The sequence below is a fragment of the Micromonospora sp. IBHARD003 genome (assembly GCF_056106285.1).
Genome location: NZ_JBWBBX010000001.1, coordinates 2,642,674 through 3,104,046 on the forward strand (window position 1 = coordinate 2,642,674; position 461,373 = coordinate 3,104,046).

A 461,373-nucleotide genomic window follows, 5' to 3' on the forward strand; every position below is an offset into this window, starting at 1 on the left:
GCCGGCGCACGTCGCGGCCGGGCCACTTCAGGCGCAGCACGGCGAGTGCGCCGGCCTTCTTTCGTACGGACGTTGCTGCCGCGACCTCGTGCAGCCGAGCGAGCGCATCTGCAGCGGCGGCCGGGTCACCGGGCGTACGGATAGCAGCCTCGATACGGACGACGCGACGACCGTAATAGTCCACGCCGGGATAGGCGCCGTCGTCCACAGGGCTGTCCACATCCTGGGTGCGCAGTTCGGGTGATCCCAGGCCGGTGACGTCGGCGACCATGTAGGGGCTTTGGGGACCGAGGAGGAGACCAGCGAAGTCGATCTGCCAGTCCTGGCTGAGGGTCGCCATCAGATACGCCCTCCTCGCTGTGCATTGCGTAGCCGACGCATGATTTCCGCGCCGAACTCGCCTGCGCTGTCTTGCGTGCGGGCGTGCACGGTGACAGGCATGTGCTCGATGAGGGCTTTTGGCTGCTCGCGGACGACGACGACCTGGACGCTCCCAGCGGGGCGGGCTTCGACGAGGCGGGGCGGGCTAGCCGCTGTCGCTAGGGTGAGTCGGTAGCCGAATCGGCGGGCGACGTCGGCGAGGACGGTGGTGGCTGATCCTCGCTTGCCGACTCCGAGGGGGATAAACGCCTCGCCTCCGGTGGATGGCTCGCCGAAGCGCACGATGCCGTTGCTCGTGGCGTACAGGCCTGGGGTGAGGATTCCCCCTGACTCGTATGCCAGGCCCTTGTTGGCCTTGGTGACGTCGGACAGGAACGTGGCGCCCTTCGCACCGAGCGCCATGCGGATGCGGTCGAGAGCAAGGTTGGCGATCTCGATGACGCGGTCTTCACCGAGGCCAGTGGTTTCGGCGACCTGGTGGACGCCCGTTTTGCTGTTCTTGACTGCGGCGATGACGGCCACAAGGTCGGGCAGGTCAGCGTCCGGAACGGTACGGCCTGCGGCACGGGCCTGATCGTTTGCGACCTTCGCTGTCTTCTTGTCCCGGACCGCTTGAGCGGCCAGAGCCTCGGCGTCAGCATCTCCTTGCTCGGCGAGCATCTTGGCAAGGTCGCCGTACCCGTTGGCAGCGAGCCGGGCCAGGTTCTGCTCGAACGCGGTCTGGTCTTTCACCGCCTGCCTCAGCTGGCTGGTGTAGGACGCGAGGGTGGCCTTCGACGCCTCGGCCAGCTTGCGGAGGTCGCCGGCCATCTGCCGGACGTACCTGGAGCTGCCAGTTGCCATCTTGCGGGTCAGCGTCACGCCGTCCTCGCCCATGTCCGCGAGCGCGTCTGCCACGTCCTGGCCCGCTCGGCGGGCGACCGTGTCCAGGTCTTTGCGCCACTGCCTTGCGATCCGTGAGGACCGGTTCAGGTTCTTGGAGAAGGCCGCGAGGGAGAACTTGCCCTCCTTGTCCTTCGAGTCACTGGCGATACCGGACATTGAGAGCAGCTCGGGAGCCTCGTATTGGAAGCCGGTGAGGCCACCGTTGGCGTACCAGGCGACATCGCCTCCGAAGCGCCGAACGACTTCCTCCACGATCGCTTTGGAGCGCGGGCGCTTGGATTCGGCGAGAGGTACATACGCCTCCCCGTGGGTCTCCGGCTCTCCAAAAATTCGCCAGGAGCCGGCCGGGACTATCTGTGCGACGTGCTGCTCGCGCACGCCGCCGTTGGCGAAGAACGACAGCACGCTTCCGTTCGCCTGCCGTGACGGTGCCTGAATTGTGTCCGGAAGGCCGTTGGCGTCCTTGTCCCAGGCGCTGGGTCGGCGCTGAAGGATCAGGGGCACGACGACGGGCGGGGGCTGGTTCGCGGTGACGTTGACGCTGATGTTCTTCTGTCCGGGGATGTTCTGCACCGAGAGGCCGATGGCATCTAGTGTTGCCTTCACGGCGGCCATGTCGCCGGACAGCAGTGCGGAGGTGAGCGCCGAAGCGGCGGCGGCTCCCTTGGTTGCCGCGGCAACTTGGATCAGAGACAGCGCCCCGGACCATTCCATGTTGGCCTGACTGCCTGCCTGGCGGAACGCGGAGACGATGTTCGAAAGGTCCGGGGCCTTGATGGGCAGGTCCGCTCCGAAGGTGTATTGCAGCTGGGTTCGAACGGATTCCAGGTCGCCCTTGAGCAGGCTGCCCTTCAGTGCCTCAGCAGCGTCCTTGCCGCCACGTGCAGCAACGTCGGCAAGGAGCTTCATGCCCTGCTGCATGGTCGACCGGGCTTCATCGGGCAGCGCCTTGGCCGCCCGGCCCATGTCGGCGAGTGCCATCTGCTGCATGACCGCAGCGAGTTTGCCGGGATTGTTCGTCGCTGAAGCGTCGGCCCAAGCCTGAGCGATCTCCTTGCCGTACTTCTCGGCGATCGACGGCAGCTGCTCCAGGCCGGCGCGGAACGCGGGAGTGGCGCGGGCCGCGCCCTCCTGAATGATGCTCTCCAGCTCGTCGGCAACGTTCGTGCTGCCCTTGCTGAGCTGCTTGACCAGTTCATCGAGCATGGGGGCAGCGTCGACACCGAGCTTGGCGAAGTGGTCGACAAGGTCAAGGCGGCCAGCGGCCGCGAGCTGGCCAAGGTTCTTCTGCCAGTCTCGCTGAGCCGACAGTTGCTTACGCAGTTGCTCGAGGTAGTCCGCAAGGCTGGCCTTGGCCGCGTCAGCGGAACGGCCCGCCTTACGGTTGGCCTCGGCGACCTGGTCCTGCGCTGCCTTCCACGCCTTCGCCGGGTCCACGATGTCGGCCAGGGCCTTGCCCATGGCCTCCATCTCTTCGGTGAACTTCGGCGCACCGTTCTTGTCGGTCGGCAGTTGCGCCGTGAGGTCCCACAGACCTGCCATCTCCAGCTGGTTCTTTTTGATCTTGGAATTGACGATCTCCATGCTCGCGGCGAGCTCGGACTCCTTCTTCACCGCATCGCTCCACACCTTGCGCTGCTTCTCCAGCACCTCGCGAGCGTCGTCAAAGGAGATGTCGTAGGTGTAGGCGCTGCCAGCCACCTCCCATGAGGCGGCCTTGCGGTACTTCAGCTCGTCGAGGAGATCCTGGTATTTCCGACCCCCACTGGTCAGCGCGTCGATGGCCTGCTCGATGCTGACTCCGGCGTCCTTGAGTGTCTGCACGTCGCCGCTGTCGGTGAGCTGCTCGACAAGCTTGCGCAGACCAGCTCCCTGCTCACCCTCGTCTCGCTCGGTACGCAGCGCGGTGACGAGTTCCTCTGTTGCGGCCTTGGCCTTTTGCTTGGATGCCGAGTAGGCCGCGTAGGCGGCGACTCCTATCGCGAGGATGGCGGTCAGGCCGGCGACGGCGAGTCCGGCACCGGACAGCACCGCGGGCAGCACAGCGCCGCCGGTACGAGCGGCAGCAAGCTGGGTGCGGAATGTGGCGAGCTGTACGCCGAGCTTGGTGAACGCGGCGCGCGCAAGCAGGCCGGCAGCAGCCAGGGCGATCAGACCGCCCGCGAACGACTTCACGGGGCCGGGAAGGTCGTTGATGGCACCGGCGAGGACGTTCAGGTACTGCCCGACTGTCTGAAGCACGGGCAGCAGTGCGCGACCCATATCGATGCCGAGCGCGGTGACTTGGTTGCGGAAAAGGGACCACTGGCCAGCAGTGGTGTCCATCTGGATGGCGTACGCCTTCTGTGCCGCGCCAGCCCTCTGGACTTCGATGGCGATGCCCTTGTAGGTCGACGCGTAGTTGTCGCCGTCGGCTGCGGACAAGGCGAGCATCGCGCGGGTGGCGCGGATGTCCTTGAACATGTTGGCGATGGCGTCGGCGCTGCCCTTGGTAACGCCGCGGAGCTTGTTGACGACGACGTACAGTCCGTCCTGCCGGATGGCAGAGGCGACGGACTCGTAGCCGAGTTCCTTGATGGCGTCGCGCATCTCCCGGGTCGGCTTGACCATCCGGGTCATCATCATGTTCAGCGCAGTCGCGGCCTCTGCCGTGGGAATACCGGCGAGGGTGATGGCGGCCAGAGCAGAGCTGAGGTCGTCGAACTCGACGCCTGCGGCAGCCGCCATGGGAACGACGTCTCCGAGCTGCTGTGCCAGCTCCTCGAAGGAGATGACTCCGAGGTTGACGGTCTGGAACATCGTGTCCATGACGTCGCTGGCCGCCGACGCGGGCATGCCGTACGCCTTCAACACGCCAAGCAGCGCCCTCGCGGAAGTCTCGGTCGTCGTCAGCCCGGCCGAGGCCCCCTTGGCCGCGACCTGAAGGATGTCCATAGCCTGCGCGCCATCGAAGCCGGTGGACACGATCTGGTACAGGCCGTCGGCCAGCTGCTCTGCCGTCTGCGGGAGTTCTGTCGACAGCCGGACGATCTGATCGGTGAACTGCTCGACGTTGTCGCTGGTGATCTGCTGGGAGATCGTCATGACGTTCGCCATCGCCCGCTCCAGCTGGATGGCGTTCGCTACGCCGACGCCGAGCACGGCACCGAGGAGGAGTCCGCCCTGCGCGAGAGTCGCTGCGCGCGCGTTCGCCGCCGCGGCTACCTGTGCCTCGGCCCTGGCCACCTGCCGCGCGGAGGCTTGAGCGTTGCGGGCCGCGGCGCGCTGCGCCTCGTCCCTCGCTGCCACGGCGTTCCTGGCCTGTGCTTCCGCATCGGCCAGGCCGACGGACGTCCTCTGGGCGAGCCCGCTCGCCCTGGCCGCCGCGTGCTGCGCAGCAACGGCCCTGGTCTGCGCTCCGGCATGTGCTTGGGTGGCACGGCCAGCGGCGGCTTGGGCAGCGGCGGCCGTGCGTGCCGCGGCGTGCGCACCGCGTCCGGCCGTGATCTGGGCGCGCGCTGCCATGGTCTGTGCCAGGGCCTGAGCCCGAGCCGCCCGCTCTCCCGCCGTCACCGCCACCGTCTGCACGTCCTGGGCGCGGGTGGCCAGAGAAGTGGCGAGAGCTTGAGCCCGGTGAGCGCGGGCCACGGTCTGCTGGGCGGCGGCAGCACGCTGCGTGGCCTGCGCAACCTGCCCCTGCGAGCGGATCGTCTGTGCGGCGGCAGCTGCCTGAGCCTGTGCGAGCGCATGGGTCGCGGTCCGCAAGGTTCCCAGGCGTGCGCCCAGCCCTGCCAAGCCTTGGTCGAATCCACGCAGTTGTCCGGCGGCACCGCGAAGGCCGGCAGTGAGGCCACCGGTATTGGCCATGAGGTTGACGTAGAGGTTGTATGCGCCAGCCACGGCGTCAGTCCTTCCGGGCCCTGAGCCCTATCTTCATCCCGCGCCCCTCCGGACCCTCCGGAATCTGCTCCCGTTCCATCTCGATTAGCTCGCACCCGGGACAGCGGTGGGGCTCCGGTACGTACGCGAACCGATCGCCGCCCAGCGCCTCGTCCCACTCGGCGGCGCGCGTGCCGCACCCGTCGCAAACGGCCTTGGTGAAAACCAGATATGCCAGGGCCTTGGCTCGGTCGAGTGCTGACCACCCGCCCTCCCCTGCGCCCAAGAGCTGGCTGTGGGGAATGCTGTACTGCGAACACAGCTCCATCTCGGCGCGGAAGACGGGATCGGTGATCAGCCTTTTCCCAGGTCCGCTCGCATCGTTTGGTTCACGAGCAGGGCCGCGGTGAACAGGGCCTTGGCCTCGGAGTCCGGCCACAGGTCCAGCAGTTCCTGAGCGTCGGTGTCCGTCATGCCGGGGACTTCAGTGCCTTGCTCACCGCGTTCGATGTGGCATGCGGAGATGAGGGCGGCCGGGAAGGACTCGACGTTGTACTCCATGCCGGCGTCGGCCTGTGCCTCCGTCGGCGGGTGCTCTCGAAGCAGCTGTTCCCAGACTGGGCGGGGAAGTGCCCGGAAGGTGAGGGTGACGGTTGCTTCATCGAGAGCGCGCTGTGCGTCTTCAAGAGCACCGGCCGATGCCAGCACCTCGGGACGCACCTGGACCCACTCGTCGCGCTGGTCTTCCGGCACGGACTGCTCGATCGATGCGCTCTGCGCCTCGGTGCGGGCCCGGGCCAGGCCCAGCGCGGCCTCGGTGACGTCGGCCTTGCGCGCGGGGTCGTCACAGATGGACAGGGTGCGTTCGGGAAGCTGCCGGGCCCGGAGCTTGGCCATCTTGGCGGACCAGTGCGGGTCTCGGGCGACAGCCTCCGGGGGCGGGGTGATCGTGGACATGCGACTCCCCCTGTCAGCCTGCGGCGGCGGCCGGAACGGCGGCGTCGAGGACGGGCTTGTCGGTGATGCCGAAGCTGACCTTGAACTTCGCGGGCTCGGTGGCTGTGGTGTAGCTGGCGGAGCGGCTTCCGACCCGCACCGGGAAGACGTCCATCGACTTGCTTCCGGCGACGTCGCCCTTGCGGAGGATCACCACAAAGCCCGCGACGCCCTTGAACAGCAGAGTCTCCAGGGTGTCGTCGACGCGGTCCTCGTAGAACGTGAAACTGCTGTTATCGGCCTTGTCCTCACCAGGAATGTTGCTCGTGAACTCCGATGCCATGTCGGGGGTGTCAATCGGCGCGTTCTCTAGTGCCCAGCCCTCAATGTCGCTGATCACACCCGACAGAGCTGTCGCGTTGGCCCCAGTGAGCTCGGCGCGGCTCGGAATATTCGTTTGAGCCGTGATCGTCTTAAGGAAGAAGAACTTGGTGACGCCGCGGCGCATGAACCGCTGCTGTGTGGTGCCCATGTCTCTCGCTCTCCGGGGACAGGGCTCCGAGAGCGCGCACCGGAGGCCCGTCCCCAACTCGTCGCAGAGATACGACTGATGTCTGAGGAATCGGCCCGTGCCGACATGCTTGGTCGGGCGTCCGCGATGAGCCTCCGCGGTGAGGTGCGGCGGTTAGCCGAGGGTGGTGACCTCGATCGCGAACCGCTGAACGTAACTGTATACGCCGCTGGCGACAGCCACGCCTTCTTCTTTGTCCAGCTCACGGGACATGACCACGTAGCCTGCGGCAGTGATCGGGTAGGTGTAGCCGAGCTCGGTTCGGGCCAGCATGCCTGCACGGACCTTGTCGGCCATCCACTCCGCCTGCTCGGCGGTGGTGGCAACTGATGTGATCTGGTAGACGATTCGCGCATCCGCGCTGGCGTCTCCGAAGGGTGGGCCGTCGCTGGTCGAACCGACTGGGTAGAGCACGCTGTACGGGGTGGCCGCTCCTGTGGGGAAGCTGCTGGAAGTGGGCGCCGTCCCGTAGCCGCAGGACCGGCTCGTGGCGCTGGCGAGCATCGCTTGGACTGCGAGGCTGAGCACTCGCCCGGATACCGCCATCAGTCGCCCACCGCCGCTCCGACCGCTGCCAGGAAGGCGGGACGGACCTGGTTGACCGCTGGCCCCACGTGCGGGTAAGGGGGCTGGTTGTAGATCCGCCCTAGGCTGTCGGTCCCTACGAAGCCGTACTCCAGGCGCCTGCCCTGCGGCTTGTTGGTGCCGACGATCGCCTCAACGTTCAGGCCGCTGGTGCTGAACTCGTGAGTCCACGAGCGACGGTAGTCACCCGTCGGCGCGTTCGGCCCCGGCCGACCGCTCGCGTTGGCTTTGATGGCGGTCTCCAGGAGCATGGCGTAGTGCTGCACGACACTGGCCACCGCAGGGAGCGTAGCTGCCGCGCGGGCATTCAACAGTGCTGCGATCTGAGGCGCGTTGCTGTACGCCCCCGCTGACGGGTGCGCGTTCGGGTGTGGGTTCCGTGGGGATGCCATTAGCCCGTCTCCTGGGCTTGGTCGAACTCCCCCCGTGCCCACTGCTGGAGTTGCGCCAGCACAGCCTTAGTGAAGCCGTGCGAGCCTCCGTCGAAGTCCGGCCTTGCCAAGGCCGCCTTTTCCAGCAGTCCTGGGTCGATGGCTGAGAGAAAGTAGGCGGCTGCCGGTCCCGGCTCGTACGGGACACCAACGGCGACCCTGGCGTGGCCATCGAAGTCAGGGCTCGTCTTGCCCTGCGCAAACTGGATAACCAAGTCCGCTGCCATGCCTGCTTGTTGGTGGATGGTGTAGCCGGAGACGACGCGCGAGTAGTCGGTTCCGTCTATCCGTATCGAAGCCTTGCTGCCATCCGCCGTGACCCTGACCTGCTGGATGTCAGCAGGCGGCGTGTCCGTGATCTTCATGCAACGAGCGTAGGACGATTCGCGCATACTCCGATTCGTCTCAGGACGGCGGCGTAATCTCATCCAGCCGCGTCCCCCGCACCAGCTCCACGGTCGATGCCTCGGCCGGGCCAAGGACCTGCCTGGCTTTGTTCACGAGAACGGGGTTCTGGCACAGGTCTTGGGAGCAGTCGCGGGGTCGAGTGCCGACGTGCCTGTCGGCCGAGTAACCCGCACGGTGTCCAGAAGGAGCTGGGCTTCCAACTCCATGCGGACTTCGTCCGGATCGATGGGGTGGTCACGTCACACTCCCGCCTTCTGCGTGCTCTGGTCCACCCAGGTGGTACGGACGATGCTCAGGGTCGAGGTCTCTCCGATGTCGATCACTCGCCACGTTCTGCCGATGGCCGACGCGTCGTCAGCCTCGACGACGGCCACGGTGTCCTCGCGGGAAGCCACCGGCGCAGACAGTGGAGTCAGGAGACGGTACCTGGACGGGGTGTCGTCCGCGTACGCCTGTCCGGCCAGGTGCAGGACGACGGAAGGGCCGCCGGTGGGGAAGATCGCACCCGGGCCTTCGTAGATGGTGACGGGAGGGCCGTGCTCGTACTGTCCCGTGTCCGGGTTGAAGACCAGCTCGCCAGGCCGGTAGATGCGGATCTTGTTGGTGAGGATCTTCTTCTCGACGATTGCACTGACGGCCCCCAGAGTCAGCCCTTCAGTAGGCACGCTCATATGCTCAAGCGTAGTTGTGCTCGCTGGCAGCCCGGACTCTGCCGAGCAGTACTCACACGCTCGACGCCCTCAAAGCTGCGACGGCGGTCGAGTGGGTGATGACTGTTTCGCTCCGATCGAGAGCTTCTGAGAGATCGCCCGACAGTTCATCTGGGAGAACTCCTGCTCCCAGGCCGCAGGACCGGATCAGGTCGCTGCACGCCTGGACCTCATTCTCATTGGCGAGCATGGTGAACGGCGCGTGCGCCAGGACGTCGCGGGCGGCGTATCCGTTGAGCGATTCCCTGATCCGCCGAATCACATCTTCAACGAGTGTGCGGGCTCCGTAGTTCTGGGGTCCGACCGCGTCCAGGATCGTGAGGCCGAGTCGAGTGTCGAAGACGGTCAGCCCCGGTTCGGCTTCACGGCTGAGGTAGGTGTTCACCAGTTCGGCCGCGCTGTCGTCATCCGCGCCGCAACGAGACAGCACTGCCAGGCAAGCGGTGACAGCCTGCTCCCAAGGGTCGCCGGGAGCCGTGTCGGCGAGTAACGCCGCCGCGCGTTCCCTATCGCCTCTCGTGAGGGCCGCTATCACAGCAACTTGACGTCCGTCGAGCATCCTTCTGCCCACGCCCCGGTGCTGCTCGATGTGCGCCAACGCTTCAGGCCAGCGGCCCGTGCTCGTCAGCGTGCGGGTGCCGTCAGCGAGCACCACACGCCATAGCCAGGAGTGGACCTCACTCCGGTCCTCGGCGGTCGCGGTCAAGATGGCAGGCACGGTGATGCCGTCGAAGACGGCAGAGTTACCGGTGCCGACGGACTCGAACAGGTCCAGAAGCCTCTGGCGCCCGTCGTCGATCTGGCCGGCGCGGATCTGCAAGCGGGCGAGGTTGACCAAGGGTTCCAGCCCACGGATGGCGCTCATGGCGGACAGCGGGCAAGCGCGAAGGTACGCGTTGGCGTGCCGGTAGCACATCGACCGGGCCAGGTCGGGAAGCCCAAGGTCGGATGCGAGGAGCGCAGCCTGGTTGAACACGGCGGAAGCCAGACCTTGTTCATCCTGATCCACCGCCCTGTCGGCCAGTTCTGCCAGGGCTCGCACCCGGACGGGCACCGGCGGGCAAGCGGGCCGGAAACGGGCAACGAGAGGGAAACGCCGTGCTATCGGGCCGTGCGGGTTCATGTGTCCCCTTGGGGGCGACGGATACTGGCTGGAGCGAGGAGGAGTCGGCGGTGCCGTTGATCACGCACCGGGCACCGCCGCCTTCACTTCCCGGCTGGCGTCACCGCCAGTCGACGACGATGCGGTTCAGCGGTGTTTCGAGAGCGAAGAGACCAGGAGTCTGCTCGATCGGCGGGGCGTTCAGGTCCTGGATCTCGAACCTTGCCTCACAGTCGCGGTACTCCCGGTCCCAGGTACGGATCGTCTCAGCGACCCGCGCGGTCAGCTCGTCACTGCCGGGGCCGTGGCCGATGACGCCGAACTCCCAGAGGTTGGCGCCCTCGGGGGTCTTCTGGTCCGACAGTCGTCGTGCGAGGTAGGTGATGGTGCCCTTGTCCACGGCCGCGGTGCACGACGGGTAGGGGTCGTCCGTAAGGACGGTCCCCTTGGCGTCCTTCGGGAACAGCATCCGGATCAGGCCGCTTGGCAGCGAGCAGGAGACGAACAGCTCCATCCATTCCGGCGACTCCATGGCGCGGACCATCATCCCGGTCCACTCCTCGGTGCGCGGCTGCTCCAGCACTCCGGCCAGGGCGTCTGCGTCGATGGGCTGCCCCGCGGGAGCCTGGAGTCGTACGGAGCCGTCCGTGCTGAGGGGGATGACGCGGCGGTCGTCGTCGGCGATGCCGCGCCGTAGCGGCATGAAGGTGTTCATCTTGCTGCTGACGCTGGTCCAGCGGCCGTCGCGCTGCTCGTAGGCGATCGAGCGGGACACGCTGCCCTTGAGGCGCTGGGGTACGACGAGCCGTCCGTCGGGGGCGAGTTGCTGCATCCAGGCGTGCGGGACGCCGTGCGCGCCGACGGTGGCGATGATCCGGTCGTACGGGGCTCCCTCGGGGTGCCCTTCCGCGCCATCGCGGGTCAGCGCCTTCACGTTGGTAAATCCTGCGGTGGCCAGGTGCGCGCGGGCTCCTTCCACCAGGTCTTCGTCGACGTCGATGGTCGTGACGCGGCCACTCGCGCCGACGAGGTGGGCGAGCAGAGCGGCGTTGTAGCCGGTGCCTGCGCCGAGTTCGAGGATGCGCTCGCTTGGCTGGGCGTCCAGTTGGTCCAGCATAAGGGCGACAACTCCCGGCTGTGAGGCGCAGGAGATCGACGTGCCGTCGGTGTCGTACTTGATGTTGACCGGCACATTGGCGTAGGCGTCTTCGAGCGCGGCATTGGGCACGAACACGTGGCGCGGCACGGTGCGCAGGGCGGTCTCGATCGCGGGCGTGCGGGCGTATCCGGATTCGCGGATCTTGTCGACCAGGGCGTTGCGGAGCCGCGCGGCGTCGGCCTCGGAAGTGGTGATCGTGTCGCTGTTCACCGTCCTGACGCTAGTGGTCTCGGGCGTGCCCTCGGTGGACGACGCGGTGTTCTCACTCGATCCCATGACTGCCTCTCGTGCGATGTTGAACAGGACGCTTTGGTCGTCCGACGGAAGACCTGCGCGGTTGGCGTGGAAGATCACGTGATGGGCAATGACAGCTCGCAGGCCGCGGGCGAGCCCACCCCCGGCGGCGAGGTAAGCGAGCGTCGTACCGGCCCTCTCGAAGGCGGCCACCCACTCGGCCTGCTCCCCGAGCGGGCCGGTCGGACGGCACAAGCTGCGAGTGTCGACAGTCATCAGCTTCTGCATCGCCGAGACCAAGGCGGCCGCTCGCTCCGGAGCAAGGGCTTCGGTCACCGGTCGGAACGCGGCGGCTTTCGCCCACACGTCGCCCTGCTCGAACCAGTCCACATTGCCAGCCCGCATCATGGCGCTGATCAGAAGGACGGCGGTCTCCCGGCGGCCCAACCGCCCGGTGCCAGGCTGGTAGGTGAGCAGGTGACGACTGTCCTCGTGGAACAGGTCGTGGGCGGTGTCCATGGCCCCTCTCCCGCCGAAAGCAGTGGTCTCCGGCTCGTAGGTGCCAGGCAGCCACGACTTGACCGTGCCGTCATCTACGAGGTCGCTCAGCAGTGACTCAACTAATGGGGACGGCCCGGCCGCCCGATACCGCAGTGGCCACGGCTGCTTGTTCATGAACCACCAGCCTTCGAGCTGTCCCTGCTCTTCGGCCGCAAGCAGGGTGGGGCCAAGGCGTTCGGTGATGGCGCGCTTGCCGGTCTCGCGGTCGGTGAAGGTGATGTTGTGCTGATGCCAGCTGTCCAGGGGCATAGCGGGGTCCTTTGATCAGGCGATGAGCAGGCAGGAATCCCAGGCGGATATGGGCGAAGTGGTGTTGGCAGGAGCCAGGAGTGCCAGGGCCACACCGGAGGCACCATCCAGGAACCCGGGCCCAGCTTTCTCGTCCTGAATGATCGTTCTCGCCACCTCTTCCGCGTCGGTGCCCGGCGGACAGGCCGTGCTCAGAAGCGACGGGATCGCCGCGCGGAGCTGACCCACCGTCGAAGGATGCGCGTCGTCGGCGGTCCGGGCCGCGACATGGGCGAGGCCGGCGAACCCGTGGCACAGGCCGTTGTCCGTGGTCGCCTTGAGCTGGGCGGAGTCCGTGAGAGCGGCGACAAGCGCAGCCTCCGCCTCAACCTGCTTGTCAGCATCGCCCAGTGCGAGCGCGGCGAGTTGCCGCGCTCGGGCCATGCCGGCTGTGCCATAGCACCAGGAAGGTCGCCGCGGCGCCGAGGGAGCAGGGCGGCCGGTGCGCAACTCATCCCGTGTGACCCAGTACGGCCAGGCGAGGCCAGGGCCGGTCTTGTCCTGCCAGCGATCCAGCCAGGCCAGAATCCTGCGGAGGGCTTCCCGGTAGCCACCGACGGTGATGCCGCGTCTCGCGGCGAGGGCCAGTAGCGCGAGCACGCCGCCGATGCCATGAGCCATACCGCTGTTGGCGTGCCCACCCGGAAAGCGTCCGTCGGGTCGACCGGAGGGTCCGGTCGATGTCCACCAGCCCGGGAGAACTTCGCCCTCGTGGACGATCGGCTCTGCTAGACGTACGCAGTAATCCAGGATGGAACGCACGTCGGCACCGGCGGGGTCGTGATGAAGGAAGTAGGCGCCGTAGCCCACCAGGCCCCGGATCGCGTCGAACTCGGCGAGGTCCAGCAGGCGTCCGGAGTCGGCACGCCGGTTCGCGGTCGCGAGGCGGCGGCGAACGTCGGTGGACATCTGACGGTGCAGGGAGTCCCGGGCGCGTAGATAGGCGTCCGGCAGTTGTTCGGCAGCACAGGCCAAGACGTGAGCGAGGGCAGGTGCGCCGTAGAAGGGGTGGCTGTCGGGTCCGCTGGTCAACGGCCCGCTTGCAGCAGCGGTGAGCCAGCCCTGGGCGCGCTGCCACGGGCCCAGGCCTGCTGCGGCTCGCTCAACGTGCAGCAGCGCGATCCCCAAGGGCCCGTAGGCGAGCTGCTGGCGGTCGGTGGTTGTGGTGCGCGGACTCACCGGGGCGGTATCGGGGTCGGCCAGGAGGTCGGCGACGGTGTCTGCGACCGCGACCGCGAGCGCGAGGTGGTGGGTCAACCTGTCCTCCGGGCCAGCCAGGCCATGGCGGCAGCGCGGGTGAGGTAGAGGCAGATCTCTTCCTCGGGGAAGTCGACCGCGATGTGCCGGACGAAGTGGACGTGCAGCAGCGAGGACAGGACATCGTCGGAGCGGATGCCGTGGGTGTCCCGGCCGGGGAGGTGGAGTCGGTAGGCGGCGAGGGCTGTGTCCCTGTCGGCCCACGCCTCCACGGTGGCTTGCCCACCGGGTACGTTGCGCAGCGTCGCCCAGTCGTTGGACGGGTCGGCCAGTCGTACGGTCTCGGTGAACTGCGGGCGCGGCACCGGGGCGGGCGCGGTGGAGGGGATGTGGGTGATCAGCCAACGCATCGCGGCCTCGGTGCTGCCGAGGAATGTGGTGGCGATGGCGATGGTGTGGGCCGCGACCAGCGCACGTCGGTGCGGACGTTGGCGCTGGGCGAGTTGGGCGACGACAGCCCGTGAGTCGGCACGGAACACCTCTTCGGCGGCGTCCCAGGCAAGACCGGAGCCCCAACGCCCCATCTCGCGGTAGGAGGTGGGGAAGCGCACGTCCGACAGCAGTCCGGCGGCGCGCAGCTCATTCGCCCAGGTGCCGACGGTGCGGGCTGTCCCGGCGAAGTCGTCGGGATCGGGCAGGGCGATGCGCAGCCGTAGGTGATGGTCGGGGTCGCGGAAGCGGATGAACCACCAGGGTGGTCCGCCTAGCCGTTCCAGCAGGTCAGGGATGTGCTGGGCGAGGAGGGTGTCCTGTCGGCGCAGGTCGCCGTAGAGGGTGGCTAGGAGAAGCGAGGAGAGGCCGGGCGTCTGGATCTGTGCCGGGGAGAGGGTCCGGGCTGGGGTGGGGGGCGGCAGCGCGGGCCAGGCCGGGGGCCTGGTTGCCTTGAGCGGTACGACGACCTCGTGCGCGCGGCCGCCGCACCAACCGTGGGCGTCGGCATCCGGGGCTTCCATCAGGACCGCCAAGGAGGCTCGGTTCAGGTGCTGGCGCAGCAGGGTTCGGTGTGCAGCCTGGTCAAGGTCGAGGAGCAGGCGTCGATCGCTCTCGGCCAGGTGGACGCGCTGCGGCATCCGCCGCCGAGTCCGCCAGTCCTCAAGGGCGGTGTCCCACTGAGCTTGCGGGCTGTCGCGTCCAGGCAGCTCCGCGGCTTCCAGCCGCCAACGGGCCGGGGCGAGCACCGTACGGCCGTAACGCAGCCGGGGCAGGAACGGCATCGCGCTCGCAGCGCCCCAGTCGAACAGGGTGACCTGCGCGCACTGGGCGCGAGATAACTCGGTGAGGAACCGGACCAGCGGTGGCGTGTGCTCCTTGAGGTTGAGCGCGTGCATCCCCACAGCCTCGATCCGCTGCCCGCGTTCAGGCGCGGCCAGGTACATGCGGCGACCGTCGCAGGCCACCGCCAGGTCGGCCGGGGCGAGCACGTCGCAGTTCGTGGCGCGATGCTCCTGGACGCTGATCACGATGGGCAGGACCTGCGGAGTGCGCGTGACGTGGGCGCTGGTGGGATGTAGCGGCGGGAAAGACAGCTGAGCAGCGACGGTGCCGGCGTCGGCGACCGGGAGGTCTGCGAGCTCTGCTGCCAGCCGTTCGCGGTCCTCGGGGGCTAGCACGCTGAGGAACCGGCCTATGGTGACGCCGACGCCTCGGGACACGCCTGCCACTTCCAGCCGGAACCGACCACTATGCAGTTCCTCGGCACTGGCAGCATGCACCCGGACACTGACCTCCACGTGCGGCGGCACCCTGGGGCGCTCCGGCCCCAGGTTCATGGCTGCGATCAATGCGTCGGTGAGGACCACTTCATCGCGCCCGTCCAGGACGGCGGCTTGCGCCAGCCGGACCAGGGTGTCGTCCCGCACCGAAACACGGGAGCGTCGCCCGTCAGCGGGGGCGCCCGGATACCCGTCGGGGAAGCCGGCACCGCTGTCGGCTACGACTTCGGTAAGTGGCACCATCGTGCCGATGCCGTACCGCTCGTAGAACCGCCGCTGGTAGGCCTTCCATGCTGCGGTCCCGTACGGCATGGCGCTGACCCGGGTCAGGACGTCGGCAGCACGTTCGGCCTCGCGGGCGACCTGTTCCGGCAGCTCGACCGCGGCGTCCAAGCGCAAGTCGAGCGCGAGGGGGTGGCGGCGCAGACCCGGGACCAGTGCGCGCATCCGCGCCGCGGCACGGGCCCGGCCGCTCCGGGAGCCGCAACCGCGCAGGTCCGCCTGCACGGCGCGCAGTTCGCGGACTGTGTCGGCGATCGGAACGATCGTGTCAGCGTTGGCGGTGTCGAGCTGGCCCAGCAGATGGTCCAGAGCGTCGGTCTCGGTGCTCGGTGCATTGAGGCTGGTGAGCAACACGTGGTTCTCGATCAGCCCCCGCACGAGTCGCTGCGCCCTTTCCGGACCTACCGCGGGGAAGTCCGCAGCCAGCTTGTCGGCGAGGACGCCGACACAGATGGGTTCGCGGGCTGCGTCCAGGATCACCCGCACCGGCTCGGTCAGGGCCATGGATGCCTCGACCGCCCGCCGCCGGTCGCTGTGGGTGTCGGACTCGTACGGCACCACGAGTTGTCCGCCACGTACGTGCGCGGTGTTGTTGAGGATCACCGGAAGGCGCTCCAGCAGTTCGGGGCACGACTCCAGCCGTTCGACAACGGCCATCAGCCACTCCGCGTTCGCCCGCGCGATGACCTTGTGGTCCGAACCCCACGTCGTCCCTGCCCGTGGCCCGATGGCAGCCGAGGTGACGCCAGCGAACAGGCCGAAGGGCGTCGCCCGCTGCTCGGCGCGCAGAAGGTAGCGGGCCACCGAGGCAGCGGCACGCCGCACATCCCGGTCGGCCGGAGCACCGGAGGAGCACAGGACCCTCACCTGGGAGGCGAGGATTGGGCTGGCATGCTCCAGCGCGTCGGCGACATCCTCTTCGGACCACACCTCGCGCAGCCACGCGAGACGGGCAGCCGCGCACTGGGGGAACGGGTCATCAAGATCAGGGCAGGGGGAAACGGGAAGTATCGGTCGAGCCACCGCGCGGAGGAGGGCGATCTTCCCGGCGCGGAACGCAGTGTTCCAAGTCATCACAACCTCCGTGATCCAGGCGGGCGGCCGGTGCCTGCGCACTGGGCGAAGACACCGGCCCGGGTTCCGAGCGCCTGGGGTCAGGCCACGTTGGTGGTGCAGGCGCCGCAGGTCGCGCCGCAGCCGTCGTCCGTCAGACTGACCAGACCGGCGGGGTCGCCGACCTCGACCAGGGTGACGTCCAGGTCGAACGGGTCACCGCCGGTCACCGAGGTGGGCTGGGCCTGCTGCTGAATCGCGTGGAGTTGCATGTGTTCTCCTTCTGAAATGCGCGGCCGAAGCCGCTCCTGGTCCGCCGCGAGGGCGGCTCAGACGGGACGGAGCCCCGCCGGCATGAACGAAGTCAGGCTCCGTTGGAGGTACAGGCCCCGGTCCCGCAGGTGGCCCCGCACCCTCCGTCGGAGTTGGCCAGAGCAGTGACAGGCTCTCCGACCTCGACCAGGGTGACGTCGAGGTCGAACGGGTCTCCGGGCGCGATGGCCGAAAAGGGTTGAGCGACATACATGGCGATTCCTCCTGGTCGAGTGGAGTGTTTGATCTACTCGAGGTGTTGCTGAGCAGCCGGTTCCTCTCGCCGGACGGCAGCCATGACGGCTGCTTGGGGCGGCTGACGGCTCCGGCCACCTCTCGCGCCGACCCAGTTGGGTCCCTGCGGAGAGGAGTTGATGCGGACTCAGTGCCTGTGAGGACGTTCCAGACCAGCCCCGACTTCCAGAAGGCGCGGTGGACTGCTGGAACTCGGAAGAAGGCGATCTGGATGACCGTCCCCGCGCAACGCGGGCGGGCAGCTGCACGGGGACGGCCGTTTTAGGGACGGAAGTGATTCACGTACTGGTAGGCAAGCCACCCGACGACCCCGAGGCAGACGGCACCCATGCCGGCGAACTGACCGAGACCGAAGCCGGTGTGGTAAAGCGCCTTGCTGTGATTGCGGCGGAGAGTCTTGAGCGGGTGCCGAACCCCGAAACGCATACGCGGTAGACGCTTCCTCTTCCGATGGACGCTCAACGGTTGCGCCTCCGCTTCGGCCCGAAGACCCCGAGGAGCCCAAACGCGACGAGGCCCCCGGCACCGACGAGAGTCACAGCGCGGCCTCCTCGTAAGTGAGCACGCGCTGGAGGCGAAGCAGTGTCGTCGCGCAGTGCGGAACGTGGAAGAGGTCGGGCGGGCGGACGCTCAGCTCATGCTTCTCGTCCAGTCTCGCGCGCGCCTTCTGCGGTGTTCGGACGGGAAGCGGCGCGGGTGAAGTATCGAGCTCAACTGCAATGATCCGAGGCGGAAGGTCGCGGTGTCCCTCAAACATCATCGTCCTTCTAAGGTTGGTAGGGCTGCGAACTCCGTGGGAATGAAGCTGCCGAGCAGGAGCTCATCCAGAGCCTCGTGAAGCGTCACGCGCCGCCCGTGCAGGCTGTGTACGGCTGACCCTTGTATTTGGAGTGGCATCGAAGGCTCCTCAAAGCTGATGGGCTCCCTGCGAGGCGTTAGCCGCCGATGACAGCCCCTCGTCACGACGGGCGTGAGGAGGTGTCACATAGGTAACCGCGTAGCCACCCGGACCAGACAGGCAATTCCGATCAGGCATTGCTGTCGCGCGACCGGAAATTTTTACCTTCGTAGGTGCTGAGGACCAGCATCGGCCACTACCGTGACCTGCATGACGGGGAACCCTCACCTGGCAGCTCGGCTCGCAAAGTTAGGGATGAAGCAGGCTGAGCTGGCCGATCGGCTCAACAAGCGTCTGGAAGCTCTGACAGGCCGCCCCGGCACGCTTACTGACCGCCACGTCCGGAACTGGTTAACCGGAAAAACTCGTTGGCCTCAGGCGAGACAGAGAGTCGCTCTCGAAGAAGAATTCGGGGTCTCAGCGGAAGAGTTGGGCTTTGTACCCACCGCTGCCACAGAGCGAGCACCATCGGAGGAATCAGTGCATCGACGGACCTTCGCGAAGGCCACAGCTTCCCTGACTGCTGCGGCCCTGTTCCCCGAGGCCCCGTCCACAGGTTCAGCGCGGATCGGCATGAGCGACGCCGACAGGTTGCAACGGAACTTCGCGGAACTGGTGAGGGCCGACAACGAGGGTGGCGCAGGCATCCGCCTTGAGACGCGAGCATTGGCTCACGCACAACACGCTCTCGACATACAGGCAGTAGGTCAAGCCGGCGCCCGGGTCCGGAAGAGGCTGTACTACCTGGCAGCAGCCTTCACCGGTACGGCGCTGTGGGCAGCAGTCGAAGCCCAGGAGCCGCAGCGTGCCCACGGTCATCTGAACAAGGCCATGACGCTCGCTGGCATGGCAGACAGCAGCGAGATGCAGATGCGGCTGTGGGGACACGCCGCACTTCTCTCCTACCAGCAGCTACACATTCACGACGCTGTAGCAGCCGCCGAAGCAGGCAGGCGAGCGTACATCTGCCGCCACGACACGCTCTTCCGCTCTCTGGCCAGTGCGCGCCTGGCCGGAATCCTCGCCGGAATGGGCGAAGGCTCCGCCGCCCACCGCACCCTGATCCAGGCAGAGAACTCCTACGAACGTGCCGACGTCGCAAAGCAGCGACCTGCGTGGATGTCCTTCTACGACCGCGCCGAGCTAGACGGATTGGCAGCCCTCGTCCTGGCCCGTCTGGGCCAGCACGCCGAGGCGGAAGCGCGACTGCACCAAACGCTCTCGCTTCTGCGCCCTGAGCTCCGCCGAAACCGCACGTACTACAGCATCAACCTGGCGCTCGCGCAGCTCGCTCAAGGAGAGGCTGACCAGGCCGTCGCTACGGCCCTCCCCCTACTTCCAGACAGGGGCCAGCCAGCGTTGTCTGGGCGGCACCTAGTACTAATGAAGAAGTTCAGCCGGGGACTCACCCACGTGGCCCCAGGGTCAGCATTCACGAGCGAGTGGCAGAACCGCTTCGCCGAAGGAGACAAACTGTGAGCACGGTCGATGTGAAGCACTACGTCGCTGCTGACCTTCCCGAGATCCGGCAGCACATCCTCGACATCCACGTCGAGGTCAGGCACCGCGACTTCGGTCTCACCGGACCGTTCTACGATGTCGAGCGATTCGACGAGCGGTTGTCGGCCTACTCATCCCGCCCCGGCTGGACCGCGGTTCTCGGCTACGAAGATGACCAGCCTGTCGGCTTCTGCTTCGGAACTACCCTGGCGCCAGACACGAAGTGGTGGCACAACATGCTCACCCCGCTCTCGACGGAGATGACCACCGAGTCCGGCAAGCGCACCGTCGCCCTCAACGAGATCGTCGTGCGCAAACCCTGGAGGGGCCGCAGCATCGCATGGCAGTTGCACGAAGCATGGCTCAGCCACCGCCAGGAAGAACGGGTGACCCTCTTGGTGAACCCGATAAACGGTGACGGTGCTGTGCAAGCCGTCTACGAAGCCTGGGGCTACCGCAAGCTCGGTGACCAGAAGCCCTTCCCCGATTCCCCCGTATTCTCCGTGATGCTGCGCCCTGTCAGGCAAGGCTAGTCAGAAGACGACGCCATGCTTGCATCCGGCCGCGGCCCGAAGCTGCGGCGACAGCGCGGGTGACTGATCGGCCAGTTCGCTGCCTCCTCGACGGTACGCAGCGACCGGTTGGCCTTGTCGGGGTCCTGGTGAGACGTCCATCCGCAGTCGAACCCGTCAAAGACCTCGACCATGCCAACACCGGCCTGCCGCGCTCGGTTGAGGGTGCCGGCGTTGTAGGCGACAGCCGACTTCGCCAAAGTCGCGGCCTCGGCCCAGGCCCGTACGGGGACGCGTGCCCTGTTCCGATAGACGACGTACGTCAGCTTGTGCGCAGCGGCCAGTCGGTCGGCGAGGTTCTTCGCGGCCTGCTTCGCGGTCATGCTGCCTGCGGCCAGCAACGGTACTTCGCGCCGGACCGCTTCCCGCGCAGCGCGGTAGAACTGGCTGGCCATCCGCTCGGCTTCCTCGGAGCGGCGCAGGACGTCGGCGTAGGAGTCTGCCGCAAGCGACTGGAGGGCGTCACGGTGAAACGTGGTCCAGGTGAATCTCATGCCCAGCGTCTCGGCAGCCATTCGTCCGCCCTCCTCGTACAGGTGAGGGAGCTGCCTGTGCACAAACTGCCGGGCCTCCTGATCTACCCGCCGTCGGAAGTCCCTGATCGCCTGCTTGAACTCGTCTAGCGTCGCCAGGGTGTAGGGCGTACGCGGGTTGTCCTCGAACTTGGCGATCACCTCCAGCTGCTTGGCTTCGAGGCGGTGCCATGCGTCCTCGAGTACAGCGGCAACCCTGCGCGCGATTTCGTTGGGGTCGCCCGGCACCAGCGGCGGCCACTCGTACGGCATGGCCGCCTACCTTGTGCGTCGGGACGGCAGAAGCGGCGCGGTGACCAGGTCGGCGCTGGCCTGTCCTGCCGCCGGGTCATCCGGGGCGACGAGTTCAGCGAGGCTTGCGATCTGACGTTCCAGTCCGCCGAGGTTGTTGCTCTGGTCGATGGTGACCACGCCGTCGACTGTCATGCGCAGCGGCTCGGCGAGCAGCTTGGCACGGCGCTCGGCGAGGATTTCGGCAGCGACGGCGCGGGTGCGTCCGAGACGGGTGTATCTGGCGACAAGGTCCTGCTCGTCTGTGGCGGTGCCGAGCTGCGCGCGCAGCCAGGCCAGGTGGATCGGGTCCATGTGCGCTCCGCTGGATGCGAGTTCCCCGCCCGCGCGTCGACGAGGGCACGGGCGGGCGGGAAGCAGGGTCAGGCTTCGCTCTCGACGGTCTTCTGCCGCCGCCCAGTGCCGGGGCGCGCCGGCTCCGGGCCAGCTTCCTCGATGGTCGCGATCTCCGGCTGCTCGCCGGCGAGACTGGGATCATCGAGCGTCACCGTCTCTGGATCCTCATCCCGCAGGCTCGGGTCATCGAGCGTCGGAGTATCCACCTCCCATGCGTCGGGATGGGTGATCAGTTCGGCGACGGCCTCGTCCGGCTCGTCTCCGGGCTGGAGGATCACCGGCTCGTGCCTCGTCGGGTGGATGAGGTGCACCGCGGTGCGCAGTCGGCGGCCCATCACAGCACCTTCGCCACGAGGTGAGCCCGCGGGTCGTGCATGACGGGCATCGCGGAAGCGTTGACCTTGGTCCAGATACGGATCGGGTCAGCATCGACGTCTCGGGTGACGACAATGCCCGGGGCTTCCTCCCGCTCGATCTCCGGGTTCTTCCCCGACGACAGGACGATCGAGTCAGCATTGAGTCCCCACTGCACGTTCGCCCACTTCTGGCGCTGCGGCGGAACGTAGATGTACCGGTCGTCAGGGATCGGCTTGGTCCACACGCCATCGACGCGCACCTGCCCCTTGTAGATGCGGACCGGCGGCAGGCCGTACTCGATTCGCACCGAGTTGACCTGGTCAGGGGTAAGCGAGGCGGTCGGCGTGGTAGACGGGTTCACCGACCGGTGGAAGGCCGCGCGGTAGGCATTGTTGGCTGCCCACGTGTTCACGACGCGGCGTGAGGTGAGAGCGAACTCGGGGCTCGGCGAGCCGATGTCCTCCAGGTACTGGAGCCACCCCAACTCGTCACGGATTGCGTCCGCCGTCGGGTCAGACCACAACTTCGGCGCCGTCGGCATGTTTTCGGCTGGCACGCTGAAGTCGACTTCGGTGATGAAGTTGTTCTCGTTGACGGTGAGCTTTCCGTCGAGCAGAACATCGGCTGCGGCCAGCTCGATACGGCCCTTGGTCGCCTCGACGTGCCGCTCGGTGTCGTTGTAGAGGTTCTTCACGAGGCGCTCGGCGTCAGCGCCGCGCTGCATCTCGTCGAGGATGATCTCCTGCTCGCTCACGGTGAGCTTCTGCGAGATGACGGGCAGACCGCCCTTGCGTGTGGTCTCCCACGCCTCTCGGGTCGCCAGCGGAGCCGAGGCATCGTACGCCCGGAACTTCGCCGCGTTCACGTAGCGGCCGGAGTCCGTGATTTCCCACAAGGTGCTCTGGCGCTTCAGAGCCGGGAAGACTGGGCTGTCGCCTGTGGTGAGCGTCCACTCGTCCGGTGTCGGCACAGTCCGGGCGAACACCGTCAGGTCGCGGGTGGTGGCGTCCTTGATCAGGTCCTGAAGAGACATGGTTCAACGGCTCCTTACACGTACCGGATCTGAGCGTTGGTGGTCGTCACGTCGGCAGGGTTGAAGCCTCCAGGGACCTTCGTCACGCGGACGGTGCCGTGCCACAGCAACGCGGCGGGAACTTTCGCCGCGGTCGGCGAGAACAGCGTCTCGGCCATGACGAAGCCGGCGAGGACCTGGCGGCCGTCGGCCGCGGCCTTGTCGAACGGCCCGTACAGGCCGGAGGCGGTGATCTTCCCGACCGGTACGCCGGACTTGAAGAGGCTGTAGGGCTGGCTGGTGTCGGTGGACGGCGTGTAGTGCACGCCGGACGTGAACTTGGCGATGTCGAGGGTGATGGTGTCGGTGTCGTCGGTGCCGTGTCGGCCGCCGAGCCACTCGATGTTCGCCGTGACGCTTCGCTGCGTCGTCATCGGCTGAAGCATGGTGAAGCCCCTCCCAGGGACGCGATGGCGGTATCCGCGCGCTCACCAATCGATGGCGCCGTCCACGGAGTTGGGAGGGGCGTGGTCCCCAGGTCCGGCCTTGTCCCGCCGGTGGGAATGAAGCCTTGGTCAGGTGGTGATGTAGCCGCGCTGCCTGGCCATGTCGAGTCCGGCAGAACCTGGCTTCGACGGCTGGCTGCCCCGTGCGGGCGGGCCGCCAGCGGGCGAGCCTCCCGGCGCGGGCGGCGCAGTTTCCCGCGCCTGACCGAACATCTGGGGGCGGCGCTCCTTCAGCTGCTCAGCGGCCGCTGTCACTGCCCCCTCGTCAGCGTCGGGCTGGTCGGCCAGTGCTCGATCGAGGAGGACCGCAGCGTCGGCCAGGTCCTCGCCACTCGCGCCGAGCCCGGAGAGCGCGGCGCGGCGTACCGCGGCGCGTTCTCGCGCGACGGCTTCGGCGAGACGCTGCTCTGCCTGCTGCTCCTTCTCAGCGGCAGCCTGCTCGCGGCGCTCGGCCTCGGACAGTGCGGCCTGATCCGCCTCGCGCTTCGTGGTGATGAACTCTGACAACGCCTCAGAGTTGTCGAAGCCCAGATCACCCAGGAGCTTCTTCACGGCGGCCCGGCCGCCCTGCGTCTTTTCCCGGGCCAGCAGCCGCGACAGGTCCTCCTGGGACACACCACCACCCTGGGGTGGACCGTCGTCGTTCGCGGGGTCCTCCGGCGAGGCGCCGAGGATCGGGTAGATCGGGCGGTTGTCGGCACGGTGGCCGATTGGCGCGAGCGGCGAGGGAAGCGAGCGGCGCGTCATGCGTGAACCATCCAGTAGTCTCCAACGCCCCCGCGCCGAAGATCAGTCTAGCTAGGGATCGCAATGGGGCGTTTCCAAATGCAGTTATGCCCCAGTCGACCACTTGACCGCTCTGGCCATCGGGCTTCCTCAGGCGAGCGCCATTCCTGCCGTCCACACCCCACGGAGTGAAGAAAACTGGCGGGATACCGGACCTGTTCAACAACAGGGCGATCTTGACCACCGTTTGAAGACCAACCGCCAACACCAGCCTGGGGCAACACGGTTCGGTCCAGCCACCAGGAGAGAACTCGTTGACCACTCCGCTCTACATATGTAGAGTTAGCGTCATGAAAACTCCGTTCCGCATCACGTCGGCAACGCTAGACGTGCTGGAAGCGTTTCTAGGGGTTCGGGAGGGTCTGCATGGCTTCGCTGTTGCGCAGGCTGCCGGCAGGCCGACTGGCAGCATCTATCCGATCCTGGCTCGAATGGAAGAAGCAGGCTGGCTGGCAAGTCACTGGGAGTTGGAGCATCCCGAACCCGGCCGTCCACGCCGACGCTTCTACACGCTGACACCCGACGGTATGACTGCCGCGCGAACCGTTGTGCTTGAGCGGCGCGGAAAGCTGCCAACTCCCGCAGGTGGGCAGCAAAATCGACCTGCCTTCGGCTTCACCATCCGCTGGGAGGCGGCCCGATGATCCTCGAGACGGTTCTGGCGATCATCCTCGGCTTGATCGTCAACGAGGCGTGCGATGTCTCCTCATACCTCGCCGAAAGGCTGCTGAAATGGGGCGCGCGGCGCATCCCGGGCGAGGGCAACGCCGAGCGATTTGAGGAGGAGTGGCTGGCGCTGCTTCAGGAAAGACCCGGCAAGCTCCTCAAGCTCACCTTCGCGTCGTGGCTAGTCATCCGTTCGACCGTCAGCTTGCGGGGCATCTATCGGCAGCACGGAGCACGGGACCGAAGCGCCGTCTCCTCGTCCCCTTGGCCAGTGGAGTCTCTCAGCGGTCTGCAGTTCGAAGAGATGGCTGTGACTCTGATTCTCCGCGACGGATTCAAGAAGCTGCGACTCGTCGGTGGACCGGGGGATATGGGTATCGATGTTGTCGCCATCGCGCCGGACGGCCGGACCGTAGGCTTCCAGTGCAAGAACTTCAGCGGTCGGCGACGTGTCGCGTCGCAGGTGCTTCAGCAAGTTGCAAGTCACCAACTTAGCTCGGAGATTGACGAGCTCGTTGTTGTCACCAACGGGTCCTTCTCGCCGCCGACACGTGACTTCGCGAAGGCTCACCGGATCCACACCATCGACGGACATACGTTCCAACAGTGGTTCAACGGCAGGCGATCCCTGAGCGAGATTCTTCGCGAGCGAAGGCGCTGACGAACGGCGCGGCCTGAGCAACACTGGTGTTGCTCAGGCCGGCCTATTGGGTTGCAAATGAGCGCCCAGCCGCCGATCGCCTCGGATGGATGGCCGGCGCTCATGGTCAGAACCGCACCGGCAGCGCGAACAGCCCCCTGGCACGCATGGATGGCCGCCAACGCAGCTCATCACGCGGCGCGTCCAGTTCTAGGTCCGGGAAGCGCCGGAGCAGCGTGGTCACTGCGATTTGTGTTTCCAGCCGTGCCAGAGGGGCGCCCACGCAGTAGTGGATGCCGTGCCCCAGGGCCAGGTGGCCACCGTCCCGCCTGTCGACATCCAGACGGTCAGGGTCGGGGAAACGGTCAGGGTCGCGGTTGGCGGAGGCCAGCGACAACATCACCGTCTCCCCGGCCGGGATCGTCACCCCGCCGATCTCCACGTCTTCGATGGGGAAACGGCGGATCGCGAGGAGCGCCGGGCCGTCGTAGCGGGCGAACTCCTCCACTGCGCCTTCGACCTTGGCCGGGTCGTCGCGAAGCGCGGCCAGTTGCTCCGGGTGGTCCAGAAGCGCCAGCACAGCGGTGCCGATGAGTTGCACCGTGTTCTCGTAACCGGCGAACAACATGAGGAACGCGAGTGACGTCAGCTCGTCCTCGCTGAGCTTGTCACCCTCGTCGCGCACGTTGATCAGATCCGTCAGCAGGTCGTTGCCAGGCGTACGGCACTTTTCGGCGATGAGTTGGGTGAAGTACGCCAGCATCGCGGGCACAGCATGCTTCGACGCGCCGGGGTTCTCGGGATCCGGGGCGACCAACGCATCGGTCCAGGCCCGAAAGTCCCGACGGGAGTGATGCGGCACACCCAGCAAGTCGCAGATGACGGTGATCGGCAGCGGCGCGGCGAACTCCGCGACGAGGTCGGCGTGCCCCCGGCCTGCCACATCGTCCAGCAGCTGATCGGCCAGAGCTTGGATCCCAGAGCGCATCTGCTCCACGCGGCCGGGTGTGAAGGCCTTGGTGACCAGCCGCCTGATGCGGGTGTGGTCGGGCGGGTCCATATTCAGCAAGTTAGCGTCGAGCGCCGGGGGCAGCGAGAATCCGCGGTAGTTGCCGGGAGCCCGATGCACTTTGTCCAAGGACAGCCGCGGGTCAGCCAGCAGGCGCCTTGCGTCCGCATAGCTGGTGACCACCCATACGGGCACCCCGTCTGGCCCGGTGATCCGGTGCACTGGCCCGGCTTCCCGTAGACGAGCGTAAGTGGCATGAGGGTCAGCAACCAGCGTGCTCAGATCAGGGATCTCGGTAGCCATGATCGCTAGCCTAGGCTGATCATCCTCAACCTCATCCGGTCACCCCTCAGCCGAGCCGGATGGTCCGCCAGCCTCGTCCGCTGCGGCTGACCGCACCCACCTGTTCGAGCCGTCTCAGCTGGTACTCGACCGAGCTCGGGCTGGAAAGACCGACCTGCTGCCCGATCTCTCGGATCGTGGGACCCTCGCCGTGATCGACGATCCACTCACGAATCACGCGCAGGATCTGAGCCTGGCGGTCGGTGATCTCGTTCACGTCTTGCCCGTTCGCATGAGTCCGCGCGCCTGACGGCGGAGCTCGGGTGCAGCCGCCGTCGACCTGCCCAGTCTGAAGTGGGATTCGTCGGCGGCTAGCTGGGACGAGAGCATGATCAAGCGACGCCGGAGCGTCGTGCTGCTGGCCTGGGCGGGCAGCTGGGCGAGGGCCTCATACGTGCGGATCCAGCCGGTCTGGGCCTGGAGCAGATTTTCGGGGAAGAGGTTTCGCGCCATGGCCAAATTAGACCACGTGTTCGATTTGCTTCGCACGCCGACCATCCCCATGCGGTGCTCACTGAACAGGCTGCCCTGGTCACCGAACCGAGCCTGCGGCGGGGAGGCGACAGGGCTCTGGACGGAAGGGATCGTGGCGAAGGTGATCCTGCGCCATTCGCCGTACGGGCTACTCAGGGGCGGTACGGTGTCGCCGACCAACCCTGGAGGAGAGCAGCATGGCGACTGGCAAGGTTAATTAAGTGGTTCAACGCGGAAAAGGGCTTCGGCTTCATCACGCAGGACGCCGGCGGCCCGGATGTGTTCGTTCACTTCTCCGCCATCCAGACCACCGGCTTTAAGGAGCTACACGAAGACGACCTGGTCGAGTACGACGTGACCCAAGGGCCCAAGGGTCCCCAGGCAGAAAACGTCACGAAGCGTTAGCCGGCACACGGGGCCGGATCATTGTCCGGCGCCCGTCAAGCACCGTGCTCACTGGCGGGAATCAGCGGAGCTTCGGGCAATTCGGGGTCCGCTGGGGGAAGCCCGAGGTACGCGCGTACAGCGGCGTTGTCGCCGGTGGCATCAGCCAAGCGGGAGGCCGCGTCGAAGGCGCGGGCTTGAATCAGCGTGATCTCTTTCTGCGCGTCTTCGATGGGGTATCCGGCGTCCTGGAGCATTCGTATGCCGGTCTCTGCTGACATGACCCCGGCGCCGACCGCCTTGACTACCTCGTCGAGAACGGCAGCCCGGTCGGTCGGGGTGTGCGGTCCCCACACCAGTCGCGCCACGAGCGATTCGCCCAGAGGCCAGTCCTTCGCCTGCCCGGCCTGGTGGAGGCGCTGCACCATGCGCAGCAGGACGGCGTACTTGTGAGCTCGAGCGAGACGCATCGACGCGACCAGTGTGTCTAGCGGACTCAGTGCGAGCTGTAGCGCGTACCCGGACGGCAAGGCGGTCGGGTCAAGGGTGCCCAGGCCGGCGGCGGTGAGGCGGCTGTTGGCAGCGATGCGGTCGAGGAGATGGTCGACGCGGGCGCGCAGCTCGGCAAGCTGCGCCGAGGTGTTGAGCACGTCCATGCGACCGCTGTCACTGAGCTGCCACACAGTTCCGGCCGCGACTTTCACAGGCAGCGGCTGGCCAGTGGTGCGATCGATGGGCAGGCGCGCGCCAGCGAGGCCGATGATCGGTGAGCCGGTGGTGGCGCTGGCCGCGGAGGAATCGGTGTCGGTGGCGGACAGTTCGTCGATGGCCTGAAGGACGGTGGCGAGAGTCGGTTTTCCCCAATGATCGCCCGAGTGGGGGATGTTGTTGGTGATGTGGATCAGGGGGATGAAGTCGCACCGAAGGTCTAGCCGGTCAAGGACTTCGCCGTCCGAGCGAACACGGAAAGTCGCCTTGTGTAGAGGGAGTTCGTAGAGCAGGTCCGAGTGCTTGAGCTGGTCCAGCTCCCATTCGGCGTCGGTGAGGTAGCAGGTGTAGGCAGACGGTCTGCCCGGCGCCCACGGGTACGAGCGAGTGATTGCACCGCTGCCGGGATGGACTGAGTCGCCGGGGGTGAGCACAGCCGATCCGTCCTCCGCGTACATGGCCTCTCGGAGGGGCCGACCGTCCTTCGCCTGTCCGAGGCGTGTGGCCGGGCCGATCGGCGCCAGTTCGTAGGTGATCCGGCGCAGCCTCGCCTTTGTGCCACGTCGAGTGTCCTCGGGTATCTCCCAGGCCAGGTGAACCCGGGAAGGGAAGTCGGCTGTGTCCTGGGCGCTGTCGTCCGGCCACTCAGGGAAGTACAGGCCCGGATCCCAAGTCCGGAGGATGACGCGTCCCTTGGCTGGTTCCCATGCCAGCGTGTAGACGGCGTCCCCGAGGAGGATTGCGGTGCGCTCGGCTTGCTGGAGGCGCAGCGGCAGCAGTTCCTTCTCTGCCCATGTCCGCAGCCGTTCCTGTACGGCGGCCGCCATGGTCTGGTCCGGCGCGGGCTCGCCGTCGGCGTGTTCCGCGCCGGGCACGGTGATCGTCTGCTCCGCGCCGAGCAGATACCCAAGCGCGGTGTCGACGAGCTTGCTGGAATCGCCAAGCTCGCGCCGCTCTTCGCCGGCTGAGTCGTCACCGGTGATCGCGGCGACCTGACCTGCTTGATTGGCGTCGTACGCCGCCAGCAGCCGGTAGGCGGACAGGCGCCGCAGGTCCTCGTCTGGCATCCAGGATGAGGTCAGCTCCGCCCAAGCGTTGCGGCCCGGTCGGCGCGGGTCGGCCATGACTGGCTTGTAGTCCAGCCAGCTCCAGACGTCAGTGATCAGCTCGCGCAGGCCCACGGCGCCCCTCCAGGCAGTCGGCCCCACGCCGCAGGAACAGCCTATGCGGCCGATGCACAACCCTGGGGCTTTCACGTCACTTCCCAGCCGCCTCAGGCACGGCCTCGTCGTAGCCGGGCATACCCGGAGGGGTCTGCTGCACGATCGGGTGCCACCGCGTCACATGACTCGCTGATCCGACGGCAGGAGCAGGGCAGTTTCCTCATCGGGCTGTTTCGGTACCGACGGACCGTTCAGCGTCGGCCGTCGAAGCGGTCGTCATCGATACCGGCGGGCAGGGTGTCGAGTTGGTCTGGATCTGCGAGTTCAGTCAACCCGTGCACGGCTGCGTCCATGCGGTCCGGGCTGTCCATTCCTTCGACCCAGGTCACCATCTGGTCCTCCAGCTCGGCGTACTCGCCAACGTGGTGGACGAGCTGCTGTTCGTAGAGCTGGGCTACCGGTGCGGCACGCAGGCGCTTTCCGACCTTGGCGGTCACCTCAAGGATCATCGGCATGAGCAGGCCATTTGTGACGCCTACGCGGCGTAGCTGCTCCCACGCCTGCATGACGATCTGGCGGGCCATGTCCCCGCCGTAGTTCTTCTCGACCACGATCGCGTCGGCCTTGAGTTCGAGCGCGAGGCGGCAAGCAGCCAGGCCCCAATCGTTGGCTCCCATGGAACCGGATCGGTCGGCGAGGACGTAGAGCTGCCGGTCGAAGTCCCGGCCGACGCCGATGACACCGGTCTCGTCGCCGACGGCGGACTCCCCGCCGGCGGGGTCGACGGCCACGACGATGCGCGCCATGTCGATGCCGGAGAACTGGACGGCGTTGATGCGAGCGGTGTCGATCCACTCGCGCTTCCAGACGCCTCCCTCGGGCGGACGTGGCTTCTGCATGTAGAGGGCACCCCAGACCCGTTCGCCGACCCGCTTGCGCGTGCGAGCGTGGTGGGCGGCATCGAATCGTTCGGTCCACAGTGGTTGGCCGAGGGACCGGCCAAGCGGATCGTCGGCGCTGTCGGCGAGGGCTGGCAGGTCAATGACGCGCCACGCGTCCCGCTCGGTGGCGAGGATACGTCCGGCAAGGTCGTCTTCGTGCCAGCGCGTCTGGATCAGGCAGATGGCACCGGTCGGTTCGAGGCGGGTCTGGAGTACGGAGGTCCACCAGTCCCAGGCGCGTTTGCGCATGGTTGGGCTGTCGGCGTCGGCCATGTCCTTGACCGGGTCGTCGACGATGGCGATATGGGCGCCGCGCCCGGTCAGGCCGCCGCCGATGCCGGCTGCGAGCAGTCCGCCTTCTCCGCCGAGGATGTCGAAGCGGTTGGCGGCCTGCGAGCCGGTCTTGAGCTGGATGCCGAGTTCGTCACCCCAGGTGTAGATGGCGTCTCTGATCCAGCGGCCGTGGTCGTCGGCGAGGTCGGCGGAGTAGCTGGCGATCATCATGCGGTGGCCAGGGTTGCGGCGCAGATACCAGAGGGGTGCCCAGCGTGAGGCGCGTCGGCTCTTGCCGTGCCGCGGGGGCATGGTGAGCATGACGCGGTCGCACCGACCTTCAGCCATGTCGATGAACGCTCGATCAATGAGGTCCAGGTGCGGTGCCTGCATCTCCCGTCCGCCGGTCAGCACGGCGGCGAGGGCACCCGGCGAACGGTCCATAGCCAGTCGGCGTTCGACTCGGGCCAGTCCGGCGCGCAGTGTCGGCGATGCGGCCCGAGCAATGGCGCGGCGCTGCTCTTGGGGGAGCGTCTTGTAGTGGGCGATGACGGTCGCGCGGTCGCGCGGTGTCATGCGCTGTCCGGATCGGTGAGGGCGATGAGGGCATCGAGTTCGTCGGCGATGACGTTCTCGACCTGGACCGGTCCGCTGGCCGGGCCGGACAGCTCTGTTCTGACCGGCATGTCGAGGCCGAGTAGCCGCGCACGGCGCTCCATGATCCGCAGGGTGCGGTCGATGGCGGCGAGGTCCTGGTCTCGGACGGCCTTCTTGTAGGCGACGAAGAACAGCCGGTCGAGCCGGTCAGCTTCCAGGGCCCGCAGCTCGTCCACGTCGTCGTTCAGCGCGGCACGGCGGTCGGCGAGGGCGGTGCGGACGTCCCGACAGGCGGCGTGGATCAGGGCCTCATCGGTGGGCGGCTCCTGGTTCTTGCGATACCGCTCGATGCCGTACCCCTGGGGGTAGGCGATGCCATCGGAGTTGGCGGTCGGGTCGGCGGCGAGCTTGCGGGCGATCGTCAGCCAGTCCACGCCGGCGAGTCGTAGGTCGATGGCGTCCGAGCGGCGGCGCGCGATGGCTGCACGCGCGGCTTTGTCGGGGCGTCCCACGGCGGGGTCCTCCACAGCTCGGGTGCGCCCCCGCGCCCGGTCCATGATCCCATTTCCGGCCCGTCGACGGCCTTCGACCGCTTCACTGTGGCGGCCATCGTGCAGCTGCCCTGCAAGTCCTATGCGTTGGTGGCGGGTTGGGAATGCGTAGCGGGGCCGGATGAAGGTCGTCCGGCCCCGCTCTGGTCACATCAGAGACATCTGTTCGCCCTCACCGGGCCTCTTGGGCGGTACGTATTCTGGCGGCGCGTCCGGGGCGCTGCGCTCGGTTCGCAACCACCACGCGAATTGGTAGTTGCGGCAGGTCCGGAAGCGGATCGAGTTCCGGCGCGGCTCGCCGTCGGGGATGCTGTGCTCGCCCCATCCCATGATGGGGCGAGCGTTGGTCAGCTGTACGTGGAGGCCAGGCACAAGGGCGGACCCTTCCCAGTGCTCTCCTGGTGCGCTCTCAAAGGCCAGGTGCGCGTTGTCACTCCACTTCCACGGGTTGGGCAGTGCGCACAGATACCAGGCCAGGGGCTGGTTGTGCTCGGGAAGGTCGACGGTCTGGTGCCGGCGACTGACGTCTACTCGGGGTCGGTCCGGTTGGCCGAAGCTGCGCAGGCAGTGCTGCTCGAGGGCTACGTGCCGCACGCCCGCCAGCCACATGATGTGGTACCGAGTTCGCGATTCAATTTGGACCTGTATTCGCTGCGGCATGCGCTCCCCATTCACCCACTCAAACGGCGAGAGATTCATTTCTCTCTACTACCAATTTTATCAAATTTCCCACCAATTCCAGATGCCTGTCATGTCGGAATCCATTCGGGTAAGGCATATTGAATTCCTCTTCGAATGCCTTCTCGTATTCCTCTTTGGGGAGGGGAATGGGGCGGCGGCAGGTGGCTTTGAGGTTGGAGCCGCTGAGGTCGCTGACCTGCACGTCCTCGAAGTAGCGGCGCAGTAGGGGCTCCAGCGTTTCGGGGGTGTGGAAGCGGAGCTTCTGCCACTTCCCTTTGACGAAGTTCATCTCCACGTTGTCCTCGTCGAGGAAGCTCATCTTCGTGGTGGCTGTCTGCGAGGTGACCCGCTTGGCCTGCTCGTCCCGGAGTTCACGGGCGAGGTTCCGGGTGCCGAGGCACACGACTCCGTCAGCCGCGCATAGGGCGTTGACGGTGGCCATCACCCAGTGCTGGTAGTCGAGAGAGGTGGTGGCGTTGATGACGGAGTCCAGAACCACTACGTCGTAGAGGCCGTTGGCCTGGATGTCCTTGTCGATTTCGCGGATCATGCCGACGACGGCGCGGATATCGACGGCGTACGAGCCGTCCCGGCAGCGGTAGGGCTCGTAGTCGTGGATGTTGAAGCCCTTGGCGCGCAGGTGCTTGGCGTAGTCGCCGTACCCGGCGCCGAAGTCCACGACCCTGTGTGAGGGCTTGAGCCACGGCGTGACCAGCTGGTCCCAGGTCTCGGAGCCGTAGGCGAGCTTCCCGGCCTTGGCCTTGGAGGAGAACTTGCGGAGCCGCTTGGGCTGCACGATGTGCTGGTTCCACACTGGGGCCTTGCTCTCGATGGCCGTCCAGTCGTATACGCCGTACTCGCCGGTGAGATCGGCGTGGAGCTGGGCGGCGTCGGCGGACGTCACGGTCCAGGCGAGGAGATCGAAACGGGAGATGGAGGCGACGACGGCGTATTCGGCGTTGAGGACGATGCGGCCCTGGTCGTCGATGACGACGCTGCCCCAGGGGCCGTGGCCGGCGGTCATGTGGCCGATGGCGTTGACGAAGGAGAGGTTCTTCCGTTCGGCCACGCGGATGGACTGCCACGGTATCCACGACCACTCGCCGATCACGCCGGGCTCGGCGTAGACGACGCTGGCCTCTGTCTCGACGCGGTTGTGCAGCAGGTTGAACTGGATCTCATCCTGGAGTCGGACCTTGGTGCCGAGTATGACCGCGGGTGTGTGCGTCAATCCGATGGCCTGGAGCCCTTTGGTTCTCTGGTGGCCGGCGACGAGCGTGCCGTCCGCGTTGAGGATGACCGGCTTGACGACGCCATGGCGACGCAACGACGCCTGGAGCCGGACGAATGCTTCCTCGCTGAGGCGGCGCGGGTTGTAGTCGGCGGGGCGCAGCTGGTCGAGCGGGTACGCCTCGTGGAAGGTGGTGGTGGGTGCGCTGCTCATGCGGGCTCGCCTTCCTGATGGGCCTGCTGGAGCACGTGCCAGCCGAAGCCGAGGTCGCTGTTGGTGTCGTCCACGAACTTCGTGTAGATCGCGTTGAGGGCTTCGACCTCTTCAGAGGTGATGCGGACGCGCTTAGACTCCCACTGGAGGTAGCCCCACTGGAGGTAGTCGACGGTGGCTGCGGCTCCGGTGCCCGCGCCGTCGGAGGTCAGTTCGAGGGTTTCGGGCAGGGATGTGTCGTCCAGGAGCCGGTCCACGCTCTCGCGGTCGTACCCGGTGCCAGCGAGGTCCGGGATCTCGGAGAGGACTTCGGCCAATAGACCGGTGTCGTATCCGGCGAGGTCGTTGGTCCGGTTGTCGACGATCACGATTCGGGCTGCCGCGTCGTCGTCGACGTCGACCCATGTGACGGCGATCTGATCCCAGCCGAGTTGCTGGGCGGCTGCGTGCGTGTGGTTGCCCGCCAGGATCTCATTCGGGCGTCCGGTGAGCGTGCCCTTGTTGACGACGATGGCCCTGTACTGACCGTTGACGGTCAGCGATTCCGCAATGGAGGGGATGTCGCCGCTGCGAGGGTTGCGGTAGTACGGCGCGAGGTCCCCGGTGGGGACGGCGAGCGGCAGCAGCTGTTCGGGGATATTAGCGGGCGTCGGGGTCACGTGGCGGTTCCCTCTGTGTAGGCCGTTCCCCGCGCCCTACGGTCGTCAACACTAGACGATCAGCTGGCGCCTGCCGTCAGTTGAATGAGCTGCGGTTGGCCGGAGCGGGAATGGTCGTCGGCAACTGCGGGCCCCTCTCGCCCGGCACCCGCCCCACGAGACCGGCGGTACGCCTCAGCGCGCGCTCGCTGATGGTTGGGGTTTGTGGTCTGCTCGGCCTGCCAGCCCGAGCCGCTGTCTGTTACGAAGGTGTGGCGTCGAGAGTTTCGATGCGGGCAGCGATGTTGTGGCGATGGGCCGAGGTGAGCCATGCAGCTTTGCTCTGTGTGTCCGGCTCGGAGTCGGTGGCGGGCTGGGCCTGCTTGATGTGGTCGAATCCGGTGCGTAGGCGGGCAGCTTCGCCCGCCGTGAGGGGGGTGCGCTCGGCGCGGTCGATGAGGTTGGGGATCTGGTCGGGGGTCACCGGTAGGTCCTTCATCGGCTTCTCCTGCGGAGCTGGAGGTGGATGACCCCTGCCACGACGAAGGCCGGGAGGTGTAGGACGAGACTGGCGTAGAGGAGGGGCCAGCCGAAGCCGGCCTTGGTGAGAGCCGACACTGCAACGGCGGAGGCAGCCACGAGAAGGGCGGCCACCGCATAGGCGGCGAGGCAGATTGCGGTCCTCACCGGTTGTTGCATCCGCAGATGCCGGAGGGGAGGCACCAGGAGTCGCAGGCCCGGCACCACTCGGCGCCCGGTACGGGCGGGGTGCGGTGGCTGGTCTGCGGTTCGGGCTGTTCGGGGTTCATCCTGCGTGTCTCCTGGTGCGTGATCGGCAAAGTGCTTGCTCGAAGATGGTGATGCGTTCGCTGATCTTTTCGGGGTCCGGCTTTGGCCTCAGGCGCTCAGGCAGTGGGCCGTCGCGTTCTTGGAGGAGGCGCAGGTACAGGTCGCGGTCTTCCGGGTCCCCTTTGAAGTCCTCTGCGTTCATGGCTCTCCTGAGTGCACGGGGACCCGCCCCCGGCGTGATGCGGGGGCGGGTCCGATCGTGATCGTGGATGTGGCGGCGCTCGGGGTGGCTCCGCTCCGGCGCGGAGCCGGTGCCTGGCGGATAGGGCGCGGGGGATTGGCCACCCGCCAGGCACCGAAGGGGATGCCGCATGCCACGGCGCGTGGGCGGGCCGGTTCCTCGGCTGCGGTCGTTCCCGCCAACAAGATAGACCGTATCACTCTTGAGTGTTGGGATCTATTTATAGAGGGGGTGAGTCCTCGCATCCGTAGCCACCAAAGGGAACCGTTCCATGAGCGGTCGGAGCGTCCGTGTAGAACAGGCCCTGCCGGACGGCTTGGGGCGTGGTGGTGAAGTCCTCGCACCTGAACAGGGGGCGGTTGATGCTGGAAGGAAGCGCGGCTCAGCCCGCAAGTTCCTACGCGCGGCCGCTCCAGTCTCGAGCGACCGCGCTGCTGGAACGGAACGACTGATGAGCTAGCGACCGTCAGGTGAGGTGGAATTGGTGCTCAATCGTTCGCCATTGTGCGGAATGCCCAGGATGGTCGAGATCGAAGGTCGTTCCCGATGCCGCAGCACCCCCGTCCGCGCTGACGGGCTGGAAGTTGCCGTGATACTCGCCGCCCCGACCTGGATTGCTGCGATCCCAGTCGATGGCGAAGAAGATGGCCGTGTCAGTCACGAAGCCACTTACGGAGCCATCCATGCCTGCTGTTTGCGCGCTTCCCGTCAGCGAGGCATTGGTGGCACGGGGCTCCACGGTACTTTGTTGAATGCCTGTCATTTGCACCGTGAACCCATTGGTCTGCTTGAATTTCCAGTTACCCCTTGCATCACGTACAGCCATGGCGATCGCCTCTCTGGAGTGAACTCACCCGAGCCTCAACTTCGGTCAAGGGCTTGCCAACTTGCCTAAGTGCGACCCAACTAGGGGTGAGCGCACTCGGGTTACTGAAGCTGCCTTCTCAATGGAAACTCTGCTGAGCCTGAAGCGCAAACGGGGTGAGGTCTCACAGGCCTCAAGTGCTCGGGCTTGCGTTCGTAGCGGCGATACAGACGGCGGCATCCGGACAGCCCACTCGGTGAAGCGGCGGTGCGCGGTCGGCCCGGACGGGCCAAAGATCGGTGGCAGTGCCGCCACGTGCAGCCGGTCGTGGCCCCGAACACGATGACGGGGCCAGCACCTGCCGGTCGCCGGTCACGCCGCGATTGCTGCGGGCTCAGTCTCCGTCTCGATGGACTCCTCCGGCGCTCTCGGGTTCTCGGGCTCGGTGTCAGCGGCGGAGATGTCTTCGGTCTGCTCGGCTTCCATGGCGGGTTGGGCCTTCTGCTGGGCGCTGTCCGCCTCGGGGTCCAGCTGAGCGAGCACGGCATCTGCCTCTGCCACGAGGTCGGGTGCCGCTGCAGCAGGGTTGACCATGATCTCGCTGGCGTCGGCGTGTGCCTTCGCTTGGCGGAGCTGGAAGCGGGCCTTCTGAATGAAGGCCGCAACGCGATCCATCTGCTCCAGCCGCTTGCCCACCTGCCCCTCCAGAATGCGGGCCAGCTCCATGGGATCTGCTTTGCCGATGCCGTCCAGCAGCTCACACATACGCTCGATCTGATCGAGGTCGCTCTTGGTTTTGGCCTGCGCGCGGGTGCGCTGCGCCTTTTCCTCGGGAGTCATCTCCTCGACGTCGACCATGGAGTCCTGCTTCGCCGCCTTCTCCTGCTTGCGCATGGCGTAGGCGATGTGGACGAGCTGGTTGTCGCTCTTGTCGCCCTTCTTCCAGTCGTCGAAGACGGCCTTCTGGTTGTCCTTCGACAGGGCGGCGATCTGTACGGCGGCCTGGGTGCCGATGTGTCCGAGGTCGACGGCCGCCTGTATCTCAGGGCGCAGGTTGAGCAGGGCCAGGCGCTGGTTGACGTACTGCACGCTCTTGGAGAAGGCTTTTGCCACTCTCGCCACGGCCTCAGCGGCGGCCTCTCCCTCACCCCCATCCTCGTCGTGGACCTTCTTAAAGCCGCGCGCCTCCTCCAGCGGCAGCATGTCCTCGCGATTCAGGTTCTCGGCCATCGCCTTCTTGAAAGACTGCATGTCGCTGATCTCTTCGCCCTCAGCGAGGAGAACCTTCGTCTCGATGGTGAGGTTGCCGGCCATCGCGTTGGCGCGGAACCGACGCTCACCGGCAATCAGCTCGTACACGGGCTGCCCCTTGGAAGGGGCGAGGCTCAGCTTGCGAACAACGATCGGCTGGAGCAGTCCGTGCTCCTTGATGGACTCAGCCAGCTCGGTCAGAGCCTCCTCGTTAAAGGTCTCGCGGGGCTGCTTCGGGTTGCGGCGGATCTGGCGCATCTTCAGGGTCACGTACCTGTGGGCCACTTCGTCTCCAAGTGGTCGGTGGGGGGCACCTCCCCCTTCTGGTTCTATTCTATATGCATTCGAGAGGAGGGTCCATAATTCTCTGAGAGTTTTCACAGGTGAGACGCGTAAGCGCGGACCCCCTCCACGGAAGTCCGCGCTCACCAATCCTTACTATTCAGCCTGCCACCGCTCGACATCGAGGCCGGCTCGCGCCGGGTTGACCACCGCCAGAGCCCCCAGCGCGTCGAAGGCCGCCTCCTCATCAAGGCTGACACTTTCCGCACCGCCAGCTTCCCGCAGCCGGGCCAGCACTCGCTCCAGCTCGATCCCCACCCGTACCCTCCCGCGTTACCGCGCCCCGCCCCCGCACGCGACGGAAAAATTAGATCCCTACACAGACGAACTCGCGGCACATATCAGCTTGATTGAGTGGCGCCATACACGAACTCACAGCCCGATGGACGGAGGAGGGGTGGCGACCCGCTTGCCGAAATACGCGATCTACGACTGACGTTACCGATCTTGCTGCGCGCGACCACGCATTGTCAACCAACATAGACATTAGAGTGACCCGCGTTTCGGCCACACCACCCTGACGTTGAAGATAGTCACCACCACCGCCCACCCCTCGGCCCAGCATGCCGCAACAACAAGGAGCAGCCAGCACCATGCCGCTCGGCCCGGACACCCCCCTATCCAGCAAGCTCGCCGTGCTGCTCAGCAGGAAACGTGGAGTGGATGGGAAGACCCCGAGTACGCGCGCCATCGCGGCGGCCACGGCCGAGGCGTCTGGCGGCAAGCCGGCAATGACGCACCAGGTCGTGAACGACCTACTGAATGGCGTGAAGTCCAACCCTCAGGTGTCCCAACTCCTCGGGCTCGCACGGGCATTCGACAGTCCGGTAGCTTACCTTCTGCCCGGTTACAACGGTTTGACCTCCCTATCGGTCTACGAAGAGCACCAAGACGCCCGTGAGGCACTGCGGCTGATCCATGACCTGGGCGAAGCCGGAGCTGCCGAACTTCTGGAGGCTGCACGTGAGATCCGACTGCGACACGGGCGTAGCGATCTCTCTGTACCGGAAGTACCCGAACCGCCGCCGCCTGTGGCCGAGCCCCCTCGGCCAGGCCGGCGGAGGCGCCTCAGCTTCAGTGAGGCAGCCGAGCGGGCCGTCGCTGATCTGGAAGGAACCTGACGCAATTGGACGGCATAGTCTTCGGTTTGTGCGCACTGTTCGGCATCGCGGGCACTGCCCTCTCTGCCCGCGAAGCCTGGCGTCAGCGGGCCCGAACCGAGTACCGAATCGCACGGTTCACCCGGACCATGGCGTTCGGCGTGTGCAGCGTGGGAGTCACGCTCGCCGTACCCGCGATCGAGGGCCTCGTCGAGTCCGCGACCGGCATGAACAACGCAGCGAAGATCGGCGCGCACATCTGCGCGGTGCTGTGGTGCGGCAGTCTTCAGCTCATGCTCGTGGACTGGTCCTACAACCAGTACGTTCTGAAGGCGAGCCTGTATGCGCGTGTCGCCTTCACGGTCTGTGTCCTTGCGGCCATGTTGCCGCTTTTCATCGAGACCACCAGCGAGAACATCGAGTTCACGACCGCATTTGCGGCGACTCCCGGCGTAACCGTCTACCTGCTGGTCTACCTGGCGTATGTGGCGATCACCTGCGGCGAGATCGCGTTCCTATGCTCCGGCATGGCCATGTCCGTTCGGCGAATCGGACACACCTGGACGTCCCGTGGACTCGCCATGTCGGCCGCGGCAGCCCTCCTCGGCGTGGCGTACGCCGTGAGCAAAGGCTCATACCTGGTGAGCCACTACCTGGGTCACCCGTGGCCCCTGCGAAACGAGGAGATCATCTCGCCGGTCCTGGCCGGACTTGCTACGGTTTCGCTGATCACTGGGCTGACGATGGCGATGGTTGGCCGGCGGCTCGCGTCCGGCAAGGCCACCTCAGCCACCTGAGAGGTTCGTCAGCTTGCGCCAGTGAAGGACGACACGGCCGGGCTCGACTGTGCGAACGCCACGTGCGCTCGCAGGGAACACTTCCACGCGCTCCAAGAGCAGCGCGGCGATGGCCTTCTTCGAAGCGGTCGGCGCGGTATTCCACCACCTCACCAAGTCCTTGGCATTGCCCAGACTGAAGGCTGCCATCTGCTCCGCATAGCGCAGACGCCCACGGGTCGCCTTCAGGCTGGCCGTGATCTCGCGGTCGGCGGCGACAAACGAGTCACTGCTGATCTGGCGTCTGCCGTAGAGCGTTCCAGCCTCGGTCCGGCGGGACTCAAGATCCTTGATCTCCTTCTTCAGATCCTCGACCTGCTCGCGCACAGCGGCCTGGGCAGCGAGGATCTGGTCTCGGATGCCGCGCTTAAGGAGTTCCGCCACTACGTACTCACCAACGTGGTTCTCCAACAGCTCGGCGTCCATCCGGACTTCGCCGCATCCGCCGCGCCCATCCTTGTCTTTGGGTCGGCACCGATACCCGGGCGTTCCCGCGTTAGTGCGAGCACCCTGGAGAGCGTACGTGCAGTTACCGCAAGTGCTGGCCCCGCCGACCAGAAGGTAGTCGTACGGCGCGTCCGCATCCGCAGGCTTTCGGCTCTTCTCACGCTCCTGAAGAGCCACGAACTCATCGGGAGTGATCGCCCCCGGGTGACCAGCGTCGACAAGTTCGCCAGCCTCGTCATAGCGCAATCCGGCGATGGCGGGGTTACGAAACAGACGTCCGACGGAAGCGTCCTTCCACTCGCCGCCAAGAGTGCCCCGATAGCCCTCGCCGTTCGCCCACACGGCAACGTCCGCGTTCGACCCACCAGCCAGGGCACGACTCACCATCTGGCGAAGCGGATCCACTTCGTCATCACGTAGCCGACGACGCGACTGGTCGTCGAAACCGTAGAGCCGTGGCATGCGGTGGTCCGTTTCTCGTCTCGTGTGACCTGTAGCCGCCCGATCCTAGGCCACAGCACGATGTCCGGGCTGTGGCCCAGGGGGACCAGCGAACCAAGGTCTACAAGATCACTGTGCCGGTGGCGTCACTCCTAGCACTCGCCAGAGCGCAGCCGTGGGGACTCTCACCGTGCTGCCCAGCGTGAGCGTCCGCACGGGGAAAGACCCCTCCCTGATCAAGGCGTATGCCTTGTGCACACCGATCCCCAGCGCCCGCGCGGCCGTCGTGACATTCACAGTCGGCGGCAGCGCGAGCAGTTCCTCCAGGGTCATGGCGGTACCCCCGGAAGGCATAGCTACAGAAGCGTTCTCCGTGATCATTTCCGCTGGCCCGTTCTCCCCCGCGCCAACACTCCTTAATGATACGCCAACACTGGAGCGTTGGGGCAATATGAATGTACGTTCGACAAGGACCGACACGGATGGTCCACAAACGGAGCCGACGAAGGAGACAGAGGTACGTGTTCGACCCCAACTACTACAAGCAGTGCGGCTGCCGGGAGCCTGTGATCGGAGAAGACGGCGCTCCTGTACTCGACTCCAACGGCCACCCCAAGCGGAAACTCGTCGGCGCTCGCTGCCCCAAGCTTGAGAAGACGGGCCACGGCAGTTGGTACTACGCCTTCGATCTCGAACCCGGCGAAGGCAACACGCGGCGGCGCCCCCGGGAGGGCGGCTTCCGCACCAAGACCGAGGCGAAGGAAAAGGCGTCCAAGGTCTACCGCGAGGCGATGAAGGGCACAGACGTGCTCAGCAACGCCACCGTCGGTGAGGACCTGGAAGCCTGGCTGAAGAAGAAGAGAAGCCTGGCCCGCACCACAGTCCACGGGTACGAGGAGCACATCAAGAACTACCTCCTCCCCCACCTCGGGCACGTCAAGCGGCGTGACCTCAAACTGCGGCACGTCGAAGCGATGTACGACGGGATCGAGCGGGAGAACGCCGAGAGGCTCATCCACCACGCCCGGATAGTCGAGCTGGCGGAAGCACGCGACGCCGCCCATACGGCCTGGGTCCGCGCTGCCGGGAAGAAGCAGGAACGCCGCGATACGCGCCGCGCCTACCTGGATGCCAACGCCGCTTTGCGCGAGGGCAGTAAGGGCAAGCGAAAGATCACCAGCGCCGCCACGATGCACCGCATCAACGCCACCCTCAGCTCGTTCCTGGGTACCGGCATCAAGCGCGGCGACTACGGAACCAACTGGGCCGCCATGGTCGAACTGCCACCCGTCAAGCGGCCCAAGGCACTGGTCTGGACACCGGAACGTGTCGCAGAGTGGAAGCGGACGGGCGAAAAGCCCAGCCCCGTCATGGTTTGGACACCGGAACAGACCGGCAGTTTCCTCGACTTCATCGCCGACGACCGGTTGTGCGCCATGTGGCACGGGTTCATCTTCCGAGGCCCGCGGCGCGGCGAGATGTGCGCGCTGCCCTGGACCGAAGTCAGTTTCGCCGGCCGCTCGTTCCGCATATCCGCGCAGACCGTCGAGATCGCTTACCGCACGTACAACGAAGCCCCGAAGCAGGACAGCGTCCGCACCGTCACGCTCGATGTCCAGACACTCCAGCTATGGGCCGCGTGGCGAGAGAGGCAGAAACGGGAGCGTGAGCAGTGGTCCGGCGAGAAGGCGTGGGTCGAGAGCAACCGCATCTGGACCCACGAGAACGGCGAGGAACTCCACCCCGACTGGATCAGCCGCCGGTTCAACCGGCTGGTCGAACTGTCCGGGCTTCCTCCGATCCGCCTGCACGACACCCGCCACCTGTCGGCCACTCTGGCACTGCTCGGCAAGGCCGACATCAAGGTGGTCCAGGAGCGGCTAGGGCACAGCTCCCGCCAGATCACCTCGGACACCTACACGAGCGTGCTTCCGCAGCTCCTGACCGCTGAGGCGGAGTCCACGAGTGCGGTCGTACCCCGGTCCCCGCAGAGGAGAAATCCTCCGGACGGGAAGGCGAGCAAGCCCGAGAGCCAGGACTCGGTGGGCGCCGACGAGGATGGGCCGGCCGAGGGACTTCAGCCCGCCGCGTGAGTGCTGGCCCAACATTGGCCCAACAAGCATGATTGCATGATCGGGACGGGCCGCCAAGATCCTTCCGCAGCCGCCCCGACCAGCAAAGTCGCTGGTCGGAACGTTTCTGCGTCACCACTCTGTGGTGGGGCGGGTGGGACTCGAACCCACGGCCGACGGATTATGAGTCCGCTGCTCTAACCGGCTGAGCTACCGCCCCTAACGGCGCGTCGCGCACACTTGTGCGCGCCGTCTGCCGCAGCATAGCCGCTCATACGATCTCCTGCTTCGGATGGTCGGCATCGCTGCGACCATGAAGACAGCGCTGCCGCCTGCGCGGTTCCGGAAACCGAAGAGCACCTGGCGGCGGGTACAGAAAAAGGACCCCGAGGGGTCCTTTTCCACTCCGCTCCCCCGACTGGACTCGAACCAGTAACCCTCCGGTTAACAGCCGAATGCTCTGCCAATTGAGCTACAGGGGATCGCGCTCCCCCGACTGGACTCGAACCAGTAACCTGCCGGTTAACAGCCGGCTGCTCTGCCAATTGAGCTACAGGGGATTGCTGCGTGTGCACCGAACGTACCTACCTCGGGGCTTCCGGGCGGCGCTCGCTCGCTGCGACACATACATTAGCGCAAGCAGGGGGGTGCTCCGCCAATCGGTTCCCCCGTGACCTCGTGACCTCAGATCCCGGCGTCGGGGACGGCGCAGGCGAAGGGTGGCAGCGATGCGATACCGGCTCACTTTCATCGCCGGAGTGGCCCTCGGTTACGTGCTCGGCACCCGTGCCGGGCGCGAGCGTTACGAGCAGCTGAAGAAGTCCGCCCGGGAGTTCGCGCAGAACCCCGCGGTGCGCAACGCCGCCGACTCCGCAGCTCAGACCAGCCGTGAGGTGGCGGAGAAGGCGTACCACACCGTGAGTGACAAGGTCGGGGACCGGATGCCCGAATCGGTGGCCGCGCGGGTGCGGTCGCTGCGGGAGCGGAGCCGCAACGGCGAGGACGACTGGGGGACGAGCAACACCTGAGCAGAGGGGCGGGGGGACCGGCCGAGCGGCGGCGACGCCCGTGGCGAGCCCCCTGATCGGCTTCGCCTGCCGGATCCCCCGCTCGGCCCCGTCCACACCCGGCGGGGCTGATCGTCCGGTCCGGTCGGTGCCGGGTGCTCGTACGGCCGACCGGCACCGGCTACGGCATTCGCACAGGTCCGGCTCGCACCCGGCCCGGATCACCACCAGGACCCGCCCGTACCAGGCCCGGATCCCGGCCTCGTTCTCCACCCGGAGCGGGACCTGATCTACGCTCCGATCCGGCCCGTGCGCGGTCGGCAAGGACCGCACCAGACCCCGGAGTGCGGCAGAATCTGACGGCATGGGGATAGTCGCCGGGCTGGACAGTTCGTCCGCCTTCACTCGCATCGTCGTCTGCGACACGGACACGGGTGCCGTGCTGCGCCAGGGGTACGCACCGCACCCGATCGAGGCGAAAGCGAGCGACGTCGATCCGCAGGCGTGGCTGCTCTCGCTGGGTGAGGCCGCGGCCGGCGGGCTGCTCGAAGGTGTGCAGGCCATCGGCGTGTCCGCACAGCAGCACGGGCTGGTCCCGATCGACGCGACGGGCGCCCCGGTGCGGCCCGCGCTCGTCGGGAACGACAAGCGGGCGCAGATCGCCGCCGCGGATCTGATCGAGGCGTTCGGCAGCCGTCAGGCCTGGGCCGAGGCGGTCGGATGCGTACCGCAGTCGGGGATGCCCGTGGCGAAGCTGCGGTGGCTGGCGCGGACCGAGCCCGCGGCGGCCAAGCGCACCGCGCTCGTGATGCAGCCGCACGACTGGCTGGTGTGGCAGCTGCTGGGCCGGCCCGCGCGCCGCACGACGGACCGCGGCGCGGCGTCGTCGACCGGGTACTGGTCGGCGGCGACCGGTTCCTACCGGCCCGATCTGGTGGAGCTGGCGCTCGGCCACCGCGCCGCGCTGCCCGAGGTGCTCGGCCCGTCCGATGCCGCCGGGACGACCCCGGAAGGGCTGCTGATCTCGGCGGGCACCGGAGAGACGATGGCGGCGGCCTTCGGGCTGGGACTGAGGGCTGGCGATGCGGTGGTGTCGCTGGGCGCGTCCGGATCGGTGATGGCCGTGCACCACGAGGCGCTCGCCGACCCCAGCGGAATGATCACCTCCTTCGCGGACGCCACCGGGATGCACCTGCCGGTCGTGCACACCCTCAATGCCGTACGCGCGCTGCGCGGCACCGCCGAGCTGCTGGGCATCGAGGATCTGGCCGAGCTGTCCGCGCTCGCGATGAAGTCGACACCGGGCGCCTCCGGGCTGGTCCTGCTCCCCTATCTGGAGGGCGAGCGCACCCCGCACCTCCCGCACACCGCGGGCACGATCACCGGGCTGCGCCGCGAGTCGATGAAGCGCGAGCATCTGGCACGCGCGGCCTTCGAGGGCATGCTCTGCGGGCTCGCGGACGCGCTGGACGTGCTGCGCGGGCGAGGCGTGGACGTGCGCCGGGTGTTTCTGCTGGGACAGGCCGCCGAGCTGCCCGCGGTACAAGCGGCGGCGCCGTCGATCTTCGGTGCGCAGGTCGTCGTCCCCCAGCCCGCCGACTACGCGGCGCTCGGCGCCGCGCGTCAGGCGGCCTGGGCACTGGGGGTGGCCCAGGGGGCGCTCGCCCCGCACACCCCGCCGCCCTGGCAGGGAGCCGCGGCGCAGGTGTTCGAGCCGGGCGACGATCTGCCCGTCGGCCAGGCCGTGCGCCAGCAGTACGTCGCCACGCGGAACCAGGTGCACCCGGGGGCGTTCGGCCCGGGAAACTGATCCCCCATTTGGTCCGGGTGCCGCCCCCTGGGGCGGGAGTGCGCGCGGCCGCACACCACTTGACGACTCTTCACTGTGAGGGTGGTCACACTCGGGGGGAGAGTTCGGGACGACGGCCCGGACCCCGGGCCCGGGCACGCGTTCTTTGACCCGGGCTTGGGGAAATCTCTTCGTCTCCGGGCAGCCGGGTGACGGAGTATGGGGGGCGATTCCTGACCCCATGGCCCTGCCGCACCGCTGCCCGCTCGCCGACGGGCCGCCGACCCGAGAGGCCGCGCGTGCTCATAAGACTGCTCCGGACGTTCCTGCGTCCCTACACCAAAGCCCTCGCCCTCCTGGTGGCACTGCAGTTGCTCCAGACCAGTGCCACCCTCTACCTGCCGACGCTGAACGCGGACATCATCGACAACGGTGTCGTAAAGGGTGACACCGGCTACATCCTGACCTGCGGGGCGCTGATGATCGGCGTCAGCGTCGTCCAGGTGCTGTGCAACACCTGGGCGGTCTACTACGGCGCCCGGACCGCCTCTGCGCTCGGCCGGGACGTGCGGGCGGCCGTCTTCGACCGGGTGCTGTCGTACTCCGCCCGTGAGGTCGGCCATTTCGGCGCTCCCTCACTGATCACCCGGACGACCAACGACGTCCAGCAGGTGCAGATGCTGGTGCTGATGGCGTTCACACTGATGGTGTCCGCGCCGATCATGTGCGTCGGCGGTATCGCGCTGGCTCTCGCCCTGGACGTCCCGCTGTCGGCGGTGCTGCTGGCGGTCGTACCGCTGCTGGGCCTCTCCGTGGCGCTGATCGTGAAGAGGATGCGCCCGCTGTTCCGGACCATGCAGGAGCGTCTGGACACGGTGAACCGGGTGCTGCGGGAGCAGATCACCGGCAACCGGGTCATCCGGGCGTTCGTGAAGGACACATACGAGGAGCAGCGCTTCCGCGGCGCCAACACCGAGCTGACCGACGTGGCCCTGTCGACCGGCCGGCTGACGGCGCTGATGTTCCCGACCGTCATGACCGTCGTGAACGTCTCGAGCATCGCGGTCGTCTGGTTCGGTGCCCAGCGCATCGACACCGGCGCGATGGAGATCGGCGCGCTCACCGCGTTCCTCGCCTATCTGATGCAGATCGTGATGGCCGTCATGATGGCCACCTTCATGTTCATGATGGTCCCGCGGGCCGAGGTGTGTGCCGAGCGGATCCAGGAGGTCCTGGACACGGAGTCGAGCGTCGTGCCGCCGTCCCGGCCGGTCAGGCAGCTGGACCGGCGCGGCCACCTGGAAGTGAAGAGTGCGCACTTCCGCTATCCGGGGGCCGAGGAGTCCGTGCTGCGCGATGTGGAGCTGGTGGCCCGGCCGGGTGAGACGACCGCGATCATCGGCTCGACGGGCAGCGGCAAGTCGACCCTGCTCGGGCTTGTTCCCCGGCTGTTCGACGTGACGGGCGGCGAGGTACTCGTCGACGGCGTCGACGTAAGGGAGCTGGATCCTGCCCTGATGGCGCGGACCGTCGGGCTCGTCCCGCAGAAGCCGTACCTCTTCTCCGGCACCGTCGCGACGAATCTGCGCTACGGCAATCCCGACGCGACCGACGAGGAGCTGTGGCAGGCGCTGGAGGTGGCCCAGGCCGCCGGCTTCGTCCGCGGCCTCGACGGCGGGCTGAACGCACCGATCGCCCAGGGCGGCACCAATGTGTCGGGTGGGCAGCGCCAGCGGCTGGCGATCGCGCGGACGCTGGTGCAGCGGCCGGAGATCTTCCTCTTCGACGACTCGTTCTCGGCGCTGGACTACGCCACCGACGCGGCGCTGCGGGCCGCACTGTCCCTGGAGACGGCCGACTCGACCGTGGTGATCGTCGCCCAGCGGGTGTCGACCATCCGGGACGCCGACCGGATCGTCGTCCTCGACGAGGGCAGGGTCGTCGGGACCGGACGCCATCACGAGCTGATGGAGAGCAATGAGACCTACCGGGAGATCGTGCTCTCCCAGCTGACCGAGGCGGAGGCAGCCTGATGGCCGGTCCGGGCGGACGCATGTTGATGCCCAGCACGGGCGAACGGTCCATGAACTTCAAGGGTTCGGGCAAACGGCTGCTCGCGCAGCTCGCCCCGGAGCGGACCACCCTGTGGACGATGCTCGCGGCCGCGGTCCTGAGCGTGGGGCTCGCCGTCGTCGGCCCGAAGATCCTCGGCGTGGCGACGGACCTCGTCTTCGCCGGCGTCGTCGGACGGCAGATACCCGACGGCACCAGCAAGGAGCAGGCCCTCGAGGACCTGCGCGCCAGGGACGACGGCGGGCTCGCCGACATGCTGTCCGGGGTCGACTTCACCCCGGGCCAGGGCATCGACTTCACCGCGGTCGGGCAGGTACTGCTGGTCGCGCTCGTCGTGTACGTGGGCGCCGGGCTGATGATGCTGGTGTCGTCCAGGCTGTCGATCCGGGTGATCAACCGCACCGTGTACCGGATGCGCGAGGACGTGCAGGCCAAGCTGTCGCGGCTGCCGCTGTCGTACTTCGACGGGGCCAAGCGCGGTGAGGTGCTGAGCCGGGCGACCGCCGACCTCGACAACATCTCCCAGACCATGCAGCAGTCGATGGGCCAGCTGATCAACTCCGTGCTGACCATCGTGGGCGTGCTGGCGATGATGTTCTGGATCTCGCCGCTGCTGGCGCTCGTGGCGCTGGTGACCATGCCGCTGTCGGTGTTCGTCGCGGCGAAGGTGGGCAAGCGCTCGCAGCCGCAGTTCGTCCAGCAGTGGAAGTCCACCGGCAAGCTCAGCGCGCACATCGAGGAGATGTACACCGGACATGCGCTGGTGAAGGTCTTCGGACGCCAGGAGGAGTCGGCGAAGGACTTCGCCGAGCAGAACGAGGCGCTGTACGAGGCCGGTTTCCGGGCCCAGTTCAACAGCGGCATCATGCAGCCGCTGATGTTCTTCATCTCGAACCTCAACTATGTGCTGGTGGCCGTGGTCGGCGGGCTGCGGGTTGCCTCGGGCACGCTGTCCATCGGTGACGTACAGGCCTTCATCCAGTACTCGAGGCAGTTCTCGATGCCGCTGACGCAGATCGCGTCGATGGCCAACCTGGTGCAGTCCGGGATCGCTTCGGCAGAGCGGATCTTCGAGCTGCTGGACGCGGACGAGCAGCAGCCGGATCCGGTGCGCGGCGCCCGCCCCGAGCGGCCGCGCGGCGAGGTCTCGCTGGAGAAGGTGTCCTTCCGCTACCACCCGGACAAGCCGCTCATCGAAGATCTGTCGCTGGCGGTGGAGCCGGGCCACACGGTCGCCATCGTGGGCCCGACGGGCGCGGGGAAGACCACCCTGGTCAATCTGCTCATGCGGTTCTACGAGGTCACGGGCGGCCGGATCACCCTGGACGGCGTCGACATCACCACGATGTCCCGGGACGACCTGCGGGCCGGGATCGGCATGGTGCTGCAGGACACCTGGCTGTTCGGCGGCACGATCGCCGAGAACATCGGCTACGGAGCCTCGCGCGACGTCACCCGGGAGGAGATCGAGGAGGCTGCGCGCGCCGCGCACGCCGACCGTTTCATCCGCACCCTGCCCGACGGCTACGACACCGTCATCGACGACGAGGGCTCGGGCGTCAGTGCCGGCGAGAAGCAGCTGATCACCATCGCGCGGGCATTCCTGTCCGACCCGGTGATCCTGGTGCTGGACGAGGCGACGAGTTCGGTCGACACGCGTACCGAGGTACTGATCCAGAAGGCGATGGCGCACCTGGCCCATGGGCGCACGTCGTTCGTGATCGCACACCGGCTCTCCACGATCCGGGACGCCGACGTGATCTTGGTGATGGAGAATGGCTCCATCGTCGAGCAGGGCACGCACGAGGAACTGCTGCTGGCGGAGGGCGCTTATGCCCGGCTCTACGCGGCGCAGTTCGCTCAGGCGGTCGCCGAAGTCGACTGAGGTTGAGGGAAAGGTGGCCGACCGGGCCACACACGGGGAGGGCACGGAATATGGGCGAGGCAGGCAAGGAAGCGAACGGCGGGGGCTCGCCGCCTGCGGGCACGGCTACGGCGCTGGGGCTTTCGCTCGGCCTGGCGTGCGGGGCCGCCATCGCGATGGCGATCGGCAGCCTGCCGCTGGGGCTCGGCCTGGGCATGGCCCTCGGCGCCGCCGTCGGCGCGGTGGTCGACGTACGGCGGAAGGGGCAGGGCGCCACGCCCGAGGGCCCCGACGCTCAGTCCAGGTAGCCGCGCAGCTGGTCCGCGAAGGCGTGGTCCCGCAGCTTGTTGAGGGTCTTGGACTCGATCTGGCGGATGCGTTCGCGCGTCACACCGAAGATCCGTCCGATCTCCTCCAGGGTGCGGGGCCGCCCGTCGGCCAGCCCGTAGCGGAGCTGGACCACCTTGCGTTCGCGCTCGCCGAGCGTGGACAGGACGGCCTCCAGATGCTCACGGAGCAGCAGGAAGGCCGCGGATTCGACGGGTGACGCCGCGTCACCGTCCTCGATGAGGTCGCCGAGCGCCACATCGTCTTCCTCGCCGACGGGCGCGTGCAGCGACACCGGTTCCTGGGCGAGCCGCAGCACTTCGCCCACCCGCTCGGGCGGCAGGTCGAGCTGGTCGGCGACCTCTTCGGCCGTCGGTTCGTAGCCGCGTTCCTGGAGCAGCCTGCGCTGGACGCGGATGACCCGGTTGATCAGCTCGACGACATGGACGGGGACGCGGATGGTCCGGGCCTGGTCGGCGAGGGCCCGGGACATGGCCTGGCGGATCCACCAGGTCGCGTACGTCGAGAACTTGTAACCCCGTGCGTAGTCGAACTTCTCCACGGCCCGGATCAGCCCCAGGTTCCCCTCCTGGACGAGATCGAGCATCGTGAGCCCGCGGCCCACGTACCGCTTGGCGACGGAGACGACGAGGCGGAGATTGGCCTCGATGAGTCTGCGCTTGGCCATCCGGCCCATGACGACGAGTCTGTCGAGGTCGACCGCGAGCTGGGAGTCGAGGTCGGGTGTGCTGCCGAGCTTCTCCTCGGCGAAGAGCCCCGCCTCGACCCGGCGGGCGAGTTCCACCTCTTCGGCGGCGGTGAGCAGCGAGATCCGGCCGATCTCCCTCAGGTACTGCCGGAAGAGGTCCGACGAGGGGCTGTTGCCCTGGGGCTCGGCCCGGAGCGGGGGTTCGGGCGGCTCGGGTATGTCCTGCGACCGCGCCGCCGTCTCCCAGACGGGCGGCGGTTCGTTCTCGGGGTGGTGCGCGGCCCGGCTCTGCGCGGGCACGGCCGCCGCCGGATCGGTATCGGTCAGGGTCCGGGGCTGGGTCTGGGTCTGCACGGGGGCGACCTCCAGGGTGGGCGCTGCCGGATCGGGGGCAGGCGGCAACGGGACGGGGACGGCGGCCCGGCCGCTGCCCGTCCCGTACACGATGAGCGGATCCGCGGGGATGAGTGGCCCACCCTGTGTGGACCGGCCGCGCTCCGGGGACTCAGGCACCGCACCCAGTGTGGGGTACGACACATCCCTGCCACGAGGGGCGTGCGGTGACTTTTTGCGCTCCGTGCGTGACCGCGTGGCTACAGGGCCGATCCGGAAGAGGGCCCGGGTGCGGAACTCCGGGCCCCGGGGCTCCAGAGCCCCGGGCGCTCAGAGCGCGTCGGCGCCGCGGTTGCGCAGCGACTGCCCGTACTGCTGGAGCACCCACAGCTCGTTCTGCACGGCCGCCAGCTGATCCGGGCCGGCATGGGCCCCGAGACGAGCCAGGGCCCCCTGGACGTCGCGGATACGGCGGTCGACCGCACGCAGCCGGACCGACACGAGCTGCATGCCCGCATAGGTCTCGTCGACCGTGCGGGAGTGGACGGCCTCCACCGCGAGCTCGGTGATCATCGCGCGGACGACGTCGTCGGGCGCGGCATCGCGGACCCTGGCGAGATAGTCCGGCGGGTCGGGGATGCCCTGCTCGGCGCCGCCCGCATCGCCGATGGCCTCGCGCACGGCGGCATAGGGCGGGGCGGTGAATTCGTCGGCCCCGTAGGCGTCGAACGCCGGGGCGACCAGCTGCGGGTGCTGGAGGGCGAGCTTGAGCAGCTCGCGCTCGGTGCGATGGGCGGGGCTGCGGAGATTGAGTGCGGGGCCGCCGGGGGCCGCGGGGCGCTGTGCCTCGTACGCGGTCGGCGCCTGCCGGGCGGGCTGGGTGCGCCCAGGACCGCTCTGCCCCTGCCCCTGGCCCCCACTGCCCCGCTCCCTCGCCCAGCGTGCGAGCTGGCCGACCCGTCGGACGACGAACTGGGTGTCGAGGATGCCGAGCAGTCCCGCGAGCTGGACGGCGACTTCGTGCTGCGAGGCGCTGTTCTTGATCCGGGCGACGATCGGCGCGGCCTCGTCGAGCGCGGCGGCCCGGCCGACCGGCGTCTCCAGGTCGTAGTTCCGCACGATGTGCCGGATGGCGAACTCGAAGAGCTGGTTGCGGGGCTCGGCCAGCTCCCGCACCGCCTCGTCGCCCTTGGCCAGACGCAGTTCGCAGGGGTCCATCCCGTCCGGGGCGACGGCGATGAAGGTCTCGGCGGCGAACTTCTGGTCGTCCTCGAAGGCCCGCAGAGCGGCCTTCTGCCCGGCCGCGTCACCGTCGAAGGTGAAGATCACCTTGGCGCTGCCGTTGTCCATCAGCAGCCGCCGGAGGATCTTGATGTGTTCGCCGCCGAAGGCCGTGCCACAGGTCGCGATGGCGGTGGTCACCCCGGCGAGATGGCAGGCCATCACGTCCGTGTAGCCCTCGACGACGACGGCCCGGCTGGACTTGGCGATCTCCTTCTTCGCCAGGTCGATCCCGTACAGCACCTGGGACTTCTTGTAGATCGCCGTATCCGGCGTGTTCAGGTACTTGGGGCCGTTGTCGTCGTCGCGGAGCTTGCGCGCACCGAAGCCGACGACATCGCCGGAAATATCGCGGATGGGCCACATCAGCCGGCCGCGGAAGCGGTCTATGGGGCCGCGGCGGCCCTCCTGGGAGAGCCCGGACAGCAGGAGCTCCTTGTCGGAGAAGCCCTTCCCGCGCAGGAAGCGGGTGAGGTGGTCCCAGCCCGCCGGGCTGTAGCCGACACCGAAGTGCTGTGCGGCGGCCTGGTCGAAGCCGCGCTCGGCGAGGAACTTCCGGCCGATCTCGGCCTCCGCTCCGTCGAGCTGCTCCACGTAGAAGCGCGCCGCGACCTGGTGGGCCTCGACCAGGCGGATGCGTTCGCCGCGCTGATGGGCCGGGTTGTACCCGCCCTCCTCGTACCGCAGGGTGATGCCGGCCTTGGCGGCGAGCCGTTCCACCGCCTCGGAGAACGACAGATGGTCGACCTTCATCACGAAGGTGAGAGTGTCCCCGCCCTCCTGGCAGCCGAAGCAGTGGAAGAGACCCTTGCTGGGGCTGACCTGGAAGGACGGGGATTTCTCGTCGTGGAAGGGGCACAGGCCCTTGAGGTTGCCGCCGCCCGCGTTGCGCAGCTGGAGGTACTCGGACACGACGGAGTCGATCGGGACCGCGTCCCGCACCGCCTTCACGTCGTCATCATTGATCCTGCCTGCCACGCGTAAATCTTAAGAGGTCGCACGGACAGGCAGAGCTACCGAGGAGCGCGGCGGTGGCCGAGTCCGGCAGGAGGACCGTGTGCGGACGGACAGCCCTTAGGGTGCGGGGGTGACACCGCTGAGCGGCGTCGCCGGGTTCGCGAGCGCCTCGGTGTCCACCGGCGCACCCGAGCGGATGAGGTTCTGGATGTCCTCCGTGACATCCCACACGTTCACGTTCATCCCCGCGAGCACCTTGCCCTCCTTGAGCCAAAAGGCGATGAACTGCCGCTTGCCCACGTCCCCGCGGAGCACGACCTGGTCGTACGAGCCGGGCGGCGCCCAGCCCGAGTACTCCATCCCCAGGTCGTACTGGTCCGAGAAGAAGTACGGGATCCGGTCGTACGAGACCTCCTGGCCGAGCATCGCCCGGGCGGCGGCGGGTCCGCCGTTGAGCGCGTTCGCCCAGTGCTCGACCCGCAGCCGGATGTCCAGCAGCGGATGGTGCGCGGCGGCGACGTCACCGGCCGCGTAGATGTCGGGGTCGGAGGTGCGCAGCGAGGCGTCGACGGCGATGCCGCCCCCGTGGGCGCGGTCGACGAGGGCGAGCCCGGCGGCCTCGGCCAGGCCCGAGCGCGGCGCGGCGCCGATCGCGGCGAGCACGCTGTGTGCCGGGTGCTCCTCACCGTCGTCGGTACGGGCGGCGAGGACCATACCGTCCTGGCCGGTGATCTCGGTCAGCCGGGCGCCGAAGCGGAACCGCACGCCGTGCTCACGGTGAAGATCGGCGAAGAGCTGACCGAGCTCGGGCCCGATGACATGGTGCAGCGGAGTGGATGAGGGCTCGACGACGGTGACCTCGGCCCCGTAACCGCGGGCGGCCGCCGCCACCTCCAGACCGATCCAGCCTCCTCCGGCGATCACCAGATGGCCGTTGTCCCGGCCGAGGCCGGCGAGCACCTGCCGCAGCCGGTCGGCATGTGCGAGACGGCGCAGATGGTGGACGCCGGCCAGATCGGTGCCCGGGATGTCGAGGCGGCGGGGCTCGGCGCCCGTGGCCAGCAGCAGCTTGTCGTAGTGGACGTTCGTGCCGTCGCCGAGCCGTACGGAACGCCCGGCGCGGTCGATGGAGGTGACGGGCTGGCCCAGGTGCAGCTCGATGTCGTGCTGTGCGTACCAGGCCGGCTCGTGGACGAAGACGCTGTCCCGCTCGTCCTTCCCCGTCAGATACCCCTTGGACAGCGGCGGACGTTCGTACGGGTGGTCGCGTTCGTCACCGATCAGGATCACCCTGCCCGTGAACCCCTCGGCGCGGAGGGTCTCCGCTGCCTTGGCCCCGGCAAGTCCCCCGCCCACGATGACGAAAGTCCGATGCGCGTCGACCACTTGGCTCCTCCTTGTTCACTACCGGGGGACCGGGAGTTGGCCCCCCGGACAACACTGCACGCTACGCCGCCTACAGCGAGCGTCCCGCACGGAGCGTGATGGGGGAAGAGGGGGTGTCAGGGTGGGCGTGTCGGTTCCGGCCGGATCCCACCCCCGGATCGCCGTCGTGGGGTCATGGCAACGCCGCGTCCCCCAGGGCGCGGAAATGGCCCTGGGGGACGTACACGGAATGACGGAACGACGGGATGGACAGAATGGACGGAATGGGCGGACATGGAATGGACGGAGTGAGCCCGTACTGAGTGGACGCTGTCCGTCGCTTTCGGCAGACGCCATTCGCCAGACGGTCATTCGGCAGAGCGTCATTCGGCAGACGGTCATTCGGCAGAGCGTCATTCGGCAGACGGTCACTTGACGATGATGTCCGGCGGAGGCGGGGCGGGGACGTCCGGCGCGGGGGGAGCGGGGGCTTCCGGCGCGGGTGCGTCGGGCACGGTGGGGCTGCCCGTGTCGTCCTTGCCCGGCTCGGGGGACGTCGGCTTGTCCGGGCACGGCGGACCGTCACCGCCGTTGGTGCCGCTGCCGCTGTTGCCGCCCGAACCCCGGCCGCCGCACTTGCCGCTGCCCCGGCCTCCGGCGCCGCCGGTGCCGGTACCGCCCGGAGCCTGGCAGACCGGGGCGTTGCCGCCGGTGCCGTTGCCGCCGTTGCCGCCGGTCGCACTACCGGGTGCGCAGTAGTCGTCGAGGTCGTCGTGGTCCTTGTGCCGGCCTTCGTCCTTGCCCTTGTCCTTGTGCCGGTCCTTGTCCTTGTGGTCCTTGTCCTTGTGCTCCTTGTCCTTGTGGCTCCCACCGGTGATGACCGAGGCCGACAGATTCTGCGGCGCGGACGCCGCGAACGCGGCGCCGGCGGGGATCATGACTCCACTGACGGGGAGCAGGACGGAGGCGGCAACGAGGGCCAGACCACTTTTCCGCGTCGTGCGCTTCATGAGCGTGTTCATTCCTTTCAGGTGTCCTCTGGGTCACGAGGACGAAGAGAAACTCGAAGTCTTCTTGAGAATCCGGAGAAAGAGTCGTCCGGAAGCAGGGCCGTGAATCGGCGCCGCGGGGGGCTGCGGCTGGGTGGCGCGAGGCTCGCCTTCACCACCCAGCCGCATGGGACTCATACGGTGCCGTTCACGGCGTGAGTCCCCGGAGAGGGCTAGCCGGCCGTGGCGTTTCCACCGTTACCACCGGTGGCATTGCCATTGCCTTCGGCCGTAGCGTTACCGCCATTGCCGCCCGTGGCATCGCCATTACCCTCGGCCGTAGCGTTACCGCCATTGCCGCCCGTGGCATCGCCATTACCCTCGGCCGTAGCGTTACCGCCATTGCCGCCCGTGGCATCGCCATTACCCTCGGCCGTAGCATTGCCACCATTGCCGCCGGTCGCGTTGCCATTACCCTCGGCCGTAGCATTGCCACCATTGCCGCCCGTGGCATCGCCATTACCCTCGGCCGTGGCATTGCCACCGTTGCCGCCGGTCGCGTTGCCATTACCCTTGGTCGTGGCGTTACCGCCGTTGCCGCCCGTGGCATTGCCTGACTGCTTCTTCTCCTTCTTCTCTTCCTTCTTCTCTTCCTTCTTCTCGTGCTTGTCGTGCTTACTGTGCTTGTCATGCTTGTCATGGCTGACGAGGCCCACGACGTGTGAGGCGGGCACCGGGGACGCTGTCGCGGCGGTTGCCGGGAGAATGACGCCTCCGGCGACCACGACGGCCGACGTGACGAGCGTCGCGAGGCGAAAACCTCGGCGCTTGGGGCGGTCGGTGTCGCGGGTGTGAATAACACGGGTCATGATCTTTTCTCCTTTTGACACGGAAGATATTTCGGCTGCCCCCGAAATGGGAGGCGATCCGAATCTGCGGAACAGAACCTGTGGAGTTCCGTGCACCCAGTAAGCCCGGCCACCATCAGGGGGTCATGTTCCGAGGAGTCGGGACTTGACGGACCCGCAGGCGGGCAGGTAAAAGCCGCTGGAAATCACGGGCGGACACGCCTGGTATCCCGTCCGGACGGCCCTCAGCACAGGGGCGGGCCGGGCAAGGGATGGGACGGGCGGGAGGGTGCGCGTGTGTGAGGGGAAGGAAGCGTCGACCGGGGGAACGCGGGAGCCACCGGTCCCCCACCGGGAATTCAGCGGGGCGGCGGCTCAGCGGATACGGCGGCCACCGGCACGCGAGTCAGCCGCGGCGGTACGGCGAGCGGATTGTCAGTCGCGGCGGCCAGATGAACGGTTTCAGCCGCGGTGTGCCGTCAATCGGACGTGCAGGGCCCGGGCCGAGGCATCCGTGAGCGAGGCGATCTGGTCGACGATCACGCGCTTGCGCGTGCGGTCGCCGGCAGCGGCGTCGAACAGCGCCCGGAACTGCGGTTCCAGGCCCTCCGGGGCGCGGGCGACCAGTGCCTCCGCGAGCTCGGCCACCACGATGCGCTGCTCGGCGCGCAGCGCCTCCTGCTCCGCCCGCTGCATGACGTAGCGGTCGGCGACCGCCTTGAGGACCGCACACTCGACTTGGGCCTCTTCGGGGACGACGAGCTCCGCCGCATAGCGGGTGAGCCGTCCGGTGCCGTACGCCTGGCGCGTCGCCGTCTCGGCGGCCAGACAGAACCTCCCGATCAGCTGGCTCGTCGCGTCCTTGAGGCGTGCCTGCGCCACCGCGGAGCCGTCGTACCCGTGCGGCCACCACTCCTCGTCCACCAGCCGGTCCAGGGCCGCGGTGAGCCGCTGCGGATCCGTGTCCTCGGGGACGTACCGGCCGATGGCCACCGCCCAGATCTCCCGGCGCTCGTGCTCGGACAGCAGCGCGTTCGGATCGATGTGCCCGGCGTGCAGCCCGTCCTCGAAGTCGTGTACGGAATACGCCACATCGTCGGACCAGTCCATCACCTGCGCCTCGAAGCACTTGCGATGGCCCGGCGCACCCTCGCGCACCCAGGCGAAGACCGGAAGGTCGTCCTCGTACACCCCGAACTTCGGCGACCCGGGGTCGGTGGGGTGGCCGCCGCGGGCCCAGGGGTACTTGGTCGCGGCGTCGAGAGCGGCCCGGGTGAGATTGAGTCCGACGCTGACGGGTTCACCGGCCTGGGGGGAGTCGACGAAGCGCTTGGGCTCGATCCGGGTGAGCAGCCGCAGGGACTGGGCGTTGCCCTCGAAGCCGCCGCAGTCCTTGGCCACGTCGTTGAGTGCCTGCTCGCCGTTGTGCCCGAACGGCGGATGGCCCAGGTCGTGCGCCAGGCACGCGGCCTCCACCAGATCGGGATCACAGCCGAGGGCCTCCCCCAGCTCACGGCCGACCTGGGCGCACTCCAGGGAGTGGGTCAACCGGGTGCGCGGGCTCGGATCCCAGGCCGCACTGCGCGTACCGGGCGTCACCACCTGGGTCTTTCCCGCGAGGCGGCGGAGCGCGGCGGAGTGCAGCACCCGCGCACGGTCGCGCTGGAAGGCCGTGCGGCCGGGGCGCTTGTCGGGCTCGGCGGCCCACCGCGCGGTCGCCGCTTCGTCGTAGTCACAGGGGTCGCCGACCGTACCGAAGGTGCCTTCCATGCCCCCGACGGTAGTCGCTCACGGGCGGGGGTGCGGCACGGGATCGGGCGGGGTGCGGCTCAGGCGGTGACCAGTTGGCGCCGGTCCGGCATGTGCTGGGTGGCCTGCGCCGCGTCGTAGCGCCGCAGCACCAGGCGGGCGAGCGCGGCATGAGCCCCGAGCGGGGCAGCGGCGATCCAGGGGGCGGCGTCGGCCACGGCCGACGCGAACCGGCCGGGCGCCGTGAAGTACGAGGCGACGGCAATACGGTGCCGGCCACGGGCCGACAGTGCGCGCACCGCGTCGGGCACGCTCGGCGAGACCGCGGAGGCGTACGCGGGCACGACAGGCACCCCGCCGAGACGCTCGCTGAGCAGCTCGGCCGTACGACGGGCGTCGGCGGCCGACTCGGGGTCGCGCGACCCGGCCGCCGCCAGCACCACCCCGGCGCCGCGGCTGCCCTCGTCCGCGGTGCGCCACCCGGCCTCGACGAGCCGTGCGTACAGCGCCTCGACGAGAAGCGGATGCGGTCCCAGCGGCGCTGCGATCCTGGCGCGAAGCCCCGGCGCAGCGGCGACGGCGCCGGGGATGTCCCGCTTGACGTGGTAGCCGCGGCCGAGCAGGAGCGGCACCAGCACGGCATCGTGACGGCCCGCCGCGACGAGACCGGCGAGGGTGTCGGGCAGCAGGGGCTCGTCGAGCTCGATGTGCCCGAGCCGGACGTCCAGTCCCGGGCGGAGCTCGCGGACCCGGTCGAGCAGCCGGTGGACGGTCCGCGCGGCACGCGGATCGCGGCTGCCGTGCGCGACGGCGACGAGGACCGGGGCGGGTCCGGGGGCAGGCGCGGCGGCAGGGGCGGCAGGGGCGGCAACCACAGATGCAGCGGCTGCGCCGAGGGGAACGGCCCGTCGCGCGGGGGACGGAACGGCCGGCCCGGATGCGGACGGGCCGGCCGAGCGGTTACCGGTAGGGCTCATGGGTCTGCGCACTCCGTTGAGCTGGACATGGCTGAGTTGCTCGCCCAGCTCGGCGGTGATCCGAGTGAGCAGCTGTGCGGTGCTGTCGAGGGGCAGCGCGCTCGGGGTCGTGCTCTTGCGCGTGTGTGCCGACGCCGTCATGGACCGATCCTGGCGGGCGGAGATTGCATCGCCGTTGCGGCGTCGTGACAGGTGTTTTCCATGGCCTCACGGACTCGCCGACGACACGGTCAGCACGCCTCCGGGCTCCGGGTCCCGGCAGCCGACCCGGGCTCCCCGGGCTCAGGTCATCCGGGCGGGCGATCTGACGGCTCGGGCGAACGGAGCCCAGGTGACCAGGACGGCTCAGGTGAGACCGAAGGCGGGTCGCGTCCGCGTCACCGTGCCGTGTCACGCCACACTGAGGGCCCTCAGGGCCCTGAGGGACTATCAGCTTCCCGCAAGGCCGTCACGCCCGGACACGTCCCCGGCCCAGCAGGCCGGACGGGGTGTCAGCTCGCCAGCCAGACACGCAGCTCCGGGCCGGCCACGCAGCCCTGCCGGGTCGCCGCCGCCAGGGAGTCGCCCTGCTCGTAGCCCACGACTGGCAACCCCGGCCAGAGCCGGGCGACAGCCGCGAGGCAACCCGACCAGGCACCCTCGAGATCGCCGTCGGCGCCGAAGAGGTTGGACACGCCGATGACGGAGGCGCTGCGGCTGACCACCGCGCCGGCGACCGTACGCCGGCCGCCTTCGGTCGTACCCGCGAGGAGAGTCGTGGCACGCCCGGTGAGGAGCTCGGGACGGAACAGGCCCGCCATGCCCTCGTCGCCTCCGGACCAGGCCATGCCCCACGCCGCCAAGCTGCCGGCCGCGCGCACCGGCCGCCAGACGACGTCCTGCGGGCCGACGGGCGCAGCGAGCGTGGCCGAGCGGTGGATCCAGCGCGCCTGGAACAGCACATCGAAGCCGTACGCGGAAAGGTCGAGGCTCCCGAAGCTGTCCTTCACCGAACAGCCCGGCGCCTCCAGGTCGACCCCGTCCAGCACATCGCGGACCGATGCCTCGGGCGACAGCGTCACCGCATCCGGGTAGAGCGGCGGGGTGCGGCGCTCGCTGGTCCAGGCCCGCGCACCGAACACCCCGGGGATCCCATGCGCGCGGCACATGGCGTCGCACCACTCGGCGTTGTTCCTGGCAGACACGGCGATCATTTCCCCATCATGCCGGACGAGCCGCGCCCGTTCGCTCCACCTTCGCAGTCCCGTCGCTCCATATACGCCGTTCCGCACCGCCATCTGCGCAGTTCCCTCGCTCCATCTGCGCACTCCCACACCGCCCATATACGCAGTCCTGGACCCGCGTACGGCAAGTCATGTGGGGCCGCCATGTGAGGCCGCCGGGCGCCGGGCTCGTCCGCCACCGCAGGTGGGATGGTCGTCCCGGTCACAACTGCGGCATGCACTGAACCGTCGTGCTCCGGGAAGCGTCCGTCTGACCAGAAACGTCGTGTCCAGCCCGGACGCGACGCACGGACCAGGGGGGTCTCACCGCATGCGCAAGCTCCCGCTGCGCCTGCCCAGCAGCCGGCGCGGGCGGCGACGTGCCGTCCAGGCCCTCATGCTCGGCTGCGTACTCGCGCTGGCGCCGGCGACATGGATGCACGCCGTCGCCGACAGCCGTATCCGGACCGTCTCCGACGTCCCCGCGCACGATGTCGCGGTCGTCTTCGGCGCCGGGCTGTGGAAGGGCAGGCCGACCCCCTACCTCGCGCACCGGCTGGACACCGCCGCCGAGCTGTACCGGTCGGGCAAGGTCAAAGTGGTGCTCGTCACCGGTGACAACAGCAGGGCCGAGTACGACGAGCCGGACGCGATGCGCGTCTACCTCTCCGCGCGCGGAGTACCGGACGGCCGGATCGTCAGCGACTACGCCGGTTTCGACACCTGGGACTCGTGCGTACGCGCGAAGAAGATCTTCGGCGTCGACCGGGCGGTACTGGTGACCCAGGGATTCCACATCGAGCGGGCCGTCGCCCTGTGCCAGGCTGCGGGCGTGGAGTCGTACGGCGTCGGCGTCGCGGAACCGCTGGACGCGACCTGGTACTACGGCGGGACACGGGAGCTGTTCGCGGCGGGCAAGGCCGCTCTGGACGCGGCGTTCGAGCCGGATCCGACCTTTCTGGGGAACAAGGAGGCGGGAGTCACGGAAGCGCTGGCGGCGGCCGTCGCGCCTCGGCCCTGACCACGACCGCGACGTGCCTTGGGCCTGACCACGACCGCGACGTGCCCCGGGCCTGACCACGACCGCGACGTGCCCTGGGCCTGACATGGCCGTTGCGTGGCGCGGTCCCGAGGCCGCTGGGCCCGCGCCGGACGGCCGGAGTTCACCACTCGTCGGACTGCGGGCTGAGGGGCGCGTACCGGCGTCGTAATGGGAAGTGCTGGTGCCCGTAACACACACGTCGCACGCTGAAGGGCATGTCCCCTGATCCGGCCCGCGCGCTCGTGCCCACCCACTGCCCGTACTGCTCCCTGCAGTGCGGCATGAACCTGCGCGGATCCGGACCGGCGGTCGAGGTCGTGGAGCGCCATGACTTCCCCGTGAACCGGGGAGCCCTGTGCGGCAAGGGACGCACGGCACCCGCGGTGCTCTCCTCCCGGGTGCGGCTGACCGGGCCCCTGGTCCGGCGCCCCGCAACCGGCAGGCTCGAACCTGCCACCTGGGAGGAGGCCCTGCGTGCCACCGCCGAAGGGCTCCGGCGGACCCAGGACGGCCACGGCCCCGACGCCGTGGGGGTGTTCGGCGGCGGGGGCCTCACCAATGAGAAGGCGTACGCGCTCGGGAAGTTCGCCCGGGTCGTGCTCCGCACCTCCCAGATCGACTACAACGGCCGCTTCTGCATGTCGTCGGCCGCGGCCGCGCACCACAGGGCGTTCGGTCTCGACCGGGGCCTGCCGTTCCCGCTCGAGGACATTCCGCGCACCGGATGCGTCGTCCTCGTCGGGTCCAACCTCGCCGAGACGATGCCGCCCGCGCTGCGCTACCTCACGGAACTGAAGGAGAACGGCGGTTCGCTGATCGTCGTCGACCCGCGCCGCACGAAGACCGCCGAGCAGGCCGACCTCCATCTCGCCCCCCGGCCGGGCACCGATCTGGCCCTGGCGCTCGGGCTGCTGCATCTGGTCGTCGCCCAGGGGCGGACGGACGAAGAGTTCATCCGGGAACGCACCACGGGGTGGGAGGACGCCAGGGCGGCCGCGATGGCCCACTGGCCCGAGCTGGTCGAGCGCATCACCGGTGTCGGCGTCCCGCAACTGCGCGCCGCCGTGGACATGTTCTGCGACGCGCCGAACGCCATGGTCCTCACGGCACGCGGCCCGGAGCAGCAGTCGAAGGGAACGGACACCGTCGGCGCCTGGATCAACCTCGCCCTGGCGACCGGGAACGCGGGCCGGCCCCTGTCCGGATACGGCTGTCTCACCGGCCAGGGCAACGGTCAGGGCGGCCGCGAGCACGGCCAGAAGGCCGACCAGCTGCCCGGCTATCGCCGACTCGACGACCCCGCGGCCCGGGCACATGTCGCGGGGGTGTGGGGAGTCGACCCCGATTCACTGCCCGGGCCCGGCCGCAGCGCCTACGAACTCCTCGACGCACTCGGGCAGGACGTGAAGGCACTGCTGCTCATGGGCTCCAATCCGGTGGTGTCCGCACCGAGGGCCGGGCATGTGGAGGAACGGATCCGGGCCCTGGACTTCCTCGCCGTCGCCGATGTCGTGCTGTCCGAGACGGCGGAGCTGGCGGACGTGGTGTTCCCGGTGACCCAGTGGGCGGAGGAGACGGGGACCACGACGAACCTGGAGGGCCGTGTGCTGCTGCGGCGGCGCGCGATCACACCGCCGGAGGGTGTGCGCAGCGATCTGGAGGTCCTGCACGGGCTGGCCGCGCTGCTGGGCCACGAGAAGGGGTTCCCGACGGACCCGGAGGAGGTCTTCGGGGAGCTGCGGCGCGCGTCGGCGGGAGGGGCCGCGGACTACTCGGGCATCAGCTACCGGCGACTCGAGGAGGAGAACGGGGTCTTCTGGCCGTGCCCGGAGGTGCCGGAGGGGGCGCAGACACCGGGGGCCGCGGAGGGGGCGGGAACGTCGGGAGCCGAGGAGGGGACGGGGCCACCGGATATCGAGGAGGAGGTCCGGATGTCTCAGGGGACGGGGGGCCACCAGGAGACGGGGGGCGGCGTGGGAACGGGTAGCCGCCCGGCCGGCGTCGTACGGGACGGGCATCCCGGCACCCCCCGGCTGTTCCTGGAACGGTTCGCCACGCCGGACGGGCGGGCCCGTTTCGTGCCGGTCGTCCACCGGGAAGCCGCGGAGGACACCGATGCGGAGTACCCGGTGCTTCTGACGACCGGACGAGTCGTCGCCCAGTACCAGTCCGGGGCACAGACCCGCCGGGTCGCCGAGCTGAACGCGGCGGCACCCGGTCCCTTCGTCGAGCTGCATCCGCGGCTGGCCGCACGGGTGGGGGTTGCCGACGGGGAACCCGTCGCCGTCGTGTCACGGCGTGGCAGGGCGGTCGCACCGGCGCGGCTGACCGAGGCGATCCGGCCGGACACCGCCTTCATGCCGTTCCACTGGGCGGGCGCGGGGAGGGCCAACACGCTCACCAACCCGGCGCTCGATCCGGTGTCGCGGATGCCCGAGTTCAAGGTGTGTGCCGTGCGGCTGGAGCCGACGGCGGCCGAGGACCGCTGAGGACGGCCGATGACCGCTGACGGACGACAGACGTCGACCAGCAGCGGACAACCGGCAAGCGGCAGACGGCAGACGGCGGCCGTCCAGGGGCAGAGGGCGCAGAGCGAACGACAGACGGCGAACTACCGGCGGCGGACGACAGGCGACCGGCGACAGACAGCAGATCTCAACCGACGGATTTCAGATGACAGATTTCACACTCTGTCATCGCTCAGTCGCCGTACGTCCTGCCCGTCCCGGCAGCGCACCAGTCGCCACCCGGGATCACCGCTCCCCTCGCCCGCAGCTCCCTGGCGACCGCCTCCGCCGCCACGTACACCCAGGCCGCGACGCGACCCCGGGCAGTCTCCACGTCCCTGACCACCCGCACATACACATTGCGCGGGTCGTCCGGGCCGAAGTACTCCTCCAGCTCGTCCAGCACGGTCGTCAGCTCGCGGTACCGGTCAGGAGCCGCGGTGACCAGTTCGCCGTTCACCGCGCCGTCACCGCCTTCGACCAGGTACGGGTAGCCCGGGCCCCCGTACAGCACCGCCCCCGCGAGCCGCGCCGGTTCCTCGGCGGAGGTGCGGCCGCGCAGGAAGCGGTCGTGGTTGTGCTCGCCGGGGCGAAGAGTGCCGTAGACGAAGAAAGGCAGCGGCGCCTCCCTCGCACCGGCACCGGCTTCGGCTTCGATCCCGGCGCTCATGCCGCCGTCGCCGCCGGAGCCGTTCACGGTGCCGCCGGGGTGATCGTCTCGGTCCCGACCCACTCCAGGTAAGCGGAGCTGCCGCGTACCACCGGCATGGCCACGATCTCCGGATTGTCGTAGTCGTGATGGGCCTTCAGATGCGCCTCGAGCGCGTCGTAGCAGCCCTCGGTGGTCTTGAAGAGGATCTGCCACTCCTCGCTCGTCTCGATGGCGCCCTGCCAGCGGTAGACGGAAGTGACGGGCGCGGAGATCTGGGCGCACGCGGCCAGTCGCGCCTCCACCACGCCCCGTGCGAGCGCCTCGGCCTTCGCCGCGCTGTCGGTGGTGGTCAGGACCGCCAGGGCCCGGGTCTCCAGGGTCACGAGCACTCCTCACTTCGGGTTCCGGTCCATAACGTAGGCGACCGGTCCCGCGGCAGGCAGCCCGGGCCGGGGGATCTGGCCAAGAGCCCCGGGAGCGAGCACAGGCCGAGGGCCCGGGCCTCGACAGCTCCACGCCGAGGGGCCCGGGCCGGGGTCCGTCGTCGGCTCAGCCCGCGTAGGGCCGCACCGCCTTGGCGTCCCGCAGCACGCTCCCCCACCAGGCGAGCTGGTCGAGCATCGCCTTGACGGCCCCGTCCGGTCCCGCGGGGTCCCGGTGCCGGCCGTCCTCGTCGAAGTGGGCGTGCGGATGGGCGAAGGAGACCGTGTTGCGGATGGTGACGGCGTGCAGTTCGGCGAAGACCTGACGGAGCTGTTCCACCGCGCGCAGTCCGCCGGAGATCCCGCCGTAGGAGAGGAAGGCGACCGGCTTGGCCTGCCACTGGGTGGGGTGCCAGTCGATGAGGTTCTTCAGGGCGGCGGGGAAGGAGTGGTTGTACTCCGGGGTCATCACCACGAAGGCGTCGGCGCCGGCGAGACGGGGTGAGACCTCGGCGAGCGCCGCGCCGGCCCGTTCACCGGGGCGTGAGGACAGCGCGGTGGGCAGCTCGACCGCGGCGAGGTCGATCACGTCGGTGGCGAAGTCCTCGCGGGTGGCGATCCGGGACAGGAACCAGTCGGCGATGACGGGTCCGAAGCGGCCTTCGCGATTGCTGCTGATGATCAGGCTGAGCTTGAGCGGAGTGCTCCGCACGGGTGTGGTGACGTCCATGCCGATAAGCCTCGTACCTCAACCTTGGTTGAGGTCAAGCGCATCGATGGACACCCGGCCGGCATCGACGAACACCCTGCGGGCATCGATGGACATCCGGCCGACACGCGGGGCGGCGCCCTCACGTCACTCGTTCGGCGCGACCGCCCGCACCGTGCGCCCAATGGCCGATCCCACCTGCAGTGACCTGCGTGAACGCGGCGCGCGGACGACGATGAACGTCGCCCGCCACCGGATCTGATCAACCATCAGCAGGCGTGCACGGCGCGCTGGCTCTTACCTCGGAAGTGCAAGGCCCGCGAAGAGCGGCGAAGTGCACCGTCCTGGCGGTGCGCTGCAGTGCATTGCCTCGGAAGTGACGACGCGGAAGCCATCGCCCCGGAGGACGACATGCGCACCACGGCCCGCCTGCTGACCGGCGTGTCCGGCCCCGCGATGGCGGCAGGGGTGTGTCTGGGCGTCTGCGCCGGGGCCGCACCGGCCCACGCCGAGGACTTCGAGGTGCTGGAGGTCAAGCCGTCGGCGGTGTCCGTCGGCGCGAGCGTCACCGTGAGCACCACCGCGTGCGGGAAGAACGGCCATGGCACGGGAGACGCCCGGTCGCTCGGCGCGGGCGACTTCAAGGCGTCGCCCGCCGAGGACAAGAAGGGGGCGGTGACCGGCCGGTTCACGGTGCCCAGGAAGGCGAGACCGGGGAACTACGGCGTCGCCGTGCTGTGCGACAACGGCAAGGAGGCCACCGGAGACGTGGTGGTCCGGTCCCCGGGACAGCAAGCGAGCGGCCGCCAACCGAGCGGCCATGTGAAGACGGGAGTCGGCGGCAGCGTCGGCCCCGACACCACCCAGATCGCGGTGGGCTTGGCCGTTCTGGCCATGTCCGCCGCCGGCGGGGCGTGGCTCCTGCGGCGTCGGGCGAGCGGCGCGCAGGGCAGCTGACGGGGCTCGGCTCGCCGTCCTCGTACCGCCGTCCCCACCCCCGTCAAGCGTCCGGCTGACGGGGGCGGGGAGCCGTTTCCCGGAGGGCCCTCTTTCCCGGAAGGCTTCGTTCCCCGGGGACTTCTCTCCCGGAGGACTTCCATGCAGAGCGGGCACAGGGGCGGCGGGTGGGGCAGGGGGTGGCCGGTGGCGGTGGCCGTCTGCGTCGGTCTGTGGCTGGTACAGAACGGCTCCCGGGATGTGACACCGCCCGTGCCGTCCGCCGCCGAGGCCTTCGCGGCGGACGGGTACACGGAGGCGGCGGCCGATCCGCTGCCGCCTTCGGAGCCGGTCCGTTTCCTCATCCCGCGGATCCGGGTGGACGCTCCGGTGATGCCGCTCGGCCTGGCGGGCGACGGAAGCCTCGAGGTGCCGCCGCCCGAGGAGTACGGCGATACGGCGGGCTGGTACCGGGGCGGCACCGCTCCGGGTGCGCGGGGCACGGCCGTGGTGGCCGGGCACGTCGACGATGCGCGGGGCCCGGCGGTCTTCTACGACCTGGGCACGCTGAAGAAGGGCCATCGGATCGAGGTGGTCCGCGAGGACGGTCGCACGGCGGTGTTCACGGTGGACGCGGTGGAGGTGTACGCGAACGAGGACTTCCCGGACCGGAAGGTCTACGGGGCCTCGGGCAGGGCGGAGTTGCGGGTGATCACCTGTGGTGGCGGCTTCGACAGCAGGTCGGGCTACCTGGGGAACGTGGTCGTCTTCGCCCATCTGATCGGGGTTCGGGGCGGGCGCGCCGCGGCCTGAGGGTTCGCCGCTTCGTGGAGGGGCATCCGGCTCGGGCCGCGGCACCGGTCACGCGAAGGGGCCTTCGGTGACGAAGCGCCGGAGGTGGCCGGCGAAGGTCGCGGCTTCCTCGGGCGGCCATGTGGCGAGACTGGCTTCGATGTGGTCGTACAGGCGGCGGCGCAGGGCCTCCACCGTGCGTTCGCCTTCGGCCGTGAGGGCGAGCAGTGTCGCTCTGCGGTCCCCGGGGTCGGGTTCGCGCCGGACGAGTCCCGCTTCTTCCAGCCTGGAGGCGCGCCGGGTGACACCGGAGCGGTCGAGGCCCACGTCGCCGGCCAGGCTCGCGGCACTGCACGGTCCGCTTCTCGCCAGCCCGCTGAGGACCGGATAGGTCAGCTCGTCCACGCCCTCGCCGAGGCCGGTGGTCATCGTTCGGTACAGCTCCAGGCGGGTGCTGCGCTTGAGCAGTACTCCCAGGGCTTCGGCGATCTCATGTCCCACACCGTTGTCCATGCCTCCACCCTAGCGTGCGCTGCGCACGCTTATGCGCTACAGTTCAGGAGAAGCGTGCGCAGCGCACGCAACATCCTTGATGAGGCACCGGAAGGGACCACGCCATGAACCGCACGGGTATCGCCGCCGCACTGAAGGACCTGCTCTTCAACTCCGCGCTCGACCTCGACGAAGCCGCCGACCGGCACTTCGCCCCCGACTACCGCCAGCGCACGGACGGCGAGTGGGCCGACCGCGACGGCTTCCTCGAGCACATCGCCCACCTCCGCACCGTCGTGGCCGACGGTTCCATCGAGGTCCATGACGAGCTGTACGACGGCCACCTCTACGCCGACCGCCACACGGTCCACGTCACGAAGAAGGACGGGTCCACCGTGCTCACGGAGGTCTACGTGATCGGCGAGTTCGCACCCGACGGCCGATTCCGCCGTATCGAGGAGGTCACCCTCATGCTCGAAGGCTCCGAAACGGACCGGAACCTGGGCAGTGCCCGCTGAGGTGTAACGGGGCGGGGCCGCAATCGGTTCACGCCTGCCACGCCGCGCCTCCACGCCCCGGACACCCAGGACACCCAGGACACCCAGGACACCCAGGACACCCAGGACACCCAGGACACCCAGGACACCCAGGAGAAAAATTGCACACCCCTCCTGAATACGTTTGCCGCATCTGTGGTTTCGACTTCGAAGACGTGGCGACATGGGAAAGCGAAGTTCCGCAGTACGTGATCTGCCTGTGCTGCGGAATGGAGTCAGGCCTCGAAGATACAGACCTCGAGAAGGCAAGAAACTATCGAGCCAGCTGGGTCGCGAACGGCGCCCGATGGGCTTCCGCGCGTCATAAGCCGCAGGATTGGAACGTACTCAAGCAGATGGCCAGCATCCCACCAGCGTGGCGATGATTCCAGCTGATGGCAAGAATTCGCACTAGCCGTGGCGCGCGAAAGACCGGCTAAAGCCGAAACTGTCGAATCGACGGTACATCCGTCCTCGCCAACCCTTTGAATCGGTCCACCAAATACCCTGGTGGACCGATTCACACATCGGGGAGCGCAGCAGCTAACGAGCTCTTACCGGACTGACAGGGGCACAAAATGGCCTCGGTCACCACCTAAGAGCCCTAGACCCTGACATCGGGCCGAAGTCGATGAACAGGCTGACGCCGAAGAGCCCCATCAGCCAGGCGGCTTCGACACTGGCAGACGGCCTAGTCTAGATGACTATCTCAAGGCACAAAGCCAGCGAGAGCGCTGACAGGGAACGAAAGGCAACTTCATGCCATCTGAAAATCTCGCCCCTCCAGGACCGGACGAGGAATCCGTCTGCCGCGTGTGCGGTTTTGACGACGGCGACCTCTTTTGGGAAGGAGGCTGGCCGACGGCTCTGATCTGCGTATGCTGCGGCAACGAGTCAGATGTGTCTGACACGAGCATCATGGGGATCAGGAACTACCGTGGATACTGGACCGGAAATGGCACCCAGTGGCGCTCCCCTTCACGCAAGCCAGATAATTGGGACCTGCTGAATCAGCTGTCCCGAATCCCCGTCGATTGGCGCTGACTGCTTCAAAGGCAGGCACAGTCCCCACGAGTGGCAGAACGAAACCGGACGCGGAGAATTGGTGAAATAGCGGAATGAACTCAACGGAGAAGGTCACCGAGGAGACCGTCTGCCGCGTCTGCGGGTTGGGCGACGGTGAAATCCTCTGGGACTCATACGGCGTCCCGCAATATGTCATCTGCGAATGCTGTGGAACCGAGTCCGGGATTGGCGACGGAAATGCCATGCAGGTGCGCGAGATTCGCGGACTTTGGCTGGGCCGAGGCGCCCCATGGCATGAGGGCAAGGCAAAGCCGCAGTCGTGGGATCTGTTGGAACAGATCAAGAACATCCCAGCTGAATGGAGATGACTTCATCACCCATCATCCAAGGAATGTGCCCGAAGACCCGAACCGCCGCCTGGCACTGACCCGATGACTCACAGGTAGGTACATCACCGTCCGTCACTGCCGCCGCGTCCACACCTGCGGACGGCCCGACTTGATGCCTCGCGGCGGTAGCGGCTCGAGCCGGGCACACGGGTCGTTCGTCAGATCCCCACGCCGCACGAGACGTGATCACCAACGAACAAGATCAACCTCCGCAACAGACCTAGCCCGACCACTGGTCGAAGGCCAGCTTCGCGACCAGGGAGAACACCACCACCAGCAGGACGCCACGGACGAACTCCGCGCCCTTGCGCAGCGCCATCCGCGCCCCGGTCATCCCTCCCGCCAGGTTGAACACCGCCATCAGCGCGGCCAGTTGCCACAGCACCGCGCCCTGGTAGGCGAACATCGCGAGGGCACCGGCGTTGGTGCAGACGTTGACGATCTTGGCGGTGGCGGAGGCGGTGACCAGGTCGAGGTGGAGCACCGCGGTGAGCGCGAGGACGAGGAAGGTGCCGGTGCCGGGTCCGAAGAGCCCGTCGTAGAAGCCGATCCCGCCCCCGACGAGGACGATCGCGGTGACGATACGGGCGCGCGTGACCGGCCCTCGGTCCTCGGTGGTGCCGAACGACGGGCGCAGCATCACGAAGGCCGCGACGCACAGCAGCACCACCATGATCACGGGACGCAGCACGCTGCTGCTGATTCCTCCCGCGAAGAATGCCCCTGCCATGGATCCGGCGAGTGCGGCGAGCCCGATCCGTACCGCGGTCCTCACCTGGATCCGGGCCTTTCGGACATAGGTCACCGCCGCTCCGGTGGTCCCCACGATCGCCACGGCCTTGTTGGTGCCGAGGATCTGCACGGCGGGCACCTGTGGCATGCCGAGGAGGAGGGCAGGCAGCAGCAACAGTCCCCCGCCGCCCACGACCGCGTCGATCCAGCCCGCCGCGGCGGCGGCGACGCAGAGGACGACGAGCGTGGTCAGCGAGATGTCGGGCATGTACGCGACCCTAGAGAGCAGATAGGTGCACCGTCCATGCTTCTTGGTCGTTCTTGAGCAACCTCTGAGCTTCCCGCGTGGAAGGTCTCCCTCCGTCCCGCTCCCGCCGTCCGCGCCGCCGCGGTGGCAGCTCCCGTTCCGCCTCACAGCGCGTGCGGCTCCGCGCTGAGATCAGCGTTCCTCACGGGAAACAACGCAGATGCGGCCAGGTAACAGCGGCGCCGCATGCTGCCTGCATGGATACGAGGATCGTGGTGATCGGCGCCGGGATGGCGGGAGCGCGGCTGGCGCGCCTGCTCGCTCCGTCGTGTGACGTCACCCTGCTCGGGGAGGAGCCGCACGCCCCCTACAACCGGGTGCTGCTCGCCGAGGTCCTCGCCGGGCGGTACGCACCGGAGGTGATCGCCCTGCCGCCGGTGCCGGGCGGACCGGAGACGGTGCGGCGCGGGGTGCGGGCCGTCCGTATCGACCGCGCGGCGCGGACCGTGCACTGCGCGGACGGCTCGGCGGTGGCGTACGACCGGCTCGTACTGGCGACCGGCTCGAACCCGGTGCTGCCGCCGCTGCGCGGCACCTCGTCCGGGCTTCCCGACGGTGTCCACCCGTTCCGCACCCTTGACGACTGTCTGGCCCTGGCGGCCGTGGCCCGCGCGGGCACGCGTGCGGTGGTCATCGGGGGCGGTCTGCTCGGTGTCTCCGCGGCGCGTGCGCTCGCGGAGCGGGGAGCGGACGTGGTCCTGGCCCATCACGGGCCCACGCTGATGGACCGCTATCTCGACCCGGAGGCCGGAGCCCTGGTCCGGGCCCATCTGGCGGGCCTCGGCGTGGAGATCCACACCGAGTGCCATGTCCGCGGGCTGCGCAGCGGCACCGGGGCGGTCGTCACGGGCGTCGAGCTCGCGGACGGCTTTGTCCTCGACGCGGAGTGCGTGGTCCTCGCCTGCGGGGTCCGGCCCCGGACGGCTCTGGCCGTCGACGCGGGTCTGGAGGTCCGCCAGGGGATCGTCGTGGACGACGCGCTGGGTACGTCGGACCCGTTCATCCACGCCATCGGCGACTGCGCCGAGCACGCGGGAACGGTCTACGGTCTGGCGACGGCGGCGGTGGAGCAGGCGGACGCACTCGCGGCCCTGCTCACCGGCGCCGAGCCCGCATCCGTCTACACCGGCACCCGTGCTCTCACCCGGCTGACCCTCGGCGGCGCCGGCAGTCTCGACGTCGCCGCTTTCGGGGATCCCGCCCCGCGCCCCGGAGACGACGTCGTGCAACTGGCCGACGCCACCCGCGGGGCGTACCGGAAGGTCGTCGTCCGCGGGGACCGCCTCGTCGGGGGCGTACTGCTCGGGGATCTCGCCACGGTCGGCGCGCTCGCACGCGCCTGGGAGGGCGACGACCCGCTTCCCGACGCCCCGCTGCTCCACCTGCTCACCACCGACGGAGGTTTCTGAGATGACCGCGCCCACCGTGACCGCGTCCACGACGACCACGCCCACGATCGTGCTGGTCGGCCACGGCATGGTCGGCCAGCGTTTCCTGGAGGCCCTCGCCGAGCGGGGTGTCACGGAGCGCGCGAGGGTCGTCGTGCTGTGCGAGGAGCCCCGTCCGGCATACGACCGGGTGCAGCTGACCTCCTACTTCGCGGGCCGCACGCCCGACGATCTGTCCCTCGTCGAGGACGGGTTCATGGAGCGGTACGGCATCGAGCTCCACCTCGACGACCCGGCCGAGAGCGTCGACCGTGCCGCGCGCACGGTGACCGCGCGCTCCGGGCGGACGTTCGCGTACGACACGCTCGTGCTGGCGACCGGCTCGTATCCGTTCGTGCCGCCCGTCCCGGGGCGGGACGCCGAGGGCTGCTTCGTGTACCGCACCATCGAGGATCTGCTCGCGATCGAGGAGTACGCCAAGACGTCCCGTACGGGCGTCGTCGTCGGCGGGGGGCTGCTCGGTCTGGAGGCGGCGGGCGCGCTCAAGGGGCTCGGTCTGGACACCCACATCGTCGAGTTCGCACCGCGGCTGATGCCGGTGCAGGTCGACGCGGGCGGTGGCGCGGCGCTGATGCGGACCATCGAGGACATGGGACTGACCGTGCACACGGGCGTCGGCACCCAGGAGATCGTGACCGACGGCGGTGCGGTCACCGGGATGAACCTCTCCGACTCCTCCACGCTCACCACCGATCTCGTGGTCTTCTCGGCGGGGGTCCGGCCGCGTGATCAACTGGCCCGCGACATGGGCCTGGCCGTGGGCGAACGCGGCGGGATCACGGTCGACGACCAGTGCCGTACGTCGGATCCCGACGTCTTCGCGATCGGCGAGTGCGCCCTCGCGTCGGACGGCCGGGTGTACGGACTGGTCGCGCCCGGCTACGAGATGGCGAAGACCGTCGCCGATGTGCTGGTGGGTGACGAGGGCGCCTTCACTGGTGCCGACATGTCGACAAAGCTGAAGCTGCTCGGGGTGGACGTGGCGTCGTTCGGCGACGCGCACGGCACGGCCGAGGGCTGTCTGGACGTCGTGTACTCCGACTCGCGCGCCGGGGTCTACAAGAAGCTGGTCGTCAGCCCGGAGGGTGAGCTGCTCGGGGGCGTCCTCGTCGGTGACGCCGAGTCGTACGGCATGCTCCGGCCGCTCACGGGCAGTGTGCCGCCCGTCCCGCCCGAGCAGCTGGTGCTGCCGGCGGGCGCCGGGGCGCCCGTCGCCCTCGGCCCCTCCGCACTTCCGGACGACGCGGTCATCTGCTCCTGCCACAACGTCACCAAGGGCGAGATCTGCGCCCACACCTCGCTGCCGGAGGTGAAGAAGTGCACCAAGGCCGGTACGGGCTGCGGGAGTTGTGTCAAGGTCATCGGCCAGCTGCTGCCGCAGGCGGCGGACCAGGGCCTGTGCGGCTGCTTCTCCTACACCCGCACCGAGCTGTACGAGATCGTCCGCACCCTGCGGCTCACCTCGTACGCGCAAGTGCTCGATTCGCACGGCCGTGAGGAGGCCCGCGGCGGCGACGGCTGCGAGATCTGCAAGCCGGCCGTGGGCTCGATCCTCGCGAGCCTCGGCAACGGGTACATCCTCGACGGCGAGCAGGGGGCGCTGCAGGACACCAACGACCACTTCCTCGCCAACCTCCAGCGCAACGGCTCGTACTCGATCGTGCCGCGCATCCCCGGCGGTGAGATCACCCCGGACAAGCTGATCGTGATCGGCGAGGTGGCCCGCGACTACGGTCTCTACACGAAGATCACAGGCGGCCAGCGGATCGACCTGTTCGGCGCGCGGGTCGACCAGCTCCCGGCGATCTGGACCCGGCTCGTCGACGCCGGATTCGAGTCGGGTCACGCGTACGGGAAGGCGCTGCGTACCGTCAAGTCCTGTGTGGGGCAGACCTGGTGCCGCTACGGCGTCCAGGACAGCGTGCGGATGGCGATCGACCTGGAACTGCGCTACCGGGGCCTGCGCGCCCCGCACAAGCTGAAGTCGGCGGTGTCGGGCTGCGCCCGTGAGTGCGCCGAGGCGCAGTCGAAGGACTTCGGTGTGATCGCCACCGCCAACGGCTGGAACCTGTACGTCGGCGGCAACGGCGGCGCCACACCCCGGCACGCCGACCTGCTCGCCCAGGATCTGTCCGACGCCGAACTGGTGCGGCTCATCGACCGGTTCCTGATGTTCTACATCCGCACCGCGGACCGGCTGGAGCGCACCTCCACCTGGCTGGAGCGGCTCGAGGGCGGCCTGGACCACCTGAGGGACGTCGTCGTACACGATTCGCTGGGCCTGTGCGAGGAGTTGGAGGCCCTGATGGCGGAACACGTCTCGGGCTACCGCGACGAGTGGGCCGAGACGCTGGACGACCCGGACCGCCTGCGCCGCTTCGTGTCGTTCGTGAACGCGCCGGACGCGCCGGACCCGTCCGTGAAGTTCGTCCCGGAGCGGGACCAGATCAAGCCGGACCTGACCATTCTGACCCTGGGCCCAACAGTGGGGGCACCCCTGGACCCGACCCTGGAAGGGACTCTCACGCGATGACGCTCCAACTGCACGTGGACGACGACTGGTTCCCGGTCTGCGACCTGTCCCGCCTCACCCCTGGCCGCGGCATGGCGGCGCTGCTCCCGGACGGCCGGCAGGCCGCCCTGTTCGTGGACCGGTCGGGGCGGGCCTACGCGATCGACAACCGCGATCCGTTCACCGGCGCGCAGGTCCTCTCGCGCGGGCTGGTCGGCAGCGCGGACGGCCGGCCGTTCGTCGCGTCGCCGCTGCTGAAGCAGCGCTTCGATCTGGAGACGGGCCGCTGTCTGGACGACGACGCGGTGACGGTTCGGGCGTATCCGGTGCGTACGGGGGCGTGAAGGGCGCGAGCGTCGCATGCGGCGCGGCTGGGGGCGCGGGTAGGTTCGGGGCGCCCCGCGATCCGTTCCCGCCGCGCCGCGGCGCCGCGTCTCCCACTCGACCATACGCAATCGTATGGTCGGGCGTACTCTGACGGCACAGGTCTTTCCTGCCGACGAGTACCGGAGGAGCACCGTATGCCGACGAAGACCGGCTGGACCCCGCTCGACATCCCCGACCAGAGCGGCCGCACCGCCGTGGTCACCGGCGCCAACAGCGGAATCGGGCTGGTCACGGCCCGCGAGCTCGCTCGCCGCGGAGCCCGGGTGATCCTCGCCTGCCGCAGCGAGACCCGGGGCCGGGAGGCCGAGGCTCTGATCCGGCGGCAGGTCCCCGGCGCCGAGGCCGAGTTCCGGCCGCTGGACCTGGCCGATCTCGCCTCGGTGCGGAGGTTCGCCGAGTCCTGCGAGACGGACACGCTGGACCTGCTCATCAACAACGCCGGCGTCATGGCCTTGCCGTACGGCACGACCGCCGACGGCTTCGAGACCCAGTTCGGGGTGAACCACCTGGGGCATTTCGCCCTCACCGGGCTGCTGCTCCCCAAGCTGCTGGACGCGCGGGACGCGCGCGTGGTGAGTGTGTCCAGCGGGATGCACGCACTCTCCGATGTCGACATGACGGATCTCAACAGCGAGCGCCGGTACCGCCGCTGGGTGGCCTACGGCCGGTCCAAGACGGCGAATCTGCTGTTCGTGCACGAGCTCGCGCGGCGGCTGAGGGCGACGGGCTCGGATGTCGTCGCCGCGGCCGCCCACCCGGGGTACGCGGCGACCAATCTGCAGACCGCGGGCGCGAAGATGGAGGGCCGCCGGACGGCGGAGCGGCTCGCCGAGTTCGCCAACCGGCTCATCGCCCAGCCCGCAGAGATGGGCGCGCTGCCGACGCTGTACGCCGCGACCGCGCCCGGTGTGCGACCCGATTCGTTCACCGGTCCCCGCATCCAGGGCCTGCGGGGCGCACCCGCCCGCTCCTGGCGGGCCAAGTGGACGCTGGACGATGCGACCGGCGAGCGGCTCTGGGCGGCGTCCGAGCAGCTCACCGGAGTGACGTACGAGCAGCTCAAGGTCTGAGGGACCGGTGACGACGGGGGATCTCACAGGCCGAGGGGCGTCGGACGCCGAGGACCCTCACAGGCCGGGGATCTCACGTCCGGGGATCTCACGTCCGGGGATCTCACGTCCGGGGATCTCACGTCCGGGGATCTCAGAGGCCGAGGCGTGTGGACCGCCCCCCGTGCGGCGGCCCACACGCCTGTCCCCCACCGGTCCGATGCCGGTCCCACGCCGGTCCGATGCCGGTCCCACGCCGGTCCTACTGTCCCTCCACGGCCTTCGGGTCCATCCAGACGACCTCCCAGATGTGGTGGTCCGGGTCCTGGAAGGAACGGCCGTACATGAAGCCGAGGTCCTGGGTCTCATTGGCCCGGGAACCCCCGGAGGCGAGCGCCGCGTCCACGAGTTCGTCGACCTTCTCCCTGCTCTCGGCACTGAGGGCGAGGAGCACCTCGGTGGTGGTGGCCGCGTCGGCGATGTCCTTCGTCGTGAACTCCTTGAACCGGGGTTCGGTGAGGAGCATCGCGAAGATGGTGTCCCCGAGCACCAGGCAGGCGGTGTTCTCGTCGGAGAACTGGGGGTTGAAGGAGTAGCCGAGTGCGCTCCAGAAGGCCTTCGACTTCTCGAGGTCCTTCACCGGCAGGTTCACGAAGATCATCTGGGTCATGGTCGTTCCGTTCTCTCGTGTCGCCATCGCACGTAGCACCTTGTGTGCACGCTACGGGGGGGTAGACGCCGGGGCTCACCGGAACTCATCGCTCTCCGGAAAATCTCCCTGCCCGGCGGTTCACCATCCTGGTCGGCCGCCCCCCGGAGAGACCGACCCACCGGCCAGGACCGGTGATACGAACGAGCCGTCAACCGCCCGTACACGAGGGCGGGTCCGGCCACCCGGGAGGCGGGCGGCCGTCGCGGCGCCCCCTGCCCGCGGACCGACGTTTCCGCTTCACCGCTCGTTGAAGCCAAGGCAACTCGGTGCTCCTAAGGTCCCTGGCGCGCGACCCCGCCCGCCGCCCGGCGTGGCGGGCCGGTCACGACCACCATGGAGTGACAGTGGAACGACGCAGCTTCCTGCGCGGAGCCGTCATCGGTACGTCCGCCGCCGCCTTCGGAGGCACCCTGTGGCAGGGCGCCGCCTCCGCGGCCCCCGCGCAGCCCGGCCCCGGCCCCTACGGGGCCCTCGGCGGGGCCGACGCGAACGGCATCCAGCTGCCCGCCGGCTTCACCAGCCGGGTGATCGCCAGGTCCGGGCAGCAGGTCGGCTCCACCTCGTACAGCTGGCACAGCGCACCGGACGGCGGCGCCTGCTTCGCCGACGGCAGCGGATGGATCTATGTGTCCAACTCGGAGATCGACCCGTCGGGCGGGGCGAGCGCGGTGCGGTTCTCCTCGGCCGGCGCGATCACCGGTGCCTACCGCATCCTCTCCGGCACCCGGCAGAACTGCGCGGGCGGCAGGACCCCCTGGAACACCTGGCTGTCCTGCGAGGAGGTCAGCCTCGGCTACGTCTACGAGACCGACCCGTGGGGTGTGAACGCCGCGGTGCGCCGGGCCGCCATGGGCCGGTTCAAGCACGAGGCGGCGGCGGCCGACCCGGTCCGCAAGGTCGTGTACCTGACCGAGGACGAGACCAACGGCTGCCTCTACCGCTTCGTCCCCACCACCTGGGGCAACCTGTCCTCCGGCACCCTCCAGGTGCTGGTCGCCAGCAGCGGCACCTCCGGCTCCTTCAGCTGGGCCAACGTCCCCGACCCCGACGGCTCGCCGACGGCGACCCGCAGCCAGGTGTCCGGGGCGAAGAAGTTCAACGGCGGCGAGGGCTGCCACTACGCCAACGACACCGTCTGGTTCACCACCAAGGGCGACAACCGCCTCTGGCAGCTCAATCTGACCAGCGGCACCTACGAACTGGCCTACGACGACTCGCTGGTCGTCGGCGGCGCCGCGCCCCTCACCGGCGTCGACAACGTCACCGGATCGTCCTCCGGCGATCTGTTCGTCGCGGAGGACGGCGGCAACATGGAGATCTGCCTCATCACCCCGGACGATGTCGTCGCGCCGTTCCTGCGGATCAACGGCCAGTCCGGGTCCGAGATCACCGGACCGGCCTTCTCGCCGGACGGGACGCGGCTGTACTTCTCCAGCCAGCGAGGTACGAGCGGAAGTTCGTCGGGCGGCATCACCTACGAAGTGACCGGGCCGTTCCGGGCATAGCCGCCGCGGGAGCCACGGGATCCCGCTGGACGCCGCCCCTGAGCAGGGCGGTGCCCAGCGGGGTCATCGAATGCAGCACGGCGTTGCCGTTGCGCAAGGTGACGACCAGACCCGCCTCTCTCAGCACACAGGCGTGCTGGCTCGCGGAAGCCAGCGACACCCCTGCCCTGCGGGCGAGTTCGCTCGTGGTGCAGCCGTTGCCTATGGACCGCAGCACGGCGGAGCGGGTGTGACCGACGAGCCGGCCGAGCGAGACCCGGTCCCGCTCGGTGTCGGCCGCGGCGGCAGCCGCCGTGTGGGTGACGGGATAGACCAGCACGGGAGGCAGGCCCGCGTCGCGCCGGACGACCGGCGCGCCGCGGCAGAAGTACGACGGCTGCAGCAGCAGTCCGCGCCCTTCCAGATGGACGTCCCGGTCGACGGGGTAGTCCGCCTCCAGCACCGGTGCGCTCCAGCGCAGCATCGGCGGCAGTGAGGCGAGCAGTTCGTCCGCGCCGCCGTCGAGGAGAGCCCTGCCGCGCGCCGCACGGTCGGCCTCGACGGTGGCCTGTATCTGGGACCAGTACGGCTCGACCGCGGCGCGGTGGTAGCTGCGCAGGGCGCCGATGAGCCGGGCCATGGGCTCCGCCTCGCCTTCGGCGAGCCCGGCGAGGCGGGCCGGCACCCCCGGCTGGGGGCGGTCGGCGGCCAGCAGGGCGAGCTCGGCACGCAGTCGCCGCGCCGGAGTCGCCCGCACCGCTTCCAGGCCCTCGTCGAGCCCCTCCAGCCCTTCGGGCGGGGTGAGGAAGTCCGGGAAATAGCCGCATGGCGGCACCAGGGCGGCCAGCAGCCGTGTTTCACCGTTCAACCGGGCCCGGGTTTCCGAGCGCCATTCCCCGTACACGGCGGCGCCCCGGCGGTCCCTCAGCCGGTGAAAACTCAGAATGGTCTCCCACAAAACATCCGGCCTGGCCGCCGTCCGTACCCTCGCAAGGTCCTCGCCGGTGAAATGGATACGCAGCACGGAACCCCCACTGTTGCATCCGCAATCGTCCCAGCCACTGAGTATGCACGCAATCACAGGCCGTCACCACGGAGTTTCAGCCACAGTTGAAACGCAGTGCGGAGAACCGCCGTGAACCGAAAAGCTGTACGACGTCGGACGCGAAACCTTCGGGTACCGAGGGGCGAGGTAAAGACCGTGGGGGGCTTTCCACGCTCGGCGGCGGTCGGCGGAGGTTGCGGCTCCGTGTCCGACATTGGTAATGGGGCGCGGCCGGTGGGTGGGGATCCGCCGTCCGCGCCCCGCCTGTTCTTTGCTCAACGAATGGCGGGAATCAAACTTCTGTTAATACTCGCTACTGGCCGGTCGTTCAACAGCGGCCCGCGCGCACCCTACGCGGCCGCGCACCGGCGCGGAAAGCAGGGACGGGCGGGACGGACACCTCCGCACAAGGTGCCTGTCCCGCCCGTCTCCCGGTGTGCCGGGGCCGCCGACGGGTCGGTGAGGGTATGAGGGTGAGCCACCGACGGCCCCGGAGTCATACGCGGCGCGGCCGGGAGAACGGCCGCGCGCGCATCACCCGCTCAGCGACGCCCGGTCAACGGCTGTCGCTGCCGGAGGACTGAGCCGCCGCGCGGCCGGCCTCCAGCCGGGCCACGGGGATCCGGAACGGCGAGCAGGAGACGTAGTCCAGGCCCACCTCGTGGAAGAAGTGCACCGACTCGGGGTCACCGCCGTGCTCGCCGCAGACGCCGAGCTTGAGGTCGGGACGGGTGGCCCGGCCGGCCGCCACGGCATTGCGCACGAGCGAGCCGACGCCGTCCTTGTCGATGGTCTCGAAGGGGCTGACGCCGAAGATGCCCTTCTCCAGGTACGCGGTGAAGAAGCTGGCCTCCACGTCGTCCCGGCTGAAGCCCCACACGGTCTGGGTGAGGTCGTTCGTACCGAAGGAGAAGAACTCGGCGGCCTCGGCGATCTGACCGGCGGTCAGCGCGGCGCGCGGCAGCTCGATCATGGTGCCGAGGGCCAGCTTGAGCTCGACGCCGGTGGCGGCCTCGACCTCCGCGATGACCTGCTCGGCCTCCTCGCGGACGATCTCCAGCTCCTGGACGGTGCCGACGAGCGGGATCATGATCTCGGCGCGCGGGTCGCCCTTGGCGTTCTTGCGCTCGGCCGCGGCCTCGGCGATCGCCCGTACCTGCATGGTGAACAGACCCGGGATGACCAGGCCGAGGCGGACACCGCGCAGACCCAGCATCGGGTTCTGCTCGTGGAGCCGGTGGACGGCCTGGAGCAGGCGCAGGTCGTTCTCGTTGTGGTCCTTGCGGGCCTCGGCGAGGGCGACGCGCACCGACAGCTCGGTGATGTCCGGCAGGAACTCGTGCAGCGGCGGGTCGAGCAGCCGCACGGTCACGGGCAGGCCGTCCATCGCCTCGAACAGCTCGATGAAGTCCTTCTTCTGGAGCGGCAGCAGGGCCTTGAGCGCGTCCTCGCGCTCCGCCTCGGTGTCGGCGAGGATCAGCTTCTCGACCATCTCGCGGCGCTCGCCGAGGAACATGTGCTCGGTGCGGCACAGTCCGATGCCCTGGGCGCCGAAACGGCGGGCGCGCAGCGCGTCCTCGGCGTTGTCGGCGTTGGCCCGTACTCGCAGCCGGCGTACCCGGTCCGCGTAGGCCATGATCCGGTGCACGGCCTGGACCAGCTCGTCGGCGTCGTCGGCGCCGGCGTGCATGCGGCCCTCGAAGTACTCGACGACCGGGGAGGGCACGACCGGCACCTCGCCGAGGTACACCTTGCCGGTGGAGCCGTCGATGGAGACGACGTCGCCCTCTTCGACGACCGTGCCGTTCACGGTCATCCGGCGGCGCTTGGTGTCGACCTCGAGCTCCTCGGCGCCGCAGACACAGGTCTTGCCCATGCCGCGGGCGACGACGGCCGCGTGCGAGGTCTTGCCGCCGCGCGAGGTCAGGATGCCCTCGGCCGCGATCATGCCGTCGAGGTCGTCCGGGTTGGTCTCACGGCGGATGAGGATGACCTTCTCGCCGGAGCGCGACCACTTGACGGCCGTGTAGGAGTCGAAGACGGCCTTGCCGACGGCCGCGCCCGGGGACGCGGCGATACCGCGGCCCAGCTTCTCGACCTTGGCGTTCTCGTCGAAGCGGGGGAACATCAGCTGCGCGAGCTGGGCGCCCGTGACGCGCTGGAGCGCCTCGGCCTCGTCGATGAGGCCCTGGTCGACGAGCTGGGTGGCGATACGGAAGGCGGCGCCGGCGGTGCGCTTGCCGACACGGGTCTGCAGCATCCACAGCTGGCCGCGCTCGATGGTGAACTCGATGTCGCACAGGTCCTTGTAGTGCGTCTCGAGGGTTTCCATGATCTGCATCAGCTGGTCGTACGACTTCTTGTCGATCGACTCGAGGTCGGCGAGCGGCACGGTGTTGCGGATACCCGCGACGACGTCCTCGCCCTGGGCGTTCTGCAGGTAGTCGCCGTAGACGCCCTGGTGGCCGGAGGCGGGGTCGCGGGTGAAGGCGACACCGGTGCCGGAGTCCGGGCCGAGGTTGCCGAAGACCATGGAGCAGACGTTGACGGCGGTGCCGAGGTCGCCGGGGATGCGCTCCTGGCGGCGGTAGAGCTTGGCGCGGTCGCCGTTCCAGGAGTCGAAGACGGCCTTGATGGCGAGATCCATCTGCTCGCGCGGGTCCTGCGGGAAGTCGCGGCCGGTCCCGGCCTTGACGATCTTCTTGAACTGCTTGACCAGCTTCTTCAGGTCGGCGGCGTCGAGGTCGGTGTCGACGGTGACCTTCTTGGCGGCCTTGGCCTCGTCGAGGGCGTCCTCGAACAGCTCGCCGTCGACACCGAGGACGGTCTTGCCGAACATCTGGATGAGGCGGCGGTACGAGTCCCAGGCGAAGCGGTCGTCGCCGGCCTGCTTGGCCAGGCCCTCGACGGACTTGTCGGAGAGGCCGATGTTGAGGACGGTGTCCATCATTCCGGGCATGGAGAACTTGGCGCCGGAGCGTACGGATACCAGCAGCGGGTCGTCGGCCTGGCCGAGCTTCTTGCCCATCTTCTGCTCGAGGGCGTCAAGGTGCGCACTCACCTCGTCACGCAGTGCCGCGGGCTCCTCGCCGCTGTCGAGGTAGACCTTGCAGGCCTCGGTGGTGATGGTGAAGCCCGGGGGGACGGGCAGACCGAGGTTGGTCATCTCGGCGAGGTTCGCACCCTTGCCACCAAGGAGGTCCTTGAGGTCCTTGTTGCCCTCGGTGAAGTCGTAGACGAACTTCTGATCTTTGTTTTCCGACACGGGTCTCGACTCCTCGAGGACTCGGTGGCTGCCCTGACGGCGAGGAACATACCCAGATCGAAGGTGCTTGGGTACGTGCACTTGCCCGTCGTTCGGCCTTAACCACCCGTCCGCCACCAGATCGCAGGTTGCCGAAGTGTTAACGCCCCGGCCATGTCTTCTTCACCCCTCGAAGGTCGCTTGACCCAAAGCAGGGGATCCATGCTCGTATGAGCGCCACTCAGGGCATTTGAGTTCAACTCTTGAAGACAAGAAGGGTGGCACTGAGTGCCACCCTTCTAAAGGTGCAGCCGACTTCCGAGTGCTCATCTGAGCGCTACCCTTATCAAGGGTGGCGAGAATCACGCCGCCCACAGAGGCCTGATTCCGGCATGCGGACCCTCCAGGACATGCTCGCCCGCCCTCGACCGCGCCCGGCGCGGGCCCCCGCGGAACCGGCAGCCGGCACCCCGGCCGCGGGTGTGCCAGCAGGTCCGCGTCCGGCAGCCCGGCCGGTCCGGCCAGGTCAGCCCCCTGACGTGTCCAGCTCCGCATCCTCGCTCACACCTGCGCAGTCGTACGGGTCCTTGAGCCAGCCGTCCGGCAACACGACCCGGTTGTTGCCCGACGTACGCCCGCGGGGCCCGTCGGCGCCCGTGGGCCAGGGCTGGTCCAGCTCCAGCGCGCTCAGCTGAGCGCGCAGCTCGTCCAGGGACGACGTCACCGCGAGCTTCTTGCGCATCTCCGAACCGACCGCGAAGCCCTTGAGGTACCACGCGACGTGCTTTCGGAAGTCGATTACCCCGCGGGACTCGTCTCCGATCCACTCACCCAGCAACCGGGCATGGCGCACCATGACGTCCGCGACCTCGCGCAGCGTGGGCCGCGCGTACTGCCCCGTCCCCTCGAAGGCGGCCACCAGATCGCCGAACAGCCAGGGCCTGCCGAGGCAGCCGCGGCCCACGACCACACCGTCACAGCCGGTCTCGCGCATCATCCGCAGGGCGTCGTCCGCCGACCAGATGTCCCCGTTGCCGAGCACCGGGATCTCCGGGACGTGCTCCTTCAGCCGGGCGATGGCGTCCCAGTCCGCGGTGCCGCCGTAGTGCTGCGCCGCCGTCCTCCCGTGCAGCGCGATGGCCGTGACGCCCTCCTCGACCGCGATCCGGCCCGCGTCCAGGTAGGTGATGTGGTCGTCGTCGATGCCCTTGCGCATCTTCATGGTCACCGGCAGGTCACCGGCGTTGCCCACGGCCTCGCCCAGGATCGCCCGCAGCAGGTTCCGCTTGTAGGGGAGCGCCGAGCCGCCGCCCTTGCGGGTCACCTTGGGAACAGGGCAGCCGAAGTTCAGGTCGATGTGGTCGGCCAGGTCCTCGTCCACGATCATGCGCACGGCCTTGCCGACGGTGACCGGGTCCACCCCGTACAGCTGGATCGAGCGCGGGGTCTCGGTCTCGTCGAAGTGGATGAGCTGCATCGTCTTCTCGTTGCGCTCGACCAGCGCCCGCGTCGTGATCATCTCGCTCACGAAGAGACCCTTGCCGCCCGAGAACTCACGGCAGAGCGTGCGGAACGGGGCGTTGGTGATACCGGCCATGGGGGCGAGCACCACGGGGGGCTGCACGGCGTGGGGTCCGATCGCGAGGGCGGGATGCGCGGAAGGTGCGTCGGACGGCGCGGGCAGCGTGGCGGACTGGACGAGCGAGGTCATTCGCCCATTGTCGCGCACTGTCAAGTTCATTAGTTAGGCATACTATGCACTTATGCCCGTGTCGACCATCATGCCGAGCCCCCGGCGGCGGCTTCTGATCCTGGCGATCTGCTGTATGAGCCTGCTGATCGTCAGCCTTGACGCCACCGTCCTCAATGTCGCCCTGCCCTCGATCCGCGAGGACCTGGGGGCGAGCGTGTCGGGCCTGCAGTGGACGATCGACGCATACACCCTCGTCCTCGCCTCCCTGCTGGTGCTGGCGGGGTCCACCGCCGACCGCATCGGCCGCCGCAAGGTCTTCATGACCGGGCTCGTCCTCTTCACCCTCGGCTCGGCACTCTGCTCCCTCGCACCCGACCTGCCCTCGCTCGTGGGGTTCCGCATGATCCAGGCGGTGGGCGGCTCGATGCTCAACCCGGTCGCGATGTCGATCATCACGAACACCTTCACCGATCCGCGCGAACGCGCCCGTGCCATCGGGGCCTGGGCGGGTGTCGTCGGCATCTCGATGGCCGCGGGCCCGGTCATCGGCGGACTGCTCGTCGAAACGGTCGGCTGGCGTTCGATCTTCTGGCTCAACGTCCCGGTCGGCCTCACCGCCCTCCTCCTCACCTGGCGCTACATCCCCGAGTCCCGCGCACCCAAGCCGCGCAGGCCCGACCCGGTCGGCCAGCTCCTTGTCATCGCGCTCCTCGGCTCGGTCACGTACGCGATCATCGAGGCGCCGGGCGAGGGTGCGGCCGTGCTGCCGTTCGCCGGGATCGCCGTGGCCGCCCTGGCCGGACTGCTGCTTTACGAGCCCCGGCGCGACGAGCCCCTCATCGACCTGCGCTTCTTCCGCTCGGCACCGTTCAGCGGCGCGACGGTCATCGCCATCAGCTCTTTCGCCGCGCTGAGCGGCTTCCTGTTCCTCAACACCCTCTATCTGCAGGGTCTGCGAGGTCTCTCCCCGCTGAACGCCGGGCTGTACATGCTCCCGATGGCCGGTCTCACCTTCCTGTGCGCCCCGCTCTCGGGACGGCTCGTCGCCTCCCGCGGGCCACGGCTGCCGCTGGCCGTCGCCGGAGTCACGATGGCGGCGAGCGGACTGCTGTTCGCCGGCTTCGACGCCCAGTCGAGCACGCCTCTGCTCTTCACCGGCTATGTCCTGTTCGGCCTCGGCTTCGGCATGGTCAACGCCCCCATCACCAACACCGCGGTCTCCGGGATGCCCCGCTCCCAGGCTGGCGTCGCCGCCGCCATCGCCTCCACCAGCCGCCAGACCGGCGCCACTCTCGGAGTCGCCGTCATCGGCTCGGTCCTGGCTGCCGGTACCAGCGGCGCCGCCCAGACCACGGGCTTCCTCGACGCGAGCCGGTCCGCCTGGTGGATCATCATGGGCTGCGGCCTGTCGGTGCTCGTCGTGGGCCTGGCGACCAGCGGCCACTGGGCACGCGAGACGGCGAGGCGGACGGCGGAGCGGCTGGAGCGCACGAAGGCGCCGGTGCCGGCGCAGAGCGGGTCCTGAGCGCCCCCGGCTTCCGGAAGAGCGCCCCCGGCGCCGGCCAGCATAACTACGCTACGCATTCAGATGATCACGTGTGGCTGTTGGCCCGCGACGAGGGGAAGGCGCATCATGACTCTGATGCTTGAGCGACCGCAGACGATAGAGGTTCCCCGCGGCCCGGCGCCCTTCCAGGCGCTGTGCCGGACCTTGCTGAGCATGGAAGTGCCCGACGGCTACCGGGCAGAGATCGTCGGGGGAAACATCGTCATGTCGCCGTGGTCCAAAGGCTTCTATCTGCCCATCATGCGCTCCGTCCGCTCGCAGCTGGAACCGCATGCACGCAAGGACCACCTGGTCGACCACGCACCGTTCCTGTTCACATTCCCCGGCGAGGAGCGGGCGTACGGCCCCGATCTGTACGCCGCCGCGGCATCCGCCTTCCAGACGGATGCGCGACACATCGACGGCGAGGCCCTTTCCTTCGTCTGCGAGCTGACGTCCTCCTCCACCCGGCTCGTGGACTGGCAGGACAAGGTGCCCGTCTACGGCCGGGCAGGGGTGCCGGTGTATCTCCTGCTCGACCTGCAGGAGGCGACCGCCTCGGTGTTCTGGAACCCCTCCGCGAAGGGCTATCTGGCGCGCACCACGGTCCCGTTCGGGGGCAAGCTCGAGATTCCCGACCCCTTCGGCTGCGCGCTCGACACCTCGGATTTCACCATCCCGTCCAGGGCGAACGAGGGCTGAGATCAACCGCGGGACGGCGCCGCTGCGGGCTGCTCGGCGTCCCGTCCCGCACGGCTCGCTGCGGCCGGGGAAACGCAGGTGGGTCCGGATCACCTGAAGTGGTCCGGACCCACCTGCTTCCTGCTTTCGGTTGCCGGTTACGGCCTGGCGTCAGCCCTGCGTATCGGCGCCGCCTTCGGCGGCCGGCTGCGGTTGTCCGGTCTCGTCCGCCTGCTTGCCCTGCGCGCGCTCGCGCATCTTGCGCAGCAGTTCCTGCTTCTGGTCGGCGGCCGCCCGCTGCCCGGCGTTACGCGCCGGGCCGTTTCCGTGCTGGTCGGCGCGGGACAGCTTCTTGCGCTGTCCGCCCACGCCGAGGAGGTTGTTGCGGCTCTTGGCCACGGGATTCTCCCGTCCTGGTGAGAAGTGGTCCGGTTGTCGGCCAGGGAGTGTCTTGAGGATCAGGCCAGGTGGGGGCGGGAGCGAGCCCGCCGCACTCTCACTCGTAGATCCGGAAGAAGGAAGACATAGCGCGAAGGTACCCAGAGGGGATACGGCCGGGCATCTGGTTTTCCCGGTGTGTCGGGGGCCGGGTGCACACACGAACGAGGGATGACGGATGACAGATATTGAAATCTGTCATCCGTCATGCCACAGTCGTTGTACAGCCGACTGCCTCATCCCCTCACCTCGAAGGCATCCCTCATGACCTCTCCCACCACGCCCCACACTCCCCGCTCCATCCCCACCCGCACCCTCGGCGCCACCGGTCTCCGGGTCTCCGCGATCGGCCTCGGCGCCATGGGCATGTCCGCCCTGTACGGAGACGCCGACCGCGCCGAGTCCATCGCGACGATCCACGCCGCGCTCGACGCGGGAGTCACGCTCATCGACACAGGCGACTTCTACGGAATGGGCCACAACGAGCTGCTGATCAACGAGGCGCTGAGTTCCGCCTCCGCCACCTCCCGCGAGCAGGCGCTCATCAGCGTGAAGTTCGGGGCGCTGCGCGACCCCGACGGCGGCTGGTCCGGCTACGACGGCCGGCCCGCCGCCGTGAAGAACTTCGCGGCCTACTCCCTGCAGCGCCTCGGCACCGATCACATCGACATCTACCGGATCGCGAGGGTCGATCCCGACGTCCCCATCGAGGAGACGGTCGGTGCCATCGCCGAGCTGGTCGACGCCGGATACGTACGGCACATCGGTCTGTCCGAGGTCGGTGCACAGACCCTGCGCCGCGCGGCCTCCGTCGCTCCGATCTCCGATCTCCAGATCGAGTACTCACTGATCTCGCGCGGTATCGAGGCGGAGATCCTGCCCGCCGCCCGTGAGCTGGGTATCGGCATCACTGCCTACGGCGTGCTGTCCCGGGGTCTGATCAGCGGCCACTTCACCGGCGACCGTTCGCTCGCCCCGAACGACTTCCGTGGGATGAGTCCGCGTTTCCAGGGCGGGAATCTGACGCACAACCTCGCGCTGGTCGAGCAACTCCGCGCCGTCGCCGAGCAGAAGGGAGCCTCGGTCGCCCAGCTCGCGATCGCCTGGGTGCTGTCGCGGGGCGAGGACATCGTCCCGCTCGTGGGCGCCCGTCGCCGCGAGCGGCTCTCCGAGGCCCTTGGCTCGCTCGATGTCGGACTCAGCGCCGAGGACGTGGACACGATCGAGCGGGCCGTGCCCGCGGACGCGGCGGCGGGGGCCCGCTACCCGGAGGCGCAGATGGCGCATCTGGACAGCGAGCTCGGCGGGCGTTGAGTGCCGTGATCAGCAGGCCTGCGGGTACCGTCGGTGCCATGCCGACCACCGAGACCCTTACCGCCGAGCGCATCCTCGAGGCCACCGAGGAGGTGCTGCGCCGCTACGGCCCGGCGAAGGCGACGGTCGTCGACGTGGCACGGCTGCTCGGTGTGAGCCATGGGAGCGTGTACCGGCACTTCCGTACCAAGGCGGCGCTGCGCGAGGCGGTCACGGCGCGCTGGCTCGGCAGGACCGAGGCGCTGCTGTCGGAGATCACCGAGGCGCCGGCGCGTTCGGCCGATGAGAAGCTGCGTGCCTGGCTGGCCGGTCTCTTCGAGGCGAAGCGCCACAAGGCGGGCGACGATCCCGAACTCTTCGCCACCTACAGCGTGCTGATCACCGAGGCGAGCAATGTGGTGGACGAGCATCTGGTGGTCCTGGTCAGCCAGCTGACGCGGATCATCGAAGAAGGCGTGCGTCGTGGCGAGTTCGAGGCCGCGGATCCGATCGCGGCGGCGCAGGCGGTGTTCGACGCGACGGACCGTTTCCATGATCCGGTGCATGCGCCGGAGTGGCTGAGGCCGTCGGTCGACGACGAATTCCGCGCGGTGTGCGAGCTGTTGATGCGGGGCCTTCGGGCCTGAATAGTGGGCGCCCCTGAGTGGTGCGCCCCCGAGTGGTGGCCCCCGAGCGCGGCGGGCCCAAGTGGTGCAGCCCGAGTGGTGCAGCCCGAGTGGTGTGCGCGGGGGTCAGGCCGGCCCGCTGCCGGCCCTGGGATCGACGGTCGCCTGATGCGCCTCCGCGAGGTGTTCCTCCGCTTTCAGCCACGGCAGGAACTGGGCGCCTTTGCGCCAGCCGCAGGTGTCGCAGGTGAGTATGCGCTGGATGCCCGACTTCTTGACGTGCACGACGTGTTCGCGGCCGTGCTGATCCCATCTGCTGACCTTGCTGGTGGTCATGGACGGCATCGGTCCTCCCGGTGACGAGTGCGCGCCCAGTGTGCAGCAGGACCAACATCAACAGCACTACCCCGTGACGCTGTTGTCCCGGGCGTTGCCGTGTTGCGGCTCAACCGCCATCTTCCGGGGAGCGCGAAGGCCGGCCGGGTCCATGGACCCGGCCGGCCTTTTCGCTTCGGCGTTGTGCCGTCAGGCGCCGATGAGGCGGGTGGCGAGGTAGCCCTGGATCTGGTCCAGGGAGACGCGCTCCTGCTTCATCGAGTCGCGCTCGCGGACGGTCACGGCGTTGTCGTCGAGGGTGTCGAAGTCGACGGTGACGCAGAACGGGGTACCGATCTCGTCCTGGCGGCGGTAGCGGCGGCCGATGGCACCGGCGTCGTCGAACTCGATGTTCCAGTTCTGCCGGAGGTCGGCGGCGAGGCCCTTGGCCTTCGGGGAGAGCTGCGGGTTGCGCGACAGGGGCAGGACCGCGACCTTCACCGGGGCGAGGCGGTGGTCGAGGCGCAGCACGGTGCGCTTCTCCATGACGCCCTTGGCGTTGGGGGCCTCGTCCTCGTTGTAGCCGTCGAGGAGGAAGGCCAGCATGGTGCGGCCGACACCGGCGGCGGGCTCGATGACATACGGCGTCCAGCGCTCGCCGGCCTCCTGGTCGAAGTACGACAGGTCGGTGCCGGAGGCCTTGGAGTGGGCGTTCAGGTCGTAGTCGGTGCGGTTGGCGACGCCCTCGAGCTCGCCCCACTCGCTGCCGCCGAACTGGAAGCGGTACTCGATGTCGGCGGTGCGCTTGGAGTAGTGGGAGAGCTTCTCCTTGGGGTGCTCGTACCAGCGCATGTTCTCCTCACGGAGACCCAGGCCGGTGTACCAGTTCCAGCGCTGCTCCATCCAGTACTCGTGCCACTTCTCGTCCTCGCCGGGCTTGACGAAGAACTCCATCTCCATCTGCTCGAACTCGCGGGTGCGGAAGATGAAGTTGCCCGGCGTGATCTCGTTGCGGAAGGACTTGCCGAGCTGGGCGATGCCGAAGGGCGGCTTGCGGCGGGAGGTCTGCTGGACCTGGGCGAAGTTGGTGAAGATGCCCTGAGCGGTCTCGGGGCGCAGGTAGGCGATGGAGCCGGAGTCCTGGGTGGGGCCGAGGTGGGTGGAGAGCAGACCCGAGAACTGCTTGGGCTCGGTGAACTGGCCCTTGTTGCCGCAGTTGGGGCAGTTGATGTCGGCCAGGCCGTTCGCGGGGGCGTGGCCGTGCTTCTCCTCGTACGCCTCTTCCAGGTGGTCGGCGCGGTAGCGCTTGTGGCAGGAGGTGCACTCGGTGAGCGGGTCGGAGAAGGTGGCGACGTGGCCGGAGGCCTCCCAGACCTCGCTCGCCAGGATCACCGAGGAGTCGATGCCCACGACGTCCTCGCGCGAGGTGACCATGTAGCGCCACCAATGGCGCTTGATGTTTTCCTTGAGCTCGGTGCCCAGCGGTCCGTAGTCCCAGGCGGCGCGCTGTCCGCCGTAGATCTCGCTGCAGGGGTAGACAAAGCCACGGCGCTTGCTCAGGTTGACGATCGTGTCGATCTTGTCGGCGGCCACGGTGCTCTCTTCATTACGACGACGGGTTGGACTGGCGCTGGGGGCGGCGCGTAGCGCCGGGTGGGCGAGTGCTTCAGATTACCGGCGGCCGCACCCCCCGGATCAAATCGGTGCAGGGCGTGAGCGGCTCCCGTCCTTTGTTGACAATCGTTTCCACTCTTGTTGAAAATGACTGTCATGAACGTACGACGCCTCATATCCGCCGGCGCTGTCGCAGGAGCGACCACGCTGTCGCTCGTCGCCCTGTCCGCCTGCTCGGGAGCACCGGGCGCCGCGGCCGAGAACGCAGACGGCAGACTGGATGTGGTGGCGTCCTTCTATCCCCTGCAGTATCTCGCCGAGCAGATCGGCGGGGAACACGTCGCGGTCACCACTCTCACCAAGCCGGGCGTCGAGCCGCATGACCTGGAGCTGAAGCCCAGGCAGGCCTCCGAGCTCCGCCGGGCCGGGTACATCCTCTACCTCAAGGGCGTCCAGCCCGCCGTCGACGACGCCATCGCGCAGGCGGGCGTCAAGAACACCGTCGACGCGGGCACGCTGACCGAGCTCGAAGCGCACGGCACCACGGCCGGCGGCGATCACGACCACGGCCATGGGCACGGAGGCGAGGAGCACGGCCACGAGTCCGGGGGCGGCAAGGACCCGCACGTCTGGCTCGACCCGGTGAAGTACGCGGAAATGGCCCGGGGCGTCGGCAAGTCTCTGGAGAAGGCCGACCCGGACCACGCCGCCGCCTACAAGAAGAACACGGACACACTGGTCGCGAAGCTCAACTCCCTGAACACCCGGTTCGCGGACGCTCTGAAGCACACCCGCACCAGGACCTTCATCACCACCCACGCCGCCTTCGGCTACCTCGCCGAGCGCTACAACCTGGAGCAGCAGGGCATCGCGGGCCTCGACCCCGAGTCCGAGCCGAGCCCGGCCCGTATCAGGGAGCTCCAGGACGTGGCGAAGCAGGACAAGGTCACCACCGTCTTCTTCGAGACGCTGGCCAGCGACCGGACCGCGAAGACCCTCGCCGAGGACGCCGGGCTGAAGACGGACGTACTGGATCCGCTGGAGGGAATCACGGACCGGTCCAAGGGCGATGACTACATGGGCGTCATGGAGTCCAACCTCGCCGCGCTGCGCAAGGCGCTCGGCACGCAATGACGGAAAGCTCGGCAGCATCGGAGGCGCAGGTCATGGAGAGTCGGCCCACGAAGGCCCGGGCCACGGCACCGGTCCGGGAAGCGGGTGCCGCCGGGGTACGGCCCGCGGGGGAGCGGACGGACGCCGCGGAGCCCGTCATATCCGTCCGCGGCGCCAGGGCCGTGCTCGGCTCGCGTCCCGTGCTGCGCGGGGTCGACCTCAGCGTGCGCAGCGGGGAGGTCGTCGCGCTGCTCGGCGCCAACGGCTCGGGCAAGTCGACGGCCGTCCGGTCCCTGATCGGGCAGGTGCCGCTCACCGAGGGCTCGGTCTCGCTCTTCGGCACTGAGCTGCGCCGCTTCCGTGACTGGCGGCGGGTCGGCTACGTGCCGCAGCGCACCACCGCGACGAGCGGCGTCCCGGCGACCGTGCGCGAGGTGGTGTCCTCGGGCCGGTTGTCGCACACGAAGCTGAGGTGGCCGTCCCGGGCCGACCGGGCGGCGGTCGAGCGGGCGATCGAGCTCGTCGGGCTCGCCGACCGGGCGAAGGACGCGGTGAGCGCCCTGTCCGGGGGCCAGCACCAGCGGGTACTGATCGCCCGTGCGCTCGCGGCCGACCCCGAACTGCTGATCATGGACGAGCCGATGGCCGGAGTGGACCTGGCCAGCCAGGAGATCCTGGCCGGGACGCTGCGCGAGCAGGTCGCCGCCGGCACGACGGTGCTGCTGGTGCTCCACGAGCTGGGACCGCTGGAGCCTCTGATCGACCGAGCGGTGGTGCTGCGCGACGGCTGCGTCGTCCATGACGGTCCGCCGCCGAAGGCCGTGGGCCAGCATGCGCTGCCCGGCCACGACCACGTACATCCGCACGCGGCCGACGAGCCGCTCCGCACGGGACTGCTGACCTGATCATGGAATTCCTCCAGGACCCCTTCATGCAGCGGGCGCTGCTGGCGGCCGTGCTGGTCGGCGTCATCGCGCCGGCAGTCGGTATCCATCTGGTGCAGCGCCGCCAGGCGCTCATGGGCGACGGCATCGGCCATGTCGCGCTGACCGGTGTCGGTCTCGGCTTCCTGCTGTCGACGAATCCGGTGTGGATGGCGACGCTGGTCGCGGTCGTCGGTTCGGTCGCGATGGAGCTGATCCGGGCCTACGGGCGCACCCGCGGCGACATCGCGCTCGCGATGCTGTTCTACGGCGGTATGGCGGGCGGTGTGATGCTGATGAACCTCAGCGACACCGGTTCGAACGCCAATCTCACCTCCTACCTCTTCGGCTCGCTGTCCACGGTCTCCGACGAGGACCTCACGGCGATCTGCCTGCTGGCGGCCTTTGTGCTGCTGGTGACGGTGGGGCTGCGGCGGCAGCTGTTCGCGATCAGCCAGGACGAGGAGTTCGCCCGGGTCACGGGCCTGCCGGTGCGGGCCCTGAATCTGCTGGTGGCGGTGACGGCGGCGGTCACGGTCACCGTGGCGATGCGCGTCGTCGGCCTGCTGCTGGTGAGTGCCCTGATGGTGGTGCCGGTGGCGGCTGCGCAGCAGATCACCCGCTCCTTCAGGGTGACGTTCGCGTTGTCGGTGGCGATCGGCATCGCCGTGACGCTGGCGGGTACGGTCACCACGTACTACCAGGACGTGCCGCCGGGTGCGACGATCGTGTTGCTGGCGATCGCGGTCTTCGTCGTGCTCACCGTGCTGGCGGCGCCGTTGGCACGGCGGCGGGCGAAGGCGGTCGACGCGGCCGGGGAGCAGTGTGCAGCGGGCACCGCGGTCACGCCCCGCCCGGCCGACGACGTGAGGGTCTGATCCCGGGCCTGGCAGAATGGCCCGTCCGAGGAGCGGGCGGATCGAAGGAGGCACCTGTGGCGACGGCTGGACCCCCCGTACGCGGCCGGTCGACCCGGCAGCGGGCCGCGGTGGCGGCGGCACTCGACGAGGTGGACGAATTCCGCAGCGCGCAGGATCTGCACGACATGCTCAAGCACCGCGGCGACTCGGTCGGCCTGACCACGGTCTACCGGACGCTGCAGTCCCTCGCCGAGGCGGGCGAGGTGGATGTGCTGCGCACCAACGAGGGCGAGGCGGTCTACCGGCGCTGTGCCTCCGGGGAGCACCACCACCATCTGGTGTGCCGGGTGTGCGGCAAGGCTGTCGAGGTCGAAGGCCCTGCGGTCGAGCAGTGGGCGGAGACGATCGCGGCGCAGCACGGTTATGTGAATGTGGCGCACACGGTGGAGATCTTCGGTACGTGCGCGGAGTGCGCCAAGTCCGCTGACGGGGGCGGGGCTTAGGGGGCTTCTGACGGATCTCCGCGGCGTCGCGACGCCCGGCACGCCCCCACGGCCCTACGGCGTGGGAGGTCCCCCCCTCGCCGTACCGGCCGAAAGCCCAAGTACGTCCCGTACGAGGGGTACCTGGCGAGGCTGGTCCGGGACCTGGAGCTGTCCCCGGCGCCGCTCGTCGACCGGTTGCACGGGGACGAGGAAGCGAGCGCGCGGGCCTGCGAGGTGCTGGAACTGCTGGCGCTGGCCGGGTCGGAGGAGGCCAGGGAAGGGCTCCGCAGGTACATCGGGGCCGGGACTCACTGGGTCGGCGTTCTGGAGTCGGTCGCTGCCCGTTGGCCGGCCGAGTGGTGGGACGACCTCGGGGACGTCGCACGCGCCCGGATCGGCTCGCAAGCGGAGCTTCCGTGGTTCGGCGAGCCGTGGACCCGATTCGGGATCGAGGTGCAGGCGCGCCCGTGCGCTGCGCGGCAGCCGCTGGGCCCGCTCGGCGAAGACGAGCTCCTCGCCCTGCTGACCGACCGCTCCACCGACGACGCGACGAAGGTCGACGCATTGCGTGCGCTGAACCGCAGGGAGCCTGTGGAGGGACTGATCCCGCTGGTCCCCTCGCTCGGCACCGCGGACGGACGCCGGCCTCTGCCCGCGCTCACTTTGGCAGTTGAGCGCCTCGGCACCCTTGCGGTACCGGCGGCGCGGGTCTGGGCACAGGACGAGCGCCCGTGGCTGGCCAGGCTGGGAGCGGAGATCCTGGCCGACCACCCTGGCCCCGAGGCCATCCCGGAACTCGTGGAGGAACTGGCCCGGCAGTGGGCTTCGCGGGCCTGGTGCGGGCCCGACCGGACGGCGCGGCGTGCGGCCCGGTTCGCCGCCGACGCCGCCGGGGCGGTGCCGTATCTGCGGCGCTTTTGGCTGTACACCCCGCATTCGTACGAGCGGGCCGCATACGTGGAGGCGCTCGACGCCATCGACCCGGACGGCCTGGACTACACGTACACCGAGTCCCTGCGGGACTGCGAGGAGACGGCTCGGCTGCTGGGGATCGCCTCGGCACCCGCCGTTCCGGAGGTCCTGGAGCGGATCGCGGTGCTGCGCGACGACCCGATGGAAACGCCCGAGGTAGGAGCCGCGGCCGGGTCACGGCTGGCATCCACCACCGCGGTCTGAGCCCGCCCCGGTCGCGCCGGGGTCGCCGGGCAGGGCTCAGACGGTCGCGCCGAGGTCGTGCGCGTAGTGCTCGATGGCCCGCCGGTACCGTCAGAAGCCCCCTAATCCACCTTGGGGCCGTCGATGAAGCGGCGCTCGGAGTCGTACGGCCAGGCGTTGATCTTGCAGCCGTTGAGGCCCTTGATCTGCTGCATCATCGCGGGTGCCAGGCTTCCCGACCCGGGACATCCCCGGTGCCCGTAGCCCAGCCGGTGCCCGACCTCGTGGTTGACGATCAGTGCGTGGTACATCGCGGGCTTCCCGCGGTACGCGTCGGACAGCAGCAGCCAGCGCTTGAGGTTCACCACCACCTCCGTGCCTCCGCTGCAGTTGACCTCGCCCCCGGTGTCGAGGTTGTACTTCGCGCAGATTTCGTCGGTGCGGTCCGGTGAGGCGAGCTTCACCACGAAGTCGTACGGGGGCTGGTCGACGCGCTTGAAGGAGACCTTGCCGCCGGCCGTCCAGCCGCGCCGGTCGGCGAGTACGCCGTCGACCTCCTTGGCGAAGGCTTTCGGGTCCTGGCCGAGGCCGCCCTCGACCTCCACGCCGTAGCGAAACAGCTTGCCGGTGCCGACGTTGCCGGTGCCGACGGCGGATGTGGTGCCCTTCACCACGCTGAACTGCCCGTCGCCGCGCTTGCGTACGGTCTGCTCGTCCTTGGAGTCCTCTTCCCCGGAGTCCTGTTGGCGCCCGGACTGCCCGTCGGCCCCGGGTTTCGGGTCCGGCTCGACCGGGGCCCCCGTGGATGATGCGCCGTCGGCCTCCTGCACCCCGGACCTCGCCCCGCCTGTGATGTCCTTTTTCTCGTCCCCTCCGGACACCAGGAAGTAACCGCCGCCTGCGACGGCGACCAGCGCGGCCGCACAGAGTGAGGTGCGCGGGAGGTTCAGCCCGCGTTTGCTGCGGCGTCGTCTTTGGTGCTGCTTTCGGCGCTGCCCGCTCGGCATGGGTCGCTCCTTGCAGGTAGGACAAGATCGGTGCGAAGCGTTGTGCCAGGGCTTTTCGTTGGGATCAGGCCGCTCACTGATCCGGCCTGATCCCAACGAAAAGCCCTACTCCTGAACTACACACTCCGGAGCGTGAAATGGATGTGAGGATCTACGCTCACCTCGCACTTACACCGCTCACACCGTGGTCACATCCGGGTACGCGAGGGCAGTGTGACGCACACCACGAGCCCACCGCCCTTGCGTGGTGCTGCGGTCACATCGCCGTGGTGTGTCTGGGCCACGGCGCGCACGATCGACAGCCCGAGGCCGCTGCCCCGGGCCGAGCCCACCCGGTCGGAGAGCCTGCGAAACGGTTCGAAGAGGACGGGAATCTCGTGCGAGGAGATCTGGGCACCGGTGTTGCCGACGACGACCTGCGCCCCGCGGGCGTCGCTGCGGGTCTCCACCCTCAGCCTGCCACCGGGGGTGTTGTGGCGGACCGCGTTCTCGACGAGGTTGCGTACGAGTTGCTCGAGCAGGATCGGATCGCCCGTGGCGGGCGCGGTGCGCAGGTGTGTCTCGATGCGTATGCGCCCGCGGTCGGCCTCGCCCTGGACGACGTCGACGACGTCGGCGGCGATCTCCGCCAGGTCGACGGACACCCGCTCGGTCAGTGCCTCTTCGGCGCGTGCCAGGGTCAGCAGGGCGTCGATGAGCCGCTCGTGGCGGGCGTTGACGGCGAGGAGGTTCTCGCCGAGCTGGCGGATCTCAGGCGGGGCGTCCTTCCGGTTCATGGCCACTTCGACCAGGGTGCGGTTGATGACCAGTGGGGTCTTCAGCTCGTGCGCGGCGTTGGCGATGAAGCGTTCCTGCCCGGCGAACGCGGCGTCGAGGCGGTCGAGCATGCTGTCGAACGAGTCCGCGAGCCGCTTCACCTCCCCCGATGCGCCGACGAGGTCGATGCGCCGGTGCAGGGTCCGGCCTGCGATGCGCTCGGCCGTGGAGGCGATCTGTGCGAGGGGGCGCAGCAGCCGGCCGGCGACGAGCCAGCCGAGGGTGGTGGCGACGAGCCCCACGACGAGGACGGTGAGACCGCCCTTGGTCAGCAGGTTCGTCCGCATCGTGTCGATGATGATCTGCTTGGTGGTGCGGTCGATGTCGGGGTAGGGGCTGAGGGATTCCGGCAGGACCAGGTCGAGGCTGTAGCGCATGCTGTTCTGCACCAGGATGGTGGCGCCGATGAGCACGGCCGCGGCGGCGACGAAGAACATCAGGCCGAACACGGCGGTCAGGCGCAGCCGGAGGGTGCCGCGCGGGCCGGGCACCGTCCGGGTGTCCACCGCGAGACCTTCCGACGTGGACCCGTGATCGGACGCTCCGGGATCAGGGGTCCCGTGATCAGGGACCCCTTCATCGGGGGTACCGGCGTGGGCGCCGGCGGGCGCGTGGGCGCCGGTGGGGGTGCCGCCGCCGGGGGTGCTGCCCGCGCTCATCGGATCCGGTACCCGACACCGGTGACGGTCTCCACGATCTGCGGCTCGCCGAGTTTGCGGCGCAGGGCGCGCATGGTCACACGGACGATGGTCGTGAACGGGTCGATGTTCTCGTCCCACACCCGTTCCAGCAGCATCTCCGCCGACACCGGTGCGCCCTGGGCCTTCAGCAGCTCCTCCAGTACGGCGAACTCCTTCCGGGACAGGGCGACATGGCGCCCCTCCCGGTAGGTCTCGCGCAGATGGGGATCGAGCCGGATGCCGGAGCGCTCCAGGACCGGCGGTGTCGCCACCCTGGCCCGGCGCCCGAGCGCCCTGATACGTGCGACGAGTTCGGCGAACGCGAAGGGTTTGGCGAGGTAGTCGTCGGCGCCGAGGCTGAGTCCGGCCACCTTCTCCGCGACGGTGGTCGACACGGTGAGCATCAGGATCCGCACCTCCGCCCCGGAGGCGGCGGTACGGGCGCACACCACGTCGCCGTGCACCTTCGGCAGATCCCGGTCCAGGACCATCACGTCGTACGTGTGGACGGCGAGCCGCTCGAGAGCGGCCTCACCGTCGTGGACGACGTCGACGGCGAACGCCTCCTGACGCAGCCCTTCGGCTATCGCATCGGCGAGCATCTCCTCGTCGTCGACAACAAGAACACGCATCCACCCCACCCCACTGACCAGGCGCGATCGCTTACCGAGACCGGCACCTTGCGCAGGGGAGCCGGGCCACCGGGCCCACTCGGACGCGACCCCGGCGCCCTTCTAGAGGCTCTGGCGCTCCTCTGCGTTCCCGCTCGGCTTCTTCTCCAGGGCGAGGAGTTCCTCGTTGGGGACCGCACCACCGAAACGCCGGTCCCGGGATGCGTACTCCAGGCAGGCTCGCCACAGGTCGCGGCGGTCGAAGTCGGGCCACAGCACGTCCTGGAAGACCATCTCGGCGTAGCTGCTCTGCCAGATCAGATAGTTGGAGGTGCGCTGCTCACCGCTCGGGCGCAGGAACAGGTCGACGTCCGGCATATCCGGGTAGTACAGGTATTTCTGGACGGTCTTCTCGCTGACCTTCGTCGGGTCGAGCTTCCCCGCGGCCACGTCTTCGGCGATCTTCCGTGCGGCGTCGGCGATCTCGGCCCGGCCGCCGTAGTTGACGCAGAAGTAGAGCGTCATGGCGTCGTTGGTCTTGGTCTGCTCCTGGGCGACCTGGAGCTCCTGGACGACCGACTTCCACATCTTGGGCATCCGGCCGACCCAGCGGATGCGGATGCCGAGTTCGTCCATCTCGTCGCGGCGGCGGCGGATCACATCGCGGTTGAAGTTCATCAGGAAGCGGACCTCTTCGGGGGTGCGCTTCCAGTTCTCGGTGGAGAAGGCGTAGAGGGAGAGGTTCTTGACGCCCATCTCCAGGCAGCCCTTGAGGACGTCGAGGACGACGCCTTCGCCGACCTTGTGCCCCTCGGTGCGCGGCAGGCCGCGCTCCTTGGCCCAGCGGCCGTTGCCGTCCATGACACAGGCGATGTGGTTCGGCACCAGCTCGGCCGGGATCTTCGGCGGACGTACCCCGGAGGGGTGCGGCTCGGGGACCTTGTACTCGCGGCGGGAACGTCCCAGGATTCCGCGTCGTGCCATGGGGGTCACACTCACTTCTTCTCGACGAACTTCTCTACGTACCGCAGCGAGCGCAGCCCGCGCTCCAGGTGCCAGTGCAGATAGGCGGAGACCAGTCCGCTCGCCTCTCTGACGTGACGGGCCTCACAGGCGTCAGCCGTGTCCCAGTCACCGGTCAGCAACGCGCTGAGCAGCCCGATGGCCTCAGCAGAGGGTACGACGCTGCCGGGTACCCGGCAGTCGGCGCATATCACTCCGCCCGACGCGAGGGAGAAGAAGCGGTTGGGCCCGGGCAGGCCGCATCTCGCGCAGTCCCCGAAGCTGGGCGCGTAGCCGTTGACGGCGAGGGAGCGCAGCAGGAACGCGTCGAGGACGAGGTTCGGCGCGTGCTCGCCGCGGGAGAGGGTGCGCAGTCCTCCGACGAGCAGCAGATACTGCTGGACCGCGGGCTCGCCCTCGTGGTCGGTGAACCGTTCCGCCGTCTCCAACATTGCGGTACCGGAGGTGTAGCGGGCGTAGTCGGTGACGATGCCGCTACCGTACGGAGCGATCGTCTCGCTCTGGGTACACAGGGGCAGGCCACGGCCCACGAGATCGCTGCCGCGTGCGAAGAACTGCACGTCGACATGGGAGAACGGCTCGAGGCGCGCCCCGAACTTCGACTTGGTCCTGCGGACCCCGCGGGCGACGGCCCGGACACGGCCGTGGCCGCGGGTGAGGAGCGTGATGATGCGGTCCGCTTCGCCCAGCTTCTGGGTGCGCAGCACGATGCCGTCGTCGCGGAACAGGGTCATGGGGCCATTCTTCCGCACCGGGAAGGCGCGGGAGTCGCCGCGGGGGCGGAGATCAGGCGTTCCACCATTCGTCGGTGCCGCATCCGACCTCGTAGTGCCACCAGCCCTCCTCTCGCCCCTGCACCAGGAGTGCCTTGATCCCGGCGAAGTCTGCACCGGCCGGCACGGTGAAGGCCACCATGGGGAAGTCCTCGCCGAAGACCTCGCCTCCGAGCCCGAATGCCGAGAACCGCCGGTGCACCGCCTGAGGACTGCGCCCCAGGGGGCCGGTGGGCACGGGCATGACGCGGATCGTGCAGTTACCGGAGGAACGCACCCTGCCGACCGCCCAGCGGAGCCCGTCGGGTCCGACCCGGTAGCGGACCACGTCCCCCTCGGCCACCCCGTCCTGCAGGAAGGGGGCGTTCTCCACGACGGCCGTGCCATCACCGAGATCCACCGCCCACAGACCCTCGGTGTCCTGCGGGAACCACCCTTCGCGTGGGACGAAGCGGAACCAGATCTTGATCCTGTCGACGGCGTTCTCCATGAGGCGCATCATGCATCGGCCTGGTGAACACACACCGCACCGGCCGGGCCCCGGTCGACCGGCACTGCCACACCACGCCTGCCGGCGGATCGGGTTCAGGGCACCTCGCCCCTGCTGCGCGCGTTCACGTGCGCCGTCAGCGCGCTGATGCGCTCGGCCACCGTCGCCAGGCGCAGCGCGTCGGGATCGCAGTCCCACTCCCGGCCGCCGCCGATCGGTCTGAGCTGGACGTACGGACCTTCGTGACCCATGACTCTTCCCAGCCGGCCGGTGCTCGTGTCGATCACGTACGATCCCACGGCCGGTTCGGTCATCGGTCCGTCGCCTCCCCCGAAAGGCCGGGCAGCCCCGGCAGCGCGGCCGCGATCCGCCGTGCGGTCTCGACGGTGCACCGGCCCAGCTCGACCAGTACCCGTGCCGCGTCCCCGCCCGCGCAGGACACCGGGTCCAGTCCGAGCGACGGCAGCGTCACCCCGGCGCGGGCGAGGGCATCCCGCAATTCGGCCACGGCGGCCTCGGCGTCCTGGAGATAGTCCTTTTGTTTCACGGTTCTCCCGTCCTTGTCCTCGGGTCCTTTTCTCTCTTCCCATCTCGAGTGTGAAGACACGGACCTAGAATCGGCAGACGTACGCGCGCTACAACTGCATGGCATTGCAGAGGAGTTAATCCATGGCCAACGAAGCTACGGGGCGTGGCGCCGGGTCACGGCTGGCGGCCTGGGAGTTCTTCGGGCAGGAGCTCAAGCAGAGACGCGAGTTGGCGGGGCTGACACAAGGGGAACTGGGGAGACGCGTATTCGTGTCCGGTGGCTACATCGGCCAGTTCGAACAGGCCATTCGGAAACCACAGAGGGATGTGGCGATCCGGATCGATGAAACCCTGCAAACCGGTGGTTTTTTCGAGCGCATGTGGCGAAAGCTCATCGACCGATCGCCTTATGCCGAATATTTCCGCCCGGTGGCGGAGCTGGAGTCGCTGGCGACGAAGATCTGCGGGTTCGTGCCCACGGTCGTGCCGGGACTGCTGCAGACGGCCGACTACGCGCGGGCGGTCACACTCGCGGCCAATCCCTTCGTCACCGAGCGGTACGTGGAGGAGACCGTCGCCGGCCGGATGGAGCGCACCCACATCCTCAAGGGCGCTACAAGGCCCGAGTATTGGGTGACGCTGCACGAGAACGTGTTACGTGTCCCCGTGGGAGGCGCGGAAGCGATGGGCCACCAGCTGGAGCACATCGCTGCGCTGGCGCGCGAGCGCGTCGCCCTGGTCACCGTGCTTCCGTGTGCGGTGGGCGCGCACGCCTCCATGGCTGGTTCGCTGACGCTGATGGAGTTCGACGATGCGCCGCCAACCGCCTATACAGAGACGTCGTTTGCGGGAGAACTGCTGGACGATCCGGCGGTGGTGAAGCGTGCGCAGCGCGCCTACGATCTGCTGAGGGTCGCCGCCCTGTCGCCGGAGGCGTCCCTCGCCCTGATCGAGACGGCGGCGGAGGACTACAGACGATGCACGCATACGACCTGAGCACCGCCCAGTGGCGCAAGAGCAGTCACAGCAATGGCGAAGGGGGCGAGTGCGTCGAGGTGGCGTACGACTTCCCCGGCGCCGCTCCCTGGCGCAAGAGCTCCCACAGCAACGGCGAAGGCGGCGACTGCCTCGAAGTGCTCGACGACGTCCCCGGCGTCGTGCCCGTCCGCGACTCCAAGTACCCCGCCGGCCCCGTCCTCGTCGTCACCGCCGCCGCCTGGACTGCGTTCGTCGGCGGCGTCGTCACGGCAGGCTGAGCTTGCGGCGGACCTCGGATTCCCGTACCGGGTCGCCGAGGTCCGCGTACGCCTCCGCCGCACGGCGGTAGTGGGCGTCGGCGCCCGTCGGGTCGCCCTGGGCGAGCAGGTTGTCGCCGATGGTCTCCGCGAGGGCCGCGACGCCCACGCCGTAACCGGCGTGTTCGAACACGGCGAGCGCGGCGCGGTGGTGGTCGGCGCCCGCGTCGAACGCGCCCCGCTGTTCCTCGAGCCGGCCCAGTTCGCGCAGCGTCCAGCCTTCCCCCACCGGGCGGCCGCGCTCCCGGTACCGGGCGAGTGCGGCGCGCAGGGAGTGTTCGGCGCGGACCAGGCTGCCCGTCTGGACGTAGGCGGCGCCCAGGTTGCGCTGGGCGTCGGCGGGGTAGGCCGGGCTGCCGGGGCGGCGGACGAGGGCGGTGACCGCCGGTTCCAGGCAGGTGATGGCCTCGTCGGGGCGGCGCCGTTGGAGGTGGAGGGCACCGAGGCTGCTGAGGACCTCGGCTTCGCCCATGGCGTGGCCCAGTTCGCGGTAGCCGTTCAGGGCGGTGCGGTACTCCCCCAGTGCCTGTTCGTAGCGGCCGGCATGGCGCAGGGCGTCGCCCAGCAGGCGCCGGGTCTTGATCTGCTCGGAGCGGGTGCCGGTGCGCTGCTGGACGGCGACGGACATCCGCAGATGGTCCACGGCCCGGTCGTAGCGTCCCTCGTGCAGATACGCGGCGCCCATGCCGCGCAGGGCGCAGGCCGCCCAGTGCTGTTCGCCGGAGCGGCGGGCGGCGTCGAGGACCGTGGTCCACATGGCGATGCGCGGGAGCTGGCTCGGCTGGTCCCACAGCCAGCGGTCGGCGGCCAGCGCGAGGGCGAACCCCTCGGCGTGGAGGCCCTCGCGTACCGCGGCGCGGACGAGGAGGGAGACCGTGGCCTGTTCGGCGCCGCCCCAGGCGTGGCTGCCGTGTTCGGAGGCGTCCCGGGTGTGGGCGGTGAGGAGTCGTACGAGGGCGGCCCGGCGTTCACCGGGGGTGGTGTCGCGTTCGAGGCGTTCGGCGGCGAAGAGCCGGACGAGGTCGTGCAGCCGGTAGCCGTCGGGGCCTGTGGATTCGAGGAGTTGGGCGTCGGTGAGACGTTCCAGGCCCGCGCGGGCGGCGTACGGCTCGAAGCCCGCCGCGGCGGCGGCGATCCGGACCGTGATGCGGGAGCCCGGGTGGGCGCCGAGGCTGCGGAACAGCGCGCGGTCGGTGACCTCCAGCGTGTCGTATCCGGCCTCGAAGCCCGCGCGTACGGCGAGATCGCCGACGTGGAGTTCGTCGAGCCGGTGGCGTTCGTCGGCGAGGCGGCCGGCCAGTTCGTCCACCGGCCAGGACGGGCGCGAGCGCAGCCGGGCTGCGGCGATACGGACGGCGAGGGGCAGCAGTCCGCAGGCGCGGACGACGTCGAGGGCGGCCTCGGGTTCGGCGGCGACACGGTCGGGGCCCGCGACGGCGGCGAGGAGGTGGAGCGCGTCGGACTCGGTGAGGACGCCCAGGGCGACCGTGGTGGCCTCGGGAAGGCCGGTGAGCGCGGTACGGCTGGTGATCAGGACGAGGCAGCCCTCGCCGCCGGGGAGCAACGGCCGGACCTGTGCCGCGTCGGCGGCGTCGTCGAGCAGCAGCAGGATGCGAAGCCGGGCGGTGCGGCTACGGAAGCGCGCGGCGAGCACCGCCGGCTCACCGGTCTGTTCCTCGGCGGGGGCGCCGAGTGCGCCGAGGAAGCGGGCGAGTACGGCGGCGGGGGCGGCGGGGTCGCCTCGGCCCGCGCCCAGGTCGGCGCTCAGCTGACCGTCCGGGAAGCGCGGTCGCAGTTGGTGGGCGACGCGGACGGTGAGGGCGGTCTTGCCGCGGCCGGGTGCTCCGGTGACGGCGATCACGCGGCGGCCGCCGGTGTCGGCCATGCGTACCAGGGTGGCGATGTCGGCCTGGCGTCCTGCGAAGTCCGCGACGACGGCGGGGAGTTCGGCGGGGTCGGCCTGGAGGGCCGGGGCACCTGGGTCGGCCGGGGCGGCCGGGGAGCGGCTCGTGCGCAGGCCGCGGGCGGCGAAGGCGGCCGGGGCGACGGTCAGCAGGCCCACCAGCGGCCAGGCGAACGGGGCGAGTGGGGCGATCGCGGCGGGAAGGGTGCCGCCGGTCGCCACGTTCACGGCGACGGCGAGCAGGACGGACAGCAGGCTGGAACCCAGGGCGAGCACGACCGTGGCACGAGTCCGCCGCACAGTCCCCCCGTCCCCCAACCGCCGTACAGATGTGCCCATTGTGGCGTACCCGGACCGGCTCGTAGGTCACGATCACGAGCCGGTCCGGGCAGGGTTCGGGGTGTCAGGAGGAGGCGTGTGTCGAGGCGCTGCCCTTACCGCTCACCAGGGTCCATTCGCGGTGCAGACTGCCCAGCGGAATGCGGTGGCTGAAGATCGGCGTGCCGAAGATGGACAGCTGTAGCTGGAGGTTGCCGCTCAGGTCGAAGCCGCCGTAGAGGGCCCAGCTGCCGACCACCGATGCCTTGCCGTCCGACGATGCGGTGGCGGTGGCGTTCGCCTCACCGCGCAGGTAGGGCGCGAAGTCGGCGGTGACGCCGACCATGCCGTAGAGGCCGATGGACGCCTCGGCGCCGAGTGCGGCCTTCGCCTGGCCGCTCGCGGTGACGGTCGCGGTGAGGGGCGTGCCCTTCACGTCGGAGGTGCTGACCGGGCTCCAGCCCTTGCCGGGGGTGTAGCCACCGCCGACCCGGAAGTCGCCGCCCACCTTCTGCTGGACGTCCAGGGTGACGCGGCCGTCGGCTTCCACCTGGATGTAGCAGGTCAGATCGAGGTTGACGACGACGGGCACGGGGCCGACCTGGATCACCGGGTCGGCGTGCAGCTTGGCGAACGGGATGCGCTGCTTGACGCCGCCGGCCGCGCGGCCCTTGAGCTGCCACTGGGCGTCCCAGTCACCGGTCAGCCCCAGGAAGGCGCCGCGGGGAGCGGACTTGTCCGCCGTGCCGCTGCCGTTGCCGCTGCCGCTGCCGTCGTAGGAGAACTCCACCTGCGGGGAGAGCTGGACGAAGCCGGAGACGGAGGCCGCGGCGGACACGGGCGCGTCCTCGGCGGTGGCGATGGAGGTGCCGACGTCGACGCGCAGGCTGCCGAGGGGCAGCTTGGCGCCCTTGGGCCCGAAGGTGATGCCGCCGGGCTTGGCCCAGGAGAACTTGACGCCCTTCACCAGGGGTTCGACGTCCATCGTCGACGGGTCGACGGGGACCTCGCCCTTGGCCTTGTCGTCGGCGAGGAGGGCGCTGAGGGTGGCCGGCTTGGTGGCGACCTGGGTGCCCTTGTCGGTCTCGCCGACGACCTCGGTGACCTCGGCGAGCAGTCCGTCGGGGGCGCCGGGGGCGGGGGCGCTGGCGATGATGTCGCCGGTCCTGACGGAGGCTTCGGTGCCGGGAGTGCCGGAGGGGCGGGCGGACGGAGTGCCGGACGGCTCGGCCGTCGGGGTGCCGTCGGGGCTGGTAGTGGGCCTGGGGCCGCTGGTGGGGCGGGATCCGGGGGCGCTCTTGGCAGGCTTGGCTATGACGGCGCGTCCGGAGCGCTTGTCGAAGGCGGCGACCTTCAGCGAGCTCTTGCGGGCCCCCTTGGCCTTTCCGCCCGCGGCGGCGACGGCCGTCGGCGTGGGGGCACCGGTCGGCGCGGCGGTGACGTCAAGCTGCTGGGAGTCGTTCGCCGCGGCCTCGGCGACGGGGGTGGCGTCGGCGCCGGTCCGGTGGGACGGGGCGGAGCATGCGCTCGCGGTGAGGGCGAACGTCGTCAGAGCGACGGGGACCAGGAATCTCCTGGTGAGGGCACGCACGGGTGGTCCTCCGGCGAAGGTGATGGGGGGTGGCTTCATTACTCTTGAGTAATGTCTGCCGAAGCATGGCATGCGCACACCGCTCCGTCACCACCGGGTCCCGCCAAGACCGGGATGTTCACGGACAGTTGACGGCCCACCACAGCGTCGTTGCGTCGGGCTCTTGGTGACGGGCATTCACCCGCGGCGGGAATCCGTCGATCCCCGGCATTCGGGTCCTGTACGCGCTCCCTGAGCCCACGCCGGCGCAGGGAGCACATGAAGCGCCGAGGGAAGCCTGTGAAGTACCGCTCCGTCCGGAACGGAGCCGCTAAGGGCTGTCCCGCAATACCCGGCGGACCAGCGCGCGGCGTCAGATGCGGTGCATCGCAAGGCGGAGGGTCCCCCCAATACTGGATATATTGGGGCGATTCGACAACGCAGCGAGGTGCCGTAGCTGTCGTCGCGCGCCCGGCGGGTATTGCGGGACAGCCCTTAGGGCGAGGGGGTGCGGGCCGCCGCCAGCAGCCGTGCGGTGTCGTCCGCGTCCAGCTGCAGGGCGTTGCCCGCGGTCGTCAGCACCTCCCGCTCCGCCGGGCTGTACGGGCCGTCGGCGAGGGCGATGCGGGCGCCCTGCAGCAGGATCGACTCACGGCCGGCGGTGGCCAGATGCGGGGCGAGCGGTTCCAGTGCCTCGTGGAGTTCGATGGCGAGCGCGGCGCCGCACGGTCCCGCGTCGGTGACGAAGCGGCCGGTGTCGGCGGCGAGGGCTTCGATCATCGAGGTGAGGTGGTCCTCGGTGCAGTCGGTGATCCCGGCCGCCCTGACCGCGGTCACAGCGGTCTCCCGGACGGTGCGGGACGCGGTGCCGCCGGCCGCCAGGACCGCGAGGGCGACCGTGTGGACGGCGTCGCGGAGCATCGCGGAGAAGCGGGCGGTGGTCGGGTGGTCGAGGGCCTCGGTGCCGAAGTGGGCGTGGCAGGCGGTGCATTCGACGACGGGGCCGGTCGTGCCGCGCGGCAGGACCGGGACGCCGAGGACGGTGAAGCGGCGGCGGCCGGTGCGGCGGCGGTAATTGCGGTCCCCTCCGCAGCCGGAACAGAAGAACTCGCCGTCGCCGACGGTCGTCCACGAGGTGCGCATACCGAGGACCCGGGGCAGACCACGAAGGAGGGGAATGCCGTTGTTGAGCGGTTTCCCGCCGTGATGTCCTCGGGCTCGCAGCACGTCACACCTCCGTCACTCCCCATGGCCCTCCGGGCGGGTGGGGATCCCCCGGGCGGAGCCAGGAGCCGCCCCACGGCAACGCCGCCGCGTTGACGTGATGTTAGCCACATCGATGATGCCGAGTCAGCACCCTGGCACCAGATCACCGGGACATGGCCGAACCCCGCCCACGTCGGTGCGGGCGGGGTCCGATGTGTGTGCGACCGGATTCGGGACGGGGTGAACCCGGGGGGTCAGCGGGACGCGCGGTTGACGGCGGAGATGACCGCCTTCAGCGAGGCGCGTGTGGTGTTGGCGTCGATGCCGATACCCCACAGGACCTTTCCGTCGATGGCGCACTCGATGTACGAGGCGGCCTGCGCCGACGCGCCCTCGCTCATCGTGTGCTCCTGGTAGTCCAGGACGCGGGCGTCGACGCCGATGCTGTTCAGAGCGTCGATGAACGCGGAGATCGGGCCGTTGCCGGTGCCGGAGAGCACGGTGTCGGCGCCGTCGACGACGGCCTCCACGGTCAGCGTGTCGGTGCCGTCGGTGTCGGACGTGGTCTGGCCGCTGCGCAGCTGGATCCGGCCCCAGCGGGCCGCGTCGTCGTCCGGGTGGGGCAGGTACTCGTCCTGGAAGACGGACCAGATCTCCTTCGGCGTGACCTCTCCGCCCTCGGCGTCGGTCTTGGCCTGAATGATGCGGGAGAACTCGATCTGCATCCGGCGCGGCAGGTCCAGCTTGTGGTCGTTCTTCAGCACATAGGCGATACCGCCCTTGCCGGACTGCGAGTTGACGCGGATGACCGCCTCGTAGGAGCGGCCGACGTCCTTCGGGTCGATCGGCAGGTACGGGACGGCCCACTCGATGTCGTCGACCGTCTTGCCCTGGGCGGCCGCGTCGGCCTCCATGGCGTCGAAGCCCTTCTTGATGGCGTCCTGGTGGGAGCCGGAGAAGGCGGTGTAGACGAGGTCGCCCGCGTAGGGGTGGCGCGGGTGGATCTCCATCTGGTTGCAGTACTCGGACGTACGGCGGATCTCGTCGATCTGCGAGAAGTCGATCTGCGGGTCGACACCCTGTGAGAACAGGTTCATGCCCAGGGTGACCAGGTCGACGTTGCCGGTCCGCTCGCCCTGTCCGAACAGGCAGCCCTCGATGCGGTCGGCGCCCGCCATGATCGCCAGCTCGGCGGCGGCCACGGCGGTGCCGCGGTCGTTGTGCGGGTGCACGGACAGACAGACGTACTCGCGGCGGCTCAGACGGCGGGACATCCACTCGAAGCGGTCCGCGTGCGTGGACGGCGTCGAACGCTCGACGGTCGCCGGCAGGTTCAGGATGATCTCGCGGCCGGGGCCGGGCTGCCAGACGTCGCAGACGGCCTCGCAGACCTCCAGGGCGAAGTCCAGCTCGGTGTCGGTGAAGATCTCGGGGCTGTACTGGTAGCCGAAGGTGGTCTCGTCGCCCAGCAGCTTCTCCGCGTACTCCGTCACCAGACGGGTGCCGTCGACGGCGATCTGCTTGATGTCGTCCTTGGAGCCGCGGAAGACCACCCGGCGGAAGGTCGGGGCGGTGGCGTTGTACAGGTGCACGGTGGCGCGCTTGGCGCCGACGATCGACTCGACGGTGCGCTCGATCAGGTCCTCACGGGCCTGGGTCAGCACGGAGATGGTCACGTCGTCGGGGATCGCGCCCTCTTCGATGATCGAGCGGACGAACGCGAAGTCCGTCTCACCGGAGGAGGGGAAGCCGACCTCGATCTCCTTGTAGCCCATGCGTACCAGCAGGTCGAACATCTCGCGCTTGCGCGAGGGCGACATGGGGTCGATCAGGGCCTGGTTGCCGTCCCGCAGATCGGTCGACAGCCAGCGCGGGGCCTTGGTGATCCGCTGCTCGGGCCAGGTGCGGTCCGGGATGTCCACGGCCTCGAACGGGCGGTACTTGTGGACCGGCATACCGGTCGGCTGCTGGGTGTGCGTCGTGTTGGTGATCGGGGTGGGCTTGCCGATCCACTGCGACTGGGACATTGCGTGGGGCTCCTCGGGTCCTGCAAGGCTGGTGGGTCCCTCGCCCGGAGGCTGTCGGGACGGCCGACTGTCGAACGCAGCACCAGACTCCGCGGGGAGGGGGTCGGCCTACGACTACAGGCCCTCGCCGCGGCAGCTAAGAAGAAGCAGCCCGAAACGCATGATGCGATCGAGAGTAGCCGAGCTTCCGCGGGAGCGGCGGTCCCGTATCAGTATGCGGGACGACCGATCAGCCAACCGATCGGTAACGGGGAATTGTGACAGACCACTCCATTTCACTAATCGTCGTCGCAACTCGTGACAGTTCCATGACCCAGTGCCACATTGCCAGACATGGACTCCTCCACACGAGCCGGGCGTTCCCGGCAACCCGTCTTCTGCGGCATCGTGCCGCCGCACATCCTCGACAAGCTCGCCACCAGCGACGACCCCGCGATCTCCGCGGCTGCCCGCCGCACCCTGGTCTCCGATGCCGCGCAGCGCACCAGCCGTCGGCTGACCACCGTCATCGGGGCTTCCGCCCCGGCGGCCGCAGCGGCCGCCGACGGGCCGAGACGCACCCTGTACGACGCGGAGCACGGCACGGAGCTGCCCGGCACCAAGGTGCGCGACGAGGGTGAGGACCCGGGCCAGGACGCCACGGTGAACCGTGCGTACGCAGGGCTCGGCGCGACCTTCGAACTGCTGCTGTCCGCCTACGGGCGCAACTCGATCGACGGCGAGGGCCTGCCGCTGATCGCGACCGTGCACTACGACGAGAACTACGGCAACGCCTTCTGGAACGGCGACCAGATGGTGTTCGGCGACGGGGACGGCGAGATCTTCCTCGACTTCACCGTGCCGGTCGACGTGATCGCGCACGAACTCGCCCACGGCGTCACCCAGTACACGGCGAACCTCACCTACTTCGGGCAGCCCGGCGCGCTGAACGAGTCGGTGTCGGACGTCTTCGGTTCGCTGGTGAAGCAGTACACGCTCGACCAGACCGCGGACCAGGCCGACTGGCTGATCGGCGCCGGGCTGCTCGCGCCGCGGGTGACGGGCGTGGCGCTGCGCTCGATGAAGGAGCCCGGTTCGGCGTACGACGACGACGTCCTCGGCAAGGACCCGCAGCCCGGGACGATGGAGGACTACGTCCGTACCGGGCGGGACAACGGCGGTGTGCACATCAACTCCGGCATCCCCAACCACGCGTTCTACCTGCTGGCGACACAACTCGGCGGCAAGGCGTGGGAGCGGGCCGGACAGATCTGGTTCGACGTGCTGACCGGCGGGGCTCTCGAGGTGGACGCGTCCTTCACCGACTTCGCCCGGGCGACGGTGGCCGCCGCGGCGCAGCGCTACGGCGAGGGCGATGAGCACGAGGCGGTGGTGAAGGCCTGGGCACAGGTCGGTGTGCCTGCCAACTGAGCCGGTTCCGTAATAGACAAGGAACCATGCGTATCCAAGTACGACGCACAGGTGGTTTCGCCGGTATCGAACGGGTCGCCGAGATCGACACGGCGGGCCGGTCCGACGCCCATGAGTGGCACGCCCTGGCCGAACAGGCGGTGAGCGACGGCCGGGGCACACCTCCGGTGGGAGTGCCGGACGGTTTCCAGTACCAGCTGACGGTGGACGGGAAGACGGTCTACTGCGCGGATCCGAGGCTCACCGAGGCGCAGCGGACGCTGATCTCGCGGGTGCTGAAGGAAGGCGCGTAGGGGATGGCTTCGGGCCCGGGGTCACAGGACCACCGGGCCGCCCCGTGTCATGGGACCGCCGGGTCAGAAGCCCAGCCGGCGCAGCTGCTTCGGGTCGCGCTGCCAGTCCTTGGCGACCTTCACATGCAGGTCCAGGAAGACCGGGGTGCCCAGCAGTGCCTCGATGTGCTTGCGGGACTTGATGCCGACCTCCTTCAGCCGGCTGCCCTTCGGGCCGATGACGATGCCCTTCTGGCTGGGACGCTCGATGTAGACGTTCGCGTGGATGTCCAGCAGCGGCTTGTCCGCCGGGCGCCCCTCGCGGGGCAGCATCTCCTCGACGACCACCGCGATGGAGTGCGGCAGCTCGTCCCGTACGCCCTCCAGCGCCGCCTCGCGGATCAGCTCGGCGACCATGACCTGCTCGGGCTCGTCGGTGAGATCGCCCTCCGGGTAGAGCGGGGGGCTCTCCGGGAGCAGCGGCACCAGCAGATCGCCGAGCAGGGTCACCTGCTTGTCGCCGACGGCCGAGACGGGCACGATCTCCGCCCATTCGAAGCCGAGCTCCTGGCCGAGCCGGTCGACGGCGATGAGCTGCTCGGCCAGGGTCTTGGAGTCCACCAGATCGGTCTTGGTGACGATCGCGACCCTCGGGGTCTTCTTGATCCCGGCCAGCTCCTTGGCGATGAAGCGGTCACCGGGACCGATCTTCTGGTCCGCGGGCAGACAGAAACCGATCACGTCGACCTCGGCCCAGGTGGTGCGCACCACGTCGTTGAGCCGCTCACCGAGCAGGGTGCGCGGCTTGTGCAGACCGGGCGTGTCGACGAGCACGAGCTGGGCGTTCAGATCGGGACGGTGCACGATGCCGCGGACCGTGTGGCGGGTCGTCTGCGGCCGGTTGGAGGTGATGGCCACCTTCTGGCCCACCAGAGCGTTCGTGAGGGTGGACTTGCCCGCGTTGGGACGGCCGACGAAGCAGGCGAAGCCGGCGCGGTGCGGGGCATCGGATCCAGGGGTGTGAACGCTCATGCGGGCCATTGTCCCTGATCCCCGCACCCCTCACGTACCGCGCACCGTCCGGCGGCCACGCATCAGCGGCCGGCCGGTCGATTCCGCACCCGTCCCCCGGCGCCGCCGCAGCCACAGCCACACCGCCGAGCCCGTGCCCGCCGCCACGATGACGGCCGCGACCAGCCAGGGCAGCGCGAGGAACGACACCGCGGCCGACTCGCGTACCTCGCGGGCCCGGGCGGTCAGCGTGACCTCGCCCCAGTCGAGCTGGGGGGCGCCCGCCCAGCGTTCGGTGAGCCGGATCCGCTGGCGGGGCAGCAGTTCGGCCGGGATCCTCGTCAGCTCGCGGTCCAGCAGCGTCCGTCCGAAGAGGCCCTCGGCGCGCAGGGCGACCTTGGGGTTGAGGGTGACGTTGCCGCGGTTGTGGAGGGTGTACGAGATGAGGGCGCTGCTCTCGCCGGCGCCGGGCACCAGCGGCCGGTCCGGCTCGTAGGTCACGTCCTCGACCGTCAGCGCGGCCATCGTCGGACCGTTCACGCGCAGATAGATCCTGGCGCCGACGGCCCGCTGGATGCCGACGGCGACGGATTCCCCGGACCCGGGGGCGATCCGCTCGTCGAGGGCGACGAGCGCCCCGGGGTGGTCGCCGGGCTCGGCGTTCTCGGGGACGGTGAGGGTGTAGGGGACGGTGACCGAGGAGTGCGCGGGGACGGTCACCCGCCGGCGCTCCGGCTTCGCCCATGCGCCGACGCCGCGCTGGTGTTCCTTGAGGGTGCGTACGGCGAAGCCCCCGTCCCGTTCCGTGTTGTACGCGTCGGCGGCGTACAGCAGGAAGCTCAGGGGGCCTGACGTCTTGTTGCCGACGGTGACCCGGTCGGTGACGGTCGTTCCGGGTCCGGCGGAGAGATAGGAGTAGGGGCGTTTGCCGAGCCCGGACGCGGCAGGCTCGACCGACCACTCGCCGTTGTCGGCGGCTTCGGCGGCCGGTGCCCCGTACAGCAGCGCGGTAGTGATCGCGGTCAGGATCAGGGTCAGGACCAGGAGGAGTGCTGACGGTCTTCGCACAGTGCGGATTCCCCGGTGTCGGGGCGGGCCGACCGGGTGCGCGCCCGGCCCGCCTGGTGGTCAGGTGAGCGTGAGCGTCAGCACTCCGGCGTAGGCGCCCGGTGCCGTGAACGCCGGGACGTTCAGCGACAGCTTCGCGCCCGCGGTGAACTCACCGCCGGTGACCGCGCCGTTGGGTGTGGACGCCAGGGTGGCACCGGCGATGCCGATAGCCCCCGCGGAGCCCGCGGCGCAGGTGCTGGGGCTGCCGGCCTTGGTGGTGCAGGACGGCGTCCAGGAGAGCTTGCCCGCGTCGATCTTCCCGCCGGGTCCGCTGAAGTCGGTGACCTTGCCGGTCAGGGACCAGCCCGCGGGGCCGCCGCGGAAGTCCTTGACCGTCACCGCGTTCAGATCGCCGGCGGCTGCGCCGCCCTGGCCGAAGTCGACGGACGTCAGCTGGACGGTGTCACCGGCCTGGGTCATGGACAGGGTGCCTGCCGCGACCGAGGCGTTGAGCTTCTGGCTGTTCGGCGGTGCGGGGGTGTCGTCGATGACGGTGTACGCCGCAGGACCCGCGCCCTTGGTGGCGTCCCAGGCGGCGCCCTCGTAGGCGACGATTCCGGTGCTCGCCTTGTCGCTCACCGTGAGCTGCGCGGTGAACGAGCCGCCGGAGTCCGCCTTGACCGTCGTCTTGTCGGCGGTCTCCGCCGCTCCGGAGCGGCCGGCCACGGTGACATCGGCGCCCGGGGCGAACTTGGTCCCGGTGACCGTGACCTTGTCGCCCGGTTTGCCGGACGCCGTACCGAGCTGGATGGCACGCTCGTTGGGGACGGACTGCGGGGTGGCGACGATCGTCTGGGAGACGGGTGCGGGCGGGTTCGTCACCGTGCAGGGAGTGTCCAGCTCCATGATGTAGCTGGTGTGGATGTTGTAGTCGCCGGGCGAGAGCGTGGTCGTGCCGGCCGCGGTGACCGTGAACGTGCCGGTCATCGAGAACGACGGGAACGGCGCCTTGCCCGGCACCGGCGGGTTCTTCTTGGGACCGGTCATCGTGACGCTGCCGGTCTGGGCACCGCCGAGGGTGACCTTGCCGGTGGGCGTCATGATGTCGGCCGGGAGGGCGATGTCGACGGGGTTGCCGGCGGCGGGTTTGGTCACGGTGTACGTGACGGTGACCGTGTCACCGACCTTGGGTGCGGCGTTGTCGACGGTGATCTCGGCGGTCGTGGTGCCGTCGATGGGCGGGATGCCGGCGATCGGCGGTGGTACGCAGTGGGTCGGGAAGTCCACCGCTTGAGCCATCGCCTGGGCGTGCGCCGCGGGCGCGGTGAGAAGCCCGCCCCCGGAGACCGCCAGGGCGGTCACCCCCAGAACGGCTGCCCAGCGGCGTCTTCGGGTGGACGATCGTAGGGATGCCATGTGCTTCCCCCTTCAGTCGGTGGCCGCCATTGACGGGTTGAGGGGGAGAGAAGTCAATGGAAGCGAAATGCACCGACTGATGACCCATCAGATACTGTCAAGATCCCCGTTTCCGCAGGTCAGCACGTGGCCACAGGCCGTCACCGGAGGCGCTGGTTCCATCGCACGGAACCTCGGCCACGGACCTTCCCTGGGCGGGGGTCCAGGCGGTGACCGACGCCACCGGCATGCCGGACGTGCCCGCCCGGCATGCCGGTCAGGCCGGGGCGGAGCCGCGGCTGCGCAGTCGGGCGACGAGGGCCGCCCCGCCCGTCAGCGCCCAGAGCAGGACGAGCACGCCGATCGTCAGGTCCAGCCAGTCGACGGGGTCGCCACGGAGGAGATCCGCGGCCGCCGGAATGCCCGCGGCGAGTCCGGCCATCACGAGGATCACGGTCGCCGCCCCGTGCAGTACGTCCCGGCGGCGGCCGGTGGTCAGCTCCCCGACGGCGGCCGCCGCCAGGAAGAGCGGGAACGCGTCGGCGGGGACCAGCCTGCCGTCCACGGCCCAGTCGATCAGGTTGACGACGATGCCGACGAGCGCGACCGCCAGGGCGACGCGGGCCCAGAGGGCGCGGGGCGCCCGGGCCGCCATCAGCCCGCCGTCACGGTCAGCCGGAGCTGTCCGTCCGGTCCCGCCAGCAGCACCGGCGTCTGCGCGCCGCCCAGGTCGCGCACGGCGGCGCGGTCCGCGTCGGCGACCGCGTCCGTGTCGGCGACGACGGCCGCCGCCTCGAGGGACTTCGCACCGCTCGCCACGGCCATCGCGACCGCGGTCTGCAGGGCGCTCAGCCGCAGCGACTCGAGCGCCACGGTGCCCGCGACATACGTACGCCCGGTCTCGTCCCTCACCGCCGCGCCCTCCGGCACGCCGTTGCGGGCACGGGCGCTGCGCGCCAGCGTGATGATCTTGCGGTCCTCGGGGCCGGGTTCGGTGCTCTCAGTCATGCGCCGAGCATAAGTGCAAGCCCCCGCGCGGGGCCGTGCACGCTCACCCTGTGACCTGTGACCTGCGACCTGCGACCGTGCCGGGACATGGCGGGGTCGTGGCCCGCGCAGACACTCCCTGACGGGGTCAGGGCCGGTCGAGCCGGTGCCGCTCGGCCTTGGGGAGGGTCGCGACGACCAGGTCGTACGAGTCCTCGATGAGCTCCCGGACCATGCGGGCCGGGAGCTCGTCCACCGTGACCGTGTTCCAGTGGCGCTTGTTGAGGTGCCAGCCGGGCACGATCGCCGGGTGCTCGGCGCGCAGGCGCACCGCGTCGTCGGGATCGCACTTGAGCGACACCTTGAGCGGAGCGGATCCGAGGTCGGTGAGCGCGAACATCTTCCCGGCGACCTTGAAGACGGACACCTCGGGGGTGAAGGGGAACTCCTCCACCGCGGCGTTCTGTTCCAGGCAGAAGGCCTTGAGCTGCCTCGCGCTCATCCGGTCGCTCACTGGGGCTCCACCAGCACGGTGACGATCTTGTTCCGGCGTCCGGCGGGCGACTCGGCCGTCATCCGCAGAGCACGCCCGTCCGGGAGGTCCACCACCGCGGTCGCCCCGGCGATCGGGACCCGTCCGAGCGATTTCGCGAGGAGTCCGCCGACCGTCTCGACATCCTCGTCGTCGAACTCGTCGAGCCCGAACAGCTCGCCGAGGTCGCCGATGTCGAGGCGGGCGGTGACCCGGTAGCGCGAGTCGCCGAGCTCCTCGACCGGCGGCAGCTCGCGGTCGTATTCGTCGGTGATCTCGCCGACGATCTCCTCGAGGATGTCCTCGATGGTGACGATGCCCGCCGTGCCGCCGTACTCGTCGATCACGACGGCGACGTGGTTGCGCTCCTGCTGCATCTCCCGCAGCAGATCGCCGGCGTTCTTGGTGTCGGGCACGAACGCGGCGGGGCGCATCGCCGTGGAGACCAGCTCGGCCTCCGCGTCACGGCTGATGTGCGTCTTGCGGACGAGGTCCTTGAGGTAGACGATCCCGACGATGTCGTCCTCGTTCTCGCCGGTCACGGGGATACGGGAGAAACCGGAGCGCAGGGCGAGGGTCAGCGCCTGGCGGATGGTCTTGTAGCGCTCGATACAGATCAGGTCGGTACGCGGGACCATGACCTCCCGCACGAGGGTGTCGCCGAGTTCGAAGACGGAGTGCACCATCTTGCGTTCCTCGGCCTCGATCAGCGACTCCTGCTCGGCGAGGTCGACCATGGCACGCAGCTCCGCCTCGCTGGCGAACGGGCCCTTACGGAAGCCCTTTCCGGGGGTGAGCGCGTTTCCGATGAGGATCAGCAGCTGCGGGATCGGGCCCATGATGCGGGCGAGCGGCAGGAGTACGTACGCGGCGGCGGTCGCCGTGTTCAGCGGGTGCTGGCGGCCGATGGTGCGCGGGGAGACACCGACCGCGACATAGGAGACGAGGACCATCACACCGATGGCGACGACCAGCGCCTCCCAGGTCTGGGAGAACTCCTGCAGACAGGCGTAGGTGACCAGGGCCCCGGCGGCCATCTCGCAGGCGACGCGCACCAGCAGCGCCACGTTGAGATAGCGGGTCGGGTCGGAGGCCACCTCGACGAGCCGCTGGGCGCCGCGACGGCCCCCGCGCAGCGCCTCCTCGGCGCGGAAGGCCGAGACACGGGCGATGCCCGCCTCGGCGCAGGCGGCGAGCCAGGCGACGACGACGAGCAGGACCGCTCCGGCGATCAGCTGGGCGCTCATGGGGCGATCACATTCGTACGGAGAGCGGCGTCGCCCGTGGTGCGGACGGCGCCGGCGGCCTGGCCAGGTCTCATGAGACGGTCGGTGCCGGCGACGGGCCCGTCAGGCCCTTCCCGGCGCGCCAGCCGTCGACGATCGCCGCCTGCAGACCGAACATCTCGGCGCGCTCGTCGGGCTCCTCGTGGTCGTAGCCGAGGAGATGCAGCACCCCGTGGACGGTGAGGAGCTGGAGCTCCTCGTCCATGGAGTGCTGGGTGGGTGCCTCCTCGCCCTGTCTGCGGGCGACCTCCGGGCAGAGCACGATGTCGCCGAGGAGCCCCTGCGGGGGCTCCTCGGAGTCCTTGACCGGCGGACGCAGCTCGTCCATGGGGAAGGACATGACATCGGTCGGGCCCGGCAAATCCATCCACTGGATGTGGAGCTGCTCCATGGCGTCGGCGTCCACGACGATCACCGAGAGCTCGGAGAGCGGGTGGATCCGCATCCGCGCGAGCGCGTAGCGGGCGATGTCGAGGATCGCCTGTTCCTCGACCTCTGTGCCGGACTCGTTGTTGACGTCGATCGACATGGTGCTGACGGTTCACTTCCCGTGGGTGCCGTGGGTGCCGTTTCGGCTGTCGTACAGCTCGTACGCGTCGACGATACGGCCGACGAGCTTGTGCCGGACGACATCCTGCGACGTCAGCATGGAGAAGTGCACATCGGGGACCCCGTCCAGGATCTCCCGGACCTGGCGCAGACCGCTCTTGGTCCCGCCGGGCAGGTCGACCTGGGTGATGTCACCCGTGATGACGATCTTGGAATCGAAGCCCAGACGCGTCAGGAACATCTTCATCTGTTCCGGATTGGTGTTCTGTGCCTCGTCAAGGATGATGAACGCGTCATTGAGCGTACGGCCACGCATGTATGCCAGCGGTGCGACCTCGATCGTGCCCGCGGCCATCAGACGCGGGATCGAGTCGGGGTCGATCATGTCGTGCAGGGCGTCGTAGAGCGGCCGCAGATACGGGTCGATCTTCTCGTAGAGCGTGCCGGGCAGGAAGCCGAGCCGCTCGCCCGCCTCGACCGCGGGCCGGGTCAGGATGATCCGGTTGACCTGCTTCGACTGCAGGGCCTGGACCGCCTTGGCCATGGCCAGATACGTCTTGCCGGTACCGGCGGGGCCGATGCCGAAGACGACCGTGTGCTTGTCGATGGCGTCGACGTAACGCTTCTGGTTGAGGGTCTTGGGACGGATGGTGCGACCGCGACTGGAGAGGATGTTCTGGGTGAGGACTTCGGCCGGGGTCTCGTCCGGTCCGTTGCCGTTCTCGCTCGCCCTGAGCATGGCGATCGAGCGTTCCACTGCGTCCTCCGTCATCGGCTGTCCGGTGCGGAGCACCAGCATCATCTCGTCGAACAGGCGCTGGATGAGGGCGACTTCCCGCTCCTCGCCGACCGCGCTCACCTCATTGCCCCGGACATGGATGTCGGCCGCGGGGAAGGCCCTCTCGATCACGCGCAGCAGGGCGTCACCCGAGCCGAGAACGGTCACCATCGGATGCTTGGCGGGGACGGTGAACTGGGCTCGTGCCTGCCCCGGCGCGGGGGTCCCCCCGGCGGTCTCGGGCCGCCCGGGAGTGTTCTTGGCTGTGGGTGTCTGAGTCATGGGCCGGCTCTGTGGCCTGCACATACCTCCCGTTGCAGGGTTCTCGCTGCTCGACAACCTCTGGGATACAAGCGTACGACCCCGCGCCGACAGTGCCGAAGCGTTTTTCAAGCGGAACGGCGGAAGCCGATCGTGGGAACCGCTCTCGCCAGCGGCCAGGGGCGGCTGGCCCCCGGCAGCAGCACGTCCAGCAGCCGGCCCAGGAAGGCGTAGCGCGCCAGCGCTTCCGGGTCCTGGTCGGCGTATTCCCGTACGCGCTGCCACCAGGCCGCCACCTCCGACCAACCGGGTGCGGAGAGTGACCCGCCGAACTCCTGCACCGACAGCGCCGCCGTCAGCCCGGCGAAGGCGAGGCGGTCGGCGAGGGGCCAGCCCGCGAGCGTGCCGGTGACGAATCCCGCCATGAAGACGTCGCCCGCGCCGGTCGGGTCCAGCGCCTCCACATCGATCGCCGGGACCTCCGCGACCTCGCCCGAGGCACCGTCGACGGCGACCGCGCCGTCCGCTCCGAGTGTGACGACGGCGACCGGCACCCTCTCTGCCAGCGCACGGGCCGCCGCGCGCGGGCAGTCGGTTCGGGTGTAGCGCATCGCCTCCTCCGCGTTGGGCAGGAACGCCTCGCACAGCTCCAGGCCGGGCAGGGCGTCCAGGTCCCAGCGGCCGGTGTCGTCCCAGCCGACGTCCGCGAAGATCCGGGCGCCGCGCGCCGCGGCCTGGGCGATCCAGCCCTCCCGGCGACCGGGGACGAGGGAGGCGACGGCGGCCCGGGCCCGGGGCGGGACCGAGTGCGCCGGGGGGACCCCGTCCTCGCCGCCGCCCCCGGTGGCGTCGGGCGGCGGGGCCTCGTGGCCGTGCGAGACCATCGTCCGCTCGCCCTCGTACGCCATGGAGACGGTGACCGGGGAGTGCCAGCCCGGGATGGTGCGCGACATCGACAGGTCGATGCCCTCACCCTGTTCGAGCGCGTCCCAGCAGTAGTCGCCGTAGTGATCGTCGCCGAAGGCCGCGGCGAGCGAGGTCCGCAGGCCGAGGCGGGCGAGAGCGGTGGCCATATTGGCCACGCCGCCGGGGCTGGAGCCCATACCGCGGGCCCAGGACTCGGTGCCGCGGACGGGAGCGCTGTCGAGGCCGGTGAAGACGATGTCGAGGAAGACCGTGCCGGTGAGAAAGACGTCGCACCCGGGATCGCCGTCCGCGCGCAGCGCCCCGAGCGGGTCGGCGCGCTCGCCCAACGGGCTTGCGACGGCGGCGTGTTGCAAGTCTCCGTCGGGCGTGATCACAGCGCCTCCCGGGGTGCGGTGCACGGCGGTGCGGGGCGGTACGGGATCTGGCCAGTGTGCCGGATCCGGAGCCCTGCCGGACCTCACCGCCCCACCGGAAGTCGCGCCCTCTTACCCCCGAAGCCCGCACACAAACGGAATGTGTCCTGGTTCACACCATCTCACCTTCTCGGACCCCGGGCACGCTTGATACAAATTGCCCCGCGTTCCTGTGCAACACCGGGCGCCCCTCCCCTCTTTGCCCCCCCGCTTCGCCCTGCCCTTTTCCCGGGAACGCCCATGTCTTCGCGCCCGCGTGCCGCGTGGCCCCTGGTTGCCGTCTTCGCTGCCGGCTACCTCGCCGCGTACCTCCTGCCGACCGTCGTCGGACGTCTCTCAGCCGGACTCGGACTCACCTCCGCCGAGGCCGGCCTCGTCGGATCCACCCTGCTGCTCCACTCGGCCGTCGCCGGTTTCGTCCTGGCGTCGCGGGTCGAGCGGTACGGCCGGCGCAGGCCGGCACGGCTGGGGCTGCTGCTGGCATGCGGCGGCTACGGGGCCGCGGCGCTCACGTCGCATGTGCCGCTCGTGGTCGCGGGTGCGGCGGTCGGCGGTCTCGGCTCGGGCACGGCGACCGCGGTCGCCGCCGCAGGCATCGCGGCGCAGCGCGACCCGCACCGGGCCTCCTCGCTCGGGCTGCTGGCGGTGTCGGCGGCCGCGGGGGCGCTGTACCTCACCATCCCGCGGCTCGGGGGCGGTCATGCGGTGCCCTTCGCGGCGCTGGCCCTGGCAGCGGTGCTGGTGTGGCCGGCGACCGGGCGGCTGACGGGGGCCGGGGCCGTGGTGGCGTCGGGGGGCTCCACCACGGTCCCGTTCACTTCCCGGGCGCCGCTGCCGCGCCGCCGGTCCGGTGCGGTGCTGGCGGGCGCGATGCTCTGCTGGTCCATGGCCCAGAACGCCCTGTGGGGCGTCAGCGGCCGGATCGGCACCACCCAGGCCGGGCTGAGCGAGATCACCGTGGGGATGGTCTTCGCGGTGGGCCTGGGTGCGGGGCTCGTCGGCGTCATCGGTGCCGGGGCACTGGGCTCGCGGCTGGGCCGGGCGGCACCGATCGGGGCCGGCACGGCACTGATCGGCTGCTGCATCGTGGTCAGTTCGTCGGCGCGGGGCCTGGTGGACTTCGCCGCGGGCGAGGTCCTCTGGAACCTCTTCTACCCGGTGGTCCTGTCGTATCTGCTCGGCCTCGCCGCCTCGCTCGACCCGCGCGGCCGATGGGCGGTGTTCGTGGGCTCCGCGTCCTCGCTGGGCGTGGCCTGCGGCCCGATGACCGGCAGTCTGCTGTCGGAGAACGCCGGGTATCCGGTGATGGGCCTGGTGCTCTGCGCGATGCTGCTGATCATGGCGGTCCCCATGACCGCCGTGGCACTGCACACCTCGGGCCGCCCGCTGGTCCCGGGCGCCGTCCGCCGCCGCGGCGGGACACCGGCCGCCGTCGTCGCCGGCGCCGCACCCTCGGGCGCACGCGTCCCGCAGGTCGGCGCCCCCGAGCAGACGGTCACCGAGATCGCGCCCCCGGTTCGGGGCCGGCGCCGCATGCTCGTACGCGACCGGACGACGAAGGTCCTCGCGTCCTGACCGCACGCGCCGGCGGGAACCGTACCGGCCGCGGGCCGGTCGCCTGCCGGTGGTGAGCCCGGGGCCCGGAGGGGAGCCCCGGGCTCACGCCCGGTCGGCCACAGCACTAGGAGCCGTTGAACTCGTACGCGTCGACCGCGGCGAGATACCTGCGGCGCCGTTCCTCGTCATGGTCGAGGAACGCGGCCTCGAAGGAGTTCCTCGCCAGTTGCCGCATCTGCTCCCGGTCCAGGCCCAGCGCCTCGCGGACCGCGTGGAAGGTGTCGCCGATGTAGCCGCCGAAGTAGGCGGGGTCGTCGGAGTTGACGGTCACGAAGAGACCCGCGTCCATCATCGCGCGCAGCGGGTGGTCCTCGAGGGTGTCGACGGCGCGCAGCCGGACGTTCGACAGCGGGCACAGGGTGAGCGGGATCCGCTGCCGTACCAGCCGCTCCACCAGCCGCGGGTCCTCCATGGCGCGCAGCCCGTGGTCGATGCGCTCGACGCCCAGGACGTCGAGGGCCTCCTCGATGTACGCGGGCGGTCCCTCCTCGCCGGCGTGGGCGACCTTGCGCAGCCCGAGGGACTCGGCGGCGGCGTAGACCTCGCGGAACTCGGCGGGCGGGTGACCGGCCTCCGCCGAGTCCAGGCCGACTCCGCTGATGTGGTGGAGGTAGGGCTTCGCGGCGTCGAGGGTGGTCATCGCGGACTCGGCGGGCTGGTCGCGCAGGAAACACATGATCAGCTGGGTGGAGACGCCGTGCCGCTCCTCAGCGCGGTCGAGCGCGTGGGCCAGCCCCTCGATCACGGTGCCGACGGGGACCCCGCGGGCCGTGTGTGCCTGGGGGTCGAAGAAGATCTCGGCGTGCCGCACGCCCTGCGCGGCGGCCCGGGCGAGGTAGGCGTCGGCCAGTTCGGTGAAGTCCTCCGCGGTGCGCAGCACCGCCATGAGGCCGTAGTAGAGGTCGAGGAAGGACTGCAGATCGGTGAAGAGGTACGCCTTGCGCAGGTCTTCGGTCCCTGTGTAGGGGAGCTCGACCCCGTTGCGTTCGGCGAGGGTGAAGGCGAGTTCGGGTTCGAGGGTGCCCTCGATGTGGAGGTGGAGTTCGGCCTTGGGCAGTGGTGACATCGGTGCTCGCTCAGGGTGCGCGTTTGGGTACGGGGACACGGACGAGGTCCTGGGCCACGGAGAGTTCGCCGTCGAAACCGGCCGCTCGGGCCTGCCGCTCGAACTCCTCGGGTTCGCTGTAGCGCTGGGAGAAGTGCGTCAGCACGAGGTGCCGGACGCCCGCGTCACGTGCCACGCCGGCGGCCTGCCCCGCGGTGAGGTGGCCGTGGTCGTCGGCGAGTCGGCGGTCCTCGTCGAGGAAGGTCGACTCGATGACGAGCATGTCGCAGCCGTCGGCGAGTTCGTAGGCCCCCTCGCAGAGGCGGGTGTCCATGACGAAGGCGAAGCGCTGTCCCCTGCGTATCTCGCTGACGTCCTCGAGGGTGACGCCGCCGAGGGCCCCCTCGCGCTGGATGCGGCCCACGTCGGGGCCCTTGATGCCGTGTGCGGCGAGGCGTTCGGGGAGGATGCGGCGGCCGTCCGGTTCGGTGAGCCGGTAACCGAAGGACTCCACCGGGTGCGAGAGCTTGCGGGCTTCGAGGGTGTAGGCGGGTGTGGTCGCGAGTACGCCGTCGTCGGCGACGGGGTGTTCGGTGAGCCTGACGGACTCGCGGTAGGCGGTCGCGTACCGGAGCCGTTCGAAGAAGCGCTGCCCGCTCGCCGGATAGTGCGCGGTGACGGGGTGCGGGACCTGGTCGAGGTTGATGCGCTGGATCACGCCCGCGAGGCCGAGGGAGTGGTCGCCGTGGAAGTGCGTGACGCAGATCCGGTTGATGTCGTGTGCGGCGACACCGGCCCGCAGCATCTGCCGCTGGGTGCCCTCACCCGGGTCGAAGAGGATGCCCTCGCCGTCCCAGCGCAGCAGATAGCCGTTGTGGTTGCGGTGCCGGGTGGGGACCTGGCTGGCGGTGCCGAGCACGACCAGTTCGCGTACGGACATGGGTGACTTTCCGGGGTGAGGGACCGCCGCGGCGCCGGGGCGCGCCGGCGCCGTCCGCTGCCGGGCGGGGCGGTCGTCCGGCGGGCCGGGCGGAGGAGGCTTGTCCGGTTATCCGGGAGGCCAGTTGAGGCCGCGGCCGCCGAGGACGTGGGCGTGGGTGTGGAAGACGGTCTGTCCGGCGCCCGATCCGGTGTTGAAGACGATGCGGAAGCCGCTCTCGTCGACCTTGTCGGCGGCCGCGACCTCGGCCGCCACGCGCAGTATGTCGGCGGCGACGGCGGGCTCCGCGGCGGCCAGCGACGCGGCGTCCCGGTAGTGCACCCGCGGGATGACGAGCACATGGGTGGGCGCCTGCGGATTGATGTCCCGGAAGGCGACGGTCGTCTCGGTCTCATGGACGATGGTGGCGGGCACCTCCCCAGAGACGATCTTGCAGAACAGGCAGTCGGCTTGCGGTTCTCCCGCCATGGTCCGGCCCCTTCACGACTCCGGTGATCAGTATGTGCGCATGCTATCGCCGAGCGCGGTCACCGGGTCCGGGCGGGCGCGCCGTGCACTGCCGTCCCGCACCGGCCGCTCCGCCGCACCCCGGCGCCGCCGCGTGTGCTGCGGCGGCGCCGGGGTGCGGGGCGGGGAGGCGGCCCGGGCTGCGTTCCGGGCCGGGGCCGGCCGGGGTTCAGCGGTACGTGTAGAACTTCGTGTGGTCGAGCATGTCCTCGGGCGTGACGTCGTTCCACGGCTTCATGGTGTCGCGGAGGCCGATGACATTCCGCGGGGCGGAGACCGGCACATAGCCGGAGGACGGGTGCAGGCGCTGCCAGTCGGCCCACAGTTTGTCGATGAAGCAGTGGTGGAGCCAGAAGACGGGGTCGTTCGGCGAGGCTCCGGTGATCATCTGGCCGCCGACCCAGACATGGACCCGGTTGTGGAGGTTCGGGCCGCGCCAGCCTTCGACCTGGTTGCGGAAGCCGCTGGATCCGCTGTTCCAGGGCGAGGCGTCGTAGGTGGCGAGGGCGAGGACGCCGTCGACCTCCGCCCGGGTGGGCAGTTCACGGACGCCGGCGCCCAGGGCGCGCCGCAGGAAGGTCCTTCCGTCGACGCGTATGTTCATGGGCCAGTTGCCGCTCCCGAAGGCGAACGGGCCGGAGGTGACCCTGCCGTCCCCGCTGCGGCCGTCACCGCCGAGGAAGTCGTCGGCCCACAGGGAGCTGCGGGGCGAGCGGTCGGCCGTCCAGTCCCAATAGGGAAGCATGACCGAGGGGTTGACGCTCTGCAGTGCCTGCTCGAACTGCAGCAGGAACCGCCGGTGCCAGGGGAGGAACGACGGTGAGCGGTGCCCGGTCCGCTCGCCGTTGTCGGTGTCACTCATGATGAAGGCGTTGTGGGTGGTGATGAACTCGTCGTAGCGGCCCTGCCGCTTGAGTTCGAGGACGGCGTCGACGAAGTCGCGCTTCTCGGTGGCGGACAGGTCTGCCTGGTTCTTGCGGTCTGCCATGGCGACGATCCTTTTCCGTGGGGGGTCTCGAGGCGATGTCAGACGGTGAGGGGCACGAGTGAGGAGCCGTGCAGTTCCCGTACGGCGGCGCGGGCCGCGTCGCGGGGCGTGCGGTGCGTCTCGTAGTGGTTGACGACGCTGATCCACGTGCCGTCCGCGTTCCGCATCACGTGCAGTTCGTCGTCGTCGACGCGGACGACGTACTCGACGGGGTCCTGGGGTGCCTGGGCCTGCCGGCCGTGGTGGTGTCCGCCGTCGCCCTCTTCGGCGGGCCATCCCTCTATGTGCCGCCCGAGGTACATCTCGTCGAAGGGTTCCGGTACGTCGGCCGCGCGGGCAGCGGCCGCGTGGGCCTTCGTGCCGCCGTGGCCGCCCGGGCCCTGGGGTGTGTCGGGCCGTAGGGCGTCGGCGACGGCGGCCGGGCCGGCGAGCGCGGCTCCGGCGAATGCCAGTGCGGCTCCTCGTACGAGGTCCCGACGGGTGGGACGTTGCACGGTCTGCTCCTCTCGTCGATCCGCCGCAGGTCATGGAGGGCCCACAGCGGGAACGTTTCTCCGAGTGATGGGACGACGAACGCGCCCAGTGGCCCCACATGTTGGCAGTGGCGAACGGGCGAGAAGAGAGGCATGACCGGACATGGTCATGAACAAGACAACCGCAAAGGGAAAGTGCACCTTTCAACGGCGGATGATCTCCATTGCGCACCCCTGAAGAGGCCGTGCCGAAGGGAAACTCGGCCCGCTTCGCCGCTTGCTCCCACAAATCCTTCGACCGCCGACGCCGGAGTGCGGTCGTGCGGACCCCCACAACTCGGCGGGATCGCAGGGGCTTTGCCCGCCACACGGGGTAGGCGCCGTAGTTTTGGCAACCGCCTGTCGTGGGCGGCTTGTCCCGCACCGGCAGACGAAATCCGTCGCGCCCCTTCACCGGCGCCGCATACGGTGAACTGCATGAGCAACAGGCGAAGAGTGCGCAGGCTTGTCGTCGACGACGCCGTGTGGCTGTGGTCCCTGGGGCACGCGCACCCCGACGGCGTCTGCCGCCAAACGCTGTCGCTCATCCGCGAAGGGTCGCGGTCCCGGCTGCGGATCGTGTTCCGGGAGGGGCCGGGGCTGATCGTGTCCGGCGGCTACTGGCACACGGGGCTGGTCGGCCGCAGCCGGTGCGAGCCGCTGAATCTCCATGAGCCGGGTGTCGTACGGAAGTTGCTGGACACCGCCTCGGCCGCCGGGGCCACCGCCCCGGCGGAGCTCGACGGCTGGCCGCTGTACGACGCGGTCGTCGGGTCCGGCGACGCGGTGCCCGAGCCCGCCGGGTCAGGACCAGCGGCCGGTGCGCCCGAGTAGCAGAGCGGACGCGGCCGTACCCGCCGTGGAGGTGCGCAGGACGCTGCGGCCGAGGCGGTAGGGCTTGGCGCCCGCCTCCGCGAAGACGGCCAACTCCTCCGGGGACACGCCCCCTTCGGGCCCGACGACGAGCACGATGTCGCCGGAGGCGGGCAGCTCCGCCGTGGCGAGCGGCTCGGCGCCCTCCTCGTGGAGGACGGCCGCGAAGTCCGCTCCGGCGAGCAGCTCGGCCACCTGCCGGGTCGTCGCGGCCTCCATGACCTCCGGGAAGCGCAGACGGCGGGACTGCTTGCCGGCCTCGCGGGCGGTGGCGCGCCATTTGGCGAGGGACTTGGCGCCGCGCTCGCCCTTCCACTGGGTGATGCAGCGGGCCGCGGCCCACGGCATGACGGCGTCGACGCCGGTCTCCGTCATCGTCTCGACGGCGAGTTCGCCCCGGTCGCCCTTCGGCAGCGCCTGGACGACCGTGATGCGCGGGGCGGGTTCCGGTTCGGTCCGTACCTCCGTGACGTCCACGTCCAGCCGGTCCTTCCCCTCCACGGCGCTGACCGTGCCGTAGCCGCCGGTGCCCCGGCCGTCGGTCAGGACGATCTCCTCGCCGGCGCGCAGGCGGCGTACGGACACGGCGTGGCGGCCCTCCGGTCCGTCCAGGGTGACGGTGCCGGAGTGCACCTTGTCGACGAGGAACACGGGCGCGGTCATGAGGGGTTCCTCAGGGTGAGCGAGGCGCTCGCGGCGGCCGTCTCGGCGGCGAGTACCTGGACGAGTTGCGCGGCGGGCAGGTCGCGGGCCAGCCGGTGGCCCTGGCCCGCCCACAGGGCCATGCCCTGCGGGTCGCCGGCCTTGGCCGCGGCCTTGCGCAGTCCGGAGGTGATGTGGTGCACCTCGGGGTAGGCGGCGGGGGCGTACGGTCCGTGCTCGCTCATGAAGCGGTTGACGAGCCCGCGGGCGGGACGGCCCGAGAAGGCCCGGGTCAGCTCGGTCCTGGTGAACACCGGGCTGGTCATGGCCTGCTTGTGCAGCACGTGTGCGCCGGACTCGGGGCAGACCAGGAACGCGGTGCCGAGCTGGGCCGCGTCGGCCCCCGCTGCGAGGACCGCGGCGATCTGGCCGCCGCGCATCAGTCCCCCGGTCGCGATCAGCGGGAGCCGCACGGTCTCCCGGATCTGCGCGAGCAGCGTGAGCAGTCCGATGGCCGAGCCGTCGGCGGAGGGGTCGTCGCGGTGGGTGCCGTGGTGCCCTCCGGCCTCGGCACCCTGCACACAGAGGGCGTCGGCGCCCGCGAGCTGGGCGGCCTGGGCTTCCTCGGGTGTGGTGACCGTGACGACGGTGAGCGTGCCGGCGCGCCTGAAGGCGGCGACGGTGGCCTTGGACGGGCAGCCGAAGGTGAAGGACACCAGCGGTACGGGGTCGTCGCGCAGGATGGCGAGTTTGGCTTCGTACCCGTCGTCCCGTCCGGAATCCGGGTCGCCGAGCGGTGTCTCGTACCAGGTCTGCTCACCCGCGACCTGCTGCCGGTAGACGTCCACGGCCGCCGCGTCGGCGTACGCGGGCTGTGGCATGAACAGGTTGACCCCGAAGGGCCGCCCGGTGAGCCCCCTCAGCTGCTTGATCTCCTGGTACATCCCGTCCGCGGTCTTGTACCCGGCGGCGAGGAACCCCAGACCGCCCGCCTCGCAGACGGCAGCAGCCAGATCCGGGCAGGAGGCACCGCCCGCCATGGGGGCCTGCACGATCGGATAGCGGCAGAGATCGGTCAGCGGGGAGGGCATGCCCGCATGGTGCCACGTCCGGGCGCCGTGTCCGAATCCCGCGGCCCCGGGCGACCACCGGGACGTCCGGGAGTCCGGCCAGGTCCTGTCCGGGGCGCGGTATCCCAGGGGTGCAGGGGCTATGCCGTACCCGGCCTTGGCGGTCCGTGCGCGGATCATCCGCACCGAACCGCCAGGGCCGGGAATCGTTCTTCGCCACAGCCGTACGGGCGCCTCAGCGACCGTTGAAGGCGTCCTTCAGCCGGGAGAACAGCCCCTGCTGGCCCGGCTGGAACTGCCCCACGGGCCGTTCCTCGCCGCGCAGCTTCGCCAGCTCCCGCAGCAGCCTCTCCTGCTCCGGGTCCAGCTTCGACGGGGTCTGCACCTCGACGTGGACGATGAGGTCTCCGCGGCCGCCGCCGCGCAGATGCGTGACACCGCGGCCGTGCAGCGGGATCGACTGCCCGGACTGGGTCCCAGGGCGGATGTCGACCTCCTCCATGCCGTCCAGCGTCTCCAGCGGCACCTTGGTGCCGAGCGCGCCCGCCGTCATCGGGATGGTCACCGTGCAGTGGAGATCGTCACCGCGGCGCTGGAAGACCGGATGCGGCAGTTCGTGGATCTCGACGTACAGATCGCCGGCGGGGCCGCCGCCGGGGCCGACCTCGCCCTCGCCCGCGAGCTGGATCCGGGTGCCGTTGTCGACGCCCGCCGGGATCTTCACGGTGAGCGTGCGGCGGGAGCGCACCCGCCCGTCGCCCGCGCACTCCGGGCACGGGGTCGGGACGACGGTGCCGAAACCCTGGCACTGGGGACAGGGGCGCGAGGTCATGACCTGGCCCAGGAAGGACCGGGTGACCTGTGAGACCTCACCGCGGCCGCGGCACATGTCACACGTCTGCGCCGACGTACCGGGCGCCGCGCCCTCACCGGAGCAGGTCGTGCACACGACGGCCGTGTCGACCTGGATGTCCTTCGTCGTGCCGAAGGCCGACTCGCTGAGCTCGACCTCCAGCCGGATCATCGCGTCCTGGCCGCGCCGGGTCCGCGATCGCGGCCCGCGCTGGGACGCCGTACCGAAGAAGGCGTCCATGATGTCCGAGAAGTTCCCGAAGCCGCCCGCGCCGAAGCCACCGGCGCCGCCGCCGCCCGATGCGGACAGCGGGTCGCCGCCGAGGTCGTAGACCTGCTTCTTCTGCGGGTCCGAGAGCACCTCGTACGCGGCGTTGATCTCCTTGAAGCGCTCCTGCGTCTTCGGATCCGGGTTCACATCCGGGTGGAGCTCACGCGCCAGTCGCCGGAAGGCCTTCTTGATCTCGTCCTGCGATGCGTCGCGGCGCACGCCGAGTACGGCGTAGTAGTCCGTGGCCACTTACGACTCCGCCAGGATCTGTCCGACGTAACGTGCCACTGCGCGTACCGCTCCCATCGTTCCGGGGTAGTCCATGCGGGTCGGTCCGACCACGCCGAGTTTGGCGACAGCCTCGTCGCCCGAACCGTAGCCGACAGCGACCACGGACGTGGAGTTGAGGCCCTCGTGGGCGATCTCGTGCCCGATCCGGACCGTCATACCTGAGTCCTTCGCCTCACCGAGCAGCTTGAGCAGCACCACCTGCTCCTCCAGCGCCTCCAGGACGGGCCGGATGGTGAGGGGGAAGTCGTGCGAGAAGCGCGTCAGATTGGCGGTGCCGCCGATCATCAGCCGCTCCTCGGTCTCCTCGACAAGGGTTTCGAGCAGCGTCGACAGCACCGCGGAGACGGTGGCGCGGTCCTCCGGGACGAAGGACTCCGGAAGGTCCTGCACCAGCTGCGGCACATCGGTGAAGCGCCGGCCGACGACCCGGCTGTTCAGCCGGGCCCGCAGATCCGCCAGCGAGGTGTCGGAGAACGGCGCCGGGCAGTCCACGTGCCGCTGCTCGACCCGTCCGGTGTCCGTGATCAGGACCAGCATCAGCCGTGCCGGGGCGAGAGCCAGCAGCTCCACGTGCCGCACCGTCGAGCGGGTCAGCGACGGGTACTGGACGACGGCGACCTGCCGGGTGAGCTGCGCCAGCAGCCGCACCGTGCGGGCCACCACGTCGTCGAGGTCCACGGCGCCGTCGAGGAAGTTCTGGATGGCCCGCCGTTCGGGGGACGACAGCGGCTTGACGCCGGCGAGCCTGTCCACGAACAGGCGATAGCCCTTGTCCGTGGGGATCCGGCCGGCGCTGGTGTGGGGCTGGGCGATATAGCCCTCGTCCTCCAGTACGGCCATGTCGTTGCGCACGGTGGCCGGTGAGACGCCCAGCTGGTGACGCTCGGTGAGGGCCTTGGAACCGACGGGCTCCTCCGTGCCGACGTAGTCCTGGACGATGGCGCGCAGGACCTCGAGTCTGCGTTCGCTGAGCATCGTGCGCACCTCCAGCTCGGTTCATCGGTGGGTCGGTCGGTGTGATCTGGCACTCACCATGTCGGAGTGCCAGAGTCCCCCCGGCAAGTGTACGGCCGCGAGGTATACCCCTAGCAAGGGCGACCGGACGGCGAACCGGTCACGACAACGCACCGTGAGCACGCCGGGACGTCCCCGGGTACACCGGGATAGCGTCGCCGTATGGACGTCAGTTGGGAAGACTTCGGCTGGGAGCGCGTCGCCGAGGGGGTCGGCCGCCGGCGCCTGCCGGTATGGGACGCCACGGCCGCCGTGGTGGTCGGGGACGACGCTGTGCTCCTGTTCGACACCGGCTCGACGCTGCGTGAGGGCGCAGAACTGCGCACACAGATCCAGACCCTCCTCGGGGGACGGCGTGTGACGCATATCGCCCTCAGCCACCCCCACTTCGACCATGTGCTCGGCACGGCGGCGTTCTCGGCGGCACAGGTGTACGGCGCGGTGGGGGTCGACCGGCTGCTGCAGCGGGAACGGGACGCGCTGCGGGACGACGCCATCCGCCACGGAATGGCCCCCGCCGACGCCGTCCAGGCCACGGATCTGCTGGTGGTGCCGCGGCATGTCGTGAGCGGCGAGTGGACCCTGGACCTCGGCGGCCGCCAGGTGCTGCTGGCGAACGCCGGACCCGGTCACACCGGCCACGACCTCGTCGTGCTCGTGCCGGGCACGGCCGGCGGCCCGGAGGTCGTCCTGTGCGGCGATCTGGTCGAGGAGTCGGGGGATCCGCAGGCAGGGCGGGACGCCATTCCCTCCCGGTGGCCCGCGGCTCTGGACCGGCTGCTCGCGCTGGGCGGGGACGACGCGCGGTACGTACCGGGTCACGGGGCCGTGGTGGACGCGGCTTTCGTGCGCGCCCAACGCGATGAGCTGGCACGGCGGTTCGGGGTGTCGTAGCGTCTGCCCAATGCGCAGCTACAGCCCCGATCTGACGCCTCCCTGGAAGCGGTCCGCCCCGGTGCCCGAGGTCGCGGCCGAGCCCGACCTGGTCGTCGAGGAGGTCGCGACGGGCTTCTGCGGCGCGGTGATCCGCTGCGAGGCGGGGACGGTGACCCTGGAGGACCGCTTCGGCAAGCACCGGGTCTTCCCGCTGGAGCCGCGCGGGTTCCTGCTCGAGGGCCGGGTGGTCACACTGGTCCGGCCGGCCTCCGGCGCGCCGGTACGGCCCACCCGCACGGCCTCCGGGTCGATCGCAGTTCCCGGCTCGCGCGCCCGGGTCGCCCGTGCCGGGCGCATCTATGTGGAGGGCCGGCACGACGCGGAGCTGGTCGAGAAGGTCTGGGGCGACGATCTGCGCATCGAGGGCGTCGTCGTCGAGTACCTGGAAGGGGTCGACGACCTCCCGGCGATCGTGGGGGACTTCTCCCCCGGTCCCGGCGCCCGGCTCGGGGTGCTCGTGGACCACCTCGTGCCCGGCTCCAAGGAGTCCCGGATCGCCGCGTCGGTCACGGACCCGCATGTGCTGGTGGTGGGCCATCCGTACATCGACGTGTGGGAGGCGGTGAAGCCGTCCTCGCTGGGGATCCCGGCCTGGCCGTCCGTGCCGCGCGGTCAGGACTGGAAGACGGGAGTGTGCCGGGCGCTGGGCTGGCCGGAGAACACGGGCGCGGCCTGGCAGCACATCCTGTCGAAGGTGGGCAGCTACAAGGATCTGGAGCCGGCGCTGCTGGGGCGGGTGGAGGAGCTGATCGACTTCGTGACGGCCTCGTGACGGGGTGAGGCCGGACGGACAGCCTGGCGGGGCGCCCCGTGGTCGCCGACGGGACGCGGGGTGGCCGGGCTTGCCTCAGTCCACCAGGTCAGTCCACCACGTCAGTCCACCAGGTCGCGGACCAACGCGTCCGCGAGCAGCCGCCCGCGCAGCGTCAGCACCGCCCGTCCCCGCTCGAACGGCGCGGACTCGAGCAGCCCGTCCGCCAGGGCGCGGCGGGACGCCGCCAGACCCTGCGGCTTGAGCAGGGACAACGGCAGGCCCTCGCGCAGTCGCAGCTCCAGCAGCACCCGCTCCACCCGCCGGTCCTCGTCCGGAAGGATCTCCCGTCCCGCACCGGGCGAGCGGCCTTCGGCGAGCGCGGCGGCGTACGCCCCGGGGTGTTTCACGTTCCACCAGCGCACGCCCCCGACATGGCTGTGCGCTCCCGGACCGGCGCCCCACCAGTCGGCGCCGCGCCAGTACAGCTCGTTGTGCAGGCACCGCCCCGCGTCGGAAGCGGCCCAGTTCGAGACCTCGTACCAGGCGAAACCCGCCTCGGTGAGCTTCTCCTCGGCGATGAGGTAGCGGTCGGCGTGCACATCGTCGTCGGTCGTCGGGACCTCGCCGCGGCGGATCCGCCGGGCCAGCTGGGTGCCCTCCTCGACGATCAGCGCATAGGCGCTGATGTGGTCCGGACCCGCCCCTGTCGCCGCATCGAGCGAGGCCCGCCAGTCGTCGTCGCTCTCCCCCGGCGTGCCGTAGATCAGATCGAGGTTCACATGCTCGAAGCCCGCGGCCCTGGCCTCGGCGACACAGGCCTCGGGGCGGCCGGGGGTGTGGGTGCGGTCGAGGACCTTCAGCACGTGCTGCCGGGCGCTCTGCATGCCGAACGAGATGCGGTTGAATCCCCCCGCCCGCAGCTCCGCCAGATAGCCCGGGTCCACGGACTCCGGGTTGGCTTCCGTCGTGATCTCGGCGTCGTCGGCGAGAGTGAACTCCTCCCGTACCGCACCGAGCATCCGCACCAGGTCCGCGGCCGCCAGCAGCGTCGGTGTGCCACCGCCGACGAAGACGGTCCGCACCGGGCGGGGGTCGTCGCCGAGGACCTTGCGGGCGAGCCGGATCTCCTCGATCAGCGTGTCGGCGTAGTTGTCGCGTGAGGCCAGCACGCCTCCGCTGCCGCGCAGCTCGTTCGCCGTGTAGGTGTTGAAGTCGCAGTAGCCGCAGCGGGTGGCGCAGTACGGGACGTGCAGATAGAACCCGAGCGGCCGGTCGCCCGCGCCCGCGAGGGCGTGCGGGGGCAGCGACCCGTCCGCGGGCATGGGCTCACCATCGGGCAGTACGGAAGGCATGCAGACCATTGTCCGCCACCCGGCGCGGTCCCCGGCACGGCAGGCCCTGTCGTGCTCACCGGGCCTGCCCCACCGGCTCTGCTCACCGGGCCTGGAGCACCAGCAGCGCCAGGTCGTCGTCGGGCGGGTCGTCCGCGAAGCCGTGCACGGTGAGACGTATGCGGTCCGCAACGCCCTGCGCCGTCAGCCCCGCGCACTCCGCCAGCGCACGCGCCAGTCCGTCCGCGTCGTCGAACATCCGCGTGCCCGAGCGGCGCTCCGTGACGCCGTCGGTGACGCAGAGCAAGGTGTCGCCGGGCTCCAGGACGAAGGTCTGGCTCTCGTACGCGACGTCGCCGACGACCCCGAGGAGCAGCTGGGAGACCGCGGCGGGGCGGACGGTGCCGTCGGGGCGCAGCAGCAGTGGAAGCGGGTGGCCGGCGCAGGCCAGGGTGCAGCGGACCCCGATGTCGTCGCCTAGCGGGGTGAGCTCCCCGTACAGCAGGGACAGGAAGCGCGGTTGCGGACTCTCGGGGACGTCCCCCGGGCCCGCTGCCATCAGCGCTGCCGCCTCGGCGGCCTCTGTGGCGTCGTCCAGAAGCAGACCGTTGAGGCGGTCCAGGACCTGGCCCACCTGGTAGCCCTCACGGGCGAGCAGACGCAGCCACGGACGGGCGAGTCCGGTGACGACCGCGGCCTCCGGGCCGCTGCCCTGGACGTCGCCGAGCATGAAGCACCACCGGCCGCCGCTGCCGGCCGGGAAGATGTCGTAGAAGTCGCCGCCGGCGAGGCCCTCGTCGCTGGGTTCGTACACGAGCGAGCTGTCGACTCCCGGGATCCGGGCGACCTGGGCGGGCAGCAGTCCCCGCTGGAGGACCCGGCTGATGGTGGCCTGCCGGGCATAGGCGCGGGCGGCCCCGATGGCCAGGCCCACCCGCCGGGCGAAGTCCTCGAGCAGTGCCGTCGCCTGGTCCGGGATGCCCGGGTCCGCTCCCGCGCCACGCGGTCGTTCGCGTCCGAGCAGCAGGGTGCCGAGCGGGCGGGCTCCTGCGCCCAGCCGGAGGGCCATGGCGCTGCCTCCCGGGTGCCGCGTGTCCTGCGCCGGCCGTTCCCGGGCTTCCGCGGCTGCGGCGTCCTGCGGGACCACCGCCGCATGGCCGTCCGGTTGCCCGGCTTCCGCGGCGGCGCCGGCAGGCGCTTCTGCGGACGACGCGGCTTCCGCGAGCGGTGGCGCGCCTTGCGGCAGGGCGCCGCTCGTAGGGCCGCCCTCGGGGTCCGGCCAGGCCACGGGGACGGTCACGGCGGAGCCCGTCGCGCCGTGCGGTAACCGGGGCGGAGACGTGAGCAGGGCGGCGCGCAGGCTCTCGCTCATGGATTCGTCCGCGTGCCAGACCCTGGCCAGTCGTGGGGCGGGGCCCGTCTCGCCGTCGAGCCACACGGCGCACCAGTCGGCGAAGCGCGGCACCAGCAGTTGTCCGGCAAGCGCCGCGACCATGTCCTCGTCCAGCTGCCCGGCCAGAAGGTCGGACGCCTCGGCGAGGAACGTCAGTGCGCCGCGCCCCGTCCAGCCGCGCTCGTCGCGCTCGGCCGGGCGCGGTGCCGGGGCGCTGCCGAAGGCCGCGGGGCCGCCCTGTTGGGCCGCACCCGTCTGTTCGGCCGTGCCGGCCTGGCCGGACACCTCGGGCACTCGTACGCCGCGGTCGTCGAGCGCGAGTTTCGCCCAGACACCCTTGCACCCCGTGCGGTAGGTGACGCCCCAGGAGCCGGCCAGTGCCGCGACGAGCTGCAGCCCCCGGCCGTACTCCGGATCACCCGACGCGGTCCCGGGATCGGGTGCGCGGCCGCGTACCGCCCGGGCCGGATGGTGGTCCCACACCTCGACGACGAGCGACGCCGGATCGTCGCCGGCAGCGGCGTCCAGCCGTACCAGCACCTCCACCGTGGTCCCGGCGTGCACCACGGCGTTGGTCACCAGCTCGCTCACGACCAGCGCCGCGTCGTCGGCCAGCCGGTCGGCTCCGCGGGCGGCCACGGTCCCGAGCCGTTTCCACTCGGTGAGGGTTTCGCCCACGAACCGCCGCGCGGCCGAGGCGGCCACCGGATTCGCGGGCAGGCTGCTCCGCGCGACGGCGCGAGCACCACCGCGCTGTGAGAGCAGATGCACCGCCCGGTGGACGGCCTCCTGCTGCATCGGAACGGACCCCACGCTCGGCTCCTGTCCGGCTCTGTGTTGCCCCGCGTACGAATGACGACACCGACAGGGTGACAGACAGGACTCGCGCATAAGCACGGAGTCATCGAAGTGGCCGCCGCGAGCACACCCGGATGAAGGAATTCCGCGGTCCGGAGCGGGAGGAACGGCACGCGGGCGCGACGAGGTGATCTCTCCTCGCCGCGCCCGCGCCGATGGTGCGGTGCCCCCGGCGGACGCCGGGCCGGGGCTACGACTCCCGCGCCCCCTCGTACATCGATTCGATGAGGTCCTTGTACTCGCGCTCCACGACCGGCCGCTTCAGCTTCAGGCTGGGCGTCAGCTCGCCGTGCTCGACGTCGAGGTCACGCGGGAGCAGACGGAACTTCTTGACGGTCTGCCAGCGCTGGAGTCCCTCGTTGAGGCGCTTCACGTACCCCTCGATGAGCTGCTCGGTCTGCGGGGCGGCGACGACATCGGCGTAGGGCTTGCCCTCGAGGCCGTTCTCCTTGGCCCAGCCGAGGATGGCCGCCTCGTCCAGGGCGATGAGCGCGGTGCAGAAGTTCCGGTCGGCGCCGTGGACCAGGATGTTGGAGACGAACGGGCAGACCGCCTTGAACTGGCCCTCGACCTCGGCCGGGGCGATGTACTTTCCGCCCGAGGTCTTGATCAGGTCCTTCTTGCGGTCGGTGATGCGCAGATAGCCGTCGGCCGAGAGCTCGCCGATGTCGCCGGTGTGGAACCAGCCGTCGGCCTCCAGGACTTCGGCGGTCTTCTCCGGCAGCCCGTGGTAGCCCTCCATGATGCCGGGGCCGCGCAGCAGGATCTCGCCGTCGTCGGCGATGCGGACCTCGGTACCGGGGAGCGGCTTGCCGACCGTGCCCGTGCGGTAGGCCTCGCCCGGGTTGATGAAGGACGCCGCGCTGGACTCGGTCAGTCCGTACCCCTCGAGGATGTGGATCCCTGCGCCGGCGAAGAAGAAGCCGATCTCGGGGGAAAGCGCGGCCGAGCCGGAGACCGCGGCGCGCAGCCGGCCGCCGAAGGCCTCACGGAGCTTGGAGTAGACGAGAGCGTCGGCGATCTTGTGCTTGGCGCTGAGCCCGAAGGACGCCGACGCCGTACCGGTGCGGCGGAAGTTGTCCTGGGTCTCCTTCGCGTACGCCCGCGCCACGCCCGCGGCCCACTGGAAGATCTTGTACTTGGCCCCGCCGCCCTCGCGGGCCTTGGCGGCGACGCCGTTGTAGACCTTCTCGAAGATGCGGGGCACGGCCGCCATGTACGTCGGCTGTACGACGGGCAGATTCTCGATGATCTTGTCGACGCGGCCGTCGACGGCGGTGACGTGCCCGACCTCGATCTGGCCGGACGTCAGCACCTTGCCGAAGACGTGCGCGAGGGGCAGCCACAGGTACTGGACGTCGTCCTTGGTGACCAGGCCGGTCGCGGCGATGGCCTTGGCCATGTAGGCCCAGTTGTCGTGCGGCAGCCGGACACCCTTCGGGCGGCCCGTGGTGCCCGAGGTGTAGATGACCGTGGCGAGCTGCTCGGAGGTGATCGCCTCGACGCGCTCCTTGACCGCGCCGGGGTTCTTGGCGAGGTACTGGTTGCCGCGGGCCTCCAGATCGGCGAGGGAGACGACCCAGCCATCGGGGTCGCCGTCGGCCGGCTCGGCGGCTGCGGCGTCGATCACGACGACGTGCCTCAGGTTCGGCAGCTCGGCCCGCCGCTCGCGGGCCTTGGCCAGCTGCTGGGCGTCCTCGGCGACCAGCACGCGGCTCTCGGAGTCGGCGAGGATGTACGCGGACTCCTCCGCGTTCGTCTGCGGGTACACGGTCGTGGTGGCCGCCCCCGCGCAGAGGATGGCGAGGTCGGTGAGGATCCACTCGACCCGGGTGGTGGAGGCGAGGGCGACCCGCTCCTCGGGCTGCACGCCCAGATCGATCAGGCCCGCCGCGATCGCATACACCCGCTCGGCCGCTTCACCCCAGCTCAGCGACTTCCAGTCATCGGGCCCCCGGCCGGACGGCACCGGGTAGCGGTAGGCCTCCGCATCGGGAGTGGCCGCCACCCGCTGGACGAAGAGAGTCGCCACGGAGGGCGGGCGGTTCTCGATCAGGGTCTGTGCGTCGGTCACGACATCCTCCGGGCCTGCTGCTGCGGCGTTGCTGCACGACTGGCTGATTGCCCCTGGGGACACGATTGTTTAACTCGCGAGTAACCCCTCGGGCGTTGTCAGGGTAGAGGGCACGGCTCCGCCACGTAAGGGGCTACAGGCTGCCGCTTCATAACGAACAGGCCCCCGCGCGGGAGCGCAGGGGCCTGTGGGGCGGATCAGGCGGACCGGGGCGTTTGGTGCTTCTGAGCTACTGGACACCCACTGCGAGCCACTCTCCAAGCGTGCCCTCCGGGCCGCGTCCGGCGTCGGCCGGAGCCGTTCGGGCCGCCCGGAGCCGGGCCGGCTCTCGCCGGCCCGACTGCTTCTCCCCTACTTCTTCGCCTTGCCGCCCCCGGAGTCGTCGCTGGAGAGCACCGCGATGAAGGCCTCCTGCGGCACCTCCACGGAGCCGACCATCTTCATCCGCTTCTTGCCTTCCTTCTGCTTCTCCAGCAGCTTCCGCTTCCGGGAGATGTCACCGCCGTAGCACTTGGCGAGGACGTCCTTGCGGATGGCGCGGATGGTCTCGCGGGCGATGACCCGGGAGCCGATCGCGGCCTGGATCGGCACCTCGAACGCCTGCCGGGGGATGAGCTCCCTGAGCTTGGCCACGAGCCGCACACCGTACGCGTACGCCGCGTCCTTGTGGGTGATGGCGGAGAAGGCGTCGACCTTGTCGCCGTGGAGCAGGATGTCGACCTTGACGAGCGAGGCGGCCTGCTCCCCGGTGGGCTCGTAGTCGAGGGAGGCGTAACCGCGCGTCTTGGACTTCAGCTGGTCGAAGAAGTCGAAGACGATCTCGGCGAGCGGAAGTGTGTAGCGGATCTCGACCCGGTCCTCGGAGAGGTAGTCCATGCCGAGCAGCGCACCGCGGCGGTTCTGGCAAAGCTCCATGATCGAGCCGATGAACTCGCTCGGGGCGAGGATCGTGGCCCGAACGACCGGCTCGAAGACCTCGTCGATCTTGCCCTCGGGGAACTCGCTCGGGTTGGTGACGATGTGCTCGCTGCGGTCCTCCATGATCACCCGGTAGACCACGTTCGGCGCGGTCGCGATCAGGTCGAGGCCGAACTCGCGCTCCAGCCGCTCACGGATCACATCGAGGTGGAGCAGGCCGAGGAAACCGACGCGGAAGCCGAAGCCGAGGGCGGCGGAGGTCTCGGGCTCGTACACCAGGGCGGCGTCGTTGAGCTGCAGCTTGTCGAGGGCTTCGCGCAGCTCGGGGTAGTCCGAGCCGTCCAGCGGGTACAGGCCGGAGAACACCATCGGCTTGGGGTCCTTGTAGCCCCCCAGCGCCTCGGTGGCGCCCTTGGTCTGCTGGGTGATCGTGTCACCCACCTTGGACTGACGGACGTCCTTCACCCCGGTGATCAGGTAGCCGACCTCGCCGACGCCGAGACCGTCGGCGGCCAGCATCTCGGGCGAGTTGGTGCCGATCTCCAGCAGCTCGTGCGTGGCGCCGGTGGACATCATCCGGATGCGCTCGCGCTTGCCCAGCTGACCGTCGATCACACGGACGTAGGTCACGACACCGCGGTAGGAGTCGTAGACGGAGTCGAAGATCATCGCGCGGGCGGGGGCGTCCGCGACGCCGACCGGCGCGGGGACGTCCTGGACGACCCGGTCCAGCAGGGCGTCCACACCGACACCCGTCTTCGCCGAGACCCTCAGAACGTCCGACGGGTCGCAGCCGATGAGGTTGGCCAGCTCCTCGGAGAACTTCTCGGGCTGCGCCGCCGGCAGGTCGATCTTGTTGAGCACCGGCACGATGGTGAGGTCGTTCTCCATCGCGAGGTAGAGGTTGGCGAGGGTCTGCGCCTCGATGCCCTGGGCGGCGTCCACCAGCAGGACCGTGCCCTCGCAGGCGGCCAGCGAACGGGACACCTCGTAGGTGAAGTCCACATGGCCCGGGGTGTCGATCATGTTGAGGATGTGGGACTTGCCCTGGCCCTCGCCCGTGGTGGGCGCCCAGGGCAGGCGGACCGCCTGGGACTTGATCGTGATGCCACGCTCACGCTCGATGTCCATACGGTCGAGGTACTGAGCGCGCATCTGCCGCTGCTCGACCACGCCGGTCAGCTGGAGCATCCGGTCGGCAAGGGTGGACTTGCCGTGGTCGATGTGCGCGATGATGCAGAAGTTGCGGATCAGTGCCGGGTCGGTACGGCTCGGCTCGGGCACATGGGTAGGGGTCGCGGGCACGCAGGGTCCTGATTCTTGAGCGCCGAGCGCTCGTCTCGGGTCGTGTCGGATCGATACGCAGCCTCCATGGTCCCACGGCCGGGGCGCTGCGCTCGGTTTGGGCCGCCAGGACCGTCGCTGGTAGCCTGGGCAGCTGTGTCTCGTGTGCCCTCTCAGCTGCGAGCACAACTCTGATAGATCATCGAACCTGAGAAGGCTCTTTCGTGGCGAACATCAAGTCCCAGATCAAGCGGAACAAGACGAACGAGAAGGCGCGCCTGCGCAACAAGGCCGTCAAGTCGTCGCTCAAGACCGCGATCCGCAAGGCCCGTGAGGCTGCCGCCGGCGGCGACGTCGAGAAGGCCACCGTGGCCGCTCGCGAGGCGTCCCGCAAGCTCGACAAGGCCGTCTCGAAGGGTGTCATCCACAAGAACGCCGCTGCCAACAAGAAGTCGGCGCTGGCTGCCAAGGTTGCCACCCTGCAGGGCTGAGCCCTGCCATCCCCGGGAGGCGACTCCCGGACTCCGGCAGCACCCTCGCGGGTGACTCGCCGGACGACTTGATCGCCGGGCGGACCAAGCGGGCCCTCTCTCATCCGCTCCCACCCGGCACCCCGGACTCGCACGCGGCCTGCGTTCGCCACGCGGGTGCGAGCCCAGCACTTCCCGGCCTTCGAGCCGGACCACGAGACCCCGTCTCCCCGCTCTTCCCCAGAGCGAAGAGGCGGGGTTTCCGGTTTCCGGGCGAGCCCGGGGCCGTAGGGGGGCGGCAGGGGCGGCAGTTGGCCGTGCGGGCGCGCGCCCGATCGGGCGCGGATCGGGAACAGATCCGGAACAGATCCGGAACAGATCGGGTGCGGACGGCTGGGATGCAGTCGGCGGGGCGCGGCGTGCCGCACGGACGACGCAAGGAAGCGGACGACGCAAACAAACAGCCCCAGGGCTGTGTCAGCGGTCGCGGCGAGCCGCTGCCGCTGCCGCTGCCGCTGCCGCTGCCCGGTCCGCGCTGGCCAGCAGGAGAGCCCGTCTGCGGGGCCACCACATCAGGTCGGCCACGAGGAGCACGACCAAAAGCCACGAGGCGATCATCTCGCCGATGGAGCCCGACACGGTGTCGTACCCGGCGAGAGCCAGCGCGAGCACGGTCACGAGCAGGACAACCCAGCGCCGCAGTCGGTCCTCCTCGGCTGCCCGGTGCAGGGCGGCGGCGTACTCGGCGACCGAGGGTGCCAGCCGGGGATCGCCGATGGCGTCGCCTCGCCGGGTGGCGCGGACCACGGCCGCACGGTCGGCGGAGTTCATGCCCCTGGCCGCAGGCCAGAGCCTGTCCATCCGGCGCGCCACCCGGATCCCGTAGAACAGGCTCAGCACCACGAAGACCACCGCAGCGCCCGGCCATGACTGCGCCTCGATGAGAACGAAAGCCCCGAAGAAGGCCCCGGCGGCAAGACCGGCACCCGCAGCCCGGACCGCCGGCCCCCGCTGCCACATCCAGCCCGGAACGAGAATCACCCGTTCACGGTGGCCATCACCGGTCGGGGAAGCAACCACCGCACCGGCACGTCGACCCCGGCACATGCACACGGCTCACATGCGTGAGCCGTGTGCATGTGCCGGGGCGAACGGAGACGGCAACGGGCGGAAGGGGGTGGCGGGAGATCGGGGTCCGGACAGCCGGCGTCCGGACGGACTGAGAGAGTGGACTTGAGGTACGGAGGTCAAGCGCGGGCGCGGCGTATCGGCGCCGACGTGGTGTATCAGCGGCGCGGACGCGGCGTACCAGCGGCACGGGCGCGGCGCATCAGCGGCACGGACGCGGCGTACCAGCGGCACGGACGTGGCGTACCAGCGGCACGGGCGCGGCGCATCAGCGGCGCAGTCGCGCCGCCCTCGCCACCGTGACCACGGCCTTCTCCAGCGCGTACTCCGGGTCGTCGCCACCGCCCTTGACGCCCGCGTCCGCCTCGGCGACCGCGCGCAGGGCCATCGCCACTCCGTCCGGCGTCCAGCCGCGCATCTGCTGCCGCACCCGGTCGATCTTCCACGGTGGCATACCCAGCTCCCGCGCCAGATCCGCGGGACGGCCGCCCCGCGCCGACGACAGCTTGCCGATCGCCCTCACCCCCTGTGCCAGGGCGCTGGTGATCAGCACAGGAGCGACGCCGGTCGACAGCGACCACCGCAGGGCCTCGAGAGCCTCCGCCGCACGTCCCTCCACCGCGCGGTCTGCCACCGTGAAGCTGGAGGCCTCCGCACGTCCGGTGTAGTACCGCCCGACGACGGCCTCGTCGATCGTGCCGTCGACATCGGCCACGAGCTGCGAGACCGCGCTGGCCAGTTCCCGCAGATCACTGCCGATGGCGTCGACCAGCGCCTGACACGCCTCGGGAGTCGCCGAGCGTCCGAGCGCCCGGAACTCGGACCGCACGAAGGTCAGCCGCTCCGCCGGCTTCGTCGTCTTGGGGCAGTCGACCTCGCGCGCTCCCGCCTTGCGGGCCGCGTCGAGCAGGCCCTTCCCCTTGGCTCCGCCCGCGTGGAGCAGGACCAGGGTGATCTCCTCCGCCGGCGCGTCGAGATAGGCCTTGACATCCTTGATCGTGTCGGCGGACAGATCCTGCGCGTTGCGCACGACGACCACCTTGCGCTCGGCGAAGAGCGAAGGACTCGTCAGCTCAGCCAGCGTGCCGGGCTGGAGCTGGTCCGGAGTGAGGTCGCGTACGTCCGTGTCGGCGTCGGCGGCCCTGGCCGCCGCCACCACCTGCTGCACCGCGCGGTCCAGTAGGAGGTCCTCCTGGCCCACGGCGATCGTGACCGGGGCGAGAGGGGCGTCGTTGGGGTTCTTCCTGGTGGCCATCGCGGTCCAGCATCGCACGGGGCACCGACACTGCGGGGACGTGTCCGGCTGTCACGTGCCCGTCGGTGTCCCGCCTGCTACGACTCCTCGCGCCAGCCGTCCCAGTCCGCGACGAACGCGTCCAGCGCGGCCGCGTCCAGCCGGCCCTCCGGGTCCTCGACGACCACCAGCCACTGGGCGTCCTCGGCATCGTCCTCACCGGCCAGCGCGTCCCTCACTAGCTGGGGTTCGTCACGCACGCCGAACCGGTCCGCCACGGCTTCGACGACCTCCTCCGCTGCATCGCGGTCCGGCAGCACCAGTACATGTCTCACATCGTCCACCGCCATATTGTGCCGCTCACCGGGATTCCGGCTGACGCACCTGCGGAACCCGGTCGAGCTCCACTCCGAAGTGGTCCCGGTATGCGGCCAGTACCTCGGCGTCGTCCCCGAGCTGCCGCTCCTCCCGCTCGCCGTGCACCGTCGTGACCAGCTTCCGGCCGGCCAGGGTGATCCGGCCCTCACCGGTGAGCCGGGAGCAGACGAGGGACTGGGTGAAACCCGAAGCCGGCGAGGTGCGGTGGTACCAGGCCCCGGCCTCGAAGTCCGCCAGTGCACGCGGCCGCACGTCCACCCGGAACCGTGGCTTGCCGTCCCGGAGCACGTCGAGATCCCCTTCGGGCGCCTCGGCGATCAGGAACGTGCCCGCCGGATCGGACTGCTCGCCACGCTCCTCCAGCAACAGTGGGTGCTCGCTGTGGTCGCCGAACCCGACGTCCGCACACCAGGGCCCCGTGCCGTCCTCGGTCTCGACCCGCAGCGTGAGGTGGTCGTAAGGGATCCCCAGCCGGCCCTCTTTCCCGAACACCCGGCACTGAAGCATGGAGACGCGGAAGCCCAGACTGCGCAGCAACGCCGCGAAGGCGCCGTTGAGTTCGTAGCAGAAGCCGCCACGGCGGGCTTCCACGATCTTGTCGACGAGTGGTTCGTTCTCCAGCACCACGTCCTCGCCCAGATGGATCGAGAGGTTCTCGAAGGGCACGGAGAGCAGATGACGCAGCTGCAGTTCCCGAAGGGCCTGCGCGTCCACCCGCTGGGGGCGGGTGGCTCCGATACGGCGGAGGTAGGCGTCGACGGTCTCCGGCGGCAGTGTGGGGAGCGAGGTATCCATGTCTGCAGTCTTGTCGCGGACCCGCCGGTGCACCATCCGCTCCTGGTCCTAGGGGGTTTCTTACGGATGTCCGTGGAGGAAGGAGCGGCGTCCGGTGCGCGCTCTCGGAGTGCCGGCTGGAAGCCCTCGTACTGGCACGTACTTGGGCTTTCGGCCGGTGCGGCGAGAGTGAGGGCCGGGCGTCGCGACGCCGCGGAGATCCATCAGAAGCCCCTAGGGCGGCCGACCGAGTCGGGTATCGGTCCGCCGCCGGAGGTGCGGCGGTGCCGGGTCCACCCAAGAGTGCGGACGCCTTCTCCGCGAAGCTCGGCTGGGACCCGCGGGACCGTAAGACCTGGGGGTACACCGGATTCACTCCTGTCGTGGTGAAAGTGTGGCGCGAGGAAACTGCCCCCGCCTGCTCATGCGCGAGGGTCACTGGCTGGACCGAGCCGCGCGCCGTGGAACGGCCCGCAGTTCCCTGCCCGCGCCCGTCACGGCGATCGCTCCGTCCTCGTCTGTACGGAGCACGGCCGCCCCCTGGGCCCGCAGCGCGTCGATCGTGCGCGACGACGGATGCCCGTACAGATTGCCCTGGCCGCAGGAGATGAGGGCCAGTCTCGGGCGGGCACCCGCCAGGAGGCCGGGATGCTGGAAGGCCGAGCCATGGTGGGCGACCTTGAGGACGTCCACCGGCGGGAGACCGGGGTGGGCGCGTATCAGCCCCCGCTGAGCAGGCGGTTCCAGGTCTCCGAGCAGCAGCAGGGAAGGGCCGCCGGAAGCCCGCACGAACAGTGCGACGCTCGCGTCATTCGGCCCTTCCGGCGGCGGCCCCGGCCCACCCTGCGGCCACAGCACACGCCAGTCCAGCCGTCCCAGCCGGCGCCGCTCCCCCGGCACCGCGTGCACCACGGGAACCCCGGCGTCCGCCGCCGTGCGCCGCACGAACGCCGCCTGATCACGCGGTTCCTCGTACGGCGTCGTCTGGACCAGGCCCACCGCCCTGCCGCGCAGGACCCCGGACAGCCCTGCCACATGGTCGGCGTGAAAGTGCGTCAGCAGCAGCAGCGGGATCCGTGTGACGCCCAGTTCGCGCAGACAGCGGTCGGACAGCAAGGGGTCGGGGCCCGCGTCCACCACCACCGCCGTTCCCCGGCCGGCCGCCAGCACGGTGGTATCGCCCTGTCCCACGTCGCACATCGCGAACGTCCAGCCCGGTGGCGGCCATCCGGTGACGACCCTGGTCAGCGGTGCCGGACGCACTACCGCCAGCACCAGAACCAGCGCGCAGACAACGGCGGCACAGGGACGGCGAGCCAGCACCCGGACGGCGAAGAGGACCAGCCCGGCCGCCGCGGCAAGCAGCAGCCCACCGCTCCAGCCGCCGGGCCAGTCGGTCTCGGCGCCGGGCAGCGCCGCGCCGGTGCGGGCGACGCCCGCGATCCACCCGGCGGGCACGCCCGCGCACCAGGCGAGTACCTCGGCGGCCGGCATCGCCACCGGAGCCATGGCGAGGGCCGCGAAACCCAGAATCGTGGCGGGTGCGACCGCGAGCTCGGCGAACAGATTGCAGGGAATCGCCACCAGGCTGACGCGCGCGGCGAACACCGCCACAACCGGTGCACACAGCAACTGCGCGGCGCCGGCCGCGGCAAGTGCCTCCGCGATGCGCTCCGGCACTCCGCGCCGGCGCAGTGAGTCGCTCCAGCGCGGGGCGACGGTCAGCAGCGCCGCTGTGGCGAGCACGGAGAGGAGGAAGCCGTAGGCCCGCGCCAGCCCGGGGTCGTAGAGCACCAGCAACAGAACTGCTGCGGCCAGCGCCGGAATCAGTGACCGCCGTCGGCCGGTGCCGATGGCAAGCAGGGTGATGACCCCACAGGCTGCCGCCCGCAGCACGCTGGGCTCCGGCCGGCACACCACGACGAACGCGATGGTGAGTGCCGCGCCGGCCAGGGCCGTGGTGCGCAGCGAGAGTCCCAGTCGTGGGGCCAGCCCGCCTCGCTCGGCCAGGAGCGCTCTGCCGGGTGGGCCGATGAGCAGGAACAGCACGATGGTGAGGTTGCTGCCCGAAACCGCCAGGAGATGGGTGAGGTCGGTCGCCCGGAACGCCTCGTGGAGCTCCGGTTCGATCCGGGAGGTGTCTCCGACCACCAGGCCCGGGAGCAGGGCGCGGGCGTCCGGGTCGAGGCCCTCGGTCGCCCGGCGGAGCCCGGCGCGCAGCTCCCCCGCCGTCCGCTGGATGCCGGTCGGCGGACCGGTGACGGGTGGCGGCCCCGTGCCCCGCACTCTCAGCACTGCGGCGAAACGGCCGTCTCCGTCCAGGGGCGGTTCCGCGCGGGCCGTCAGCCTCAGGCGTGTCGACGGCAGCAGACGCAGCCACGCTTCGGCAGACCCTCCCGGTCTGGCGATCACCAGGACCGGGGCGCGGGCGGCCACCGCTGCCCCGTCCGGACCGGTGACCCTGGTGGCCTCCGCAGGGAGTGCCACCGCTCCGCCCGCCATCTGCGGGCCCGCAGTCCGGGGCCGGATCGTGCGCGGATCGCCTGCGACCGTCAACTCGGCCGTGATCCGGTCGTACTGGCGTGCCGCCTCCGGCACAGGCCCCCGGTACAGATCCGCCCCCTGCAGGCCGCCCGCACTCGCCCCCGCGGCGGCGCAGACGAGGACGGCGACGGCTGCCACCCTGTTTCCCGAGGCTGCCGGTGCCCGCCCGTGCTCAGCGGCCCGTGCCCGGCGCCGCACGGCCGCGGCGAACGCGGGCACAAGGAGCAGGGCCGCGGCGACGAGACACAGCACGGCGACGGTCGCCGGCCAGGGTGGTCGTGCAGTGAGGGCGAAGGCCGCGGCACCCCAGGCGGCCAGCGCCGGAGGAACCAGACGGAGGTCGGCCGGCTCCTGACGCACCGGCTCGCTGCCGCCGCCCCGGGAGTCCGCCACGGAGTGCGCCGCCGGGCTGCCAACTGCCGTACCGGCGGCAGGTACCCGAGATCCGCTCATGGCCGCACCAGGGGGCGGAGATCCGCGAACCTGTGGGCACCGATTCCTTTGACCTCGCGGAGCTCGTCCACCGACCGGAAGCCGGCATGTTCGGTGCGGTAGTCGACGATGTGCTGGGCGAGCACCGGGCCGACGCCGGGCAGCTCCTCTAGCTGTTCCACGGTCGCCGAGTTCAGGCTGATGGGCCCCGTGACGGGTCCGCCCTGAGCCCCTGCCACGGTCGCACCTGGCCGGCCGGCGGAGGGCCCGGGCGGCGGCACGGGGACCCCGACGATCACCTGCTCGCCGTCCATGAGGACGCGCGCCCGGTTCAGTCCGGTGAGGTCGGTGCCCGCCTTCACTCCGCCCGCCGCGCGCAGTGCGTCGGCGACGCGTGAACCGGCCGGCAGTCGCAGCACCCCTGGTCTGTGCACCTTGCCGCTCACATCGACCACGATCCGCGCCGCGCCGGCCCCCGAAGCGGGCGGAACGCCCGGTGAGGGCTCAGGCTGCGGTCCGAGTGGCGCCGAGTGCCCGGAGGATCCCGGGGTCACCGGACTGCTGTCGCGGACCAGCTGCGGTGCTCGCACCGGCTCGGGCCTTCCGGTCCAGAAGTGGTGGACGGCGAACGCCACGCCGACCACGAGGACGACCGCCAGGGCGGCCAGTGCCCTCGGCTGGAGCCCGCACCGGAGCTGGATCCACAGCGGCAGCCGCTCGCGCAGGGCATGCCGGCCCCGCTGTCCGACCGGCAGCCCGGACCCTGCACGGTCCGGTCGCGTGCGTCCGGCAGTCGGCAGACTGCGTGCAGGCCGCTCCGGGCACTCCGCCCCCGCAGTCACCGCTTGCACGGCCGCTGCCCGCACGGCCGCCGTGCCCGTGGACCCGGAGACGGCAGAGGGCACTCCCGCGAACGCGGAGACAGCGCAGGACACGGCCCCGGCCCGCCTGCCCGAGCGGGTGTCCGGCGGCCGTGCCACGAGAAGAGGCACCGTCGCCGGTCCCCGGGACGCATGCGCCGCTCCGCGGACGGGCACCTCACCGGCGTCCACCTCCTCGCCCGGAGTGCCGCGCCCCGGCAGACCGTCCGTCGCGCGCCCCGTGGCCGTGCCGGGACTCCGGTGGAACAGCGCGTCCGCTCGCTGCCGTACCGCGATCCCGGAAGCGGGACCGGCGCCGGAAGCGAGGCGCGCCTCCACGCGAGCGACGGATCGGAGCCTGGAGGCCGGAACCGAGGCCGGATCAGGTGTGTGCCCTGACGTCGGCGTCGCTGCTGTTGACGCGTCGGACGGAAGTCGCGGGCGGGCGGCCCGCCCCCTTCGCCGGCTGTCGCGGAACCGGCCGTCCGATGCCGGGGCACGGCCGGGACCACTGGTCACGGAGCGTGAGCGGTGTCTCATGCCGTCCGACGGTAGGCATATCCGCCAGTCCTCGCCGGACCGCTTCAATTCCGGTGGAAAACCAGCCCATTGTGGATAAACGCATCACCCGGACGGGCGAGTCATCGCGGAGAGACCACGGCGCCCAGCAGCCCCGGCCCCGTGTGTGCGCCGATCACCGCGCCCACTTCGCTGACGTGCAGCTCCGCGAGGTTCGGTACTCGCTCCCGGAGCCGGTCCGCGAGCACCGACGCCCGCTCCGGCGCGGCGAGATGATGCACCGCGATATCGACACGGCCCGCACCCGCGCGCCCCACCGCGATCTCCTCGAGGCGGGCGATCGCCTTCGACGCCGTACGGACCTTCTCCAGCATTTCGATCCGGCCGCCGTCGAGCTGCAGCAACGGCTTCACCGCGAGAGCGGAGCCCAGCAGCGCCTGCGCGGCACCGATGCGGCCGCCTCGGCGGAGATAGTCGAGGGTGTCGACGTAGAAGTAGGCCGCAGTGGCCGCGGCCCGCTTCTCGGCCGCGGCCACTGCGTCGTCCAGGGTGCCGCCCGCGTCCGCCGTGTCCGCCGCCGCGAGCGCACAGAACCCGAGGGCCATCGCCACCATGCCCGTGTCCACCACCCGCACCGGCACGGGCGCTTCGCGCGCCGCCAGCACCGCCGCGTCATAGGTCCCCGAGAACTCGGAGGACAGATGCAGAGAAACGATTCCGGTCGCTCCGGCCTCAGCCGTCTTCCGGTAAGCCGCGGCGAAGGACTCCGGGCTCGGCCGCGAGGTCGTCACCGGCCGCCGCTTCTGCAACGCCAGGGCGAGCGACCGGGCGGAGAGCTCTGTGCCGTCCTCGAGAGCCTGATCACCCAGCACGACGGTGAGGGGGACCGCCGTGATGCCATGCCGCTCCATCGTCTGCGGCGGCAGGTAGGCCGTTGAATCAGTGACGATCGCGACATGGCGGGACATGAGCGGGAGGTTACCCGCAGGGGGCCCCGCACGGGAGCCCGACCCCGCCCCGGCCCGCCGTTCCACTCTGCGAACGACGTGCCGCCGGCCCCGGTGGCAGCCGCCTCCGAGCGGTGCTCATGGGCCCGCGACCGCCCTCCGCCGCGCCCCCTCACCCGTTTCTGTTCGGCAATTCCTCGCACTCGTGCAGCCACTCGCGCCCCGCGTCGACCAGGCTCCGCCGCCCGGGACTCGGCAGCCGCCCGGCGGGCGGGGCGCATGCGCTCTCATCGATCTGGCGCGGCAGCCCTCCGCTCAGTTGGTCGTCTCCGGACGCGGCGTCTTCTGCCACGAGAACGCCGACGGCTGCCGGGGGTCCCGTGCTGTGATCGCCTGCGGGCGGCTCGCCCCGTCCGTCCCCGGCTGTGCCGTCCCCGCGCCGGCGTCCCGCTGTGCCCCTGAGCCGTGTTCCGCACCGGGGGCCTGGTCCCGCGTCGAACCGTGTTCCCTGCCCGGGGTCGCACCGGACGCCGCGGCCGGATCCGGCGAGCCGGCCGAGGGCCCCGTGGTCCGAGGCCCGGAACCCGGCGCGGCCCCGGACGACCAGTCGTGCTCCATCGCCGACCAGTCGGGCTCCGCCCGCGACCAGTCCCGCAGCGCACCCGCCTCCACGTCGATCTGCGCGCTCAGTGCGTCCAGGTCGTCCGTCGCGAACGCCCGTGCTCGGTCCCTGGCGGCCCACCTCAGCGACTCCGCCGAATGCACGATCTTCTCCACCCGCTCGCGCAGCTCCGGCAGCCGCTCGACGACCCGGCTCCGGTCCGGCTCCCGCTCGAGCCGGCGGAGCTCGTCGTCCAGGTCGCGGCCGTGGGCGCTCAGCCGCTGGAACAGGCCGATGGACTCCTTCAGCGAGGCGTCCTCGGCGACGCCCGCGTGCAGCGCGTCCTGAGTGGCCTTCATCGAGGTGCGCAGCCGCAGCCGCAGCTGGGCCAGCTCACCGGCGGCACCGGACTGGCCGAAACTCCTCGCGCGCAGCGCCGTATCCTCCACCGTGCGCCGGGCCTGGCTGATCGTTCGGTCCACACCGCGCTTTGCCGCGCCGACCGCCTTCACGCCTACGTACACCCCGAGCGCCACGAAGGCGGCGAAAAGCAGCGCCAGGATGAGCATGATCGATTCCACGAGGCGCCCTCCGAGTCCCTTACGGTGTCCTCCCACCGTAAACGGAGCGGGCAGGCCGAGGGTTCCATCGGAACCCCCAACCTGCCCTTACTGATCATTTCAGAATGAGGTTCGGAGTCGTCGTAAGCAGATGATGCTGCAGGCGAGTTGGAGTAGGCCGAGGTGGAGGTCGGCGCGTATCTCGTAGCGGATCCGCAGGCGTTTGAACTGGTGGAGCCAGGCGAAGGTGCGCTCGACGACCCAGCGGGTCTTGCCCAGGCCGGAGCCGTGGGCGGTGCCCTTACGGGCAATCTTCGGTGTGATGCCGCGGACTCGGAGGAGACGTCGGTACTTGTCGTAGTCGTAGCCGCGGTCGGCGAACAGTCGTTTGGGCCGGTGACGCGGACGGCCCCGGACTCCGCGAATGCGGGGTATCGCGTCCAGCAGAGGCATCAGCTGGGTGACGTCATGGCAGTTTCCGCTGGTCAGGGACACAGCCAGCGGGGTTCCGTGTCGGTCGGTGATCAGGTGGTGCTTGCTGCCCGGACGCGCGCGGTCGACCGGCGAAGGTCCGGTGTGAGCCCCCCTTTGAGAGCCCTGACGTGCGAGCCGTCCACTGCCGCGTCATCCATGTCCAGGAGGTCGGCCGCCCGTAGTTCTGCCAGAAGAACCTCGTGCAGACGAGGCCAGACGCCGGCCTCGGTCCAGTCTCGAAGGCGCCGCCAGGCGGTCACCCCGCTGCAGCCGATCCTCTCCGTGGGGACATCCGCCCAGCTCACACCCTTACACAGCACGTAAACGATCCCACGCAGGGCAGCACGGTCATCCGCGGGCAGCCGACCCGGATACCGTCGGCGCCGCGGCGGGCGGGGAGGAAGTAGCGGTGCTACCCGTTCCCACAGGTCATCAGGCACAAGATCATCCGACACCTGCAGAACTCTGCCGTCCACACGCCCAACTGCCAACCCCCAACGCGAACTCATTCTGAAATGATCAGTTAGGGGGTTTCTGACGGATCTCCGCGGCGTCGCGACGCCCGGCACTCACTCTCGCCGCACCGGCCGAAAGCCCAAGTACATCCAGTACGAGGGCTCCCAGCCGGCACCCCGAGAGCACGCACCGGACGCCGCTCCTTCCTCCACGGAGATCCATCAGAAACCCCCTAGGGGAAACACCGGGGCCGGACCTGCGCGGTGCGGCACCGGCCCCTTGCAGCCCGTGCCAGGACCTAGCCGGTGACGATGTTCACCAGCTTCGGCGCCCGGACGATCACCTTCCGGATGCCGGCACCACCCAGTGCCGCGACGACGGCCTCGTCGCCCAGAGCCAGGGCCTCCAGCTCGGCCTCCGTGATGGACGGTGAGACCTCCAGGCGGGCCTTGACCTTGCCCTTGATCTGCACCACGCAGGTGACGGCCTCGTCCACCGCGTACGCCGGGTCGGCCACCGGGAAGTCCTGGTGCACCACGGACCCGGTGTGCCCCAGCCGGCTCCACAGCTCCTCGGCGATGTGCGGGGCCAGCGGCGCGATCAGCAGCACCAGCCGCTCGGCGACCGACCGCGCCACCGGGCCGCCCGCCTTGGTCAGGTGGTTGTTCAGCTCGGTGATCTTGGCGATGGCGGTGTTGAAACGCATGGCGGCCATGTCCTGGCCGACACCGTCGATCGCCTTGTGCAGCGCGCGCAGCGTCGCCTCGTCGGGCTCGGCGTCGTCCACGACGGTGACCTCGCCGGTCGTCTCGTCGACGACATTGCGCCACAGACGCTGCAGCAGGCGGTACTGGCCGACGACCGCGCGCGTGTCCCAGGGCCGGGACACGTCCAGCGGACCCATCGCCATCTCGTACAGGCGCAGCGTGTCCGCACCGTACTCGGCGGCGATCTCGTCCGGAGTGACGGCGTTCTTCAGGGACTTGCCCATCTTGCCCAGCTCGCGCTTGACGGGCTCGCCGTCGAAGAAGAACTTCCCGTCGCGCTCCTCGATCTCGGCGGCCGGCACCGGGAAGCCACGGCTGTCCCGGTAGACGTACGCCTGGATCATGCCCTGGTTGTACAGCTTGTGGAACGGCTCCACGGACGAGACGTGCCCCAGGTCGTACAGCACCTTGGACCAGAAGCGGGCGTACAGCAGGTGCAGCACGGCGTGCTCGGCACCGCCCACGTACAGGTCGACGCCGCCGTGGGGCTGTCCCTCGCGCGGGCCCATCCAGTACTGCTCGATCGCCGGGTCGACCAGCTGCCGGGCGTTGTGCGGGTCCAGGTAGCGCAGTTCGTACCAGCAGGAACCGGCCCAGTTCGGCATGGTGTTGGTCTCGCGCCGGTAGCGCTTGACCCCGTCACCCCGGCCCAGGTCCAGTTCGACGTTCACCCATGCCTCGTTCCGCGACAGCGGGGTCTCGGGCTGGGTGTCGGCGTCGTCCGGTTCGAACGTGCGCGGCGAGTAGTCCTCGACCTCGGGCAGTTCCAGCGGCAGCATCGAGTCGGGCAGCGCGTGGGCGACGCCGTCCTCGTCGTAGACGATGGGGAACGGCTCGCCCCAGTAGCGCTGACGGCTGAACAGCCAGTCACGCAGACGGAAGTTGATGGTCCCCTCGCCGATCCCGCGATCGGTCAGCCAAGCGATGATCTTCGACTTGGCCTCGGCGACGGGCAGACCGTCCAGCGAGATCTCGTCGTTGGAGGAGTTGACGGCCGGGCCCTGACCGGTGAAGGCCTCGCCCTCCCAGTCCGCCGGCGGCTGCACCGTGCGGATGATCGGCAGACCGAAGGCTTCGGCGAACTCCCAGTCGCGCTCGTCCTGGCCGGGCACGGCCATGATGGCACCGGTGCCGTAGCCCATCAGTACGTAGTCGGCGACGAAGACCGGGATCCGGGTGCCGGTGACCGGGTTCAGGGCGTAGGCGCCGGTGAAGACACCTGTCTTGTCCTTGTGTTCGGTCTGGCGCTCGACGTCGCTCTTGTTCTGCGCCTGCTTGCGGTACGCGGCGACGGCGTCGGACGGAGTCGCCGCACCGCCGGTCCAGGCGTCCCTGACGTCCTGCGGCATGCCCTCGGGCCACTCGGCGGGCAGGATCGCGTCGACCAGGCCGTGCTCGGGCGCCAGCACCATGTAGGTCGCGCCGAACAGCGTGTCGGGGCGGGTGGTGAAGACGGTGACCGGCTCACCCTCGTGGCCGTCGACCGTGAAGTCGACGCGCGCGCCCTCACTGCGGCCGATCCAGTTGCGCTGCTGCAGCTTGATCGCCTCGGGCCAGTCCAGCGCGTCCAGGTCGTCCAGCAGACGGTCGGCGTAGGCGGTGATGCGCATGTTCCACTGGCGCAGGTTGGCCTTGAAGACCGGGAAGTTGCCGCGCTCCGAGCGGCCGTCGGCGGTGACTTCCTCGTTGGCCAGGACGGTGCCCAGCCCGGGGCACCAGTTGACGGGAGCGTCGGAGGCGTACGCCAGGCGGTACCCACTCAGCACATCGGCGCGCTCGACGGCGCTCAGCCCACTCCAGGCCGCCCCGGACGGAGTCGCACGCTCCCCGCTCTCGAACCGCGCCACCAGCTCCTCGATCGGGCGGGCCTTCTTCGCGTCCTCGTCGTACCAGGAGTTGAAGATCTGCAGGAAGATCCACTGGGTCCACTTGTAGTAGTCCGGGTCGATCGTCGCGAACGACCGGCGCTTGTCGTGGCCCAGGCCCAGCCGGCGCAGCTGGACCTTCATGTTCTCGATGTTGGCCTCGGTGGAGACCCGCGGGTGCGTGCCGGTCTGGACGGCGTACTGCTCGGCGGGCAGGCCGAAGGCGTCGAAGCCCAGGGTGTGCAGGACGTTGTGGCCGGTCATCCGCTGGTGACGGGCGTAGACATCGGTCGCGATATAGCCCAGCGGGTGTCCGACGTGCAGACCCGCACCGGAGGGGTACGGGAACATGTCCATGATGAACTTCTTGGGGCGTTCCACGGCCACCGGCTCCCCGGCCAGGTCACCGCTCGGGTTGGGTGCCTCGTACGTGCCGTCGGCGTCCCAGAAGTCCTGCCAGCGTGCCTCGATATCGGCGGCCATGGCTGCCGTATAGCGGTGCGTTGCGGCCACCTCTGCGGAGGGCGCCCCAACCGAGCCGAAGGCTGCGGGGGAGGAATTCGTCTCGCTCATGATCCCTAAAGCTCCATCGATCGTCTCTGCCGGCGTTCCCGGAACGGGCTGGGCCCACAAACAAAAGGACCCCTCGCACAGGAGGGGACGCCGCGCCGACTCCGACCGGATGAGTCACCGGTCGGGACTGGTCAGCGCGGCTCGCTAAGCAGAAGGCGTACGGCACGCATGGCGCCAGGGTACCCCAGGGCGGCTGCGGACCGCATCGAACGATCGCTCCGCGTGCACGATCGCGATCACGCCACCGGGGGACGTGATTCCGGACACCCTCCCGATGCCTTCAGGGCAGTTTCGGACCTCGAGTTACTCGGCGTATCGCCCCTATCCGGGGCAACCCCAGGGTCAGTTCCCGCTTGGACTGACCATTAAAGGAGGAAAGCTCGTACTGCTTGGTATGGCTCGACCTAGCATGCGAACCACGGGACCGCTTTCCCGCACCATCGGAGTCGCCCCTATGAACCCTCGTCGCAAGATCCGCTCATCACCCGGACAAAGCCCGGGACTCAGCCGGCAGGTGCAGGTCGGGCTGGTTGTGGCCGCTCTTGTTCTCCTCCCCCTGCTCGCCGTCGGCGGCAGTGACAGCTTCCGCGCCGCGCTCGACTTCGCCTCCGGTGTCCTCTCGCTGGTATCGCTGTCGGCCTCGGTCGCCTGGGGTCTCCTCGCCACCGACCGGCTGCTGCTGTCCACACGCCAGCGTCTGCTGGCCCAGGGGTTCCACCGTGGCACCGCGACGGCCTCGCTCGGCTTCCTTCTGCTGCACATCTCGGTCAAGGTCTCGCTCGGCCATGTCGCACTGATCGGCGCGATCATCCCGTTCGGCCTCGGCATCACGGGTACGTCCGCCCTCATCGGCTTCGGTTCGCTCGCCGGACTGCTGATGGTCGTCGCCGCGTCCACAGGAGCCGCGCGCAGCGCACTCGCCGGAAACGCCCCCCTCGCGGCGCGCTGGCGGGCCCTTCACATGCTGGCCTACCCCGCCTGGTGCTTCGCGCTCGTCCACGGTCTCTACGCGGGTCGCCCCGCGGCGACGTGGGTCACCACCATGTACTGCCTCGCGCTGGCCGGAGTCGCCGCGATCGTCGCGCTGCGGCTGATGCCGCCGCAGATCCAGCGCCGCTTCGCCGAGCGCCTGGTGAGCCTGATGGGTTCGGGCGGTCTGGCCGCCGAGGGCCCCGAGACGGCCCGGCGCAACATGTCCGTCACCCCCCTGCCCGGCTCTTCGGGGGGCACCTCGCAGCCCGAGTTCGAGCGTGAGTTCCCGCGGCAGCGCCAGGAGAGCCCGGACGATCTCCTGGGCAGCCGTGCCGACCGGCCCCTGGGATCGTCGCTCGGTGCCTCCCTGGGCCAGCCGCTCGCCCCGCCGCGCGGAGAGCCCAGGCGCATACCCGCTCCCTCTCCCGCCCTGTACGAAGCGACGCCCTCCCCGTCCGCCGACACGTCCGCAGAGTCCTTCGCCGGCGCCGCGTCGTTCGGCGGCCCGTCGGCGGGCGGGGGTCCCGGCACCGGGATCTCCGCCGCCTACCGCGCCGTTTCCCGATCAGGCGACACCTCGGGCCGTACGGGCCCGGAGGCGACCGCGTCTTCCGGCGAGATCCCCGTCGCCGAGCGCGTCCTGATGACCGAGGAACTCCCCGCGATCGACGAGTCCGGCCCGCGGCCCGACCTGTGGCCGACGCCTTCACCGCCGCCGCCGGGACAGGCCTTCCCCCCGCCGTCCCCCGCGTCGCGGTACGAGACGACCACCGCCGCTCCGTACGACACGGGATCCATACCCACGTACGACACGGGATCCATACCCGCGTACGGCACCGCCTCCATCCCGACGTACGACACGGGCTCCGCGCCTACGTACGACACGGGATCCATACCCACCTACGACACGGGATCCATGCCCGCGTACGGCACCGCCGCCGCTCAGGCTCCCGACACCGGCTCCACGCCCGTGTACGACACCGGCTCCACTCCGGTGTACGAGACGGGTGCCATCCCGCAGTACACCGATCCGTACGGAGCCGCATCCGCTTCCCCGGCGGCCTCCGCGTACGGCGCGGCGTACGGCGCGGCGGGCGCGTATGGCGCCGGCTCCGCGTACGGCGCGGCGTCCGCATACGGCGCGGCGTCCGCATACGGCGCGGCGGGCGGCGGCTACGCCGACGCGAGCGCGTACAGCCCGTCGCCGGACGACACGCAACAAGCCCCCGGCCCGCTCTTTCCGCCCCCCGCCGGGGAGCCCTGGAACACACCTGCAGGAGACCGACCGTGAACGCCCCTCTCCCCGATGTCCCCGAAGTCCGCGTCGTCGGCCTCCCCCAACTGACACAGGGCTTCGACCTGGTCGAGCGTCTCGACCTCCAAATGCATCTGAAGGTGCACGGTCCGCTGGAACCCATGACCGGGGAGCGGCTGGCTCAGCTGGCCGAGAACATATCCCTGCGCGGCCGCGGCGGCGCAGGATTCCCGTTTCACCAGAAACTGCGCGCCGTGGCCAAGGCGGCGATCCGGCGGGGTGTACGGCCCGTCGTGGTGATCAACGCCAGTGAGGACGAACCGGCCTGCCGCAAGGACACGGTGATGGTCAACCGGGCGCCCCACCTCATCCTGGACGGCGCGCTGCTCGCCGCCGAGGCACTGGGCGCACGCACCCTGGTCGTCGCGGTGACCCGGAACTCCACCGAGGTCTCGATGCGTGCCGCCCTCGCCGAGCGGGGGCTGTCCGACCGGCGCGGCCAGCAGCTGCGCGCGCGGGTGCAGCGCAACCCCGAGCGCATGGTCTCCGGCGAGGCGTCGGCGATCATCCGGGCGATCAACGGCGGCCCGGCCCTTCCTCCCGGCCGCCGCGAGCGCGCGGCCGAGTCCGGTGTGGCGGGGGCGCCGACGCTGCTCTCCAACGCGGAGACCTTCGCGCAGCTCGCGGTCGCGGCCCGGATCGGCGCCCGCCGCTACTGCAACGCGGGCCTGGAGAAGGAGCCGGGCACGGTGATGCTCACGGTCTCCGGCGCGGTCGCCCGTCCCATGGTGCTCGAGGTGCCGACGGGTGTCCCGCTGCGGTACGTGCTGCAGCTCGCGGGCGCGCCGCCGGTCCCGCAGGGCGTGCTGACCGGCGGCTACCACGGCAACTGGATCGACGCCGCCGCCACCCATGACGCCGTGATCTCACGGGAGTCGCTGGCCAACGTGGGCGGTGCGCTGGGCGCGGGCGCGATCCTGCCGATCGGCCCCGAGACCTGCCCGCTCGGAGAGGCGCAGCGCGTGGCCAACTGGCTCGCGGCCGAGACGGCGGGCCAGTGCGGTCCCTGCAAGCTGGGCCTGCCCGCCGCGGCCGGCGGACTGTCCGATGTGATCAACGGCGGCGGACCGGCTGCCCTGGAGGCGCTTCGGGAGGTCACCCAGGCGGTCAAGGGGCGTGGTGCGTGCAAGCACCCGGACGGCTCCGCGCGGTTCTTCGCGTCGACCCTGTCGGCGTTCACGGACGACCTCGCGGCGCATGTGCTGCACGGTGGCTGCGGCCGTGAGACGACGGGGGTGCTGCCGCTGCCCCTGCCTGGCTACGAGGAGGCGGAGGAGTCGATCCCGAGCGGCGAGAAGCTCGCCATCGACTGGACGCTCTGCAAGGGCCACGGCATCTGCGCCGAGATCGTGCCCGAGCTGATCCGTATGGGTCCCGACGGCTTCCCCACGGTGGCCGAGGCCGCAGTGCCGATGCATCTGCGGGGCCGCGCGCAGCGGGTCGTACGCCGGTGCCCGGCACTGGCGATCCGGCTCGAACAAGCGCCTGCACAGAAGCGCCCGAGCCGTCCGGAGCTGCCGAGCAGCAACCGCAAGGCCCTGGGCAGCGGCCAGGGTTGACGGAGACACGAAAGAGGGCCACCCGGATCGGGATGGCCCTCTTCGTCTGCTCCTAGTGAGCTGCTGTGGAGCTAAGGAGAATTGAACTCCTGACCTCTTGCATGCCATGCAAGCGCTCTACCAACTGAGCTATAGCCCCTTGCTGAGTGTCGACCTTTCGGATTCCCTCCCGGCGACACAGAGAACATTACACGGTCCCCCCGGTGGTTCACCAAATCGTTTAAGGCCGGCACCGTTCTGTCCGGAAGTACCCGGTTTCGGAGGGGGTTCCGAGGGGCTCAGGCGGTCGCGAACGAGTAGAACCTCTTGAGCGCGCAGTGCTCGTCGAGCAGCCGGCCGTAGATCGGTTCGCCCTCAAGCTCCCGGTATGTCTCGATGGGATCGCCTTTTATGATCAGCGCCCGTGCGCACTCCTCGCACCAGTACTGGTACTCCGGATTGACGGGGTCCATGTCGCGGACGATCGGCGTGCCACTGTCACACCAGTCGCACTTCCGCCTGTGTGCACCCATCACTCAGCTCCAGCTGTGGCCGCAGGCGGTGCACACGTACGAGATACCTCCGTTGTCGCCGAGCACTTGGGCGACGTGAGCCGAACCACACGAGGGGCAACTGAGACGAGTCCGGGGCTCCGCAGCGGCGAGCAGGCCATTGCCCTCCCCGATGCTGCCAGGGGGCATCGCCCCTCCTCCCGTTCGGGCCGTCGTCGCCTCCAGCCGTTCCCGATTCTGCCATGGCACCGCCACGCGGTCAGTCCGTCGACGTACGAGACTGCGCAGGACCTGTACGGGAACAGGTCGAATCCTGCGAAGGAACGAAGAAATCCCGCCCTCTGGCGAGGACGGGATCCGATGTTGATGCTTGTGGAGCTAAGGAGAATTGAACTCCTGACCTCTTGCATGCCATGCAAGCGCTCTACCAACTGAGCTATAGCCCCTTGTGTTCTTCGCGCTCCGCGCTGCGAACAAGAAGAACCTTAGCCTGTGACCAGCCGGAAAGTGAAATCCAGCCCCCGTCCGGACGTCCGGCACGGGGAGCCGGGCGGGAGGTCTGTCCGGACGCGCGAGAGGGACACGGCCCACGCGGTCATCCGGCCCGCGGCACCGCCCCGTCCGCGCACAAGCGGAGGGGCGGCGGCAGACCGCGGACGGCAGGACGACCGCGCAGGGACGGCGCAGGCAAGGACCGCGGGACACCGCCCCGGGCCCGTGGCCGCACTCAGTCGTCGTCGCCGAGGACCGGCTCGGGGAGGGTGCCCGCGTTGTGCTCCAGCAGACGCCAGCCACGCGCCCCCTCACCGAGCACGGACCAGCAGCAGTTGGACAGCCCCCCGAGGCTCTCCCAGTGGCGTGCTTCCAGGCCGAGCAGCCGTCCGATGGTGGTCCGGATCGTGCCGCCGTGGCTCACCACGACCAGGGTGCCGCCGACCGACAGCTTGTCGGCATGCTCGAGCACGACGGGGGCGGCGCGGTCGGCGACCTCGGTCTCCAGTTCACCACCGCCGCGGCGCACGGGCTCACCGCGCTTCCAGGCGGCGTACTCCTCCCCGTACCGGCCCACGATCTCGTCGTGGGTCAGCCCCTGCCAGACGCCGGCGTACGTCTCGCGCAGCGCCGCGTCGTAGGCGACGTCGTGGCCGGTGATGGCGGCGAGCTGGCGTGCCGTGGCCGCCGCCCTCTTCAGGTCCGACGCGATGATCGCGTCCGGCTTCAGCGAGGCGAGCAGACGGGCTGCCCGGCGCGCCTGCCCGATGCCGGTCTCGGTCAGCTCTATGTCCGTCGAGCCCTGAAAACGACGCTCCAGGTTCCACGCGGTCTGGCCGTGCCGCCACAGGACGACACGGCGGTCCCTGCCCTTGCCCTGGTCGGTGACGCTCAGCTCAGCTCACCGTCCGTCCCGCTGCCGTCCCCGACGAGACGGGCGTGCTCCTTCGCCTTCCCGCGGGTCTTGAGGGCGTCCTCGGGGAGCGGCAGTTCGGGACAGTCCTTCCAGAGCCGCTCCAGGGCGTAGAAGACACGCTCTTCGCTGTGCTGCACATGCACGACGATGTCGACGTAGTCGAGAAGGATCCAGCGCGCGTCGCGGTCGCCCTCACGACGCACGGGCTTGGCGCCGAGCTCCTTGAGGAGCCGCTCCTCGATCTCGTCGACGATCGATTTGACCTGGCGGTCGTTGGGGGCGGAGGCGAGCAGGAAGGCGTCGGTGATCGAGAGAACATCGCTGACGTCGTACGCGATGATGTCGTGCGCGAGCCGGTCGGCTGCCGCCTGGGCGGCGGCGTTGACGAGCTCCAGGGAGCGGTCCGTGGCGGTCACAAGCAGGCTTTCGTCGGCGGTCAAGACCCCTCCAGGGTCTCACGGACCGCCGACAGCCCACGCCGTGATTACCCGGCACCCCCCGGCGCCCGTGCCGTGGCGGGGGCGGCCGCCGCACGCCGCCCGGCCGCCGCGGCCCCCGCGGGCGCGTCCGGACGGCGCCGCCGCCTTCCTTCCCGGCCGCCTCCGGAACTACTTCGGGATCTTGTAGTCACGGCCGAGGACGACCGTCACGTCGGCGTTCGACGCCACCGCGCCCTTCTTCACCGCGCCCGCCGGCAGACCGAGCGTCTTGGCGACCTCGACGGCCTTGGGCTTGCGGGCCTCGTCTCCGTAGAGGACCTGGGAGGACGCCGCGGTGTCCGCCTTGGCGGCGCCGACGAAGGCGTAGCCGCCGTTGACCAGCACGATCCTGGCCGCCTCGGTGGCGTCGGCGTTTCCGGAGGCGTTCCTTACGCCCACGCGTACCGCCGCGCCCTTTTCGGGAGTGCTGACCTTGCCGCCCAGGACGTCCTTGACGACGCTGTCGCTCGCCTCCTGGGTGAGGGTCCCGTCCTGCTGGACGGGCAGCAGCTCGGTCTTGTAGTCGCCGCCCTTGGCGTACCCCGAGAGCGTGGCGAGCGAGGCTCCGAGGTCCTTCTCGGGCAGCGAGGGATCGAGGATCTGGGCGAGGGTCTGGATCGTCACGGTCGCCCCCTTGGGATCGCTGGAGATCTTCCGCAGCGCTCCGTACATCACCTGACCGAAGCGCTCCAGCTGCTTGGCCTCGGCCTCGCCGCTGCCTCGGTAGGTGGCGTAGCCGACGGCCATCTGTCCGTTCAGGGTCTGGTTCTCACCCTTCTTCACCAAGGGCGCCTCGCCCTTCTTGGCACCGGGCACCTCGGCATTGGTGTCGATGTCGACGCCACCGACGAGCTCGACAAGGTTCTCCAGGTAGGGGGTGTCGAGCCGCCAGGTTCCGGTGATCTTGGTGCCGAGCAGTGTGCCGATCGACTCGCGGGTGCCGGTGGAGCCGTCCGCGTCGACGGACTTGCCCAGGGTGGTGGCGGCGCCCTCGTCGTCGGCGACGGAGAGCGCGTTCGGGAGCAGGACCGTGGTCCCCTGCCTGGTGGTCGTGTTGTCGACGAGGAGGGCGGTGGACGTGCCGCCCTTCTTGGTGTTGTGCAGATGCACCACGATGACGTCGCGCTTCTGAGGCCCCGATGCCGTGTTCTGTGCGGCGCCGGAGCCGCCGATGCCGGGAAGCTTGCCTGCGTACCAGAGATAACCGACGCCGCCCACGGCCGCGAGTGCCAGGACGACGAGGAGGGCGACGAACCTCGTGCGACCCCGGCGCCTGGCCTCTTCGCGGCGCTCGGAGCGGCTCTCGGTGAACTTGAGCCAGTCGATCACATCTTCGGAGTCCTCGGTCGGCTCCTCGATGAACGAGAACTGCTCAGTCCGGTAGTCGCGCCCGGCTTCCGCTCCACCGGGCCCGGTACCACTCTCCGCGGGCTGGCGCTGCCCGGGTACGGGGGCGGTCTGGTCCGCATCCGGCCGCGGGGCGGCCTGCGGGGTCGGTGCGGCGGCCTGGACCTGCTGCTGCGGGAAGCTCCACTGCCGAGTGGTGTCGACGGCGGCCTGCCGACCGGTTTCATAGCCCTGCGCGCCGTTGTAGCCGTCTCGGCCGTCGTAGCCGTCGCGGCCCGGGGTTCCGTCGTAGCCGTAGCCCTGTGGAGCCTCGTGGGGCCGGTGAGTCTGCGCGCCCTGCCCGTAGGGGTCGTAGCCGTGCTGGTCCGGCGGCGGATGGGCGTAGGGGTCATACCCGTAGCCCTGCTGCTGGCTCTGCTGCTGGCCGTACGGGTCGTAACCCTGCGACTGCGGGGAGTGGTGGGGCTGCTGGTAGACCGGCTGCCCGTACTCGTCGTAGCCGATGATCTGAGGCTGCTGCGGGTAGTACGGGTCGTACGGGTTCTGCTGGTCGTTCACCGGTGCCCCTCTCCGTGGCTCACTCGCCGCGGTACAACTGGCGCTTGTCGATGTAGCGCACCACACCGTCCGGCACCAGATACCAGACAGGGTCGCCCTGCGCGACCCTGTCCCGGCAATCGGTGGACGAGATGGCCAGCGCCGGGACCTCGACGAGCGAGACACCGCCCTTGGGCAGTCCGTCGTCCGTCAGGTCGTGGCCGGGGCGCGTGACACCGATGAAGTGGGCGAGTGAGAAGAGTTCCTCGGCGTCGCGCCACGTGAGGATCTGGGCGAGCGCGTCGGCTCCCGTGATGAAGAAGAGGTCCGAATCGCTGTTGAGCGCGCGCAGGTCCCGCAGGGTGTCGATGGTGTACGTCGGACCGCCGCGGTCGATGTCGATGCGGCTGACCGAGAACTGGGGGTTGGACGCCGTGGCGATGACCGTCATCAGATAGCGGTCCTCGGCCGGAGAAACCGTCTTGTGGCTCTTCTGCCACGGCTGTCCGGTCGGCACGAACACCACCTCGTCGAGGTGGAAGAGGGCGGCCACCTCACTGGCGGCCACCAGGTGACCGTGGTGGATGGGGTCGAATGTCCCGCCCATGACGCCGAGTCGGCGCTTGCCGCCCCTCGTAGGCAGTTCCTGCTGTCCCTTACCCATGCGAGCAGAGCCTACTGGCACAGCTGTCCGACCCGTCCCCGTCGTCAGCGGTCGCGGTTGAACCGGGTGGTGATCCACAGCAGCAGAAGCAGGGCGCCGAAGGCGCCGAAGCCGGTGAGGTAGGGGCTGAGGCTTTCGTGGTTGCCGCCGTGCTCGGCTCCCTCGGCGAGAGTGACCAGGTTGGCGGCGGTGCTGACGAGGCTCATCTTCTGCAGGACCTATCGATCGGGGGCCGGAGCGGAGACTTCGCGCACATCGTATGCGTCGGGCCCGGGCACGCTCACGCCGACTCAGTCGTTGTCGCAATCGCCACAGCCGTTCCACGGCGGCGGCGCCGGGTCCTGTGCGGTCGCGCGCGGGCCGCGGCAGCCGCGTTATCCACAGGCCCCGTGGCGTCGCAACCACAGCGCCTACGCTGGGGTCTGTCAGGGGGACGGGTCAGAACTCGCAAGGAATCAGGGGGCAAATGATGACCGACAGCAGCTCCGGGAATGTGCCGAGCAGGCAGCGCACGCGCTTCCCCGACATCTCCTCCCGGGCGTACGAGCACCCGGCGGACCGCTCGGCGCTGGTCGCCCTGCGCAAGCTCAGCGGCTTCGACACCGTCTTCAAGGCGCTGAGCGGACTACTGCCCGAGCGAAGCCTGCGACTGCTCTTCCTCTCCGACTCGGTGCGGGTCAGCGACGCCCAGTTCGCCCATCTCCACACCATGCTGCGCGACGCGTGCTACATCCTGGACCTGGAGAAGGTCCCGCCGATGTACGTCACGCAGGACCCCAAGCCCAACGCGATGTGCATCGGGCTGGACGAGCCGATCATCGTCGTGACCACCGGACTGGTGGAGCTGCTCGACGAGGAGGAGATGCGGGCGGTCGTCGGCCACGAGGTGGGACACGCGCTCTCCGGCCATGCCGTGTACCGCACGATCCTGCTCTTCCTCACCAATCTGGCACTCAAGGTCGCCTGGATCCCCCTCGGGAACGTCGCGATCATGGCGATAGTGACCGCCCTGCGCGAGTGGTTCCGCAAGTCGGAGCTCTCGGCGGACCGGGCCGGGCTGCTGGTGGGCCAGGACCTGCAGGCGTCGATGCGGGGCCTGATGAAGATCGCGGGCGGCAACCATCTACACGAGATGAACGTGGACGCCTTCCTGGAGCAGGCCGAGGAGTACGAGGCGAGCGGAGACCTGCGGGACTCGGTGCTGAAGATCCTTAACCTGCTTCCCCGTACGCATCCGTTCACCACGGTGCGCGCCGCCGAGCTGAAGAAGTGGGCCGAGAGCCGCGACTACCAGCGGATCATGGACGGTCACTACCCGCGGCGCACCGAGGACAAGAGCACCTCGGTCACGGACTCCTTCCGCGAGTCGGCGGCGCACTACGCGGACTCCGTGCGGACGAGCAAGGATCCGCTGATGAAGCTCGTCGGGGACATAGCCGGGGGCGCGGGCGATCTGGGCGGCCGCCTGCGTGACAAGTTCACGGGCGCGGGCAGCACGGGCAGCGACCGGCCCTCGGACAACGGCACCAAGGGGACGGACGGTCAGGCGTAGGGGTCTGCAGGGGTCTCCCAGCAGTCCCCGGTGCCTGAAGCGGTCAGGGACGGCCTGGCACGGCTCGACGGGATGACGCCGTGCTGCGCGGGCGGTCAGGAAGGAGGCCGGGCTCGGCTCGGCTGGGCGCCTGCGGCGAGCGAGCCACAGATGGCGGCCGTCGTCCGGCCGGTCTCGTAGGGATCGGTGCCGGCCGGGCCGTCACCGGTCGCCTGCTGGCCGGCCAGCAGGGGCACCAGCGCGCCGGCCACATCGGCCGAGCAGGCCATCGGACCGGCCTGCAGATAGCTGAAGAGCAGCTCCGCCCGGCGTGTACGCAGATCGTCGCGGTCGAAGCGGAAGTGCAGCTCGCGGCGGGCGGTGAAGAGCGAGGCGTCGTTCACTCGCTGCTCGGCCGCGGTGTCGGCGGCGACACCTCCACGGGTGCCGGCCTCGTCGGTCGGACGGGCTCCCCCATCGGATCGGGCTGCCGGTCCGGAGCCGGCACCGGGCCCGGCGGGACGCAGCGCATAGGCGAAGGTGTGGTCCGAGACCACCTCGAGGGAGTTGGGGCCCGCGTCGGTGACCCGGAGAGTGCCACGGACCCGGATGTCCGGGTCGGCGAGGACCGCTTTCGTCTGGTCGAAGCGCACCAGCCAGCCGGTCGCCGCATGCCGTCCGTCGTTCGCGGGTGTGTTGACGGACCGGTCGAACTGCTCCAGCTGGTCCGGATCGATCAGCACCCGCACCGGCCGTACCGACGTACCGCTGAGCACGGCGGGGTCGAGCGAGGAGTTCACGAGGTAGTCCTTGGCGATGGTCAGCGCGGTCATGACCTGGCTCTCGGAGAAGTTCCTGGTGCGCTGTGCGGCCGGAAGAGTGATACCGGCGGCTCCGATGCGGAAATCGGCGGCGTGGCTGTGCGCGAACAGCTCGGCGGGCTGCCCACCGGGCACGGGGTCCCGGGGGGCGAGGGGTATCACCGTGCTCCGCAGCGGCTCCGCCGGCTGCGGAGGTGCCGGCTGGTACGGATGGCGGACGCCCATGTAGATCGCGGTACCGAAGGCCACGGCGATCAGCAGAACCAGCAGGAACGCCTGCTTGGTGCCGGTCCACACCCGCCAGCCGGGGCGGCTGCGGACCGCCCTGGCATGGTCGCCCATCCGCTCCTGGGCGGAGAACTCCTGGAGGCGGGCAGCGCGGACGAACGATTCGTCGAAGACGACGGACCCGTACTCGTCCTCACCACCGCCGGGGAGCCCCTCGGGTGTCCCCTCAGGTGGGTCTCCACGCCCTGCCATACCTTCAGGGTAGGTCGGGCGGCGCCGGCGTAAACGCGGGGCAGGTCGACAACTTCCGACAACGGCTCACGCATTCCGCCGGCGCCCGGGTGGCTTCAGGGGGTGCGGGGCGATGCGGAGACAGGAGGTGCGGAGTAGTCGGCAGAGGCCGAAGGGCTGGTCCCGCGGTCGGGTGCGGGCGCCGTCGAGGGCTGGTCGACGCCGGTCGTGGCCGGCGGCGGGACACGGTCCTGACGGTTGGCCGAGGCACCCCGGTAGACGGCGGCGAATGCGAGCGCGACCATGCCGATCCCCATGACGAGCGCGAGCACCCAGGCGACGGGGCGGTGCCAGCGGGCGGCGCCGCGATAGGGGCGCAGGGCCCCGCCGTGCGGGCCGTAGGGGTCCGGGTCGCGTGCCCCGCGGTCGTCGGGGCCGAAGACGTCGTACGGACGCTCGTGGCCGTACGCACCGCCCGGACCGTAGCCGTCGTCGTAGAGCTCGTCGTCCGCCGCGCCCGCTCCGGCGCGCGCCCGGGCGGCCTCGGCTTCGGCCCGCGCCTGTGCGGCGGCGACCAGTCGCTCGGCCGCGGACGGCTCATGGAACGCGGCGGCCCGGACGAAGTCCTCGTCGAACACCACGGAGGCGAAGTCCTCTTCCGCGCCTCCGCGGTCGTCGTCGGGCTCCCAGCCGTCCGGGAACGGCCTGCCCCCCACGTCGTCCGGCACGCATTCAGGGTAGTCCCGGGCAAGGGTTTTGGGCAGGGAGTGCGGGGAACTCCCCGCACTCCCCCGTCACCTGGTGTGACCGTCGCCGGTGACGATGTACTTCGTCGAGGTGAGCTCGGGAAGGCCCATGGGGCCCCTGGCGTGCAGCTTCTGCGTGGAGATGCCGATCTCGGCGCCGAAGCCGAACTGGCCACCGTCGGTGAAGCGTGTGGACGCGTTTACGGCGACGGTCGTGGAATCGACCAATTGGGTGAATCGGCGGGCCGCGGCCTGGGAGGTGGTGACGATCGCCTCGGTGTGGCCGGAGGTCCACAGCCGGATGTGCTCGACGGCCTTGTCGAGGGAGTCGACGACCGCGGCGGCGATGTCGTGGGAGAGGTACTCCGTCTCCCAGTCCTCCGCGGTGGCGGCGACGACGGTGGCCTTGGTGCCTTCGGCGAGCGCCAGTGTCCGGTCGTCGGCGTGGACGGTGACGCCGGCCTCGCCGAGGGCGTTCAGGGCGCGTGGCAGGAATTCGGCGGCGATGTCCTGGTGGACGAGGAGGGTCTCGGCGGCGTTGCAGACACTGACCCGCTGCGCCTTGGAATTGATCAGGATGTCGACGGCCATGTCGAGGTCGGCCTGGGCATCGACGTAGACGTGGCAGTTGCCGGTCCCGGTCTCGATGACGGGCACCGTGGACTCCTCGACGACCGTGCGGATGAGGGAGGCACCGCCGCGCGGGATGAGGACGTCGACGAGTCCGCGGGCGCGCATCAGTTCGCGGACCGAGTCGCGGTTCTCACCCGGGACGAGCTGCACCGCGTCGGCCGGCAGCCCGGCTCCCCCGACGGCGTCGCGCAGCACCGTCACCAGCGCGGTGTTGGACGCGTACGCCGAGGAGGAGCCGCGCAGCAGCACGGCGTTCCCGGACTTCAGGCACAGGGCGGCGGCGTCCACCGTGACGTTCGGACGGGCCTCGTAGATGATGCCGATGACGCCGAGGGGGACTCGGACCTGGCGCAGATCGATGCCGTTGGGGAGCGTGGAGCCGCGCACCACCTCGCCGACGGGGTCGGGCAGGGCGGCGACGTCACGGACGTCCGCGGCGATGGCCCGGACCCGCTCCGGCGTGAGGCTGAGCCGGTCGATGATCGCCTCGCTGGTGCCGGCCTCACGGGCACGGGCGATGTCCTCGGCGTTCGCCTCGACGATCTCCGCGGTGCGCACCTCGAGGGCGTCGGCCATCGCCAGCAGGGCGTCGTCCTTCACCGCGCGCGGAAGTGGCGCGATCTCGGCGGCGGCGGCACGGGCCCGGTAGGCGGCGCGGGTGACCGGGGACAGGTTGTCGTACGGGGAGAGCGAGGTCATGCTCGCAGGGTAATGCGCCGTCTGCGGGCATCCGGAAGGTATCCCGCACTACGAGACGGGCCGCGGGACCACGAGACGGGCCACGGCCGGGGATGCGGGCCCGGTGTGCGGGCCCGGAATCGTTCTGCGGGCCCGGAAACGTCCTGCCCGTGCCCGAGGAAGGGTCTCCGGGCTGCCCGTTGGAGGCCCGGAAACCCGGAAGCCCCGGAAAGTCAGAACGGGTGAACGCCGACCGGGGCGGCGGGGGGCAGACCGTAACCTTCCGCGATGCGCTGGTGGTAGGTCTCGCGGTCGATGACCTCCAGGCCGACGATCTCCCACGGCGGCAGCTTGGCGCTGGAGCGGTGCTCGCCCCACAGCCGCAGCGCGACCGCCGCGGCGTCGTGCAGATCCCGGGCCTCTTCCCAGTAGCGGATCTCGGCGTGATCGTTGGCGTACCGACTGGTCAGGAGGAAGGGATGGTCGTGGGCGAGCTGTTCCAGACCGCGCCTGACCTCCTTGAGCGGGGCTTGCGCACCCGACACGCACAGGGTGATGTGCCAGAGCCGGGACACGGTGTGGTCACCGCCGTGTGCCTGCGCGGCCTGTTCGGAGGAGCCGGCGCCGCCGTCCGCGTCTTCGCCCCGGCCTACCGCGCGCGGTCCGCGAGCCCCGCCGGGCGCCCCGGATTCCGGTCCGTCGCCGTTGCGTCCCTCGTCACGCGTGCCGTCGGCGGGGTCGACGGCGTCGGCGAAATCCGCCCCCGTGTCCACACTGGTGAGGGCGCGCTGCTCCCCCACGGCCCTGCGGGTGCGTGCGGTGCCCCCTGTCCCCCGGGGCGCCGCCCCTGGGCGCGCTCGTCTCACCGGCGGCCTCCTGTTGATGCGTTGTCGTGCTGAACCCCGTCCTGCCCCGGGTGACGGAAGTCCCCCTGACAAAGTCCCCCTGACAAAGTTGACCAGTCCCGGGGCGCACGTGGGGCCGTTTTAGTAAAGGTCCTTGCCCGAAGGCGGGAGTTTCAGCCGTTTCGGAGCGAGTTCGAACGCGATCAAGAGCGACCGAACGGATGGGCGGGACCACGGGTGGGGCTCAGGCCTGGTCCAGGACGACGAGATCGTCTCTGTGGACGACCTCGCGCTCGTAGGCGGGGCCGAGCTCCTTGGCGAGTTCACGCGTGGAGCGGCCGAGGAGCTGCGGGATCTCCCTGGCGTCGAAGTTGACGAGTCCGCGGGCCACCGGCCGGCCCCCGGCATCGCGCAGCTCCACCGGGTCTCCTGCGCTGAACTCGCCCTCGACCGCGGCGATTCCGGCGGGCAGCAGTGATTTCCTGTCCCGCACGACGGCCTGCACGGCTCCGTCGTCGAGCGTCAGCGAGCCCTGCGGGGTCGACGCGTGGGCGAGCCACAGCAGCCGGTCGGCCGAGCGGCGCCCGGTGCGGCGGAAGTAGGTGCCGGTGTCCCTCCCGGCGAGAGCGTCCGCGGCCCGGCTGGCGGAGGTGAGGACGACGGGCACGCCCGCCGCCGCGGCGATCCGGGCCGCCTCGACCTTGGTGACCATCCCGCCCGTGCCGACGCCCGCCTTGCCGGCCGCGCCGATCGAGACGCCCTCAAGATCGGCGGGGCCGGTGACCTCCTCGATCCGGGAGGTGCCGGGCTTGCTCGGGTCACCGTCGTAGAGCCCGTCCACGTCCGAGAGCAGGACGAGCAGATCGGCGCGTACGAGATGGGCGACCAGGGCCGCGAGCCGGTCGTTGTCGCCGAACCGGATCTCGTCGGTGGCGACGGTGTCGTTCTCGTTGACCACCGGGACGGCTCCCATGGCGAGCAGCTGGTCGAGGGTGCGGTACGCGTTGCGGTAGTGGGCGCGCCGGCTGGTGTCGTCGCTGGTGAGCAGCACCTGCCCGACACGTACGCCGTAGCGGGCGAAGGAGGCGGTGTAGCGGGCGACCAGCAGGCCCTGGCCGACACTGGCGGCGGCCTGCTGGCGGGCGAGGTCCTTGGGGCGCCGGGCGAGCCCGAGCGGTGCGAGTCCGGCCGCGATGGCTCCGCTGGAGACCAGCACTATCTCCTTCTCGCCGCCGCTGCGGACCTTGGCGAGCACATCGACGAGGGCGTCCACACGGTCGGCGTCGAGGCCGCCGGCGGCGGTGGTGAGCGAGGACGAGCCGACCTTGACGACGATCCTGCGGGCTTCCGCCACATACTGCCGCGCCACGGCACGCCGGGAGGCTGACTGCGGGGACCGGGCCTGCGGGGAAGCGGACCGCTCCGCGGCGGACTGCGGGGAATCGGACTGCCTTGCCACTGACTGCCTTGCACCTGTCACAGAGGCGAATCTATGCCAGGCCGCGGCCTCGGTGCGCACTCATTTCAGCCGCTGGACAAGCCGGCCGCCGGCCGCCGCGGCCCAGCGGTCCGCGACCGCCGGCCCGGCCGTCTGCTGGACCAGCCGGAGTGCCCGCCGGGCCGCCCGCCTGGCGAGGGGCACCCGCGGTTCGATCTGCCGCCCGGCGATCCGCTCCATCACGGTGATCTCGTACGCGGAGAGCGGGATCCCGCCCCCGGGGTCGTCGAAATGCGGGTACGCCAGATAGTCCCGTCCTCGGCGGTGCACCACCTCGGGCAGCAGCCCGTCCCGGCAGAAGGCCAGGACGTCCAGGAGCGGTCCCGGCCGGCTCAGGGCCGCGCTGGTGAGCCGCAACCGCTGCTCGACCCTGAGCCGGCGTGCGACGCCCGGCGTCCAGTACGCCGCCATCAGCGGAGCCGCCAGCTCCAGTTTGTGCCGCAGACACTCGTCGGGCTGGCGCAGCACGACCGGGCCGAACTGCGGCAGCAAGGTGACCAGGAAGGGCCGGACCATCAGCTGGTCGCGGCGGGTACCGGGCGGCAGATGGGCGGCGATCAGGTTCGTCAGGGCGCGCGCCGAGTCGAAGCGCGACTCGTAACCGCATGTCTTCGTCACGTGTTTGCCGTCGTCACGGCCGACCAGGTAGTAGCAGGTGCGGTCGGCGACGACGGAGACCCCGCGGGCCCGCAGATACGCCTCCATCGTGAACAGCGCGTCCTCACCGGTGCGCAGGGACTCGTCGAACCTCATGCCGTGCCGTACGAGCAGTTCGCGCCGGAAGAGTTTCTGCGCGCTCAGCGCGAACTTGACGTTGGAGGTGTAGATGTCGGCCCGCTCCACGGTGCGCTCCCACATCGACGCGGTGACCCTGCGGTTGACGCCGACGGTCTTGCCGAGGACGACGTCGGTTCCGGCGCGTTCGGCCATCGCGACCATGCACTCCAGCGCCTCCTCGCCGAGGAAGTCGTCGGCGTCCAGGAAGAAGACGTAGCGGCCGCGGGCCATGGCGAGGCCGGTGTTGCGCGGGCCGCCGGGAGCGCCGGAGTTGGGCTGGTGCACCACCCGCATCGGCACGGCCGTTTGGGCCGCGAAGTCCTCCAGATACGCCCCCGTGCCGTCGGTCGAGCCGTCGTCGACGGCGACGATCTCGATCCGCTCCGCCCCCAGCGTCTGGGCCTGGACGGAGTCGAGGCACCTCATCAGATAGGGCATCGCCTCATAGGCACCGATGATCACGCTGACGTCAGGGCAGAGGCTGGAATCGGCGCAGTTGTCGGCCATATCGGTACATCGTGCACAGCGCCTTCGCGGGGGGCGAGTCGGCACGCGGAGCGGCCCGTGAGTCCTGCCCGGTCGGGGGCGGACTCACGGGCCGTGTGCCGTGCGGCGGGGGTCAGCGGGCGAGCGAGGAGGCCTCCTGGGCCGCTTCGGCATCCCTGCCCCTGCCCCTGCCCCTGCCCCTGCCCTCGGTGCCCCGCTCCGCAGGGCCGCCGTTGTCGGCGTCGGACTCCTGGTCGAGCTCACCGATGGCCATGGCGCCGATGCGCTGCTCCACACCGGTGTTGCGCGCCTCGGCCTTGGCCGCCAGCACCTGGACGGCCGCGTCGAACTGCTCGATGGAGGTCGGCTCGTCAGGCCCGAGCAGGTACTTCTTCAGCTCGGCGCGCGCACCGGCGAGCGTGTCCGCAGCCGGGTCGGCCACGGCGGTGAGCAGTTCGCCGAGCTCCTCGGCGCTGTTGGACAGGATGACCGCGGCCCGGACGGCGGTGTTCTGCCGCTTGAACTCCTCGGCACCCAGCTCCGCCGAGTCCGTCACCGCGTAGGGCTTGCCGCTCGCGATGAAGTCCGAGACGACGCTGGAGATGTCGGAGACCATGGCGTCGGACTCGTTGAAGCAGTCGTAGAGCCTGGGCTCGGCGCCGGACACGACCCGGTGCTCCCACCAGCCGAAGGAGCGCCAGTAGGCGTCGTTCCACTGCCGGCGCAGCGTCTTGATCTCCGCCTGGCGCTGCGGGTCGGCGAGGGACACCCGCGACTCCTCGGCCTCGTCACCGCCGGCGCGGCCGGGCTTGGCGAGTTCGGCGAGGCGGGCCTCGATACGGGTGAGCTCGGCGCGCGCGGCGGTCTGACCCACTTCGGCGGCCGCTGCCTCGCTCGCCCAGCGGGGGTCGGCGGCGCGTTCGACCGCGGCATTCGTCACCATCGCCGTGATCCGCTCGTGGACGGCGAGGGCCTTCTTGTTGCGGATGCCCGTGAAGGGGTGCGGCTTGTAGATGAGCCGCACGGGCTGCTCGGACTCCAGCAGCCGGCGGACGATGTTCTCGCCCGCGAGCAGCAGCGAGGTGTTGCCCGGGTTGTTGTCCCAGCCCTCCCAGGTGGGGGCGTAGAGGATCGTGGGGATGGCGTGCCGGGTCTCCCCGCTGCCGGTGCGGATGGGGGCGAGCTGGGGGCGGCCCACCTCGACGACGTCCTCGTCACGCACCCCGACGTCGGCGAGGGCGTAGCGGTCGCGGCCGGCCCGGCCTGCCGTCCACACCTCGTCGTACACCTTGGAGAACGGGTTGACGCTGGCGAGCTTGTCGCTGTCGCCGTGCCCGATGAAGACGTGCTTCATGGTCGGCACGCGCAGCATGTGGATGTTCTTGCCGACGTTGGCCGGGTAGAGCGTGACGCGGATCGAGTCGAACTTCATCGTCATCAGGTGCTGGCCGCCCGGGATGCACAGCACGGGTACCGAGGTCTCGCCGAGCTTCGCGACGAGAGTGCGCTCACGCATGATGACGATCGGCCGCCCCTCGATCTCCTCCATCGCCTCCAGCCACATGTTGACCTGGTACGCGGAGTCGTCCGAGCCGGAGAAGTACAGGGCCACGGTGGGCTGGTACTCGTTCAGCCACGTCTGTACGGCCTTGAGCACGGCGGGTGCGGACGGCACACGGCGCCGGCGGCGCAGATAGGGCACGAGGGCGGCGGTGTAGAGCAGGCCGAGACCGATGGTGACCGCCGCGCCGATGTATCCGACGACATAGCGGTCGGTGGCGGCGGCGAAGAGCAGCCCGGCCATGGCGGGGATGTCGAGGTGCAGCATCTTCTCGCCCGAGCGGCGCAGCAGCGCGCGCGGCGGGGCGTCCGGGATGCGTACGGCGTTCAGGTCGACGTTGCGTGTGACGACCGGCATCGTCCGGCGCAGCCGGATGAGGGTGGTCAGGGCCCCGTGGGGCGCCTGGAGGCCGTAGAAGAGCAGGAAGCAGGCGACTGCGACGTAGAACAGCGGCTTCTCGGCGAGGCCCTCACGGGCGAGCAGCAGGATCAGCAGCAGCTGGCGGAGCAGGAAGCGGATCGGCAGACCGACCCGGACCTTGCTCAGCCGGTTGACCAGGTAGCTGCCGCGCTGATGCAGGAACGCGTCGGCCGCGTAGGTCACGGCGGCGGCCGCCGCGAACATCCAGAGGTTCGGAATCAGCGCGGCGATCATCACGCAGGGGTAGCCCAGCCCCATCAGGACTGCCGCGGCCAGCTCTGACCGGCTGCCCACACGTGCGAGGCGAATGGCGGTCGAAATCACGAAGAACCTGCTCCAAAGGTGCCGGTTGTTTCACTTTTGCAGAGATTTGTGAAGACGGTGCTTCACGAAGTCGGGCCTCTGTATCGCCCACGGCGAATTCAGAGGCCCGATAAGTCGATTAACAGAGGATTATTACACATCCTCCTGGCGGTCGAGAACGGACGCCAGCGCCTGCTCGAATCCGCTGGCCTCGCTGGCCTCGCGGGTCGGGTCCTGCTGGCGTACGTCGATGACATGGCCGGTCATCTCGGAGAGCAGCACGTCCAGCGAGGTCCGGGCCACGGCCTCGCTGGACAGCAGGCTGCCCGCCGGTTCCTGACCGAACGCCTTGGTACGCATGGGCGTGGCGGTGCGCTCCGGGTTGACGCAATTCACGCGGATTCCATCAGCCGCCCATTCGTCGGCAAGAGCCTGGGTGAGATTCACCATGGCCGCCTTCGTGGACGAGTAAAGGCTGTATTCGGCGCGGCCGCGGGTGTAGCTGGAAGAGGTGTAGAGAAGCAGCTGTCCCTTGGTCTCGGCCAGGTACTTGTACGACGCACGCGCAATCTGGACAGGAGCCAGATAATTGACCTTCAGCGCTTCCTGAATGGTCGCGTTGTCGGTCTCGGCGAGCTTACCGATGCGCAGCACGCCCGCGGTGTTGATGACGTAGTCGACACGACCGCTCTCGGCGTACGCCCGGGACAGCGCGTCGTCCACGTGCTCCGGGTTCTCGACATGGGTGCCGGTGGTGGAGCGGCCGAGGGCGTAGACCGTGGCGCCGTACTGCTCGGCGAGAGCGGCGATGTCCGCGCCGATGCCGTACGAGCCGCCGAAGACGACCAGCGTCTTGCCCGCCAGCAGCTCGCGGTAGGCGGCCTCGTCGGCCTGGCGCGGGGCGGCGGTCGAGGCGAGCTGGAAGAGCTTGTCCGCGATGAAGACGTCGACCGGCTGGGTGACCTTCATGTTGTACTCGTCACCCGCGACGACGTAGATCGGCACGTCGGGCAGGTACCTGAGCACGACGCTGCAGTCGTCCGTGGCCTGGAAGTTGGGGTCGCCCGCGGCGACCTCGTAGGCCCTGCGGATCGTGGAGAGCTTGAAGGCCTGCGGGGTCTGCCCACGGCGCAGCCGGGAGCGGTCCGGGATCTCGGTGATGAACTCGCCGTCCTCACCGTGGGTGCGGGTCACGATGATCGTGTCCGCGGAGGGGATCGCGACGTCCACGGCCTGATAGCGGTCCAGGGCGTCCACACAGTCCGCGATCACTCGCTGTGACAGAAGCGGACGCACCGCGTCATGGAAGAGGACGTTGGCGTCCTCACCCTCCGCGAGACCCTCGCTCAGGGCGGCGATGGCCCGCTCGGTCGTCTCGTTGCGGGTCGCGCCGCCCTCGATGACCCGGCTGACCTTGGTGAGCCCCGCCTTGGCGACGATCTTCTCGACATCGGGCACGAAACCCGGTGCCATCAGCACGATCACGTCGTCGATGGCCTCTGCCTGCTCGAAGATCGTGAGCGTGTGCTCGATGACGGCCTTCCCTGCGATCTTCAGCAGCTGCTTGGGGATCGCGAGTCCCACGCGCTGGCCGGTACCACCGGCCAGCACGACTGCTGTGGTGCGGGGCTTGGCTTCGTGCGGCACGGACACAGACGACCTCTACCTTGCGATGACTGGGGGACGGTGTGATGGTCGCACTCTGCGTGAGCGTCCCGCAAGGCGCGCATCGGATGCCCAACACCCACACGAAACCCTCTGTTCACCCGGTGGCCAGGGGCGTTCGTGGGGGTATGAGCGGCGGAGGGGGTGACTGATGCCACATGCCTCCTCTGTCTCACTGCGTTACTTCGTCGGTTTGTCGACGACATTGATCACGAGTTCGTTTCCGGCGCTGAAGAACATCTTCACCGTCACTTTCTGCTGCGGTCGGCGGCGCAGCCGGCGCAGTACCGCGAGCGCGAGCGCGAAGCGGCGGTTCTTGAGCAGATCGACGCCGGGGTAGAGGAAGACCGGCACCTTGTCCACCACGTCGTCCAGCACCCGGCCGATTCTGACGGGCTCCGCACCGGCGCCGGGGCGCAGCCAGACGTCCCAGACATCGTTCTCACCGGACTGGATCCGGGCCAGGGCGGCGGCCGGGACGGCGCAGCGGAAGCCGTCGGCCCCTTCCCGGATGCCCCGGAACTCCAGCTCGTCGGTGCTCGGGCCCTGGCGGCGCAGCAGGAGGGACGGCTCACCCGTGAGCTGCCCTTCACCGAGCAGGCGCCCGGAGACGGCGATGCGCCGGTCGGCGACCTCCACAGCGGCGCACTCGGCGTGGACCGGCCGTACCCAGGACCGCAGGGCGAGCCGGCCCTGCCGTGCATAGGGGACGAGGGATCGCACGTGTGCGCCGGGGTGGAGCCGGTCCGCGGCCCGCATCGCCTTGCGCTGGTCGATGGCGCGGGTCACCAGCGGGGTGCGCGGCCCGTCCGGCGCCGGCCGGCGGGTGTGGCAGGTCCAGATGCCCTCGGCGAAGTCCTCGTCCGCGGGGATGGTCACGCGGCCGCGTGCGTCGAAGGGGAAGACCCGGTCGGGTACGTCGGCGCCGGAGTAGACGCAGACCAGGACGTCGTCGGCGGCGCGCTCCGCGAGCAGGGTCACCGTGATCGCCCCCGACTCCTGCACGACGCAGTCCGCGTGGAGGGCGTCCCCTTCCGTGTGGTCGTTCTCTGCCGTGTGCGCGGGCCGGGTCGCGCTCCCTGCCTCGCCGGAGTCCGCCGCGGCGGACCCGGCCGGTGCCGGTGCCACGGGCACGGACGCCGTCGCACGGGCCCTGGAGCCCGCGGCGAGGTCGGCGAAGAGCTCCTCGTACTGCTTGACGACCGGTCCGGGGTCGAAGCGGCGCCCGCTGGACAGCGCGGCGGCACCCATGCGGCGGCGCAGGTCCTCGTCCTCGATGAGCCGCAGCAGTGCGGCGGCGATCGCGTCGGTGTCGCCGACGGGGACGAGGAGCCCGTCGACCCCGTCGGCGATGATCTCGCGGGGTCCGTAGTCGCAGTCGGTGCTGACCACCGGCAGACCGCAGCGCATCGCCTCGACCAGGGTCATGCCGAAGGACTCGTGGCGGGAGGTGGACACGGCGACGGCGCCCTTGACCCATTCCGGCTCGATCGGCGAGCGCGGCCCCATGAGATAGACGTGGTTGGACAGGCCGAGTTGGTCGATCCGTCTGCGCAGGCGCGTCTTCTGCTTGCCCCAGCCGCAGATACGAAGGGTCCAGTCCGGGTGCTCGGCCACGACCTTGCCGAACGCCTCGATCAGCACGTGGTACTGCTTCTCCACGGCGAGCCGGCCGGCCGCGACGACCGTGGTGCCGCTGAGGTCCGAGGGGGCGACCATGGGCTCCGGGACGCTGTTCGGGATCGCCGTCACGCGGGTGTTCGGCAGCGGCATCCGCTTCCGCCACACCGCCGCGTCGCCTTCCGACACGGTCACGAACGCGTCCAGGGCGGCGAGGTACGGCTGCAGCTGGGCACGCAGTTCGGGCTTGTGGTGGTTGTGCGTCATGTGCTCCTGGCCGATGAGCACGGCGCCCTCGGGGGCGAACTGCGTGATGTACGCGACCAGTCCGGGCCGGGTACCGATGATGACGTCGGCTTCGGATGCGCGGTAGTGGTCGCGCACCCGCTCGTCGCTGAGCCGGCTGTACTCCTTGAACCGTGCTTCATGGGTGGGGAAGCACGCGGCAGGCTGGAGTGCGAGCGGATGCTTCTGCTCGTTCGTCGGGGACTTCGGCCGGGTGTCGACGAGCGGAACGACGGTGATACGGGGGTCGATCGCGAAGAGCGGCTCGTCCCGGTGCCGGAACACGGAGACGATCTCCACCTCATGCCGTTCGGCGAGCTCCTCCGCGAGGTTGAGCGTGGTGCGGATGGTGCCGCCGATTCCATAAATGGTGTGGATGAGGAAGGAGACCTTCATCAACACTCCGTTCGCTTCCTGCCGGGGCCTTCTGCCGCCCCAAACCCCCTCTACAAGACGGTGATTCCGGGCGGCAGGTTGCGCCGGTGTACGGATCCGAACAGATCTGCTGTTTTTCTGTCGCTCCCGGCCGGTCCCGGGTCTTTCCGGCCTTCCCGGCGGCCGGCCGGGGTGCGGCCGGGCCGGCCGGGTGCCTCGAACAGGGCCTAGAACGGGTCGAAGTCGTCGAACTCGCGCTGGGCCTCGTCCCGTTCGGCCTCCCGGTCCTTACGGCGCTGGGCCGCGGGGCGCGGGGCCTCGAAACGGTGGTCCTCACCACGTCGGCCGAGCATCTCCGCGCCGGACATCAGCGTGGGCTCCCAGTCGAAGACGACCGCGTTGTCCTCGGGGCCGATGGCGACGCCGTCGCCCGCGCGGGCGCCCGCCTTCACCAGTGCCTCCTCGACACCGAGACGGTTCAGGCGGTCCGCCAGGTAACCGACGGCCTCGTCGTTGTTGAAGTCGGTCTGGCGCACCCAGCGCTCCGGCTTCTCGCCGCGCACCCGGAAGAGAGCGTCGTCCTCGCGCGTGACGGTGAAGCCCGCGTCGTCGACCGCCTTCGGACGGATGACGATCCTGGTCGCCTCTTCCTTCGGCTTCGCGGCGCGCGCGGCGGCCACGATCTCCGCGAGCGCGAAGGACAGCTCCTTCAGTCCGGTGCGGGCGACCGCCGACACCTCGTAGACGCGGTAGCCGCGCTCCTCGAGATCCTGGCGGATCATGTCCGCCAGGTCCTTGCCGTCAGGGATGTCGATCTTGTTGAGGACGACGATCCGCGGGCGGTCGCCGAGTCCGCCGTACTGCTTGAGCTCCTCCTCGATGGCATCGAGGTCGGACACCGGGTCGCGGTCGGACTCCAGGGTCGCAGTGTCCAGCACGTGCACCAGCACCGAGCAGCGCTCGACGTGCCGCAGGAACTCCAGGCCGAGGCCCCGTCCCTGGCTGGCCCCCGGGATCAGTCCCGGCACATCGGCGATCGTGTAGACGGTGGAGCCGGCGGTCACCACACCGAGGTTCGGTACGAGGGTGGTGAAGGGGTAGTCCGCGATCTTCGGCTTGGCAGCGGAGAGCACGGAGATCAGGGAGGACTTTCCGGCGCTGGGGTAGCCGACGAGGGCCACGTCCGCGACGGTCTTGAGCTCCAGGACGATGTCGCCCGCGTCCCCCGGCTCGCCGAGCAGGGCGAAGCCGGGCGCCTTGCGCCGGGCCGAGGCCAGCGCCGCGTTGCCGAGACCGCCACGGCCGCCTTCCGCGGCGACGTATGTCGTGCCGTGCCCCACCAGGTCGGCGAGCACATTGCCCTGCCCGTCGAGCACGACGGTGCCGTCCGGCACCGGAAGGGCCAGGTCCTGGCCGTCCTTGCCGGAACGGTTGCCGCCCTCGCCGGGCTTGCCGTTGGTCGCCTTGCGGTGCGGCGAGTGGTGGTAGTCGAGCAGCGTCGTCACGGACTGGTCGACGGTGAGGATCACATCGCCGCCACGGCCGCCGTTACCGCCGTCCGGTCCGCCGAGCGGCTTGAACTTCTCCCGGTGTACGGAGGCGCAGCCGTGGCCTCCGTTACCCGCGGCGACATGCAGTTCGACGCGGTCCACGAAGGTGGTCATGGTGGTGCCTCCAGTGCGGAAATACGTACGGAATGTCTACTGCGTAACACGCGAAAGGCGGACCCGCTTCCCGTAGGGGAAGAAAGGTCCGCCTTCGCGACTACGGTCGTTCTACGGGGCCTGGATCAGGCGACCGGAACGATGTTCACGACCTTGCGGCCGCGGAAGGTGCCGAACTCGACAGCACCGGCCTGCAGCGCGAACAGCGTGTCGTCGCCGCCACGGCCGACGCCGGAGCCCGGGTGGAAGTGGGTGCCACGCTGACGGACCAGGATCTCACCGGCGTTGACGACCTGACCGCCGAAGCGCTTCACGCCGAGCCGCTGAGCGTTGGAGTCGCGACCGTTCCGGGTGGACGATGCGCCCTTCTTGTGTGCCATGTCTCCTCAGTCCTTACTTCGCAGCCGCGGGGATCTCGGTCACCTTGATCGCCGTGTACTGCTGACGGTGACCCTGGCGACGGCGGTAGCCGGTCTTGTTCTTGTAGCGAAGGATGTCGATCTTCGCGCCCTTGTGGTGATCCACGACCTCGGCCTGGACCTTGATGCCGGCCAGCACCCACGGGTCGCTGGTCACAGCGTCGCCGTCGACAACGAGCAGGGTCGAGAGCTCGACCGTGTCGCCAACATTGGCGGTGGAAATCTTGTCAACCTCAACGATGTCGCCGACAGCAACCTTGTGCTGGCGACCACCGCTGCGCACGATGGCGTACACGCGGATCTCTCTCTCGCTCGATAACGGGGACCCCTGATGCCAGCCGTCCGCACGGGCCCGAAGCCCGGGACTGTCCGGAGTGGATGGACGGCCTCTCCCGACCCAGGCCGGGAGGGAGGTGCTCAGAAGCAGGCGCGCATGGAAACACACCGAGGGTCAAGGCTACGGGGCCGGGCTTGAGGGGTCAAACCGGGGTCGGGGCCGTGGCCCCCGGGCCGTTCACCGGTCCGGGCGATCTTCCCCGGCCCGCGGCTCTCCCCACCCCATGCCCGTACAGCCGTTCTCCCCTGACGGTGGCATGACGAGAGCGGAGCGCCGGTTGCGTATGCTCACCAGACAATGCCTCCACGCCCGGAAAGAGACAGCAGCGTGAACTACAGGGTTCAGCCCAGCGCCCAGGTCGACGAGACCGCTCGGATCGGCGACGGCAGCAGCGTGTGGGAGCTCGCGCAGATCCGTGAGGGCGCCCACCTCGGCGAGGGCTGCGTCATCGGCCGTGGCGCGTATGTCGGCACGGGTGTGCGCATGGGCGACAACTGCAAGCTCCAGAACTACGCCCTGGTCTACGAGCCTGCCGAGCTCGGGAACGGTGTCTTCATCGGTCCCGCGGTGGTCCTCACCAACGACCACAACCCCCGCTCCGTGGACGCCGAGGGCAAGCAGAAGCGCGGCGGCGACTGGGAGGCGGTCGGCGTGAAGATCGCCGACGGTGCCTCGATCGGTGCGCGCTCCGTGTGTGTGGCCCCGCTGGAGATCGGCCGCTGGGCCATGATCGCGGCCGGAGCCGTCGTCACCAAGGACGTTCCGGACTTCGCGCTGATGGTCGGTGTCCCGGCCCGGCAGATCGGCTGGGTGGGCCACGAGGGCGTACGACTGGTCGAGCGCGAGGGCGAGCCCGGTGTGTGGGAGTGCCCCAAGTCGGGACGGCTCTACCGCGAGACCGCCGAGGGAACGCTCAGCGACGCCGTCTGACCGCGAGCCCAGCCGAGCCACCGGGGGCCCACCCGCACCCCCGCTCTTCCGCTCTTCCGCTCCACGAGATGGCCGGGTATCACCTCGGCACCCCACACAAGCGAGGCCGACCATGCCCCCGACCGATGTCCAGCGCGCCCGTCACGAGGACACCTCGGTGACGAGCGGCGCACAGGCGCCCGTGAAGCAGGCCGCGACACGGCTCTACGCCCTCGACGCCCTGCGCGTCGTGGCGGCGCTGTCCGTGCTGCTGTTCCACTTCACGGGCGTGGACGCGGCCACCCGGGCCAACTGGGGCGTGAACCCCAAGGAGCTGTTCCCCTGGCTCTTCCCGGTCACGTCGTACGGCTCGTACGGCGTGCAGTTGTTCTTCATCATCAGCGGCTTCGTCATCTGCCTGTCCGCCTGGGGCCGTTCGCCGGGTCAGTTCGTCAGGGCCCGTTTCCTGCGTCTCTTCCCCGCGTACTGGTTCTCGGTGGTCGTCGCGTTCCTCGTCTGGCGCGCTCTGCCCGACGGCCAGCGCGCCACCCCGACCATCAGCGACTCGCTGACGAACCTGACGATGTTCCAGGTGCCGCTCTCGGCCCACCACCTGGTCGGCGCGTACTGGACACTGTGGGTGGAGCTGACCTTCTACCTGATCTTCCTCGTGGTGGTCTGGAAGGGCCTGGACTACCAGCGGGTGTCCGTCTTCTGCTGGCTGTGGCTGCTGGCGAGCGTTCTCGTACAGCAGGACCACGGCGTCCCGCTGCTCGGGATCTTCGCCCAGCCGCTGAACACCGCACTGTTCGTGTCGGGCATCGCGATGTACCTCATGTACCGCTTCGGTCCGGACCTCAAGCTGTGGGGGCTTCTCGGGGCGAGCTGGCTCGTCATGCAGAGCGACCTCATCGAGCACGCCGACAACGTGCGTGAGAAGGGCCTGGACCGGAGTCCGTATGTCGCGCTGGCCCTGGTGACCTTCTTCTATCTGCTGGTCCTCGCCGTGGCCCTGCACAAGCTCGACTGGGTCAGCTGGAAGTGGCTGGCGACCGCGGGTGCCCTCGTCTACCCCCTCTACCTCCTCCACGAGGAACTCGGCTGGGCCATGATCCGCGAGTTGTACGGGCACACGGGCGCCTGGGCCACGCTGGGCATCACCACCGTCTCGCTGCTGGTGCTTTCCTGGCTGGTGCACCGCTTCGTGGAACGGCCTTCGGTGCGGTGGCTGCGCGCCGCACTGGCGCGGGAGTCGGCCAACCCTCCGCAACTCAGGCGTGGCGACAGCACCTGACGAAGAAGGGCGGATGGCCCGCGTCCGGTTTGGCCCTCCATGCGTGATGTGACGAAAATCAGAAGAAAGATCGCTCCCGCGGTGAACCTCGCGTAATCGGCAGCCCTCATACCCCTTGAACGGAACGCAAAGGGGTCGGAGATGCCGGAACGGTCGCGCCGCACTGTGCTGGGGCTGCTGGGAGTCGGAACGGTCGGGGTGGGCGTAGCGGCCTATGCCGCCCGCGACGAACTCATACCGAGAGCGAGAGAACTCCCGCTCGCCGAAACGCGGCCCCAGCCGGTCGAACCGGCGGTCTCGGTCCCCACCGGCTCCATAGCGGAGGAGAACCGCCTGGCGGGCTCCAAGGAGTGGCTCTCCGACCCCAAGCACCCCCAGGCGTCCGACGACAGGCAGGGAGAAATCCAGGGGTACGCCTCGGCCACTTCGGTGAGCCAGGGCCAGGTGATCGACTTCCATGTCTCGGTAAGCGAAGAGCAGAGTTACCAGATCACGGTGTTCCGCCTGGGCCACTACGGCGGCAAGGGCGCCCGGCTGCTGACGACCAGTGCCGAGCTCCCGGGCAGGAGCCGAACCGTGCCCAAGGCCGATCCGAAGACCGGGGCCATAGCGTGTGACTGGCCCGTCTCCTGGAGCCTGCGCATCCCGTCCGACTGGCGGTCGGGCCTGTACCAGGCCGTGTTCACCACCGAGGACGGAGAGGTCGGCAGCACCCCGTTCGTGGTGCGGGAGCCGGCCCGCGGGTCCGACATCCTGATGGTGGTGCCCTTCACCACCTACCAGGCCTACAACATGTGGCCGAAGAACGGTCAGACCGGCAAGAACCTCTACGGGGGATACAACACGTCGGGAAAGGTCGGCGGCGCCGAGGAACGGGCCCACAAGGTCTCTTTCGACCGGCCCTATTCGCACTCCGGCATACCCAGCTGGTTCGACATGGACACCAGTTTCCTCCGCTGGGCGGAGCGGTCCGGGCTGGACGTGACGTACGCGAGCAGTCTCGATCTGCACGACGGCACGATCGACACGTCCAAGTACCGTGCGTTGTTCTTCCCCGGCCACGACGAGTACTGGTCCAAGCCGATGCTGGATTCGGCGAGGAAGGCCGTTTCGGCCAAACGCCACCTCGCGTTCCTCGGCGCCAACAACATCTACTGGCACGTCCGTATGGAGGCGTCCGCCGACGGCCGTGCGAACCGGGTCATGGCCTGCTACAAGTCGTCGACAGACGCGTCCCCCGACCGGGCCGGGGCCACCAAGCGCTGGCGGGACCTGGTGCCCGACCAGAAGCAGGCCGAGCAGGGTCTGCTCGGCATCCAGTTCAACGGGATCGTCCAGAAGCCCACGCCTCTCGTGGTCAAGGCGAGCGGCCACTGGCTCTGGGCGGGCACCGGGCTGCGTGAGGGCACCCAGCTGCCCAAGCTGGTCGGAGTGGAGGCGGACGGCTACGACCCGAAGGCCCCGAGCCCGCCCGGCTCCCGGCGCACCCTCCTGGCGGAGTCCCCGTACGTGGACAAGCGCCCTGCGATCAAAAAGCGCTTGGTCCAGCACACGGCCCTCACCGAAATGCCCAACGGGTCCATGGTGTTCGTCGCGGGCACCTTCCACTGGCCGCTGGCGCTCGACTACCCGAAGTACCGCAACAAGCACATCCAGACGGCGACCATGAACCTGGTCAACCGCATGCTGCGGCAGGAGGTCTGAGAGAAACCGAATGCGGGCTCCCGTATGCGTCCTGCGCATACGGGAGCCCGCATTCCGGGTTCTTGCGTCAGCCGCCGATCACGACGCGGCGCACACCCTGCCAGTTGGCGGGGTCAGTGGTGCGACGGCCGTCGACCAGGACGGTCACGTCCGGCAGGTCGGAGGCGGCCAGCTCGCGGTACTCGGCGTGGTCGGCCTGCAGGATCGCGGCGGTGACCTTCTCGCCCCGGTGCGGGGTGAGGCCGTGCGCGGCCAGCTCCTCGGCCGTGTACATCGGGTCCGAAACGAACGGGACGGCGCCGCGCGCCTTCAGCGCCTCGACGACCCCGAAGACTCCGGAGAAGGCGGTCTCCTTGACGCCACCGCGGTAGGCGGCGCCCAGCACGAGCACGTTGACGTCCTTCAGCTCGCCGTAGGCGGCGGCGAGCAGGTCGACGGAGTACTCCGGCATGGCGGCGTTGGCCTCACGGGCCGAGCGCACGACGGTCGCCTCGGGGTCGTTCCACAGGTACATCCGCGGGTAGATCGGGATGCAGTGGCCGCCGACGGCGATACCGGGCTGGTGGATGTGGCTGTACGGCTGCGAGTTGCAGGCCTCGATGACCTTCTTGACGTCGATGCCGTTCTTGTCCGCGAAGCGCGCGAACTGGTTCGCCAGGCCGATGTTGACATCGCGGTACGTGGTCTCGGCGAGCTTGGCCAGCTCGGAGGCCTCGGCGGTGCCCAGGTCCCACACTCCGTTGGCCCGCGGCAGGTCGTCGCGCTCGTCGAAGTCGAGGACCTGCTCGTAGAACTCCACACCGTGCTTGGCCGAGGCCTCGTCGATGCCGCCCACGAGCTTCGGGTAACGGCGCAGGTCCGCGAAGACACGGCCGGTGAGGACGCGCTCCGGCGAGAAGACGAGGTGGAAGTCCTGGCCGGGGACCAGACCCGAGCCCTCCTGGAGCATCGGCGCCCAGCGGTCGCGGGTGGTGCCGACCGGCAGCGTGGTCTCGTAGGAGACGAGCGTGCCGGGCTTGAGGCCCTTGGCGATCGCCTTCGTGGCGGCGTCCATCCAGCCGAAGTCCGGGGTGCCCTCGGCGTCCACGAACAGCGGGACGACGACCACGACCGCGTCGGACTCGGCGACGGCCGCCGTGGTGTCGGTGGTCGCGGACAGCAGCCCGGCGCCCACGGTCTCCTTGAGCAGGCGGTCGAGGTCGTGCTCGCCGGGGAAGGGCTCGGTGCCGGCGTTGACCAGCTCGACGACCTTCTCGTTGACGTCGGCGCCGATGACCTTGTGGCCCTTGGCGGCGAACTGCACGGCGAGCGGCAGGCCGATCTTGCCCAGCGCGACTACACAGATATTCATCGGGTCATTTTCCTCTTCACACGGGACAACAGTCGGCGCAGTCGCCTGGCCACACCGGGCGAGGGCTCCCAGAGCGGAGCCGTCGTGACCACCAGGCGTCCCTTGGCGTTCGCATTGGCCGAGACGCGATACGGGACATCCGCCCGCCAGCGGCGTGCCAGCGGCAGGGGGAGACCTCGGGTGGTCACCGGGATCTCATACGTCGAGCCTGCCACATCCAGGTAGGCGCGGACGCCGAGCTTGGCGCGGACGGCCTTGAGCGGGATCAGTGTGGTCACCACCGTCGCCGTCCCGTCCGGGGTGGGCGTCCTGGCCGGCTCCCCCGCCGGGGCGGGCAGTTCGGTGCCGGCAGGCAACCTCCGGCCGCCGGGCTTGTCCGCGCTCTTCGGCATGGCCTTGGGTGCCAGCCGGATCACCGCGGAGCCGGTCTCGCCGGCGATCGGAACCCGCGCCGCCAGCGCCAGGGCCATCTCACGGTCCGACTGCTCCCACGCGGCCGAGACCAGTGCCGTGCCGTCGGCGAGCATCCGGGCCATGGATTCGCCCACGACCTCGAAGACCCGGTCGGGGAGCCCCAGGTCCTTGTCGCGGAAGCCGGGATAGCGGACGAAGGCGCGGCCGTCCTCCAGCAGGAGCGGAGGGGCGCCGTGCTCGGCCTCGTCCTCGATGGCGCGCACCAGTTCGGTGACGGCGCCGCGCTGGGCGAGTGCGATCCGCACCCGGCGCTTGACGTCCATCGAGTCGCGCAGCGCCTCGGTGAAGTACTCGTCGGCGAGTGCCGCGATGCCGGCGCAGATCTCACGCTGCATCTGCGGGTCGAGCGAGGTGAAGCCCTCGTCCTGGACGAGCTTGGCCAGCTCCCATGTGAAGTGCCGCTTGAACAGGGCGTCGCGCTGTGGGCCTGCCTCGACGAGACCGGCCGCGTGCTTCATGATCGCGGCGGTGCAGCGCAGCCGCGACAGCTGGTCGGCCCGGTAGGTGATGTTGCTGGCGTCGCCGCGCTTGACCGCGTAGTAGAAGGTGTAGTCCGCGAGGACCGCGATCTTGCGGGCCCGTACGCAGGCTTCGATGGTGAACGGCTGGTCGCTGCCGACCGGCATGTCCTCGGGGAAGCGCAGGCCGTATTCCTCGACCAGCTCACGCCGGAACAGCTTGGTGTTGGCGAGCGTGAACGGCATGGCCGAGTCGTACAGGCTGACGTCCGGATCGTTGCGCTTGTAGAGCGCCTGGTGGACGTACCGCCCGTTGGTGCCGACCATCTTGCCGACGACGACGTCCGAGCCTTCCTTGTCGGCGCAGGCGACCAGACGCTCCAGCGCCTGGCTGCCGAGGTAGTCGTCCGACCCGATGAAGTACACGAACCGGCCGGTGGCCAGGTCCAGCGCACGGTTGCTGGGCGCCGCGGGGCCGCCCGAGTTCGCCTGGTGGACGACCTTCACGGTGCCGGGGTAGCGCTCGGCGAAACGGTCCAGCTCCGCTCCGCTGTCGTCGGTGGAGCCGTCGTCGACCGCGACGATCTCGAGGCGGTCGAGGCCGATGCTCTGCCCGACGAGGGAGTTCAGGCACTCCGTCAGGTACGGCATGGTGTTGTACACCGCCACCACGACGGTGACGTCGGGCACGGCGGCCCTGGCCGTGGAGGATCGCGTCATGCTCTCGCTCCGGAGGGCCGCTCGGACATCAGCCGCGTGTACAGCGCGTCGAGGACCTCGGCCTGGGCCTCCCACGTCCAGGTGTCGAGGAGTCCCGGCTTGTCGTAGGCGGTCCGGTACCGCTCGGGGTCGGCGAGGACGGCCTTGATCGCCCGTACCAGGTCGTCGATGTCCTCGGCGGTGCAGACCTCTCCCTGGCCGGTGGCCCGGGTGACCTCGGACATGGTCTTCACATCGCTCACGACCAGCGGCAGCCGGGCGTGCGAGTACTCGAAGAACTTGGTGATCAGCGCGATCTCGTGGTTCGGCCAGTGGTGGATCGGGATGCAGCCCACGTTCGCCGCGGACAGGAAGCGGACCACCTGCCAGTGCGGGACGTACGGCACCGCGTGCAGCCGGTCACCGACGCCGAGCTCCTCGGCGCGGCGCAGCAGTCCCTGGATGTAGCCGGCGGCCGGGCTCGGCACCACGAACGCCATGTGGACGCCGTCCAGCTTCGGCAGGGCCTCGACCATGTCGCCGAGGCCGCGCTGCGGACCGGGCGAGCCGCTGTAGACGACCAGGGGGACATCGGGGCCGATGCCGCAGAGGGCGCGCAGGTCCGGGGCCGGCTCGGAGTCCCCGGCCGCCTCGTCGGCCTCGACGGGCCGGTCCGGGGCGTTGAGCACCACGGTGGGCTGCTCCTTGAGGCCGTGCCGTTCGCGGAGCAGGTCGCCGAGCCCGTCGGAGACGGTGACGACGGCGTCGGCGTACGGTGCGTACTCGCTCTCGTGGGCGGTGTTGCCCGGGATCCAGTGGGCGTTGTCCTCCCAGGGGCGTACGCCGGGAAGGAACTCGTGGGCGTCCCAGACGAGTTTGACCGGACGGCCGGCGGCGCGGGCCCGTATCGCGGCGCGGGCGCCGACACCGAGCATGCGGAAGTCGTTGGCGTGGATGAGATCGGGCTTGAGCGCGTCGATCTCCTTGCCGTAGGTCAGCTCGTAGTCCCACAGGACCGGCTCGAGCCGCCGCCAGGCGCGCTTGCCCTTGGCGCCCTTCCAGAACGCGGTGAACGCGCGGTCGAGCGGGCCCTGCAGACGGCGGCCGGCCTTCTGCGCCTGGCTGGTCTGGCGGGACCGGAAGCCGACCCACTTCAGCATGAATCTCGAGGCGGGCCCGGCCGCCGTCAGCCGGACCTTCTCGGTCGTGCGGAACAGCGGTGAGCCGACGGCCTCGGGCGCGACGCGCAGCGCGGCCCGCCGGGTGGCGATGTCGACACGCCACGCCTTGACCCACTGACGGCGGTAGGCGGCGACGGGGCCGGGTGCGTAGGCGAGCGGACGGCGCAGCGGCGAGCGGTGCCGCTCGGCGTGGCGCTTGGCGAGGGGGGTCTTCAGCGGCAGCAGCCGTACCTCGGCGTCGCCGAGCTTCCAGCTCCGGCCGTTGCCGGAGCGGACGAGGCCCAGCAGCACGACGTCCCAGCCCGCCTCCGCGGCCGACTGGGCGGCCTTCTGGACCCGCGAGTCGCCTTCGACCTTGTTGTCGACCAGCATGACGACGCGTCCCTTCACGGGACGGGGCGCGTCGGCATTCTGCGTATCCATCAAAAGCCTTTCTGGACCTATCACTTGAGGAAGCCGCTCAGGACCTGCGCGGTCCAGGTGCCGTCGTGGTACGTGCGGGCGAACTTCGCCGACTCCCGCCCGATCTGAGCCGTGCCCTCCCTGTCTGCCAGAAGCGACTCGATCACTTCGCGCAGATCGGTGGGCGTGGCGCCGACGATGGGCAGCGCTCCTTGCGTGGCCCCGCGCACCTGCTCGCTGATGTAGGCGACGACGGGCTTGCCCGCGGCCATGGCCTCGACCGCGAAGGTGCCGTAGGCGCCGGTCGTGAACTGGTCGAGGACGAGATCGCAGTCCTTGACCAGCTCCTGCATCTCGGCCCACGGGATGCCCTCGGCCAGACGGAAGTCGATGACGCCCTTGTCGTGGAGCTCGGTGAGGACCGGCATGATCCGGTCGGTTCCCTTGGTCCAGCGCTTGGAGGGGGCGTGCAGCACGATGGGCCGGTCGCGCTCCATCACCGGGCGGTCGGTGGCCCAGGCGTCGACGTCGACGACCAGCGGGGTCCAGGTGGCCTTCGGGAGGTCGTCGAGCAGGTCCGGGGTCGTGACGAACAGCGGCAGTCCGCACTCGTCCGCGATCTTCCGGTTCCGCTCCGCCTTGACCTGCAGCTTCTTCGCGATGCCCGCGGGAGCGTCGCGGAACAGCGAGAACTCGTGGCGCTCGAGGTGCCGGCCGGGGTGGCGGATGTCGCTGCCGTGCGCGAGCAGGCCGACCTTGATCCCGGCCTGCTTGAGGGCGGGAAGGTCGCCCGCGACCGTCCCTCCGTTGAGGAGTCCGAAAACGGGCAGGAACGCGTCGACGAGGAGGTGCGTGTAGTTGCCGGCGATCCGCTCCACCTGCTGGATCTGCAGGTCGACCTCGCCGAGCCGGGTGGCGTCGACGTACACGTCCGCCGGGTAGTCGAAGGACTCCGGGCGCTTGTTCATGACGACCTCGACGGACACCTCCGGGTCGAGGCGCGTGATCGCCTGGGCGTACGCGGCACCCTGTCCCGCGTAGTTGGCGGGGCCGAGACCCAGCCTGACCTTGGTGTCACGGAGCTTGCGCCAGGTCGGCGCCGCCCCGCCCTCCTTCGTCTCGGCGGTGGCGGTACGCACTCCGCTCGGGGACTCCTGGACGGTCCACGCCACCTCGGGGCGCGGCCCGGGCGGGGTCTTCTTCGACAGTTCGCGGTAGAGCTGGAGCAGCCGGCCGCTCTGCTCCTCCCAGGAGAGGTCGGTGAGGACCTCCTCCGTGATGTTCGCCGCCAGCTCGTCGCGGCCCTTCATCGCCCGGGTCGCCGCGTCGACGAAGGTCTTCGGGTCGTCCCAGGTGAACACCTCGCCGAGACCGTGCTCCTCCACATAGGCCTTGATGACCTTCACATCGCTGGTGACCAGCGGAAGGCGGGCCTGGAGGTACTCGGAGACCTTGGTCGGCAGCGAGACCTCGCAGTTGGGGACCCGCCGGAAGGGGGTCAGACCCAGGTCCGCGGAGGACAGGTAGTCGGCGACCTCGTGCTGCGGGACGTAGGGCACCAGATGGATCCGGTCGCGCACCCCGAGGGACTCCGCCTTCGCGAGCAGTTCCTCCAGGAGCGTGGTGGTGCGGCCGACGACGAGGGCGAGGTGGAAGCCCGGCAGCTCGGGCAGGCCGGCGATGACCGCGTCGATACCGCGCTCGACCCCGATCCAGCCGGAGTAGACCATCAGCGGGACGTCGGGGCCGAGGCCGCAGAGCTCGCGGACCGAGGACCGCGCCGCTGCGCCGCCGATCACCTCGCGGACCGGCGAGTTGCCGACCACCAGCGGCAGCTTGCTCAGCTTGTGATCGTTCTTGAGCAGTTCGGCCAGCTGGGTGGACACCGTGACCACGGCGTCGGCGCGGCCGATGAACTCCGCCTCGGCGGCGGGCAGGGCCGAGCCCTGGCGGGGGTTCGGCCACTCGACGCCCTTGATGTACTCGTGCGCGTCGTACAGCCAGGAGCAGCGATGGCCACCCGCCCGCAGCCGCGCGGCACTGCGGGCGGCGGTCACGATCATGGTGGCGTCGTTGGCGTGGATGACGTCCGGCTGCAGCTCTTCGATCACGGGACCGAAGGCCAGGTCCAGATCCACCACCTGGGGCCAGTCACGACGCCAGTCACCGATCGGTGCCGGGTCCTTCGGACGGCGCCGCTGCTCCCACTTGTAGGCCCGCACACGGAGCCGGTGCACCGAGCGGCGGGCCCGCAGCACCGCCTTGACCGCGACCCGGCGAGGAGTGCCCGCCCAGTCGCTCTCGGCGGACTTCTGACGGACCCACGCGCGGTAGGCCGCCTGGTAGCGGCTCAGGGCGGCCTGGTCCTGGATGTGGAACTGGGTCGCGGCGGCGCGTGCGGGCTTGCGCGCGCTCACCGCCCGGCTGTACTCCCTGCCCACCGGAACCCGGATGACGTCGATCGGCCCCATCTTGGAGTACTGGACGCGCTTGGTGTCACTCCTGCCGATCAGGGTGACGTCCCACCCCTCGCGCGCGGCCGCGACAGCAGTCTTCTGTACCCGCGAGTCGCCGGTGATGCCGTTGCCGACGATCACCGCGAGCCTTGGTCGACGGGCAGGGGATTCCATGTGCGTATTTCCTCCGTGGAACACAAAGTTCGGCGCCCCGGTTCCCTCCCTCAGGGAACCGGGGACTGACGGGCTGCAGCAACCCACCGTCTGCCGACGGTCAGGCAGCGCCGCCGCTGACCTTGTCGAAGCGGACAGTGACACCGCCGAGTGCCGACTCGAGCACGCCGGCGGCAACCTCTACGGTACGCAGGCCCTGGCGCAGAGTGCAGATGTCCTGGGACTTACCGAGCATCGCGTCGCGGAACAGCTCGTGCTCGACGAGCAGCGGCTCGCGCTTCGGGATCGCGTAACGGATCATGTCGCCCTCGGCGACACCACGGAACGCGCTCAGCGCCTCCCACTCGGTGGTCACTGCCGCGTTCGAGTGGAACGTCAGGTCGGCGGTGAGCGTGTCGGCGACGAAACAGCCGCGCTCACCGGTCACGGAGGTGAAACGCTCCTTGAGCGGGCTCAGCCAGTTGACGAGGTGGCTGACCATGGTGCCGTCGCTGAGCTGGCCGACGGCGGAGACCATGTCCTCGTGCGCACGGCCCGACTTCGAGACCGTGTGGGCCGCGATCGAGGTGTACTCGTGGCCGGTGACCCAGGCGGTGAGGTCGATGTCGTGGGTGGCGAGGTCCTTGACCACACCGACGTCGGCGATGCGGTGCGGGAAGGGGCCCTGCCGACGGGTGACGACCTGGAAGACGTCGCCGAGCTCGCCGGACTCCAGTCGGGCCCGCAGGGAACGCAGTGCCGGGTTGCAACGCTCGATGTGGCCGACGCCGGCGACCAGGCCGCGCGACTCGAAGGCCTCGACGAGACGCCGGGCGCCCTCGACGGTGTCCGCGACCGGCTTCTCGACGAGCGCGCCGACTCCGGCCTCGGCCAGCGCGAGGCCGACTTCCTCGTGCAGACCGGTGGGGGTGGCCACGACGGCGTAGTCGACACCGAGGGCGATGAGCTCCTCGACGGTGGACAGCACGGGGGCGCCCTGCGCCCAGCCGTTCTTGTCCCCCATCGGGTCGACGACGGCGACGAGCTCGACGCCTTCGAGCCCGGCGAGTACGCGGGCGTGGTGGCGTCCCATGGAGCCGAGGCCGATCAGCCCGGCCCGCAGTCCAGCAGCAGTCACAGGTTCTCTCCCAGCGCGTTCACAGCGGTGACGATGCGCTCAAGGTCGTTCTCGGTGAGCGAGGGGTGCACGGGCAGCGAGACGACCTCGGCCGCCGCGCGCTCGGTCTCGGGCAGGTCCCAGTTGCGGCCTGCCTTCTGGTCCGGCTCCCAGTACGGCTTCAGCCGGTGGATCGGGGTCGGGTAGTAGACGGCGTTGCCGACGCCCGCCTCGGTGAGCTTCGCCATGACGGCGTCGCGGTCACCGCGGACCCGGATCGTGTACTGGTGGTAGATGTGGCGCGCGCCCTCGGCGACGACCGGGGTCACCACGCTGGGCGCGGTGATGTGCTCGGAGAGGTACGCGGCGTTCGCGATGCGCTGCTCGGTCCAGCCCGGGAGCTTGGCGAGCTGGACGCGGCCGACGGCGGCGGCGACGTCGGTCATCCGCATGTTGGCGCCGACGATCTCGTTGGCGTAGCGCTGCTCCATGCCCTGGTTGCGCAGCAGGCGCAGGGTGCGGGCGATCTCGGCGTCGGCCGTGGAGATCATGCCGCCCTCGAGGCTGTGCATGTTCTTGGTCGGGTAGAAGCTGAACGTGCCGCCGGCGCCGAAGGCTCCGACCGGGGTGCCGTTCAGCGCGGCCGCGTGCGCCTGGCAGGCGTCCTCGACGACGGCCAGCTTGTGCTTGCCGGCGATGGCCATGATCTGGTCCATCGCGGCCGGGTGGCCGTAGAGGTGGACCGGCATGATCGCGGCGGTGCGCGGCGTGATGGCGGCTTCGACGGCGGCCGGGTCGACGCAGTACGTGTCCGCGTCGATGTCGGCGAAGACGACGTCGGCGCCGACCAGACGGACCGCGTTGGCCGAGGCGGCGAACGAGAACGAGGGGACGATCACCTCGTCACCCGGGCCGATGTTCAAAGCCATCAGAAGGAGGTGCAGCGCGGAGGTACCGGAGTTGACGGCCACGCAGTGGCGGCCCTCCACGAGCTCCGAGAAGCCCTCCTCGAACGCGGCCACCTCAGGGCCTTGCACGACCCGGCCGCTGCGCAGCACGCGTACGGCGGCCTCGATCTCTTCCTCACCGATGACCGGGCGGGCAGCGGGGATGGGCTGCTCGTTGCTGCTCGGCATGTGGACGTCCTCCTATGAACACCGCAAGAGCTCTATGTGGCAGAGGTCTGAGGTCTGCGGGCGTCCTGTGGGCCGCGCGAACCCCTCCGGCGTGATGCCGACGCCCCACCGAGGAATGCTTGGACCGGTCAGTCCGTGTCAACCGGGCCGGTCACCGACCGTATTCTCCAGGCGAGGCCCCGACACGGCAGCAACCGCCGTCACATTATCAGGGATTTCCTAGTCAATTTCTGGACCGTTAACGGCCCCAGGCATCAATTGCGCTACAAACGCAGCGCCCCGTTCCCCGCGAACGAGGACGGGGCGCATACGTTCAGCCACCGGCCACCGGTTGTTCAGCTTTCGGTCGCCGGGGGCGCCGATGCGGTGACGGAGGGCAACGACTGCTCCGCGGCGGCGGTCTTCTTCGCGGCCGCCTTGGTGGCCTTCGTCGCGGTCGTCTTCTTCGCCGCGGTCTTCTTTGCCACCGTCTTCTTGGTGGCGGCCTTCTTCGCCGTGGCCTTCTTGGCGGTCTTGCGGGCCGCCTTCTTGGCCGGGGCCGGACCGTCCGCGGCGGCACCGTCGTCCGGCGTGCCCGCCTCGGCGGCCGCGGTCACGGCCTCCGTCGCGCTGCCGGACCCCTCGGCCGAGCCGACCACGACGACCGCGGCCTCCTCGGCACCCGACGGCGAACCGGCGGGGGCGGTGACCTTGCGCGTCACCCGGCGACGGGCGCGCGGCGGAGCGGCGACCGCAGGCTCCGGCTCGGCGGCCGGGGTACCGGCCTCCGCCTCTGCCGGGACCTCCGCGACCGCGACGGCGGGCGTCACGATCTCGGTCGGTGCCTGGGTCACCTCCGCCGCCTTCGGCGAACCGGCCGGCGCGGACACCTTGCGGGTGGCCCTGCGACGGGTGCGGCCCGCGGGCGCCGCGGTCTCCTGCTCGACGGGCTGCTGCTCGGCGGCCAGCTCCTGCCCGCCCTCCGTCTCCGCGACGGCGGCCGGAGCCTCGGCGGGCTCCTCGACCGTCTCCGCGACGACGGGGGCCTGCGCCGGTTCGGCCTGCTGCGGCGCACCCGCCGGGGCGGTCGCCTTGCGGGTCGCCCGGCGGCGGCCCCGGCCCCGCTTGGCGGCGGCCTCGGCCTCGGCAACGCTCGAGTACAGCTCCTCGTCGGGGGCGAACGTGTCCGTCACCGGCTGAGCCTCGGGCGTCACGGGCAGCTCGGCAGGCGCGGGGGCCTCCGCGGCCACCTCGGCCCCGGTCTCGCTCTCCTCGGGCGCCTCGGCACCGGCCTCGTGCTCGTGGACGTGCTCGGCACCGCCACGGCCACGCTTCTTGCGCTTGCCGCCGCCACCGCCGATGGTGGACGGCTGCTCCATGTGCACGATCACACCGCGGCCGTTGCAGTGGACACAGGTCTCCGAGAACGACTCCAGCAGCCCCTGGCCGACCCGCTTACGGGTCATCTGGACCAGGCCCAGCGAGGTGACCTCGGCCACCTGGTGCTTCGTACGGTCACGGCCCAGGCACTCCAGCAGCCGCCGCAGCACCAGGTCACGGTTCGACTCGAGCACCATGTCGATGAAGTCGATGACGACGATGCCGCCCAGGTCCCGCAGCCGCAGCTGGCGCACGATCTCCTCGGCCGCCTCCAGGTTGTTCCTGGTGACGGTCTCCTCGAGGTTGCCGCCCTGGCCGGTGAACTTGCCGGTGTTGACGTCGACCACGATCATGGCCTCGGTCTTGTCGATCACCAGCGAACCGCCGGACGGCAGCCAGACCTTGCGGTCCAGCGCCTTCATCAGCTGCTCGTCGATCCGGTACGTCGCGAAGACGTCGGTCTCCGACGTCCAGCGGTTCAGCCGGTCCGCCAGGTCGGGCGCGACGTGCGTGACATAGCCGTGGATGGTCTCCCAGGCCGCGTCACCGCTGACGATCACCTTCGAGAAGTCCTCGTTGAAGATGTCGCGCACGACACGGACGGTCATGTCCGGCTCGCCGTAGAGAAGGGTCGGGGCGTTACCGCTCTTCGCCTTCTTCTGGATCTCCTCCCACTGGGCCTGCAGACGCTCGACGTCACGGCTCAGTTCGTCCTCGCTGGCGCCCTCCGCCGCGGTGCGGACGATCACGCCCGCGTCCTCGGGGACGATCTTCTTGAGGATCGTCTTCAGCCGGGCACGCTCGGTGTCGGGGAGCTTGCGGCTGATGCCCGTCATCGAGCCCTCGGGCACGTACACGAGGTAGCGGCCGGGCAGCGAGACCTGGCTGGTCAGCCGGGCGCCCTTGTGACCGATCGGGTCCTTGGTCACCTGGACCAGCACGGACTGGCCTGACTTCAGCGCGGACTCGATCCGGCGCGGGCCGTTGGCCAGGCCGAGCGCCTCGAAGTTGACCTCGCCCGCGTACAGGACCGCGTTGCGGCCCTTGCCGATGTCGACGAAGGCGGCCTCCATCGACGGCAGGACGTTCTGCACCTTGCCCAGGTACACATTGCCGACGTAGGAGGTCGACTGCTCCTTGTTGACGTAGTGCTCGACGAGCACGTTGTCCTCGAGGACGCCGATCTGGGTACGGTCGCCGTTCTGCCGGACGACCATCACGCGCTCGACGGCCTCGCGGCGCGCCAGGAACTCCGCCTCGGTGATGATCGGCACCCGGCGGCGGCCCTGCTCGCGGCCTTCGCGGCGGCGCTGCTTCTTCGCCTCGAGACGGGTCGAGCCCTTGATGGACTGAACCTCGTCGGAGGGCTCCGTCTCCTTGCGCCGCTCCCTGGGCTCACGGATCTTGACGACCGTGCGCTCCGGCTCGTCGTCACCCGGCTCGGAGTCGCCGGGCTCTCCGGTGCGCCGGCGGCGACGGCGGCGGCGCCGGCTGCTGCTGGTGCCCGCGGCGGACGGTGTGGCGACGTCGGAGTCCTCGTCGGCCTCCTCCTCGTCGGCACCTTCCGCCTCCTCCTCGGCCCGCTCGGCCTCCTCGGCGGCCTCGGCCTCGTCCGTATCCGCGGCCTCGCCACGGCGACGGCGACGGCCACCGCGGCGACGGCGACGGCTGGGCCGGTCCTCGTACTCGTCGGAGTCCTCGGCCTCGGCCTCGGCCTCGGCGACGGCCTCCTGGCCCTCCTCGGGCTCCTCGGACTCCGCGGGCTCCTCGGCTTCCGCCACGACGGTCTCGGCGGCCTCGCCACGGCGACGGCGGCGACGGCGCGTGACCGTCTCCGCGACCGGGGCGGCCTCCTCCTGCTCCTCGTCCTCGGTCAGGTCCGCCTGGTCCGCCGCTTCGGCGGCGGCAGCGGCAGCGGCCGTCTCAGGGGTCTGGAACACGGGCTCGGTGAACACGGGTGCCTGGAACACGGCGACCGCGGGACGGGCGGCCCGGCGGCGCTTCGGCTGCTCGACCTGCTCCGGCTGCTCGGCCTGCTTCGGCTGCTCGGAGCGCGCGGGCTCGGCGGTGAACTGCGGCTCGGTCGCCCTGCGCGAGGTGCGGCCGCGTGCCGCGGCGCGCCCGGCGGCCTCGCCCCCGGCCTCGTCGGCGGCGATCTGGGTGACCGTGTCCGTGGGCAGGCCCTCGTCGGCTCCGGTCTCGACGGCCTGCGAAGCACCGGCGGGTGCCGTCGCCTTGCGGGTGGCCCGACGACGGGTGCGGCCCGACGGTGCCTCTGCGGCTTCGACGGGCGCGGCCTCGGGGGACTCGGTGGCCGTGACGGCCTCGGCAGCCCCGGTCTCGACGGCCGTCGGCGCGCCGGTGCCGCGGCGCGCGACACGCCGACGCGTGCGTCCGCGCGGCGCCTCGGCCTCGCCCGCGTCTGCCGGCTCGGCGGCGGCAACGGCTTCGGTCTGCTCGGGCGCACCCGCCGGAGCGGTGGCCCGGCGGCGCCTGCGCGGTGCGGGCGCCTCGACGGCAGTGTCCTCGGTCTCCGCGGCGGTCTCGCTCACGGCACCTTCCTCGGTGTCCTCGTCCGATCCGGCGGCCACCGGCTCTGCGGCAGCGGCCTCCACAGGTGCGGGCGAACCCACCGGAGCGGTCGCCTTACGCGTCGCACGACGACGCACACGCGGCGCAGCCGCCTCAGCGACGACCTCAGCCGCCCCAGCAGCACCGGCCTCACCCTGAACGCCGGCCGACTCCACCACCGACTCGGCGGCAGCAGCCTCCACAGGCGCAGGCGAACCCACCGGAGCGGTCGCCTTACGCGTCGCACGACGACGCACACGCGGCGCAGCCGCCTCGGCAACGACCTCAGCCGCCCCAGCAGCACCGGCCTCACCCTGAACGCCGGCCGACTCCACCACCGACTCGGCGGCAGCAGCCTCCACAGGCGCGGGCGAACCCACCGGAGCGGTCGCCTTACGCGTCGTACGACGACGCACACGCGGCGCAGCCGCCTCAGCGACGACCTCAGCCGCCCCGGCAGCACCGGGTGCCGTTTCCGTCGACGCGGACGGTATGGCCGCGGCGACCGATGCCGTCACATCGGTGACGGTCTCCACCGGTGCGGTGGACACCGGCGGGCCCGCGGGGCGCGACGCCGCACGACGACGCCGCGGAGGCAGCGTGTCGCTGGGCGTGGAATTCTCGTTGTCTTCGATGTTGTCCCCGGTCGTACCGGGGGTGTTCTGCTCGAGCATGCGGGCGGTTCTCCCGTCGCGCTCCCGGGCGCCGCGCCGTGGTCCGGTCCGGCGGCTCGTCCGCGTGTGAAACGCGGTGTCCGCCGTCCGGGGCGCGGGCGCCGCACGGGAGCTGTATGTCCGCTCGCCGGTTCCGTACGCGATGTACGCACGGCCTGGCGAAAGTCTCCTGGTCTGAGCGCTGCCCGACCCTGGTGGCTCCCGAGTACAAGGGCGGCGCTTCGACGACTGCCCTTGCGCGGGACCGGCACCTGCCGCCTCCCTCCGGCATCGCCGGGGGATCCGACGCGGCGGGTCAGGCGGCCCCTGAGCGATCGGCCGGGGCGGCCATGACTGCCTCGCGGTCGGGCGCGAGCGGGTCGGTCACCGTGCCGGACTCCTCGTCGAAGAGCCCCTGCGCCAGCCTGGTCACCTCAGCGGGGACCGGCGGCGCCAGGTCGGCCACAGCTCGGAGACCGGACAGGACGTCGTCGGGTCGTACGGCAGGTGTCACGTGCCGAACAACCAGCCGCAGTATCGCACAGGGCCGCTCTCCCGGCCTATCAGGCTGTGGATACGTCGCCTCCAGCCCGGCCACGGCGGCCCGGCAGTCGAACGTCCGCATCCCGTTCTTCGCCATGCGCTGGACCTCGACCGTCCCTGCGGAGAGGAACGCCTTCACAGCGCGCTCGGTGTCGTCGGCGGCGACCCCGTCGAGCCTGAGCTCCCAGACCGACGCGGTCAGCCGGTCCGCGAGCCCCGATGTCCGTGCCTCGACCGCGTCCGTGATGTCGAGACCGGCCGGGAGCGACTCGTCGAGCAGGACCCGGAGCCGCTCGGGGTCCCGGGCCTCGGTGAGCGCGATCTCGAGGTACTCCGCCTCCGAGCCCGTACCGGTGGGCGCGGCGTTCGCGTAGGACACCTTGGGATGCGGGGTGAAGCCCGCCGAGTACGCCATCGGCACCCCGGCACGGCGCAGCGCACGTTCGAACGCACGCTGGAAGTCGCGGTGACTGGTGAACCGGAGGCGGCCGCGCTTGGTGTAGCGCAGTCGGATGCGCTGCACCGCGGGTGCGGGCGGCGGGCCTTCGGGCTGTCGCTTGCCCAGTGGTTCTTCTCCTCGGTGCGGGGCGGACGCGGTGGCGCGCCGCCCTCTGGCCTGCGTGCGTCCCCGCTGGGCCCTCTCCCGGCTCACCCTCGCTTGTGGAGGGAGATCTCGGGTCCGGGGCCCCCGTCGGGGACGGTCCGTATGGGTTGTGTGCCTTCCAGGTTACGCGCCCGTGCCGCCGCCGGTTCCGCGACCGGCACCTCCCCGGGCCCGCCGACGAGCGCGCGCCACGCCGCCCGGCGCGCCTCCCGCACGGTCTCCCGGGCCGAGGCGAGCGCTCCTCGCACGGCCTTTCCGGCCGCGATGCCCGCACGCCTGGCGGGACCCCACACCTGATCGCGGACGAAGTGGCCGACCGGGGTGCACACCTCGCGGTAGACCCACACCGCGGGGCGCCCGAGCAGATTCCAGGCGAGCCACTTCAATGCACGGCCGACGGCGCGCGAGACGTATCCCGCGATCCGCCAGGCGACCTTGAGCGCGTCGGCGGTCTCCCGCCCGAGTACGGCGAGGAACCGCCCGACGGGGAGGAGGATCCAGCGGTGGACGAAGACGGCGGGGACGACGACCAGCACCCGGACGAGCCAGACCACGGCCGTCCACACCCCGAGCGCGGCAGGCACGACGGCCCGCGCCCACAGCCAGACCAGGCCATGCCCGAGCGGGGTGAGCACCCACCGGTACAACGCGCTCCACGGCCACACGACCACCGCCCACACCAACCAGCCCACACCCCGGCCGAACGGCACAAGCAACGCCCCGTACACCCACACCAGACCGTGCCCCAGCGGAGTCAGCACCCACCGGTACAACGCGCTCCACGGCCACACGACCACCGCCCACACCAACCAGCCCACACCCCGGCCGAACGGCACAAGCAACGCCCCGTACACCCACACCAGACCGTGCCCCAGCGGAGTCAGCACGGCCCGGTAGAGCCACGCGAGCGGCACGGCGATGCCGTACCTGGCGACCGGCACGATCACATACCGCCAGAGAGCGACCCACGGCCAGTAGAAGACCGCCCTGCACAGCCACCACGCACCGTCGGCGACCATGGCGGCCGTCCAGCCGATCGCCCGGCCGACGGGAACGAGCAGGGTCTCGTACACAAAGGCCAGCGCCCGCCCGAGCGGGCGCAGCAGCACCCGGTGCAGCGCCTTCCCGCAGACGACGAGCAGATCCCAGACCATGCGTACGGGCACGACGACCAGCAGGACCACGATCCGCACCGGGATCCTGACGGCGATGGTGAGACAGCCTTCGGCCTCCGTCGGCTGTTCACGTTTCTCAAGCTCCACGATGTGCATGGACGCGACAAGCCGACCGGAGGTTCCCGTCACCCCCGCGCCGACGGCGTCAGGTCAGCGCAGCGAATCCGCGGGCCGGCGCTCCTGCACGAGCGTCGGTGCCGCGGGCGCCCGCCGGGCGTCCCACCACGTACGCAGCCGCCGCTCCAGCGGGCGTTCCACGGCGTAGTGCAACGCCGCGGCGCCGGCGAGCGAGACAACGAGAATGACCCCGTACCACTGCAGGTTCGACCAGCTCACCATCTCCTTCCCGAACCTGTCGCGGGCGATGTAGATGAAGGTCGCGTGGACGAGGTAGAACGCGTACGACCACTCGCCGAGCAGAACCAGCGGACGCCAGCGCAGCAGCGACCGCTTGCCGGTGAGGTCGCGCCAGGCGACTGTGGCGATCATCGCGGCGCAGAAGAAGATGATCCACTCTTCCTTCGTGACCCGGACGAAGGCGGCGAAGGTGTTTCCGGCCCGCTGGTCCGCGGTGGTGACCAGCCAGCCGACGAAGCCGGCGGCGCCCAGGAAGACCCAGAGGGGGGCGACGCGCACCCGCCAGCCCGAGAGCATGGCGCGCGCGATGGCGATCCCGATGACGAACTCGCTCAGCCGCACCACGGGGAGCGGCAGTTCCGCCGCCCAGGAATGCGGCCGGAACCAGACGTAGACGCGGTAGGCGAAGGCCGCGGCGAAACCGAGGGCCATCGCCACGAGGGCGCCGCGCACCCTCAGCCGCCGGAAGAGCCGATGCAGCGGCGGGAACAGGGCGTAGAAGAAGAACTCACAGGTCAGCGTCCAGGCCGCCGGATTCCCCGAGTACAGCAGGACCGGGTCACGCCACCAGCCCTGGATCAGTGGGACGGACAGCAGAAGGATTCCGATGCTGACCGGCTTGACCCAGCTCTGTGCCGGGTCGGGGCTGTAGCTGTAGAAAACGGGGATCGCGAACAGCAGGGCGACGAAGTGCGCGGGGTAGATCCGGGCGAAACGTCGCCAGTAGAAGGTGGGCGCGGTGACGCCCGGCCGCGCCGACCAGGTCAGCACGAACCCGGACAGCACGAAGAAGAGCGTCACCCCGTACTTCCCGAAGCCGACGACCTCATGGACCGGCAGCGGCGCCAGATTGGTCATGTGGTGGGCGAAGACGCCGAAGGCGGCCCACCAACGCAGTCCGGTGAGGGAGTCGAGTCGGCCGGCCCGGGAAGGCGGGACAGCCGCCGTCGACTGGTTCATGAAGTTGGTCACTCTCGTCGAGTTCGTCGTGGTCTCGCCAGAGTGTAAGGGAGGGCACCTGTTCGACAATGGGGAACTCCCCGCTGTCGGCCGCGAGGCGTCGGGGAGCCCTCGCTCATCTCAACTTCCGCCGGACGAGCGACTATTGGCGATGGGGCCCCCGTGCTCGCGTCAGTGCGCAAGAGCGCCCGCGGCGGGCGCCGACACGGCGTTCTTGACCGTGCCGGGGCCAGAGCTCCCGAGGTCCAGCTCGAGCTCCGCATCCCACCCGATGCCAGGGAACGCCTGATCGTCAAAGCGGGACACTTTCCCGGACGTTGTCCGCTGACGCCGTCGGCCCCGTCCGGTGTGGACGGGGCCGACGGAGCGGGCAGTGCTACTTGTTGACGACCGACAGCGGCAGCAGCTTCTTGCCGGTGGGGCCGATCTGGATGTCGAGGCCCAGCTGAGGACACACACCGCAGTCGAAGCACGGCGTCCAGCGGCAGTCCTCGACCTCGGTCTCGTCGAGCGAGTCCTGCCAGTCCTCCCAGAGCCAGTCCTTGTCGAGACCGGAGTCCAGGTGGTCCCAGGGCAGGACCTCCTCGTACGTGCGCTCACGCGTGGTGTACCAGTCGACGTCGACGCCGAACTCCGGCAGGGTCTTCTCCGCGCACTGCATCCACCGCTCGTACGAGAAGTGCTCACGCCAGCCGTCGAAGCGGCCGCCGTCCTCGTAGACGGCGCGGATGACGGCACCGACGCGGCGGTCGCCCCGGGAGAGCAGGCCCTCGACGATGCCGGGCTTGCCGTCGTGGTAGCGGAAGCCGATCGAGCGGCCGTACTTCTTGTCGCCGCGGATCTTGTCGCGCAGCTTCTCGAGGCGGGCGTCGGTCCCCTCGGCGGAGAGCTGGGGGGCCCACTGGAACGGGGTGTGCGGCTTGGGTACGAAGCCGCCGATCGACACGGTGCAGCGGATGTCGTTGGAGCCGGAGACCTCGCGGCCCTTCTTGATGACGTGGGTCGCCATGTCGGCGATCTGCAGCACGTCGTCGTCGGTCTCGGTGGGCAGACCGCACATGAAGTACAGCTTCACCTGGCGCCAGCCGTTGCCGTACGCGGTGGCGACGGTCCTGATGAGGTCCTCTTCCGAGACCATCTTGTTGATGACCTTGCGCATCCGCTCGGAGCCGCCCTCGGGGGCGAACGTCAGGCCGGAACGGCGGCCGTTGCGGGTGAGCTCGTTCGCCAGGTCGACGTTGAAGGCGTCGACGCGGGTGGACGGGAGGGACAGACCGATCTTGTCCGCCTCATAGCGGTCCGCGAGGCCCTTGGCGATGTCGCCGATCTCGCTGTGGTCCGCGGAGGACAGCGAGAGGAGGCCGACCTCCTCGAAGCCGGTCGCCTTCAGACCCTTCTCGACCATCTCGCCGATGCCGGTGATGCTGCGCTCCCGCACCGGGCGGGTGATCATGCCGGCCTGGCAGAAGCGGCAGCCCCGGGTGCAGCCGCGGAAGATCTCCACGGACATCCGCTCGTGGACGGTCTCGGCGAGCGGGACGAGGGGCTGCTTGGGGTAGGGCCACTCGTCGAGGTCCATCACGGTGTGCTTGGACACGCGCCACGGCACGCCGGACCGGTTCGGCACGACACGGCCGATGCGGCCGTCCGGCAGGTACTCGACGTCGTAGAAGCCCGGGATGTACACCCCGCCGGTCTTCGCCAGCCGCAGGAGCAGCTCCTCGCGGCCGCCGGGACGCCCTTCCGCCTTCCAGGCGCGGATGATGTCGGTGATCTCCAGGACGGCCTGCTCGCCGTCTCCGATCACCGCCGCGTCGATGAAGTCCGCGATGGGCTCGGGGTTGAACGCCGCGTGGCCGCCCGCGAGCACGATCGGGTCGTCGATCGTGCGGTCCTTGGCTTCCAGGGGGATGCCGGACAGATCGAGGGCCGTCAGCATGTTCGAGTAGCCCAGCTCGGTGGAGAAGCTCAGTCCGAGGACGTCGAACGCCTTGACCGGGCGGTGGCTGTCCACGGTGAACTGCGGCACGCCGTGCTCGCGCATCAGCGCTTCGAGGTCCGGCCAGACGCTGTAGGTACGCTCGGCGAGCACGCCCTCGCGCTCGTTCAGTACCTCGTAGAGGATCATGACGCCCTGGTTGGGCAGCCCGACCTCGTACGCGTCGGGGTACATGAGCGCCCAGCGGACGTCGCACTCGTCCCACGGCTTGGCGGTGGAGTTCAGCTCACCGCCGACGTACTGGATGGGCTTCTGCACATGCGGGAGCAGAGCTTCGAGCTGTGGGAAGACCGACTCGGCAGACATCTGGAACCTTCGTGGGCTGGCAGGGGGCGACTCTCAAGCGTAACCCGACCGGATTCACCCCTTGTACGCGATCGCCGGAAGGTCACTTCGTGAGTGACGCCCGCAGCCCCGGCCTTGACGCCTTCGCCCATACTCCGGGCAGCTCGCGCTCGCGATCCGCGGCCATGGCCTCCTCCTGGCCGTAGAGCAGGCCCCAGGTGAAGGAGGACTCACCGGCCGCCTGGGCCTGGACCGCCAGATCGCGCAGGGTCCCGCGGGCGACGACGCTGTCCTGGTGGTCGCCGAGCACGGTCTGGACGGCCTTCATCCGGCGGGCGAACTTCCCGGCGGCCTTGCCCAGGGCGGGGGTGGCGGCCTCGGCGGCGTAGCGGGCGCGTTTGGCGCCCTTGCGGGCTTCGTGCATGGCGACGTCGCGCTCGTGCCCTGCGGGGAGGTCGAGTGCGCGCTCCACTCGGCCTGCCAGCCGTTCGTAGTCCCTGATCACCGCCTTGGGCAACGCGTCGGACGGGGCGTCGGCGGCGGCGTTCCGCAGCGGCGGGTCGTCGAGCAGGGCGTCGAGCGCGTCCAGCAGGGTGCGGTAGCGCCTGCTGTCGAGTACGGCGACGGAGCGCTTGCGGGCGTCCGCGCGGTGGGCGGTGCCCCAGGTGCGCAGCCGTCCGCGTACGGGTCCGAGGAGCAGTGTCCTCGGCAGTGCCTCGATCCGGGCCAGGAGCCGTTCGGAGAGCACTTCCTGGTCCCGGGCGACGCCGAGTTCCCCGGCGAGCCACTTGAGCTCGTCCCCGAGTGGGTCGGTGACGGTACGGTCGATGATCTTGCGGTAGGTCTTGAATCCGCTGCGCATGCGGCGGGTGGCCACGCGCATCTGGTGCACCGCGTCGGGCAGGTCGCGGCGTACGGCGGGGTCGAGCGCGACGATGGCGTCCCGCTGCTCCCTCAGGTAGGCGAGCACGTGCTCCCCGGCGTGCTTCTTCTTCAGGCGTGCGCCGCGGTCCCGGACGGTCCCCGCGGCCTGCGGCACCTTCGGTGCGGTGTGGTCCTTGCCGGCGGGTGATCGCGCGGTATCGGCGTCTCGGGACGATTCCAGGGCCTCTGCGGTGCCTGCGGGGGCCACGGCGACGGGTGGTGCCTTCGGTGCGGGGGCCGAGTCCGGGGAGGGCTCGGTCTCCGCCAGGGCGCGCGCGAGTTTGGACGTCGCCGAGGAGCGGCGGATGCCCGCCTTGCGCAGGCGCTTGTCGACGGAGTCGAGGATCGCGGGGTCGGCGTCGTCGGCGAGCTCTGCTTCGATCTCCGTCCAGGTGGTCGTGGTGCCGCCGTCGCCGAGGCGTTCGGCGCGTACGGAGTCGACACTGAGCTCGGCCAGGAGTTCGCCCTGGTCGTCGACCAGATGGCTGATACTGCGGGTGGAGAGCAGCCGTACGACGGGGACGAGGGGTGTGTCGCGGGTGCGGGAGCGCAGGAGTGCGGCAAGGGAGTGCGGGAGTGCCGGGGAGAGGGGGGCGCGGATCTCGTCGCGGATGCCGGTGGCGACGGGGAACTTCAGGTGCCATCCCTCGTCGTCGCCGCCGGTGCGGCGGCGCAGGGTGATCTCGTCGGCGGCGAGACGCAGGTCCGCGGTGTCGTAGTACACGGCGTCGAGCTCGGTGACGCCCTTGTCGATGACGTCGGATACCGCCGCCACTCTGGTCAGGTCCGGGACGCGGGTCTCGCCGGTGGCTTCGTACTTCCGCTCGATCTCTCGCTTCGTATCCGCCATGAACAAAATCTAGACCGCCGGACTGGCCGACGTCAGCATGCACTAGGCCGACATGGGCCGCTGCACCTTGATCGACTGGAGGAGTCCGACGGCCACCCAGACCGCGAACATCGACGAGCCGCCGTACGACACGAACGGCAGGGGCAGTCCTGCGACGGGCATGATGCCCAGGGTCATGCCGATGTTCTCGAAGGCCTGGAAGGCGAACCAGGCGATGATCCCGGCCGCGACGATCGTGCCGTACAGCTCGGTCGTCTCGCGTGCGATCCGGCAGGCCCGCCACAGCACGACGCCGAGCAGGAAGAGGATGAAGCCGGCCCCGAGGAAGCCCAGCTCCTCCCCCGCCACCGTGAACACGAAGTCGGTCTGCTGTTCGGGGACGAACTGGCCGGTGGTCTGGGAGCCCTTGAAGAGGCCGGTGCCGATCAGTCCGCCGGAGCCGATCGCGATGCGCGCCTGGTTGGTGTTGTAGCCGACGCCGGCCGGGTCGAGCTCGGGGTTGGCGAAGGCCGCGAAGCGGTTGATCTGGTACTCGTCGAGCAATCCGAGCATGGTGACGAGGAACGCGCCCGCGACTCCGGCGCCGATCAGCCCGAGGACCCAGCGGTTGGACGCCCCGGAGGCGAGCAGCACCCCGAGCACGATCACGGCCATGACCATGACCGAGCCGAGGTCCGGCATCAGCATGACGATGGCCATCGGGACCGCCGCGAGGACCAGCGACTTGGCCACGATGCCGTGGTCGGGGTGCTCCTGGTCTCCGGCGTCGACCTGGGCCGCGAGCATCATCGCCATGCCCACGATGATCGTGATCTTCACGAATTCGGAGGGCTGGAGCGAGAAGCCGCCGCCGATGACGATCCAGGCGTGGGCTCCGTTGATGGTCGCGCCGAGCGGGGTGAGGACCAGCAGGACCAGCAGCACCGAGATCCCGTACAGCACCGGCACGGCTCCGCGCAGGGTGCGGTGGCCCAGCCAGACGGTGCCGACCATCAGGGCCAGGCCGATTCCGGTGTTCAGCACATGGCGGAACAGGAAGTAGTACGGGTCGCCCTGGTTGAGCTCGGTGCGGTTGCGGGTGGCGGACCACACCAGCAGCGCTCCGATGACCGACAGCGCGATGGCGGACAGCAGCATCGGCCAGTCGAGCCGGCGCAGTATCGAGTCACGCGCGGTGAGTCTGGCCCAGGAGCCGCGTGAGGGCGCGTAGCGCGCGACCGAGAATCCGTTGCTTCCGGACACGTCAGTCCCTCCGTCCCGTGGCGGGCGGGCCGGCGAGCACCGGTTCCTCCGGCTTCGGCTCCTGCGGGACGTACGGCTTGATCCTGGGCGCGTCGATCGAGCCGTCGGGCTGGATCTTCGGCAGCGTCTTCTGCGGCTGGGGCAGCAGGGCCTTCTTCAGGTCCTGGTTGCCTTCCTGGTCGAGTCCGTAGAGCGCGTTGTAGACGTTGCGCACGGCGGGTCCCGAGGCCCCCGAGCCCGTACCACCCTGGGAGATGGTCATGACGATCGAGTAGTCGTTGGTGTACGTCGCGAACCACGAGGTCGTCTGCTTGCCGTGGACCTCGGCGGTACCGGTCTTGGCGTGCATCGGGATCTTGTCCTGCGGCCAGCCACCGAAACGCCAGGCGGCGGTACCGCGGGTCGCGACTCCCGCGAGGGCCTCGTCTATCAAGTCGCGGGTCTTGGCGTCCATCGGCAGCTTGCCGTGGGACTTGGGCTTGATCTCCCGGACGTTCTTGCCGTCGGCGCTGACGATCGCCTTGCCGACGGTCGGGTTGAAGAGCGTGCCGCCGTTGGAGATCGCCGCGTAGATGGTGGCCATCTGGATGGGGGTGACGAGCGTGTCGCCCTGGCCGATGGAGTAGTTGACGGAGTCACCGGCACGCATGAGATTGCCTTCGAGGCAGTTCTCGTAGGACAGCTGCTGGATGTAGTCGCCGCCCTTCTTCCCGATCTTGCACCAGTACTCCTTGTTCGCCTCCCAGAACTTCTGCTTCCAGCGGCGGTCCGGCACCCGGCCGGTGACCTCGTTGGGCAGGTCGATCCCGGTCTCCGCGCCGAGGCCGAACTGGTGGGCGGTCTTGTAGAACCAGTCCGCCGGACTCTTCTTCGGCTTGATGCCACCGTCCTTCCTCCACTGCTGGTGGGCAAGGGCGTAGTAGACGGTGTCGCAGGAGACCTCGAGGGCCTGGCCGAGGGTGATGCTGCCGTGGCCCTGGGACTCGAAGTTGGTGAAGACCTGGTTGCCGATCGAGTACGAACTCGGGCACGGATACTGGCCGTTGAAGTCGTATCCGGCGTTGACCGCGGCGGTGGTGGGGACCACCTTGAAGATCGAGCCGGGTGCGGCCTGCCCCTGGATGGCCCGGTTGAGCAGCGGGAAGTTGGAGTTCTTGCCGGTGAGCCTGGCGTAGTCCTTGGCGGAGATACCGCCGACCCAGGCGTTCGGATCGTAGGTGGGCAGCGAGGCCATCGCCACCACCCGTCCGGTCTTGGACTCCATGACCACGATGGCGCCCGAGTCGGCCTTGTAGTTCTCTCCGGTGTTGTCGTCGAAGACCTTGCGGGCTTCCTTCATCGCATTGTTGAGCTCCCACTCGGCGACCGCCTGCACCCGGGCGTCGATGGAGGTGACGACATTGGCACCGGGCTCGGCCTTGTCCGCCTTGGCCTCACCCATGACCCGGCCGAGGTTGTCGACCTCGTAGCGGGTGACGCCGGCCTTGCCGCGCAGCTCCTTGTCGTAGGTGCGCTCGAGTCCCGAGCGGCCGACCTGGTCGGAGCGGAGGTAGGGCGATTCGGTGTTCTTCGCCTTCTCGAGCTCCTCGTCGGTGACGGGCGAGAGGTAGCCGAGGACCTGCGAGGTGTTCGCCTTCCCGGGGGCCCCGTAGCGGCGTACGGCGGTCGGCTCGGCGGTGATGCCGGGGAAGTCCTCGGCGCGCTCGCGGATCTGCAGGGCCTGCTGGGTGGTGGCCTCGTCGGTGACCGGGATGGGCTGGTAAGGGGAACCGTTCCAGCAGGGCTGCGGCGTCTTGGAGTCACACAGCCGCACCTTGTCCATGACGTCCTTCGGCTTCATACCGAGGACCCCGGCGAGCCGGGTGAGGACGCCTTTGCCGTCGTCCTTCATCTTCAGCAGCTCGGTGCGCGACGCGGAGACCACGAGCCGGGTCTCGTTGTCGGCGAGCGGGACTCCGCGGGCGTCGAGGATGGAGCCGCGGACGGCGGGCTGGACGACCCGCTGGACGCCGTTGCCGGAAGCCTCCTTGGCGTACTCCTCACCGTTGCGGATCTGGATGTACCAGAGCCGGCCGCCGAGGGTGGCCAGGAGGGAGAAGACCAGGATCTGGATGACCACGAGCCGGATCTGCACGCGGGGTGTTCGCCCGGTCTCGGGAATGTTGCTCACGCTGCCGATACCCCCTCGGTCACAGTCGCTTGATGCCCTTGATACGGCCCGCACGGGACGCCCTCGACTTGGCCGCCTTCACCCGCAGACCGCCGCCGCGCTGGCTGCCGATGCGCAGTCCGGTGCCGAACGAGGTCCAGCCGCCGGACACGTCACCGGCACCGGTCTGACTCTCGGTGAGCGGATCGTTCTCCGCGCGTCTGGCCAGGGCCATGATCCACGGCACGGTGAACGGCGCGAGCAGCAGATCGTAGACGGCCGCGGTGAACAGCAGTGAGCCGAGGCCGACATGGCGGGCGGCGGTGTCGCCGACGAGTGCGCCCACGCCCGCGTAGAGCAGGGTGGAGCCGATGGCCGCGGCGACGACCACCACCATCGGTCCGGTGGCGGAGGTGAGCCTGCCGTTGTCCGGCCTGACCAGCCCGGCGAGATAGCCGATCAGGCACAGCACGAGGGCGTAGCGGCCGGCGGCGTGGTCCGCGGGCGGGGCGAGGTCGGCGAGCAGGCCCGCCCCGAAGCCGATGAGGGCGCCGCTGGTGTGTCCGTACACGAGCGCGAGGGCGAGCACGACGAGCAGCATCAGATCGGGTACGGCGCCGGGCAGCTGGAGCCTCGCGAGGACCGTGACCTGGACGACCAGGGCGACCACGACGAGGGTGGTGGAGAGCAGCATCCGGTTGAAGCGCATCATGTTCGGCTCTTCCTGCTACTCGTCGTCCCGGCCGGTGTCCGTACCGGCGCTTCCGGTGGCGGTGGGGCTGGCCGGGTCTCTGCGTGGTGCGGTGTCGGCCGCGGTGTCCGCTCCGTCGCCCGCTGCGCCGGCCGAGGGCGTCACCGTGACGGTGACCGTCGGGGTGGGGACCGGCTTGGGCTTCGGCGGGAGGACGGAGTCACGCGGGTCGCTACGGGGCGCCTGGACCACGACGCCGACGATGTCCAGCTTGGAGAACGCCACATACGGGCGGACGTAGACGGTCCGGGTGAGGGCGCCGCCCGAGGGGTCGACGCGGACCACCTCGCCGACCGGCACCCCGGGGACGAACGGCTTGCCGGCCTGGGAGCCGAAGGTGACCAGCCGGTCGCCCTTGTGCACCTTGGCCTTGCCGTTGAGCATCTGGACGGACAGCGGACGGTCGCCCTGGCCGGTCGCGAAGCCGAGCTCGTCGGTCCGTTCCATCCGGGTGCCGACCGTGAAGTCCGGGTCGCTGGCGAGCAGTACGGTCGAAGTCTCCGGGCCGACGGTGGTGACCCGGCCGACCAGTCCGTCGCCGTTGAGCACGGTCATGTCGCGGACGATGCCGTCCTTGGAACCGATGTCGATGGTCACGGTCCAGGAGAAACCCTGGGCGGCTCCTATGGCGATGACCTCCGCGCCCTTGATGCCGTACTGCCCGTGGGCGGCCTTCTTGAGCATGGCGTCGAGCTGGCTGACGCGGCTGCGGTTGCGGATGTCGCTGCCGAGCCTCGCCTTGAGGGCCGCGTTCTCCCGCTCGAGCACGGCGATGCGGTCATGGCGCTCCCCCGAGTCGCGGATCGCGCCGATCGCGTTGCCGATCGGGTCGACGGCTGCCGCCACACCGTTCTCGACCGGGCCGAAGACGGCGGCGGCGGCCTGCCGGGCGCCGTCCACCGGTGATTCCTGGCCGCCGCGGATGTCCACCGTGATCAGTGCGAACGCGATGGCGATCAGCAGGACCAGGAGCAGCCGGCTCTCTTTGGTGTCCCTCACGTGCGGCGGCCGTGCCCTTCCTCGTCGGACTGGGTGTGCGTGCGGTGGCTTTGTGCCGTTATATCAACGATCTGACGTGGAGTCCGGGCAGCGCCCTTACGAGGCACTCCCCGGCCTTCGGCCGGGGGCCCACCTGCTCCCGGTGGCTCGCTCCGGGGCCCTCCGCCTGGCTGCTACCGGCGCGGCTGGGCGTCCAGCACCTGCTGCAGAGCCTCGAACTCCTCGACGCATTTGCCGGATCCGAGCGCGACCGAGTCCAGGGGGTCTTCGGCGATGTGGATGGGCATGCCGGTCTCATGGCGCAGCCGCTCGTCCAGACCGCGCAGCAGGGCGCCGCCGCCGGTGAGGACGATGCCGCGGTCCATGACGTCGCCGGACAGCTCCGGCGGGCACTTGTCGAGCGTGGTCTTCACCGCGTCGACGATCGCGTTGACCGGCTCCTCGATGGCCTTGCGCACCTCGGCGGCGGAGATGACCACGGTCTTCGGCAGACCTGAGACCAGGTCACGGCCGCGGATCTCGGTGTGCTCGTCGGATGCGAGGTCGAACGCCGAACCGATGGTGAGCTTGATGCTCTCCGCGGTCCGCTCGCCAAGGAGGAGGCTGTACTCCTTCTTGACGTGCTGGATGATCGCGTTGTCCAGCTCGTCACCGGCGACCCGGATGGACTGGGCCGTGACGATGCCGCCGAGGGAGATCACGGCGACCTCGGTGGTGCCGCCGCCGATGTCCACGACCATGTTGCCCGTTGCCTCATGGACGGGCAGGCCGGCGCCGATCGCAGCCGCCATCGGCTCCTCGATGATGTGCACCTGGCGGGCACCGGCTTGGGTGGACGCCTCGATGACCGCGCGGCGCTCGACCCCCGTGATCCCGGAGGGAACACAGACCACGATGCGGGGGCGGGCCGCCCATCGGCGCTTGTGGATCTTGAGGATGAAATAGCGGAGCATTCGCTCGGTGATCTCGAAGTCGGCGATGACGCCGTCCTTCAGCGGACGCACCGCCACGATGTTGCCGGGGGTACGGCCGATCATCTTCTTGGCTTCGGAGCCAACCGCGAGGATGCCGCCGGTGTTGGTGTTGATGGCGACGACGGACGGCTCGTTGAGGACGATCCCGCGACCCCTGACGTACACCAGCGTGTTGGCGGTCCCGAGGTCGACAGCCATGTCACGGCCGATGAACGACATTGAGTTCCCCTTGTTTCCCATGAGGATGCGTCGGGCCTTCCCAAATCGAGCTTTGATGGCTTATTAGGCAGGCGAGGAGGTGCAGTGGCGTGAAGGGTTCCATCGTAGTGCCGCATGCGGGGACACTGCGCGCTGGGCCCACCTCAATAAGGGTGACGACGAGTCGCGGCGAAGCGTTCCCGCTATGACCATATGTATGCCGAAGGGCGACCGAAATTCCTTCGGTCGCCCCAGGGTATGGGCGCTGTATGGCTGACGACTGATCAGGAAAGGCCCGGGAAGAAAATCTTCAGTTCCCTGATGGCGGACTCTTCGGAGTCCGAGGCATGGATCAGGTTTTCCCGGACGATCGTGCCGTAATCCCCCCGGATGGAGCCCGGCGCGGCGGCGATCGGGTCGGTCGGTCCGGCCAGGGCGCGCACGCCCTCGATGACGCGCTCGCCCTCGACGACCATCACGACGACGGGGCCCGAGGACATGAAGGCGACCAGCGGCTCGTAGAAGGGCTTGCCCTTGTGCTCGCCGTAGTGCTGCTCCAGGGTCTCCTGGTCCAGGTCGCGCAGCTCCAGCGCGGTGATCTGCCAGCCGGCCTTGCGCTCGATACGGCCGATGATCTCGCCGATCAGACCGCGGCGTACGGCATCGGGCTTGAGCAGGACGAGCGTGCGCTGGCTCACGTGCGGGCTCCTTCGAGTGCGGGTCTCGGCACGAGCCGGCTCAGAGGCTCGGGCGAGGGGTGCTGCGGACGATCCGGTGGTGCTGCACTTCAGAGGCTACAGGGCGGTAGGGACGGCCCATCGGCCACGGTCACCACCGGGCTCCGCCCACTCGCGCGCTCGCCGGCGGGACAGCCCTGAGCATGCGCGGAGGCGGGCCGCCGGGTCCGTACCGGGCGGTCTCCGAGGACCAGCCCGGACAGCGACTCGTCAGTCGGCGTCACCGCCGGGGGCCGCACCGGCGGCCTCCTGCTGTGCCCACCGGGCCTTCGCCTCGTCGACCTTGCGGCCGTAGTGGACCGAGGCCCACCACAGCCCCGCGAAGACCGCTCCCAGGACGAACATCACCGGGACCACGAAGCCACTGGCGATCAGACCGATCTGCAGGGCCCAGCCAAGCTGCACCCCACCGGGACGGGTGATCATTCCGCACAGCAGCACCGAGAGCAGCATCGCGACGCCGCAGACCGTCCAGACCGTGGTCATGGACAGACCGGGGTCCTTCATGGCCACCAGCCCGGCGAAGCCGATCACGAAGAATTCGCCGATCAGTGTGGAGGCGCAGAGCGTACGCATCGGATTCAGCCCCTCCCCAGCAGCAGCCGGGCCTCGCCGACCGTGAACACGGAACCGGTCACCAGGACGCCCGCGCCCGAGTACTCCGCCTCTTCCTCGGCCAGCGTGATCGCCGCTTCCAGGGCGTCGTCGAGCCGCGGTTCGACGACCACCCGCTCATCGCCGAAGACCTCGACCGCGACGGCGGCGAGCGCATCGGCGTCCATGGAGCGATGGCTGGAGTTCTGGGTGACGACGATCTCCGTGAAGACGGGCTCGAAGGCTTCGAGGACCGCCTTCACGTCCTTGTCGTCGCTCGCGCCGACCACTCCGATGAGCCGCGAGAAGCCGAACGCCTCCGTGATGCCGTCGGCCGTCGCCCGCGCGCCCGCCGGATTGTGGGCGGCGTCCAGGACGACGGTCGGGCTGCGGCGCACGACCTCGAGGCGGCCCGGCGAGGTGACGGAGGCGAAGGCGGTGCGCACGGTGTCCACGTCGAGCGTGTGGGCGTGCTGCTCGCCGATGCCGAAGAACGCCTCGACCGCGGCCAGCGCCACCGAGGCGTTGTGCGCCTGGTGGGCGCCGTACAGCGGAAGGAAGATCTCTTCGTACTCCCCGCCGAGCCCGCGCAGCGTCAGCAACTGCCCGCCGACCGCGACCTCCCGGGAGACCACGCCGAACTCCATGCCTTCACGGGCGACCGTGGCATCGACCTCGACGGCCTTCTTCAGCATGACCTGCGCGGCGTCAACCGGCTGCTGTGCCAGGACGACCGTCGCACCCTGCTTGATGACACCGGCCTTCTCCACGGCGATCTCGGCAGGGGTGGTGCCGAGCCGGTCGGTGTGGTCCAGGTCGATCGGGGTGACCACGGCGACCGAGCCGTCGATGACGTTGGTCGCGTCCCAGCTGCCGCCCATGCCGACCTCGACGACGGCCACGTCCACGGGCGCGTCGGCGAACGCGGCGTACGCCATGCCCGTCAGCACCTCGAAGAAGGACAGCCTGAACTCCTGGGCGGCGTCGACCATCTCGACGTACGGCTTGATGTCGCGGTAGGTCGCGACGAAACTCTCGGCCTCGATCGGGGCGCCGTCCAGACTGATCCGCTCGGTGATCGACTGGATGTGTGGAGAGGTGTACCGCCCGGTGCGCAGGTCGAAGGCGCTGAGGAGCGCCTCGATCATGCGGGCCGTGGACGTCTTGCCGTTGGTGCCGGTGATGTGGATCGAGGGGTACGCGCGCTGCGGCTCCCCCAGCACGTCCATCAGTGCCGAGATACGGCTGACCGACGGCTCCAGCTTGGTCTCGCCCCAGCGGGACGCGAGCTCCTGCTCGACCTCGCGCAGGGCCTTGTCCACCTCGGGATCGGCGGGGCGCGCGGGCACCTGGTCGACGCGGGGCGATCCGGCCTGGGTGCGCAGGGTGCGGCTGCCGGCCTCGATCACCGCCAGGTCCGGGTCACGGTCGGTCTCGGCGTCGACGATCTCGTCGAAGTCGTCGGGCTCATCGATGGGGCGCGGCTGCTGCTCACTCACACTGCCAGTCTACGGAGGCCGTGTCGGGGAGCCGACGGCGCCGGGGCGGTAGGGGCGGCGCGCCGCCCCACCGGGCCCCGTCCGGCACAGTCCGCACGGCCCCCGACACGCAAGGGCCCCCGGAGCCGGGTGGCTCCGGGGGCCCGGGTGCGCCAGTGGGTGCCGTGCGGGCGGGACACCCCGCCGGGGCGGGCCGGTGTCTGCCGGCGTCAGCCCTGGGGCAGCTTCTCGAGCTGGGCGGCGATGCGCGCGATGTCCTCCTCGGCCTTGGCGAGCCGGCCGCGGATCTTGCCGACGACATCGTCCGGCGCCTTGGACAGGAAGGCCTCGTTGCCGAGCTTCGCCGTGGCCTGGGCCTTCTCCTTCTCGGCGGCCGCGAGGTCCTTGGCGAGCCGCTTGCGCTCCGCGGCGACGTCGATCACACCGGACAGATCCAGTGCGACCTCGGCGCCCGCGACCGGAAGCGTCGCCGTCGCGTGGAAGGAGTCGCCCTCCGGCTGCAGCCGCAGCAGCTGCCGGATCGCGCCCTCGTGCGGTGCCAGCGCCGTGCCGTCGAGCGTGAGACGGGCCGGGACCTTCTGGCCGGGCTGCAGGCCCTGGTCGGAGCGGAATCGGCGGACCTCGGTGACGACCTGCTGGACGAGCTCGATCTCCCGCTCGGCGGCGGTGTCACGGAAAGCGCTGTCCTTCGGCCAGTCGGCGATCACGACCGACTCGCCACCCGTGAGGGTGGTCCACAGCGTCTCGGTGACGAACGGGACGACCGGGTGCAGCAGGCGCAGCGTGACGTCGAGGACCTCGCCGAGGACCCGTGCGGAGACCTTCGCGGGCTCACCGCCGCCCATGAACGTGGTCTTGGACAGCTCGACGTACCAGTCGAAGACCTCGTCCCACGCGAAGTGGAACAGCGTCTCGGACAGCTTGGCGAACTGGTAGTCCTCGTAGTACGCGTCGACCTCGGCGACCACCGAGTTCAGCCGGGAGAGGATCCAGCGGTCGGTCGCCGACATCTGCTCGGGCGAGGGCAGCGGGCCCTCGACCGTGGCGCCGTTCATCAGCGCGAAGCGCGTGGCGTTCCAGATCTTGTTGGCGAAGTTGCGCGAGCCCTGGACCCAGTCCTCGCCGATCGGGACGTCGACACCCGGGTTGGCGCCGCGCGCGAGTGTGAAGCGCAGTGCGTCGGAGCCGTACTTGTCCATCCAGTCCAGCGGGTTGACCGCGTTCCCGAAGGACTTCGACATCTTCTTGCCGAACTGGTCACGGACCATGCCGTGCAGCGCGATGGTGTGGAACGGCGGGGTGCCGTCCATCGCGTACAGCCCGAACATCATCATCCGTGCGACCCAGAAGAAGAGGATGTCGTAGCCGGTGACCAGGACGGAGTTCGGATAGAACTTCGCGAGGCTCTCGGTCTGCTCGGGCCAGCCGAGCGTGGAGAACGGCCACAGGCCGGAGGAGAACCAGGTGTCCAGGACGTCGGTCTCCTGGGTCCAGCCCTCGCCGGTGGGGGGCTGCTCGTCGGGTCCGACGCAGACGACCTCGCCGTTCGGGCCGTACCAGACCGGAATGCGGTGGCCCCACCACAGCTGGCGCGAGATGCACCAGTCGTGGAGGTTGTCGACCCAGTCGAAGTAGCGCTTCTCCATCTCCTGCGGGTGGATCTTGACCTTGCCGTCGCGGACCGCGTCACCCGCGGCCTTCGCCAGCGGGCCGACCTTGACCCACCACTGCATGGACAGCCGCGGCTCGATGGTGGTCTTGCAGCGCGAGCAGTGGCCGACGGAGTGGACGTAGGGACGCTTCTCGGCGACGATCCGCCCTTCGGCGCGCAGGGCGCCGACGATGGCGGAGCGGGCCTCCAGACGGTCCAGGCCCTGGAACGGGCCGTGCGCGGTGATGACCGCGCGCTCGTCCATCACGGCGAGGGCCGGCAGGTTGTGCCGCTGGCCGATCTCGAAGTCGTTCGGGTCGTGCGCGGGCGTGACCTTGACGGCGCCCGTGCCGAACTCCGGGTCGACGTGCTCGTCTGCGACGACGGGAATCCGGCGGCCGGTCAGCGGCAGCTCGATCTCCCGGCCGATCAGGTGCCGGTAGCGCTCGTCCGCAGGGTGGACGGCGACGGCCGTGTCACCGAGCATCGTCTCGGCGCGGGTCGTCGCGACGACGATGGAGTCCTCGCCCTCGCCGTAGCGGATGGAGACGAGCTCGCCGTCGTCGTCCTGGTACTCCACCTCGATGTCCGAGATGGCGGTCAGACAGCGCGGGCACCAGTTGATGATGCGCTCGGCGCGGTAGATCAGCTCGTCGTCGTAGAGCTTCTTGAAGATGGTCTGGACGGCCTGGGACAGGCCCTCGTCCATGGTGAAGCGCTCACGCGACCAGGCGACGCCGTCACCGAGGCGCTTCATCTGCCCGGAGATCTGGCCGCCGGACTCGCCCTTCCACTGCCAGACGCGCTCGACGAAGGCCTCGCGCCCCAGGTCGTGACGGGACTTGCCCTCCTTCGCCAGCTCGCGCTCGACGACGTTCTGGGTGGCGATGCCGGCGTGGTCCATGCCGGGCTGCCACAGCGTCTCGTGGCCCTGCATCCGCTTGCGGCGGGTGAGGGCGTCGATCAGCGTGTGCTCGAAGGCATGGCCGAGGTGCAGGCTGCCCGTGACGTTCGGCGGCGGGATGACGATGGTGTACGGAGGCTTTTCGCTCTTCGCGTCGGCCTCGAAGTAACCGCGCTCTACCCAGCGCTCGTACAGCTTCCCCTCTACCTCGGCCGGCGCGTACTGGGTCGGCAGTTCGGGGTTGCTGGCTGGCTGCTGCTGAGCGTTATCGGTCACGGGCCACAGTTTAGAGGTGTCACGGTCCCGTTCTGAAACGGGAATCTTCCGTAACGGTCCGGGCCCCAGTGGCCCGCCCGGGTGCCCGTTCCGACAGGATGTTCGGAACGCATAAGCATCTGGAGGGGAACCCAGTAATGAGCTACAACCAGCCGGGCCCGTACGGCGGTCAGCCCCAGCAGCCCGGCCCGTACGGCCAACCGGGTCCCTACGGCCAGCCGGGACCTTACGGCCAGCCGCCGCAGAGCCCGGGGGGCGCCCCCCAGCCCGGATACGGCTACCCGCAGGGCGCCCCGCCGCAGCCGGGCCAGCCGCAGGGCTACGGCTACCCCGCGCCGCCCCAGCAGCCCGGCCCGTACGGCCAGCAGCCCCCGTACGGCGCGGGCCCGGGTGCGTACCCTCCCCCGCCTGCGCAGGGCGGCGGCAAGAAGACCGGCCTGATCATCGGCGCGGTGGCGGCCGTCGTGGCGATCGGTGTGGGGGCGTACTTCGTGCTCGGCGGCAGCGGAGGCGGCTCCGTCGCGAACGACGGCAAGAGGTACAAGCTCACGACCCCGGAGACGGTGGCGACCGACTACAAGAAGAAGTCGGGCAAGAGCACCGACGCCAGCGCCAGGGACGTCGAGGACGCCGCGAAGTGGGGTGTGAAGAACCCGCAGAACGTGACCGGCGAATACGAGTCCGGCACGGGGGCCGCGGCCAAGCAGCTTCAGCTCAACGGCGTGTGGGGAGAGATCGAGGACCCGGAGAAGGTCGTCGACGCGATGTTCGCGGAAATGAAGAGCAAGTCCGAGAAGGGCGGTAACGACGAGAAGGTCAAGTTGGTCGGCAGCCCGCAGAAGTTCACGCCCGAGGGTTTCGAGAACGGCGTCATGAAGTGCCAGGAGGCCGAGTACACCCTGCCCGAGGGATCCCGGGGCAACGGCGTGCCGAAGAGCTTCAAGATGCCGCTGTGTATCTGGGGCGACCACAGCACACTGGCCTATGTCATCTCGTCGGACCCCGCCGCCATCCTGGTCGGCAAGTCGACGTCCATGGAGGAGGCGGCGACGCTGACCGCGAAGGTCCGCAAGGACGCGCGGGTCGAGGTCAAGTAGCCCCGCCACAGCAGCGAAAAGGGCGCCCGGTCAACCGAGTTGACCGGGCGCCCTTTCCCGTGGACTTACGCGCTCTTCTCGTGCCGGCCGTCGTTCTTCACGATCCTCGGCACCAGCGTCGGGTTGACGTTGTTGTGCACCACGTCCGCCGTGATGACGACACGTGCCACGTCCTTGCGGGACGGCACCTCGTACATCACCGACATCAGGACCTCTTCCATGATGGCGCGCAGACCCCGTGCGCCCGTGCCGCGCAGGATCGCCTGGTCGGCGATGGCCTCGAGCGCCGGGCGGTCGAAGTCCAGCTCCACGCCGTCGAGTTCGAACAGCCGCTGGTACTGCTTGACCAGCGCGTTGCGCGGCTCGACCAGGATCTTGAGCAGGGCCTCGCGGTCCAGGTTGTGCACCGAGGTGATGACCGGGAGACGACCGATGAACTCGGGGATCATGCCGAACTTCACCAGGTCCTCGGGCATGACCTCCTGGAACTGGTCGCTCGCCTCGATCTCCCGCTTGGAGCGGATCGTGGCTCCGAAGCCGATGCCCTTGGCCCCCGCGCGCGACTCGATGATCTTCTCCAGGCCGGCGAAGGCACCGCCGACGATGAAGAGGACGTTGGTCGTGTCGATCTGGATGAACTCCTGGTGGGGGTGCTTGCGTCCGCCCTGCGGCGGGACGGAGGCGGTCGTGCCCTCCAGGATCTTCAGCAGTGCCTGCTGAACGCCTTCGCCGCTGACGTCCCGCGTGATCGACGGGTTCTCGCTCTTGCGGGCGACCTTGTCGATCTCGTCGATGTAGATGATCCCGGTCTCGGCCTTCTTGACGTCGTAGTCGGCGGCCTGGATCAGCTTCAGCAGGATGTTCTCGACGTCCTCGCCGACATAGCCCGCCTCGGTGAGCGCCGTGGCGTCGGCGATGGCGAACGGAACGTTGAGCATCCGCGCCAGTGTCTGGGCGAGCAGTGTCTTGCCCGAGCCGGTGGGGCCGAGCAGCAGGATGTTGGACTTGGCGAGTTCGATCGCGTCGTCCCGGCCCTGCGCGCCGCCGTTCTCACCGGCCTGGACGCGCTTGTAGTGGTTGTACACCGCGACCGAGAGGGCCTTCTTCGCGGGCTCCTGCCCGACGACGTACCCCTCGAGGAACTCGTAGATCTCGCGCGGCTTGGGGAGTTCCTCCCACCGCACCTCGGAGGTCTCGGCGAGCTCCTCCTCGATGATCTCGTTGCAGAGGTCGATGCACTCGTCGCAGATGTACACCCCGGGGCCTGCGATGAGCTTCTTCACCTGCTTCTGGCTCTTTCCGCAGAACGAGCACTTGAGCAGGTCGCCGCCATCACCGATGCGTGCCACGAGGTGCTTCCCCTTCGCCTGGGAGCGCCTGGTTCAGCTGCTCCTGGTGCCTCATATCCGACGGTACCTTGCCGGGGCCCTGGTTCGGGCCCCCCTTGGCGCGGTTCACATTTGACGTGTACCGCACCAAGGGACGGCAGGGCGTCAGGCGGCCGCTGCGGCCGTGCTCTTGCGGGTCGACACGATCTGGTCGACCAGGCCGTACGCGAGGGCCTCCTCGGCGGTGAGGATCTTGTCGCGCTCGATGTCGTCGCGGACCTTCTCGACCGGCGTGGAGGAGTGCTTGGCGAGCATCTCCTCGAGCTGCTCGCGCATGCGCAGGATCTCGTTCGCGGCGATCTCCAGGTCGGAGAGCTGCTCGCGGCCGGTCTGGGAGGACGGCTGGTGGATCAGCACACGCGCGTGCGGCAGGGCCATGCGCTTGCCGGGGGTGCCCGCGGCCAGTAGCACGGCGGCGGCGGAGGCCGCCTGGCCCATGCACACCGTCTGGATGTCCGGCTTCACGAACTGCATCGTGTCGTAGATCGCCGTCAGCGCGGTGAACGAGCCACCAGGGCTGTTGATGTAGATCGAGATGTCGCGGTCCGGGTCCATCGACTCCAGGCACAGCAGCTGCGCCATGACGTCGTTGGCGGATGCGTCGTCGATCTGCACGCCGAGGAAGATCACGCGCTCCTCGAAGAGCTTCGCGTACGGGTCGTACTCGCGCACACCCTGCGAGGTGCGCTCGACGAAGCGGGGGACGACGTAGCGGTTGTCCACCTGCGGGCCCGTGTAGAGGCCGCTCGCGGAGAGGTTGTTCTGCATGTCGGTGTTCACCATCCTGGTGGCGTTCTGCGGGCTGGGAGGGCTGGGTGGGCGGGCCGGGAGGGGGCTCCTGCGTCCGGGGGCCGGAGCCCCCGGTACTCAGGAGGCTCAGGCCCCGGTGCCGCCGCCGCCCGGAACGCCCGAAGCGGCGGAGATGATCTCGTCGATGAGCCCGTAGTCCTTGGCTTCCTCGGCGGTGAACCAGCGGTCGCGGTCGCCGTCGCGGATGATCGTGTCGACGGTCTGGCCGGAGTGGCGCGCGGTGATCTGCGCCATCCGCTGCTTGGTGCGGAGCAGGTACTCGGCCTGGATCTTGATGTCCGAAGCGGTACCGCCGATACCGGCGGAACCCTGGTGCATGAGGATGTCGGTGTGCGGGAGCGCGAAGCGCTTGCCCGCCGTGCCACTGGTGAGCAGGAACTGGCCCATGGACGCGGCCATGCCCATGCCGATGGTGACGACGTCGTTCGGGATGAACTGCATGGTGTCGTAGATCGCCATGCCGGCCGTCACCGAGCCACCGGGGCTGTTGATGTAGAGGTAGACGTCCTTCTCGGGATCTGCGGCCAGGAGAAGGAGCTGCGCCGTGATCTTGTTGGCGATGTCGTCGTCGACCTGCTGGCCAAGGAAGATGATGCGCTCGCCGAGCAGCCGGCTGTAGACCTGGTCGCCGAGGCCTCCACCGATAGACGGCTCACCGGCGGCGTTAGGCATCAGAATCGTCACGTAATCCACCTGCTCGTCTCTGACGGCTGCGGCCGTCTCAGCGTCTTTAGTACTACCGGGACCGGAGGATCCCCGGGGCGGGTACTCCCCTGCCCTCGTACTCATGGACCCTAACGCGCTGGTGGGCGGGCGCCATCCCGGTTCCGGAACTGTTCGCTGGGAGCGCAAGGTACGCACGCGCCCGCCGGGGCCCGGCCCTCTCCCGTGTCTTCGGCCGGGGGATCCCCACCGGGGCTTCGGCATGGCCGCACGGTGATCGTGCTCCCCTTGCCTTCGGCGGGGCCCCCGACCTTCCACGCGGGCCGCTCGCTCCCCCGGCGACCCCGGGGGTGCTCCCGGCCATCCGGGGCCCGGTGGCCCTGGCGCGGTCCGGGTGAGGCGACGGCGCCGCCGGGGTCCCCCGTACGGCGACGGGCCCGGCCGCGCGGGGCGGCCGGGCCCGTTCCGGGCACTCGGTTCTCGAGCCGGATCGGCCCGGGGCTCAGGCCTCGGTCTTCTCGCCGCTCTCGGCCGCGTCGGCGCCATCGGTGGCGGCGGCGGCCACGTCAGCGGCCTCCTCGACCTCGTCCTCGTCGTCGCTCAGGTCGACGACCTCACCCTTGGTGTCCTTGACCGTGGCGGCCTCGACGACCGTGGCGAGCGCCTTGCCGCGGGCGACCTCGCCCACGAGCATCGGGACCTGGCCGCCCTCGACGATCGCCTGGGCGAACTGGTCGGGCGACATGCCGGAGGAGGCCGCACGGCGCATGAGGTGCTCGGTGAGCTCCTCCTGGCTGACGTTCAGCTTCTCCCTGGAGACCAGCTCGTCGAGGACGAACTGGGTCTTGATGCCCTTGACCGCCTGGTCCTTGGTCTCGGCGTCGAACTCCTCGGCCGTCTTGCCCTGGATCTCCAGGTACTTGGTGAGGTCGAGACCCATCTGGCCGAGCTGGTGGTGCTCCAGGTTGTGCTTGCGGGTCTGGACCTCGTCCTCGAGCAGCTTCTCGGGGATCGGGACCTCGACCAGCTCGAGGAGCTTGTCCAGGACTCGCTCCTGGGCCTGGGTGGCCTGGTCGTACTGCTTCATGTTCTCGAGGCGCTTGCGGCTGTCGGCCTTCAGCTCCTCGAGGGTGTCGAACTCGCTCGCCATCTGGGCGAACTCGTCGTCCAGCTCGGGCAGCTCGCGGGCGGCGACCTGGGTGACCTTGACGGTGACCTCGGCCTCCTTGCCCTGCGCGGAACCGCCCTTCAGCTCCGAGGTGAAGGTGGCCTCGCCACCGGCCTCGAGGCCCGTGACGGCCTCGTCGATGCCTTCGAGGAGCTCACCGGAGCCGATCGTGTACTGCACGCCGTCGGCGACACCGTCGGCGAGGACCTCGCCGTCGACCTTGGCCTCCAGGTCGACGGTCACGACGTCGCCCTCGGCGGCGGCGCGCTCGACCGGGGAGGTGGACGCGAAGCGCGAACGAAGCTGCTCCACGGACTTCTCGATGTCCTCGTCGGTGACCTCGACGGCGTCGACCTCGACCTCGATACCGGAGTAGTCCGGGATCTCGATCGTCGGGCGGACGTCGACCTCGGCGGTGAAGTTCAGCGTCTCGCCGTCCTTCAGCTCGGTGATGTCGACCTCGGGCTGGCCCAGCGGGTTGATCTCCGCCTCGTTGACCGCCTCGGTGTAGAACTTCGGAAGGGCGTCGTTGACGGCCTCCTCCAGCACCGCACCGCGGCCGAACCGCTGGTCGATGACCCTTGCCGGGATCTTGCCCTTGCGGAAGCCCTTGACCGTGACCTGCTGGTTGATCTTCTTGTACGCCGCGTCGAGGCTGGCCTTGAGCTCCTCGAAGGGCACCTCGACAGTGAGCCGAACCCGGGTCGGGTTCAGGGTCTCCACGGCGCTCTTCACGGTTCGGTCTCCTTGGTGGCTGAATTCTGGGGTTCTGCCGAGGTCGCCGCGGTGCGTTGTCCGGCGGCGGCTCGGCGGATTCGGGCCCGGTTCTTCAGACACTCGTCAGACACACGGGCACACAGCTTGCATAGTAACCGCAAGCGGGATGAGCCCCACAACGTGACCATGAGAGGCGTACGCGAGTGGTGGTCGGGGTGGCGGGATTTGAACCCACGGCCTTCCGCTCCCAAAGCGGACGCGCTACCAAGCTGCGCCACACCCCGTCGGTGCGACACGTAGGGTACATGCCCGAAGGCGGTGGCCAGACCCCTTTGTTGCACGGGCCCGCGCCGTGGACGGAATGGATGTGCGGCCACCGGCACGGACCCGCTACGATGCTCTTCGTGCCGCGGCGTTCACGAGCTGTGGCGCGGTCCCTGCGGGCGTAGCTCAATGGTAGAGCCCTAGTCTTCCAAACTAGCTACGCGGGTTCGATTCCCGTCGCCCGCTCTCAACGGCTCAGGGCCAGGTCAGAGGAGCAATCCTCGGACCTGGCCCTGATGCGTTCCCGGTCTTCGTCCCGGCAGGTTCCCGTCGGGTCCCGCGGGCCCCGGCGGATCCACAACGTGTCCGGAACGGCAGGCGACCTGCCGTTCCGGTCGGTCAACCGGTCTCGCCCGGACAGGACCTAGGTCCTGTCCGGGCGATCTTCTCGGGCCCGCGACGACAGCTGCGGCCCCTCGCTGCGTTGTCGGAGTCGTCCGAGTACGCCCAGTACGAGGACGATCCTTCGCCTTGCGATGCACCGCATCTGACGCCGCGGGCCAATCCTCAAAGATCGCCCGGACAGAACCTAGGCGTCAGAATTTGATCGCGTTGATCGAGTCGGCTATCGAGTCGAGAAAGTTGTTGATCGAAGGCGCCATACCGGTCGAGGCCAGGAAGAAGCCGAAGAGCGCCGCGACGATCGCGGGTCCGGCCTTGATCGAGCCACTGCGGATCATCACCACGAGGATGATCGCCAACAGCAGCACCACAGACAGCGAAATGGCCACAACTGATCACACCCTCGGTCGGTCCACCCAGCTCGCTCGGGAGCATGCGGCCCGGCACACCCCCGTCACCCACCATCGTGCCACCAACCGCCGGGTGACGGCTGCCGGCTGACACGCCGTCGGTCGGCGCAAGCCCTCACAGCCGGGCCGCCCCGCCTGCTCGGTCATTCACGGCCCGCCTCTTCTGCCTACCCAGTCCCACGAAATACACACGGCCCGGTAACAGGAAATTCAAGCAATATCAGTGAGTAAATTCACCCAGTACTTCCGGGTGGCAATTTGCCCCGTTTAAGGAGTATTAACTTGGGCATATCGGGCGTTTGGCGGTAGTTTCAGAGGCGAATAACCCGGCCTTCCTGCGGGGTTTTACGTAATCCAATGCGGCGGGCTAGGGTGCCTCGAATGTTCCACGCTCCGAATGGTTTGCGGAGGGAACGGCCGCCCGGGACTTCCCGGGATCCGGAGCCGGTCCCGACGACGACAGCGGCAACAGCGACAGCCCCGGCGGAGGAGAGACCACCTGCGGGAGTGACGCCCGCGCGGGCGCTGACCACTCGGCCGGCACCCGCGGCAGCGCGCGGCGCCCGGCGCGACCCCTTCTTCGACAACGCCAAGTACCTGGCGATCGTGCTGGTGGCCGTGGCGCACGCCTGGGAGCCGGTGATGGACGGCAGCCGCGCCACCCGGGCGCTGTACATGCTCGTCTACACGTTCCACATGCCGGCGTTCATCGTCATCTCGGGTTACTTCTCTCGGAGTTTCACCGGCCGGCCCGAGCAACTGAAGCGGCTGGTCGGCGGAGTCGTGGTGCCCTACCTCGTCTTCGAGACGGCGTACACGCTCTACCAGCGGTGGGTGGCCGAGGGGCCCAAAACACCGTTCAGCCTGACGGACCCGATGTATCTCACCTGGTTCCTGATCGCCTTGTTCATCTGGCGGCTGACCACGCCCCTGTGGCTCTCCCTGCGCCATCCGCTGCCGATCGCCCTGGTGATCGCTGCGCTGGGTTCGCTGACGCCGGGTATCGGCCAGGACCTCGATCTCCAGCGGGTCCTGCAGTTCCTTCCGTTCTTCGTGGTGGGGCTGCTGCTGAAGCCGGAGCACTTCCGGATCGTGCGGCGGCGCGAGGTGCGCCTGCTGGCCCTGCCGCTGTTCGCGGCCGCCGCCGTGGTCGCCTACACCGTGGCGCCGCAGATCCGGATGGGCTGGTTCTACCACTCGGCCGGTGCCGAGGAACTGGACGCGCCCTGGTGGGCCGGCCCGCTGATGACGGGCGGCCTGTTCGTGTGCGGGCTCCTGCTGACCGCGGCCTTCCTCGCCTGGGTGCCGAGCCGGCGCACCTGGTTCACCGTGCTCGGCGCCGGCACCATCTGCGGCTATCTGCTGCACGGTTTCCTGGTGAAGACCCTGGACTGGCGGAACATGGTGCCGGAACACCCCTGGCTGGCCACGCCCACCGGGGAGATCGCGCTGACCCTGACCATGGCCGCCGCCGTGACGCTGCTCTGTACGCCGCCGGTGCGCCGGGCGCTGCGATGGGCCACCGAGCCCGATCTGTCGTGGGCCTTCCGCCGGGACGTCAGCCGCCCGTCAGACCCAGCAACCGCCGCACCGTCGCGTACTTCCCGGTGAGCCGGACCCGGGTCGCCTCGTCCAGGACGGCGAGGCGGGCCGGGTCCGCGTTGTGTGCGAGGTCCGACTCCTTGACCAGCAGGGCACCCGGCGTCGCGAGGATGCGGCGGGTGTAGTCCACGAGCTGCTCACCCTCGCGCTTGGTGAGCGCGAGGACCATGTCCTTGACGGACCCGGGCAGTTCGGCGGAGTCCAGCCAGGCGGGCGACAGCGCCTCGTCCTCGATCGCGTCGTGCAGCCAGGCCGCCGCGATCTGTTCCTCGGTGCCCCCGCGGACCCGGACACCGTCGGCCACGGCCTGCAGGTGTTCGGTGTAGGGGCGGCCGGCCTTGTCCCGCTGGGCCGCGTGGGCCTCACGGGCGATCGACTCGATCTCGGTCAGGGTGAGATACGGCATGACCCGACTGTAGGACGAGCGGTCGCGGCGGCGGAACGGGGAGCACCGCGGGCCCATGACCCGCGGCTCGCCGCTGGGCTCAGGACTCGCGGCGCAGCAGAAGCAGCGCCCGGTCGTCGTTGACGTCCTTGGCCACGGCCTCGATCAGATGCCAGGCCGCGCCCTCGAAGCCCGTGGTGACATGGCGGTCCGCCTCACCCGTCAGTCGGTCCATGCCCTCCGCGATCTCGCGGTCCGACGCCTCGACGAGGCCGTCCGTGAAGAGCATCAGCACGTCGCCGGGCTGCAGGGAACCCTTGACCGGGTCGAACTGGGCGCCGTCGTACACCCCGAGCAACGGGCCGTCGGCGGACTTCTCCTCCCAGCGGCCCGTGCCCGCGTTGAGCTGGAGGGCGGGCAGATGGCCCGCGGACAGCAGCTCGTAGTCACCGGAGTCCAGGTCGAGCACCAGGTGGATGGAAGTGGCGAAACCCTCGTCCCAGTCCTGGCGCAGCAGATAGCCGTTGGCCGCGGGCAGGAAGCCGTGCGGCGGCAGTGAGCCGAGGAGGCCGCCGAAGGCCCCGGACAGCAGCAGTGCACGGGAGCCCGCGTCCATGCCCTTGCCGGAGACGTCCGTGAGCACGACCTCGAGCGTACGGCCGCCGTTGGTACGGGCTGCGACCACGAAGTCACCGGAGAAGGACTGGCCGCCCGCGGGGCGCAGCGCCATCTCACGGTGCCAGCCCTGGGGCAGCCGGGGCAGCGCGCTCTGCACCCGGATGCGCTCACGCAGGTCGAACAGCATGGTGCCGCCGCGCCGCCAGGGCACGCCGACGCGGGCCCTGAACTGCGCGATGAGCAGACCGAAGAGCCCGCAGGCCGCCACCACCAGGACCGTTCCGGGTGTGACGCGCGCGGGGCCCTCCAGATACGGCCCGAGGGCGAGCGACTCGACGATCAGGGCGCCGGCGGCGGCCGCGTAGAGGCCGAGCAGGCTGGCGGGCCGCAGCACCAGTCCCCCGGCCACGATCGGCAGCACCATCGCGGTCGGCGAGAACCAGACCGGCATGGCGATCGTGCCGCAGGCGATCGCCGGGATGGTCAGCAGCAGACCGGCGAGGGCGATCCAGTCCGAGCCGTCGCCGCGGAAGTAGTCGACTCCGGATTTGCGCAGCGCGGTGCGGACCCGGCGGGCGGACATCCGCAGCCGGGCCGTGAACGAAACCGCTGCGCCACGTGCCATCGTCGTGGACCTTATCCACCCTTCCGGCCGTCGTGCAGGGGGGACCCCCGAGACCATGCCCTCGAAATCGGGTCGCGCCACGTTCCGGCCCGCTGGTACGGATGGCATATGACGACAGAATTGCGGGTGCTGAGGCCATCGGAGTGGGAGCAGTGGTACGAGAGCCTGGAGCTTGCGTTCGGCGGTGTCGCGGAAGCTCCGGAGGAGCGCGAGCTGTGGCGTGATCTGACCGAGTCCGACCGCTCGATCGGGGTGTGGGACGGCGACGCCTGTATCGGTATGGCCGGGGCGTTCAGCGTCCGGGTGTCGGTGCCGGGCGGCGCGTTCGTCCCGGCGGCCGCGGTGACGATGGTCGGCGTGGCGGCGACGCACCGGCGTCGGGGGATTCTCACCTCGATGATGCGGCACCAGCTGGACGATGTGCGTAGCCGGGGCGAGTCGCTCGCGGTACTGACGGCGTCGGAGCCCGCGATCTACGGGCGGTTCGGCTATGGAATCTCTACACATCAGCTGAATCTGGACATCGACACCGACAAGGCGTCGATTGCCGCGCCTCCCGGGACGGACGACGTACGTCTGCGGTTCGCGCAGGTGGCCGAGGCGGCGGAGGCCTGCGAGCGGATCTATCTGAGCACCGTCGGCTCCCGGCCCGGGATGTTCGCCCGGACACCCGGCTGGGAGCGGCTGCCGCTGCTCGATCCGCCCTCCGAGCGTGCGGGTGCGTCGCCGCTGCAGTGCGTGCTCGCGGAGCGCGACGGCGATGTGGTGGGATACGTCCGCTTCCACAACAAGCCGGAGTGGGGCGCCTCCGGGCCGGAGGGCTCGATCACCGTACGCGACATCGACGCGCTGGACCCGGCGGCCTACGCGGCGCTGTGGCGCTTCCTCTTCGACATCGATCTGACGTCGTCGGTCCGTGCGCGGAACCGGCCGGTGGACGACCCGCTGCTCCAGCTGGTCGACGACGTCCGGCGCTGCACCCCGCGTATGCGCGATTCACTGCACGTACGGCTGGTGGACGTGGGCGAGGCGCTCGCCGCGCGGACCTACCGGACGCCGGTGGACGTGGTGTTCGAGGTGGAGGACGCCTTCTGCCCCTGGAACGAGGGGCGTTGGCGGCTGACGGGTGACGCGAAGGGCGCGTCCTGCGCGCGAACCGGGGATGAGCCCGAACTCGCTCTGTCGGTACGGGAGCTGGGCGCCGCATATATGGGTGGTGTGACGCTGTCCTCGCTGGCGCGGGCGGGCCGGGTGCGCGAGCTGTGCGACGGCACACTCGCGGAGGCCTCGCTCGCCTTCGGCTCGGACCCCCTGCCTTGGCTGCCGCACGGGTTCTGAGCGAGCGGCCGCGTGGCGGTGCCGGGGTGTCCGTCCTCAAGCGCCGCTTGGGTGTGCGGCTTTCCGGGTTGGCGCCGGGGTGTCCGCCCTCAAGCGCCGGAACGGCTTCGGGCGTGCCCCTTGGCGTTGGCGCGGCCGGTGTGTCCGTCCTCAAGCCCCGGCCCTCAAGCCCGTCCGGGGGTCCCCCCGGACGGAGTCTGGGGGAGATTGAGGACGGACACCCCGGGCGCCAACCCGGTACCGGAACACCCCAAGGCCGTCCGCCGATTGAGGACGGACACACCGGGCGCCCAACCCGGTACCGGCAACACCGCTCAGCCGCGTGCGCCCCGCTGGCAGGCCGGGCACCAGAAGAGATTGCGGGCGGCGAGACCGGCGGTGCGGATCTCGCCGCCACAGATATGGCAGGGCAGCGCGGCCCGGCGGTAGACATAGACCTCTCCGCCGTGGTCGTCGACGCGCGGAGGGCGCCCCATCGCCTCCGGGGTGTGCTCCGGCCGGACGGTGTCGATGCGGTTGTTCCGTACGCCTTCGCGCATCAGCGCGACCAGGTCCGTCCAAAGGGCGTGCCACTCGCGTTCGGTGAGATCCCTGCCCGCCAGGTACGGATCGATGCCGTGCCGGAAGAGGACTTCCGCGCGGTAGACGTTTCCGACGCCCGCGACCACCTTCTGGTCCATCAGCAGCGCGGCGACCGTCGTACGGGACCGGGAGATCCTGGCCCAGGCCCGGTCGGGGCCGTCGTCCGGGCGGAGCGGATCGGGCCCGAGGCGGTCGTGTATCGCCTGCTTCTCGCCGTCCGTGATCAGGGCGCAGGTCGTGGGGCCGCGAAGGTCCACGTATGCCCCGGTGTTCGCGAGCCTCAGCCGCACGGTGTCCGTGGGCGGCGGCGCCGGCGCGTCGCCGAAGTCGACCTTGCCGAACAGACCGAGGTGGATGTGGACCCACTCGCCGCCGAAGCCGAGGAACAGGTGCTTTCCGTGCGCCTCGGTGCGCTCCAGCACCGTGCCGTCGAGCAGCGCGGCGGAGTCGGCGAACTTGCCCTGCGGGCTGGTGACCCGCACGGACCGGCCGCCGAACCGTTCCCGGTAGTCGGCGGCCAGTCGGTGGATGGTGTGCCCTTCGGGCATCAGGCGGTCGGCTCCTGGGGGTGGTGCGCGGGGATCGGGGGGAGCTCGCCCGTGGTCTCGTACACGGAGAGCATCTCGATGCGGCGGGTGTGACGCTCCTCACCCGAGTACGGGGTGCCCAGGAAGATCTCGACGAACTTCGTCGCCTCCTCCTCCGTGTGCATCCGGGCGCCCACGGAGATCACGTTGGCGTTGTTGTGCTCACGACCGAGGGCCGCGGTCTGCTCGCTCCAGGCGAGGGCCGCACGCACGCCCTTGACCTTGTTCGCGGCGATCTGCTCGCCGTTGCCGGAGCCGCCGATCACGATGCCCAGGCTGTCCGGGTCCGCGGCCGTCCGCTCGGCGGCGCGCAGACAGAAGGGCGGGTAGTCGTCCTGGGCGTCGTAGATGTGGGGACCGCAGTCCACGGGCTCGTGGCCGTGGGCCCTGAGCCACTCGACGAGGTGGTTCTTGAGTTCAAGACCGGCATGGTCGGAACCGAGGTACACGCGCATGATCCGAGTGTGGCACGCGCGATGCCGGGCAGGCGTCGGCGGGGTCCGCCACGCGGGCCCGCCGGACGACCGGACGATCTTGCGGACGGGGCGGGAGAACGTGCCCATCATCACGATCGGGAGTCAGGTCTTCCGTACGGGCGGGTCACCGGTTTGAATGCGGGGGCTCGTCACCCGAGCGACCCGCACACGTAAGGAATCGTCCATGAACCCGCAGCCGAACCTTACGAAGGCAGGCGGAACGACCGGAGAACCCGGTGTTCCGCAGCCTTCCGACGGTCTCAAGGCCGGACTGAAGAACCGCCATCTTTCCATGATCGCCATCGGTGGAGTGATCGGCGCAGGACTGTTCGTCGGCTCGTCCGGCGGTATCGCCAAGGCGGGTCCCGCCATCCTCGTGTCGTACATGCTCGTGGGCGCGATGGTCGTCTTCGTGATGCGGATGCTCGGCGAGATGGCTGCGGCGAGCCCCAACTCGGGTTCCTTCTCCGCGTACGCCGACCGCGCCCTCGGCCGCTGGGCCGGCTTCTCGATCGGCTGGCTGTACTGGTTCTTCTGGGTCGTCGTGCTCGCGGTCGAGGCCACCGCCGGTGCGGTGATCCTGGAGGGCTGGGTCCCGGCCGTGCCGCAGTGGGGCTGGTCGCTGATCGTGATGGTCGTGCTGACGGCGACGAACCTCGTCTCCGTGTCGTCCTACGGCGAGTTCGAGTTCTGGTTCGCCGGTATCAAGGTCGTCGCCATCGGCGCGTTCGTGGTCATCGGTCTGCTGGCCGTCTTCGGCATCCTGCCGGGCTCCGACAACCCCGGCGCCGGCTTCGCGCACCTGACCGACGCGGGCGGCTTCCTGCCCAACGGCGCGGGCGCGATCCTCACCGGTGTACTGATGGTCGTCTTCTCCTTCATGGGCAGCGAGATCGTCACCCTGGCCGCCGGTGAGTCGGAGGACCCGCGGCGTGCGGTCACCAAGGCGACCAACAGCGTGATCTGGCGTATCGCCGTCTTCTACCTGGGTTCGATCTTCGTCGTCCTGACCCTGCTGCCGTGGAACGACAAGGCGATCGTCGAGAAGGGCTCGTACGTCGCGGCCCTCGACTCCATCGGCATCCCGCACGCCGGCCAGATCATGAACGTGATCGTGCTGACGGCCGTGCTGTCCTGCCTGAACTCGGGCCTCTACACCGCCTCGCGCATGGCGTTCTCGCTCGGCGAGCGCGGTGACGCCCCGAGGGTGTTCGCGAAGACCAACGCCAGCGGCGTGCCGGCCATCGCCATCCTGGCCTCGGTCGTCTTCGGCTTCGTCGCCGTCATCTTCAACTACACGAACAAGGACACCGTCTTCCTGTTCCTGCTGAACTCCTCGGGTGCCGTCGCGCTCTTCGTCTGGCTGGTGATCTGCTTCACCCAGCTGCGGATGCGCGCGATCCTGGTGCGCGAGGCGCCGGAGAAGCTGACGGTGAAGATGTGGCTCTTCCCGTACCTGACCTGGGCGACCGCGGCGATGATCGCCTTCGTCATCGGCTACATGTTCTTCGACAAGGACAACCGCGAGGTCGTACTGCTGTCGGTGCTGGTGGCGGCCGTCGTGGTGGCCGTCGGCGTGGTCCGCAGCCGGCTGCACAAGACCGCCGAGGCACAGGCCGTGGCGGACGCCCCGCGCGAGTCCGTCGAGGTCTGAGACCTCTGAGCGCACACACCGAAGCCCCGTCCCGCATGCAGCGGGGCGGGGCTTCGGCCGTCGGGCGCGGGGGGCGGCCGGGAGTCAGCCGCGGCGGCCGACGAGCTTCCACGCGGCCGGCAGGACGCCCATCGCCAGCGCCGCCTTGAGCGCGTCGCCGACGAGGAACGGGGTGAGGCCCAGGGCCACGGCCTTGCCGAACGTCATCCCGGTGGCGAGGGCGAGGTACGGCACGCCGACCGCGTAGATGATCGCCGAGCCCAGCACCATCGCCCCGGCCGTACGCAGCACGGAGCGGTCGGCGCCCCGGCGGGCCAGCGCACCGACGACGGTGGCGGCCAGCAGCATGCCGAGGATGTAGCCGAACGAGGGCATCGCATAGCCGGATGACGCCTCGGCGAACCACGGCATGCCCGCCATCCCCGCCAGCGCGTACAGCGCCAGGGACAGGAAGCCCCGGCGGGCGCCGAGCGCGGTGCCGACGAGCAGCGCGGCGAACGTCTGACCGGTCACCGGCACCGGGGAGCCCGGGACCGGGACGGCGATCTGGGCCGCGATGCCGGTGAGCACGGCACCGCCCACGACGAGGGCGACGTCCTTGGTGCGCGAGGCGGGCAGCAGGTCGGCGAGGACCACGCCGGTGAGCGGCGGACGGACGGGGGCGGCGGCAGTGGTGCTCATCGGTACTCCGTGACGGTGGAGGGCAGAGGTGCGGGCGGATGACGCACGTCGATGTGGACATGGGGATGTGGACATGGCGACGCTAACCGACGAGTACACGCCCGCTCACCGTCGGTCGATGACAAAGCGCCGGTCGGCACCTTGGTGGAGTTCGCACAACACGAGGGGCTCACACCGGCGGGCGGCGTGACCCTGGTCACGGAGCTGACGGGCGGAGACATCCGTTTTGGCGATCCGCCATGACCTCGGGAAGACTGTGCACTTCCACCAAACTCCCCAAGATCCACCGAGAGCCCCACCCGCGCAGATCATGAGCATGGTGGTGCGCGAGTACGGAATTGCGCACGATGAAACCCACTCGTGCCCGAGGCTTCACATTGTGTGAGGATCTTGTCCGTATAGCGGTCGTCCGCGCTCCGTGAGCGGTACGGGGCCCAGACTGTGGGCGATCTCTTTGTCCCCAGTCCCCCCATGAACAAGGCACACCCATGTCTCGGACCTCGGCGCCCGCGCCCGTCACCGACAGCACTGTCGGATCGCCGGCGCTCGCGCACAGTCTCAAGCAGCGCCATCTGTCGATGATCGCCCTCGGCGGGGTGATCGGCGCCGGACTCTTCGTCGGCTCCGGCGCCGGAATCGCCGCCGCCGGACCGTCGATCGTCATCGCCTACACGGTGTCCGGGCTGCTCGTCATGCTCGTGATGCGCATGCTCGGCGAGATGTCGGCGGCGAACCCGGCATCCGGCTCCTTCTCCGTGCACGCCGAGCGGGCGATCGGACCCTGGGCGGGCTTCACGGCCGGCTGGTCCTTCTGGGTGCTGCTGTCCGTCGCGGTGGGCCTCGAGGGCATCGGTGCCGCGAAGATCGTCAGCGGCTGGCTGCCCGGCACTCCGGAATGGGCCTGGGTCGCGCTGTTCATGCTGGTGTTCTGCGGCACCAATCTGGCGGCCGTGAAGAACTTCGGCGAGTTCGAGTTCTGGTTCGCCGCCCTCAAGGTCGGCGCGATCACGCTCTTCCTGATCCTCGGCGGTCTCGCGATTGCCGGCATCCTGCCCGGCACCGACGCCCCCGGCACGGCCAACCTCACCGGTGACGGCGGCTTCCTGCCGAACGGATCCGAGGGCCTGGTCATCGGTCTGCTCGCATCGGTGTTCGCGTACGGCGGTCTGGAGACGGTCACCATCGCGGCCGCCGAGTCCGAGCACCCCGCCGAAGGCGTCGCCAAGTCCGTACGGACGGCGATGTGGCGGATCGCGCTCTTCTACATCGGCTCCATGGCGGTCATCGTCACGCTCGTGCCGTGGGACGACCCCGATGTCGCCAACCCCGACAAGGGCCCCTACGTCACCGCCCTGAACCACCTCGACATCCCCGGCGCGGGCACCGCGATGCAGGTCGTGGTGCTGGTCGCGCTGCTCTCCGCGATGAACGCCAACATCTACGGCGCCTCCCGCATGGCGTATTCGCTGGTCGCCCGCGGCCAGGGCCCGAAGGTGATCGGCCGGCTCTCCGGCGGTGTGCCGCGGATCGCCGTGCTGGTGTCCTCGGTCTTCGGCTTCCTGTGCGTGCTGCTCAGCTACTGGCGTCCCGACGACGTCTTCCCCTGGCTGCTCAACATGATCGGCGCGGTGATCCTGGTCGTCTGGCTGTTCATCGCCGTCTCCCAGCTGGTGCTGCGCCGCCGCACCGAGCGCGAGACCCCGGAGAAGCTCGTGGTGCGGATGTGGCTGTACCCGGTGCTCACCTGGGTCGCCATCGCCGGCATGCTCGCGATCTTCGTCCTGATGCTGCGTCAGCCCGACACCCGTGACCAGTTGCTCGCCACGGGTGCGATGACCCTGGTACTGGCCGTCAGCGGCTTCCTCCTGCAGAAGAGCCGCGGGCGGACCCAGGACGACACCGCGGGGGCACAGCCCGCGGAATAGACAGGCAGGCGTCCACGGCGCTTGCCTCGCTCACAACGCCTCCGCAGAACCCCCGGACCGCCCGGTCCGGGGGTTCTTGCCGTGCGGTGGCGGAACGAAGAGCCGGTGGCGCCGGTCCCCGGACGCAGGACTGATCACCATCCCACCTTTCTGCTGTTAGCCTGCAGTTGCGAAGGATTTGCAATAAGCAGTCGGAGGGCTCGGACATGGCCATGTACACGCTTCCTGAACTTCCGTACGACTACGCGGCACTGGAGCCGGTGATCAACCCGGAGATCATCGAGCTCCACCACGACAAGCACCATGCCGCCTACGTCAAGGGCGCCAACGACGCGCTGGAGCAGCTGGCGGAGGCAAGGGACCAGGAAGCCTGGGGCTCGATCAACGGCCTGGAGAAGAACCTCGCGTTCCATCTCTCCGGCCACATCCTGCACAGCATTTACTGGCACAACATGACGGGGCCCAAGGAGGGCGGCGGTGGCGAGCCGCTGGCCGCCGACGGTGTCGGCGAGCTGGCGGAAGGGATCACCGAGTCCTTCGGTTCCTTCGCCAAGTTCAGGACGCAGTTGTCGAAGGCCGCCGCCACCACGCAGGGCTCCGGCTGGGGTGTGCTCGCCTACGAGCCGGTCAGCGGCCGGCTGATCGTCGAGCAGGTGTACGACCACCAGGGCAACGTCGGCCAGGGCTCGGTGCCGATCCTGGTCTTCGACGCCTGGGAGCACGCCTTCTACCTGCAGTACAAGAACCAGAAGGTGGACTTCATCGACGCGATGTGGGGCGTCGTCAACTGGCAGGACGTGGCGAAGCGCTACGCCGAGGCCAGGGAGCGCACACCGCTGATCACTCCCTGACCCCGCCGGCAGCCGACCCGGGTTCGCCCGGCGGGCGGGTGATCCGAAGGGAGCGGCCGGTGCCGGAACCCCGGAGGGGAACCGGCCCTGAGGACTCCCGTAGGAGAAGCGTCCTGCTCGTGATCGTCTTCTCACCCTTCACGTGCAGGCGGATGGAGGAAAGGCCCCTCGCGAGGACAGGACTCGCGGGGGGGCCTTTCCGTGCCCGCACGCCCACCGGTCGGTGCCCGCACCCTCGCCGGGAGTCCGCACGGCTCCAGAGGTGCCGGCCGCGGAGATCCCGGCGTGGCGACGCCCGGCCGTGGTGGGCATTCCGCCGCAGCCGAGGCCGGCAGCTCGTGCGAGGATCGGGGCTGTTCGAACGAGACACGAAGGAGTGGCCGTGCCCGGAGAGAATCTGTCCCGCGACGAGGCCCGCGAGCGGGCCGAGCTGCTGACCGTCGACGGGTACGAGGTCTTCCTCGATCTGCGGTCCGCCACCGAGGAGGACGCCTCCGGGCCGCGGACGTTCCGCTCGGTGACGACGATCCGCTTCCGTGCCGCCGAACCGGGTGCCGCCACCTTCGCCGATCTGATCGCCTCTTCGGTGAACACGGTCACCCTGAACGGCGAGGAGCTGGACCCGGCCGCCGTGTTCGACGGCTCGCGGGTCGCACTGCCCGCGCTGCGCGCCGATAACGTCCTGGTCGTCGACGCCCAGTGCGCGTACAGCAGGACGGGTGAGGGACTGCACCGGTTCGTCGACCCCGAGGACGGCGAGGTCTACCTCTACACGCAGTACGAACCGGCCGACGCCCGCCGGGTCTTCACCAATTTCGAACAGCCGGACCTCAAGGCTCCCTTCCGTTTCGAGGTCACCGCACCCGAGGGCTGGACGGTCTGGAGCAACGGGGCCGAGGAGTCCCGGGAGGGCGGCGTCTGGCGCTTCGCCGAGACCCAGCCCATCTCGACGTACATCACCGCCGTCGTCGCCGGTCCGTACCACTACGAGACCGACCTCTACACCCGTACGTTCGCGCCGGGCGCGGACGGTGGGGCGGACGAGGGCCGGACGCTGGAGATCCCGCTCGGCGCGATGTGCCGCAAGTCGCTCGCCAAGCACTTCGACGCCGACGACATCTTCCTGATCACCAAGCAGGGACTGGACTTCTTCCACGACCACTTCGACTACCCGTACCCGTTCGGGAAGTACGACCAGGCCTTCGTCCCCGAGTACAACATCGGGGCGATGGAGAACCCGGGCTGTGTGACGTTCCGGGAGGAGTTCGTCTTCCGCGGCAAGGTCACCCAGGCGTCGTACGAGCGGCGGGCCAACGTCATCCTGCACGAGATGGCGCACATGTGGTTCGGCGATCTGGTCACCATGCAGTGGTGGGACGACCTGTGGCTGAAGGAGTCCTTCGCGGACTTCATGGGCTCCTTCTCGATGGTGGAGGCGACCCGGTTCCGCAGCGGCTGGGTGACCTTCGCGAACAACCGCAAGGCGTGGGCGTACCGGGCGGACCAGCTGCCGTCCACCCACCCCGTCACCGCGGACATCCGCGACCTCGAGGACGCGAAGCTCAACTTCGACGGGATCACCTACGCCAAGGGCGCGTCGGTGCTCAAGCAGCTGGTGGCGTACGCGGGCCGGGACGCGTTCCTCGAGGGTGCGCGCCGGTACTTCGCACGGCACGCCTACGGCAACACCCGGCTCGGCGATCTGCTCTCCGTCCTGGAGGAGACGTCCGGGCGGGACATGGCGGCGTGGTCGCGGTCATGGCTGGAGACGGCCGGGGTCAATGCGCTGACGCCCGCGGTCACCTGTGATGCCGGTGGCCGGATCACCGAGCTCGCGGTGCTCCAGGAGGGCGGGGAGCTGCGTCCGCACCGGGTGGCCGTGGGGCTGTACCGGCACGAGGGGCCGGATCTGGTGCGCTACGCACGGGCCGAGGTCGACGTCGTCGGGGAGCGGACGGTCGTCGGGGAGCTCGCGGGCGAGGAGCGGCCGGCCCTGGTGCTGGTCAACGACGACGACCTCACGTACTGCAAGATCCGCTTCGACGAGCGCTCGCTGGAGACGCTCCGCTCGCACCTGGGCGCGATCACGGATCCGCTGGCTCGCGCCCTGTGCTGGTCCGCGCTGTGGAACCTGACCCGGGACGCGCTGATGCCCGCGCGGGACTTCATGGCGCTGGCCGTGGACTTCGCCGGCCGGGAGTCGGACATCGGTGTGCTGCAGATGGTGCACGCCTGGGCCCGTACTGCGCTCGTCCACTACGCCGCGCCGAACTGGCGCGAGGAGGGCGGACAGCTGCTGTCGGCATGCGCGCTGCGGGAGCTGCGGCTGTCCGAGCCGGGCAGCCAGCACCAGCTGACCTGGGCGCGCTTCTTCGCCGCCTCGGCCGTGTCGGAGGCGGATCTGCAGCTGTTGCAGGGGCTGCTCGACGGTACGGCGAAGATCGACGGACTCGATGTCGACCAGGAGCTGCGCTGGGCGTTCCTCGAGCCGCTCGCCGCACACGGGGTGGCCGACGAGGCGGCGATCGGGGCGGAACTGGCTCGCGACGACACCGCTTCCGGCAAGCGCCACCAGGTCCGGTGTCTGGCGGCGCGGCCGTCCGCGGCGGTCAAGGATCAGGCGTGGGCCCAGGTGGTGGAGTCCGACCAGCTCTCCAACGCGCTGGTGACGGCGACGATTTCGGGCTTCGTCCAGTCGTCGCAGCGCGAGCTGATCGCACCGTACACGGCGAAGTACTTCGACGCGATCGAGCGTGTGTGGGCCGACCGTTCCATCCAGATCGGCATGGACGTGGTGCAGGGCCTCTTCCCCGACCTCCAGGACGACCAGAGCACGCTGGACGCGACGGACTGCTGGCTGGCCTCGCACCCCTCGGCCCCGCCGGCCCTGCGGCGGCTGGTCCTCGAGGCACGGGACGATCTGGCCCGGGCACTGCGCGCCCAGCAGAGGGACGCGGCGCGGGGCTGACACGCGCCCGGGAACTCAGGGCCGGATCGGGTCGCCCGATCCGGCCCGTGGCGCTGTGCGCGCTCGCTCTCGGGGGGGCTGCTGCCGGTCGAGTTGGCTCTACGGGGCCGCAGCTGCGCCTCCAAGTCCGCCTGTTCGCACGAGCGTTGACGACAGGCTGGTCGTACGGTGAGACCGCAGCACCTGATCGGCATTCGAACTCCCGTACTTTAGGGCGGTGTTGTCCGGAATTGTCGACGAGCGTGTAACAGCGGTTAGGAGCTGGGCGCGGCAAGGGAATTGGCGCATCATGAACCCCAACACCCCTCTTTCTCCTCGCCCCTTGAGCCAACGCTCCGACGCACGGAGCCGCGTGCTGACCGTCGCGCAGCTGCGGGAGCACGGTGTGCCCGCGGCCCGCGCCGCCGAACGGTGCAGGCCCGGGGGGCCGTGGCAGCAGCTGCTGCCCGGTGTGTACGTCCTGCACCCCGGGGAGCCCACCAGCGAGGAGCGGCTGCACGCCGTGCTGCTGTACGCCGACCGTGCCGAGGGGGCGGGGGAAGCCATGATCACCGGGCTTGCCGCGCTCGCGCTGCACCGGTTCGCCTCCGCCCCGCCGCTGCCGTCCCTCGAACGGATCGATGTGCTGGTGCCGCGCACCCGGCGGCTGCGGTCGGCGGGCTGCGCACGGCTGATCCGCACCCAGTCGGCGCCGCGGCCCGAGGACGTCTCGGGGCTGCCCGTCGCCCCGGTCGCCCGGGCACTCGCGGACGCCGTCGCCCGTATGTCCGACGCGGCCGTGGTGCGCCGGCTGCTCACCGAGGCGGTCCGTGGCGGTCACTGCGAACCGGCGGCCGTGGTCCGGGAGTTGAACCGTGCCCGGCTGCTGTCGCGGCCCCATCTGGTGGATGCCGTGGACTCGCTGCTCGCCGAAGGGCGGGCACTGGCGGAGGACCGGCTGTACGAACTGGTCCATCTCTACGGGCTGCCCGACCCGCTCTGGAACGTCGATCTGCGGCTGCCCGGCGGCCCTCACCTCGGCAGCGTCGACGCCTACTGGCCCGAACAGGCGGTCGCCCTCGAGCTCGACACCCGCGCCCCGCGCCCGTCCCGCCCCGAGGACGAGCCGACGGGCCCGGATCCGCAGTGGCCCGAGTACAGCCGCAAGCGGGAGCATCTGGAGCGACTCGGCATCACGGTGGTGCACGTCTCGCCGAAGCGGCTCCGGGACACCCCCGCACAGCAGGCGTCGGTGATCCGTACCGCGCTGATGGCCTCACCGCACCGGGAGCCGGCCGCCTATGTCGTCGCCCTCCCCCATTGAAGCCGTGTCGCGCGGCCGGGCGGACCCGGGACCGGGCGGGTGTCAGCCGCGGCCCGGACGGGGCCCGGCGGCCCGGCCCGCGGGGGGCCGGTCGCGCCACAGCCCGAGCCCGATGTCGACGAGCCCGACCCGCTCGAGGTCCGGGACCGCCTCCAGCTCGTGCCAGGCCGCGAGATCGGTGGAGCCGTTCGTCTCGGGGCGCAGTTCCCCGCCGGTGATCCGTCCTTCGTAGACGATCCGCAGGCTGTGGAAGTCGGACTCGCCGGCGAGTCCGCGCGGGCGGCGCTCACGCATCGAGTCGATGCCGAGCAGTGCGGCCGCCTCGGCCGTGTAGCCGGTTTCCTCGGCCACCTCGCGCACGACGGTGTCGGCCGGGTCCTCGCCGTGGTCCATCCCGCCTCCGGGCAGGGTCCAGCGCCTCGTGCCGTCGCGTGCCACCCAGCGGGCGAGCAGCATCCGCCCGTCCTGTACGCAGACGGCGTAGGCCGCCACCCTCATCGTCCGGCTCATGGCACGACCTTAGGCCCTGTCCGGGCGATCTCACCGGCCCCGCGTCCGGGCACGGTGACGGTGGTGCCGACACCAGGAAACACCGGAAGTGTATTGTCCTATTTTTGGCTTTTCATGTGTTTTGATATGACGTACTTTCACCCCCTTTGGGATCCGGGTGCCTGACGGCTTGTCACGCAGAGGAGAGCTACGTCGTATGTCTGAAGAGCAGGACACAGGCGCCGACGCGGGTGCGGTTGAACCGCGCCGGCCGATGACGGCGATGCTGAGCCAGCACTGGAAGCTGGCCGTTCTCGCGGCGGCGGGTTTCGCCACGGTGGCGGCCACCACCACCTTCGTCGCGGTCAGCCACCGGGAGACCGCAGCCAGGGCCCAAGCCACCGCACTCGCGGACGGCAAGAGCGGCAAGGGCGACGAGGGCGACGAGGACAGCCACGACAAGGGCGGCAAGCACGGCGACAAGGCCGGTCGGGACGGTGACAAGTACGGTGGTCACCACTCCGATGACGCGATCCATGTGGAGTGCGACCCGAACGATCTGATCGCCAACCTCGTCGACCTGAACGAGGACAGCGGCGGAGAGCTGGTCCTGGCGAAGGACTGCACCTACACCCTGACCGCCAATCAGGACGACAACGGCCTCCCGAAGATCATCCAGCCGATCACCATCCACGGCAACGGCGCCACCATCCAGCGCGCCGCCAACGGGGACACCTTCCGCATCTTCGAGGTCGGATCCGGTGGCGACCTGAAGCTCAGTCACCTCACCCTCACGCGCGGCAAGATCGGTTCGGACGGTCAGGGGGCCGGAATCAAGGTGGACGCGGCGGGCCGTCTCGACCTCGACCGTGTCACCCTCACGCGCAACACCGCAGATCTTGCCAACTCGGACGGTGGTGCCATCTACAACGCCGGCATCCTCACCATTCGCCACAGCGCCATCACCCGGAACACCGGCGAGGACGGCAGCGCCGTCTACAACATCAACGGGAAGGTCGAGATCACCGACTCCAAGATCGCCGGCAACATCGGCGACCCCAGTGACGGCTTCGGCACCCTCTACAACGACACCGGGACGACCACGGTCAAGAAGAGCCTGGTCCGCTACAACCACGTCCGCTTGGGTGGCGGCATCTTCAACAGCAGCGGCACGACCGAGGTCGAGGACAGCAAGATCGATTACAACAGAGCCGACTTCGGCGGCGGCATCTACCACTCCGAAGACTCGCTCGTCGTGCGCGACAGCAAGATCGCCTACAACATCGCGCAGTTCGACGGCGGCGGCCTCGAACTCTTCGACTCCGCGGTGATCGAGGGCAGCAAGATCTACGGCAACACCGCCGTCACGCAGGACGGCGGTGGCGTCGACATGTTCACCGACGCGAGCGCCCTCGTCTCGATCCGCGACTCGAAGATCTACGAGAACCAGGCTCCCGGCGACGATCGCGTGGGAGCCGGCATCAACATCGACGGCGGCGACCTCAACCTCACCGACACGAAGGTGACCGGGAACATCGCCGACGCACCCGCCGGTGGTGTCCACAACGGCGGCGGCACGGTCAACACCTACGGCAAGGTGAGGATCATCGACAACGTGCCGACCAACTGTGAGGGCAGCCCCGCCCCCGTCCCGAGCTGCTTCGGCTGACGGCAACCACCCGCAAGGACGGCCGTGCCCGGCGAGGGCGGTTTCGCCACCGCCGGGCACTGAGGCCGCACTCTCAGTACCAGTACGCCGGGTACGTACGCCCCGTCGCCCGGGACCCCAGCACGCCCACCGCGACGAGCAGCACACAGGCCACCGCCAGCAGGCCGAGGAACGGGAGGGCGGGCGGCGACTGCAGGGCCACGATGACGGCGGTCGCGGCGGCCGGCGAGTGCGGGGTGCGCGCGGCCAGCATCACGCCGAGCGCGAGCCCGCCCGCGACGGCCGCTCCCCACACACCCGGCCCCGCGACCGCCAGCACGAGGAAGCCGGTGAGCGCGGAGAGCAGCTGGCCGCCGATGACACTGCGCGGCTGGGCGAGCGGAAGGTCGGGGGCGCCCGCGACGAGCGCCATGCTGGCGGCGAGCGGCGGGATCAGCATGGGGCGGCCCACCAGGAGTCCGGCGGCGGCGACGGCGAGCAGGGCGAGCACGCTGACGGCCGTGGCGGCGAGGACGGTACGGGGGCGGGGACGGGGCAGGGGCAGGGCCGCACTGGGCACGGGTCGGGCTCCTTGCTGCGAGGCGAGGCGGGGTGGCGCCGTGCGGGTGCACGAAAACCGGTCGTCCGGAAGAAGTCGCAGGCCGGGAGGCCGAGGCACAACCGGAAGCAACTAACCTTCTAAGTGGAATTTAGGGGTTAATCAGAGGAAGGTCAACCGCTCACGTACCCTTGACGGGTTAGTCGAGACTGGGAGCCCTCCATGACCGCGTCCGCCGTTGCCCCCGATCCGCGTCCGCTCACCGGCGAACCCGTCTCTCTGGACCTGCTCAACACCCGGTGGATGCAGGAGGACGCCGAGCAGGACCTGCTCGTCTCGGACGGCGGTCTGCGCATCTGGCTGGCCGGCAACGGCCTCGACGGCCGCTTCCGCGCGGACCGCGCCACACTGGAGAAGACCCTCGCCGCCCGTGACGCGCTGGCCGCGGCCGTCGACTCCCCCGGGGACGCCGCCGCGGCGGCCCGGGTCGACGCCGTGCTGGACCACGGGCGGATCCGGGCGACGCTCACCGCCGAAGGGCCAGGCGAGCGGGCGGAGTTCGACGATCCGGCCTGGGGCCCGGGCTGGATCGCCGCGCGGGACTATCTGGAGCTGCTGCGCACCGCGCCCGACCGGATCCGTGCCTGCGCCCATGACGCCTGCATCCTGCACTTCTTCGACACTTCGCGGAACGGCACCCGCCGCTGGTGCTCCATGGCGCTGTGCGGCAACCGCGCGAAGGCGTCCCGGCATTACGCGCGCACCCGCGAGAGCTGATTACCGGCCGAACCGCGTATCGGAGCACATGGCGGGGCCGATTCCAGGAGCCCCGGCGGGACCGGCACCACTGATCGGGAATCCCCCGGGTCAACCCTTGCGCACCCTAGAAACCCGACTTCCCGAATGCCGGGTATCAGGACGTTCGTCCCCTCGGCGCGCGTCACGCCAGTGGCGGATGTATGCCATGGACCCTTCCCTCCTCCGCCAACTCTCCACAAACCCCTGTCTCTTGCGAAAGGCTGAGCGGTCATCCGGTACCGAAATCCGGACCCTCTCTTTCACAAACAGGGATGTAGATGACCCCCGATTCCCAGAGCTCCATATCCGGGCCGAGACGCGCGGCCCGTGTGGCAGCGGCGGCCGGCCTCGTGGCCGCGCTGGTCACCACCGGCGTCGTGCCCGCCTTCGCGGCGACGGCCGACGACCCGGTCGGCTCCGCCCCCGTGAAGTCCGCGGGCTCCGACAAACTGGGGGCGGCCGACGCCGACCTCCTCGAGAAGGCCGAGGCCAAGGGCGAGAAGACCGTCACCCTGATGGTCGCCACCGCGCCCGGCCAGACCGAGCAGGTCGCCGCCCAGCTCGACGCCGTTCAGGGCGCCTCGGTCGGCAAGGTCTACGACAAGCTCGGCTACGTCCGCGCCACCGTGCCCACCGGCAGGGCGGAGGCCGCGATCAAGGCGGCCACCAAGCTCCCCAGCGTCCACGGCATCGATCTCAAGCACGAGATCAAGCTGGACGACCCGACGCCCGCGGGCGACCGGCCGGGCGGGATCGCCACCTCGCCGAACGCCAAGGCGAGCGGCAAGGCCGGGACCGCCGGCAGCTACCCGGCCCCGGACGCCAAGACGCCCGCGAAGAACCCGTACAACCCGTCCTTCGAGACGGGCGCGGTGAAGTTCGTCCAGGACCACCCGAAGTACGACGGCCGCGGTGTGACCATCGGCATCATGGACTCGGGCGTCGACCTCGGGCACCCGGCGCTGCAGAAGACCAGCACCGGCGAGCGCAAGATCGTCGACTGGGTGACCGCCACGGACCCGATCACGGACAACGACGGGACCTGGCGCCCCCAGATCGCCCCGGTCGCCGGCCCGGTGTTCACCAGCGCCGGCAGCACGTGGAAGGCGCCGGCCGGCTCGTACCAGTTCAGCCGGTTCACCGAGTCGATCACCGCCAACGGTGACATGAAGGGCGACGTCAACCGCGACGGCGACACCACCGACCGGTTCGGGCTGCTCTACGACCCGGCCGCGGGCACCGTCCGCGTCGACACCGACCAGGACGGCGACTTCACCAACAACGCCCCGATGAAGCCGTACAAGGACGGCTACCAGATCGGGTACTTCGGCACGGACAACGCGGCGACCGACGTCGCCGAGCGGATCCCGTTCGTGATCGAGATCCGCAAGGACGTGCCCATGGACCCGCTGGGCGGCGACTGGGTCGGCAAGAAGGCCGACTTCGTCAACGTCGGCATCATCGAGTCCGAGCACGGCACCCACGTCGCGGGCATCACCTCCGCCAACGGCCTGTTCGGCGGGAAGATGAACGGCGCGGCGCCCGGCGCCAAGCTGGTCTCGTCCCGTGCCTGCTCCTGGAGCGGCGGCTGCACCAACGTGGCGCTGACCGAGGGCATGGCCGACCTGGTCATCAACCGCGGTGTGGACATCGTCAACATGTCCATCGGCGGTCTGCCGGCGCTCAACGACGGCAACAACGCCCGTGCGGAGCTCTACACCCGGCTCATCGACGAGTACGGCGTGCAGCTGGTCATCTCGGCGGGCAACGAGGGTCCCGGAATCAACACCATCGGCGACCCCGGTCTGGCCGACAAGGTGATCTCCGTCGGCGCCGCGGTCTCCAAGGAGACCTGGGCCGCGAACTACGGCTCGGTCGTGGACAAGGCGTACGCCATGTTCCCGTTCTCCTCGCGCGGTCCGCGTGAGGACGGCGGCTTCACCCCGACCATCACCGCCCCCGGCGCCTCGATCAACACCATCCAGACCTGGCTGCCGGGCGCCCCGGTCGCCGAGGCCGGATACAAGCTGCCGGCCGGTTACGGGATGCTCCAGGGCACCTCGATGTCCTCGCCGCAGGCGGCGGGCGCGAGCGCGCTGCTGCTCTCCGCGGCCAAGCAGCGCAAGATCGACCTGGCTCCGGCGGAGCTGCGCACGGCGCTGACCAGCACCGCCAAGCGGATCAGCGGTATGGCGGCGCACGAGCAGGGCTCCGGCCTGATCGACATCCCGGGTGCCTGGGAGGCCGTCAGGGCCGGTGCGACCGCCCACGAGTACGCCGTGAAGGCTCCGGTCGACACCGCGATCGACCAGTTCCTGAAGACCCCGGGCTTCGGCACCGGTCTGTACGACCGTGAGGGCGGCCTCAAGACCGGCCAGAAGAAGTCGTACTCGATCACCGTCACCCGGACCACCGGTCCGGACCGTCCGATCCGGCACGAGCTGGACTGGAAGTACAACGACGGCACCTTCGACCTGCCGGGTACCGGCTCCGTCATGCTGCCGCTGGACAAGCCGGTCACGATCAAGGTCGACGCGAAGCCCCGCACCGCCGGTGTGCACAGCGCCATCCTCGAGCTGGACGACGTCCGTACCGAGGGCGTGGACCGCCAGATCCTCAGCACGGTCGTGGTCTCCCAGCAGCTGGCCAAGCCGGGCTTCGCGTACTCCGCGTCCGGCTCCGTGCAGCGCAACAGCCACAAGTCGTACTTCGTGACCGTTCCCGAGGGTGCCAAGACCCTCGAGGTCGCGCTCGGCGGGCTGAAGGACAAGAGCCAGACCCGCTTCATCTCGATCCACCCGTACGGTGTGGGCGTCGAGGACAGCGCCACGATCAACTGCTACCCGAACTACACCAACCCGGCCAACACCTGCCGCCCCGACCTGCGGTCGTACGCCGACCCGCAGCCGGGTGTCTGGGAGATCGAGGTCGAGTCCCGCCGTACGTCCCCGCTGCTGGACAACCCGTACCGGCTGGACGTCTCGGTGCTCGGCGCGGCGTTCGACCCGGCCGTGAAGACCCTCCCCGAGGCCAAGGTCGGCACCCCGGCCAAGGTCGACTGGAAGGTGTCCAACGGCTTCGCCGCCCTCGAGGGCAAGCTGAAGGGCGGCTCGCTGGGCTCGGCGAAGGTGACCCGTCCGACGATCGCCAACCACGCGACGCAGGAGAGCACCGTCACCGTCGGTGAGGGTGTCGAGCGTCTCGACGTCGCCATCGGCGGTGTCTCCGACACCGCAGCCGACCTCGACCTGGAGGTCTGGCTGGGCGACAAGCAGGTCGGCACGTCCGCGGACGGCGACTCGGAGGAGGCGGTCAGCCTGTCCAAGCCCGCCGCCGGTACGTACACGATCAAGGTCGTCGGCTACTCCGTTCCCAGCGGCAGCACCGCGTACGACTACCGGGACGCGTACTTCGCGTCCTCCCTCGGCACGGTCAAGGTCGACGAGGCCCAGTCCGTGAAGCTCGCCAACGGTGCGTCGGCGCAGGTCGCCGCCGAGGTCGTGGTGGGCAGCGCGGCGCCCGAGGGCCGGCAGTTCTTCGGCGAGGTGCAGCTGCTGAACGCCCGCGGAACCGCCGCGGGCAGCGGCAGCGTCGTGATCGAGAAGGTCACTCCGTAACGATGTGAACCGGGTGTGACCTACAGCACTCGGAGGGCGGGCGTCCGTGGGGCGCCCGCCCTTTCGTCGTGTGAGCAGGAGCATGCGTCCCGCCCCTCGGACAATGGATTGGACAAGTCGGCCGGGGACATACGCATCATGGAAGACACCCAGGCCACAGGCCGGACCGGCCACGCAGGCCGCACAAGGTACGGAGGAGTCCCGTGAAGGTCGGAATCGTCGGAGCCACCGGGCAGGTCGGCACGGTCATGCGCAAGATCCTCGCCGAGCGGAAGTTCCCGGTCGACGAGCTCCGGCTGTTCGCCTCGGCCAGGTCTGCGGGCTCCACGATCGAGTGGCAGGGCCGGGACATCACCGTCGAGGACGCCACCACCGCGGACTACACCGGCCTGGACATCGTGCTCTTCTCGGCCGGTGGCGCCACCTCCAAGGCGCTCGCCGAGAAGGTCGCCTCCCACGGCGCCGTCGTGATCGACAACTCCTCGGCCTGGCGACGTGACCCCGAGGTGCCGCTCGTGGTCTCCGAGGTCAACCCGCACGCGATCAAGGACCGCCCCAAGGGCATCATCGCCAACCCGAACTGCACGACGATGGCCGCGATGCCCGTGCTGAAGCCGCTGCACCGGGAAGCCGGTCTGGTCGCCATGGTCGCCACGACCTACCAGGCCGTGTCGGGCTCGGGCCTCGCGGGCGTCGCCGAGCTGCGCGACCAGGCGTGCGCGGTCGCCGAGAAGGCCGACCGGCTGGCGTACGACGGCGAGGCCGTCGCGTTCCCCGAGCCGGGCGTCTACAAGCGCCCGATCGCCTACAACGTGCTGCCGCTGGCCGGCAGCATCGTGGACGACGGCTCCTTCGAGACCGACGAGGAGCAGAAGCTCCGCAACGAGTCCCGCAAGATCCTGGAGATCCCGGAGCTGAAGGTCTCCGGCACCTGTGTCCGGGTTCCCGTCTATTCCGGCCACTCCCTCCAGGTCAACGCGCGCTTCGCCCGTCCGGTCAGCGTCGAGCGCGCCTACGAGCTGCTCAAGGACGCGGAGGGCGTCGAGCTCTCCGAGATCCCCACCCCGCTGCAGGCGGCGGGCAAGGACGTCTCGTACGTGGGCCGGATCCGGGTGGACGAGACCGTGGACCACGGCCTCGCCCTCTTCCTCTCCGGCGACAATCTCCGCAAGGGCGCCGCGCTGAACGCGGTGCAGATCGCGGAGCTGGTGGCGGCCGAGCTGGGGGCCTGACCCCGTTCCCGATCCGGGGCGGTCCGTGCACGTACGCGTGCACGGGCCGCCCCGGCTGCTTGCCGTGTTCTCACGCTCGGGCACCGTGGCGTTACTCGGGTGAACGGCGCCCTGCTCCGTGGAAGGATGGCCGGAAACGTCACATACCGAGGAGATGACCGGGTGCCTGGCACAAACCTGACCCGTGAAGAGGCGCAAGAGCGAGCGCGTCTGCTCACCGTTGACTCGTACGAGATCGATCTCGATCTCACCGGGGCGCAGGAGGGCGGCACCTACCGGTCCGTGACCACCGTGCGCTTCGGCTCCGCGCGGGACGGGGCGGAGACCTTCATCGATCTTGTCGCGCCGGCCGTCCACGAGGTCGTGCTGAACGGCAAGTCTCTGGACGTCGCCGCGGTCTTCCGGGACTCCCGGATCGCGCTGGCGCATCTGCACGCGGGCCCGAACGAGCTCAGGGTCGTCGCGGACTGCGCGTACACCAACACCGGCGAGGGTCTGCACCGGTTCGTCGACCCCGTCGACAACCAGGCCTACCTCTACACCCAGTTCGAGGTGCCCGACGCCCGCCGGGTGTTCGCCTCCTTCGAGCAGCCGGACCTCAAGGCCACCTTCCAGTTCACCGTGAAGGCGCCCGACGGCTGGAGCGTGATCTCCAACTCGCCGACCCCGGAGCCGAAGGACAACGTCTGGCACTTCGAGCCGACGCCGCGGATCTCCACGTACATCACGGCGCTGATTGTCGGCCCGTACCACTCGGTGCACAGCTCGTACGAGAAGGACGGGCAGAGCGTGCCCCTCGGCATCTACTGCCGTCCCTCGCTCGCCGAGTACCTGGACGCGGACGCGATCTTCGAGGTCACCCGGCAGGGCTTCGACTGGTTCCAGGAGAAGTTCGACTACGCCTACCCATTCGCCAAGTACGACCAGCTCTTCGTCCCGGAGTTCAACGCGGGCGCGATGGAGAACGCCGGTGCGGTGACCATCCGCGACCAGTACGTGTTCCGCTCCAAGGTGACGGACGCGGCGTACGAGGTGCGGGCGGAGACGATCCTGCACGAGCTCGCGCACATGTGGTTCGGCGATCTGGTCACCATGGAGTGGTGGAACGACCTGTGGCTGAACGAGTCGTTCGCCACCTACACGTCCATCGCCTGCCAGGCCTACGCGCCGGGCTCCAGGTGGCCGCACGCCTGGACCACGTTCGCGAACTCGATGAAGACCTGGGCGTACCGGCAGGACCAGCTGCCGTCCACGCACCCGATCATGGCCGAGATCCGCGATCTCGACGATGTCCTGGTCAACTTCGACGGCATCACCTACGCCAAGGGCGCGTCGGTGCTCAAGCAGCTCGTCGCGTACGTCGGGATGGACGAGTTCTTCCGCGGCGTGCAGGCGTACTTCAAGCAGCACGCGTTCGGCAACACCCGGCTCACGGATCTGCTGGGCGCGCTGGAGGAGACCAGCGGCCGGGATCTGAAGACCTGGTCGAAGGCGTGGCTCGAGACCGCGGGGATCAACGTCCTGCGCCCGGTGATCGACACGGACGCGTCCGGTGCCATCACCTCCTTCGCCGTCAAGCAGGAGGCTCCGGCGCTGCCTGCCGGTGCCAAGGGCGATGCGGTGCTGCGCCCGCACCGGATCGCCGTCGGCTTCTACGACCTGGACGGGGCCGGGAAGCTGGTGCGCACCGAGCGCGTCGAGCTGGACGTCGACGGCGAGCTCACGGCCGTACCCGAGCTGGTGGGCAAGCGGCGACCCGCGGTCGTGCTGCTGAACGACGACGACCTGTCGTACGCCAAGGTGCGTCTGGACGACGAGTCGCTGAAGACCGTCACCGAGCACCTGGGCGACTTCGCCGAGTCGCTGCCGCGTGCGCTGTGCTGGGCGTCGGCCTGGGACATGACCCGCGACGGCGAGCTCGCCACCCGCGACTATCTGTCGCTGGTGCTGTCGGGCATCGCCAAGGAGTCGGACATCGGCGTCGTCCAGTCGCTGCACCGCCAGGTGAAGGTGGCGATCGACCTGTACGCCTCGCCCGAGTGGCGCGACGCGGGCCTGACGCAGTGGACGGACGCGACGCTGGCGCATCTGCGTGCGGCAGAGCCCGGCAGCGACCACCAGCTGGCGTGGGCCCGGGCGTTCGCGGCGACCGCGCGCACCCCGCAGCAGCTCGATCTGCTGCAGGCGCTGCTGGAGGACCGCGAGACGATCGAGGGTCTGGTCGTGGACACCGAGCTGCGCTGGGCGTTCGTGGAGCGTCTCGCGGCGACCGGGGTCTTCGACGAGGAGGAGATCGCGGGCGAGCTCGAGCGCGACAGGACGGCCGCCGGCGAGCGCCACGCGGCGACGGCGCGTGCGGCACGTCCGACGCCGGAGGCGAAGGCGGAGGCGTGGGCTTCCGTCGTCGAGTCGGGCACGCTGCCGAACGCGGTACAGGAAGCGGTCATCGGCGGCTTCGTCCAGACGGATCAGCGTGAGCTGCTCGCTCCGTACTCGGAGAAGTTCTTCACGGTGGTGAAGGACGTGTGGGAGTCCCGCTCGCACGAGCTGGCTCAGCAGGTCGCGGTTGGCCTGTATCCCTCGCTCCAGGTGTCCCGGGCGACGCTCGATGCGACCGATGAATGGCTGGATTCAGCCGGTCCGAATGCGGCGCTGCGGCGGCTTGTTTCGGAGTCCCGAGCAGGCGTCGAACGGGCTCTGAAGGCCCGGGAAGCGGATGCCGCAGCGGCCTGACCTGCTGGGCTGAGCCGCCGGGTGCCACACCGCGAAGGGCGTTCCGGACCGTTTCGGTCCGGGGCGCCCTTCGTCGTACGCGACCGGCGGTAACCCACGTGGTGTCTGAAGTGTGACCCGATGTCAACAAGCCTGCTTCTGAACGACTATGCTCCCTCACCGTTGCCATGTGATCGTTCCCGTTCGAATCGTTTTGAGGGTGCTGATGGTCCGTGAGGAATCGTCGCCCGGGAGTGGCAGTCCGCGTACTGCGGCCCCTCTCGGGTGGCTGCTGCCCGCCGCTCTGACAGCCGTCGTCACCGCCGTCGCGGTGCCGCTGGTCGTCGCTGCGGCCCGTGTCCCCGTCGCAGTCGTCGGTGCCGTCGCCACGGTCGTGGTCGCCGCACTCGGCGCGGAGATCTCCCGCCGGGGCAAGGCCATCGACGCGCTTCGCCGCACCGTCGAGGAACGCGACGGCGTCCTGGCGTACCACGCGGCCGAGACCTCGCACCTCGCGGGGGCACTGCTCCCGGACGTCGTGGAGCGGCTGCGCACGGGAGAGTTCCCGGAGGAGGTGCTGGCATCGGTCCACGCCCCGGAGGCGCACCACGGCGTCGTGAGGACCGTCGTCGACGCGGTCGTCGCGGAGGAGGAGCTGCGTGACTCCGCGCAGCGCGCCTTCGTGAACATCGCCCGGCGTGTCCAGGCCATCGTCCACCAGCAGGCCCAGGAACTGCGGGAGATGGAGGACCGGCACGGCAGCACGCCCCAGGTCTTCGGCGATCTGCTCCGGCTGGACCACGGCACCGCGCTCATCGGGCGGCTGGCCGACTCGATCGCCGTGCTCGGTGGCGCACGCCCGGGACGCCAGTGGGGCCGCGCCGTGCCGCTCTACAGCGTGATGCGCGGCGCCATGTCGCGGATCATCGACTACCAGCGGGTCGAGTTGCACTCCGTCTCCGAGGTGGCGGTCACGGGCCCCGCCGTCGAGCCGCTGATCCATGCGCTGGCCGAGCTCCTCGACAACGCGACGCGCTACTCACCGCCGCAGACCAAGGTCCATCTGACCGCCGTCGACGTCCAGTCGGGCATCGCGGTCGAGATCGAGGACGGCGGCGTCAGCATGAGCGAGGAGGCCCGTCGGCGGGCCGAGCGCATGCTGCAGCAGGCCCAGCAGGGCATCGACCTCACCGACCTCGGGGAGACGCCGCGGCTGGGCCTCGCCGTGGTCGGCCGGCTCGCCCAGGCGTACGGCTTCCAGGTCTCCCTGCGTTCCTCCGCGTACGGCGGTGTCCGCGCGGTCATCATCGTCCCGCAGGAACTGATCACCACCGCCGCGTCCGCGACCGGTATCGCGCACGGCATCGGAGCGTCGTCCAGGCCCCGCGCCACGCTCCCGACCACTCCCGCCGTTCCCGCGCAGCGTCAGGAGTCGTCTCATGACCCACGCCATGACCCACGCCATGACCCACGCCACGAACCACGTCACCAGCCACGTCACGAACCACGCCGCGACCCGCTCCACGACCCGCTCCATGAGCCACGCCACGAATCTCACCAACAGCCTCGCTACGAGCAGTCTCACCACGATCCGTATCGTGAATCGCGCCCGATGACCGGACCGGTGCCGCCGGACGACATCCCCGTGGTGACCGAGCGGTCGGCGGGCGGTCTGCCACAGCGCCGCCGCAGGCGGCTCTCGGCGCCCGCGACGGGTTCCGCATCCGCCTCACAACCGGCTCCCACACCCATCTCGGCTCCCGACCAAGAGCCCACACCTCAGGTGCAGCCCGGAATGTGGCTGGCCGCCTTCCAGAGCGGTCTCTCCGGCGAGTCCACCGACGCCAGCAAGGGGAACACGCAGCCATGATTCAGCAGCAGGCCAATATGGACTGGATGCTCAAGGACCTCGCGGAGGGAGTACCGCAGACCAGGCACGTGGTCGTACTCTCCGCCGACGGTCTGCGCATGGCCCAGTACGGCACCGACACCGACACCGCCGACCGGCTCGCCGCCGCCTGTGCGGGGCTGCAGTCCCTCGCGGGTGCGGTGGCCGCCGAACTCCCCTACAGCGAAGGGCGGATGCGGCTCGTCGTCATCGAGATGGACGGCGGCTTCTTCTATCTGATGGCCGCCGGCGCGGGCGCGTTCCTCGCGGTCCTCGCGGACGAGGGTGTGGACGCGGGGCTGATGGGACAGCGGATGCGGGACCTGGTGCTGAGGATCGGCGAGCACCTGACGAGTCCGCCGCGGCTCGCCGGCAGTTATCCGGGCGATGTCGCCGGCGGAGGGCTGGCCAGGTGAGCCACCCGGGCGGTGGCGGCTGGGAAGAGGAGAGTCCCGAACGGCTCTACGTGATCACGGGCGGCCGCAGTACCTCGTCCGCCCCCGTCTCGCTCGACCTGGTCACACTGATCGTGGCCAGGTCACAGCCCAAGCCCGGTATGCCGCCGGAGCACACGGCGATCATCGAGCTGTGCCAGGCGCCGTTGTCGGTGGCCGAGATCTCCGCCTACACGAGCCTGCCGGTCAGCGTCGTCACCATCCTGCTCGGCGATCTGCTCGCCGACAGCCGGGTGATCGCCCGTGCGCCCGTTCCCCCCGCCCGACTCCCCGACCGCGCGTTGATTGAGGCAGTGATCGATGGACTTCAGAAGCTCTGAGCAGCCTGCGCGGACCGCCGGGCCACGGAGCGAGGACGTGCTGCCGGCGACGGCCGCCGCCGCCGTCAAGGTGGTGGTCGTGGGCGGATTCGGCGTGGGCAAGACGACCCTGGTCGGATCGGTCAGCGAGATACGTCCGCTGACCACCGAGGAGACGATGACCCAGGCGGGTGTCGGCATCGACGACACCGAGGGCATCGGCAGCAAGACCTCGACGACCGTCGCGATGGACTTCGGCCGGATCAGCATCAACGACGAACTGGTGCTGTACCTCTTCGGCACCCCCGGCCAGGAGCGCTTCTGGTTCCTGTGGCGCGGCCTGTTCGAAGGTGCGCTGGGCGCGGTCGTCCTGGTGGACACCCGGCGTCTCGAGGTCAGTTTCGACGTCATCGGCCGGCTGGAGGAGCGGGGCGTACCGTTCGTCGTGGCCGTCAACTCCTTCCCGAACGCGCCCGGTTATCCGCTGGAAGAGCTTCGGGGGGCACTGGATCTGCCGGACTCGGTGCCCATCGTTGCCTGTGACGCACGGCTGCGTGAGTCCAGCCGGGACGTCCTGATGGCGCTGATGCGCTACCTCCAGTCGCTGGCCATGACCCAGGCTTCCTGACACTTCCCGGTCCGCTGCCCCGGGTTCCGGACGCGGCGGACCGGGCGCACTCGTGAGGCGCTGCGCCCTTCGGCGCCCGCCCTGCGCAGCCGGTACCGCGGGCCCGTCAGGGCCCCGTACCCGGCCGGTCCTTCTTGCCTCGATCGCCGTCCGGCCACCCCTCCCGCGGTCGCATCCGGCCTGTCCGGATCATCCGGGCTGTCCGGATCGCCACCCGGCTTTCATCAGACTTGGCGTATTTCCCAGGCAGTTGCGGACACATGGCGATCAGAGATGGCCGAAAGACGCCCTATTGGTTCCAGCCTCGCAGCTGAGTACGATGCGCAATTGTTGATCACTACTGGTGAGCAAGTGCTCCGTGTGACAACTGAGATGACGACCCCTCATGCACCGTTTTGACTGAGAGGAAGGCCGACGTGGGGCCCGAGCTGATAGTTCCCCCGATCTTCTCTCCCATCGCCCCGGCGATCCACCCGAACCACGCCGACATCGATGTGCAGACCGCCGCCTGGGCGGAGACCTTCCGCATCGGCTCCGAGGAGCTGCGGGGCAAGCTCGTCAGACACGACATCGGCACGTTCTGCGCCCGGATCCTGCCGGAAGGCCGCGAGGAGGTCGTCTCCCTCCTGTCGGACTTCGTCCTGTGGCTGTTCGGCGTGGACGACGGTCACTGCGAGGAGGGCGAGCTCGGTCACCGGCCCGGTGAACTGGCCGGGATGCTCCACCGGTTGATCCGTGTCGCACAGAACCCCGAGACGTCGATGATGGACGAAGATCCGCTGGCCGTCGGCCTGCGCGATCTGCGGCTGAGGATCGACCGGTACGGCACCGCCGGCCAGGCGGCGCGCTGGGTGGACGCCCTGCGCGAATACTTCTTCTCGGTGGTGTGGGAGGCGGCGCACCGCCGCGCGGGCACCGTTCCGGGCCTGAACGACTACACGCTGATGCGCCTCTACGACGGGGCGACGTCCGTCGTGCTCCCGATGCTGGAGATGGGCCACGGCTACGAACTCCAGCCCCATGAGCGGGACCACACCGCGGTACGCGCGGCGGCGGAGATGGCGTCCTTCATCATCACGTGGGACAACGACATCTTCTCGTACCACAAGGAGCGCAACAGCAAGGCCTACTACCTCAACGCCCTGCGGGTGCTGGAGCAGGAGCACGGCCTCACCCCGGGTGAAGCCCTGGACCTGGCCATCAGCCAGCGGGACCGTGTGATGACGCTGTTCATGCGGCTGAGCGAGCAGCTGGCCGAGCAGGGCAGCCCGCAGCTGCGCCAGTACCTGTACAGCCTGGCGTGCTTCATACGCGGCGCCCAGGACTGGGGCATCAGTTCGGTGCGCTACACCACCCCCGAGGACCCGGCGAACATGCCGTCGGACTTCACGGACATCCCGACCGACGACAGCCACGAGCCACTCGGCATCCCCGCGATCGCCTGGTGGTGGAAGCTCGTGCCCGGCACCGTGCGGAACGGCACCGCGGCACCGGACCAGCCGCTGACCGCCCGGCTGTAGCGGGTTCCCGTACGAGCGTGGCCCTCACGGGTCCCTGCCGCACCGCGCGGAAGGCAGGGACCCGCGCATGGAACCGGTGCGCGCGACCGTGTGTCAGTACCGGCGGACGAAGGCCTTACCCGCCCGGCTGCCGTCGCCGCACGACTTCTTCTCGGCCGCGGTCATCTTGCGGCTCTTCACGACCACGGCGTTGTTCTTCCCCTCCGTGCCGTTCGCGGCCGGGCCGGTGACGGTGTCGTCGAAGAACCAGTAGTAGTGCCCCCACTTGGGGCTGTCGTAGTGGGTCTGCCAGGTGCCGGAGACCTTCTGCATCACCTGGGCCCGCGATATCCAGCCGACCTCACCGGGCTTCACGGTCATGTCGAGCGTGCTGCTCTCCGAGTGCTCGCTCGACCAGCTGCGGCTGTAGGTCGCCGTCACACTGAGGTCCACGATGCCGGCTATCTTGCCGCCCGCGGTCACCGAGACACCCAGCGAGTCCGTGGAACCCACCGCGTCACTCCAGGTCATGGACTGGGTGGCGGACGAGCTGCTGCAGTTGAAGAGCGAGTCGGAGACCTGGCGGAACTTCCCGAGGTAGGCCTTCCCGAGCACGGGCGAGTTGAAGGAGCACTTGCCCTCGCCCGAGGCGCAGTCCGCCTTCAGCTGCTCACGTGCCGGCTGCTCCTCGGCCGCCGCCGGGGCCGTGTTCGCCGCCGCCAGGGCGCAGACGACCGCGGCCGCGGCCAGTAAACGGCCGCCGTTCCGCAGAGCGCTGTGCATGGTCATTCAGGTGCCTTTCACTTGGTGCAGGGGGGTCGGTGAACCGCGTTGCAGGGCAGGGGAGTTGGCCGAGGGGCCGGGTTCCCTGCAGCGGATCCCGCCTGGTGCATGTGAGATTGTCTTAACAAGCGACGCAACTACGTCAAGAATTGGCACTGTTGTGATCGAGCTCACTCCGATGCGGCCGTCTGCGATCCCTGCGCACCGCGGCCCGGCGAAGCCGGGGACACGGAAGGCGCGGTGGCTTCGACCGGGCCCTCCGTCCGGCCACCACCAGGCCGAGGCGGTCCCGCGGTGGCGCCATACCCGCATCCCGGGCGATCGGCCACCGCTGGCAGGCGTTCGGCCGACAGGGGCTCAAGCAGCCGCGCGACCAGGTCGAAGAGAACGATGACCTGATCATCGTTCGGATTGGAGTACCCATGCGACTGTTCGCGCGCCGCTCCTCCACCGCTCTGCTCGCCGCCCTGGTCCTGGCCGCCCCCGGCACGGCCGTCGCACAGGACCGCGGGGCCGAGCCGAAGCCCGGCCCCGCGCCCCTGCACCGGGCGGACGAGCCGCTCAGAGGGAGCTACATCGTCTCTCTGAAGGCCGGCACCGACCCCGCCGCCGTCGCGCACCGGGCCGGCGTGAAGCCCCGCTACACCTACGACCGGGCCATGCACGGCTTCTCCGCACGGCTGAGCGCGAGCCAGCTGGCCGCGGTACGGCTGGTGCCCGGAGTGGCGGCGGTGGAGGAGGACTCGAGGGTGTCCGTCCACCGCGGGGAACCGCAACGGGCCGCCGGCACCGCGCGGCGCGGGTCGGTGGCGGCCTCGAGCTGGGGGCTCGACCGCGCCGACCAGCGCGCACTCCCCCTGGACGGCCAGTTCCGCACCACCGCCACCGGCAAGGGCGCCACCGTCTACGTCGTCGACACCGGGATCGACTACGCGCACAGCGAGTTCGGCGGACGGGCCGTGTTCGGATTCGACTCGGTCGGAGACGGCCGCCGGGGCCAGGACTGCGACGGTCACGGCACCCATGTGGCGGGCACGGCGGGCGGTGCGACCTACGGGGTCGCACCGCAGGCCACCCTGGTGAGCATCCGCGTCCTCGACTGCAACGGCTTCGGCGCCTGGTCCGGGATCATCGCCGGCTTCGACTGGGTGGCCCGCAACGCCCACCGGCCCGCCGTGCTGACGGCCTCGCTGGGCGGTGCCAGGTCGCCGTCCGTGAACAGCGCAGCCGACTCGGTCTACCGGAGCGGCGTCCTGCCCGTCTTCGCGGCGGGCAACTCCGCCGACGACGCCTGCCGCACCTCGCCCGCGAGCACGCCCCGCGCCGTCACGGTCGGCGCGACCGACCGTACGGACCACGAGGCGGACTTCAGCAACTACGGCACCTGCCTGGATCTCTACGCTCCCGGCAGTGAGATCGTCTCCGCACTGCGGGGCGGCGGCATCACCACGATGAGCGGCACCTCGATGGCCGCGCCGCACGTGGCGGGCGCGGCCGCGCTCTTCCGTGGCGCCCACCCGGAGGCCGGTCCCAAGAGCGTCGCCGACTGGCTCGTCAGAGAGGCCACCCCGAAGGTGATCCCGAACCTCTCGCCGGGCTCGCCCAACCGGCTGCTGTTCACCGGAGGGCTCTGACCCTCAGGTCCGCCCGGGGCGGGGCGGAGCCGGCCGGGCGACCTGCGGCCGGAACGGGTGAGGGCGCCGGACGGAGTACTTCCGTCCGGCGCCCTCACACATGGCTGTCTGTGGTGCGTCAGGCCTGCTTGCGGGGCCTGTCGGACTTGTCGAGCACCATCACCAGGCCGGCGATCACCAGGAACAGCACGATCGGCAGGACCACGTACAGGCCGACCGTCTCGACCACGCTCAGGCCGGGACCCGGGTCGTCACCGTCGTCGCGGGTCAGCGCGAGCGCGGGGGACGACATCAGCAGCATCATCAGCGTCGTACCGGCCGCCACGGCGCCGGCGCGCAGGGTGTTCTTCTTGTCCACGGTGCAAACGTAGCGAACCACTATGCGCGCCGCGCGCCCGGGGTGCCCGTACGGGATCCGGCGCCCTCGGGACCCCCTGACCGGAACACCTCCATCAGCGCGTGCAGCCGGGGCGAGGCCGACAGTGCCTCGAGCGTCAGCGGGTGGCCCTCCGCGTCGGCGACGGGCAGCCGCCAGTTCGGGTACTGGTCCCAGGTGCCGGGCAGATTCTGCGGTCTGCGGTCGCCCACGGCGTCCGGCAGCCAGATGCCCACCATGCGGGCGGGCGTGCGCCGCAGAAAACGGTAGACCGCGCGGACCTCGCCCTCCTCGTCGAGTCTCCCCTCCGGCAGCAGTCCGAGCCTGGTCAGATACGCCAGCCACTCGGCGACCTCCGCCGAGTCCTCCCTGCGCTCCTGCTCCAGCGGACGTGCGAGCAGCCCCAGCCGGTGGCGCAGCGCCACGTGCCCGCCGGTGAGACGGGCGGCAGTGGACGGCAGGTCATGGGTGGTCGCCGTGGCCACACAGCCCTCCCGCCAGCCTTCCGGCGGCAGGGGACGGCCCGACCCGGCCCAGTCGCGCTCGAACCACAGCACGGACGTCCCGAGGATCCCTCGGCGTGCGAGGGTCTCCCGGACACCCGCCTCGACCGTGCCGAGATCCTCCCCTATGACGACGGCGCCCGCCCGATGGGCCTCGAGCACCAGCACGGCGAGCATCGCCTCGGCGTCGTAGCGGACGTAGGTGCCGTCCGTCGGTTCGGCGCCGGCGGGCACCCACCAGAGCCGGAACAGCCCCATGACGTGGTCGAGCCGCAGGGCGCCCGCATGGCGCAGCAGCCCCCGCAGCAGACCGCGGTACGGGGCGTAGCCCGAGGCCGCGAGTGCGTCGGGCCGCCAGGGGGGCAGGCCCCAGTCCTGGCCCCGGGCGTTGAAGGCGTCCGGGGGCGCGCCGACCGACATCCCCCCGGCGAACACGTCCTGCTGCGCCCAGGCGTCCGCACCGCCCGGGTGGACGCCCACGGCCAGATCGTGGACGACCCCGACGGACATGCCCGCGTCCAGGGCGGCACGGGAGGCGGCGGCCAGCTGCTCGTCGGTCAGCCAGGCGAGCCGGCAGTGGAAGTCGACCCGGTCCATGAGCTCGCCGCGGGCCCTCGCCGTCTGGGTGGAGCGGGGGTCGCGCAGACCCGGGGGCCACGCGTGCCAGTCGGAGCCGTACACCTCCGCCAGCGCGCACCAGGTGGCGTGGTCGTCCAGCGCCTGGCCCTGTGCGGCCAGGAAATCGCAGTACGCGGCGCGCCTCCCGGGACCCAGCGGGACGCGCAGGACCAGCTCCAGCGCCTCGAGCTTGAGCGCCCACACGGCGTCACGGTCGATCAGCGCGCCCTTGTCCAGCACGGAGGCGCGCAGTCCGGCCGCCTTCCCGACCAGCTCGTCGAGCCGGACGCGGTCCTGGCCGGTGACGTACGCGCATTCCGGGATGTCCTCGATGCGCAGATGCACGGGATCGGGGAAGCGGCGGGAACTCGGGCGGTAGGGGGAGGGGTCGGTCGGCGCTCCCGGCACCGCCGCGTGCAGCGGATTCACCTGGACGAATCCGGCTCCCAGCGAGCGGCCCGCCCAGGCGGCGAGCTCCGCGAGGTCCCCGAGGTCGCCCATGCCCCAGGAACGTCCGGACAGCAGGGAGTAGAGCTGCACCAGGAATCCGTGCGTACGCTCCCGTGGCCGGGCCAGCAAGTCGGGAGCGACGACGAGGCCGGCCCGGGCCGTGCCGCCGTCCGTCCCGCTGACCTCCAGGTCGTGCACCCCGAGGGGCAGCCGGGCCCACGGGCAGTCCGTGCCGGGCTCGTCCGGGCGCGCGCCGCCGGCCGGCCGGGTCCGCCACTCCCGGATGCCACCGTCCTCCAGCCGCACCCGCACCAGCGCGCCCGGCGGGGGCGTGACCGGCGGCCCCGAGCCGCCGCGCCAGTGCACCACCGTCGTGGGAAGCACCCGGTCCGCGGCGGCGGCGTCGGCCGCGGCGAGCGCGGCCCGCACCGCTTCCGGTGTGGAGGCCTCGACGCCCAGCGCGGCGAGGACCGAGACCACCGTGGCCTCGGGGACCGGGACGGTGACGCCGGGGGACGGAGAGTGAGAGGTGGCGACACCGTGTAACGCGGCCAGGCGGGCCAGGCCCATTCAGACTCCTGGGGACTCCGAGCCGCCGGCCGGGCCGGGGGCGGTGGGTTCGCTGGTGAGGGGTGCGGCGACGGTGAGCGGGGGCTCACTGGTCAGGGGCGGGGCGACGGTGAGCGGGGGCTCACTGGTCAGCGGCGCGGTGCCGGACAGCGGAGGCTCGCTCGTGAGCGGGCCGGGCACCTGTTTGGACAGGGGGGTGGGCAGAAGCGGTGCGTAAGTGGCCACGGGTGGCCTCCTCGAGGTGGGCAACGGTTCAGTGCAGCCCTACCCAGCGGGCACGGCGGCAGACGTACGCCTGATATCAACGTGTTCCGCGTCACATTCTGCTTCACGCAAGGGAGTTGAGCAGTCGCCGCGCGCCGACCGCCGAAGGGGACACGAGCGGCCGCCGCATTGGCCCTCTCGCCACGGGGTTGCGGGGGCTCGCCTCCGGGCCCGGGGCTGCCCACCGCGGGGGACGGCGGGCCGGGCGGAACGGGGGCGCCGCAGGGCGGCCGGCGCCCGACGCGGCCGCAGACCGTGGCGTGGCGTGGCGTGCGGGCCACTCCGCCGGATCACGCCGCCCGCACCACGCGAGACCGCCCGGGGCAACACGAAGGCCCGGATCCGTCAGGCTGAGACGCCGTCGATCCGGGCCATCACATCGTCCGCGCCGTACGGCTGCAGGTAGGGCAGCCAGCGCGGGTCCCTATGGCCCGTGCCGATGATGCGCCAGGCTAGTCCGCTCGGCGGAGCGGGCTGGTGCCGCAGCCGCCAGCCCAGCTCACGCAGGTGCCGGTCGGCTTTGACGTGGTTGCAGCGGCGGCAGGCGGCCACCACGTTGTCCCAGACGTGCTGACCGCCGCGACTGCGCGGAATGACGTGGTCGACGCTGGTTGCGATGCCACCGCAGTACATGCAGCGGCCACCGTCGCGTGCGAACAGCGCGCGCCGGGTCAGTGGAACGGGCCCCCGGTAGGGGACCCGCACAAAGCGCTTGAGCCTCACCACGCTGGGCGCGGGGATCACTCGGGTTGCGCTGTGCATGAAGGCGCCGGACTCCTCGAGGCAGATGGCCTTGTTCTCGAGGACGAGGACGAGCGCGCGGCGGAGCGGTACGACGCCGAGGGGCTCGTACGACGCGTTGAGGACCAGGACATGCGGCACGGATGCCTCCTTGTACGCCGGCGACGCGTGGCTCGCGCCGGGACGATCTGTACTCAGTCTCTCCTCCTGCCTGGTCGTAGCGCCACTACGTCCTTGTAACGGGGCGGGACGATTTTCTGTGCCGTCGGCCACATCCCGGCTCCGGGGCGTGCCCGGAACGTCCCTGAGTGACCCTTGTCTCTCCCCCGCAGATAACGCCCGGGTCACGGCACATCCCCCGTTAGTGTGGGGAAACCGCCGCAAGTCCTGGAGGTATCAGCCGTGTCCCTGGCCGCCGATCCGTCATCGCCGCCCGTCACCTTCGACGAGGCCGCGGAGCGGGCCAACAACGCCGCCGGGTGGGTAGAGCAGAACTGGTCCACCTGGCTGGCCGTCGGACTGCGCATCCTGCTGATCGTGGTGATCGCGGTGCTGCTGCGGATAGCCGTCCGCAGGGCGCTCACCAAGCTGATCGAGCGGATGAACCGCAGTGTGCAGGCGGTGGAGGGCACGGCACTGGGCGGCCTGCTCGTGAACGCCGAGCGCCGCCGCCAGCGCTCCGAGGCGATCGGCTCGGTGCTCAGGTCGGTGGCGTCGTTCCTGATCCTCGGCACGGCGGGACTGATGGTCCTCGGCGCGCTGAACATCGATCTGGCTCCGCTGCTCGCCTCGGCGGGTGTCGCGGGTGTGGCCCTGGGCTTCGGTGCCCGGAACCTGGTCACCGACTTCCTGTCCGGCGTGTTCATGATCCTCGAGGACCAGTACGGCGTCGGCGACACCGTCGACGCGGGTGTGGCCTCCGGCGAGGTGATCGAGGTCGGTCTGCGGGTGACCAAGCTGCGCGGGGACAACGGGGAGATCTGGTACGTCCGCAACGGCGAGGTCAAGCGCATCGGCAACCTCAGCCAGGGCTGGGCCACCGCGTCCGTCGATGTGAACGTGCGGCCGAGCGAGGACCTGGACTCCGTTCGCAAGGTCATCGAGGACGCCGCGGCGGGAATGACCAAGGCAGAGCCCTGGAACGAGCGGCTCTGGGGCCCCGTCGAGGTGCTGGGCCTGACCGAGGTGCTGCTGGACCGCATGACGGTCTCGGTCTCCGTGAAGACCATGCCGGGCAAGGCGCTGGGCGTGGAGCGGGAACTGCGCTGGCGGATCAAGCGCGCCTTCGACGAGGCGGGGATCCGGATCGTGGGCGGCGTACCGCCGCAGGCCGACGACGAGCAGCCGGTGAAGGACCCGACCGCGGGTGTGTCGGCCCCGTCCGCGTACTCGTCGGCGACCTCTCCGCAGTCCGTGGCGGCGTCGCCGATCACCCCGTCGGCCCCGCTGACGAAATAGCTCCCGGTTCTTCGGACCACCCCCGCGGCGACGATGCGGTTGCCGCGGGGGTGGTCCGTTTGGAGGGCCGGGAGGACCGGGCACCGTCACCCTCACCGGAGTGAAGGGAGCGGACGCATGAAGCTCGCCGTGGTGGGTGGCGGTTCCACCTACACCCCCGAACTGATCGACGGTTTCGCCCGCCTCAGGGACGTGCTGCCGGTCGGTGAGCTCGTTCTCGTCGACCCGGCGGCCGAGCGGCTGGAACTGGTCGGCGGGCTGGCCCGCCGGATCCTCGCCAGGCAGGGGCATCCCGCGGTCGTCACGACCACCGGTGACCTCGACGGCGGGGTGGCCGGTGCCGACGCCGTGCTGCTCCAGCTCCGCGTCGGCGGACAGGCCGCACGAGGGCAGGACGAGACCTGGCCGCTGGAGTGCGGCTGCGTCGGCCAGGAGACCACGGGCGCGGGCGGGCTGGCCAAGGCCCTGCGTACGGTCCCGGTGGTACTGGACATCGCGGAGCGGGTGCGGCGCGCCGCACCGGACGCCTGGATCATCGACTTCACCAATCCGGTGGGCATCGTGACCCGCGCACTGCTCCGGGCCGGTCACAAAGCGGTCGGGCTGTGCAATGTCGCGATCGGTTTCCAGCGGAAGTTCGCGGGGCTGCTGGGTGTGGCCCCGGGCGAGGTGCATCTGGACCACATCGGCCTCAACCACCTCACCTGGGAGACGGGGGTGCGCCTCGGCGGTCCCGGGGGCGAGGACGTCCTGCCGAAGCTGCTGGCCGAGCACGGTGACGCCCTCGCCGGCGATCTGCGGCTGCCACGCCGGATCCTGGACCGGCTGGGCGTCGTCCCCTCGTACTACCTGCGCTACTTCTACGCGCACGACGCGGTCGTCCAGGAGCTGCGGACCAAGCCGTCACGGGCCGCCGAGGTGGCGGCCATGGAGCAGCGGCTGCTGGAGATGTACGGCGACCCCGCACTCGACGAGAAGCCGGCCCTGCTGGCCGAGCGGGGCGGGGCGTACTACTCGGAGGCGGCCGTCGACCTGGCCGCGGCCCTGCTGGGCGGGACGGGCGGGGGGCCCGCGGGCAGCGCCGCACACCGGAAGGCGGGCAGCCGGTACCAGGTGGTGAACACACGGAACAACGGCACCCTGCCGTTCCTCCCCGACGACATGGTGATCGAGGTACCGGCCGCGGTCGGCCCGGCCGGCGCGACGCCGCTGCCCGTAGGCGAACCCGACCCGCTGTACGCGGGGTTGATCGGCCATGTCGCCGCGTACGAGGAACTCGCACTGGACGCGGCACTGCGCGGCGGCCGGGAGAGGGTCTTCACAGCCCTGCTCGCGCATCCGCTCGTCGGCCAGTACGAGTACGCCGACGCGCTCACGGACCGGCTCATCGCCCACAACCGGGAGTACCTCGCATGGGCGTGAGCGCGGCCGTCCTCGCCATCGACGCGGGCAACAGCAAGACCCACGTGGCGGTGATCGGGGCGGACGGATCGGTACTGGCCACGGCCCGCGGGGGCGGTTTCCAGCCGCAGGCGACCGGTGTCGCCGCGGCGTTCGACGCACTCGGCGCGACGGTGGAGCACGCCCTCGTACAGTCGGGCGCCCCTCACACCGAACACGTCTCGGCCTGTCTCGCGGGCGCCGATCTGCCGGTCGAGGAGGAAGAGCTGGCCGCCACCCTGCGGGCCCGTTCCTGGGGTCGCACGTCGGCGGCGCGCAACGACACCTTCGCCGTCCTGCGCGCCGGCACCGACGAGCCGCGAGGGGTGGCCGTCGTGTGCGGAGCGGGCATCAACTGCGTGGGGCTGCTGCCGGACGGCCGTACGGCGCGCTTCCCGGCGGTCGGCACGATCTCCGGGGACTGGGGCGGAGGCGCCGCTCTCGCGGAGGAGGCACTGTGGTTCGCGGCGCGGGCCGAGGACGGACGCGGCGAACCGACGGAGCTGGCGCGCGTCCTGCCGGAGCACTTCGGACTGCCCACGATGTACGCGTTGATCGAGGCGCTGCACCTGCGACGCATCCCGGCGCTGCGCAAGCACGAACTGACACCGGTCCTCTTCGCGGCGAGCGAGGACGGCGACGCGGTGTCCCGGGCGATCGTCGACCGGCTCGCGGACGAGGTGGTGGCCCTGTCGACGGTCGCGCTGGACCGCCTCGGGCTGCTCGGCGAGGAGGCGCCCGTGGCACTGGGCGGCGGCGTCCTGGCGGCCCGTCATCCGCGGCTGCACGGCCGGATCACCGCACAGCTGGCCGTCCGGGCGCCGAAGGCGACCGTGTCGGTGGTGACCGCGCCCCCGGTGCTGGGCGCGGCACTGCTCGGCCTGGACCACATCGGGGCCCCGGACCGGGCGCGGGCGCGGCTGCGGGCCTACTACTCGGGGTAGAGGGGTGGGGTGGCCCCGGCGTGGAACCGGCCCGTGCCCGCGCGGCGTATTCATGTGCGGGCACGGCGTGTACACCGTGGAGGGCCGGGCAGGGGGAGCATCGGCGGACGGAACTGCATTGACGGGGCGAACGAGATAGCTCAAGATCCAGACAATCCTGGGCGTGGATGTCCGCCCCTGCGGCCATACTCTGGCCGGGGCAGCCGTCTCCCTGCCCGCAGGGCTGGGGAGGCTGTCGATGACCGAGGGGGAGGTCAGAGAAGTGACACACACGCCGAGCGGGGGTCCGCCCGTGCCACGGGGCGGTCCTGCCCCGGTGCAGCCGGGGCACACGGCACCGCTGCCCGGGCCGGGGTCGCTGCCGTCGGGGGACCAGTCCGCGCCGCCGCCCGGACGGGCGGTTCTGCCCGGGGCCGTTGGTGCTCCCGGTCCCGGCGCGGGGGCGCCCGCACCGCACAGCGCCTGGACGGAGACCGTGGCGCGGCTGCGTGCGGCGGCGATGACGGAGCCGGGCCGGCTGCGGATCATCGGTGCCGTTCTGGCCGCTCTGGTCGTGGCGTTCGGCGCCGTGGCCGCGTTCCAGATCGCCGACCGGGCCGCTGCCGCCGACGACGTCGTGGGGCGCAGCCAGCCGCTCAGTGCCGACGCGGCGAGCATCTACCGCTCGCTCGCCGACGCGGACACGGCCGCCGCGAGCGGATTCCTCGCCGGCGCCCAGGAGCCGGCCCAGACCCGGGAGCGCTACGAGAAGGACATCGCGGGCGCATCGCGGCTGCTGGTCAAGGCCGCGGCGAACACGGAGGGTTCCACGGAGTCCGGCGGCTACATCGCCACGCTCAACGAGCACCTGCCCCGCTACACCGGGCTGGTCGAGCGGGCCCGGGCCAACAACCGCCAGGGCCTGCCGCTGGGCGGTGCCTATCTGCGGTACGCGAACCAGCAGATGACGACGGAACTGCTGCCCGCCGCCCGGAAGCTGTACGAGGCGGAGACCGCCCGCCTCCACGAGGACGACGCTGCCGCCCGGCTCTGGCCCTATCTGTCCCTGGCCCTCGGTCTGGTGGCCCTGGGCTCCCTGGCCTGGGCCCAGCGGCGCAACTACCTGCGGACCAACCGGGTCTTCAACCACGGGCTGCTGGCCGCGACCGCCGCTTCGACGGTGGTGCTGCTGTGGCTGGCGGTCGCCCACACGGTCGCCAGGGCGGGGCTCGACGATGCCCGGGCGCACGGGCAGGAGTCCCTCAAGGTGCTCAACGACGCCCGTATCAGCAGCCTCACGGCCCGGGCGAACGAGAACCTGACCCTGGTCGCACGGGGCGCCGTGCTGACGCCGGACGGCAGGAGCGACAAGTACGAGACCGACTACAAGGCGGGCATGGAGCGGCTCCGGTCGTCCCTGGAGCGCGCGGAGGACCTCGCCGACGACGGCGAGGGGCGCACTCCGGTCCTGGGCGCCACCTTCGCCGTGACAGAGTGGACGGACCGTCACAAGTCGGCCGGCGACACCGACAAGGCGGGTGACTACGAGGGCGCCCTGGCCAAGGTGATCGGCGGCAAGGAGTCGACGGGACAGTCCTTCGATCGTGTGGATGCCGAGCTCCAGCGGGCGCTCACACACGAGCAGGCGGAGTTCACCAGGTCGGCGGAGGACGGCCGGGACGCGCTGACCGCCCTGCCGGTCGGCTCGGCGGCACTGGCCGTGCTCGGCGCGGCAGGTGCGATCCTGGGCATCGGCCGCAGGCTTTCGGAATACCGGTGAGAGGGGGAGAGATGGGGGACGAGGTGTCCGGCACCCGGCCCGGCGCGAGGCCGCCTGGGCACGCGGAGGCGGCGCCCGTGGCCGGGAGCGTGCCCGTCACACCGGGCACGCCGGCGGCCACGGCCGAACGGCCGCACCGACCGGTCCGGTTGCCGGGCCGGCTGCGCGGCTGGGGCGGTGCGGCGGGGATGGCGTTCGCCAGCGCCCTGACCGCGTCCCTGACCCTGCTGCCGCTCTCGCACGGCGATCCGCCCGGCTCACCGCCCGGCGCGGCGGGCGCGCAGGCCCCCGCGGGGGTGCCGGCGAAGGCCCCCGAGTGCACCGACCCGGAGGCCTCGCTGCCGAAGTCCGCCGCCGACGGGCCCGCGATCGCCGCGATCAAGCAGCGGGGCAAACTCGTCGTCGGCGTCGACCAGAACAGCTACCGCTGGGGCTACCGCACGGCGGACGGCAAGCTGGAGGGCTTCGACATCGATCTCGCCCGGGCCATCGCCAAGGACGTTCTCGGCGACCCGGAGGACATCATCTTCCGTGCCATCCCCACCAACCAGCGCATCCCCGCGCTGGAGAACGGCACGGTCGACCTCGTGGTGCGGACGATGACCATCAACTGCGCCCGGATCAAGCAGGTGGCGTTCTCCACCGCGTACTTCCAGACGGGCCAGCAGGTGCTCGCCCCCAAGGGCTCCCCGATCACGGGCTACGACGAGTCCCTGTCGGGCCGCAGGGTCTGTTCGGCCGAGGGTTCCACGGCCTACGAGGCCCTCGAGAAGAACTCGTACGGCGCGGTGTTCAAGGACGAGGACGACGGCGGGCCTTCCGACAAGGACCGTCTGACGGTCCCCAACCAGCTGGACTGCCTGGTCCGGCTGCAGCTGGGCGAGGTCGACGCGGTGGTGACGGACGCCGCCCTCGCCGCGGGCCAGGCGGCGCAGGACCCGGCCGTCGAGCTGAAGGGCGGGAAGCCGTTCACCACCGAGTACTACGGCGTGGCGGCCAAACTGGGCAACGACGACCTCGTCCGCCGGGTCAACAAGGTGCTCGACGACTACCGCGGGGGCCCGTGGATGACGGCGTACACGAAGTGGCTCAAGGCGGATCTGCCCGGCATAGCCGGACCGCCCTCGCCGAAGTACCGCAACAATTGAGCCGGCCGGACCGGGCCGGCACCGGCAGGCGGGGATGATGCGCGGCGCGGCGGCGCACGGCAGTGGACATCCGAGCAGACGAGCGGAGAAGTGATCGATGGGCGTCACGGGAACCTCCCCCGAACAGGCGGGGGGACACCCAGGGCCGGTCATGGACCGGGACGAGGTGGACCGTGCGCTGGCGCGGCTCGGGGAAGAGCACGAGGCGATCGAGACCTCGCTCCTCGCCCTGCAGGACCATGCGGGCCGCAGACTGCTGGAGGGCGCCGAGCTGACGGGCGTCACCAAGGTCCGCTGGGCCTCCACCGAGCAGGCGATCACCCTGCTGTGGAGCTACTTCGACGCCTACGCGGCGGCTCTGACGTCCGCCCGTGAGCTGCGGGCCCGGCGCCGCTGGCCGAGCCGGGACGACCTGGTCGCCCTGACCGACCGGCTGCGGGGAGCGAGCGTCACCGTCGCGGGCTCGGCCGCGCACACGTCGTCCTCGCTCACCGGACCGGCCAGGCTCTCCGAACGGTTCACGCTGGAGGACCTGGTGAGCCGGATGAACCAGCTGTACGCGCAGTCGCTGGACATGGTCGTCGCGGCCGACTCGGTCTGGTCCGCACTGCCGGCACGGATCGATCTGCTCGCCGCCGAACTGCAGCGCACCCGCTCGCTCGCCCACTCCGTCGGGGTGCGGCCCGGTGAGCATCCGTCGGGCGACGATCTGGAGTCGATCACCCGTGAACTGTCCGCGCTGCGCACCCAGGTGGTGTCCGACCCCCTCGCGTTCTGGGCACCCGCGGCGGCCAGCTCGGCGCCCGGCGGAGGCAGGCCGGACACCGGCCGCTACGACCGGGCGGCGCGCGCCCTGGAGGACGTCCGCCGTGAGGTCGAGGCGGTGCTCGCCGTGCGCCAGGACTCGGAGGAGCGGCTGATCCGGCTGCGGGACGTGCTCTCGCGCGCGGACCGTACCCTCACGGAGGCGCGGGCGGCCCGCGGCGAGGTGCTGGCGAAGATCGCCGCATCGGAGGTCCCCGCGGTCAGCGGGCCCCCGACGGTCCTGCAGGAACGGCTCGCCACGGCGGCCGAGTACCGCCGGCACGCCCAGTGGCACCGGTTGTCTCCCCTGCTGGACTCCCTGGAGCGGGAGGCCGAGGACGAACTGCTGCGGGCACGTGAGTCGTTGACGGCGGTGACGGCCCCGCTCGCGGTGCGCGCCGAGCTGCGCGGCAGGCTCGACGCCTACCGCGCCAAGGTGACCCGCCTCGGCATGGCGGAGGACCCGCTGCTCATCGAGCGCTACGACGCGGCCCGCCGCATGCTGTGGAGCGCGCCCTGCGATCTGCGCGTCGCCGAGCAGGCGGTGCTGCGCTATCAGCACGCGGCCGCAGAAGTCCTGGTCCCGCGGCAGCCGGGACCGCAAGACGGCACAGGTCACCAGGGGGAATCATGAGTGGGACCGCGTGTACACGCCCCGGTTGTGGGGGCTCGTACGACGACGTCGGCGACGGCCGGCTGTACTGCGACACCTGCGGACTCGCCCCCGCCACCGCGTCTGCCCCGGGGAGCACCGGCGCCGGTCCGGCGACCGGCGGCCCGGCGGCCGCCAATCCCCCGGCCGGTGCTCCGGCTTCCTGTCAGCGCCCCGGCTGTGAGGGCTCGTACGACGACGTCGGCGGCGGGGAGCTGTACTGCGACACCTGCGGTCTGGCACCGGTCGTCTCGGTGAACGGATCGCTGTCCTCCCCGCCCACCGGAATCGCGGGCGGACGCGGCAGGGGCGGCAACAGCGGCTCGGTACCGGGCGGTTCGGCACCGTCGTCGGGAGGGTCCGGAGCCTCGTGGTCGTCCCGGTCCTCACGGTCCTCGCGGTCCTCCCGCTCGTCACGTTCGTCGACGTCCCGGCGGTCGGTGTCCGGCCGGCTGTCGCGCTCGCTGTCGGGGCGCGGCTCGAGCCGCTCGGTCTCGGTCCGCAGCTCGGGGTCGGCCTCGTCCTCCTCCGGCCGGGGCCGGCTCGGCGCGGGTCTGGTCGCCGTACCGGAAGTGCCGCGCCCCGACCCCCGTTCGGCGGTGATGGATAACCCCGAGGTTCCCGAGCGGAAGCGATTCTGCAGCCGCAGCGACTGCGGTGCGCCGGTCGGCCGTGCCCGCGGTGACCGGCTGGGCCGCACGGAGGGTTTCTGCACCAAGTGCGGCCACCCGTACTCGTTCGTGCCCAAGCTGCGGTCCGGTGACATCGTCCACGGCCAGTACGAGGTGATCGGCTGCCTGGCCCACGGCGGTCTCGGCTGGATCTATCTGGCCGTCGACCGTGCCGTGTCCGACCGCTGGGTCGTGCTCAAGGGCCTGCTCGACACCGGGGACCAGGACGCGATGGCCGCGGCCATCTCCGAGCGGCGCTTCCTCGCGGAGATCGAGCACGCGAACATCGTCCGCATCTACAACTTCGTCGAGCACCTCGACCAGCAGACGGGTTCGCTGGACGGGTACATCGTGATGGAGTACGTCGGCGGCAAGTCCCTCAAGGAGATCGCGAACGAGCGCCGCACGGCCGACGGACGGCGCGACCCGCTGCCGGTCGAACAGGCCTGTGCCTACGGGATCGAGGCCCTTGAGGCGCTCGGCCATCTACACAGCCGCAATCTGCTGTACTGCGACTTCAAGGTCGACAACGCCATCCAGACCGAGGACCAGCTCAAGCTGATCGACATGGGCGCGGTCCGCAGGATGGACGACGACGAGTCGGCGATCTACGGCACCGTCGGCTACCAGGCGCCGGAAGTCGCGGAGCTCGGCCCGTCCGTCGCCTCCGACCTCTACACGGTCGCCCGCACACTGGCGGTCCTGACGTTCGACTTCCAGGGCTACACCAATGTGTTCGTGGACTCGCTCCCCGACCCGGACAACATCGACGTGTTCCGGCGGTACGAGTCCTTCTACCGGCTGCTGGTGCGGGCGACCGACCCGGATCCGGCCCGCCGTTTCGCCTCGGCGCAGGAGATGGCGGACCAGCTCACCGGTGTGCTGCGGGAAGTCGTGGCCCTGCAGTCGGGGCGGCCGCGTCCGGCGCTGTCGACACTGTTCGGCCCGGAACTTCGGGTGCCGGACACCGTGTTGTTCGCCGAGCTCGACGGAGAGGTGTCGGCGCTCGGCGCAAGGACGACGGCACGCAAGGGCTTCTTCGGGCGCGGCTCCGCCGCACCCGGCGGACAGGGGGCCCGGCCCGGCCTGCCCGGGCGGCCGGGCACGGCAGCCGCCGGCCACCCGGGACCGGCCCCCGGGCCGGCGCACACCGTGCCCGCGCCCCGCAGCGGGACACCGGCGCCGCCGACCTCCGCCGTGGCGGGTGTGGCGGGGACGCACGCGGCGGCCCCCGAGGGGGCGGACCCGAGTGCGGCCGCGCCCCATCTGGCCGCCCTGGACGTCCCGGCGACCGCGCTGGCCCTGCCGGTGCCCCGGGTCGACCCCCACGACCCCAACGCCGGTTTCCTCGCGGGCCTGATGGCCTCCGCGCCCACCGAGGTGATGTCCGCCCTGCACGGCGCGCCCACGAGCTCCCTGGAGCTGCGGCTGCGCGAACTGAGGGCACGGCTCGAGATGGGCCAGCTCACCTCCGCGCAGACCTCGCTCGCCGATCTGGAGTCCCGCCATCCCGACGACTGGCGGGTCGTCTGGTACCGCGGGGTGGCGGCACTGGTGACCGGTGACCACGAGACGGCCGCGCTGTCCTTCGACGCGATCTACGACGCGTTCCCGGGCGAGGCCGCGCCGAAGCTCGCGCTCGGTGTCTGCGCCGAGGTACTCGGCCAGCTGGACAACGCCGCGGAGTACTACCGGCTGGTGTGGGCGACGGACCCGAGCTTCGTGAGCACGGCGTTCGGCCTGGCCCGGGTCCAACTCGCCGCGGGCGACCGCGCCCGGGCCGTGCGCACCCTGGAGTCGGTGCCCGAGGCGTCGATCCACTACACGGCCGCGCGGGTCGCCGCGGTCCGCGCACGGCTGCGCAGACGGGCCGCGCACGACCCGCTGACCGACGATCTGGCGGCCGCCGCCGACCAGGTCACGGTGCTCGACGGGCTGGGCCTGGACGCGGTACGCCGCGAACGGCTGGCCACCGAGGTACTGGGCACCGCGCTGGACTGGGTACTCTCCGGTAGTCCCGGGGCCCGGACCGGCGCGACGGTCCTCCTCGGCAGTGAACTGGACGAGCGCGGACTGCGCTTCGGCCTTGAGCGCTCTTTCCGGGTACTCGCCCGGCTCGCCCGGCACGGCGAGGAGCGCATCGAACTGGTGGAGCGGGCCAACCGTTTCCGCCCCCGGACGTGGGTGTGAGTGAGGGACCGTATGCACCAGCTCTCGGCGTGCCCCGGCTGCGAGGAGCCCCTGGAAGAGACCGACCGGTTCTGCGGCGCCTGCGGGTACGACCTGTCGGCCGTACCGGAGCCGGTCGCGGACCGTCCCACCCTGTCCATCGGCCCCCCTGCCGGGTGGCCGGAGGCGCAGGGGCAGAACGGGGCCGCCGCCACGGCGCAGCACCCCGGTGACCTGCCGGGGACCGACTCCGGCGGCCGTCCGCTGCCCGCCACGGCGGTGCGGTACGACGGCCCCGACGCCGCCCCGGCCCAGGCCGCGAACACCTTTTCCGCCTCGGGTGACTTCGTGCTCGCCGCCCCCGACCCGCGTGCCGCCGCCGTGCAGGGTCACCCGGCCGCACCGGCGCCGGACGGCAAGGTCTGTGTGGCCTGCCGTGCCGGCCGTGTCGACACCGACGGCTACTGCGAACACTGCGGTCACGCCCAGCCCCGCGAGCGCGACCACATGGAGCAGGAGCTCGGCAACGTGGCGGCCGTGAGCGACCGCGGGCTGCGCCACCACCGCAACGAGGACGCGTTCGCCGTGTCCCAGGCCGCGCTGTCCGACGGCTCCCCGGCCGTCGTCGCGATCGTCTGCGACGGTGTGTCGTCGGCGACCCGCCCCGACGACGCCTCCGCGGCGGCCGCGCGCGCGGCCAGCGACGCGCTCCTCGGGTCCCTGCCCTGCGGTGTGCATCCGCAGCAGGCCATGCACGAGGCGATCGTCGCCGCCGCCGAGGCGGTCAACTCGCTGGCGGTCGAGCCCTCCGGGGCGATGGAGCACGATCCGCACCGCCATCAGAACGCGCCGGCCTGCACGCTGGTGGGCGCCGTCGCCGCGGCCGGGCTCCTCGTCGTGGGCTGGGTCGGTGACAGCAGGGCCTACTGGGTGCCCGACGACCGCGGCACGCCACCGTCCCGGCTGACCGAGGACGACTCCTGGGCGGCCCAGATGGTGGCCACGGGACTGATGAACGAGGCCGAGGCCTACGCCGACGAGCGCGCCCACGCCATCACCGGCTGGCTCGGCGCGGACGCGTACGAACTGGAGCCGCACACCGCCGCCTTCACACCGGATCGCCCGGGCGTCGTCGTGGTCTGCACGGACGGCCTGTGGAACTACGCGGAGGCCGCCGAGGACATGGCGCGGGTGCTGCCGCCGGACGCTGCGGACCGGCCGCTGGCCGCCGCGCAGGTGCTGGTGGGCCATGCCCTGGACGGTGGCGGCCACGACAACGTAACAGTGGCCGTCGTCCCGTTCGCCGCGCCGCGGCGAGGGGCAGGATCGGCCTGAACAAGGCCCTCGCCCCCTTCGCCCCAGGCGCCGCCCTTTGTCCTGTCTGTCTGGTCGTACAGAACCTGAAGGAGCCAGTTCGGATGGCGAACTTCTCGAAGTCGAATGTGCCTCGGTTCTCCGTCGAGGTGTACCAGAACGAGTTCCTCCCGGAGGGCGGTCGCGAGGTGAACGCGATCGTCACGGTCACCTCCACCGGAGGCGGCGCGAACGGCGGGACCGGCTTCACCGGCGCGTCCACCTCGCCGGCGTCCCTGCCGGCCGGCACGTCCGGCGCGGCCGTCGTGCTGATGGTCGACTGCTCGGGGTCGATGGACTACCCGCCGGCCAAGATGCGCAACGCGCGCGAAGCCACCGCCGCGGCGATCGACGCCCTCCGCGACGGCACGTCCTTCGCCGTGATCTCCGGCACCCATGTGGCGAACGAGGTGTACCCCGGCGGCGGCCGTCTCGCCGTGGCCGGTCCCGCGACACGGGCCCAGGCCAAGGAGGCGCTGCGCCGGCTGAGCGCCGGCGGCGGCACCGCGATCGGCACCTGGCTGCAGCTCGCCGACCGGCTGCTGTACTCCGAGGACGTCTCCATACGCCACGGCATCCTGCTTACCGACGGCCGCAACGAACACGAGTCGGAGGCGGATCTGAGCGGGGCCCTGGAGGCCTGTGCCGGCCGCTTCACCTGCGACGCGCGCGGCGTGGGGACGGATTGGGAGGTCAAGGAGGTCACCGGAATCGCCTCGGCCCTGCTCGGCACGGCCGACATCGTCGCGGACCCGTCCGGCCTCGCCGAGGACTTCACCCGCATGATGACGGACGCGATGGGCAAGGAGGTCGCGGATGTGGCGCTGCGGGTGTGGACGCCCGTCGGCGCGGAGATCGCGTTCGTGAAACAGGTCGCACCGGCCGTCGAGGATCTGACCGGCCGGCGTACGCAGGCCGGTCCGCGCGCCGGGGACTACCCCACCGGCTCGTGGGGCGCCGAGTCCCGCGACTACCACGTGTGCGTGCGGGTCCCCCAGACCGCCATCGGCCAGGAGATGCTCGCGGCCCGGGTCTCATTGGTCCTCCCCGACAGCGCGGGAGGCACTCCGCAGACGCTCTCGCAGGGTCTGGTCAGGGCGGTGTGGACGGACGACATGGCGGCGTCGACATCGATCAATCCACAGGTCGCGCACTACACAGGGCAGGCCGAACTGGCACAGGTCATCCAACAGGGCCTGGATGCGCGCAAATCCGGCGATGCGGACGGGGCGACGGCGAAGCTGGGCCGGGCCGTGCAGCTGGCGGCGGCATCGGGGAACGAGGACACCGCGAAACTGCTCGCGAAGGTGGTGGACGTCGTCGATGTGGCGACCGGTACTGTGCGACTGAAAGCAAAGGTGGCCAACGCGGACGAGATGACACTCGAAACGCGCTCCACAAAGACAGTTCGCGTAAAGAAGTAGGCCCGAAAAGCGCCGAAACGATCCGCGACGCACGAGCGTGTCAGGCCCGTCCGGGCCCGACGGAGGAGAGGGGGAAGCACCGACATGCCGACCTGCCCTAACGGACACCAGTCGGGTTCCGACGACTGGTGCGAGGTCTGCGGCCATCGCATGGCCGGGGCGGGGGTTCCGGGCGCGGTGCCGCCGCCTCCCCCGCCGCCGCCTCCCGCACCGGGGTACGGCTACCCCGGCCCCGACGCCACCGCCCAGGCGGAGCTCTGCCCGCAGTGCCGCACGCCGCGCGAGCCGATGGCGCCGTTCTGCGAGGAGTGCCGCTGGAACTTCCTCACGAACACGGCGACGTCCTACACGCCGCTGGCCCCGCCCGGACGCCCCGCTCCCGGCGGCCCCGGAACCGGCCCCGGAGTGAACCTTCCGCCGGGCTTCCAGACCCAGGCGCCGTCGCACCCCGCCGACCCTTACGAGTACCAGGGCTCGCGGCCTTCGCAGATGAACCGGCCCGCCGAGCCGCTGACGGGCGACCCGTCGGGCCCCGGGGGCAGGCCGCCGGGGCCGCCGGCCCCTCCCGGATTCCCGCAGTCCGGGCCGCCCGCTCCCCCCGGTTTCCCCCAGCCCGGGCCCCCCGGGGTGCCGGGAGCCTTCCATCAGTCCGGCCCGCCCGCTCCCCCGCAGGCCTTCCAGCAGCCGAATCCGCAGGGACCACCGGTCCAGCCCGGGTTCCCGCAGGCCGTGCCCGCGCCGCCGACGCACCAGCAGCACGGCGGCGAGGACGACTGGATGCTGCCGCCGCCGTCCCAGGCGCAGCCGCACCAGGGCCAGCCGCACCCGGGGCCGCCGCCGCAGTACCAAGCACCGGAGTACCAGGCACCGGAGTACCAGGCACCGGAGTACCAGGCACCGGCGGGCTGGACCGCGGTCATCGCACCGGACCGTGACTACTTCCGGGCGATGATGCAGCGCAGCGGACCGGAGGCCGCGGGGCTGAACCTCCCCGCGTACTCCCCGGAGCAGCAGCTTCCGCTCTCCGGCGGCCAGGTCACCATCGGCCGCCGCCGGCACTCCACCGGCGAGTCGCCCGACATCGACCTCGCCGTGCCGCCGGAGGACCCGGGCGTCTCGCACCAGCACGCGATCCTGGTCCAGCAGCCCGACGGCGGCTGGGCCGTGGTCGACCAGAACTCCACCAACGGCACCACGGTGAACGGCGGCGAGGACCCGATCCAGCCGTACGTCCCCGTGCCCCTGCAGGACGGCGACCGGGTGCACGTCGGCGCCTGGACGACGATCACTTTGCGTCGCGGCTGACACGGGGCCCTCCGGGTGGGGGCCCGGGGGTGGGTGCCGGGGCCTTGGCGGCGCCCGGGGTGTCCGTCCTCAAGCGGCGCCCGGGGTGTTGTGTGGGCTTGCCCCCTGGCGTGGGCGTGGCCGGTGTGTCCGTCCTCAAGCGCCGGACGGGCTTGGGGTGCGGGCGTGCCCGGGGCGTGTGCTGGACGTTGGGGGCCGTGCCCGGAGGGGCCCCACCCCACCCCAATGCACCGGCCGCACACACTCAGCCCGTCCGGCGTTTGAGGACGGACACACCGGGCGCCAACCCGGCACCGGCCAAGCCCAACAACCGCACCGGCCGCGCCCACGCCAGGGAGCAGCCCCAGATCCCACCGGACCCGGACCGCTTCCGGACGCGTCTGAGACCATGGCAGGGTGAACGAGATTCCGCGGGGCACACTTCAGGAGCAGACCTTCTACGAGCAGGTCGGCGGCGAGGAGACCTTCCGGCGCCTGGTGCGGCGCTTCTACCAGGGCGTCGCCGAGGACCCGCTGCTGCGCCCGATGTACCCCGAGGAGGACCTGGGCCCCGCCGAGGAGCGGCTCGTGCTCTTCCTGATGCAGTACTGGGGCGGCCCCCGCACTTACAGCGACCACCGCGGCCACCCCCGGCTGCGCATGCGCCACGCCCCGTTCACCGTCGACAAGGCCGCCCACGACGCCTGGCTGAAGCACATGCGGACGGCGGTCGACGAGCTCGGGCTCTCGCAGGAACACGAGCGGCAGCTGTGGAACTACCTCACCTACGCGGCCGCCTCCATGGTCAACACCGCGGGCTGAGTGCCCGCGGCACCGCGACCCGGCGTCGTCCGTGCTCAGTACATCTGGAGCCGGTCCGTCACCCACTGGTGGAAGGCGGCTATGTGGTGCTCGCTCGGGACGAGGACTCCCCCTGAGCGGTAGGCGCGCGAGTTCATGGCCGGCTGGGTGAGCTCGCAGGCCTCGAAGTCCTGGACGTTGACCCGGTGGAACAGCTCGACGGACCGGGACACGTCCGCGCCCGACGCCACGACCTCGGGCGCGTAGAGCCAGTCGCACTCGACTCGGGTCCGTGCGGGGCCCTGCGGAAACATCCGGTGGACGATCACATGGTCGGGCACCAGATTGAGGAAGACCTGCGGTTTGACGGTGACGGCGTAGTAGCGGCGGTCCTGGGCGTCGCTGATGCCTGGAAGCCGGCCGAAGCCCTCGCCGCCGTCGACCGTGAACCCCTGCACCCGGGGGGCGAACTCGGCGCCGTGCCCCACGTAGTACTGGGCGGCGTAGCCACGAGCGAACTCGGGCAGCACCTCGGTGAGTTCGGGGTGGATCGTCGCGCAGTGGTAGCACTCCATGAAGTTCTCGACGATCAGCTTCCAGTTGGCGGCCACGTCATAGGTGATCCGGCGCCCGAGGGCGAGTTCCTCCGTGCGGTAGCGGTCAATCGCCGCGGCCCCGCCGAGACGTTCGACGGCCGCCGCGACCACGGTGTCCTCGAAGGACGGCGGCTCGTCGGCGAGGCACACCCACGCATAGCCGAGCCACTCGCGCAGGGCCACGCCCCGCAGCCCGTAGGCGTCGCGGTCGATGTCCTTCATACGCGCCAGGTTGGGCGCGGCCACCAGACGCCCGTCGAGGTCGTAGGTCCAGGCGTGGTAGGCGCAGCGCAGGGTGCGGCGGACCTCACCGGCCGGCTCGGCGCACAGCCGCGCGCCGCGGTGCCGGCAGACGTTGAGGAAGGCCCGCAGCTCACCGCCCCCGTTCCGGGTGATCAGCACGCTCTCGGTGCCGATCCCGACGGTGCGGTACGCGCCGGGCGCGGGCAGTTCGGTGCAGCGCACGGCGCAGAACCACAGCGCCTCGAAGATCCGCTCCTGCTCGAGGCGGAAGGTCCCGGGGTCGGTCTACGCCCGTCCGGGGAGCGTCGCGATGAGACTGGACGTCACGGCGGTCACAGCGGCCTCCCCGGGGCGAACAGATCGATCGGATGCGCGGTCGTGCCGGTCAGCGCCAGGTCGGCGAGGATCTCACCGACCACGGTGACGAACTTGAAGCCGTGCCCGGAGAAGCCGCAGGCGACCGTCACGGTCTCCGGATGCCGCGGATGGCGGGCGATCACGAAGTGCTCGTCCGGGGTGGTGGAGTACATGCACGTGGCGGCCTTGAGGAAGGTTCCGGGGAGGGTGGGCAGCCGCGGTGCCACCTGCGCGGCCATGTCCCGGATCTCGTGGTCGTGGACGGTGGGGTCGATCGTCTCGGGGGTGCAGGCCGTGCCCTTGCCGAAGAAGGCGACCTTGGCGCCGCCCTGGGGCCCGTCGATGGCCGGGAAACCGTAGATCTGGACGCCCTCGGCGTCCTCCCAGACATAGATGGGGTGCCGGTCGGGGGTGTACGGGCCGGTGCCCCCCGTGGGCTGGAACCAGTACATGATCTGCCGCTCGATGGTGATCGGTACCCCGAGGCCGGTGAGCAGCTCGGGCGCCCACGCACCTGGGCAGAGCACGAGCTGTCCTGCCGTGTAGACGTGCTGAGCGGTGTGCACCCGCACGCCGCGGGCGTCCGCCTCCCAGCGGGTGACGGGCTCGTCGAAGCGCAGCTCGGCGCCGTCGCGGGCGGCGAGCAGGAGATGGGCGTCGACGGTGTTCTCGGGGCGGACCAGCCCGGCCCTCGCCTCGTACAGCGCCACCTCGTCGTCGCGCGGCGTGAACGTCGGGAAGCGCCGGTGCAGTTCCTTCGCGTCGAGCATCTCGTGCGGAAGGCCCCACTGCTCGGCGGAGCGCAGCGCTCCCGCGACGGCCTGGCACTCGGGCCGGCCGACCATCACACCGCCGCACAGGGTGACGATGTCCCGGCCCGCATCCCGTTCGAGGCGGTCGTAGAGCTCGTAGGCACGCAGCAGCAGCGGCACATAGGCGGGGTCCTCGAAATAGGACTGCCGGGTGATCCGCGAACCGCCGTGGCTGGAGCCCTTTTCGTGGACCGGGCCGAACTTCTCCAGGCCGACGACCCGGGCGCCGCGCGCCGCGAGATGGTGCGCGGCGGCGCTGCCCATGCCGCCGAGCCCGAGAACGATCACGTCACTGGTCGGTGCCATCTGCCGCTCCTCAGCGCCGGATCCGGTCACTCTGCGGGTCGACCAGGGGGGCGACGGCCGTGGTCGCGGCGATCTTCTCACCGAAGTACGCGACATGCCCGCCGGTACCGGCGGGCAACGCGGACGGGAGCCACGCATAGGCGATGCAACGGCCGATGGTGTAGCCGTAGCCGGCGCTGGTGACGTAGCCGCGGACCTCTCCGTCGACGTACACCGGCTCCGAGCCGAGGACGACGGCGGCCGGGTCGTCCAGGGTGAGGCAGGTGAGCCGTCTGCGCATCCGGGCCCCGGGCACGGTGCCCGCGGAGCCGGTGCCGCCGCGCGGGGCATCACCGTCGAAGAGGGCGTCCCGTCCGGTGAAGTCCCCCTTCTCGGGGCGTACGGCGAAGCCGAGCCCGGCCTCGTACGGCGTGTCCTCGGCGGTCATGTCCCGGCCCCAGGCCCGGTAGCCCTTCTCCAGGCGCAGGGAGTCGAAGGCGCTGCGCCCGGCGGCGATCGCCCCGAGCCCGCGGCCCGCGTCCCAGAGGGTGTCCCACAGCCGCAGCCCGAGATCCGCGCCGGTGTACAGCTCCCAGCCGAGCTCGCCGACGTAGCTGACGCGCAGGGCCGTCACGGGCACATGGCCGATGTGCGTCCGTCTCGCCCTGAAGTACCCGAAGGCGGAGTGCGAGAAGTCGTCGCGGGTGAGGGGCTGGACCAGTTCGCGGGCGAGGGGTCCCCACACCCCGATGCAGCAGGTGCCCGAGGTGATGTCACGGACCTCGACGCCGCCGGGCGCGTGCCGGCGCAGCCACTCCGTGTCGGCGGGCGAGTTGGCGCCGATCTGGAAGTGGTCGGGGCCGAGGCGGGCGACCGTGAGGTCGGATCGTATGCCGCCGTCGTCGTCGAGGAGCAGGGTGTAGGTGACCGCACCGGGCTTGCGCGCAAGCTGGTTGGTGGTCATCCGCTGGAGGAAGGCGAGCGAGCCGGGGCCGGTGACCTCGATCCGGCGCAGCGGAGTCATGTCGTACAGCGCCACCCGCTCGCGCGTCGCCTTGGCTTCGGCGGCCGCGATGGGCGACCAGTGGCGCGCGGACCACGCGTCGCGGGCCGGCAGGTCGAGCTCTTCGGCCAGTGGGGCGTTGGCCTCGTACCAGTGCGGGCGCTCCCAGCCACCGCCTTCCAGGAAGTGGGCGCCGAGTGCGCACTGGCGGACGTGGAAGGGGCTGGTGCGCAGTGGGCGCGGCTGCTCCGGGGGGCTGCAGCGGATGCACGATGTCGTACACCTCGACGAAGCTCCGGGCGCTGCGCTCGGCCATGTACCCCGGTGTCAGCTGGGGCCCTTCGAACCGGGTGGGCTCGCGTGCGTGCAGGTCGAGGGGCGGGCGGCCGTCGGTGAGCCAGTCGGCGACGGCTTCGGCCACTCCGGCGGAGTGGGTCACCCAGACCGCTTCGGCCAGCCAGAAGCCGCCCAGACCGGGTGCCTCGCCGAGCAGCGGCATCCCGTCGGGGGTGAAGGAGAAGATCCCGTTGAAGCCATGGGCGACGGTGCTCTCGCCGAGCGCGGGCAGCAGATCGCCTGCGTCCCGCCAGCTGGGCGCGAAGTCGTCTTCGGTGAAGGGCAGTTCGGAACCGGCGGCCGTACACGGGTCGACGGGCATGGGCCGGTGGGCGTACGAGCCGATGCCGATGCGGTCCCCATGCGTGCGGAAGTACAGATCGCGGTCCTGGTGACGCAGGATCGGAAGCTCCGCCGCCCTGTTCGCGAGGTGACGGTGTGCCCAGTGAAGCGTTCGAGGGGGCCGGTGAGCAGCTCGTCGCTGAGCGCGGCCGGGCCGTGGGCGAGCAGTACCTTGCCACTGGACGTGGCGTGCAGCGGTGTGCGCCGGCCGAGCCAGTTGTCGGCGGTCACCGACGCCTGGCCGCGTGCCTGGGCGATATTGACGGCGGCGGAACCGTCGAGCACCGCGATGTTGGCCGTCTCGCCGACCGCGTCGGCCAGTTCACGGCACAGCGGCGCGCCCTCCTGGGAGATGTCGAGCCGCACGGCGGCGGCGCCGGCCAGCCGCAGTACGCCGGCACCCAGGGAGTACTTCCCGCGGTCCCGGGACTGGGCGACCAGCCCCCGGTTCTCCAGCACACCAAGCAGCCGGAACGCGGTCGACCGGTGCACTCCGAGCTCGTCGGCGATCTCGGTGACCCCGGCCTCGCCGTGACGGGCGAGGCTCTCGAGCACGCTCACGGCACGGTCCACCGACTGTACGGAACTCGCCTTGTCCGTCATCGCCACCAGCCCCCTGACGCAGGTGTTGCGTATCGCGCACCGCTGTGGCGCTGACGGCTCACCTGCCCGGGCGCGGGCGCCTTATGCGGAATGGCGCGTGGTGGGTGTGACGGTGAGTCCGCCGAGCCCGGCGGTCCGCACGGCGATCGAACCGAACGGTGTGCGCAGCCGCAGCCAGCCGCCCGCGGCGAGCAGGGCCGCCCCAGCGGTCACGCCCGGCGGAGTCGGGCGCAGAAAACCCAGCGACTGTGCGGCGTGCACCGCCCGCAGGGGCAGCTCGGTGCCGCCCAGGGTGCGCGACCAGATCTCGCGGCCGATCCGGTCGCGTTCGCCGCGGGTACGCCGTTCCGTGGGCAACGCCTCGTCACGGGCCCGGAATTCGGCGACGGCGGCGGCGACGGCGCCCCGCATCTCGGGGACGCCGGGCAGACCCGGAAGCTCCCGCCAGCCCCCGCGGGGCGGCAGCATCCCCGCCCACGGCGGTCCGGTCACCGCCGCAGGAACGGCCAGCGCGGCGTCCTCAACGGACTCGAGCAATTCGCCGGCGGAGACGGTGACGTCGAGCGCGGCGGCCGTGCCGGAAGCGTCCCGCTCCGCCAGCCGGGCCGTGCGGATCGCCAGCACCTCGAACGACGGCGGTCGTCCGAACACGGCGAGCGCCCCGCCGCCCGCCTGAAGCCGCACCGCGGCGGCCCGGTCGTAGTGGATGAGCCGGCCGAGGAAGGCGACGAGGTCCGCCGCCTCCCTCGCGTCGGCGAGCTGCAGGGTCCGCACGGGCGCTGTCATGCCGCGACCGCGTCCTCCGCGCCGTCGTCCAGATAGTCCAGGAGGAAGGACTTCTCTTCGGCGGAGATCCGGCGCGGACGTCCCGCCGCCAGGTCGTAAGGCACGACGATGGTCGAGGCCCGGACGTACACCTGGTCCGGGTCCTTGACCTCGTAGGCGATCGTCAGCGACGCCGCACCGATCTTCGTCACCCACGACTCCACGGTCACCGGCGCGTGCCGGTGGACCAGGGGACGTACGTAGTCGATCTCATGACGGGCCACCACGGACCCTCCGGAGAACGACGGCGAACCGTCCCCCGGCGCCAGCCGGAACATGAAGTCGATGCGGGCCTCCTCCAGATAGCGGAGGAAGACCACATTGTTGACGTGCCCGAAGGCGTCCATGTCCGACCAGCGCAGGGGGCAGTGGTAGATGTGCCGAGTCACTGACTTCCTGCCTCAGCCCCGGGTGAGCTTCTTGTAGGTGGCGCGGTGCGGACGGGCCGCGTCCGCACCGAGCCGCTCGATCTTGTTCTTCTCGTACGACTCGAAGTTGCCCTCGAACCAGAACCACTTGGAGTCGCCCTCGTAGGCGAGGATGTGCGTCGCGACCCGGTCCAGGAACCAGCGGTCGTGGGAGACGACCACGGCGCAGCCCGGGAAGTCGAGCAGCGCGTTCTCCAGCGAGGACAGCGTCTCCACGTCGAGGTCGTTGGTCGGCTCGTCGAGGAGCAGCAGGTTGCCGCCCTGCTTCAGGGTGAGCGCCAGGTTGAGGCGGTTGCGCTCACCGCCGGAGAGCACGCCGGCCGGCTTCTGCTGGTCCGGTCCCTTGAAGCCGAACGCGGAGACATACGCGCGCGAGGGCATCTCGACCTGGCCGACGTTGATGTAGTCCAGCTCGTCGGAGACGACGGCCCACAGCGTCTTCTTCGGGTCGATGTTCTCGCGGCTCTGGTCGACGTACGAGATCTTGACGGTCTCACCGACCTTGATCTTGCCGGAGTCGGGCTCCTCCAGACCCTGGAGCATCTTGAACAGCGTGGTCTTGCCGGCGCCGTTCGGACCGATGATGCCGACGATGCCGTTGCGGGGCAGGGTGAAGGAGAGGTCGTCGATGAGGACCTTTTCACCGAAGGCCTTGTTGAGGTTCTCGACCTCGACGACGACGCTGCCCAGACGCGGGCCCGGCGGGATCTGGATCTCCTCGAAGTCCAGCTTCCGCATCTTGTCGGCCTCGGCGGCCATTTCCTCGTAGCGGGCCAGACGGGCCTTGGACTTGGCCTGGCGTCCCTTGGCGTTGGAGCGAACCCACTCCAGCTCTTCCCTGAGCCGCTTCTGGCGCTTGGCGTCCTTCTGACCCTCGACCTTCAGACGGGTGGCCTTGTTCTCCAGGTACGTGGAGTAGTTGCCCTCGTACGGGTGGGCGCGGCCGCGGTCGAGCTCCAGGATCCACTGGGCGACATTGTCGAGGAAGTACCGGTCGTGGGTGACGGCGACGACGGTGCCGGGGTACTTGGCGAGGTGCTGCTCCAGCCACTGCACCGACTCGGCGTCGAGGTGGTTGGTGGGCTCGTCGAGGAGCAGCAGGTCGGGGGCCTCGAGGAGCAGCTTGCAGAGCGCGACACGGCGGCGCTCACCACCGGAGAGGTTGGTGACCGGCCAGTCGCCGGGCGGGCAGCCCAGCGCGTCCATGGCCTGCTCCAGCTGCGTGTCCAGGTCCCACGCGTTGGCGTGGTCGAGGTCCTCCTGGAGCTTGCCCATCTCCTCCATCAGCGCGTCGGAGTAGTCGGTCGCCATGAGCTCGGCGACCTCGTTGAAGCGGTGGAGCTTCCCCATGATCTCGGCTGCGCCGTCCTGGACGTTCTGCAGGACGGTCTTGGACTCGTCGAGCGGCGGCTCCTGGAGCAGCATGCCGACGGTGTACCCGGGCGAGAGGAAGGCGTCACCGTTCGACGGCTGCTCCAGACCGGCCATGATCTTCAGCACGGTGGACTTACCGGCACCGTTGGGGCCGACCACACCGATCTTCGCACCGGGCAGGAAGCTCAGCGTGACATCGTCAAGGATCACCTTGTCGCCGTGCGCCTTGCGCGTCTTGCGCATGGTGTAGATGTACTCAGCCAAGAGAAACCGTCCGGCAAGTGTGAGTGGGCAGATACACCCCATCTTGCCTGACCGCCACCCCGCGAAGGAAACCAGTGCGGTCGACGGCCTCTGACCTGCCCCCTTGACGGTCGCCCCGGAGTTGATCCGTCACCGACGGTCGCGGCCGGTCGTCGTCCGCAGTAAGGGACGTCCACGGGCGGGCGTCAGGGCATGAGCTCCAGCGGGCTGTAACGGTGCGGCAGCCCGCCCACCCATTCGGTCCAGGTCGGATCGTCGATCAGCTCCTCCGCGTCCGGCAGGCCCGCGCGGCGGAGGAACTCCAGCAGATCGCCGTCAGAGCGGGCGAGTCCCATGATCTGGTTGCGCACCGTGATGCGCCGGCCACCGGATGGGGAGATCCGGTGCACGACGATCGGCGCACGACTCATGCATCCAGGCTGCGTCAGTCAGCCGTTTCCCGCAGCACACCCGTCGGCGGCGGTGAGACGGTGCAGCCCGGGCTGCGACGATGCGGCGGGCGCGGTCACGTGCCTTCGTCCGTGGAACGGACCGCGCCCTCCCGCATCACCTCAGTCCTCGCCGGCCGGCGCCTTCTTCCCCCGTACCAGGACGATCGCGACGCCGCCCATCAGCACGAGGGCGATAGCCACGCCCGCGATCGTCGGAGTGGCGCTCGAGGAGCCCGTGGCGGCGAGGTTCTCGCCACCGCCCGTTCCGCCCATCAAGGCCGGGCCGGGCTGCGAGGAGGGACGGCCGGGGAGCGTTTGCACACTGCCGGTGGTCTTGCAGTCCAGCACGCCCTTGAAGTTCTTCGAGAACCCGCCGGGCCCGGTGATCGTGAAGTCGTACGGCTGGTCCTCCGGCACCGGGACGGTCACGGTGCGGGACTCACCGGCGGCGATCGAGTGCCTGAGACCCAGGAGCTCGAAGGTGAACTCCTCGTCGCCCTTGTTGGTGGCCGTGATGTCGATGCCGCCCTTGGCGCAGTTCTTCCTCGCCGACAGCGCCGGGATGGGCCCGTGCTTGGCCCATGTGGCCGTTGCGATGGCGGAGACCGTGGAGCGGCTGGACCCGGCGAGGATCTGCGTCTGGCTCTTGGTCACTCCGGCGAAAGCCCGGCCGACCGGGACCGAGGTGGTCGCCTGCACGGAGAGCGAGGCCGAACCGTCCGCGGCTCCGGAGGGTATGTCGAAGTACAGCTCACTGCCGTTGACCGCGGCGGTGACGGGCCTCCCGTCCTTGCCGGTCACCTTGATGCCGTTGGCGGCCGCGTCGGCGGGCGGGGTCACCGTGACACGGTCCGCGTCCGTCCGGACCGTGATCGGCCCGAGCCTTCCGCCGGCCTTTCCCGAGACCGCGTTCGGCTGCAGGCTGAGCGAGGCACGGGGCTCCGCGGTGTCCTTCGCCTTCTTCTCCAGCCAGTCGGCCAGCTTCTCGGCGGCGGGGTCGACCGCCTCGACGTCAACGTTGTCCGAGTACCGCCAGATGGCGACCTGGGTGCCCGCCGCGGCGGTCCGTTCGGTGAGGGTTCCGGTGCCGGCCTGCTCGGCGAGCGCCGTGAGGTCGTCGACCTGGGGGTAGGAGTGCAGCAGGATCCACCTGATCTTGCCGGCGTTCCGGTTGGCGCCGAGGGACGTCTGGTCCCAGGAGGTCTCCTGGTACTTCGCCTGCTGCTGGGTGGGATTGTGGATGTCGATGCAGTACGTCTTGAAGGTGCCGCCGCCGTCGACGGTCATCTCGAAGAGCCCGGCGGGCAGTTCCTGGTCACGGCCCGCGTCGTGCAGCACGGCGCGGTGGAAGGTGTCCAGGCCGTCGAGGGTGGCCGAGGCGCCACCGGTGTGCTGCGGGGCGTCGTCGGCGACCGCCGGTCCCGCGGTGAGTATCGAGCCGGCTGCGAACAGCCCCGACACAAGGGCTGCCGCGGCCAGCCGGGCGGCTCCCCGCCCACGTACCGAGAACGCAGAAAACACAGAATTCCCCTCCGGGCGAGGCACTGCGCGTGGAACGTGTGGGGGGAGTGCCTCGCCTGCAGACTCAAGTGCCCCGTGAGTACTGGGGAATCCTAGGGACGCGCCGCGCCCCGATGCCCCGTCATACCGCGAGATAACCATTCCGAATCGGAATCGTTATCGCCGCCTCCGCTTCCCCCGACCGGCGATCGACCGGCGATCCACCGTGCTTCACACCGGCAGGTCAGAACATCGCGGCCGCGGCCGCATCCCCTGCGACGACCGCCAACGCCCCGTCCTGCGGCCTCGCCGCGGTGCCGTCGTCGGGTCCTGGCGCAGGTCCGCACCAGGGGTCGGGAGCGGCCCTGCCTCCGTCCCCGGCACCTGGGAACCCGGAAGCCGGACTCCTCGCCGGCGCCCGGCCCGGCCGCTCTCCCACAACTCCCTCGACCTGCACCACCGCGGTGCGCCCGTCAGTCCCGTGGCCGCCGTGGGCGTGAGCACCGTGCCCCTGGAATCCGGCGCCGTCGGTCTGCCCGTCACCTCGCCCGTCCTGCCCCTGACCGGTCATCACGTGAGCGCCCGCAACCGGGGCGTCTGCGGTGACGTCGTCCGGACGGTCCATCAGCCAGCCGTCGGCCTTCGCCGCCCGGCGGAAGGCGGACGTGCCGCGCGACATGTCGTGACCGACCGCCACGGCGTCGACCGCGACGGACGTCCGCCGCTGTCCATCCCGGTCTTCCTCCCGGATCCTCAACCGCCCGTGCACCACCAGCGGTTCGCCGACGGACACCGAGGCCGCCAGATTCTGCCCGAGCGTCCGCCAGGCCCATACCGTGTAGAAACTCGTGGGGCCGTCAGCCCAGAGCTCACGCTGGCGGTCCCAGCGGCGTGAGGTCACCGCGAACCGGAACCGGGCGTATCCCCCGCTCGTCGATTCCCGGTACTCGACGGCCGTCGCCACATTGCCGACCAGAGTCACCGTCGTCTCGTTCATGCCCCATCGCCTCCATCTGCTGCTGAGATCCGCGGTCTCGCGGGGCCTGCCGCTCGCCGCCGCTCTGACCGGTCCCATGCTGGATCAGCGCGCGCATTCCCGCTGAAGCCTGTGGAAACAGCCCGGAATGGGGAAAACCCCGCCACCCGTACGGGTGGCGGGGTCACCGGGATCCCCAGGTGTCAGCGTCTGGACACGGTCACGTACTGGTCCCGTACCTCCCGGTATCGCAGCAGCTCAGCCGCGATCGGGTCCAGCACCCTGGCCCTTCCGCAGGCGGCCGCTGCCTCCTTGAGCCGCCGTTCCGCGTCCTGTCCGTATCTTCGTGCGGGTCCCTTCGCCGCACTCGCGCATGCCCATTCCACCAGCGGCCCGCCGATGATGCCCGCGAGCATCAGCAGCACCGGGGGGACCAGCAGCGGCTCCGTGACCCCGGCGATCTGGCCCACCAGCCACAACCCGCCGCAGACCTGCAGCAGTGTCATCATGGCCTGCCCCATCACCGCGACAGGCCACCACGTGGGCCGGGGCGGCCGAGTGGGCGTGCCCAGCGTGACCGCCAGCTCGTCGAGGGCTTCCGGCAGCCCCTCGGCCCCACGCACCGCCGCCTCGCGCACGGCCTGCGCCCAGGGCACCGGCAGCCCGTGGGCCGCCTCGTCCGCGACGAGCCGTACGGCCTGCTCCACGCGCTGACGTGCGGTCAATTCCTCTTCCACCGGCTCCGGAAGCTTCGGAAGCCCTCCCCCGGGCGTCCTTCTGCGTTCGAACCAGCGCCACAGCCGCAGCCACGGAGTGCCGCAGGCCCGCCCGGCGCTTCTGCGCCACTGGCGTTCGGCCTCCTCGCCGACCGCCGTGGCACCGACCGCGACCGCGAGACGGGCGGCGAAGTCGTCGCGGGCCCGTTCGCTGAGGCCGGCATGACCGTCGGCGACGTACACGGGACGCAACCGCTTCGCGGCGGCGTCGACATCGGCGGCGATACGCCGGGCCGCGGCCGTGCGTTCCTGGACGAAACGGCCGAGCAGCTCACGAAGATCGGCGACGCCCTCGCCCGTGAGAGCCGAAAGCGCCAGCACCGTGGCGCCGGGGTCGCCGTGTTCGCCGACTGCCATACCGTCCTCGTCGAGGAGTCGCCGCAGGTCGTCCAGCACCTGGTCGGCGGCATCGCCGGGCAGCCGGTCGACCTGGTTGAGGACGACGAAGGAGACCTCGGCATGTCCGGCGAGCGGTCGCAGATACCGCTCGTGCAAGGCGGCGTCGGCGTACTTCTCCGGGTCGACGACCCAGATGACCGCGTCGACGAGCGCCAGCACCCGGTCCACTTGCTCCCGGTGCACGGTCAGCGCCGAGTCGTGGTCGGGCAGGTCCACGAGGACCAGGCCCTGCAGTGCCTCGTCGCCCGATCCGCCCGCCAACGGCCTGCGGCGCAGCCGCCCCGGGATGGCGAGCCGGTCGAGGAGTTCCCCGGCGCCCTCGGACCAGCTCAGGGCGATGGGGGCGGATGTGGTGGGACGGCGCAGCCCGGTCTCCGAAATGCGCACCCCCGCCAGGGCGTTGAACAGTGTCGACTTGCCGCTGCCAGTCGCACCCGCGATGGCGACGACGGTGTGCTGCGAGGACAGGCGCTGCCGCGCCGCCGCTTCGTCGAGTACGCGCCCCGCGTCCTCCAGGACCTGTGCCTCCACCCGGGTGCGGGAGAGTCCCACGAGCTCGCGGAGGGCTTCGAGGCGGGTGCGCAGCGGGGCGGCGTAGAGGCCTGTGGCGGACGCGTGGGACTGCCCGGAGGGCTTCTCGTCCGGGAGCGGGTCCGCGGCGCGCCTGGCGATCAGTCCGTCGTCCCAGTGGGCGTCGTCCGCCGCGGGCCGGCCGTCGTGTGGCAGGTCGTCCCGCGCGGCCTCGCCCTCGACGGCACTCACACCCCCGTCGGCGCCGTTGCCGCCGTTGCCTCCGTCGGCGTCTTCATGCGCGCCTGCCGCTCTCTCGTGGTTCCGGCCGTGCCCGTCCGCCGTGCGTTCCGACGCGGTGACGGGCTCGTCGGCGCCCCCGTCCCCGGGCTGCGCGCTCTGGCCCGCTTCCGCCCCCTCTCCCTGTGGACCGGTCCCCGAGCGGCCCTCGGTCTCCCCAGTGACAGCGGTCATCGGCGGTCACCTCTCCTTCTGCAGTACGGACAGCGCGGCGATCAGATCGGCCTGCGCTTCAGGGGACACTTCGAGGGCGTCAAGCGGGGCGAGACGCCTGTCGCGCTCCTCCCTCATGACGCTTTCGACACACGTCGTCACCAGCTCGCCGCCCTTGTCCCGAAGCCGCAGAGCGCCCTGGGCGCCGAGGCGTTCGGCGAGCAGTTCGCCCGCCGCCCGGGCGCGCCGGCCGCCGAGCAGCGCTGCGGCGAGCAGGGCCGCGACGGTGTCGGCGTCGGGTGCGGCAGCACGCTCCATGCCCTGTACGGCCTCTTCGGAGGTCTCCTCCAGCACCCTCCGCCAGCGCCGCACGGCCATGCCGATGCGCTCGGAACACTCCCGGTCCGCCCCGGCGGAGCCGCCGCCCACCGCACCCGAGGCGGGCTCACGCCGCCATGCCTCCTGGAGTTGTTCGTCGGCGGCCGCCACGGCGCAGTGAAGCAGCGCTGCAAGGCTCTCGGCGATGGCGTCGAGCACCTCCGTGGCCGAGCTGTCGCGCGGATAACCACGCCACCGCGTACGGGCGTCGCCCGACAGCACGGCTCCACGGCCCAGCGACTTGCGCACCCGCTCCGTCTCGCGGCCGTACGCCTCCTCGACGGCCCCGGACAGACGTACGGCGGCTGCGTACTGCGCGGCGACCGCCCCCGCGATCTCGGGCATCCGGGACCTGAGCGACGCGATGACGCCGGCCGCCGTCCGTACGACGGTCTCTCTGCGCGCGAGGGGATCCAGGACCCGGTGCGCCAGCCAGTCCCGGAGCGCGACGACCGCGGACTCGGGGAGCAGCCCGCTGCCGCGGCCCGTGGATTCCGGCAGCTCGGGGATGGTGAACCGCGGTACGTCCCCGAGCCCCGCCTTCGTCAGAAGCGCGGCGTACTGCCGCGAGACCTCGGTGACCATCTGGTGCGGCACACGGTCGAGCACCGTGATGAGTGTGGCGTTGTACTGCTTGGCCGTACGCAGCAGATGCCAGGGCACGGCATCCGCGTACCGGGATGCGGTGGTGACCATGACCCAGATGTCCGCGGCGCAGATCAACTCGGCGGCCAGCATCCGGTTCTCGATGACGAGCGAGTCCATGTCGGGCGCGTCGAGCACAGCGAGGCCGGGGGGCAGAGATGTAGCGGTCTCGAGCCGCAGCGAGCCTTCCTCCGCCGGTCCGCGCTCCCCGACCGCGGTGTCGGCTTCCTGCTGCGGCAGCCACACCCGGGTGAGGTACGGCAGCACTCGCAGCCCCGCGAACCAGTGGTGATCGTCCGGGTGGCACACGAGCACGGGCGTCCGCGTCGTGGGGCGCAGCACCCCGGCCTCGCTCACGCGGCGCCCCACAAGGGAGTTGACCAGTGTGGACTTACCCGCACCCGTGGATCCGCCGACGACCGCGAGCAGGGGCGCATCGGGGTGCTTGAGCCGGGGCATCAGGTAGTCGTCAAGCTGAGCGAGCAGCTCGTCTCTGGTCTGCCGGGCGCGCGGCGCGCCGGGAAGGGGGAGCGGGAGACGCACGGCGGCGACACGGTCGCGCAGGGCGGATAGTGCGTCGAGCAACTGAGGCCGTACTTCCATGGTCACCACATGCGAAGAATGCCCAATTTTGGAGTCGTTTTGAAGCGTATGGCTATTCCTGCGCGCCGATCAGACGGACGGGAAGGACGAGACAACTGGGGCGCAGGCATAACGAGTGCACAACACCCGAGCCCTGGGGCGAAAAAACCGCTGCGAGAATCGCACCTGCCTGCGATTATCGTTCCGCTTCACCGAACCTCCACATCGTGCCACGCAGGTGAAGCAACCGGGTCAAGGCGAACGGAGCCCTATCCTTGTCCCGGCGAGGTCACGGCCGCCCCATCAGGGGCTCCAGGCCGCCGAGGCCACATTCGGCCCCCGTAGCTCAGCGGATAGAGCAGGCGCCTTCTAAGCGCTTGGCCGCAGGTTCGAGTCCTGCCGGGGGCGCACAGCACACAAGGCCGACAGGCCCTCCTCACGGGAGGGCCTTTTTGCTGCGCATGGAGCCTAGCGGGGCGGGCGTAGCGGGGGCGTAAGCCTCGCGACCTGATGCGACGATCAGCCGGTACACCGGCGTGAGCGAGGAACGTGGCCCCGCCGGAAGTGACAGCACATCACCTTGCAGAGCAGCAGCGGCATTCCGGGCGGACCGGAGCTTCGCCAGGGAGCCGGTTCGCACACCGCACCCGCCCCGGCGCCCGACACCCGGCGCCCGACAGTCAAGATCGACACCTGTTACCGGGCGGCCGCAGCGCACTACACACCCCTGAAGAGCTCGTCGAGCACGGAGGAATCCGTCGACACGCCACCCTTCGACCCCGGTGAGTAACGAAGCGCCTACGCGCCGATATAGCCGGCGATGAGCCGCGCCCGGTACGGCCACAGACACAGAGCGCAGAGCACAGAGCACAGAGCACAGACGGTAGCCGAGGGCGAGACTCGCCCGACCGATGGTGAGCGCATGAGGCAGCCGACCGCTGCACCCTCCCGGAAATTCGTAGCTCACCGACCCGGAGCGCCTCCCCCGCCGACACTCGGGCCCCCTTACTTCAAGGGGAAATAGTTGAAAGTGACGACTTCAAACCGCCCCCTGGGGCGAGAACGCACGGCCACCCCTCTCGCGCCAGACGCCGACCAGCGGCCCCTGTGACACGCCCGTGACAATCGGCGGACATCACCATGAAGTCTCCCCTGCAGTGTTTTCCAAAGAGGGCAAATCGAACTATTAAGACATTTGCCTCCCTGCTTCCGAGGGTGTGAGCAGTGATGACCGACTCGATCCGTCGTCGGAGGAAATCCCATGAGCCTCACACTCACCGCACTGCCCGTCGAAGCCCCCACCCCTGCGCTGGCTCCGCGCGAGCGGGAAACGCTCCGGCATATCGCCGCCGGGCGAACCTACCTGCAGACGGCCCGCCACATGGGACTCTCCAAGCACACCGTTGACGCCTATCTGCGCCGCATCCGGGCCAAGCTCAACATCAACAGCACGGCCGAACTCACCCGCCTGGCCATCTCGTTGGGGCTTTGAGCCCCAACCATCGAGCACGGTCGAGCGAGCGTACCTCGATACAGCCGATGGCCTCGTGCACCGGAAGGTCCACCTCGTCGGACATGAAACGTCCATGGAACTGACGGAGTTGAGATCCATTCGAGCCCGGTGGCGGAGACCCTGTCGAGGGGCTCCGCCACCGGGCTTCTCGGCACCGCCGCCCCCATGAGGGGGTCTGCCGCTGTCGGGTGACAGGCGGCCGGCGACCGCGGTCAGATTCTGTTGCCGTTACGGCGACGCCTGGCGATCACCAGTGCTCCGCCGCCGAGGACCAGCAGACCGCCAGCCGCCGTCAGCAGCGCGAGAGAGGCGTCAGAGGCTCCGGAGCGCGCAAGCTCCGTGCCCTCGTCCTTCTGGCCCGTGGTCCCCTTGTCACCCTTGTCGTGGTCGCCCTTGTCGCTCTTGTCACCCTTATCGTAATCCCCCTTGTCGCCCTTGCCGTGGTCGTCCTTGTCACCCTTGTCGTAGTCGCCCTTGTCGTAGTCACCCTTGTCGTTCTTGTCGCCCTTGCCGTGGTCGTCCTTGTCGCCGTGCTCGGACCGACCGTGGTCATCGCCACCGCCGTGCTCGGACCGGCCATGGTCACCATCACCGCCTCCGGGACGACCGTGGTCGCCATCCCCGTCTCCGGGACGACCGTGGTCGCCATCCCCGTCTCCGGGACGACCGGGATCGTTGTTGCCGTCACCGAGGACGGTGATACGAGCGGACAGGGTCCCTCCAGACCCACTGCGGACGAGCTGGAAGTCGTACTGCCCGGGGCGGACACGCTGGGGAATGACGACGTTGTCCGTCACCGTGCCGTTGGTGTCGGCGACGTGGACATCGAGCTGAACGATGGGCCGGGCACCGCCGGCGGTCCCGTCACCGTCTCCGTCTCCGTCTCCGTCTCCGTCACCGGTCCCGTCTCCTCGGCCCTCCCGGTCTTCGCTCCCGGTGCCGTCGACGTTCCCGTCCGCGGTGCCGTTGGTGTTCCCGTCCCCGTATCCGTCTCCGGCTCCGTCGGCGTTCCCCTCCCCGGCCCCATCAGCCGACCCGTCGCGATATCCGTCGACGTTCCCGTCCCTGCTTCCGTTCCCGTTCCCGTCCCCATCCCTGTTCCCGTTGCCGTTCCCGCGCGTCGCGTCGCGGCCGGCACCACCGTCGTCGTAGTCGCTCCACGAGGGCGAGGAACTGGGCTTGGGGAAGAACGGCACCCCTCGCAGTGAGGCGGCGGACGCGGTGGCCCCGGGGGCTCCCGCAGTGCCGGCCGCACCTCCCACGGGGAAGAGCCTGGAGGAGATCTGCTCGCTGGCCAGAAGACCGGTTCCGACGAAGTTGATCACGTCACCGGGGCCCACGGAGTTGTCGTCGATCTGCAGGTTGAGGGCTGGAGGGTACTGCGCTGCCGCGGGCTCGGCGACGATCAGCGGAGTGGCGGCGATGAGGCTAGCGGCGGTGGCGACCATGGCCACACGCCATCCAGTGCGTCTGGGCATCGTGTTCGTGGCTCCTTCGGAGTGCGCTCGATGAGCGGTGGTCCTGGTGGGTGTCGGAGTGGGGCGAGGCAGGCGCCCGGTGCCGGAGAGGCGGTGGGCGGTGTGGTGTCAGGCCATGGCCCCGTGGCCGCCTATGCAGTCGAATCGCGCCGATGCCCTGTATGCGCTCGCGGTCGTCCCTGTCGCGGCGGCCGACGGCTGTGATGCGCGGCGGCACCTCGCGCCGGGCCACTGCCTCCCTCGGCGTACCGAGCAGGACGGTGTCTCCGCACTCGAGGAGTGCACCGCGGCGCAGAAGAAACGATTCGCCATGCGCCTGGCCTCTACCAACATCGCGCTGATCACTCCTTGTCTCATCCGCACTGCGGCCCGTTCCCCGGCCACCGCCACCCCGGCAGTGCGGGCGGCGTCCGGCCAGGACTCGCCAGGCAGCAAAGATCGCCCGAAGTCGAGCAACGTGATCAATAGACGTGAGGGCCGCAAGCCAAACAGGCGCGCCATGGCACTCCGCAGGACGGCGGAGCAGCTGCACCCGTGTGGCCCTCGTGGACTCGTCGCCCGGGCCCGAGTGTGATGAGGGATCAGCCTGTGAGAGGTGAGGACACGGCGGTGTGATGAGGGATCAGACCGAGCCGCACCGTTGCCCTTCGCCGATCCCGACCCGGCTCACCCCCTCCCAGGCATGCTCCCCGTCGGAGCCGGCACAGCCTGCCCGCGAGCAGGTACGCCGAGCCCGCTCACGCGCGCTGCCGCAGGCCGGTGGAGCCATGCGGACGGCATGACGTGCACGATCGCCCATTGCGGGAGAAATGCCGCACACGTGACTAACCTGGTCGAGCCCGGATCCGAACCCACCAATGAGGTGCACCGCTTGTGGAACCCCGCAGCATCCTGAGAGCGCTGGTCCGCAGCTGGCCCGCTGTCGTCGTATGCATCCTGGTCGGCGGATTCGCCGGCTGGGGTGCCACCGCTCTGGCCTCTCCGGTCTACGAGGCCCGCACCCAGCTCTTCGTGTCAGCCCAGCCGGGCGGGGACGACATCGACCAGCTTCAGCAGGGCAACGCCTTCTCACAGGCGAGGGTCCAGTCGTACGCCGCCATCGTGACCAGCCGTCAGGTGACGCAGCACGTCATCGACTCTCTGGAGCTGCGCACCACACCGGAGCAGCTGGCGGAGCACATCACAGCCGAGGCTCCTCTCAACACGGTGCTGGTCAACGTCACGGTGAGCGACACCGACCCCCACCTGGCCGCGAGGATCGCCAATGCCGTGGCACAGCGTTTCAGCACCGTCGTGGAGCGGCTCGAGACGCCGAAGGGGCGCCGGTCCGAGGGCAGGTCGCCGGTGAACCTCGGGGTGACGGAGACCGCCGCGGCCCCCACGGAGCCGGTGAGTCCGCGTCCTCTCCTCAACCTCGCCATGGGCATCGTGGCCGGAGTGCTCGTGGGAGCGGCGGTCGCCGTGCTGCGCGAGACGCTGGACACCAGTATCAAGACGACCGACGCACTGGCTGAACTCACCACCCTGCCCGTGCTCGGCGCGATCCCGTTCGACAAGAAGTCGGCGAGCCAGCCGCCCGCCACCGGCTGCCTGGGGCATTCCCCGCGCGCCGAGGCGTTCCGCCATCTGCGGACGAACCTGAAGTTCACCCAGATCGGCTCGCGCCCGAGCGTCGTCATCGTGACGAGTGCTCTTCCGGGAGAGGGGAAGACCAGCACGGCGGTCGGCCTGGCCCTCTCGCTCGCCGATTCCGGCACTTCCACCTGCCTGGTCGACGCCGATCTGCGCCGTCCCCGAGTCGCCGCGTGCTTCGGACTGATCCAGGACGCCGGCTTGACGAGTGTGCTCATCAACCAGGCGGAAATCGACGACGTGACCCAGCAGGCGGGCCGGCTCTCCGTCCTCACCAGCGGACCGATCCCGCCCAACCCCGCCGAGTTGCTGGCATCCGGTCGCATGAGCGAGATCCTCGACGAGCTCTCCGGCCGCTACGAGGCCGTGATCGTGGACACCGCACCTCTGCTTCCGGTCGCGGACACCGTCGGCCTGGCTCCGCACGCCCAGGGAGCGATCCTCGTCGCGCAGGCAGGGAAGACCCCGCGCAACTGGACGGCGGCCGCCGCGGACTCGCTGCGCACGGTCGGGGCGCGCACTCTGGGGGCCGTGCTCAGCATGGCACCGGTGGCGAAGCGGACAGGCCGCGGCTACCTGTCCCAGCACGCCTACGGTTACGGCTACGGCGATCCTTCGGCCGCCGAACAGCCCGTGACGCCCCCGCGGCCACGAGTGAGCCCGCATCACCAGGCGGCGAAGATCCGCGAGCGCCGGGCCTCGACGAAGTCCACGGCGAAGGCCACGGCGAAGGCGAAGACAACGGCTGCGGCAACGGCGCGCAGCAAGGCCTGACCTCGGACATCGGACGCACCGCGTAACACGGGTGGGACAGGGGCCGGCCGGCCCGCGCACCGCCCGCGACCCGAACAGCGGCAGGCCGGGGCCCGGCCCCCCGGCCGGCCCGCACCCCGTCGTCGCAGCCCGGACCCCTGCACGGCAATCGGAGACCCGAGCGGGCTCCAGGGCCCGTCGGGGCCCGGGCTGCGCACAGGCATCGAGGAGACGACGTACCAATGACCATGTGCGACACGGATCGTCCGGCTGCCCGGCACGGTCTGCGCGACCTTCGGGTGCTCTTCGTCTGCACGGGGAACGTGCACCGCTCGCCCCTGGCCGAAAGGCTGCTCGCCGTCGGCCTTCCGCAGGCCCGGGTGTCCAGCGCCGGCACCCGGGCCGGGAGGGGCGTGGGCATGGATCCCTCGACGCGTTCCGCACTCGAGGAACTGGGCGGCGACGGTGCCGACTTCGCCTCCGCCCCGCTCACCGAGGAGCTGATCGCCGAGGCGGATCTGGTGCTCGGTCTCGAACGCACGCACCGTGACGCCGCCGTGCGCCTGTGTCCGTCGGCCCTGCGGCGGACCTTCACGCTCAGGGAGTTCGTACGGCTCGCGAGCCGTACGACGGCGGCGGACGCCACCACGCCCAAGGAGCTGATCGCCCTCGCCGCCGCCGCGCGCGGCACCCTCCAGCCCGTGCCACCGGCTGCGGACGAGATCCCCGACCCTTGGGGCAGCCCCTACGAGGTGCTGTTCGAGTGTGCTCTCGAGATCGACGCCGAGGTCACCGCGCTCGCCGCCCTGCTGACGTCCCGGCACACGGAAGGGGCCGATGCGCGGCACGGCTGACCCCGGGCCCGGCCGTGGACATCCCCGCCCGTGCGGCGGAGGTCCCGGCTTCCGGCCGTCCGTCCTCCCGCCTCAGGGCAGGGACCGCCTGCGTCCGATCCCGCGCACCCAGTACGCCAGCACCAGCAGCACGAACCGCGTGTTGCCCACGGCGTAGCGCATGAACATGCGCCGCGGTTCCTGGACCAGCCGGTGGCACCACTCCAGGCCCGCCCGGCGCATCCAGCCCGGTGCTCTGGTGCGCAGCCCGGCCACCACGTCGAAGGATCCGCCCACTCCCACCACCAACGGGCAGCCGAGCGCCTTCTGGTGGCGGGCGAGGAAGCGCTCCTTGCGCGGGCTCGGGACGGCGACGAACAGCACGTCGGGGCGTGCCGCACGCACGGCGGACACCACCTCCCGCTCCTGCGCGTCGTCCCAGTAGCCGTCGCGGCATCCGACCACCTGCACGCCCTGGGCCGCGGCGATGCGCGCCGTCTCCTCCACCACCGGGCGCTGCGCACCGAGCAGGTAGACCCGGTAGCCCTGGTGGGCGGCCTTGCGCCACAGCGCCAGTATGAAGTCGATTCCGGCCACCCGTTCGGGAAGCGGCCTGCCGAGGAGGCGGCCCGCCCAGACGACGGACTGCCCGTCGGCGTTGACGAGCGAGCACGACTTGATGATCCGGGCCAGCTCCGGATCGTCATGTGCCTGGACCATCTTCGCCGCGTTCAGCACCACGTGCTGGTGCGGGCCACCGTCCGCGATCAGTGCCTGCGCGGCAGCCACGGAACCCTCCAGCGTCAGCGGGTGCACCGGCAGCCCGCACACCGTCACCGGCCGCACCGGGCTCGCCGGAGCGGCGGGCGGTTCCTCCTGGGGCAGTCCGGGTGTACGCACATCCCCCTCCGTTCGTCGTGGAGTTCCACTCACAGGTCCGCGTCCTGCCAGAACCCCGCGAAGGACGCCTCGACCCGGTCGGGGGCGTAGAGGGGGCGCAGTTCCTTCCAGAGTTTCTGCTGCCGCCGGCGGACACCGTCGATGTCGGTCATACAGGTGCGGAGAAAGGCGGTGACCGAATCGACGTCGCTGCCGATGCGCTCCACACAGCCCCGGCTGAAGAGTTCGGCGCTGCCCGCGGACCAGGTCGCCGCCACGGCGCACCCCGCCTGCAGACCTTCGAGCAGGACGAAGGGCAGCCCCTCGGCCCAGCGGGCGGGAAGGACGAACACGTCGGTCCGGGTCCAGAACGAAAGGACGTCCGCCGGTTCGAGCACGCCGAGGTCCTCGTCCACGCATGTCATTCGGCTGGTGGGGACATCGCTGCGCCGTCCCGCGACGGTGAAGCTGACCGGAGCGCCCGTTCGTTTCAGCCGGGCGACCGAGTCGCAGAGGATGTCGAATCCCTTCTGGCTGTGCATCGTTCCGATCCAGCCGATACGAAGCGGCCGGCCGGCCCGGGACGGCGCCTGCGTCACCTCACGAGGTGCGCCGCCGGCGGGGGCGGGGTTTCGGACCACATGGACCGACGCGGCGCGGCATCCTGCGGCGTCGACCGCTGCGGCGACCGTCTCGCTCAGCACCAGCCAGTGGCTTCGTTCGAGCGTCTTCCTCAGCGCCCAACTCGACGCCAGGCGCGCCGGCAGCTGGGAACCGTGCAGATGAAGCACGGTGGAGCAGTTGAAGATCCTGGCGAGGACGACGATGAGGGAGTCACGCAGAAGTGGGAGTCCCCACTGGGAAATCGGCAGATAGACGGCTATCGGCGACTTGGTGGCGAGGATGCGCGCGCATCGCAGTACGGCCCCGACAGCGGCGGTCGCCTTCGCGGGCACGGCAGCGTCGATACGCATCGGGCCGGAGCGTTTCGCGGAGAGTGGCACCACATCCACGACGCGGCACGACGACTGCAGGACCGGTGTGAAGAAGTCGGCGGCCCGGCCCATTCCTCCGAGTCCCGTGCTGTGCCGGAAGGCGAGGACCGTCGGCCGTGACAACTGCGAGGGACGCCTCCTGCGCATGGCGAGCACTGCCCTTCTTCCCAGCTTCAGCACGATGCGGTAGGCGGCGACAGCCGACCTCGTCATGGCTGCGCGCCATGGTTCCCGCCTGTCCGCGTCCCCCGCGGGGTATCTGCGCCGCCTTGGCCCGCAGGTGGGCGACCCGGAGCGGAGTATGCGGCAGTCGTATGCCACATGACAGCACCCGCACACCACCGAGGCCAGCACGACACGTAGAAAAGGCACGATCGCGTTATTCACAAAATATGCGGGCGGGAATCGCAAGAGGACTCGCGGTGGTGCTCCGCCGGGGGTTTGCCCGGGACGTGGTAGGACAGTTCGGGTTGACCGAAGGAGGCGCCGCGTGGTCCCACTCGACGGGATTTCGACACTGCTCCTGCTCGTCGCTCTCACCGCGTGTGCCGGATTCCTTCTCCTTATGGCGACACGTCATCACAAGGCTGTATGGTATTTGTGGGCCGCCAGTCTGGTGCCGCTCTTCCTCTTCGGAAGAAGCTATGCGACGCTGGGGCTCGACCCCATCTATCTTCTGGATGCATTTACCTGGTTGGCGCTGCTCGCAACGGCTCCCGCGTGGCTTCATCGGACCTTCTCCGAACCACGTCTGAGCGGTTATCGCGCCGTGGCGATCCTGCTCTTCCTCGCCGCGACCCAGGCGGTGATCCGGGGAATTTTCCTCGAATACCCGGGTGCGGTGAAAGGAATCATTCTCGGGGTCTACCCCGTGCTCGGCTGGTTTGCCGTGACATGGCTGCTCACCCGGCCTGCCGAGGAAATCCTGCGCTGGCGCTGGATTCTCTACGTACCGTCGCTGGGCGTGTTCCTGGTGGCCGTGCTGGGCGGAACCATCACCCCCGCCGCGTCGGGCCTCTATCTGGCGATCGCCGGTGCCTTCGGCATGATCCTGCACAGGACGGGCAGCAGCCGGCTGCTCCTGTGGACCCTCGCCGGAGCCGCCGTGCTCACCGCGGTCGCCAGCAAGCGGGGACCTTTGCTGGCGGTACTGGCGGCCGTCGCCGCAACCGCCCTGGCCAGCAGGCGCAGCAGCCGTCGGACGAAGCAGTGGCCGGTCCTGACGCTGGCCTTCGCCACCGTGGGAGTGCTCACGGTGCTCGGCGCGTCGGTGGCCGGACAGAGCCCCTCCGCCCTGCCGGTCGTCGGCGGGCTTGCGGACCGCCTGGTGTCGAGTGCCAGCGACCCCGACGGCGAAGCCTCCAACAATGTCGAACTGCGCTTTCTGATGTGGCGCGAGGCCATGGCCGTCGCCGACGAGAACCCACTGCTCGGCGGCGGTGCGGGCCGGCCGATCGACGTGGTGTTCAACGGCGCGTTGCTGAACAAGGCCGAGTCAGGACCGCACAACTCCTTCGTCGGATACCTCTACTACCTGGGCTGGCCGGCCGGGATCGCATTCGCCTCACTGGTGATCGCCACCCTGTGGCGGACCTGGCGGGCACGCGAACACCTGGCCGGTGCCGCATGGTTCGGCGCGACCGTGGGCCTGTGTCTGACCTCCTTCACCAACGTCGCCTTCGAGACCACCTACATCGGCCTGCCCTCCTGGCTGCTCCTCGCCTGCGCCTTCGCCCTCGTCGGAGTCCCGCGCGCCGGGACGACGACCTTCCCGAACGGTGCTCGCCTCCCGTGCGGCAGGGACCGGCCGGCCCTTGCGGGCACGGACATTCGTCCACCGGTACACGGTCGTCGACCGGTACCCGTCAGCGGTAAGTGATCTGCTCAGGAGCACTCGTGCGGGAATCCGACATCCAGGAGTTCTGGTCGTCCCATCCATGCGGTGACAACCTCTACGGGGGTCCGGCCGGGGAACGGCCGCAGGACTACGAAGCGTTCTTCTCCCAGTACGACCAGGCCAAGTACCGACTCGAGCCACACATCCCGCACTGTCTGGACCGCCTGCCGGTCGCGGGCCGACGGGTACTGGAGATCGGCCTGGGCCAGGGGGCCGAGGCGGAGCAGCTGATCCGCAGGGGCGCGCGCTGGACGGGCGTCGATCTGACCGATACGGCGGTGGAGCGCACCAGGACCCGGCTCTCCCTGAGACGGCTGCCCTTCGAGGGCCTATACCAGGCGAGCGTTCTGGAACTTCCCTTCGCCACAGGTTCGTTCGACTTCGTCTTCAGCCACGGTGTGCTGCATCACGTGCCCGAGATCCTCCGGGCGCAGCGCGAGATCCATCGTGTACTCGCTCCCGGTGGAGAACTGGCCGTCATGCTCTACGCCCGCTGGTCCCTCAACTACCTGCTGGCGATGGGCCTGGTGCGCCGCGCAGCCCTGCTCGGGTCCTATCCCCTGGCCTGGCTCGGCCTGGTCGGTGAATCCCGCGGTCTACTCGGTCGTCATCTCGCCAATGCCCGCCGCTTCGGGCCGGTCCGGTACCTCCGTATGAACCGCTTCGTCCATCACAACACCGACGGGCCGGAGAATCCGTACTCCCGTGTCTACGACCTCCGACGCGTACGACATGACTTCCCGGATTTCATCGCCACGCGCCACGAGAAGCGATTCATGCATGCTCCGCCACTGCCTGTACACGGCCTTCCCGGCGAGCGATTGATGGGGTGGCATCTGTGGGTCCGTATGCGGCCGCGGCCCCATGGGCAATGAACGGGCCCGGCCATCCGCATCACAAAGCCGGTGCGCCATGCGCTGATCACCACACGCGTGTCAGCGTCCGGGCTCCGCAAATCCAGAGCCAAGGGCTGTCCCGCAATACCCGCCGGGCGCACGACGACGGCTACGGCGCTCCCCCAGCTACCGCCTGGGGGAGTTGTCGAAGCACCCGAATACGCCCAGTATGAGCGTGCCTCTCCGCCTTGCGATGCTTCCCCACGGCCCGTTGGGCCTGGGGAGGCCCCATGCATCTGACGCCGCGCGCCGGTCCGCCCGGTATTGCGGGACAGCCCTTAGCCTGACCAAGCATCGTTCGGGCAAAGGAGAGAGCGTCATGACGAAGTCCGGATTCTTCACCCAGAGCCTCGCCAGCGGACCGGTGAAAAGAGATCGTGACGCACTTCTGCTCGGCCTGTGCGCCGGACGGCGTGTTCTCCACATCGGCTGCGCCGATTCGCCGTTGAGTGCGGACAAGCTGCGCAACGGATCGTTGCTGCACGCCAAGCTCCTGAAGGCGGCCCAGGACGTGCACGGCGTCGACATCGACCGGGCCGCCGTCGAATTGCTGCGCGATCAGCTGGGTGGTGAGTACTCGGTCGTCGATATCGCGGACGAACGGGACAGAGCCGATCTGGTCAAGTTCAAGCCCGAGATCATTCTCGCTGGCGACGTCATCGAGCACGCCAGGGACGCGGCTTCGTTCCTGCGCGGAATCGCCGCCCTGATGCGGGAGACGGACAACGACACCGAACTGATCCTCTCGACGCCGAACGGTCTGGCAGCCAAGAACCTGATCAACACGCTGACCGGCCGGGAGATCATCCATCCGGACCATGTCTACGTCTTCACACCCGCGGCGCTGTCCCGCCTCGTGTCGGACTGCGGACTGCGCCCGGACCGCTGGTTCTTCTACCACGTCAATTCCGGGAACGACGCACGGGCGCGCTGCTATGACTCCGTCTCCCGGGTCGCCACCCTGCTCAGGCCGGCCTTCGCCGAAGGGCTGGTCCTCGTCTGCAAGACCACCACTTGACGGCCGCGGCCGTCGGGCCCACCCGACGCCGCACCCCCGAACAGCTGCGCGGCGCGTGCCGCCGGCGACGCCCGCGCGACGGCGGGGAAGGGAGGAGTCTTGTCCCGGGCGCCGCTGACCGCTGTGCTGCGCCGTGACGCTCCCCAGGCCTTTCTGGGCGTGATGGGCGGGGCCGTCTCGGCCCTCGTGGGTTCGCTGCTCACGGCCCGGCTCCTCGATCCCGTCGAACGCGGACACTACGCCGCGATCGCGGTCTTCACGACCCTGGCCGTCGTGGCCCTCGAGATGGGCGGCGAGGTGGGAGTCCTGAGGGGGGTGACGGAGGCGGAGGACGGAGGCAGGTCCTTCCTCTCCGGATACTTCGCTTGGATCCTCGTCGTGTCCGTCTCCTGCGGCGTTGTCGTGACCGTGGTCGGCGACCTGGCCGTGGCCTGGCTACGGCCCTCCTGGCTGGTCGGAGCAGGCGTCGCCGCGGCTGTCTACGCCGCGCTGGTGGCGAGACTCGTCACCGGGGTGCTGCTGTACGACGGCGGGCTCGGCCTGCTGATCGCGGTGCGGACCGTCGCCAACAGCGGCCCGGTCCCGGGCTGTCTGGTCTTCATGGCCGCCGGGCTCACCTCGGCTGTGGAACTCGCCGCCGTGTCGTTCCTCGCGCAGGCAGCGCTGAACTCGGTGTTCCTGTACCGGTGCAGAGGTACGCGCGGCGGGCCGGGCCGCGCCGGGCCCCGGCGCCCACACGCCTGGCGGCGCGATGTGAGCCGGGTCTGGGATCCGGGGAACGTCCACCTCCATCTGCTGAACGGATCCATCTACGCCATGATGCGCGCCGACCAGATGGCCCTCTCCGTCCTCGGCGCCAATGCCACCCTCGGCGTCTACGCCGTGACGGCCAACGTGGCGGAGGTCGCCGGGTATCTCCCCTCGGCACTGTGCCCGTTGCTGTCGAGAGGCCGGCCCGACCGTCCGGTAGCGCTCAGGAAGATCCTCGTCGTGCTGGCGCTGGCCGTCGCCGCCCTGACTCCCCTCGTCTACTACGCCATCCCGGCGCTCTACGGCGCGGACTACGGCGCGGGACGGACGGCGGCACTCATCCTGGTGCCCGCCTGCGGAGTCTTCGCCGTCGGCCGGCTGGTGCAGGGGGTCGAACTGCGCGACCCCGCGAAACGCCCCGCTCTCACCAGGATCGCGCTCGCCTCCGCCGCGATCGAGTTCACGATCATGTGGCTGCTCGGCGACCGTGGCGTGGTGGCGGCGGCGTGGGCCTGCGCCATCGGCTACACCACGTACACCGTCTGGGTGGCGGTGGTCTTCGGGACGAAGCTCCCCACACGCCCGGCTGCCTGGCCGTTCCGTCTCCCACGGACACGCACCGGCGGCACCTGGCGCAAAGCCCCTGCCGACAAGTCGGCCGGCCACTGTCAATAGACCGCGTTCGCAAAGGAAATCAAGGTGTTCTCCACTGTCTGTGTCGTCGGACTCGGCTACATCGGGCTTCCCACGGCAGCCGCGCTCGCCACCCAGGGAATCGATGTCATCGGCGTCGACGTCAACGAATCCACCGTCCACCTCATCAACGCGGGGCGTGCCCCGTTCGTCGAGCCCGATCTGGCCGTGGCGGTCAACGGGGCCGTGGGCATGGGCCGACTGCGGGCGGCCTGCGCCCCCGAACCGGCGGACGCCTTCATCATCGCCGTCCCCACCCCGCTCCAGGAGGACCGTACGGCGGACCTGTCCTTCGTACAGGACGCGGCGGCATCGATTTCCGGTGTACTGAAAGCGGGCGACCTGGTGATCCTGGAGTCGACCTCGCCGCCCGGCACCACGGTCGAGCTGTCACGCCTGCTCGCCAAGCACCGTCCCGATCTGTCGTTCCCCCACGACGCGGGGGACACGGCGTCGGTCCGGGTGGCGCACTGCCCCGAGCGCGTCCTGCCCGGCCGGACGATGATCGAGATCGTGACGAACGACCGCGTCATCGGAGGGGTGGCCGCGGGCTGCGCCGAGCGGGCGCGCGAGCTGTACGCGATGTTCGCCAAGGGCGAGTGCCTGCTCACCGATGCCACCACGGCCGAGATGGCCAAGCTCAGTGAGAACGCCTTCCGGGACGTGAACATCGCCTTCGCCAACGAGCTGTCGATGGTCTGCGATCACCTCGGCATCGACGCGGCCGAGGTCATCGCCCTCGCCAACCGCCATCCGCGTGTCGGCATCCTGCAGCCCGGCCCTGGCGTGGGCGGCCACTGCATCGCCGTCGACCCCTGGTTCATCGTCGGTTCGGCACCCCAGCAGGCCCGGCTCATCCGGCTGGCCCGTCAGGTCAACGACGCCAAGCCCGCCCATGTGATCGGCGAGGTCACCCGGACGGCGAGCCGGTTCAGGGATCCGGTGATCGCCTGCCTGGGGCTGACGTTCAAGGCGAACATCGACGACCTGAGGGAGAGCCCCGCACTGCACATCGTGCACGAGCTGGCCCGTCAGGAGGTCGGCCGGCTGCTGGCGGTGGAGCCGCACATCACCGAACTCCCGGTGTCACTGGCCGACACGGGTCGCGTCACACTCGTCGATGTCACCACGGCCGTGCGGGACGCGGATGTCGTCGTCCTGCTCGTGGACCACGACTCCTTCCGGAGCGTCAAGCAGACGGCCCTGCGGGGCAAGGCGGTGTTCGACACCCGCGGATTCTGGCGTTGAGGCCACCGGCGCCGGGCCCTGCGCCCGCGCCCGTGCCTGCCCCGGACCGAACTCCTCCGGCCGTGCGCACAGCCCCATCCAGTGACCGATCGCCCGTACGGCACGGTCGGCGGCCCGGCCGTCGCCGTACGGGTTGACCGCGTTGGCCATCTCGGCGTACGCCGCCCGGTCGTGCAGCAGACGCCGCACCTGCTTCACGATGTGGTCCCGGCCCGTGCCCACCAGCCGGGCGGTGCCCGCCTGGATCGCCTCCTGGCGCTCCGTGGTGTCCCTCATGACCAGCACGGGCTTACCGATGCTGGGTCCCTCCTCCTGGATGCCTCCGCTGTCGGTGAGGATGATGTGCGCCCGGTCGAGGAGCCGGGCGAAGCCCGCGTATCCCAGGGGTTCCGTGATCCTGATGGCCGCGATCCCGCGCACCTGCGGCAGGATCGCGGCCCGCACCACGGGGTTGGGGTGCAGCGGCAGCACGATGAGCAACTCGGGCTCGGCGCGCGCCAGATCGGCCAGTGCGCCGCCGATGGCCTCCATCCTTCCGTCCCACGACTCGCGCCGGTGGGCCGTCACCAGCAGGACCCTGCGGGTGCTGTCGTCCAGATCGGCCAGCGCCGGATCGCCGTAGTCGGCCTTCCGCCGGACCGCCCAGTGCAGGGCGTCGATCACGGTGTTGCCGGTCACCACGATCGACGACCGGTCGACCCCGTCCCTCAGCAGGTTCTCGCGGGCTCGCGATGTCGGCGCCAGATGGACCGTCGCCAACTGGCTCACCAGCCGGCGATTGATTTCCTCGGGAAAGGGAGATTCCCGGTCGTCGGTACGCAGTCCCGCCTCCAGATGGACGACGGGAATGCGGTGATAGAAGGCGGCTAGCGCACCGGCGAACGCCGTGGTGGTATCGCCTTGGACAAGCACGGCGTCCGGCCGTTCACGTTCGAGCAGCGGACACAGGCGGCCCAGCACCCGGACCGTGATGTCGGAAAGGGTCTGCCGTTCGCTGAGAATATCCAGGTCGTGATCCGGTTCGATTCCGAACAGGGTGTGCACCTGGTCGAGCAGTATCCGGTGCTGGGCCGTGACCGTGACCGTCGGCTCGAATTCGGCCGATCTGTGCAGGGCTTCGATGACCGGTGCGACCTTGATGGCCTCGGGCCTGGTTCCGTAGACGACCATCAACCGCTTCACCCGAGTCTCCTCACCCAGCCCGCGTGCGCCGCACACGACCGTGTGGCGGCTTCGCTACTTCATGAATTCGCACCGTGCCGGTGACTCCTGATGTCATACCTGTCCGACCGCAGGGAATTCGGGAATTGCATGGAGTTCGGGAATACGGGGCATCGGAAGTCGCCGGCGCACGAAACAGTGCCCACAGGTACCAGCGAATCGGCACTCGAAACGGGTAGCCGCCTCGGCGTGACCGGCGTTCACCCTCACGCATGGACATGTTCGTCCATCCGGGTCCGCGCACAGGACAGGGCCGCAGGACCGGCGAATTGCGGTTCATAAGGTGCGCTGTGGGTGCCGTCCCCACTTCTGAAAAGGCGATTCCGATGAAAACCGTGCTTCTGTCCCCCCGCACAGGATCCATCACCGTCGAAGAGATCCCCGCCCCCGGGGCAGCCCCCGGGATGGTGGTGATCCGCAACGACTACTCGCTCATCAGCGCGGGGACGGAACGGGCCACGGTCGCGACGGGGGCCCAGAGCCTCGTGGGCAAGGCCCGTGAACGGCCGGAGCAGGTGAAGCAGGTGCTCGACACGCTGAAACAGGCGGGGGTGGCAGACACCTACCGGATGGTCCAGGACCGGCTGGACCGCCCGATGCAGCTCGGATACTCCTGTGCCGGCGTGGTCCTCGATGCCGGCGACGGCGTGGACGACATCCGCCCCGGGATGCGGGTCGCGGCTGCCGGGGCGCGCTACGCGTCCCATGCGGAGATCGTCGCCGTACCCCGCAATCTGGTGGTGCCGGTGCCGGAGGGCGTGGACGGCCAGTGGGCGGCGTTCGCGACGGTGGGCGCGATCGCGCTGCAGGGCATCCACCAGGCGGAGGCGGTTCCGGGCTCACGGATCGCCGTCATCGGTCTCGGCCTGGTCGGACAGATCACGCTGCAACTGCTGCGCGCCTACGGCTACGACGGCGTCGGGATCGACCCGGATCCCGCCATGGTGACGCTCGCACGGTCCGCGGGGCTCACGGCCCACGCGCGAGACGTGGACGACCTGCCGGGCGTGCTGGGCCGGCACTGGGGCGGCGCCGGAGCCGACGCCGTCGTCATCACCGCCGCCACCACCAGCACGGATCCGGTCGAGTTCGCCGGCCGGCTCGCCCGCGACCGGGCGGCCGTGGTCGTCGTCGGCGACGTCAACGTCGCCCCGCCGCGCTCCTCGTACTACCACAAGGAACTGTCCATCCGTTACGCGCGGTCGTACGGTCCGGGCCGGTACGACGCCCGCTTCGAGGAGGGCGGCCAGCCGTATCCCGAGGGGTACGTCCCGTGGACGGAGCGCCGCAATCTCTCCGAGGTGCTGCGCCTGGTGGCGGCGGGTGCGCTGGACCTGGCGCAGCTGCGGCCCAGGGTGTTCCCGATCGAGGACGCGGCCGAGGCGTACGCGGCCCTGAAGCCCTCGGGCGGGGAGCGCGATGTGGCGCTGCTGCTGCGCTATCCGGGCACCGCGCAGCTTCCGCCGAAGCCTCGTCAGCCGTCCGGTCCCACCCTGTGGACCAGCCCCCGGGGCACGGTCCAGCTGGCCGCGATCGGTGCGGGGAACTTCGCGACGAAGATGCTCTTCCCCCATCTGCGGCGCGAGCCCGGGGTCGAGTTCTCCTGGATCGCCAGCTCCCGGGGGCTGTCCGCCGCCCACCAGGGGCGGCGCTGGGGCTTCGGGACGGTCACGGAGAGCGCCGAAGTGGGGCTGGCATCGGCCGCGGCGGACTGTGTGATGGTCCTCAGCCGCCACGACAGCCACGGCCGGTACGCCGCGCAGGTCCTGCGCAGCGGTAAGGCCTTGTACTGCGAGAAGCCGCTCGGGCTCACCGAGGCGGAGCTGGAGGAGATCGCCACCGCATGGCTGGCCTCCGGCGCCCCGGCGATGGCCGGCTTCAACCGCCGCTTCGCCCCGGCGATGCAGGACCTGAAGCAGGCGCTTCCCGCGGGCGTGCCGCTCCAGGTCGGCTACCGGGTCTTCGCCGGCCGGCTCCCCGCGGACCACTGGTACTTCAGTCCCCGCCAGGGCGGCCGGCTGCTCGGCGAGGTGTGCCACTTCATCGACGCGGCAGGCTTCCTCACGGGTGGCCGGCCGGTCTCCGTCAGCGCCGCGGCCGTGGACACCCGGGACCCGGTCACGGCGCAGAGCGTGACACTGCACCTGGAGTACGACAACGCCTCGACCGCGTCGATCGTGTACGGCGGACTCACTCCGCCGGGAGCGCCCAAGGAGTGCGTGGAGGTGGCCGCCGACGGCGTGGCCGCACGGCTCGACGACTTCCGCTCGCTCACCGTCTGGGCCGCGGGCAGGCCCACCACGACGAAGTACCGTGGCGCACCGAAGGGACACACCGCCGAGATGCGATCACTCGTCCGCCTGATCCGGAACGAGACCGTCAAGGACGCCGACTTCTGCACGGCTTTGTGGAGCTCCCTCGCGGCATGCCGGGCCGCCCGCTCGGTCACTCTCGGCCGGGCCGTCGAGGTGGCCCCGTCCACACCGTCCCTGGCCAAGGCCCTCTGGTACGTGCCCGCTCCGGCCGTCGGCGCGGCGCAGGCGGCCGACGGCCCCTCCCGCTCCGCGGTCACGATCTGATGTGCGGCTTCGTCGTTCTGCTCAACCGGCACGCCGCGCTCGGCGGGCACGGCGCGGATCCGTGCGCGGCCATCGCGCACCGGGGGCCCGACGCGAGTGGACATCTGGACCTGAGCGGGCCGGACTGGCATGCGGCGCTGCACTTCCGGCGTCTGGCCGTCATCGATCCCGACCCGAGGAGCAACCAGCCCTTCGGCTCGGCCGAGCGTGGTGTGCTGCTGTACAACGGGGAGATCTACAACGCCCCTGAGCTGCTGGACCTGTTGCAGGGACGGGGGGTGCGCCCCCGGACCACCGGCGACACCGAGGTCCTCTACGAGCTCCTGCTGCAGCCGGACGCTCCGCGCCTGCTCGACCGGGTGGACGGGATGTTCGCGTTCGTCCTCGTCCTGCCCGACGGGCGGCTGTGGTACGGGCGGGACCGGCTCGGCATCAAGCCGTTGTACGCGGCCTCGGACGCCGCGGGCCGGCTGGTGGCGCTGACGAGCGAGCTGGAACCGCTGCGCGCGTGCGGGCTGTTGGGCGGAGTCGATCCGGTCGCGGTGGCACAGGGCGCCATGTTCCTGTGGACTCCTCCGCCGCGCACGGGCTGGCAGCGGGCGCAGGCCGTCCCCGCCGGGACCGTGCTCGCCCGCCATCCTCCGTACGACGACGCGCCCGTGCCTCTGTGGCAGGCCGGCGCGACCGGTCCCGCGGGAGACATCCGCGACGCCGTCCGCACATCGGTCGCCCGGCAGGTACGGGCCGATGTGACCGTCGGTCTGCTGCTCAGCGGGGGGCTGGACAGTACCTGGCTGGGGGTCGAGCTGGTCAGGGCCGGCTTCGCCGGACCGGCGTTCGCCGCGCGGACGCCAATGCGCCCGCGGGCTTCCGCGGAGCCGTTCGAGGACGACGCGCCCTACGCCGAGCGGGTCGCGCGGCGCCTCGGCTTGCCGCTGAGGTGGGTCGACCTCGATGTCGACGTGCTGCGGCGAATCCCCGAACTGGTCGCCACGATGGAACTCCCCTTCGGCGATCCGGCGGCGATCGCGCTGATGCAGCTCTCCCAGGCGGCGCGGGGCCAGGCCACCGTGCTGCTGTCGGGGCTCGGGGTCGAGGAACTGTTCCTCGGGTACGAGCGCTACCAGGCCGTGCTGCTGCTGCAGCGGCTGCCGGCATGGGCCCGGCCCGCCCTGGGCGCGGCCGTCGCCGTCCCACGGCCCCGGCGCTACCGGGAACGCGCCGACAAGTTCGGCCGGCTGCTGAGGCTCGGTGCCCGCGACTGGGCGTGGGCGACACAGGCGTACTACTCGGCGCAGGACTGGGAAGCGCTGGCACCGGACATCGGGCTGGACACGGTCACCGAGCGGCACAGGGAGGTGGCCGGAGCGGTGCTGGACCGTGGCGGCAGTCCCCTGGCGGCGGTGGCGGAGTGTGACCGGCGGCTGTTCCTGCCCGGTCTGAACCTGCTCTACGGCGATCGTGCCTCGATGCGCGCGGGCGTGGAGCTGCGGGTGCCGTTCCTGAGCGAGCCGGTGGCCGCCACCTGTCTGGATGCCGTCGCCGAGCACCAGTTGCGACTGGGGAACGGCAAGGCGCGGTTCCGTGCGGCCGCGGTCGCCGCGGGCGTACCGGAGTTCGTCGCCCAGCGGCCCAAGACCGGCTTCGGGGCCCCGGTGCGGTCGCTGCTGCGCGAGCACGGCGGACGCCTGTGGCCCGAGGTGCGGCGGTCCGCCGTGTTCGACGACCTCTTCGACCGCGCGACGGCCGACCGGTTCGTCAGGGAGCACATCCAGGGCCGGCAGGACCGCGGACTCGCCGTGTTCGGGCTCTTCTGCGCGGCCGTCTGGTGGGAACGCCATGTGACGGGCGGGCCCGGACGGGTCGAGGACGCCCTGGTCGGCTATCGCGAGCCGGTGCTCAGTTAGGAGGCGTTCTGCGCGGGTCCCTGAGCTCGGGGCGTCAGCGCAGGGCGGTGTGGAGCGCGGTGAGGGCGTCCACCAGTGGCGCCGCGCTCCACCGCGGGGACGCCCACAGCGCCGGCGTGCGCCGGGGTGCGCCGCCCGCCCTGCCGCCCGTGCCGGGGTAGCGGTCCACCACGGCCGCGAGGACGGCGGTGGCGAAGTCGGCCGGTACGAAACCGTGTTCGGCGGCCCAGGCCGCCATCCGGACGGCGGTGGCGTCGTTGTTCGGATCAGGCCGGCTGCGGCCGCCGGCGAAGTAGCGGGGCACGGGCCCGTCGAACAGATGGGTCAGATAGTGGTGCGTGCCCCGTTCGAGAGCCTCGCCGACGTCGAGGTCCAGCAGCCCGGCGGCCTGCTCGAGTCGCAGCAGCACGTATCCGGTGTGGAATCCGTCCACCCAGCCCAGCCGGCTGCCGCGCCCGTACGGCCAGGAGCCGTCGGGACGCTGCCCGTCCAGGCTCAGCTCGACCGCGGGCCCGGCCGCCGTGCGCAGACGCCTGCTCAGCCCGTCGGGGAGCAGCCCGGACGCGGCGAGACGCGTCGCGAGCGAGGCACCCATGAGATTCGCGTTGTGGACCAGCACCTCGCTGGTCGGTGTGTATGTGAAGAACTCGCCGTTGTGCAGGTGGTCCAGCAGGGCGAGTCCGAGCGCCCCGGCGGCCTCGGCGCCGAGAGTCCCGGAGTCCAGGCAGCCGTCCGCGCAGAAGGTGGTCGCCACCAGATTGGGAACGCGGGCGGGGTAGTACGCCCATCGGGTCTGTACGTCGAACTCGTAGCGCCACAGCCCCGCGTACTTCCCCGTCATCTGCTCGGCGGCGGTCAACCGGCCCAGCCGCTGGGCGCGTTCGTGCCACAGCGGTGAGTCGGCGAGCCTGGCGCAGGCAGTGGCCGCGGTGCCGGTCGCGGTCGCGGTGCGCAGCGGACGGATGCCGAGCAGGGGCCTCAGGTCGGCGGGGCTGCGCTTGACCGTCTGCAGCAGGATCTGGCGCAGCACGGGGTGCACGGCCAGCCTTCCGAGCGGGCTGGTCAGACCGTCGTAGGGGTCGGGGCCCGCCCAGCCGCGGGTGTCCGCCCACCGGAAGACCCGGTCGGCGAGGGCCAGCACGGCGTCGGCCTCGCGGAAGTCCCCGGTGCGGGCGGTCTCGGCCGCTGTGGTGCGGGTGCTCGTCTGCATGGGCCCTCCGGGGACCTGGGGTGTTCCGTCACGGGGGTGGGCGCCGCCGGCCCCCGCCGGCAGGCACCCCGTTCAGTAGGCGCCGTTGCCCTCGACGACGGCACGCAGGGTCCGGCACAGGACACCGAAGTCGACGGACGGGGACCAGTTGTCGACGTAGCGCAGGTCGAGGGCGACGGTCTCGTCCCAGGACAGATCGGAGCGCCCGCTGACCTGCCAGAGGCCGGTGAGCCCCGGTTTGACGCTGAGTCTGCGCAGCTCCACGGCGTTGTAGCCGGCCACCTCGTCGGGCAGCGGCGGCCTCGGGCCGACCAGGGACATATGGCCCTGCAGCACATTGACCAGCTGGGGGAGCTCGTCGAGGGAGTAGCGGCGCAGCACCCGGCCCGCGCGGGTGATCCGCGGGTCGCGGCGGATCTTGAACATCCGCCCGTCCTGCTCGTTGGACTGGGCGAGTTCGGCCTTCAGCTGCTCCGCGTTGCTGACCATGGTCCGGAACTTCAGCATGCAGAAGTGCCGGCCTCCCTGGCCGACGCGGATCTGGCGGTGCAGCGCCGGTCCCGGCGAGTCCAGTCGTACGGCGAGGGACACCGCCACGAACACCGGGGCGAGCAGCCCCAGGAGCAGCCCGGCGCCCAGCCGGTCCGTGCCCGCTTTCAGCACCACGGCGGCGCCGCGGCGGATGGGCGGGGCGACGTGCAGCATGGTGAGGCCGGCCACCGACGACACATCGACCCTGCGTCGCGCCACCTCGGAGATCCCCGGCAGGACGACCAGCCGGCGCCCGTCCTCGTGCACGGCCCAGGACAGCCGCCGCAGCCGTTCACCGGCCATGGCCGGCCCGGGCGCGACGAAGACGAGGTCCACGTCCAGGTGCCGGGCGGCCTCCAGGACGGGGGCGGAGTCGGCCGACGGCAGCACGGGGGGCTGCTGGTCGAGCCGGGCGGACACGGGCGCGACCGATGCGGGGTTCTGCTCGCCGATCGGGCAGACGCCGACCACGACGAACTCGTGGTCGGTGCGCCGCGCGAGATGGCTCACCAGCCCGTCGACGGCGCTCGCCTCGCCGATCACGAGGGCCCGGCGGACGGCGCGGCCGTCACGGCGCTGGGCGAGCAGATGACGGTGGACGAGCGACTGGCAGACCGTGGTCGCCAGGGCGCCCGGTGCGAGTGCCGTCAGTGCGAGGAGGAAGGGGGATCCCTCGCCGGTCGCCGCCCGGAGCACGGCGAGCAGCCCCACCAGTACCAGCCAGTCGCGCAGCACCGGGCCGACACGGTTGCTCTCGCCCAGGTGACGGGGTGCGTAGCGGGCTCGCGCGCCCCGCACCAGCAGCCAGGCGGCCACCGCGGTCGCCGCGCACCAGGCGGCACGGGTCCCGTCGCCGCCCCGGAGGGCCAGGTGCATCGGGACGGCCACTCCCAGCGCGTCCACGGCCACCACGACCGGCAGGTACCACACGGGTTTGCCGACCCGTTTTCGCTTGAGTCCTGGCTGGTCACGACGGTGAGTCGGCTGCAGCTGCCGTGCCGGTGGCACGCCGGGTACGGTCGCTCCGAACAGCCTCATTCACCCTCCAGCCGGCTCCGGCGGACTGCTTGGCAGGACCGTCCGCGGGACGGACCGGCCATGGGACAGCAATCGCGATTGTGCGTCATCTGTGCGACCCGGCCGGTGGCGACGCTCGGCGGCGGGGAACTCTCACCCAATGAGCAGCATCGGGTGGAACGGCGCCCCTCGTCCGCCGCGGCCGGTGCGCCACCGCTCACCGGAGCGGCGGCGGGGCCGCGGTGTCAGCCGTGGCAGGCGGGGAAGGGCCGCACCACGGTCCGCAGCGGTGCGACCAGTTGCTGTCGCAGCAGTACGGGCTCGCGGTCGCTGAGCGGCTCCACCATGTGGAGGGTCAGGGTGCGGGTCCGCTGCGCCGGCAGCTCCAGGTCCAGGGTGTAGACGGGGTGGCCGTGTTCCACGCTGCTGCCCGCCATGGCCGGACTGCCGTCCAGGGTCGCGCGGGTCAGCTGGGCACCGGCACTGGCGTAGTAGGAGACGAGCAGCCGGCTGTCACCGGGCCGGGTGGGGTACTGGGGTTTGTCCGCGCGCAGGGTGACGTAGCTGGGGAGCCCGGTTGCGGGGGCGCGGTTGCCGAGGCTGATCCGTACGGTCACCAGCCGTCCTTCCGGGGTGCAACGCCCCGGGATCCACTCCAGCCGCCGGTCGAGGTAGTAGTCCAGCTTTCCTCCCGCGGCGTTGTTGACGACGAGCCCGGCGAAGGGGCCTTCGTCGTGCGGCAGGGTGCCGCCCAGCGGCCGCGTCTCCACGAGGTTCTGTTCGTCCGGCCGGGCGCTCCACATCTTCAGCCGCTCCTGTTTCATCACCTCGTGGACGGAGGCGAGCAGAGCCGGCAGGCGTTGCCGGTCGTCGAGGGCGTCGGTGAGCCGGGTGGCCGCCGTGCGGGCGACGTCGAGGAAGAACGCCTTGCGCCGGGCGGTGTCCGAGTAGCGGGCGTAACCCGTCCGCTCGGTGAGGTCCAGGACGTTGTCGGAGGTGAGCATCGTTCCGTCCGGAAGCTTCCCCGGACCGGTGGCGCGCAGCAGCAGGGCCAGCGCACTGGGATCGAGCGCGGCCACGCCGTCCACCGGCTTGCCGCCGTAGGCCTGCCACGTCGCGGCCCAGATACGGGCCGCGTACGGGAAGTGCGGGCTGAGGTTCGTGTTGGCCCAGGTGCCGGTGGGGTCGTTGGCTCCGTACCGGGCCGTGAACTCGGCTCCGAGATCGACCTTGGGCTTCACGTTCTCCAGCAGGGTGTTGTTGCCGAAGGTCTCGAAGCGCAGGCGTCCCTGGCCGGCGGTGACGACGGCGAAGGCCCCGGGCAGTCCGCCGGTGCCGCGTGCCTCGGCCGTGTTCTGGAAGACGACGAAGTAGCGCCGGGGCTCGTCCGCCCCCAGCATCGGGGGCAGTACGCGGGAGGCCACTGCGGCATCGGCCATGGCCGATGTGATGCCGTCGAGCCGGCGGACGAGCTGGTCCCGGGCGCGGTCGGCGGCGGGCAGCCAGGTCTCGCGGGGCAGACCGGCGGCCGCGGCCCGGGTCTCCTGGGCGGCTCTGGCTGCCCGGTCGATCTCCGGCGTGCTGCCGCGCAGTGCGGAGAGCAGGGCCTGGAAGCCGCGGCCCCGGGTGTCCTTGGCGATGTCGGGGGCGATGCGCGCCAGCGCAGGAAACACCTCGTGGGTCAGCCGGTCGGCGGCGTGGGCCGTGCCGCGGACCGTGTCGACGGGGCGGCCGAGAAAGGGGATGCGCGAGGCGAGGTACCAGGCGGGGCCCGTGGTGAGCCGGTGTGCCCGGTCGGTGTGGGCCGCGGCCGCGCCCATCGCGCGCTGGACGGCTTCCGCCGGGCCGGCCTCCGGGGTCTCGCCGCTCCCCTGCTCTCCCGCCCCGCCGACCGACTGACGCAGTGTCTCCAGTCCGCGCTGGGCGGCGATCAGTTCGGAGCGCGCGAACAGCCCGGTCACGGCGATCCAGCCGGCGCCCGCCACCAGCACCACGGCGGCGGCGGTCACCAGGAGTCCGCGCGGTCCCAGGCGACGGGGCAGGCGCAGCGAGCGTCGCAGCCGCGCTGCCAGGTCGGTTCCCGTCAGCACGCCGGGCCCGCCGGTGCGCTGACGGCCGCGGGAACCGCGCACCGTTCCGTTGATCCTGTCGTCGTCCCTCTTCCCCGCCGGGGCGAGCGGATCGACCTGTGGTCTTGACTCATGGGGCTTCCCGTCCGTGAGACAACGTCAACTCACTGCATTCACTGCACTACGGGGGATGAGGCGGCAGGCCGACCGGCCAAGGCACGCGCCCCGGAAGGCGGTTGCCGCCGGTCCACGGCGGGAGCCTGCGAAGGGGCCGGCACGAAGGCGACCCGGAACATCTTGGGCCAGAGCTTGCCGGTGATCAGGAACTCGCCGGTGCCGGGGATGGCCGCGATTCCGTTCAGGACGTCGGCGCGTGCCGCCTCCTTGGGAGCCAGGAGCCCCGATGCGTCGATCTTCCCGGTGACCTTCCCGGTGTTCGTGTCGATGCGCATGATCTGGTCCGAGGACCAGACGTTGGCGTAGACGGTGTCCCCGACGCACTCCAGCTCATTGAGCAGGGGTACGGGATCGCCCTGCGCGGTCACCGTGATCTGCCCGGACTGCGCCAGGGTCCGCGGGTCGCGGAAGACGAGCCGCTCGGAGCCGTCGCTCATGACCAGCCTGTTGCGCTCGCGCTGGTGGCACAGCCCCCAGCCTTCACCCGGGTACCGGACGCGGCGCCGTTCGGCCAGTGTGCGCGCGTCCCATTCGATGGCCACACCGTCCCGCCAGGTGAGCTGCCACAGGGTACGGCCGACGACGGTGACGCCCTCGCCGAACAGGGGTGCGGGCAGTGCGACGCGCAGTCCGGCCGTCCCGTCGGGTGGGCCGGCGCGCAGCGAGGACCGGCCGGCCATCCCCGTGCCCTCGTACAGGGTCCCGCCGGAGAGTTCGAGCCCCTGGGTGAAGGCGCTCGCATCGTGGCGCAGCACCTCGAGGACCTTGACCGTCAGCCGCTCGACCTGGTCCGCGCGGGGTGCCGGTGCGCTCGGGCCGGGCAGCCCCCGGTCGCGGCCGGGCGCGCACGAAGCGGCCAGCACGGCGGCCAGGGCGGTCGCCACCGCGCTGCGGACCACCGGGGACCGGCTCATGGATCCTGGGAACAGACGCACATCCAGTCCTTCGCCAATGACGGGTACCGGCTCGATGGGGCGACGCGGCCGCGGCATGGTGAACGGCCCCGGCGCCGGGTGGGTCCCCGGCGCCGGTGGCGTCCCCGCCCGGTGCCGAAGCGCGCGGGCAAAAGCGGGAGCGCGGATGGGAGCGTGCAGCCGCACGACGGGCGGCGGGTCAGTGGGTCTTGAACCGCCGGACGGCCAGCACCGTCCCGCCGCCGAGCAGAGCCAGTCCGGCCGCACCGCCGAAGAGCATCAGCGAGTCGGTCTGACCGGTCTCGGCGAGTTCGGGCGCGCTGTTCTGGGGGCCGCCCGCCCCTGCCGCCGCGCTCGCGGAGCCCGAGGAGGCGTTCGCGGAGCCTGCCGCACCCCCATCGCCGTTCCCGTCCCCGTCCCCGTTACCGACCTTCCTGATACGCAGATGCTCCGACAGCAACAGCTCCGGGTTGCGGGCCTCCACCCGGAAGGTGTGCGTGCCCGGCCGGGCGTTGGCCGGGATGACGACCGTCCGGCTCACGACTCCCTGTGAGTCGGCGTTGAACCGGCCCAGCACCACCGGCCGGGTGTGCAGCTCCACGACGGCGCGCTGCCCGGGCCTGAAGCCGGTGGCCCGGAAGCTGACGGCATCCCCGGGTGACACGACCGTGGCACTCAGCGTCAGGGACGGCGGGCCGGGCGGGTACTGGGCGTACGCGGGCTGGGCCACGACGAGTGGTACGGCGGCGACGGCGACGGCTGCCATGGCCGCCAGGCCGGCACGCCCTGTGGACGTCCTCATGGTGTTCACGCTCCTCGAGAGGGTTCAGGCCGACATCTGACGACCCATGCGTGACATATTTACGGATACATAGCGACATGCCGAGATTGTCTGCGCGCCAAGGCGGCGGAGGCACCGTATGGCCTAAGAACCACCGGGCGACGTACGCCGTTTCGCCCTCACCCCGCCGCCCACACCGAGTGGGAGAGGGGCACGACCCCTGTGCCGTACGGATTCTGTCGGTGTGTCAGAGGCCGGGCGCGGCGCACCGTGGTGTACCGCAGCCCGGGCCTCTGCCCGTCAGGTCCATCCCGGCGGCGGGTACAGATCGCCTTCGCCGCTGACCGCGCCCGCGAACTCGAGGTCTTCCTCGTACCGGCGATGGCGGCCGAGGGTGGCCCGTGTGCCGGACAGGTCCGGCTTCGCCAGCAGGCCGTCGGCGGCGAGGATCTGTACCCGCTGCAGCACCGCCCGCAGATCCACGCCCAGTTCGTTGGCGACGACCATGAGGTCCACGCCCGACTGCCAGCTCCACACCAGCACCGAGTCCATGGCCGACGACCAGAACACGGTCGGCGGGTAGGTATCGACCCAGTGGTCCTCGCCCACGGGCGTCTGCACGACGGGGGTCTGCACGACATGGGTGGCGACCGGAGTGGGCGCCGGGGCCTGCACGGTCGGTGGTGCGGCGGGGGGAGGCGGGGGCGGAACCACGGGCGCCGGTTCCACCGGGGGGGCCGCACACGAGGGCTCGGGCGCCGGTGCCGGTTCGGCGACGGCATCCCTGATGGTGTCCTGCCCCGTGGTCAGCAGATTGGCGGCCACGGTGCGGGCACCGTCGCGGCCCACCGTCCTGCGCGCCACCCGGACCTCGCGCTCGTGCAGGCCCATCATCCCGGCCACGCTCCCGTCGTCACCGACGACCACCGCGAAGGCCGCGAGCTTCCTCGTGCGGTCGGCCTGCGCCTCGTCCAGAGCGGCCTGCGCCGCACGGACCCTGTCGTCGCTGGCACAGAAGGCTTTCGCTAGGATTGTATTTCTTTCCCATACTTCACGCGGTTCCACATACGCATAAACGCCTGTCACCGCGTTTGAGCGCGCGTGGTCCGCGTTTTCAACACAAAGAGAGCCAAAAACTAAAGGCGATCAGGATCGCAGCCGATAATTTACGGCCACCGCGCCCGAACCCCCTGCTCTCGTCCCGGCGTTCGATTCCGGCGGTCCTGTCGTGGTCCTCGACCGCCCCTCGCACTCGGCGCCGCCCGTGGTCACGTCAGGCGTGGTTGCGTCAGGCGTGGTCCGCGCCCAGGATGACGGTCCACCAGGGCCCGTCCGGACCATGGGCGATGCCCACGCCGCCCTCTTTGTAGAGACAGGTGAGAATGATGTCCCGGTGTTCGGGGCTGTGCATCCAGCTGTTCACGACCGAGGGGGCCGTCAACGAGCCGCGCGCCAGATTCTCACCGAAGTACTCGTTCCGGTAACCGGAATCGCGCAGCCGCTGGGACACGGAGAGGCCCCCGGCCCCCAGATGGGTCAGCCGCCCCCGGACGGCCATCTCGATGCTGTGCCGCTCGGCCGCCTGCTCCAGGGCAGGGTGTGTACGGACAACGGGACAGCCGGCCCGTGTCCGCTCCTGGTTGACCAGACCGAGAACACGGTCGGCGACCACCTCGGACCCGGCGCGGGCACCGAGGTACCCGACCCCGGAAGAGGCAGCTGACGCCGGAAGGGGTGCCCCCGCCCCCACACCCGCCACCTCCAGCCCGACGCATACGGCTGCAGCAAGAATGCATTTCACCCATTTCGTCATGGCACATTAGTACAGCCCTTACCACCCGTCGCCTGGAAATTCGCTTCGAGGGCGAATTTTTCTCTTCCTTCCGGACGAATGGTCGGACTGATATGCCGAACAGTTCTGCGGGCACCTCCCGGCAAACAACAAGAAAGTCCCGGACGCGACTTTCCGCGCGTCCGGGACTCCCCGTCATACGAGCCTGCCCGCTACTGGTCCAGCGGCAGTGCGATATCGGTGACCTGATGACCGGCCGGGAACGCACGCACCAGTTCTGCCGCCCCGGTCAGCAGGTTGACCTGGTAGAAGCGGTAGACGCCGCCGACCTGAAGAGTCGCGAAGGCGCGGTTGTTCCCGTTGTATCCGCTGCCGGCCCCGTTGTTGAGCTTGGAACCCCTCTTCGACGAGAAGTGGATGTCGAAACCGGCCGACGGCCCGGCGTTGACGCCCAGGCTTCCGGTGTGGGCGAGGACGCCCAGGTTGGCCGGGGACTGGACCGCTACGCGGTCATTGACGGTGTCGATGTCGAAAAGGGTGGCACCGGTGGCCGAGCTGAGGTCGTTGTTGGTGTACGCGGCGCCCGTGATCCCTGTGGCCCCGGGCCCGTCCTGGTGTGTCAGCGGGACGTCGATGACGGTCCCGAGCGGACCGTTCGGGTCGTCGATGTTGTGACGCAGGTTCTGTCCGGTGTCGCTGATGATGCGCAGCCGGTTCGACGCGGGGTTGAAGTCCACCCCGAACCGGGAGCCCGTGAGCGGCACGGTGAGCTGGCTGACCTTCGTGGCCTGCGCGTTGCCGGTGTTGAGCGTGTAGATGCCGCCCTGGTTTCCCACTCCGTAGAGCCGGCCGTTCTGGACCCGGAAGTCGATGCCGATCAGCGATGAGTCGCCGACGAGACCGCCGACCTGCCCGATGGTGCGCACCGAGTACGGGCTGTCGGCGGAAAAGGTCACGAGCCGCTGGTTGTCCGTCAGCCCGATGACTCTCAGCCGCCCTTCGTTGCCGCCGCCCGTCGCGGGAACGGCCACCGCGGCCCCCGTCCCGGCCAGTACGGCGGCGAGCGCCGCCGCAGCGAGAATCGCTCTACGCATGGTGTGTCTCCCTCGGAAGTCGTCACGCCCGACCGCTCGGGCCCCACACAGCACATACCGGGCATGTGGGGTCAACAACTTCGTGGCGGCCATTTGGCCGCACATCGGAAGAGCGTCTCGTCACCGGCCTTACGTCACCGGAGCCACCCGGGGCAGACGCGTCCGCATCCCCCGGGCGGGCGGCGGGCGACGTCCCGTCGGCCGGGCCGGCCCCGGGGGTACCGGAATGGGCCGAGTCCAGCCAGTAGGCGTCCGTCAGTCGCGCGTAGGGCTCCGAAGTGAGGCTGTCGTCGAAGGCATCCATGGCATGCGAACGACTTCCCGCGGACCCGGCACACCGGGAGCATCTGAACCGCAATCAGGCCGTCACCCGTCCGTTAGGACGGAGCCGGCCAACGGGCATACGAATGCAGGCCCGGACGCATTCGCCGGGCCTGCATCGCCGACGGCCCGTTGCCGGGCCTGGCAGGGTGGGGTGAGCCTGGGCCGGCTGCGCGCAGAGGCGGCAGCGCGACACCCGCCCGAGGTCAGCGCCGCGAGACCTTGGCGCCGCGGATCGCCATGGCGCCACCGCCGGCGAGTGCGAGAGCGACCGCCGCCATCAGACCGGCGTCGACCTCGGATCCCGTCTCGGCGAGCGTCGCGGACGGCTTGGTGACCGCAACCGCGGGCACGGCGACGTTCTCGACCGGCGCGGCCGGCGTGACCTCGTTCTCCGGAGTGGCCGGCTTCTCGGGCGTCGCGACGCTCGGCTGCTCCGGCTGGGCCGGCTGCGGCACGCTCGGGCTGTCGGGCTCGGGGGTGACGACCGGAGGAACGACCGGGGTGGCGGGGACGGCCGGCGGAACGACGACCTCCGGAACCTCCGGCGTGGCCGGGACCGGGGCCTCGGGCACCTCGGGCACCGGCTCCGGCAGCGGCATCGGCTCCTCGGCCGGGGTCGGAACCTCGACCTCGGGCACCTCGCCCACGGCGGCACCGTCGCCGTTGGCGCATGCGTTGCCCGTCGCCGGGTTGAGGAGCCCGATGACACTGACGGTGTTGCCGCACAGGTTCACCGGTACATGGACGGGCGCCTGGATCACATTGCCCGAGAGGACTCCGGGCGAACCCGCTGCCGTTCCGACACTGCTGCTGTCTGCCATGGCCGCTCCGGCACCGGCCATGGTCGCCCCGGTAGCCAGGCAGGCTGCGAGGAGGATGCGCTGAGCCTTGCTCTCCACCCTTTGTTTCCCTTCTTGCATCGGGAGGAGGATCTGACCTCTTCCCTTCGAGCAGGAAACGAAAGAGACGGCTGACACGTCACGCAGTAGCGGTCATGGATTTTCGAGAAACGACAAAAGCAAATCAGTTCTTCTTATTTGGATTCTCGATTCTTTTCTCCGTATCCGTGGCCGCTTCCGTGACCGATTCCGTGGCCGCTTCCCTGACGGCACAGGTGTCCGGCGTACCTGCGGTCCCCGGCAGACCGGCCGCGCGGCGACCCGTTCCGTTCGCGTCCCCCGGCGCCGCGATCTTGCGGCGCGTCGTCAGCTGCCGCCGCAGGGCCCGCTCCACGGTGCTCAGCGGGATGTCGGGACGCAGCCGCTCCGGATGGCCGGGCGGGGGCGGTCTCAGTCCGCGGCGCGCGTCCCCCGGCGCGGGGGTCGCGACCCCGATCCACATCCACCCGGCGGCGACCAGGGCGTCGTAGCAGCCGTGCAGAATGCGCATCAGCACGGTCATGACCGCAGCGCGTGGGCCGGCTCCCGGCGCTCGCCCGCCACGGATACGGTCGCCACGGGCTCTTCGTCGCTCCACGTCCACAACCGTGACAACGCGTCGAGGTCCAGATCGTGACCCTCGGTCCAGATCCGCCCCGCGGCCGTCAGCAGCGACTGGCGGTCGGCTTCGGCTGTGCCACGGCGCGCGGGCAGCAGCGCGGTCGCCGCGCTCGCGCCGAGACGCACGGCGCGGTGCCGGCGGGCGAAGGCGGTGAGCGTCTGCCGTGGACCGGCCTCCACCAGCAGCATGTCGTCGACCGCGAGAAGCTCCTCGAGCGCGGCCCGGAAGTGCACCGTGTCGGTGATCTGACGGGCCCAGAAGCGGGGGCTGAGCGCGTCTTCGGTACGCATCAGGCCGCCGGTGTAGCCCGAGTACAGCGGCAGCTGCGGCTCGCGCAGCGGGATGCCGCGGTACACGGTCTCCACGGCGTCGGACGCGGGAGCCATCGCCGGTGAGTGGAAGGGGCTGGTGGCGGGGACCGTGACGACCGTGAAGCGGTCGGCCCTGAGCCGGGCTTCGACGTCCGCCAGCGGCACGGCCGAGCCGGCGAGCATCACCTGCTGGGCGGCGTTGACCGCGGCGATGGCCACGTCGGCCTCGAGATAGGGGCGCAGCTGTTCTTCGCTCGCGGCGACCGCCAGCATGCCGCCCGCCGGTATCCGTACCGCCTCGCGCACGCGCGCCATCATCATGGCGACGGCATCGGGCAGCGCCATCACCCCGGCGAGGGTCGCGGCGACCAGTTCACCGGCGCTGTGCCCGAGCAGCGCGGCAGGGCGTACGCCCCAGCTGAGGATGAGGCGGCCGAGTGCGTAGTCAATGGCGAAGAGCAGCGGCTGGGCGCGGCGGACATCGTCGACGGGGATGCGCGGCGAACCGGAGTTGAGCCAGTCCTCGCGGATCCGCTGGCCCTCTTCGCCCATATGGGAGAGGGCCGCGTCGACGGCCGCGGTGAAGACGGGCTCCCTCAGGTAGAGGCCGGCGGCCATCCCGGCGTGCTGGGAGCCCTGGCCGGGGAAGAGCAGGGCGACGGGCCTCGGGCGGGCGGCGCTGACGGCCTTGGCCTGGTGGACGGTCGCCGCGGCGAGCGCCGACACGGCGACGGCCGCGCCGCGTACCGGTCCGGGGGTGGTGCCGCAGGGCACGGCGGTGGGCAGGGCCGGGTAGGCCTCGCTGTGCAGCCCGCCCAGCATGGGCAGCAGTTCGCTGCGGACTCGGCTCTCGTCCTCGGCGTCCTTGCCGGACCAGAGCAGCAGCCGGTGGTGTTCGGGGTCGGTGGCGCGGCGTCCGTGGTGGAGCGGGCGCAGGGCGGGCATCTCGTCCTCGGCGCCGCCGCTCACGTCCAGGACACCGAGGACGCGGTCGGCCTCGGCGATCGCCTCGGCGGCCCGCTTGACCGCGTAGACGGTGATGGTGTGGTGATCCAGCTCGCCGAATCCGGCGACCAGGGCGAAGTCGGCGATGCCGTCGCGCAGTTCGCGGTCGGCCAGTCGCAGGGCACGGCCGGGGGTGGACAGGGTGCGTACGGTGAAACCCTCGTGCTCGGTGCCGAGTCCGGGGTCGGGATCGGTGGCGCCGACGTAGACGACGGTGCGCACGGGCAGCTGCTCGGGCGGCCGGCCGAAGGCCCGCAGCACGGCCGATACGCCGGCGGCCGACGCCACGATCCGTGCCCGGGGCGGCTGCGCGGAGCCGGGGCTGACGACCAGCCTCCGGACGACCGCGCGGTATGAGGTGAGCGACATGGTTCCTCCTGGTGTGCCGCGGCCTCCGGCCGCCCTGCGTGCACGTGCGGTGGGGGGGCGGCCGCCCCGCCCCACGGGGGAATAACGGGCGGGACGGCCGCGTCAGGGGGGGTGACGGGTGAGCCGAAGGGGCGCGGTCGCTGTCGAAAGGGTGTGCGCAGCTCCCAGCGGTGGCCGGGGGTGCGCGGAGATCCCGGGGAACGAGGGACTGAGCACGATCGACGATCACGCCCCGGCGGTCTCCCCCCGGCCGATGGCCGGGGGGAGAGCCGAGCCCCACACATGGTGCTCAGGCGGTGGCGGTCTGACCGGCGTTGATGAGGGCGAGCAGAGCCCTCGGGGTCTCCGCGTCCACCACGGCGTCGTCCGGGATCTCGATGCCGTACTCGCGCTGGATCTGGCCGATGACCTGGAGCAGAGCCAGGGAGTCGTAGCCGAGGTCCATGAAGGGGGTGTCGATGACATCGCCGTCCAGGTCGATCCCCTCTTCCTCGCCCGCACTCTCGCGCAGCATGCGGGTCAGATCGGCCAGGGTGACGGTGAGCGTCGTGGTCGTGATGCCGCTGGTCATGATGTGGCGTCCTCTCGGTCGGACTGGGCGGGTGGTGCGGTGCGTGGGGGTGCATGTGGGGGGTGTGGGGATGGGCGGGTGGTCGTACGGCCGTGCAAGGGGGTGCCTTTCGGATCCCGCCGGGCTCACGGCGTGATCCGCGGGTGGTCTTCTTGCGTGGAGGGGACCTAGTCCTGTCCGGGCGATCTTCTCGGGCCCGGACAGGACCTAGAAGCGGCGTACGACGAGCGCGGTGTTGAAGCCGCCGTGGCCGCGGGCGACGACGAGCGCGGTGCGCAGATCGGCCTCGCGTGCCTCGGTGACCAGGTCGATCGCCAGGCCGGGGGCCGGTGCCGCCACATGGACGGTCGGCGGTACGACCCCGTCGCGCAGGGCGAGCAGGGCGGTGGCCACGTCCAGGGCCGCGCCTCCCGCGAGCAGACGTCCGGTCATCGTCTTGGGCGCGGTGACCGGGACGGAGTTCGGCCCGAACACGGCCGAGAGAGCCTCGGCCTCCGCCCGGTCGTGCTCGGGGACACCCGCGGCGTCGGCGAAGACGACGTCGATGTCGGCGGTGGTGACCCCGGCGTCGGCGAGGGCGTTCTCGATCGCCCGGCGCAGGCCCGGCGGACGGCCGGAGCCCGGTGCGGGGTCGAGGGTCGCCGCGTAGCCGGCGATCTCCCCGTAGACGTGCGACGCGCCCCGGTCGCGGGCCGCATCCGCGTCCTCGAGGAGGAGGATGGCGCCTCCCTCGCCCGGCACATAGCCGCTCGCCTCGGAGGAGAAGGGCAGATAGGCCCGCTCCGGGTCGTTGACCGACGACATCAGACCGGAGGCGATCTGGGGCACCCAGCCCCACGGGCAGATGGCGGCGTCGACCCCGCCGGAGATCACCGCGGGGAAGCCCTTGCGGATGTGCCGGCGGGCCTGTCCGATGGAGTCGATGCCGCCCGCCTGCTCGGTGAGCAGCACTCCGCTCGGGCCGCGCAGCTTGTGCCGGATGGAGATCTGGCCGGTGTTGACGGCGTAGAACCAGGCGAAGGACTGGTACGCGCTGACGTACTCCTTGCCCTTGCTCCACAGGTTCTCCAGCTCACGCTGGCCGAACTCGACGGCACCGCCCGACGCCGAGGTGACGACGCCGATGCCGTACTCCGGCATCTCGGTGGTGTCGATCCCGGCGTCGGCGAGTGCCCAGTCCGCCGCCGTCAGCGCGAGCCGCGTCATATGGTCGGTCTGCGGCATCAGACGGCTGGGGATGTGCTCCTCGGCGTTGTAGTCGGCGACCTCTCCGGCGATCCTCGACGGATAGCCCGAGGCGTCGAAGCGCGTCACCTCGCCGAGGCCGCACTGGCCGGCCACCGTGGCCTTCCAGTACTCCTCGGTGCCCAGGCCGTTGGGCGCGGTCACGCCCAGGCCGGTCACCACGGCGGTCCTGCTCATGCGGCGCTCCTCTCCGGGCGGGCCAGCACCATGGCGCTCTGGAATCCGCCGAAGCCGCTGCCCACGCTGAGGACCACGTCGGTCTGCTTCTCGCGGGCGGTCAGCGGGATGTAGTCGAGGTCGAGTTCGGGGTCGGGCTCGTGCAGATTGGCGGTGGGCGGCAGCACGCCGTGCTCCATCGCCAGCGCACAGGCGGCGATCTCCAGGGAGCCGATGGCACCGAGGGAGTGCCCGATCATCGACTTGATGGAGCTCACGGGGGTGCGGTAGGCGTGCTCCCCCAGGCTGCGCTTGAACGCACCGGTCTCATGGCGGTCGTTCATCTTGGTGCCCGAACCATGGGCGTTGATGTAGTCGATGGTGTCGGGCGCCAGCCGGGCCTCGGCCAGTGCGACGTCGATGGCCTCGGACATCTCGCGGCCGTCGGGCTTGAGGCCGGTCATGTGGAAGGCGTTGCAGCGGGAGGCGAAGCCGGCGATCTCCGCGTAGATATGGGCGCCGCGGCGCTTCGCGCTCTCCAGCTCCTCGAGGACGAGGATCGCCGCGCCCTCGCCGAGCACCAGTCCGCTGCGGGTCCGGTCGAAGGGCCGGCAGGCGCTCTCCGGAGTGTCGTTGCGCGGGGTGGTGGCGTGGATGGCGTCGAAGCAGGCCGAGGTGATCGGTGAGATCGGGGCCTCGGTCGCACCGGCGATCATGACGTCGGCGGTGCCTTCGCGGATGAGGTCGACCGCGTGGCCGAGCGAGTCGAGTCCCGAGGTGCAGCCCGTCGAGACGACCGCGGCGGGTCCTTCCGCCCCGGCGGCCTGGCCCACCTCGGCGGCCATCGAGCTGGGCACGAAGTGCCGGTAGAGCTCGGGGACCGCGTACGCGTGGTCCACGTTCCACAGGCGCCCTCCGTCGCTGACGACCACGTACTCCCGCTCCAGGCTGGTGGTGCAGCCGACCGCGCTGCCCAGCGACGTGCCGACGCGCCCGGGGTCGAGCGCGGAGACGTCGAGTCCGCTGTCGGCGAGGGCCTCGCGGGTGCTGACCACGGCGAACTGGGCGGCCCTGTCGAGCCGTCGGGTCTCCTGCGGGGACAGTCCTGCGGCCCTGGGGTCGAAATCGCACTCGGCAGCGACCTGGGAGCGGAACGGTGACGGGTCGTAGAAGGAGATCCTGCGGGTGGCGGTACGGCCCGCCGTGAGCAGGTCCCAGTACTCCTTGACACCGACCCCGCCCGGGGCCACGACGCCCAGGCCCGTGATGGCGACTCTGCGCATGGTCTACCTGGCCTTCGACGGGGCCGGGTGCGCCACCGCGCACCAGCCGGCTGGAACTGTGGGGGTCACTGTCGATCCCTTTCGTCCGTGACGCTCCTGAATCGATGCGGCGGCCGGGGCGGTTCAGGGTCAGGTCCTCCCCACCCCGGCCGGCCGGGCACCGGTCCGGCGGCTCGCTCGTGGCTTGCCGCCGGCCTCGGTCCAGCCATGGAACGGCTGTGCTCTCGACCGTGGCTCGCGTGCGCGTGGATCTGCCGGAAGGCCCACTACGTCGGCACGTTCCCGTGCTTGCGGGCGGGCACTTCGGCCCGCTTGGTGCGCAGCATGGCCAGCGAACGGATGAGGACGCTGCGGGTGTCACCGGGGTCCAGGACGTCGTCGACGAGCCCCCGTTCGGCCGCGTAGTACGGGTGCATGAGCTCGGACCTGTACTCCTCGATGCGCTGGGCCCGCAGCGCTTCCGGATCGTCCGCGGCGGCGATCTCACGCCGGAAGATGACGTTGGCGGCGCCCTCGGCGCCCATCACGGCGATCTCGTTGGTGGGCCAGGCGAAGGAGAGGTCGGCGCCGATGGAACGGGAGTCCATGACGATGTAGGCGCCGCCGTAGGCCTTGCGCAGCACGAGGGAGATCCTGGGCACGGTGGCGTTGCAGTACGCGTACAGCAGCTTGGCGCCGTGCCGGATGATGCCGCCGTGCTCCTGGTCGACACCGGGCAGGAAGCCCGGTACGTCGACGAGGGTGACGAGCGGGATGTTGAACGAGTCGCAGAAGGACACGAAACGGGCGGCCTTCTCCGACGCGTGGATGTCGAGCACCCCGGCGAGCGAGGCGGGCTGGTTGGCGACGATGCCCACCGGGTGCCCGTCGAGCCGGGCGAGGGCGCACACGACGTTCTGCGCCCAGGTCTCGTGCACCTCCAGGAACTCGCCGTCGTCGACGACCTCCTCGATGACGGCGCGGATGTCGTAGGAGCGGCCGGGATCGGCCGGCACCAGCTCCGTGAGCGCGTCGGTGCGCCGGTCGGCCGGGTCGTCGCAGGCCACGGCGGGAGGCAGCTCACGGTTGTTGGAGGGCAGCAGGGCGAGCAGGAAGCGCACGTCCTCCAGGCAGGCGGCCTCCTCGTCGTAGGCGAAGTGGCAGACGCCGGAGGTGGTGGCATGCACATCGGCCCCGCCGAGCCCGTTGTGGGTGATCTTCTCGCCGGTGACGGCCTGGACCACATCGGGACCCGTGATGAACATCTGCGCGCTCTCACGGACCATGAACACGAAGTCGGTGAGGGCGGGCGAGTAGGCCGCGCCGCCGGCGCAGGGGCCGAGCATCACGCTGATCTGGGGGATGACCCCGGAGGCCGCGACATTGCGGCGGAAGATGCCGCCGTAGCCGGCGAGGGCCGTGACCCCTTCCTGGATACGGGCCCCCGCACCGTCGTTGAGGCTGACGAGGGGCGCGCCCGCGGCCTCGGCGAGATCCATGACCTTGTGGACCTTCGCGGCGTGCGCCTCGCCGAGCGCTCCGGCGAACACCCTGAAGTCATGGGCGTAGGCGAAGACGGTACGGCCGTGGACCAGGCCCCAGCCGGTGATCACCCCGTCCCCGTGGGGTTTGCGGACCTCCAGGCCGAAGCCGGTGGCCCGGTGCCGGCGCAGCGGCTCGATCTCGGTGAACGTGCCCTCGTCGAAGAGGAGTTCCAGACGTTCGTGCGCGGTGAGCTTGTTCTTCTCGTGCTGGCGCCGGGTGGCGGCCGGGTCGGGGCCGCGGCTCACCTCTTCCTTGAGCCGGCGCAGTTCGTCGGTGGAGCGGCGCAGGTCCGGAGCCGCCGCGGTGACCGTGATCTCGTCGAGGATCGTCATTGACCGAACGTAGGAACGCCTCCTCGAAACGCGGTGGAGGAGATACGCCGGCCGTCCGGCCGGACCGGTCCGGGCGGGACCGCCCGGTGGTCCGCGCGGAACCGGTCAGCCGGTGGCCGGCACGTTCAGGTCCAGCTCCGGGTCCGACGACAGGATGGCCTGGTGCAAGCGCTGGAGCCGGGGCGACGGCTCCAGACCGAGCTCGTCTATGAGGGTGGTGCGCAGCCGCTGGTACGACTCCAGTGCGCGCCAGGCGCTGCCCGAACGGTGCAGGGCGGTCATCAGCTGGGCGCAGAAGTTCTCGTGCATCGGGTGCTTGGCGACCAGGACCCGCAGTTCGGGCACGATCTCGGTGTGCCGGCCAAGGCGCAGGTCGGCGTCGATGCGCCGCTCGAGCGCGGCCATCCGGTCCTCCTCGAGCCCGAGGACCTCCAGTTCGAGCACACTGCCGACGCGGACGTCGACGAGGGCGGGCCCGCGCCACATCTTCAGCGCCCTGCCCAGCAGTTCGGACGCCGCGTGGTGGTCACCGGCCTCGTGGGCGTCGCGCCCGGAAGACGCCAGCCGGCCGAACTCCTGCGCGTCCACCCGGCCCGGCTGGACCTGGAGCAGATAGCCGCCGTGCTGGGTGACCAGCACGTCCTTCGCGTGCCGGTGCGGATCGCCGTCCAGCGCCGCGGCGATCTTGCGGCGGAGCTGCAGGATGTACGTCTGGAGCGTCGTCGCCGCGCTGCGCGGGATCTCCTCACCCCAGATCTCCTCCATCAGGGTCGGCACGGTGACGACCCGGTCGGCCTGCAGGGCAAGGAGCGCGAGGATCTGGCGCGGCTTGCCCGCGGTGGGGACCACGGAGACTCCGTGCTCGATGGCGGCGAGCGGTCCCAGAACATTGATCTCCATCTTTCGTTCCCCTTTGCCTCGATTCCCCGTGTCCCGCGCCGTTGCCCGGTGCGGAATTCCGCTAAGGGTCGAGACTCGCATCAGCCGCGGTCGTGCCCCAGTGAGCGGGTCATGAAGGCGGACATGAAAATGTCATACCGCGATGGTGAACCGGGCACTGGGCCACTGCGAGAGCCGCACCGCACAATCCTGAGCCACAGGACGTCGACGAAAACTCGTACGACTGACTCGGGAGGGGAACCCATGATCGGCTCGACCACGCTCGCACCCGCCAAGGCCCCGTCAACGCAGGCCGACGATCACCGTCTGGCACTGCTCACCGCTCGCGCGGGCCTCGAGCCCGACCTGGCGCTGCGGTACACCACCGACCCGCTCTCCGTCCTGGCCGAGTTCGGCCTGGGCGCGGCGGAGCCGGTCTATCTGGACGAGCACACGGGACGCCCGCTGGGCGTCATGCTGGAGAGCTTCGACGACGCGGCGGCTTCGATCACTTCCTCTTGCCGGGTCTGCATCAGTACGACAGCCCTGACGGGGCTCTCGTGACCGTCCCGGATCCGGCGCCAGCCGGTCTTCCGGTGGGGTTCAAGCGCCATCTGCGCGTGGAGACGGTGGCCGGGGAGGCGGTGTATCTGCTGTCGGAGCGCGGCACCACGGTGCTGCGGGGACAGCAGGCCGTCGCCCTGGCGCCGCTCCTCGACGGGACGCGCACCCTCCCGGCAGTGATCGCCGAGGCGTCGTCGGCGGTGCCGGCGGCGGAAGCGGGGCGGGTGATCGCCGCGCTGGCCCGGGCCGACCTCGTCGGCTACCGGGACCCGGGTGCGGACTCGGCCGCCGAGGCGTACTGGGAGCTCGCCGGTATCGGCGGTCCCGGTGTCGCGGCGGCGGTCGCCGCGACACCCGTGCAGGTGGTGCCGCTGGGGCGGACGGACGGCGCGGCGGCCAGGGCCGAGTGCCTGGCCGCCGGGCTGGCCCTGGCCGCTTCGGCGGACACGGCCGCCTTCGGCCTGGTGCTGTGCGACGACTATCTCGACCCCGCGCTGGCCGAGGTGGACGCGGGGTACCGGGCGGCGGGGCGGCCGTGGCTGCTGGCCCGCCCGTGCGGTCCCGAGGTGTGGGTGGGTCCGGTGTTCGGCGCGGACGGCGGGCCGTGCTGGTCCTGTCTGGCGCACCGGCTGCGCGGCCACCGCTCGTCCGAGGCACCGGTCCGGCATGCCCTGGGGCTGCCGGGCCCGGTGCCGCTGCCGGAGGCTTCGCTGACGGCGGTACGGATGGTGGGGCTGCACACGACGGTGCTCGAGACGCTGAAGTGGGCGGCCGGGATGCGCTACGAGGGCCAGGGTGCCGTGTGCACGCTGGACACCCGCGCCCTGCGCACCCACCACCATCAGGTGACCAGGCGCCCCCAGTGCGCCGAGTGCGGCGATCCGGGGCTCGTCGCCGAACAGGCACGACGCCCGGTGGTTCTGGTGTCCCGGCCCAAAGCCGAGGAGACCGGCAGCAACCACCGCGCCCTGCCGCCCGGCGAGGTGCTCGCGCGCTACCGGCACCTGGTCGATCCGGTCACCGGTGTGGTGTCGTCGCTGCGGCCGTCGCCGGGGACGCCCGACGGGCTCAACCACTGGGTGTCCGGGCGGAATCTGGCCTGGCGCGGCCATTCGGCGGCGGGTCTGCGCGCCCACAGTGGCGGCAAGGGCGTCACCCCGGAGGAGGCGCAGGCGGGCGCGCTGTGCGAGGCGCTGGAACGCTACTGCGGTACACGGCACTGCGATGAGCCGGTGATACGGGACTCGTTCAGGGCGCTCGGCGGGGAGGCCGTGCACCCGAACGCCGTCCAGCTCTTCGCCGACCGGCAGTTCCACGACCGCGACCGCTGGAACGCGAGCCATGCCCCGATGCACGCGGTGCCGCCGCGCTTCGACGAGCGGGCGCCGGTCGAGTGGACCCCGGTGTGGTCGCTCACCGAGGACCGCCACCGGCTGCTGCCGACGTCGATGCTGTACTTCGGTTCAGGTCCGGACGGCATCGAGCGCGCGCCGTGGGCCGACTCCAACGGCAACGCGGCGGGGGCGAGTCTGGAGGACGCCGTCGTCCAGGGCTTCCTGGAGCTGGTGGAACGCGACGCGGTGGCACTGTGGTGGTACAACCGGCTGCGGCGTCCCGCGGTCGACCTCGACGCCTTCGACGAGCCATGGCTCGCCAGGACCCGGGCGGCGTACGCGAAGACGGGCCGTTCGCTGTGGGTGCTCGATCTCACCGCGGACTTCGGCATCCCCGTGATGGGCGCGGTGTCCCGGACCGACGACGGACCGGCGCAGAGGATCTCCTTCGGCTTCGGGGCTCATTTCGATCCCCGGCTGGCACTGCGCCGGGCGGTCACGGAGATGTGCCAGCTGCTCCCGCCCCCGGACATGGGTGAGCCGCTGCGCGGAAAGCCCGGATTGCCAACGGAGTTGCTGGAGTGGTGGGGCACGGCGACCGTCGAAAATCAGCCGTATGTGCTGCCCGATCCCGGGGAGTCGGCGAAGGGTCCCGGGGACTACGTCTACGTCCCCCGGGCGGACCTGCGGGCGGATGTCGCGGCGGCGGAATCCGCGGTTCGGGCCCGGGGCATGAAACTGCTGGTACTCGACCAGACCAGGCCCGACGTGGGGCTGCCCGTGGTCAAGGTCGTGGTGCCCGGTCTGCGCCCCTTCTGGGCGCGGTTCGCACCGGGCCGGCTCTTCGACGTACCGGTGGAGAGGGGATGGTGTGATCGCGCCACACCGTACGAGGAGTTGAACCCGGTTTTCCTCTTCGTCTGAAACCCGGGGTGTCGTCGGGTAGGCCGGACACCATCCCGCTTTCGTCATTAGCATGCGGTCCAGCCACAGTCCCTCGAGGAGGCTGAGATGCCGGACCGCTCCCGAAATGCTGTCCCGGATTCAACAAAAGGCAGGAAACTCGGTGGGAGCATGTCGGGCAGGGAGCCGGAGTCCGGCCGCACACGTGCGGAATCCGCCGAGCGAAGAATCCGCATGGACCTGCCGGCTCCTCGGATGGCGCGAGCCATCACCGTTCTCGCCTTGCTGTGTTACGCGATCGCGACGGTCCTGAACGTGCTGCGCTGGGGTGGTCCGACCACACCGCGCGTCACCGTCTGTCTCGTCCTTGTCGTGGTCGTCTTCATGGTGCAGTTCGCCATCTCCAGGCCGTCGGCGCGCACTTGGAGCACACGTCGCAAAGTCGCCGTGCTCATCCTGCAGGCACTGCTGACCTATCTGCCCCTGTTCTGGTACGGGCTCACCTGGGGGAGCATGCAGGGACCACTGGCCGCCACCGTGCTGCTCACGCTCCCACCCCGGGCCGCCTGGGCGTTGTTCGTCCCGGTGGCGGTCAGCATCCCGGTCTACGCGGCCGTGATAGCGGAACCCGCCACCCAGGTCGCGTACTTCCTGATCGGCGGAGTCCTCTGCGGCATCGTCATCTACGGACTCAGCAAGATGACCGACCTCGTCCACGAACTGCACGCCCAGCGCGCGGAAATGGCCAGGATGGCGGTCATCCAGGAACGGCTGCGGTTCGCGCGCGATCTGCACGACCTGCTCGGCTACAGCCTCTCCGCCATAGCCCTCAAGGGCGAACTGATACACCGCCTGATCAACGCCCGCCCCGAAGACGCCCGCGAGGAGACCGCGGATCTGCTCCGGGTGACCCGCCAGGCCCTCGCCGACGTACGCCTCGTCTCCAGCGGCTACCGCAACATGTCCCTGCGCGACGAAGCGGAGTCGGCGGCCGTGATCCTGTCCGCCGCCGATGTCCAGGCCGACGTCGACATCGACTGCGGCCGTCTCCACCCCATCGTCGACACCGTCCTCGCCACCGCGCTCCGTGAAGGGGTCACCAACATCCTGCGGCACAGCAAGGTACAGAGGTGCAGCATCTCCGCCACCGTCGACGCGGGGACGGTCCTGCTCAGCCTCGTCAACGACGGAGCACAGCAGCACAGCGGCAAACCCCCGGCACCGGGACGGCCGGCGAGCAGCGGGCTGGACAACCTCCGGCAGCGTTTCACGGAGATCGGCGGCCGGCTCAACGCCGAACTGCGCGAGGACGGCCGCTTCCACCTCGAGGTGTACGCGCCCGTACGGCCGCGGACCGGAGACGACGAATCACAGGACACCGGACCGCGCGCCGGCGAGAGGATCGCCGCTTGACCTTGGCGCGCCCCGTCGTCTCCGGCGTGCTCCGCGGCACCGTCGTCCACGGACTCCCCCACTGCCCGGCGATCCCCGGCGTCCAGGCCGGTGTCGACATCGACTGCGGCCGTCTCCGCCGGCCGCCCACACCGTCCTCACGACCGCGCTCCGTGAGGGTGTGACCAACATACTGCGACACAGTAAGGTACAAAGGTGCAGCATCTCCGCGTGACGACGGAGTGGTCCTTCTCAGCCCCGTCAACGTTGGAGCACAGTACGGCAAGGCCTCGACACCGGAAGCGGCCGGCGAGCAGCGGGCCGGACAGCGTCCGGCTTCACGGAGACCGGCGGCATGCTCACCGCCGAACTGCACGAAGACGGCCGCTTCCACCTCGAGGCGTACGCGCCCGTACGGCCGCGGACCGGAGACCGGGGACGACGCATCACAGGGCACCGGACCGCACGCCGGCGAGAGGACAGCCGCTTGAGCAAGACGACTGATTCGCCCGGGGGAACTGATGCTGTGCGTGAAGATTCTTCTCGCCGAGGACATGCACATGATTCGGGGTGCACTGGTCGCGCTCCTGGAGCTGGAACCCGATCTGGAGGTCGTTGCCTCCGTCGACCGGGGGGACACCATCGTGAAGGCCGCGCTCGACTCGAGACCGGACGTGGCCATCATCGACATCGACCTGCCCGGCACCGACGGCCTCACCGCCGCCGCCGAACTGCATGAACAGCTGCCCAGCTGCCGGACGCTGATCCTCACCAGCCTGGGCCGTCCCGGCACACTGCGCCGTGCCCTGACGGCCCATGTCACCGGGTTCCTGCTGAAGGACTCTCCTCCGGACCAACTCGCCGAGGCCGTACGCGCGGTGGCATCGGGCAGGCGCGTGGTCGACGCCCAACTGGCCCTCAGTGCCTGGGACTCTCCGGAGAACCCGCTTTCGCCCAGGGAGCTGGAGGTACTACGTCTCGCCGCCCAGGGCGCGGACGCCGCCGAGATCGCCGGCTGTCTGTTCCTGTCCAAGGGCACCGTCCGCAACTACCTCACGGCGATCGTCACCAAGCTCGGTGCCCGCAACCGCATCGACGCGATCCGGATCGCCGAGGAAGCGGGCTGGATCCCCTGATCCGGCGTTCGCGGACCCGGAATCCGCCGCAACGGGACCGGGCAGCCCCAGCAGGGTGTCGAAGAGCCCCTCGTCCAGCATCGTCGCCACCGACAGGTCCGCGACGTCCCCGAAGCCCGTGTCGTGGACGGCCGCGCTGACCACATAGCGCTCACCGACGCCGAAGGTGCCGAAGGTCCACTCGTCGCCTGCCGCCCGGGTGCCGTCGGGCCGCACCAGCCGGGCCGCCGCCGCGCGCAGATCGAACCCGAACTCGGTGAAGCGGAAGCGCAGTCCCTGACCGAGGGCCTTGCTGTACGCCTCCTTGAGGGTCCACAGCCGCACCAGGGTGTCGTTGCGCGCCTCCTCGCCGCCCTCGTCCAGCAGCTCCGTCTCGAACGGGGTGCAGGCCTGCTGCTCCGACCCGGTGTGCGCCAGCCTGCGGTCGGCACGCTCCACGTCGACGCCGATCCGTCCCCGGCGGGTGACCGCGACGACCATCATGTCCTCGGTGTGGCTGAGGCTGACGTCGATCTGGTCGCAGCCGCGCACATACGGCCGGCCACCCGGCCGGTAGGAAAGGTCGACCAGGTCCGGTGTGGTCTCCAGCACCGCCGCCGCGGTGTGGCGGAGGAACAGCCTGGAGGCGACGAACCGGTCCCGCATCCCCTGCCGGGTGAGGTTCTCGTAACGCCCCCAGTCGCGGCCGAGTATGCGGCGCACCGAGTCCGTCTCGCCGCGCGGCAGCCAGCCGCGCATCGTGCCGTACACCAGGACGCTCCCGGTGCGGACCAGTTCGTCCCCGACGCGGTCCCAGGGCCCCGAGGGGCCGAGGGCGGGGAGCGGCCGTCCGATGCGGGTGGTCACTCAGGCCCCCGCGGGTGCGGCGGCCAGCGGACCGGCGTCCAGCGCGGAGATCACCCCTGCCAGGTCCACGGCGTCGGTGTCCGGCCGCGGGCACATGGGGATGCAGGTCGGGCTGCCCATCCGGCGCATATAGGGGGTGAGCACCGGACGCGGGCCGATCTCGACGATGTGCGTGGGCGTCTGCTGCGCCAGCATGTTGCGGACCGCGTCCGCGAACCGGATGGGCGCGGTGAGCTGCTCGGTCCAGTACGACGCGTAGAGCGGCTCGGTGGTGAGCCGCCCGTACACGGTCGAGTAGAATGGCAGCCGGGCTGCGCCGCCGGGCACCCGGCGCGCGACGGCCTCGAACTTCGGCACCATCGGCTCCATCAGCGGCGAGTTGAAGGCATGCGTCACCGGCAGGTGCCGGCATTTGATGCCGCGGGCGGCGAGCCCGTCCTCGATCCGTTCCAGCCCGGCGACATCGCCGGAGAGTACGGTCGACTTGGCCGCGTTGAGGGCGCTGATGCCCACGCCCGGCTCGTTCGCGACCAGTTCGGCGACCTCGTAGGGCGAGATGCAGGCCGCCATCATGCCGCCGCCGGACGGCAGGTACTGCATGAAGGCTCCGCGCAGCGCGATCAGCTTGGCCGCGTCGGCCGGGCCGAGCGCCCCCGCGACGGCCGCCGCCGCGTACTCCCCGATGCCGTGGCCCAGCACGGCCACCGGTACCACCCCGACGGTCTCGAGGGTGCGGGCGAGGGCGTACTCGACGGCGTAGAGGGTGGGCTGGGTGTACGCCGTCTGGTGGATGCGCGGGTCCTCGCTGAGGATCAGGTCGACGACCGAGAGCCCGAGATACGGGAAGAGGGCGTCGGCGACCTCGTCGAGCTGGCTACGGTAACTGCTGGAGTTCAGATAGAGCGCGGAGGTCATCCCCGCGTGCTGGCAGCCCTGTCCGGTGAAGACGAAGGCGACCCGCACCTCGCCGACACTCTTGTGGACATCGCGCGAGGCCATGTGCCGGGCGAGCTCCCGCACGGTCGGGTAGGCCCAGATGTCGTCCAGGTCGATGAGGGGTCCGAACTCCTCCTCGATGTCTCCGTAGAGGCTCAGCGCCGCGACCGAATCGAGGCCGTACTCGACCAGCGGCACCGAGTCGTCCACCGGCCGGGCGAGGTAGTGGCCGAGCCGCTCCAGCAGCCATTCACGGTGGACGTCACCGTGATCGTCACGTTCCTGCGGGGACATGGTGTGCTCCTTCGGGCGGGCGGGGGGAAGAGCAGGGATGGGGGGACAACGGGGATGGGGCGGGGGCGATCCAGGGAAAGGCGGGGGGGAAGTGCTCACGTGCGGGGCGGGAGGAAGCGCAGCCGGCGGTCAGGCCAGCGGGGACGCGTACAGGTCGTAGCTGCGGCGGCCGTGCAGCCTGGCGAGCACCTCGGCGAGGACCCGCTGCTCCGCGGCGGCCGGCCGGTCGGGCAGTGCCAGACCGAGCCGCCGGCAGAGCCGGTACAGCGCCGCCGCCGGCCAGGCCGTGTCGGCGAGGAAGCGGTCCGCCTCGGCACCGGCCGCCTGCTGCTCGCGCCACACCCCCAGACAGGCCGCCGCCGCCAGCACCAGCGTGTAGCGGTCGGCCAGGCCGAGGCTGTGCGGACTGGCCAGCGCTCTGCGGTCACCCTGCGGGATGTCTGCGAACGCCTTGCGCAGATCGTCCAGTTCGATGGCGAAGGCGCGGGTGAGGAAACGCAGCACCCCCGCGTCCCTGCCATGGCGCGGCACCGGGGCCGCCTCGAACAGATCGGTGCTCGCCACCAGGGTGGCCGCCAGTGGGTCGGCGTCGCCGAGCAGCGCGGGCTGTGCGAGGTCGAGCGGCGGCAGTTCCTCGTGCAGCCGGAACAGCCCGGCCGGCGGCTCGGGGTCGGCGAACCAGGCGTGCTGGGCGAAGAAGGGCAGCTGGGGCAGGATGCTGACCTGCCGCCCCGCGCTGCCCGCATGGCCGAGCGAGGTGACGGGCAGGTCCCTCAGCTGCTTCTGGAACATCGCGTAGGCGCCTTCCTCCGCGAAGGTCGCCTCGCCGAGGACCGCCGACATCTCGTCCATGGCTTCCGCCGCGAGCTTGGGCGCCAGATAGGCGGCGGCCGCCGCGTACACGCTCATCTGCTTGGGCAGCAGATGCAGGGCCCGGGTGGCGACCAGCGCGAGGCAGTCGGTCAGCAGCAGATCGAGGAACGCCCCGGTCAGTACGTCCCGTACATGCTGGACGTCGAGCGAGGAGCGTCCGTCGGACCTCGGGCGGACGGCGAACGCCGCCACCGTGCGCAGTGCCGTGTCGGCGCCCGCGAGGACGATCGACGGGATCAGTCCGCGGATGACCAGGGAGGAGCGCAGCGACAGTTCGTAGCCGCCGCCGAGCCCGCCGACCAGGGCCGACTGCGGGACCGGGCATTCGTCGATGCTCAGTCCCCCGAACTCGGCGCTGCGCATCCCTGTGGTGGCCCGCCGCCCCAGGTCGGTGACCCGGCCGGGCGGCAGGGCCTCGCGGTCCAGGAAGAGCACGGTGTGGCTGCGGGCCTGTCCGGGCGGACCGGTGCGGGCGAAGACCACCAGGCCGCGGGCGCGTGAGGCGTTGGCGATCCCGGTCTTGCTGCCGCTGAGCAGCAGCCCGCCGCCGGCTGCGGGGGCCCCGGTGAACTCGTCCCGTACGAAGTCGTTGCCGTGGGCCACTCCGTGCCGGGCGACGGCGATCCGGTCCCCGCCGAGGAGCAGTCCGGCGGCGAACCGCCGGTGTTCCTCGCTCCCCGCGGTCCAGACCGGGGTGGCGGCGAAGAAGCAGTTCAGACCGTAACCGAAACCGAGCGACGCGTCCCTTCGGAAGACGGGGCGCAGCACCCTGCCCAGCTCGTCCATCCTCCGCAGCCTGCCGCCGTACTCGACCGGCACGAACTCCTCGTTCAGTCCGTACCGGTCGAGTACGGCCTCGGCGGCGGGCGGCACCTCGCCCGCCGCGTCGGCCGCGACGAACGCGGCCCCTCCGAGCGGGTCGGTGGGATCGTCGAGCGGGCCGAAGGAGCTCTCGAGCGCGTCGATGCGTTCCCGCACGGGCCTCATGATCCGGTCCCCGCGGCCAGCAGCCGCTCGACCTCGCGGTCGATCCGCTGGTGCAGCGGACTGAGTTCGCCGCGCAGGAACATCCGGCGCATCGCGGCGCGTTCGACCTTGCCGCTGGTGGTGCGGCGAACGGTGCCGGGCCGCACGAACAGCAGTCCCCCGGTGCGCACTTCGTGCTCCTCGCCGATCCGGGCCTCCACGGCGGCGGCGAGCGAGTCGAGGTCGATGTCGTACTGGCTGCGGGCACGCAGCTCCTGGACGACGACGACACGTTCACGGTCGGCCGGGACGGCGAAGGCGGTGGCGGGGCCGAACAGACCGCTGACCTGCTGGACGGTGCGTTCCAGGTCCTGCGGGTACAGATTGCGGCCGGCGACCACGATCATGTCCTTGAGGCGCCCGGTGACATGGAGGGATCCTGCCGCCATCATCCCGAGGTCGCCCGTGCGCAGATACCCACCCCGTCCCGCGAGGGAGGCGTCGAAGGCCTCCGCGGTCTCGGTGGGGCGGCCCCAGTAGCCCAGGGCGACGCTGTCGCCGCGCACCCAGATCTCACCGATCCGGCCGTCGGGAAGCTCCGTGCGGGTGCCCGGATCGACGATCCGGATCTCCGCAGACGCCGGCTCGCCGCAGGGCACGGACGGGTGTCCGCCCGACGCCGCGGCGAACCTGGCGGAGGTGGCGGTACGGGCCCTGCGGCCGGCGGAGACCAGCAGGGTCGCCTCCGCGAGCCCGTAGGCGGGAGTGAGCGCCCCGGGCCTCAGCCCCGCCGCTGCGAACCGTTCGGCGAAGGCCACGAGCGTGCCGGGGTGGACCGGTTCGCCGCCGTTGACGGCGTGCCGCCAGTGCCCGAGGTCGAGCGCGGCGAGCTGGGTGTCGTTGATCCTGCGCAGGCACAGCTCATAGGCGAAGTCGGGGGCACCGCTGACCGTGAGGCCGTACCGGGACACCGTGTCGAGCCAGTGGAAGGGCTTCTTGACGAAGGTCTGCGGGGAGAGCATCACCGTCGTCGTGCCCAGCCACAGCGGGTGCAGCAGCTGGCCGACGAGTCCCATGTCGTGGTGCAGGGGCAGCCAGCCGCCGAACCGGGAGCCGGAGTCGGTGCCCAGGGCGCGCCGGATGGCCTCCTGGTTGGCGACGAGATTGCGGTGGGTCACCATCACACCGCGCGGTTCCCGGGTGGATCCCGAGGTGTACTGCAGATACGCGACCTCGTCAGGGCCGGGAGGGGCCGGTGCCGGACCGGGCTGTGCCGCGCCTGCGGGAGTGATGTCCGCGAGCAGGCAGGTCACCGCTCCGAAGCCGGTGCGAGCCAGCAGTTGGGACACATCGGGAGCATGGCGGGTCTCGGTGAGCACACAGCTCGCCGCCGCGTCCTTGACGATGCCGGCGATGCGCTCGTCGTGGTGGCCCCGGCCGCCGGGCGGCGGTACGGGGACGGCGACGAGCCGGGCATGGAGGCAGGCCAGGAACGAGGTGGCGAACAGCCGCCGGGAGGACTGCAGGATCAGCACGCGGTCGCCGGGGGACGCATGGGCGCTGAGCCTGGCGGCGAGCGCACGGGCCTGTGTGTCGAGGTCCCCGTAGGTCACGCTCGTCGGCCGCAGCTGCCCGTCGTGCTCCGTGAGCAGGACGAGGGCGTCCCGCTCCGGTGCCTCGGCCGCGCGAGCCTGGAAGGTGTCCATGAAGATCCGGTGTCCGGTCACCGCAGTCCCCCCTTCTGCCGGGCGGACCAGGCCGCCGGGACCTGTCCACCGCTGCCCCTGACGCTCCAGCCGGCGGAAGCGGCGGGCTCGGGCCCGTCGGTCTGCCGCGCCCGGCTGCGCAGTATCGCCAGCAGCACGGCGGTCACGGCAGCGAGTTCCGCCGCGTCCGGCAGGCCGCGCAGCACGGTGATTCCTGTCTCTTCTGCCATGGAGGAAGACTGCGCCCGGGCGCTCGAGGGGGGCTCGCGGGCTGCACGGACAGGGGCCGAGGATCCGTCGCGGGCGGCGGCAGGGGGTGGGGTCGGGGAGACGGCCGGGAATCGCGGGGACGCCGGGAGGCGGGAAGTGCGGGGGCGGCGGACGCACGCCCCCGGAGGGGGCGGGGACGTGCGTCCGCCTAGACATGGGCCCCTGCCACCGCGGTCAGTCGATCACGCGCTCATAGGCCAGGTGCCGGCTCCGTTCGACCGTGACGTCGGCGAGTTCGGCGAGGCCGTCGAGCGCCGCGCGGCAGCCGCCGGAGTCCAGGGCGGCGGTGCAGTGTTCGGCGTCACGCCACCACTGGACGCCGGTGTAGGACAGCGGCCGGATCGTCGAGCGGAGCAGATCGCTGCCGCCGAAGCCGCCGAGGGCCGCACAGACCTCGCCGAACGCCGCGTACCGCTTCTCGAACCCGGCGTAGTCCTGCAGCACATGGGCCCGGATGAGGACGACGGCCGAGTCTCCGACGGCCGCCTTCTCCCTCAGGGTGCGCCCGACGCTCAGGGCCTGGTCGGCCTCGGTACGCACCAGCGGGCCGAGCCGCTGGACGTGGGCGACGAAGGTGTCGTCGTGGACGGTGTCCAGGAAGCCGCTCAGCCGGCGCCAGTGACCGAGGTGGACGTACACCCCCGGCTGGTCGACCAGTTGGACCGTCACCAGGAAGTCGAAGCCTGGGCGATGGCGCAGGAACTGCGAGTGCAGACGGAACTCCCGCTCGAACTCGGCGACATCGCCCTTGACCTCGAACCGGTTGATGACGGTGACCGGTCCGTTCGGATCACGTTCCGGCACGCGTGCCCTCCGCGAACTCCTTGGCGTGGCGCAGGGTGGTGGAGCTGTTGGTGCCGAGTGCCTTGCGGACCAGCGCTCGGGCCTCCGCGAGAGTGGCCTGCGGGCCGAGCGCGCTGCGCACGCCCTCGGGGTCGAGGGTCACGGTGTGCCAGGAGGTGGCCCTGACCGTGCCGTCGCCGAGAGACTCGATCACCCAGCGGCCGGTGTGGCCGCTCATGGCGACGGGCACCCTCAGCTGCTTGTAGACGATCGTGCGGCGGTCGTCGAAGCAGACCCGTACGGATGTGGTGTTGTGCAGGGAGCCGTCCGGGCTGCGGGTGTCCATGTCCATGTGCTGGATGCCCGGCTCGTCCTCGCTGAGGTCGAGGCGCGCCACGTGCGGCAGCCGCTCGGGCCACAGGTCGGCCCGGTCCAGGAAAGCGTAGACGTCGCCGGCGGCGCCCGCGATCGTCTCGGAGTCGCTGAAGGTGAAGTGCAGTTCGTCGCGCGCCTCGCCCAGCTCGGCGACGTTCTTGAGCGCGGCGAGCTCGGCGCGGCTGTTGCGGTCGACGGCCCGCTCGATGAGCTCCTCGGCGGCGGGGTCGTCGTCCACCGCGCGGTAGTCGTGCAGCAGCACGACCCGCGTGGTGCCGTCGTCGACGGGGTCGAGGCGCCAGGCGCCGCCCATGGAGGCGACCGGCGCGGCCGGGACGACCTGGCGGAAGGTGATGGTGCGGGCTTCGGGGTCGAGCACCCGCCGGGAGGTCCAGGTGCGGACCTGCTCGTTGGCGATGGCCCAGATGCGCAGCAACTGCTCGCCGCCGCCCTCGGGAGCCTCCTCGATGACCTCGACATGGACGGTGGGGCCGAAGACCTGGGGCCAGGCGGAGACGTCCGCGATCAGTTCGTAGACGGTGGAGACGGAGGCGGAGACGGTGACGGCGTGCTCGGTGACGTGGGTTGCCGACGTGTCGGGCGTAGCGGTCGCCACGGCGTACCTTCCCTTCAGTGCGGCCGTGAAAGCGGCCGGTTCAGAGTGACAGAGAGGCGCTCGAAGCGGGCTCGAGCGGAGGTGGACCCGGTCAGTTGCCGGCCCAGGAGGGCTGCTCGGTGATCTCCAGTACGGCGCAGCCCCAGCTGTATCCGGCGCCGACGCTGATCAGGACGCAGCGGTCGCCGGGCCTTGCGCGGCCGGAGACCACGAGGTGGTCCAGGCCGGCGAACTGGTCGCCGGCTCCCAGGTGTCCGACGGTCCGGCTCCACTCCCAGGTGGTGCGGGCGGGGTCGATGCCGAACGGCTGGTAGTAGATGGACTGCAGTCGGCGGCGTCCGAAGTGGGGCAGGAGCACCCAGGAGGCGTCGGCCAGTTCCATCCCCGCGTCGGCCAGCGCCTGTTTGACGACGGACTGCTGTCCGTTGTGGGCGCGGGTGATGGCGTACGACATGCCGACCCGGCCGATGAAGGCGCGCTTGGCCTCGTCGAAGTCGACGGGCATGCGGTGGCCGAACGGGGCTCGGGTGAAGGGCTCGTCGCCGCGGTGCAGGGGTTCCAGTTCCGGGTCGGCCAGCAGGGCGAGCGACAGCAGCCGGGCGAAGCCGCCGCGCCGGGAGAGCACCAGGGCGGTGGCTCCGTCGGCGTAGGGCGTGCCGGGGTCGGTGCGCCACCGGTCGATGCCCGGTTCGCAGAAGCGGTCGGCCGTGGTCAGCAGAGCGTCGCAGGTGCCGTGTCCCGCGGTGAGATAGGCGGTGGCCAGGTCGAGTGCGGCCAGGCCGCCGTTGGACATCTGGCGGATCTCCAGGGCCGGGCAGGTGTTGCCGAGTGCCTCACGCTGGATGAAGGAGGCGACGGGCCACAGGTCCTGGCCCTGGTGGTAGGTGTCGGCGTGCAGGACGAGGTCGATGTCCTCGGGGGCGCTGCTCGCCCGCCGCAGGGCGGTGCGGGCGGCATGGGCGGCCATCTCCGCGGCGGACTCGTCGGGTGAGTACGCCACGGAGGCCATCGCCGTGCTCACGGCGACCTGGGGCGGGCAGGCCCCCGCCGCGACGGCGTCGGCGACCGATAAGGACGAGGGAAGCCGGACTCCGGTCCCCCGTATGAAGATCTCTTCCACTCGCACAGCCACTCCAGAGTGTCTTCGGGGCGTCAGCTCACGGCCGCAACAGCCGGGACCGCGCTGCGGTGGCCGGCCCCGCGCCCGGTCAGCAGGACGTGGAAGACCGCGTCGAGCAGGGCGAGCCAGGAGGCGGCGACCGTGTTCTCGTCGACGCCGACGGTTCCCCAGCGGCGCCGTCCGTCGGTGAAGGTGATGAGAACCCGGGCGGCCGCGGCGCTGCCCGAGCCGCCGCCCATGACCCGGACCTGGTAGTCGACCAGTTCCAGAGCGGCCAGTTCGGGGAAGTACGGGTCGAGCGCCTGGTGCAGCGCCCGGTCCAGGGCGTTGACGGGCCCGTTGCCGGTGCCGGTCGCGCTGAGCGGCGCCCCGTCGACGGTGAGCCGTACGGCCGCCTCGGTGCAGACCTCGCCACCGGGGCTCCGCTCGACCCCCACCCGCCAGCTCTCGGCCTCGAAGGGCAGGTCCAGCCGGCCGCCCGCCAGCTCCTCCATCAGCAGCAGCTCGAAGGAGGCGTCGGCGGACTCGAAGCTGTAGCCGCGGCTTTCCAGCTCCTTGATCCTGGCGGCCGCCCGTGCGACCGGGTCCGACCCGGCGGAGACCTCGTAACCCAGCTCGCGGGCCTTGAGCTCGATGGAGGAGCGGCCGCCCATGTCGGAGACCAGGGTGCGCATGGAGTTGCCGACCCGGGCCGGGTCGATGTGCTGGTACAGATCGGGGTCGACGCGCAGTGCCGACGCATGCAGCCCCGCCTTGTGGGCGAAGGCGGAGGCACCGACGTACGGTGCGGCCGGGTTGGCGTGCACCCCGGTCAGCTCGCTGATGGCGCGGCCGGCGGCGGCCATGTCGCGGAGCCGGTGGCCGGGTACGACATCCGTGCGGCCCCGCTTGAGGACGAGGTTGGCGGCGACGGTGAAGAGGTTGGCGTTGCCGCAGCGCTCACCGTAGCCGTGGGCCGTGCCCTGGACATGGCTCGCGCCGGCGTCCACCGCCGCGAGGGTGTTGGCGACGGCACAGCCGGAGTCGTCGTGGCAGTGGATGCCGAGCCGGGCGCCGGTCATGCCCAGGGTGTCCGCCACGACGGCGCGGATCTCGTCGGGCAGCGAGCCGCCGTTGGTGTCGCACAGCACCACGGCCTCGGCACCGGCCTCGGCCGCGGTGCGGACCACCTCGAGGACGTACTCGCGGTTGGCCCGGTAGCCGTCGAAGTAGTGCTCGGCGTCGACGAACACCCGCCGCCCCGCCTGCACCAGATGCCGTACGGTGCTGCCGATCATCGCGAGGTTCTCGGCGAGTGTGGTGCGCAGGGCCAGCTCCACATGCCGGGTGTGGCTCTTGGCGACCAGGGTCACCACAGGGGTCTCGGCTTCCAGCAGCGCCCGGACCTGCGGGTCGGCCGCGACCAGCGCACCCGGCCTGCGGGTGGCGCCGAATGCCGCCAACTGGGCGTTGGCCAGCCGCAGTTCCCCCACCGCCCGCCGGAAGAACTCCGTGTCCCTGGGCACCGCACCCGGCCAGCCCCCCTCGATGAACCCCACTCCGAAGGCATCCAGATGGCGCGCGACGGCCAGCTTGTCGTCGACCGTCAGCACCAGGCCTTCCTGTTGTGTGCCGTCCCGCAGGGTCGTGTCGTACAGCTGGAATCGCTGCTCGGCCATCGTCCCTCCCTCACTCACGTGTGCCGCCGGCGGCCGACTACCGCGGCGGATCCCGGCCACCGTCCGGGGACTGACTGGAGAGCCGCTCGAGTACGGGTCGGCCACACGGATTGCGGCCGTCGCGCCGATGGGTGCGCACGGACGGGACGGATACGCTGAGTCGCTATGCCCACACACACATCACCGGGTCCGGTGCTCGGACGCCGCGCTCTCAACCGGGCCCTGCTGGCACGCCAGTTCCTGCTGGAGCGGGTGAAGAAGACAGCCCTGGAGGCGATGGAACATCTGGTGGGACTGCAGGCCCAGTCCCCCAAGGCGCCCTATGTCGGGCTGTGGACACGCCTCCAGGACTTCCGCCACGAGGAGTTGTCCGAGCTCCTCGTCTCCCGGCAGGCGGTCCGTATCGCCCTGATGCGGGGCACCGTCCATCTGGTCACCGCACCCGACTGCCTGACGCTGCGCCCCCTCACCCAGCCGCTGTTCGACCGCGATGTGCTCCCCCTGTACGGGAGGCAGCTCGACGGTCTCGCGCCCCGGACGGTCGCCGACGCGGGACTGGCCCTCATAGAGGAGCAGCCGCGCAGCGCGGCCGAACTCGGCAAGCTGCTGCAGGAGCGGTGGCCCGACCGGCAGCCCTCCGTACTCGCCAACGTGGTCCGCTTCGTGGAGGCCCTCGTCCAGATCCCGCCCCGCGGGCTCTGGGGCGCCAGTGGGCAGCCGACCTACGCCCGCGCCCAGACCTGGATCGGCAGCCCGCTCAGCTACCGGCCCTCGCTCGAGTCCATGGTCGAGCGGTACCTGGCCGCCTTCGGGCCTGCCACGGTCCGGGACATCCAGACCTGGTCCGGGCTGACCCAGCTCCGTGAGGTGACCGACGCGATGCGTCCCCGCCTCAGGGTCGCCCGGGACGAGAGCGGCGCCGAGCTGCTGGATCTTCCGGACGCTCCGCTTCCGGACCCCGACACCCCCGTCGCCCCGCGCTTCGTCGCCGAGTTCGACAATCTGATCCTCTCCCACGCCGACCGCTCCCGGGTCATCAGCGACGACGCCCGCAAAGCCATCTACACCAAGAACGCCCAGATCCCCGGCACTTTTCTGGTGGACGGCTTCGTCCGCGGAAGCTGGAAGATCACCGAAGCGCGGCGCGCGGCGACGCTGACCCTGACCCCGTTCGAACCCCTGCGCAAGGGGGACATCGACGCACTGACCGCGTCGGGCGCGGAGCTCCTCGCCTTCGCCGCGGACCGGGCGCAGACGCATGACATCCGCTTCGCCGAGCGGCCCGGCTGATCCTCGGTTCCCCCGGCCGGGCGGATTCACGCGCCGGTCGAGTGCGGCTCGAGTGCCCCGCGGGAGACTCGCAGAGGCATCGATTCCGACCAGGAGGCCATGAAATGACCACCGAAGCAATCCCCTCGACGTCCAGGGAAGTACGACTGGCGTCCCACCTCGACGGTGAGCTCACTCCCAAGAACTTCGAGCTCGTCGAGGCTCCGGTCCGCGAGCCGGGCGACGGGGAGCTGGTCGTACGCAATGACTATCTGCAGGTCAGCGCGGTGATGCAGGATCTGATGCGGGCCGATGCCGAGCTGCCCATGCCTCTGTTCCAGGTCGGCGAGGTCCTCTGGGGCTCGGCGGTCGGCACCGTACTCCGTTCCGACAACCCGGAGTTCGCCCCGGGTGACGTGGTGGCGAGCACGGACGGCTGGCGCGAGATCTCCACCGGCCCCGCCGACGGGTTCTGGAAGCTGGACGCCGGACTCTTCCCCAGCACGCTGCACTATCTGTGCCAGGGCCCGACGGCCTACCACGGCATGGTGGACATCGCCGAGGTCGGCGAAGGCGATGTCGTCTTCGTCTCCGGTGCGGCCGGCGGTGTGGGCTCGCTGGCGGGCCAGATCGCCAAGAACCGCGGTGCCAAGCGCGTCATCGGTTCCGCGGGCAGCAAGGCCAAGGTGAACTACCTCGTCGAGGAGCTCGGCTACGACGCCGCGTTCGACTACCACGACGGTCCGGTCGTCGACCGCCTCAAGGAGCTGGCCCCCGAGGGCATCAACGTCTTCTTCGACGTCGTCGGCGGTGAGCAGTTCGAGGCCGCCGTCCAGGCCGCGGCCCAGGGCGCCCGCTTCGCCCTCTGCGGAGCGCTGGCCGGCCAGGTCGGCGACAGCCTCGGCGGCTTCCCGCGGCTGGACATCATGACCTCGATCGTCCGCCAGATCTCCATCCGCCCCTTCGCGACGTACCACACCCCCGAGCAGATCTGGGCGTGGAACGAGGCCTTCAGCACCTGGCTGAGGGAAGGGAAGTTCGTCTTCCCGCACACCGTCGTCGAAGGCGGGGTTTCCGCTGCTCCCGATGCGCTGATCTCGATGCTGGCCGGTAAGTACACCGGCAACGTCGTGGTCAAGCTCTCCTGAACGCGGAAGGCCGGACCATGCCGACGCCACGGCCCACCGAAGAGCTGCGCGAGTTCGTCTCCCAGCAGCCGCAGTGGACACCGAGTGGTGCGGACGACGGGCTCGAACTCGCCTCCGTCGAGGTACCGCTGGACTACGCCGATCCCGGCGGCCCGCGGATCTCGATAGCGCTCAGCAGGCGCCGGGCGGCGGACGCCGCCCGGCGGCGCGGTGTCCTGCTGTCCGTCCACGGCGGGCCTGGGGGCGACAACGGCCACGGCCGGATGATGCCCGTCGAGCTCGTACGGACCACCCCGCTCAACGAGATCTACGATCTGATCGGATTCGACCCGCGCGGCACCGGGGCCTCGACCCGGCTCAACAGCGAGGACACACCGGCACAGGGTGTCTTCGACTCCCGGCCCCCGGACTCCGCGTTCGCCACTCTCACCGCGGACATGCGGGCGCGCGAGGAGGGCTGCCGGCGTATGGGCGGCGAGCTGCGCCCGCACATCAGCACCCGCAACACCGCACGGGACATGGACCTGATCCGGGCGATCCTCGGCGAGGAGCGGATCAGCTTCGTCGGTTACGCCTACGGAACGCTCGTCGGCGCGGTCTACGGCACCCTGTTCCCCGCGCACCTGGACCGAAGCGTCCTCGACTCCTCGGTCCACCCCGACTGGGACTGGCGGCAGCAGTTCATGTCGCAGGCCTGGGCGGTGCGGGAGAACGTCGACATATGGGCCGAGTGGGCGGGGCAGCGTGCCGGCCGCTACGGCCTGGGCACGGACGCCGAACAGGTGCTGGGCGCCGTCGAGGAGACCGCGGCACTGCTCGCCGGGCTGACCGAGGACGCCGTACTGCGCACCTCCTTCGACGGCATCATGGGCTCCCTCGCGCCGCTTCGGCCGCGCTGGGACACCCTCGCCCTCCTCGTCGGAGATCTGCGCAAGGCGGCGGGCACGGGGAACACCGAGGAAGCCCGGTCGCTGCTCGCCGGGCAGACCGCCTGGCGGCCCGGTTCATCGGGCGGCGGGCTGCGGGAGGCCGTGCTGGAGGCGGTGACCTGCGAAACCCCGTGGCCCACCGAACTGGAGGTCTACTACCGGGACATGCGGCACTTCCGGGAGCACTGCCCGTACGGCTACGGCGTACTGCGCGCACAGCCCTGGGTGGGGACCTTCGTCTCCTTCACCGCTCCGGAGGAACGCACCCCGGTCCGCCGGGACGGCTACCCCGCGGGGCTGGTCGTCCAGGCGGACGGTGACCCGCTGGACCACCACGAGGGAGCCACGGCCATGGCAGAGCGGCTGGACCACCGGCTGATCACGGTCGTCGACTCCGGTGGCCATGAGCTGTACGGGTTCGCCGGCAACAGCCAGGTCGACGAGCACGTCAACCGCTATCTGATGGACGGCGTCCTGCCGGACGGGCCGGTCTCCTGCGCCGGTGACCCGCGGCCGGACGTCCCGCCGGACACCGCATAGCGGTTCTCGCACAGGTATGGGGCCCGCATCCCGGCTTGGGACGCGGGCCCCATACGTATGACGGGGGCGGGAGAGACGGATCAGGACGAAGACGCCACCGCGCACTCCAGGCGCTCGGCGAGCGCGGCCACCGTCGGGGATTCGTACAGCCGCCGGATGGGCACTTCGACGCCCAGGGTCGCCCGGATACGGGAGGTCAGACGGCCGGCCATCAGCGAGTGCCCGCCGAGGTCGAAGAAGCTGTCGTCCAGGCCCACCGTGGGCACCTTCAGCACCTCGGCGAACAGGGCGCACAGCGCCCGTTCCCCGTCCGTCCGCGGCGCCCGTTCCCCGGCGGCGGCGGCCAGGGGGTCCGGCTCGGGCAGAGCCCGTCGGTCCACCTTGCCGTTGGGCGCCAGGGGGAATTCGGTCATCGTCACGAAGGCCGAGGGGACCATGTAGTCGGGCAGTGCCCCCGCGGCGTGCCGGCGTACGGAGGCGATATCCGCCGTGCCGATCACATAGCCCACGAGCCGCGGCCCTCCGGGCCGGTCGTTCCTGGCGACCACCGCCGCCTGGGCGACTCCGGGGTGGCCCAGCAGCGCGGCCTCGACCTCGCCCGGCTCGACGCGGAACCCGCGGATCTTCACCTGGTCGTCGGTCCGGCCGTTGAACTCCGCGTGGCCGTCCGGGTTCCAGCGGCCCAGGTCGCCGGTCCGGTACATCCGGGTGCCGGGCGGCCCGTACGGGTCGGCCACGAATCGTGCCGCGGTCAGGGCGGGGCGGTTGCGGTATCCACGGGACACCTGGGCCCCCGCGATGTACAGCTCTCCCTGCTCGCCGTCCTCCACCGGGAGGAGAGCCTCGTCGAGGATCCGGACCTGGACGTCCGGGATCACCGGGCCGAGCGGCGCGGAGGCCGGCCAGTCCGCCGGGTCGGGCGGGGCCGTGTACGTCGTCGCCACATGCACTTCTGCCGGACCGTAGACGTTGTGCAGCCGGAAGGGGGAGCGCAGGGCGAAGTCCCTGATCTGCCCCTCGACGTTCAGGGCTTCGCCGCCCTGGTACACATCGGTGAGCGAGTCGAGTGAGCTGCCGCATTCCTGTGCCGCCGCCAGGACGGCCTCGACCGCCGCCGTCGGGGCATAGAGCTCGTTCACCCCGTGGCGGTCGATCCAGTCGACGAGACCGGCCGGGTCACGGCGGAGTTCGTCGGTGGGTATCACCAGGGTCTTCCCCGCGACGAGCGTCGCGAGTATCTCCTGGACCGAGAAGTCGAATCCGATGGCGGTGAACTGGGCGGTACGGGTGCCGGGCCCTCCGGGCAGGGTCGAGCAGTGCCAGGTGATCAGATGTGTCAGGCCCCGGCAGGGCATCGCTATGCCCTTGGGCCGGCCCGTCGAGCCGGAGGTGTAGACGATGTAGGCGGGGTTCTCCGCCCGGAGCGGGCCGACGCGGTCGGCGTCCTGCGGATCGTGTCCGGCGCGGCGGTTCACGTCCTGCCGTACGGACGGTTCGTCGACGACCAGTTGCCACCCCGCGCCGTGGCCCGCCCCGGGCATCAGACCGGCCGTCTCCGCCGCGGTGATCACGCAGGCGGGCCGCGCATCGTCCAGGAGGTACTCGATCCGCTCCGCGGGATAGGCCGTGTCGACCGGCAGATACGCCGCACCGGCCTTGAGAACGGCCAGCAGCGCGACGATCAGATCCGCGGACCTGGGCAGAACGAGGGCGACCACGCTCTCGGGGCCGATGCCCCCGGCGATGAGATGGTGCGCCAGCCGGTTGGCGGCGGTGTTGAGTTCGGCGTACGACATCCGGACGTCCGCCGACTCCAGGGCGACGGCCGCGGGAGTACGGGCGGCCTGCGCCTCGAACAGCGCGGGCGGCATGACACCGGGCCCGGCCCCGGGTTCGGGCCCCCCGTTCATGGCCTCGGTCAGACTCCGGGGCCGCAGATCGGTCCACCGGCTTTCGGCATGGCGCAGACACGCGTCCCTGGTGTCCGGACCGAAGACCGCCCGCCAGCCCGCGGGCACGGCGAAATCCGCCGGCCAGAGCGAGAACTGGTCCTCGTCGTTGACCAGTGCGCGGTAGTGTCCGGCGGAGTTCTCGAATGGATTCATCACACCTCTCCTGGTGAGCCGGCTCCGCTGCCCCGGGGGCCGCGGTGGCCCCCGGGGGAAGGCGGATCAGACCGTGGCCGCGAGCTCGCGTACTGCGGCGAGCGAACCGGCCTGCGCCGAGTAGGGGTCGAGCGCGTCGGAGGGGTGGTACTCCAGGTCCACACCGACCCCGGCGCCGGTCTCCGTCGCGGCCTCGATGAGGACATCGAGCATCAGGTGGTCCTCCATCGCTATGCCCGTCGAGTCGAAGACGGTCAGCCGGTTGCGCAGGGCAGCGGCCGTCTCCGGTTCCGCGCAGAGCTGGGCGAGAGCGGGCCCGAGAGCGTCCGCCGTCAGCCGCTGGCATTCGCCCTCGCGCAGGGCCTGCTCGGGGTGGTCGGGGCAGACCACCGCTCGCTCCAGCAGCGCCGGCGGGAGCTCCGTCTTGCCCACGAGGTCCGCGCCGACGGCGTTGATGTGCAGATGCTCACGCACGGGGACGTCCGGGAACACGGGCGGGTGCCCCACACCGGTCGAGGTGGCGGTGGTGATGACATCCGCCCTCGCCGCGATCTCCTGCGGGGAGGCGAGCTCGATCTCGAGGCCGAGGAAGGAGACCCGCCGGGCGAAGGTGTCCAGGTGCGCCGGCTCGATGTCCCAGGCCAGAACCCGTTCCACCGGAAGGACCAGGCTCAGTCCGTGCAGTTGCGTCACGGACTGGGCACCGGTGCCGATCATGCCGACGGTGCGGCTGTCCGGGCGGGCGAGGGCGCGGGCGGCGATCGCCGATACCGCGCCCGTACGGATCGCCGTGGGCAGTACACCGTCCGCGATGGCGACCAGACGGCCGGTCGCATCGTCGAACCTGGTGAGTGTCCCGAGAATGGTCGGCAGCCCGAAGAGCTGAGGGTTGCCGGGGCTGTAGGAAACCGTCTTGATCGTGGTGCTCTCGCCGCTGGTGCGGTGCGGCATCCACTCGATGATCCCGGGGACCGGAGCGGACCGCAGGAACCCGTCGCGGAGGGGTGAGAGCTGTCCACCGTCGAGGTGCACCCGGCGGAAACCCTCGGTGAGCCGGTCGATGACCCGGTTCATGACCTCGGACCGTCCGAGCTCATCGAGTATCCGGCGTATGTCGGCCTGGGTTATCAGCAGCGATTCCACGAAATTCCCTCTCGGTCCGCTATCAGGTGTTCTCGAGGACAGGCGGTTCGACGGCGGCCCCGGAGGCGGCGTCGGTGCGGGTGTCCCGCGGGGCGTCGGCGCCGGAGTCCCGGGGGGCAGGCGTCTCCTCGAGCGGTACCCCGTGTCCGGCTCCGCCGCGGATACCGCGGGGCAGGGCGAGAGCGGCGAGAAGGCTGACGAGGAGCACGCCGGCGCAGACGAGGAAGGCGAGGCCGAAGCCGGATGCCATGGCGTGTTCGGTGAGCTCCGGAGTCGGCGTGGAGCCCTCGAGCTCCTCCGTGATCCGGGAGTTGGCAACCGCGACGAGAACGGCCAGTCCGGCCGCGCCGCCGAGCGTCTCCGTGGTGGTCAGCAGACCTGAAGCCAGTCCCTGCTGGTGGGACGGCAGATCGGAGGTGGCCGCGGTCGTCACCGAGGTCATCACCATGCCGAGGCCGAGCCCGAGCAGCAGGCTGGGGCCGAGGAGGTCGGCGGCGAACGTGGCGGTCTCGTCCGCGGCCGACATCCAGGCCAGTCCGACGACGGCCAGCGACAGACCGCCGATCAGTACGGGGCGCGGGCCCGTCGTGCCGACCACGACGGAGATACCGGCGGCGCCGATGAACACGCTGAGCGACAGCGGCAGATAGGCGACACCGGTCTGCAGCGGGCTGTAGCCGAGGACCTGCTGGAAGAGCAGGGTGAGGAAGTAGAAGGTGCCGGCGAGTGCGGCGCCGGAGCCCAGCATCACCAGGTTGGCCATCGAGAGCGACCGGCTGCGGAAGACGCCGAGGGGCACGAGCGGCTGCTTGGCGATCTTCGCCTGGTCGAACAGGAAGAATCCGAGCAGCGCGGCGGACAAGGCCAGGGCGGTGACGATCCTCGCCGAACCCCATCCGTACCGCTCGCCCTCGGCGATGCCGTACACCAGGGCCACCAGGCCGAAGGTGACCGACAGGGCGCCGACGACGTCCAGCTTCCGCTCCCCGGGGGCACGGGACTCGGGCACGGCGCGGGCGACCAGGAAGTACAGGACGAGGCCGATCGGCACGTTGATCAGCAGGACCCAGCGCCAGGTGGTCCACTCGGTGATGACGCCGCCGATGATGACGCCGAGGGCGCCACCGCCTCCGGCGACCGCTCCCCACAGGCCGAACGCCTTGGCGCGGGCGGCGGGTTCGGTGAACGTCGTGCCGAGGACGGTCAGCGTCGCCGGAGCCATGATCGCGGCACCGAGCCCCTGGAAGGCGCGGGCCAGGACCAGGGTCGTGGCGTCGTAGGAGAAGCCGCCTGCCAGGCTGGCGAGGGTGAACAGGACGATTCCGGCCAGGAAGAGCCTCCGGCGCCCGAACAGATCCGTCATCCGGCCGGCGAGCAGCAGAAAGCCGGCCGTCGGGATCATGAACGCGTTGACCACCCACTGCAGCGAGTTCTGATCGAATTTCAGGGCGTCGCTGATGGCCGGCAGGGCGACGTTCAGCACTGACGCGTCCAGCATCACCATGAGCTGGCCGAGGCAGCACGCCGCCAGGATCATTCCCGCCCTGGGCCGTACAGGACTCTGAGCCGACTTTTCCGGCGTCGTTCGAACGCTCATCGGAATAGCTCCTTCATTATCTTTGGTGACTCAAATCGTCCAGGGGGCACCTCGAAACACCCTCGAGACCGGCTCAACTTTCCTGCTGTCGAGCGGGAATTGAGCAGAGTGATGGTTAATCGACACCACTGATGGCCCGAGCAGAGGAGATGTCCGTGCGTTGGGAGAGCCTGTATGTAGCCGGCTTGGCGTCATACCTGCCACAACAGGTGGAGACCGCCGAGGAGGCGGTGGCCGCGGGGCGCTACGAGGAGCGGGACCGCGTCGCCAATGGAATCCGGCAGGTCCGGGTCGCCGGCGACCACGAGACCGGCCCGTTCATGGCGGCCGCCGCCGGCCGTGAGGCAGTGCGCCGTTCCGGGCACGCGCCCGGGGAGTTCGGCCCGGTGCTGCACGCCTACGTCAGCCACCAGGGGCAGGACCTGTGGACCCCGGCCAGCTACGTCCAGGGCGAGACGGTCGGCGGGCAAGGTCCGGCGGTGGAGGTGAGGCAGGGCTCGAACGGCGGCCTCGCCGCCCTCGACCTGGCCGCGTCCCACCTCGCCGCCCGCCCCGGCACCACGGCCGCGCTCGTCACGACCGGTGACGCCTTCCGGCTGCCGTACTTCGACCGCTGGTCCTCGGACCGGCAGCAGCCGCACGGCGACGCGGCCGGCGCGCTGGTGCTCTCGTCCCGGGAGGGCTTCGCCCGGATCCGGTCGACCGCGTGCTTCAGCGACCCTTCCCTGGAGCCCCTCTACCGCGGCACGGGATGGACCGACGCTCCCTTCCAGGACGGCAAGCCGCTGCAGCTCGGAGAGCGTCAGCAGGAGTATCTGATGCGCGAGGAGAACTCCTTCGACGTGGTCGGACAGCGGATCGCGGCCGGTTCGCAGGCGGTGCTCGGAACGGCCCTGCACGATGCGGGCATCGAGCTGTCCGACGCCCGTTTCTTTGTCCACCCGAATATCGCCGAGTCGATCGTGGAGTATTCCTTCTACGAGTACGGACTCGGCGTCGAGAGGTCTCGCACCGCATACGACTGGGCGCAGGATTACGGCCATATGGGAGCCGGTGACGAAATCATCGGGATGCATCACATCACCGAGAATCGCGATCCCCGTCCCGGAGATTTCCTCGTGGCCATGGGCGTGGGTGCCGGATTCGTCTGGACGGTCGCCGTCCTGGAATTCCTCCGAACTCCTCAGTAAAGGAACCTGATGCAGACTCAGCTCAAGGGGCGGTACACCTACGACAGCAGCACCGAGGCCATGACGGTGCACACGCTGTTCGAGCCGATACGCACGGACTCCCTCAAACGGCGTGATCTGATCCGGCTGGCCGCGGGGGTCGCCGGAGCGATCCAGGTGAAGGACTTCTTCACTCCCGAGCAGTGCGGGGCGATCGTCCGCGGGATCGAGAACCACCCGATGGGGAGTTACCGGTTCACCCCGCCCATGGCCAAGCTCGGCCCCGCCGCGTACGACTACTACAAGACCGGCTCCCTCGGTCCCGCGTACTTCGAACAGGCGGCGGTGGACGCGGAGGTCCGTGCCACCCTGCTGGACGGCAGCGACCCGCTGGACGCGGCCATCGCCCGGCTCACCGCGGCCTGGGGCGGCCCGATCGGCCCCGCGAGGTCCCGGGGCCGCGATCTGTTCGCCGGCATCATCCGGGAGATCAACAACGGCGCCCGGATGCACTTCGACGAGATCGCCCGTGAGTGCCCCACGGCCCTCGATCTCCCGCCGGTCTCCCAGCTCGCCTTCAACTGCCATCTCACCGTCCCGGACGGGGGCGGCGCAGCGGTGATCCACCGCCGCCGCTGGCGCCCCCTGGACGAGTACCACAGGGACGGCTACGGCTATCTTCCGGAGCTCGTCGAGGCGGAGCCGTCCGTCCGCATCGAGCCGGAGATCGGGGACGCGATCCTCTTCGATCCGCGGAACTTCCACAGCGTCGCCCCCATCACCGGCGGGCGCCGCGTCACCCTGTCCTTCTTCATCGGTGTGACGGGGGACGGCGAACTGACCGTCTGGTCCTGACCTTTCGTCCGCATCCGGACGAAAGACCGGAGGCCGGCCGGGGAGAAGGCTCCCCGGCCGGCCTCTTCGGCTGTGCGGTCAGCAGCCGTTGGGCTTGGAGCTCACCCGCTTGGCCGTGACCTTGGCCTCCACGCTCACGATGTAGGTGCCGTTGGCGTCATGGACCCTCGAGATACCGGAGCTGTTGAACGCATCGCCCTGCTGGACGGCCTTCTGGTTGACGTCCACGAATCCCGTCGTGGCCCCGCCGGCCCCGTACAGCCGCTCCCTGACCTGGTAGGAGAAGAGGTTGTCGCCGGTCCGCTTCCAGGTCCCCTTGCCCTCGCCGCCGCCGGCCTCACCGGGGTCGGAGGAGACAAGGCACACCACGCCGTTCTTGTGGAAGGACAGCGTCACATGGCCGCTGCCGTTCGCGTGCTGAACGGTGCCCTCCCAGCGCCCGACCGGGGTGCTGCTCCGCTTCCCCGCCTCCTCGGCCGTGCCGGCGTTGGCCGATGTCACCACGCCGACGGATATCGCCAGACCGACAGCCGACACCAGGACTCCGATCTTCCTGTTCACAAAAGACATCCCCGTTCCATCCTTCTCTCTCGGTGACTGCTGCGGAACAGCCCTTGGTCCTGTCCTGGACCTAGCTCAGGGCTCGGTGGAAAGTGCGGAGTTCGGCGGCGAGCACCTCGGGCCGCTCCAGGGCCGGGAAGTGGCCGCCGCTGTCCAGGTCGCGCCAGTAGCGAAGATCGGTGAAGCGTTCACGCGCCCAGGCGCGGGGCAGCCAGGCGTCCTTGGGGAACACCGAGCAGCCGGTGGGCACATGCGCCTGGAGCATGGGCTCCTTGTCGAAGCTCTCCCAGAACAGCCGGGCGGACGAGGCGCCGGTGCCGGTGAGCCAGTACATCGATACGGCGTCCAGCAGCCTGTCCCATCCGATCGCCTTGTCCAGGTCGCCGTCGTGGTCCACCCACTCCCAGAACCGGTCCACGATCCAGCCGAGCTGGGCGGCGGGCGAGTCGGCAAGGCCGTAGCCCAGTGCCTGAGGCCGTGTGGACTGGATGGCGGCGTAGCCGGAGCGGTTCTTGCCGAAGCCCGTCATACGGGCCATGGCGGCCTGGTCGCGCTCGTCCAGCTCGACCGGCTTCTCCGGCGGCCTGGCCAGCGGCATCGTGAGATGAACCCCCGCCAGATGCCCGGGGTCCGTGCTTCCGAGGGCGGCCGAGACCCACGAGCCCCAGTCGCCGCCGTGGGCGATGTACCGGTCGTACCCGAGGCGGGCCATCAGCTCCGCCCAGGCTTCGGCGGTGCGCCGGACCGTCCAGCCCGGCGTGGCCGGCTTGTCGCTGAAGCCATGGCCCGGCAGCGAAGGGCACACCACATGGAAGGCATCCGCCGGGTCGTCCGGATCGGTGAGCGGTCCGATGATGTCGAGGAACTCCACGACCGAGCTGGGCCAGCCGTGCGTCATCAGCAGCGGGGTGGCCCCCGGATGCGGGGAGCGCACATGCAGGTAGTGGATGCCGAGGCCGTCGATCCGGGTACGGAACTGCGGCAGGGCGTTCAGCCGGGCCTCGGTGGCGCGCCAGTCGTAGTCCTCCGCCCAGTGGCGGCACAGTTCCTGCACCTGAGCCAGCGGCGCACCCTGGGACCAGTCGTCCACGGTCTCCTCGTCCGGCCAGCGGGTTCTGGCCAGCCGCTGCCGCAGATCGTCCAGTGCGGTCTGCGGGATCTCCACCCTGAAGGGCTCGATCACTGCGCTCACCCTTCCTACCTCCTCCGCGATGTGACGTGCTGTCTCTGCGAAGTTAGAAGGCCGTCCTACAGCCCCGGTCGAGCTGCCGGCGACGGCAGCAGCTCCGCGATCTCCGCATCGGACAGTCCGCATTCGGCCAGGACGTCCCGGGTGTGCTCGCCGGTCCGCGGAGCGGGGCCGGGCAGCCGGGCGGCTGTCCGGTCGAACCTCGGCACGGGGGCGGGCTGCAGAACGCCTCCGTCGTCGGCGCGGTAGGTGCCGCGGTCCCGGTGGTGCGGATGCCCGGCGGCCTCGTCGAGGGACAGCACCGGGGTCACACAGGCCTCGGTGCCGTCGAACACCGCGGTCCACTCGTCCCGCGTCCTGGTGGCGAACAGCCGGGCGAACTCCTTTCGGAGCACGGGCCAGTTGTCCTGGCTGTCGCGGTCGGGCAGAGCCTGCGGGTCCAGGCCGAGGCCGGACAGGAGGGCGCGGTAGAACCGCTCTTCCAGGGCACCGACCGCCACGTGACGGCCGTCGGCGCAGAGGTACACGTCGTAGAACGGGGCGCCCGTGTCGAGCACGTTCCGGCCCCGCTCGTGCCGCCACTCACCCGCACCGGCCATCGCGGCCAGCATGCCGAGCATCGAGGCGGTGCCGTCCACGATCGCGGCGTCCACGACCTGGCCGAGCCCGGACCGCTGCCGTTCATGGAGCGCCGCCAGGATCCCGAACGCCAGCGGCAGCCCGCCGCCGGCGAAGTCCCCGAGGAGGTTCAGCGGCGGTACGGGCGGCCCGCCTGCCCTGCCGATGGCATGCAACGCACCGCTCAGGGCGATGTAGTTGATGTCGTGTCCCGGTGAGGACGCCAGCGGGCCGCTCTGCCCCCAGCCGGTCATCCGTGCGTACACCAGCCGAGGATTGCGGTCCCGGCACACCTCGGGTCCGATGCCCAGCCGCTCCGCGACACCCGGACGGAACCCCTCCACCAGCACATCGGACCGCTCGACGAGTCGCAGCAGCGCTTCGACGGCAGCGGGGTTCTTGAGGTCCAGGGCCACGGAGCGGCGGCCGCGGTCGAGCACACGGTGCCAGTCCGGATACGACCGTGCTCCCCGGGCCCGGTCGACCCGGGTCACCTCGGCGCCCAGATCGGCCAGCAGCATGCAGGCGTAGGGGGCGGGCCCGATGGCGGCCAGTTCCACGACACGCAGCCCGCTCAGCGGCCCGCCGCTCACAGGATTCTCCATACCGGGACGCTAGGAATCCGGCCTGCAGAGCTCCTCGAGCCGGCCTCGGCCGTGTCCGCACGCCGTCCGCCGGAATTCGACCTGGCCCCTAGCCCGCCTCCCTAGCCTCCATCCGTCCGGATTTACCCCTGACGAAGGACTTCGCATGACCACGAGCGCCATCGAGCCCGGCGGTGAAGCCGAGACCAAGACCTTCCCGTACCAGCGGTCCTGCCCCTTCAGCACTCCGCCCGAGTACACCGAGATGGTCGACAAGGACGTCTCGGAGGTCACCCTGACCGGCTCCGGGCTGCGTATCTGGACGGTCACCGGCTACGACACCATCCGGCAGCTCCTCACCGACCCGCGCGTCAGTGCCTCGCGCAAGCACGCGAACTTCCCCTTCTACTTCATCGCCCCGCCCGAGTTCCGTACCGAGACCTCCTTCATCGGCTACGACGGCAAGGAGCACACCACCACCCGCCGCAAGGCCGCGCTGACCTTCACCAACCGTCAGGTGCAGCGGCTGCGCCCGCGGATCGAGGAGATCGTCGACGAGCACATCGACAAGATGCTCTCGATGACCCCGCCGATCGACATGCACCATGTGTTCTCGCTGCCGGTGCCCATGACCGTCATCTGCGAACTGCTCGGCATCCCCCACGACAAGCACGACTTCTTCATCAAGCACGGAACGGCCCTCCTGGGCGGCCACAGCACGGCGGAGGAGCGCCAGGCCGCGATCGTCGAGGTGAACGCCTACGTCGACGACCTCATCCAGCTCAAGAAGCGCGAGCCCGGTGACGACCTGCTCAGCAGGGCGATGGCCGACTACGCGTCCTCGGGCGAGGAGTACACCGACCGCGATCTGTTCAACATGGTCCGGCTGCTGATGAACGGCGGCCATGAGACCACCGCGAGCCAGATCTCCCTGGGCACCGCGTGCCTGCTGGAGAACCCCGACCAGCTGGAGCAGCTGCTGGCCGACCCGTCCCTGGCCAAGCCCGCCGTCGACGAACTGGTCCGGATCGCCACCATCGGCGACACCGCCGTACCGCGGGTGGCCCTGGAGGACATCGAGATCGGCGGCCAGGTGATCCGCAAGGGTGACGGCATCCTCTGCCTCGGTCTTGCTGCCAACCGTGACCCGGAGGTCTTCCCCGAGCCCGAGAAGGTCATCCTCAGCCGGGGCAGCCGCAAGCACCTGGGCTTCGGTCACGGTGTGCACCACTGCATCGGCGCGGACCTCGCCCGGCTGGAGCTGGAGATCGTGTGGAGCAAGCTCTTCCAGCGCATCCCGACGCTCCGGCTCGCCAAGCCCTTCCTGGACATTCCCCGCAAGGAAGGCGCGGTCATCTACGGCCTCTGGGAGCTGCCCGTCACCTGGTGACGGCCGACCCGGTCCCGAGAACGACAGCGACAGTCCGAGGAGAGCGCCATGGCCAAGATCACCTACAAGCACCCCAACGGCACCGAGACCGTGGTCGATGTCCCTTCCCCCAACACGGTCATGCGCGGGGCGAAGATCAACAACATCGACGGCATCGAAGCCCAGTGCGGCGGTTCGGCCCAGTGCGGGACCTGCCACGTCTATGTCGACGAGGCCAACACGCTGCCTCTGCCGCCGATACACGAGTCCGAGGACGACGTCCTTTACGGGACGGCGTGCCCGCGCCGCGACAACAGCCGGCTGAGCTGCCAGCTGCCGGTCACGGACGCGATCGACGGACTGGTCGTGCACCTGCCGGAGAGTCAGTCCTGATGTCCGAGCCCTCGATCGTCGTCGTCGGCGCCGGCCAGGCCGGGACCGACCTGGCCGCGGCTCTGCGGAGCCGCGGCTTCTCCGGCCGGATCAGCCTGGTCGGGGAGGAGGAGTCGCTCCCCTACCGTCGTCCGCCCCTGTCCAAGGCCTTCCTGGCCGGAAAGGCCGGGCAGGAGGACCTGGAGCTGCTGCCCGAGACCTTCTACCGCGACCAGGACATCGGGCTGTTGCTCGGCGAGCGCGTCGTGGAGATCGAACCGGAACGCCGCCGGGTCCTGCTCATGTCGGGCGACCGACTCTCGTACGACCGGCTCGTCCTGGCCACCGGCGCCCGCCCGCGCATCCTGCCGGTGCCCGGCGCGGACCTGGACGGAGTCCTGACCCTGCGCGGTCTCGGCGACGCCACCGCCGTGCGGGAAGGGCTCCGGGAGGGCGGGCATCTCGTCGTCGTGGGCGGCGGATTCATCGGGCTCGAACTGGCCGCCACCGCGCGCACCCTCGGGCTCCGGGCCACCGTCGTCGAAGCGGGCCCGCGCCTCATGGCCCGCTCCGTGAGCCGGGCCATGTCGGACCACCTGGGGGCGGAGCACCGCAGGCAGGGCACCCGTGTCCTCCTCGGCCGCGAGGTGACGGCACTGCACGGGGACGCGGCGGGTCACGTCAGGGTGGTCGAACTGAACGGCGGGGAGCGGATCCCCGCCGATCTGGTGGTGATGGGAGTCGGTGTACGGCCCAATGTCGAGGCGGCCGCCGACGCGGGCCTCGCCACCGGCGGGGGCATCCTCGTCGACCGGCTGCTGCGCACCAGCGATCCGGCGATCCACGCCATCGGGGACTGTGCCCGCTTCCCCAGCCCGCACACCGGCCGCGCGCTGCGTCTGGAATCGGTGCAGAACGCCTCCGACCAGGCCCGCTGCGTCGCCGCCACCATCTGCGGGGACCCGGTGCCGTACGCAGCGGTCCCGTGGTTCTGGACGGAGCAGTACGGCATACGCCTGCAGATCGCCGGGATCACCGACGACCACGACCGTACGGTGACCGTGGGGGATCCCGCGGACGGGCGCTTCTCCGTCTTCTGCTTCCGTGGAGAGACGCTGCTGGGCACCGAGTCGGTGAACCGGCCCGCGGACCACATGATCACCCGCCGGCTGCTCGCGGCCGCGGGCGGGCCCGGACTGACCCCGGACGACGTCGCCGGTCCCGGCTTCGATCTGAAGTCGTACCGGCGGCCGGAACGGCAGCCCGTGTAGGACGTGTTGGCTCCCCTGCCACCCTGCCACCCCCGCGTGCCCTCCAGGCTTCTTCGTCGGTCCGGAGGGCACGCGGGGGTTCACGTCTGCTCGGCATGGCCCACGCGCCGCGCACGCCCGCTCCCCGAAGAACTCGACGGGTCCTGGACCGCGCGCACTCGCGCCCCCGCCCGGATCCTGCCTGGCGGTCGTGCCGGGTCCGCGACGACGGCGACGCCACTCCCCCGGCCATCGCCGGGGGAGTGGCGCATGCGCTCATGTACGCCCTGTACGAGAGGGCTCCCCGGGCTCGGGGCCGGGGAGCCCGGGGAGCTCCGTCAGAAGCCCCCTGCGGGCCGGCTTTCGAGCATCACCCGGACAGGGCCTGTTCGCGGCGTCACCGGTCGGCGTGGGAGCGCTCCTCGGTCCGCAGGGCGGCCGGTTCCGCGGCCCGTGGCCCCTTGCGCCCCGGCACTCCCAGAGCCGCCAGCAGCCCCGCCGCGGCGAATCCGGCCGCACCGAGCAGCGCCCAGCCGTAACCGTTGACCAGGGCCTCCTCCATCCGTGCTGCGGTCACGGCCCGGCCGCCGGCGCCGAGTTCGGCGTCGGTCCTGGCGGCGGCGAGCGTGGCCAGGGACACCAGTCCCGCCGCGCTGCCGAGCTGGCGGGTGGTGTTGAGCAGCCCGGACGCGAGCCCGGCCTGCTCCCGTGGCAGTCCGGCCGTCGCCGCGTTCGTCGTGGCGTTGAGGACCGCGCCCATGCCGAAGCCCAGCAGCAGGGCGGGCCCGAGGAGGTCGGCGGTGAAGCCTGCGTCCCCGTCCACCTGGGCAAGCCACAGGAGTCCGGTGAACGCCAGGGCCAGCCCACCGAGGAGAACCGGTCTCGGGCCCGTACGGGGAACCAGTGAGGAGACACGCCAGCCCCCGATCGCCAGGCCCAGCGACATCGGCAGGTAGCACAGTCCGGTGCGCAACGGGCTGTATCCCAGCACCAGTTGGAGGATCAGGGTGAAGAAGTAGAAGGTGCTGAACAGCGCGGCGATGCTGAAGAAGGCCACCAGATTGGCCGCGGCGACCGAGCGGTTGCGGAAGACCCGCAGCGGGATCAGCGGGTGTGCGGCCAGCTTCGCCTGGATCAGCACGAAGAGGGCCAGCAGGGCGGCGCCCGCGGCGAGTGCCGTGGCGACCCGCGGCGAGGTCCAGCCGTAGGTCTGTGACTCGGCGACACCGTAGACGGCCGCCATCAGACCGAGTGTCACCGTCACGGCGCCGGGGACGTCGAGTGCGGGACGCTGTCCTGGCCGCCGTGACTCCGGGACGACCCAGCGGACCCCGGCGAACAGCACGATGCCGATGGGCACGTTCACCAGCAGGATCCAGCGCCAGGAGAGCCACCCGGTGATCACTCCGCCGAGGAGCACACCGACCGCGCCGGCCGCTCCGGACACCACGCTCCACATCCCGAAGGCCTTGGCGCGGGCGGCGGCCCCGGTGAAGGTGGTGCCCAGTACGGTCAGGGTCGCCGGCGTCATGACCGCCGCGCCGAGCCCCTGGAATCCCCGGGCCAGTACGAGGGTGACGGGATCGTCCGCCGCACCCCCGACCGCGCTGGCGAGGGTGAACAGCGCGACACCGGACAGAAAGACCCTGCGCTGCCCGAAGAGGTCGGCGAGCCTCCCGCCGAGCAGCAGAAACCCGCAGACCGCAATGGTGTAGGCGTTGTTGACCCACTGCAGGCTGTGCCGGTCGAAGCGGAGCTCGTCCGCTATGGAGGGCAGGGCGACGTTCACGATCGAGGCGTCGAGCACGTTCATGAACTGGCCGAGGCAGCAGGCGGCCAGGATGAGTCCGAGCCGGGGAGGGGCGCCGGAGCCCTCCCGGGCCCCGGCCGCCTCCGCCCCGCGGACCGCGGACCGGCTCACTGCTCCGGACCGAGCATCGCCGTCGCGAAGCTCTTCCGCGCCGAGGTGTCGTACTGCAGCGCCACATGGCTGGTCGCCACGCTCACATCACGCCAGAAGCGCTGGAGGGGCTGCGCTTGCGCGAGACCGCCCGTGCCCGCCGCATGGATCAGCAGGTCCACCGCCTCGCGGAGGAACTCCGCGGCCACGGTCGCGTTCCGCTCGCTGCGCGCCAGGGTCCCCGGGGTGAAGTCGTGCGCGTCGGCGGTGGCGGCGTTCTGCTCCACGAGGCTGCGTGCGGCGTCGATCCGGCCGGAGGCGCGGAGCAGCGTGGTCTCGGCGGCAGGGGTGCGGCGCTTCCCCGTCAGGGTGGCGGCGAAGGCCCCGAGCGCGCCGGTGGCGGCGCCGATGGCGGGGGCGATGAACGCCAGTCCCCCGGCGGCCGGGAGGGGCACGTTGTGCCCGGGCACCGTGGAATGGGCGTTGCGGCCCGAGAGCATCTCCGTACGGACGAAGGACAGATGGCGGGGCACGAAGGCGTCCTCGATCACCAGGGTGTGGCTGCCGGTGGCCCGCATACCGATGCTGTCCCAGGTCTCGCGTATCGCGCACTCCGCCTGCCGTACGGCGAAGAAACGCAGCTCGGGCGGCCCTTCTGCGCCGGGCACCGCCGCGCACACCAGGACCCAGTCGGCGAACACGACGCCGCTGACATAGCCCCAGGTGCCGCTGAGCCTCCAGCCGCCGTCCACGGGCACGGCCCGGCCGGCGGGCGGCAGGCCCGCCGCGATGACCGTGTCGGGGCCCTCACCCCAGACCGCCCGGTGGCCCTCCTCGGGAAGGTGAGCGGCGAACCGTGCCGCATGGGCGGTGAGGGAGGCGATCCAGGCAGTCGCGGCGCATCCCTCCCCGACGGTGGCGACGGCCCGCGTCAGCTCGCCGAACGAGCCCTCGGTGCCGCCCCACCGGGAGGCCACGAAGTGCCGGGCGAACCCCTGCGAACGCACCGCGTCGACGACCTCGGGCGAAAGGACCCCCGTACGGTCGGCGTCCACCGCGTGCTCGCCGGCGAGTATGCGCAGCTTCTCGGCGTCGACGGTCATCGCAGTACGGCCTTGGCGAAGAGTTCGAGCGTCTCGCCCGGGCTCGGTCCGTCCAGGGCACGGTGGATCGCCTGGGCGTCCGGGCCGTGCCGGTGCAGCTTCACATGGGCCAGCTCGACCTTCGTCGTGGTGGCGTCGACCGGGGTGATCGTCACTTCGATCTCGCTGGCCCGCTCATCGTCCGGGATGGACTGCCAGCGGCCGTCGATGCGCCACGTCATCGAGAGCCGGAAGGGCGGCTCCCAGGTGAGGACACGGCCCCAGGCGATCTCGTTCCCCTCGGCGTCCCACTCGTAGTAGCGCCCGCCCACACCCGGCTCGAAGGCCAGGCCGATCCGCTCGTTCTTCAGCAGTACGTGTGTGGGCGGCCACCAGTCCTCGGGCCGCTCGGTGAAGACCTTGAAGCAGTGTTCGGGCGTGGCCGCCACGGTCACCGACTTCCGTACATCCGGAATGGACTGCTCGGGCATGGGCCCTCCTCGCTGCGTTCCTGCACATCGGGCGGGCCCACGGTCCCGGGCGGGGCTCGACGGGGTGTCGAGCCCGGCTCGAAGGCCCCGGTTCCAGGCGGAGTCGAGGCGGAGTCGAGAGCTGCGCAAGGACCGGGGGTCACGGTCGTCGCTACCCAAGCCCACGACCATGGGAGAGCACGATGACAGACGCGGGACGACGGGTCGCTTTCGTCACCGGCGCCACCAGCGGAATCGGCCTCGCCGTGACCGAGCTGCTGGCCCGGCAGGGCATCGCGGTGTTCGGCTGCGCACGCAACGAGGAGAACGTCACGACCCTGGTGAAGCGGATGCGCCAGGAGGGCTACGAAGTGGCGGGAGCGGCATGCGATGTCTCCTCCACCGAGCAGGTGCGTGACGCGGTGGCCGCGGCGGTACGGGAGTTCGGCCGGATCGACATCCTGGTCAACAACGCGGGCAGGGGCGGCGGCGGGGTGACCGCGGACATGGAGGACGCCCTCTGGCTCGATGTGATCGACACCAATCTCAACGGCACCTTCCGTGTCACCCGTGAGGTGCTGAGCACCGGCCGGATGCGGGACGGCGACTGGGGCCGGATCGTCAACATCGCCTCCACGGGCGGAAAGCAGGGCGTCGAACTGGCCGCGCCTTACTCGGCGTCCAAGCACGGCGTCATCGGCTTCACCAAGGCGGTGGGCAAGGAGCTGGCCAAGAGCGGCATCACGGTCAACGCGGTCTGCCCGGGCTATGTGGAGACCCCGATGGCGCAGCGGGTGCGCGAGGGCTACGCCGGGCACTACGGAGTGAGCGAGCAGGACATCCTCGAGAAGTTCAACGCGAAGATCCCGCTGGGCCGTTACTCCACTCCCGAGGAAGTGGCGGGGCTGGTCGGCTATCTGGTCTCCGACCTGGCGGCGTCGATCACGGCGCAGGCGCTCAACGTCTGCGGCGGGCTGGGCAATTACTGATGCGCACCGAGACGGAAGTCCCGACCATGGCCGAGGTTTCCCCGCTTTCCCCACTGCCGGAGTCCGCGACCGCCCTGGTGGCCCCGCCCGACACGGCCGCGTTCCGTGCGGCCATGGGCCGCTTCCCCACCGGTGTCGCCCTGCTCACCCAGGGCAGCGGTGACAGCACCAGTGTGATCACCCTGAACAGTCTGGTCTCCGTGTCGCTCGACCCGCTGCTGATCCTGGTCTCCGTCAAGGCGGACGGCAGGATGCGTCCCCGGGTCGCCGCGGCCGGGAGCTTCGCCGTCAGTGTGCTGGGCACCCGGCACCAGGACCTGGCCAAGGATTTCTGCCGGCCGGACCGCCCGGCGGGCCGGGCCGCGATGCACCGTCTCGGCGCGGTCGAGGGGATCACCGGCAACGCGGTCCTGCCCTCGGCGGAGGCGTCCTTCGAGTGCGTGCTCGACGCCGAGCACGTGACCGGGGACCACACGCTGCTGATCGGCCGGGTCGTGGCGCTCGCCACCGCGCAGACCGCCACCGATCCGCTCGTGTTCCATCAGGGCCGGTTCATCCCGCTGCCCGTGTCCACGGCGGAGGCGGCATGACGACGACGACCGTGGGGTCCGCCTCCGGGGGGCCGGCCACGGCACCTGCCTCGCTGCGGCCCGTGGCGGACGGGGTGTACGCCTTCGTCCAGCCGGACGGGGGCTGGTGTCTCAACAACGCCGGCCTGGTGGTCGGTTCGGACCGCAGTGTGCTGGTCGACACCGCGGCGACCGAGGCACGTACCCGCCGGCTGCGGGAGGAGACCGAGCGGCTGGTGCCGGGCGGACCGGACTTCGTGGTCAACACGCACTTCCACGGAGACCACACCTTCGGCAACGGGCAGTTCGCACCGCGCTCGGTGATCGTGGCGCACGAGGGCTGCCGTGCCGACAGCGCCGAAGCGGGCCTCGGGCTGCGCAACCTGTGGCCGGACGTGGAGTGGGGCGAGACCCCGCTGGTCCTGCCCTCGCTCACCTTCCGCGACTCGCTCACCGTGCACGCGGGGGATGTGCGTGTCGAGCTGCTCTCGGTGGGCCCCGCCCACACCCACGACGATGTGGTCGTGTGGGTGCCGGAGCGTTCGGTCCTCTTCACGGGCGATGTGGTGTGGTCGGGTGTCACCCCGTACGTCCTGATGGGGTCGGTGTCGGGCTCGCTGCGGGCCCTGGACAGGCTGCGGGCGCTCGGGGCCGAGACGGTGGTGCCCGGGCACGGTCCGGTGGGCGGCGGTGAGCTGATCGACGAGACCGAGGCCTATCTGCGGTGGGTCCAGCGGCTCGCGGAGGACGGTGTCCGGCGCGGGATCGAGCCGTTGCGCGCGGCCGAAGAGGCGGATCCGGGCGCCTTCGCGGGGCTCGTCGACCCCGAACGGCTGGTGGGCAATCTGCACCGTGCCTACGCCGAGATCCACGGGCTGGCTCCCGGGGCCCGTATCGATGTGCTGGCGTCCTTCAAGGAGATGGTCGCCTTCCACGGCGGGCTGCCCGCCTGCCACGCCTGACCGGGGAACGACCGACAAGTGCTGTGACCGAGAGGAGGCGTCGATGACGACGATCCTGCTGGAACGGACGGTGGAGCAGCCGCTGTCCCTGCTGGAACGGGCAGTGGCGGAGCCGCTGTCCCTGTGTGAGCGAACCGTGGAGGAGCCGCTGTCCCGGTGGGAGTGGCCGGCCGTCTACCGGCCGTCCCCCGCTCCCTGCGCCGAACCCGCCTGGGTGCCCCTGCTGCTGGCGGGCGACCCGGACGACGACGGCAGCGAGCCGCACATCTGCCGTGGCATCGACTGAGCGCACACCGCGCACCTGCACGACGCGCAGGAACGAGCGCCCCGTGCCCGGACAGGCCCCCAGAGAGCAACTGGAGGGGCAGGTCCGGGCACGGGGCGCTCGTGGGGTCAGGACGCGGGCGGCGCGGCCGGTGTGTCGCGGTGGATCACCCGCGACCGCGTGAACAGTCTGCCGTCGACACGGACCAGGACGTCGTCGACGGTGAACGTGGGCTGGAAGGTGACACGGCCCTCGCGGTCGGTCTGGGTGACAAGGGTGTAGTACGAGACGTTGAGGACGTCCGGGTTCGCCGGGTCGGCCTCGATCAGCAGATGGTCGAACCAGTGGCGGACGGCGATGTCCTGATAGCGCGGGAGGTTCGCCCGCATGCCGGCGATCATCTCCTCACGGCCGCGCTGGCGGTGACCGCCCGCGTGCACGACCTCCCCGTCGTCGGTGAAGGTGTCCGCGAACCCCTCGATGTCGAGGGCGTCGACCCGGCGCATCTGCTGGGCGTAGAAGGTCTGTACCTCGGCGTAGACATCTCCGGTGACCTGGTACCGGAGTGTCCCGACCGGCTGAGGCATGGCAACTCCTCTCGAGACGCCGCCCTCGTGGCCGCGCGACTGCTCCCAGGCTGCCGAACGCGCCTGCAGCACGAGTGGAGAGCGGCTCGGAGAAATGAGGCCCCGGAGGACGGTGACCCGGATAGGCTTGCATTGACATGAATGTGCACGCATAACTATCCAGAGAGGTGACTCATGGTCGATACGCCCCAGGGCTTCGCCGTCCATGTCGCTCCGGTCGGCGCCGGCGACGACGGCCGGGACGACTTCACCGTTCTGCTCTCCACGGAACCCGCACGGGTCAGCGCGGTGTTCACCCGGTCCCGTTTCGCGGGCCCCTCCGTCCTGGTGTCCCGGGAGGCCGCGGCCGACGGTGTCGCCCGCGGCGTCGTGGTGGTGGCACGCAACGCGAACGTCGCCACCGGCGCCCAGGGCGCCGCGAACGCACTCGAGGTACGCGACACGGTCGCCAAGGCGCTCGGCCTGCCTCCCGGCGAACTGCTCGTCGCCGCCACCGGAGTGATCGGCCGGCAGCTCCCGATGGAGAGCATCCGCGCCCATATCGCCACGCTCACCTGGCCGTTCCCCGTGGACCGGGACTTCGGGGCAGCGGCACGGTCCATCATGACCACCGACACCCGCCCGAAGATCGCCACCGCGCGGGTCGGCGCGGCCACGATCACCGGCATCGCCAAGGGCGTGGGGATGCTGGAGCCGGACATGGCCACCCTGCTCACCTTCTTCGCCACCGACGCCCGGCTGGCACCCGAGGTGCAGGACAGGGTGTTCCGCGAGGTCATGGACCTCACGTTCAACGCCGTGAGCATCGACACCGACACCTCCACGTCGGACACGGCCGCGCTGTTCGCGAACGGGCTCGCCGGCGAGGTCGACCCCGGGGAGTTCAAGGCCGCGCTGCACCGCGTGGCACTCGATCTGGTGAAGATGATCGCCTCCGACGGCGAGGGGGCGAGCAAGCTCATCCAGGTGGAGGTCACGGGCGCCCGCGACGGCGCACAGGCGAAGCGGGTCGGCAAGTCGGTTGTCAACTCCCCGCTGGTGAAGACCGCCGTCCACGGCTGCGACCCCAACTGGGGGCGGGTCGCCATGGCCATCGGCAAGTGCAAGGACGAGACCGACATCGACCAGGACCGGGTGACCATCCGGTTCGGGGACGTGGCCGTCTATCCGCCACGGGCGGACGACACCGGCGAAGCCGCCGTGCTCGAGGCGCTGACGGAGTACCTGCGCGGCGACGAGGTCGTCATCGGCATCGATCTCGGCATCGCCGACGGAGCCTTCACCGTCTACGGATGCGATCTCACCGAGGGTTATGTGCGGCTGAACTCCGAATACACCACCTGAGGGCTGTCCGGACGGCCGAAGTGCCCCTGGCCGGACCTGACAGCCGGCCCGCGACGGTGGACGACTCCGCCGTCACCGCCCTGACCGACGCGGTACGCAGACGCGGCACCGCGTCCGTCACACGGGTGCCGGCGCCGCGGCCGTACGAGCCCCTCGACATCACGGGCCAACTCACGGACCGGGGCGGATCCTCCGGGCCTTGAGGCCTCTCCGGGGCTGGAGGCCTCTCCGGGGGTTTTGACGGATCTCCGCGGCGTCGCTCCGGCTGCCGTCCGCGGCTCGGACGGCAGCGGACACGGGATCGCCGCTGCCCGCCCTCACCCGCCGGCAGCGGCGGTCCCTTCCTCCGCGCCGGTGATTCCGGCCGTCCCCAGGCCGGATTCCCGGACGTTCCCCAGAAGCCCGTTCCCCGGCCTCAGGCCGCCTTCAGATAGCGCTCGTCCTGCTGCAGCACCGCCTGCATCGTCGCCCTGAGCTTCACGCCCGGGCTGATGCCGATCTGCTCGCGCAGCGTGCGCCGTGCCCGGTGGAAGATCTGGATGGCGTCCGCCTGCCGCCCGGCCCCGTAGTAGGCCTTCATCAGGCCGATGTAGAGGTCCTCACGGAGCGGGTCCTGGTCGACGAGCTCCGACAGCTGGGCGATCGCGTCCTCGAACCGGCACCGCCCGATGTCGATCCGGGCGCGCAGTTCGATCGCGGCGGTCCGCTCCCGGTCCAGGCTCTCGGCGTGGAGGCGGAGCCGGCCGGAGGTGACGTCCGTCAGCGCCGCGCCCTTCCACATCGCCAGGACGGCGTCGATGCGCTGTCCGGCGGCCTCGAACTCCCCACGCGCGTAGAGTTCGCGGATCTCCCTGACCCCTTCGCGGAACACGAACAGGTCGATACGCACGGCTGGCACGTGCAACTGGTAGCCGAGACGGTGGGAGACGAGGACATCCCTCGCCAGCCCGGCCGCCTCCAGCGCGGTACGGATCCTCCAGGTGGTGGTCTGCAGCTGTCCCGAGACCGTGCGCGGCGGTTCGCCGTCCCAGGAGTCGGCGATGATGGCGTCCTTGGTGACGACCTGTCCGGGCTTCAGCGCGAGAGCTGCGAGGAACCGCACCTGTCGCTGGCCCTGGACCGGAATGGGTACGCCTGCGTTCAGCAGTGCCACGGGTCCGAGGAGCTGGACCGTCAGGCGTCTTGCGCTGTTCAAGGTACTTCCCCCCCTCGTGGGTGCGCATGATGTCGGGGGGCACGCGCCGCATCGGCGGTGTCTGCGCTTCTGCCGCTGTCGCGTACCCCCCGTCTGCCGTGCTGCCGGGTCCGTGCGGCCGGGGTCCGATCAGACGAAGGACCTCGGGCCCACTGCCCGCGTGCTATCCCGGCGTCGCCGAGATCGTTGCGTAGTCGTACATACCGTATGCCTGTGACATCGTGACGTTCGCGGCCCCGGGGCCCCGGTACACCACGGATCTCACGTACATGTACGGGCACATCACCGCGCTGTCCATCGCCAGGCGGTCCACCTCGGCCCAGATACCGGCTCGTGCGTCCGGGTCGGCCGTGGCGATGCCCTCGTCGAGCAGACGGTCGATCCGGGGATCGGCCAGCTCTCCGAGATTCTGGTTGCCCGACTCCTTGACGGCGCGGGAGTCGGCGATCTGCTGGAGGAACCCGAAGCCGTCCGGGAAGTCGGCGGCCCAGCCGAACATCACGATGCCGATTCCGTGTTCCCTCAGATAGGCGGGGACACCGGCGCAGGTCGTGAAGTACTCGCCCGAGGTGAAGGCGGTGACCTCCGCGTCGATGCCCACCCTGGCCAGGCCCGCGGCGAGGGCCATGGCGGCATTCCATTCCTTGCGCCGGTCCTCGCGTGCGGCGATCCGCACCGGGAAGCCGTCCGGCATTCCCGCGAGGGCCAGTTCACGGCGCGCCGCCTCCAGATCGCCCGTGGCGTCGGGGCCGACCGGGTATCTGTCGTGCGGCGCGTATCCGGCCACGGTGGGCGGCAGCAGTGTGGTGGCGATGTCGCCGGCCGGCTCGCCCCCGTACGCGGCCCGCATGGCCTGCTTGTCGGTGGCGTACTGGACCGCCCGCCGGGCGTGCACGTTCGCCAGCGGACCGATGTGCTGGTTGATGCAGTACAGCCAGACGAATCCGGTCCGCGGATTGTCGACGTGCTCCCGCAGCGAGGCGTCGGCCAGCAGCTGCTCCTGGGTCTCCGGCTGCACTCCCACACCCGCGAGGTCGATGTCCGCCTCGCCCGCCAGCAGCATCCGGTCGACCTCCTGCCCGCTGACACCCAGCCGTACGTGTATCTCCTCGGGGCGGCGGGTGCGCAGCGGGTCGGTCTCACGGCGCCAGTGGGGGTTGTGGACCAGACGGGCGTGGACTCCCGGTTCGTAGGCGTCGATGCGGTACGGGCCGGACGACACGGGCCGGTCGCGGTAGCGGGGATAGGTGTCCGCGTCCACGGGGACGGGGATGGTGGTGGGCAGGGCCGCGAGGAAGTCGAATCCGGAGAAGGGCTCCTTCAGCCGGAACACGACCGTGCGTTCGTCCGGACACTCGATGCCGTCGTCTGCGCCGGTGAGGTACTGGCGGAAGTACTGCGGACCGCCGCGGGTGATCGTGGCTCCGCCGTCCTCGTACACCACTTCGGGGAAGCAGGCGCGCAGCACGGCGTAGCGCACGTCGTACGAGGTGATCGGACGGCCGGTCTCGAAGGCCGTGTCCCGGCGCAGCCGGTAGGTCCAGGTCAGGCCGTCGTCGGACGCGGTGCCGAGGGACTCGGCGAGGTCGGGCACCAGTTGGGGCACGCCGTCGCCGCCGGGCCGGTAGCCGACGAGCGGCCGACCGATCAGCCGGATGAAGTTCCAGGTGTAGGCGTAGTACGTGTCCGCGGGGTCGAGGGAGTCGAAGTCGTCCGTCCGGACGAACCTCAGCACTCCGCCTTCCGCCGCGGTAGGGCGCACCACCGTGCGTGATGCGTCGTCGAATCCCACGAGTCTTGGCCTTTCGTGTGCTGGATCGCTCCGCAAAGGAACTGCGTGAGACCTGGGAGGGGTTGCGCCTTTCAGCCGATTGCCTTGAGGAACCTGGCGGCGATGGGCCCGGCGTCGGAGCCGCCCGAGCCGCCGTCCTCCACGAGCACCGACCAGGCGAGGTTTCTGTCGCCCTGGTAGCCGATCATCCAGGCGTGGGTGCGCGGAGGGGTCTGTTTGCCGTACTCGGCGGTGCCGGTCTTGGCGTGTGCCTCGCCCGGAACGTCCTTGAGCGCCCAGCCGGCGCCGTCGGTGACCGTGGCGCGCATCATGGCGCGCAGGGCGGTGACCACGGCCGGATCGAGCCGCCCTGTCGCCCGGTGCTTCTGCCTGACCGCGGAGGGGACGAGAACCGGCTGGTGGAAGACACCGTTCTTGACGGTCGCCGCGATCGACGCCATCACCAGGGGGGACGCCTGGACGCGGGCCTGCCCGATGGTGGACGCGGCTTTGTCGTTGTCCCCGTTGGCGATCGGGACACTGCCGTCGTAGGTGGCGACGCCGACATCCCAGGTGCCGCCGATACCGAAGGCCTGCGCGGTGTCGTGGAGCGACGCGTCCTTCAGCCGGCTGCGGGCGTTGACGAAGAAGGTGTTGCAGGACTTGGCGAACGCGTCCTCGAGGGTGGAGCCCGACGGAAGCGTGAACCGGTTCTGGTTCTCGAACTTCTGCCCGTTGACGTCGGCGAACTCGGGGCAGTCGGCACGATCGGCCGGCCGCATACCCGATTTCAGCAGCGCGGCTGCGGTGACCACCTTGAAGGTGGAACCGGGGGCGTAGCGGCCTTCCAGGGCACGGTTCATACCGCCGGGCCGGTTGGCGGCGGCGAGGATACGGCCGGTCGCCGGATCGATCGCCACGATCGCCGCGTTCTTCTCCAGGCCGTCCAGCGCTTCGGCGGCGGCCTCCTGGATCTTCGGGTCGATGGTGGTTTTCACCGGCGTGCCCTTGGCTCCGCTGTCGTTGCCGAGCCGCTTGACGGCGCGCCCCGATGCGCGGTCCACGATCACGACGGACTTCAGCGCGTCGGCGCCACCGCTGAGCTGCCGGTCGTAGCGGGCTTCCAGCCCGGAAATTCCCTTTCCGCTTCTGGGGTCGATCAGACCGACGACGGAGGGCGCCCGCAGCGGATCCCCGTATGCGTCGAGCACGGCGGCGCGTTCCCTCGACTGAAGGGCCAGTGTCTGACCGGGTGCCAGTTTCGGATGAATGACCGGAGTGGCGAACTCCACCTTCCATTCACCTTGTTTCCGCAGAAGTGTGGTCCCGGAGTTCCAGGTGTAGTCACCGGCGCCGGGGATCTTCATGGTGACGGTGAACGGAATGCGGACTTCCCCATCGCGCTGTTTCGTGCCCTCCTGAGCGGTCATCACCGTCTTCGACGGTTTCAGGTTCGTCATGACGGAGGTGATGAGGGACTCGGCATGGGCGGGGGTGTCCGTGTACGAACCGGCTTTCCCGGCGGCCCCTGATTCCCATGCGCCGAGAAAGCCCTTCAACCGGTCTTTCGCCGCGCGGACTTGGGGATCTTCCGAACCGTCGGAGAAGAAGGCGGAGTAGGCCCAATATCCGATTCCCGCCGTGGCCGCAAGTGTTGCCACGGTACCGACCGCACGCCGCCGACGCGATCGGCGGTTCCCATACGGCGAGTAGTCCTGGTAAACGCTCCCGCGTGCCATGCGCGCATCCTAGGGGCGCTCTCTCTTCACACTCTCCTCTGCCGCGCGATTTTGGACAGAGACATTTTCCCCGGCGTTGTCGAGAGCCGCGCCACCACGGTGGAGCGGGCTCGTCGACGGGGTCCCCGGTCGACCGCGGGTGGAGCACGGCAGGACGCTCTTCGGGGCCCGGCCGATCGATATCCGCCGCAAGGATTGGCCTGAAGTCGCCGACAGCGGAGGGAATACGGCAGCGGTCCACGCCAGTGGCGTACGCCGCGGGCCGCGTGGGGCCGCCACCGGGGGGTCAAAGGTCCAGCCCCCACATTCTCCTGCCGCCCGCGGCGCGGAAGCCGAACTCCTCGTTGAGCCTGCGCATCGGGACGTTGTCCGAGGCGTTCCAGGTGTCGATGATCCGCAGTGCGGGTTCGCCTCCCCTGGCGTGCCGGAGGTTGAGGGCCTTGACCAGCCGTCCGAGCCCGCGTCCGCGGTGCCGCGGGTCGACCACCGTGATCGCCTGAAGGGCGCGGCCGGGATGGGCGGTCGTCATGGACACCGCCGACCAGGCCACCAGACGGCCCGTCTCCTCGTGCCGGATTCCGGTCTGGTAGGCGCGCCTGCCACGGGCGATGCGCATCCGTTCGAAGTCGCGGATGCGGGAGACGGCGGCGGGCTGAGGATCCCACTCCAGCTCGCCGGCCGGCGCGTCCGCGGACAGGGTGGCCTCCAGCCGGGCCGCCCCGGCGACCAGATCCTCGGGCACGGTGCTGCCCCACGTGCGGACCGTGTATCCGGCGGGCACGGCACCGGCGGCAGGGGCGTGCGCCACATCCAGCCGCAGATGGTCGAGGGTCATCACCGGGCGGGCGCCGATGGCCTCGGCGAACCGTACGGCAGGATCCGGCACTCCGGCCGGGTCCGCCCTCCCGGCCATGGACGAACTGCCGGCCGTGGGCGAACTGCCGGTCGTGGGCGAACTGCCGGTCGGAGATGAACCGCCGTCCGTGGACGAACTGCCGGTCGCAGACGAACTGCTGGCCGTAGCTGCCCCGTCGGAGGGGGCCGCCGTGTCGGCGACGAGCAGCAGCCGGGTGCGGCAGTCGCGCTTGCCCCGGGCAGCCGCGAAATCGAGGACCGTGCGGCCGATGCCGCGAAGCCGCAGGTCCGGTCGTACGACGAGGACGGCGGCGGTCACGGATGCGGTGTTCTCCTCGGTGGGGAACTCCAGGCGCAGCGAGGCCGCGAGGCCCTCGGCGTCGCGGCCGGCGCCGCCCCGGTCCACCGCGGCCCCGCCATCGGTGACCAGCCATTCCTCGATCCGTGTCGCGGGCGGTGGGACGCGCACGGAGCCGGCGACGTCCGCCCGGCAGGGTGCCGGTAGGTGCGGGGTGTCCGTATGCGCCGCTTCGGTGCGCAGCGCGAACACCGCGTCGATGTGATCGTCGCGATGCGGGTCGATTGCCGCGAAGGACGGGGTCATTCACGCGTCACCCCAGCCCGGTGCGTCGGCACGGCCTGCGGTGGCGTCCGCGGCGGCGGTGCCGGATTGCGGACGGTGCGCGGCGGTGCCCGGGTGGGGACCATGCCGGTGGTCCTCGGCGAGGCCGAGGGCCTGGATGTCGTACAGGCCGAACGCGGGATGGACGTAGACGTTGGTCAGACCGGGATGGCGGTAGTGCAGGGTGCGGTCGTGGGCCATGGGGAGGATCACGGCGTGGTCCATCACGAGTTGTTCGACGCGCTGCCACAGCGCCCTGCGGCACTGCTCGTCCGGTTCGGCGTTCGCCCGGTCGACGAGCGTGTTCACCGCCGGATCGTCCAGCTCGGCGAAGTTGAAGTTGCCCCCGCCGTACTTGATCTGCCGGCCGTCGACGAGCGGGGCGAGAAAGCCGTACTCGGTGGGGTAGTCGGCGCCCCAGTCGGTCACCCCCAGCCCCAGACCCAGCTCGCGCACGGTGCCCGGGCTGCCCAGCCCGGAGCGGTAGTACGAGGCGGTGTCCAGCACCTTCACCTCGGCTTCGATACCGACGCGGGAGAGCGAGGCGGCCAGGGTGCGCGCGACGAGCTCGAACTTGCCCGGCTGGGTGCCGATCACGGTGCGGAATCCCTCCGGCAGTCCCGCGGCGGCGAGTTCGGCCCGGGCGGCGTCGAGGTCTCCCGTCAGATCCGGTCCGGACGGATAGCGGTCGCTGCCGGTGTGGGCGGGGAGGGTGGGTGGGATCAGGGAGGTCGCGAGACTCCCGCCGACACCGTCACCGCCCCGGGCCTCGAGAAGTGCCGCCTTGTCGGCGGCGTGGAAGACCGCTCTGCGCGCATGGACGTCACCGAAGGGCGGCACGGTCTGCTGGACGGTGACGTACTGCAGGAAGCCGGTCGCCGGGTTGTCGGCGTACGCCCGCAGCCCGGGGTCGCCGAGGATGCGGTCGCGGCCGGTGTGCTGGATGCCCCGGCCCTCGACGTCCACATGGAACTCACCCGCCAGCAGCCGGGTGTCGAGCTCGTCGACCTCGACACCGAACTCGACGGTGAGTTCGTCGGGGAGCGCCAGGCGCAGGGGATCCGTTGCCCGGTCCCAGTGGGGGTTGCGGACCAGGTGGAGCGAGCGGCCCGGCTCACGGTTGAGGATCCGGTAGGGCCCCGAGCACACCGGAGCGCTCCCGTACGCCTCCCGGATGTCACGCAGCCGGGGCACCGGTGCGGTGACCGGCTGGGCCATCAGGAAGTCGAAGTCCGCGAAGGGGCGGCGGAGCCGGAAGACCAGGGTGCGCGCGTCGGGGCAGACGACCGCCTTCAGCCCGCCGGCGCCGCCGCGGTAGGGGCCCGGATAGCCGCCGTGGTCGAGCAGGTCGACCAGATACGTCGGCCCGCCCGGCAGGACGTCCTGGGCGAACACCCGCTCCACCGCGTACGCGATGTCGTACGACGTGATCTCCTCGCCCGTCTCGAAGCGGACGCCCGGACGGATGCGGTAGATCCAGGTCGTACCGCCGTCGCGGACCGTGCCCGGTGCTTCGGCCAGATCGGGTACGACCGCGGGGACGACGGGATCGGTTCCGAAAGCCATGAGTGTGCGGTGCATCGTGCGCTGCAGCAGCCAGGACCAGACGTAGTACGTACGGGCGGGGTCCAGCGAGTCGACGTCGGCCGACGCGACCATGCGCAGCCGGCCACCGCTCCGTACGGAGGGCTGGGCGACACGCCCCACGGCGGCGTTCCAGCCGGACATCAGCCGAGCTCCTTCACGTACAGGTACTGCGTGGACAGCCGGCAGCCGCGGGACACCTTCGCCGCGGTGCTGCCGATGCCGTAGTGGATGCGGGTCACTCCCCGGGTGGGGGCGTGATCGGCCGGTGTGTAGTAGAGGAGCTCGTAGTAGAGCGGCAGACCCAGTTCGCTCTGCCGGACGTAGTCGAAGCCGGCCCGGTGGGCGAACCAGTCGCCGCCGTGGTGGAGGATCAGCCCGAATCCGATGATCCGGCCGTCGTGCTCGGCCTTGCTGACGAGCGCGCGGGGCCCCAGGACCCGGTGCGCCGCGTCGAACACGGCGGCGGAGCGCCGGGGGTCCCAGCCGGTCATGCCGTACTTGGCGAACAACGCGGTCTCCAGCTCCGCGAGCCGGGGGACCTCCTCGGCCGTCAGGGGGGCCAGAGTGATCCGGACGTCCGACGCCTCGATACGCCGGCGTTCGGCCCTTACCCGCCGGGAGCGGCGGGACGGCAGCCCCTTGGCGTAGGCGTCGAAGCCACCCGGCGGCACGTCCAGCGAGGCGAACTCGCCCGAGACATGGGACAGATAGCCGCGGGACTCGAGCACCCGGGCGACGAGCCCGTCGGACGAGTCCAGGTACGGGAAGCACACCGAGGCGGCGCCCATCGCGGCGGCGACACGTTCGGCGCGCTCGACGACCCGGGCGACGTCGTCCGCGGTCGCGTCCGACCGCAGCAGCAGCCGGGTGCGGCCGAGGTGCCGGCCGCCGCACATCAGCGAGGGCATCAGCCGGTCGGCGCCGTCGAAGGCGTCGAGCAGTGCGGCCGCACCGTCCATGCCCTCGGCCGCGCAGTGCCGCATCAGCAGATCGGTGCGGCCGAGCGACCAGGGGGCGGTGTGGTCGGCGAAGACCAGCGGCAGCCCGGCGACGAGTCCCCGCCGGGAATCGGCCGCCGTGAGATAGCGCATGGGCGCACCCGCGGTGTCGTGCAGCACACGCATCCAGGCGGGGGTGAGGAAGAAGTCCTCGCCGCCGGTCAGTTCCGACCAGTCGGCCGCGTCCTCCGGCTGTCGCCACTCGTCGACCGCGACGGGAGACTCCGGCGGCTCCGCTCCGATGGACCGGTCCGCTGCCACGGCGGTGCTCGCCGCCGAGGCATTCGCTGTCACAGGGGCATTCGCCGCCGCGGAGGGGTTCGCTGTCACGGGGGCGTTCGCCGCCACAGGGGGGTTCGCTGCTCCAGACACCGCAGGAGTGTCCCCCGCGGCCGTCTCCGGCTTCTCTTCGCGCGCTCCCCGATACCGGCCGGAGAGAGCCCGGAGAGCGGCGCCGGTCACCGTGTGCGAGTCCCGTTCACCGCTGAACTACCTGGAGACCCATGTCCCGCGTATCGACCGGCCCCAGCACGGAACCGACGGCCGCCCACGCCCTCCTCACGCGGCTGCACGAGCACGGCGTGGACAAGGTGTTCGGAGTCGTCGGCCGTGAGGCCGCCTCCATCCTCTTCGACGAGGTCGAGGGCATCGACTTCATCCTCACCCGGCACGAGTTCACGGCCGGCGTCGCCGCCGACGTACTCGCGAGGATCACCGGCCGGCCGCAGGCGTGCTGGGCGACCCTGGGCCCGGGGATGACCAATCTGTCCACCGGTATCGCGACCTCGATGCTGGACCGCTCGCCCGTCATCGCGCTCGCCGCCCAGTCCGAGTCGCACGACATCTTCCCGAACGACACCCACCAGTGCCTGGACTCGGTCGCGGTGATCAGGCCGATGGCCAAGTACGCGGTGGAACTGCAGCGCCCGCACGAGATCACCGACCTGGTGGACTCGGCGGTGGCGGCCGCGATGACCGAACCGGTCGGGCCATCCTTCCTCTCGCTGCCGGTCGACCTGCTCGGCTCATCGGACGGCATCGCCGCATCCGTTCCCCACCCACCCGCCCACACTCCGCCAAGACCCACCGGTGCCGTCGCCCCCGACTGGCGTGCCGCCGCCGACGAGGCCGCGGGACTGCTCGGCTCGGCCGAGCACCCCGTGCTGGTGGTGGGGGCGGCGGCGATCCGCTCCGGTGCCGTGCCCGCGATCCGCGCCCTCGCCGAGCGTCTGAACATCCCCGTGATCACCACCTACATCGCCAAGGGCGTGCTGCCCGTCGGCCATGAGCTCAACTACGGCGCGGTCACCGGCTACATGGACGGGATCCTCGGATTCCCCGCCCTGGAGACCCTGTTCGGCCCGGCCGACGTCATCCTCACGCTGGGCTACGACTACGCCGAGGACCTGCGGCCCTCGATGTGGCAGCGCGGTGTGGACAAGAAGACGGTACGCGTCTCGCCGACTCCGAATCCGGTCCCGAGGGTCTACCGTCCGACGGTCGACGTCGTCACCGACGTCCTGGCGTTCGTCGAGCACCTCGGCGCCGCCACCGCGTCCCTGGCGGCGAAGGACCGGCACGACATCACACCGCTGCGCGAGCGCGTCGCCGAGTTCCTCGCCGATCCGGAGATCTACCCGGACGGGATGAAGGTCCACCAGGTCATCGACTCGATGAACACGGTGATGGCCGAGGCGGCGGAGCCCGGCGAGGGCACGATCGTCTCCGACATCGGCTTCTTCCGGCACTACGGCGTGCTGTTCGCCCGTGCCGACCAGCCCTTCGGCTTCCTCACCTCGGCCGGCTGCTCCAGTTTCGGCTACGGCATCCCCGCGGCCATCGGCGCGCAGCTGGCGCGTCCGGGTCAGCCCACGTTCCTGATCGCGGGCGACGGGGGCTTCCACTCCAACAGCGCCGATCTGGAGACCATCGCCCGGCTCGGTCTGCCGATCGTCACCGTGGTCGTGAACAACGACACCAACGGGCTGATCGAGCTGTATCAGAACCTCGGCCACCACCGCAGCCACGATCCGGCCGTGAAGTTCACCGGGGTCGACTTCGTGGCGCTCGCCCATGCCAACGGAGTCGAGGCGGCCCGTGCGAGCTCCCGTGAGGAACTGGTCGCGGCGCTGCGCAAGGGCGTCGAGCTGGGCCGTCCCTTCCTCGTCGAGGTGCCCGTCACCTATGACTTCCAGACCGGCGGCTTCGGAGCGCTGAGCATTTGACCATGGAGAAAACAGAGAAGGCAGAGAAAGCAGAGGAAGCGAAGAAAGCAGAGCAGGCGGAGATCGGGGACAACGAGGAGAACGCGGAGAAGGCGGAGAAGGCGGAGAAGGCAGAAAGTGCAGCGACAACAGCGCACGCAGTGATGGCAGGGGCGGGAGGGAAAACAGCGAAGACGGCGTCGGGAGGCGCGACAGCGGGGAGTTCCGGAACGACCGAACACCACGGTTTTCCCGCCGCCTTCGGTTTCCTGGCCTCCGCCCACCTGGGCGAGGCCCGGATACCGGGCGCGTCCTTCGCGACCCAGGGCGTCTGCAGCAGGCTCAGGGAGCGGCTGCGCACACAGACCCTGACCGCTTCACTGGTGCACGCCCCGGATTCGGCTCCCGACCAGGCGCTGGCCCGTGACGCGGACACCGCCGTACTGATCGCCGGGGAGATCTACAACCGGGACGAACTGCGCTCCGTCCTGCCCGAAGGGCCCGGCGGCGCCGGTGTTGCCGGCGGGAACGGCAACGGGGGCGGCGGAGGTGACGCACGGCTGCTGCTGGCGCTGTTCCACCGCTACGGCCATCATGCCTTCCGCCTCGTCAACGGCCGCTTCGCCGCCGTCGTCGCCGATGACCGGCGGCTGTTGCTCGCCACCGACCACGCGGGTTCCGTACCGCTGTACCTGCGCCCGGGGCGGGGCGGGGTCGTGGCCGCCACGGAGGCCAAGTCCCTGTCCCGGTACGCGAACGCGCAGGGCATGCCGATCGCCGGTGCGCGTCGTGTCCGCCGGCTGCCGGGCCTCTACCAGGTGCCGGCCGGTGCGGTGATGGTCATGGACCTGAAGACCGGCGCGGCCGAGACCCACCCGACATGGGCCCCGCCGCTGTCCCGGCGCATCGTCGACGAGCACGAGGCGGTCGAAGCCGTTCGCGCGGCGCTCGACACGTCCGTCCGGGCCCGGCTCGCCACCGGCGCGACTCCCCTGGTGGTGCTCTCCGGCGGCATCGACTCCTCGGGCGTCGCGGCGCTGGCCCGGCGGGCCGCGGGCCGGCTGGACACGGTGTCGATGGGCACCGACACCAGCAGCGAGTTCCCCCAGGCCAGAGTGGTTGCCGGCCATCTGGGCTCCGGCCACCGCGAGTTCACCCTGCGGACCGTGGATCTGCTCACCCAGCTTCCGCACACGGTGTGGGCATCGGAGTCCCACGACCCCGACATCATCGAGTACCTGCTTCCGCTGACCGCTCTGTACCGGGCACTGGACGGGCCGCGGCGCAGGATCCTCACCGGTTACGGGGCCGACATCCCGCTCGCCGGGATGCACCGTGAGGACCGGCTGCCCGACCTGGACTCGGCCGTCGCCCACGACATGGCGACGTTCGACGGGCTCAACGAGATGTCCCCGGTGCTGTCGGCCGCATCGGGCCACTGGTCCACCCATCCCTACTGGGACCGGGACGTGCTCGATCTGCTGGTGTGCCTGGAGGCGGGACTCAAGCGCCGTTACGGCCGCGACAAGTGGGTACTGCGCGCGGCAATGGAGGGGCTGCTGCCGCAGGAGACGGTCGAGCGCCCGAAACTCGGTGTCCACGAGGGCTCCGGCACCACCTCCTCGTTCTCGCTGCTGCTGGCCGATCACGGCATCCCGCAGGAGAACGTCCACACCGCCAAGCGGCTGGTGGTCGAGCAGCTGTTCGATCGCACCGTGGTGGACGGCGAGCATCCGGACCATGTGAGCACCGGTGCGGTGGTGGAGTCCGTGGCGGCCCGGCTGAAGCGGGGTGCCGCATGACCGCGGGCGGCGGTGTCTCAGGGGCCGGCGGCGGTCTCTCGCGGGCCGGCCGATCCGCCGCATTCGCTGGATTCGCCGGAAAGCGGCTCGCGCTGGTGGAGTCGATGCTGCACTCCGCCTTCTACGACGGCATCCACGCCGCCCGCGACCTCGGCTGCGAGGTCTGGCTGCTGGTGCAGGGCGTCGAGTGGTACACCGGTGGCAAGCCCTTCGGCGAACACCCCCTGGCCCGCGTCGACAAGGTGATCGACACCGATACGCACGACCCGGGCGCCATCGTCGACGCCATCACCGACACCGACGGACGTCCGCTGGTCGACGGCATCCTGTCGTTCTCCGACTACCACACCGAGGCCACGGCCACCGCCGCGGAGAGCCTCGGGCTGCCCTCTCAGGGGCTCGGGGCGGTCACCGCCGCGAACCACAAGCACATGCTGCGCGGGCTGCTCGGCGACGACCCCGCCAATGTCCCCTACGCCCTGGTCACCTCCCCCGGCGAGGTGGAGCAGGCCATCGCCGCGGTGGGCCTTCCGCTGATCGCCAAGCCGCCGTCCGAGGCGATCTCGTACGGGGTGCGCAAGTGCCACGACGAGGCCGAGGCGATCGCGGCGTACCGGGAACTGTCCGGCTTCACACGGTCGTTGCGCGGCATGCCGCGCCCCGGGCATGTCCTCTTCGAGAGCTATGTGGCCGGGACCGAGATCTCCGTCGAGTCGATGACCGTCGGCGCCGCGACGCACTTCTACGGCGCCACCTCGAAGGATCTGCACCGCACCACGATGCTCGAGGAGGCCCACAGTTTCCCCGTGCCGCTCGCGCCGGAGGTGTGGAAGCAGGTGACCGCGGCGGTGGACCGGACGCTCGGAGCGATCGGCTACCGGCAGGGGCCGGCCCATACCGAGGTCAAACTGACCGACGACGGCCCGAAGATCATCGAGGTCAATCCCCGGCTCCCGGCGCACATGATCTCCACGATGGTCACGGACGTCTGCGGTGACAATCCCCATCTGAGCGCGAAACTCCTCGCCCTGGGTGCGGACCCGCAGCTGGGCAGTCCTGGCGACGGCGTGACCGGGGCGGCCGCGGTCGTCGTGCTCTTCCCGGACCGGCCCGGCGTGCTGACGGCCGTTCACGGCATCGAGGAGGCGGAGCGCACCACCGGGGCCACGGTAACCCTGCACGCCGATCCGGGCACCCGGGTGGCCTCGCGGCTCGACAACTCGGCGTCCGTGGGCTTCGTGTACGCGCACGGCGCCACGGCCGGGGCCGCGCTCGCCGACGCCCGGCACGCGGCCTCCCTGATCACCGTCGAGACACAGGAGGGGGTCTGAAACACATGGAACGCATCGACTCGCACATCTCGCCCCGCTACGCACAACTCCCCACCTTCATGCGGCTGCCCTACGATCCCGAGCCCCGCGGCCGCGACGTGGTGGTGATCGGCGCACCGTACGACGGTGGCACCAGCTACCGGCCCGGAGCGCGGTTCGGTCCGCGCGCGATCCGGAGCGAGTCCGGACTCATCCACGGCGTCGGCATCGACCGCGGGCCCGGCACCTTCGACCTGATCAACTGTGCCGACGCCGGGGACATCGATCTCACCCCGTTCAATATGCACATCGCGATGGAGACCGCGAGTGCCCATCTCGCCCGGCTGCTCACGGACAACGCCGCCTTTCTGATGCTCGGCGGCGACCACTCGCTCACTCTGGCCGGGCTGCGGGCCGTCGCCGAGCAGCACGGACCGGTCGCGGTGGTCCACCTCGACGCCCACTCCGACACCAATCCGGCCTTCTACGGCGGCGAGTTCCACCACGGGACGCCTTTCCGGCACGCCATCGACGAGAAGCTCGTCGAACCCGCCGCGATGGTGCAGATCGGCATCCGCGGACACAACCCCAGACCGGACTCGCTCGACTACGCCCGCGGGCACGGCGTACGGATCGTCACCGCGGACGAGTTCGCCGGCCTCGGTCCGGCCGGCACCGCGGAGCTCGTCCGCGAGCGGGTCGGCCGCCGGCCCGTGTACGTCTCCGTGGACGTCGACGTCGTCGACCCGGCCTTCGCGCCCGGAACCGGCACTCCGGCACCGGGCGGACTGTCGTCACGCGAACTGCTCGCCCTGCTGCGCTGCATCGGCGACCTCGACCCCGTCGGCTTCGACGTGATGGAGGTCTCGCCGCCGTACGACCACGCCGGGATCACCTCCGTCCTGGCCACCGAAATCGGCGCGGAGCTGCTCTACCAGTACGCCCGTGCCCACCGCCCCGGAAGCGAAGGAGACCACCGGCCATGACCACTCCGGTCATCGACTGCACCCCGCACCAGGACGCCCTGCGGGCGCTCGCCGCGCAGCTGCCCGGCGTTCCGCGCAGCGATCTGTACGGCTTCCTGGAGACCGCGAAGACGCTCTCCGAGCAGCTGCCCGGGGAACTGGCCGACACACTCGACGAGTTCAACGCCCGAGGCAACAAAGACGGCTATCTGCTGCTGCGCAACCTGCCCGTGGAGGCGGACGAGGAGTTGCCCGGCACCCCGACCAGCACCCCGGCCCCCGAGGACCGTCCGCTGCTGGCCATGGAGGCCATGCTCGCCCTGTCCGGCCGCCGCCTCGGTCTGCACACCGGCTACCGGGAGCTGCGCTCGGGCACCGTGTACCACGATGTGTACCCCTCACCCGGTGCGCACTATCTGTCGTCGGAGACCTCGGAGACGCTGCTCGAGTTCCACACGGAGATGGCGTACCACGTGCGGCAGCCCAACTTCGTGTTGCTCGCCTGCTCCCGTGCCGACCACGAGCGCAGGGCCGAGACGCTCGTCGGTTCCGTCCGCAAGGCGCTGCCGCTGCTCACGGACGGGGTGAGGTCGCGCCTGTTCGAGCGCAAGCAGCCCTGCTGCGTCGATGTCGCCTTCCGCGGCGGCGCGGAGGATCCCGGCGCGATAGCGAACGTCAAGCCGCTGTACGGCGACGCCGACGATCCGCTGCTCGGATACGACCGCGAACTTCTGGCCCCCACGGAGGCCGAGGACAAGGAGGCGGTCGCCGCGCTGTCCAGGGCGCTGGACGACGTGACCGAATCGGTCCGGCTCACCCCCGGCGACCTCCTGATCATCGACAACTTCCGCACCACCCATGCCCGTACGCCCTTCACCCCGCGCTGGGACGGCAAGGACCGCTGGCTGCACCGTGTGTACATCCGTACCGACCGGGGCGGGCAGCTGTCGGGCGGCGAACGGGCCGGGGACGTGGTGCCGTTCAGCCCCCGGCGCTGATCCGGCACGGGACGCGGGGCTGTCACACCCCGGTCGGCGCCGACGGTGAGCCTGCTCACCGGGTTCACCGGGTTCACCGGGTTCACCGGGTTCACCGGGTTCACCGGGTTCACCGGGCGGCTCACCCGACGCGGGACCTCCGCCGGGGCGCGGCGCGGCGCTTTTCGCGCAACGGCACATGCAGTGTCCTCGGCGACCAGGTCGGCGCTGTCGGCGCTGATCGATACCGCCGTCGCCGTGAGCCGGCGGCGGCAGCCTTGATCGTCCCGGCGTACGGCCCGGTGACCTTGCCCGCCGCCGATACCCCGGTGTCCCGTGGCCCGGCGCCTCGCCGCCCACCACGGCGACGCCTCGGGCGGCGAGCAGCTCCTCCTTTCTCGCTCGACTGGCAGAGCACCATGCCATCACGCCGATTCGGCAAAGGAACCGCAGCGAGGCGGAGGGCATCGTCATGCGCTGCGTCGGCTTACGCGTCGGCTTACTGTGGGTGAGCGGGAGCAGCCGAACTGCGCCGACTGTTTCGCCGTTCCCAGCCGGGAACGGTCCGACGGAGGTACCATCCCTGGCCTCGGGGGTCCGGCAAGGATCGCGTGGGGATCGAGCGCTGGAGGAACCACATGGCATCCCTTCCCGGGCCGGGTGTGCTCGCGCGGCTGGCGGAGCTGAGCCACGGCGTCGACCAGGGCGGGGCACTGTGGCGTCTCGCCGTACCCGCACGCCAACTGGACGCGAATGTCATAAGACTGCGCCCGGACACCCATGTCCCGGAACACATCGAACCGGATCTGGACGTACTGCTGTACGTCACCGCGGGCGAGGGACGGCTGTGCGTCGACGGTGTGTGGCAGGACATCGCCGAAGGCGCGGTGGTCTGGCTGCCCCGGGGCAGTCGCCGGGCCCTGCGCGCCGGGCCCGAGGGGCTTGTCCAGCTGAGCGTCCACCGCAGGCGCCCCGGCCTGGCCATAAGAACCACCGCGGCCGCGGCAGGGACGGCAGCGGCAGGGACGGCAGCGGCAGGGACGGCAGCGGCAGCGGTGGGGTCGGCAGCGTCGGTGGACGAGGGCGGTGAGCCCGCCTGTCTGCTGGACCGGGTCTGTGCGGAATGCGGACGTCTCGCGACGGAGTCGGACGCGCGCTACTGCAGCCGCTGCGGGGAGCGCCTTCCCGGCTCCGCCTGACCCGGCCGGCTCCGGGCGGGAACGGGTTGCCCCGGGTGGGGGGTCGCCCCCGTGCGTGCGGGCCGGGGACGGCCGGGGCAACCCGTCCCCGGCCCCGCCGACGGATCACGCCGGATTCGGTGCCGGGGGTGGTGCCGTAGTCCCCACCGGAGTTGAGGTCCCGTACGGACGACCGACCGGGTCCGGGACAACCGACAGGGACGACCACCGGGACGACTGACCGAGACAGGCATCAGCTGATGCCGACAACGTTGTCCCGAAGGTCCTCTACGACCCTACAAGGAAGCGCTCTCCTGCGAACCAGTGCCTTTCCCCGCACTGTCAAATTTCCGTCACACGAGCGAGGCCCAGACGAGCAGCACGAACGACGCGAGAACGAGTGCGGTGCGCAGCGCGTGGAGACGGTTCCACTTGGCCTCGAAGGCCGCGCGGACCTCGGTGTCGGGCGAGCCGACGGAGGACGCCAGTGCCTTGTTCAGCGGAACGTTCCCGGCGATCGTGACCAGGTGATTGAGCGTGGCGCACACGAGCCCGGCCAGGACGAGCCACATCTGGCCCGGGGAACGGCCGTCGGACGGCACGGCGAGAGCCCCGGCGGGGAACACAATGATGGCCAGAAAGACCACCAGGAACACGGCTCGCGGCACCTCTTCGTTGATGCGTCTCATGACCGGGACGAACTGCCCGTCAGAGAGCCTTGCCAGGGCGGGCATGATCCCGATCTGGAAGATCAGCATGAAGCCCGCGTACAGACCGGTGGAGATGACGGCGAGGGCGAGCAGCAAGGAGGCCATGCGCACATCATGGCGCCCTCAACGCCTTCAACGCCCTTGCCGAGACCCGCCGGAACCTGAGAGCACGGCTCCTCATGCCCCATGCCCACGTCATTCGAGCAGACCGTCGGCCTGACGTATCGACTCCGCCAGCTGGCGCACGGACGCGTCCTCCGTCTGCCGCGCCAGACTGCTCGCCTTCTCGGCGAGGTCGCCGAGCCGGGGAGCGCCCGGCGTCGCTGCGCCCCGCAGCGCCTGGGCGAAGTATGCGGCAGCGGCGCTGATCCGCAGCCGGGGCGCCGTGCCGGCGGACCAGAGGTCACGCTGGAGCGCAGCCGCTTCCACCACACCGGACACCTCGTGAGGCGCCTTGGTCCGTGGGTCGAGCCAGCGCACGGTCGCCGTCGCCACGTGCCCGCTCGCCCCTTCGCGAAGTCGCACCGCATAGAGCGCCGTCACCGTGTGCCCCGGGCCCACTTCCCCACCGTCCACCCGGTCGTCGCGGAAGTCCTCGTCCGCCACCTCCCTGTTCTCGTATCCGATCAGCCGGAACTCCTTCACTGTCCTGGGGTCGAACGCGACCTGCGCCTTGGCCTCACGGGCCCGCAACTCGACATGCGCGGGGAGCTGGTCGACGAAGACCTTTCTGGCCTGGGCGGAGGTGGACACATAGGTCGTGTGTCCGTCTCCGCGATTGGTGAGCCTCTCCATCAACTTGTCGCCGTACTCGCTGCCCACCCCGACGCCGAACAGGGTGATCCCATACTCCCGGCGCGCGGTCCCGATCCGCTGAAGGATCGCGTCCGCCTCCGTCTCACCGGTGTTGGCGAGGGCATCGGAGAGAAGCACCACCCGGTTGTTGGCCCCCGTCCTGTGACCCTCGACGGCGACGTCGTACCCGGTACGGACGCCCGCCTCCACATTCGTGGAGTCTTCCGGCTCCAGCTCATCAATGATCCGGTGAACGCGGTCCCGGTTGCCGTCGATCCGCGTCATCGGCAGCCGGGTCTCGGCTTCGTCGCTGAAGGTCACCACAGCGACCGAGTCGTCGTCGCGCAGTTGGTCGGTGAGGATGCCGAGGGATTTCCGGACCAGGTCGAGCCGACCGGGCTCGGCCATCGAACCAGAGGTGTCGACGACGAACGTGAGTGCCGCCGGGGGCCGTTCGCCGCCGCGGGCCGCGGTCCGGGTGGCCAGGCCCACCCGCACCAGTGACCACTCCTCCCCTCTCTCGTCCGCCATGTGCGCGCCGTCGATGGTCGTGGTGAAGCCGTTGCCCTCGGGCCGCGGATAGTCCTGCCGAAAGCTGTTGACGAACTCCTCCGGCCGCACGGAGGCGGGATCGGGCAGCCGGCCTTGCGCCAGCAAGCGCCGGGCGTACCCGTACGAGGCCGTGTCCACGTCGAGCGCGAATGTGGACAGGTAGTCGGCGGGAGGCGCGAACTCACGCTGTGGGGCTCCTTTCTGCTCGCCCTCACGCCCACCTTCACTCCGCTCGGCCGGTCGGCCACCGCCGTCGGGCGGCATCGGGGCCGGCTGTCCGCGATCGGCCCTGTGCGCGCCACCGCCGCGTGCCGCACGCTCGCTGTGTTCGCCGGCACCACAGCCGGTCAGCAGCATCCCGCCGGCCAGCAGCACAACAAGCGCTCCCCTTACTGCACGTGCGCGCGCACGTGCGGCCTCTCTCACACCGGCGTCTGCCCGATACGTCCTTACACAGAGATGCATCTCCGCCCCCTGGGATCGTCAGCACTGTGAATGTGACGTTCGGGACGGCTCGGCGGAGCATGCGAACGAGTTGCGGATGAATCTCAATGCGGCAACGGCGGAGGGCAACGCCCGGACCGAAGACGCCGTTGAGGCTCCATGCCGCTGCGCAAGGCCGAGCACTTCCCGGCCCTCGTCCGCATCACCGGCGCCCTCATCTGCCACCGCCGCTACACCTACCGAGACGACCTCTCACTCCACCCATTCCACCCAACTCCCATCCACTCGATTCCACTCGGTTCCACCCGGTTCCACTCGGCGCCGCGCGACTCGGCGCCATTCACGCCACTCCCGGCTCCGCGGTCCCCGCTCGCGCCGCCCGTCCAGGATGACGGTCCGCCGGGATCGGACGGAAGCGTGTGGCAGACACTCGCCATTCCCCTGAACTGGGGGTTGTCACCATGCGCAGTCGCATGCGTACATGGAGTGGCAGACCGTACCGAGAACGGGGGTGGACGGCCGTGCCATATGTCCTCACCAGGCCCAGGCCGGGATCCGTCCTGCGCAGACCGGCCCCGACCGAGGCAGTGGGGCACGGCCAGCCCCTCAGAGAGCCCGAGGAGGTGTGTGCCGCACTGACCGGACTGGTCCAGTCCGCCCGCCACGAACTGCTGACCTTCGACGACCCGGTGGCGTCGCCGGATGTTCCCGAACCCTTTCGCGCGCTGGCCGGCGCGTGTGTCCGCGCGACCGAGGCACGGCCGGCGACGGTCCGCCGTATCGTGCCGCGGCATGCCCTCCCGTATCTGCCGCCACCGGGGCGGCTGGCCGGCCAGGCGCGGGTAACGGACTCGATCCCGTTCAAGCTGGTCGTCGCCGACCGCACGGTCGCCGCTCTGCCGCTGGATCTGCAACTGCACTGCAACGGCCTGCTGCTGATCCGCGACCCGGTGATCGTCCAGGCCCTCGTCCGCACACACCAGTCCTGGTGGGAGAGCGGGGACGAGCTGTCGACCGCCGTGTCGGGTTCGGTGCCCTCTCATCTGCGCCCGGTCCTGGACGCCTTGCTGGCCGGGCTGACGGACGAGGCCGCCGCGACCCGCCTGGGCATGTCGGCCCGGACGTACAGCCGCCGAGTGGGAGAGCTGCTCTCCGCCCTCGGCACGGCGAGCCGCTTCCGCGCGGGGGCGGAGGCAGCCCGCCGTGGATGGATCTGATGACCTGGTGGATTGGGCGCCCACCGGGCCCGTTCAGGACACGATGTCCTTACGGGAAAAGCCACGGAAGGCGAGGGCGACCAGGATCATCGCGTAGGTCACGGACACGGCCGTGCCCTTCAGCATCCCGCCCCACTCCAGCTGCGGCTGCAGGGCGTCCGCCCAGGCGAACTGCCAGTGCGCGGGAAGGAAATCACGCCAGGACCCGAGAGCCGTCACCGCGTCCAGGACATTGCCGATGATCGTCAGTCCGACCGCACCGCCGACGGCTCCCAAAGGAGCGTCGGTCTTGGTGGACAACCAGAACGCCAGTCCGGCGGTGACCAGTTGGGACACAAAGATGAAGCCGACGACGAGAGCGAGCCGTGGCAGCGCGTCCGCGCTCGCCAGGGACCCACCGGTGGGCAGCCTCAGCGGGCCCCACCCATAGGCGATCGTTCCCGCGGCGAGTGCGACAAGCGGCAGCAGCAGCATCGCGGCCGCGCTGAAGCCCAGCGCCACCACCAGCTTCGACCACAGCAGCCGCGCCCGGGGCACCGGTGCCGCGAGCAGATAGCGAAGGGAGGACCAGCTTGCCTCCGAGGCCACGGTGTCCCCGCAGAACAGCGCAACCGGCACCACCAGCAGGAAACCCGCCGATACGAAGAGGCAGGTGGCGGCGAAGTTCACGCCGGACGCGGTCGCCGTGTCCATCAGCGTGATCCGGTCGCCGCTGCCCCCACCCTGCTCGTCCGGAGCACCGCCGACGGCGAAGGCGACGATCAGGACGAATGGCAAGGCGGCCAGGATGGCGCCCATCACCAGGGTGCGCCGGCGCTTCAGCTGGCGTACGGCCTCGACCCGCAACGGCAGGGTGCGCCGCGCCCGATAGCCCGGTGCGGTCGTCGCGGTCGGCCCGGTGTGCACCGTACTCATGCGGATGCTCCTCCGATCAGGGTGAGGAACACGTCCTCCAGGCGCCGGTGGGGGCCGACGCCGGTCACCGGCACGTCCAGTCTGACGAGTTCGGCGACAAGCACTGCGGCGCCCGCTCCGTCCAGACGGACCAGCAGCCCGCTGCCGTCGTCTGTACGCACGGCGGAAGCGACGCCGGGCAGGGAAGCGATCTTCTCGACCAGCGGCTCGGGCACCTCGGCGGCCGTGGTCACCAGCAGGGTGTCACCCGCTCCGGTGATATCCGCAACAGGACCCGACTGCACGAGCCGGCCACGGTCCATGACCACCAGATCCGTGCAGGACTGCTCGACCTCGGCGAGGAGATGGCTCGACACGATGACCGTCCGGCCTCCGGCGGCGTACCGGATCATCACCTCCCGCATCTCACGGATCTGGGGCGGGTCCAGCCCGTTGGTCGGTTCGTCGAGGATCAGCAGGTCCGGCAGACCCAGCATCGCCTGCGCGAGGGCGAGACGCTGGCGCATTCCCTGCGAATAGGTGCGTACGGCGCGGGCAAGCGCGTCGCCGAGTCCCGCGATCTCCAGGGCCTCGTCGATGTGCGCGTCCTCCCCCGGGCGGCCGGTGGCCCGCCAGTACAGCTCGAGGTTGTCCCGCCCGGACAGATGCGGCAGAAAGCCCGCGCCCTCGACGAAGGCACCCACCCGCGAGAGGACGGGCGCGCCGGGCTTGATGACGTGCCCGAAGACACGGATCTCGCCCGCGTCGGGGGTGATCAGGCCCATGAGCATGCGCAGTGTGGTGGTCTTGCCTGCCCCGTTCGGCCCGAGGAGCCCGAGGACCTGGCCCTTCTCCACCCGGAAGGACAGGTCCCGCACGGCATAGCGGTCGGTGGCCTTCGCGTAGCGCTTCGTCAGGCCGGTGATCTGCAGGGGGACGTCCGCAAGTTCCGGGTCCGGCGCGGGCACGGTGGTCCGGCGCCGCACGCTGAGCAGCAGGGCTACGGCGCTCACGGCGCCTGCGGCCGGCAGGCCCCACACCCACATGGGCAGGGCGGCGGCCTGGGTGCTGACGGTGGGCGCGGTGGGCACCGTGAGCGGTCCTGCCGGCGAGACGGTGTAGGTGGCGGGGGCGTTGGGCGACGCATATCCGAGGTCGGTGGCGGCGAGGACCAGGCGGAGGCGGTGTCCGGCCTCGATCTCGTGATCCACGGCGGGCAGCGTCAGCTCGACTGTCTTCCCGGTCTTCGCGCCCTCGACACGGACGGGTGCGACGAGTTGGGCGGGCAGCACCTGTTGACGCCCGTCGGGTCCGACGTCGTACACCTTGCCGAAGAGCACCGCCTCCCCGCTGCTCGATGTCACATGGACGCGCACGGTGGGCGAGCCGGTGACCTGCAGCGATTCGTTCAGCGGCCGGGAGTCGAAGCGCGCGTGCTGTCCGGGAAAGTCCACGGAGAGGCCGAGGCCGAGTGAGGACAGCCCGGAGAGTCCGCCGCCGATGCCGGGGACGGCCGAGATCCCGGGCGGCCCCGCGCCGGCGGGGTTGCGGAACGACCGGGCGCCGTCGGCGAGTGGGATGGGGCGACCTCCTGCGTGCAGGCCGGGGTAGCCGGTCGAGGTGGCGCCGCGCAGAGTTGCCCGGCCGTCGGTCGAGTTGACTCCGCCTGCCCGGCTGACCCGGAAGACCGGGCCGGTGTCCGCAGACGTGTCACCGTTCAGATGGCGGTCGAACCATGCCGCGACCCGGCGCTGGATCCGCTCGGTCTCCAGGTCCCCGCCGTCATGTCCGCCGGAGATCCAGTCGACGGCGACCGGCGCGCCGTTCTTCTTGATCACCGAAGCCATCCGGTCGGCGTGCGCGAGCGGGAAGAGCGAGTCGGACTGTCCCTGGACGATGAGCGTGGGGACCTTGATCCTGTCGCCGACGGCGGACGGGCTGCGCGCCTCCAGCAGGGCGCGGGCCTGAGCGTCGGGTTTCCCCGAGGTGGCGACCCGCTCGTACATCTCGCACAGGACGGGCTGGAACCCGCCGCATGCGGCCGTGTCCGCGGCGGGCGGCACGGCCGTGGCACCTGTGGCCGGCACCCCGGGCTGGGCAGGACGCCGGGTTCCGGCTTCGCGTGGTGCGGCCGGATCCCCGGCGTCCGCACTCGGCGGCGTGGACGCGGACGCCCGCGCGGTGGGGCCGGTCGCGGCAGCGGCGTCGCGGGCTCCGGCACCGTCCCGGGCCTGCCCGGGCTCTTGCGAGGCGTCCTCGTCCGCCGGCGGCCGGGAGTCTCCGCCAGTGAGCCCGGAGGTGCCCGCGGCGCCGGTGGTGAAGAAGATCCCCGCCCACAGCTTCTTGAAGACCCCGTCGGGGAACAGCGCGTCGGCGAGGTTCCAGTACGTGATCTCCGGGGCGATCGCGTCGACCCTGCGGTCGTGGCCCGCCGCGAGGAGGGAGATCGCCCCGCCGTACGACGCTCCGGTCACGCCCACCCGTGGGTCGCCCGCCGCGTCGAGCCGAACCTCCGGCCGTCGGGCGAGCCAGTCGATCAGCCGGGACACGTCCTTGACCTCGTGATCGGGGTCGTTGAGGCCGATCTGCCCGGTGGACGCACCGAAGCCGCGTGCGGACCAGGTCAGAACCGCGTATCCGTCGCGCGCCAGCGCCTCGGCCTGGTCCCGCACCGACTCCTTGCTGCCCCCGAACCCGTGCCCCAGCAACACGGCCGGCCGTCGCACGCCGACGTCTCCGGCGGTGAAGTACGAGGTGTCGACCTTCGCACCCGGCATGCTCAGCACCCGGTCCTCGCGGTGCACCGGTGGAGCGTCGTCGGAAGCGACAGCCGTCCACACACCGGTGCCGCCGAGCACGGCGAAGGCGGCGAGGCCCGCGAGCCAGCGCCCTCGGTGCCGGGACAAGGCGGCCCGTCGGGGAAGTCGGATCGTCATGGGGGAAACCCTAAGCGGGCGCCCGCTGCCACCGCGGCTGCCGCCGGTCGGAACTCGGTGACCTCCTCGGGTAGTACCGGGTAGCGTCCGCGTACACCGGACGCGGTACGCCATACCCGAGCCGAACCGGGCCGAGCCGAGCCGAGCCGAGCCGAGGGCAGGGTGCCGGGACCGGAGCCACGGAAAGAGACGACCGCCATGGAGATCCGCCGCGCGACGACCGTCGCCGAACTCGTCGCCGCCGAGCACCTCTACGACGGTCCGGCCCGCAGGGAATGGGCGGAGCGGTTCCTCGCGGCTCCAGGACATCTGATGCTGATCGCCTACGCCGGCGATGTCCCTGCCGGGATGGTCTCGGGCATCGAGATGCTCCATCCGGACAAGGGCGTCGAAATGTGTCTGTACGAGCTGTCGGTGGACGAGGCGTACCGCCGCCGCGGTGTCGGGCGGGCGCTGACCGAAGCGCTCGCCGCCGTCGCCCGGGAGCGCGGCTGCTACGACATGTGGGTCGGCGTCGACACCGACAACGCTCCGGCGCTGGCGACGTACACGTCGGCAGGCGCGGCGAACGATGGGGAATTCACCATGCTGACCTGGGACTTCACAGCTCGGCAGGGTTCGGGCGATTCGCCCTGGGGGACCGCCGCGGACGGCGGCAGCAACCTTGCGGACACGTCCGTCCACGATGTCGGGTGATGTCCGCCAAAGTGCGCACGGCACCCCGGGATTGAATCCAACGCTCCAGTAACAACCCCTTGTGCGCCCTGATCGCCGCACGACACTCTGTGCCGCACATCCGCGGGAGCCGCGCGGATGTTTGTCGTGTTCCGATCAAAGAAAGGCGCACGAGATGAGATTCACTGTCCGCCGGCCGATACGCATGGGTGCACTGCTTCCCGCGGTCACCCTCACAGCCGGTCTCCAGTTCGCCGCCACCCCCACCGCGCACAGCGCGCCGGCCGGCGATCTCCGTCTCGCCCCCACTGCAACCGCCGTCCAGGACAGCTGGATCGTCGTCCTCAAGGACGGCACCCGCGTCTCCGACCTCACCGCCGAGGAGGCCCTCAGCCCCGAGCGCACCTACACTTCCGTCCTCAAGGGCTTTTCCGCCTCGATGTCCAAGGCGAAGGCCGCCCGTCTCGCCGCCGACCCACGCGTGGCGTACGTCGAACAGAACGCCGTCCTGCGCCTGAACGAGACCCAGACCAACCCGACCTGGGGCCTCGACCGCGTCGACCAGCGCAGCCTGCCGCTGTCGAAGGCGTACACCTACACGACGACGGCGCGGAACGTGAACGCGTACATCATCGACACCGGTATCCGCACCTCTCACAGCGAGTTCGGCGGGCGCGCGAGCGTCGGTGCGGACACCGTCGGCGACGGCCGCAACGGACAGGACTGCCAGGGCCATGGCACCCATGTCGCCGGCACGGTCGGCGGCAGGACCTACGGCGTGGCCAAGCAGGTGAAGCTGCTGGCTGTCCGTGTGCTCGGCTGCGACGGTTCGGGAACGACGGCCGGGGTCATCGCGGGCGTCGACTGGGTGACCGCCCACGCCGCCAAGCCGGCGGTCGCCAACATGAGTCTGGGCGGAGGGGTCAGCGCCGCACTCGACAACGCCGTGAAGCGGTCCATCGCCTCGGGCGTCAGCTACGCCATCGCGGCGGGCAACGGCAACTTCCTCGGTCTGCCCGCGAACGCGTGCAACTACTCTCCCGCACGGGTCCCCGAGGCAATCACCGTCGGCGCGACGGACAGGACCGACCGGCGGGCCTCGTTCTCCAACTTCGGCAGCTGCCTCGACCTGTTCGCACCCGGCGTGGACATCACATCGGCATGGAAGGACAGCAACAGCGCGACGAACACCATCTCCGGCACCTCGATGGCCACGCCGCACACCGCGGGTGTCGCCGCCCTGTATCTCGCGGACCATCCGACGGCGACCCCGGCCCAGGTCCGCAACGCCCTGGTGAACAACGCGACAAGCGGCAAGGTCGTGGATCCGCGCGTGGGCTCCCCGAACAGGCTGCTGCACTCGCGGTTCTGACGCCGCAGGGACCGCGCCGCGGTGGCACCACCCCTGCGGCGCGGCGCCCCTTGGCGCAGCCGCGACGACGGTCAGCGGGGCACAAGATGCCCGAGGAGCTCCTCCCCCGCGGGGTAGGGGACCTCCTCGGGCATCAGCCGTCCGGCCCCCTCGAGGTCCCCGGCCCGCACGAGCCGGTGGATCTCCCGGGCGAGAGGCGTCACATCGTCGATGGCCACGGTCCATTCGTCCGCAAACCGTGCCGGCGCCTCTCCCCCGAGGCCCAGCTGCAGTGAGCGGTACGGCAGCGGCGCGAGCCGGACATCACGCTCGGGATCCCACTGGACCCGGGCCGGAGCCTGCCTCAACTGCCGCTTCCACTCGGGCTGACCGGGGTGGAGCTCCGGCACGAAGTGGGACAGACAGGCGTGACGCAGCGCCCACTCGAAACCCTCGCGGTCGATCTCGACGGCCAGCACGGTCTGCTGCCCCTCTTTGGTGCCCCAGCCGCAGCGGTACATCATCCACAGGAACGAAGGCTTGATCCATGTCATCCGGTCCCGCTTCCAGGCGGCCGGAAAGCGTCCGTCGCGGGCTGCCGGGAGGCCGATGGACGGGTCGTACGCCTGGTAGACGGTGACCGTGGCCGGGGTGTGGACGGCACGGATCTGGTACTTCGGGACGGTCATGGCCCTCGAACCTACCGCCGGGAAATCCGCTGGTCTCCTCGATAAGCGCCTGGCAGGATCCCTTGCATGACGACCACCATCCATGTCGGAGGCCGTGCCGCGTAGGCGGCCGCGGCGGGTGCGCGCCGAGCTCGGGGTGCGACGAGGCCGCCGCAGAAGCGAGCCGGCGCAGATACGCGGACTGTCCCGCAAGACGCTGTGCGCCATCGCCGAGATCGAGCAGACCCGCAACTACCTGTGGCCCGGAGCGGTCCACGAGTCGCTGGCGCAGTGGCGCGGGCACATCGCCCGGCCCGACCGGCGTCTGTGGGACGCCGACCGGGCCGGCTGTACGGAATGGTTGTGCTGCGGCGATCCGCTCAGGGCACGGGAACTCCTCGACGGGGCCCTGCACGCGCTGCCCAGACGGGCCGCCCGGGAGCTGCGGGCAGTCGTCGGCGTGCTGGACGCGTCCTGGTGAACCTGTCCGGTCACAGCACCGGGCGGCCGGTACGGGTGAGAGTTCCGTACCGGCCGCCCGGAGTCCGCGGAGACAAGGGCCGGGGTGGGCAACCGCGCCGTACGGTCACCGCCACCCGCCGCGATCAGTGGTTGCGCGGGAAGCCCAGGTCGACACCGGCCGGAGCCTCGGACGGGTCGGGCCAGCGGGTGGTGACGACCTTGCCACGGGTGTAGAAGTGCACACCGTCGTTGCCGTAGATGTGGTGGTCGCCGAAGAGCGAGTCCTTCCAGCCGCCGAAGCTGTGGTAGCCCACGGGCACCGGAATCGGGACGTTCACACCGACCATGCCGGCCTCGATCTCCATCTGGAAGCGACGCGCGGCGCCGCCGTCACGGGTGAAGATCGCGGTGCCGTTGCCGAACGGCGAGGCGTTGATCAGCGCGACGCCCTCCTCGTACGACTCCGCGCGCAGCACACACAGCACGGGGCCGAAGATCTCGTCCCGGTACGCGTCGGAGTCGGTGGAAACCTTGTCCAGGAGCGAGAGGCCGATCCAGTGGCCGTCCTCGAAGCCCTCGACGGTGTAGCCGGTGCCGTCCAGGACCACGTCGGCCCCCTGGGCGGCGGCGCCGTGGACGTACGAGGCGACCTTGTCGCGGTGGGCCTTGGTGATCAGCGGGCCCATTTCGGAGGCCGGGTCGTTGCCCGGGCCGATCTTGATCTTCTCGGCGCGCTCACGGATCTTGGTGACGAGCTCGTCGCCGATCGCGCCGACCGCGACGACCGCGGAGATCGCCATGCAGCGCTCACCAGCGGAGCCGTAGGCCGCGGATACGGCCGCGTCCGCGGCGGCGTCCAGGTCCGCGTCCGGGAGGACCAGCATGTGGTTCTTGGCACCACCGAGCGCCTGGACGCGCTTGCCGTTGGCGGCGGCCGTGGTGTGGATGTACCGGGCGATCGGCGTCGAGCCGACGAAGGAGACCGCCGCGATGTCCGGGTGCTCGAGAAGCCTCTCGACCGCGATCCTGTCGCCCTGGAGGACGTTGAAGACGCCGTCCGGCAGTCCCGCCTCGGCGAGCAGCTCGGCGAGCTTCAGCGCGGCCGATGGGTCCTTCTCGCTCGGCTTGAGGATGAAGGTGTTGCCGCAGGCGATGGCGAGCGGGAACATCCACATCGGGACCATCGCGGGGAAGTTGAACGGCGTGATGCCGGCGACCACGCCGACCGACTGCCGGATCGCCGCCACGTCCACCCGGTTCGAGACCTGGGTGGACAGCTCGCCCTTGAGCTGGGTGGTGATACCGCAAGCCAGGTCCACGATCTCCAGTCCGCGGGCGACCTCGCCGAGAGCGTCCGAATGGACCTTGCCGTGTTCGGCGGTGATCAGCTCGGCGATGGCGTCACGGTTCGCGTCCAGCAGGGCACGGAAGCGGAACAGGATCGTCGTGCGCTGGGCCAGCGAAGACGTGCCCCAGGTGGCGTAGGCGTCCTTCGCCGCGGCGACCGCGGCGTCTACCTCGTCGACGGAGGCCAGTGCGACCTTCCTGGTCACGGCACCGGTCGCCGGATCGGTGACCGGTCCCCAATTGCCGGACGCGCCCTCGACGATCTTGCCACCGATCCAGTGGTTGACGTTCTTCGTCATGGCGGAGAGCTCCTTCAAGTCCTTCAGAGATGGCGGCGTCGGGCGGCGACCTGGCGGTCGTATTCCTGCCGGGCCTTGACCGCCGACGGTCGGGTCGCGGTCTCGGCCACGGGAACATCCCACCACGCCTGGGCCGGCGGCGGGCCCGACACAGTGTCTGCCGTTTCGGTCTCGACGTAGACACATGTGGGGCGATCCGCCGAACGGGCTTCCACAAGGGCTTCGCGCAGGTCACGAACGGTTTTGGCGCGAATGACGCGCATCCCGAGGGATGCGGCGTTGGCGGCGAGGTCGACGGGGAGCGGGGCGCCCGTGTAGGTGCCGCCGCCCGCGTCCTCGGGCCCTGCGGTGTCCCGCGTCCGGTAGCGGTAGGCGGTGCCGAACCCCTCGGACCCCACGGACTCGGACAGTCCGCCGATCGACGCGTAGCCGTGGTTCTGGAGGATCACCACCTTGATCGGGACGTTCTCCTGCACGGCCGTCACGAGCTCGGTGGGGTTCATCAGGTAGGTGCCGTCACCGACCAGCGCCCATACCGGCCGGCCCGGCGCGGCCATCGCCACGCCTATCGCCGCGGGGATCTCGTATCCCATGCAGGAATAGCCGTACTCGACGTGGTACTGGTCCCGGGAACGGGTCCGCCACAGCTTGTGCAGGTCGCCCGGAAGCGAACCCGCCGCGTTGATCACGATGTCGTCCTCCGTGACCAGACCGTCGAGCAGCCCGAGCACCTGCGGCTGGGTCGGGCGTACATCCTGGTCACGGACCTCGTACGCGGTGTCGACGCGGTGCTCCCAGCGCTCCTTGCCGTCCGTGTACTCGGTCTCGTAGCCGCGCTCCACATGGTGGCCGTGCAGGGCGGTGGTGAGGGCGTCGAGCCCGGCCCGGGCGTCGGCCACCAGCGGGACGGCGGCGAGTTTGTGGGCGTCGAAGCCGGTGATGTTGAGGTTGACGAAGCGGACGCCGGGGTCGGTGAAGAGAGTGGCGGATGCGGTGGTGAAGTCCGAGTAGCGGGTGCCGACACCGATGACGAGGTCGGCGGTACGGGCCAGCTCGTCGGCGACGGCGGTGCCCGTGTGGCCGATGCCCCCGACGTCCGCGGGATGGTCGTGGCGCAGGGAGCCCTTGCCGGCCTGGGTGGAGGCCACGGGGATGCCGGTCGCGTCGACCAGGCGCCTCAGGGCCTCTTCCGCACCGCTGTAGTGCACACCTCCGCCCGCGATGATCAGTGGCCTGCGGGCCTCGCTGATCGCCCGGACCGCCGCGTCCAGCTCTGCAGCATCGGGCTGCGGACGGCGTACGTGCCATACGCGTTCGGCGAAGAACGCCTCGGGCCAGTCGTAGGCCTCGGCCTGCACGTCCTGTGGCAGGGCCAGGGTGACGGCACCGGTCTCCGCGGGATCGGTGAGCACCCGCATGGCGGCGAGGGCCGCAGGGATCAGGGCCTCCGGCCGGGTGATCCGGTCGAAGTACTTCGAGACGGGCCGCAGACAGTCGTTGACGGAGACGTCGCCCGCGGAGGGGACTTCCAGCTGCTGAAGGACGGGGTCGGCGGGCCGGGTGGCGAAGACGTCGCCGGGGAGGAGGAGGACGGGGAGCCGGTTGATGGTGGCGAGGGCGGCGCCGGTGACGAGATTGGTGGCACCGGGGCCGACGGAGGTGGTGACGGCGTGCGTGGAGAGCCGGCAGGACTGGCGGGCGTGGCCGACGGCCGCGTGGACCATCGCCTGCTCGTTGCGGCCCTGGTAGAAGGGCATGCCGGAACCGCTTTCCAGCAGCGCCTGACCGATTCCGGCGACGTTCCCATGGCCGAAGATTCCCCATGTGGCGCCGATCAGTCGCCGGCGGCGGCCGTCGCGCTCCGTGTACTGGCCGGCGAGGAAAGCGATCAGCGCCTGGGCGGTGGTGAGACGGCGTGTGCCGGGGCGGGGCGCGGTCGGTCCCGTGCTCATCGGTAGCCCTCCGTGTGGTCGGGGTGGAAGCAGATCCGCCATTCACGTTCGGGGCCCGGGCCCGCCATGACGTTCAGGTAGTACATCTCGTGGCCGGGCGCGGCGATCGAGGGACCGTGCCAGCCGTCCGGGACGAGGACGGCGTCTCCACTGCGAACCTCCGCGAGCAGGTCCGTGCCGCCGGGGCGTGACGGTGACACCCGCTGGTAGCCGAAGCCATGCGGACCGTCGATCTCGAAGTAGTAGATCTCTTCCAGTCTGGCCTCCGCTCCCGGCCGGTGCTCGTCGTGCTTGTGCGGCGGATACGACGACCAGTTGCCGCCGGGAGTGAGCACCTCGACGGCGATGAGGCGGTCGCAGTCGAAGGCGTCGGCGGCGGCGAAGTTGTGCACCTTCCGGGCACAGCCGCCGGTGCCGCGGTGCTCGACCGGTACCTCCGGCGCGGGGCCGTAGCGAGCGGGGAGTCGTCGCTCGCACTTCGCTCCTGCCAGGGCGAAGCGGCCTCCCGCGCCGGAGGCGATCTGTGCATGGGCGTCGCGCGGTACGTACGCGAAGTCGGTGACCCCGGTGAACACGCTTTCCCTGCCCAGCAGTTCCATGGTCCGGCCTTCGGTCTGCACCGTGCAGCCGCCGCTGAGTGGAAGCACGATCCACTCGCTGTCACCTGCACCCAGCAGATGCGAACCGCCCGGGCGGAGCTCCAGGATCCGCAGGGCGGAGTACCCCCATCCCGCCGTCTTGGGGTCGATGTCGAGGGCATAGGGCCCTTCGGCCGCGGTCCCTGCTTGTACATGCCGGTCGTGCGCCATGGCGTCCGCGGCGCCCTTGTGGTCCGCGCCGTGCGCGCTGCCCGTGTGGTTCTTGCCGTCCATGTGGTCCATGAGTTCTCCGTACCCCTAGAGCAGCCCGACGGCCGTGTCGACCGCCGCCGCCACATCGCCGTCGACCGGATAGAGCAGCGAGCGGCCCACGACCAGTCCCTGCACGGTGGGGAGTTGCAGGGCCCCACGCCATTTCTCGTAGGCACTGGCCTGGTCCTCCACGGAGCCGCCGACCTCACCGCCGAGCAGGACGGCGGGGAGAGTCGAGGTCTCCATGACCCGGGGCATGTCGTCCGGGTTCTCGGTGACCGGGATCTTCAGCCAGGTGTAGGCGGAAGTGCCGGCGAGTCCCGAAGCGATGGCGATGGAGCGGGTGACCGCCTCGGCGGACAGGTCGTTGACGAGCCGGCCCGCGACCCGGCGGCAGATGAACGGTTCGACGAAGACGGGCAGCCGGTGCGCGGCCATCTCGTCGATGGCGCGGGCCGTGGCATGCAGGGTGTCGAGCGATCCGGGGTCGTCGTAGTCGATGCGCAGCAGCAGCTTGCCGGCGTCGAAGCCGAGCCTGGCCAGGTCCTCCGCGCGGTATCCGGTGAATCTGTCGTCCAGTTCGAAGACGGCTCCCGCCAGACCGCCCCGGTTCATGGAACCCATGACGACCTTGTTGTCGAGCGCGCCGAGGAGGAGCAGGTCCTCCAGGATGTCGGCGGTGGCGAGCACCCCGTCGACTCCGGGCCGCTCCAGTGCGGTGCAGAGCCTTTCGAGCAGACCGAGCCGATTGGCCATGGCGAGGCGCTGGCCGCCGACGGCGAGGGCGCCGCGTGCGGGGTGGTCGGCCGCGACGATCATGAGTCTGCCGTGATCACCGACCAGTGGCCTTCTGCGGCGCCGGGCTGCGGCCTCGGCGACGGCCTCGGGGCGATGTGCCCTGATCCGCACCAGGTCGGCGACGTCGACGCGGGTCATGACGTTGCACCCGGGGTGGGACCGGACGCGTCGCCCTGTGCCGGTGCGGACGCGCCGGCAGGTCCGGGCTCGGGGCCGGGCGCGCGGCCCTCCAGGAGGGCTTCGACCTCGGACGGGAAGGGCATGGCGGAGGAGCAGGCGAGCCGGGAGGCGACGAGCGCGCCGGCTGCGTTCGCGAACCGCATGATCCGCTCGAGTTCCCAGCCGGACAGGAGCCCGTGCACCATCGCTCCTCCGAACGCGTCGCCCGCGCCGAGTCCGTTGACCACCTCGACCTCCACGGGCGGGACTTCGGCGCTGGTCCCGTCCCTGTGTACGGCCAGGACGCCCTTGGGTCCCTGCTTCACGACGGCGAGTTCGGGTCCGGCGTCGAGCAAGGCACGTGCGGCGGCGTGCGGTTCGCGCTCCCCGGTCGCGATCTCGCACTCGTCGAGGTTGCCGACGGCGACGGTCGCGTGGGAAAGCGCCTGTGCGTAGTACGGACGGGCCCCGCCCGGATCGGTCCAGAACATCGGCCGCCAGTCCAGGTCGAAGACCGTTGTCCCGGACTTCGCACGATGCTTCAGGGCGGCGAGCGTCGCACTCCTGCTCGGCTCGGCGCACAGCCCGGTGCCCGTCATCCAGAAGACCCGTGCGGCGCTGATCGCCGCCAGGTCCAGTTCGTCGGCGTGCAGCTCGAGATCGGGTGCCTTGGGCTGCCGGTAGAAGTAGAGCGGGAAGTCGTCGGGCGGGAAGATCTCACAGAAGGTGACCGGCGTGGGGAGCCCGGGCACCGCCGTGACCCAGCGGTCGTCGACCCCGAACTCCCTGAGCGCTTCATGGAGATACTCGCCGAACGCGTCCCGTCCGGTGCGGGTGATCACAGCGGTCCGGCGCCCGAAGCGTGCCGCGGCAACGGCCACATTCGTGGCGGAGCCGCCGAGAAACTTCCCGAAGGTCTCGACCCGTGCCAGGGGGACCCCGGTCTGCAGGGGATAGAGGTCCACTCCGATCCGGCCCATCGTGATCACTTCGTACGACTGCGGCTGAGGCATACGCGTCCCTTCGGTTCCCACGCCGGCTGTCCCCTGGTGTAGCCCCCACTCCGGAAGGCTGTCAACATTTTGTCCTTACATTCGGACGAAAGCTTGACACCGTTCTCCGGCCGCCGGGAAGCTGACCGCCATGACCTCCTCCGCATCCTCGCTCCACCGCATCCGGATCGGGTCGGCCCCGGACTCCTGGGGTGTGTGGTTCCCCGACGACCCGCAGCAGGTTCCCTGGCGGCGCTTCCTCGACGAGGTGGCGCGCGCGGGCTACGAGTGGATCGAACTCGGCCCGTACGGCTACCTCCCGACCGATCCCGTCCGTCTCACCGAGGAGACCTCGGCGAGGGGACTGAAGGTCTCGGCGGGAACCGTCTTCACCGGTCTGCACCGCGGCCCGGCCGTCTGGGACGAGACATGGGCCCACGTGGCGGACATCGCCGCACTGACCCGCGCCATGGGCGCCGATCACCTCGTCGTCATCCCAGCCTTCTGGCGGGACGACAAGACCGGTGACGTCCTCGAGGACCGCACGCTCACCTCCGAACAGTGGCGGCACCTCACCAGCCAGACCGAGCGACTCGGCCGGGAGGTCGGCGACCGCTTCGGGCTCCGCATCGTGGTCCACCCGCATGCCGACACCCACATCGACAGCGAGGAGAACGTCAACCGTTTCCTCGACGCGACCGACCCCGAACTGGTCTCGCTCTGCCTGGACACCGGGCACTACGCCTACTGCGGGGGCGACAGCGTCAAGCTCATCGAGACCTACGGCGAGCGCATCGGCTATCTCCACCTCAAGCAGGTGGATCCCGAGATCCTCGCCGAGGTGGTCGCGGACGAGGTGCCGTTCGGGCCGGCGGTGGCACGGGGTGTGATGTGCGAACCCCCTTACGGCGTCCCGGCGCTGGAGCCGGTGCTCGCGGCGGCCCAGCGGCTGGACGCCGACCTGTTCGCCATCGTCGAGCAGGACATGTACCCGTGCCCGCCGGACAAGCCTTTCCCGATCGCCGAGCGCACACGCCGCTTCCTCCGCTCCTGCGGAGCCTGAGACAGCCCCGCCGGGACCGTCCGGGGATCTCCCCGAACCGCACCATCGCGCACAGAGCACCGCTTCCGGAGCGGCGGCCCACTCAGCCACGACGCATTCGCATCATGGCGTGCGAGCGCGCCAAGGCGGGCTCACGGCTCAGCGGGCCCCAGGTCCGGCGGAACGATGGACGCGATACGGACCCTCACAGGGCGGCTGCAGCCACCGCTCCACTCACCTCCGGACTCATGGTCCGCGAAGGCGCCGTGCGTCAACTGCCGGGTGACGCCGGTTTCGTCACAGGGATGGTGGTCCTGTCACACATGTCTCCATTACGCGGGTCTTCCGTCACAGACTCTCGACAGCCGCTCTCCCCTCCCCCGTGCGTGTCGTTCGCAAGGCACAGGCTCAGTGATCGCCAGCGTTCGCGCCGCAGCTCGTCCGACGGCTCCCTCTGCCGCCACTGCGGCGCGCGCAGGGAGGTGCCACAGATGACGGACAGACGGCTCTGGTCGTACAAGGACATCGCCGCACACATCCGGGTTCAGCCGGACACGGTTCGCTCCTATCGCAAGCACGGCCTCCTTCCGCCTCCCGACCATGTGGAGGCCGGAAAGCCCTACTGGTACGCGGATACGATCCGCACCTGGGTCGCCAACCGGCCTGGCAACAGAGCCCGCAGGGAATGACCCACAGGGGGACATAACCCTTCGCGCCCGGGCCGGCTCGGTGACCGGATCCGCCGCAGACGGACCTCGGCATCACATCCGCGTACCGCGAGCACCCCAGCCCCCGTCGGCCTGGTCCTTCGCCGGCTGCCGGCCGACGGGAAGCTACCCGCCCACGGGAGTCCTGTCGCGGTCCGCGTCGCCAAGGCGCCGCCGGTCCGTCCCCGACTCGTCGTGTTCCGCCGCCTTCGGATCCTCGGCCTTGCCGTCCCCATCCGTACGGCCCTTCCGGTGCAGGTCCTCCGCGGTGTGCTCCAGCGCGGAGGACGCGGGTATCCCGCCCTCGCTCAGACCGAACCTGTCATGGACGGCCCGCAGCGGCGCCGGCGCCCACCAGGTCGCGCGGCCGGTCAGCCTCATCACCGAGGGAACAAGCAGACTGCGCACCACCAGGGCGTCCATGAGCACGGCGAGCGCGATCCCCAGACCGAGCATCTTGGCGTTGGTCACACGCGAGGTCCCGATCGCGACCATCACCACCGCGAGGATCACTGCCGCGGCGGTTATCAGCCCGCCGGTGCGCTGCAGCCCGTATGCCACCGCATGGTCGTGATCACCGGTGCGGTCGTACTCCTCCTTGATCCGGGAGAGCAGGAACACCCCGTAGTCCATGGACAGCCCGAACGCCACACAGAACATCAGCACCGGCAGGGTGGTCTCGATGGCGCCGGTCGAGGTGAATTCGAGAAGCCCGGAGAGATGGCCGTCCTGGAAGATCCAGACCACGGCGCCGAACATCGCGGTGAGGCTGAGCCCGTTGAGCACGACCGCTTGGAGGGGGATCATCACGCTGCCTGTCAGGAGGAAGACCAGCAGCAGGGTGACCACCGCGATGATGCCCGCCGCCCAGGGCAGCCGGTCCCCGATGGCGGCCTTGGAGTCGACCAGCATCGCGGCCGCACCGGTCACCGAGGTTTCGAAGGGTGCGGGCTGTGCGCGCAGTTCACGTACGAGTTGCTGCGTCTCCTCCCCCACCGCCTTCTCCTCGGGCAGTACGGAGAAGGTCGCATGTGTGCCGGAGACCAGCGGTCCGTCCACCCGCAAGACCCCGGGGAGGGCGGCGACGCGGTCACGGAACGCGGCATACTGCGCGGGCGTGGCCGCACCCTCGGCGAAGACGTCCAGGCCGCCGCCGGGGCTCCCGGGGAAGCCGTCCCGTATGTGCTGCTGTACGACATGCGACGCGGCGTCCGGCGGCAGCTGACGGTCGTCCGCAGGGCCGAACTTCACTCCCAGGAAGGGCAGCCCCAGCAGCACCAGCCCGGCGGTGGTGGCCACGGCGAAGACAGGCGCCCGCCGCATCACCACGGCCACTCCCCGGCCCCAGCGACCGTTTTCGCCGCTGTCCGCGGCACCGGCGCCGGGCTTCGCGCCCCGGCTTCCGCGCAGCAGCCGGCGCAGGTCCAGCGCGTTCACCCGCTCGCCCAGCAACATCAGTGCGGCGGGCAGCAGGACCAGTGCGGCGGCGGCGGCCAGCAGCACCACGGCGATCCCGGCGTAGGCGAACGAACGGAGGAAGTACTGCGGGAAGACCAGCATCGCCGCCAGCGAGACGGCCACCGTGAGCGCGGAGAACAGGACCGTGCGTCCGGCTGTGCGCAGGGTGATCGCCACGGCCTCCCGGGTCGGTGCTCCCGCGCCGAGCTCCTCCCGGAACCGGCGCACGATGAACAGGGCGTAGTCGATGGCGAGTCCGAGGCCCAGTGCGGTGGTGAGGTTCTGGGCGAAGACCGAGACATCGGTGAACTCGGTGAGCCCGCGCAGGATCGCGTTCGTGCCGAGGATGGCGACGATGCCGATGCCCAGCGGCAGCAGGGCGGCGATCGCGCTGCCGAACACCATGACGAGCAGCACCAGCGTCACGGGCAGGGCGATCATCTCGGCCCGGAGCAGGTCGTCCTGGATGATCGTCTGCATGTCGTGCATGACCGCGACCGGGCCGCCGATGGTCACCTCCACCGGACCGTGCTTGCCCCGGTAGTCGGGCGCGATGCGCTCCAGCACCGCCCCGGCGGCCTTCTCGTCCCCCTCGACGCGGGCGGCGATGAGCGCCTCCCCGCCGTCCTCGGCACGCAGCGCCGGCGACTTGGTCTGCCAGTACGAACCGACGGCGGCGATGCCCTTCTCACCGGCGAGTTGCTTCGCCAACCGCGCGGCCTCGGCGGCGACGGCCGGATCGTCCACACCCTTTTCCCCGCTGTCGACAAGGAGCAGCAGATTCGGCCGTGCCGCGGGAAATTCGCGGTCGAGCGCTTTCGTGGCGTAGGTCGACTGGGCGTCCGGATCTTCCCAGCCGCCGCTGCTCATTCGGTCGCCGGCCCCGCTCCCCGCGAAGACGGCCAGTGCGGTGACGACCAGAGCGAGGAGGAGCGACAGACGTGGGCGTGCCGTGACGAGATGGGTCCAGCGGCCGAGGCGCGGTCCACTGTTGACTGCAGACATGGTGCGGTGTCCCCTTCACCGAGACCGGTGCAGCGCGCGGGCAAACGGGCGGGCAGCACGGGTCGGCCATTGCATAGACTGACAAACACGAGTCATCGCTCGCGTTAACCAAGAATGTGAGCGACCGCTCGTGTTTGTCAACCGCGCCCGGAGAGCTGGGGATCGATACACATGCCAGACACACCCGAAGCGGGGACACCGACCGGGGCGACACCGCCCGACGCACCGACCGGACCGACACCGACGACGACGCCACCGGGCGACGCGCCCCCCGAGCCGCCGGGCGGCACCTCCGCCAAGGCACGAAAGAGCGCGACGAGCCGGGAGTCCACGCAGCCGACGACCAAGCGGGCACAGAAGAAGCCCGAGGCCAAGACTCCCGCCCACCCCGCGCAGCCGCGCCGCCGCCAAGCCCGGGGCGAGCGCCGCATCGCCCAGCTCCTGGAGGCCGCGGCAGGCGTTTTCTGCCGCACCGGCTACACGGCCGCCACCACCAACGCCATCGCCCGCGAGGCAGGCGTCTCACCCGGCACGCTGTACCAGTTCTTCCCGAACAAGGAAGCAATCGCCGTGGAGCTGGGCGGACAGTTGCTGCACCGCTGGCGCGAGTCCCACGGCGCCGCGTTCGACACACTGGACCACACGCTCCCCCTCGACCGGCTGATGAATTCACTCCTCGATCCACTCATCGCCTTCAACTGCGAGAACCCGGCCTTCGCCGTACTGATGCACGGCTCCGAGATTCCGGGCCGGATCACCGAGGAGCACGACGCCGTTCATTCGGCGCTGCTCCTGCGCGTCGAGCAGGTGCTGGGCGAACTGCTCCCCGCGTCGCCACCGACCGCGCTCCACAGAACGGCGGACATCGCGTTCGCCGTGGTCAAGTCGGGACTGGAGCTGATCCTCGCCCACGAGGGAGCGGAGCGAGAGGCCTACATCGCGGAACTGAAGACCGTCCTGCTGCGGTACCTCACCCCCCTGTTCGACGAGCGCGGGGCGGGGACGCCAGGCCACTGAGGCCGTCTCGCACGGCGCGCACGAAGTGGGGGCCGATACTCGATTCATACCCCCTAGGGGTATAGTCTGTGTGTGGAGAGGGGATCGTGGCAGCGCCAGGACCCTCATGACGCACCACAGCCTCAGTCGCGCGATGTGATCGCCGCGCGCGACACGCCTTGGAAGAGGAGAACGCCATGACCACCGAGACGACGACCGAAACCCCCGAGGCCACCGGTTCCTGCTGTTCCCCCTCCGGTTCCTGTCACGGTGGCGCGACGGACGTCCGCGTGGGCGGTCTCACCACGGTCTACGAGGTGAAGGGCATGACCTGCGGTCACTGCGAGGGCGCGGTGGCGAGCGAGATCTCCGAGATTCCCGGTGTGGCCTCGGTCGAGGCGGAGGCGTCGACGGGACGTGTCACCGTCGTTTCCGACACTCCGCTCGACGAGTCGGCCGTGCGCGCCGCCGTCGACGAGGCGGGCTACGAGCTCGTCGGTCAGGCCTGACTCACCCCCTGCTTCCGGCCGGGCCGCACCGTCCCAGTGGTGGGCCCGGCCCTGTGTTTGGAGCAATGCGTCACATGAGCAGCACCACAACCGACTCCCCGGCAGTGGACATCTCACGGATCGAGCTTCTGATCGGTGGAATGACCTGCGCTTCGTGCGCGGCCCGGGTCGAGAAGAAGCTCAACCGCATGGACGGCGTCACGGCGACGGTGAACTACGCAACCGAGAAGGCCCGCGTCTCCTTCGCCGACGGTACGGGCGTCTCCGATCTCGTCGCCGTCATCGAGAAAACGGGCTACACGGCGACACTCTTGCCCGAGCCGGTCACCACCCCCGCCACCACAAGCCCCGCCGCATCCTCCACCGGTTCGCCCGCGCTTTCCGGGCAAGGCGAGCACGGGAGGAGCGACGGTCCGTCCGGCGCCTCCGCAGAAACGTCCCAGCCGCAGCCGCCCCTGCCCGCGGGGCCGGCGAGCAGCCCCTCGCCAGGGGACGGAGAGCCCACCAGGACGGCGGCGGAGGCCCGCGCCGAGCTCGCGCTCGCCGGCCTGCTGCAGCGGCTCCGTGTATCCGCGCTCCTCGCCGTGCCCGTCGTACTCATGGGCATGGTCCCCGCACTTCAGTTCGAAAACTGGCAATGGCTCTCCCTCACGCTCGCCGCGCCGGTCGTGGTCTGGGGCGGGCTGCCCTTCCACCGTGCCGCGTGGACCAACCTCCGGCACGGCGCGGCCACCATGGACACCCTGGTGTCCCTCGGCACCCTCGCCGCCTTCGGATGGTCCCTCTGGGCGTTGTTCCTCGGGCACGCCGGGATGCCCGGCATGCGCCATGGGTTCGACCTCACCATCGCCCCCGCGGCAGCCCGCGGGGACGGCTCGTCGGCCATCTACCTCGAGGTCGCCGCAGGGGTCGTCACCTTCCTCCTCCTCGGCCGCTATCTGGAGGCGCGCGCCAAGCGGAAGGCCGGATCCGCGCTGCGGGCCATGCTGGAGCTCGGTGCCAAGGACGTCGCCATACTCAGGGGCGGCACCGAGGTACGCGTCCCGGCCGCCCGACTCGCAGTCGACGACCTCTTCGTCGTCCGCCCCGGGGAGAAGATCGCCACCGACGGCACCGTCGTCGAGGGCACGTCCGCCGTCGACGCGTCGATGCTGACCGGCGAGTCGGTTCCGGTGGACGTGAGCGCCGGCGACAGCGTCACCGGCGCCACCGTCAACACCGCGGGACGGCTCGTCGTGCGGGCGACCCGCGTCGGCGCCGACACACAGCTGGCGCGAATGGCGCGGATGGTCGAGGACGCCCAGAACGGCAAGGCCGAGGTCCAGCGCCTCGCCGACAGGATCTCGGCCGTCTTCGTCCCGGCGGTCCTGCTGGTCGCCCTCGGCACGCTGGTCGCCTGGATGCTGGTCACGAACGACACGACCGCCGCATTCACCGCGGCCGTCGCCGTCCTGATCATCGCGTGCCCCTGTGCGCTCGGCCTCGCCACCCCGACCGCCCTCATGGTGGGCACGGGACGGGGTGCACAGCTCGGCATCCTCATCAAGGGCCCCGAGGTCCTGGAGTCCACACGCGCGGTCGACACGGTCGTCCTCGACAAGACCGGGACGGTCACCACCGGCCGGATGCACCTGCGGGACGTCCTCGTCACAGGCGCCGCCACAGAGGAGGACGTGCTGCGGCTGGCGGGGGCGCTGGAACACGCCTCGGAGCACCCCGTCGCCCGTGCCATCGCGGCCGGGGCGGAGGCCAGGCTCGGCACGCTTCCCGTTCCCGAAACGTTCGAGAGCGTTCCCGGCCTCGGCGTACGCGGCACCGTCGGGGGCCGCGCCGTCCTCGTCGGCCGGGCCCCCCTCCTCGAGGCCGCGGGCGTGGAACCGCCGCCCGAGCTCGTCGGGGCCTCGGCCGCACGTACGGCTGTCGCCGTCGCCTGGGACGGCGAGGCTCGCGGCGTGCTGACCGTGGCGGACGCGATCAAGGATTCCAGCGCGGAGGCGGTTGCCCGGCTCCGGGCGCTGGGCCTGACGCCGGTGCTGCTGACGGGTGACAACCGCGCGGTCGCCGAGGCGGTCGCGGCCGAAGTCGGCATCGACGAGGTCCATGCCGAGGTGCTGCCCGAGGACAAGGTGGCCACGATCCGGCGACTCCAGACCGATGGGCGCACGGTCGCCATGGTGGGCGACGGCGTGAACGACGCAGCCGCGCTGGCCGCCGCCGACCTCGGACTGGCCATGGGTACCGGCACCGACGCCGCCATCGAAGCGGGCGATCTCACGCTGGTGAGGGGCGACCTCCGGGTGGCGGCCGACGCCATCCGGCTCTCACGGCGGACCCTCGGCACCATCAAGGGAAACCTCTTCTGGGCCTTCGGCTACAACGTCGCGGCCCTGCCGCTGGCGGCCGCGGGACTGCTGAATCCCATGATCGCCGGATTCGCCATGGCTTTCTCGTCCGTTTTCGTGGTCAGCAACAGCCTGCGTCTGCGATCCTTCACGTGATACACAGGACCTTCACAAAGAGATCCAGATCACAGATATTTGTGGGTAACCATTCGGGCTCTTCGCGAGTCTAAGTGGGCGATGCCAGAACGTCTTGGGGGACGTTCACGGGATGTCTTGGGGGACGTCCCAGGCAAGCGTTGGCCGGGGCACGTAGACCGGGGAGCTTTGAGCGGCCCTCCCGACATACGTACCCCGGCAGACCGCGCGAAGAGCTTCTGCTGCACTCCAGCAGACGCCCGGGCCGGATCCCGTGGGGGGAATCCGCACCGGGGATATGAGAAGCGCCCCGCTCGCCGACCCGTGGGGGGATCGGCAGCGGGGCGCTTCTTCTCTGCGACGTCTCTCCCGGCACCGCCGGGAGCGTGCAGCCCGGGTCGCGTGCCCGGGCCCGTCAGTACGCGTCAGCGAGCCTCGACGGGGACGAAGTCACGCAGCACTTCGCCGGTGTAGATCTGGCGCGGGCGGCCGATACGGGAACCCGGCTCCTTGATCATCTCGTGCCACTGGGCGATCCAGCCGGGCAGCCGGCCGAGCGCGAAGAGCACGGTGAACATCTCGGTCGGGAAGCCCATGGCCCGGTAGATCAGACCCGTGTAGAAGTCCACGTTCGGGTAGAGCTTGCGCTCGACGAAGTAGTCGTCGGAGAGCGCGTGCTCCTCGAGCTTGAGGGCGATGTCGAGCAGCTCGTCGGACTTGCCGAGGGCGGACAGCACGTCGTGGGCGGCAGCCTTGATGATCTTGGCGCGGGGGTCGAAGTTCTTGTAGACCCGGTGGCCGAAGCCCATCAGTCGAACGCCGTCCTCCTTGTTCTTCACCTTGCGGATGAAGGTGTCGACGTCACCGCCGGTGGCCGCGATGCCCTCGAGCATCTCCAGCACCGACTGGTTGGCGCCACCGTGCAGCGGGCCCCACAGGGCGGAGATGCCGGCGGAGATCGAGGCGAACATGTTCGCCTGCGAGGAGCCGACCAGGCGCACCGTGGACGTCGAGCAGTTCTGCTCGTGGTCCGCGTGCAGGATGAGCAATTTGTCGAGGGCGGCGACCACGACCGGGTCGAGCTCGTACTCCTGCGCCGGGACCGAGAAGGTCATCCGCAGGAAGTTCTCCACGTACCCGAGGTCGTTGCGCGGGTAGACGAAGGGGTGACCGATCGACTTCTTGTACGCGTACGCCGCAATCGTCGGCAGCTTGGCGAGCAGCCGGATCGTGGAGATGTTGCGCTGCTTCTCGTCGAACGGGTTGTGACTGTCCTGGTAGAACGTCGACAGGGCACTCACCACGGACGACAGCATCGCCATGGGGTGGGCGTCGCGCGGGAAGCCGTCGAAGAACCGCTTGACGTCCTCGTGCAGCAGGGTGTGCTGGGTGATCTCACCCCGGAAGGCAGCCAGCTCGTCGACGGTCGGGAGCTCGCCGTTGATCAGCAGGTAGGCCACCTCGACGAAGGTCGAGCGCTCGGCCAGCTGCTCGATCGGGTAGCCGCGGTAGCGCAGGATGCCCTGCTCGCCGTCGAGGTAGGTGATCGCGGACTTGTAGGCAGCCGTGTTGCCGTAACCGCTGTCCAGGGTCACCAGACCGGTCTGCGCCCGGAGCTTCCCGATGTCGAAGCCCTTGTCACCAACGGTGCTCTCGACCACCGGGTAGGTGTACTCACCGTCCGCGTACCGCAGTACTACAGAGTTGTCGCTCACGTCATCCCTCACCGACGTAGTGCCTCTTCTTCGAGGTGCCCTGACTGTCTCTACCATCCCCCATTCGGCAGAGGAGAGTGCACTCGGGGTCGGCCAATGGGCCGACTGGCGGCACTCAGTGCCGTCAACCTGCACATCCTGCCCCCTTCGCCCTGGTTCCGGAAGCCTCAGGTGATCTTTCCCACGAGCCTTTCACCCGTCAGCCGGTGATCGAGCGCGGTAAAGCGCCTGCCGGCCGAAACGGTGCGTACGGCCTGTCCTATGGCCTTGCGGGAGCCGACGAGCACCACGAGCTTCTTGGCACGGGTGACAGCGGTGTAGAGGAGATTCCGCTGGAGCATCATCCAGGCGCTGGTGGTGACGGGGATGACGACCGCCGGATATTCACTGCCCTGGGAGCGGTGGATCGTCACCGCGTACGCATGCGCGAGCTCGTCCAGCTCGTCGAAGTCGTAGGGCACCTCCTCGTCCTCGTCCGTCAGCACGGTCAGCCGCTGATCGACCGGGTTGAGCGAGGTCACCACGCCGACGGTGCCGTTGAAGACGCCGTTCCTCCCCTTTTCGTAATTGTTGCGAATCTGAGTGACCTTGTCGCCCACGCGGAACACCCTGCCGCCGAACCGCTTCTCCGGCAGATCGGGCCGGGCGGGCGTGATGGCCTGCTGCAGCAGTCCGTTCAGCGTGCCCGCGCCTGCCGGTCCACGGTGCATCGGGGCGAGTACCTGCACGTCCCGCCTGGGGTCCAGACCGAACCGGGCGGGGATGCGCCGGGCCGCGACGTCCACGATGAGCCGGCCCGCTTCCTCGGTGTCGTCCTCGACGAACAGAAAGAAGTCGTCCAGTCCGTGGGTGAGCGGCTGCGTCCCCGAATTGATCCGGTGGGCGTTGGTGACCACTCCGGACTGCTGGGCCTGCCGGAAGATCCGGGTCAGCCTGACACTCGGAACCGGCCCCGAGTCGGCGAGAAGATCCCGCAGCACCTCGCCCGCACCGACGCTGGGCAGCTGGTCCACGTCCCCCACGAGCAGCAGGTGTGCACCAGGTGCCACGGCCTTCACCAGCTTGTTGGCGAGGAGCAGGTCCAGCATGGAGGCCTCGTCGACCACGACCAGGTCGGCCTCGAGCGGCCGGTCACGGTCGTACGCCGCATCACCGCCCGGCTTGAGCTCCAGCAGCCGGTGCACCGTCGACGCTTCGGCGCCGGTGAGCTCCGCGAGCCGCTTGGCAGCGCGTCCCGTCGGCGCGGCCAGCACCACCTTGGCCTTCTTGGCCCGTGCCAGCTCGACGATCGAGCGCACCGTGAACGACTTGCCGCATCCGGGCCCCCCGGTGAGGACCGCCACCTTGCGGGTGAGCGCAAGGCGCACGGCCTGCTGCTGCTCGGGCGCCAGCTCCGCGCCCGTGCGGTCCGCGAGCCACGCCAGGGCCTTGTCCCAGGCGACGTCCTGGAACGCCGGCATACGGTCCTCGTCGGTGCGCAGCAGGCGGATCAGCTGGGCGGAGAGGGACAGCTCGGCGCGGTGGAACGGGACGAGGTAGACCGCCGTGACCGGATCGCCTCCTCCCGGGTCCGGAACCTGTTCCCGCACGACTCCCTCCTCCTCGGCCGCGAGGTCGGCGAGACAGTCGATGACCAGGCCCGTGTCGACTTGCAGCAGCTTGACCGCGTCGGCGATGAGCCGCTCCTGGGGAAGAAAGCAGTGCCCCTGGTCCGTGGACTGCGACAGGGCGTACTGAAGACCGGCCTTGACCCGGTCCGGGCTGTCGTGCGGGATGCCGACGGCCTGGGCGATCCGGTCCGCGGTGAGGAAGCCGATGCCCCAGACATCGGCCGCGAGCCGGTAGGGCTGGTTCTTCACCACGGAGATCGAGGCGTCGCCGTACTTCTTGTAGATCCGCACCGCGATGGAGGTCGAGACGCCCACCCCTTGGAGGAAGACCATGACCTCCTTGATGGCCTTCTGCTCCTCCCAGGCCGCGCCGATCATCCGGGTGCGCTTCGGGCCGAGGCCCGGGACCTCGACGAGCTTCGCCGGCTCCCGCTCGATGATGTCGAGGGTGTCCGCACCGAAGTGCTCCACGATCCGCTCGGCGATCCTCGGCCCGATGCCCTTGATCAGGCCCGACCCGAGGTAGCGGCGGATCCCCTGGACGGTGGCGGGCAGGACGGTGGTGTAGTTCTCGACACTGAACTGCTTGCCGTACTGCGGGTGGGAGCCCCACCGGCCTTCCATACGCAGGGATTCGCCCGGCTGCGCGCCCAGGAGCGAGCCGACCACCGTGAGCAGCTCGCCGCTGCCGCGGCCGGTGTCGACGCGGGCGACCGTGTACCCGTTCTCCTCGTTGGCATAGGTGATCCGCTCGAGGACCCCTTCGAGGACTGCCAGGTTGGACATGGTCCGACGCTACCGCCCGGCTCGGACAGTCCGTCATGCCTGTGGACGACCCCGCGGCTTTCGGGCGAGACGGCCAGGCGACGGTCATCATGAAGCAGGGGCAGTTGACGCACCTTGTGTTCCGGCGCGCGAACCGTCGGCGTGCCGGCCACTCGTCGCCGCCCCGCATGAGCGGATCCACCGTCCCGCCAGGCCGCGGCACGGTCGGCTCGGATCTCGAACAGCTCAAGGGGCCCGGTCACTTGACCGGGCCCCGCTCACTCCCCCCTGCATCAAGGCTCTCCGATCCCCCCAGATCCCCCCGGAGCCCTGATGCCAAGTACGACTCACCTCACCCCAGAAGGGTTGCACGATTGCGGGCAGTTATTTTTACGGCATCCCGAAACTCGGCATACAGCGCGATTCCCGACTTGCGCCCCACGGGGGCCGGGACATGGCCACGCCCGGCACAGGGACGGCGGCACCTCATGCCGGCCAAGGGTGTTCGAGGCATGGCGGCCAAACACCCCTACATGTAGGGAAAACAGCCTCTTCACACCCTTTGCTTCCTGCGTCACCTTTCCTCTGCCTGGCGGCGAAACGATGACAGTAAGCGCCTTCTATACGTTATGACGCTAGCCTGCGCACAACGGCCCGCAAGGGCTCGGCCCGTTCGCCCTTCGGAGGTACGCGATGACAGTCACGCTGGCGGATGTGGCAGCGCGAGCCCGGGTGTCACCGGCGACCGTCTCACGGGTCCTCAACGGCAACTACCCTGTCGCCGCGAGCACTCGGGAACGAGTACTCCGTGCCGTCGACGAACTCGACTACGTACTCAACGGACCCGCCAGCTCACTTGCCGCGGCCACGTCCGATCTGGTCGGCATCCTCGTCAACGACATCGCCGACCCCTTCTTCGGGATCATCGCCGGCGCCGTGCAGACGGCGATCGGCGAGGGCGCCACCGGCCGTGCGGGCGGCGAGAAGCTGGCGGTGGTCTGCAACACGGGCGGTTCGGCCGAGCGCGAGCTGACGTATCTCACCCTGCTGCAACGGCAGCGGGCGGCCGCGGTCGTCCTCACCGGAGGGGCTCTCGAGGACCCGGACCACGTCGCCGCCGTGGCGGCCAAGCTGACCAGGCTCGCCGACGCCGGGACGAAGGTGGTGCTGTGCGGCCGTCCGCCCGTGCCCGGCGGCTCCGTCACGGCGACGCTCACCTTCGACAACCGCGGAGGGGGATGTCGGCTCACCCATCACCTGATCACACTGGGGCACCGCCGGATCGGGTACATCGCCGGCCCGGAGGAGCGGACGACGACCCGGCACCGCCTCGAGGGACACCGGGAGGCACTGATCGCGGCCGGGATCGAAGAGGACCAGGAGCGCCTCACGGTCCACGGTCCCTACGAGCGCCGCTCGGGCTACGACGCGGCACTGGAACTGCTGCGCCGCGACCCGGGTCTGACCGCCATCGCCGCGGCCAACGACACCATCGCCCTCGGCGCCTGCGCCGCCCTTCGCGACCAGGGCCTGCGCATTCCGGCGGACGTGTCGGTGACGGGCTTCGACGACCTGCCGTTCTCGGTGGACGCGGTTCCGGCACTGACGACGGTGCGGCTGCCGCTCCACGAGGCGGGAGTGCGGGCGGGGCGGCTGGCCATGGGCAAGGAGGCGCCGCCACCCGACGGCATCGCGACGGTCGAAGCCGAGCTGATGCCCCGGGCATCCACGGCGGCGCCGCCGGCGAAGTGAAGCAGCCTGCGAAGTGAAGCCGCAGCCGGTCGTAACGGAGCGTCGCAATGAAGGAGGAGCAGGCCGGAGACCTGCCGCGGGACCGCTACGCAGGCGGACCCGCGCGCCGTCCCACCACGCCGGAACCCTCCGGTGGACGTCCCCCGACGAGCGCGCCGGGAGTTATCCACAGGCCTTGCCGGGGGTCGACGGGCGAACCTAGCCTTGACTCAGTCATAGGAAAGGTCGGGGCAGATCATGGCCATTCAGGAGATCCGCGCGTTCAACCGCTTCTACACGAACCTCATCGGAGCGCTCGACTACAGCCGGCATCTGTACACGCCGTACACACTCACCGAGTCCCGTCTGCTCTACGAGCTGGCACACGCCCCGCGCACGGATGCCGCCGACCTGCGGCTGGAGCTTTCCCTCGACGCGGGCTATCTGAGCCGGCTCCTCGGCAAGTTCGAGCGTGACGGCTTGGTCGAGCGGGCCCCGTCGGAGCAGGACTCACGCCGTCAGCGGATCACACTCACCGACCAAGGACGCGAGGCGACCGCGCTGCTGGACGAGCGGTCACAGGAGGCGGTCGGGAAACTGCTGTCCGGCGTTGCGAATGACGACCGTCTGCGACTGACCGAAGCGATGCGCACGGTACGGAGGATCCTGGGCGACAACCGCCCCGAGCGGGACGGCCACCGGGCAGAACCGGTGCTGCGCGATCCCGTCCCCGGCGATCTGGGCTGGATGGTCCAGCGCCACGGCGCGCTCTATGCGGCGGAGTACGGGTGGAACACCGACTTCGAAGGGCTGGTCGCGCGGATAGTGGCGGACTTCGCCCAAGACCACGACCCGCATCTGGAACGGGTATGGATAGCCGAGTTGGACGGCCGTCCGGTCGGTTCGGTGATGTGTGTCCGGGACGAGGCACCAGCCACCGCACGGCTGCGGTTGCTCCTGGTCGAGCCGGGGGCACGGGGGCACGGCCTCGGCGACCGGCTGGTGGGCGCGGTCGTCGACTTCGCCCGCGAAGTCGGATACCGGGATGTGGTGCTGTGGACCAACGATGTCCTCACAGCGGCACGCAAGGTCTACCAGCGGGCCGGATTCACTCTCGTCGCCGAGAAGCCGCATCGCTCCTACGGCGCCGATCTCGTCGGCCAGGACTGGCGTCTCCCCCTCCAGGAAGGATCCCCCCGGTGAAGCTTGCCTTCTCGACTCTGGGAGTCCCCGGGATGCCGGTCCACGAAGTGGCCGCCCTCACCGCAGCGGCCGGCTATCAGGGAGTGGAGCTGCGAGCCGGTCCGGAGGAGCCGGTGCATCCGGGAATCCGCGCTCGCGAACGGGAGGCAGTGGCGGCCGACTTCGCCCGCGCGGGTGTGGAGATCCTGACGGTCGCCGGATACACCGAGGTTGCGGCTCCGGCGGACGATGGGATCGTGCTCGAAGAGCTGACCGAGCTGATGCGGCTCGCCAGAGACGTCGGTGCCGCGTATGTCCGGGTGTTCCCTGGCGGAGGCGGCCAGGACCCGCAGACGGCGGACGCGGTCGCTGCCCGCCGGCTCGGCAGTGCGGCGGAGACCGCGGCGGATCTGGGGGTGCGCCTGCTACTCGAAACCCACGACTCGCACCGCACGGGCGCGGCGGTGACCCGTGTCCTGGGCACGGTGGGCCATCGTCATGCCGGAGCGTTGTGGGACGTCCTGCATCCGTGGCTCGGCGGAGAACTGCCGGCCGACACCCATGCCGCCCTCGCGCCGTTCCTCGGCTATGTCCAGGTCAAGGATGTGGCTTCGCGGGACGACCTGACCCCCTTGCCGCTCGGTGCCGGTGTACTCCCGCTCGCCGAGTGCCTCGCGCTCACGGGCGAGGACGGCTGGGTGTGCTGGGAGTACGAGAAGCGTTGGTATCCACAAGCGCCGGACCTGCCGGACCTGCTGACGGCGGGGCGGGAGCACCTGGAGTCGCTGGCCGGGAGAGCGAGGTAAGTGCGACGCCACCGACGAGGAGGGCTGCCGCACACCAGCGCAGCGGGCTGACCGACTCGTCGAGGAACAGTGCGGCCGCGGACATGCCGAACACCGGGACGAGAAGGGAGAAGGGCGCTACCGACGAGGCGGGATAGTGGCGCAGGAGCCACCCCCAGACCCCGAAGCCGAAGACCGTGGTGATCCACGCGACGTAGACGATCACGCCGGCACCGGACCAGTCGAGAGCGCGGAGTGCGGCGAGGTCCCGCTCCGGGCCGTCGATGATGAGGGAGAGGGCGAACAGGGGCAGCACGGGGACGACGGAAACCCAGACCATGAAGTTCAGGGCGTCGGGCGGAGACGCCTTGCGGGTCAGCACATTGGAGAGCCCCCAGCATGCAGCCGCAGCGATCACCAGAGCGAAGCCCAGCAGAGGGCCGGAACCGCCTTCGTCGACCGCGGCGACGCCGATCCCCGTCAGGGCGATGAGCATGCCCAGGGCCCGTCTGCCACCGGGTCGTTCACCGAGGGCCAGATAGGCGAACAGCGCGGTGAAGACCGCCTGGATCTGCAGGATCAGGGACGACAGACCGGCCGGAGCCCCTTCGTTCATACCGGTGAACAGCAGACCGAACTTGGCCACACCGAGCACCAGACCGACGGCGAGTATCCATTTCCACGCCACTGTGGGCCTGCCGACGAAGAACACCGCGGGCAGTGCCGCGACCAGGAAACGCAGGGCCGAGAAGAGAAGAGGGGGAAAGTGGTCGAGGCCGATCTCGATGACGACGAAGTTCACGCCCCACACAGCGGCGACCAGGGCAGCGAGGGCGACATGTGCGGGGCGCATGGTCCAAGCTTCAGGCACGGGCACCGCGTAGCACCATTGCGAATTTCTACACCGATGGCGAAAGGAGCACTAAACAGAGGACACCCGAAGACCGCCTGAGGCAGCCGGTGAGTGCCGCATCGGCGTCATCAACGTTCCCTCCGGCATACGGCGTCGATCTCCGGCTCCCCGTACCGACCGACTGAGGCCGGCGGTACAGCCCACCACCGGCGTCTCCCCCACCTGACGCCGGCGGCGGCACTCCCCCACCTGCTCCGGCACCCGACCGCTCCGGTGCGCCCCTCCCGGCCGCATCCCTTGACTGGCAGTTATTTTCCCTATATCCGAGACCCCTTGGAAGTTTCCTTCACGGAAGGAGCACCAGTGCAGGACCCGACCACCCCCTCACGGCGGACCCTCCTCGCCGCGTCGGCCGCTGCCGCCGTGACCGCCGCCGGCTCCTCGGCCCTCGCGCTCACCCCCACACCCTCCTTCGCCGACACCCGCGACAGCCTCGGACGGCTCCTCGCGCGGATGAGTCTGGAGGAGAAGGTCGGCCAGCTCTTCGTCATGCGTGTGTACGGGCACTCCGCCACCGCCCCCGACCAGGCCGACGTCGATGCCAACCTCCGGGAGATCGGTGTCCGCAACGCCGCTGAACTGATCGGCCGTTACCACGTCGGCGGGATCATCTACTTCTCCTGGGCACACAACACGCGCGACCCGCACCAGATCGCCGATCTCTCCAATGGCATCCAGCAGGCGGGCCTCGCCCGGTCCACCCCCATTCCTCTGCTGATCTCCACCGATCAGGAACATGGGATCGTCGCCCGGGTCGGCAGGCCCGCGACCCTCTTGCCCGGCGCGATGGCGCTGGGTGCGGGCGGATCACGCTCCGACACCCGCGAGGCCGCGCGGATCGCCGGAGCGGAACTCGCGTCGATGGGCATCAACCAGAACTACGCGCCGGTGGCCGATGTGAACGTCAATCCGGCCAATCCGGTCATCGGCGTCCGGTCCTTCGGAGCCGGTCCACAGGCTGTCGCCGAGCTGGTCGCCACCCAGGTGCGGGGATACCGGAGCGCGGGGATCGCGGCGACGTCCAAGCACTTCCCGGGCCACGGCGACACCAAGGCCGACAGTCACTACGCCCTGCCCACCATCCACCACACGCGTGAGCAGTGGGAGGAGCTGGACGCGCCGCCGTTTCGGGCGGCGATCGCCGCCGGGACCGACTGCATCATGACCGCGCACATCGTGGTTCCCGCGCTCGATCCGAGCGAGGACCCGGCCACTCTCTCGCGGCCCATCCTCACCGGCATTCTGCGTGAAGGGCTCGGCTACGACGGCGTCGTCGTCACCGACGCCCTCGACATGGCGGGCGTGCGGCAGAAGTACGGCGACGACCGTGTGCCTGTTCTCGCGCTCAAGGCGGGCTGCGATCAGCTGCTCAATCCACCGAAGCTGAGTGTCGCCTGGAACGCCGTCCTCGAGGCGGTCGGGAACGGGGAGCTGACCGAGCAGCGCGTCGACGAGTCGGTCATGCGCATCCTCCTGCTGAAGGCGAAACTGGGTCTGTTCCGACGGCCGTTCGTGTCCCAAGCCGGAGTGACCCGCACGGTCGGCGCCCAGGCCCACCTGGCGGACGCCGACCGGATCGCCGAGGAGACCACGACCCTGCTCCTGAACGAGAGGGGGCTCCTGCCGCTTTCCCGCCGTCGCCATCCCCGTGTCCTGGTCGTCGGCGCCGATCCCGCCTCGCCGACGGGGACGACCGGGCCGCCCACCGCCACACTCGCCCGGGCCTTCACCGAGCGGGGCTTCACCGCCACCGCCCTGTCCACCGGCATTTCCCCTTCCCCGGCGGCGATCGAGGAGGCGGTGGGGGCGGCGACCGGTCGGGACGTGGTCGTCGTGGGCACGTACAACATCTCGGCGAGCAGCCCCCAGCGCACCCTGGTCGCCCGGCTCGCGGCCACCTCAGTGCCCGTGGTCACGGTCGCCATCCGCAATCCCTACGACCTCGCACAACTGGCCGGATCCGGCATCGCGGCGTCCCTGGCGACATACGGCTGGACCGATGTGGAACTGCGCGCTGCCGTACGGGTGATGACGGGGCACACCTCCCCACAGGGCCGACTCCCGGTGCCCGTACCACGGGCGGACGATCCGGCCCGGGTGCTGTACCCGATCGGATACGGGGTGACGTATTAAGGCGTAGCGCGGCGTACGCAGGACCACCGGCGCATCACCGCCACACGACGCAAAGCGCCCTGCCCCGCTGGCGTGTGCCCGCTCTCCCCGGTCACGCTGGAGGGGCGATCGGGGGTCCTTCATGCGCATGCGGTGGCTGAGTGCCGGAGTGCTGTGTGCACTCCTCGTCGGTTGCCGGCAGCTGCCCGCACGCGGTGAGCCGGAGCCCGCCGGTCTCCCCGCGTCCGGGAGCATGGCACCGTCACCTTCCGGATACGGGGCGGTGTTCTTCGGCCTTGGTGACTGCAGCGGCAGCCGTGGCAAGGACCAGGTCCGCGAAGTGCCCTGTACAAGCGAGAAGGCGTCCGCGCGGGTCGTCGCACGTTTCGAAGGGCGCCGGCAGGACGGACCCGCGTGCCCGGCCTCGACCGACTTCGTCCTTCATATCTCGGAGAGCCGGCCCTGGGCGGACGAGGACGGGGACGGAGCCGTGCCCCAGGGCTATGCCTGCATGCGCAATTTGGAGCCGCCGCACCCCGGGGATCCTGGCGGGGGCGGCGGTCCGCACACCGTCGTCGGCGACTGTGTCCACACCTCCCGCAAGGGCCAGGTGAAGGAGACACCGTGCGACGGTTCGGCTGCCGAGCGACCCGAGTTCGAGGTGGTGGCCGCCGTGGTGCGGCGGGCGCAGTGTCCGTCGTCGACAGACCTCTACGTCCAGTTGCCCGACAGGAAGCGGCCGGTGGGCTGCGCCCGCCGACTGTGACACAGGTTCGGCGGGCGCAGCCCCGTACGCTCCGTACTGATGCGTTGGCCGCTACGGCCGCAGTGTGAACGGCTCGCGCTCGATGCGCTGCTGGTCGAGCCTCGCGTCGTAGGGCGACAGGCGCTTCGCCAGAGACGGGTTCTCCCGGACCTCGGCCGGGGCGACACCCGCCCACTCCAGGATGCGCGCGGTGGCCTTCGCCCGGTCCGGCTCGGACAGACCCGCGACGGAGGCGCCGTGGTTGCCGCCGCGCTCGGTGAAGACATACGCGTCACGCGCACCCTTGCCCGGGCGGAAGCGCTCCGCGCCCCAGGGGTCGTTCTCGCCGTACACCCAGATCATGTGCTGCGCATGGTGACGGACCCAGCTGTCGACGTCCCGCATCGCGTGCCGGTCGAACGGACCCATCGGTATCTCGCGGGGCACGTAGACGCGCGGTGTGAAGTAGCCCGGGTAGCGCAGCAGGTCCGCCAACTGCGGCTGGCGCAGCGTGGGGGATCCGAGCTGGGTGCCGGCCTGGAAGTAGTACGGCACGTAGGGTTCCAGGCCCTGGTCGGTATAGGAGGCGAAGCCGCATACCGCGTCCAGGGAATCGAGGATCTCCTGGTCGGTCGCGGTCGCCGCGGCCGGCAGGGAGGTGCAGTCGGCCAGCAGGCTGTACTGCCAGAATGCCCAGGAGTAGTCGCTGACGAGGCTCTCGAAGGCCTTGTCCGGTGAACCGATGGACAGGAAGGTGCCGTTGTTGGCCTTGGCCCACTCGCGGTACTTGGCCGTGAGTACCGCGCGGCTCGGGCCGAGTGCCCTGCGCTGGAGGGCGGTCAGCCGGCCACGGCACTCCTTGGTGCCGACCTTCTCGAAGAACCGGTCGTAGGCGGCGTCGGCGCGGTCGTTGACGTCGTTCGGTGCGACGTAGGCGACGACGCCGTCCATGTCCCGGGGGTAGAAGCGCTCGTAGTACGTCGCCGTCATCCCGCCCTTGGAGGCACCGGTCGCGATCCACTTCTTCGTGTAGATCTGCTTCAGCGCGGCGAACACCCGGTGCTGATCGCTCGCCGCCTGCCGGATGTCGAGTGTGCGCCAGTCGGCGGGACTGGGCCGGGACGGACTGAAGAAGCGGTACTCCATGTCGACCTGGTTGCCGTCGACGATCTGGGTGGGCTCCCGCCGGCGGGGGTTCGTGCCGACGTTGTAGCCGCTGGTGTAGAAGACGGTCGGACGGGCCGTGTCCTTGTGCAGCACGGTGATGCGCTGCTGGAACGTCCCCTTGGACGGACGCCGGTGGTCCACCGGCTGGGTGTAGTTGAGGACGAAGTAGCGGTAGCCGGGGTACGGCTTCTCCTCGATCAGACTCATTCCGGGAATCGCGAGGATCCGCTCCTTGATGCCGAGAGTCGGGTCCTTGATGCCGAGAGTCCGGTCCTTGGTACCGAGAGTCCGGTCCTTGCCCTCCTGGGCCGACGCTCCCGTCGTGCCTGCGCCCGGATCGGCGGCGGCCGCGCTCGCCGTCACCCCCGGAACTCCAATGAGCATGACAAGCGATAACAGCCATCTCAGCGCCGTGCGCATGCGCCCTCCCCTGGGTTCACAACGGTTCGCGGTGAACCTAGTGCCGCAACACCCGTACCACCAGCCCCGGTTGAGCCAGAGGTCCGATTTCAGCTGTGTCCCGGCACGAGTACCGGAAGGAAACGCGGAGGGTGCGGGTGCGGCAGCCGGGACCTCAGCAGACGATCCAGCCCGTCGAGACACCCTTCCCGGCCACGGCACCGGTGGCACGGACACACCGGTTGAGCGCGTGCACCGTGACGGGCCCCGCCTGCCGGGTGAACCGGCCGGCGTCCACAGCCGTACGCCCGCCGCGCGGCTGGAGGGTGACCGACATCGCCCGCTTGCCACCTGTTCCCTTGGCGATGGTCATGGCGCACACATAGGCGCGGCTCCGGTAGACCCGGAGCTCCCCCGTCGCGAACTTCACGGTCTTGGCGGGACGGCCCGAACACACCGAGGCCGCCTCCGCCCTCTGCACGACAGGACCGACCGCCAGCGCGGTCCCCACGACAGCGAGCACAGCGCCGACGCGCACCAGCACTCTTCCGAACACTCTTGCTCCCCTCGCACACCACACCGTATGGACGTACGACGCAGGGGAGGAGTCACTCGGTTGCCGCCAACCCACCGCCCCGGGATCCCGGCTGGTCAGCCCGCACCCCGACCGGTTCGCCGGCCCGGACCACAGTGCGGGAGCCCGAATCAGGGCCCGGTCAGCCCGAACCAGGGCCCGGCGCGAACGACCGGCACCTCCTGCGCACCCGGCCGTCACCGTCCTCGACGACCGGGCGGCGATCAGAACCGGCCGTACCGGATGATCAGACCATGGCGGACGCCGTCGTCTCCCCGGTGAACGCGCGCCACAGAGCGGCGTATCGCCCGTTCAGCGCCAGCAGCTCGTCATGGGTGCCGTCCTCGACGACCCGCCCGTGCGCCATCACGACCACCCGGTCGGCACGGGCCGCCGTGGTCAGCCGGTGGGCAACGATCAGGGTGGTCCGTGCGGCGGCGTCGGACGTGGGGCGGTCGGACGACGGGAGGCCGGCTCGGCGGCCGGTGAGCCGATCGGTGGCTTGGTTGACCTGTGCCTCGGTGGCCAGGTCCAGGGCCGCGGTCGCCTCGTCGAGCAACAGCACGTCCGGATCGACGAGCTCCGCGCGAGCGAGCGCGATGAGCTGGCGCTGGCCGGCGGACAGATTGCGGCCCCGCTCGGCGACCTCGTGCAGATAGCCGCCGTCGAGCGTCGCGATCATGTCATGGGCGCCCACCGCCCGCGCCGCGGCCTCGACCTCGGCGTCCGTCGCCTCGGGCCGCCCGTAGGCGATGGCGTCGCGGAGCGTGCCGGGGAAGAGATACGCCTCCTGCGGCACGATGCCGAGCCGGTGGCGGTACGCGGTGAGTTCGAGGTCCCGCAGATCGGTTCCGTCGGCGGTGACCCGGCCGCTGGTCGGGTCGTAGAACCGGGCCACCAGCTTCACCAGCGTCGACTTCCCCGCTCCGGTCTCACCGACGAACGCGACCGTCTGCCCGGCCGGGATCCGCAGGTTGATCCCGCTGAGCGCCGCCTCCGGCTCCGCTCCATCACCGCTGCCGGTGGCGGTGCTGGTGTCGGTGGCAACGGTGTTGGTGGCGGTGACGGTGGGGCTGGTGGCGGCACCGTAGGCGAAGCCGACGTTCTCGAAGGCGATCTCACCGCGCAGCGACCGTACGTCGCGGGGCTCATCGGCCGGGGCCGTGGACGTCGGCTCACGCAGCAGCTCCTGGATGCGGCCCAGCGACACGGTGGCCTGCTGATAGCCGTCGAAGACCTGGGACAGCTGCTGCACGGGAGCGAAGAACAGATCGATGTAGAGCAGATACGCGACCAGCGCACCGGTCGTGAGCGTGCCCGCCTCGATCCGCCCGGCACCGACGACCAGCACGGCCGCGGCGGCCACCGAGGACAGCAGCTGAACGAACGGGAAGTACACCGAGATCAGCCACTGGCCCCGCACCCGCGCCGCTCGGTAGCTGCTGCTGCGCTCCACGAACCGGTCGTTGCCCGAACGCTCACGGCGGAACGCCTGCACGATGCGCAGCCCGCTGACCGACTCCTGGAGATCCGCGTTGACGACGCTGATCCGCTCACGGGCCAGCTCGTACGCCTTCACCGACCGCCGACGGAAGAAGAAGGTCCCCACTGCCAGCACCGGCAGGGTGGCGAACACCACCAGGGCCATCTCCACATCGAGCACGACCAGCACGATCATGATCCCGAAGAAGGTGACGACGGAGACGAAGGCGGTGACCAGCCCGGTCTGCAGGAAAGTGGACAGCGCGTCCACGTCCGTCGTCATCCGGGTCATGATCCGGCCGGTCATCTCACGCTCGTAGTAGTCGAGCCCGAGCCGTTGGAGCTGCGCGAATATCTTCAGCCTGAGCGCGTACAGGATGCGCTCGCCGGTGCGCCCGGTCATCCGGGTCTCACCCACCTGTGCGATCCACTGCACCAGCACGGCCACCAGCGCGAACGCCGAGGCCGCCCAGACCGCCCCGAGTGCCAACCGCTCGACGCCGTCGTCGATGCCGTGCCGGATCAGCACCGGCAGCAGCAGGCCCATGCCCGCGTCGGTCGCGACCAGCAGCAGGCTGACCAGCAGCGGCAGCCAGAAGCCCCGCAGCAGTCTGCGCAGTCCGTACGAGCCGGATTCCTCGGGCATGACCGCCCGTGTCTCGTCCACCCCCGGGGTGTCGTCGGCCGGGGGCAGGGCCGCGACCTGGGCGAGCAGCTCGGGTGTGGCACCGGTGGCCTCGTCCTGCTCGGCCTCTTCCTTTCGGACCCACAGTGGTGGGGTGATCCCGCGTTCGGCGTCGAACTCGGCGTCCATCTCGGCCCGCAGGGTGCGGTCCTCGGGGATCTCGATCTGGGTGGTGTGCCCCGGGGACACCCCGCCCAGCTCATCGGGGTCGGTGAGCAGCCGCCGATACAGTGCCGAACGTTCCTGCAGCTCATCGTGGGTACCGATGTCCGCCAGCCGGCCCTCGTCGAGCACGGCGATGCGGTCGGCGAGACCGAGGGTGGAGCGCCGGTGGGCGATCAGCAGGGTCGTACGCCCGGCCATGACGCCGCGCAGCGCCTCGTGGATCTCGTGCTCGACCCGGGCGTCCACGGCCGAGGTCGCGTCGTCCAGGAGCAACAGGCGCGGATCGGCGAGGATCGCCCGGGCCAGGGCGATGCGCTGGCGCTGGCCGCCGGAGAGGGTGAGGCCGTGCTCGCCGACCTTGGTGTCGTAGCCGCCGGGCAGCTCGGCGATGAAACGGTCCGCCTGGGCCGTGCGGGCCGCCTCGGCGATCTCCTCGTCCGTCGCGCCCGGCTTTCCGTACGCGATGTTGGCGCGGACGGTGTCGGAGAAGAGGAAACTGTCCTCGGGCACCAGGCCGATGGCGGCGCGCAGTGAGTCCAGGGTCAGCTCGCGGACGTCGTGACCGCCCACGAGCACGGCGCCGTGCGTGACGTCGTAGAAGCGGGGCAGCAGCAGCGAGACCGTGGACTTGCCGCTGCCGGACGAGCCGACGACCGCCACGGTCTCGCCGGGCCTGATCTCCAGCGAGAAGCCGTCGAGGACCGGTCGTGCCGTTTCCCCGTCCCCGTACGAGAAGCCGACGTCGTCGAACTCCACCGTGGCCGGGGCGTCGGCCGGGAGCTCTTTGGTGCCGTCCTTGATGACCGGCTCGGTGTCGATGAGCTCCAGGACCCGCTCGACGCCCGCCCGTGCCTGCTGACCGACGGTGAGCACCATGGCGAGCATCCGTACCGGACCCACCAGCTGGGCGAGATACGTCGAGAACGCGACGAACGTACCGAGGGTGATCTGCCCGCGTGTGGCCAGCCAGCCGCCGAGCGCCAGCATGGCGACCTGGCCGAACGCGGGGACGGCCTGCAGCGCCGGGGTGTATCGGGCGTTCAGCCTGACGGTGCGCAGCCGTCCGGCGAAGAGCCGCCCGCTGACGTCCTTGAGCTTTCCGGTCTCCTGCCCCTCCTGCCCGAAGCCCTTGACGACACGCACGCCGGTGACCGCCCCGTCGACCACACCGGCGACGGCGGCTGCCTGCTGCTGGGCGTACCAGGTGGCCGGGTGCAGCCTGACGCGGCTGCGCTTCGCGATGAACCAGAGAGCGGGCGCGACCGCGAGGGCGACGAGGGTGAGCGGCAGGGACAGCCAGGCCATGATCCCCAGGGAGATGAGGAAGAGCAGGACGTTCCCGATCGTCATCGGGAGCATGAAGAGCAGGCCCTGGATCAGCTGGAGGTCACTGGTGGCACGTCCGACGACCTGGCCGGTGGACAGCTCGTCCTGGCGTCTCCCGTCGAGCCGGCTGATCGTTCCGTACATCTCGGTGCGCAGGTCGTGCTGCACGTCGAGGGCGAGACGTCCGCCGTAGTAGCGCCGGACGTACGTCAGAACGTAAACGGCGACCGCGGCGACGACGAGCAGCCCGGTCCAGACCGCGAGCGAGCGTGTGTGGTTTCCGATGACATCGTCGATGACGACCTTGGTGATCAGCGGCACCACGGCCATCACGGCCATACCGCCGAGGGACGACCCGAGCGCGAGCACGACATTGCGCCGGTAGCGCCAGGAGTACCCGGCCAGCCGTCGAGCCCACCCTTGTTCTTCCCCCGCCACAGATGCCTCCCGGCTCCGGTTGATCCACGCTCGTTGCGTCAACGGCACCAACGCGCAGGAGCGCGCATTTCATCCCGCTGCGACGAAGTTCGGTCTCTGGTCCTAGGTCCGGTCCGAGACCGGGACCTCGCAGGGCGGGGGCGCATCCCCGGCCGGGGCCGGGGGGAGACAGCCCTCGTACCGGGCGTACGGTGCGGCTCCGGCGAACGCGCCGCGGGGGTACCTACCGGCGCAGCCAGAGGGAGCGCCGCAGCTGACACCGCGGGCTCGACAGGATCGCCCGGACAGGACCCAGACAGGACGAGGGACCGCTCGCTGGGGGCGGTCCGCCTCCCCGCGCGGCCGGCGGTCCGTGGAGCGGGACGTACGGACCGGCACCGGAGCGCGGGTTCGCGGTGACGGCGTCGCGTGCCGTGCGACCGGGGACGGCCGGGATCGCCTCCTGGGGGGTGTCCGGCGGCCGGTACTGCTGGCCCGCCGGGGCCATCGGGTTGAGGTCCCCGTGGACCGCGCGGGCAACGGCCTGAATGGTGCCGATGCCGTCCCTCATGGTCGCGTTGTCATGGGTGAGCACGGTCAGCTGGTAGTCGTGCGCCGTACCGGTGAAGGCGCCGGTCGAGTGCACCCGCCAGCCATGGGTCGACCGTGACAGCCAGCCGTTCTTGACGTGGATCTCGGCGGTGGAGGGCGCACCGGCCGGCACGCCCCAGCGCTGCGACGCCACGACGGCGTTCATCAGTCGCAGGACATAACCGCGTGAGGCGTTCGTCAGCACCGTGTTCTCGAGCGTGAGCAGGTTCAGCAGCTGTTGCTGGTCACGGGCGGTGATCTGGGTGAGTCCCCAGTAGCCGCGCGGGCCCGGGGCGGTGTTGGTCATGCCCGCCGCGTTGAGGAAACCCTTGATCGCGCTCACGCCGAGGTGGCGCCACAGGGCGCTGGTGGCGTCGTTGTCCGACTTGGTGATCATGGCTCTGGCTCGCGACTTCTCCGGCGCGGTCAACTGGCGGCCGGTCTTCTGCGCGTCCCAGAGCAGGGTGGCGAGCACGGCCACCTTGACCACACTGGCGGAGTCGAACCGCTGGTCCGGGCGCAGTATGCAGCTGGTCTTGGTCATCCGGTCGTTGACCAGCACGGAGGTCGTCGAGCCGCGGCCCATGAGGGCGCCGTTGATGTCCTTGACGAGCCGGGCGGCGAGGCCGGCCTTCTTCGAGGTGCACACGACCGCGGGCGTGGCCGCGGTCACGCCCGCCGCGGCCGTGCCCTGCGTGGTGGTGACGGCGGCCGGCACGAGCACGCCGAGGACGGCGGCCACGTGGAGGCCTCCACGTCCGAAGCGGTGTACGGAGTGTCTCTTCACATCTCACATAACTCCGCCGCACCGCAATGGTTATATGACAATACTGTCGTTGTGCACCCAAATGAGGATCAGCGGCGCGGCAGACGCACCGTCAGCCGGTACAACCGGGTGATCTGCGCGGAGTTCCGGTTAACGCCCTCCACCGCAGCAACCGGAGACGGCCCCGGGCCACGGGAAGTGAGCGAGAGCGCCCCGGTGTTGTGCCGTGGCGCCGACGGCTGGGCCCGGCCGACCTCCCGTGAACGTCCGCCGAACCCCGGTCGGGGCATGTGCCGCACGCCGCGACCCGTCGCCCTCACAGGTGTGTCGGGGCGAACATCCTCAGCAGCGCGGGCAGTACGACGACCGAGGGGCCCGGCTGCTCGAGCGACTTCGACAGGTCCTCGCGCAGCGTCGAGGGTGACGTACGGACCGCGGGCACTCCGAAGGACTCGGCGAGCGCGACGAAGTCCGGCCGGGACAGCTCGGTCCCGGTCGTCTCGCCGAAGGCGTCGGTCATGTACTCGCGCAGGATGCCGTAGCCGCCGTCGTCGACGATCAGCCAGGTCACCGGCAGGTCGTACTGCTTCGCCGTCGCCAGCTCCGCGATCGAGTACATCGCGCCGCCGTCACCGGAGACGGCGAGCACCGGCGTGGTGGGGTCCGCCGCCGCGGCACCGAGCGCGCCGGGGAAGGCGTAGCCGAGGCCGCCCGCGCCCTGTGCGGAGTGCATGGTGTTCGGCCGCCTGGCGTCGAAGGCGGACCAGGCCCAGTAGGCCAGGATCGTCATGTCCCAGAAGCTCGGGGAGTCGTCGGGAAGCGCCTCGCGCACTGCGGCGAGCACCTCCTGTTCCAGCGTCAGTTCCTGTCCGCTGATCCGTTCCCGTACCCGTCCGAGCAGGGTGGCCACCCGCTCGGCGGCCGACGGCCGCCCGCTCCCCCGCCGTTCTTCGGACGCGGCTGAGAGCTCTCCTGGCGAGGCCGCGGGGAGCGTCCCCGCGTCGAGGGTCTCCAGCAGGGCCGAGAGCGCGATGCGGGCGTCTGCGTGGATGCCGAGAGCGGGATGGTTGGACTCCAGCTTGCCGGGGTCGGCCTCGATCTGGATCACCCGGCCGCGCGGCGTGAACGTGTGGTAGTTCGAGGAGAGCTCACCGAGCCCCGAGCCCACGACCAGCAGGACGTCGGCGTCCTCCAGGAGGTCGGTGGTGTGCCGGTCCTCCAGCCAGGACTGCATCGACAGGGGGTGGTGCCACGGGAAGGCGCCCTTGCCGCCGAAGGTGGTGACGACCGGCGCGTCCAGCTTCTCGGCGAGCGCGCGCAGCTTGCCGGAGGCGTCGGCGCGTACCACGCCTCCGCCCGCGATGATCGCCGGGCGCTCGGCGCAGCGCAGCAGATGCGCGGCGAGGGCGGTCAGCTCGGGTCGTGGGACCAGGTCGTGCGGGGTCGCGTCCATGGCCGTGACGACCGGCAGGTCGGTCGCGGTGGCCAGCACGTCCTGGGGGATCTCGACCCAGACCGGGCCGTGCGGGGCGCTCAGCGCGGACTCCCAGGCGTCCGCGATCGCGGACGGGATCTGGGACGCCGTGCGCACGGTGTGCACGGACTTCACGATGTCGCGGAACGACGCCTTCTGGTCGCGCAGTTCGTGCAGATAGCCGTGACGTCCGCCGCCGAGCCCCGCGGTGGGGACCTGACTGGAGATCGCCAGTACCGGCGCCGAGGCGGCCGCGGCCTCCTGGAGGGCGGCGAGCGAGGTCAGCGCGCCGGGCCCGGTCGACAGCAGCAGCGGCGCGACCTCGCCGGTGATCCGTCCGTAGGCGTCGGCGGCGAAGCCCGCGTTGTTCTCGACGCGCAGCCCGATGTACCGCAGCGACGAACGGCGCAGGGCGTCGAACATCCCGAGAGCGTGCTGGCCCGGCAGGCCGAAGACCGTCGTGGCCCCCAGACCCCTCAGGGTCTCGACGACCAGATCACCGCCGCTGCGTCCGGCGGGAGGGTTGAGCGCGGCCTCGGTCTGCGCCGCGGTGGGCCGCAGGACGAGGTCGTGGTCGTGGGTCATGGGTGTCCCTTCGGTGTGCCCGGCGGCCGCGGAACGCTCCGGCGGACCGGCGGGCGTACCCGAGGGGGGCCGCTCCGGCCGAAGCGACCCCCTCGCGCTCTGCTTCGCGCTCTGTTTCGCGCTCGGCTCCGGGCTTTACTTCGCGCTCTGCTCCGTGCCGGACGCGCGGCCGGCGGCGATCTGACGGGCCATGATCGTAGTCAGCTCGTACGCGGTGTGGGAGGCCGCGACGGAGGTGATCTCGGCGTGGTCGTAGGCCGGGGCGACCTCGACGACATCGGCCGATACGAGGTTGCACGAGGCGAGGCCGCGCAGGATCTCCAGCAGCTCGCGGGAGGTCATGCCGCCCGCTTCGGGGGTGCCGGTGCCCGGGGCGTGCGCCGGGTCGAGGCAGTCGATGTCGATGGAGATGTAGAGCGGGCGGTCGCCGATGCGCTGGCGCAGCTGGTCGGCGACCTCGTCCGCGCCCCGCCGGTAGACGTCGGACGAGGTGACGATGCCGAAGCCCAACTTCTCGTCGTCGGTGAGGTCCTGCTTGCCGTAGAGCGGGCCGCGGATGCCGACGTGGGACAGCGCCTCGGTGTCGAGGACGCCCTCCTCGACGGCGCGGCGGAACGGGGTGCCGTGGGTGTACTCGGCACCGAAGTAGGTGTCCCAGGTGTCCAGGTGCGCGTCGAAGTGGAGCAGCGCGACCGGGCCGTGCTGCTTGGCGACCGAGCGCAGCAGCGGCAGCGCGATGGTGTGGTCACCGCCCAGCGTCATCATGCGGGCGCCGGTGCCCAGGATGTCGTCGGCCGCGGCCTCGATGGTCTCGACGGCCTCGTTGATGTTGAACGGGTTGGCGGCGATGTCACCCGCGTCCGCGACCTGGGCGAGCGCGAAGGGGGAGGCGTCCTGCGCCGGGTTGTACGGGCGCAGGAGCCTCGAGGCCTCGCGGATGGCGTTGCCGCCGAAGCGCGCGCCGGGACGGTAGGAGACCCCGGCGTCGAAGGGCACGCCGACCACGGCGACATCGGTACGGCCGACCTCGTCGAGCCGGGGCAGCCGGGCGAACGTCGCGGGTCCGGCGTACCGCGGGATGCGGGACGAGTCGATGGGCCCGCGCGGCGTCTCGTTGCTGCTCATGACCATGCCTTCTTCCTGCGCTTTTCTATGGACGCACGTTCGCTGCGCACGTGTGCGCGGGGCAGGCAGGCGCATCCGCCCGTACCCGCGGCCGTCGGCTGCCTCGACGATAAGTGGCCGGATGGCGACGATGAAGTGTACGTTTCATCCATTCGGGAAGTCCTCTTCGGATGGAACGTCCACCATGCCGGACCCCGCACCAGCCCCCTTCGCCCCACCGGTTCCGCTGGCCGCGCTGCTGGCGCGCGAGGATCTCGGGCTGCGGCTGATCACAGGGCCCGAGGACACCGAGATCCAGTGGGTGCACACATCGGAGATGGCCGATCCGTACCCCTATCTGCTCGGCGGTGAGCTCCTGCTGACGGCGGGTGTCCTGCTGGAGGATCCGCGTACGTACGCCGCCCGGGTGACGGAGGCGGGCGGCGCGGCGATCGGCTTCGGGGTGGCCCCCGTGTACGACACCGTGCCCGAGGCCCTGGTCAGGGCCTGCGAGGAGCACGGCCTCCCGCTGATCGAGGTGCCCCCGCGGACCCCGTTCACGGCGATCGCCCGCGCGGTCTGGCAGTTGATGGCCCAGGTGCGGCTCCGGGAGGTACGCCGCGTCAGTGAGGCCCAGCAGGGTCTGGCCACGGCGGCCGCACGCCCGGACCCAGTGCCCGCGGTGCTGCAGCAGCTGGCGACCCGGCTGGGCGGCTGGGCCGTGCTGCTGTCACCGGACGGCTCGGCCGTGTCCTCGGCGGGGCGCGCGCCGTCGCGGGAGGCGCGTGAGGCACTGGGGCAGCTGGCGCGGGTGGTGAACCCGGCCGAGGAGGGCGAGGAGGGCGAGGAGGGCGAGGAGGGCAGCGAGAACGAGCCCCCGGAAACCGGGACACGCGGGGAACACGAGGACCACGGAAGGCCCGAAGGGCACACGGACCCTACGGAACCCACAGAGCGGCACACGGCATACGCAGCTCACACGGAACACCGGGCACAGGAGTCGCAGTCACCGCCCCGGCGCACCCCCTCCTCCGCGTCCGATACCGCCGGGGGGCAGCACCTGGCCGCCTACGCCCTCGGGGGCGCGGAGGGACTGGTCCTCGGGATCGCGACCGGTGCGCGGGAGCCCGGCGGCCACACCGTGGCGGGCATGGCCGTCGTCCTGCTGTCGCTGCTCACCGCACCGCACCAGGGGGCGGACGCGAACGCGCGCTCCGCCGCGCTGGTACGGCTGCTGCTGGGCGAGGTGCCCGCCGACGTCGCGCCGTCGCTCGCGCCGGGGCGCTGGACCGTGGTGCACGCCTCCCGGCACGGTGTGGCACCCGACCGGATCGCCGCCTCGGCGCTCGGCGCGGCACTCGGCAGTGCGCTGGTGCACGTGGACGGCGGCGTCGTACGGATCCTGCTCTCCGGTGACCGCCGGATCGAGCCCCAGCCGGGCTGGACGCTCGGAGTGAGCGACCCCGCCAGGCCTGACGGCCTGACCGCCGCGGACACGGCCGCCGCCCGCGCCCTGCGCCGCGCCGCCGCGACCCGCACACCGCTGGTACACCAGCAGACGGGCGGACTGGCCGCCCTCGTCCCCGACGCCGAGGCGGAGGCCCACGCCCGCGCGCTGCTCGCCCCGCTCGCGGACTCCCCCGCGCTCACGGAGACGCTGCGCACCTGGCTCTCGCTGCACGGCAGCTGGGACCGTACGGCCATCGCCGAGGGCATCCACCGCAACACCGTGAGGCAGCGCATCGCGCGCTGCGGGAAGCTGCTGGACGTGGATCTGAACGATCCGGACGTGCGGATGGAGCTGTGGTTCGCGCTGCGGCACGGATGACGCGCCCGGGCGCACTCTTGAGTGAGACCCCCACGACCGTGACGCCCGAAGGCTGTCACTCCGGGCCAATTACCTTCTGGCACAGGCGTGTTGGAATTTCCTCATGGCCACTCCCGCTGACGGAACCACACGCCTGAGTCCGGACGAGCCGGCGCGCCGCCTGCGCACCGAGATCGAGCGCCTGAGAGACGAGGCGACGCACCAGAAGACACTCGCCCACCGGCGGGCCGAGTTCTGGACCAAGGCGGACATCGCCCTCGGTTTCCCCGCGGCCCTGCTCGCCGGCACGGCGGGGGCGACGGGACTGGCGACCGCGGACATGCGCGTCCCCGCCGCCCTTGCCGCTCTGGCCTCCGCCGGGTTCGCGGCGGGAGCGGGCTTCCTGCGCAGCGACACCAGACGCCGCGCCAACAAACGCGCCCGGCACGCCTGGGCCGCGGTGGAGGCCAGGGCAACGGTGGCACTGGCCCGGGAGCAGGTGAGCCCCGAGGATCTCGGGGCGCTGCTGGAGTGCCGCCAGGTGGCGCTGGCGGCCTACGACGGTGAGGAGCCTCAGCCGGTGTCGTCACCCTAGGCGTGGCGAGTTCGGAAGGGTTCACCACGGTGCGTGCGATGCACCCCGGGCCTCCGGCCGCCGGGAAGGCCGCCGCCCGAAGCCGCCCGAAGACCGTGCCCGGAAGCCTGCCAGGAAGGCCCACCCCCGCACGGACGTGCCGCATCTCACTCTGGACAGCCTCGGCGACCGACGGGTAACTTTACCTGAGCAAGCGCTTAGACAGCCCGTACCACCGCCGTCAGGAGGCGTCCGTGCGCCGGACCGTATTCAACGAGGACCACGAGGCGTTCCGGGAGACCATCCGCGCCTTCATCGAGGCCGAGGTCGTCCCCGTCTACGACGAGTGGTTCGCCGCCGGCCAGGCGCCGCGCGACTTCTACTACAAGCTCGGCGAGCTGGGCGTCTTCGGCATCAACGTGCCCGAGGAGTTCGGCGGCGCGGGTCTGGACACGCACAAGTTCGAGGCCGTGCTGTACGAGGAGACCTCCCGCGCGGGCGTGAACTTCGGCGGCTCCGGCGTGCATGTGCTGCTCGCCCTGCCGTACATCAAGATGCTCGCCTCCGACGAGCAGAAGAAGCGCTACCTGCCGAGCTTCGTCACCGGCGAGGAGATGTGGGCGCTGGCGATGACCGAGCCGGGCACCGGCTCCGACGTCGCGGGCATGAAGACCACCGCCAAGCTCTCCGAGGACGGCACCCACTACGTCCTCAACGGGGCCAAGACCTTCATCACCGGCGGTGTGCACGCCGACCGTGTGATCGTGTGCGCCCGCACCTCCGCCCCGCGCGAGGACGACCGCCGCTTCGGCATCTCCCTCTTCGCGGTGGACACCAAGTCCGATGGCTACTCCATCGGCCGCAAGCTGGACAAGCTCGGCCTGCGCACGTCCGACACCGCCGAGCTGGCCTTCGTCGACGTCAAGGTCCCGGTCGAGGACCTGCTGGGCGAGGAGAACAAGGGCTTCTACTACCTCGGCCAGAACCTGCCGTCGGAGCGCTGGGGCATCGCGTTCGGCGCGTACGCGCAGGCCCGGGCAGCCGTCCGGTTCGCCCAGGAGTACGTGCAGGACCGCACGGTCTTCGGCAAGACGGTCGCCTCCTTCCAGAACACCAAGTTCGAGCTGGCCGCCTGCCAGGCCGAGGTGGACGCCGCCGAGGCCGTCGCCGACCGCGCTCTGGAGGCACTCGACAAGGGTGAGCTCACCCCCGCCGAGGCCGCCTCCGCGAAGCTCTTCTGCACCGAGGTCGCCCACCGCGTCATCGACCGCTGCCTCCAGCTGCACGGCGGCTACGGCTACATGAACGAGTACCCGATAGCCCGTCTGTACGCCGACAACCGCGTCAACCGCATCTACGGCGGCACCAGCGAGGTCATGAAGTCGATCATCGCCAAGAACATGGGACTCTGATCCTGTGAGCAAGTCGCTTGACGACCTGCTCGATCTGCTCGACCTCGAGCAGATCGAGCAGGACATCTTCCGGGGCCGGTCGCGCTCGGCGATCGTGCCCCGGGTCTTCGGCGGACAGGTCGCGGCCCAGGCGCTCGTCGCCGCGGGCCGCACCGTCCCCGGCGACCGGGCGGCGCACTCCCTGCACTCGTATTTCCTGCGCATGGGCGACCCGGGCGCGCCCATCGTCTACACGGTCGACCGCATCCGCGACGGCCGGTCCTTCACGACCCGCCGGGTCGTCGCCGTCCAGCACGGCCAGCCGATCTTCCATCTCTCGGCGTCCTTCCAGACGAACGAGGACGGTCTCGACCACCAGGCGCCGATGCCGGACGCACCGGCCCCCGACTCGCTCCCCACGGCCGCCGAAAGCCTCCCGAAGTACGCGGCGGACATCCCCCCGGACATCGCGCGGCGCATGCTCGAATCCCGGTCGGCGGTCGATCTGAGGTATGTCGGCGAGCCTCCGTACGCCACCGTCGGACAGCCGCGCGAGCCGCGCTCGCAGGTGTGGTTCCGCACCAACGGCAAGCTCGCGGACGACCCGATGCTGCACATCTGCCTGGCCACCTACGTATCGGACATGACACTGCTCGACTCCGTGCTGCTCGCCCACGGGCGGGGCGGCTGGACGGTCGGGGACGTCGTGGGTGCGTCACTGGACCACGCGATGTGGTTCCACCGGCCGTTCCGGGCGGACGAGTGGCTGCTGTACGACCAGGAGTCGCCGTCGGCGCACGGCGGACGCGGTCTCGGCCAGGCCCGTATCTACACACAGGACGGGCAGCTGGCGATCACGGTGATCCAGGAAGGCGTGGTCCGGGTCCCCCGCGGCCACTAGTAGGGGGCTTCTGACGGATCTCCGTGGCGTCACGGGGTGGGACGGCTTCGAGGAGCCCGGCCCTCTCCCGCTGCCTCCGGCACAGCTCGGGTCCGGACGCGATCGCGCCGGTCTCACGGCCCATCGAGCGGGCTGCCTCGATGCGGCCGCGGCCGGGCGCCCCGGACACAACGGACATACCCTCCCCTCATGGCGAGCGACGAGAACACCGTCGGCCGGTCCGGCGGACCGGACGACGCCCCCGTCCCTCCACCCGAGCGCGTCGATCCCTGCCACACGCCGGAGAGCGCCCTCGCCGTGATCGTCGCCGGCCTCGCCAACCTGGGCATCGCCGCGGCGAAGGCGGCCGCCGGCATCATCAGCGGCTCCAGCGCGATGCTCGCCGAGGCTGCCCATTCGGTCGCCGGCACGGTCACCGGGGTGCTGCTGCTCACCGCGCCGAGACGGACCGCGAAGCCCGCCGACGAGGAGCACCCGCTGGGCTACGGTCCCGAGCGCTACATCCGGGCGGCGCTCGCATCGGTCGCGATCTTCGCGGGCGGAGCGGTCTTCGCGGTGTACGACGGCATCCGCACGCTCGCAGACGGCGGGGAGCCGGGGAGTCCGCTGGTCTCGTACATGATCCTGGCGGTCGCCGCGGTGCTGGAAGGCGTCTCGCTGCGGAGGGACGTCCGGCAGGTGCGGGCCGGGGCGGCGCACCTGGACACCCCGGTGTGGAGCCGGCTGCGCCACACCCCCGGCACAGCGGTGAAGGCCCTGTTGGCGAAGGACTCCGCGGCGCTGCTCGGCCTGCTGCTGGCCGCGGGCGGACTGGCCGGTGCCCAGATCACCGGCTCCGGCGTCTGGGACGGCATCGCGTCCCTCCTGATCGGTCTGCTGCTGGCGGTCGTCGCCTGGGTGCTGGGCCGGAGCAACGCCGAGCTGCTGATCGGCCGGCCGCTGCCGCCGCGGATGCGGGAGTCGGTCCACGAGGAGCTGCTCACCGTGCCGCACATCGTCGAGGTGCTGGAGCTGACCACCCTCGTCCAGGGCCCCACCGAGATCCTGATCGCGGCGAAGGTGAACTTCCGGGACGTGGCATCGGCCGGGCAGGTGGAGTGGGCCTGCGAGGACGCCGAGCAGCAGTTGCGCCAGCGCTTCCCGGCGATCCGGAGGGTGTATCTGGATCCGACACCGGCGGTGCACCAGGTGCGGCCCGCCCCCGGTGCTCCGGGTCCGGGCCGCGGGGTCAGAGGAGCCCCGACGCATCCAGGAGATACGCCGTCATCGGGTCGTAGAAACGCGGGTCCATGACATGGTCGTCCAGCGGGACCGTCACCTGGAGGGTGCCCTCCGCCTCGCCGATGAACAGCGCCGGGTCGTTGCAGTCGGCGTAGCCCACGGCGTCGATACCCCGCTGGCCCGCGCAGCCCGCCCAGCCGTGGTCCGCGACCACCAGATCGGGCTGGGGCCGCCCCTCGCGCCGCAGGCCGTCCAGGATCGCGGTCATCGGTTCGGGCGAATGGGTGTGCCACAGGGTCGCACCGCGCTCCAGCACCGCGACGTCCGCGAACTGGAAGACCATGCCCTCGTCCGCCGTGAGCCCCGAGGGGATGCGCACGATGTCGCAGCCCGCGGCCCTCAGCGCGTCCGCCGTCTGCCGGTGCACGTCGAGCAGCCCGCCGGGATGGCCGGTCGCGAAGAGCACCGACTGCCTTCCGGCCGCCGCCTCCTTCAGCCGTGCCGCCATCCGGTCCAGGGCGTCCACGGTCAGCTCCGGGTCGATGGTGTCCTGTCCGAACCGGTACTGCGGATCGTCGTTGACGCCGCACCGTTCGGCCATGACCGCCAGCACGTCCTGCTCGTCGGTCCAGCGGTCGCCGAGCTCCAGCCCCAGCCAGTAGTGGCGGTCGCCGTTGGCGAGCTTGCGGTAGTGGGAGAGGTTGTTGTCGCGCGGGGTGGCGACGTCTCCGGCGATACGGGTACGGACGAGGTGGTCGACGAGGGCGGCGCGGTTCGGTATCGGCATGCGCCCATTGTGCCGTCCGGTGTGCGGAGCGTGCCGGACGTCCCACAGCCCGGACGCCGCCGCCGACGCCCCGGGCTCACACCTGCGGGGACGGTGCCGACAGTGACGCGAACGCCCCGTGCGCCAGCTTGCGCAGCAGCGCCTCCATGGCGGAACGCCCGGGCAGGCCGTTGCCGTACGAGCCGAGGTGCGGGGTCGAGTTCAGCAGCCCGAACACGGCGTGTACGGCCGCCCGCGCCTGGCCCTCGGGGACCTCCGGATGGAGCTTGCGGACCACGTCCACCCACAGCTCGACGTACTGGCGCTGCAGCTGTCGCACGAGCTTGCGGTCGCTGTCGCGCAGCCGGTCCAGCTCACGGTCGTGCAGGGTGATCAGCGAGCGGTCGTCGAGCGCGAAGTCGATGTGGCCGTCGATCAGTGAGGCCAGCACCTGCTCCGGGACGCCGTCGGCCTCGGCGACCCGGCGCCGGCCGCCGTCCAGCAGCCGGCCGGAGATTCCGACCAGCAGTTCGGCGAGCATCGCGTCCTTCCCGGCGAAGTGACGGTAGAGACCGGGGCCGCTGATACCGACCGCGGCTCCTATCTCGTCGACGCCGACGCCGTGGAAACCGCGCTCGGCGAAGAGCCGGGCAGCCTCCTTGAGGATCTGCTCACGCCGGGTCGAGGCGTCGGTCCTGGTGCTCATGCCACCGATTCTAGACAGGGCGGTTAGCGCTCGTTAACCTGGAGGAAATCGGTTAACGCTCATTAACAAGGAGGGGCTGGACCGATGCAGCAGGCACCTGTGCTGGCGAGTGCGGCGGATCCCGCATCCGAGGCCTGGCAGGCCAACGAGGCGGCACACCGCGAGCTGACCGACACGTTGCGCGCGAAGCTCGCCGCAGCCCGGCTGGGCGGCGGTGAGAAGGCCCGTGCGCGGCACACCGCACGCGGGAAGCTGCTGCCGCGCGACCGGGTGGACACGCTCCTGGACCCGGGCTCCCCGTTCCTCGAGCTGGCCCCGCTCGCGGCCGACGGGATGTACGACGGGCAGGCCCCGGCGGCCGGCGTGATCGCGGGCATCGGCCGGGTCAGCGGCCGCGAGGTGGTGGTCGTCGCCAATGACGCCACGGTCAAGGGCGGCACGTACTACCCGATGACGGTGAAGAAGCATCTGCGCGCCCAGGAAGTGGCGCTGGAGAACCGTCTGCCGTGCGTGTACCTCGTCGACTCCGGCGGTGCCTTCCTGCCGATGCAGGACGAGGTCTTCCCGGACCGTGAGCACTTCGGCCGCATCTTCTACAACCAGGCGCGGCTGTCCGGTGCCCGCATTCCGCAGATCGCCGCGGTGATGGGCTCCTGCACGGCGGGCGGCGCCTATGTGCCGGCGATGAGCGACGAGGCCGTGATCGTGCGGAACCAGGGGACGATCTTCCTGGGAGGTCCGCCGCTGGTGAAGGCCGCGACCGGAGAGGTCGTCACGGCCGAGGAGCTCGGCGGGGGCGAGGTGCACTCCCGGATCTCCGGTGTCACCGACCATCTGGCCGAGGACGACGCCCACGCCCTGCGGATCGTGCGGAACATCGTGGCGACCCTGCCCGAGCGCGGCCCGCTCCCCTGGTCCGTGGAGCCCGCCGAGGAGCCGAAGGCCGACCCCTTCGGGCTGTACGGGGCCGTGCCGGTCGATTCGCGTACGCCCTACGACGTCCGGGAGGTCATCGCCCGCATCACGGACGGCTCCCGGTTCGCCGAGTTCAAGGCGGAGTTCGGGCAGACCCTGGTCACCGGCTTCGCCCGGATCCACGGCCATCCGGTCGGCATCGTCGCCAACAACGGCATCCTGTTCGGCGAGTCCGCCCAGAAAGGCGCGCACTTCATCGAGCTGTGCGACCAGCGCGGCATCCCCCTGCTCTTCCTGCAGAACATCTCGGGTTTCATGGTCGGCAAGGACTACGAGCACGGGGGCATCGCCAAGCACGGCGCCAAGATGGTCACGGCCGTGGCGTGCACCCGGGTGCCCAAGCTGACGGTCGTCGTCGGCGGCTCCTACGGGGCGGGCAACTACTCGATGTGCGGCCGGGCCTACTCCCCCCGCTTCCTGTGGATGTGGCCGAACGCCAAGATCTCCGTGATGGGCGGCGAGCAGGCCGCCTCGGTGCTCGCGACGGTCAAGCGCGACCAGATCGAGGGCCGTGGCGATGAGTGGGCCACCGATGAGGAAGAGGCGTTCAAGGCCCCCATCCGCGCCCAGTACGAGCAGCAGGGCAACGCGTACTACGCGACCGCCCGGCTGTGGGACGACGGGGTGATCGACCCCCTGGAGACCCGGCAGGTGCTGGGTCTGGCCCTGACCGCCTGTGCCAACGCCCCGCTTCCGCAGAAGGACGGCGCGGCTTCCGGCTTCGGCGTCTTCCGGATGTGAGGGACTGCTGTGGACTTCAAGGGACAAACGATGTTCGACACGGTTCTGGTCGCCAACCGCGGTGAGATCGCGGTCCGCGTCATCCGCACGCTGCGCGCCATGGGGGTGCGCTCGGTCGCCGTCTTCAGTGACGCCGACGCCGACGCCCGGCACGTCCGGGAGGCGGACACCGCGGTGCGCCTCGGTCCGCCGCCGGCGGCCGAGAGCTATCTCTCGGTGAAGCGGCTGCTGGACGCGGCGCGGCTCAGCGGGGCCCAGGCGGTCCACCCGGGCTATGGATTCCTCGCGGAGAACGCGGCGTTCGCGCAGGCCTGCGAGGAAGCGGGCCTGGTCTTCATCGGGCCCCCCGCCTCGGCGATCTCCCTGATGGGCGACAAGATCCGGGCGAAGGAGACCGTACGCAAGGCCGGGGTGCCCGTGGTGCCCGGCTCGTCCGGCTCCGGGCTGACGGACGAGCAGCTCGCCGACGCCGCACGGGAGATCGGCATGCCGGTGCTGCTGAAGCCCTCCGCGGGCGGCGGCGGCAAGGGCATGCGTCTCACGCGCGTCGAATCGGCGCTCATGGAGGAGATCGCCGCGGCCCGGCGCGAGGCGCGGGCCTCGTTCGGCGACGACACCCTGCTCGTGGAGCGGTGGGTGGACCGGCCCCGGCACATCGAGATCCAGGTCCTCGCGGACGGGCACGGCAATGTGGTGCACCTCGGCGAACGCGAATGCTCCCTGCAGCGCCGCCACCAGAAGATCATCGAGGAGGCGCCGTCCGTCCTGCTGGACGAGGAGACGCGCGCGGCGATGGGTGAGGCCGCGGTGCAGGCGGCGCGGTCCTGCGGCTACCGCGGCGCGGGCACGGTGGAGTTCATCGTCCCGGGCGGCGACCCTTCGGCGTACTTCTTCATGGAGATGAACACCCGTCTCCAGGTCGAGCACCCGGTCACCGAGCTGATCACCGGCCTGGACCTGGTGGAGTGGCAGCTGCGGGTGGCGGCCGGCGAGCGCCTCGGTTTCACCCAGGAGGACATCCGGCTCACCGGTCACGCCGTCGAGGCCCGGATCTGCGCGGAGGACCCCGCCCGCGGGTTCCTGCCCTCCGGCGGCACGGTGCTCGCGCTCAACGAGCCCCAGGGCCAGGGCCTGCGCACCGACTCGGGCCTCAGTGAGGGCACGGAGGTCTCGAGCCTCTACGACCCGATGCTGTCGAAGGTCATCGCCTACGGGCCCGACCGCCCGACCGCGCTGCGCAAGCTGCGCGCGGCGCTGGCGGACACCGCCACCCTCGGTGTTCCGACGAACGCGGGCTTCCTGCGCCGTCTGCTCGACCACCCGGCGGTGGTCTCGGGCGACATGGACACGGGGCTCGTGGAGCGGGAGGCGGACGGGCTCGTGCCCGGTGCGGTGCCCGACGAAGTGTATGCGGCGGCCGCGCTGCTGCGGCAGCCCGCGGTGCCCGAGCGGCACGGCGGCTGGGTCGACCCCTTCTCGGTCCCGAGCGGCTGGCGGCTGGGCGGCGAACACGCCGCGACGGTGCACCACTTCCGTATCCCGGGCCATGACCCGGTGACGGTCGGCGTGCGCGATACGCCGTCGGGGGTGGAATGCGCCGTGGGCGACGCGACCGCGAAGCCGGTCCGGCGGGTGAGCACGGCCCCCCGGGCCGCCTCCACCGCCCCGGACGGGGCCCCGGGACAGTCGGTCACCGTCGAGGTCGACGGGATCACCCATGCCTTCCGCCACGCCCGCGGTCCCGAGGGCGTCTGGCTCGGCCGGGACGGCGACTCCTGGCACGTCCTGGACCACGACCCGGTGGAGGCATCGCTCAGCGGCGCCGCACGCCAGGGTGCCGACACGCTGGCAGCGCCGATGCCGGGCACCGTCACGGTGGTGAAGGTCGCGGTCGGCGACCTCGTCGACGCGGGCCAGAGTCTGCTGGTCGTCGAGGCGATGAAGATGGAGCACGTCATCTCCGCCCCGCACGCCGGCACCGTCACCGAACTGGACGTCACAGCGGGAGCCACCGTCGCCATGGACCAGGTGCTCGCGGTGGTCGCCCCGCACGAGGACGGATCGAAGGAGACCGGCGATGACTGACGGACTGCCGATGGAGGTGCCCGTTCCGGGGCTGCCGCCACGGGTGCGGATCCATGAAGTGGGTCCGCGCGACGGCCTGCAGAACGAGAAGGAGGTCGTGCCGACGGAGGTGAAGGCGGAGTTCATCCACCGTCTCGCCGACGCCGGCCTCACCACCGTCGAGGCGACGAGCTTCGTCCACCCCAAGTGGGTGCCCCAACTGGCCGACGCCGAGGACCTGTTCCCTCGTCTCGGCGACCTCGGTGTCCGCGGCGGGGTGGCTCTGCCCGTCCTCGTGCCGAACGAGCGGGGTCTGGACCGCGCCATCGCGCTGGGCGCGCGCCGGATCGCCGTGTTCGGGTCCGCGACCGAGACGTTCGCGGCCCGGAACCTCAACCGGACGGTCGCCGAGTCGCTCGCCATGTTCGAGCCCGTCGTCGCCCGCGCGAAGGACGACAAGGTCCATGTGCGGGGCTACCTCTCGATGTGCTTCGGCGACCCCTGGGAGGGCAAGGTGCCCATCCACCAGGTCGTCCGCGTCGCCAAGCAGCTGATGGACCTGGGCTGCGACGAGCTCAGCCTCGGGGACACCATCGGCGTCGCGACACCCGGCCATGTGCTCACCCTTCTCGCCCAGCTCAACGAGGAGGGCGTTCCCACCAGCGCCATCGGGGTGCACTTCCACGACACCTACGGCCAGGCGCTGGCCAACACGCTCGCGGCGCTGCAGCACGGCGTGACCACGGTCGACGCCTCGGCGGGCGGCCTCGGCGGCTGCCCGTACGCCAAGAGCGCCACCGGAAACCTCGCCACCGAAGACCTCGTGTGGATGCTCGACGGCCTCGGCATCGAGACCGGGGTCGATCTCGGCCGGCTCACCGCCACCAGCGCGTGGATGGCCGAGCAACTGGGCCGGCCCAGTCCTTCCCGCACCGTGCGTGCCCTGTCCCACAAGGAGTCCTAGTCATGTCGCTCGACCACCGCCTCTCGCCCGAGCACGAGGAACTCCGCCGTACCGTCGAGGAGTTCGCCCACGACGTCGTCGCCCCCAAGATCGGCGACTTCTACGAGCGGCACGAGTTCCCCTACGAGATCGTCCGCGAGATGGGCCGTATGGGCCTGTTCGGTCTGCCGTTCCCCGAGGAGTACGGCGGGATGGGCGGCGACTACCTCGCCCTCGGCATCGCCCTGGAGGAGCTCGCCCGGGTCGACTCCTCGGTCGCGATCACCCTGGAGGCCGGTGTCTCACTGGGCGCCATGCCCGTCTACCGCTTCGGCACCGAGGAGCAGAAGCGCGAGTGGCTGCCCCGGCTGTGTTCCGGTGAGGTCCTCGGCGCGTTCGGTCTGACCGAGCCCGAAGCCGGCTCCGACGCGGGCGGCACCAAGACCACGGCCGTGCGCGACGAGGCCACCGGCGAGTGGGTGATCAACGGCTCCAAGTGCTTCATCACCAACTCGGGCACGGACATCACGGGTCTGGTCACGGTCACCGCGGTCACCGGCCACAGCCCCGAGGGCAAGCCGCTGATCTCCTCGATCATCGTTCCGTCCGGGACTCCCGGCTTCACCGTCGCCACCCCCTACTCCAAGGTGGGGTGGAACGCGTCGGACACCCGTGAGCTGTCGTTCTCCGACGTCCGCGTCCCGTTCGCGAATCTGCTGGGCGAGGAGGGGCGCGGCTATGCCCAGTTCCTCCGCATCCTCGACGAGGGCCGCATCGCCATCGCGGCGCTCGCCACGGGCCTCGCCCAGGGCTGTGTGGACGAGTCGGTCAAGTACGCGAAGGAGCGGTACGCGTTCGGCCGTCCGATCGGCGCCAACCAGGCGATCCAGTTCAAGATCGCCGACATGGAGATGCGGGCCCATATGGCCCGTATAGGGTGGCGCGACGCGGCCTCCAGGCTGGTCCTCGGTGAGCCGTTCAAGAAGGAGGCGGCGCTCGCGAAGCTCTACTCCTCCACGGTCGCCGTCGACAACGCCCGCGAGGCCACCCAGATCCACGGCGGCTACGGCTTCATGAACGAGTACCCGGTCGCCAGGATGTGGCGCGACTCCAAGATCCTTGAGATCGGTGAGGGCACCAGCGAGGTCCAGCGCATGCTGATCGCCCGGGAGCTGGGGCTCACGGGCTGAGTCCCAGCGCGGCCTGCCGCGCCACCGTGTCCGACGGTCGGGTGTTCCCGGATCCTGCGTCCGGGAACACCCGGCCTCGGCATGTCAGGGCGACCCCGGAGGCTCTCCGTCCTTCCGGCGCACGGCCGTTCCGCCGTGAAGCCGGCCGCTTTCGCCTGGCCCCGGGAGCTCCTCGGCGAGCGCCGGTGGTTTCCGGCCACCCCCTAGTCCCAGCACCCTCTGAACGCACAGGAGTTACGAGGCGCGAGCCGGGGCCGCGGTCGCCGCCGGGGCATTGCCGCGACCCCACCTCTGGACAACTCGTGAGGTTAGGCTAACCTACCTTCGAATCCCGCCAGAGGCCGGCCCCGGCACGCACGAAAGCGAAACCCTCATGCCCAATGCACGCGCTTCCCACCTGACCCGCCGCGGCATGCTCGCCGCGGGCGGCGCCCTCGGAATAGCCGCGGCGCTGACCGCATGCGGTGGCGAGAAGAAGAACGACACGGCCTCCGATGCCAAGAAGTCCGGCCCCTGGGAGTTCAAGGACGACCGCGGCCAGACGGCCAAGGCGAAGTCCGCCCCGAAGAACATCGTCGCGTTCTCCGGCACCGCCGCCGCGCTCCACGACTTCGGCATCGAGGTCAAGGGTGTCTTCGGCCCGACCTACGTCGAGGACAAGGCCAAGGGCACCAAGACCCCCGACGTCCAGGCGGGCGACCTCGACATCAACAAGGTCAAGGTCCTCGGCAACGTGTGGGGCGAGTTCAACGTCGAGGCGTACGCGGCGCTCAACCCCGAGGTCCTGATCACCGACATGTGGGTCAAGGACCAGCTCTGGTACGTGCCGGACCAGTCCAAGGACAAGATCCTCAAGCTGGCTCCGAGCGTCGCCCTGTGGGCCTCCGACGCCACGATGCCGAAGGTCCTCCAGCGCCATGTCGACCTGGCCGAGTCCCTCGGCGCCGACGTGAAGGGCAAGAAGGTCACCGACGCCAAGGCCGCGTTCGAGAAGGCCGCCGCCCGGCTGCGCGCCGCCGCGAAGGCCAAGCCCGAGATCAAGGTGCTCATCGGCTCCGCGAGCGAGCAGCTCTTCTACGTCTCCACCCCGGTGCGCCCCACCGACACGCTGTACTTCAAGGAGCTCGGCGTCAACTTCGTCACTCCCACCAAGCTCGACGAGCAGGGCTTCTTCGAGGGCCTGAGCTGGGAGAACGTCGACAAGTACAAGGCCGACATCATCATGATGGACAACCGCGCCTCGGCTCTGCAGCCCGAGGCCCTGAAGTCCAAGCCGACCTGGGCCAAGCTGCCCGCCGTCAAGGCCGGGCAGGTCATCCCGCGCGTCACCGAGCCCATCTACTCCTACGAGAAGTGCACGCCGATCCTCGAGGCGCTCGCCAAGGCCATCGAGAACGCGAAGAAGGTCGCCTGACCATGACGGCAGCCGCAGCCGCCCCGTTCCGTTTCTTCCCTCTGCAGGTCGTACGGACGCGGCGGCTCGGCCCGTCGCTGATACGGATCACGTTCGGAGGGGACGCGCTCGCGGACTTCGCGTCCGGGGGCCGCGACCAGTCCCTTTCCCTGTTCCTGCCGCACCCCGGCCAGGACACCCCCGTCGTACCGGTGGCGCGGGACGGGGACATGTACGCCACGCTCGGCGCCTGGCGCGCGCTGCCGGACGATGTGCGGGCCGTGATGCGCTCGTACACCGTGCGGGAGCAGCGGCCTGGACCGGGCTCCGCCGGCCGGCACGCTGAACACGGCCGGCACGCTGAACACGGCGCACACGGGCAACACGGCGAAATCGACATCGACTTCGCCGTCCACGAGGACGGCGGGCCCGCCTGCACCTGGGCGCAGAAAGCTTCCGCCGGTGATCGGGTGACCGTGCTCGGCCCGGCGGTCGCCGACAACACCGCCGTACGTTTCCGACTCCCCTACGATGCCGACTCGCTGCTCCTGTGGGCCGACGAGACGGCCCTGCCCGCCGCTTCGGCGATCCTGGAGTCACTGCCCGCCGGCATCCGTGCGCAGGTCTGGCTGGAAGTCCCTTACACACAGGACCGGTTGACGCCGAAGACGGCCGCCGACGCCACCATCACCTGGCTGGTGCGGGGCCAGGGTGCACCCTCCGCCGTGGAGGCCGTGCGCGCCGCCGAGCTCACCGGATCGGCCCCGTACGCCTGGATCGCCGGCGAGTCCGGCTCCGTGAAGGCCCTGCGCCGCCATCTGGTGAACGAGCGCCGTTTCGACAAGCGCCGGGTCACCTTCGTCGGTTACTGGCGCAAGGGCTTCAGCGAGGACGCCCTGCGCGAGACCCCCGACGACGTCGCCGACGCGGCATGAGCAGAAGCCCGGCCGAGCTCTTTCGGCCACGCCGCTCGGCGCGTCCCAGGGGACACCACGCCGAGCGGCAGCCGAACTGTGAGGCAACTCCCGCAGTTCGGGCGGGTCATGGGTCAACAACCGTGCGAATTTAGGTTAGGCTAACCTTACCAACACGCCGCCCCTCGCCCCCCGCTCTCTGTCCGGAGGGCCGGCGCAGTCCCCGCATCCGGGAAGGACTTCCATGCGCTCGCACCTGCTCAACGACGCCACAGCTGAGCATTACCGGCGATCCGTGACCGAAGGAGTCGAGCGGGTGGCGAACAAACTCGCCACGACCCGGCAGCCGTTCACCGGTGTCACCCCCGAAGACCTCGCCCCCACGATCGCGGCCGTCGACCTCGACCAGCCGCTCGGCGACGCCACCGCCGCCCTCGACGAGCTGGAGCAGGTGTACCTGCGCGACGCGGTGTACTTCCACCACCCCCGCTACCTCGGCCACCTCAACTGCCCGGTCGTCATCCCGGCCGTCCTCGGCGAGGCGGTCCTCTCCGCCGTCAACTCCTCGCTCGACACCTGGGACCAGAGCGCCGGAGGCACACTGATCGAGCGCAGGCTCGTCGACTGGACCGCCGGGCGGATCGGCTTCGGCCCGGCCGGCGACGGAGTCTTCACCAGCGGCGGCACCCAGTCCAACCTCCAAGCGATGCTGCTGGCCCGTCAGGAGGCCAAGACGGACGACCTGTCGAAGCTGCGCATCTTCTCCTCCGAGTGCAGCCACTTCAGCGTCCAGAAGTCCGCCACACTGCTCGGACTCGGCGCCGACGCCGTCGTCTCCATCCCCACCGACCGGGACAAGCGCATGCAGACGGTCGCCCTCGCGGCCGAACTGCACCGGTGCCGCAAGGAGGGGCTGGTCCCCATGGCGGTCGTCGCCACGGCGGGCACCACCGACTTCGGCTCCATCGACCCGCTGCCCGAGATCGCCGGGCTCTGCGCCGAGTACGGCGCCTGGATGCACGTGGACGCCGCCTACGGCTGCGGACTGCTCGCCTCCCCGACGCGCCGTCATCTGCTCGACGGCATCGAGCACGCCGACTCCATCACCGTCGACTACCACAAGTCCTTCTTCCAGCCGGTGAGTTCGTCCGCCGTGCTGGTACGGGACGGGATCACCCTGCGCCATGCGACGTACCACGCGGACTACCTCAACCCGCGGCGCACCGTCGAGGAGAGAATCCCCAACCAGGTCGACAAGTCCCTCCAGACCACACGGCGCTTCGACGCCCTCAAACTCTGGATGACCCTGAGGGTCATGGGCGCCGACGGCGTCGGCCAGCTCTTCGACGAGGTCTGCGACCTGGCCGCCGACGGCTGGCGGCTGCTGGCCGGTGACCCCCGCTACGACGTGGTCGTCGAGCCCAGCCTGTCCACGCTGGTCTTCCGCTACATCCCGGAGCACGTCACCTCCCCGGCCGAGATCGACCGCGCCAACCTCTACGCCCGCAAGGCCCTGTTCGCCTCGGGTGAGGCCGTCGTCGCCGGAACCAAGGTCGACGGCCGCCAGTACCTGAAGTTCACCCTGCTGAACCCCGAAACGACCGTGGCCGACATCGCCGCCGTCCTCGATCTCATAGCCGGCCACGCCGAGCAGTACCTGGGAGAGAACCTTGTCCACGCGTCCTGAGAACCGTGACATCCACGATTTCATCGGTATCGGACTCGGTCCGTTCAACCTCGGCCTCGCCTGTCTGACCGAGCCCGTCGACGAGCTGAACGGCATCTTCCTGGAGTCCAAGCCGGACTTCGAGTGGCACTCGGGGATGTTCCTCGACGGCGCCCACCTCCAGACGCCGTTCATGTCGGACCTGGTCACGCTCGCCGACCCGACGTCCCCGTACTCCTTCCTCAACTACCTGAAGGAGAAGGGCAGACTGTACTCGTTCTACATCCGCGAGAACTTCTACCCGCTGCGGACCGAGTACAACGACTACTGCCAGTGGGCCGCCTCCAAGCTCGGCAGCATCCGCTTCGACACCACGGTGACCGCGGTCGAGTACGAAGCCGGCAGCGACCTCTACGCCGTCCGCACCAGCGACGGCCAGACCTTCCGCGGACGCCGGATCGTCCTGGGCACCGGCACCCCGCCGTACGTCCCGGACGCCTGCCAGGACCTCGGCGGCGACTTCGTCCACAACTCCCGCTACCTCCAGGCCAAGGAGGAGCTCCAGAAGAAGAAGTCGATCACTCTGGTCGGCAGCGGACAGAGCGCGGCGGAGATCTACTACGACCTGCTCGCCGAGATCGACGTCCACGGCTACCGGCTCAACTGGATCACGCGCTCCCCGCGGTTCTTCCCGCTGGAGTACACCAAGCTCACTCTGGAGATGACCTCCCCCGAGTACGTCGACTACTTCCACGCGCTGCCGGAGACGACCCGCTACCGGCTGGAGTCGCAGCAGAAGAACCTCTTCAAGGGCATCGACGGCGAACTCATCAACGAGATCTTCGACCTGCTTTACCAGAAGAACCTCGGCGGTCCCGTCCCCACCCGGCTGCTCACCAACACCGCGCTCCACAGCGCCCGTCACGAGGACGGCACCTACACGCTGGGGCTGCGGCAGGAGGAGCAGGAGAAGGACTTCGAGATCCAGACCGAGGGCCTGATCCTGGCCACCGGCTACAAGTACGTCACTCCCGAGTTCCTGGAGCCCGTGCGCGACCGGATCCGCTGGGACGGCCAGGGCCGCTTCGACGTCGCCCGCAACTACTCGATCGACACCACGGGACGCGGGATCTTCCTGCAGAACGCCGGGGTGCACACGCACTCCGTCACCTCGCCCGACCTCGGCATGGGCGCGTACCGCAACGCGTACATCATCGGTGAGCTGCTCGGCAGCGAGTACTACCCCGTCGAGAAGACCATCGCGTTCCAGGAGTTCGCCGTATGAGCACCACCGCCCCCGCCCTGGGGACATTCTCCTTCCGTCCCCTCGACCCCATCGCCGACGCCGAGCTCCTGCACGGCTGGGTCACCCACCCCAAGGCCGCGTTCTGGATGATGCAGGACGCCAAGCTGGAGGAGGTGGAGCGCGAGTACATGGCGATCGCGGCCGCCGAGCACCACGACGCCTTCATCGGGCTGCTGGGCGGCGAGCCCGCCTTCCTGATGGAGCGCTACGACCCGGCGCACGTCGAGCTGGTCGGGCTGTACGAGCCGGAGGCGGGCGACGTCGGCATGCACTTCCTGGTGGCCCCGACGGACACCCCGGTGCACGGCTTCACCCGGGCCGTGATCACCGCTGTGATGCGGGAGCTGTTCACGGACCCGGCGACCCGGCGCGTCGTCGTCGAGCCGGACGTCTCGAACAAGGCCGTGCACGCGCTCAACGAGGCCGTCGGCTTCGTACCCGAGCGTGAGATACAGAAGCCCGAGAAGAAGGCGCTGCTGAGCTTCTGCACCCGCGAGCAGTTCGAGACGGCCGTGGGAGCCGCCCGATGAGCACCGCCGTCGACAGCGTCTCCCACCTCACCCCCGCCCTGTGGGCCGAGGCGAGCCGTCAGCTGATCCGCAAGGGGCTCGCCGAGTTCTCCCACGAGCGGCTGCTCACGCCGAAGGACCTCGGGTCGGGCCGGTACGCGGTGCTCAGTGACGACGGCAGGACCGAGTACCGCTTCACCGCGGACCGTTTCGCCCTCGACCACTGGCAGATCGACACCGCCTCCCTCACGCGCCACCGCGACGGCGGCGAACTGCCGCTGGACGCCCTGGAGTTCTTCACCGAACTGCGCGGCGCCCTCGGTCTGTCCGACGAGATCCTGCCGGTCTACCTGGAGGAGATCTCCTCCACGCTGTCCGGCACGGCGTACAAACTCACGAAGTCCGAGGTGTCCGCCGCCGAGCTCGCAGGGGCCGGCTTCCAGGCCATCGAGACGGGGATGACCGAGGGCCACCCCTGTTTCGTCGCCAACAACGGGCGCCTCGGCTTCGGCGTCCACGAGTACCACAGCTACTCCCCCGAGGCAGCGGCTCCGGTCCGGCTGCTGTGGGTGGCCGCGCACCGTTCCCGTGCCACGTTCACCTCCTGCGCGGACCTGGGGTACGACAACCTCATGCGGGCCGAGCTGGGGCAGGACACCCTCGACCGGTTCGACGCCCGGCTGCGGGACCTCGGCCTCGACCCTGACGACTACCTGTTGATGCCGGTGCACCCCTGGCAGTGGTGGAACAAGCTCTCCGTCACCTTCGCCGCCGAGGTCGCCCAGCACCGTCTGGTGCCGCTCGGCGAAAGCGACGACGAGTATCTGGCCCAGCAGTCGATCCGTACCTTCTTCAACACCAGCGATCCGGCGAAGCACTATGTGAAGACGGCGATGTCCGTCATCAACATGGGCTTCATGCGCGGACTCTCGGCCGCCTATATGGAGGCCACGCCCGCCATCAACGACTGGCTGGCCGCCCTGGTGGCGAGCGACGACGTGCTGAAGGCGGTCCGCTTCTCGATCATCCGCGAGCACGCGGCGGTCGGCTACCGGCACCTCGAGTACGAGGCCGCCACCGACCGCTACTCCCCCTACCGGAAGATGCTGGCCGCGCTCTGGCGCGAGAGCCCGGTGCCGATGCTGGAGGAGGGCGAGCGCCTGGCCACGATGGCGTCCCTGCTGCACGTCGACCGCTCGGGGAAGTCCTTCGCGGGCGCGCTGATCGCGGAGTCGGGCCTGGACGCCGAGGTGTGGCTGCGCCGTTACCTGGACACCTACCTGGTGCCGGTGCTGCACTCCTTCTACGCGTACGACCTCGTCTACATGCCGCACGGCGAGAACGTGATCCTCGTCCTCGGCGGGGACGGGGCCGTGCAGCGCGCGATCTTCAAGGACCTCGCCGAGGAGATCTGTGTGATGGACCCGGACGCGGTCCTTCCGCCCGAGGTGGAGCGCGTGCGCGCCGAGGTCCCCGAGGACATGAAGCTGCTGTCGGTCTTCACCGATGTCTTCGACTGCTTCTTCCGCTTCCTGAGCGCCACGCTCACGGCGGAGGGCGTGCTGGGCGAGGAAACGTTCTGGCAGACGGTCGCGGCGTGTGTGTCCGACTACCAGGAGTCCATGCCCCAGCTGGCGGAGAAGTTCGCCCAGTACGACATGTTCGCCGACGAGTTCGCGCTGTCCTGCCTCAACCGGCTCCAGCTGCGCAACAACAAGCAGATGGTGGATCTCGCCGACCCGTCGGGGGCGCTCCAGCTCGTGGGCAGCCTGGAGAACCCGATCGCGCGGTTCCGGCGGTAGGGCCTCTCGTTTGGATCAGGCCGGATCAGTGAGCGGGGTCTGGTGCCGTGGATCGCAAGGCGGGGGATGGAAACGACGCGGTGGGGGTACCTCCCAGCGGTAGCTGGGGGACGTCGGCGACTGACGACAACGCGGCGTGGGGGTACCTCCCAGCGGTAGCTGGGGGACGTCGGCGACTGACGACAACGCGGCGTGGGGGTACCTCCCAGCGGTAGCTGGGGGAGCGCGGCACCAGGGCACGCGAGCCCGGCAAGATCCAAACGAAAGGCCCTAGGCCACGCGCCGCAGACCGGCGGGCGCCCCGCGGAGATACGGTCCTCCGCGGGGCGCCCGCTCTTTTCTCCCGTTCTTCTCTGCCGCTCGTTTCGCCCGCTCCCTTCGCCCGTCTACCCGGCGGGCCAGGGCACCTGCGGCGAGCGGTAGTAGTCGATGCCGAGTGCCGCCATCCGCGGCCCCTGCGCCGCGAGCCGCACCTTGTACGCGTCCCAGTCGTGGGTGGATGCCGGGGACCAGCCGAGCTCCGCGACCCCGGGGAGCCTCGGGAAGGCCATGTACTCGATGTGGTCGCTGGTCGAGAGGGTCTCCGACCAGAGCGGAGCCTCGACCCCGGCGATCGCCGACGCGGGCGCGCCCGGCAGATAGGCGCCGGGGTCCCAGTCGTAGGAGCGCCGCACCTCCACATAGCCGGCCCAGGAGAGGCCCAGCGGGGTGTCCTTGGTGTACTTCATGTCGAGGTAGATCCGGTCGGCGGGCGACAGGATCAGCCGGGTGCCGGCCCGCGCGGCCCTGGCGACCTGCTCCTTCTCCGCGGCACTGGTGCCGTCGAGACCCCAGTACTGGGCGATCGCGCCCCGGGCCGGGGTGGCACCGGTCATCTGGTGCCAGCCGACCACGGTCTTGCCGTACCCGGCCACGACGGCCTGGGCCCGGTCCATGAACGCCACATAGTCGGCGTGGCTGGTGGAGTGAGCCTCGTCCCCTCCGATGTGGAGGTACTTCCCCGGGGTGAGTGCGGCCAGTTCACGGATGACGTCGTCCACGAAGTCGTACGTCACGGGCTTCGCCACGCACAGCGAGCTGAAGCCGACGTCGGTGCCGGTGTAGAGCGGTGGGGCGATGCCGCTGCAGTTCAGCTCGGCGTAGGAGGCGAGGGCCGCGTTGGTGTGGCCCGGCATGTCGATCTCCGGGATGACCTCCATGTAGCGCGAGGCGGCGTGGGCGAGGATCTCCTTGTACTGGGCCTTGGTGTAGTGGCCGCCGGGGCCGCCGCCGACCTGTGTGGAACCACCGTAAGTGGCCAGGCGCGGCCAGGAGTCGACGGCGATGCGCCAGCCCTGGTCGTCCGAGAGATGCAGATGCAGCTTGTTGATCTTGTACAGAGCGAGCTGGTCGATGTAGCGCTTGACCTGCTCGACGGTGAAGAAGTGCCGGGAGACGTCGAGCATGGCGCCGCGGTGGCCGAAGCGCGGTGAGTCCGTGATGGTGCCGCCGGGGACCAGCCAGGGGCCGCTCTGGCGGGTGCGCTTCTCGAGGGAGGCGGGCAGCAGTTGACGGAGTGTCTGGACGCCGCGGAAGAGCCCGGCGGGGGTGCGGGCGGAGATGCCGACCCCGTCACGGCCGGACTCCAGCCGGTAGCCCTCGTCTCCGAGCCCCGGCGCACGGGATCCGAGCGACAGCCGGATCCCGCCGCGCCCGGTCCCGTCGGTGACGGGGAGCGCGTACCCGGTGGAGGGTCGCAGCAGGGCCGCCAGATACCCGCCGATGCGCCGCGTCTCGCGTAAGTCGCCGTCGACCCGGATCCGGGTAGACGGGGTGAGGGCGTAGGGGGCGCCGGACGGCCGTACCGAGGCGGGTGCGGGGACGACCTCGCCGAGTGGCCGGACCACGGGGGCCGGATCGTGTGCGGCGGCCGGGGCCGCTCCCGTACCGAAGGCACCCGCTGCCGCCACGAGCAGCAGGGAGCCGAGGAACCGGGGGAACGTTCTGCGCTGTCTCACAGGCTGGTCCCTTCCGAAGGGGTCACGACTGTGGTGCCGAGCAACCGAACGGTCACCATGCGTACCGTGCGCCACAGACACGGTCAAGGTGTAGACCACTTCCGCGTCACGATCACCGGAACCGCGCCGTCCGGTGACGCGGTGAAAGAATCGCCCGCATGGCGGAAATCACCGAGAAAAGCGGCGCGTGGACCTTCGACGGACAACACGTGAGGATCGTGCCCGGCCATGACAAGGGCGTGAGTCTGCTGCGCCGTACCCTCGGTGAACTCGTCGTACCCCTGGGCGCGTTGGCAGGCGTCTCGTACGCACCCGGCAAGAAGTCCGGGCTGCTGAAACTCCGTCTGCGCGAGGGCGCCGACCCGCTGCTCCAGGTCGCCCGGGGCAGGCTGGACGACGCCTCGGACCCCTACCGGCTGACCGTGTCCCCGGAACGCGCCGGCGTCGCCGAGTACTTCGTCGACGAGGTGCGCAACTCCCTGGTGCTCGAAGGCGTCGAGGACGGCCCCGTCGACGCGTATCTGATGGCCGGCCCGACCGTGCCCCTCAGCGTCGGCGCGGGCGACGGCACCGTCGCCTTCGACGGCGAGCAGATCCGGCTGGAATGGAACTGGAAGACCGACGACACCAAGGCGGCCGGCGGCCCCCAGGTCCTGGACCTCACCGAGGTCGCCGCGGTGGAGTGGCTGCCGGCCACCGGCCTGGAGAACGGTTACCTCCGCTTCCGGACGCACAAGGCCGGCCCCCCGCCGGCGCCGAAGTACGACCCCTTCGCCGTGGAGCTCTGGGGCTTCCGCAAGGACCC

Annotated in this window: 378 protein-coding genes, 8 tRNA genes and 4 pseudogenes (2 of these 390 cut by a window edge); 145 read left to right on the top strand and 245 right to left on the bottom strand. The window is 70.3% G+C overall.

Going from position 1 to position 461,373, the window contains the following annotated elements; genetic code table 11:
• From ACTWOL_RS11820 to fxlA, 14 genes are all read right to left on the bottom strand, one after another.
• A protein-coding gene (locus tag ACTWOL_RS11820) for a phage distal tail protein (protein WP_474296597.1) crosses the window boundary here: on the bottom strand, positions 1–340 show its beginning. It extends 560 nt beyond the left edge of the window; only the first 340 of its 900 coding nucleotides appear in the window; its start codon is at positions 338–340; its stop codon lies off the left edge, out of view.
• Positions 340–5,145 (bottom strand): phage tail tape measure protein, encoded by a 4,806-nt coding sequence (locus ACTWOL_RS11825; RefSeq protein WP_474296598.1) that lies wholly within the window; start codon positions 5,143–5,145, stop codon positions 340–342. The genes ACTWOL_RS11820 and ACTWOL_RS11825 overlap by 1 nt, the downstream gene beginning before the upstream one ends.
• 333 nt (positions 5,146–5,478) lie before the next feature.
• The gene (locus tag ACTWOL_RS11830) at positions 5,479–6,081 is read right to left on the bottom strand and encodes a hypothetical protein (protein ID WP_474296600.1); all 603 of its coding nucleotides are present in this window, start codon (positions 6,079–6,081) and stop codon (positions 5,479–5,481) included.
• A gap of 13 nt (positions 6,082–6,094) precedes the next feature.
• Positions 6,095–6,592: a phage tail tube protein gene (locus tag ACTWOL_RS11835; protein ID WP_474296601.1), complete on the bottom strand. Its 498-nt coding sequence runs from the start codon at positions 6,590–6,592 to the stop codon at positions 6,095–6,097.
• A 153-nt stretch (positions 6,593–6,745) separates the two neighbouring features.
• On the bottom strand, positions 6,746–7,159 hold the full coding sequence (locus tag ACTWOL_RS11840) for a hypothetical protein (RefSeq protein WP_474296602.1): 414 nt from the start codon (positions 7,157–7,159) through the stop codon (positions 6,746–6,748).
• Positions 7,160–7,176: 17 nt separating this feature from the next.
• Positions 7,177–7,494: an HK97 gp10 family phage protein gene (locus ACTWOL_RS11845; protein ID WP_474296603.1), complete on the bottom strand. Its 318-nt coding sequence runs from the start codon at positions 7,492–7,494 to the stop codon at positions 7,177–7,179.
• A 113-nt stretch (positions 7,495–7,607) separates the two neighbouring features.
• Positions 7,608–8,012, bottom strand: a complete 405-nt coding sequence (locus ACTWOL_RS11850; RefSeq protein ID WP_474296604.1) for a hypothetical protein — start codon at positions 8,010–8,012, stop codon at positions 7,608–7,610.
• Between the two features lie 282 nt (positions 8,013–8,294).
• Entirely contained in the window at positions 8,295–8,726 is a 432-nt protein-coding gene (locus ACTWOL_RS11855; RefSeq protein ID WP_474296605.1) for a DUF6093 family protein, read from the bottom strand.
• Between the two features lie 52 nt (positions 8,727–8,778).
• Positions 8,779–9,807 (bottom strand): hypothetical protein, encoded by a 1,029-nt coding sequence (locus ACTWOL_RS11860; protein ID WP_474296606.1) that lies wholly within the window; start codon positions 9,805–9,807, stop codon positions 8,779–8,781.
• A 181-nt stretch (positions 9,808–9,988) separates the two neighbouring features.
• Positions 9,989–12,070 (bottom strand): methyltransferase, FxLD system, encoded by a 2,082-nt coding sequence (fxlM, locus tag ACTWOL_RS11865; RefSeq protein ID WP_474296607.1) that lies wholly within the window; start codon positions 12,068–12,070, stop codon positions 9,989–9,991.
• Between the two features lie 15 nt (positions 12,071–12,085).
• Positions 12,086–13,366, bottom strand: coding sequence for a lanthionine synthetase C family protein (locus ACTWOL_RS11870; protein ID WP_474296608.1), 1,281 nt, complete (start codon positions 13,364–13,366; stop codon positions 12,086–12,088).
• Positions 13,363–16,434, bottom strand: a complete 3,072-nt coding sequence (locus tag ACTWOL_RS11875; protein WP_474296610.1) for a lantibiotic dehydratase — start codon at positions 16,432–16,434, stop codon at positions 13,363–13,365. The genes ACTWOL_RS11870 and ACTWOL_RS11875 overlap by 4 nt, the downstream gene beginning before the upstream one ends.
• 80 nt (positions 16,435–16,514) lie before the next feature.
• Complete coding sequence (locus ACTWOL_RS11880) at positions 16,515–16,685, bottom strand: FxLD family lanthipeptide (RefSeq protein ID WP_474296611.1); 171 nt, start codon at positions 16,683–16,685, stop codon at positions 16,515–16,517.
• A 92-nt stretch (positions 16,686–16,777) separates the two neighbouring features.
• Positions 16,778–16,939 carry an FxLD family lanthipeptide gene (gene fxlA / locus ACTWOL_RS11885; protein WP_474296612.1) on the bottom strand — a complete coding sequence of 54 codons (162 nt, stop codon included), beginning with the start codon at positions 16,937–16,939 and terminating at the stop codon, positions 16,778–16,780.
• Positions 16,940–17,157: 218 nt separating this feature from the next.
• Between fxlA and ACTWOL_RS11890 the strand changes: the two genes are divergently transcribed.
• From ACTWOL_RS11890 to ACTWOL_RS11900, 3 genes are all read left to right on the top strand, one after another.
• Positions 17,158–17,415 (top strand): hypothetical protein, encoded by a 258-nt coding sequence (locus ACTWOL_RS11890; protein ID WP_474296613.1) that lies wholly within the window; start codon positions 17,158–17,160, stop codon positions 17,413–17,415.
• Positions 17,416–18,451: 1,036 nt separating this feature from the next.
• Positions 18,452–19,357 (top strand): hypothetical protein, encoded by a 906-nt coding sequence (locus ACTWOL_RS11895; RefSeq protein ID WP_474296614.1) that lies wholly within the window; start codon positions 18,452–18,454, stop codon positions 19,355–19,357.
• Complete coding sequence (locus ACTWOL_RS11900) at positions 19,354–19,911, top strand: GNAT family N-acetyltransferase (RefSeq protein WP_474296616.1); 558 nt, start codon at positions 19,354–19,356, stop codon at positions 19,909–19,911. Before ACTWOL_RS11895 ends, ACTWOL_RS11900 begins: the two co-directional genes overlap by 4 nt.
• On the opposite strand, the gene ACTWOL_RS11905 is transcribed toward ACTWOL_RS11900, so the two are convergent.
• The 6 genes from ACTWOL_RS11905 to ACTWOL_RS11930 form a co-directional block, all read right to left on the bottom strand.
• Positions 19,908–20,735 (bottom strand): hypothetical protein, encoded by an 828-nt coding sequence (locus tag ACTWOL_RS11905; RefSeq protein ID WP_474296617.1) that lies wholly within the window; start codon positions 20,733–20,735, stop codon positions 19,908–19,910. The two genes, ACTWOL_RS11900 and ACTWOL_RS11905, sit on opposite strands and share 4 nt — an antisense overlap.
• Positions 20,736–20,741: 6 nt before the next feature.
• Entirely contained in the window at positions 20,742–21,068 is a 327-nt protein-coding gene (locus tag ACTWOL_RS11910) for a hypothetical protein (RefSeq protein WP_474296618.1), read from the bottom strand.
• Between the two features lie 68 nt (positions 21,069–21,136).
• Positions 21,137–21,445 carry a hypothetical protein gene (locus ACTWOL_RS11915; RefSeq protein WP_474296619.1) on the bottom strand — a complete coding sequence of 103 codons (309 nt, stop codon included), beginning with the start codon at positions 21,443–21,445 and terminating at the stop codon, positions 21,137–21,139.
• Entirely contained in the window at positions 21,445–22,500 is a 1,056-nt protein-coding gene (locus ACTWOL_RS11920; RefSeq protein ID WP_474296620.1) for a major capsid protein, read from the bottom strand. Before ACTWOL_RS11920 ends, ACTWOL_RS11915 begins: the two co-directional genes overlap by 1 nt.
• Positions 22,501–22,514: 14 nt before the next feature.
• Positions 22,515–22,913 (bottom strand): hypothetical protein, encoded by a 399-nt coding sequence (locus ACTWOL_RS11925; protein WP_474296621.1) that lies wholly within the window; start codon positions 22,911–22,913, stop codon positions 22,515–22,517.
• Between the two features lie 141 nt (positions 22,914–23,054).
• Positions 23,055–23,732 carry a hypothetical protein gene (locus ACTWOL_RS11930; protein ID WP_474296622.1) on the bottom strand — a complete coding sequence of 226 codons (678 nt, stop codon included), beginning with the start codon at positions 23,730–23,732 and terminating at the stop codon, positions 23,055–23,057.
• Positions 23,733–24,061: 329 nt separating this feature from the next.
• Here ACTWOL_RS11930 and ACTWOL_RS11935 point away from each other — a divergent pair, with 329 nt between their 5' ends.
• On the top strand, positions 24,062–24,415 hold the full coding sequence (locus ACTWOL_RS11935) for a PadR family transcriptional regulator (protein ID WP_474296623.1): 354 nt from the start codon (positions 24,062–24,064) through the stop codon (positions 24,413–24,415).
• Positions 24,412–25,098, top strand: coding sequence for a restriction endonuclease (locus tag ACTWOL_RS11940; protein WP_474296624.1), 687 nt, complete (start codon positions 24,412–24,414; stop codon positions 25,096–25,098). Before ACTWOL_RS11935 ends, ACTWOL_RS11940 begins: the two co-directional genes overlap by 4 nt.
• Before the next feature lie 106 nt (positions 25,099–25,204).
• On the opposite strand, the gene ACTWOL_RS11945 is transcribed toward ACTWOL_RS11940, so the two are convergent.
• From ACTWOL_RS11945 to ACTWOL_RS11955, 3 genes are read right to left on the bottom strand one after another with little or no spacing between them, the layout of a single operon-like run.
• Complete coding sequence (locus ACTWOL_RS11945) at positions 25,205–26,389, bottom strand: cytochrome P450 family protein (protein ID WP_474296625.1); 1,185 nt, start codon at positions 26,387–26,389, stop codon at positions 25,205–25,207.
• Between the two features lie 46 nt (positions 26,390–26,435).
• The gene (locus tag ACTWOL_RS11950; protein ID WP_474296626.1) at positions 26,436–26,645 is read right to left on the bottom strand and encodes a LexA family protein; all 210 of its coding nucleotides are present in this window, start codon (positions 26,643–26,645) and stop codon (positions 26,436–26,438) included.
• Entirely contained in the window at positions 26,642–26,881 is a 240-nt protein-coding gene (locus ACTWOL_RS11955) for a hypothetical protein (protein ID WP_474296627.1), read from the bottom strand. The genes ACTWOL_RS11950 and ACTWOL_RS11955 overlap by 4 nt, the downstream gene beginning before the upstream one ends.
• Positions 26,882–27,106: 225 nt before the next feature.
• On the opposite strand from ACTWOL_RS11955, the gene ACTWOL_RS11960 reads away from it, so the two are divergent.
• The gene (locus ACTWOL_RS11960; RefSeq protein WP_474301145.1) at positions 27,107–27,307 is read left to right on the top strand and encodes a cold-shock protein; all 201 of its coding nucleotides are present in this window, start codon (positions 27,107–27,109) and stop codon (positions 27,305–27,307) included.
• Between the two features lie 35 nt (positions 27,308–27,342).
• Here ACTWOL_RS11960 and ACTWOL_RS11965 read toward each other — a convergent pair whose 3' ends face one another.
• The 13 genes from ACTWOL_RS11965 to ACTWOL_RS12025 form a co-directional block, all read right to left on the bottom strand.
• The gene (locus ACTWOL_RS11965; RefSeq protein ID WP_474296628.1) at positions 27,343–29,175 is read right to left on the bottom strand and encodes a phage portal protein; all 1,833 of its coding nucleotides are present in this window, start codon (positions 29,173–29,175) and stop codon (positions 27,343–27,345) included.
• A 233-nt stretch (positions 29,176–29,408) separates the two neighbouring features.
• A complete protein-coding gene (locus tag ACTWOL_RS11970; RefSeq protein ID WP_474296629.1) occupies positions 29,409–30,947 on the bottom strand; it encodes a terminase large subunit domain-containing protein in 1,539 nt (512 codons plus the stop codon).
• Positions 30,944–31,480, bottom strand: coding sequence for a hypothetical protein (locus ACTWOL_RS11975; RefSeq protein WP_474296630.1), 537 nt, complete (start codon positions 31,478–31,480; stop codon positions 30,944–30,946). The genes ACTWOL_RS11970 and ACTWOL_RS11975 overlap by 4 nt, the downstream gene beginning before the upstream one ends.
• A 186-nt stretch (positions 31,481–31,666) precedes the next feature.
• Positions 31,667–32,218 (bottom strand): hypothetical protein, encoded by a 552-nt coding sequence (locus tag ACTWOL_RS11980; protein ID WP_474296631.1) that lies wholly within the window; start codon positions 32,216–32,218, stop codon positions 31,667–31,669.
• Complete coding sequence (locus ACTWOL_RS11985; RefSeq protein ID WP_474296632.1) at positions 32,199–33,644, bottom strand: methyltransferase domain-containing protein; 1,446 nt, start codon at positions 33,642–33,644, stop codon at positions 32,199–32,201. The genes ACTWOL_RS11980 and ACTWOL_RS11985 overlap by 20 nt, the downstream gene beginning before the upstream one ends.
• Entirely contained in the window at positions 33,641–34,303 is a 663-nt protein-coding gene (locus ACTWOL_RS11990; RefSeq protein ID WP_474296633.1) for a ParB N-terminal domain-containing protein, read from the bottom strand. The genes ACTWOL_RS11985 and ACTWOL_RS11990 overlap by 4 nt, the downstream gene beginning before the upstream one ends.
• Before the next feature lie 241 nt (positions 34,304–34,544).
• Positions 34,545–34,781 (bottom strand): hypothetical protein, encoded by a 237-nt coding sequence (locus ACTWOL_RS11995; protein WP_474296634.1) that lies wholly within the window; start codon positions 34,779–34,781, stop codon positions 34,545–34,547.
• Positions 34,778–34,969: a hypothetical protein gene (locus ACTWOL_RS12000; RefSeq protein ID WP_474296635.1), complete on the bottom strand. Its 192-nt coding sequence runs from the start codon at positions 34,967–34,969 to the stop codon at positions 34,778–34,780. The genes ACTWOL_RS11995 and ACTWOL_RS12000 overlap by 4 nt, the downstream gene beginning before the upstream one ends.
• Positions 34,966–35,091: a hypothetical protein gene (locus ACTWOL_RS12005; RefSeq protein WP_474296636.1), complete on the bottom strand. Its 126-nt coding sequence runs from the start codon at positions 35,089–35,091 to the stop codon at positions 34,966–34,968. The genes ACTWOL_RS12000 and ACTWOL_RS12005 overlap by 4 nt, the downstream gene beginning before the upstream one ends.
• Positions 35,088–35,273 carry a hypothetical protein gene (locus ACTWOL_RS12010; protein ID WP_474296637.1) on the bottom strand — a complete coding sequence of 62 codons (186 nt, stop codon included), beginning with the start codon at positions 35,271–35,273 and terminating at the stop codon, positions 35,088–35,090. Before ACTWOL_RS12010 ends, ACTWOL_RS12005 begins: the two co-directional genes overlap by 4 nt.
• 505 nt (positions 35,274–35,778) lie before the next feature.
• A complete protein-coding gene (locus ACTWOL_RS12015; RefSeq protein WP_474296638.1) occupies positions 35,779–36,138 on the bottom strand; it encodes a hypothetical protein in 360 nt (119 codons plus the stop codon).
• Between the two features lie 351 nt (positions 36,139–36,489).
• A complete protein-coding gene (locus ACTWOL_RS12020; RefSeq protein WP_474296639.1) occupies positions 36,490–37,638 on the bottom strand; it encodes a ParB/RepB/Spo0J family partition protein in 1,149 nt (382 codons plus the stop codon).
• A 168-nt stretch (positions 37,639–37,806) separates the two neighbouring features.
• On the bottom strand, positions 37,807–37,968 hold the full coding sequence (locus ACTWOL_RS12025; RefSeq protein WP_474296640.1) for a hypothetical protein: 162 nt from the start codon (positions 37,966–37,968) through the stop codon (positions 37,807–37,809).
• Positions 37,969–38,303: 335 nt separating this feature from the next.
• Between ACTWOL_RS12025 and ACTWOL_RS12030 the strand changes: the two genes are divergently transcribed.
• Together ACTWOL_RS12030 and ACTWOL_RS12035 are read left to right on the top strand one after the other, a co-directional pair.
• Positions 38,304–38,831: a hypothetical protein gene (locus tag ACTWOL_RS12030; protein WP_474296641.1), complete on the top strand. Its 528-nt coding sequence runs from the start codon at positions 38,304–38,306 to the stop codon at positions 38,829–38,831.
• Between the two features lie 5 nt (positions 38,832–38,836).
• On the top strand, positions 38,837–39,607 hold the full coding sequence (locus tag ACTWOL_RS12035; RefSeq protein WP_474296642.1) for a hypothetical protein: 771 nt from the start codon (positions 38,837–38,839) through the stop codon (positions 39,605–39,607).
• Here the strand turns inward: ACTWOL_RS12035 and ACTWOL_RS12040 are convergent.
• Positions 39,596–40,555 (bottom strand): recombinase family protein, encoded by a 960-nt coding sequence (locus ACTWOL_RS12040; protein WP_474296643.1) that lies wholly within the window; start codon positions 40,553–40,555, stop codon positions 39,596–39,598. The two genes, ACTWOL_RS12035 and ACTWOL_RS12040, sit on opposite strands and share 12 nt — an antisense overlap.
• Positions 40,556–41,055: 500 nt before the next feature.
• On the opposite strand from ACTWOL_RS12040, the gene ACTWOL_RS12045 reads away from it, so the two are divergent.
• Positions 41,056–42,627 (top strand): tyrosine-type recombinase/integrase, encoded by a 1,572-nt coding sequence (locus ACTWOL_RS12045; protein WP_474296645.1) that lies wholly within the window; start codon positions 41,056–41,058, stop codon positions 42,625–42,627.
• A gap of 122 nt (positions 42,628–42,749) precedes the next feature.
• On the opposite strand, the gene ACTWOL_RS12050 is transcribed toward ACTWOL_RS12045, so the two are convergent.
• The 3 genes from ACTWOL_RS12050 to ACTWOL_RS12060 all read right to left on the bottom strand — a co-directional run bounded on the left by ACTWOL_RS12050 (position 42,750) and on the right by ACTWOL_RS12060 (position 43,166).
• Positions 42,750–42,826 (bottom strand) — tRNA-Ile (locus tag ACTWOL_RS12050).
• A gap of 189 nt (positions 42,827–43,015) precedes the next feature.
• Positions 43,016–43,088, bottom strand: a tRNA-Asn gene (locus ACTWOL_RS12055).
• 5 nt (positions 43,089–43,093) lie between these two features.
• Positions 43,094–43,166 (bottom strand) — tRNA-Asn (locus ACTWOL_RS12060).
• Between the two features lie 168 nt (positions 43,167–43,334).
• Between ACTWOL_RS12060 and ACTWOL_RS12065 the strand changes: the two genes are divergently transcribed.
• From ACTWOL_RS12065 to ACTWOL_RS12085, 5 genes are all read left to right on the top strand, one after another.
• Positions 43,335–43,634, top strand: a complete 300-nt coding sequence (locus tag ACTWOL_RS12065; protein WP_474296646.1) for a YtxH domain-containing protein — start codon at positions 43,335–43,337, stop codon at positions 43,632–43,634.
• Between the two features lie 343 nt (positions 43,635–43,977).
• Complete coding sequence (locus ACTWOL_RS12070; RefSeq protein WP_474296647.1) at positions 43,978–45,423, top strand: FGGY family carbohydrate kinase; 1,446 nt, start codon at positions 43,978–43,980, stop codon at positions 45,421–45,423.
• 278 nt (positions 45,424–45,701) lie between these two features.
• Positions 45,702–47,435 (top strand): ABC transporter ATP-binding protein, encoded by a 1,734-nt coding sequence (locus ACTWOL_RS12075; RefSeq protein ID WP_474296648.1) that lies wholly within the window; start codon positions 45,702–45,704, stop codon positions 47,433–47,435.
• Positions 47,436–47,455: 20 nt separating this feature from the next.
• The gene (locus tag ACTWOL_RS12080; protein WP_474296649.1) at positions 47,456–49,360 is read left to right on the top strand and encodes an ABC transporter ATP-binding protein; all 1,905 of its coding nucleotides are present in this window, start codon (positions 47,456–47,458) and stop codon (positions 49,358–49,360) included.
• A 50-nt stretch (positions 49,361–49,410) separates the two neighbouring features.
• Positions 49,411–49,647, top strand: a complete 237-nt coding sequence (locus ACTWOL_RS12085; protein WP_474296650.1) for a glycine zipper domain-containing protein — start codon at positions 49,411–49,413, stop codon at positions 49,645–49,647.
• Here ACTWOL_RS12085 and ACTWOL_RS12090 read toward each other — a convergent pair.
• The 8 genes from ACTWOL_RS12090 to ACTWOL_RS12125 form a co-directional block, all read right to left on the bottom strand.
• On the bottom strand, positions 49,635–50,888 hold the full coding sequence (locus ACTWOL_RS12090; RefSeq protein WP_474296651.1) for an RNA polymerase sigma factor: 1,254 nt from the start codon (positions 50,886–50,888) through the stop codon (positions 49,635–49,637). The genes ACTWOL_RS12085 and ACTWOL_RS12090 overlap by 13 nt on opposite strands.
• 150 nt (positions 50,889–51,038) lie before the next feature.
• The gene (gene dnaG / locus ACTWOL_RS12095) at positions 51,039–52,967 is read right to left on the bottom strand and encodes a DNA primase (RefSeq protein WP_474296652.1); all 1,929 of its coding nucleotides are present in this window, start codon (positions 52,965–52,967) and stop codon (positions 51,039–51,041) included.
• Between the two features lie 96 nt (positions 52,968–53,063).
• A complete protein-coding gene (locus ACTWOL_RS12100; RefSeq protein WP_474296653.1) occupies positions 53,064–54,332 on the bottom strand; it encodes an NAD(P)/FAD-dependent oxidoreductase in 1,269 nt (422 codons plus the stop codon).
• Between the two features lie 407 nt (positions 54,333–54,739).
• Complete coding sequence (locus tag ACTWOL_RS12105; protein WP_474296654.1) at positions 54,740–55,321, bottom strand: hypothetical protein; 582 nt, start codon at positions 55,319–55,321, stop codon at positions 54,740–54,742.
• A gap of 212 nt (positions 55,322–55,533) precedes the next feature.
• Positions 55,534–56,169 carry a hypothetical protein gene (locus tag ACTWOL_RS12110; protein ID WP_474296655.1) on the bottom strand — a complete coding sequence of 212 codons (636 nt, stop codon included), beginning with the start codon at positions 56,167–56,169 and terminating at the stop codon, positions 55,534–55,536.
• Between the two features lie 441 nt (positions 56,170–56,610).
• A complete protein-coding gene (locus ACTWOL_RS12115) occupies positions 56,611–57,918 on the bottom strand; it encodes a deoxyguanosinetriphosphate triphosphohydrolase (RefSeq protein WP_474296656.1) in 1,308 nt (435 codons plus the stop codon).
• 59 nt (positions 57,919–57,977) lie between these two features.
• Positions 57,978–59,015, bottom strand: coding sequence for a sirohydrochlorin chelatase (locus ACTWOL_RS12120; RefSeq protein WP_474296657.1), 1,038 nt, complete (start codon positions 59,013–59,015; stop codon positions 57,978–57,980).
• A gap of 350 nt (positions 59,016–59,365) precedes the next feature.
• Positions 59,366–60,067 (bottom strand): hypothetical protein, encoded by a 702-nt coding sequence (locus ACTWOL_RS12125; RefSeq protein ID WP_474296658.1) that lies wholly within the window; start codon positions 60,065–60,067, stop codon positions 59,366–59,368.
• 340 nt (positions 60,068–60,407) lie between these two features.
• Here ACTWOL_RS12125 and ACTWOL_RS12130 point away from each other — a divergent pair, with 340 nt between their 5' ends.
• Positions 60,408–61,097, top strand: a complete 690-nt coding sequence (locus tag ACTWOL_RS12130) for a SanA/YdcF family protein (RefSeq protein WP_474296659.1) — start codon at positions 60,408–60,410, stop codon at positions 61,095–61,097.
• Positions 61,098–61,333: 236 nt separating this feature from the next.
• Entirely contained in the window at positions 61,334–63,607 is a 2,274-nt protein-coding gene (locus ACTWOL_RS12135; protein WP_474296660.1) for a molybdopterin oxidoreductase family protein, read from the top strand.
• A 211-nt stretch (positions 63,608–63,818) separates the two neighbouring features.
• Here the strand turns inward: ACTWOL_RS12135 and ACTWOL_RS12140 are convergent, their stop codons facing one another.
• The 3 genes from ACTWOL_RS12140 to ACTWOL_RS12150 all read right to left on the bottom strand — a co-directional run bounded on the left by ACTWOL_RS12140 (position 63,819) and on the right by ACTWOL_RS12150 (position 65,429).
• The gene (locus ACTWOL_RS12140; RefSeq protein ID WP_474296661.1) at positions 63,819–64,295 is read right to left on the bottom strand and encodes a gamma-glutamylcyclotransferase family protein; all 477 of its coding nucleotides are present in this window, start codon (positions 64,293–64,295) and stop codon (positions 63,819–63,821) included.
• Positions 64,296–64,318: 23 nt separating this feature from the next.
• Positions 64,319–64,660: a divalent-cation tolerance protein CutA gene (gene cutA / locus ACTWOL_RS12145; RefSeq protein WP_474296662.1), complete on the bottom strand. Its 342-nt coding sequence runs from the start codon at positions 64,658–64,660 to the stop codon at positions 64,319–64,321.
• A 166-nt stretch (positions 64,661–64,826) separates the two neighbouring features.
• The gene (locus ACTWOL_RS12150) at positions 64,827–65,429 is read right to left on the bottom strand and encodes an NADPH-dependent FMN reductase (protein WP_474296663.1); all 603 of its coding nucleotides are present in this window, start codon (positions 65,427–65,429) and stop codon (positions 64,827–64,829) included.
• 390 nt (positions 65,430–65,819) lie between these two features.
• Here ACTWOL_RS12150 and ACTWOL_RS12155 point away from each other — a divergent pair, with 390 nt between their 5' ends.
• Positions 65,820–66,365, top strand: coding sequence for a hypothetical protein (locus ACTWOL_RS12155; RefSeq protein WP_474296664.1), 546 nt, complete (start codon positions 65,820–65,822; stop codon positions 66,363–66,365).
• Positions 66,366–66,506: 141 nt separating this feature from the next.
• The gene (locus ACTWOL_RS12160) at positions 66,507–67,157 is read left to right on the top strand and encodes a class F sortase (protein WP_474296665.1); all 651 of its coding nucleotides are present in this window, start codon (positions 66,507–66,509) and stop codon (positions 67,155–67,157) included.
• 48 nt (positions 67,158–67,205) lie between these two features.
• Here the strand turns inward: ACTWOL_RS12160 and ACTWOL_RS12165 are convergent, their stop codons facing one another.
• A complete protein-coding gene (locus ACTWOL_RS12165; protein WP_474296666.1) occupies positions 67,206–67,649 on the bottom strand; it encodes a MarR family winged helix-turn-helix transcriptional regulator in 444 nt (147 codons plus the stop codon).
• Between the two features lie 104 nt (positions 67,650–67,753).
• On the opposite strand from ACTWOL_RS12165, the gene ACTWOL_RS12170 reads away from it, so the two are divergent.
• Positions 67,754–68,146, top strand: coding sequence for a nuclear transport factor 2 family protein (locus tag ACTWOL_RS12170; RefSeq protein ID WP_474296667.1), 393 nt, complete (start codon positions 67,754–67,756; stop codon positions 68,144–68,146).
• 1,136 nt (positions 68,147–69,282) lie between these two features.
• Positions 69,283–69,558: a hypothetical protein gene (locus ACTWOL_RS12175; protein ID WP_474296668.1), complete on the top strand. Its 276-nt coding sequence runs from the start codon at positions 69,283–69,285 to the stop codon at positions 69,556–69,558.
• 241 nt (positions 69,559–69,799) lie between these two features.
• Here ACTWOL_RS12175 and ACTWOL_RS12180 read toward each other — a convergent pair whose 3' ends face one another.
• On the bottom strand, positions 69,800–70,579 hold the full coding sequence (locus tag ACTWOL_RS12180) for a sulfite exporter TauE/SafE family protein (protein ID WP_474296669.1): 780 nt from the start codon (positions 70,577–70,579) through the stop codon (positions 69,800–69,802).
• 236 nt (positions 70,580–70,815) lie between these two features.
• On the opposite strand from ACTWOL_RS12180, the gene ACTWOL_RS12185 reads away from it, so the two are divergent.
• From ACTWOL_RS12185 to ACTWOL_RS12200, 4 genes are all read left to right on the top strand, one after another.
• Complete coding sequence (locus tag ACTWOL_RS12185) at positions 70,816–72,027, top strand: NAD(P)/FAD-dependent oxidoreductase (RefSeq protein WP_474296670.1); 1,212 nt, start codon at positions 70,816–70,818, stop codon at positions 72,025–72,027.
• Position 72,028: 1 nt separating this feature from the next.
• Entirely contained in the window at positions 72,029–74,599 is a 2,571-nt protein-coding gene (gene nirB / locus ACTWOL_RS12190; RefSeq protein ID WP_474296671.1) for a nitrite reductase large subunit NirB, read from the top strand.
• Entirely contained in the window at positions 74,596–74,922 is a 327-nt protein-coding gene (nirD, locus tag ACTWOL_RS12195) for a nitrite reductase small subunit NirD (RefSeq protein WP_474296672.1), read from the top strand. The genes nirB and nirD overlap by 4 nt, the downstream gene beginning before the upstream one ends.
• 177 nt (positions 74,923–75,099) lie before the next feature.
• Positions 75,100–76,035, top strand: coding sequence for an oxidoreductase (locus ACTWOL_RS12200; protein ID WP_474296673.1), 936 nt, complete (start codon positions 75,100–75,102; stop codon positions 76,033–76,035).
• 241 nt (positions 76,036–76,276) lie between these two features.
• On the opposite strand, the gene ACTWOL_RS12205 is transcribed toward ACTWOL_RS12200, so the two are convergent.
• Positions 76,277–76,684, bottom strand: coding sequence for a VOC family protein (locus tag ACTWOL_RS12205; protein ID WP_474296674.1), 408 nt, complete (start codon positions 76,682–76,684; stop codon positions 76,277–76,279).
• Positions 76,685–77,070: 386 nt separating this feature from the next.
• Here ACTWOL_RS12205 and ACTWOL_RS12210 point away from each other — a divergent pair, with 386 nt between their 5' ends.
• Positions 77,071–78,231 carry a PhoX family protein gene (locus tag ACTWOL_RS12210; protein ID WP_474296675.1) on the top strand — a complete coding sequence of 387 codons (1,161 nt, stop codon included), beginning with the start codon at positions 77,071–77,073 and terminating at the stop codon, positions 78,229–78,231.
• Here ACTWOL_RS12210 and ACTWOL_RS12215 read toward each other — a convergent pair.
• From ACTWOL_RS12215 to dusB, 3 genes are all read right to left on the bottom strand, one after another.
• Positions 78,197–79,078, bottom strand: coding sequence for an ArsR/SmtB family transcription factor (locus tag ACTWOL_RS12215; protein WP_474296676.1), 882 nt, complete (start codon positions 79,076–79,078; stop codon positions 78,197–78,199). The genes ACTWOL_RS12210 and ACTWOL_RS12215 overlap by 35 nt on opposite strands.
• 733 nt (positions 79,079–79,811) lie before the next feature.
• Positions 79,812–82,520 carry a pyruvate, phosphate dikinase gene (ppdK, locus tag ACTWOL_RS12220; RefSeq protein ID WP_474296677.1) on the bottom strand — a complete coding sequence of 903 codons (2,709 nt, stop codon included), beginning with the start codon at positions 82,518–82,520 and terminating at the stop codon, positions 79,812–79,814.
• Between the two features lie 505 nt (positions 82,521–83,025).
• Positions 83,026–84,210, bottom strand: coding sequence for a tRNA dihydrouridine synthase DusB (gene dusB / locus ACTWOL_RS12225; RefSeq protein ID WP_474296678.1), 1,185 nt, complete (start codon positions 84,208–84,210; stop codon positions 83,026–83,028).
• A gap of 52 nt (positions 84,211–84,262) precedes the next feature.
• Between dusB and ACTWOL_RS12230 the strand changes: the two genes are divergently transcribed.
• Together ACTWOL_RS12230 and ACTWOL_RS12235 are read left to right on the top strand one after the other, a co-directional pair.
• Entirely contained in the window at positions 84,263–85,717 is a 1,455-nt protein-coding gene (locus ACTWOL_RS12230; RefSeq protein ID WP_474296679.1) for an MFS transporter, read from the top strand.
• Positions 85,718–85,825: 108 nt separating this feature from the next.
• A complete protein-coding gene (locus tag ACTWOL_RS12235; protein WP_474296680.1) occupies positions 85,826–86,440 on the top strand; it encodes a Uma2 family endonuclease in 615 nt (204 codons plus the stop codon).
• Between the two features lie 150 nt (positions 86,441–86,590).
• On the opposite strand, the gene ACTWOL_RS12240 is transcribed toward ACTWOL_RS12235, so the two are convergent.
• Positions 86,591–86,818 (bottom strand): DUF6243 family protein, encoded by a 228-nt coding sequence (locus tag ACTWOL_RS12240; protein WP_474296681.1) that lies wholly within the window; start codon positions 86,816–86,818, stop codon positions 86,591–86,593.
• 303 nt (positions 86,819–87,121) lie between these two features.
• Between ACTWOL_RS12240 and ACTWOL_RS12245 the strand changes: the two genes are divergently transcribed.
• The gene (locus tag ACTWOL_RS12245) at positions 87,122–88,171 is read left to right on the top strand and encodes an aldo/keto reductase (RefSeq protein ID WP_474296682.1); all 1,050 of its coding nucleotides are present in this window, start codon (positions 87,122–87,124) and stop codon (positions 88,169–88,171) included.
• A gap of 38 nt (positions 88,172–88,209) precedes the next feature.
• The gene (locus tag ACTWOL_RS12250; protein WP_474296683.1) at positions 88,210–88,797 is read left to right on the top strand and encodes a TetR/AcrR family transcriptional regulator; all 588 of its coding nucleotides are present in this window, start codon (positions 88,210–88,212) and stop codon (positions 88,795–88,797) included.
• 105 nt (positions 88,798–88,902) lie between these two features.
• On the opposite strand, the gene ACTWOL_RS12255 is transcribed toward ACTWOL_RS12250, so the two are convergent.
• Positions 88,903–89,112: a hypothetical protein gene (locus tag ACTWOL_RS12255; protein WP_474296684.1), complete on the bottom strand. Its 210-nt coding sequence runs from the start codon at positions 89,110–89,112 to the stop codon at positions 88,903–88,905.
• Between the two features lie 189 nt (positions 89,113–89,301).
• A complete protein-coding gene (locus tag ACTWOL_RS12260) occupies positions 89,302–90,684 on the bottom strand; it encodes a glycine--tRNA ligase (protein WP_474296685.1) in 1,383 nt (460 codons plus the stop codon).
• A gap of 177 nt (positions 90,685–90,861) precedes the next feature.
• Between ACTWOL_RS12260 and ACTWOL_RS12265 the strand changes: the two genes are divergently transcribed.
• From ACTWOL_RS12265 to ACTWOL_RS12285, 5 genes are all read left to right on the top strand, one after another.
• Positions 90,862–91,839 carry a metal ABC transporter substrate-binding protein gene (locus tag ACTWOL_RS12265; RefSeq protein WP_474296686.1) on the top strand — a complete coding sequence of 326 codons (978 nt, stop codon included), beginning with the start codon at positions 90,862–90,864 and terminating at the stop codon, positions 91,837–91,839.
• A gap of 32 nt (positions 91,840–91,871) precedes the next feature.
• Positions 91,872–92,723, top strand: coding sequence for a metal ABC transporter ATP-binding protein (locus ACTWOL_RS12270; protein ID WP_474296687.1), 852 nt, complete (start codon positions 91,872–91,874; stop codon positions 92,721–92,723).
• Between the two features lie 2 nt (positions 92,724–92,725).
• The gene (locus tag ACTWOL_RS12275; protein ID WP_474296688.1) at positions 92,726–93,619 is read left to right on the top strand and encodes a metal ABC transporter permease; all 894 of its coding nucleotides are present in this window, start codon (positions 92,726–92,728) and stop codon (positions 93,617–93,619) included.
• A gap of 56 nt (positions 93,620–93,675) precedes the next feature.
• A complete protein-coding gene (locus tag ACTWOL_RS12280) occupies positions 93,676–94,104 on the top strand; it encodes a Fur family transcriptional regulator (RefSeq protein WP_474296689.1) in 429 nt (142 codons plus the stop codon).
• A 177-nt stretch (positions 94,105–94,281) separates the two neighbouring features.
• The gene (locus ACTWOL_RS12285; protein WP_474296690.1) at positions 94,282–95,262 is read left to right on the top strand and encodes a hypothetical protein; all 981 of its coding nucleotides are present in this window, start codon (positions 94,282–94,284) and stop codon (positions 95,260–95,262) included.
• A gap of 101 nt (positions 95,263–95,363) precedes the next feature.
• On the opposite strand, the gene ACTWOL_RS12290 is transcribed toward ACTWOL_RS12285, so the two are convergent.
• The 8 genes from ACTWOL_RS12290 to ACTWOL_RS12325 form a co-directional block, all read right to left on the bottom strand.
• Entirely contained in the window at positions 95,364–96,248 is an 885-nt protein-coding gene (locus tag ACTWOL_RS12290; RefSeq protein WP_474296691.1) for a DUF3152 domain-containing protein, read from the bottom strand.
• Between the two features lie 188 nt (positions 96,249–96,436).
• Positions 96,437–97,570 (bottom strand): sensor histidine kinase, encoded by a 1,134-nt coding sequence (locus ACTWOL_RS12295; RefSeq protein ID WP_474296692.1) that lies wholly within the window; start codon positions 97,568–97,570, stop codon positions 96,437–96,439.
• A gap of 149 nt (positions 97,571–97,719) precedes the next feature.
• Complete coding sequence (locus ACTWOL_RS12300; RefSeq protein ID WP_474296693.1) at positions 97,720–98,376, bottom strand: response regulator transcription factor; 657 nt, start codon at positions 98,374–98,376, stop codon at positions 97,720–97,722.
• Between the two features lie 102 nt (positions 98,377–98,478).
• On the bottom strand, positions 98,479–99,339 hold the full coding sequence (locus ACTWOL_RS12305) for an isoprenyl transferase (protein WP_474296694.1): 861 nt from the start codon (positions 99,337–99,339) through the stop codon (positions 98,479–98,481).
• Between the two features lie 11 nt (positions 99,340–99,350).
• Positions 99,351–100,112, bottom strand: a complete 762-nt coding sequence (gene recO / locus ACTWOL_RS12310; RefSeq protein ID WP_474296695.1) for a DNA repair protein RecO — start codon at positions 100,110–100,112, stop codon at positions 99,351–99,353.
• Positions 100,113–100,164: 52 nt separating this feature from the next.
• On the bottom strand, positions 100,165–100,641 hold the full coding sequence (locus ACTWOL_RS12315; protein ID WP_474296696.1) for a DUF4265 domain-containing protein: 477 nt from the start codon (positions 100,639–100,641) through the stop codon (positions 100,165–100,167).
• Positions 100,642–100,736: 95 nt separating this feature from the next.
• Positions 100,737–100,955 carry a hypothetical protein gene (locus tag ACTWOL_RS12320; protein WP_474296697.1) on the bottom strand — a complete coding sequence of 73 codons (219 nt, stop codon included), beginning with the start codon at positions 100,953–100,955 and terminating at the stop codon, positions 100,737–100,739.
• Positions 100,952–101,188: a hypothetical protein gene (locus tag ACTWOL_RS12325; RefSeq protein ID WP_474296698.1), complete on the bottom strand. Its 237-nt coding sequence runs from the start codon at positions 101,186–101,188 to the stop codon at positions 100,952–100,954. The genes ACTWOL_RS12320 and ACTWOL_RS12325 overlap by 4 nt, the downstream gene beginning before the upstream one ends.
• A 122-nt stretch (positions 101,189–101,310) precedes the next feature.
• On the opposite strand from ACTWOL_RS12325, the gene ACTWOL_RS12330 reads away from it, so the two are divergent.
• The gene (locus tag ACTWOL_RS12330; protein ID WP_474296699.1) at positions 101,311–102,165 is read left to right on the top strand and encodes a helix-turn-helix domain-containing protein; all 855 of its coding nucleotides are present in this window, start codon (positions 101,311–101,313) and stop codon (positions 102,163–102,165) included.
• The gene (locus ACTWOL_RS12335; RefSeq protein WP_474296700.1) at positions 102,147–102,425 is read left to right on the top strand and encodes a DUF397 domain-containing protein; all 279 of its coding nucleotides are present in this window, start codon (positions 102,147–102,149) and stop codon (positions 102,423–102,425) included. Before ACTWOL_RS12330 ends, ACTWOL_RS12335 begins: the two co-directional genes overlap by 19 nt.
• On the opposite strand, the gene ACTWOL_RS12340 is transcribed toward ACTWOL_RS12335, so the two are convergent.
• The 4 genes from ACTWOL_RS12340 to leuA form a co-directional block, all read right to left on the bottom strand.
• Positions 102,412–104,667, bottom strand: a complete 2,256-nt coding sequence (locus ACTWOL_RS12340; RefSeq protein WP_474296701.1) for an ATP-binding protein — start codon at positions 104,665–104,667, stop codon at positions 102,412–102,414. The genes ACTWOL_RS12335 and ACTWOL_RS12340 overlap by 14 nt on opposite strands.
• 103 nt (positions 104,668–104,770) lie before the next feature.
• The gene (locus ACTWOL_RS12345) at positions 104,771–106,315 is read right to left on the bottom strand and encodes a hypothetical protein (protein WP_474296702.1); all 1,545 of its coding nucleotides are present in this window, start codon (positions 106,313–106,315) and stop codon (positions 104,771–104,773) included.
• A 435-nt stretch (positions 106,316–106,750) separates the two neighbouring features.
• Positions 106,751–107,482, bottom strand: coding sequence for a TerB family tellurite resistance protein (locus ACTWOL_RS12350; protein WP_474296703.1), 732 nt, complete (start codon positions 107,480–107,482; stop codon positions 106,751–106,753).
• A gap of 233 nt (positions 107,483–107,715) precedes the next feature.
• On the bottom strand, positions 107,716–109,488 hold the full coding sequence (gene leuA / locus ACTWOL_RS12355; RefSeq protein ID WP_474296704.1) for a 2-isopropylmalate synthase: 1,773 nt from the start codon (positions 109,486–109,488) through the stop codon (positions 107,716–107,718).
• A gap of 333 nt (positions 109,489–109,821) precedes the next feature.
• Between leuA and ACTWOL_RS12360 the strand changes: the two genes are divergently transcribed.
• On the top strand, positions 109,822–110,898 hold the full coding sequence (locus tag ACTWOL_RS12360; protein WP_474296705.1) for a M4 family metallopeptidase: 1,077 nt from the start codon (positions 109,822–109,824) through the stop codon (positions 110,896–110,898).
• A 26-nt stretch (positions 110,899–110,924) separates the two neighbouring features.
• Complete coding sequence (locus ACTWOL_RS12365) at positions 110,925–111,191, top strand: protealysin inhibitor emfourin (protein WP_474296706.1); 267 nt, start codon at positions 110,925–110,927, stop codon at positions 111,189–111,191.
• A 63-nt stretch (positions 111,192–111,254) separates the two neighbouring features.
• Here the strand turns inward: ACTWOL_RS12365 and era are convergent, their stop codons facing one another.
• From era to ACTWOL_RS12415, 10 genes are all read right to left on the bottom strand, one after another.
• Positions 111,255–112,202, bottom strand: a complete 948-nt coding sequence (gene era, locus ACTWOL_RS12370; RefSeq protein ID WP_474296707.1) for a GTPase Era — start codon at positions 112,200–112,202, stop codon at positions 111,255–111,257.
• A gap of 30 nt (positions 112,203–112,232) precedes the next feature.
• Positions 112,233–113,249 carry a hypothetical protein gene (locus ACTWOL_RS12375; RefSeq protein ID WP_474296708.1) on the bottom strand — a complete coding sequence of 339 codons (1,017 nt, stop codon included), beginning with the start codon at positions 113,247–113,249 and terminating at the stop codon, positions 112,233–112,235.
• Between the two features lie 60 nt (positions 113,250–113,309).
• Positions 113,310–114,647, bottom strand: coding sequence for a hypothetical protein (locus ACTWOL_RS12380; RefSeq protein WP_474296709.1), 1,338 nt, complete (start codon positions 114,645–114,647; stop codon positions 113,310–113,312).
• Positions 114,648–114,903: 256 nt separating this feature from the next.
• Entirely contained in the window at positions 114,904–115,281 is a 378-nt protein-coding gene (locus tag ACTWOL_RS12385; RefSeq protein ID WP_474296711.1) for a hypothetical protein, read from the bottom strand.
• A complete protein-coding gene (locus ACTWOL_RS12390) occupies positions 115,281–115,634 on the bottom strand; it encodes a cytidine deaminase (protein WP_474296712.1) in 354 nt (117 codons plus the stop codon). The genes ACTWOL_RS12385 and ACTWOL_RS12390 overlap by 1 nt, the downstream gene beginning before the upstream one ends.
• 127 nt (positions 115,635–115,761) lie before the next feature.
• Complete coding sequence (locus ACTWOL_RS12395) at positions 115,762–116,115, bottom strand: MmcQ/YjbR family DNA-binding protein (protein ID WP_474296713.1); 354 nt, start codon at positions 116,113–116,115, stop codon at positions 115,762–115,764.
• An 8-nt stretch (positions 116,116–116,123) separates the two neighbouring features.
• On the bottom strand, positions 116,124–117,392 hold the full coding sequence (locus ACTWOL_RS12400; protein ID WP_474296714.1) for a hemolysin family protein: 1,269 nt from the start codon (positions 117,390–117,392) through the stop codon (positions 116,124–116,126).
• A 70-nt stretch (positions 117,393–117,462) separates the two neighbouring features.
• Complete coding sequence (gene ybeY / locus ACTWOL_RS12405; RefSeq protein WP_474296715.1) at positions 117,463–117,960, bottom strand: rRNA maturation RNase YbeY; 498 nt, start codon at positions 117,958–117,960, stop codon at positions 117,463–117,465.
• Between the two features lie 12 nt (positions 117,961–117,972).
• Positions 117,973–119,040, bottom strand: coding sequence for a PhoH family protein (locus ACTWOL_RS12410; protein WP_474296717.1), 1,068 nt, complete (start codon positions 119,038–119,040; stop codon positions 117,973–117,975).
• Between the two features lie 107 nt (positions 119,041–119,147).
• Positions 119,148–120,320: a PfkB family carbohydrate kinase gene (locus ACTWOL_RS12415; RefSeq protein ID WP_474296718.1), complete on the bottom strand. Its 1,173-nt coding sequence runs from the start codon at positions 120,318–120,320 to the stop codon at positions 119,148–119,150.
• A 279-nt stretch (positions 120,321–120,599) separates the two neighbouring features.
• Between ACTWOL_RS12415 and ACTWOL_RS12420 the strand changes: the two genes are divergently transcribed.
• Entirely contained in the window at positions 120,600–121,934 is a 1,335-nt protein-coding gene (locus ACTWOL_RS12420) for an MFS transporter (RefSeq protein ID WP_474296719.1), read from the top strand.
• A gap of 106 nt (positions 121,935–122,040) precedes the next feature.
• Here the strand turns inward: ACTWOL_RS12420 and ACTWOL_RS12425 are convergent, their stop codons facing one another.
• From ACTWOL_RS12425 to melC1, 5 genes are all read right to left on the bottom strand, one after another.
• Positions 122,041–123,042: an adenosine deaminase gene (locus ACTWOL_RS12425; RefSeq protein ID WP_474296720.1), complete on the bottom strand. Its 1,002-nt coding sequence runs from the start codon at positions 123,040–123,042 to the stop codon at positions 122,041–122,043.
• A 10-nt stretch (positions 123,043–123,052) separates the two neighbouring features.
• Complete coding sequence (locus ACTWOL_RS12430) at positions 123,053–123,961, bottom strand: ribonuclease Z (protein WP_474296721.1); 909 nt, start codon at positions 123,959–123,961, stop codon at positions 123,053–123,055.
• 108 nt (positions 123,962–124,069) lie between these two features.
• Positions 124,070–124,429, bottom strand: coding sequence for a histidine triad nucleotide-binding protein (locus tag ACTWOL_RS12435; RefSeq protein ID WP_474296722.1), 360 nt, complete (start codon positions 124,427–124,429; stop codon positions 124,070–124,072).
• 208 nt (positions 124,430–124,637) lie between these two features.
• Complete coding sequence (melC2, locus tag ACTWOL_RS12440) at positions 124,638–125,456, bottom strand: tyrosinase MelC2 (protein ID WP_474296723.1); 819 nt, start codon at positions 125,454–125,456, stop codon at positions 124,638–124,640.
• Positions 125,457–125,494: 38 nt separating this feature from the next.
• Positions 125,495–125,950: an apotyrosinase chaperone MelC1 gene (gene melC1, locus ACTWOL_RS12445; protein WP_474296724.1), complete on the bottom strand. Its 456-nt coding sequence runs from the start codon at positions 125,948–125,950 to the stop codon at positions 125,495–125,497.
• Positions 125,951–126,406: 456 nt separating this feature from the next.
• Between melC1 and ACTWOL_RS12450 the strand changes: the two genes are divergently transcribed.
• On the top strand, positions 126,407–126,802 hold the full coding sequence (locus tag ACTWOL_RS12450; protein ID WP_474296725.1) for a hypothetical protein: 396 nt from the start codon (positions 126,407–126,409) through the stop codon (positions 126,800–126,802).
• Here the strand turns inward: ACTWOL_RS12450 and ACTWOL_RS12455 are convergent.
• The 4 genes from ACTWOL_RS12455 to hrcA all read right to left on the bottom strand — a co-directional run bounded on the left by ACTWOL_RS12455 (position 126,773) and on the right by hrcA (position 130,942).
• Entirely contained in the window at positions 126,773–127,504 is a 732-nt protein-coding gene (locus tag ACTWOL_RS12455) for a 16S rRNA (uracil(1498)-N(3))-methyltransferase (protein WP_474296726.1), read from the bottom strand. The genes ACTWOL_RS12450 and ACTWOL_RS12455 overlap by 30 nt on opposite strands.
• A complete protein-coding gene (locus ACTWOL_RS12460; RefSeq protein ID WP_474296727.1) occupies positions 127,501–128,574 on the bottom strand; it encodes a nitronate monooxygenase in 1,074 nt (357 codons plus the stop codon). Before ACTWOL_RS12460 ends, ACTWOL_RS12455 begins: the two co-directional genes overlap by 4 nt.
• A gap of 214 nt (positions 128,575–128,788) precedes the next feature.
• Entirely contained in the window at positions 128,789–129,925 is a 1,137-nt protein-coding gene (gene dnaJ / locus ACTWOL_RS12465; RefSeq protein WP_474296728.1) for a molecular chaperone DnaJ, read from the bottom strand.
• The gene (hrcA, locus tag ACTWOL_RS12470; protein WP_474296729.1) at positions 129,926–130,942 is read right to left on the bottom strand and encodes a heat-inducible transcriptional repressor HrcA; all 1,017 of its coding nucleotides are present in this window, start codon (positions 130,940–130,942) and stop codon (positions 129,926–129,928) included.
• 201 nt (positions 130,943–131,143) lie between these two features.
• On the opposite strand from hrcA, the gene ACTWOL_RS12475 reads away from it, so the two are divergent.
• On the top strand, positions 131,144–131,875 hold the full coding sequence (locus tag ACTWOL_RS12475) for an MBL fold metallo-hydrolase (protein ID WP_474296730.1): 732 nt from the start codon (positions 131,144–131,146) through the stop codon (positions 131,873–131,875).
• Between the two features lie 10 nt (positions 131,876–131,885).
• Complete coding sequence (locus ACTWOL_RS12480) at positions 131,886–132,689, top strand: DUF3097 domain-containing protein (RefSeq protein ID WP_474296731.1); 804 nt, start codon at positions 131,886–131,888, stop codon at positions 132,687–132,689.
• A gap of 101 nt (positions 132,690–132,790) precedes the next feature.
• On the opposite strand, the gene hemW is transcribed toward ACTWOL_RS12480, so the two are convergent.
• The 4 genes from hemW to lepA form a co-directional block, all read right to left on the bottom strand.
• On the bottom strand, positions 132,791–134,023 hold the full coding sequence (gene hemW / locus ACTWOL_RS12485) for a radical SAM family heme chaperone HemW (protein ID WP_474296732.1): 1,233 nt from the start codon (positions 134,021–134,023) through the stop codon (positions 132,791–132,793).
• A gap of 82 nt (positions 134,024–134,105) precedes the next feature.
• Positions 134,106–136,208: a SpoIIE family protein phosphatase gene (locus ACTWOL_RS12490; RefSeq protein ID WP_474296733.1), complete on the bottom strand. Its 2,103-nt coding sequence runs from the start codon at positions 136,206–136,208 to the stop codon at positions 134,106–134,108.
• Between the two features lie 235 nt (positions 136,209–136,443).
• Positions 136,444–138,327 (bottom strand): AMP-dependent synthetase/ligase, encoded by a 1,884-nt coding sequence (locus tag ACTWOL_RS12495; RefSeq protein WP_474296734.1) that lies wholly within the window; start codon positions 138,325–138,327, stop codon positions 136,444–136,446.
• Positions 138,328–138,678: 351 nt separating this feature from the next.
• Complete coding sequence (lepA, locus tag ACTWOL_RS12500) at positions 138,679–140,550, bottom strand: translation elongation factor 4 (RefSeq protein ID WP_474296735.1); 1,872 nt, start codon at positions 140,548–140,550, stop codon at positions 138,679–138,681.
• 203 nt (positions 140,551–140,753) lie between these two features.
• On the opposite strand from lepA, the gene rpsT reads away from it, so the two are divergent.
• A complete protein-coding gene (gene rpsT / locus ACTWOL_RS12505) occupies positions 140,754–141,020 on the top strand; it encodes a 30S ribosomal protein S20 (RefSeq protein ID WP_474296736.1) in 267 nt (88 codons plus the stop codon).
• A gap of 456 nt (positions 141,021–141,476) precedes the next feature.
• On the opposite strand, the gene ACTWOL_RS12510 is transcribed toward rpsT, so the two are convergent.
• The 10 genes from ACTWOL_RS12510 to leuS form a co-directional block, all read right to left on the bottom strand.
• Positions 141,477–142,040 (bottom strand): hypothetical protein, encoded by a 564-nt coding sequence (locus tag ACTWOL_RS12510; RefSeq protein WP_474296737.1) that lies wholly within the window; start codon positions 142,038–142,040, stop codon positions 141,477–141,479.
• 355 nt (positions 142,041–142,395) lie between these two features.
• The gene (gene holA, locus ACTWOL_RS12515; RefSeq protein WP_474296738.1) at positions 142,396–143,382 is read right to left on the bottom strand and encodes a DNA polymerase III subunit delta; all 987 of its coding nucleotides are present in this window, start codon (positions 143,380–143,382) and stop codon (positions 142,396–142,398) included.
• Between the two features lie 77 nt (positions 143,383–143,459).
• The gene (locus ACTWOL_RS12520; protein ID WP_474296739.1) at positions 143,460–143,705 is read right to left on the bottom strand and encodes a hypothetical protein; all 246 of its coding nucleotides are present in this window, start codon (positions 143,703–143,705) and stop codon (positions 143,460–143,462) included.
• Positions 143,706–143,721: 16 nt separating this feature from the next.
• Entirely contained in the window at positions 143,722–144,534 is an 813-nt protein-coding gene (locus ACTWOL_RS12525) for an arylamine N-acetyltransferase family protein (RefSeq protein WP_474296740.1), read from the bottom strand.
• A gap of 414 nt (positions 144,535–144,948) precedes the next feature.
• On the bottom strand, positions 144,949–147,510 hold the full coding sequence (locus ACTWOL_RS12530) for a ComEC/Rec2 family competence protein (RefSeq protein ID WP_474296741.1): 2,562 nt from the start codon (positions 147,508–147,510) through the stop codon (positions 144,949–144,951).
• Positions 147,507–148,688 carry a ComEA family DNA-binding protein gene (locus tag ACTWOL_RS12535; protein WP_474296742.1) on the bottom strand — a complete coding sequence of 394 codons (1,182 nt, stop codon included), beginning with the start codon at positions 148,686–148,688 and terminating at the stop codon, positions 147,507–147,509. Before ACTWOL_RS12535 ends, ACTWOL_RS12530 begins: the two co-directional genes overlap by 4 nt.
• A gap of 302 nt (positions 148,689–148,990) precedes the next feature.
• A complete protein-coding gene (locus ACTWOL_RS12540) occupies positions 148,991–149,836 on the bottom strand; it encodes a DegV family protein (protein ID WP_474296743.1) in 846 nt (281 codons plus the stop codon).
• Positions 149,837–150,130: 294 nt separating this feature from the next.
• Positions 150,131–150,997 carry a hypothetical protein gene (locus ACTWOL_RS12545; RefSeq protein WP_474296744.1) on the bottom strand — a complete coding sequence of 289 codons (867 nt, stop codon included), beginning with the start codon at positions 150,995–150,997 and terminating at the stop codon, positions 150,131–150,133.
• 99 nt (positions 150,998–151,096) lie between these two features.
• A protein-coding gene (locus ACTWOL_RS12550; protein ID WP_474296745.1) for an IS5 family transposase occupies positions 151,097–151,905 on the bottom strand; the annotation gives its coding sequence in 2 pieces (ribosomal slippage) (positions 151,097–151,566 and positions 151,566–151,905; 810 coding nt in all).
• 299 nt (positions 151,906–152,204) lie between these two features.
• Entirely contained in the window at positions 152,205–155,021 is a 2,817-nt protein-coding gene (leuS, locus tag ACTWOL_RS12555; protein WP_474301146.1) for a leucine--tRNA ligase, read from the bottom strand.
• Between the two features lie 622 nt (positions 155,022–155,643).
• Between leuS and ACTWOL_RS12560 the strand changes: the two genes are divergently transcribed.
• Together ACTWOL_RS12560 and ACTWOL_RS12565 are read left to right on the top strand one after the other, a co-directional pair.
• Positions 155,644–157,374 (top strand): ferric reductase-like transmembrane domain-containing protein, encoded by a 1,731-nt coding sequence (locus ACTWOL_RS12560; RefSeq protein ID WP_474296746.1) that lies wholly within the window; start codon positions 155,644–155,646, stop codon positions 157,372–157,374.
• Positions 157,371–158,957, top strand: a complete 1,587-nt coding sequence (locus tag ACTWOL_RS12565) for an NADH-ubiquinone oxidoreductase-F iron-sulfur binding region domain-containing protein (RefSeq protein ID WP_474296747.1) — start codon at positions 157,371–157,373, stop codon at positions 158,955–158,957. The genes ACTWOL_RS12560 and ACTWOL_RS12565 overlap by 4 nt, the downstream gene beginning before the upstream one ends.
• A gap of 66 nt (positions 158,958–159,023) precedes the next feature.
• On the opposite strand, the gene ACTWOL_RS12570 is transcribed toward ACTWOL_RS12565, so the two are convergent.
• From ACTWOL_RS12570 to ACTWOL_RS12605, 8 genes are all read right to left on the bottom strand, one after another.
• Positions 159,024–159,096 (bottom strand) — tRNA-Ala (locus tag ACTWOL_RS12570).
• Positions 159,097–159,235: 139 nt separating this feature from the next.
• Positions 159,236–159,469, bottom strand: a complete 234-nt coding sequence (locus ACTWOL_RS12575; protein WP_474296748.1) for a hypothetical protein — start codon at positions 159,467–159,469, stop codon at positions 159,236–159,238.
• A 352-nt stretch (positions 159,470–159,821) separates the two neighbouring features.
• Positions 159,822–159,894 (bottom strand) — tRNA-Ala (locus ACTWOL_RS12580).
• Between the two features lie 281 nt (positions 159,895–160,175).
• Positions 160,176–160,835 (bottom strand): histidine phosphatase family protein, encoded by a 660-nt coding sequence (locus tag ACTWOL_RS12585; RefSeq protein WP_474301147.1) that lies wholly within the window; start codon positions 160,833–160,835, stop codon positions 160,176–160,178.
• Positions 160,832–161,272, bottom strand: a complete 441-nt coding sequence (gene rsfS, locus ACTWOL_RS12590) for a ribosome silencing factor (protein ID WP_474301148.1) — start codon at positions 161,270–161,272, stop codon at positions 160,832–160,834. The genes ACTWOL_RS12585 and rsfS overlap by 4 nt, the downstream gene beginning before the upstream one ends.
• A 192-nt stretch (positions 161,273–161,464) precedes the next feature.
• Positions 161,465–163,240, bottom strand: a complete 1,776-nt coding sequence (locus ACTWOL_RS12595; RefSeq protein ID WP_474296749.1) for an LCP family protein — start codon at positions 163,238–163,240, stop codon at positions 161,465–161,467.
• Positions 163,241–163,259: 19 nt separating this feature from the next.
• Positions 163,260–163,883, bottom strand: coding sequence for a nicotinate-nucleotide adenylyltransferase (gene nadD / locus ACTWOL_RS12600; RefSeq protein ID WP_474296750.1), 624 nt, complete (start codon positions 163,881–163,883; stop codon positions 163,260–163,262).
• 44 nt (positions 163,884–163,927) lie between these two features.
• Positions 163,928–164,089, bottom strand: a complete 162-nt coding sequence (locus ACTWOL_RS12605) for a hypothetical protein (RefSeq protein ID WP_474296751.1) — start codon at positions 164,087–164,089, stop codon at positions 163,928–163,930.
• A gap of 260 nt (positions 164,090–164,349) precedes the next feature.
• On the opposite strand from ACTWOL_RS12605, the gene ACTWOL_RS12610 reads away from it, so the two are divergent.
• Positions 164,350–165,435, top strand: a complete 1,086-nt coding sequence (locus ACTWOL_RS12610) for a M48 family metallopeptidase (RefSeq protein ID WP_474296752.1) — start codon at positions 164,350–164,352, stop codon at positions 165,433–165,435.
• A gap of 95 nt (positions 165,436–165,530) precedes the next feature.
• Here the strand turns inward: ACTWOL_RS12610 and ACTWOL_RS12615 are convergent, their stop codons facing one another.
• The 12 genes from ACTWOL_RS12615 to rplU form a co-directional block, all read right to left on the bottom strand.
• A complete protein-coding gene (locus tag ACTWOL_RS12615; protein ID WP_474296753.1) occupies positions 165,531–166,715 on the bottom strand; it encodes an SCO2583 family membrane protein in 1,185 nt (394 codons plus the stop codon).
• Positions 166,716–166,810: 95 nt separating this feature from the next.
• Positions 166,811–167,422 carry an SCO2584 family spore wall biosynthesis protein gene (locus ACTWOL_RS12620; RefSeq protein ID WP_474296754.1) on the bottom strand — a complete coding sequence of 204 codons (612 nt, stop codon included), beginning with the start codon at positions 167,420–167,422 and terminating at the stop codon, positions 166,811–166,813.
• Positions 167,423–167,488: 66 nt separating this feature from the next.
• Complete coding sequence (locus tag ACTWOL_RS12625) at positions 167,489–168,772, bottom strand: glutamate-5-semialdehyde dehydrogenase (RefSeq protein ID WP_474296755.1); 1,284 nt, start codon at positions 168,770–168,772, stop codon at positions 167,489–167,491.
• A gap of 212 nt (positions 168,773–168,984) precedes the next feature.
• A complete protein-coding gene (locus ACTWOL_RS12630; protein ID WP_474296756.1) occupies positions 168,985–169,617 on the bottom strand; it encodes a hypothetical protein in 633 nt (210 codons plus the stop codon).
• 223 nt (positions 169,618–169,840) lie between these two features.
• A complete protein-coding gene (gene proB / locus ACTWOL_RS12635) occupies positions 169,841–170,965 on the bottom strand; it encodes a glutamate 5-kinase (RefSeq protein ID WP_474301149.1) in 1,125 nt (374 codons plus the stop codon).
• A 150-nt stretch (positions 170,966–171,115) separates the two neighbouring features.
• On the bottom strand, positions 171,116–172,378 hold the full coding sequence (locus tag ACTWOL_RS12640; protein ID WP_474296757.1) for a glycosyltransferase family 2 protein: 1,263 nt from the start codon (positions 172,376–172,378) through the stop codon (positions 171,116–171,118).
• Positions 172,379–172,490: 112 nt separating this feature from the next.
• A complete protein-coding gene (locus ACTWOL_RS12645; protein ID WP_474296758.1) occupies positions 172,491–174,632 on the bottom strand; it encodes a CDP-glycerol glycerophosphotransferase family protein in 2,142 nt (713 codons plus the stop codon).
• 162 nt (positions 174,633–174,794) lie between these two features.
• Positions 174,795–176,294 (bottom strand): SDR family NAD(P)-dependent oxidoreductase, encoded by a 1,500-nt coding sequence (locus ACTWOL_RS12650; RefSeq protein WP_474296759.1) that lies wholly within the window; start codon positions 176,292–176,294, stop codon positions 174,795–174,797.
• A gap of 192 nt (positions 176,295–176,486) precedes the next feature.
• Complete coding sequence (locus ACTWOL_RS12655; RefSeq protein WP_474296760.1) at positions 176,487–178,607, bottom strand: glycosyltransferase family 4 protein; 2,121 nt, start codon at positions 178,605–178,607, stop codon at positions 176,487–176,489.
• Between the two features lie 206 nt (positions 178,608–178,813).
• A complete protein-coding gene (obgE, locus tag ACTWOL_RS12660; protein WP_474296761.1) occupies positions 178,814–180,250 on the bottom strand; it encodes a GTPase ObgE in 1,437 nt (478 codons plus the stop codon).
• A 125-nt stretch (positions 180,251–180,375) separates the two neighbouring features.
• Positions 180,376–180,630 carry a 50S ribosomal protein L27 gene (rpmA, locus tag ACTWOL_RS12665; RefSeq protein ID WP_142151933.1) on the bottom strand — a complete coding sequence of 85 codons (255 nt, stop codon included), beginning with the start codon at positions 180,628–180,630 and terminating at the stop codon, positions 180,376–180,378.
• A 13-nt stretch (positions 180,631–180,643) separates the two neighbouring features.
• Positions 180,644–180,964 carry a 50S ribosomal protein L21 gene (gene rplU, locus ACTWOL_RS12670; protein WP_262005068.1) on the bottom strand — a complete coding sequence of 107 codons (321 nt, stop codon included), beginning with the start codon at positions 180,962–180,964 and terminating at the stop codon, positions 180,644–180,646.
• 369 nt (positions 180,965–181,333) lie between these two features.
• Here rplU and ACTWOL_RS12675 point away from each other — a divergent pair, with 369 nt between their 5' ends.
• The 3 genes from ACTWOL_RS12675 to ACTWOL_RS12685 all read left to right on the top strand — a co-directional run bounded on the left by ACTWOL_RS12675 (position 181,334) and on the right by ACTWOL_RS12685 (position 184,913).
• Entirely contained in the window at positions 181,334–181,936 is a 603-nt protein-coding gene (locus ACTWOL_RS12675; RefSeq protein ID WP_474296762.1) for an acyltransferase, read from the top strand.
• A gap of 112 nt (positions 181,937–182,048) precedes the next feature.
• The gene (locus ACTWOL_RS12680) at positions 182,049–183,209 is read left to right on the top strand and encodes an acyltransferase family protein (RefSeq protein ID WP_474296763.1); all 1,161 of its coding nucleotides are present in this window, start codon (positions 182,049–182,051) and stop codon (positions 183,207–183,209) included.
• Positions 183,210–183,350: 141 nt separating this feature from the next.
• Complete coding sequence (locus ACTWOL_RS12685) at positions 183,351–184,913, top strand: N,N-dimethylformamidase beta subunit family domain-containing protein (RefSeq protein WP_474296764.1); 1,563 nt, start codon at positions 183,351–183,353, stop codon at positions 184,911–184,913.
• Positions 184,914–184,980: 67 nt separating this feature from the next.
• Here the strand turns inward: ACTWOL_RS12685 and ACTWOL_RS12690 are convergent, their stop codons facing one another.
• From ACTWOL_RS12690 to ACTWOL_RS12790, 21 genes are all read right to left on the bottom strand, one after another.
• On the bottom strand, positions 184,981–186,264 hold the full coding sequence (locus ACTWOL_RS12690; protein ID WP_474296765.1) for a nucleotide sugar dehydrogenase: 1,284 nt from the start codon (positions 186,262–186,264) through the stop codon (positions 184,981–184,983).
• Complete coding sequence (locus ACTWOL_RS12695) at positions 186,261–187,916, bottom strand: glycosyltransferase family 2 protein (protein ID WP_474296766.1); 1,656 nt, start codon at positions 187,914–187,916, stop codon at positions 186,261–186,263. The genes ACTWOL_RS12690 and ACTWOL_RS12695 overlap by 4 nt, the downstream gene beginning before the upstream one ends.
• Positions 187,913–189,499, bottom strand: coding sequence for a glycosyltransferase family 4 protein (locus ACTWOL_RS12700; RefSeq protein ID WP_474296767.1), 1,587 nt, complete (start codon positions 189,497–189,499; stop codon positions 187,913–187,915). The genes ACTWOL_RS12695 and ACTWOL_RS12700 overlap by 4 nt, the downstream gene beginning before the upstream one ends.
• A 20-nt stretch (positions 189,500–189,519) precedes the next feature.
• Positions 189,520–192,108, bottom strand: a complete 2,589-nt coding sequence (locus ACTWOL_RS12705) for a glycosyltransferase (protein ID WP_474296768.1) — start codon at positions 192,106–192,108, stop codon at positions 189,520–189,522.
• 100 nt (positions 192,109–192,208) lie between these two features.
• Positions 192,209–193,225, bottom strand: a complete 1,017-nt coding sequence (locus ACTWOL_RS12710) for a Gfo/Idh/MocA family protein (RefSeq protein ID WP_474296769.1) — start codon at positions 193,223–193,225, stop codon at positions 192,209–192,211.
• Positions 193,222–194,340 carry a DegT/DnrJ/EryC1/StrS family aminotransferase gene (locus tag ACTWOL_RS12715; RefSeq protein ID WP_474296770.1) on the bottom strand — a complete coding sequence of 373 codons (1,119 nt, stop codon included), beginning with the start codon at positions 194,338–194,340 and terminating at the stop codon, positions 193,222–193,224. The genes ACTWOL_RS12710 and ACTWOL_RS12715 overlap by 4 nt, the downstream gene beginning before the upstream one ends.
• Before the next feature lie 335 nt (positions 194,341–194,675).
• Entirely contained in the window at positions 194,676–198,944 is a 4,269-nt protein-coding gene (locus tag ACTWOL_RS12720; RefSeq protein WP_474296771.1) for an Rne/Rng family ribonuclease, read from the bottom strand.
• A gap of 295 nt (positions 198,945–199,239) precedes the next feature.
• Positions 199,240–199,989, bottom strand: a complete 750-nt coding sequence (locus ACTWOL_RS12725; protein ID WP_474296772.1) for a TIGR03936 family radical SAM-associated protein — start codon at positions 199,987–199,989, stop codon at positions 199,240–199,242.
• Positions 199,990–200,114: 125 nt separating this feature from the next.
• The gene (locus ACTWOL_RS12730) at positions 200,115–201,332 is read right to left on the bottom strand and encodes a hypothetical protein (protein ID WP_474296773.1); all 1,218 of its coding nucleotides are present in this window, start codon (positions 201,330–201,332) and stop codon (positions 200,115–200,117) included.
• A gap of 63 nt (positions 201,333–201,395) precedes the next feature.
• On the bottom strand, positions 201,396–202,574 hold the full coding sequence (locus tag ACTWOL_RS12735; RefSeq protein ID WP_474296774.1) for an acyltransferase family protein: 1,179 nt from the start codon (positions 202,572–202,574) through the stop codon (positions 201,396–201,398).
• Between the two features lie 364 nt (positions 202,575–202,938).
• Complete coding sequence (locus ACTWOL_RS12740) at positions 202,939–204,867, bottom strand: TIGR03960 family B12-binding radical SAM protein (RefSeq protein WP_474296775.1); 1,929 nt, start codon at positions 204,865–204,867, stop codon at positions 202,939–202,941.
• 82 nt (positions 204,868–204,949) lie between these two features.
• Positions 204,950–206,620, bottom strand: a complete 1,671-nt coding sequence (locus ACTWOL_RS12745) for a CYTH and CHAD domain-containing protein (RefSeq protein WP_474296776.1) — start codon at positions 206,618–206,620, stop codon at positions 204,950–204,952.
• A 42-nt stretch (positions 206,621–206,662) separates the two neighbouring features.
• Positions 206,663–207,862: a rod shape-determining protein RodA gene (gene rodA / locus ACTWOL_RS12750; protein ID WP_474296777.1), complete on the bottom strand. Its 1,200-nt coding sequence runs from the start codon at positions 207,860–207,862 to the stop codon at positions 206,663–206,665.
• Between the two features lies 1 nt (position 207,863).
• Positions 207,864–210,032 (bottom strand): penicillin-binding protein 2, encoded by a 2,169-nt coding sequence (mrdA, locus tag ACTWOL_RS12755; protein ID WP_474296778.1) that lies wholly within the window; start codon positions 210,030–210,032, stop codon positions 207,864–207,866.
• 19 nt (positions 210,033–210,051) lie between these two features.
• On the bottom strand, positions 210,052–210,723 hold the full coding sequence (gene mreD, locus ACTWOL_RS12760; RefSeq protein ID WP_474296779.1) for a rod shape-determining protein MreD: 672 nt from the start codon (positions 210,721–210,723) through the stop codon (positions 210,052–210,054).
• Positions 210,724–210,738: 15 nt separating this feature from the next.
• A complete protein-coding gene (mreC, locus tag ACTWOL_RS12765) occupies positions 210,739–211,761 on the bottom strand; it encodes a rod shape-determining protein MreC (RefSeq protein WP_474296780.1) in 1,023 nt (340 codons plus the stop codon).
• A gap of 173 nt (positions 211,762–211,934) precedes the next feature.
• Entirely contained in the window at positions 211,935–212,954 is a 1,020-nt protein-coding gene (locus ACTWOL_RS12770; protein WP_474296781.1) for a rod shape-determining protein, read from the bottom strand.
• A 263-nt stretch (positions 212,955–213,217) separates the two neighbouring features.
• A complete protein-coding gene (gene ndk / locus ACTWOL_RS12775) occupies positions 213,218–213,631 on the bottom strand; it encodes a nucleoside-diphosphate kinase (protein WP_474296782.1) in 414 nt (137 codons plus the stop codon).
• A 249-nt stretch (positions 213,632–213,880) separates the two neighbouring features.
• Positions 213,881–214,246 (bottom strand): DUF4233 domain-containing protein, encoded by a 366-nt coding sequence (locus tag ACTWOL_RS12780; protein ID WP_474296783.1) that lies wholly within the window; start codon positions 214,244–214,246, stop codon positions 213,881–213,883.
• Between the two features lie 5 nt (positions 214,247–214,251).
• On the bottom strand, positions 214,252–215,763 hold the full coding sequence (folC, locus tag ACTWOL_RS12785; RefSeq protein ID WP_474296784.1) for a bifunctional tetrahydrofolate synthase/dihydrofolate synthase: 1,512 nt from the start codon (positions 215,761–215,763) through the stop codon (positions 214,252–214,254).
• A gap of 209 nt (positions 215,764–215,972) precedes the next feature.
• Complete coding sequence (locus ACTWOL_RS12790; protein ID WP_474296785.1) at positions 215,973–218,594, bottom strand: valine--tRNA ligase; 2,622 nt, start codon at positions 218,592–218,594, stop codon at positions 215,973–215,975.
• A 137-nt stretch (positions 218,595–218,731) separates the two neighbouring features.
• Between ACTWOL_RS12790 and ACTWOL_RS12795 the strand changes: the two genes are divergently transcribed.
• The gene (locus ACTWOL_RS12795) at positions 218,732–219,691 is read left to right on the top strand and encodes a hypothetical protein (protein ID WP_474296786.1); all 960 of its coding nucleotides are present in this window, start codon (positions 218,732–218,734) and stop codon (positions 219,689–219,691) included.
• Positions 219,692–219,756: 65 nt separating this feature from the next.
• Here ACTWOL_RS12795 and clpX read toward each other — a convergent pair whose 3' ends face one another.
• The 5 genes from clpX to ACTWOL_RS12820 form a co-directional block, all read right to left on the bottom strand.
• Positions 219,757–221,040 carry an ATP-dependent Clp protease ATP-binding subunit ClpX gene (gene clpX / locus ACTWOL_RS12800; RefSeq protein ID WP_318106826.1) on the bottom strand — a complete coding sequence of 428 codons (1,284 nt, stop codon included), beginning with the start codon at positions 221,038–221,040 and terminating at the stop codon, positions 219,757–219,759.
• Between the two features lie 144 nt (positions 221,041–221,184).
• Entirely contained in the window at positions 221,185–221,862 is a 678-nt protein-coding gene (locus tag ACTWOL_RS12805) for an ATP-dependent Clp protease proteolytic subunit (protein ID WP_474296787.1), read from the bottom strand.
• Between the two features lie 93 nt (positions 221,863–221,955).
• Positions 221,956–222,561: an ATP-dependent Clp protease proteolytic subunit gene (locus tag ACTWOL_RS12810; RefSeq protein WP_474301150.1), complete on the bottom strand. Its 606-nt coding sequence runs from the start codon at positions 222,559–222,561 to the stop codon at positions 221,956–221,958.
• 493 nt (positions 222,562–223,054) lie between these two features.
• The gene (gene tig, locus ACTWOL_RS12815; RefSeq protein ID WP_474296788.1) at positions 223,055–224,455 is read right to left on the bottom strand and encodes a trigger factor; all 1,401 of its coding nucleotides are present in this window, start codon (positions 224,453–224,455) and stop codon (positions 223,055–223,057) included.
• A gap of 189 nt (positions 224,456–224,644) precedes the next feature.
• A tRNA-Pro gene (locus ACTWOL_RS12820) sits at positions 224,645–224,721 on the bottom strand.
• A 155-nt stretch (positions 224,722–224,876) separates the two neighbouring features.
• On the opposite strand from ACTWOL_RS12820, the gene ACTWOL_RS12825 reads away from it, so the two are divergent.
• Positions 224,877–224,947: transfer RNA gene (locus tag ACTWOL_RS12825), tRNA-Gly, on the top strand.
• 350 nt (positions 224,948–225,297) lie between these two features.
• Here ACTWOL_RS12825 and ACTWOL_RS12830 read toward each other — a convergent pair.
• Entirely contained in the window at positions 225,298–225,492 is a 195-nt protein-coding gene (locus ACTWOL_RS12830; protein WP_474296789.1) for a hypothetical protein, read from the bottom strand.
• Positions 225,493–226,020: 528 nt separating this feature from the next.
• Here ACTWOL_RS12830 and ACTWOL_RS12835 point away from each other — a divergent pair.
• Positions 226,021–227,124: an acyltransferase family protein gene (locus tag ACTWOL_RS12835; protein ID WP_474296790.1), complete on the top strand. Its 1,104-nt coding sequence runs from the start codon at positions 226,021–226,023 to the stop codon at positions 227,122–227,124.
• Here ACTWOL_RS12835 and ACTWOL_RS12840 read toward each other — a convergent pair.
• Both ACTWOL_RS12840 and ACTWOL_RS12845 read right to left on the bottom strand, forming a co-directional pair.
• Entirely contained in the window at positions 227,072–227,521 is a 450-nt protein-coding gene (locus ACTWOL_RS12840; RefSeq protein WP_474296791.1) for an HD domain-containing protein, read from the bottom strand. The genes ACTWOL_RS12835 and ACTWOL_RS12840 overlap by 53 nt on opposite strands.
• Positions 227,522–227,600: 79 nt before the next feature.
• Complete coding sequence (locus ACTWOL_RS12845; RefSeq protein ID WP_474296792.1) at positions 227,601–228,743, bottom strand: SpoIIE family protein phosphatase; 1,143 nt, start codon at positions 228,741–228,743, stop codon at positions 227,601–227,603.
• A 108-nt stretch (positions 228,744–228,851) separates the two neighbouring features.
• Between ACTWOL_RS12845 and ACTWOL_RS12850 the strand changes: the two genes are divergently transcribed.
• Entirely contained in the window at positions 228,852–230,081 is a 1,230-nt protein-coding gene (locus ACTWOL_RS12850; RefSeq protein WP_474296793.1) for a GNAT family N-acetyltransferase, read from the top strand.
• Between the two features lie 314 nt (positions 230,082–230,395).
• On the opposite strand, the gene ACTWOL_RS12855 is transcribed toward ACTWOL_RS12850, so the two are convergent.
• Positions 230,396–231,211, bottom strand: coding sequence for an Fpg/Nei family DNA glycosylase (locus ACTWOL_RS12855; protein ID WP_474296794.1), 816 nt, complete (start codon positions 231,209–231,211; stop codon positions 230,396–230,398).
• Positions 231,211–231,705 carry a ribose-5-phosphate isomerase gene (locus ACTWOL_RS12860; protein ID WP_474296795.1) on the bottom strand — a complete coding sequence of 165 codons (495 nt, stop codon included), beginning with the start codon at positions 231,703–231,705 and terminating at the stop codon, positions 231,211–231,213. The genes ACTWOL_RS12855 and ACTWOL_RS12860 overlap by 1 nt, the downstream gene beginning before the upstream one ends.
• A 205-nt stretch (positions 231,706–231,910) precedes the next feature.
• Here ACTWOL_RS12860 and ACTWOL_RS12865 point away from each other — a divergent pair, with 205 nt between their 5' ends.
• Positions 231,911–233,380 (top strand): amino acid permease, encoded by a 1,470-nt coding sequence (locus tag ACTWOL_RS12865; RefSeq protein WP_474296796.1) that lies wholly within the window; start codon positions 231,911–231,913, stop codon positions 233,378–233,380.
• A gap of 84 nt (positions 233,381–233,464) precedes the next feature.
• Here ACTWOL_RS12865 and ACTWOL_RS12870 read toward each other — a convergent pair whose 3' ends face one another.
• Entirely contained in the window at positions 233,465–234,061 is a 597-nt protein-coding gene (locus tag ACTWOL_RS12870) for a biotin transporter BioY (RefSeq protein WP_474296797.1), read from the bottom strand.
• 488 nt (positions 234,062–234,549) lie between these two features.
• Here ACTWOL_RS12870 and ACTWOL_RS12875 point away from each other — a divergent pair, with 488 nt between their 5' ends.
• From ACTWOL_RS12875 to ACTWOL_RS12890, 4 genes are all read left to right on the top strand, one after another.
• Entirely contained in the window at positions 234,550–235,986 is a 1,437-nt protein-coding gene (locus ACTWOL_RS12875) for an amino acid permease (RefSeq protein WP_474296798.1), read from the top strand.
• 206 nt (positions 235,987–236,192) lie between these two features.
• Complete coding sequence (locus tag ACTWOL_RS12880) at positions 236,193–236,837, top strand: superoxide dismutase (protein ID WP_474296799.1); 645 nt, start codon at positions 236,193–236,195, stop codon at positions 236,835–236,837.
• A 382-nt stretch (positions 236,838–237,219) separates the two neighbouring features.
• Complete coding sequence (gene pepN / locus ACTWOL_RS12885; protein WP_474296800.1) at positions 237,220–239,805, top strand: aminopeptidase N; 2,586 nt, start codon at positions 237,220–237,222, stop codon at positions 239,803–239,805.
• A 322-nt stretch (positions 239,806–240,127) separates the two neighbouring features.
• A complete protein-coding gene (locus ACTWOL_RS12890; protein WP_474296801.1) occupies positions 240,128–241,108 on the top strand; it encodes a hypothetical protein in 981 nt (326 codons plus the stop codon).
• 42 nt (positions 241,109–241,150) lie between these two features.
• On the opposite strand, the gene ACTWOL_RS12895 is transcribed toward ACTWOL_RS12890, so the two are convergent.
• Positions 241,151–241,618 carry an NUDIX hydrolase gene (locus tag ACTWOL_RS12895; protein WP_474296802.1) on the bottom strand — a complete coding sequence of 156 codons (468 nt, stop codon included), beginning with the start codon at positions 241,616–241,618 and terminating at the stop codon, positions 241,151–241,153.
• A 196-nt stretch (positions 241,619–241,814) separates the two neighbouring features.
• On the opposite strand from ACTWOL_RS12895, the gene ACTWOL_RS12900 reads away from it, so the two are divergent.
• The gene (locus ACTWOL_RS12900; protein ID WP_474296804.1) at positions 241,815–243,266 is read left to right on the top strand and encodes a right-handed parallel beta-helix repeat-containing protein; all 1,452 of its coding nucleotides are present in this window, start codon (positions 241,815–241,817) and stop codon (positions 243,264–243,266) included.
• A 73-nt stretch (positions 243,267–243,339) separates the two neighbouring features.
• Here the strand turns inward: ACTWOL_RS12900 and ACTWOL_RS12905 are convergent, their stop codons facing one another.
• On the bottom strand, positions 243,340–243,825 hold the full coding sequence (locus ACTWOL_RS12905; RefSeq protein WP_474296805.1) for an HPP family protein: 486 nt from the start codon (positions 243,823–243,825) through the stop codon (positions 243,340–243,342).
• 201 nt (positions 243,826–244,026) lie between these two features.
• Between ACTWOL_RS12905 and ACTWOL_RS12910 the strand changes: the two genes are divergently transcribed.
• The 9 genes from ACTWOL_RS12910 to ACTWOL_RS12950 all read left to right on the top strand — a co-directional run bounded on the left by ACTWOL_RS12910 (position 244,027) and on the right by ACTWOL_RS12950 (position 256,953).
• Positions 244,027–244,581 (top strand): CGNR zinc finger domain-containing protein, encoded by a 555-nt coding sequence (locus tag ACTWOL_RS12910; protein WP_474296806.1) that lies wholly within the window; start codon positions 244,027–244,029, stop codon positions 244,579–244,581.
• A gap of 299 nt (positions 244,582–244,880) precedes the next feature.
• Positions 244,881–248,219 carry a S8 family serine peptidase gene (locus ACTWOL_RS12915; RefSeq protein ID WP_474296807.1) on the top strand — a complete coding sequence of 1,113 codons (3,339 nt, stop codon included), beginning with the start codon at positions 244,881–244,883 and terminating at the stop codon, positions 248,217–248,219.
• Between the two features lie 203 nt (positions 248,220–248,422).
• A complete protein-coding gene (locus tag ACTWOL_RS12920) occupies positions 248,423–249,451 on the top strand; it encodes an aspartate-semialdehyde dehydrogenase (RefSeq protein ID WP_474296808.1) in 1,029 nt (342 codons plus the stop codon).
• A gap of 126 nt (positions 249,452–249,577) precedes the next feature.
• Positions 249,578–252,184 carry an aminopeptidase N gene (pepN, locus tag ACTWOL_RS12925; protein WP_474296809.1) on the top strand — a complete coding sequence of 869 codons (2,607 nt, stop codon included), beginning with the start codon at positions 249,578–249,580 and terminating at the stop codon, positions 252,182–252,184.
• Positions 252,185–252,389: 205 nt separating this feature from the next.
• Positions 252,390–254,033: a sensor histidine kinase gene (locus ACTWOL_RS12930; RefSeq protein ID WP_474301151.1), complete on the top strand. Its 1,644-nt coding sequence runs from the start codon at positions 252,390–252,392 to the stop codon at positions 254,031–254,033.
• Positions 254,030–254,467: a roadblock/LC7 domain-containing protein gene (locus ACTWOL_RS12935; protein WP_474296810.1), complete on the top strand. Its 438-nt coding sequence runs from the start codon at positions 254,030–254,032 to the stop codon at positions 254,465–254,467. The genes ACTWOL_RS12930 and ACTWOL_RS12935 overlap by 4 nt, the downstream gene beginning before the upstream one ends.
• Positions 254,464–254,826: a DUF742 domain-containing protein gene (locus ACTWOL_RS12940; protein WP_474296811.1), complete on the top strand. Its 363-nt coding sequence runs from the start codon at positions 254,464–254,466 to the stop codon at positions 254,824–254,826. The genes ACTWOL_RS12935 and ACTWOL_RS12940 overlap by 4 nt, the downstream gene beginning before the upstream one ends.
• The gene (locus ACTWOL_RS12945) at positions 254,807–255,433 is read left to right on the top strand and encodes a GTP-binding protein (protein WP_474296812.1); all 627 of its coding nucleotides are present in this window, start codon (positions 254,807–254,809) and stop codon (positions 255,431–255,433) included. Before ACTWOL_RS12940 ends, ACTWOL_RS12945 begins: the two co-directional genes overlap by 20 nt.
• Positions 255,434–255,849: 416 nt before the next feature.
• Positions 255,850–256,953, top strand: coding sequence for a selina-4(15),7(11)-diene synthase (locus ACTWOL_RS12950; RefSeq protein WP_474296813.1), 1,104 nt, complete (start codon positions 255,850–255,852; stop codon positions 256,951–256,953).
• A gap of 93 nt (positions 256,954–257,046) precedes the next feature.
• Here the strand turns inward: ACTWOL_RS12950 and ACTWOL_RS12955 are convergent, their stop codons facing one another.
• Complete coding sequence (locus tag ACTWOL_RS12955; protein WP_474296814.1) at positions 257,047–257,721, bottom strand: hypothetical protein; 675 nt, start codon at positions 257,719–257,721, stop codon at positions 257,047–257,049.
• A gap of 416 nt (positions 257,722–258,137) precedes the next feature.
• On the opposite strand from ACTWOL_RS12955, the gene ACTWOL_RS12960 reads away from it, so the two are divergent.
• A complete protein-coding gene (locus ACTWOL_RS12960) occupies positions 258,138–259,349 on the top strand; it encodes a S8 family peptidase (protein WP_474296815.1) in 1,212 nt (403 codons plus the stop codon).
• Positions 259,350–259,467: 118 nt separating this feature from the next.
• On the opposite strand, the gene ACTWOL_RS12965 is transcribed toward ACTWOL_RS12960, so the two are convergent.
• From ACTWOL_RS12965 to ACTWOL_RS12980, 4 genes are all read right to left on the bottom strand, one after another.
• Complete coding sequence (locus ACTWOL_RS12965) at positions 259,468–259,707, bottom strand: hypothetical protein (RefSeq protein ID WP_474296816.1); 240 nt, start codon at positions 259,705–259,707, stop codon at positions 259,468–259,470.
• A 20-nt stretch (positions 259,708–259,727) separates the two neighbouring features.
• Entirely contained in the window at positions 259,728–261,866 is a 2,139-nt protein-coding gene (gene malQ / locus ACTWOL_RS12970) for a 4-alpha-glucanotransferase (protein ID WP_474296817.1), read from the bottom strand.
• On the bottom strand, positions 261,867–262,091 hold the full coding sequence (locus ACTWOL_RS12975) for a hypothetical protein (protein ID WP_474296818.1): 225 nt from the start codon (positions 262,089–262,091) through the stop codon (positions 261,867–261,869).
• Between the two features lie 384 nt (positions 262,092–262,475).
• Positions 262,476–263,012, bottom strand: a complete 537-nt coding sequence (locus ACTWOL_RS12980; RefSeq protein WP_474296819.1) for an HNH endonuclease — start codon at positions 263,010–263,012, stop codon at positions 262,476–262,478.
• A 261-nt stretch (positions 263,013–263,273) separates the two neighbouring features.
• On the opposite strand from ACTWOL_RS12980, the gene ACTWOL_RS12985 reads away from it, so the two are divergent.
• The 11 genes from ACTWOL_RS12985 to ACTWOL_RS13035 all read left to right on the top strand — a co-directional run bounded on the left by ACTWOL_RS12985 (position 263,274) and on the right by ACTWOL_RS13035 (position 278,799).
• On the top strand, positions 263,274–264,329 hold the full coding sequence (locus ACTWOL_RS12985) for a mechanosensitive ion channel family protein (RefSeq protein WP_474296820.1): 1,056 nt from the start codon (positions 263,274–263,276) through the stop codon (positions 264,327–264,329).
• A 117-nt stretch (positions 264,330–264,446) separates the two neighbouring features.
• Entirely contained in the window at positions 264,447–265,751 is a 1,305-nt protein-coding gene (locus ACTWOL_RS12990) for a 6-phospho-beta-glucosidase (protein ID WP_474296821.1), read from the top strand.
• Positions 265,742–266,713, top strand: coding sequence for an N-acetylglucosamine kinase (locus ACTWOL_RS12995; RefSeq protein ID WP_474296822.1), 972 nt, complete (start codon positions 265,742–265,744; stop codon positions 266,711–266,713). Before ACTWOL_RS12990 ends, ACTWOL_RS12995 begins: the two co-directional genes overlap by 10 nt.
• A 238-nt stretch (positions 266,714–266,951) precedes the next feature.
• On the top strand, positions 266,952–268,472 hold the full coding sequence (locus tag ACTWOL_RS13000; RefSeq protein WP_474296823.1) for a hypothetical protein: 1,521 nt from the start codon (positions 266,952–266,954) through the stop codon (positions 268,470–268,472).
• A gap of 11 nt (positions 268,473–268,483) precedes the next feature.
• Positions 268,484–269,620 carry a glutamate ABC transporter substrate-binding protein gene (locus ACTWOL_RS13005; protein ID WP_474296824.1) on the top strand — a complete coding sequence of 379 codons (1,137 nt, stop codon included), beginning with the start codon at positions 268,484–268,486 and terminating at the stop codon, positions 269,618–269,620.
• Between the two features lie 97 nt (positions 269,621–269,717).
• A complete protein-coding gene (locus tag ACTWOL_RS13010; protein WP_474296825.1) occupies positions 269,718–271,058 on the top strand; it encodes a coiled-coil domain-containing protein in 1,341 nt (446 codons plus the stop codon).
• Positions 271,059–271,648: 590 nt separating this feature from the next.
• Complete coding sequence (locus ACTWOL_RS13015; RefSeq protein WP_474301152.1) at positions 271,649–273,937, top strand: serine/threonine-protein kinase; 2,289 nt, start codon at positions 271,649–271,651, stop codon at positions 273,935–273,937.
• Positions 273,938–273,949: 12 nt separating this feature from the next.
• Positions 273,950–275,251 carry a PP2C family protein-serine/threonine phosphatase gene (locus ACTWOL_RS13020; RefSeq protein WP_474296826.1) on the top strand — a complete coding sequence of 434 codons (1,302 nt, stop codon included), beginning with the start codon at positions 273,950–273,952 and terminating at the stop codon, positions 275,249–275,251.
• A gap of 83 nt (positions 275,252–275,334) precedes the next feature.
• Positions 275,335–276,693, top strand: coding sequence for a vWA domain-containing protein (locus tag ACTWOL_RS13025; protein WP_474296827.1), 1,359 nt, complete (start codon positions 275,335–275,337; stop codon positions 276,691–276,693).
• A gap of 84 nt (positions 276,694–276,777) precedes the next feature.
• The gene (locus ACTWOL_RS13030) at positions 276,778–277,998 is read left to right on the top strand and encodes an FHA domain-containing protein (RefSeq protein WP_474296828.1); all 1,221 of its coding nucleotides are present in this window, start codon (positions 276,778–276,780) and stop codon (positions 277,996–277,998) included.
• A gap of 396 nt (positions 277,999–278,394) precedes the next feature.
• Positions 278,395–278,799, top strand: a complete 405-nt coding sequence (locus ACTWOL_RS13035; RefSeq protein WP_474296829.1) for a globin — start codon at positions 278,395–278,397, stop codon at positions 278,797–278,799.
• Between the two features lie 35 nt (positions 278,800–278,834).
• Here the strand turns inward: ACTWOL_RS13035 and ACTWOL_RS13040 are convergent, their stop codons facing one another.
• The 13 genes and pseudogenes from ACTWOL_RS13040 to ACTWOL_RS13100 all read right to left on the bottom strand — a co-directional run bounded on the left by ACTWOL_RS13040 (position 278,835) and on the right by ACTWOL_RS13100 (position 292,917).
• Positions 278,835–279,839 carry an aromatic ring-hydroxylating oxygenase subunit alpha gene (locus tag ACTWOL_RS13040; protein ID WP_474296830.1) on the bottom strand — a complete coding sequence of 335 codons (1,005 nt, stop codon included), beginning with the start codon at positions 279,837–279,839 and terminating at the stop codon, positions 278,835–278,837.
• A 110-nt stretch (positions 279,840–279,949) separates the two neighbouring features.
• Positions 279,950–281,092 carry an N-methyl-L-tryptophan oxidase gene (solA, locus tag ACTWOL_RS13045; RefSeq protein ID WP_474296831.1) on the bottom strand — a complete coding sequence of 381 codons (1,143 nt, stop codon included), beginning with the start codon at positions 281,090–281,092 and terminating at the stop codon, positions 279,950–279,952.
• A gap of 10 nt (positions 281,093–281,102) precedes the next feature.
• Positions 281,103–282,341 carry an aminomethyl transferase family protein gene (locus ACTWOL_RS13050; protein WP_474301153.1) on the bottom strand — a complete coding sequence of 413 codons (1,239 nt, stop codon included), beginning with the start codon at positions 282,339–282,341 and terminating at the stop codon, positions 281,103–281,105.
• A gap of 37 nt (positions 282,342–282,378) precedes the next feature.
• Positions 282,379–282,573: pseudogene (locus ACTWOL_RS13055) on the bottom strand (hypothetical protein); the annotation flags it as partial.
• Complete coding sequence (locus ACTWOL_RS13060; RefSeq protein ID WP_474296832.1) at positions 282,510–283,355, bottom strand: IclR family transcriptional regulator; 846 nt, start codon at positions 283,353–283,355, stop codon at positions 282,510–282,512. The gene ACTWOL_RS13060 and the pseudogene ACTWOL_RS13055, both read right to left, overlap by 64 nt.
• Before the next feature lie 81 nt (positions 283,356–283,436).
• Entirely contained in the window at positions 283,437–284,141 is a 705-nt protein-coding gene (locus tag ACTWOL_RS13065; protein ID WP_474296833.1) for a DUF8010 domain-containing protein, read from the bottom strand.
• Complete coding sequence (locus ACTWOL_RS13070) at positions 284,138–284,569, bottom strand: acyl-CoA thioesterase (protein ID WP_474296834.1); 432 nt, start codon at positions 284,567–284,569, stop codon at positions 284,138–284,140. The genes ACTWOL_RS13065 and ACTWOL_RS13070 overlap by 4 nt, the downstream gene beginning before the upstream one ends.
• Positions 284,570–284,581: 12 nt before the next feature.
• Entirely contained in the window at positions 284,582–286,246 is a 1,665-nt protein-coding gene (ettA, locus tag ACTWOL_RS13075) for an energy-dependent translational throttle protein EttA (RefSeq protein ID WP_474296835.1), read from the bottom strand.
• Positions 286,247–286,431: 185 nt separating this feature from the next.
• Positions 286,432–286,656, bottom strand: a complete 225-nt coding sequence (locus ACTWOL_RS13080; RefSeq protein ID WP_474296836.1) for a hypothetical protein — start codon at positions 286,654–286,656, stop codon at positions 286,432–286,434.
• Between the two features lie 141 nt (positions 286,657–286,797).
• On the bottom strand, positions 286,798–288,198 hold the full coding sequence (locus tag ACTWOL_RS13085) for a Cys-Gln thioester bond-forming surface protein (RefSeq protein WP_474296837.1): 1,401 nt from the start codon (positions 288,196–288,198) through the stop codon (positions 286,798–286,800).
• A gap of 223 nt (positions 288,199–288,421) precedes the next feature.
• Positions 288,422–289,174: a single-stranded DNA-binding protein gene (locus ACTWOL_RS13090; protein ID WP_474296838.1), complete on the bottom strand. Its 753-nt coding sequence runs from the start codon at positions 289,172–289,174 to the stop codon at positions 288,422–288,424.
• A gap of 182 nt (positions 289,175–289,356) precedes the next feature.
• Positions 289,357–291,312, bottom strand: coding sequence for a YfjP family GTPase (locus ACTWOL_RS13095; protein ID WP_474296839.1), 1,956 nt, complete (start codon positions 291,310–291,312; stop codon positions 289,357–289,359).
• Between the two features lie 6 nt (positions 291,313–291,318).
• Complete coding sequence (locus ACTWOL_RS13100) at positions 291,319–292,917, bottom strand: dynamin family protein (protein WP_474301154.1); 1,599 nt, start codon at positions 292,915–292,917, stop codon at positions 291,319–291,321.
• A 314-nt stretch (positions 292,918–293,231) separates the two neighbouring features.
• Between ACTWOL_RS13100 and ACTWOL_RS13105 the strand changes: the two genes are divergently transcribed.
• Positions 293,232–293,304 (top strand) — tRNA-Arg (locus tag ACTWOL_RS13105).
• A gap of 853 nt (positions 293,305–294,157) precedes the next feature.
• Complete coding sequence (locus tag ACTWOL_RS13110; RefSeq protein ID WP_474296840.1) at positions 294,158–294,388, top strand: response regulator transcription factor; 231 nt, start codon at positions 294,158–294,160, stop codon at positions 294,386–294,388.
• 233 nt (positions 294,389–294,621) lie between these two features.
• Here ACTWOL_RS13110 and ACTWOL_RS13115 read toward each other — a convergent pair whose 3' ends face one another.
• Entirely contained in the window at positions 294,622–295,887 is a 1,266-nt protein-coding gene (locus ACTWOL_RS13115) for a hypothetical protein (protein WP_474296841.1), read from the bottom strand.
• A gap of 873 nt (positions 295,888–296,760) precedes the next feature.
• Between ACTWOL_RS13115 and ACTWOL_RS13120 the strand changes: the two genes are divergently transcribed.
• Positions 296,761–298,293 (top strand): tyrosine-protein kinase domain-containing protein, encoded by a 1,533-nt coding sequence (locus tag ACTWOL_RS13120; protein WP_474296842.1) that lies wholly within the window; start codon positions 296,761–296,763, stop codon positions 298,291–298,293.
• 221 nt (positions 298,294–298,514) lie between these two features.
• The gene (locus tag ACTWOL_RS13125) at positions 298,515–299,126 is read left to right on the top strand and encodes an arsenate reductase/protein-tyrosine-phosphatase family protein (protein ID WP_474296843.1); all 612 of its coding nucleotides are present in this window, start codon (positions 298,515–298,517) and stop codon (positions 299,124–299,126) included.
• Positions 299,127–299,198: 72 nt separating this feature from the next.
• Here the strand turns inward: ACTWOL_RS13125 and ACTWOL_RS13130 are convergent, their stop codons facing one another.
• Positions 299,199–300,005, bottom strand: coding sequence for a WecB/TagA/CpsF family glycosyltransferase (locus ACTWOL_RS13130; RefSeq protein ID WP_474296844.1), 807 nt, complete (start codon positions 300,003–300,005; stop codon positions 299,199–299,201).
• Positions 300,006–300,034: 29 nt separating this feature from the next.
• Positions 300,035–301,192 carry a glycosyltransferase family 4 protein gene (locus ACTWOL_RS13135; protein ID WP_474296845.1) on the bottom strand — a complete coding sequence of 386 codons (1,158 nt, stop codon included), beginning with the start codon at positions 301,190–301,192 and terminating at the stop codon, positions 300,035–300,037.
• Positions 301,193–301,469: 277 nt separating this feature from the next.
• On the opposite strand from ACTWOL_RS13135, the gene ACTWOL_RS13140 reads away from it, so the two are divergent.
• The 5 genes from ACTWOL_RS13140 (at position 301,470) to wecC (ending at position 307,481) form a co-directional block, all read left to right on the top strand.
• A complete protein-coding gene (locus ACTWOL_RS13140; protein ID WP_474296846.1) occupies positions 301,470–302,858 on the top strand; it encodes an O-antigen ligase family protein in 1,389 nt (462 codons plus the stop codon).
• A 17-nt stretch (positions 302,859–302,875) separates the two neighbouring features.
• Positions 302,876–303,751 carry a class I SAM-dependent methyltransferase gene (locus ACTWOL_RS13145; protein ID WP_474296847.1) on the top strand — a complete coding sequence of 292 codons (876 nt, stop codon included), beginning with the start codon at positions 302,876–302,878 and terminating at the stop codon, positions 303,749–303,751.
• Between the two features lie 340 nt (positions 303,752–304,091).
• A complete protein-coding gene (locus ACTWOL_RS13150; protein WP_474296848.1) occupies positions 304,092–304,790 on the top strand; it encodes a class I SAM-dependent methyltransferase in 699 nt (232 codons plus the stop codon).
• A 99-nt stretch (positions 304,791–304,889) separates the two neighbouring features.
• On the top strand, positions 304,890–306,215 hold the full coding sequence (locus ACTWOL_RS13155) for a polysaccharide biosynthesis protein (RefSeq protein ID WP_474296849.1): 1,326 nt from the start codon (positions 304,890–304,892) through the stop codon (positions 306,213–306,215).
• A gap of 24 nt (positions 306,216–306,239) precedes the next feature.
• Positions 306,240–307,481: a UDP-N-acetyl-D-mannosamine dehydrogenase gene (gene wecC, locus ACTWOL_RS13160; protein ID WP_474296850.1), complete on the top strand. Its 1,242-nt coding sequence runs from the start codon at positions 306,240–306,242 to the stop codon at positions 307,479–307,481.
• Positions 307,482–307,580: 99 nt separating this feature from the next.
• Here the strand turns inward: wecC and wecB are convergent.
• Positions 307,581–308,651: pseudogene (gene wecB / locus ACTWOL_RS13165) on the bottom strand (non-hydrolyzing UDP-N-acetylglucosamine 2-epimerase); the annotation flags it as partial.
• A 377-nt stretch (positions 308,652–309,028) separates the two neighbouring features.
• On the opposite strand from wecB, the gene ACTWOL_RS13170 reads away from it, so the two are divergent.
• Positions 309,029–311,281: a bi-domain-containing oxidoreductase gene (locus ACTWOL_RS13170; protein ID WP_474296851.1), complete on the top strand. Its 2,253-nt coding sequence runs from the start codon at positions 309,029–309,031 to the stop codon at positions 311,279–311,281.
• Positions 311,281–313,188, top strand: a complete 1,908-nt coding sequence (locus ACTWOL_RS13175; RefSeq protein ID WP_474296852.1) for an asparagine synthetase B family protein — start codon at positions 311,281–311,283, stop codon at positions 313,186–313,188. Before ACTWOL_RS13170 ends, ACTWOL_RS13175 begins: the two co-directional genes overlap by 1 nt.
• A 34-nt stretch (positions 313,189–313,222) precedes the next feature.
• Here the strand turns inward: ACTWOL_RS13175 and ACTWOL_RS13180 are convergent, their stop codons facing one another.
• From ACTWOL_RS13180 to ACTWOL_RS13255, 16 genes are all read right to left on the bottom strand, one after another.
• The gene (locus ACTWOL_RS13180; RefSeq protein WP_474296853.1) at positions 313,223–314,398 is read right to left on the bottom strand and encodes a hypothetical protein; all 1,176 of its coding nucleotides are present in this window, start codon (positions 314,396–314,398) and stop codon (positions 313,223–313,225) included.
• A 72-nt stretch (positions 314,399–314,470) separates the two neighbouring features.
• Complete coding sequence (locus ACTWOL_RS13185; RefSeq protein ID WP_474296854.1) at positions 314,471–315,967, bottom strand: sugar transferase; 1,497 nt, start codon at positions 315,965–315,967, stop codon at positions 314,471–314,473.
• Between the two features lie 224 nt (positions 315,968–316,191).
• On the bottom strand, positions 316,192–318,078 hold the full coding sequence (locus tag ACTWOL_RS13190; protein WP_474296855.1) for a DUF4012 domain-containing protein: 1,887 nt from the start codon (positions 318,076–318,078) through the stop codon (positions 316,192–316,194).
• Between the two features lie 110 nt (positions 318,079–318,188).
• A complete protein-coding gene (locus tag ACTWOL_RS13195) occupies positions 318,189–319,106 on the bottom strand; it encodes a glutaminyl-peptide cyclotransferase (protein WP_474296856.1) in 918 nt (305 codons plus the stop codon).
• Positions 319,107–319,305: 199 nt separating this feature from the next.
• Positions 319,306–319,908, bottom strand: a complete 603-nt coding sequence (locus ACTWOL_RS13200; protein ID WP_474296857.1) for an LPXTG cell wall anchor domain-containing protein — start codon at positions 319,906–319,908, stop codon at positions 319,306–319,308.
• 279 nt (positions 319,909–320,187) lie between these two features.
• Positions 320,188–320,952: a hypothetical protein gene (locus ACTWOL_RS13205; RefSeq protein ID WP_474296858.1), complete on the bottom strand. Its 765-nt coding sequence runs from the start codon at positions 320,950–320,952 to the stop codon at positions 320,188–320,190.
• Positions 320,953–321,175: 223 nt separating this feature from the next.
• Complete coding sequence (locus ACTWOL_RS13210; protein ID WP_474296859.1) at positions 321,176–321,700, bottom strand: CAP domain-containing protein; 525 nt, start codon at positions 321,698–321,700, stop codon at positions 321,176–321,178.
• 191 nt (positions 321,701–321,891) lie between these two features.
• Entirely contained in the window at positions 321,892–322,773 is an 882-nt protein-coding gene (locus ACTWOL_RS13215; protein ID WP_474296860.1) for a DUF4394 domain-containing protein, read from the bottom strand.
• A gap of 527 nt (positions 322,774–323,300) precedes the next feature.
• Entirely contained in the window at positions 323,301–323,996 is a 696-nt protein-coding gene (locus ACTWOL_RS13220) for a chaplin (protein ID WP_474296861.1), read from the bottom strand.
• Between the two features lie 124 nt (positions 323,997–324,120).
• Positions 324,121–324,498, bottom strand: coding sequence for a DUF6059 family protein (locus ACTWOL_RS13225; RefSeq protein ID WP_474296862.1), 378 nt, complete (start codon positions 324,496–324,498; stop codon positions 324,121–324,123).
• Positions 324,495–326,282: an acyltransferase domain-containing protein gene (locus ACTWOL_RS13230; protein WP_474296863.1), complete on the bottom strand. Its 1,788-nt coding sequence runs from the start codon at positions 326,280–326,282 to the stop codon at positions 324,495–324,497. The genes ACTWOL_RS13225 and ACTWOL_RS13230 overlap by 4 nt, the downstream gene beginning before the upstream one ends.
• A gap of 289 nt (positions 326,283–326,571) precedes the next feature.
• Positions 326,572–326,853 (bottom strand): acyl carrier protein, encoded by a 282-nt coding sequence (locus ACTWOL_RS13235; protein WP_474296864.1) that lies wholly within the window; start codon positions 326,851–326,853, stop codon positions 326,572–326,574.
• Positions 326,854–327,060: 207 nt separating this feature from the next.
• Positions 327,061–328,275: a ketosynthase chain-length factor gene (locus tag ACTWOL_RS13240; RefSeq protein WP_474296865.1), complete on the bottom strand. Its 1,215-nt coding sequence runs from the start codon at positions 328,273–328,275 to the stop codon at positions 327,061–327,063.
• Positions 328,272–329,537, bottom strand: a complete 1,266-nt coding sequence (locus ACTWOL_RS13245) for a beta-ketoacyl-[acyl-carrier-protein] synthase family protein (RefSeq protein WP_474296866.1) — start codon at positions 329,535–329,537, stop codon at positions 328,272–328,274. The genes ACTWOL_RS13240 and ACTWOL_RS13245 overlap by 4 nt, the downstream gene beginning before the upstream one ends.
• A gap of 266 nt (positions 329,538–329,803) precedes the next feature.
• A complete protein-coding gene (locus tag ACTWOL_RS13250) occupies positions 329,804–331,393 on the bottom strand; it encodes an acyl-CoA carboxylase subunit beta (RefSeq protein WP_474296867.1) in 1,590 nt (529 codons plus the stop codon).
• Positions 331,394–331,498: 105 nt separating this feature from the next.
• On the bottom strand, positions 331,499–332,293 hold the full coding sequence (locus ACTWOL_RS13255) for an AfsR/SARP family transcriptional regulator (protein WP_474296868.1): 795 nt from the start codon (positions 332,291–332,293) through the stop codon (positions 331,499–331,501).
• A 243-nt stretch (positions 332,294–332,536) separates the two neighbouring features.
• On the opposite strand from ACTWOL_RS13255, the gene ACTWOL_RS13260 reads away from it, so the two are divergent.
• The 5 genes from ACTWOL_RS13260 to ACTWOL_RS13280 all read left to right on the top strand — a co-directional run bounded on the left by ACTWOL_RS13260 (position 332,537) and on the right by ACTWOL_RS13280 (position 337,601).
• Positions 332,537–332,836, top strand: coding sequence for a hypothetical protein (locus ACTWOL_RS13260; protein WP_474296869.1), 300 nt, complete (start codon positions 332,537–332,539; stop codon positions 332,834–332,836).
• Complete coding sequence (locus ACTWOL_RS13265) at positions 332,833–335,094, top strand: TOMM precursor leader peptide-binding protein (protein WP_474296870.1); 2,262 nt, start codon at positions 332,833–332,835, stop codon at positions 335,092–335,094. Before ACTWOL_RS13260 ends, ACTWOL_RS13265 begins: the two co-directional genes overlap by 4 nt.
• 234 nt (positions 335,095–335,328) lie before the next feature.
• Positions 335,329–336,486, top strand: a complete 1,158-nt coding sequence (locus tag ACTWOL_RS13270) for a sensor histidine kinase (protein ID WP_474296871.1) — start codon at positions 335,329–335,331, stop codon at positions 336,484–336,486.
• Positions 336,483–336,650 (top strand): hypothetical protein, encoded by a 168-nt coding sequence (locus ACTWOL_RS13275; protein ID WP_474296872.1) that lies wholly within the window; start codon positions 336,483–336,485, stop codon positions 336,648–336,650. The genes ACTWOL_RS13270 and ACTWOL_RS13275 overlap by 4 nt, the downstream gene beginning before the upstream one ends.
• Positions 336,651–336,995: 345 nt before the next feature.
• On the top strand, positions 336,996–337,601 hold the full coding sequence (locus tag ACTWOL_RS13280; protein WP_474296873.1) for a response regulator transcription factor: 606 nt from the start codon (positions 336,996–336,998) through the stop codon (positions 337,599–337,601).
• 147 nt (positions 337,602–337,748) lie between these two features.
• Here ACTWOL_RS13280 and ACTWOL_RS13285 read toward each other — a convergent pair.
• The 9 genes and pseudogenes from ACTWOL_RS13285 to cimA form a co-directional block, all read right to left on the bottom strand.
• Positions 337,749–338,339 (bottom strand): annotated as a pseudogene (locus tag ACTWOL_RS13285) (4'-phosphopantetheinyl transferase family protein); the annotation flags it as partial.
• Positions 338,340–338,447: 108 nt separating this feature from the next.
• Positions 338,448–339,677 carry an acyltransferase domain-containing protein gene (locus ACTWOL_RS13290; RefSeq protein ID WP_474296874.1) on the bottom strand — a complete coding sequence of 410 codons (1,230 nt, stop codon included), beginning with the start codon at positions 339,675–339,677 and terminating at the stop codon, positions 338,448–338,450.
• Positions 339,678–339,806: 129 nt separating this feature from the next.
• A complete protein-coding gene (locus ACTWOL_RS13295; protein ID WP_474296875.1) occupies positions 339,807–341,528 on the bottom strand; it encodes an acyl-CoA dehydrogenase family protein in 1,722 nt (573 codons plus the stop codon).
• 5 nt (positions 341,529–341,533) lie between these two features.
• Positions 341,534–343,243 (bottom strand): fatty acyl-AMP ligase, encoded by a 1,710-nt coding sequence (locus ACTWOL_RS13300; protein ID WP_474296876.1) that lies wholly within the window; start codon positions 343,241–343,243, stop codon positions 341,534–341,536.
• On the bottom strand, positions 343,240–343,452 hold the full coding sequence (locus ACTWOL_RS13305) for an acyl-CoA carboxylase subunit epsilon (protein ID WP_474296877.1): 213 nt from the start codon (positions 343,450–343,452) through the stop codon (positions 343,240–343,242). The genes ACTWOL_RS13300 and ACTWOL_RS13305 overlap by 4 nt, the downstream gene beginning before the upstream one ends.
• A gap of 214 nt (positions 343,453–343,666) precedes the next feature.
• Positions 343,667–344,296, bottom strand: coding sequence for an antibiotic biosynthesis monooxygenase family protein (locus ACTWOL_RS13310; RefSeq protein ID WP_474296878.1), 630 nt, complete (start codon positions 344,294–344,296; stop codon positions 343,667–343,669).
• Positions 344,283–345,266: an aromatase/cyclase gene (locus ACTWOL_RS13315; protein ID WP_474296879.1), complete on the bottom strand. Its 984-nt coding sequence runs from the start codon at positions 345,264–345,266 to the stop codon at positions 344,283–344,285. Before ACTWOL_RS13315 ends, ACTWOL_RS13310 begins: the two co-directional genes overlap by 14 nt.
• 91 nt (positions 345,267–345,357) lie before the next feature.
• Positions 345,358–346,398, bottom strand: coding sequence for a ketoacyl-ACP synthase III family protein (locus ACTWOL_RS13320; protein ID WP_474296880.1), 1,041 nt, complete (start codon positions 346,396–346,398; stop codon positions 345,358–345,360).
• A 20-nt stretch (positions 346,399–346,418) separates the two neighbouring features.
• Positions 346,419–348,044: a citramalate synthase gene (cimA, locus tag ACTWOL_RS13325; protein ID WP_474296881.1), complete on the bottom strand. Its 1,626-nt coding sequence runs from the start codon at positions 348,042–348,044 to the stop codon at positions 346,419–346,421.
• 165 nt (positions 348,045–348,209) lie between these two features.
• On the opposite strand from cimA, the gene ACTWOL_RS13330 reads away from it, so the two are divergent.
• The 3 genes from ACTWOL_RS13330 (at position 348,210) to ACTWOL_RS13340 (ending at position 351,930) form a co-directional block, all read left to right on the top strand.
• Positions 348,210–349,334 (top strand): winged helix DNA-binding domain-containing protein, encoded by a 1,125-nt coding sequence (locus ACTWOL_RS13330; protein ID WP_474296882.1) that lies wholly within the window; start codon positions 348,210–348,212, stop codon positions 349,332–349,334.
• A 104-nt stretch (positions 349,335–349,438) separates the two neighbouring features.
• A complete protein-coding gene (locus ACTWOL_RS13335; RefSeq protein ID WP_474296883.1) occupies positions 349,439–350,461 on the top strand; it encodes a zinc-binding dehydrogenase in 1,023 nt (340 codons plus the stop codon).
• A gap of 17 nt (positions 350,462–350,478) precedes the next feature.
• Complete coding sequence (locus ACTWOL_RS13340; protein WP_474296884.1) at positions 350,479–351,930, top strand: alpha/beta fold hydrolase; 1,452 nt, start codon at positions 350,479–350,481, stop codon at positions 351,928–351,930.
• An 80-nt stretch (positions 351,931–352,010) separates the two neighbouring features.
• Here the strand turns inward: ACTWOL_RS13340 and ACTWOL_RS13345 are convergent, their stop codons facing one another.
• The 3 genes from ACTWOL_RS13345 to ACTWOL_RS13355 form a co-directional block, all read right to left on the bottom strand.
• A complete protein-coding gene (locus ACTWOL_RS13345) occupies positions 352,011–354,035 on the bottom strand; it encodes an amino acid adenylation domain-containing protein (RefSeq protein ID WP_474296885.1) in 2,025 nt (674 codons plus the stop codon).
• A 66-nt stretch (positions 354,036–354,101) separates the two neighbouring features.
• Complete coding sequence (locus ACTWOL_RS13350; RefSeq protein ID WP_474296886.1) at positions 354,102–355,178, bottom strand: ornithine cyclodeaminase family protein; 1,077 nt, start codon at positions 355,176–355,178, stop codon at positions 354,102–354,104.
• Between the two features lie 22 nt (positions 355,179–355,200).
• Positions 355,201–356,775 (bottom strand): MFS transporter, encoded by a 1,575-nt coding sequence (locus ACTWOL_RS13355; protein ID WP_474296887.1) that lies wholly within the window; start codon positions 356,773–356,775, stop codon positions 355,201–355,203.
• 185 nt (positions 356,776–356,960) lie between these two features.
• Between ACTWOL_RS13355 and ACTWOL_RS13360 the strand changes: the two genes are divergently transcribed.
• Positions 356,961–357,965 carry a ketoacyl-ACP synthase III family protein gene (locus ACTWOL_RS13360; protein WP_474296888.1) on the top strand — a complete coding sequence of 335 codons (1,005 nt, stop codon included), beginning with the start codon at positions 356,961–356,963 and terminating at the stop codon, positions 357,963–357,965.
• 9 nt (positions 357,966–357,974) lie between these two features.
• Positions 357,975–358,799: a 2OG-Fe(II)-dependent halogenase WelO5 family protein gene (locus ACTWOL_RS13365; RefSeq protein WP_474296889.1), complete on the top strand. Its 825-nt coding sequence runs from the start codon at positions 357,975–357,977 to the stop codon at positions 358,797–358,799.
• A gap of 78 nt (positions 358,800–358,877) precedes the next feature.
• On the opposite strand, the gene ACTWOL_RS13370 is transcribed toward ACTWOL_RS13365, so the two are convergent.
• From ACTWOL_RS13370 to ACTWOL_RS13380, 3 genes are all read right to left on the bottom strand, one after another.
• Complete coding sequence (locus tag ACTWOL_RS13370; protein ID WP_474296890.1) at positions 358,878–359,369, bottom strand: hypothetical protein; 492 nt, start codon at positions 359,367–359,369, stop codon at positions 358,878–358,880.
• 61 nt (positions 359,370–359,430) lie between these two features.
• Positions 359,431–360,552: an epoxide hydrolase family protein gene (locus tag ACTWOL_RS13375; RefSeq protein ID WP_474296891.1), complete on the bottom strand. Its 1,122-nt coding sequence runs from the start codon at positions 360,550–360,552 to the stop codon at positions 359,431–359,433.
• A 56-nt stretch (positions 360,553–360,608) separates the two neighbouring features.
• A complete protein-coding gene (locus ACTWOL_RS13380) occupies positions 360,609–361,772 on the bottom strand; it encodes a CaiB/BaiF CoA transferase family protein (protein WP_474296892.1) in 1,164 nt (387 codons plus the stop codon).
• 145 nt (positions 361,773–361,917) lie between these two features.
• Here ACTWOL_RS13380 and ACTWOL_RS13385 point away from each other — a divergent pair, with 145 nt between their 5' ends.
• Genes ACTWOL_RS13385 through ACTWOL_RS13395 form a run of 3 tightly spaced genes read left to right on the top strand, consistent with a single transcriptional unit; the run spans position 361,918 to position 364,763 of the window.
• Positions 361,918–363,141: a cytochrome P450 gene (locus tag ACTWOL_RS13385; RefSeq protein ID WP_474296893.1), complete on the top strand. Its 1,224-nt coding sequence runs from the start codon at positions 361,918–361,920 to the stop codon at positions 363,139–363,141.
• 48 nt (positions 363,142–363,189) lie between these two features.
• Positions 363,190–363,513 carry a 2Fe-2S iron-sulfur cluster-binding protein gene (locus ACTWOL_RS13390; RefSeq protein WP_474296894.1) on the top strand — a complete coding sequence of 108 codons (324 nt, stop codon included), beginning with the start codon at positions 363,190–363,192 and terminating at the stop codon, positions 363,511–363,513.
• A complete protein-coding gene (locus ACTWOL_RS13395) occupies positions 363,513–364,763 on the top strand; it encodes an NAD(P)/FAD-dependent oxidoreductase (RefSeq protein ID WP_474296895.1) in 1,251 nt (416 codons plus the stop codon). The genes ACTWOL_RS13390 and ACTWOL_RS13395 overlap by 1 nt, the downstream gene beginning before the upstream one ends.
• A gap of 376 nt (positions 364,764–365,139) precedes the next feature.
• On the opposite strand, the gene ACTWOL_RS13400 is transcribed toward ACTWOL_RS13395, so the two are convergent.
• The 3 genes from ACTWOL_RS13400 to ACTWOL_RS13410 are packed head-to-tail and all read right to left on the bottom strand — an operon-like array spanning position 365,140 to position 368,215.
• Positions 365,140–366,663: an MFS transporter gene (locus ACTWOL_RS13400; RefSeq protein WP_474296896.1), complete on the bottom strand. Its 1,524-nt coding sequence runs from the start codon at positions 366,661–366,663 to the stop codon at positions 365,140–365,142.
• Positions 366,660–367,745, bottom strand: a complete 1,086-nt coding sequence (locus ACTWOL_RS13405; protein ID WP_474296897.1) for an acyl-CoA dehydrogenase family protein — start codon at positions 367,743–367,745, stop codon at positions 366,660–366,662. Before ACTWOL_RS13405 ends, ACTWOL_RS13400 begins: the two co-directional genes overlap by 4 nt.
• Entirely contained in the window at positions 367,742–368,215 is a 474-nt protein-coding gene (locus tag ACTWOL_RS13410; RefSeq protein WP_474296898.1) for an SRPBCC domain-containing protein, read from the bottom strand. Before ACTWOL_RS13410 ends, ACTWOL_RS13405 begins: the two co-directional genes overlap by 4 nt.
• 182 nt (positions 368,216–368,397) lie before the next feature.
• On the opposite strand from ACTWOL_RS13410, the gene ACTWOL_RS13415 reads away from it, so the two are divergent.
• The 4 genes from ACTWOL_RS13415 to ACTWOL_RS13430 are packed head-to-tail and all read left to right on the top strand — an operon-like array spanning position 368,398 to position 371,000.
• Positions 368,398–369,183, top strand: coding sequence for an SDR family NAD(P)-dependent oxidoreductase (locus ACTWOL_RS13415; RefSeq protein WP_474296899.1), 786 nt, complete (start codon positions 368,398–368,400; stop codon positions 369,181–369,183).
• Positions 369,183–369,773 (top strand): flavin reductase family protein, encoded by a 591-nt coding sequence (locus tag ACTWOL_RS13420; protein ID WP_474296900.1) that lies wholly within the window; start codon positions 369,183–369,185, stop codon positions 369,771–369,773. Before ACTWOL_RS13415 ends, ACTWOL_RS13420 begins: the two co-directional genes overlap by 1 nt.
• Positions 369,770–370,714: an MBL fold metallo-hydrolase gene (locus ACTWOL_RS13425; RefSeq protein ID WP_474296901.1), complete on the top strand. Its 945-nt coding sequence runs from the start codon at positions 369,770–369,772 to the stop codon at positions 370,712–370,714. Before ACTWOL_RS13420 ends, ACTWOL_RS13425 begins: the two co-directional genes overlap by 4 nt.
• 43 nt (positions 370,715–370,757) lie before the next feature.
• Complete coding sequence (locus ACTWOL_RS13430) at positions 370,758–371,000, top strand: hypothetical protein (protein WP_474296902.1); 243 nt, start codon at positions 370,758–370,760, stop codon at positions 370,998–371,000.
• A gap of 107 nt (positions 371,001–371,107) precedes the next feature.
• Here the strand turns inward: ACTWOL_RS13430 and ACTWOL_RS13435 are convergent, their stop codons facing one another.
• Entirely contained in the window at positions 371,108–371,566 is a 459-nt protein-coding gene (locus tag ACTWOL_RS13435) for a nuclear transport factor 2 family protein (protein ID WP_474296903.1), read from the bottom strand.
• A 174-nt stretch (positions 371,567–371,740) separates the two neighbouring features.
• Here ACTWOL_RS13435 and argJ point away from each other — a divergent pair, with 174 nt between their 5' ends.
• Entirely contained in the window at positions 371,741–372,910 is a 1,170-nt protein-coding gene (gene argJ / locus ACTWOL_RS13440) for a bifunctional glutamate N-acetyltransferase/amino-acid acetyltransferase ArgJ (protein WP_474296904.1), read from the top strand.
• Between the two features lie 415 nt (positions 372,911–373,325).
• Here argJ and ACTWOL_RS13445 read toward each other — a convergent pair whose 3' ends face one another.
• The 6 genes from ACTWOL_RS13445 to ACTWOL_RS13470 all read right to left on the bottom strand — a co-directional run bounded on the left by ACTWOL_RS13445 (position 373,326) and on the right by ACTWOL_RS13470 (position 381,971).
• Positions 373,326–374,105 (bottom strand): AfsR/SARP family transcriptional regulator, encoded by a 780-nt coding sequence (locus tag ACTWOL_RS13445; protein ID WP_474296905.1) that lies wholly within the window; start codon positions 374,103–374,105, stop codon positions 373,326–373,328.
• A gap of 163 nt (positions 374,106–374,268) precedes the next feature.
• Positions 374,269–375,897 carry an ABC transporter substrate-binding protein gene (locus ACTWOL_RS13450; protein WP_474296906.1) on the bottom strand — a complete coding sequence of 543 codons (1,629 nt, stop codon included), beginning with the start codon at positions 375,895–375,897 and terminating at the stop codon, positions 374,269–374,271.
• Positions 375,898–375,968: 71 nt separating this feature from the next.
• Complete coding sequence (locus tag ACTWOL_RS13455; protein WP_474296907.1) at positions 375,969–377,537, bottom strand: penicillin-binding transpeptidase domain-containing protein; 1,569 nt, start codon at positions 377,535–377,537, stop codon at positions 375,969–375,971.
• Positions 377,538–377,901: 364 nt separating this feature from the next.
• Positions 377,902–379,074 (bottom strand): GNAT family N-acetyltransferase, encoded by a 1,173-nt coding sequence (locus tag ACTWOL_RS13460; RefSeq protein WP_474296908.1) that lies wholly within the window; start codon positions 379,072–379,074, stop codon positions 377,902–377,904.
• The gene (locus tag ACTWOL_RS13465) at positions 379,075–380,820 is read right to left on the bottom strand and encodes an ABC transporter substrate-binding protein (RefSeq protein ID WP_474296909.1); all 1,746 of its coding nucleotides are present in this window, start codon (positions 380,818–380,820) and stop codon (positions 379,075–379,077) included.
• Complete coding sequence (locus ACTWOL_RS13470; RefSeq protein ID WP_474296910.1) at positions 380,820–381,971, bottom strand: GNAT family N-acetyltransferase; 1,152 nt, start codon at positions 381,969–381,971, stop codon at positions 380,820–380,822. The genes ACTWOL_RS13465 and ACTWOL_RS13470 overlap by 1 nt, the downstream gene beginning before the upstream one ends.
• A gap of 209 nt (positions 381,972–382,180) precedes the next feature.
• Here ACTWOL_RS13470 and ACTWOL_RS13475 point away from each other — a divergent pair, with 209 nt between their 5' ends.
• From ACTWOL_RS13475 to ACTWOL_RS13500, 6 genes are all read left to right on the top strand, one after another.
• Positions 382,181–383,902, top strand: coding sequence for a thiamine pyrophosphate-binding protein (locus tag ACTWOL_RS13475; RefSeq protein WP_474296911.1), 1,722 nt, complete (start codon positions 382,181–382,183; stop codon positions 383,900–383,902).
• Positions 383,903–383,904: 2 nt separating this feature from the next.
• A complete protein-coding gene (locus ACTWOL_RS13480) occupies positions 383,905–385,683 on the top strand; it encodes an asparagine synthase-related protein (RefSeq protein ID WP_474296912.1) in 1,779 nt (592 codons plus the stop codon).
• On the top strand, positions 385,680–387,014 hold the full coding sequence (locus tag ACTWOL_RS13485; RefSeq protein ID WP_474296913.1) for an ATP-grasp domain-containing protein: 1,335 nt from the start codon (positions 385,680–385,682) through the stop codon (positions 387,012–387,014). The genes ACTWOL_RS13480 and ACTWOL_RS13485 overlap by 4 nt, the downstream gene beginning before the upstream one ends.
• A 5-nt stretch (positions 387,015–387,019) precedes the next feature.
• Complete coding sequence (gene speB / locus ACTWOL_RS13490; RefSeq protein WP_474296914.1) at positions 387,020–387,979, top strand: agmatinase; 960 nt, start codon at positions 387,020–387,022, stop codon at positions 387,977–387,979.
• The gene (gene cs1, locus ACTWOL_RS13495) at positions 387,976–388,956 is read left to right on the top strand and encodes a clavaminate synthase Cs1 (RefSeq protein WP_474296915.1); all 981 of its coding nucleotides are present in this window, start codon (positions 387,976–387,978) and stop codon (positions 388,954–388,956) included. Before speB (ACTWOL_RS13490) ends, cs1 begins: the two co-directional genes overlap by 4 nt.
• 617 nt (positions 388,957–389,573) lie before the next feature.
• A complete protein-coding gene (locus ACTWOL_RS13500; RefSeq protein WP_474296916.1) occupies positions 389,574–390,134 on the top strand; it encodes a cupin domain-containing protein in 561 nt (186 codons plus the stop codon).
• A 332-nt stretch (positions 390,135–390,466) separates the two neighbouring features.
• On the opposite strand, the gene ACTWOL_RS13505 is transcribed toward ACTWOL_RS13500, so the two are convergent.
• Both ACTWOL_RS13505 and ACTWOL_RS13510 read right to left on the bottom strand, forming a co-directional pair.
• A complete protein-coding gene (locus ACTWOL_RS13505; RefSeq protein ID WP_474296917.1) occupies positions 390,467–390,928 on the bottom strand; it encodes an anthrone oxygenase family protein in 462 nt (153 codons plus the stop codon).
• 90 nt (positions 390,929–391,018) lie between these two features.
• Positions 391,019–392,545: a vWA domain-containing protein gene (locus ACTWOL_RS13510; RefSeq protein WP_474296918.1), complete on the bottom strand. Its 1,527-nt coding sequence runs from the start codon at positions 392,543–392,545 to the stop codon at positions 391,019–391,021.
• Positions 392,546–393,135: 590 nt separating this feature from the next.
• On the opposite strand from ACTWOL_RS13510, the gene ACTWOL_RS13515 reads away from it, so the two are divergent.
• Complete coding sequence (locus ACTWOL_RS13515) at positions 393,136–393,831, top strand: helix-turn-helix domain-containing protein (RefSeq protein WP_474296919.1); 696 nt, start codon at positions 393,136–393,138, stop codon at positions 393,829–393,831.
• A gap of 33 nt (positions 393,832–393,864) precedes the next feature.
• Here ACTWOL_RS13515 and ACTWOL_RS13520 read toward each other — a convergent pair whose 3' ends face one another.
• Both ACTWOL_RS13520 and ACTWOL_RS13525 read right to left on the bottom strand, forming a co-directional pair.
• Positions 393,865–394,746, bottom strand: coding sequence for an ABC transporter permease (locus tag ACTWOL_RS13520; protein ID WP_474296920.1), 882 nt, complete (start codon positions 394,744–394,746; stop codon positions 393,865–393,867).
• Complete coding sequence (locus ACTWOL_RS13525) at positions 394,743–397,661, bottom strand: alpha/beta fold hydrolase (protein ID WP_474296921.1); 2,919 nt, start codon at positions 397,659–397,661, stop codon at positions 394,743–394,745. Before ACTWOL_RS13525 ends, ACTWOL_RS13520 begins: the two co-directional genes overlap by 4 nt.
• A gap of 198 nt (positions 397,662–397,859) precedes the next feature.
• Here ACTWOL_RS13525 and ACTWOL_RS13530 point away from each other — a divergent pair, with 198 nt between their 5' ends.
• Positions 397,860–398,357, top strand: coding sequence for an N-acetyltransferase family protein (locus ACTWOL_RS13530; RefSeq protein WP_474296922.1), 498 nt, complete (start codon positions 397,860–397,862; stop codon positions 398,355–398,357).
• 154 nt (positions 398,358–398,511) lie between these two features.
• Positions 398,512–399,708, top strand: coding sequence for a S8 family peptidase (locus tag ACTWOL_RS13535; protein WP_474296923.1), 1,197 nt, complete (start codon positions 398,512–398,514; stop codon positions 399,706–399,708).
• Between the two features lie 71 nt (positions 399,709–399,779).
• On the opposite strand, the gene ACTWOL_RS13540 is transcribed toward ACTWOL_RS13535, so the two are convergent.
• Positions 399,780–400,376 (bottom strand): DUF4291 domain-containing protein, encoded by a 597-nt coding sequence (locus ACTWOL_RS13540; protein ID WP_474296924.1) that lies wholly within the window; start codon positions 400,374–400,376, stop codon positions 399,780–399,782.
• Positions 400,377–400,494: 118 nt separating this feature from the next.
• Here ACTWOL_RS13540 and ACTWOL_RS13545 point away from each other — a divergent pair, with 118 nt between their 5' ends.
• Entirely contained in the window at positions 400,495–400,836 is a 342-nt protein-coding gene (locus ACTWOL_RS13545; protein ID WP_474296925.1) for a hypothetical protein, read from the top strand.
• A gap of 124 nt (positions 400,837–400,960) precedes the next feature.
• Here ACTWOL_RS13545 and mmsA read toward each other — a convergent pair whose 3' ends face one another.
• The 5 genes from mmsA to iolC are packed head-to-tail and all read right to left on the bottom strand — an operon-like array spanning position 400,961 to position 407,236.
• Positions 400,961–402,463 (bottom strand): CoA-acylating methylmalonate-semialdehyde dehydrogenase, encoded by a 1,503-nt coding sequence (gene mmsA, locus ACTWOL_RS13550; protein ID WP_474296926.1) that lies wholly within the window; start codon positions 402,461–402,463, stop codon positions 400,961–400,963.
• Positions 402,464–402,486: 23 nt separating this feature from the next.
• Complete coding sequence (gene iolD / locus ACTWOL_RS13555) at positions 402,487–404,415, bottom strand: 3D-(3,5/4)-trihydroxycyclohexane-1,2-dione acylhydrolase (decyclizing) (protein WP_474296927.1); 1,929 nt, start codon at positions 404,413–404,415, stop codon at positions 402,487–402,489.
• Positions 404,412–405,296, bottom strand: coding sequence for a 5-deoxy-glucuronate isomerase (gene iolB, locus ACTWOL_RS13560; protein ID WP_474296928.1), 885 nt, complete (start codon positions 405,294–405,296; stop codon positions 404,412–404,414). The genes iolD and iolB overlap by 4 nt, the downstream gene beginning before the upstream one ends.
• A gap of 15 nt (positions 405,297–405,311) precedes the next feature.
• The gene (locus tag ACTWOL_RS13565; RefSeq protein ID WP_474296929.1) at positions 405,312–406,202 is read right to left on the bottom strand and encodes a Cgl0159 family (beta/alpha)8-fold protein; all 891 of its coding nucleotides are present in this window, start codon (positions 406,200–406,202) and stop codon (positions 405,312–405,314) included.
• On the bottom strand, positions 406,199–407,236 hold the full coding sequence (iolC, locus tag ACTWOL_RS13570) for a 5-dehydro-2-deoxygluconokinase (RefSeq protein ID WP_474296930.1): 1,038 nt from the start codon (positions 407,234–407,236) through the stop codon (positions 406,199–406,201). The genes ACTWOL_RS13565 and iolC overlap by 4 nt, the downstream gene beginning before the upstream one ends.
• Positions 407,237–407,366: 130 nt before the next feature.
• Here iolC and ACTWOL_RS13575 point away from each other — a divergent pair, with 130 nt between their 5' ends.
• Entirely contained in the window at positions 407,367–408,278 is a 912-nt protein-coding gene (locus ACTWOL_RS13575; protein ID WP_474296931.1) for a sugar phosphate isomerase/epimerase family protein, read from the top strand.
• Positions 408,279–408,748: 470 nt separating this feature from the next.
• Positions 408,749–408,946, top strand: coding sequence for a helix-turn-helix transcriptional regulator (locus ACTWOL_RS13580; RefSeq protein WP_474296932.1), 198 nt, complete (start codon positions 408,749–408,751; stop codon positions 408,944–408,946).
• 144 nt (positions 408,947–409,090) lie between these two features.
• Here ACTWOL_RS13580 and ACTWOL_RS13585 read toward each other — a convergent pair whose 3' ends face one another.
• A complete protein-coding gene (locus ACTWOL_RS13585; protein WP_474296933.1) occupies positions 409,091–411,427 on the bottom strand; it encodes an MMPL family transporter in 2,337 nt (778 codons plus the stop codon).
• A 171-nt stretch (positions 411,428–411,598) separates the two neighbouring features.
• Between ACTWOL_RS13585 and ACTWOL_RS13590 the strand changes: the two genes are divergently transcribed.
• The 3 genes from ACTWOL_RS13590 (at position 411,599) to ACTWOL_RS13600 (ending at position 415,430) form a co-directional block, all read left to right on the top strand.
• Positions 411,599–412,444: a TetR/AcrR family transcriptional regulator gene (locus tag ACTWOL_RS13590; protein ID WP_474296934.1), complete on the top strand. Its 846-nt coding sequence runs from the start codon at positions 411,599–411,601 to the stop codon at positions 412,442–412,444.
• 269 nt (positions 412,445–412,713) lie between these two features.
• On the top strand, positions 412,714–412,932 hold the full coding sequence (locus ACTWOL_RS13595; protein ID WP_474301155.1) for a heavy-metal-associated domain-containing protein: 219 nt from the start codon (positions 412,714–412,716) through the stop codon (positions 412,930–412,932).
• 74 nt (positions 412,933–413,006) lie between these two features.
• The gene (locus ACTWOL_RS13600; RefSeq protein ID WP_474296935.1) at positions 413,007–415,430 is read left to right on the top strand and encodes a heavy metal translocating P-type ATPase; all 2,424 of its coding nucleotides are present in this window, start codon (positions 413,007–413,009) and stop codon (positions 415,428–415,430) included.
• Positions 415,431–415,834: 404 nt separating this feature from the next.
• Here ACTWOL_RS13600 and ACTWOL_RS13605 read toward each other — a convergent pair whose 3' ends face one another.
• Positions 415,835–417,124 carry a citrate synthase gene (locus ACTWOL_RS13605; protein ID WP_474296936.1) on the bottom strand — a complete coding sequence of 430 codons (1,290 nt, stop codon included), beginning with the start codon at positions 417,122–417,124 and terminating at the stop codon, positions 415,835–415,837.
• 167 nt (positions 417,125–417,291) lie between these two features.
• Positions 417,292–419,520 carry an SF1B family DNA helicase RecD2 gene (gene recD2, locus ACTWOL_RS13610; RefSeq protein WP_474296937.1) on the bottom strand — a complete coding sequence of 743 codons (2,229 nt, stop codon included), beginning with the start codon at positions 419,518–419,520 and terminating at the stop codon, positions 417,292–417,294.
• A 672-nt stretch (positions 419,521–420,192) separates the two neighbouring features.
• Between recD2 and ACTWOL_RS13615 the strand changes: the two genes are divergently transcribed.
• From ACTWOL_RS13615 to ACTWOL_RS13625, 3 genes and pseudogenes are all read left to right on the top strand, one after another.
• The gene (locus ACTWOL_RS13615; RefSeq protein WP_474296938.1) at positions 420,193–421,251 is read left to right on the top strand and encodes a LacI family DNA-binding transcriptional regulator; all 1,059 of its coding nucleotides are present in this window, start codon (positions 420,193–420,195) and stop codon (positions 421,249–421,251) included.
• 237 nt (positions 421,252–421,488) lie between these two features.
• Positions 421,489–422,433 (top strand): bifunctional helix-turn-helix transcriptional regulator/GNAT family N-acetyltransferase, encoded by a 945-nt coding sequence (locus ACTWOL_RS13620; RefSeq protein WP_474296939.1) that lies wholly within the window; start codon positions 421,489–421,491, stop codon positions 422,431–422,433.
• A gap of 32 nt (positions 422,434–422,465) precedes the next feature.
• A pseudogene (locus ACTWOL_RS13625) lies at positions 422,466–423,131 on the top strand (sugar phosphate isomerase/epimerase family protein); the annotation flags it as partial.
• On the opposite strand, the gene ACTWOL_RS13630 reads toward ACTWOL_RS13625, so the two are convergent.
• Positions 423,091–424,050, bottom strand: a complete 960-nt coding sequence (locus ACTWOL_RS13630; RefSeq protein ID WP_474296940.1) for an EamA family transporter — start codon at positions 424,048–424,050, stop codon at positions 423,091–423,093. The pseudogene ACTWOL_RS13625 and the gene ACTWOL_RS13630 sit on opposite strands and share 41 nt — an antisense overlap.
• 363 nt (positions 424,051–424,413) lie before the next feature.
• Between ACTWOL_RS13630 and ACTWOL_RS13635 the strand changes: the two genes are divergently transcribed.
• Both ACTWOL_RS13635 and ACTWOL_RS13640 read left to right on the top strand, forming a co-directional pair.
• Positions 424,414–426,243: a glycoside hydrolase family 3 protein gene (locus ACTWOL_RS13635; RefSeq protein WP_474296941.1), complete on the top strand. Its 1,830-nt coding sequence runs from the start codon at positions 424,414–424,416 to the stop codon at positions 426,241–426,243.
• A 232-nt stretch (positions 426,244–426,475) separates the two neighbouring features.
• On the top strand, positions 426,476–426,988 hold the full coding sequence (locus tag ACTWOL_RS13640) for an LppU/SCO3897 family protein (protein ID WP_474296942.1): 513 nt from the start codon (positions 426,476–426,478) through the stop codon (positions 426,986–426,988).
• Positions 426,989–427,039: 51 nt separating this feature from the next.
• Here the strand turns inward: ACTWOL_RS13640 and ACTWOL_RS13645 are convergent, their stop codons facing one another.
• The 6 genes from ACTWOL_RS13645 to speB (ACTWOL_RS13670) all read right to left on the bottom strand — a co-directional run bounded on the left by ACTWOL_RS13645 (position 427,040) and on the right by speB (ACTWOL_RS13670) (position 437,723).
• Complete coding sequence (locus ACTWOL_RS13645) at positions 427,040–428,518, bottom strand: S28 family serine protease (protein ID WP_474296943.1); 1,479 nt, start codon at positions 428,516–428,518, stop codon at positions 427,040–427,042.
• 190 nt (positions 428,519–428,708) lie between these two features.
• Entirely contained in the window at positions 428,709–429,089 is a 381-nt protein-coding gene (locus ACTWOL_RS13650) for a hypothetical protein (RefSeq protein WP_474296944.1), read from the bottom strand.
• 265 nt (positions 429,090–429,354) lie between these two features.
• Positions 429,355–433,203 (bottom strand): ABC transporter ATP-binding protein, encoded by a 3,849-nt coding sequence (locus ACTWOL_RS13655; protein ID WP_474296945.1) that lies wholly within the window; start codon positions 433,201–433,203, stop codon positions 429,355–429,357.
• Positions 433,204–433,426: 223 nt separating this feature from the next.
• Positions 433,427–434,515, bottom strand: a complete 1,089-nt coding sequence (locus ACTWOL_RS13660) for a serine hydrolase (RefSeq protein WP_474296946.1) — start codon at positions 434,513–434,515, stop codon at positions 433,427–433,429.
• A gap of 340 nt (positions 434,516–434,855) precedes the next feature.
• Entirely contained in the window at positions 434,856–436,598 is a 1,743-nt protein-coding gene (locus ACTWOL_RS13665; RefSeq protein WP_474296947.1) for a thiamine pyrophosphate-binding protein, read from the bottom strand.
• 135 nt (positions 436,599–436,733) lie between these two features.
• Positions 436,734–437,723: an agmatinase gene (speB, locus tag ACTWOL_RS13670; RefSeq protein ID WP_474296948.1), complete on the bottom strand. Its 990-nt coding sequence runs from the start codon at positions 437,721–437,723 to the stop codon at positions 436,734–436,736.
• Positions 437,724–437,907: 184 nt separating this feature from the next.
• On the opposite strand from speB (ACTWOL_RS13670), the gene ACTWOL_RS13675 reads away from it, so the two are divergent.
• The 5 genes from ACTWOL_RS13675 to ACTWOL_RS13695 all read left to right on the top strand — a co-directional run bounded on the left by ACTWOL_RS13675 (position 437,908) and on the right by ACTWOL_RS13695 (position 443,668).
• Positions 437,908–439,530 carry a PucR family transcriptional regulator gene (locus ACTWOL_RS13675; protein ID WP_474296949.1) on the top strand — a complete coding sequence of 541 codons (1,623 nt, stop codon included), beginning with the start codon at positions 437,908–437,910 and terminating at the stop codon, positions 439,528–439,530.
• Positions 439,531–439,633: 103 nt separating this feature from the next.
• Entirely contained in the window at positions 439,634–440,104 is a 471-nt protein-coding gene (locus ACTWOL_RS13680) for a hypothetical protein (protein ID WP_474296950.1), read from the top strand.
• 233 nt (positions 440,105–440,337) lie between these two features.
• Positions 440,338–441,495, top strand: a complete 1,158-nt coding sequence (locus ACTWOL_RS13685) for an acyl-CoA dehydrogenase family protein (protein WP_474296951.1) — start codon at positions 440,338–440,340, stop codon at positions 441,493–441,495.
• A gap of 4 nt (positions 441,496–441,499) precedes the next feature.
• Positions 441,500–442,375: an acyl-CoA thioesterase II gene (gene tesB / locus ACTWOL_RS13690; protein ID WP_474296952.1), complete on the top strand. Its 876-nt coding sequence runs from the start codon at positions 441,500–441,502 to the stop codon at positions 442,373–442,375.
• 189 nt (positions 442,376–442,564) lie between these two features.
• Entirely contained in the window at positions 442,565–443,668 is a 1,104-nt protein-coding gene (locus ACTWOL_RS13695; RefSeq protein ID WP_474296953.1) for a cation diffusion facilitator family transporter, read from the top strand.
• On the opposite strand, the gene ACTWOL_RS13700 is transcribed toward ACTWOL_RS13695, so the two are convergent.
• Positions 443,604–444,383, bottom strand: a complete 780-nt coding sequence (locus tag ACTWOL_RS13700; protein WP_474296954.1) for a phosphatase — start codon at positions 444,381–444,383, stop codon at positions 443,604–443,606. The two genes, ACTWOL_RS13695 and ACTWOL_RS13700, sit on opposite strands and share 65 nt — an antisense overlap.
• A gap of 76 nt (positions 444,384–444,459) precedes the next feature.
• Entirely contained in the window at positions 444,460–445,068 is a 609-nt protein-coding gene (locus ACTWOL_RS13705) for an SACE_7040 family transcriptional regulator (RefSeq protein WP_474296955.1), read from the bottom strand.
• A gap of 84 nt (positions 445,069–445,152) precedes the next feature.
• Here ACTWOL_RS13705 and ACTWOL_RS13710 point away from each other — a divergent pair, with 84 nt between their 5' ends.
• The 10 genes from ACTWOL_RS13710 (at position 445,153) to ACTWOL_RS13755 (ending at position 458,571) form a co-directional block, all read left to right on the top strand.
• Complete coding sequence (locus ACTWOL_RS13710; RefSeq protein WP_474296956.1) at positions 445,153–446,784, top strand: carboxyl transferase domain-containing protein; 1,632 nt, start codon at positions 445,153–445,155, stop codon at positions 446,782–446,784.
• A 30-nt stretch (positions 446,785–446,814) separates the two neighbouring features.
• A complete protein-coding gene (locus ACTWOL_RS13715) occupies positions 446,815–448,869 on the top strand; it encodes an acetyl/propionyl/methylcrotonyl-CoA carboxylase subunit alpha (protein ID WP_474296957.1) in 2,055 nt (684 codons plus the stop codon).
• Positions 448,862–449,812, top strand: a complete 951-nt coding sequence (locus tag ACTWOL_RS13720; RefSeq protein ID WP_474296958.1) for a hydroxymethylglutaryl-CoA lyase — start codon at positions 448,862–448,864, stop codon at positions 449,810–449,812. Before ACTWOL_RS13715 ends, ACTWOL_RS13720 begins: the two co-directional genes overlap by 8 nt.
• A 2-nt stretch (positions 449,813–449,814) precedes the next feature.
• Positions 449,815–450,981 (top strand): acyl-CoA dehydrogenase family protein, encoded by a 1,167-nt coding sequence (locus tag ACTWOL_RS13725; RefSeq protein WP_474296959.1) that lies wholly within the window; start codon positions 449,815–449,817, stop codon positions 450,979–450,981.
• 373 nt (positions 450,982–451,354) lie between these two features.
• Positions 451,355–452,395 carry an ABC transporter substrate-binding protein gene (locus tag ACTWOL_RS13730; protein ID WP_474296960.1) on the top strand — a complete coding sequence of 347 codons (1,041 nt, stop codon included), beginning with the start codon at positions 451,355–451,357 and terminating at the stop codon, positions 452,393–452,395.
• A gap of 2 nt (positions 452,396–452,397) precedes the next feature.
• Positions 452,398–453,309 carry a siderophore-interacting protein gene (locus tag ACTWOL_RS13735; RefSeq protein ID WP_474296961.1) on the top strand — a complete coding sequence of 304 codons (912 nt, stop codon included), beginning with the start codon at positions 452,398–452,400 and terminating at the stop codon, positions 453,307–453,309.
• Between the two features lie 223 nt (positions 453,310–453,532).
• Positions 453,533–454,975, top strand: coding sequence for a pyridoxal phosphate-dependent decarboxylase family protein (locus ACTWOL_RS13740; protein ID WP_474296962.1), 1,443 nt, complete (start codon positions 453,533–453,535; stop codon positions 454,973–454,975).
• On the top strand, positions 454,959–456,239 hold the full coding sequence (locus ACTWOL_RS13745; protein WP_474296963.1) for a lysine N(6)-hydroxylase/L-ornithine N(5)-oxygenase family protein: 1,281 nt from the start codon (positions 454,959–454,961) through the stop codon (positions 456,237–456,239). The genes ACTWOL_RS13740 and ACTWOL_RS13745 overlap by 17 nt, the downstream gene beginning before the upstream one ends.
• Positions 456,236–456,790 (top strand): GNAT family N-acetyltransferase, encoded by a 555-nt coding sequence (locus ACTWOL_RS13750; protein WP_474296964.1) that lies wholly within the window; start codon positions 456,236–456,238, stop codon positions 456,788–456,790. Before ACTWOL_RS13745 ends, ACTWOL_RS13750 begins: the two co-directional genes overlap by 4 nt.
• Positions 456,787–458,571 (top strand): IucA/IucC family protein, encoded by a 1,785-nt coding sequence (locus tag ACTWOL_RS13755; protein ID WP_474296965.1) that lies wholly within the window; start codon positions 456,787–456,789, stop codon positions 458,569–458,571. The genes ACTWOL_RS13750 and ACTWOL_RS13755 overlap by 4 nt, the downstream gene beginning before the upstream one ends.
• A gap of 386 nt (positions 458,572–458,957) precedes the next feature.
• Here the strand turns inward: ACTWOL_RS13755 and ACTWOL_RS13760 are convergent, their stop codons facing one another.
• On the bottom strand, positions 458,958–460,568 hold the full coding sequence (locus tag ACTWOL_RS13760) for a beta-N-acetylhexosaminidase (RefSeq protein ID WP_474296966.1): 1,611 nt from the start codon (positions 460,566–460,568) through the stop codon (positions 458,958–458,960).
• Between the two features lie 158 nt (positions 460,569–460,726).
• Here ACTWOL_RS13760 and ACTWOL_RS13765 point away from each other — a divergent pair, with 158 nt between their 5' ends.
• On the top strand, positions 460,727–461,373 hold the 5' portion of the coding sequence (locus tag ACTWOL_RS13765) for a DUF4429 domain-containing protein (RefSeq protein ID WP_474296967.1). Its footprint extends 214 nt past the window's final position; 647 of the gene's 861 nt are visible here — the first part of the coding sequence; its start codon is at positions 460,727–460,729; its stop codon lies off the right edge, out of view.

What these genes read in the sequence shown, in the direction of transcription:
- ACTWOL_RS11830 (WP_474296600.1), bottom strand. Translation starts at nt 6,081, where the DNA reads ATGTCCACGATCACCCCGCCCCCGGAGGCTGTCGCCCGAGACCCGCAC.
- ACTWOL_RS11835 (WP_474296601.1), bottom strand. Translation starts at nt 6,592, where the DNA reads ATGGGCACCACACAGCAGCGGTTCATGCGCCGCGGCGTCACCAAGTTC.
- ACTWOL_RS11850 (WP_474296604.1), bottom strand. Translation starts at nt 8,012, where the DNA reads ATGAAGATCACGGACACGCCGCCTGCTGACATCCAGCAGGTCAGGGTC.
- ACTWOL_RS11855 (WP_474296605.1), bottom strand. Translation starts at nt 8,726, where the DNA reads ATGAGCGTGCCTACTGAAGGGCTGACTCTGGGGGCCGTCAGTGCAATC.
- fxlM (WP_474296607.1), bottom strand. Translation starts at nt 12,070, where the DNA reads ATGCCCCTGGACAGCTGGCATCAGCACAACATCACCTTCACCGACCGC.
- ACTWOL_RS11875 (WP_474296610.1), bottom strand. Translation starts at nt 16,434, where the DNA reads ATGACTTGGAACACTGCGTTCCGCGCCGGGAAGATCGCCCTCCTCCGC.
- ACTWOL_RS11880 (WP_474296611.1), bottom strand. Translation starts at nt 16,685, where the DNA reads ATGCAACTCCACGCGATTCAGCAGCAGGCCCAGCCCACCTCGGTGACC.
- fxlA (WP_474296612.1), bottom strand. Translation starts at nt 16,939, where the DNA reads ATGTATGTCGCTCAACCCTTTTCGGCCATCGCGCCCGGAGACCCGTTC.
- ACTWOL_RS11895 (WP_474296614.1), top strand. Translation starts at nt 18,452, where the DNA reads ATGAGCGACGCCGACAGGTTGCAACGGAACTTCGCGGAACTGGTGAGG.
- ACTWOL_RS11905 (WP_474296617.1), bottom strand. Translation starts at nt 20,735, where the DNA reads ATGCCGTACGAGTGGCCGCCGCTGGTGCCGGGCGACCCCAACGAAATC.
- ACTWOL_RS11910 (WP_474296618.1), bottom strand. Translation starts at nt 21,068, where the DNA reads ATGGACCCGATCCACCTGGCCTGGCTGCGCGCGCAGCTCGGCACCGCC.
- ACTWOL_RS11915 (WP_474296619.1), bottom strand. Translation starts at nt 21,445, where the DNA reads ATGGGCCGCCGACTGCGCACCGCGGTGCACCTCATCCACCCGACGAGG.
- ACTWOL_RS11920 (WP_474296620.1), bottom strand. Translation starts at nt 22,500, where the DNA reads ATGTCTCTTCAGGACCTGATCAAGGACGCCACCACCCGCGACCTGACG.
- ACTWOL_RS11925 (WP_474296621.1), bottom strand. Translation starts at nt 22,913, where the DNA reads ATGACGACGCAGCGAAGCGTCACGGCGAACATCGAGTGGCTCGGCGGC.
- ACTWOL_RS11930 (WP_474296622.1), bottom strand. Translation starts at nt 23,732, where the DNA reads ATGACGCGCCGCTCGCTTCCCTCGCCGCTCGCGCCAATCGGCCACCGT.
- ACTWOL_RS11935 (WP_474296623.1), top strand. Translation starts at nt 24,062, where the DNA reads ATGAAAACTCCGTTCCGCATCACGTCGGCAACGCTAGACGTGCTGGAA.
- ACTWOL_RS11940 (WP_474296624.1), top strand. Translation starts at nt 24,412, where the DNA reads ATGATCCTCGAGACGGTTCTGGCGATCATCCTCGGCTTGATCGTCAAC.
- ACTWOL_RS11945 (WP_474296625.1), bottom strand. Translation starts at nt 26,389, where the DNA reads ATGGCTACCGAGATCCCTGATCTGAGCACGCTGGTTGCTGACCCTCAT.
- ACTWOL_RS11955 (WP_474296627.1), bottom strand. Translation starts at nt 26,881, where the DNA reads ATGGCGCGAAACCTCTTCCCCGAAAATCTGCTCCAGGCCCAGACCGGC.
- ACTWOL_RS11970 (WP_474296629.1), bottom strand. Translation starts at nt 30,947, where the DNA reads ATGACACCGCGCGACCGCGCGACCGTCATCGCCCACTACAAGACGCTC.
- ACTWOL_RS11980 (WP_474296631.1), bottom strand. Translation starts at nt 32,218, where the DNA reads ATGAATCTCTCGCCGTTTGAGTGGGTGAATGGGGAGCGCATGCCGCAG.
- ACTWOL_RS11985 (WP_474296632.1), bottom strand. Translation starts at nt 33,644, where the DNA reads ATGAGCAGCGCACCCACCACCACCTTCCACGAGGCGTACCCGCTCGAC.
- ACTWOL_RS11995 (WP_474296634.1), bottom strand. Translation starts at nt 34,781, where the DNA reads ATGAAGGACCTACCGGTGACCCCCGACCAGATCCCCAACCTCATCGAC.
- ACTWOL_RS12005 (WP_474296636.1), bottom strand. Translation starts at nt 35,091, where the DNA reads ATGAACCCCGAACAGCCCGAACCGCAGACCAGCCACCGCACCCCGCCC.
- ACTWOL_RS12010 (WP_474296637.1), bottom strand. Translation starts at nt 35,273, where the DNA reads ATGAACGCAGAGGACTTCAAAGGGGACCCGGAAGACCGCGACCTGTAC.
- ACTWOL_RS12015 (WP_474296638.1), bottom strand. Translation starts at nt 36,138, where the DNA reads ATGGCTGTACGTGATGCAAGGGGTAACTGGAAATTCAAGCAGACCAAT.
- ACTWOL_RS12030 (WP_474296641.1), top strand. Translation starts at nt 38,304, where the DNA reads ATGCCGCTCGGCCCGGACACCCCCCTATCCAGCAAGCTCGCCGTGCTG.
- ACTWOL_RS12040 (WP_474296643.1), bottom strand. Translation starts at nt 40,555, where the DNA reads ATGCCACGGCTCTACGGTTTCGACGACCAGTCGCGTCGTCGGCTACGT.
- ACTWOL_RS12065 (WP_474296646.1), top strand. Translation starts at nt 43,335, where the DNA reads ATGCGATACCGGCTCACTTTCATCGCCGGAGTGGCCCTCGGTTACGTG.
- ACTWOL_RS12070 (WP_474296647.1), top strand. Translation starts at nt 43,978, where the DNA reads ATGGGGATAGTCGCCGGGCTGGACAGTTCGTCCGCCTTCACTCGCATC.
- ACTWOL_RS12080 (WP_474296649.1), top strand. Translation starts at nt 47,456, where the DNA reads ATGTTGATGCCCAGCACGGGCGAACGGTCCATGAACTTCAAGGGTTCG.
- ACTWOL_RS12085 (WP_474296650.1), top strand. Translation starts at nt 49,411, where the DNA reads ATGGGCGAGGCAGGCAAGGAAGCGAACGGCGGGGGCTCGCCGCCTGCG.
- ACTWOL_RS12105 (WP_474296654.1), bottom strand. Translation starts at nt 55,321, where the DNA reads ATGAAGCGCACGACGCGGAAAAGTGGTCTGGCCCTCGTTGCCGCCTCC.
- ACTWOL_RS12110 (WP_474296655.1), bottom strand. Translation starts at nt 56,169, where the DNA reads ATGACCCGTGTTATTCACACCCGCGACACCGACCGCCCCAAGCGCCGA.
- ACTWOL_RS12115 (WP_474296656.1), bottom strand. Translation starts at nt 57,918, where the DNA reads ATGGAAGGCACCTTCGGTACGGTCGGCGACCCCTGTGACTACGACGAA.
- ACTWOL_RS12120 (WP_474296657.1), bottom strand. Translation starts at nt 59,015, where the DNA reads ATGACGGCGTCGGCACACACGCGCAAGAGCACGACCCCGAGCGCGCTG.
- ACTWOL_RS12125 (WP_474296658.1), bottom strand. Translation starts at nt 60,067, where the DNA reads ATGATCGCCGTGTCTGCCAGGAACAACGCCGAGTGGTGCGACGCCATG.
- ACTWOL_RS12130 (WP_474296659.1), top strand. Translation starts at nt 60,408, where the DNA reads ATGCGCAAGCTCCCGCTGCGCCTGCCCAGCAGCCGGCGCGGGCGGCGA.
- ACTWOL_RS12135 (WP_474296660.1), top strand. Translation starts at nt 61,334, where the DNA reads ATGTCCCCTGATCCGGCCCGCGCGCTCGTGCCCACCCACTGCCCGTAC.
- ACTWOL_RS12140 (WP_474296661.1), bottom strand. Translation starts at nt 64,295, where the DNA reads ATGAGCGCCGGGATCGAAGCCGAAGCCGGTGCCGGTGCGAGGGAGGCG.
- ACTWOL_RS12150 (WP_474296663.1), bottom strand. Translation starts at nt 65,429, where the DNA reads ATGGACGTCACCACACCCGTGCGGAGCACTCCGCTCAAGCTCAGCCTG.
- ACTWOL_RS12155 (WP_474296664.1), top strand. Translation starts at nt 65,820, where the DNA reads ATGCGCACCACGGCCCGCCTGCTGACCGGCGTGTCCGGCCCCGCGATG.
- ACTWOL_RS12160 (WP_474296665.1), top strand. Translation starts at nt 66,507, where the DNA reads ATGCAGAGCGGGCACAGGGGCGGCGGGTGGGGCAGGGGGTGGCCGGTG.
- ACTWOL_RS12165 (WP_474296666.1), bottom strand. Translation starts at nt 67,649, where the DNA reads ATGGACAACGGTGTGGGACATGAGATCGCCGAAGCCCTGGGAGTACTG.
- ACTWOL_RS12170 (WP_474296667.1), top strand. Translation starts at nt 67,754, where the DNA reads ATGAACCGCACGGGTATCGCCGCCGCACTGAAGGACCTGCTCTTCAAC.
- ACTWOL_RS12175 (WP_474296668.1), top strand. Translation starts at nt 69,283, where the DNA reads ATGAACTCAACGGAGAAGGTCACCGAGGAGACCGTCTGCCGCGTCTGC.
- ACTWOL_RS12180 (WP_474296669.1), bottom strand. Translation starts at nt 70,579, where the DNA reads ATGCCCGACATCTCGCTGACCACGCTCGTCGTCCTCTGCGTCGCCGCC.
- ACTWOL_RS12185 (WP_474296670.1), top strand. Translation starts at nt 70,816, where the DNA reads ATGGATACGAGGATCGTGGTGATCGGCGCCGGGATGGCGGGAGCGCGG.
- nirB (WP_474296671.1), top strand. Translation starts at nt 72,029, where the DNA reads ATGACCGCGCCCACCGTGACCGCGTCCACGACGACCACGCCCACGATC.
- nirD (WP_474296672.1), top strand. Translation starts at nt 74,596, where the DNA reads ATGACGCTCCAACTGCACGTGGACGACGACTGGTTCCCGGTCTGCGAC.
- ACTWOL_RS12200 (WP_474296673.1), top strand. Translation starts at nt 75,100, where the DNA reads ATGCCGACGAAGACCGGCTGGACCCCGCTCGACATCCCCGACCAGAGC.
- ACTWOL_RS12205 (WP_474296674.1), bottom strand. Translation starts at nt 76,684, where the DNA reads ATGACCCAGATGATCTTCGTGAACCTGCCGGTGAAGGACCTCGAGAAG.
- dusB (WP_474296678.1), bottom strand. Translation starts at nt 84,210, where the DNA reads ATGACCTCGCTCGTCCAGTCCGCCACGCTGCCCGCGCCGTCCGACGCA.
- ACTWOL_RS12230 (WP_474296679.1), top strand. Translation starts at nt 84,263, where the DNA reads ATGCCCGTGTCGACCATCATGCCGAGCCCCCGGCGGCGGCTTCTGATC.
- ACTWOL_RS12235 (WP_474296680.1), top strand. Translation starts at nt 85,826, where the DNA reads ATGACTCTGATGCTTGAGCGACCGCAGACGATAGAGGTTCCCCGCGGC.
- ACTWOL_RS12245 (WP_474296682.1), top strand. Translation starts at nt 87,122, where the DNA reads ATGACCTCTCCCACCACGCCCCACACTCCCCGCTCCATCCCCACCCGC.
- ACTWOL_RS12250 (WP_474296683.1), top strand. Translation starts at nt 88,210, where the DNA reads ATGCCGACCACCGAGACCCTTACCGCCGAGCGCATCCTCGAGGCCACC.
- ACTWOL_RS12255 (WP_474296684.1), bottom strand. Translation starts at nt 89,112, where the DNA reads ATGACCACCAGCAAGGTCAGCAGATGGGATCAGCACGGCCGCGAACAC.
- ACTWOL_RS12265 (WP_474296686.1), top strand. Translation starts at nt 90,862, where the DNA reads ATGAACGTACGACGCCTCATATCCGCCGGCGCTGTCGCAGGAGCGACC.
- ACTWOL_RS12270 (WP_474296687.1), top strand. Translation starts at nt 91,872, where the DNA reads ATGGAGAGTCGGCCCACGAAGGCCCGGGCCACGGCACCGGTCCGGGAA.
- ACTWOL_RS12275 (WP_474296688.1), top strand. Translation starts at nt 92,726, where the DNA reads ATGGAATTCCTCCAGGACCCCTTCATGCAGCGGGCGCTGCTGGCGGCC.
- ACTWOL_RS12290 (WP_474296691.1), bottom strand. Translation starts at nt 96,248, where the DNA reads ATGCCGAGCGGGCAGCGCCGAAAGCAGCACCAAAGACGACGCCGCAGC.
- ACTWOL_RS12300 (WP_474296693.1), bottom strand. Translation starts at nt 98,376, where the DNA reads ATGCGTGTTCTTGTTGTCGACGACGAGGAGATGCTCGCCGATGCGATA.
- ACTWOL_RS12305 (WP_474296694.1), bottom strand. Translation starts at nt 99,339, where the DNA reads ATGGCACGACGCGGAATCCTGGGACGTTCCCGCCGCGAGTACAAGGTC.
- recO (WP_474296695.1), bottom strand. Translation starts at nt 100,112, where the DNA reads ATGACCCTGTTCCGCGACGACGGCATCGTGCTGCGCACCCAGAAGCTG.
- ACTWOL_RS12315 (WP_474296696.1), bottom strand. Translation starts at nt 100,641, where the DNA reads ATGGAGAACGCCGTCGACAGGATCAAGATCTGGTTCCGCTTCGTCCCA.
- ACTWOL_RS12320 (WP_474296697.1), bottom strand. Translation starts at nt 100,955, where the DNA reads ATGACCGAACCGGCCGTGGGATCGTACGTGATCGACACGAGCACCGGC.
- ACTWOL_RS12330 (WP_474296699.1), top strand. Translation starts at nt 101,311, where the DNA reads ATGGCCAACGAAGCTACGGGGCGTGGCGCCGGGTCACGGCTGGCGGCC.
- ACTWOL_RS12335 (WP_474296700.1), top strand. Translation starts at nt 102,147, where the DNA reads ATGCACGCATACGACCTGAGCACCGCCCAGTGGCGCAAGAGCAGTCAC.
- ACTWOL_RS12345 (WP_474296702.1), bottom strand. Translation starts at nt 106,315, where the DNA reads ATGAAGCCACCCCCCATCACCTTCGCCGGAGGACCACCCGTGCGTGCC.
- leuA (WP_474296704.1), bottom strand. Translation starts at nt 109,488, where the DNA reads ATGTCCCAGTCGCAGTGGATCGGCAAGCCCACCCCGATCACCAACACG.
- ACTWOL_RS12360 (WP_474296705.1), top strand. Translation starts at nt 109,822, where the DNA reads ATGGACTCCTCCACACGAGCCGGGCGTTCCCGGCAACCCGTCTTCTGC.
- ACTWOL_RS12365 (WP_474296706.1), top strand. Translation starts at nt 110,925, where the DNA reads ATGCGTATCCAAGTACGACGCACAGGTGGTTTCGCCGGTATCGAACGG.
- era (WP_474296707.1), bottom strand. Translation starts at nt 112,202, where the DNA reads ATGAGCGTTCACACCCCTGGATCCGATGCCCCGCACCGCGCCGGCTTC.
- ACTWOL_RS12380 (WP_474296709.1), bottom strand. Translation starts at nt 114,647, where the DNA reads ATGGCATCCCTACGATCGTCCACCCGAAGACGCCGCTGGGCAGCCGTT.
- ACTWOL_RS12385 (WP_474296711.1), bottom strand. Translation starts at nt 115,281, where the DNA reads ATGGCGGCCCGGGCGCCCCGCGCCCTCTGGGCCCGCGTCGCCCTGGCG.
- ACTWOL_RS12390 (WP_474296712.1), bottom strand. Translation starts at nt 115,634, where the DNA reads ATGACTGAGAGCACCGAACCCGGCCCCGAGGACCGCAAGATCATCACG.
- ACTWOL_RS12395 (WP_474296713.1), bottom strand. Translation starts at nt 116,115, where the DNA reads ATGAGCGCGAGGCAGCTCAAGGCCTTCTGCCTGGAACAGAACGCCGCG.
- ACTWOL_RS12400 (WP_474296714.1), bottom strand. Translation starts at nt 117,392, where the DNA reads ATGAGCGCCCAGCTGATCGCCGGAGCGGTCCTGCTCGTCGTCGTCGCC.
- ybeY (WP_474296715.1), bottom strand. Translation starts at nt 117,960, where the DNA reads ATGTCGATCGACGTCAACAACGAGTCCGGCACAGAGGTCGAGGAACAG.
- ACTWOL_RS12410 (WP_474296717.1), bottom strand. Translation starts at nt 119,040, where the DNA reads ATGACTCAGACACCCACAGCCAAGAACACTCCCGGGCGGCCCGAGACC.
- ACTWOL_RS12420 (WP_474296719.1), top strand. Translation starts at nt 120,600, where the DNA reads ATGTCTTCGCGCCCGCGTGCCGCGTGGCCCCTGGTTGCCGTCTTCGCT.
- ACTWOL_RS12425 (WP_474296720.1), bottom strand. Translation starts at nt 123,042, where the DNA reads ATGTCACCACTGCCCAAGGCCGAACTCCACCTCCACATCGAGGGCACC.
- ACTWOL_RS12430 (WP_474296721.1), bottom strand. Translation starts at nt 123,961, where the DNA reads ATGTCCGTACGCGAACTGGTCGTGCTCGGCACCGCCAGCCAGGTCCCC.
- ACTWOL_RS12435 (WP_474296722.1), bottom strand. Translation starts at nt 124,429, where the DNA reads ATGGCGGGAGAACCGCAAGCCGACTGCCTGTTCTGCAAGATCGTCTCT.
- melC2 (WP_474296723.1), bottom strand. Translation starts at nt 125,456, where the DNA reads ATGGCAGACCGCAAGAACCAGGCAGACCTGTCCGCCACCGAGAAGCGC.
- ACTWOL_RS12450 (WP_474296725.1), top strand. Translation starts at nt 126,407, where the DNA reads ATGAGCAACAGGCGAAGAGTGCGCAGGCTTGTCGTCGACGACGCCGTG.
- ACTWOL_RS12455 (WP_474296726.1), bottom strand. Translation starts at nt 127,504, where the DNA reads ATGACCGCGCCCGTGTTCCTCGTCGACAAGGTGCACTCCGGCACCGTC.
- ACTWOL_RS12460 (WP_474296727.1), bottom strand. Translation starts at nt 128,574, where the DNA reads ATGCCCTCCCCGCTGACCGATCTCTGCCGCTATCCGATCGTGCAGGCC.
- hrcA (WP_474296729.1), bottom strand. Translation starts at nt 130,942, where the DNA reads ATGCTCAGCGAACGCAGACTCGAGGTCCTGCGCGCCATCGTCCAGGAC.
- ACTWOL_RS12475 (WP_474296730.1), top strand. Translation starts at nt 131,144, where the DNA reads ATGGACGTCAGTTGGGAAGACTTCGGCTGGGAGCGCGTCGCCGAGGGG.
- ACTWOL_RS12480 (WP_474296731.1), top strand. Translation starts at nt 131,886, where the DNA reads ATGCGCAGCTACAGCCCCGATCTGACGCCTCCCTGGAAGCGGTCCGCC.
- hemW (WP_474296732.1), bottom strand. Translation starts at nt 134,023, where the DNA reads ATGCCTTCCGTACTGCCCGATGGTGAGCCCATGCCCGCGGACGGGTCG.
- holA (WP_474296738.1), bottom strand. Translation starts at nt 143,382, where the DNA reads ATGGCCACCAGGAAGAACCCCAACGACGCCCCTCTCGCCCCGGTCACG.
- ACTWOL_RS12525 (WP_474296740.1), bottom strand. Translation starts at nt 144,534, where the DNA reads ATGGATACCTCGCTCCCCACACTGCCGCCGGAGACCGTCGACGCCTAC.
- ACTWOL_RS12530 (WP_474296741.1), bottom strand. Translation starts at nt 147,510, where the DNA reads ATGAGCGGATCTCGGGTACCTGCCGCCGGTACGGCAGTTGGCAGCCCG.
- ACTWOL_RS12540 (WP_474296743.1), bottom strand. Translation starts at nt 149,836, where the DNA reads ATGTCCCGCCATGTCGCGATCGTCACTGATTCAACGGCCTACCTGCCG.
- leuS (WP_474301146.1), bottom strand. Translation starts at nt 155,021, where the DNA reads ATGGCCGCCGATATCGAGGCACGCTGGCAGGACTTCTGGGACGCCGAC.
- ACTWOL_RS12575 (WP_474296748.1), bottom strand. Translation starts at nt 159,469, where the DNA reads ATGGGTGCACACAGGCGGAAGTGCGACTGGTGTGACAGTGGCACGCCG.
- nadD (WP_474296750.1), bottom strand. Translation starts at nt 163,883, where the DNA reads ATGGGTAAGGGACAGCAGGAACTGCCTACGAGGGGCGGCAAGCGCCGA.
- ACTWOL_RS12605 (WP_474296751.1), bottom strand. Translation starts at nt 164,089, where the DNA reads ATGAGCCTCGTCAGCACCGCCGCCAACCTGGTCACTCTCGCCGAGGGA.
- ACTWOL_RS12610 (WP_474296752.1), top strand. Translation starts at nt 164,350, where the DNA reads ATGATGACCGACAGCAGCTCCGGGAATGTGCCGAGCAGGCAGCGCACG.
- ACTWOL_RS12615 (WP_474296753.1), bottom strand. Translation starts at nt 166,715, where the DNA reads ATGGCAGGGCGTGGAGACCCACCTGAGGGGACACCCGAGGGGCTCCCC.
- ACTWOL_RS12625 (WP_474296755.1), bottom strand. Translation starts at nt 168,772, where the DNA reads ATGACCTCGCTCTCCCCGTACGACAACCTGTCCCCGGTCACCCGCGCC.
- ACTWOL_RS12640 (WP_474296757.1), bottom strand. Translation starts at nt 172,378, where the DNA reads ATGGCCGACAACTGCGCCGATTCCAGCCTCTGCCCTGACGTCAGCGTG.
- ACTWOL_RS12655 (WP_474296760.1), bottom strand. Translation starts at nt 178,607, where the DNA reads ATGAAGGTCTCCTTCCTCATCCACACCATTTATGGAATCGGCGGCACC.
- obgE (WP_474296761.1), bottom strand. Translation starts at nt 180,250, where the DNA reads ATGACCACCTTCGTGGACCGCGTCGAACTGCATGTCGCCGCGGGTAAC.
- rpmA (WP_142151933.1), bottom strand. Translation starts at nt 180,630, where the DNA reads ATGGCACACAAGAAGGGCGCATCGTCCACCCGGAACGGTCGCGACTCC.
- ACTWOL_RS12680 (WP_474296763.1), top strand. Translation starts at nt 182,049, where the DNA reads ATGCCCCCGACCGATGTCCAGCGCGCCCGTCACGAGGACACCTCGGTG.
- ACTWOL_RS12685 (WP_474296764.1), top strand. Translation starts at nt 183,351, where the DNA reads ATGCCGGAACGGTCGCGCCGCACTGTGCTGGGGCTGCTGGGAGTCGGA.
- ACTWOL_RS12690 (WP_474296765.1), bottom strand. Translation starts at nt 186,264, where the DNA reads ATGAATATCTGTGTAGTCGCGCTGGGCAAGATCGGCCTGCCGCTCGCC.
- ACTWOL_RS12695 (WP_474296766.1), bottom strand. Translation starts at nt 187,916, where the DNA reads ATGACGCGATCCTCCACGGCCAGGGCCGCCGTGCCCGACGTCACCGTC.
- ACTWOL_RS12700 (WP_474296767.1), bottom strand. Translation starts at nt 189,499, where the DNA reads ATGGATACGCAGAATGCCGACGCGCCCCGTCCCGTGAAGGGACGCGTC.
- ACTWOL_RS12705 (WP_474296768.1), bottom strand. Translation starts at nt 192,108, where the DNA reads ATGGAATCCCCTGCCCGTCGACCAAGGCTCGCGGTGATCGTCGGCAAC.
- ACTWOL_RS12715 (WP_474296770.1), bottom strand. Translation starts at nt 194,340, where the DNA reads ATGCCGAGCAGCAACGAGCAGCCCATCCCCGCTGCCCGCCCGGTCATC.
- ACTWOL_RS12720 (WP_474296771.1), bottom strand. Translation starts at nt 198,944, where the DNA reads ATGCTCGAGCAGAACACCCCCGGTACGACCGGGGACAACATCGAAGAC.
- ACTWOL_RS12740 (WP_474296775.1), bottom strand. Translation starts at nt 204,867, where the DNA reads ATGTCTGCCGAGTCGGTCTTCCCACAGCTCGAAGCTCTGCTCCCGCAT.
- ACTWOL_RS12745 (WP_474296776.1), bottom strand. Translation starts at nt 206,620, where the DNA reads ATGGCGGATACGAAGCGAGAGATCGAGCGGAAGTACGAAGCCACCGGC.
- mreD (WP_474296779.1), bottom strand. Translation starts at nt 210,723, where the DNA reads ATGATGCGCTTCAACCGGATGCTGCTCTCCACCACCCTCGTCGTGGTC.
- ACTWOL_RS12770 (WP_474296781.1), bottom strand. Translation starts at nt 212,954, where the DNA reads ATGTCGTTCATCGGCCGTGACATGGCTGTCGACCTCGGGACCGCCAAC.
- ACTWOL_RS12780 (WP_474296783.1), bottom strand. Translation starts at nt 214,246, where the DNA reads ATGCGTACGCTCTGCGCCTCCACACTGATCGGCGAATTCTTCGTGATC.
- ACTWOL_RS12795 (WP_474296786.1), top strand. Translation starts at nt 218,732, where the DNA reads ATGAGCTACAACCAGCCGGGCCCGTACGGCGGTCAGCCCCAGCAGCCC.
- ACTWOL_RS12805 (WP_474296787.1), bottom strand. Translation starts at nt 221,862, where the DNA reads ATGGTGAACACCGACATGCAGAACAACCTCTCCGCGAGCGGCCTCTAC.
- ACTWOL_RS12810 (WP_474301150.1), bottom strand. Translation starts at nt 222,561, where the DNA reads ATGCCTAACGCCGCCGGTGAGCCGTCTATCGGTGGAGGCCTCGGCGAC.
- ACTWOL_RS12840 (WP_474296791.1), bottom strand. Translation starts at nt 227,521, where the DNA reads ATGCCGTATCTCACCCTGACCGAGATCGAGTCGATCGCCCGTGAGGCC.
- ACTWOL_RS12845 (WP_474296792.1), bottom strand. Translation starts at nt 228,743, where the DNA reads ATGGCACGTGGCGCAGCGGTTTCGTTCACGGCCCGGCTGCGGATGTCC.
- ACTWOL_RS12850 (WP_474296793.1), top strand. Translation starts at nt 228,852, where the DNA reads ATGACGACAGAATTGCGGGTGCTGAGGCCATCGGAGTGGGAGCAGTGG.
- ACTWOL_RS12855 (WP_474296794.1), bottom strand. Translation starts at nt 231,211, where the DNA reads ATGCCCGAAGGGCACACCATCCACCGACTGGCCGCCGACTACCGGGAA.
- ACTWOL_RS12860 (WP_474296795.1), bottom strand. Translation starts at nt 231,705, where the DNA reads ATGCGCGTGTACCTCGGTTCCGACCATGCCGGTCTTGAACTCAAGAAC.
- ACTWOL_RS12865 (WP_474296796.1), top strand. Translation starts at nt 231,911, where the DNA reads ATGAACCCGCAGCCGAACCTTACGAAGGCAGGCGGAACGACCGGAGAA.
- ACTWOL_RS12870 (WP_474296797.1), bottom strand. Translation starts at nt 234,061, where the DNA reads ATGAGCACCACTGCCGCCGCCCCCGTCCGTCCGCCGCTCACCGGCGTG.
- ACTWOL_RS12875 (WP_474296798.1), top strand. Translation starts at nt 234,550, where the DNA reads ATGTCTCGGACCTCGGCGCCCGCGCCCGTCACCGACAGCACTGTCGGA.
- ACTWOL_RS12880 (WP_474296799.1), top strand. Translation starts at nt 236,193, where the DNA reads ATGGCCATGTACACGCTTCCTGAACTTCCGTACGACTACGCGGCACTG.
- ACTWOL_RS12895 (WP_474296802.1), bottom strand. Translation starts at nt 241,618, where the DNA reads ATGAGCCGGACGATGAGGGTGGCGGCCTACGCCGTCTGCGTACAGGAC.
- ACTWOL_RS12900 (WP_474296804.1), top strand. Translation starts at nt 241,815, where the DNA reads ATGTCTGAAGAGCAGGACACAGGCGCCGACGCGGGTGCGGTTGAACCG.
- ACTWOL_RS12910 (WP_474296806.1), top strand. Translation starts at nt 244,027, where the DNA reads ATGACCGCGTCCGCCGTTGCCCCCGATCCGCGTCCGCTCACCGGCGAA.
- ACTWOL_RS12915 (WP_474296807.1), top strand. Translation starts at nt 244,881, where the DNA reads ATGACCCCCGATTCCCAGAGCTCCATATCCGGGCCGAGACGCGCGGCC.
- pepN (WP_474296809.1), top strand. Translation starts at nt 249,578, where the DNA reads ATGGCCGGAAACGTCACATACCGAGGAGATGACCGGGTGCCTGGCACA.
- ACTWOL_RS12930 (WP_474301151.1), top strand. Translation starts at nt 252,390, where the DNA reads ATGGTCCGTGAGGAATCGTCGCCCGGGAGTGGCAGTCCGCGTACTGCG.
- ACTWOL_RS12935 (WP_474296810.1), top strand. Translation starts at nt 254,030, where the DNA reads ATGATTCAGCAGCAGGCCAATATGGACTGGATGCTCAAGGACCTCGCG.
- ACTWOL_RS12945 (WP_474296812.1), top strand. Translation starts at nt 254,807, where the DNA reads ATGGACTTCAGAAGCTCTGAGCAGCCTGCGCGGACCGCCGGGCCACGG.
- ACTWOL_RS12955 (WP_474296814.1), bottom strand. Translation starts at nt 257,721, where the DNA reads ATGACCATGCACAGCGCTCTGCGGAACGGCGGCCGTTTACTGGCCGCG.
- ACTWOL_RS12960 (WP_474296815.1), top strand. Translation starts at nt 258,138, where the DNA reads ATGCGACTGTTCGCGCGCCGCTCCTCCACCGCTCTGCTCGCCGCCCTG.
- malQ (WP_474296817.1), bottom strand. Translation starts at nt 261,866, where the DNA reads ATGGGCCTGGCCCGCCTGGCCGCGTTACACGGTGTCGCCACCTCTCAC.
- ACTWOL_RS12990 (WP_474296821.1), top strand. Translation starts at nt 264,447, where the DNA reads ATGAAGCTCGCCGTGGTGGGTGGCGGTTCCACCTACACCCCCGAACTG.
- ACTWOL_RS12995 (WP_474296822.1), top strand. Translation starts at nt 265,742, where the DNA reads ATGGGCGTGAGCGCGGCCGTCCTCGCCATCGACGCGGGCAACAGCAAG.
- ACTWOL_RS13000 (WP_474296823.1), top strand. Translation starts at nt 266,952, where the DNA reads ATGACCGAGGGGGAGGTCAGAGAAGTGACACACACGCCGAGCGGGGGT.
- ACTWOL_RS13005 (WP_474296824.1), top strand. Translation starts at nt 268,484, where the DNA reads ATGGGGGACGAGGTGTCCGGCACCCGGCCCGGCGCGAGGCCGCCTGGG.
- ACTWOL_RS13010 (WP_474296825.1), top strand. Translation starts at nt 269,718, where the DNA reads ATGGGCGTCACGGGAACCTCCCCCGAACAGGCGGGGGGACACCCAGGG.
- ACTWOL_RS13020 (WP_474296826.1), top strand. Translation starts at nt 273,950, where the DNA reads ATGCACCAGCTCTCGGCGTGCCCCGGCTGCGAGGAGCCCCTGGAAGAG.
- ACTWOL_RS13025 (WP_474296827.1), top strand. Translation starts at nt 275,335, where the DNA reads ATGGCGAACTTCTCGAAGTCGAATGTGCCTCGGTTCTCCGTCGAGGTG.
- ACTWOL_RS13030 (WP_474296828.1), top strand. Translation starts at nt 276,778, where the DNA reads ATGCCGACCTGCCCTAACGGACACCAGTCGGGTTCCGACGACTGGTGC.
- solA (WP_474296831.1), bottom strand. Translation starts at nt 281,092, where the DNA reads ATGGCACCGACCAGTGACGTGATCGTTCTCGGGCTCGGCGGCATGGGC.
- ACTWOL_RS13060 (WP_474296832.1), bottom strand. Translation starts at nt 283,355, where the DNA reads ATGACGGACAAGGCGAGTTCCGTACAGTCGGTGGACCGTGCCGTGAGC.
- ACTWOL_RS13065 (WP_474296833.1), bottom strand. Translation starts at nt 284,141, where the DNA reads ATGACAGCGCCCGTGCGGACCCTGCAGCTCGCCGACGCGAGGGAGGCG.
- ACTWOL_RS13080 (WP_474296836.1), bottom strand. Translation starts at nt 286,656, where the DNA reads ATGAGTCGTGCGCCGATCGTCGTGCACCGGATCTCCCCATCCGGTGGC.
- ACTWOL_RS13090 (WP_474296838.1), bottom strand. Translation starts at nt 289,174, where the DNA reads ATGAACGAGACGACGGTGACTCTGGTCGGCAATGTGGCGACGGCCGTC.
- ACTWOL_RS13095 (WP_474296839.1), bottom strand. Translation starts at nt 291,312, where the DNA reads ATGACCGCTGTCACTGGGGAGACCGAGGGCCGCTCGGGGACCGGTCCA.
- ACTWOL_RS13100 (WP_474301154.1), bottom strand. Translation starts at nt 292,917, where the DNA reads ATGGAAGTACGGCCTCAGTTGCTCGACGCACTATCCGCCCTGCGCGAC.
- ACTWOL_RS13110 (WP_474296840.1), top strand. Translation starts at nt 294,158, where the DNA reads ATGAGCCTCACACTCACCGCACTGCCCGTCGAAGCCCCCACCCCTGCG.
- ACTWOL_RS13115 (WP_474296841.1), bottom strand. Translation starts at nt 295,887, where the DNA reads ATGCCCAGACGCACTGGATGGCGTGTGGCCATGGTCGCCACCGCCGCT.
- ACTWOL_RS13125 (WP_474296843.1), top strand. Translation starts at nt 298,515, where the DNA reads ATGACCATGTGCGACACGGATCGTCCGGCTGCCCGGCACGGTCTGCGC.
- ACTWOL_RS13135 (WP_474296845.1), bottom strand. Translation starts at nt 301,192, where the DNA reads ATGACGAGGTCGGCTGTCGCCGCCTACCGCATCGTGCTGAAGCTGGGA.
- ACTWOL_RS13150 (WP_474296848.1), top strand. Translation starts at nt 304,092, where the DNA reads ATGACGAAGTCCGGATTCTTCACCCAGAGCCTCGCCAGCGGACCGGTG.
- ACTWOL_RS13170 (WP_474296851.1), top strand. Translation starts at nt 309,029, where the DNA reads ATGAAAACCGTGCTTCTGTCCCCCCGCACAGGATCCATCACCGTCGAA.
- ACTWOL_RS13175 (WP_474296852.1), top strand. Translation starts at nt 311,281, where the DNA reads ATGTGCGGCTTCGTCGTTCTGCTCAACCGGCACGCCGCGCTCGGCGGG.
- ACTWOL_RS13180 (WP_474296853.1), bottom strand. Translation starts at nt 314,398, where the DNA reads ATGCAGACGAGCACCCGCACCACAGCGGCCGAGACCGCCCGCACCGGG.
- ACTWOL_RS13185 (WP_474296854.1), bottom strand. Translation starts at nt 315,967, where the DNA reads ATGAGGCTGTTCGGAGCGACCGTACCCGGCGTGCCACCGGCACGGCAG.
- ACTWOL_RS13195 (WP_474296856.1), bottom strand. Translation starts at nt 319,106, where the DNA reads ATGAGCCGGTCCCCGGTGGTCCGCAGCGCGGTGGCGACCGCCCTGGCC.
- ACTWOL_RS13200 (WP_474296857.1), bottom strand. Translation starts at nt 319,908, where the DNA reads ATGAGGACGTCCACAGGGCGTGCCGGCCTGGCGGCCATGGCAGCCGTC.
- ACTWOL_RS13210 (WP_474296859.1), bottom strand. Translation starts at nt 321,700, where the DNA reads ATGACGAAATGGGTGAAATGCATTCTTGCTGCAGCCGTATGCGTCGGG.
- ACTWOL_RS13215 (WP_474296860.1), bottom strand. Translation starts at nt 322,773, where the DNA reads ATGCGTAGAGCGATTCTCGCTGCGGCGGCGCTCGCCGCCGTACTGGCC.
- ACTWOL_RS13225 (WP_474296862.1), bottom strand. Translation starts at nt 324,498, where the DNA reads ATGACCGTGCTGATGCGCATTCTGCACGGCTGCTACGACGCCCTGGTC.
- ACTWOL_RS13230 (WP_474296863.1), bottom strand. Translation starts at nt 326,282, where the DNA reads ATGTCGCTCACCTCATACCGCGCGGTCGTCCGGAGGCTGGTCGTCAGC.
- ACTWOL_RS13235 (WP_474296864.1), bottom strand. Translation starts at nt 326,853, where the DNA reads ATGACCAGCGGCATCACGACCACGACGCTCACCGTCACCCTGGCCGAT.
- ACTWOL_RS13240 (WP_474296865.1), bottom strand. Translation starts at nt 328,275, where the DNA reads ATGAGCAGGACCGCCGTGGTGACCGGCCTGGGCGTGACCGCGCCCAAC.
- ACTWOL_RS13245 (WP_474296866.1), bottom strand. Translation starts at nt 329,537, where the DNA reads ATGCGCAGAGTCGCCATCACGGGCCTGGGCGTCGTGGCCCCGGGCGGG.
- ACTWOL_RS13250 (WP_474296867.1), bottom strand. Translation starts at nt 331,393, where the DNA reads ATGACGATCCTCGACGAGATCACGGTCACCGCGGCGGCTCCGGACCTG.
- ACTWOL_RS13255 (WP_474296868.1), bottom strand. Translation starts at nt 332,293, where the DNA reads ATGGAGATCAATGTTCTGGGACCGCTCGCCGCCATCGAGCACGGAGTC.
- ACTWOL_RS13260 (WP_474296869.1), top strand. Translation starts at nt 332,537, where the DNA reads ATGATCGGCTCGACCACGCTCGCACCCGCCAAGGCCCCGTCAACGCAG.
- ACTWOL_RS13270 (WP_474296871.1), top strand. Translation starts at nt 335,329, where the DNA reads ATGGCGCGAGCCATCACCGTTCTCGCCTTGCTGTGTTACGCGATCGCG.
- ACTWOL_RS13290 (WP_474296874.1), bottom strand. Translation starts at nt 339,677, where the DNA reads ATGTCCCCGCAGGAACGTGACGATCACGGTGACGTCCACCGTGAATGG.
- ACTWOL_RS13305 (WP_474296877.1), bottom strand. Translation starts at nt 343,452, where the DNA reads ATGGCAGAAGAGACAGGAATCACCGTGCTGCGCGGCCTGCCGGACGCG.
- cimA (WP_474296881.1), bottom strand. Translation starts at nt 348,044, where the DNA reads ATGGCCGAGCAGCGATTCCAGCTGTACGACACGACCCTGCGGGACGGC.
- ACTWOL_RS13330 (WP_474296882.1), top strand. Translation starts at nt 348,210, where the DNA reads ATGCCCACACACACATCACCGGGTCCGGTGCTCGGACGCCGCGCTCTC.
- ACTWOL_RS13335 (WP_474296883.1), top strand. Translation starts at nt 349,439, where the DNA reads ATGACCACCGAAGCAATCCCCTCGACGTCCAGGGAAGTACGACTGGCG.
- ACTWOL_RS13340 (WP_474296884.1), top strand. Translation starts at nt 350,479, where the DNA reads ATGCCGACGCCACGGCCCACCGAAGAGCTGCGCGAGTTCGTCTCCCAG.
- ACTWOL_RS13345 (WP_474296885.1), bottom strand. Translation starts at nt 354,035, where the DNA reads ATGAATCCATTCGAGAACTCCGCCGGACACTACCGCGCACTGGTCAAC.
- ACTWOL_RS13355 (WP_474296887.1), bottom strand. Translation starts at nt 356,775, where the DNA reads ATGAGCGTTCGAACGACGCCGGAAAAGTCGGCTCAGAGTCCTGTACGG.
- ACTWOL_RS13365 (WP_474296889.1), top strand. Translation starts at nt 357,975, where the DNA reads ATGCAGACTCAGCTCAAGGGGCGGTACACCTACGACAGCAGCACCGAG.
- ACTWOL_RS13370 (WP_474296890.1), bottom strand. Translation starts at nt 359,369, where the DNA reads ATGTCTTTTGTGAACAGGAAGATCGGAGTCCTGGTGTCGGCTGTCGGT.
- ACTWOL_RS13380 (WP_474296892.1), bottom strand. Translation starts at nt 361,772, where the DNA reads ATGGAGAATCCTGTGAGCGGCGGGCCGCTGAGCGGGCTGCGTGTCGTG.
- ACTWOL_RS13385 (WP_474296893.1), top strand. Translation starts at nt 361,918, where the DNA reads ATGACCACGAGCGCCATCGAGCCCGGCGGTGAAGCCGAGACCAAGACC.
- ACTWOL_RS13390 (WP_474296894.1), top strand. Translation starts at nt 363,190, where the DNA reads ATGGCCAAGATCACCTACAAGCACCCCAACGGCACCGAGACCGTGGTC.
- ACTWOL_RS13395 (WP_474296895.1), top strand. Translation starts at nt 363,513, where the DNA reads ATGTCCGAGCCCTCGATCGTCGTCGTCGGCGCCGGCCAGGCCGGGACC.
- ACTWOL_RS13405 (WP_474296897.1), bottom strand. Translation starts at nt 367,745, where the DNA reads ATGACCGTCGACGCCGAGAAGCTGCGCATACTCGCCGGCGAGCACGCG.
- ACTWOL_RS13410 (WP_474296898.1), bottom strand. Translation starts at nt 368,215, where the DNA reads ATGCCCGAGCAGTCCATTCCGGATGTACGGAAGTCGGTGACCGTGGCG.
- ACTWOL_RS13415 (WP_474296899.1), top strand. Translation starts at nt 368,398, where the DNA reads ATGACAGACGCGGGACGACGGGTCGCTTTCGTCACCGGCGCCACCAGC.
- ACTWOL_RS13420 (WP_474296900.1), top strand. Translation starts at nt 369,183, where the DNA reads ATGCGCACCGAGACGGAAGTCCCGACCATGGCCGAGGTTTCCCCGCTT.
- ACTWOL_RS13425 (WP_474296901.1), top strand. Translation starts at nt 369,770, where the DNA reads ATGACGACGACGACCGTGGGGTCCGCCTCCGGGGGGCCGGCCACGGCA.
- ACTWOL_RS13430 (WP_474296902.1), top strand. Translation starts at nt 370,758, where the DNA reads ATGACGACGATCCTGCTGGAACGGACGGTGGAGCAGCCGCTGTCCCTG.
- ACTWOL_RS13435 (WP_474296903.1), bottom strand. Translation starts at nt 371,566, where the DNA reads ATGCCTCAGCCGGTCGGGACACTCCGGTACCAGGTCACCGGAGATGTC.
- argJ (WP_474296904.1), top strand. Translation starts at nt 371,741, where the DNA reads ATGGTCGATACGCCCCAGGGCTTCGCCGTCCATGTCGCTCCGGTCGGC.
- ACTWOL_RS13460 (WP_474296908.1), bottom strand. Translation starts at nt 379,074, where the DNA reads ATGACCCCGTCCTTCGCGGCAATCGACCCGCATCGCGACGATCACATC.
- ACTWOL_RS13465 (WP_474296909.1), bottom strand. Translation starts at nt 380,820, where the DNA reads ATGTCCGGCTGGAACGCCGCCGTGGGGCGTGTCGCCCAGCCCTCCGTA.
- ACTWOL_RS13475 (WP_474296911.1), top strand. Translation starts at nt 382,181, where the DNA reads ATGTCCCGCGTATCGACCGGCCCCAGCACGGAACCGACGGCCGCCCAC.
- ACTWOL_RS13480 (WP_474296912.1), top strand. Translation starts at nt 383,905, where the DNA reads ATGGAGAAAACAGAGAAGGCAGAGAAAGCAGAGGAAGCGAAGAAAGCA.
- ACTWOL_RS13485 (WP_474296913.1), top strand. Translation starts at nt 385,680, where the DNA reads ATGACCGCGGGCGGCGGTGTCTCAGGGGCCGGCGGCGGTCTCTCGCGG.
- speB (WP_474296914.1), top strand. Translation starts at nt 387,020, where the DNA reads ATGGAACGCATCGACTCGCACATCTCGCCCCGCTACGCACAACTCCCC.
- cs1 (WP_474296915.1), top strand. Translation starts at nt 387,976, where the DNA reads ATGACCACTCCGGTCATCGACTGCACCCCGCACCAGGACGCCCTGCGG.
- ACTWOL_RS13500 (WP_474296916.1), top strand. Translation starts at nt 389,574, where the DNA reads ATGGCATCCCTTCCCGGGCCGGGTGTGCTCGCGCGGCTGGCGGAGCTG.
- ACTWOL_RS13505 (WP_474296917.1), bottom strand. Translation starts at nt 390,928, where the DNA reads ATGGCCTCCTTGCTGCTCGCCCTCGCCGTCATCTCCACCGGTCTGTAC.
- ACTWOL_RS13520 (WP_474296920.1), bottom strand. Translation starts at nt 394,746, where the DNA reads ATGAGTACGGTGCACACCGGGCCGACCGCGACGACCGCACCGGGCTAT.
- ACTWOL_RS13525 (WP_474296921.1), bottom strand. Translation starts at nt 397,661, where the DNA reads ATGACGATCCGACTTCCCCGACGGGCCGCCTTGTCCCGGCACCGAGGG.
- ACTWOL_RS13530 (WP_474296922.1), top strand. Translation starts at nt 397,860, where the DNA reads ATGGAGATCCGCCGCGCGACGACCGTCGCCGAACTCGTCGCCGCCGAG.
- ACTWOL_RS13535 (WP_474296923.1), top strand. Translation starts at nt 398,512, where the DNA reads ATGAGATTCACTGTCCGCCGGCCGATACGCATGGGTGCACTGCTTCCC.
- ACTWOL_RS13540 (WP_474296924.1), bottom strand. Translation starts at nt 400,376, where the DNA reads ATGACCGTCCCGAAGTACCAGATCCGTGCCGTCCACACCCCGGCCACG.
- mmsA (WP_474296926.1), bottom strand. Translation starts at nt 402,463, where the DNA reads ATGACGAAGAACGTCAACCACTGGATCGGTGGCAAGATCGTCGAGGGC.
- iolD (WP_474296927.1), bottom strand. Translation starts at nt 404,415, where the DNA reads ATGAGCACGGGACCGACCGCGCCCCGCCCCGGCACACGCCGTCTCACC.
- iolB (WP_474296928.1), bottom strand. Translation starts at nt 405,296, where the DNA reads ATGGACCACATGGACGGCAAGAACCACACGGGCAGCGCGCACGGCGCG.
- ACTWOL_RS13565 (WP_474296929.1), bottom strand. Translation starts at nt 406,202, where the DNA reads ATGACCCGCGTCGACGTCGCCGACCTGGTGCGGATCAGGGCACATCGC.
- iolC (WP_474296930.1), bottom strand. Translation starts at nt 407,236, where the DNA reads ATGCCTCAGCCGCAGTCGTACGAAGTGATCACGATGGGCCGGATCGGA.
- ACTWOL_RS13575 (WP_474296931.1), top strand. Translation starts at nt 407,367, where the DNA reads ATGACCTCCTCCGCATCCTCGCTCCACCGCATCCGGATCGGGTCGGCC.
- ACTWOL_RS13580 (WP_474296932.1), top strand. Translation starts at nt 408,749, where the DNA reads ATGACGGACAGACGGCTCTGGTCGTACAAGGACATCGCCGCACACATC.
- ACTWOL_RS13585 (WP_474296933.1), bottom strand. Translation starts at nt 411,427, where the DNA reads ATGTCTGCAGTCAACAGTGGACCGCGCCTCGGCCGCTGGACCCATCTC.
- ACTWOL_RS13590 (WP_474296934.1), top strand. Translation starts at nt 411,599, where the DNA reads ATGCCAGACACACCCGAAGCGGGGACACCGACCGGGGCGACACCGCCC.
- ACTWOL_RS13600 (WP_474296935.1), top strand. Translation starts at nt 413,007, where the DNA reads ATGAGCAGCACCACAACCGACTCCCCGGCAGTGGACATCTCACGGATC.
- recD2 (WP_474296937.1), bottom strand. Translation starts at nt 419,520, where the DNA reads ATGTCCAACCTGGCAGTCCTCGAAGGGGTCCTCGAGCGGATCACCTAT.
- ACTWOL_RS13615 (WP_474296938.1), top strand. Translation starts at nt 420,193, where the DNA reads ATGACAGTCACGCTGGCGGATGTGGCAGCGCGAGCCCGGGTGTCACCG.
- ACTWOL_RS13620 (WP_474296939.1), top strand. Translation starts at nt 421,489, where the DNA reads ATGGCCATTCAGGAGATCCGCGCGTTCAACCGCTTCTACACGAACCTC.
- ACTWOL_RS13630 (WP_474296940.1), bottom strand. Translation starts at nt 424,050, where the DNA reads ATGCGCCCCGCACATGTCGCCCTCGCTGCCCTGGTCGCCGCTGTGTGG.
- ACTWOL_RS13640 (WP_474296942.1), top strand. Translation starts at nt 426,476, where the DNA reads ATGGCACCGTCACCTTCCGGATACGGGGCGGTGTTCTTCGGCCTTGGT.
- ACTWOL_RS13645 (WP_474296943.1), bottom strand. Translation starts at nt 428,518, where the DNA reads ATGCTCATTGGAGTTCCGGGGGTGACGGCGAGCGCGGCCGCCGCCGAT.
- ACTWOL_RS13665 (WP_474296947.1), bottom strand. Translation starts at nt 436,598, where the DNA reads ATGACCCACGACCACGACCTCGTCCTGCGGCCCACCGCGGCGCAGACC.
- speB (WP_474296948.1), bottom strand. Translation starts at nt 437,723, where the DNA reads ATGAGCAGCAACGAGACGCCGCGCGGGCCCATCGACTCGTCCCGCATC.
- ACTWOL_RS13675 (WP_474296949.1), top strand. Translation starts at nt 437,908, where the DNA reads ATGCCGGACCCCGCACCAGCCCCCTTCGCCCCACCGGTTCCGCTGGCC.
- ACTWOL_RS13680 (WP_474296950.1), top strand. Translation starts at nt 439,634, where the DNA reads ATGGCCACTCCCGCTGACGGAACCACACGCCTGAGTCCGGACGAGCCG.
- ACTWOL_RS13695 (WP_474296953.1), top strand. Translation starts at nt 442,565, where the DNA reads ATGGCGAGCGACGAGAACACCGTCGGCCGGTCCGGCGGACCGGACGAC.
- ACTWOL_RS13700 (WP_474296954.1), bottom strand. Translation starts at nt 444,383, where the DNA reads ATGCCGATACCGAACCGCGCCGCCCTCGTCGACCACCTCGTCCGTACC.
- ACTWOL_RS13705 (WP_474296955.1), bottom strand. Translation starts at nt 445,068, where the DNA reads ATGAGCACCAGGACCGACGCCTCGACCCGGCGTGAGCAGATCCTCAAG.
- ACTWOL_RS13710 (WP_474296956.1), top strand. Translation starts at nt 445,153, where the DNA reads ATGCAGCAGGCACCTGTGCTGGCGAGTGCGGCGGATCCCGCATCCGAG.
- ACTWOL_RS13715 (WP_474296957.1), top strand. Translation starts at nt 446,815, where the DNA reads ATGTTCGACACGGTTCTGGTCGCCAACCGCGGTGAGATCGCGGTCCGC.
- ACTWOL_RS13720 (WP_474296958.1), top strand. Translation starts at nt 448,862, where the DNA reads ATGACTGACGGACTGCCGATGGAGGTGCCCGTTCCGGGGCTGCCGCCA.
- ACTWOL_RS13725 (WP_474296959.1), top strand. Translation starts at nt 449,815, where the DNA reads ATGTCGCTCGACCACCGCCTCTCGCCCGAGCACGAGGAACTCCGCCGT.
- ACTWOL_RS13730 (WP_474296960.1), top strand. Translation starts at nt 451,355, where the DNA reads ATGCCCAATGCACGCGCTTCCCACCTGACCCGCCGCGGCATGCTCGCC.
- ACTWOL_RS13735 (WP_474296961.1), top strand. Translation starts at nt 452,398, where the DNA reads ATGACGGCAGCCGCAGCCGCCCCGTTCCGTTTCTTCCCTCTGCAGGTC.
- ACTWOL_RS13740 (WP_474296962.1), top strand. Translation starts at nt 453,533, where the DNA reads ATGCGCTCGCACCTGCTCAACGACGCCACAGCTGAGCATTACCGGCGA.
- ACTWOL_RS13750 (WP_474296964.1), top strand. Translation starts at nt 456,236, where the DNA reads ATGAGCACCACCGCCCCCGCCCTGGGGACATTCTCCTTCCGTCCCCTC.
- ACTWOL_RS13755 (WP_474296965.1), top strand. Translation starts at nt 456,787, where the DNA reads ATGAGCACCGCCGTCGACAGCGTCTCCCACCTCACCCCCGCCCTGTGG.